This window comes from Roseibium algicola (genome assembly GCF_001999245.1).
GTDB classification, from domain to species: Bacteria; Pseudomonadota; Alphaproteobacteria; order Rhizobiales; family Stappiaceae; genus Roseibium; species Roseibium algicola.
Window position 1 is genome coordinate 5193759 of the sequence record NZ_CP019630.1, and the last position, 460048, is coordinate 5653806.

A 460048-nucleotide genomic window follows, 5' to 3' on the forward strand; every position below is an offset into this window, starting at 1 on the left:
ATCTTCTCTCCAGCCTCTGGGCCTTCGTCACTTACAGCCTGCTGCATGGTGGCGCCATGCACATCATCTTCAACCTGCTCTGGATGGCGATTTTCGGCAGTGCGGTTGCCAGGCGGTTTGGCGTAGGTCGATTTCTGCTGTTTTCGGCGGCCTGTTCCGTTGGCGGGGCGCTGGCTCATCTTGCCACCCACTGGGGGGAAGGGGCGCCGATGATCGGCGCATCCGCCGCCATTTCCGGCCAGATGGCTGCGGCCATTCGTTTCGTTTTCGAGCGTGGTGGCCCGCTGGGAGCGATCCGCAGCAACGATCCGACGGCCTATTTCGTGCCGGCGCAGCCGTTTGCGGAATGCCTTCGCAATCAACAGGTTCTGGTTTTTGTTGCGGTATGGTTCGGGCTCAACCTGTTCTTCGGTCTGATGAGCGGTCCCGTTGCGGGACAGCCGGCAAGTGTTGCCTGGCAAGCTCATATTGGTGGATTTGTCGCCGGACTTGCCCTGTTCCCGCTGTTCGACCCCGTGCCGCAGCGGCGTAATTCCTGACGCGAAGCGAAAGTGGCTTCAAGACGCAAGGTCAACAGTTTGCGCGATCTGATTTTTTTGCCATGATACCTGACGACTGGAGGTCGTCCTGTCGGATTCGAATGGACGTCCGGCCCCAGTCGGTGCGAAAGTGGTCGAGCAGCTGGAACATCTCCTTCCGGAGACCGGCTGGCAGACTACATTAAGGTCGATCAACTATTGACGTTTGATCGCTTCCGATTGAGCGTCGGTTGATCTGGTCCGGTAAAACGGACCGATTGATGCCATGGGAGGTGATTGAATGACCGTAGCCGCTATCCTGAGTGGGAAAGGCCACGATATTATCACAGCGCGCAGCGACGCGTTGCTCAGCGAAATTTGTGAAACCCTGGCAAAACACAAGATCGGTGCCGTGGTCGTTTCCGACAAGGAGGGTGCCGTTGACGGCATTGTGTCAGAGCGGGACATCGTTCGCGTGGTCGGTACGCAGGGCGTGTCGGCGCTGAAAACACCGGTTTCCGGTGTCATGACCAAAAACGTGGTTACCTGCTCCGAAGAGAACAACATCAATGAAGTCATGGCTCGCATGACACAGGGCAGGTTCCGCCATATGCCGGTCGTGAAGGACGGAAAGCTGACCGGTGTGATCTCCATCGGCGACGTCGTGAAGTTCAAGATTGCGCAGGTTGAACTCGAAGCCGAGCAGATGCGCAGCTACATTACGATGGCCTGACGTGAAAAAGGCTGGCTTGTAGGCCAGCCTTTTTGTTTCGACGTGTGATTTATCAATCTTGCCGTTTTGCCAGAAACGCGGTGGCTTCCTTCAGCATTTTCTCGGGTTTTTCCCCGTGCCATGCCGACTGAGACATGTCCGGCAAGCGATGCGCAATGCCCTTGTGGCAATCGATGCAGGTCTTTTCACCCGTGAACAGGAAGCGTTGGTGCGCCTCAGAGGCCCTTCCACTCTGACGGGTTATGTCCATGGAATCGGCGGAATGGCAGTTGCGGCACTCCAGCGAATTGTTCGCCTTGAGCCGGGCCCATTCGTGCTGGGCCAGTTCAAGTCGGTGTTCCAGAAACTTTTCCCGCGTATTGATCGTCCCGAAGATCTTGCCCCAGACCTCCTTTGAAGCCTGCATCTTGCGGGCGATCTTGTCTGTCCATTCATGGGGGACATGACAATCCGGGCACGTGGCTCTCACGCCCGAGCGGTTGGAGTAGTGGATTGTCGTTTTAAGCTCGGCAAAGACGTTGTCGCGCATCTCGTGACAGCCCGTGCAGAACTTCTCGGTATTGGTCAACTCCAGCGCGGTGTTGAAACCACCCCAGAAAATTATGCCCATGATGAAGCCGCCGAGGGTCAGAAAGCCGAGGCTGTAGTGCACGCTCGGGCGGCGGATGGTGGTCCAGAGCCTTTTGAGGAAGGCCAGCATCATTTGGCCCCCTCTTTGGATTTCACATATTCGAGCACTTCATCGACATCGACAAAGTCGTTCTCGACCAGAGGCCGGGCGTCGGTCTGCGGCACGTGGCACTGATTGCAGAAGTACCGCCGGGGCGTGACGGACGCCAGGAACTGGTTGTCCCGGTTCATGAAATGCGTGATCGACACCATTGGCGCCTGGCTGACTTCAATGGCTGTACGGGAATGACAGCTCAGGCACTTGTTGGAGTTCTTGTCGATCTGATAGCCCTCGATCGTGTGAGGGATAAGCGGTGGCTGCTCGGGATAGTTCCGCACCTGGCGAATGTCGGAGTTCACCGGCTTTGGCATCGGGGCAGGCGTCCCGTTTTCCGCCAACGGCGTTGCGGGGCGCATGGTGGCGATGTGTTCCTGGGCGGCTGCGGCAGCTGCGGCAACCAACAGGGCGGCGCAGGCAAGGCCGATTGCAAAGCGTTTCATGGCTCACCTCACACTGCTTCTACGCGCACGGCGCATTTCTTGAAATCGGTCTGCTTCGACAGCGGATCGGTCGCGTCCAGCGTGACCTTGTTGATCAACTGGCGGGCATCGAACCAGGGCACGAAAATCAGCCCCTTGGGCGGTTTGTTGCGGCCTCTGGTTTCGACGCGGGTGAGAATTTCCCCACGTCTGGATTTGATGCGCACTTCCGCACCGCGCCTCAGGCCTAGAGCCTCGGCATCGTCCGGATGCATGTAGCAGAGGGCATCGGGCACGGCCTTGTAGAGTTCAGGTACGCGCTGCGTCATCGATCCGGAGTGCCAGTGCTCCAGAACCCGGCCGGTGGACAGCCAGAAGGGATACTCCTCATCCGGGCTTTCCGCGGGCGGTTCAAAGGGCAAGGCGAAGGCAACAGCCTTGCCGTCCGGTTTCCCATAGAAGTCGAACGCCGCTCCCTCTTTCACATAAGGGTCGTATTTGCCGTTGTAGCGCCAGCGGGTTTCCTTGCCGTCCACCACGGGCCAACGGAGCCCGCGCACCTGGTGGTAGGTGTCGAAATCCGCCAGGTCGTGGCCATGTCCGCGGCCGAACTGGGCATATTCCTCAAACAGGCCTTTCTGGATGTAGAAGCCGAACTCGTCGGATTCGCGGTTCTCGTAGTCTTCCGCCCGTTCGCTGTTGGGGAAGGCGTTGACATTGCCGTTTTCGAATAGAACTTCGTACAGCGTCTTTCCCTTGTAATCGGGATTGTCGGCCAGAAGCTCGGGCGGCCAGACTTCGTCTGTTGTGAAACGTTTGGAAAATTCAACCAGCTGCCACAGGTCGGACATCGCCCCTTCCGGTGCGTCGACGAGCTGGTGCCAGAACTGGGTGCGGCGCTCGGCGTTGCCGTAGGCACCTTCCTTTTCCACCCACATTGCGGTTGGCAGCACAAGGTCGGCGGCTTCTGCCGTCACAGTTGGGTAGGCATCGGAAACGACGATGAAGTTTTCCGGATTGCGATATCCGGGCAGGCCTTCTTCCATCATGTTCGGGGCGGCCTGCATGTTGTTGTTGACCTGCACCCAGTAGCAGTTGATTTCGCCGTCCTTGAGTTTCCGGTTCTGCAGAACGGCATGTGCACCGATCCATTCAGGAACGGTTCCTGCCGGCAGTTTCCAGATCTTTTCGGCTGTTGCCCGGTGCTCCGGATTTGAAACCACGAGGTCGGCAGGCAGGCGGTGAGCGAAGGTGCCGACTTCGCGGGCGGTGCCGCAGGCAGACGGCTGGCCGGTCAGGGAAAAGGGGGAATTGCCGGGCTGGGCAATTTTACCGGTCAACAGGTGGATATTGTAGATGAGGTTGTTCATCCACACACCGCGGGTATGCTGGTTGACGCCCATGGTCCAAAGGGACATCACCTTGGTGTCCGGATCTGCGTACAGCTCAGCGATCTGCTGAAGCCGCTCCCTTGAAACTCCGGACTTCTCCGCTGCAAAATCCAGAGTATAGGGTTTCACGAATTCGGCGAATTCCTCGAGAGACATCGGCTCGGAATCGCCGCTGCCGGCATTCGCTGCAGCGGCTTCAAGCGGATTTTCCGGTCGCAAGCCATAGCCGATGTCCTGTGCGCCCTTCCGGAAATTGACGTGGTTTGACACGAACTCCTCGTTCACCGCGCCGGACTGGATGATGTGGTTCGCAATATAATTGGCGATGATCAGGTCCGTCTGGGGAACGAATACGCCGGGAATGTCCGCCAGATCGAAGCTGCGATGTTCGAAGGTGGAAAGCACGGCAACCTTGACATGGGGATGGCTGAGGCGCCGGTCGGCGATCCTGGTCCACAGGATCGGGTGCATCTCGGCCATGTTGGAGCCCCAGAGCACAAAGGCGTCGGCGTTTTCAAAGTCGTCGTAGCAGCCCATGGGCTCGTCAATGCCGAAGGCACGGATGAACCCGACGACCGCTGACGCCATGCAGTGGCGAGCGTTGGGGTCGATATTGTTGGAGCGGAAGCCGGCTTTCATCAGCTTGGAAGCCGCATACCCCTCCCAGACCGTCCATTGGCCCGAGCCGAACATTCCGACAGCCTTCGGGCCCTTGGCCTTCAGTGTTGCCTTCCATTTCTCGGCCATGATATCGAACGCTTCGTCCCAGGACACCGGTTCGAAGTCGCCGTCCTTGTCGAACTTGCCGTTCTTCTTGCGCAGGAGCGGTGTCGTCAGCCTGTCCTTGCCGTACATGATCTTCGACAGGAAGTAGCCCTTGACGCAGTTGAGGCCCCGGTTCACCTCCGCTTCAGCGTCGCCGTGGGTTGCAACCACGCGTCCAGCCTTGGTCGCGACCATGATGGAGCAGCCGGTGCCGCAGAAGCGGCAGGCTGCCTTGGACCACTTCAGGTCAGTCAAATGCGCATGGGTAACAAGGTTCTGTGCGGCCGCAGGCACCGGTAGTCCCGCTGCCGCGGCGGCGGCCGCCACAGCCTGCGCCTTGATGACATCACGTCTGCTTATTCCGCTCATTGTGTGTCTCCTTGAAGGGAGGTCGGTGTCGCCTCGGGCGCACCGTCTGTCTGGTGGTAAACAAGGGATGCGCTCACAACGCCGGTGAGCAGCTGGATATCCGTGAGGGCCTGTACGATTTCCGCTTCGTTCGCGGTTTCCAGTGTCACGATCAGGCGTCCCTGATCATCGGAATGGGCGATCTCGGCGCCGCCGAGCGCAAGAATGTCCCGCTCGACATCGGATATCGCCTCTGTCCGCGCATGAACGAGAAGACTGGCTATGTGGACTGTTGTGCTCATGCTGTCTGGGCATCCTCTTTGGGATGGACAATGGCCAGTGCATCCTGCGGACAGACTGGGAGACAGGCTCCGCAGCCCGTGCAGGCATCTGTTTCGATGCGAAGCTGGCCAAAGGGGCGTTTGGTGAGATCTATGCGGATTGCCGAAGTGGGGCAGATATCCCGGCACACCTGGCAGGCAATGCCATGATCCTGCAGGCAACCCGGCTGAAATTCAGCCTTCATCGGCCAGGCCGGCGTGCGCTTCGTTTCAAAGACGTCCTGTGCGCAGGCATCTGCGCATTTGCCGCAGAAAGTACATTCGCCGCCGTCGAAAATAACTTCCGGCCGCCCGGTGTCGTCCGGCCTCAAGATGGATTCAGGGCAAGCTTCGGTGCAGGCGTTACAGCTTGTGCAACGTGCGGCAACAAGAGCTTCGTCCGTCCAGGGTGGGCGAAGTCTCTGGATCTCCGGTTGGCTGGGCAGTTTCAGGAATGCTCTGCGGCTGGCCGAAAAATGAGGGTCGGGAGACATGGCATCAGCCCGTCGGCGGCCCAAGGACCAGCTGTGACATCCAGATGATAAAGCCGTAGCCGCCAACAATTGCGACGGAAAGCGCCGGGGCAAGCAAAACGGCCAACAGGATGAACGCAATCCGTTCGTCCCGTTTGCTTGGAACAGTGTTGTCCGCCATAGCCTCTCCCTCAGCTTGCGGTCGATAGGGAATCAGGCACGGGGTTTTGATCTTGTTGTTCGCGCCTGATGGAAATTTAGGCACAAGAGAGAGGGTGGAGATATACGGGATACTACTTAAAATTTTGTTTCAAGAATTCGAAAGTTAATATGTTTCAATGGCTTGCGGATAAGCCTCGCTCAAGGCAGGTGGCTCTACTGCCGGGCTCAACCCTTGCCGTAAACTTCGTCGGGATCATAGACCCTCTCGGTTTCCACGCGCTCCAGACGCACAGACCCATCGTCACCTTTGATGGTTTTACGATAAAAACAAGAGCGATATCCCACATGGCAGGTTGCGCCATTGCCGGCAACCGAAACCTTCAGGACCAGGGCGTCCTGGTCGCAATCGGTCAGGATTTCATGTACGGTCTGGATCTGGCCGGAGGTTTCGCCCTTCTTCCAGAAGCTCTGGCGAGAACGGCTCCAGTACCAGGCCTCGCCGGTCTCGATCGTCCGCTTCAGGGCCTCGGCGTTCATGTAGCCAACCATGAGCACTTCGCCTGACGCCACATCGGTGACGACAGCCACAATCAGGCCGTCCCGGTCGAACTTAGGCATCATCAGATCGCCGTTTTCGACCGTTTCCTTGTCGCCGCGCTCAGTCAGGTGGGTATTGCACATGGGAGGAAAGCCCTTGTCGTCATTGATAACGCAAGGGCTGAAAACTCAAAGACCCTTGCCGCGTACCAGAGACATGAATTTCGCCTGTTCGGCGGGATCGTCCTGGAATACGCCGGTAAACTGGGTGGTGATCGTGGAAACACCGGGTTTCTGGACACCGCGCATGGTCATGCACTGGTGTTCGGCTTCCAGCATCACGGCCAGGCCACGCGGGGCCAGAGCGTCGTCAATGACCGATGCGATCTGCGCAGTCAAGTTTTCCTGCGTTTGCAGACGCTTGGCGTAGATGTCGACAACGCGTGCCAGTTTGGAAAGACCAACGACGCCTTCTGCCGGGTAATAGGCGATATGAGCTTCGCCGATGAAAGGCAGCATGTGGTGTTCGCAATGGGAATGGAACGGGATGCCGCGCACAAGGACGATATCCTTGTAGCCGCCAACATCTTCGAACGTCCTTGCAAGATGCTCTGCCGGATCTTCGAAGTAGCCACTGTAAAGCTGGCTCAGTGCCTTGACCACGCGCTTCGGTGTTTCCACCAGACCTTCGCGGTCCGGGTCGTCGCCGGTCCAGGCCAGAAGCGTGCGCACTGCAGCTTCCGCTTCTTCACGGCTTGGCCGATGCAACTGATCCGGCGACTTTCTTTCGAAGGTTTTTTCTACCGGCTTGAGGACAGCGTCCATGGGGATCCTCGCAATTTTACCCTTGTCACTCGTCATACGGCGCCCGCTGGTGCACAGATCAGAAGGTTCGGGCTTTTCAAGCCGCGGACCCTTATCATACTCCAGGCAAAAAGCGAACGCACAGTTTCTGAGCGGGAGGAGCCGGTTTCTAGCGTGCAAACGTCATGCGAAAGACCAACTGCGACCACTCTGCCCCTTGCGAATTTGCCGTGGCGTCTGATGTATATATATGAAAGCAGTGCGCCATCAATGTGTCGCGCATCACAGGCATTCACGAAGAGGCGAGTTATGCTCGACGACATTTATAACGCGAAGATCCTTGAATTCGCCGGAAATATCCCGCGGATCGGCCGTCTCGAGCATCCGGACGCAAGCGCAAAAGCTCATTCCAAATTGTGTGGCTCCACCGTCATTGTCGACCTTTCCATGAAGGACGGCGTCGTCACGGATTTTGCTCACGACGTCAAAGCCTGCGCGCTTGGCCAGGCGTCTTCGTCAATCATGGCTCGAAATATCATCGGCGCGCGCGCAGATGAGTTGCGCGAAGTGCAACAGACCATGCGCGCCATGTTGAAGGAAGGCGGCGAGGCCCCCACAGGCCGCTTCGAAGACCTGAAGTTTCTGGAACCGGTCCGCGAATACAAGGCGCGCCATGCCTCGACGCTATTGACCTTTGATGCCGTTGTCGACGCGCTCGACCAGATCGAGGCAAAAGCCAAGGAAGACAGCGCGGTCGCGTGACCGCAGTTCTGCGTCCCATGTGTTCTTGCCATAACGAACCGCGAAAGCCGGATGGCCGATTGTCACCAATCGGATATGTAGCGATTGGGCTTATCTGGCTTTACCGCCATTCCCTGTCGCTCTTCATGGGGCGCACCTGCCGCTACGCGCCGACTTGCTCCGATTACACCGAGCAATCCATTCGCCGCTTCGGCTTTTGGGCCGGGGGGTGGGTTGGCTTGTCCCGGGTTCTTCGGTGTAATCCCTGGGGCTCCTCCGGTTTTGACCCGATTCCAGACACCTTGCCGCCAGATGCGCACTGGTTTTTGCCCTGGCGTTACGGTCATTGGACCGGCAAGCACATACCGCCGGAACATCGTCTGGACTAATCGCTCATCCGATCTGTTGTTGACCTAACGTCAGGTTGGTGCAACGCTTGCCTCTCATGCCAGAAGGCGGAGGGAAGAATGAGCGGACGCGACTTCCATTTCGTGATGATCAAGCCGACCCATTACGACGACGACGGTTATCCGATCCAGTGGCTTCGCTCCGCAATTCCTTCCAACACGCTCGCCAGCCTGAACGGGCTCGCAGAAGCGGCCCGCAACCGTCAGGTTCTTGGGAAGGATGTCCGCATCCATCTTCATACCTTTGATGAAACCAACAAGCGGGTTCGTCCGGAAAAGATTGCCCGGGATATCCGAAAAGCAGGCGGAAAGGCCTTGATCGCGCTGGTCGGGGTTCAGTCAAACCAGTTTCCCCGGGCGACCGACCTTGCCCGCAGATTTCTCGGTCTTGGTCTGCCGGTTGCCATCGGCGGATTTCATGTCTCCGGCTGCATATCCATGCTGGATGAAATGCCGGAAGAGATGGTTCGGTTGCAAAAGGAAGGTGTCGTCTATTTTGCCGGCGAGGCCGAGGACGGGCGGTTGGACGCTGTCTTCCGCGATGCCTTTTCTGACGATCTGAAGCCGCTTTACAATTTCATGGCGGACTTGCCGTCGCTGGAGGGGGAGCCGACCCCGATCCTGCCCACCCAGCACATTCGCTTCACGGCCGGATCGCATTCCAGCTTCGATCTTGGCCGCGGTTGCCCTTTCCAGTGTTCCTTCTGCACCATCATCAACGTGCAAGGTCGCAAGAGCCGGTTTCGTTCCGCCGACGATCTGGAGCAGATCATTCGCGATAACGTTGCACAGGGGATCGACCGTTTTTTCATCACCGACGACAATTTCGCCCGCAACAGGGAATGGGAGCCGCTGTTCGACCGGCTGATTCAGCTTAGGGAGCAGGAGAGTTTCGACATCAAGTTCATCATCCAGGTGGACACGCTCTGTCACCGGATTGACGGTTTCATCGAGAAAGCGACGCGGGCAGGGGTCAACCGGGTCTTTATCGGGCTGGAAAACATCAATCCGGACAATCTCATGGCCGCAAAGAAGCGGCAGAACAAGATCACCGAATACCGGGAGATGCTGCAGAAATGGCGGGCCCACGGGGCAACAACCTATGCCGGTTACATCATCGGTTTTCCGGGTGATACCAAGGAGTCGGTCCTGCATGATGTCGAGATCATCAAAAAGGAACTTCCGCTCGATCTGCTCGAGTTCTTTTATCTGACGCCGCTTCCGGGATCCGAAGATCACAAGGTGCTTTTAAGCAAAGGCATCTGGATGGATCCAGACCTCAACAAGTACGATCTCAATCACCGGGTGAGCCATCACCCGAAAATGAGCGATGAGGATTGGGAGGAGGCCTACCGGCAAGCCTGGGCAAGCTATTATTCGGATGGCCACATCGAAACGGTGTTGCGCAGAGCCGCGGCGCATCGCAAGGGGCGTCCGGGCAACAAATTGTTCCTGATGATGTGGTTCAAGCTGATGGTCGAATGCGAAGGCGTTCATCCGCTTGAGGGCGGTTATTTCCGCCTGAAATGCCGCACAGACCGACGCGGCGGGCTGCCGCTTGAAAATCCGCTGGTGTTCTATCCGCGGTATCTTGCCGAAATCGTCGCCAAACATTGGGTCTATCTATCTGCCGTCTGGCGGGTTTACCGGATCTACCGGAGGGTCAAGGCATCGCCTGACAGGCGGACGTATTCCGATCTTGCCATTGCCCCGATGAACCGGAGCGAAGAAGAGGATCTGGCGATGATCCGGGAAACACGCGGCGGCGCGGAAGCGGTTGCCAAACAGCTTCGCGATGCCGCGCTTTCGAAGGCCGGAAAAGACCGGGCGAAGGCAGCTTCGGCCCTATGATTGAGAGGCGGTAGCCTTGCGCCGAAGCAGCCGCCAGCCGAAGGTCATGCCCATCGCGGCAATGATGATCGCAGCCGCTCCGACAAGCTGCAGCGGTTTCAGCTGATGGCCGAAGGCAAGATAATCGACAAGGATCGCCACCACCGGATAAATGAAGGAAAAGGCACCTTGCAGATAGGTCGGCAGCTTCTGCACGGCGCCATACATGAGGATATACATCACCCCCGTGTGAACGGCGCCAAGCGTGACAAGCGAGCCCCAGGCCATTGTACCTTCCGGCAAAGCGTTCCAGCTGACGAAGGGGGCAAGCATCAGGATGCCGACACAGACCTGTACCAGCGCGATCAGCTGTGGAGGCGTTCCCGTCAGCTTCTTGGTCAGCAGGGCTGCGACAGCCCAGAAAAAGGCAGCACCGAGCGAGAGTGCTATGCCGAGTGCATAATTTGAACCGGCATATTCGACAGCGCCGGGTTTTGCCTGGACGATCAGCAGGACACCGGCAAAGGCAATGACCAGCCAGCCGAGCTTGTTAACGGTGATCCGTTCTCCCAGAAACAGAATGCCGAAGCCGACCAGGATGAACGGCTGGGTATTGTAGACAGCGGTTGCCACGCCGATGGATGCCTCGGAATAGGCAGTGAAGAGCATTGCCCAGTTCACGACGATGGCAAAGCCCCCTATGGCGGCAACGGCCAGTTTTTTCCAGGTCAGGTGCCGGCGGAGTAGGCCCTGGGCAGAACAGATGACAAGCAGCGCCAACGCACCGAAGGCGCAGCGCCAGAACACAACGTCGATGGCGCCCTGGCCGGAAAGGACCACGAAAAGTCCTATCGTTCCCAGAATGGTCATGGCGGCAGTCATTTCGGTGGCGCCGCGCAATGTCTTGTCCATTTTTGCCTCCAAGCGTTTCAGGATGGCCTTCATTCTGCCAAGTAGGTGGATGCGAGTACTTTTGATAAATCAACAGAAGCTGGTATTGTTTTGTGAAATGTAAGCTTATCTGCCGATTGGTGTTTCGAAATGAAGATGGATGAGACGGATATCAAGATCGTTGAAGCCTTGATTGACGACGCGCGCATGTCGTTGAAAGACTTGGCCGCTCACGTGGGATTGTCGTCGCCCGGTGTTTCGGAGCGGATCCGCCGTCTGCAGGAACGCGGCGTCATTCGCGGCTTTACCGTGGATATTGATCCGAAGGTGCTTGGATACAGTCTGCAGGCGATCGTGCGCATTCGACCGCTGCCTGGAAAGCTGCATATCGTGCAGCAACTCATTCAGGAAATTCCCGAGTTTTGCGAGTGCGACAAGGTCACGGGAGAAGACTGTTTCGTCGCCCGACTTGCCATTCCTTCCATCGATCAGCTCGACGGAATTCTGGACCGGATATCGGACAAGGCGGAAACCAGCACCTCGATTGTCAAATCCCAGCCGATCCGCCGCCGTCCGCCGCCCTTGGCTGTGGCTGAGAAGGCCTCTTGAGGCCTGCGTTTCCGGGCCGTTAAGGCCTGAATGCAAAATGTGTTGCCGCAACGAAAATTCTCAAAGACAGCACCTGCAAATCGGTGTATTCCGCAAAGGCCGCCGACCGGTCCGTGCAGTCTCTAAACTGCCTCAGGGCCGTCGCCAATGTTGGATGGAGACCGGGTGCGGCGCACCGGCCTTTGGGTCTTTCAAGGCACCATGGACAAGGCTTCGCCCCAGGCCGAAACCGGGGATATTCTCATTCGCACTGCCGAGCCCGGCGATCTCGCCGAACTGTTTCGCATTGAAAACGCCGCCTTCGCCGGAGATCGCATTTCCCGGCGAAGCTTCAGGCGATTTCTGGAGAGCCCTCGCGCACGCCTTTTGGTCGCAACCGGTCCAGACGGGTTGGTTGGGTACGCGCTGCTGCTCTTGCGCCAGGCAACCGCGCTGGCGCGGCTCTATTCGCTTGCTGTGGATCCGGCCTGCCGGGGGCAGGGGCTTGGCGCAAAGCTGCTGGAAGCGTCCGAAGTTGCCGCTTTCGACAGCGATCGCATTGTGCTGCGGCTTGAAGTGCGTGCGGACAATGAGGCGGCCATCGCACTCTATCAGCGCAGCGGCTACCGGATGCTGGGCAGGGTAGAGGCCTATTACGAGGATGGCTGCGCAGCGTTGCGCATGGAAAAGCTGCTCCATGGTCCGGTGCTGGGCACCGGCAACGCGCCTTATTACTCGCAGACAACCGAATTCACCTGCGGCCCGGCCTGTGCACTGATGGCGGCCCGGCATTTCGACCGGTCGGTTCCGGCAGAACCCTTGACGGAACTCACCCTCTGGCGGGAGGCAACGACAATTTATCTCGCCTCCGGTCATGGCGGCTGCGGTCCCTTCGGCCTGGCCAATGCGCTTGCACGGCGCGGGCTTTCGGTCGAGGTCAGGCTGTTTCCCGACGAACTCCTGTTTCTCAATTCGGTTCGGAACCCGGAAAAGCGCAAGGTTCTGACCCTGGTACAGGAAGGCTACCGATCGGAAGCCGCGCAGCTTGGTGTTGCCCGTTCGGAAACCCCCTTGGAGGCAACAGCACTGGCGACCGAGATATCAGCCGGTACGCTCGCGATCGTGCTCATTTCCGGCTACCGCATGTTCGGCCAGAAAGTGCCACATTGGGTGCTTGTGCATGATGCGGACGATCGCCACCTCATCATTCATGACCCGTGGCTTGAGCGCGAGCGCCATGAAAGTCCGGCAGATGCTGCCAATCTTCCCATTCCCTTTGCCGAATTCGACCGCATGGCCCGCTGGGGCCGCAGCGCGGTACGTGCCCAAATCCTGATACGAAAGGACGCCTGATCCAATGTCTTCCTGGGTCATTCTGGTCGACAACCTCAAAGACCTCTCCAACACGGAAACGCCGCACAAGGTCATGACCGTGCGGGAGTATCTGACGCACCCGAAACTGTTTACCGGTGCCAAGCCGACCATTCTCAACCTGTCGCGCTCCTACGCTTATCAGGGGGCAGGCTATTACGCGTCGCTTCTGGCTGAAGCACGCCAGCACCGCGTGGTGCCGGTTGTCGAGACGATGATCGAACTGTCCCGCAAGCAACTCTATCAGCATGCCTTGCCGGAGCTTGAAGACCGGCTGAACCGCTGCCTTCGCAAGATGGCACCGGAGGCTGCTGGTGCGGTCTCTCGGCTGCTGATCTATCTCGGCCAGGTTGGCGACCCTGCACTTGAACCATTCGCGCGGCTCTTGTTCGACTGGTTCCGCGCACCTGTGCTGGAGGTACTGCTGGAAGAGGGCGAATGGCGCAGCATCAAGCGCATCCGCGTGCTGGCGGTAAATGACCTTGAGGCGGAAGAGCGCGCGCAATTTCTGGCAGCGGTGGAAAGCTATACGACACGTCCCTGGCGGGCGCCGAAACAGCGCGCCCTGATGAAGTACGCCATGGCTGTTCTGTCCGATCCCAAGGAAGAGTTGCCGCCATCCTCCATCGCCTCTCTGAAGCACATGGCCAAGGTGGCGGCGCGCCACGGGGTTGAAGTCGTGCCGATCGGCAAGGGTGATCTCGACAAGCTGGCGCAGTATGATGCGCTGTTCATTCGCGAGACCACCAACATCGACAATCACACCTACCGCTTTGCCCGGCGCGCCGTGCAGGAAGGCATGCCGGTGATCGACGATCCGGTGTCGATGATCCGCTGTACCAACAAGGTCTATCTGACCGAGCTTCTGGCAAGTCATGGCATCGCGACGCCCAAGACCATCGTCCTGTCTTCCCTGAAGGAGGCGGGTGACCTGGAAGCCAAGCTCGGCTCTCCGATCGTTCTGAAGATCCCCGACGGCTCCTTCAGCCGTGGCGTGTTCCGGGTGACGGGCGCTGAACCCATCAAGGAAAAGCTGAAAGAGCTATTCCAGGAAAGCGCCATCCTGCTTGCGCAGGAATACTGCCCGACGGATTTCGACTGGCGCATCGGTGTGCTGGACGGAGAACCGCTGTTCGCCTGCCAGTATCTGATGGCCAAGAAACACTGGCAGATCGTGCGGCACGAGACCGGCAAGAAGGCCGTCGAAGGCGGGTTCAAGACAGTTTCCATGGCCGAAACGCCACCGGCGGTGATCGACATCGCGGTTCGGGCGGCGCGGCTTATCGGTGATGGTCTTTACGGCGTCGATCTGAAAGTGATCGGCGAGCGGGTGGTGGTCATCGAGATCAATGACAATCCAAACCTCGATCACGGGGTTGAAGATCTGGCGGAAAAGGACGCTGTCTGGGATCAGCTTATCCGCTGGTTCGTACGCCGCCTGGAGGCGCGCTAGGGCAACACCGCCGGCCAAATCAAGGGAAATGCTTCGGAAAAGGTTGCCGGATTAGTTTGAATCCCGTATGCCCGGCCCGTTCCATTTCCTTTGAACAGCTTACCTGCCTTGTCTGCAGGAGTGAGCAGGAGAAAACCGATGATTGAACTTACTTTCCCCGACAATTCCGTGCGCCAGTACGAGCCAGGCACCACAGGCCTTGCCGTCGCCGAAGGCATTTCCAAGTCGCTGGCCAAAAAGGCCGTGGCAATGGCTCTCGACGGGGAACTGAAAGATCTCACCGACCCGATCAGCGGCAATCACCAGATCGAGATTGTCACCCGCGACGACCCGCGCGCCCTTGAACTGATCCGCCACGATGCGGCCCACGTCATGGCCGAAGCCGTGCAAGAACTGTGGCCCGGTACCCAGGTGACCATCGGTCCGGTGATCGAAAACGGCTTTTACTACGACTTCAAGCGCGTTCACCCGGACACGGGCGCCGACTGGCCATTCACGCCGGAAGAGCTGCCGGTTATCGAAAAGAAGATGCGCGAGATCATCGGCCGCGGTGCGCAGTTCACCAAGGAAGTGTGGAGCCGCGACGAAGCGAAGCGCTATTTCGCAGCCAAGGGCGAGGACTACAAGGTCGAGCTCGTTGATGCGATTCCGGAAGATCAGGAACTCAAGATCTACAAGCAGGGCCAGTGGCTGGACCTGTGCCGGGGTCCGCATATGGTCTCCACCCGGCAGATCGGCGATGCCTTCAAGCTGATGAAGGTGGCCGGCGCCTACTGGCGCGGCGACAGCAACAACGAAATGCTGACGCGCATCTACGCAACGGCGTGGCACAGCGAGAAGGAGCTCAAAGCCTACCTTCACATGCTGGAAGAGGCCGAAAAGCGCGACCACCGCAAACTGGGCCGGGAAATGGACCTGTTCCATTTCCAGGAAGAAGGACCGGGTGTTGTCTTCTGGCACCCGAAAGGCTGGGACATGTTCCAGAGCCTGATCGCCTACAAGCGCCGGGTTCTGAAGGACACCTACAAGGAAGTGAACGCACCGCAGGTGCTGCACACGTCGCTTTGGGAAACCTCCGGTCACTGGACCTGGTACAAGGAGAACATGTTCTCCGTGCAGTGTGCCGATCCGGAAGCCGAGGACGAGCGTGTCTTCGCGCTGAAGCCGATGAACTGCCCCGGGCACGTACAGATCTTCAAGCACGGGCTGAAGAGCTACCGCGATCTGCCGATGCGCCTTGCCGAGTTCGGTGCGGTGCACCGCTACGAACCGTCTGGTGCACTTCACGGTCTGATGCGCGTGCGCGGCTTCACCCAGGACGATGCCCATGTGTTCTGTACCGAAGAGCAGATGGCGGATGAGTGTCTCAAGATCAACGACCTGATCCTGTCTGTGTATGAAGACTTCGGCTTCGACGAGATCGTGGTGAAACTGTCCACCCGTCCGGAAAAGCGCGTCGGCACCGACGAGGCATGGGATCACGCGGAAGCGATCATGTCCGATGTGCTGAAGCAGATCGAAGCCCAGTCGGGCGGCCGGGTGAAGACCGACATCCTGCCGGGTGAGGGTGCTTTCTACGGTCCGAAGTTCGAGTACACCCTGCGCGATGCCATCGGCCGTGAATGGCAGTGCGGCACGACGCAGGTTGACTTCAACCTGCCGGAACGCTTTGGTGCCTTCTACGTCGACAAGGACGGCGAGAAGAAGACACCGGTGATGATCCACCGCGCGATCTGCGGGTCCATGGAACGGTTCCTGGGTATCCTGATCGAGAACTTCGCCGGTCACTTCCCGCTGTGGTTTGCGCCGCTGCAGATCGTGGTGGCAACGATCACTTCGGAAGCCGACGATTACGGCCAGGAAGTGGCAGATCTGCTCAAGGCGAAAGGCCTCAAGGTCGAGACCGATTTCCGCAATGAGAAGATCAACTACAAGGTCCGCGAACACTCGCTGGCCAAGGTGCCGGTGATCATCGTGTGCGGCATGCGTGAAGCCGAGGAGCGGACCGTGAACGTTCGCCGTCTCGGTTCCAAGGACCAGACCCCGATGGGCCTCGACGAGGCAATTGCGGCGTTCGTTGAAGAAGCGACGCCGCCAGACCTGAAGTAAGGTTTTCCCTGGCATTAAGGGAAAATCTGACAGCTTGCACATTGCCCTGGCATCAGGGCAATGTGCTGTCACAATCATGAAACAGGGTGTCTGGTATTGGGTTCCGGATTTGCCACCGTTTCATCAGGGTCAAGACGACTGCCGTGAACTACGCTGAATTCAGTTATGCCAATCCTGAGCATCCACCGCTGAAGCGTTGGACCATCCGCACCATTGAAGGTCTCTCCGGCCGGCGAAAGCTGGTCAACATCTACGAGGTGTGGAAGGAAACGATGGTCGGCACGTCCGACTATATCTGGAATGACCTTCTCGGCCTGATCAACCTCAACGTTTCGGTTGCAGATGGCGAATGGCCGCCGAAGGATCTGCCGGAGGGTCCACTGGTGCTTATCGCCAATCATCCCTACGGCATTGGCGATGGTCTAGCGATCCTGGCACTCGCGGAACAGCTTGGCCGCCCGTTCAAGATCCTGATCAACAACGAGTTGCTGAAGGTACCGGAAGTCCGGCCGTTTTCGCTGCCGGTCGATTTCGAGGAAACCAAGGAAGCGCTCAAGACCAACATGGCCACTCGCAAGGAGGCGCTGCGCCTGCTGCAGGAAGGCACGACCATTATCGTTTTTCCAGGTGGTGGCGTGGCAACGGCTGCCAAGCCATTCGGCCGTGCGGAAGAACTGCCCTGGAAGACTTTCACGGCAAAAATGATCCGGTCTTCGAGAGCAACCGTCCTTCCGCTTTATTTCGACGGGCAGAATTCCTGGCTGTTCCACCTGGTCAGCAAATACTCGCTGACCCTTCGTCTGGCGCTGCTTGTGCGCGAGTTTCGCCGTATCCTCGGGTCTGTGATGACCGCACGCGCGGGCAGGGCAATCCCGTTCGAAACGCTTTCGGGATTTGGCGATCAGAAGGAGATCATGGATTTCCTGCAGACCAAGGTCATGGAGATGGCGCCACCCACACGGACCCGGCGTTTGCTCGGCCGGCGGCGTTAGACGTCGCTACCCAGTCAGATCTTAAAGTTGCCGGGAACACGGCGCAGGTCAGTTGTTGATGCTGGACTGCTGCTGGCTGGCCAGTTCGCTGATGGAAGTGACCACTTCAACTTCCCGGTCTTCACCCGGTTCCACCTGGAATGTGTGCAGGTAGGTGCGGCCATTGTTGCGGGCGAGGGCTTCATATTCGCCTTCTGCCAGCACGAAATCAGGGAAGGCACCTGTCGCTTCGACCACGACGTCCCCCCCCGGGCTCAGGACGGACCACGTCGTGTTGGCAATTGCTTCGCCGCCACGTTCGTTGACCAGTTTGAGCGTGATACCGGCGGCCTTGTGGAAGATCGTCGCTTCAGTGAGCTTGCCCGGCAGCACCTGAATATCGGCCCGGACGACCGCGTTCACATCGCCGTATTTGCTGACAACATGATAGGTGTTGGCGCTGAGACGGAGAATGGAGCCCGGCTTGACGTTGCTGGCAATCAGGTTGCGTTCACCGCGCTGATTGAATTCCATGCCATAAAGATCGAAGGCCACGGCGCGCCCGTCGAGGTCTTCACCATCCTTGAGTGCCGCACCGAATTTGATGCCGCCCGCATTGAGCGTCACCATCTTCGACTGGACTTCCTTGCCGATGACGATGCGGTTGGTTGCCTGGGAGAAGCCGTAGGCGGTGTGAATCAGGTAGGTGCCTGGGTCGAGCCGGAATTCGGCATCACCACCTTGCGACGTTGCAACAAGTTGCAGGCGCCCGTCGGCATTGGTCGTTTCCGAATATATCCGCCAGATGAGCCCTTCGTTCAGCGGAGGGCTGTCGGGCGTCAGCTTTGCCATCAGGTAGAGAGCGCCCTGCCGCAAGCCGCCCTTGATACCGGGGGATGATGCCCTGGCCGGCGCGTAGGGGACAAGCGTATCGGAAAAGAGGGGTTCCGGCTCGCGGTCGAGCAGGTTGATGATGGGTTCTTCAGGGGCAGCAGACGGTGCGTTCGGGTCCGGTTTTTCCGCAGGGGCGGGCGGTACGTCAGATGTCTGCGCCAAGGTCGCAGGAGCAAGGCCCATCGAAAGGACGGCGCTCAGCATTATCGAAAATGCAGTGCATCTGACTGCACGCTTCAAAGCCGATTGGCCGGAGAGGGGGGCTGAATTCACCATGCCTACGTCGTTATCATTTTGACTCGCAGACTTTTACCAGTCTTTTGAGGCATTCGTCACCCGAAACTGACCTTGGAGATCCGGTCCGGTTTGCCTGGTGCAAGAGCACCGGTTGCAGGGTAACGACTATGTTTCTGTTTCCAGTGCGTTTTTTGGAATTCTCGGTACAATCTGACCGATCACGGGCCAAGGACGATTTTCCCGAGATTCACCGCACTGCAGCGTTGTCCCTTAATGCGCCCGGAAATTGGGCAAATTCAAGACGCTGCGATCAAAGTTGACAATTACGGTCAATGAATTAGGTGGATCGTACGATTGCAACAGGCCGACAGGATCTTTTCATGCCGAGTAACAGCGCCGGTTCGCCGGCAACTCTGGACTTTCTGCGACAGCGGCGCTCCCACCCCTCTGTTACCATGACAGCCCCGGGGCCGAGCGAAGAACAGATCAACGACATTCTGACCATTGCAGCGCGCGTGCCAGACCATGGCAAGCTGGCGCCCTGGCGTTTCGTTCTCTACAGGCCGGAACAGGGACGCACGATCGGTTCCTGGCTGGCGGACCGGTATGAAGCACTCAACGGACCGCTCGACGGCGAGCAACGCCAGAAGGAACTGACCCGCTTCACCCGTGCACCATTGGTGATCGGTGTTCTAAGCCAGGCAGCCGAGCATCCGAAAATCCCGGTCTGGGAACAGGAGCTTTCCGCCGGCGCCGTCTGCATGAATCTTCTGACAGCCGCGGCAGCATCAGGTTTCGCGTCGCAGTGGCTGTCCGAATGGTTTGCCTTCGATGAAGATGCTGCCCGTTACCTTGGCGCGCGAGACGGAGAGCGGTTTGCGGGGTTCGTACATATCGGAACTCCGACACAGCCACCTTTCGAGCGTCCGCGCCCCGACCTTGCCGATATTGTATCCACCTGGACAGAGACCGACTGACCCATGTTCTACGAAACGGAAAAAAAACGACCACGGCCTGCCGCATAACCCGTTCAAGGCCATTGTCGCACCCCGGCCGATTGGCTGGATCTCCACACTCGACAAGGACGGCAAGGCCAACCTTGCACCCTACAGTTTCTTCAACGCGGTCTGCGATACACCGCCGATCGTGATGTTCTCGTCCACCGGCTACAAGGACAGCGTCTCCAACATCGACGCGACAGGGGAGTTCGTCTGCAACATGGCGAACCTAGGCCTCAAGGACGAGATGAACCAGACCTCCGCCTCCGTCGCACATGAGATCTCCGAGTTCGATCTGGCAGGGTTGGAGATGGCTGCCTCAAGACTGGTGAAAGCGCCTCGCGTTGCAAAGGCCGTCACTGCGCTGGAGTGCAAGCACCTTCAAACCTTGCGATTGAAGACGCTGACAGGAGACGACACCGACAGCTACGTCGTTTTCGGTCAGGTTGTCGGTGTCCACATCGATGAAAGCGTCATTGTCGACGGCAAGGTGGATGTTACGCTCTACAAGCCGCTATCCCGGCTTGGCTACATGGACTACGCCGTGGTGAACGAGGTGTTCCAGATGGGCCGGCCCAAAGTTTAACGATTATCCGAACGATCATGACCGAAAAGGGCGCCGGCAAAGTCGGCGCCCTTTTATTGTGACTTGCCGACTCATGGAAAACGGCGTTATTCGAATGCAGTAGTCGATGTTTTTCCTGGTGCGTTTTTCCAAAGGAAATGGCCGGTAGCCTCTTGTCTGTCCACATAACCGGCTTTCGACATAAGTAGTTCTGACCAGGCACAAAAGAAAAAAGACTCGCCTGTAGTTGCTTAGATCCCCACCTGTGTGTTGTTAAGGTTTTGTTAACCTTTTGGGCGTGAAAGTTAACGCTGAAAGTTAACGAAGTGATAATTTGGTTCCGTCGAGGAGACAGGGTCATGCGAGTTGCTGACACCGCCTCGATCGCGTCTAGGATCGAGCTTGCGTTTCAGTCTGCGAGTACTTCAACGGGGACGTCATTCGACTACCTGGTGAAGACAGCTGCGCGGGAATCGTCATTCAACCCAACGGCAAAGGCCAGAACATCCAGCGCCACCGGGTTGTTCCAATTCATTGAATCCACCTGGCTGGAGACAATGAAGGAAGCTGGTCCGAAACACGGTCTTGAAAAATACTCCGATCAGATTCAACGCTCCAAGAGCGGAAAGTTCTATGTAAGCGACCCGCAAATGCGGCGGGAGATTCTCGACCTTCGGAAGGATCCGGAAATCTCGTCCATGATGGCAGGGGCGCTCACGCAGAAGAATTCCCAGTACCTGGAACGCAGAATCGGGCGCGAACCGAGCGACGGCGAGCTCTATATGGCTCATTTTCTTGGTGCCAACGGCGCAAGCAGATTGATTGATGCGGCCGGCGCCAGCCCGGACATGCGTGCCGACAAGGTTTTTTCCGCCCAGGCACGCGCCAACAAACCGATCTTCTATCATTCGAACGGCAAGGCCCGCTCGATGCAGGAAGTTTACGAGGTTATCGTTTCCAAGCACGATGCCGTCACGATGATTGCGCAGGCCAGCACCAACAAGGACCTGCGGACATCGGGAGAACTCACGCAGGTCGCGACGCTGCCGAATGCAAAGCCTGCGGACGGCGCTGCGACGATCAACCAGAAATCCTTCGATCATCTGGCAGGAGATCCGGCTGCCGCCTTCGCAATGCGGACGAAACCCGCTGGCCCCGGCCAGATCGCGAGAGCTGACACCACAGGCCCTCAATTGCCTCAGGGCGAACTGTTTCAATTGGCAAAGACGGATGTGCCGCTACCTGAGCGCACGGCAGGGCAGGGGGCAACCACAACGGCAAGCGCAGCTTTCCTGGAAGAAAGTGTCGGCTCTGTGACCCCGGACCGTCCGGTGCCGCAAACCACACGCGAAGCAGCCATTGATGGTGATGATTTCGACGCAAGCAACAGGGTTCTGTCGGCCTTCCAGGCGACGGAAACAGCCAATCCGTTCGAGGCTCTGTTCCGCAATGACGCGGCTTCGAACCAGGCAGGCGTCAACCCGCGCTTTGCGTCGGCTTTCGCCGCTGTGGAAGAAGCGGCCCTTGTCAGCGCCCTGTCCGGAGCTTCCAACCAGGTGCAGGCACAGGAACTGGCGTTGGTGAATCAGGGTGGACCGCTGGACCTGACGCGTTTCCTGCGCCTGAAGGCAGAAGAGGAACAAAAGGACCTGCTGCCACCGGCTTGAGCATGGGCAGTTGAAAGACCCGGCTGAAAGCCTGAAGTCTCATGTCCGCCACCATCGGCAAAGGCGGGCATTCGCCAGAGAACCTGGCAAAATTATGGTGAACCGATCGTTAAGCCTTTGATGTCAGACTCACACTCGACTCTTGGGAAGATTGTTTTACCGCCATGAACGCACATGACTTTCACCCTCTGAACGAAGTTGACGAGCGCACCTTGGATATACGGGCCGCGGAAGAATTCGCGGAACGTTATTTGGCAGCCGAACCTGGCAGCCAGGAACAGACCAGCATGGCTGCAGCCTTGACGATTCTTCTCGACGACCCCAGCCGCGCTGTGCGCAAGGCGATAGCAAGCCTGCTTGCGCCAAGCGCCTACGCTCCCGGTCACGTCGTGCGCTGCCTCGCAAGTGATGTCGACGAAGTGGCTTTGCCGGTTCTCAAGCACTCTCCCATATTGACGGATGTCGAACTGGTCGACCTTCTTGCAGAAGGCAGCGACGCAGTTCAATGCGCCATCGCCTCGCGTGAGGGATTGCCGGCTTCTGTCTGCGCCGCCATCTGCGAGGTTGGCTGCGAGCAGGCCTGCAGACAGCTTCTGGAAAACAGAAGCGCCCGCATCCTGCAGTCCTCCCTCCTGCGTATCGCGCAAAGATTCGAAGACCGGCCGGACCTCTGCGACCAGCTTCTGAAAACCCGGGACCTGCCGCTGACCACGCGCTATCAGTTGCTGATGCGGCTCGCGCAGAACCTTGACGATCATCCGATCGTGCTGGAGCGCGTTCCGGAAAACCAGCGTCATACTTTCCTGAGCGATGCGGAAGACAAGGTCGTGCTGCGGCTGGCTCTCGAAGCCGGTGCAGACGATCTGCCGGAATTCGTCGAGCATCTTCGTGTCAATGGCAAGCTGACCACCCGGTTGCTGCTGCGCGCGGTCTGCTGTGGACGCTTGCGGTTTTTCGCTGCCGCTCTTGCCAACCTTGGCCAGGTGCCGTTGCCGAGGCTGTGCAAGCTTCTGGTGACGGTTCGACGGTCGGCGCTGCAGGCCATGCTCCGCAAGGCCGGTTTGCCTCTACGGGCTCATCAGGCCTTTCTGCTGGCCATTGACATTGCCCGGCAGGCGGATGCCGACTTCACCTATGATCTGGCGCTGGACGAAGCCCGCATGCTAACGGAAACACTGCTTTCCGAAATGCAGGACGGTGCCCTGGGGGCGGACGAAGACGTGACTGCATTCCTGCGCCGTTTCGCCATCGACGTTGCACGCTTGGAAGCGCGGCTATTGGTGAAGAACAGCGGCCTTCAGGTGACAGCCGCTGCTTGAACTGCTGTCAGATTCCATTTCAAAAGCTCGACCTTACCTCCAGAAACAAGTCGGCTGTGTGCCTGATTTGAGGTTGCGATTGCAAATCACTTGCCGACCGCAAGGGTGTGTGATGGTCGCAGTGATCTGCCGGTTGTTGAAATGAACCAGCCTTCTGGAAGATGCCGTCGGATTGGCGGGGCAAGCACCACTTGATTGTACTGTCTTAGTGGAGTTGGACTTCTCGTTCGATTTGGAGGGTGTCTCCTGCCGAACGGCGATGCACTTGCCGTTCTTCAGTTCCTGATTTCGGCCACATGTCAGCGGGCACACTCGGCCTGTCGATTGCTTCAGACGGTCTAGAATTGAAGGGTCCGGGTCGAGCGAGGCAAGATCGACACCTGCTTCGCGGCTGAAAGTCCTCAAAGCCTGCCGGCTACGGTTGCCCCAATCACCATCAACACGACCAACCGAACACCCAAGGCGGTTCAATTCGGTTTGCATTGCAGTGGCGAGTTCTTCAGGCGAGAGTGACCGGCTGCTTGTTGAAGGAACAATTGCTGGAGCAGGTTCGGTTGATACTGTTTCCTGCTGCGGCAGGGCAGCAACGGTTATCTCCTGCGCAGGGGACGTGCTGTTGGAGGCGTCCGCAGCCTTGGCTGCCTTTGCCGCAGCGGCGGCAGTAGCTGCCGCTTCCGCCTGCTGTTGCAGTGAAGATATATTCAGCCTTGCCAGCTTGGCGTAGATCCCGTCCGGATATTGCTCCAGATAGGTTTCATACATTTCCGGCCGGGTGGCGTTCTGGATTGATTGCCAGAAAGCGATTTCAGCGGAGGTGTCGGGCTTCGCGTTGCGGGCAGCTTCTGCCTCGCTGCGGCTCTTGAGCTCATCGATCCGGATCTTGGCGATATCCGCGAACTGGCCTTCGGGATATCGGGTCAGGTAGGTTTCGAAATAGGCAATAGATTCGCCGGACTTGATGGAATCCCAGTAGGCCAGTTCGATTTGCGGGTTGATCGCGGGCTTCTCCGGTTCGACGGGCTGAACCATCTCAAGCTGTTTGAGAATGACTTCGCCAGTCAGCGAGGAATTGTCCCAGGGAACCTGCTGGCCCTTGGTGGCTTCCAGAACGTCCCGGCGCACCATTACCAGGTCGCGGGTGATGTCCTGACCGGGCGTGCCGAGATGCTTGATCAGGGCAGTTGTAAACGGGCTGTTCTCGCCATCGCCGTCAAGCGCGACATTGCCCGGCTGGGTGGCGAAGGAAACCAGGGAGCCGACACCGGAGCCGATCTTCGCAAGTCCACGACCGACTGCGCTTGAGCGCGTCCCCATGGACCGGGCGAGGTTTTCCGTAAACGGGTTGTTTCGGCAGGCATCCAGAAAGACCAGGTTGACCTTCGTGCTTTGCTCCATGGCATTGAGCACAAGATTTGCGGGCAGGGCCTCGAAATCAAGGTCGAGATGAGTGCTGAGTTCGGCGTCGACCGGGACGAGATAATTCTCGCCGTTCACCTGGATGCCATGGCCGGCATAGAAGAACAGGGCAAGGTCAGCGTTGTCGAGCTTCTTGATGAACTCGCGCACGGTCTGGCGCATGTCCCTCAAGCTGAGGTCGAGACCTGTGACAACATCGAATCCGAGGTCCGTCAGCTTGTCCGACATGCCCTTGGCATCATTGTAGGGGTTCTTCAGCTCCGCGACATTCGCGTAGCCGGAATTCCCTATTACGAGAGCTACCCTTCGTTCGGCATGTGCCGCGCTTGCGGCAAACACAAGTAGCAACAGGCATGCGATTATCTGCTTCACAGGCGGTTCTCCAAACCTACCAGCTCTCGGGAGCTGCCGTGTAAAACTATTCCGGTTACTCTGCTGTAGGGCACTCCGGCAGGCCGGGATCATAATTCAGATCGCGGCTCGCCGGCACACTTCAACTTTAAACGTACTTAAATCTGGCTTTAACCGTGTGGCTAAATCCAGTTGCAGCTCAATATCCAGCTGGCCTTTGAACCTTTGCAAGCGAGCTTCCTGCCGCACGGGTGTGTCAACGTCTGTCGTCCGACACCGGGCACTCTACCGATGATCTTGTTGCCGTAAATAGTCGGGTTTTTCGGGCAACTGTCGGCGGTCTTGGACTTGGTGCTCGGCTTGGAGCCGTTGCCGGAAGGTTCAGGTTTTCTGGTTGCGACACAGCGACCGTTCTTCAGTTCCTGGTTCCGTCCACAGGTGAGCGGGCAAACGCGTCCGGTTGATTTCTTGAGCTGGTCCAAAATAGCGGGACTTGGGTCGAGTGAGGCAAGATCGATGCCCGCTTCGCGTCCATAGGTCCTCAGTGCCCGACGGCTCTTGTTGCCCCAATCGCCATCAACCCTGCCAACCGAACAACCGACGCGGTTGAGTTCAGTCTGCAGAGCCGTAGCCAGTTCTTCAGCGGAGAGCGGTGTGATTGGCGAAGGAATGACGCCTGCCGGTGTTTCGTCAGGTGTCAACGCGGCAACGGTGATTTCCTCGTCGCGTTTGGTAGCAGTTCTTTCAGGCACCGGGTTGGGCGCGGCCGCTGAGGCCCGGGCCTTGCGGAGGCTTTCTGCTTCGGCCTGGCGTTTGATCGATTCGATCTTCAACCGCGCAAGGTCGGCGTAGATCCCTTTTGGATACCGGGTAATGTAACTTTCGAACATCTCCGGCCGGGTCGAATTCTGGATTGTTTGCCAGTAGGTGATCTCAGCCGTTGCATCCGGCTTGTTCTGCTGGGCCTTGTCACGTTCGGCCTTTGCCTTGATTTCGTCGATACGGATCCGGGCGATGTCGGCAAACTGGCCGTCGGGGTAACGGCTCAGGTAGGTTTCAAAATAGGCAATGGATTCGCCGGACTTGATCGAATCCCAGTAAGCCAGCTCGATCTGCGGGTTGATCGCTGGTTTTTCCGGCTCAATGGGCTCCACCATCTCAAGCTGCTTGAGGATCACTTCGCCAGTCAGCGAGGAATTGTCCCAGGGAACCTGCTGACCTTTGGTGGCTTCCAGAACGTCACGTCGCACCATTACCAGATCCCGGGTAATATCCTGTCCGGGTGTGCCGAGATGTTTCAGCAAGGCCGTGGTGAAGGGGCTGTTCTCGCCATCGCCGTCAAGCGCGACATTGCCCGGCTGGGTGGCGAAGGAAACCAGGGAGCCGACACCGGAGCCGATCTTGGCAAGGCCCCGGCCAACAGAACCGGAACGTGTGCCCATGGACCGCGCAAGGTTTTCAGCCAGCGGATTGTTCCGGCAGGCGTCCAGAAACACCAGATTGACCTTGGTGGAATGCTCCATGGCATTGAGAATGAGATTTGCCGGCATCGCCTCGAATTCAAGATCGACGTAGGAATTCAGCTCGGCATCAATCGGCACCAGATAGTTCTCGCCACTTACCTGCAGGCCATGCCCTGCGTAGAAGAACAGGGCTATATCAGCACCTTCGAGCTTGGCGATGAATTCCCGCACTGTCTTTCGCATATCCCGAAGCGACAGGTTGGTGCCGGTCACGACCTCGAAATCCAGACTGGTCAGTTTTTCGGCCATGCCTTTGGCGTCGTTGTCCGGATTGGTGAGCTGGGTGACATGTTCATAACCGGAATTACCGATCACAAGCGCCACCCGGCGTTCGGCATGTGCCGCGCTTGCGGCAAACGCAAGAAGCAAAAGGGATACGAGGATCTGCTTCACAATCGATTCTCCAGAGCTACCTGATCTCGGGAGCAATCGGGCACAAAATCGGCTGCTCCCCCGAAGGGTAATCCGGCGATTCGGGATCGGAATTCAGATCGCGGGCTCACCAGAAAAATTCAACTTCAAACATTCATAAATCAGACTTCAGCCGAACGGCTAAAGCCAGGTGCAGGTCTTTACCCAGCTGGCCCTAGAACCTCTGCATGCGAGCTTCCTGCCGCAGGGGTGTGTAAGGGTCTGGCGGCCGAGGCCATGAGATTTTCCAATTACCTTGTTTCCATAGGCAGACGGGTTTTTCGGGCAGCTGTCAGTTGTCTTCGTCTGCGTGCTTGGCTTGGGGCTGTTGCCGGAAGGTTCAGGCTTTCTGGTCGCGACACAGCGACCGTTCTTCAGTTCCTGGTTCCGTCCACAGGTCAGCGGGCAGACACGTCCGGTCGATTTCTTGAGCTGTTCCAGGATCGAGGGATCCGGGTCGAGTGATGCCAAATCGATCCCGGCTTCGCGGCCATAGGTTCTCAGTGCCTGACGGCTTCTGTTGCCCCAGTCGCCGTCAACACGGCCAACCGAACAGCCAACCCGGTTGAGTTCTGTCTGGAGAGCCGTTGCAAGCTCTTCAGGCGATAGCAACGATACCGGGGATGTCGAGGTCGTTGACGGCGCCTGATCAGGCGTCAGGGCGGCAACGGTGATTTCGTCTGCAGGCTTGGACGTCGTTCTTTCAGGCGATGCATTCGCTGCTGCCGTAGCGATGGCTTGGGCTTCTGCCTCTGCCTGAGCCTTGCGGCGCGCATCCGCTTCCGCCTGGCTCTTGATAGACTGGATTTTCAGCTGGGCAAGGTCGACATAGATCCCGTTCGGGTATCTGCCGAGATAACTCTCGAACATCTCCGGGCGGTTCGAATTCTGGATTGTCTGCCAATAAGTGATTTCGGCTGTGGCATCCGGTTTCGCTTGCTCGGCCTTGTCGCTTTCTGCCTTTGCCTTGATCTCGTCCAGACGGATCCGGGCGATGTCGGCGAACTGGCCTTCCGGGTAGCGAGACAGATAGGTCTCGAAGTAGGCCGCATTCTGTCCCGACTTGATCGAGTCCCAATAGGTGAGTTCGATCTGTGGGTTGATCGCCGGCTTTTCCGGTTCGACGGGCTGCACCATCTCAAGCTGTTTGAGAATGACTTCGCCGGTCAGTGAAGAATTGTCCCAGGGAACCTGCTGGCCCTTGGTGGCTTCCAGAACGTCCCGGCGCACCATTACCAGGTCGCGGGTGATGTCCTGACCGGGCGTGCCGAGATGCTTGATCAGGGCAGTTGTAAACGGGCTGTTCTCGCCATCGCCGTCAAGCGCGACATTGCCCGGCTGGGTGGCGAAGGAAACCAGGGAGCCGACACCGGAGCCGATCTTCGCAAGTCCACGACCGACTGCGCTTGAGCGCGTCCCCATGGACCGGGCGAGGTTTTCCGTAAACGGGTTGTTTCGGCAGGCATCCAGAAAGACCAGGTTGACCTTCGTGCTTTGCTCCATGGCATTGAGCACAAGATTTGCGGGCAGGGCCTCGAAATCAAGGTCGAGATGAGTGCTGAGTTCGGCGTCGACCGGGACGAGATAATTCTCGCCGTTCACCTGGATGCCATGGCCGGCATAGAAGAACAGGGCAAGGTCTGCGTTATCGAGCTTCTTGATGAACTCGCGCACGGTCTGGCGCATGTCCCTCAAGCTCAGGTCGAGACCTGTGACAACATCGAACCCGAGGTCCGTCAGCTTGTCCGACATGCCCTTGGCATCATTGTAGGGGTTCTTCAGCTCCGCGACATTCGCGTAGCCGGAATTCCCTATTACGAGAGCTACCCTTCGTTCGGCATGTGCGGAAGTCAAAGACAGCAATAAAAGAAAAAAGAAACAAAAAAAATGTTTCACGGCCATTCTCCATGAATAGGCCGAATGCTATGCGCGCTTGAAACCTGAGTCAATCAACTCTTTGACGTTGCGGCATAAACCTTGTTGGCAATTGGTCTACTGGTCCGTCAGACGTCATCAGGTTTCGGCGGAAATTGAGCCAGATATTCTTCCGTCACGCCTTGCAGGGTTTTCAGAAGTTCGACGCCGGTCTTGTTCGCCTCGTCTTTTGCACCTTCGGCGACCATTGCGCGAATGGCTTCGACGTAGCGTTCGACGAGGGACAGGGGCAACTTGTCGGGAGACGGCACGGTTTCGATCAGGTGACAGAAGCTGGCGGCGACTTCGCCAACCAATGGAAAACCAAGTGTCAGGGCCTGTCCCTTGATGTTGTGTGCAGCCTGAAACAGGGCGGCGAGGGTGTCGTCGTTTAATCCCTGTGCGCGAACAGCTTCCCAGGCGTGGAGCAGGGTGGCGCTCTCGTTGTTCATCCAGGTTCCGAAATGGGAGGACAAGCGTTCGAGTGCTGCTTCAGCCGCCTTGACCGGATCGAATTTCTTGGCCTCGCGAGGTGTCAGTTCCCGCACCTTGCTGCGCAGGTCCGAAGGCGGGGACAAGATTTCATATTCCTGGTCCTTGGCAGTGTCGGCCATGACGGCAAATGTCCTCGTTATCCTCGCTCGGTCCTGACTTCAGAACACCTCGGTGGCAAAGCCTTCGGGCATTCGGCCGGAGCCTGTGGCTCGCAGTATCGGCAATCATACTTAACAGGGTGTTTCCGCCAGGATGTTTCGAAATTAATAGCGGAACATTTCAGTGAGGATACGTTCGTCCCAACCGTGATCGGAATCAAACATGATCACGCCTTCCGCTTCGGCCGCCTCCCGGACTGCAACATGGGTGACGTGACGGATTTCAGTGTGGTCGGCTGACGCGCTGACAGGGCGTTTGCCGGGATCCAGTATCTCGATATCTACCTTTGCGCCGTTTGGCAGGATCGCGCCGCGCCAGCGCCGTGGCCGGAAGGCGCTGATGGGGGTCAGCGCGAGCAGCTGTGCGGTGATTGGCAGGATCGGGCCATGCGCAGATAGATTGTAGGCAGTGCTCCCCGCCGGTGTCGCGACAATGATGCCATCGCACACAAGTTCTTCCAGCCGGACGCGTCCATCGACCGAGATGCGCAGCCGGGCGGCCTGCGATGTCTGGCGCAGGAGTGACACCTCGTTGATGGCAAGGGCGTGATGGATGCCTTCGGAGGTCGTTGCCGTCATTTCCAAAGGCCGGATCGTCGTGATGTCGGCCAGCGCTAGCCGGTCCTTCAGGTCGTTTTCCCGGTATTCGTTCATCAGGAAGCCGACCGAACCACGGTTCATGCCGTAGATCGGTTTGTTGCTGCCCATGTGCTTGTGAAGGGTCTGCAGCATCAGGCCATCACCGCCGAGTGCCACGATGACATCGGCTTCAGCCACCGGAACGTTGCCGTAGCGGGCGGACAGGTCTTCCTGAGCCTTGAGTGCTTCCTCCGTGTCGCTGGCGACAAAGGCAAGCTTGTCGGTGGAAACCGGCCGGAAGTGTTCAGCACTGGAAGGAGGCGCAGATTGGTACATGAGCCAAGGGGTCTTTGCGTCTGGCAGTCTGCCGGCCAAAAAGCTGCACGCGTTGCGAAGCTGCTCCGGGCCGAATTCAGGGAATAGCACCATAACCGGGCAACCGGCGTTGGTGCAGAGAAAATTTGTCTTTCGGTTCAGATTATGCCCGTCGGCTGAATTGTCGTCAGTTGTCCGTATCAAGCGATGACCGGAGTGGCGGGGTTGCCGGAGCACTGTCACCGCTGCAGCTCGGATTGGCCAAAAGGTCCTGCCATTCCAGGAAAGGCACGATGGCTGAGCGAACAGCGTCGATCTTGGCCGACATGATGCCGGCAACACGGAGCCCGTTCGGCGTTTCCACCAGGAGGGGACCGCCCGATGCGCCGGCTTCCGATGCGCAATCCGTTACCCAGCTGTCCTCGGCGGTTCCCATGACCCTGCAAGCGGGCACGACGGTTGGCAGAAACCGGCGGCTGCGGCGGTAGCCTGCGGATTGAAACTGTGTGTCCTTGGTCAGAACTGTTGCCTCATCCAGCGAAAGCACCGGAACGGGCGGTAATGTGCTGGGTTCCTTCAGCAGAATGATCCCGACATCCTTGTGTACCTCCCGCAACCTGGGTTTCTGCCGTGGCTCGTATCCTGCAGCGGTGATGGTGCATGCAGGTTCCAAGCGGGCGGAGTATTCGTCCCGCCGAACACCGGCCATGAACAGAAGGTCTTCGATCGGAAAGGGCTTGCGGGTCGTCTTGTTGTAGAGGCAATGGGCGGCTGTGAGCACGATATCGGGTGCGATCAAGGTGCCGGTACACATGGCAGTCGACCTGAAGCCGGCAACGTTTACCCGTCCTATGGACGGCCAGGGGGGATCGACCGAGTCAATGACCTTGAGCTCAATCGGGGCCGCGGACACATGCTGGTGCGAGAACAGGGCGACGAGAGCCAGCCCCATGGTCCGGAGGACACTCCGTCCAATCCCGGTGAATAGCCGATTTTTCCGCAAAGTCTGACGCATTCTTCAGAGTCCCATTGGAGGGTTCATTCTGTCGTTCGACGCTTAACGTGACGCTAAGCGGACCTGCGAAAGTCCACGCTATTCCCGATAGTAGTCCCAGACCAGGGTGCGGGCCAGGGTCTCGTCGTTGTGGCGCATCCGGGTTGCCACAAGGGCATCAAGGTTGGCGATCACCAGGTCCGGGTGACTGGCCGCCTCGTTGACCGGCGCGGTGGACGTGCAGGTGGCCTTCATCAGAATGTTGGGCATTCCGGAGAAATGCACGAACTGCCATTCCGGCCCGAGGCGGCAAAGTGCTGTGGAGGATCCTTCATGGGCAGATGCCGGGAACTTCTCCGGCCATTTTTTCAGAAATTGCCGGTAATCGAACTCCCAGAGAGCAGCATCTCGCCAGGACAGAGGCGTTTGTCCGCTGAGGTACGGCAGCAGGCTGGCTCCGTCCGGGGCATGCTCGGGTTCGATATCCAGCAGATCCAGGAGTGTCGGGAAGATATCGGTCGAGGACGTGAAGGCGGAGACCCGGTTCGCTGCACCGCCACCCGGTGCCCGTATCATGAGGGGGATGTGGTAGCTCTCGCGGTAGAACCCGCTTTTGCCGAGCATCCAGTGATCGCCCATCATCTCCGCATGATCGGAGGTGAAAACAACCAACGTGTTTTCGAGTGGTTCCAGCGCCTCGAAGATCCGGCCGAGCTGTGCGTCAACTTCGGTGATCATGCCGTAATAAAGTGCTCGCAACCGCCTGAGATCGCGCTCCGTCAGATCACGAACGAAGTCAGTGGTCCCCGGTAGATGGGAGGCCAGCTGCTGATAATCCTGCAGGGCTTCCATGAAGGGGTGAAACGCAGCTTCCTCCGCCGCAGTTGGTGCCCCGGAGAAACCCGGCCCGTCATCGGGATTGTAGAGGGTGTTATAGGGGGCAGGAGCGGCAATCGGCGGATGCGGTCGCAGGAAGGAAACATGCGCCATCCATGGCCGGTCTTCATCCTGTTCTCCAAGCCAGGTGAGGAAGGCATCCGTCATGAAGGCTGTCTGGGTTTCGTCCTTCGAATACCTGGCTGCCTTGAGGCTGACTTTTTCACCTTCTTCGGGTTCCACGTGATGGATGGTAGGCAAACCTGCGGGATCGTGACCGCGTGAAACCATCCAGGAAAGCCACTGCTTTTCGTCCTCGGCAAGCGGCTGGCGTACCCAGAAGCCGGGCAGAACACCTTCATAGGAAGTCAGGACGGGGTCGTTCGGGTGATGCAGGCGCGGATCGGGTGAGGTATCGGTGTAGCCGAACAACGTTGGCGTATATCCGGCCCGGCGGGCAGCACGGGCGATATTGTCGAACCGATCATCGAGTGGTGCGCCATTCCACACGACCCGGTGGTTCATCTGGTAAAGTCCGGTATAGAGCGAGGCCCGTGCAGGAGAGCACGGAGCCGTTGCCGCATAATGCTGCTCGAAAACTGTTGCCGTTGCGGCGAAGGCATCAAGGTTCGGCGTCCTGACAACAGGGTGTCCAACTGTGCCGAGACAATCGCCCCGCCACTGGTCAGCGGTGATCAGCAGGATATTCGGACGTGTCATTCCGCTTCCAGTTTCTCGATCAGGGCTGGCAGATCCGCGACCGTATCAATGACGTAGTCGGCGCCGGCTTTTTTCAGCTCTACCGTTGCATGCTGGCGCAGGACGTCAACCTGATCTTTCGAAAGTGCAGCGAGTTCCTCCGGTGTCTTGCCTGCATAGTTGCCTGACAGCGCAAGACCAACAGTCAGGCAGCCGGCTGCAACACCCTCGGCAATGCCCGGTTCAGTGTCGTCCACCTTGATGACCGCGCTCGGCGGGTAGGCCACCAGATCGACGAAGCACTGATACATGCCGAGCGGACCGGGACGGCCTTCCGGCAGGTCGTCGGCACAGATGAGATTGTCCGGTTCATAACCCTGTTCGGCAGCTTTCGGCAGCACGCGTTCCATGATCGAGCGGGTATAGCCGGTGGTCGAGCCGATTTTCATGCCCTTGGCGCGAAGCAATCTGACAACCTCGGCAGCACCTGGAACGAGATCGGAGAAATCGGCGACGACTTCCTCGTTCATTGGAACGAAGACCTTGTAGACCTTGTCCACATCGGCATCAGTTGGTGCTTGGCCGTATTTGGCGATCCATTGGGCGCAGATGTCCGGATCATCCATCATGGAGCGGATGTGGTCCCACTTCGGTTTGCCCATCGGGCCGCGTGCCTGGTCGATGGTTGCGGTAATGCCGAAGGTCTCGAAGGCCTTTACGAAGACACCCATCGGGGCAAAGGAACCGAAGTCGATCATGGTGCCGGCCCAGTCGAAGACCACGGCTTTGAATTTGCTCATCTTGTTTCCTCATGCATAGAGATCGGCAATGGTTTCTTCGCCGATGGCGAAGGCGGCGGAGGCACCGCAGCCGGCCGTGACGACGACAATGCGGGTACTATCGTCCGGCGCATCGGTGAAGCGCCAGCGGTCCGGGGCAGAGGCGTAGGTGCCGATCCAGGTTTCAGAAATGTCATAGGGGCCAAGATCGAGGATCGTCTCCATCTCGCCCAGGATCAGGTCGTTCACGGTCTTGTCGATGAACGGATCGGGTGTCGAGCTGTAATGATGGCTGTCGCCGACAACGAGACTGCCGTCTTCGGACTGGACAACGATCAGGTGAATGCCGTTTTCCCGGTGAACAGCCATCTCCCGATCCAGCCGGGCTTTCAAAGGCTCTGCTTCGGGGAGTTCGGCATAGCCAAGATATCGCGCAAGGCCGAGGTCAGACATGACTGCGGTGCCAAGGTCGATACGATTGCGAGGGGCGACGCGTAACATCTGCAGTTTACAGCGCGTGACTTCGTAAGTGGCGATCCGGTCAGCAAAAAGCGTCGTTCCATCGTCGCCGGGGCAGATGATCACGGTCTCCGCGTGCACCGTCCCGCGCGAGGTCTGAAGCTTCGGCGCCTCGACAGAATTGACGCTTGTCTGCCAGAGGAAGTCGACTGCATGGGCTTCTTTCAGCCAATCGGCGATCCGGGGCAGGGCATCTTTCGATTCCACACGCACTTCCAGCGGTGAATAGAGCGCGCAGGTGATTTTCTCCTGTCGCAAACAGGGAACCTTGTGGGCGGCCTCAGCGGGTGTCAGGCGCCGACACTCCGCACCCATTTCTGTCTTCAGAAACGCGTCGATAACAGATTCCGATTCCGGGAGCCTTGCGGTCATGGTCAGACCCTCGTGCAGCAGCGGTATGCGGGCGGCTTTCGCAACTTCTGCCCACACCTGTCGGCTGCGCGATGCTTTCTGCCAGCAGTCGCCTGCCTGTTGGCCGGTTACGGTCACAAAGCCGAAGTTGCGGATCGAGGCGCCATTTGCCTGGCTGTCGCGATCAATGACGACAACTTTCTTGCCGCGCCTGACTGCTGCGAGGGCATGCGCAAGCCCAACGATCCCGGCACCGACGATCGCAAGGTCATAAGATCTCTGTTTCATTCAGGCGGTCTCTGGAAATGTGCTGGAGCCGTTCGAAGTCAGTATCACGCTTTTGTCGCGGGCGATGAAATCGGCTCTGGTGCAGTGTTTTTGAAAACGTCAGGCGCCAGTAATCACGGAAGTGTCTTTCGGTCTATCAAAGATCGGAATGAATAGGTTTTAATTATCAAATGACGGGTGACTTCAATTTGTCATGGGGCGGGCAAACCGGCTCGAAATGCCTCTATGGCGGCCACTGTACCCATATCTTTTTGCCAGACTGCAAAATGGTTTGCGGTGAGGTTCGCGTCTTCGATCCTGACACCGACACAACCGTCGCGCTCGGTGATTTCCGCTTCCAGAGCGACACCGATACCCGAGCCGGATCTGACCAGCGTTGCGATTGACCCCCACGAGCCAAGAGCGAGCGCGGTCTTGGGTCTTGTCCCGGCAAGCGTGGCAGCGGCTTCGAACAGTCTGCGGGTACCGGAACTTCCTTCGCGTTGGAGGAGGGGGAGCTCGGCGACGTCTTTCCAGGAAGCGCTGTCCTTTTTCGCCAGCGGGTGTTCGGGAGGAACCGCGAGGACAATGCGTGTCTTCAGGATCAGTTCGCCTTCGAGACCTGCCGGAATTTCGCGTCCGGTAATGAAGCCGATATCGAGAGAGCCTGTTTCGATCAGGTTGACGATGTCCTGGCTTGCAAGGGCGCGTGCCTCGATCGAGATGGTCGGGTGTTTCGCCATGAAGGACGAGATGATCGGGATGGCGAGCTGATAGGTTGAATAGCCAATCCTGAGTTCACCAGCCGCCAAGGCGCGGTGGTGAGACAGCTCGGTTTCCAGATCACCTGCCAATGCCAGCAACGCCCTGATGCGGGGTAATAGAGCGACCAGAGCCGGGGTCGCGGAAACTGAATATCCGGACTTTACCAGCAGTTTTGTCTTGAAGCGGCTTTCCAGACCCTGAATGTGATTGGAGATGGAGGGTTGGGAGACGCCGATTTCCTTCGCCGCATCTGTGAAGCTCCCGGTGCGTACCACCGCTTCCAGCGCTCGCAGTTGCGCCAGGCTGAGATTTCCTGTGGTGCGGGCCAGTTCCCTTTTCACCGGGCTTCAGGCCGTCAAATTGGCGACGGGCGCGCGGCAGATACCTGTCTGTTCCAGGTGGTGAGCGACACGAAGCGCCAGATCCTCGCGCCAGGCAGGGGCGATCACCTGAACACCGATCGGCAATGTCGCCCCTTCCAGCCAGACCGGTACCGTCACCGCGGGAAGGCCGATGAAGGAGATTGGCTGGGTAAACAGGCCGATGTTGGGACGGGCCGGCATGGTTTCACCGCCGATCGTGAAGGTCTTGGTACCTGACGGCAGGGCCGGGAAGGGGGTGGCCGGGGCCAGAAGAACATCGACATTCTCGAAGATCTTGCGGAAGAGGTCGCGAAACCAGCTCCGGAAGCGCTGAGCCTGCTGGACCCAGATTGCCGGTACCATGGTTCCCGCCAGGAAGCGGTCACGCGTTTCCGGGTCAAAGTCCTGCGGCCGTTCCAGGATGCGGCCAAGATGCAGGGTAGAGCCTTCGGCCGCCGTGATGACATAGGCCGCGGCACGGGCCCGGGCAGCTTCCGGAATGTCGATCTCAAGGCTTGCCCCAAGCGCCTTGGCGACAAGATCCACTGCATTCAGGGCATCCGGCAGGGCCTTGTCGCGGAAATAGCCACCTGCCACGGCAATGCGCAGCGGGCCGATATCTTCCTGCAGCCGGTTATGGGTCTCGATTTCCGGATGGTTTGCCTGGGCCGGGTCCGCGGGGTCGTGGCCCTGCAGGACGTCAAAGATCAGGGCAAGATCTTCTGCCGATCGTGTGAGTGGGCCCAGGTGATCGAGACTGCCGACAAACGGATATGTGCCTGCACGGCTGAGACGGCCATAGGTCGGTTTCAAGCCGAACAGGCCGCAGAACGAGGCCGGCACGCGGATGGAGCCATTGGTATCGGAGCCCATTGCCAGCGGCACCATGCCGGCAGCCGTTGCCGCGGCAGATCCGGAGGAAGAGCCCCCGGTCATATGACCCGTATCATGAGGATTGCGGCAGATGCCGTCGTGCGCGCTCTCGCCGGTAAAATCATAGGCGTATTCGCCCATGTGGGTCGCGCCGACCAGAACTGCGCCAGCGTCTTTCAGCTTGCGGACCAAAGCCGCATCGGCAGAAGCAGGCGGGTTTTCGCGATTGATCTTCGCGCCGGCGCGGGTTGTCAGGCCTTCGACATCATACAGGTTCTTGACCGCATATGGCACACCGGCGAGTGGCAGTGTTCGGCCCTCTGTAATCGCGTCATCGACAGCGCGCGCTTCAAGAAGTGCACGCTCCCCCAGAACGTCGGTAAAGGCGTTGACCGTCGGATTGAGACGTTCAATGGTCTCGAGAGATGCGTAGGCAACTTCCAGAGCCCTGATGTCGCCGCTGTTGACGGCTGTGGCCGTCTGAGCCGCGGAGCGGGTGTTCAGTTTGCTGTTGTCCTGGCTCATGGAACAAAGACCGGTGCGGCTTCGGCGTGGCCTTCCAGCGGAAAATCCAGGACGGCTTCGGCAGCTTTCTCGATCGCGGCGATGTGCATTTCCACAACAGGGCGCCAGTCTTCTTCGATCGTTAGCCCCAACATCTTTTCCATGTGGGCCACATGCGCCTTGGGCTCAAACGTGTCCGCCATCCCGCTTTCCTTCATCCTGAATTTTCCCGGTGCATCATTCTAAGGCTGTGGGGTTCTGTCCAGAGGAGAAATCTTCTTTTGGTTCCGTCTTTGGCAAGTCCGATTTCAAGCGCTCCAGCGTCACTTCAGAATGTCTCCACAGGACAGCGTTGTTGCGGCGCAGCATTTTTGTTGCATAAAAAATAGCCCTGCGCATAATGGCGGCATGAGCGGCGGGCTTTCCATTCTGGTTATAGATGACAACAAGATCCGTGCCTCGATCATCGAGCAGGGATTGCACGATGCCGGGCACGATAGGGTCATTCTTGTTCACCAGATGGAAGGACTGGTTCGTCAGATCGCCGACATCAATCCGGATGTGATTGTCATCGATCTGGAAAACCCGAATCGCGACCAGCTGGAACACATGTTTCAGGTGTCGCGTGCGGTGCGGCGACCGATTGCAATGTTCGTCGACAAGTCGGACAGCCATTCCATAGAGGCCGCCGTCGATGCGGGGGTGTCGGCCTATATCGTCGACGGGCTCAAGCGGGAGCGGGTCAAATCGATCCTAGACATGGCGATCAGCCGCTTTCGCGCGTTTTCCAGGCTGACAGAGGAGCTGGAGGAAGTGCGCTCTGAACTTGCAGACCGGAAAACCATCGATCGGGCCAAGGGCATCCTGATGAAATCCAAGGGGCTCAGCGAGCAGGAGGCCTATGACCTGTTGCGTCGTACGGCCATGAACCAGAGCCGGAAGATCATTGATGTGGCGCAGAGCCTGGTGATCGCCAGCGGACTTCTGGGAGACTGACGCGATGACAACAAAAAACACCGAGTGGGGAGAAGCGGCCAACCAGGGGACTGGAGTATCATGGATACGAACTTGAAGCCCGTCATCGCCGGATTTATCCCGCTTCTGGACAGTGCCGTTGTCGTGGCAGCTGCCGAACTCGGTTTTGCCGAGCAGGAAGGCATTGCGCTTAAGCTTATCCGCGAAACATCCTGGGCCAATATTCGAGACAGAATTTCGGTCGGTCATTTTGACGTGGCGCATATGCTCGCCCCGATGCCGATTGCATCCAGCCTCAACCTGACCAGTCTTGCCGTGCCCATGCTGGCGCCCATGCTTCTGGGGCTAGGTGGCAACGCAATTACGGTTTCCAACGCACTCTGGGCGGACATGTCGGCTGTCGGAGCCGATCCGGAAGGCGATCCGGTGTCGACCGGTGCGGCGCTCGCGCGGGTGATTGCCGACCAGCAGGAGGCGGATGCGCCGCTGCTTCATTTCGGGGTTGTGCACCCGTTTTCAGGCCATGCCTATGAATTGCGCTATTGGCTCGCCGCCGCCGGAATTGATCCGGACCGGGATGTCGAGATTACCGTACTGGCGCCTCAGGTCATGGCGGATGCCCTGGCCGCTGGCCAGCTCGATGGATATTGCGTTGGCGAGCCCTGGAACACGGCTGCGGTCGACGCGGGAACGGGGCGCATTGCAACCTACAAACAGGCCATCTGGCCGGACAGTCCGGAAAAAGTGCTGGGCGTGACGCGCAAATGGGCCGAAGCCAACCCGGAAACGCTGGCCGCGCTGATGCGTGCCTTTTCGGCAGCCGCCGACTGGTGCTCCGACCCGAAGAACAATGCCGAGCTGGCCGACATGCTCGCAAGGCCGGACCTTCTGGCTTGCCCCGCTGAAATCTGCCTTGCAGCGCTATCGGGCCGCATCAGGCTGGGCCCGGTCTCGGTGAAGAACGTTCCGGACTTCCTGACCTTCTCGGGTGGGCTCAAGGCAGCGCCAATGCCGGTTCATGGCAAATGGTTCTACGAGCAGATGGTTCGCTGGGGGCAGGTGGAGCGTTCGCGAGAGGCGGAAAGCGAAGTCGAAAAGGTCTTTTCTCCGACCGCCTATCTGGAGGCTCTGGAGCTGACCGGAGAAGCGACAGACATGACCATAGAAATGTTTGACGGCGCCCGTTTTTGACTTCCGAGACAGCTCGCCTGGCGCCGGGGCAGTCTGGTTGCGTTGCACAAAATTCGTTCAGTTGCCTGCAAGCTTCGATGATCAAATATGCAGCTTGAGCATATGGTCAAAATTTTTACAAAGAGTAAGTATCTGTAAATAAATAGAAAAGCCAATTTCTCCAAATTGGCACAGTTCGTGCTTTTAAGCAGGTGAGGCCGACGCTGGCCTACCAGATATCGCACCCACTGCCGGGTGCACAGGCAAAGCCGCCGATCTGAACCGCATGGGAATTCCTCCCGTCATGCGGTTCGGTCGGCGGCTTTTTTATTGCGCCTGTGCCCGGCTGAAGAGGGCGCAGGACGAACGAGGGACAGGACGCGACAATGAAAAAGACCCTGAATATCACCCGCCGGACCGCATTTGGCGCCCTGATGGCAGCCACGGCACTTGTGTCCGCTTCCAGCGCCTATGCCGAGATGCTGGATGTCGAAAAGGACGAACTCACCTTCGGCTTCATCAAGCTGACGGACATGGCTCCGCTCGCGGTTGCCTATGAGCTCGGCTATTTCGAGGAAGAAGGCCTTTTCGTCACCCTGGAGCCGCAGGCCAACTGGAAGGTTCTGCTCGACCGGGTCATCACGGGCGAACTGGATGGGGCGCACATGCTGGCCGGACAACCGCTGGCGGCCACCATCGGTTTCGGCACGAAGGCACACATCGTGACGCCGTTTTCCATGGACCTCAACGGCAATGGCATCACCGTTTCCAACGAGATCTTCGAGATGATGAAGCCGCACCTGGAAATGCAGGACGACGGCAAGCCGGTTCACCCGATCAAAGCAACCGCCTTGAAGCCGGTCGTCGACAAGTTCAAGTCCGAGGGCAAGCCGTTCAACATGGGCATGGTGTTCCCCGTCTCCACCCATAACTACGAACTGCGCTACTGGCTGGCATCCGGTGATATTAACCCAGGCTTCTATTCCAGTTCGGATATCTCCGGCCAGATCCAGGCAGACGCTCTGCTGTCGGTCACTCCGCCTCCGCAGATGCCTTCAACGCTGGAAGCCGGCACCATCTATGGCTATTGCGTCGGCGAACCCTGGAACCAGCAGGCAGTCTTCAAGGGCATCGGCGTTCCGGTCATCACCGATTACGAGATCTGGAAGAACAATCCGGAGAAGGTCTTCGGTCTGACGCAGGAATTTACCGAAGAATATCCGAACACCACGCTTGCGCTTACCAAGGCGTTGATCCGCGCGGCCAAGTGGCTGGACGAGAACGACAACGCCAATCGTATGGAAGCCGTCGAGATCCTGTCCCGCTCGGAGTATGTCGGTGCGGACGCTGAAGTGATCGCCAACTCCATGACCGGCACCTTCGAATATGAGAAGGGCGACAAGCGAGACGTTCCCGACTTCAACGTCTTCTACCGCTACTTCGCAACCTATCCCTACTATTCCGATGCCGTCTGGTACCTGACCCAGATGCGCCGCTGGGGGCAGATTTCCGAGTACAAACCCGACAGTTGGTACGACGAAGTCGCGCGGTCGGTCTATCGCCCGGACATCTATCTGAAAGCCGCAGAAATGCTGGTCGAGGAAGGGCATGTGGCCAAGGAGGACTTCCCCTGGGAAACGGACGGCTACCGCGCTCCAACCCCGTCGGCGGACATCATCGACGGCATTCCCTACGACGGCAAGCAGCCGAACGCCTACATCGACAGCCTTCCGATCGGCCTGAAAGGCAAGCAGGTGGTCGACGGCAACCAGGTCGTGGGCGGCTGATCTTCCCCAAACTTGAGCGGCGGTCTGCAGCCCCGCCGCTCGTTTTTCTCATTCGACACGAACCGACAGAATTCGAACAAGGATTGACGACATGGCCAATGCCGATACCGCAGGCAGTCAGGACCTTGCCCGTGCCGCACGCCGGGAAAAGCTCTTCACACGGATCAACAAGGCCGCCGGCTGGCTGGATGCGCTCGGCCTTTCCTGGACCGTGCCGCTCCTGAAAATTGCCGCAGGCGACAGCCCTAAGGAGCAGCTGGGAGAACTCAAACGCGTTCTCGTAATTCCTCTCCTGGGCATCATCGCCTTTCTCGTCCTCTGGGGAGCGCTGGCGCCCCAGGTGCAGACATCCCTGGGCGCAGTTCCCGGGCCGGCGGCCGTCTGGAGCCAGGCGGTCAACCTCTGGGACGATCATGAGCGCGAGCGTGACAAGGCCGCTGCCTTCTACGATCGCCAGGAACAACGCAACGCCAAATACGAAGCTGAAGGCAAGACCGACAAGATCAAGTGGCGCGACTATACCGGCAAGCCGACCTATATCGACCAGATCGGCACCTCGCTGAAAACCGTCGGCCTCGGCTTCCTGATCGCAACGCTGATTGCCGTGCCGCTTGGCATCGCCTCCGGTCTGTCGCGCTCCTTCAACGGCGCAATCAATCCGCTGATCCAGATCTTCAAGCCGGTGTCGCCGCTGGCATGGTTGCCGATCGTCACGATGATCGTTTCGGCAACCTATGCCGATCCTGTCGACTGGCTGTCTAAATCCCTGCTGATCTCCGCCGTCACCGTGACGCTCTGCTCCATGTGGCCGACCCTGATCAACACCGCGCTGGGTGTGGCCTCGGTCGACAAAGACCTGATGAATGTCGGCCGTGTTCTGCAACTACCGACCTGGAAGACCGTTACCAAGCTGGTTCTGCCGTCCTCTCTGCCGCTGATTTTCACCGGGCTGCGCCTGTCGCTGGGTGTGGGCTGGATGGTGCTTATTGCGGCAGAAATGCTGGCGCAGAACCCGGGGCTTGGAAAATTCGTCTGGGACGAATTCCAGAACGGTTCTTCCCAGTCGCTCGCAAAGATCATGGTCGCAGTCCTGACCATCGGCATCATCGGCTTCATGCTCGACCGGCTGATGTTTGCCCTGCAGCGCGCCTTCACATTCTCGGCCAATCGCTAAGGAGACGGATATGTCCTTTCTGGAAATTTCCGGCGTCTCCAAATCCTATGGCGAAAATGCCACCCGGACGGATGTGCTGGACGATATCAATCTGAAAGTGGAAGAGGGCGAGTTCATTGCCATCGTCGGGTTTTCCGGCACCGGCAAGACCACGCTGATCTCCCTGCTGGCCGGTCTCATCGAGCCGGACAAGGGCGGCATCATCTTCAAGAACAAGGAAATTGACGGGCCGCACCAGGATCGGGGCGTCGTGTTCCAGTCCTATTCGCTGATGCCGTGGTTGTCGGTGTTCGGCAATGTGGCGCTGGCCGTCGACAGCGTTTTCAAGAAGAAGAGCGCCGCTGAGCGCAAGGCGATCTGCGACAAGTACATCGAGATGGTCGGTCTGGGGCATGCCAGGGACCGCAAGCCGTCGGAGCTTTCCGGTGGCATGCGTCAGCGCGTTGCCGTGGCACGGGCCCTTGCCATGCAGCCGGAACTTCTGCTGCTGGATGAGCCGCTGTCCGCTCTTGATGCCTTGACCCGCGCGAAGCTGCAGGACGAATTCGCCGCGATATGCGACGAAGAGAAGAAGACCATCATTCTCATCACAAACGATGTCGATGAGGCAATCCTTCTCGCAGACCGGATCATACCCCTGAAGCCCGGCACACCGGCAACGCTCGGTCCGGAGTTCAAGGTTCCGTTTCAGCGGCCGCGCGATCGCGGTGAACTCAACCACGATGACGACTTCATTCGGCTGCGTGCCGAAGTCACCGAATACCTGATGGAGGCCGGTGCCGAGCGTGGTGCTGATCTGGAGCGGGAAATCGTTCTGCCGGACATCGTTCCGATCACCCAGCGTCCAAAGCCTGCCGACAAGCTTCCGGCGGCCTATGAGCGGGCATCGGAAACCGCGGTTCAGGACCGTTATCTCGACTTCTCTCAGCTGAAGAAGGTCTATCCGACGCCGAAGGGACCGCTGACGGTTGTCGACGGTTTCGATCTGAAAATGAAGAAGGGCGAGTTCATCACCCTGATCGGCCATTCCGGCTGCGGAAAGTCGACGGTCCTGTCCATGGTGGCTGGCCTCAACAAGATCACCGAAGGTGCCATCGTCTTGGACGGCACTCATGTGACGCAGGCCGGTCCGGACCGTGCCGTCGTTTTCCAGGCGCCGAGCTTGATGCCCTGGCTGACAGCTTACGAGAATGTCGAGCTTGGGGTCGACAAGGTCTATCCGGATGCGTCCAGGGCCGAAAAGCGGGACGTGATTGAATATTACCTCGGCAAGGTCGGTCTGTCGGACGCCATGCAAAAGGCTGCTTCGGAGCTTTCCAACGGCATGAAGCAGCGCGTCGGCATTGCACGGGCCTTTGCCCTGTCGCCGAAGCTCCTGCTGCTGGACGAACCCTTCGGCATGCTCGACAGCCTGACCCGCTGGGAGCTGCAGGACGTCCTGATGGATGTCTGGAAACGCACCCAGGTGACGGCCGTCTGCGTCACGCATGATGTCGATGAGGCCATCCTGCTCGCCGACCGGGTGGTGATGATGTCGAACGGGCCCAATGCCCGCATCGGCAACATCATGGAAGTGGACCTTCCACGGCCGAGGTCGCGCAAGGAGCTGCTCGCCCACCCGGATTACTACGCCTACCGCGAGGAGCTTCTGGACTTCCTGGAAGCCTATGAGGGCGGCGCAGACCCGAGCGAAGACCAGTTGAAATCCATTCAGGAAAAGCGGGCCGCACGGATGGCCCGTCAAACCGCGGCAGCCGAAGCAGCCGAATGAAAGTCTGGAGAAAAGCCATGACAAAACAGAAACTTGTCATCGTCGGCAACGGCATGGCACCCGGGCGGATGCTCGAAAACCTGTTCGAAAAAGACAGGGATGCTTATGACGTCACCATTTTCAATGCGGAGCCGCGGGTCAACTACAACAGGCTGATGCTGTCGCCCGTGCTGTCAGGCGAGAAGTCATACGAGGACATCATCACCCATGGCGACGACTGGTATGCCGAACATGGCGTGACGCTTCACAAGGGAGCACGGGTTGCCGAGATCGACCGGGACGCCAAAACGGTGACCTCGGAAAACGGCATTACCGCCTCTTACGACAAGCTGGTGATCGCGACGGGATCTTCTCCCTTCATCATTCCGCTTCCTGGCAAGGACCTGGACGGGGTTTTGACCTATCGCGATCTGGACGATGTGGAAAAAATGCTGGATGCGGCCAAACGCGGCGGTCGCGCTGTTGTTATTGGTGGCGGGCTCCTGGGTCTTGAAGCGGCAGCCGGTCTCAAGATGCAGGGCATGGACGTAACCGTTCTGCACCTGATGCCGACCCTGATGGAACGTCAGCTCGACCCGGCTGCGGGGTTCCTGCTCGAAGCGGAATTCAAACGCCGCGGCATCGACGTGCGCACCAAGGCAAACAGTCATGAAATCCTGGGTGATGATGCAGGCAAGGTGAGGGGCATCCGCCTTGACGACGGCACCGAGATCGAAGCCTCGATCATCGTCATGGCCGTCGGCATCCGCCCGTCGGCCGACCTTGCCAGGGAGGTCGGGCTGGACGTCAATCGCGGTGTGCTGGTTGGCGATGACATGCGCACCAGCGATGCGGACATCTTCTCGCTCGGGGAATGCGTCGAACACCGTGGCATGTGTTACGGGCTTGTCGCGCCGCTTTATGAAATGGCGGGTGTGATTGCCGACAATCTGCTTGGCGCTTCTTCCGAATACACGGGCTCGGTCACCGCGACGAAGCTAAAGGTGACAGGTGTCGATCTCTATTCGGCAGGCGATTTTTCCGAAGGCGACGACCGGGAAGAGATCGTGCTGCGTGATGCGTCGGCCGGCGTCTATAAGCGCATCGTCCTGAAAGACAACAAGATCGTCGGTGCCGTCCTTTACGGTGAGACCTCCGATGGTCCGTGGTTCTTCGACCTCCTTAAAAAAGGTACCGACGTCTCGGATATGCGCGAGACGCTGATCTTTGGTCAGGCTTACCAGGGAGGGTCCCCACTGGACCCTACGGCGGCCGTTGCAGCCTTGCCGGATGATGCGGAAATCTGCGGCTGCAACGGCGTATGCAAGGGCAAGATCGTTACGACGATCAAGGAGAAGGGCCTGACGACCCTGGACGGAGTTCGGGCCCACACAAAGGCCTCGAACTCCTGCGGCACCTGCACAGGGCTGGTCGAGCAACTGATGCAGGTGACCTTGGGCGATGCCTATAACCCGGCGGCCGTAACGCCGATGTGTGGTTGCACGCACCTGGGCCATGACGAGGTCCGTCGCCTGATCAAGTCCAAGGAGCTGAAATCCATTCCGGCAGTGATGCAGGAACTGGAATGGACCACGTCCGGCGGCTGTGCCAAGTGCCGGCCGGCGCTCAACTACTATCTGGTCTCCGACTGGCCGGATGAATATGCGGATGATTACCAGTCCCGTTTCATCAACGAGCGTGTCCACGCCAACATCCAGAAGGACGGCACCTATTCGGTGGTCCCGCGCATGTGGGGCGGGATGACCTCGTCCAAGGAACTGCGGGCAATTGCCGATGTGGTCGACAAGTTCAACATTCCAGCGGTGAAATGCACCGGTGGCCAACGCATCGACATGCTTGGCATCAGGAAGGAAGACCTGCCGGCAGTCTGGGCGGACCTCGGCAAGGCCGGGTTCGTTTCCGGGCAGGCCTACGCCAAGGGTCTGAGAACGGTGAAGACCTGCGTCGGGACGGACTGGTGCCGGTTCGGCACGCAGGATTCCACCGGTCTCGGCATCAAGCTGGAAAAGTTCATGTGGGGTTCATGGACCCCGGCGAAGTTGAAGATGGCGGTGTCCGGCTGCCCGCGAAACTGCGCGGAAGCAACTTGCAAGGATATCGGCATCATCTGCGTCGACAGCGGTTACGAGATCCACTTCGCCGGAGCTGCCGGTCTCGACATCAAGGGCACGGAAGTTCTGGGCCTGGTGAAGACCGAGGACGAGGCGATCGAGCATGTTGCTGCGCTCACTCAGATGTACCGCGAGCAGGGTCACTACCTGGAGCGGATCTACAAGTGGGCGAAACGCATAGGTCTGGAGGAGATCCGTCGCCAGATCATGGACGATAAGGCGATGCGCGTGGCGTATTTCGACCGTTTCGTCTTCTCCCAGAAATTCGCCCAGGTCGACCCATGGTCGGAGCGTGTCTCCGGCAAGGACAAGCATGAATTCAAGCCGATGGCTGTTCTGACGAAGGAGGCTGCCGAATGACTGCCGACATCCGTAACTGGGTCCATATCGGCACCCTTGAAGACATTCCCAGGGAGGGAGCGCGGTGCGTGAAGAATGGCGACATGACCATCGCCATCTTCCGCACCGCCAAGGACGACGTCTTTGCGCTGGAAGACAAGTGCCCGCACAAGAACGGGCCTCTCAGTCAGGGCATTGTGCATGACGGATGTGTGACCTGCCCGTTGCACAACTGGGTGATCTCCCTGGAAACGGGAGCCGCGCAAGGAGCTGACGAAGGCCGCACGGCAGCTTTCCCCGTCCGGCTGGAGGACGGCCGGATCCTTATCGACCTTTCCTATTCCCACGAAGCCGTCTGACCGGCCGAGCACTCTCGCGAAAGGAATTCAGATGTCATATGTAACGCCACAGGAATTTGCCACCAAGATGATCGACGCCGGTGAAGCGAAGATCTTCATGTCCACAAAGGACACGCTCATCCGGGCCTATATGGCAGGCGCCATCCTTGCCCTTGCCGCCGCCTTCGCCGTGACCATCGCCGTCAATACCGGCAATTTCCTGGTCGCCTCGATCCTGTTCCCGGTCGGCTTCTGCATGCTCTATCTGCTGGGTTTCGACCTTCTGACGGGCGTGTTCACGCTGGCGCCGCTGGCCGTGATCGCTAAACGTCCGGGCTGCACCTGGGGCGGTGTGTTCCGGAACTGGGGTCTGGTCTTTGCCGGCAACTTTGCAGGAGCCCTGACGACGGCGGTGTTCATGGCGATCATCTTCACCATGGGTTTCAGCCAGGAGCCGAACGCCGTCGGCCAGAAGATTGGCCAGATCGGTGAAACCCGGACGCTCGGCTATGCCGCCGCCGGCTGGGCGGGGCTGCTGACGGTCTTCATTCGCGCAGTGATGTGCAACTGGATGGTTTCGACCGGTGTCGTGGCCGCGATGATGTCGAACTCTGTTTCCGGCAAGATCATGGCGATGTGGATGCCGATCCTGGTGTTCTTCTATCTCGGCTTCGAGCACTCCATCGTGAACATGTTCCTGTTCCCCTCGGGCATCATGCTCGGCGGCAATTTCACCTGGTTCGACTACTTTGCCTACAACGAAATTCCGGTTGTTGTCGGCAATCTGGTCGGCGGGCTGACCTTCGTCGGCGGCATGATCTACGCCACCCACTACAAGACGTCGCCATCCCGCAAGGCAGGTTACGAAAAGGCGCCGGTCGCAGCGCCTGCCGAATAAGTGTGAAGCTCCGCCGTCACTGGCGGCGGAGCGTCTTTTCCCGAGGAGCCTTTTCCCGTGCTGATGCAAGTCCGCCATACCACCTTGAGCGTCGAAACCGGCCAGTATTCGTCTGCCGGACGGAAAGCCCTGAACCAGGACTTTCATGGCGCCATGGTGCCGGACGGCCCGGCCCTGGTGCACAAGGGCATCGCACTTGCTGTCGCGGACGGCATTTCCTCCAGTCCGGTTGCGCATGTCGCAGCCGAAACGGCCGTCAAATCCTTTCTCTCCGATTACTATTGCACCTCTGAAGCCTGGACAGTGAAGACCTCTGCCGTCCGGGTGATCTCTGCCGCCAATTCCTGGCTTTTCAGCCAGACAAAACAGGTCGACGATCTCGACAGGGGCCATGTCTGCACCTTTTCTGCCCTGGTCCTGAAGGGGCGTAAGGCACATCTCTTCCACGTCGGTGACAGCCGCATCTGGCGTCTATCCGGCCAGAGCCTGGAACAGCTGACGGAAGACCACACTGTCCGGATTTCCGAACAGGAGAGTTATCTCGGCAGGGCTCTGGGGGTCGGGCAATCTGTCGATATCGATTATGCCGTGTTCGATCTTCGTCCGGGCGATCTGTTTGTTCTCACGACGGATGGCGTCCATGGCTTCTTGCGGGCGAAGGACATGGCCGACGCCGTGCTGGCTGGCGAAGCTCTCGACCAGACAGCCAGAACACTTGTCGAAAAGGCGCAGGCTGCAGGCAGCAGCGATAATCTGACCGTTCAGATCGTGCGGGTGATCGACATAGCGGAACCCGGTGCAGATGATCTCCTGAACGGGGAAGGCACCTTGCCACCGGCGCCGCTGCCGAAGGTGCCTGGCACCCATGAGGGGTTCCGTTTGATGCGCGGCCTGCACGCCACCAGCCGCAGCCACATCTATCTGGCGGAAAATGAAGAAACCGGCGAGCCGGTGGCGCTCAAGTTTCCGTCGCTCGATTTACGCGGAGAGGAAGACTATCTGCGCCGGTTCGCGCTGGAGGAGTGGGTTGCACGCCGGATTTCATCGCCGCATGTGTTGAAGGCTTCCACCTATCCGCAGGGCCGTCAGACGCTTTTTCTGGCATCGGAGTTTGTCGAAGGCCAGACGCTTCGCCAGTGGATGATCGACAATCCTCACCCCAGCCTTGAGACCGTGCGCGGGATTCTGGAGCAGGTGGCCAGGGGATTGATGGCCTTCCACCGCAAGGAAATGGTCCATCAGGACCTGCGGCCGGAAAACATCATGATCGACACGTCCGGCACGGTAAAAATCATCGATTTCGGGTCGGTGCGGATCGCCGGCGTGATGGAAGCCGCTCCTTCGCTCGACAAGGGGGAGATCCTCGGCACCCACCAATATACCGCGCCAGAGGTGTTTCTCGGCTACCTCGGGACTGAGTACAGCGACCAGTTTTCGCTCGGTGTGATCGCCTATGAAATGCTGACTGGGCGTTTGCCCTATGGTGCGGCCGTTGCCAGGGCAACGAGTGAGCGGGCACAGGCTGCACTGCGCTATCGCAGTGCGACAGCTGTCACGGAACGAGTGCCGGACTGGGTCGATGGTGCGCTTTGCCGCGCGGTTCATCCCGTGCCGGGCAAGCGCTACGAAGCGCTGAGCGCCTTCCTGGAAGATCTTCGTCGCCCGAACCCGGCCTTCAGTTCAGATCGTTTTGTCCCTCTGGCGGAACGGGATCCGGTCCGCTTCTGGCAGATCGTCTCTGCTGTTCTCGCGGTGCTCTGCGCCATCCTCTTGTTTCAACTCTTCGGCAATTCATAGGAGATTTTCATGACCGCTCTTACCCGTGAAGACGTTACCAGCATGATCCTGTCGGCGAAGCGCCAGGCGGGGCTCACATGGGAAGGCATTGCCGAAGCGATCGGCATGTCGCCTGTCTGGACCCATTCGGCGGCCATGGGCATGAACGCCATGCCGGAAGACAAGGCGAAGGCAATCACGGAGACACTCGGTCTGCCGCAGGAAGCGGCGCTGGTTCTGCAGGAGAGCCCAACAAAGATCTGGTCGCAGACCGTGCCGACGGATCCGTGCATCTACCGTCTTTATGAAATCGTCGGTGTCTACGGCCCGACAATCAAGGCTTTGATCCATGAGAAATTCGGCGACGGCATCATGTCGGCCATCGATTTCGACATGTCGGTAACCCGTGTTGAGAACCCCAAGGGAGACCGGGTGAAGATCGAGATGTCGGGCAAATACCTTGGCTACAACGCCTGGTAAATCAACAACCGGGATTGATGGCATGACCGAACAAGAAAAAACAATCCGGACCACCTGTCCCTATTGCGGTGTCGGCTGCGGCGTCCTCGCGACCCGGCACCCGGACGGGACGGTGACTGTTGCAGGTGACCCCAAGCACCCATCCAATTTCGGCCGGCTGTGTTCCAAGGGTTCGGCCCTTGGAGAAACGCTTTCGCTGGATGACAGACTGCTCTATCCGGAAATCGACGGCGAACGCGCCAACTGGAATGACGCGCTCGATCTTGTCGCGCGCAACTTTCAGGATGCCATTCGGGAACATGGACCTGATAGCGTTGCGTTTTATGTGTCCGGCCAGATCCTGACCGAAGACTATTACGTCGCCAACAAACTGATGAAGGGGTTCATCGGTTCGGCGAATATCGACACCAATTCCCGCCTTTGCATGGCATCTTCGGTTGCCGGGCACCGCAGGGCATTCGGCTCGGACACGGTTCCGGGAACCTATGAAGATCTTGAACTGGCAGACCTTGTTGTGCTGGTCGGCTCCAATCTCGCCTGGTGTCATCCGGTCCTGTTCCAGCGTCTCGAAGCGGCCAAGGCTGCCAACCCGGCGTTGCGGGTGGTCGTAGTGGACCCGCGCAAGACAGCGACCTGCGCCATCGCCGATCTGCACCTGCAATTGAAACCTGATACGGACGTTGCCCTCTTTAACGGGCTGCTCGCCTTTCTGGCGGAAGCGTTTGTCGTGAATGACAGCTATGTCAATCGCTTCACTCAAGGACTTGAGAAGGCAGTTGAGGCTGCAGGTCCCTGCGAGATCGGCCAGATAGCCGAAAACACCGGCCTGTCACGTCAGGATATCGCACTCTTCTACAAGATGTTTGCCCGGACGGAAAAGACGGTCACTGTCTATAGTCAGGGTGTCAACCAGTCAGTCGTCGGGACTGACAAGGTCAATTCCATCGTCAACACACATCTGGCAACTGGACGGATTGGAAAGCCCGGCATGGGCCCTTTTTCCGTCACGGGTCAGCCGAACGCCATGGGCGGCCGGGAAGTCGGTGGACTGGCCAATATGCTCGCCGGCCACATGGCTTTGGAAAATGCCGAGCACCGCGGGATCGTGCAGGACTTCTGGCAAAGCCCGGTCGTGGCTGATCGGCCCGGCTTGAAAGCCGTTGAGCTTTTCAAGGCCGTGCGGGAAGGCCGGATCAAGGCGCTCTGGATCATGGCAACAAGCCCGGTAGACAGTCTGCCGGATGCAGATGGCGTGGCAGAAGCCCTTGAAACATGCCCCTTTGTTGTCGTTTCGGAAGTAACGCGGGCAGCCGACACGGTTCCCTATGCGAACGTGTTGCTGCCTGCAGCCGCATGGGGTGAAAAAGACGGTACGGTTACCAACTCCGAGCGCCGGATCTCAAGACAGCGCGCCTTCCTGGAGCTTCCCGGTGAGGTTCGCCCCGACTGGTGGCACCTGAGCGAAGTCGCAAGGCGCATGGGCTTTGCCGGGGCCTTTTCCTTTGAAGGGCCAGCCGCGATTTTCCGTGAGCATGCAGCACTCTCTGGGTATCGGAATGAAGGCAGCCGGGATTTCGATATCGGCGCTTATCGGGACGTGACCAATGCCGCTTTCGATGCCCTGGAGCCCTTTCAGTGGCCGCAACCGGCGGGGATGCTACCGGCTGATACGAGGTTCTTTGCTGGCGGAGGATTTTTCACCGAAAGCGGCAAGGGGCAGTTCGTGCCTGTCGTTTTCAAGGCTCCGCGGCAAACAGAGCGCCGCTATCCGTTCTCCCTGAACACGGGCCGGATCCGCGATCAGTGGCACACCATGACGCGCACCGGCAAGACGCCGCGCCTGACCGCGCATTTTGCCGAACCTTTTGCCGAACTCAACCCGATCGATGCCGAAAAGCTCGGGATCGACCCGGCAGATCTGGTGACGGTCAAAAGCTCTTATGGGGCCGTGGTGGTGCGGGCGCTGCTGACAGACCGGGTCGTCCCGGGAGAAGTCTTCGTGCCGATGCATTGGACCGACCAGCTTGCATCGAAAGCCCGCATCGATGCGGTCATGGCGCCTGAGACAGACCCCCATTCCGGACAGCCAGGATCCAAGTTCACGCCTGTGGCGGTGGCAAAAGCGAAAATGGCCTGGTTCGGTTTTGCCGTCTTGCGCCAGCGACCGGAGAAAATCGCTGCCGACTACTGGGCCCTTGCTCCTGTTCCTGGCGGTTACCGGCTTGAGTTCGCGGCGAAAGCCGACGCGGATTTCGCGGAAATCGCAGCTACGTTGACCTCGTCCGGCAACGAGATGACCGATATTTCGGACGGTGCCGCCGGCTGGAGACGTTTGGCTGAGTGGCGGGACGATGTGCTGCAGGCAGCGTTCTTCTTTTCCGCATCCCCGGTGGAAGTCTCGCGCCAATGGGCTTGCGGGCTTCTGGATGAGGGGCCCGTTTCGCCGCAGGAGCGGGCACGGGTTCTTGCCGGACGCGTGCCGGCAGACAGGCCTGATCCGGGAGCGCTGGTGTGCTCCTGCTTCCAGATCGGCTGCAACCAGATTGCCGAAGCCGCACGCTGCGGTGCGACGAGTGTCGGCGCAATCGGTGAAACACTGAAAGCCGGCACAAATTGCGGCTCCTGCCGCTCGGAAATCCAGACGCTTCTCGATGAAATTGCAAAGGAAAGCCTCGATGATGCCGACATTGCGCAAGCCAGCTGAGGTAAAGCGCCGGAGCCGTCCGGCACGCGTGGGGGCTCTTGCAAGCCTGCCGCTGTTCTTTCCGCTTGAAGGAAGAAAAGTCCTGCTGGCAGGCGGCACGGAAGCTGCCGCCTGGAAGGCGGAGCTGCTGGCTGCTGCCGGGGCAGACGTGCATGTTCATGCACAGGAGCTGGAGCCGGCTTTCGAGGCACTTCTTGCGGCCGGCAGCATCAAGGGGCGTTTCATACATCACCGGTCCTGCTGGTCGCAGCAAGGCTTCGAGGGCGCAGCCCTTGCGATTGCCGATGCAGAGAGTGACGAAGAAGCAGAAGCGTTTGTTTTGGCCGCGCGGCGCACGGGAGTTCCGGTCAATGTGATCGATAACCCCGCCTATTGCGACTTCCAGTTCGGGTCCATCGTCAACCGGTCACCGGTCGTGATCGGAATCTCGACCAATGGGGTCGCGCCGATCCTTGGCCAGGCGATCCGACGGCGGATCGAGACGCTGATGCCTGAAAGTCTGCAAGGATGGGCGCAGCTGGCAAGCCGTTTGCGGGAAAAGACGCTTTCCCTGCTGGACGCAGGGGCACAGCGGCGCCGGTTCTGGGAGCGGATCTCCGAACTTGCCTTCTCGGGCAGTTCGGCGCCTGAAGAGGAAGACCATCTCGCCGAAGTACTTCTGGAGGACGCGAGGACGTCTGCTGCAGGCAAAGTCACCCTTGTGGGTGCAGGGCCGGGCGATGCCGAATATCTGACACTGAAAGCCGTGCGTGCGCTGCAATCGGCTGATGTCATCCTCTTCGATGATCTGGTCGATGACGCGGTTCTCGAACTTGCGCGTCGAGAAGCCAGGCGGATGCTGGTCGGAAAAAGAGGCGGTCGGGAAAGTTGCCGCCAGGAAGACATCAACGACATGATGGTTTCGCTGGCACGTCAGGGCAGACACGTGGTGCGGCTCAAATGCGGAGATCCGATGATCTTCGGTCGTGGTGGTGAGGAGCTCGACCGTCTTGCTGCCGAAGGCATCCCGGCAACCGTTGTTCCCGGCATCACTGCGGCTTCTGCCATGGCGGCACGCCTGGGCGTTTCCCTGACGCACCGTGACCATGCTCAGTCGGTCAGGTTCGTCACTGGCCACTCGCGCAAGGGAGATTTGCCGGAAACCGTAGATTGGGCTGCGCTCACCGACCCAGCCACCACGACCGTTTTCTACATGGGGGCGCGCATGGCCGGCCGTATCAGAGACCGGCTTTTTGCCGAGGGTTTGTCCGCAACGACCCCCGTCGTTGCCGTTTCGGGAATATCCCGCACCGACGAAAAGAGTTGGTCGGGAACACTGGACGAACTTGAACGCGGTGTCGATTTGCTCGGACTGGAAGGTCCGGTCCTCATCGGAGTGGGGCAGGTCTTCCGGGCAGCAGGCCGTCAGGCCGGGCAAGGTGAAGGATTTGAATTCCATCAGGTCTTCTCTGTGCGAGGGGAAATAGCCGGAGCTGAAAATCGAGGCATTCGGACACTTGGCAAATCTGCAGCTATTTGATTTGTTTGAGCGGCAAATCAGCTGGTGATCCGAAGCACTGATGAATCGTTCCGAACAAATTTGCGCAGCCCTGCGCAGTGCCATCCTTGAGCGTGCCCTGTTACCGGGCATGAAACTGCCGGAAGATTCGCTGGGTGAGCGTTTCGGGTCGAGCCGGACGATCGTGCGCCAGGCACTGGAACGGCTCGCAGCGGAAGGCCTTGTCGAACTGCGGCGGAACAGGGGAGCCGTTGTCGCAACCCCCAGCCTGGAAGAGGCGCGGGATCTGTTTGATCTGCGATGCCAGATCGAAGACCTCGTGGTGTCCCGGCTGAGCGCTGAATTCTCCCAGAAGCACCTTGATGCGCTGAATGCGCATCTCGACAAGGAAATTGCCGCTGAAAAGGGACCTGAGCCTGTCTCCATCCGGCTTGCCACGGAATTCCACATTCTCATGGCGCAGCTCACGGAAAGTCCGGTTCTGATCCGCTACGTGGAAGACGTCGGCTATAGATGCGGGTTGACGCTGGCGCTTTACTCGCGGCCGCATTCCACTGATTGCGGGATCCAGGAGCACCGGGAAATTATTGATGCTCTTTCCAAGGGCGATGAGGATCGGGCCAGGGATCTCATGCGACACCACCTGGGGGCCGTGGCTGACCGGGCGCTGATCAAGCCCGAAAACAAGGGGCAGGGCATCTATCTCGATGCCCTGGAACCTTACGTTCGCGCCGTTCGAGGAGACGACTAGGCTTCAATGCCCATGCGGGTGAGAATTCGCTCCGCGCTGTCGTTCCAGACATCCATCTTTGTGATCTTGCCGTCATGCACTTCGAACCGATCGACATACCGGTTGCCTTCGAAGGCGGTTCCGTCCGGCCATTCACCGTAAAGCGTCCCGACAGAGTAGACGACAACCCCGTCCGCCCCGCGGGCAACGTCAAAACGGTCCATCTTCTTCTTCACCCAGTTGTACCGCTTCGCGTTAAAGCCGGTCGGACCTGAGGGATGGTTGAATACCCGTCCGCCCGTAAACGTGATCGTCACATCGTCGGCAACGTATGTCGCAGCGAGATCCGGATCGGGTTTCATGGAAGCGTCGAGATATTCCCTGACGATCTGCGCTTCCTCGGGAAGAGTGTCTTTGTTTTCGTCCTGCATGGGGCGTCCTTTTCAAAATGGCCTTCCGGAGCATAAATCCTGTCCGGTTTTTTGCATGCAAGTTTTGTATGCAAAGATTGCATGCAATTTAAGCGAAATTCTGATGTCATCGAAGGTCTGTAAAGGCCGAAATTGGGTAAGTAATTGAAATGTATAGCGATCAGTGAACTGGCATCTGACTTGCTCTTGAAATGGCGTTCGGACGTGTCGTCCGGAAAACCAGAGGAGCCGTTCATGAAATCCGCTTGCAAATTTCCGAAGGTGACACGCCGCGTCCTGATGTCAGGTGCTGTCGGCCTCGCCCTGGCCACCAGCCTGCCGGCCTTCGCCGCCGATACAATCAAGATCGGCCTTGTTGCCGCGCTCAGCGGTCAGTCCGCCAAGTCCGGACAGGCAATTACACGTGGCCTGACCATCGCTATTGACGAGATCAACGAGAAGGGCGGTGTGCTTGGCAAACCGCTTGAACTTGTAAGCCGCGATGACGAAAGCAACCCGGGCAAGGGGCTTGTCGCCGCACGTGAGCTTGTCCAGCGCGAAGGCGTTGCGGCTCTGATCGGCGGTCTGGACACGCCGGTCTCCTTTGCAATCGTTCCCTTTGCAAACCAGTCAAAGGTGCCTTTTGTCGGCCCGTGGGCTGCAGGCACCGGCATCACCAAGAACGGTGCTGAAGAGAACTACATCTTCCGCGTTTCCGCCGTTGATGAATATGTCGATGAAGCGATCACCGAGTATCTGGTCACCAAATACGGCTCCAAGAAACCGGGCATGATCCTCATCAACAACCCATGGGGCGAGTCCAACGAGAAGGGGCTTTTGAAAGCGCTCGAGAAGCGCGGCATGGAGCATGCGGGTATCGAGAAGTTCGAGTCCAATGACGTCGATGTCGTACCGCAGCTCACGCGCCTCAAGGAAAACGGCGCGGATGGCCTGTTTGTGGTGGCAAACGTTGCCCCGACCGCACAGGTGGTGAAATCGCTCGACCGGATGGGCTGGGATGTTGCCATGGCATCGCACTGGGGCCCGGCAGGCGGACGGTTCACGGAACTGGCCGGCAAGAGCGGCGAGAAGCTCCACTTCATCCAGACCTACCTGTTCCGGGAGGGCGATGCGAAGGGCGAGGCCATGTTCTCGAAGCTTCAGGAAAGCTTTCCCGAAATCAAGACCATGGCCGATGTGACACCCGCAACCGGTATCGCCAATGCCTATGACGCCATGCTTCTGCTGGCTGCTGCCATCGAGAAGGCCGGTTCCACCGATGGTCCGGCTATCCGACAGGCGATGTACGACATCGAGAACATCGAAGGCCTGATCAAGACCTACACCGACCCGTTCTCGCCGGAAGACCAGGATGCGATTGCGCCTGAAGACTATGTCTTCGCGCAGTTCGTCGAAGGCGAAATCATCCCGATCGAAGATTGATGATGTCACCTCCCGCGGCATGCCCGCGGGAGGTTTCTTTCTTTTGAATTAGCCCTGATCCCGTTTCACCCGCCAGGACCCACCCATGACCCTCTTGATCGCCGCCCTTGTCACCGGCATTGGCCTTGGAAGCATGTACGGGCTGATCGCGCTCGGCTTTCAGATCACCTATTCCGTTTCTTCCACCGTCAATTTCGCGCAAGGCAGTGTTGTCATGCTGGGCGCGGTTCTGGGCTTTGTCTTTACAGAACGGCTCGGCTTGAACTGGCTGATCGCTTATCCGCTTGCGATCGCCTGCTGCGGCCTTTTTGGCGTGCTTGTTGAAATACTTCTGGTTCGTCCCTTCGTGGAACGCAATTCGGAGGCCTGGCTGATGGCGACCGTCGCGGGCGGCATCTTTCTCGACAACGCCGTTCTCTTCAGCTTCGGCAACGAACCGCGGACATTGTTTTCACCTTTGGCGCAGACCACCTGGCAGTTCGCCGGCACGGGCATCTATCCGCAGCAACTGCTTATTCCGATTGCCGCCATCGGTGTTGCTCTGGCGCTGCACTTCCTGTTCCGCAAGACCTTGCAGGGCAGGGCGCTGCTTGCCGTCGTCCAGAACAATCAGGCAGCACGGCTCATGGGGATCAACACAACCATGATGGTGTCCGGTTCCTTTGCGATTTCGGCGATGCTCGCCGGATGTGCCGGTCTTTTGATCGCGCCGCTGTTTTCCGTGCATTCGGACATGGGAACGCTCTTTGGGCTCAAGGCCTTCGCGGTGGCAATCCTGGGCGGCATGACATCGGCAGCCGGCGTCATGCTGGCAGGCTTTCTCTATGGGGTGACGGAAGCCCTGGTAACGGCCTACCTGGGCTCATCTTCCACCTACATCGTTGTCTTTGCGCTGATCATCCTTGCACTGACATTGAAGCCGGACGGTCTCTTCGGTCGTCCCGCCGTAAAGAAAGTCTGAGGAAGAGCCGTGCCCTTTCTGAACCAGCGAATTCTTCTCGACAGCGCGTTGCTCGTTCTGACTGTTGCAGCCTGTGCGATGGCCGTGACAAGCGGTGGCTACACGCAGTTCGTCATCGGCCTTGTTGCAATCACGACCATCCTGGGGACAGGTCTCAACGTTCTTTATGGTTTGACTGGTCTGGTCTCACTTGGCCAGGTGGGTTTCTTTGCCATCGGCGCTTATGGTGTGGCGGTGTTGACGCTGTCTGGCCTGAGCTTCTGGCTGGCACTGCCCTTGTCCGCACTCGTGGCGGGGATCGCGGGCGTTCTGCTGGCGGTGCCTGCCGTCCGTATGGCGGGGCCGTTCCTGGCAATGGTCACGATTGCCTTCGCGTTCATTGTCGAACACGGCGCGGTGGAATGGCGTTCGCTGACCGGCGGTCAGAATGGCCTCATGGGTTTTCCAATGCCGGAGATCCTGGGCTTCGTGTTCACCGAGCGGGAACTGGTGGTGCTGGCCATCCTGCTTGCCGGATTGTCTCTCTACCTGTTTCGCCGATTGGCCGAAAGCGGTTGGGGCATGGCAATGACGGGCGTACGCGATGCTGAAACCGCAGCCGCCTCGCTTGGATATCGGCCGTTTGCGGTCAAGGCGGCCGCGTTTGCCATTGCGGCGGCGATGGCCGGGCTTGCGGGCGGTCTGTTTGCGCCGTTGATGATGTTCATCGCGCCGAGCAATTTCCCGTTCTCGCAGTCGATCCTGTTTCTCTTCGCAATCCTGATCGGGGGCGCCGGCACCGTGCTGGGGCCACTCGCCGGTGCGCTGGTAACCGTCCTGCTGCCGGAGTTCCTTTCAGATCTTGCAGAATACCGGCTGCTGTTCTTTGGCGGTTTGCTGGTGGGCGTGCTGCTGATTGCGCCTCGCGGGCTGGTCGGCACGGTGGCGTCTTACATTCCGAAGTCGAGCCGAAGCGTGACGCCGGTTTCTTCCGCAGACATCGAGCAGTTCCTCCAGGGCGGGCTTTCCGCAAGTGCACTGGAAATTGAAGACCTCGGCATTTCGTTCGGCGGCGTTCGGGCAGTCGATGGTGTCAGCTTCCGGATCGTGCCCGGCGAGGTAACATCCATCATCGGTCCGAACGGTGCGGGAAAGACCACTGTCCTCAACATGATAGGCGGGTTCTACCGTCCAACGCAGGGAAAGATCCTGCTTGGAAGCCGGGACCTTGCCGGGCTACCGGCCCATGCGGTTGCCCGATCCGGGATTGCCCGGACCTACCAGACGACCAAACTTTTCGAGAACCTGACGGTGCTTGCAAATGTCGTCTCCGGGCTGGGGCGCGGTGCCTTCGGCGACCCGTGGTCCGACATTCAGTCGCCAGATCGTTTGTCGCTGGCGGCAGGACTGTTGCGATACTGCGGCTATGAAGGTGACTTCGACAAGCGTGCCGGTGATCTGCCGCATGTCGACCGCAGGCTGGTGGAGATCGCACGTGCGCTTGCCCTGAAACCCGACATCCTTCTTCTGGATGAACCGGCAGCCGGACTGATGCGAGCCGACAAGGACAAGCTCGCCATGCTGCTGCGGGATATTGCCGACCTGGGGCCGGCAGTTGTGCTCGTTGAACATGACATGGAGCTGGTCATGGGGATTTCGGACCGGATCCAGGCAGTTGACGCCGGCAAGCCTATTGCCTTTGGCACCCCGGCAGAGATCCAGGCAAACGAAACAGTGATTGCAGCCTACCTCGGCACCGGTGGCGCCACGGCCTTCCCGCGCATAAAACCGCTGCATACGGAAGAAACGCCTGTTCTTTCGACACAGAAGCTGACTGCAGGATATGGCGCGGCTCCGGTGTTGAAAGAGGTATCACTCAAGGTGCGGCCAGGCGAAATGGTGGCTCTGCTCGGGGCGAATGGTGCAGGAAAATCGACGTTTCTTTCTGCCGTTTCGGGTCTGCACAGGCCGGTCACCGGAAGCATAATCCTGAATGACGAGCAGACACAGGCCATGCAGCCGCATGAACTCGTCGGGCGTGGTCTTGTGCTGGTTCCCGAAGGCCGCCAGGTGTTTCCGGAACTGACAGTGCGCGAGAACATCGAACTGGGTGCCTACAAGCGACATTCAGATGTCAACAGCTCGGAACTGGAAGCTCATCTGAAGCGGTTTCCGCGCCTGCGTGACAGGTTGCACAGCCGCGCAGGGCTTCTTTCGGGCGGTGAGCAGCAGATGATGGCAATTGCCCGCGGTCTCATGGCAAAACCCAAGATCCTGCTCCTGGACGAACCTTCGCTTGGATTGGCTCCGGCGATGGTTGAGGAGCTTTATGCGATCCTTGGTGAGTTGCGGGACGAAGGCATCACCATTCTGCTTGTCGACCAGATGGCGACGCTTGCTCTCGCCGTTGCAGATTACGCCTACGTATTGGAGCAAGGCCGTATCGTGATTGAAGGCAAGGCTGCGGATCTGGCTTCGGACCCGCGGCTGACGGCGGCCTATCTCGGCGCCGCCAATGAACAGGAAACTCGCATGGAGGCGAGGGTATGAGCGGGCTAGTAATCCGGAACGTCCTGCTGGAGGGCGCTGATGCGGCTGTCGATATTGCTGTTAGGGCCGGAAAGATTTCGGCGATAGGAGCCGACCTGCCCACGAGTGTGGAAGAATTGAATGGCAACGGCGTTCTCCTGGTGCCGGGATTTGTCGAGAGCCATCTTCATCTCGACAAGGCCTGCATTCTCGACCGCTGTCGGAACGAGACAGGCACGCTGGAAGGAGCGATCTCGTCAGTTGCGGAGGCAAAGAAAGGGTTTTCTGAAGAAGACGTCTACGACCGTGGTCGAAAGGTTCTCGAAAAGGCCATTACCCAGGGCACCAACGCCATCCGGACGCATGTGGAGATCGATCCGGGCATCGGCCTGACGGGGTTTCACGCCATTCAGCGGCTGAAGCAGGATTTCGCCTGGGCGCTGGACCTGCAGATATGTGTCTTTCCGCAAGAAGGGCTGATCAACAACCCTGGTACTGCCGAGTTGCTGGAAGAGGCACTCACAGCCGGAGCGGACCTGCTGGGCGGGTGTCCCTACACGGACAGCGATCCGAATGGCCAGATTGGCTGCCTGTTCGAAATGGCCGAACGCCATGATGTCGATCTCGATTTCCATCTGGATTTCGATCTCGATCCATCCTGGCGTCATCTTGATGAAATCGCCCGTCAGACAGTCGCTTTCGGCTGGCAGGGAAGGGTCGCGATCGGCCATGTCACCAAGCTGTCGGCCCTTTCCCGAAAGGACCTTCTGGAGGCGGTGCAAATTCTGAAAAGCGCTGAAATCGCGCTTACCGTTCTGCCGTCGACGGATCTGTTTCTGATGGGACGTGGCAGCGAAAGCCTGGTGCCACGGGGGGTCGCGCCGGCGCATGTCTTTCATGAACACGGCGTTTGCTGCACGGTCGCAACAAACAACGTGCTCAATCCCTTCACGCCCTATGGCGACTGCTCCTTGCCGCGCATGGCCAATCTTTATGCCAATGTTCACCAGCTCGGATCAGTGGAAGACCTGAAGGCTTGTTTTGACATGGTAACGGCTGCACCACGGAGGCTGATCAACAAGGCTCACAGGGTCGAAGTCGGCGAAGCGGCCACCTTCGTGGCGCTGCCGGCCATGAGCGGACATCAGATCGTTTCGGAAATCATCCGGCCGGTCTGGGGGATGAAGAATGGAAAATTCACCTTCGAGCAGGCTCCGGCCAGGTTGATGGGACCATTGGAAGCGCAAGGCCGGACCGAGGAAAGGCGAGCGGCTCTTGTGCCCTAGCTGCTCGTGGACGAGATCACTTGTGCCGTCGTGCTGCCGCGCGTGCGCATGGCGGCACGTTCCTTCATGTATTTTTCCGCCTCGATCATATGACCACGCATGATCATGCGGCAGAGTTCGGCATCACCCGATTTTATCGCCCGCAGCAACTGCACCTGATAGTGCAGTCCCGTTTCGCGCAGGGCAGGGTTCGGTTCCTTGTAGATCGAGCGGCAGACCGTCATGTCGCGTAGCAGGCTGAGCAGGAAGGAACATGTGAAGGCCAGGATCGGGTTCTTGCAGTGCCGGGCCAGTTCTTCGTGAAAATCAAGCTCGGCCAGGCGCTGCGAATATTCTTCTTCCGCCGTCTTCGGCTCGTCCTCGTAAAGCCGGATGCAGCCCTGCAAGGCCTGAAAACCCTCGTCTGTCAGTGTTCCGGCAACCGAGGCGGCAAGTTCCGGCTCAAGCTGTTTCCGGAGTGTGTAGATGTCGGCAATCGTCGGCTGGTCGAACAGGAACAGATTGTCCAGCATACGGATGGCTTCACCCGGCTCCACCGATGCGACGAAGACACCACCGCCCGGACCGCTGCGCGTTGAAATCAACCCCTGGAACTCCAGAACCTTCAAAGCCTCACGCAGTGAACCACGTGACACCCTGACCGTTTCCGGCTGAAGCCATTCGGCGGGGATCCTGTCACCGGGGCGCAGACCGGCTTCGACGATCTGTTCGCGGATCTGCTGGGCAACCATGTCGGGCCGCCGCAGGCGTTTCCGTGTCTTGGGATCTGTCGCTCCTTCGGGAATTCTCATGGCCGGTTAAACTGCATTGCCTTGTTTTTTGGGGAGCCTATGCCTTCCCGAGTGGGTGATAGCAAGCCGCAACGTGATTGTTGCCGCCTTTGGCCTCGTCTGGTGACGGTTTGCCGGCAACGCAGATATCCGTGCGGTGCGCACAGCGCGCGGCAAAGGCGCAGCCTTCAGGGGGATTGTAGGGATCCGGCAATTCGGCAGAGGCGTCTTCCGACATCAGGTCGTGCCGCCCGGGGGCGGGCGCGGAGCGCATTAGAAGATCCGTATAGGGATGTAGCGGCTTGCGGAAGATTTCTTTAGCTGGACCCAGTTCGGCCATCCGGCCGAAGTACATCACCGCCACCCGGTCGCTGACACTTTCCACCACCGAAAGATCGTGGCTGATGAAGATGTAGGTGAGGCCGAAGTCGTCCTTCAGCTTGTCCAGCAGGTTCAACACCTGGGCTTGCACCGACACATCGAGGGCAGACACGGGCTCATCAAGCACGATCAGCTCCGGCCCGGCCGCAAGGGCCCGCGCAATGCCGATCCGCTGCGCCTGGCCGCCGGAGAATTCATGGGGGTAGCGTTCCAGAAACTCCGGCGCCAGGTTGACCGCCTGCAGCAGCTCGGCAAGGCGCTTCTCGCGACCATCGGAATTCAGGTTTGTCAGGTGCTTGAGCGGCGCTTCCAGGATGGTCCTGATGGTCTTGCGCGGATTGAGCGAGGCAACCGGATCCTGAAAGACATATTGAACCTTGCGGGCGAGAGCGTTGCGGTCCTTTTTTGCCAGTGCCGCAAGATCCTCGCCGTTGAAGGTGATCGAGCCAGAAGTCGGCAGATCGAGACCGACGACGAGGCGCGCGAGGGTGGACTTGCCGCAGCCCGACTCTCCGACGACACCGAGGGTCTCTCCCTTCTTTACATCGAGACTGAGACCCTGAACCGCGTGCACGGCGGGAAGATGACCGCCAAAGAGCTTCCGACCGCCGCCGAAAATGCGCTCGACATCCTGAATGGTCAGAAGGGCTTCGCTGTCCACGTAGTTCTGGCTTATCTCGCTCATGCGGTCGCTCCGGAATTCAGCGGAAAGAGGCAGCGCACACCGCGGGTTTCGGAAGACATCTCAAGCTTGATCTCGCCGGTCCGGCAGGAGGTCTGTGCGTGCGGACACCGTGCGGCGAAGGCACAACCGTCCGGCAGGTTGTTGACCACGGGCGGGCGGCCCTCGATTGCATCCAGACGACGGTCCGGCTCGCCCAGAACCGGCACGCATTCAATCAGCTTGGCGGTGTAGGGATGACGCGGGTTCGCCAGAACCTCCTCCGTCGTTCCCGTTTCGACGATCCGGCCCGCATACATCACCGCAACACGGTCACAAAGGGCGGAGACAACGCCGAAATCATGGGTGATGAACAGGATTGCAGCGTTCCGTTCGCGGCGCAGGCCGTTCATCAGCGTCAGGATTTGCGATTGCACGGTGACGTCGAGCGCGGTGGTCGGCTCGTCCGCAATCAGCACCTTGGCATCGTTGGCGAGCGCCATGGCAATGCAGACCCTTTGGCGCATGCCACCGGAAAGCTCGTGCGGGTAGGCGGACAAGCGCTCCTTCGCATTCGGGATCCGCACAAGCGATAGCAGTTCAACGGCCTTCTCCCGTGCTTTCGAGCCGGACATGGGCTGGTGGGTGGTGATCGCTTCCGTCAACTGATCGCCGACGGTGAAGAGCGGGTGCAGCGTTGACAGCGGATCCTGAAAGACATAGGCAACCGAACCGCCTCTGAGGTCCCGGATACGCCGGTCGCTTGCCGCAAAAAGATCTTCGCCGTCGAGATAGGCGGCGCCGCCTGCAATCCGGCCGGGTGGTGTCGGCACAAGGCCCATGATGGACATGGCTGTTACCGACTTGCCGGATCCGGATTCTCCGACCACACCCAGGCATTCGCCCTCTTTCAGGTTCAGATCAACACCGCCGACTGCCTTGTAAACGGAGCTGCCGATCTGGAATTCGGTGCGCATCTGACGGACATCCAGCACACCGCCCTTTTCCGAAGGCGCGGGGATCTCGTCGGGCATGCGATGCACCGCTGTTCGAGAGACCGGCCGGGTGAGGGACCCGGCACGCAGGCGCGGGTCGAGGATATCGCGAACACCGTCGCCGAAGAGGTTGATACTCATGACCAGCGCAAAGATCATCAGGCCCGGAATGATGGAGACATGCGGCGCAGTGAAGAGGATCTTGCGGCCTTCACCCAGCATGGAGCCAAGGTCTGCCTGTGGCGGCTGGGCCCCCAGGCCGAGGAAAGACAGGCCAGCCGTTTCCAGGATCATCCAGCCGACGGTCGTCGACATGGTGATGACGATCACCGGCAAGACGTTGGGCAGAATTTCCAGAAACAGGATTTGTACCGGTGATTTGCCGGATAGCCGTGCCGCGTCAACAAACTCTCTTCGGGATAGCCCAAGCGTGATACCGCGAATGTTGCGGGCAAAGAACGGTATGTTGACGAGCGCTATGGCGTAAAGCGCGTTGAGCAGCCCAGGGCCGAGCACGGCGACAATGGCCAGTGCCAACAGAATGTAGGGAAACGCCATCACCATATCGATGCCGCGCATGATCAGAGTGTCCGTTCGCCCGCCTGCGTATCCGGCGACCAGTCCCAGAAGCGAGCCGAAGAAGGCAGCGATTATTGTTGCCGACAGACCGACGGCAAGCGATATGCGTGTCCCCCAAATCAGCCGCGAAAGGATGTCCCTGCCCAAGTGATCGGTGCCAAGCAGATGTCCTTCGGTAAGGACCGGCAGAAGTCGGTCTGCCGGGGCGGTAACGTCCGGGTTCGCCAGCGGCAGGATCGGCGCTGCCAGAGCGATAAGACAGATCAGTACCAGAACGACAAGGCCGCTGGTTGCCAGCGAATTGTTGAGCAGCAGCGCAAGTGTCCCCGGGCGCGAGGACTTTGCCTTCTCCTTGGAAGGGGCGCTCATGGTCGTGTCACTCATCAGCGCAACCTCGGATCAAGAATGGTCTGCACCACGTCTGCGAGCAGATTGAAGAGAACATAGGCAGCGGCGACCACCAGAACCCCGCCCTGGACCAGCAGCAGATCGCGGGTGGAAATGGCGGTCACGAGCATGGATCCGATGCCCGGCCACTGGAACACCGTCTCGATATAGACAGCACCGCCGATGACAAAGCCGGCCTGGATGCCAATGACCGGCACCACGCCGACGAGGGCCGACTTGAATGCGTGCTTGTAGATGACCTTGCGTTCCGACAGGCCCTTGGCGCGGGCGGTGCGGATATAGTCCTGACGCAGCACTTCCAGCATGGCGGTGCGTGTCAACCGGGCGATGACGCCGGTCGCGACCACCGAAAGCGTCAGTGCGGGCAGGGTGAGGTGATGGATCAGGTCGGGCAAGTCGCCGCCACCATAGATCGCGTACATGCCGGAAGCTGGAAACAGGCGCAGATTGACGGCAAAGACCAGGATCAGCAGCAGGCCGAGCCAGAAAGACGGGGTCGAGATACCGATCAGAACGAGCAGCGTGATGATCTTGTCCGCCCAGCCGTACTGACGGACGGCGGAAACAATACCGGCAAGAAGGCCGAAGATCGAGCACAGGATGAGCGAGGTTCCGGCCAGAATGAGGGTTGCCGAAAAGCGCTCCATCACTTCATCCAGCACCGGACGATTGAGCGTGTAGGAGCGGCCGAGATCACCCTGGAACAGGTTGCCGATCCAGATGACGTATTGCTCGAACAGGGTTTTGTCGAGGCCGAGATCGCGGTTGAGCTTGGCGACATTTTCCGGTGTCGCGTAGGAGCCGAGAATGGCAGTTGCCGGGTCTCCCGGGATCATCGCCATGATCAGGAAGACGATGATCGTCAGCCCGAACAGGACCGGAATGGCAGCCAGCAGACGCTTGGCTATGTAGGAAGCCAATGGTCTCTCCCTCTTTCTGAGTGCGGCCGGCCATTTCCTGAAGCCTTGCCGCCTCCGCAACCTCATCCTGAGGAGCGCATTTATGCGCGTCTCGAAGGATGGGCGGCACACTCCGGAGCAAGTGGCCCATCCTTCGACACAGCGCCTTGCGCTTCCTCAGGATGAGGGAGTGTTGTGTCGCCGGGGTGCGCCTTTACGTTTCCTTCGGCACTTGCTGCGTGCAGGTCCGAATACGAAAATCCCGGCGAACCGTTCAAGGTCCGCCGGGAGACGTGTCGTCTTATTGAGGCTTCTTGACATCCTGAAGCATCAGGAAGAAGGACGGTTGCAGCTTGAAGTCTTCAACCGATGCCTTGGTGACGGCATTCTGTTTCCAGTTGGCAACGAAGACCCAGGGGGCGTCCTCCTGGACGATTTCCTGCATTTCCTTGTAGAGCCTTGCGCGTTCTTCCTGGTTGGTTTCCTCGCGGGCATTTTCCAAAAGCTCGTCCACCTTGGCGTTGGAATAGTAGCCGGAGTTGAACCCGCCCTGTTCGGGCATCGCTTCGGTGCGCAGGGCCAGGAACGGAAGCGTGTCCGGGTCATTGGTCATCCAGGCCATTTCCGCCATGGAAGCCTTGCCTTGCAGACCCGGGTTCACCTTGCCGAGGAAGGTGTTCCATTCATAGGTCTCGATCTTGACCTTCATGCCGACGGCCTGGAGATCGGCCTGGATGGCCGTGCCCATGGCAACCGGGTCGAGCATGCCGGAGCCGCCTTCGGTGACATAGAAAGTAACTTCCTGTCCGGCGTATTCAGCTTCTTTCAGGAGTTCCTTGGCCTTTTCCGGATCGTAGGGATAGGGCTCCAGGCTCTCGTTGTAGGCCCAGGCAAAGGCAGGAGGTGTCGGCCCTGCTGCGACGTCGGCCGTACCTTGCAGGATGTTTTCCACCAGCGCCTTCTTGTTGATGGCGTAGTTGGCGGCCTGGCGCGCGGCCTTGACGTCAAACGGAGCTTCGCGGGTGTTCAGGATCAGGAACCAGACGTGAGGTCCGGCCTGTTCCAGCACATTGAACGTTGAATCGTCCTTGAACTGCTGCAGGCTGTCCGGCGGGACTTCAACCATCACATCCAGTCCGCCGGAGAGCATTTCGGCGATCCGGGTGTTGGCGTCGGTGATCGGACGGTAGATCAGCGCTTCCAGGTCCGGAGCGCCATCCCAGTAGTCTTCGTTCTTGACGGCAACCACCTTGGCGTTGGCTTCCCATTCGGCAAACTTGTAGGCGCCGGTACCGGACGGATTGCGGCCGAAATCCTTGCCGTATTGCTTGACGGCCTCGGGCGAGACGATCAGACCCGTCGGATAGGCAAGGTTCGACAGGAACGGCGCGTAAGGGGCACTAAGGTTGAAGGTGACGGTGGTTTCGTTGTCGACGACCACGTCCTCAACAGTGGAGAAGAAGAACGCGAGAGGGAAGGGACCCGTATCGTGATAGGGGTTTTCCTCGTTCAGCATACGGTCGAAGTTGAACTTCACCGCTTCCGCGTTGAAGGGGGAACCGTCGTGGAACTTGATACCTTCACGCAGCTTGAACGTGTAGGTCTTGCCGTCTTCCGAAATGGTCCAGCTTTCGGCAAGGGACGGTTCGACTTCCAGAGTGCCGTCCTTGTAGCGCACAAGTCCGTCATACAAGTTCACCAGAATGCGGAAATCGTTCACCGCCGTGACGGCGTGCGGGTCGAGTGACTTGGGTTCCGCGATCTGGCCGACAACCAGAACATTGGGCGGAGTTTGCGCCTGCACCTGGGGTGCAAAGGCGAGGAAGGCCGAGGCGAAAGCCGCGGCTAGGAATCTTTTCATGACCATTCCCCTCGTTGTTTCTGACGAATAATTAATCATGATTAATTGCAATTCTGCAATAATTATTTCATATTTATTTTCGCTCGAGGGTTGTGCTCTCGATGCCAGATAAACGCTTAAGCGCTGATAAATAGGGGGAAACAAGGATGCCGCAGCACGCAATCCGTATCGACCCGGAGCGTCTCAGAACGCTTCTCAACGGAGTGAATCGCTTCGGCTTTGTTCCTGAAACCGGCGGCTACACGCGACCAGGCTTCACTCGGGTCGATCTGGAGTGCAGGGATTGGTTCGAGGCACAGATGAGGGCCGACGATCTGCAGGTGTGGAGAGACGGCGCACTCAACCTGTTTGGCCGGTATGGACCTGAGGACGGGCCGTGCGTCATGGCCGGATCGCATCTCGACACCGTGGTCAATGGCGGGGCTTTTGACGGAGCACTCGGCGCCTGTGTTGCGCTGGAATGCGTGCGAACGATGAAGGATGCCGGAATAACGCCCCGGACAGCGATCGAAGTTGCCGCGACTTCCGAAGAAGAGGGCCGTTTCGGGGGCATGCTCGGCTCACAGGCCATAGCCGGGGCGATCACTCCGGCATGGATCGAGCAGGCGATTGATGCCGACGGGGTCCGGCTGCGCGATGCCATGAACAGTCTGGGTCTCGAGCCGATGGACATCCTGAAAGCAGCCCGTCCGGCCGGTTCGATAAATGCCTTTCTGGAACTCCATATCGAGCAGGGGCCGGTTCTTGAAGCCGAAGAATTTCCTATCGGCATCGCCGAGGAGGTTTCCGGTGTCTGTTATCTGGAGTTGGAACTGACGGGAATCGCCAATCATTCCGGGACAACACCCATGCATCTGCGGGCGGATGCATTTGCCGGGCTTTCCGAGCTTGCCGGGACAATTCCGGATCTGATCCAGATGCACGGCACCGACCAGAGCCGGTTTACCATTGGTCATGTCGAACTTTCGCCGAACCATCCCCACACGATTCCAGGTCGTGCAGTCTTTTCGGTGATTCTGCGTGACACGTCGGAAGAGATAATGGTGGGGCTGAAATCGCGTTTTCTGGAAAGCGCCGACATTGTCGCCAACCGGCACCGACTGAAATTGAACAAGACCGAGAGGAGCTGGTTGTCACCGGTTTCGCTGGATAGCGAGCTTGCCGACAAGCTCGCCGACCTTGCCGAACGCAACGAATTACCGGCGCGGCGTATGCCTTCCGGAGCCGGTCACGATGCCCAGACAATGCAGTCTTTCTGCCCTTCCGGGCTGATCTTCGTTCCCAGCCGGGCCGGCATAAGCCATGCTCCCGAAGAACACAGCGACTGGTCGGATATCGAGAAGGGGGCGAACCTCATGCTGCAGGCATTGCTCAACTTGTCCGGCTAACCTGTTTGCTGGTGTCTGCCGGCTTCTGCAACTTTCGCTCTTTCAATGCCGCGCGGGCTCGGCTAGGCTTTTCAAAAGTAAAGCATATCGTTCCTGGCGGGCGCGCCGCCACAAGTGTTGCAAACAGACAGTCCCTATCCATTTTTCAACGGGGGTGCCATGGTTGATCGGATTGCCGGACTAAGGGTCCGTATTGCCTTGAGGTCTGCCGCGACGGTCGGCCTCGTATGCCTTTTCCCGTTGTTGCAAGGTTGTGCACTTTCCGATGCGCCGGTGCTCTTCCCGAAAGGGCCTATCGCGTTGGCGGAACGGGATCTGCTGTTCACGGCATTCGGCATCATGATGATCGTCGCCATTCCCGCGATCATACTAACGCTGCTGTTCGCCTGGCGATATCGCAAGCGTAATGGCAACACCGCGGATTATGCGCCCGAGTGGGATGGTTCCTGGGGCATTGAAGCCGTGGTCTGGCTGGTTCCAGCTGCAATCGTGATTGTCATCGGAACCATTGTCTGGGATGCGACCCACAGGCTTGACCCTTACAAGGCCCTGGCGTCCGACAAGCCGGCTTTCAAGGTGCAGGCCGTCGCACTCGACTGGAAATGGCTGTTCTTATACCCGGAACTCGGCACGGCCAGCGTGAATGAACTGGCCTTTCCCGCAGACAGGCCGCTAACCATAGAGATCACCTCCGACACGGTCATGAATTCACTGATGATCCCCGCACTCGGTGGCCAGATCTACGCCATGGCGGGCATGCGCTCCGAACTTAACCTGATCGCAGATGGTCCAGGCACCTTCAACGGCCGCAACACAATGTATTCCGGCGACGGCTTTTCCGACCAGCACTTCAAGGCTCATGCCATGAACGAAGCGGATTTCGCCGCCTGGAAGGAAAAGGCAACAGGATCCGCTGATGTGCTGGACGCCAAGACATATGTGGACCTGCACAAAAAGAGCGTTGCCGATCCAGTCCGGCATTATTCGTCTTACGAGACGGATCTCTTTTCGATCATCCTGCGCAAATACGCGCCGATTGTCGGCCCTTACGAAAGCAAGGCCGCCGAACTCATCTGCCGGGGGGCTGTTTGATGCTGGGACGTCTTACGATTGAGGCCCTGCCGTTCTATTCCTGGGTGGCCATGGGTGGGGCGGCAGTAACTGTTGGCGGCGGTATTGCCGTGTTCCTGCTGATCACCTGGCTGCGCGCTTGGAAAGTTCTCTGGACAGACTGGCTGACCAGCGTCGATCACAAAAAGATCGGCATCATGTATGTGGTGCTGGCTCTGGTGATGCTGGTGCGCGGGTTTGTCGATGCTCTCATGATGCGGGCGCAACAGGCGGTTTCCCTGAACAGCGAAGGTTATCTTCCGCCGGAACATTTCGAGCAGATTTTCTCCTCCCACGGCACGATCATGATCTTTTTCGTGGCCATGCCGTTCCTGACCGGGCTCATCAACATCATCGTGCCGCAACAGATCGGCGCGCGGGACGTCGCCTTTCCGTTCCTGAATTCCGTCAGCCTCTGGATGACGGCAGCCGGTGCGGCTCTGGTGCTGATATCGCTTGTGGTCGGCAAGTTCTCGCAAGCCGGCTGGACCGGATATCCTCCATATTCCGGGGCTGAATACAGTCCGGGTGTGGGGGTCGACTACTGGCTATGGGCGCTGATCATCAGCGGGGTGGGCAGTACGCTCTCAGGCATCAACTTCATCGTGACCATCGTCAAGAACCGCTGCCCGGGCATGACTTTCATGCGCATGCCGATGTTCACCTGGACGACACTGTGCATTTCCATCCTGATTGCCTTCGCCTTTCCGGCGCTGACGGTGGTCGCCGGTCAGTTGACACTCGATCGCACGCTCGGCTTCCATTTCTTCACCAACGGTGACGGCGGCAACATGATGATGTTTGCCAACCTGCTGTGGATCTGGGGTCATCCGGAGGTCTACATCCTGATCTTGCCGGCCTTCGGTATTTTTTCCGAAGTGGTGGCGACATTCTCGCGCAAGCGACTGTTCGGTTACACTTCACTGGTCTATGCGACCGCCTGTATCGCGCTGCTGTCGTTCACAGTCTGGCTGCACCACTTCTTCACGATGGGCTCGTCTGCCAATGTGAATGCCATATTCGGCATCGCGACGATGATCATCGCGGTGCCGACGGGGGTGAAGATCTTCGACTGGCTGTTCACCATGTACAAGGGCCGGATCGAGTTTCACACGTCCATGGTCTACACCATCGGCTTCATGGTGACCTTCGTCATCGGTGGCGTGACCGGTGTGCTGCTGGCCCTGCCGCCCGCCGACTACCTGATGCACAATTCCACCTTCCTGGTGGCGCACTTCCACAACATGCTGATCCCGGGCGCTCTTTTCGGTTATTTCGCCGGCATGAACTACTGGTTCCCCAAAGCCTTCGGTTTCAAGCTGGACGCCAAATGGGGCATGCGGTCCTTCTGGTGCTGGATCATCGGTTTCTATCTCGCCTTCATGCCGCTCTACGTCCTTGGCTTCAAGGGCATGAGCCGGCGGATGGAGCATTATGCCGACCCCACCTGGCAACCCTTTCTGATCGTCGCTGCGATCGGGGCTCTGTTCGTCCTGTGCGGCATCGCCTGCATCGCCATCCAGCTTTACGTTTCGGCCAGGAAATGGGGATCCGCCAGGGACATCACGGGGGACCCGTGGAACGGTCGTACCCTGGAATGGGCGACGTCCTCACCGCCAGCTGCCTATAACTTCGCGGTTCTTCCCGAGGTGACCGATATCGACGCGTTCCACGACATGAAGATCCGGGGGGAGGCCTATCAGCCGCCGCAGCATTACGAAGACATCGTCATGCCGAAAAACACCTGGATCGGCCCGGTGCTTGGTGCGCTGGCATTTGTGCTCGGTTTTGCCTTCATCTGGTACATCTGGTGGCTCGTCGCCCTGAGCTTCGTGCTGTCCCTCGTATGTGTCGGTATCCGGGCGTCCGACGACAACAGCGAATTCGTGTTGCCGGCAGCAGAAGTCGCCCGGATCGAGCGTGAACGCCTCGCTCAGATCTCGCCGGCCGACCTGCACGACATGCGCGATTTTGTGCCGCGCGGTGCCGCCTCTGGCGCACCGTTGTCCGGAACGGTTTGAGGGAGGGGCCGATGTCTGCTGCAATCATCCTTGAAGAGGAAGAGAAGCACTCCCTTCATTCCAGGGAATTCGGGTTCTGGATCTATCTGATGACCGACGCGGTCATCTTCGCGCTGTTGTTTGCGACCTACGCTGTCCTGTCGGAAAATTCCGCAGCGGGTCCGACGTCAAAAGAGCTCTTCGATCTTAGCAGGACTGCCGTTGAAACCGGCTTGCTGCTGGTCTCCAGCCTGACGTTCGGGATGGCGAACATTGCGCTGATGAACGACCAGAAGGGCCGCGTGGTCCAATGGCTCTTTGTGACCTTGCTGCTCGGCTTCGCATTTCTGGCAATGGAGCTGAGTGAATTTGCCGGCATGATCGAAAAAGGTGCGGGTCCGGAGGTAAGCGGCTTTCTGTCCGCCTTCTTCACGCTGGTGGGCACACACGGACTGCACGTTGCGTTCGGGGCACTCGGGATCGTGGTTATGATTGGCCAGATCATGGTCAAGGGCTTGACGCCGCCGGTTCGTTCCCGGTTGATGCGGCTCGGGCTGTTCTGGCATTTTCTCGATATTGTCTGGATCGGGATCTTTTCGGCGGTCTATCTGCCGGGCGTTCTATAGGGGGCACATATGAACCATTCCGCTGAACGCAGCCTGTCTACCTATCTCACCGGGTTTGTGCTTGCAGTTGTGCTGACGGCAATTCCCTTCGCCCTGGTCTGGGGCGGACTGCTCACAGGCAGTGCCGTATATTTCGTCATCGCTGTTGCCGCGGTTCTGCAGGTGATCGTTCACCTGGTATTTTTTCTACACATCGACCTGAAATCCACCCCGGTCGAAAACCTGTTCTTTCTGGCCTTTGCCGCGGTGCTCATTTTCATCATGGTCGGCGGCAGTCTCTGGATCATGATGGATCTGCATCACCGCATGCAGTGAATGCTGGTCGCCATTGAGGCGTCTCGCCGCAATCGACGACCAGCCTGTCCGAAAGGGAGAATGACATGAGATGCTATCGCAATCCGCTTGCCGGAAGTCTTCTGGCCGCAGGGCTGATGCTGGTCGCTACCAATGGTGCACTTGCCGACTGTCAGGCGGACATCGACAAGGTTGAAAATGCCGTTACCCACTCCGAGAGGGAGGGTATCGACATCACTGTTGCAGAGAAGATGCGCGCACTGCTCCAGGAAGCGAACAAGGAACGGCACGCAGGCAACGAAGCAAAATGCCAGGAGCTGATCAACCAGGCAAAATACATCGGCGACGTGGAATGACGACCGATAATGTATCTGTTCCACTGGTCGGTTTGCTGCGCTTGAGGTAAGAGAACCCGTTCCGGAACAGGTGTGGGGAAACATGATTTCGGTCGTTCTTGGATGAAATCGTGCCGGGACATGGCGATTGTGGGCGCCGGCATTGCCGGCTCGATCGCAGCTCTGGAACTTGCTGATCGCGGTAACCGCGTCGTGCTTTACGATGCGGGGGCAGAACCGCTGACTGCGGCGTCGCTGGTCAACGAAGGCAAGATCCATCTCGGGTTCGTTTACGGCGGGGACAGTTCAGGTCTGACCGCACGGCGCATGATCGACGGCGCGCTTCAATTCCGGTCCATCGTGTGCCGGTGGATGGCGCAAGACCTTTTCGCTTCTTCCGTAACGCAGCCATTCGATTATGCCGTTCCCGAGGGGTCTCAGCTTTCCGCGGGTGCGGTAGAACAGCACTTTGTGCTGGTGCAAGACATCCTCCGCGAGCGGCTAGCGGCACCAAATGCAGACTACCTCGGCGAAGTGGATCTACCGGCCTTCCGGCGCCTGACCTCCCATCCTTATGGCTCTGACGCTGGCAAGATCGAGGCGGCCTTCGGAACGCCGGAACGATCCGTCGACACTCGAGCCATTGCTGATTCACTGCGCGCAGCGGTTCTTTCTCACCCGCGAATCGAGTTCCAGTCCAATCACAGGGTGACGCGTTTCGAGACAAGCCGGTCCGGATGGCAAGTGGTTGGTGAACATCGCGCTGACGGACCATTCGACCGGGTGCTCAACGCCGCCTGGGAGCAGCGCCGCTTTCTTGATCATGCCAGCGGCTTTGCTGATGATGCCTCGTGGTTCCTGCGCTACAAAATGGCGGTACTGCTGCCGGATGTTGTCGAAGATCTGGCGAATGTTACGCTCATGTTGGGGCGATACGGGGATGTCGTGCGGTATGAGACAGGCCGGGTGTATCTGTCCTGGTACCCGTCGATGATGCTCGCCAGCACACGCGACCTTTTGCTTCCGCACCCAGAGATCGCTTCTTCCCGAAAGGCCGAAATTGTGCGCAGTTCCGTTGCCGCACTTGCAGCCTACTATCCGAAGTTAGCTGAGTTCCTGCGCTTTCCCGAGACGGACGAAGCACCGTTGATCGGCGGAGTTATCGACGCAAGGGGTGCAAGTGATATCGACGATCGCGTGAGCGATCTGCACAAGCGCAGCAGAATAGGCCCCAGCCTCGTGGCCGATGGTTATTGCAGCCTTGATCCGGGCAAATACACGACCGCACCGATGTTCGCGCTTGAAGCGGCGGACGCGCTGGCATCTTCAAGCCAGGTTCAAAAAGTCATCGCCTCATGAAGTTTCCTGCAATATGGCCATGGAAACGGCCTCGTCTGACAATCTGTATTCCTGCCTACCGGCCGAACGGGTTTCTTGAACGGGTGCTTGCGTCGGTGCAGGAGCAGAGCTTTCGCGACTTTCGTGTTGTCATTTCCAATGATGGCGGTTTCGAACGGGAAACCTTCGAACCGTTCCGGCGCGTGGCAAACGTGCGTATCTACCATCAGCGAGGACGACTCGGCTGGGTGGAAAACGCCAATTGGCTGATCAGAAGGGTGAGGACGCCGTATTTTGCCATCCTGCCGCAAGACGACACCATTGAGCCGGACTATTACGCCACGCTTGTGGATCTTCTGGAAAAGACACCTGCTGCCGGAAGCGCTTGCACCGCAATTCAGACCGTCGGCAGGCCGGATGAACACATCATCCGCAGCAAAAGCGTGAGCGGAGACCTGGAAGCGCGGATCAGTCAGGTGTTCGGGATGAGTTATGCCGGCGTCAGTTTTCGGGCGGTCAACCGGACACCGCCAAACCTTCGTGATCTGACCGTTCCCGGAAACCGGTTCGACAACATGTTCGCCGACAGTACCTGGATCATGCGCCAGGCGATCCAGGGAGAAATGCTTTATCTCGACCGGCCGCTCTACAGGAAGCTCTACCACGACGGCAACACTCACACGAGCTGGCTGGAAACACCGGCGAAAACCCTTGCATCCGCCTGGATGCGTTATTGCCAGCAAATGGCATTCCATGCGGCACGGTCCGTGGCTGACGAGTACCAGCGCGAGGCCATATTCGATCTTGCCTGCGAGCGGGTCTTTTCCAGAAACAGCGAGTTGAGACCGCTAGCCGTCGGCACGGCATTCGACGCGATCTGGAGCCAGAGTGAACTGGATCTGCGCCAGGAAGGTATGAAGAAGATGCTGCGGCGTTCATTGATGCAGCGCCAGGCTGGCTGCAACGCGTGGCGAGAACATATGGTCCGTGTCGCCCGAGGCACGCGATAGCAAAGTGCCAGCGGCGAGCGACACAATAGAGTTTCAAGCTGAATGGGGGGGGAATGGTGCCGGCAGCAGGATTCGAACCCGCGACCCCGAGATTACAAATCACGTGCTCTACCAGCTGAGCTATACCGGCGCCGGGGATGGCTTCTACCAGATTGGGCGCACTTGTCCATGCCTTGATTTGCATTTTTCGATTCTGATTCCGGAAAACCAGCTAAACCTCTCTGATAATTTCGAAAATTGGGTAGCCGCTGTGGATAGTTTCGCGTGTGCAGAGTTTCTGCGACCCAGAAATTCAGTATCGCGACGTCTCGATTCCAATGTCATTCCTGCAAATTTAGGGAAGCAGTTGTGGCGTAGGCGCAATCAAGAGGCATATTTCTCGGTCAGAGGGGCAGCGCGCGGCCATCTTGCCAGTTCCCTGGAACGGAATCATTTCCTTGCCTTGGCATAATAAGCTCGCGCAGCACATCAAGCACTGATCCGCATAGCCGATGTGCCCCTGATCAAGGTGGACGCTTGGCGACGTCCAAACTGCGGCATCCGCCAATCCAGCGTTCGCAAGCGCTGAAGGGGCTCTGCGAAGAGGGGGCGGCAGCTTGCATGAACCGGGTTTTGCACCCATAAATGCGCACTCTGAATATCAGCCTGTCGCTTTCTGCGCGGGCTCCTCTGGTTTTACCGGAAGGCAGGCTGGATAGACCAAACACTGTTCGGTCCTGTCATCACTTCCGTTTCACCCTCAGTGGAAAATCTGCCGTGACACATGTGGTTCTGCCCGAAATCATGTGCGCCAATTGGATCGATTTAAATGACTGAAGCGCAGCGCATCTGCCTCATTTTCTATCTGCAGCCGATCGCACTCGGGGCTTGGCTGCCGCATATTCCAGGCGTCCAGACCACGCTTGGACTGACCAACAGCGAGTTGGCGATTGCGCTTGTCGGGGCGCCGGTCGGTACTTTGACAACCTTGATGATCGCGGGGCGCATTGCAGGCTGGATCGGTGCCAAGCGGATCACGCTGGTCTTTTATCCGGTCTTTCTTCTCGCCATGCTGTTGCCCTTCATGGCGACAACCCAGTGGCTTTTGATGGCCGCGCTCGCGCTTGTCGGCGGATCGATGTCCATCCTGGAACTCGGGCTCAACGTTCTGGCTGACGATTATGAGACGCGCACCCATCACAAGATCATGAGCAGAGCCCATGGCTGCTGGAGCTTCGGACTTCTGTCTGGAACGCTGATTGGCTCGGCTGTGGCGGGTTTTGCCCTGTCGCCCCTTGTGGCCGGTATCGCGATCGCGATCCTGGTTCAGGCCCTGGTGTTGCCTGTAATCCTGCGGTTGCCTTTGCCGCCCGAAGGGCAGTCGGCCAAACCCGAGCAACGCGGTTTCCGGGTGCCACATCCGGTTTTGCTAGGCGTCTGTTTTTTCACTTTTGGAACGACATTGGTGGAAGGGGCCGTTGCGGATTGGGCTGCGGTCTATCTCCGGGATGCCTTTGCCGCCAATCCGGGCCTCGCCGGGCTGGGCATATCGATCTTTTCGCTGTGTCTGGCTTCGACCCGGCTCATGGGAGACCGCTTGCGCCAGGTTGCGGCGCCAGGACGCCTGGGGCAGGTGCTTGCGCTCATCGGACTGATCGGTCTGAGCCTGATATGGCTTGCACCGAACGCGCCGATTGCACTTATCGGTCTGGGAGTTCTGGGATCGGGAGCAGCGCTCGCGTTTCCTCTTGGAGTGACCGCGGCATCCGCAGCGCCAGGAGGAAGTGCGGCTTCCAATGTCGCCGTGCTTTCCTTTGTGGCTCTGCTTGGCTTTCTGGTCGGGCCGCTCACCATCGGGCCGCTCGCCGATGCCTTCGGTATTCGGGCGGCTCTCATGGTGCTGGCACCGATGATCGGTATCAGTCTGCTATTGGCGCCTTGCCTGACCCGGTCGGAGGCGACGCGGGCGAACAGAACTGCCGCCAGTTCCGTGACTGCAGCGCGCGGAGAGGTGCTTTGAATCGGATGGTGAAAGGAGAGGGGCCTTACAGCCCCATTTTCATCCGCGCCACATAGAGTGACAGTACAGCGGCATTTGAAACATTGAGCGAGCGAATCTCGCCCGGCATGTCGAGGCGGGCTGTCAGGCCGCAGGCTTCGCGCACACCCTGACGCACGCCTTTTCCCTCCGAGCCCAGCACCAGAACTGTCCTGTCGCTGAACGGTGTCTGTTCAAGACTTGCCGGGCCATCGCTGTCGAGGGCAATGCAGGAAAAGCCTTCGTCCTTCATCTCGGCAATGAAGCGGGCCATGTTTTTCACCCGGACATGTTTGATCATGTCGAGTGCACCGGAAGCGGATTTCGCCAGAACGGAGCCTTCTTCCGGTGCGTGGCGTTCGGTTGTTACCACCGCATCGGCATCGAGCGCGACAGCCGAGCGCAGGATTGCGCCTACATTGTGCGGATCCGTGACCTGGTCAAGTGCCAGCACGAGCCGCGCACCTTTCAGATGCTCGGCGCCATAAGCGGGCAGGGGATCGGCTTCCAGAATCATGCCCTGATGGACAGCATCCTTCGTCACCATCCGGTCCAGCGCGCGGGGCATCATGGATTCGACAGGAACATCGATCTTCACGCCACGTTCTTCGAGGCGGCGAACGGCATTGTCCGTTGCGAACAGCTTCAGCCGCTTGCGATCCTTGTTGGCAAAGGCCGCTTCCACGGTGTGGAGGCCGTAAAGCAGCACCGGGCCTTCCGGGGGGAGGCCCGGACGGCGCGGCGCAGGTTTGCCACCGAACTTCTTGTTGCCACGAAAGCCCGGCTTGCCGGCTGGGCGCGAAGGTTTCTTGTCGTCACTCATGGCGCAGCTCTACCGGGATTTCCACGTCAGGAAAAGAGGGAAAGACAGTGCGACTGTTCCATATCCATTGCCTCAAGAGGGCTTCAGGATCATGCAGCTGACGGTGCCATGGGCGATCAGTTTGCCGTTCGCGTCTCGCAGATCGCCTTCGGAGGTCGCCAGGCGGGAGCCGCGGTGAACGATCCGCCCCTCGCAAACCACTTCTCCGCTGGTTTCAAGCAGCGGGCGAACCATGTTCACGTTGAGCGATGTGGTGGTGTAGAATTCGCCGGGCTGCAGCGTGGTGTGTACCGCGCAGCTCAGCGCCGTGTCGATCAGCGTCGAAATCCAGCCACCATGGACCGTACCGAGCGGGTTCAGGAACTCGCGCGCTGGCTGGCCGGTGAAGACGGCCCGGCCTTCGGAGAATTCCTTCATCCTGATATTGGAATGCACCATGATCGGCGGGGCAGGCAGATCGCCTGCCATCATGCGCTCGAAGATATCAAGCCCGGTCATGGTGGCAAAGGCTGCCTTTGGAAGCGCGCCAAGGGTGTGGGTCTTGCCGTTTTCGGTCAGGGTCTGGGGATCGCTCATGATTGGTGTCCTGAAAGGGTGGTCTCGTCGGGGTCTGATTGGGAGGCAGTGTCTGCGGCAGGTTTTTCCTGGCTTTCCAGAATGTGAACCGCCTTGCGCAACGTGGACATCTGGGTGCGAACGGCATCAGCGCCGTCCGGGCCAAGCAATGTGCTGACCTCTTCTTGTGCCTTGAGCCAGGTGCGGTGGATCTCAATCACCTTTGCCTCGCCCAGTTGTGTCAGCACAGGAAGAACCTTTCGGCCTTTGCCATCTTGTCGGGTTACAAGACCGGCAACTTCCAAAGGCTTGAGGTTTCGGGCCAGCGTGGATCGGTCGATGCCGAGAAAACGGGCGATCTCTGCCGCCGAACTTGCAGATCCGTCGGCTATGGCAGCCAAAAGCTGGGCCTGGGTCAGTTCAAGGCCGAGAACTGCCATGTGCCTATTATAATGACGGGTCAGAAGATTGGCGGTGCGCCGGGCGGCGTGACCGAGGCAGGTTCTGCCCATGTGCTGGAAATCGATATCTTTGAGGGAAGATGACATTTGTTGTAGGTACAACAACAAAAGAATCTGCTCAAGGGTGCAGTCGTGTCCGACTGGTTTTTCAAAAGGGCAGCAGGTGCAGGCATTGGCACAAATGGCCTCGTCAAAGGAACGGGCGCGTTGATGAAAGTTGTCCACAGGCTGGGGTCGCGTGAAGCCGGATTTTCAGCAAAACGCAGGGGAACCGTGACATCGCAGCCGTGCTGCGGCAATCTGGTGGTGCCATCGGCCTTGGCAATAGCTCACGTTCGAAGCGTCTGTTTCGAGCGTCCTGCTGATTTTGTTCAATTCTTTGCAAAATCGACGTTGACAGGGCGGGGCCCTATCTGCATAACACGCGCCACGGGATTGCTCGCCCCTTCCGGGCGGGCTCTTCGGTAAGCCATCCTGATCGCTTCGGCGTGAAGCAGGACGAGATGGAGGAGTGCCCGAGTGGCTAAAGGGGACGGACTGTAAATCCGTTGGCTATGCCTACGTTGGTTCGAATCCAACCTCCTCCACCATCGTTCCTGGTTCTCTCGTTGTGCGGGTGTAGCTCAATGGTAGAGCAGCAGCCTTCCAAGCTGACGACGAGGGTTCGATTCCCTTCACCCGCTCCATCATGGGTGCTGATCGGAGTGTCCGGAACGGAAGGCTCTTTCGCCCGGAAATCCTGACAAGAAGTTCAACGGGAAGCAATTCGTCGCTCGCGGATCTGTCCAAGGCGCCGGAACGCGTCCCGCCTCGACCTAATTCGACCGAACCGAGTATTGGACAGAGAGCGACGCCGATGGCGAAGGAAAAATTTGAGCGCAACAAGCCGCACGTTAACATTGGCACGATTGGCCACGTTGACCACGGCAAGACGACGCTGACCGCAGCAATCACCATGACGCTGGCTGAAACCGGCGGTGCGACTGCAAAAGCTTACGACGAAATCGACGGCGCGCCTGAAGAAAAGGCTCGCGGCATCACCATCTCCACGGCCCACGTTGAGTATGAGACGGAAAACCGTCACTACGCACACGTCGACTGCCCTGGTCACGCCGACTACGTCAAGAACATGATCACCGGTGCAGCGCAGATGGACGGCGCGATCCTGGTCTGCTCTGCCGCTGACGGCCCGATGCCGCAGACCCGTGAACACATCCTCCTGGCTCGCCAGGTTGGTGTTCCGGCTCTGGTCGTGTTCATGAACAAGGTTGACCAGGTCGACGACGAAGAGCTTCTCGAGCTCGTCGAAATGGAAATCCGCGAACTGCTGTCTTCCTATGAATTCCCGGGCGACGACATTCCGATCGTCAAGGGTTCTGCACTGGCAGCCGTTGAAAACCGCGATCCGGCCATCGGCCGCGATGCGATCCGTGAGCTGATGGCTCAGGTCGACGCGTACATCCCGACCCCGGAGCGTCCGAAGGACCTTCCGTTCCTGATGCCGATCGAAGACGTCTTCTCGATCTCCGGCCGTGGTACGGTTGTGACCGGTCGTGTTGAGCGCGGCATCGTGAAGGTTGGCGAAGAAGTCGAAATCGTCGGCATCAAGGACACGCAGAAGACCACGGTCACCGGCGTTGAAATGTTCCGCAAGCTGCTGGACAGCGGCGAAGCAGGCGACAACATCGGCGCGCTGATCCGCGGTATCGCACGTGAAGACGTTGAGCGTGGCCAGGTTCTTTGCAAGCCGGGTACTGTTACCCCGCACACGAAGTTCAAGGCCGAGGCTTACATCCTCACCAAGGAAGAAGGTGGTCGTCACACCCCGTTCTTCACCAACTACCGCCCGCAGTTCTACTTCCGTACGACGGACGTGACCGGTGTGGTGTCCCTGCCGGAAGGCACGGAAATGGTGATGCCGGGCGACAACGTCTCCGTCGAGGTTGAGCTGATCGTGCCGATCGCCATGGAAGAAGGCCTGCGCTTCGCTATCCGCGAAGGTGGCCGTACCGTCGGCGCTGGCGTCGTCGCATCCATCATCGAATAAGATGATTTCGGGCTGCCGGGCCTTGTGCCCGGCAGTCCCGCCTCTTAAGTCTTGCGATGTGCGGCTTCAGAGGGTATCAGGAGCAAGTTCGCCCAGGCGGACTTCTGAAGGGGTATAGCTCAGCTGGTAGAGCGACGGTCTCCAAAACCGTAGGTCGCGGGTTCGAACCCTGCTGCCCCTGCCAATTTGCTCTTGATTAATCTGCCTCGAGGGCTTAAAGAGTTTCCTCGAGTGAGGCGCGCGAAGTTTTTCGCGCGCCCACTCGTATTTAACAGACCGGAATCGGAATGGCGAAGACCAATCCCTTTAAATTCATCCAGGAAGTACGCGCGGAAACGTCCAAGGTAACTTGGCCGACGCGCAAAGAAACAGCAGTGACCACTGTCATGGTTTTCATCATGGTTGTGATCGCGGCGATCTTTTTTCTCGTGGCAGATCAGTTGATGGGCTTCGGGATCGGCTATCTTCTGGGTGTCGGCGGCTAATTTCAGTCAGCCGCCCGGGCGACTGTCCGGTTTGAAGACAAAGAACAAGAAACGGAACTGAGATCCATGGCCAAGCGCTGGTACATTGTGCACGCCTACTCCAATTTCGAGAAGAAGGTCGCCGAGTCCATCCGCGAAAAGGCCGAGCAGAAGGGTCTGTCCGACCTGTTCGAAGAGATTCTCGTTCCGATGGAAAAGGTCGTTGAAGTGCGCCGTGGCCGCAAGGTCGATGCAGAGCGCAAGTTCTTCCCGGGCTACGTCCTGGTGAAGATGGAAATGACCAACGAGGCTTTCCACCTCATCAAGGATACTCCGAAGGTAACCGGGTTCCTGGGCGCGGATCAGAAGCCGATGCCGATCCCGGAAAAAGAAGCAATGCGCATCATCAACCAGGTGCAGGAAGGCGTGGACCGGCCGAAGCCGTCCGTGACTTTCGAGGTTGGCGAGCAGGTGCGTGTTTCCGACGGTCCGTTCGCGTCCTTCTCCGGCCTTGTCGAGGAAGTGGATGACGAGCGTGCGCGTTTGAAGGTGGCCGTGTCCATCTTCGGCCGTGCAACGCCGGTGGAACTGGAATTCGGTCAGGTCGACAAGCTCTGATCGTTTGCTGCCCCGAGGGGTGGCTTGAGAGCTCGGTCGCAGTGTCCACAAGGATGCGGCATCCGGGATGAAAGGGTGGAAGGTTCCGGAACTCTTCGCCGGGTTCCAACAGGGCCGAACCACCAACTCCCAATCAGCTGAAGAGCCATTCAGCTGTTAATGACTGGAGAGAAACATGGCGAAAAAAATCGAAGGTTTCCTGAAGCTTCAGGTGCCGGCAGGTTCCGCTACTCCGTCGCCGCCCATTGGTCCGGCGCTCGGTCAGCGTGGTCTGAACATCATGGAATTCTGCAAGGCCTTCAACGCCGCTACGCAGGATGCTGAAAAGGGCGCACCGTGCCCGACCGTGATCACCTACTACTCCGACAAGTCCTTCACGTTCGAAGTGAAGACGGCTCCGGTCAGCTTCTTCCTGAAGAAAGCTGCCAAGCTGCAGAAGGGCTCCCAGACCCCGGGCCGTGGCACGGTTGGTTCTGTGACCAAGGCACAGGTGAAGGAAATCGCCGAAGCCAAGATGAAGGACCTGAACGCCAACGACATCGACGCAGCTATGCTGATGGTCGAAGGCTCCGCCCGCTCCATGGGCCTCGAGGTAACGGAGTAAGATCATGGCGAAGGTTGGAAAGCGCATCCAGGCAGCTCGTGAAGGTATCGACCGCAACAAGCTGTATTCCCTGAACGAAGCCATTGGCCTCGTGAAGGACCGTTCCAAGACCAAGTTCGACGAAACCGTTGAAGTTGCGATCAATCTCGGCGTTGATCCGCGTCACGCAGACCAGATGGTCCGCGGCGTGTGCATCCTGCCGAACGGCACCGGCAAGACCGTTCGCGTTGCTGTGTTCGCTCGCGGCGACAAGGCCGAAGAAGCCAAGGCTGCTGGCGCCGACATCGTCGGTGCAGAAGAGCTGGTTCAGGAAGTTCAGGGCGGCAAGATCGACTTCGATCGGTGCATTGCAACTCCGGACATGATGCCGCTCGTCGGTCGTCTCGGTAAGGTTCTCGGCCCGCGCGGCCTGATGCCGAACCCGAAGGTTGGTACCGTGACCCCGGACGTCAAGTCCGCCGTCAACGACGCCAAGGGCGGCGCTGTTCAGTTCCGCGTTGAAAAAGCCGGTATCGTTCACGCTGGCGTTGGCAAGGTGTCCTTCTCTGAAGAAGCGATCACCCAGAACGTCAAGGCTCTGCTGGACGCCGTTCAGAAAGCCAAGCCGACTGGCGCAAAAGGCACCTACCTGAAGCGCATCGCCGTGTCCTCCACGATGGGCCCGGGCGTAAAGGTCGATCTCGCCACCGTTGCTGGCGAATAATCCGGTCTTTCCGGATTGATACGAGATTTCGGCTGTAAGGCCGAATAGACCCGGCGGCTTGCTGCCGGGTTGCCCTGTCCGAGACTGCAGGTGCCGGGAAACCGGCTTAAGCCAAACAAGGCCTGCATAGATGGGTGAGAACCGAATTTCCCACCGATCCGGTGGAAAACCTGGTTCGAACCAGACCTTGCCGAGCGCTTCTGGCGCGAAGGTGAGGGGACAGGACCCTGAGCGTCGCCAGGACAGGCGGTTACCGGGTTCGGGACCATCTGCCAGGCGGCAAGGTAAACCGGCGGCGTCACAGCCGCCAAATGGAGAAGGCAAGTGGAAAGAGCGGAAAAGCACGAGTTCGTGTCGGCCCTCAACGCCGAGCTGGGTAACACCGGTGTTGTCGTCGTCGCGCACTATGCAGGCCTTTCGGTAGCTCAGATGACCGCACTGCGGGCATCCGTGCGTGAAGCCGGCGGCACTGTAAAAGTCGCAAAAAACCGCCTTGTCAAACTCGCCCTTCAAGGCACCGACCTTGAGCACATCTCCGACCTGTTTCAGGGCCCGACCGTTATCGTCCATTCCGACGATCCGGTAGCCGCTCCGAAAGCAGCCGTCGATTTCGCCAAGGCAAACGAAAAGTTTGCGATCCTTGGTGGTGCTCTTGGCTCGACCAACCTGAACCCGGATGGGGTCAAGTCTCTGGCAACCATGCCGTCGCTCGATGAGCTGCGTGCGAAACTGGTTGGCATGATCCAGACCCCGGCTTCCCGGATTGCACAGGTTGTCAACGCTCCGGCCGGGCAGCTTGCCCGCGTCTTCGGCGCTTACGCCAAGAAGGACGAGGCCGCATAAGGCGTCCAAAACACACTGTCTCACGTAACCAAAACTGGTTCGAACTTAAGGTACTGAAAAATGGCTGATCTTGAAAAGCTCGTTGAAGAACTGTCCGCACTGACCGTTATGGAAGCTGCTGAACTCAGCAAGCTTCTGGAAGAAAAGTGGGGCGTTTCTGCTGCTGCTCCGGTCGCAGTTGCTGCTGTTGCTGCTGGTGGCGGCGATGCAGCTGCTGCTGAAGAAAAGACCGAATTTGACGTTATCCTGGCTTCTGCCGGCGACAAGAAAATCAACGTCATCAAGGAAGTCCGCGCAATCACCGGTCTTGGCCTGAAAGAAGCTAAGGAGCTCGTCGAAGGCGCTCCGAAGCCGGTCAAGGAAGGCGTTGGCAAAGACGAAGCAGAAGAGCTGAAGAAGAAGCTCGAAGAAGCTGGCGCATCTGTCGAGCTGAAATAATAAAGGCCTACCGGCCTTTTGAACGGTCCCGGGCAACCGGGACCGTACCTAGCCCCGGCGGGATTGTCCCGTTTCCGGGGCAAACGTACCACTAGGGCATCCTGCTTTCGCAAGACGGCAGATGAAGATGTTCTAGGCCCCTAAGACCGGTCAACTTGTCTGGTTTCAGGTGAGGGCACCTGAAGCAGGTTGATCCAGGGGGGACGGTTTTCCGAAGCGCCCGGGCGCTCGCCCGATTGGAAAAGGGGCGTTTCGGGAAGCCGTTACCCGGCCGATACGAGGAGCGACAATGACCCAAACGTTCAACGGTCGCAAAAAGGTCCGTAAATATTTCGGATCGATCCGCGATGTCGCGGCTATGCCTAATCTCATCGAGGTTCAAAAAGCATCCTACGACCAGTTTCTGCAGGTCGACGAGATGCCGGGCGGTGGCCGCAAGAATGAAGGCCTTGAAGCGGTCTTCCAGTCCGTATTTCCGATCTCCGATTTTGCGGGCACTTCCCTTCTGGAATTTGTTTCCTTCGAATTTGAAGCTCCCAAATACGACGTCGATGAGTGCCGCCAGCGCGACATGACCTTTGCGGCTCCGCTGAAGGTTACCCTGCGCCTGATCGTGTTCGATGTCGATGAAGACACCGGCGCGAAGTCCGTGAAAGACATCAAGGAACAAGATGTCTACATGGGCGACATGCCGTTCATGACCGACAACGGCACTTTCATCGTCAACGGCACCGAGCGCGTCATCGTTTCCCAGATGCACCGTTCTCCGGGTGTGTTCTTCGACCATGACAAGGGCAAGACCCATTCTTCCGGCAAGTTGCTGTTCGCAGCACGCGTGATCCCGTATCGCGGTTCCTGGCTCGATATCGAATTCGACGCCAAGGACATCGTGCATGCGCGCATCGACCGTCGCCGCAAGATCCCGGTTACGTCCCTGCTGATGGCGCTTGGCCTCGATGGTGAGGAAATCCTCAACACGTTCTACAAGCGTATCGATTACACCCGTCAGAAGGACGGCTCCTGGCGCATGCCGTTTGACGGCAATCGTCTGAAGGGCACCAAGGCGTCCTACGACCTGATCGACGCCGACAGCGGCGAAGTGGTGATCGAGGGTGGCCGGAAGATCACTCAGCGCACCATCAAGCAGCTTGAGGAAAAAGGCGTCACCGCCTTGAAAGTGACCGACGAAGACCTTCATGGCCAGTATCTGGCTGAAGACATAGTCGACATGAAGAGCGGTGAAATCTACGCTGAAGCAGGCGACGAGATTTCCGGCAAGCTGCTGGAAGAACTGGTCGATCGTGGTTACCACGAGCTGCCGATGCTCGACATCGATCATGTCAACACCGGTCCGTATATCCGCAACACCCTGTCGGTCGACAAGAACGAGTCTCGTGAAGATGCTCTGTTTGACATCTATCGCGTGATGCGTCCGGGCGAGCCGCCCACCATCGACACTGCCGAGGCGATGTTCCAGTCGCTGTTCTTCGACGAAGAGCGCTATGACCTGTCCGCCGTTGGCCGCGTGAAGATGAACATGCGTCTCGACGTGGAGTGTGCTGACACCGTTCGCACGCTGCGCAAGGACGACATCCTGGAAGTCATCCGGGTTCTTCTTGAACTGCGCGATGGCAAGGGCGAAATCGACGACATCGACAACCTCGGCAACCGCCGTGTTCGTTCTGTCGGCGAGCTGATGGAAAATCAGTACCGCGTCGGTCTGCTGCGCATGGAGCGTGCGATCAAGGAACGCATGAGCTCTGTCGAAATCGACACGGTCATGCCTCAGGACCTGATCAACGCGAAGCCGGCTGCTGCTGCCGTTCGTGAATTCTTCGGTTCTTCGCAGCTGTCGCAGTTCATGGACCAGACCAACCCGCTGTCGGAAGTCACCCACAAGCGCCGCCTGTCGGCACTTGGCCCGGGCGGTCTTACCCGCGAACGCGCAGGCTTCGAAGTCCGCGACGTTCACCCGACGCACTACGGCCGTATCTGCCCGATTGAAACGCCGGAAGGCCCGAACATCGGTCTGATCAACTCGCTGGCGACCTTTGCCCGTGTGAACAAGTACGGCTTCATCGAAAGCCCGTACCGGAAAGTGAAAGACGGCGCCGTTACCAACGAAGTCGTTTATCTTTCCGCCATGGAAGAAGCCAAGCACTACGTGGCCCAGTCCAACGCCGTCTACGACGACGAGGGCCGGTTCACCGAAGAGCTGATCACCTGCCGTCATGCCGGTGAAAACATGATGGTTCCGTCCGACAAGGTCGACCTCATGGACGTTTCGCCGAAACAGCTCGTGTCCGTCGCGGCCGCGCTCATTCCGTTCCTTGAGAACGATGACGCCAACCGCGCACTGATGGGCTCGAACATGCAGCGTCAGGCCGTTCCGCTGGTTCGTGCCGAAGCACCGTTCGTCGGTACAGGCATGGAGCCGATCGTGGCACGCGATTCCGGTGCTGCCATCGGTGCCCGCCGTGCTGGCGTTGTCGACCAGGTGGATGCGACCCGTATCGTTATCCGTGCGACCGAAGACCTCGATCCGGGCAAGTCCGGCGTCGATATCTACCGGCTGCAGAAGTTCCAGCGGTCCAACCAGAACACTTGCATCAACCAGCGTCCGCTGGTTCGTGTCGGTGACCGGATCCACAAGGGCGACATCATTGCCGACGGTCCGTCGACCGATCTCGGTGATCTTGCGCTCGGCCGGAACGTGCTCGTCGCGTTCATGCCCTGGAACGGCTACAACTTCGAGGATTCCATCCTCCTGTCCGAACGCATCGTCTCCGATGACGTTTTCACCTCCATCCACCTCGAGGAATTCGAAGTGATGGCGCGTGATACCAAGCTTGGGCCGGAAGAAATCACCCGCGACATTCCGAACGTTTCGGAAGAAGCGCTGAAGAACCTCGACGAAGCCGGTATCGTCTACATCGGTGCCGAGCTGAACCCGGGCGATATCCTGGTCGGCAAGATCACTCCGAAGGGCGAAAGCCCGATGACGCCGGAAGAAAAGCTTCTGCGCGCCATCTTCGGTGAAAAGGCGTCCGACGTTCGCGATACTTCCCTGCGCCTGCCGCCGGGGGTTTCCGGTACCGTTGTCGAAGTGCGCGTCTTCAACCGCCATGGCGTTGAAAAAGACGAACGCGCGATGGCGATCGAGCGCGAGGAAATCGAGCGTCTCGCAAAGGACCGCGACGACGAACAGGCGATCCTCGACCGCAACGTCTATGGCCGTCTGGCCGAGATGCTGATGGACAAGACCGCCATTGCCGGCCCGAAGGGCTCCAAGAAGGACACCGTACTGACCGGGGACGTTCTCAACGACTTCCCGCGCTCGCAGTGGTGGCAGTTTGCCACCGACGACGAGAAGTTCATGTCCGAAATCGAAGCTCTGCGTGGTCAGTATGACGACAGCCGCAAGCGTCTCGAGCAGCGTTTCATCGACAAGGTCGAGAAACTGCAGCGCGGTGACGAACTGCCGCCGGGCGTCATGAAGATGGTCAAGGTCTTCGTTGCCGTGAAGCGCAAGCTTCAGCCGGGCGACAAGATGGCCGGCCGTCACGGCAACAAGGGTGTGGTCTCCAAGATCAACCCGTGCGAAGACATGCCGTTCCTTGAAGACGGCACGCATGTCGACATCGTGCTGAACCCGCTCGGCGTTCCGTCGCGCATGAACGTCGGTCAGATCCTTGAAACCCACCTGGGTTGGGCCTGCCGCGGCATGGGTAACCGGATCGGCGAAATGTACGACGAGTACAGGAAGTCAGGCGAGATCGGCGAATTGCGCGGCAAGATTGTCGAGATCTACGGCGACAACATGAAGGGCGACAACGTCAAGGAATACGATGACGAAGGTATCGTACGCCTGGCGGAGCAGCTGAAGAAGGGCGTCAGCATCGCGACGCCGGTCTTCGACGGTGCTCGTGAACCCGATGTCGTCGAGGCGCTCAACATTGCCGGCTACGACCCGAGCGGCCAGTCCGTTCTGTACGATGGCCGGACCGGTGAAGAGTTCGACCGCAAGGTTACCGTGGGCTACATCTACATGCTGAAGCTCCACCACCTTGTCGACGACAAGATCCATGCCCGTTCCATTGGCCCGTACTCGCTCGTCACCCAGCAGCCGCTCGGTGGTAAGGCACAGTTCGGTGGCCAGCGCTTCGGGGAAATGGAGGTCTGGGCGCTTGAAGCTTACGGTGCAGCCTACACGCTGCAGGAAATGCTCACCGTCAAGTCGGATGACGTCGCCGGCCGTACGAAGGTCTATGAGGCCATCGTTCGTGGCGACGACACCTTCGAGGCAGGCATTCCGGAAAGCTTCAACGTGCTTGTGAAGGAAATGCGGTCCCTGGGTCTCAACGTTGAACTGCAACGAACCGATGTCCCCGTGATCGGCGAGGAAGAAACTGCGGACGCCGCAGAATAACCCCGCCTACGGACCACAAATGACTTGGAATGCCGGTTGCGGGGAGGGGCGCAAGAGCTCGCTCCCCCACCGCGCATCGAAGGAGATGGATCATGAATCATGAGGTCATGAACCTGTTCAATCAGCAGGCTCCCGCACAGACCTTCGACAATATCCGGATTTCGCTTGCGAGCCCGGAAAAGATCTTGTCCTGGTCTTTCGGCGAAATCAAAAAGCCGGAGACCATTAACTACCGTACGTTCAAGCCTGAGCGCGACGGTCTGTTCTGCGCGCGCATCTTTGGCCCGATCAAGGACTACGAATGTCTTTGCGGCAAATACAAGCGCATGAAATACAAAGGCGTCATCTGCGAAAAGTGTGGCGTTGAAGTCACCCTGTCGCGGGTTCGCCGTGAGCGCATGGGCCACATCGAACTGGCTGCGCCTGTTGCGCACATCTGGTTCCTGAAGTCCCTGCCGAGCCGTATCGGCCTTCTGCTCGACATGACGTTGAAGGACCTGGAACGCGTTCTGTATTTCGAGAACTATGTTGTTCTCGAGCCGGGCCTGACCCCGCTCAAGCAGCACCAGCTTCTGTCGGAAGAAGACTTCATCGCCGCTCAGGACGAGTATGGCGAAGATGCCTTCACCGCCATGATCGGTGCCGAGGCGATCCGCGAGATCCTGATGAGCATGGATCTGGAACGCGAGAGCGAGAAGCTGCGTCAGGAGATCGCCGAGGCGACCACCGAACTGAAGCCGAAGAAGCTTGCCAAGCGCCTGAAGGTTATCGAAGCATTCATGGAATCGGGCAACCGCCCGGAGTGGATGATCATGACCGTGGTTCCGGTTATCCCGCCGGATCTGCGCCCGCTGGTACCGCTTGACGGTGGCCGTTTCGCGACGTCCGATCTGAACGATCTCTACCGCCGCGTGATCAACCGTAACAACCGTCTGCGCCGCCTGATGGAACTGCGTGCTCCGGATATCATCATCCGGAACGAAAAGCGCATGCTTCAGGAGTCCGTTGACGCCCTGTTCGACAACGGCCGCCGCGGCCGCGTCATCACCGGCGCCAACAAGCGTCCGCTGAAGTCGCTGTCCGACATGCTGAAGGGCAAGCAGGGCCGGTTCCGTCAGAACCTGCTCGGCAAGCGCGTCGACTATTCCGGCCGTTCGGTTATTACCGTGGGTCCGGAACTGAAGCTGCACCAGTGCGGTTTGCCGAAGAAGATGGCGCTTGAGCTGTTCAAGCCGTTCATCTATTCGCGCCTCGACGCCAAGGGTTTCTCCTCGACCGTCAAGCAGGCCAAGAAGCTGGTTGAAAAGGAACGTCCGGAAGTCTGGGACATCCTCGACGAAGTCATCCGTGAGCACCCGGTTCTCCTGAACCGCGCGCCGACGCTGCACCGTCTTGGTATCCAGGCCTTCGAACCGACGCTGATCGAAGGCAAGGCCATCCAGCTGCACCCGCTCGTCTGCTCGGCCTTCAACGCCGACTTCGACGGTGACCAGATGGCTGTTCACGTACCGCTTTCGCTGGAAGCCCAGCTCGAAGCGCGTACGCTGATGATGTCGACCAACAACATTCTGCATCCGGCAAACGGTGGCCCGATCATCGTTCCTTCGCAGGATATCGTTCTGGGTCTCTACTATCTGTCCATCATGGCAGAAGGTGAGCCGGGCGAAGGCATGGTCTTCGGCAACACTGGTGAGATCCACCATGCGCTGGCCAACAAGGTCATCACGCTGCACACCAAGGTGAAGGGCCGGTATCGGTCCATCGATGCGGAAGGCAATCCGACTTCCGAAATCATCGAGACCACTCCGGGCCGCATGCTCATCGCGGAGCTTCTGCCGAAGCACCATGAAGTGCCGTTCGAGGTCTGCAACAAGCTGATGACCAAGAAGGACATCTCCAAGATGATCGACACGGTTTACCGTGCCTGCGGTCAGAAGGAGACGGTTATCTTCTGTGACCGGATCATGCAGCTTGGCTTCAAGAACGCCTGTAACGCCGGCATCTCCTTCGGCATGGACGACATGGTCATTCCGGACACCAAGCACAAGCTGGTGGCCGAAACCTCGTCGCTCGCGACCGAATACGAGCAGCAGTACAACGACGGTCTAATCACCCAGGGCGAAAAGTACAACAAGGTTGTCGATGCCTGGGCGAAATGTACCGACAAGATTGCTGACGAGATGATGGCCCGCATTAAGGCGGTCCAGATCGATGAGGAAACCGGTCGTCAGAAGCCGATGAACTCGGTCTACATGATGTCGCACTCCGGTGCTCGTGGTTCGCCACAGCAGATGAAGCAGCTGGCCGGCATGCGCGGCCTGATGGCCAAGCCGGACGGTTCCATCATCGAGAACCCGATCATCTCGAACTTCAAGGAAGGCCTGTCGGTTCTGGAGTACTTCAACTCCACCCACGGTGCCCGTAAGGGTCTGGCCGATACCGCTCTGAAGACCGCAAACTCCGGTTACCTGACCCGCCGTCTGGTGGACGTCGCCCAGGATTCCATCATCCTGGAACCGGATTGCGGATCCACGCGCGGCATCACCGTTGCTCCGATCGTCGATGCCGGTAACGTCATCGCTTCGCTCGGCATGCGCGTTCTGGGCCGTACGACTGCGGAAGATGTCTACAACAACCAGACCGGCGAACTGCTTGTCCCCAAGGGCACGCTGATCGACGAGAAGGATGTTGATGCCATCGAGGCTGCCAAGGTTCAGCAGATCAAGATCCGCTCGGTTCTTACCTGTGAAACCGAAACCGGCGTCTGCGCGACCTGCTATGGTCGTGACCTTGCTCGCGGTACGCCCGTGAACATGGGTGAAGCTGTCGGCGTCATCGCCGCACAGTCGATCGGTGAGCCTGGCACGCAGCTGACCATGCGTACCTTCCACATTGGTGGTACCGCACAGGTTGTCGACAGCTCGTTCATCGAGTCCAACGTCGACGGCACGATCAAGATCCGGAACCGTTCGGTCAATCGCGACAGCGACGGCAACCTGATTGCCATGGTTCGCAACATGTCCATCGTTGTCATCGACAGCGACGGCAACGAGCGTGCCGTGCATCGTGTGGCCTACGGTTCCAAGCTGCATGTCGATGAAGGCGATGCGGTCAAGCGCGGACAGCGGATTGCCGAGTGGGATCCGTATACCCGTCCGATGCTTGCTGAAGTCGATGGTATCGTGGACTTCGAGGATCTGGTCGATGGTGCGTCCGTTCAGGAAACGGCCGACGAAGCGACCGGCATCACCAAGCGTGTCGTCATTGACTGGCGTTCTTCGCAGCGTGGTCAGGATCTCAAGCCGGCTATCGTCGTCAAGGACGAAAAAGGCAGCATTTCCAAGACCGATCGTGGCTCCGATGCCCGTCTGATGCTTTCAGTTGACGCGGTTCTGTCCGTTCAGCCGGGAGCTTCGGTCAAGGCTGGTGACGTTCTGGCCCGTATCCCGCTGGAAAGCGCCAAGACAAAGGACATCACCGGTGGTCTGCCGCGTGTTGCGGAACTGTTCGAGGCTCGCCGTCCGAAGGATCATGCGATCATCGCCGAAATCGATGGTACGATCCGCTTCGGTCGCGATTACAAGAACAAGCGTCGCGTCATCATCGAGCCGGCGGAAGAAGGTGTCGAGCCCGTCGAATACCTCATCCCGAAAGGCAAGCACTTCCATCTTCAGGAAGGCGATGCCATTGAAAAGGGTGAGTACATCCTCGACGGCAACCCGGCTCCGCACGACATCCTGGCAGTTAAAGGCGTAGAGGCCCTTGCGGCTTACCTCGTCAATGAGATCCAGGAAGTCTACCGCCTGCAGGGCGTGACCATCAACGACAAGCACATTGAAGTGATTGTCCGCCAGATGCTGCAGAAGGTCGAGATCACCGATCCGGGCGATACGGAGTTCTTCTCCGGCGAACAGATCGACAAGATCGACTTCGAGGAAGCCAACCGCCGGGCGATCGACAATGCACGCGATCCTGCCAAGGGGGTGCCGGTTCTGCTCGGCATCACCAAGGCATCGCTGCAGACGCGTTCGTTCTTCTCCGCCGCCTCCTTCCAGGAGACGACCCGCGTCCTTACCGATGCGGCTGTCAACGGCAAGACCGACCCGCTGGTCGGCCTCAAGGAGAACGTCATCGTCGGCCGTCTGATCCCGGCCGGTACCGGTGGAGTGATGAAGCGGATCCGTCAGATCGCGACGCATCGCGACGACCTGATCCAGGAAGCGCAACGTCAGCAGTCTTCGGACAGTGCAGCGGAAGGCCTTCTGGAAGATATGACCGGTGCAGCCGAGTAATCGGTTTCCCGTCGAACTGTCGAAAGGCCGCCCTCGGGCGGCCTTTCTTGTATAATGAGGCAAAAGAGGCCTGATGATATGAACGACAATGAACTTGAACTGGACCCGGTGGTCTACATCGTCATTGGCAGGGTCTGGGAAAACGAAGACGCTTCGCCGGATGACGCCATCACCATTCACGCGCTGCTGACAGCGCCGGATGACGACGACGCGGTTCGCAAGACACTTGAATCTCTCTCTGCTCAGGGGTTTGCGGAAGCCGAGCTCGACCAGATCGGCGTGATGGATGGCGAACCGGATGATCCGGTTTACGAAGGTGCCTACCAGGACGCGCTTGCCGGAAACGTTGCGATCGTGACTTTCACGGCCTGAGGAGGCTGGAAGAACACTCGCCCGCAAATACCTGCCGTGCATCAGGCGCATATCGGCGGGTGAGGGGCTATGGCCGGCGAATCCGGAATGCGTTTATGGCGGGTCCGTCTGGAATCGGTCCCATGAATCAAGGGCCTGCGTTGCCCGATCACCTGGCAAACGCCACCGATCTGACCTGATTTGAGTCATTCCGGTTAGAGTTGATTCAGAATTCCGCCGGAATGCGGAATCCGCCAGCGCAATAATATTACCGAAAAGCTGCTGAAAACTATCGTTTGGCGCTGGTAAGTAGCGGAAATCATGTCGGAAATTCAGATGGCGGATCTGTAACCCGCACAAACGCTGTTTTTTCGACAAAGCACTTGACGCAATGGGTGCATATGAGTAGTTTCCGCGCATCCCAAGGGCAGGCGGTAAGTGCGAACCCGTCCAGCGCCACCAAGGCGCAGGACCCAGTCCTCTTAAACGCTGCCGGGTTATATAGGCGAATACGCGTCGATTGCATGACCGCGGGGTAACTCGTGGTCCTCTGGTTTTTCGCAGCGCCGGCCGCTCTTCATTGAGCGCGCGGGCGCGATTTTGCATGTCTTCACGGCTCAGGCCGAGGAGGGGTCAAGGTCAGCGGGGGACTGCAGTTGCATACGAATTTTTGGATGGACAAGGTAAAGGGCAAAGAATGCCGACCATCAACCAGTTGATCCGCAAGCCGCGGAAAGATCCGCCGAAGCGGAACAAGGTGCCGGCCATGGAGGCCTGCCCCCAGAAGCGTGGTGTTTGCACCCGCGTTTACACGACGACGCCGAAGAAGCCGAACTCGGCTCTGCGTAAGGTGGCCAAAATCCGCCTGACCAACGGCTTCGAAGTCATTGGCTACATCCCGGGTGAAGGTCACAACCTTCAGGAACACTCGGTGGTTATGATCCGCGGCGGTCGCGTAAAGGACTTGCCGGGTGTGCGCTACCACATCATCCGTGGTGTGCTCGATACCCAGGGCGTCAAGGATCGTAAGCAGCGCCGTTCGAAGTACGGCGCGAAGCGGCCGAAGTAAGGAGCACATCAGATGTCCCGTCGTCACCGCGCTGAAAAACGCGAAATTAACCCGGATCCGAAGTTCGGGGATATCGTCGTAACGAAGTTCATGAACTCCATCATGTACGACGGTAAGAAGTCGACTGCCGAGCGCATCGTTTACGGTGCTTTCGACGTCGTCGAAAACAAGACCCGCGAGAACCCGATTGAAGTGTTCCACGCTGCTCTTGAAAACGTCATGCCGCAAGTGGAAGTTCGCTCCCGCCGTGTTGGTGGTGCGACCTACCAGGTCCCGGTCGAGGTTCGTACCGACCGCCGTCAGGCGCTGGCAATTCGCTGGCTGATCACTGCGGCTCGCAATCGTAACGAAACCACGATGGTTGACCGTCTTTCCGGCGAGCTGCTCGATGCAGCAAACAACCGTGGTACCGCAGTCAAGAAGCGCGAAGACACGCACCGGATGGCAGACGCCAACCGCGCATTCTCGCACTATCGCTGGTAATTTGTGACTTCGAAGGGCTGACGCAATGGCGCGCACGCATAAAATCGAGGACTACCGCAACTTCGGCATCATGGCTCACATCGATGCTGGAAAGACCACTACGACTGAGCGGATCCTCTTCTACACTGGTAAGAGCCACAAGATCGGCGAAGTCCATGACGGCGCAGCCACCATGGACTGGATGGAGCAGGAGCAGGAGCGTGGCATCACGATCACCTCTGCTGCAACCACCGCTTTCTGGAAAGAAAAGCGCCTGAACATCATCGACACCCCGGGCCACGTTGACTTCACCATTGAAGTTGAACGTTCCCTGCGCGTGCTCGACGGTGCCGTCGCCCTTCTGGATGCAAACGCTGGCGTTGAGCCGCAGACTGAAACTGTTTGGCGTCAGGCCGACAAGTATCATGTCCCGCGGATGATCTTCGTCAACAAGATGGACAAGCTGGGCGCCGATTTCGATCGCTGCGTCAAGATGATCAAGGAACGCCTCGGCGCAACTCCGCTGGTCATGCAGCTTCCGGTTGGCGCTGAAAGCGAATTCGCTGGCTGTATCGACCTTCTGGAAATGAAGGCTCTGATCTGGCAGTCTGAAAACCTTGGCGCTGCCTGGGACGTTGTCGACATCCCGGCCGATCTCGTAGATCGCGCTCAGGAAGCTCGCGACGCTCTGATCGAGACTGTTGTCGAAGTCGACGAAGCTGTCATGGAAGCTTATCTGGAAGGCGAAGAGCCCTCCATCGAGACGCTCAAGAAGCTTATCCGTAAGGGTACGATCAGCACCGAATTCGTTCCGGTCTTCTGCGGTTCCGCGTTCAAGAACAAAGGCGTTCAGCCGCTTCTCGACGCAGTTGTCGACTACCTGCCGAGCCCGGTTGAAGTTCCGGACATCAAGGGTATCGACCCGAAGACCGAAAGCGAAATTATTCGCAAGTCTTCCGACGAAGAGCCGCTCGGCCTGCTGGCGTTCAAGATCGCCAATGACCCGTTTGTTGGTTCCCTGACGTTCTGCCGCATCTATTCCGGCGTTCTGAACAAGGGCGTGTCCCTGCTGAACACCGTGAAAGACAAGCGTGAGCGCGTCGGCCGGATGATGCAGATGCACTCCAACTCCCGCGAAGACATTGATGTAGCCTATGCAGGCGATATCGTTGCTATCGCAGGCCTGAAGGACACCACGACTGGCGACACCCTGTGTGATCCGCTGAAGCCGGTGATCCTGGAGCGCATGGAATTTCCGGAGCCGGTCATCGAGATCGCTGTCGAGCCGAAGACCAAGGGCGACCAGGAAAAGATGGGCCTCGCGCTCAACCGCCTGGCTGCTGAAGATCCGTCCTTCCGCGTCAAAACCGACGAAGAATCCGGTCAGACCATCATCGCCGGCATGGGCGAGCTGCACTTGGACATCATCGTCGACCGCATGAAGCGCGAATTCAAGGTCGAAGCCAACATCGGTGCGCCGCAGGTGGCTTACCGCGAAACCATCACCAAGGTTTCTGAAGTGGATTACACCCACAAGAAGCAGTCTGGTGGTTCCGGTCAGTTCGCTCGCGTCAAGCTGGTCATCGAGCCGGCCGAGCCGAACGAAGGCTACGTCTTCGAAAGCAAGATCGTCGGCGGGTCCATTCCGAAGGAATACATCCCGGGCGTTACCAAAGGTATCGAAAGCGTCATGTCTTCCGGTCCGCTGGCGGGCTTCCCGATGCTCGATATCAAGGCAACCCTGATCGATGGTGCCTACCACGACGTTGACTCCTCGGTTCTCGCCTTCGAAATCGCCGGCCGTGCCGGTTTCCGCGAAGGTATTGCAAAGGCCGGCCCGAAACTGCTCGAGCCGATCATGAAGGTCGAGGTTGTCACACCGGAAGACTACATGGGTGACGTGATTGGTGACCTGAACTCCCGCCGCGGCCAGATCGCGGGTACGGAGAACCGGGGCGTCGTTACTGTCATCACCGCAATGGTCCCGCTGGCCAACATGTTTGGTTACGTGAACAACCTGCGTTCCATGTCTCAGGGCCGCGCACAGTACTCGATGGTGTTCGATCACTACGAGCAGGTGCCGCAGGCTGTCGCCGAAGAGGTTCAGGCGAAATACGCCTGAGCCCATCCTCTTAACGTCAAGAAGAACTAGAGAAACGGAGTAATCCGATGGCGAAAGAAAAATTTGAGCGCAACAAGCCGCACGTTAACATTGGCACGATTGGCCACGTTGACCACGGCAAGACGACGCTGACCGCAGCAATCACCATGACGCTGGCTGAAACCGGCGGTGCGACTGCAAAAGCTTACGACGAAATCGACGGCGCGCCTGAAGAAAAGGCTCGCGGCATCACCATCTCCACGGCACACGTTGAGTATGAGACGGAAAACCGTCACTACGCACACGTCGATTGCCCTGGTCACGCCGACTACGTCAAGAACATGATCACCGGTGCAGCGCAGATGGACGGCGCGATCCTGGTCTGTTCTGCCGCTGACGGCCCGATGCCGCAGACCCGCGAACACATCCTCCTGGCTCGCCAGGTTGGTGTTCCGGCTCTGGTCGTGTTCATGAACAAGGTTGACCAGGTCGACGACGAAGAGCTTCTCGAGCTCGTCGAAATGGAAATCCGCGAACTGCTGTCTTCCTACGAATTCCCGGGCGACGACATTCCGATCGTCAAGGGTTCTGCGTTGGCAGCCGTTGAAAACCGCGATCCGGCCATCGGCCGCGATGCGATCCGTGAGCTGATGGCTCAGGTCGACGCGTACATCCCGACCCCGGAGCGTCCGAAGGACCTTCCGTTCCTGATGCCGATCGAAGACGTCTTCTCGATCTCCGGCCGTGGTACGGTTGTGACCGGTCGTGTTGAGCGTGGCATCGTGAAGGTTGGCGAAGAAGTCGAAATCGTCGGCATCAAGGACACGCAGAAGACCACGGTCACCGGCGTTGAAATGTTCCGCAAGCTGCTGGACAGCGGCGAAGCAGGCGACAACATCGGCGCGCTGATCCGCGGTATCGCACGTGAAGACGTTGAGCGTGGCCAGGTTCTTTGCAAGCCGGGTACTGTTACCCCGCACACGAAGTTCAAGGCTGAGGCTTACATCCTCACCAAGGAAGAAGGTGGTCGTCACACCCCGTTCTTCACCAACTACCGCCCGCAGTTCTACTTCCGTACGACGGACGTGACCGGTGTGGTGTCCCTGCCGGAAGGCACGGAAATGGTGATGCCGGGCGACAACGTCTCCGTCGAGGTTGAGCTGATCGTGCCGATCGCCATGGAAGAAGGCCTGCGCTTCGCTATCCGCGAAGGTGGCCGTACCGTCGGCGCTGGCGTCGTCGCATCCATCATCGAATAATCGACAGCCGGGCCTGCCGGTGACTTTCAAGTGAAACGCGGGCAGGCCCGCAGTCTTATTGGGAACAACAACAATGAACGGTCAGAATATCCGGATCCGCCTGAAGGCGTTTGACCACCGTATTCTCGACGCCTCCACCAAGGAGATCGTCAATACGGCCAAGCGGACCGGTGCTCAGGTACGGGGTCCCGTGCCGCTGCCGACGCGGATCGAGAAGTACACGGTGCTTCGCGGGCCGCATATCGATAAGAAAAGCCGCGATCAGTTCGAGATGCGTACGCATAAGCGCCTTCTCGATATCGTTGATCCGACGCCCCAGACGGTGGACGCGCTCATGAAGCTCGACCTCGCCGCTGGTGTCGACGTCGAGATCAAGCTCTAAGCCGGGTCGAAGGGGACACATCCATGCGTTCTGGAGTGATCGCTCAGAAAGTGGGCATGACCCGCATCTATAACGATGCAGGCGAGCATGTTCCGGTCACCGTTCTGCGGCTGGAAAATTGCCAGGTGGTTGCCCACCGCACTGACGAAAAAAATGGTTACACTGCGCTGCAGCTCGGTGCAGGTACCCGTAAAGTAAAGAATACGCCGAAGGCACTGCGTGGCCACTTTGCTGTTGCAAAGGTTGAGCCGAAGCGGACCGTGGCCGAATTCCGCGTTTCTGCGGAAAACCTGATCGACGTTGGCGCGGAACTGACCGCTGACCACTACGTCGAAGGCCAGTTTGTCGACGTGACCGGCACTTCTATCGGTAAGGGTTTTGCCGGTGCCATGAAGCGTCACAACTTCGGTGGTGGCCGTGCATCGCACGGTAACTCGATCTCGCACCGTTCGCACGGTTCTACCGGTCAGTGTCAGGACCCGGGCCGCGTGTTCAAGGGCAAGAAAATGGCCGGTCACATGGGTGATGCCCGCGTGACCACGCAGAACCTGAAGGTTGTGCGCACTGATGTTGAGCGTGGCCTGATCATGGTCGAGGGCTCTGTTCCGGGCGCCAAGGGCGGCTGGATCCTGGTCCGCGACGCGATCAAAAAGGCGCTGCCGGAAAACGTTCCGGTTCCGGGTGCTTTCAAAGCAACCGAAGCGACTGCGGCCGCCGGGAAGGAGAGTGAGTGATGGAACTCCAGGTCAAGACCCTCGAAGGTGGGGCGGCCGGTTCGATCACGGTGTCTGACGAGATCTTCGGTCTCGAGCCGCGCACCGATTTGATCCACCGTGTGGTGCGTTGGCAGCTGGCCAAGCGCCAGGCAGGTACCCACAAGGCACTGGGCCGTTCGGAAGTTTCCGGCACGACGAAGAAATTCGTCCGTCAGAAAGGTTCCGGCGGTGCACGTCACGGCAACAAGAAGGCCCCGCAGTTCCGCGGTGGTGGTAAGGCATTCGGCCCGATCGTTCGCGATCACAGCCATGACCTGCCGAAGAAGGTTCGCGCCCTCGGCCTGAAGCATGCCCTGTCGGCGAAAGCCAAGACAGACAGCATCGTTATTGTCGAAGACGCCAAGGCAGCCGAAGCAAAGACCAAGGCGCTCAAGGCACAGCTGACCAAGCTCGGCCTGACCAGCGCTCTGATCATTGACGGCGCCGAGGTCGATGCAAACTTCGCTCTGGCATCCCGCAACATTCCGCATCTGGATGTGCTGCCGGTTCAGGGCATCAACGTTTACGACATCCTGCGTGCCAACACCCTGGTGTTGACGAAGGCTGCGGTGTCCGCACTTGAGGAGCGCTTTAAATGAGCAAACTTCCTCACTACGACAAAATCGTCGGCCCGGTAATCACCGAAAAGTCGACGATGGCTTCCGAAGAGAACAAGGTTGTCTTCAAAGTTGCTAACGATGCAACGAAGCCGGAAATCAAGGCCGCAGTCGAAGCGCTGTTCGGTGTAAAGGTCACGGCAGTGAACACCCTGGTCCGCAAGGGCAAGGTCAAGCGCTTCCGCGGTCGCATCGGCCGTCAGTCCGACTACAAGAAGGCCGTCGTTACGCTGCAGGAAGGTCACGCAATCGACGTGACCACCGGGCTCTAAGACGGGGACTTAAGAAAAATGGCACTTAAGACATTCAACCCGACGTCCCCAGGCCGCCGTCAGCTGGTTCAAGTTGATCGCTCTGGTCTGTGGAAAGGCAAGCCGGTCAAGACCCTGACCGAAGGCCTGTCCAAGTCCGGTGGCCGCAACAACGCCGGCCGCCTGACGTCTCCGAACCGCGGTGGCGGTCACAAGCGGTCTTACCGTCTTGTCGACTTCAAGCGCCGTAAATGGGACGTTCCGGCAACGGTCGAGCGCCTTGAATACGATCCGAACCGGACCGCATTCATTGCACTCATCCGTTACGAAGACGGTGAACTGAGCTACATCCTGGCGCCGCAGCGCCTGGCTGCTGGCGATACCGTCATCGCCGGTGAATCCGTCGACGTGAAACCGGGCAATGCCGCGCCGCTGGCTCGCATTCCGGTTGGTACGATCGTGCACAATGTCGAGCTGAAGCCGGGCAAAGGCGCCCAGATCGCTCGTTCGGCAGGTGCGTTCGTTCAGATCGTCGGCCGCGACCAGGGCTACACCACGCTGCGCCTGATGTCTGGCGAGCAGCGCCGTGTGCTCGGAACCTGCATGGCTTCCATTGGCGCCGTGTCCAACCCGGACCACGCCAACGTTAACCTGGGTAAAGCAGGCCGTTCCCGCTGGCTTGGCATTCGTCCGCATACTCGCGGTGTTGCCATGAACCCGATCGACCACCCGCACGGTGGTGGTGAAGGCAGGACCTCCGGCGGTCGTCATCCGGTTACTCCTTGGGGTAAACCGACCAAAGGTAAGCGTACGCGGCGCAATAAGCAGACTGATAAGTTTATCGTCCGCAGCCGTCACGCGAAGAAGTAAAGGGCAAGGATCGTGGCACGTTCGATCTGGAAAGGTCCGTTTGTCGACGGGTATCTGCTGAAGAAAGCGGACAAGGTCCGTGAGTCCGGCCGGAACGAGGTCATCAAGACCTGGAGCCGCCGCTCTACCATCCTGCCGCAGTTCGTCGGCTTGACCTTCGGCGTCTATAACGGTCAAAAGCACGTTCCGGTGCTGGTGTCTGAGGAAATGATCGGTCACAAGTTCGGTGAGTTCTCGCCGAGCCGGACCTATTATGGACACGGCGCCGACAAGAAGGCGAAGAGGAAGTAACGATGGGCAAGCCGAAGCGTGAGCGGACGCTCGCTGACAATGAGGCCCGGGCAATGACCCGCATGCTGCGCGTTTCCCCGCGCAAGCTGAACCTCGTTGCGGCTTCGATCCGTGGCAAAAAAGTCGGTTCCGCGATCGCGGACCTGACATTCTCCCGCAAGCGCATTGCGCAGGACGTCAAGAAAACCTTGATGTCTGCCATTGCGAACGCGGAAAACAACCATGACCTGGACATCGACAACCTGGTGGTTGCTGAAGCACATGTCGGCAAGGCATTTGTGATCAAGCGGTTCCAGGCCCGTGCACGCGGTCGTGTTGGCCGGATCGAGAAGCCGTTCTCGAACCTGACCATCGTCGTGCGCGAAGTTGAGGAGACTGCCTGATGGGACATAAGACAAACCCGATCGGCATGCGCCTCGGGATCAACCGCACCTGGGACAGCCGCTGGTACGCGAACAAGAACGAATACGGCGATCTTCTGCACGAAGATTTCCGCATCCGTGAGCTCCTGCTGAAGGAACTGAAGCAGGCTGCCGTGTCCAAGGTTGTTATCGAACGCCCGCACAAGAAGTGCCGCGTGTCCATTCACTCCGGTCGTCCGGGCGTGGTCATCGGTAAAAAGGGTGCCGATATCGAGCGTCTTCGCAAGAAGATCGCCGACATCACCAATTCCGAAGTGCATCTCAACATCGTTGAAGTGCGCAAGCCGGAAATCGACGCGACCCTGGTCGCCCAGTCGATTGCCCAGCAGCTGGAACGCCGCGTTGCTTTCCGTCGCGCCATGAAGCGGGCCGTTCAGTCCGCCATGCGTCTCGGTGCACAGGGCATCCGTATCAACTGCGGTGGCCGTCTCGGCGGTGCGGAAATTGCGCGTATCGAATGGTACCGCGAAGGCCGCGTCCCGCTTCACACGCTGCGTGCAGACATCGACTACGGTGTTGCAAGCGCTCACACGGCTTACGGCGTGTGCGGTGTGAAGGTCTGGATCTTCAAGGGTGAAATTCTGGAACACGATCCGATGGCGTCTGAGCGCCGTGCGACCGCTGCTTCCGAAGGCAACCAGGGTGATCGCGGCGGACGCCGGGATCGGGGCCGCGAGCGCGCAGCTTAATTCAAGCTGCCTGCCGCTCGTAACTTAAGAAAGACGAGAGAAGAACGATGCTGCAACCGAAGCGCACAAAGTTCCGCAAGCAGCACAAGGGCCGCATCCACGGCTTGTCGAAGGGAGGCACTGACCTCAACTTCGGCGCATTCGGTCTGAAGGCGATTGAGCCGGAGCGTGTTACGGCACGTCAGATCGAAGCGGCCCGCCGTGCTATGACCCGCCACATGAAGCGTGCGGGTCGTGTTTGGATCCGCATCTTCCCGGACGTCCCGGTTTCCTCGAAACCTGCTGAAGTCCGCATGGGTAAAGGTAAGGGTTCTCCGGATTACTGGGCTTGCCGTGTCAAGCCAGGCCGGATCATGTTCGAAATCGACGGTGTGCCGGAAGACATTGCGCGTGAAGCCATGCGTCTTGCTGCAGCCAAACTGCCGATCAAGTGCCGCTTCGTTCAGCGTATCGGCGAGTAGGGCAGGCGAGGAGTTAGAGCCATGAAGGCTACCGATGTACGGGCTAAGACCCTCGACGAGCTCCGCAGTGAGCTTGAAGGCCTGAAGAAAGAGCAGTTCAACCTGCGCTTCCAGCGGGCTACGGGTCAGCTTGAAAACACTGCGCGTGTCCGGCAGATCCGCCGTGATATCGCGCGTATCCAGACGATCATGCGCGAAAAGCGCGTGTCGGCGAACGCGTAAGGAGACGGCCATGCCGAAGCGTATCCTGCAGGGCACCGTTGTCAGCGACGCCAATGACAAGACGGTGACGGTGAATGTGGAGCGCCGCTTCACGCACCCGCTGCTGAAGAAGACTGTGCGCCGGACCAAGAAGTACCGCGCACACGACGAAACCAACCAGTACAAGGTTGGCGACATTGTTCAGATCGAAGAATGCGCGCCGATCTCTAAAAACAAACGTTGGACCGTGGTCGCTCAGTGACCGCGCTCCATTCAGTGAGCATCAGGCGCCCGTGACCCGAGCGCCATCAGAAGAACAAGGCAGCCAGTCATGATTCAGATGCAAACAAACCTCGACGTCGCGGATAATTCCGGCGCTCGTCGTGTCATGTGCATCAAAGTGCTCGGCGGCTCCAAGCGTAAATATGCCCAGGTAGGCGACATCATCGTCGTCTCCGTGAAAGAGGCAATTCCGCGGGGCCGCGTTAAGAAGGGCGACGTGATGAAGGCTGTCGTCGTGCGCACGGCAAAGGATATCCGCCGTCCCGATGGCAGCGTGATCCGGTTCGACCGCAATGCGGCCGTGCTGGTCAACAACAACAAGGAGCCGATCGGCACCCGTATCTTCGGACCGGTACCGCGTGAACTCCGTGCAAAGAACCATATGAAAATCATTTCGCTCGCGCCGGAGGTGCTCTGATGGCTGCGAAAATTAAAAAAGGCGACACGGTGGTTGTGCTGACCGGCCGTGACAAGGGTAAGTCCGGCGAAGTCATCCAGATGCTGCCGGCTGACAACAAGGCCCTGGTCCGCGGCATCAACATGGTTCGCCGCCACCAGAAGCAGACCCAGACGCAGGAAGCAGGCATCGTGGCCAAGGAGGCCCCGATTCACCTTTCCAACGTTGCACTGGCCGATCCGAAGGACGGCAAGGCGACCCGCGTCGGCTTCAAAGTGCAGGACGATGGCACCAAGGTCCGTGTGGCCAAGCGTTCGGGAGACCTGATCGATGGCTGAGACCACTAACGTGCCGCGTCTCAAGACGCATTATGACGAAGTTGTGCGCAAGCAGCTTCTGGAGAAGTTCCAGTACAAGAACGTCATGCAGGTTCCGCAGCTGGAAAAGATTGTCCTCAACGTCGGTGTCGGCGAAGCGGTCAGCGATTCCAAGAAGGCGCGTATCGCAGCTGACGACCTGGCACTGATTGCCGGTCAGAAGCCGGTGATCACCAAGGCGAAAAAGTCGATCGCAACCTTCAAGGTTCGCGAAGGCATGCCGCTTGGTGCAAAGGTTACCCTGCGCCGCCAGCAGATGTTCGAATTCCTGGACCGTCTGATCACCATCGCGCTGCCGCGCGTACGTGACTTCCGTGGTCTGAACCCGAAGAGCTTCGACGGTCGCGGCAACTACGCCATGGGTATCAAAGAACACATCGTGTTCCCGGAAATCGAGTACGACAAGGTCGACCAGATCTGGGGCATGGACGTGATCATCTGCACCACGGCGCCGAATGACGACGAAGCACGCGAGCTTCTGCGCGCGTTCAACTTCCCGTTCACGAAGTAACGGGCAAGGAAGGGATCGACGATGGCGAAGAAAAGCGCAATCGAGAAGAACAAGCGCCGCGAGAAGCTTGTAAAGAAATACGCTGAGAAGCGCGCTGCCCTGAAGGCACTGGCTAAAGATGAAAGCCTGTCCCTGGAAGAGCGGTACAACGCACGCCTGAAGCTGGCAAAATTGCCGCGGAATTCCGCGCCGAACCGCGTTCGCAATCGTTGCGAAGTGTCCGGCCGTCCGCGCGGTTTTTACCGCAAGCTGAAGATGTCGCGTATTGCGCTTCGTGAACTGGGCTCCCTGGGTAAGATCCCGGGCCTGGTCAAGTCGAGCTGGTAAGGAGAAACTCCGATGGCAATTTCTGATCCGTTGGGGGATATGCTGACCCGCATTCGCAACGCGCAGATGCGTCGCAAGAACAAGGTCAGTTCACCAAATTCCAAATTGCGCGCACATGTACTTGATGTGCTCGCAAAAGAGGGGTACATCCGTGGCTACACCACGGTTGAATACGAGGGCGGTAAGTCCGAGTTGGAAATCGAACTGAAGTATTTCGACGGTGAACCGGTTATCCGCACGATTGAACGTGTGTCCAAGCCGGGCCGCCGCGTGTACTCGTCGGTGAAAAACATCCCGCATGTCTCTAATGGCCTGGGCGTGTCGATCATTTCGACTCCGCGTGGTGTCATGAGCGACCATCAGGCGCGGGACGAAAACGTAGGTGGTGAGGTTCTTTGCCGCGTCTTCTGATGCGGCATCCTCACTTTTAAAACAACGACAAGGTTGGTCATATGTCTCGTATTGGCAAAAAGCCAGTCCCCGTGCCAAGCGGGGTAACGGCATCGATCGACGGTCAGACTGTTACGATCAAGGGCCCGAAAGGCGAAAAGTCTTTCGTGCTCAATGATCTTGTTCTGGCCGAAATGACGGATGATGGGATCAAAATCGATCCGTGCAACAGCTCCAAGCCGGCTCGCTCCATGTGGGGCATGAGCCGCACCATGGTCGCGAACCTGATCACTGGCGTAACCGAGGGCTTCAAGAAAGACCTCGCCATCACCGGTGTCGGTTATCGCGCTCAGGTCCAGGGCAAGAACCTTCAGCTGGCGCTCGGTTTCTCTCATGACGTTGTCTATCCGATCCCGGATGGTATCGATATCGTGTGCCCGAAACCCACGGAAATCAACATCACCGGTACCGACAAACAGCGCGTCGGTCAGGTTGCAGCTGAAATTCGTGAATTCCGCCCGCCGGAGCCCTACAAGGGCAAAGGCGTTCGTTATGCAGGCGAGTTCATCGTCCGCAAAGAAGGCAAGAAGAAGTAACGGACCCAGATCATGGCGAACAGCAAACAAGCTTTCGAGCGCCGCCGCGATCGCGTGCGCCGTTCGATTCAGAAAGCCGCGAACGGTCGTCCGCGCCTTTCTGTCTTCCGCTCGTCGAAGCAGATCTACGCCCAGATCATCGACGATGCGAAGGGACATACGATTGTCTCTGCTTCAACGATCGAAACAGATCTCAAGAGCAGCCTGAAAACGGGCGCCGACGTCGCTGCAGCCGCAGCCGTTGGCAAGCTTGTCGCCGAGCGTGCTGCTGCCGCTGGCGTAAAGCAGGTCGTGTTCGACCGTGGCGGGTACCAGTATCATGGGCGCGTAAAAGCGCTTGCTGATGCAGCCCGTGAAGGTGGACTTGAATTCTGACCAGCGCCCGTTGGCGCTCTTAAGAACGGAAGACGTATAATATGGCGAGACAAGAAAATCGCGATCGCGACGAGCGAGACAGCGAATTCGTCGACAAGCTCGTTCACATCAACCGCGTTGCGAAAGTGGTCAAGGGTGGCCGTCGTTTCGGCTTCGCAGCACTCGTTGTGGTTGGTGACCAGAAGGGCCGCGTCGGCTTCGGTCATGGCAAGGCGCGTGAAGTGCCGGAAGCCATCCGTAAGGCAACTGAAGCAGCAAAGCGCACGATGATCCGTGTACCGCTTCGCGAAGGCCGGACCCTCCACCACGATGTGGAAGGCCGTCACGGCGCTGGCAAGGTTCTGCTTCGTGCAGCTCCGGCCGGTACCGGTATCATCGCAGGCGGTCCGATGCGTGCCGTTTTCGAAACGCTCGGCGTCCAGGACGTTGTGGCCAAGTCTCTGGGGACTTCCAACCCCTACAACATGGTGCGTGCAACTTTTGCTGCGCTGACCAAGGAAGACAGCCCGCGTTCCGTCGCTGCCCGCCGTGGCCTGAAGGTCTCTGTGCTGCAGTCCCGCCGTCGTGACAACAACGATGAGGCGGCTTCGGCTGCCGCTGAGGCTTGACCTTAGCGGCTCCGGTCCCCAGCTGAGAGAGGGTATGTTCCATGGCGAACACCGAAAAGACTGTCACGGTCGAACAGATCGGCAGCCCGCTGCGCCGTCCTAAGGACCAGCGCGCGACGCTCGTCGGTCTCGGCCTGAACAAGATGCACCGCCGTTCCACACTGAAGGATACTCCTGAAGTGCGCGGCATGATCAATAAGGTCCAGCATCTCGTTCGCGTCGTCGAAGACAACGCGTAAGAACGGGGTGAGGAGAAACGAACATGAAGCTCAATGAACTTCGTGACAACGAAGGTGCCGTAAAAGACCGCATGCGTGTGGCTCGTGGCATCGGGTCCGGCAAGGGCAAGACTGGTGGCCGTGGTGTCAAAGGTCAGAAGTCCCGTTCCGGCGTTGCCATCAAAGGCTTTGAAGGCGGTCAGATGCCGCTTCACCGCCGTCTGCCGAAGCGCGGCTTCACGAACATTTTTGCCAAGGACTACAACACTGTGTCCGTTGGCCGTGTTCAGAAGGCGATTGATGCAGGCAAGCTGAATGCGTCCGAGACGGTTACCGTCGAAGCGCTGAAGGCAGCAGGCGTTGTCAAGCGGGTCCGTGACGGTGTGCGCATCGTTGCCAACGGTGAACTCACCACTGCAGTGACCTTTGAAGTTGCCGGTGCCTCCAAGGGCGCTATCGCAGCGATCGAAAAAGCAGGCGGCAAGGTTGCCGTTCTGGGAGCTCAGGCTTAACAGCCTGGGCTTCACCCATTTCTTGGGCAAGCATTCCGGAGTAGGGCATGGCATCGGCCGCCGAGCAACTGGCGTCAAATCTCAATTTCTCAGCTTTCGCCAAGGCTGAAGAACTCAAAAAGCGCATCTGGTTCACACTGGGGGCGCTTTTGGTTTATCGACTGGGCACTTACATTCCCTTGCCCGGCATCAATCCGGACGCCTTTGCGCAGGCCTTCAATCAGGCCCAGTCCGGCATCATCGGCATGTTCAACATGTTTGCCGGCGGTGCTGTCGAGCGCATGGCGATCTTCGCTCTCGGCATTATGCCGTATATTTCCGCCTCCATTATCATGCAGCTCATGACGACCGTCGTACCGACGCTCGAGCAGATGAAGAAGGAAGGCGAGCAGGGCCGCAAGGTCATCAACCAGTACACGCGCTACGGTACTGTAATCCTGGCGGCTTTCCAGGCTTACGGTATCGCAGTCGGTCTGGAAGGAGCGACCAATGTGGTCGCCGATCCGGGCTGGTTTTTCCGCGCATCAACTGTCCTGACGCTTGTCGGCGGTACCATGTTCCTGATGTGGCTCGGTGAGCAGATCACATCGCGCGGTATCGGTAACGGTATTTCGCTGATCATCTTTGCCGGCATTGTCGCCGGTCTGCCGGTCGCGCTGGTCAATGTGCTTGAACTCGGTCGCCAGGGCTCGATGTCGACGATCCTGATTCTCGGCATCCTGATACTGGCTGTTGTGGTGATCGCACTGATCGTGTTCATGGAACGGGCTCAGCGCAGACTGCTGATTCAGTATCCTAAGCGCCAGATGGGCAATCGAATGTTCGAGGGCAACACCTCGTTCCTGCCGCTCAAGCTCAATACTGCCGGTGTGATTCCGCCGATCTTCGCTTCTTCCCTCCTGCTGGTTCCTGCCACCATTGGCGGCTTCAGTCAGGGTTCGGGCAATGAGTGGCTGACGTATATCACTGCGGCGCTTGGTCACGGCCAGCCGTTATTCATGGTGTTCTACGCAGCGATGATCGTGTTCTTCTGTTTCTTCTATACCGCGATCGTTTTCAATCCGAGCGACACTGCGGACAACCTGAAGAAACACGGCGGTTTCATTCCCGGAATCCGTCCCGGCGAGCGTACAGCGCAGTATATCGACTACGTTCTGACGCGCATTACGGTGGTCGGTGCAATTTACATCACCGTCGTTTGTCTATTACCCGAATTCCTTATTTCGGCGACAGGCGTTCCGTTCTATTTCGGTGGCACCTCTTTGTTGATTGTCGTAAGCGTGACGATGGATACCGTGTCACAGATCCAGGGGCATTTGCTTGCGCACCAATATGAGGGTCTGGTGAAAAAAGCGAAATTAAGTGGGAGGCGTCGATGAGGCTTATTCTGGTTGGACCGCCAGGAGCGGGGAAGGGGACACAGGCCGCGCACCTCGTTGCGAAATACGCGATCCCGCAGCTCTCCACCGGAGACATGCTGCGGGCCGCAGTGGCCGCCCAGACCCCGGTAGGCGTTAAAGCCAAGGAAGTCATGGACGCAGGTGGTCTCGTGTCGGATGAGATCGTTGTCGGTATCATCCGCGATCGGATCGCCGAAGAAGATGCCAGGAACGGATTCATTCTTGATGGTTTTCCCCGCACGCTCGCCCAGGCCGAAGCGCTTGACGAGATGCTGGAAGCAAACAGCCTCAAGCTGAACGCCGTCATCGAACTGCGTGTCGACCAGTCGAAGCTGGTCGATCGGATCATCAAGCGCGCTGCTGATGCACAGGCTGCGGGTCAGCCGGTGCGCAAGGACGATGATCCGGAAGTCTTCAAGCAACGCCTTGAAGCCTACAACCGCGATACCGCAGTTGTTGTGCCGTATTACGAGAAGACAGGTCTTCTTTCCGTGATTGACGGCATGCAGTCCATTGATGAAGTAACGGCTTCAATAGATTCCGTTCTTCAAGGACTTGACGAAAAGGTTTAGAGCCGTTAAACGACCCGCTCTACCTTACAGTTAAGCCGGTTCCATGTAAGTGGGGCCGGCATTCTCTGTGCCGGGGTTACCCCGGCATTTTCGTACCCGCAAGGGCCGGACTCCACCGGACGCGGGCATTACAACCTGCGGCAAGACCATGGTCTCGCTGCGTAATCATGGAGACGAACGTGGCACGTATTGCTGGCGTTAACATCCCGACGAACAAGCGCGTTGTCATCGCGCTTCAGTATATTCACGGCATCGGCGCGAAGTTCGCGCAGGAAATCATCGAGAAGAACAACATCGATGCTGCCCGCCGTGTGAACGAGCTTTCCGACGCAGAAGTTCTGTCCATCCGCGAAACCATCGACCGCGATTACCTCGTTGAAGGTGACCTGCGTCGTGAGACCGCGATGAACATCAAGCGTCTGATGGACCTTGGCTGCTACCGCGGCCTGCGTCACCGTCGCGGCCTGCCGGTTCGCGGTCAGCGGACGCACACGAACGCACGTACCCGCAAGGGTCCGGCTAAGCCAATCGCTGGTAAGAAGAAATAATTACCCTGCCTCGATTGGTGGTGGAGCTGCCGGCATTACGGCAGTGACGAGATCAAAACAAGGATAAGAGAATGGCTAAAGACACGACGCGCGTGCGTCGCCGCGAACGCAAGAACATCTCTTCTGGCGTCGCGCATGTGAACTCCACGTTCAACAACACCATGATCACGATCACCGACGCACAGGGCAACGCGATCTCCTGGTCGTCCGCCGGTGCACTCGGTTTCAAAGGTTCCCGTAAGTCCACTCCGTATGCTGCCCAGGTTGCTGCGGAAGACGCTGCGAAAAAAGCTGCCGAGCACGGCATGCGCACCCTGGAAGTGGAAGTGCGCGGTCCGGGTTCCGGTCGTGAATCTGCTCTGCGTGCCCTGCAGGCCGCCGGTTTCCTGATCACGTCCATCCGTGACGTGACGCCGATTCCGCACAACGGCTGCCGTCCGCGCAAGCGTCGCCGCGTCTAAGGCTTCCCAGCTTTAGGTACTTGTTTCTCCAAATGGCAAAGAATGGCCTGGCGCTGATCCGCCGGGCGGGATAGCCGAAGGGACGAAAACGTGACCATTCAAAAAAACTGGCAAGAACTGATCAAGCCGACCAAACTCGAGATCAAGCCGGGTGAAGACCCGCGCTTCTTGGCAACCGTCGTTGCCGAGCCGCTCGAGCGTGGCTACGGTCTGACCCTTGGCAACGCGCTGCGCCGTATCCTGCTGTCTTCTCTGCAGGGTGCCGCCGTGACTGCCGTTCAGATCGATGGCGTTCTGCATGAGTTCTCGTCGATCCCGGGTGTCCGGGAAGATGTCACCGACATCGTGCTGAATATCAAGGAAATCGCCATCCGCATGGAAGGCGAGGGTCCCAAGCGCATGGTCGTGCGCAAACAGGGTCCGGGTGTTGTCACCGCCGGCGATATTCAGACTGTTGGCGACGTCGAGGTTCTCAATCCGGAACTGGTGCTCTGCACGCTGGATGAAGGCGCTGAAATCCGCATGGAATTCACCGTCAACACCGGCAAGGGCTACCATTCTTCCGATCGGAACCGTCCGGAAGATGCGCCGATTGGCCTGATCCCGGTCGACAGCCTCTACTCTCCGGTCAAGAAGGTCTCCTACAAGGTGGAAAACACCCGTGAAGGCCAGGTTCTTGACTATGACAAGCTGACCCTGACTGTCGAAACCGATGGTTCCGTCAAGCCGGAAGACGCCGTGGCATTCGCTGCACGCATTCTGCAGGATCAGCTCTCCATCTTCGTCAACTTCGAAGAGCCGCAGCGTGAAGTCGCCGAGGACAGCGTCCCGGAACTGGCTTTCAACCCTGCGCTTCTGAAGAAGGTCGACGAGCTGGAACTGTCTGTACGGTCTGCAAACTGCCTGAAGAACGACAATATCGTGTATATTGGCGATCTCATTCAGAAGACCGAAGCGGAAATGCTGCGGACCCCGAATTTCGGCCGCAAGTCGCTGAACGAAATCAAGGAAGTTCTCGCCCAGATGGGTCTCCATCTCGGCATGGAAGTTGCCAACTGGCCGCCTGAGAACATCGATGATCTCGCCAAGCGCTACGAAGACCATCAGTACTAAGGGCGTACGCGTCCTGTGAGGATCAACCGGGCAAGAGTTCAACCAGAAGAACTGACTGCCTGAAAGAAAAAGGAGAGGGCCATGCGCCACGGTAAATCCGGCCGCAAGCTCAACCGGACCTCTAGCCACCGTAAGGCTATGTTCGCGAACATGGCAGCGTCGCTGATCAAGCACGAACAGATCGTAACGACCCTGCCGAAGGCTAAAGAAATGAAGCCGATCATCGACAAGCTCATCACCCTGGGCAAGCGCGGTGACCTGCATGCACGCCGCCAGGCCATTTCGCAGATTCGCGATGCGGCAATGGTTGCCAAGCTGTTCGAAACGCTCGGTGAGCGTTACAAGGACCGCAGCGGCGGTTACTCCCGCGTGCTGAAAGCCGGCTTCCGCTATGGCGACAACGCTCCGATGGCTGTCATCGAGCTGGTCGACCGTGATCCGGAAGCACGCGGTGCTGAAGACCGTGCTCGCGTTGAAGCTGAAGAAGCAGCTGAAAACGCAGCGTAATAATTGCCTAAATGGCAATCGGGAAAGGCGGGCAGATTTGCCCGCCTTTTTTTGTTGTTTTAGTGACTGTGCGCCTAAACGTATTCGTTTCGAATAATGAGACCGCAATTATCAATGATTTAAGGAAAACTGCCTAGCTTCTAGCCATGCCTCCTGGACTAGTGGGAGAGGCTGGGGAGATTTACTGTGATAGCCAAAACGAATTCCGCTTCTAAGAAGAGGTCGCCTTCTCTTCGACTTTCTTTTGTTATTCCGGCTCTGATGATCGTGATTACAGTCGCCGCATGTGCGGCGGTGGGTGTCATCGGCTACATGACCGGTCGCGACGGATTGCAACAAGCGGCAGAAGCCGAACTTGGCATGGTCATCACAGCGCGTAACGCGCTCCTGCAGTCGCGCCTGCACGCAGCTGAGTCCCAGATCGTGAACCTGGCGTCCAGCGTGTCGGATCCGTTGAGCAACCTTGGCAACGCGACCATGAACCTTGCCAAGGAAAAGGACGAAATTCTCGGCCTGTTCCAGGCACCGCAGAGCCCGGAAGAACGTGCAGCGGTAACAGGCAAGGAACAGAAGACAATGTATGCCTGGCGCCACACCGAGGCGCACCCGGCCTTCTACAATGTCTGGAAGAACGGCGGCTTCGCGGATCTTTATCTGCTCGATAACGCCGGTCTCATTCTTTATTCGGTCACCAAGGGTGACGAATTTCTGTCCAAGCTTGGTGAAGGCAGTGTTGCCGAAGGGACCGGCCTGGAGATGGTCTACAATGCTGCCAAGGAGCTGGGTGAGGGCGAGATCGCTGCCAGTGTCTTTGCACCCTACACCCCTGCCGGCGGCAAGGGCTCTCTGTTCCTGGCATCGCCCGTGTTCATGAATTCGTTTGGTACGATCAGCCTCAGCGGTGTTGCGGTCATGCGGATCGATTCCGATTTCCTGAGTGAAGTTGTCGCGAACCGTGAAGACCTCGGGGAAACCGGTCAGGTTTACGTGATCAACCAGGACGGCCTCGCGCTCAGCGACATGCCGCTTGCAGGTGCGCCAACCGCGCTCAGCACCAGCGTTTCCAGCGGACCGGCGATTGAAGCTGCCGCCGGCACCGCTTCAGCCGGTATCGTTCAGGGGGCTGATGGCGTTGATGATCTTGTCGTTGCCCGTCCGCTAGCCTTCCAGGGGCAGAACTGGGCCATCGTTGCAGAGAAGAGCGTTGAAGAAACGCTGTCTGCCGTCATTCGCATGCGCGATCAGATGTTCCTCTGGTCGCTTGCAACAATTGCCGTTGCAGCCGTCATTGCCTTGTTCTTCTCCCAGTCGATCACCCGTCCTCTCACCACTCTTGTAGGCGCTCTCAACGCGATTGCCTCCGGTGATCTTGGTGCAGAGATCAAGGCTGCGAACCGCAAGGACGAAATCGGCGACATCGGCCGGGCCGTTCTTCAGATCCGCCAGAACGCGGCTGAAGAAAACGAGCGTCGTGCAGCCGAGGAAGCCGATGATGCAAGACGTCAGGCAGAGCAGCGCCAGGAAATGCTGGCAAGCCTTGCCGGCGACTTCGAAGCAACCGTCGGCACCGTCGTCGACAAGGTGGCTCATACCGCTGCAACCTTGCGCGAATCGGCGAACAAGATGCGCAGCATGACCGACATGGCAGGCGAAACATCTGCCAATGCGGCCACTATGTCGGAAGAAACTCTGGCCGAAGTGGAATCGATTGCGGCAGCTTCCGATCAGCTTTCCAGCTCGATCCAGGAAATCTCGACGCTGATCGAACGCTCTTCCAGCGTTGCTGCCGAAGCAACCAAACGTGCGGAAACGACCAACGATACAGTGCGCTCGCTTGCGGAAGCTGCCAACCGGATCGGCGAAGTCGTCACGTTGATTTCCGATATCGCCGACCAGACCAACCTTCTGGCCCTTAACGCCACCATTGAAGCCGCACGTGCCGGTGAAGCCGGCAAGGGCTTTGCGGTAGTTGCCTCCGAGGTCAAGGATCTTGCGTCCCAGACAGGCAAGGCAACCGGCGAAATCCAGCAGCAGATCGATGCCATCCGCGGAGCAACCGACGATGCGGTTGATGCCATCGGCGACATCCAGAAGACCATCGACGAGATTACAAAGTCGGTGAGCGAAGTTGCTGCAGCCGTTACAGAGCAGAGCTACGCGACGCAGGGCATTGCAGAGAACACTCAACGGGCCGCCGGTGGAACCTCCAAGGTTACCGAGGACATCCGCAACGTTTCTTCTCTATCGAACGATACCAACATGGCTGCACAAAACTTCTCCGAAGAAGCAGCGGACATGGCATCGAAAGCTGAAGAGCTGGATCACGAAGTGCGCAGCTTCCTTGCGCAGGTTCGTTCGGCCTGAAGTAAGCCTGCATGATGAAAAAGGGGCCGCCGGAAATCCGGCGGCCCCTTTTGTATTTGCCTCTTTTCCTCCCTATCTGCCATGTATCGCGATGGATATGAGAAGATTCGAAAAAGAGGCACCCGCCATGCGCCTGGTTCTGACCAGCTTTACGCGTTCCCTTGTCATAGCGGGCCTGGTCGGCCTGATGGGTATGTCTGCTGCGCTTTCGCAGACTGTGCAGCCGTCTCCGGCCGATCTTCGGCTTGTTCCGCAAAGCGATGCGCAGATCAAACTCTCCTTCGCGCCAATCGTGAAAAAGGTCGCGCCGGCGGTGGTCAACGTCTATGCCAGCCGTAAGGTGGTCCAGCGTCGGCAAGTGTCGCCCTTCATGGACGATCCCTTCTTTCGCCGGTTCTTCGGCCAGCCCGGCGGGAACGACAGGCCACGGCAGAGGGTTGAATCGTCCCTTGGATCCGGCGTCATCATTTCGAGTGATGGTACGGTGATCACCAACCATCATGTGATCAAGGACGCGGACGACGTTCGCGTCGCCCTGAACGACCGTCGTGAATTCGATGCCGATATCGTTCTCATGGACGAACGTACCGATCTCGCGGTGCTGAAGATCCGGGGTGATGGACCATTCGAGAGCATCGACTTTGCGGATTCCGACAGCCTTGAAGTCGGCGACATCGTGCTTGCCATCGGTAACCCGTTCGGTGTCGGCCAGACGGTTACCCAGGGCATCGTCTCGGCCACGGCTCGCACGCAGGTCGGCGTAACGGACTTTCAGTTCTTCATCCAGACCGACGCTGCAATCAACCCGGGCAACTCCGGCGGTGCGCTTGTCGATATGACCGGCAAGCTGGTTGGCATCAACTCGGCCATCTATTCTCGCTCCGGCGGCTCCAACGGTATCGGCTTTGCCATTCCGGCGCATATGGCGCGTTTCGTTGCGAAAGCCGCCGATCATGGCGGCAAGGTGCAGCGGCCCTGGCTGGGCGCGACCGTGCAGCTGGTAAATGCCGAAATCGCCGAAGCGCTGTCTCTCGACCGGCCACGCGGTGTGCTTGTAACGGCAGTCTTTGATGGGTCTCCTGCCTTTGAGGCCGGGCTTCGGGTCAGCGATCTGGTGATTGCGGTTGACGGCAAGGAAGTGACCGATCCCAATTCCTTCGGCTATCGTTTTGCAACAAAGATGATTGGCGAACAGACCGATTTTGTTGTCCTGAGGGACGGTGCGGAAGAGCATGTGACCGTGTCACTGCAGCCGGCTCCCGAAACCATTCCACGGGATACGCGTGAACTTGTCGACTATTCGCCCTTCGAAGGCGCGACGGTCATGAACCTTTCGCCTGCCGTTTCCGAGGAACTTGGAATGGAAGGGATTTTCGACGGTGTCGTGATTGCCGAAGTGAAGCGCGGCAGCACCGCGGACCGTGTGGGGCTTCGCCCGGGCGACATCATCCGGGGGATCAACCGGCAAACCGTCGAGACCACCGAAATGCTGGAAGGTATCACCAAGAAGCCACCGCGTGTTTGGCAGCTCGATATCGAGCGGGACGGCAAGGTTTCACAGCTCATCCTGCGCGGTTAGGAGACAGTGTGAGCGATCTGTTCGAAGCTTCCGGGCTAAGCCAGTCCGGCCCGCGGCCACTGGCGGACCGGATGCGACCGACCAAACTTGCCGATGTGGTGGGGCAGGATCACCTGCTCGGGCCGGAAGGCACGCTGTCGCGCATGCTGAAGACGCGGACGCTTGGTTCGTTGATCTTCTGGGGGCCGCCGGGCACCGGCAAGACAACCATTGCCCGGTTGCTGGCCAATGAAACGGACCTTGCGTTCGAACAGATCTCGGCGATCTTTTCTGGTGTTTCGGACCTGAAGAAGGTGTTCGAAACGGCTCGCGCCCGGCGCATGAGCGGCAGGGCAACACTGCTCTTCGTAGACGAGATCCATCGGTTCAACCGGGCGCAGCAGGACAGCTTCCTTCCGGTGATGGAGGACGGCACGATCACGCTGGTTGGTGCGACCACGGAAAACCCGTCCTTTGAGCTTAACGCGGCCTTGCTGTCGCGCTCTCACGTCATGACGTTCCATTCCCTTTCCGCGGACGCCATCGAAAAACTGTTGGCGCGGGCAGAGGAGTTGGAAGAGCGTAAGCTGCCGCTTGACGAGGAAGCCCGACGAGTGCTGATCCGCATGGCCGATGGCGACGGCCGCTCTTCTCTGACCCTGGCCGAGGATGTCTGGCGCGCCGCAGGAGAGGACGAGGTCTTCGATGCCGAGCGCCTGCAGGAAATTGTCCAGAGGCGGGCGCCGATCTACGACAAGAGTGCTGACGGCCATTACAATCTGATTTCCGCGCTGCACAAGTCCGTGCGGGGTTCCGATCCCGATGCCGCCCTCTACTGGTTCTGCCGGATGCTGGATGGCGGCGAGGACCCGCTCTATCTTGCCCGGCGTCTTATCCGCATGGCGGTTGAGGACATCGGGCTGGCCGACCCCAATGCACTGGTGCAAGCCAATGCGGCCCGTGACGCCTACCAGATGCTCGGGTCGCCCGAAGGGGAATTGGCGCTTGCGCAGTCGGTGATCTATCTTGCAACGGCGCCGAAATCGAACGGTGCTTACGTGGCCTACAAGGCGGCGATGCGGGATGCCAAATCCAGCGGCTCTCTGCTGCCGCCCAAGCATATCCTCAACGCGCCCACCAAGCTGATGAAGCAGGAAGGGTACGGCGACGGCTATCAATACGATCACGATGCTCCCGACGGCTTTTCCGGTCAGGATTATTTTCCAGAGCAGTTGGGCCGCAAGACCTATTACGACCCACCCCAGAGAGGGTTTGAGCGGGAACTGAGAAAACGTCTTGAGTTCTGGGACAAGCGGCGCAAGGAACGAGGCTGAGCTCGGTAGCCTGAAAGATCAGGCGGTTTCGGTGGATGTCAGACGGTCGAGGGCGCTCTTGAGTGTGGCGATCAGCCTGTCCCGGTCTTCCGGTGCCATCGTGTCGGAAATCTTGTCCAGCTGGCGGGACACCAGGTCGACCTCCAGATCATCCTTGACCGGAACGGGTTCCTTCAGGCCGATTACCTCGTAGGTGGAGACCGGATAGGCAATCCCCTTGACGTTGACTTCACCATTTTCAGCGCATTTGATCTGCTCTTTCACCTGCGAATAGGTTTCGAAGGAGATCAGGATAGAGCCCGGTGTGGCAAGGCTTTCCAGGCGGGAGGCCGTGTTCACGCCACGTCCGATGATGGTGTAGTCCAACCGGTCTTCGCTGCCGAAATTGCCCACGGTGCAATAGTCCGTATGGATCCCCATGCGGCATTTCATCGGTTTGGAGATACCGGCTTCCCGCCAGGCACCCTGGAGCGCCTTCATCCGGTCCTGCATGTCGATGGCCATGCGTACGCAGGCAAGCGCGTCCTCGGTCACACCACGTGTTTCCGGGTCACCGAAAAAGATCAGGATGGCGTCGCCGACGTATTTGTCGATGGTCGCGCCGTAGCGCAGCGCGATATTCGACATCTCCGTCAGATACTGGTTGAGGATTGCCGTGAGTTCTTCTGATTCAAGCCGGTCTGCCGTTTCGGTGAAGTCGGCGATATCGGAGAAGAAAACCGTCAGTTTCTTGCGTGTGGACGCAATCTTGACTTCCTGACGGCCTTCGAAAATGGATTGATAGACCTGAGGCGAAAGGTATTTGGCGAGCTGCCGCGAAAGTGCCTCGAGCTTGGTGGATTGATCCGCCAGCTGGTCCTCGACCGCTTCGCCATGCTCGATGGTCGCCTCGTACAGGAGGCGCAGATCTTCCAACTCGGATCGCAGATAGTCGTTCTCTTCCTGCAGGGATTGCAGCGAGGTCGTCTGGTCGGCTTGCCCGGTTTCATCGGAGCTTTGGGCAGCTGTATCTACACTCTTGGCCATTTCATTCCGCGTCGAAAAGGTCTGGTCTCATTGTCTGTTTTATAATGCTGAACTTTAAAGAATCACTGTCGGATCCATGAACTATCTTAGCGGAATATACAGGTCAGGCGGGGGAAAATCGTAGCAGGCTTCAGAGCGCCAAGTTCCCGGCAAGCCTCGTCGTCAAACCATGTTTGCATAGAAGTGATCGGGCGGGAGCATAGTTCCGCCATGTCTTGATTGGCGAATGGAAAGGTCCGCCGCATAAAGATAGTAGCCATTCTTTCGTGTTAGGACTTCAACATGTTCCCCACGGTGACCTCATGAAGGAAATCGAACTCAGATTGGCGCTGGTGTTTTATGGCGGCGTTTCGCTTGCCATCTACATGCATGGCGTAAGCCGGGAAATCCTCAATCTTGTTCGGGCGTCGAGCGTTCGTCTTGACCGCAAGTCGAACGGTTCTGCCCAGGAAATACCCGATCAGGAGCTTCCTCCGGTTCAAAGCGCCTACAAGGATCTGCTCGATCTGTTGTCCTCCGTTGCCGACATCCGGGTGGTGGTTGACGCAATTGCCGGTGCGTCTGCAGGTGGCGTCAACGGCATCATGCTTGCGCGGGCCATCACCCACGACCTGCCACTCGACAGCCACAGCGAGATGTGGCTGGAAAATGCCGATGTCACGCGTTTGGCCCGGCCACAGGCCGGTCTGTCCCGATACCTGAAGATTTCCATTTCGCCAGTGCTGGATCAGCTGATTTCCACACGGCTGACAAAGCAGATAGAAAGCGCGGAAACGCGCGAGAAGCTGCGACTGTTCATGCAGGCGCGTTGGTTCACACCGCCGTTTTCCGGTGAACGGTTCATCAGCTGGATGCTGGATGCCTGCCAGAAGATGGAGGACGGTGCCGTGCCCGGCCGCAGTCTGATCCCGCGTGGTCAGACGCTCGACCTGTTCGTGACGATCACCGATTACAACGGCATCAAGCGACGCATTCACCTGGACGATCCGGACTATGTCGAGGAGTGGGATCATCGCCGGATCCTGAGTTTCCATGCCGCGCACAGAATGCCAGGAGATATCGAAAGCCAGTTCGATGCCGACAGCATTCCGGAAATTGTCTTTGCGGCTCGTGCGACGTCCTCGTTTCCAGGGGCGTTCCCTCCTGCAACGGTTGCGGAAATGGAGCGGGTGCTGGTCGATCACGACCTGACGTGGCGCAACCGGGATGCGTTTCTTGCAAGAGGGCTGAACCTGACGTCCGAGACAGCCGGTCAGCATTGTTTTGTCGATGGCAGCGTCGTCATGAACAAACCGTTTGCGCCGGTGATTGACGTTATTCAGGATCGGCCGGCGGTGCGCGAAGTTGCCCGGCGGCTGATCTATGTGGATCCGTCACCGGTGGTTCCGGTCGAAACGGATAGCACCGTTTCGGAGTTGCCCGGGTTCTTCCGCGTGATCCTGGCTTCGCTCGCTCATATTCCGCGCAATGAGCCCATCGGCGATGATCTGAAAGAGCTTGAACAGAACAACCGGCGCAGCCGCTGGCTCTCGCAACTGATCGATGATGCGGGGCCGATGGTGGAAAAGGCGGTGGCGGGCATTTTGCCAAAGCGGCGCCGGGTGACACCTGACATTCTTTCGTTGTGCCGCAAGCAGGCAACCGTGGCCGCATTCGAGCAGGCAGGGTTCGCCTTTCTCAATTATCAGTCCTTGAAACTTCATTCCCTGGCTGAGCGGTTGGCAGGCCTGACGGCGCGGCTCAGTGGGCTGGACAGTGCGCGCGGCCAGGAAGAAGCCCTTCTGGGGCTGTACTCGCGTCACACCAGCCGCCTGACAGCCGAGAGCAAGGACATCCTGGGGCGCACGGACCCGCATGTTGTTGCCTTGTTGCGCGGGCTGGATGTCGACTACCGGATACGCCGGCTTCGCTTTGCGGTGCGCAAGCTAAACGGCTTCTATCACTATCGTCCGGGCTCCGACTTACCGCCGCCCAATTTCGAGGCGCTCGATCAGATGAAGGGATTGCTCTACGAGCAGATCGATCATCTGGGTTGGCGCTGGAATGACCGGTTTTTCGGTGGCCGCAGCCGGGAACTCGCCGAAACGTTCGTTCGGGCAGCGGAGGCGGGTGGTCCGGACGCTGCCGAGCATGTCCAGCCAATGCTGAAATCCCTGACACAGATGATGGGGCTTGCCGATCTGGACAGGCTTCAGGACGAACTCTTTGCCGAGACGGCCCGAAACCTTCTCGACAAGAGCCGTCACACATCCCTGATGGGAACCTACATCGGCTTCGGTTTTTTCGATCTGATCACCTTTCCCGTGTTGCAGCGCAACGACTTCTCGGAGGTGACGGAAATCCTGGTCGACCGCATCAGCCCGACCGACGCCGCAAGCCTTTATACGGAAGGTTTCGACCTCAAGGGCAAGTCTCTGAATACGTTCGGTGCCTTCTTCAATCGCGGCTGGCGGGAACATGATTATCTGTGGGGACGTCTCAACGCCGCCGACAGGCTGGTCAGCATCGTGCTGTCTGCGGCAGGTGAGGGCACTTTGCCGCAGATCCAGGTAAACCAGGCGCGTGCACGGATCTTTCTGGCGGTTCTGGAAGAAGAACGTGGCAAACTTTCTGATATTCCAGAGGAAATAGACCGGGTCGACAAGCTGGTCCGTTCGATCTATCCCGATTTCGCTCATGTGACGGAAAGCGTCTGACCGGGTAATATTCATAATTTGGCAAGTCATTCCTTGACGTGAGGTCCGCTCTTTCGCTACGCACAAAAGTGGCTAGGGAATTGCGCGTGGATATTTGAGTTGATGACTTTTATTGCCGAACATTTTGGGACCGGCCCAGAGGTGTTTCTGGGTTTCTTTCTGGTGCTTTACGCTTCCAGCTTGATCGTGCTGTTCACGACCGGTCTGACCATGACGGTGATGAACAGGCGTCACCCTGACCGCAAGATCCAGAAGCGCCAGCCGACCCACGATGCCCTGCGCGATATCAAATCTTCCATGGGGCAGCTGTCGATCACGAGCTGCTGCCTTTCCATCGGCCTCTATGCCCAGCTGCGTGGCTGGACGCTGTTCGACCCTGTTGCGTTGTCCTGGTGGTCTGTGCCGTTGTTCTTCGTGATCTCGTTGGCCCTGCACGATACCTGGTTCTACTGGGGGCACCGGATCCTGCACACCAAGATGTTCTACCGGTTCCACAAGCCGCACCACATGACAGTGACACCAACAGTCTGGTCCAACGATGCAGGCTCCAGTGTGGATACGCTGTTCGCCCATTCCTATTATGCGCTTGTGCTTTTTGTTGTGCCAATTCCGCCGCTGGTTTTCCTGGGCCACAGGTTGTTCGACCAGGTGTCGGCCGCCATCGGCCATTGCGGCTATGAGCATTTCGCAAGCCCGAGCGCACGCAAACCCTGGCCACTGCTGTGCACGCTCTACCACGACCAGCATCACCAGTATTTCGTCTACAACTACGCCAACTACTTTTCCTTCTGGGACCGGTTCTGCGGCACCATCCATCCGACCTATGACGAGCGGGTGGAAGGGTTCGAAGCGCTTTATGCCGGCACCGGCAAACAGGAAAAATCATGATGGGGCTACTCGTCGATTACCTCATCGTTCTGGCGCTCACCTATGCGGCCATGGTTGCGGTCTATTTTGCGACCGGGTTCACAATGATCGCGATAAATGCCCGTCATCCTGACCGGCGGATCCAGAAACACCGTGACGGCATGAAACGACAGGCAGAGGAAATCCGTGCCTCCATGAAGGCGTTGGCGACATCTTCCGTCCTGCTGTCGTCCGGATATTTCGCTCAGACCCAGGGCTGGACGCTGTTCGCTCCGCTGGAACTCAGCTGGTGGTCGTTTCCGCTGATGTTCGCCGTTTGCTTCGTCCTGTTTGATGCCTGGTTCTATTGGGGGCACCGGATTCTTCACTGGCCGTCGCTCTACAAATTCCACGTACCTCATCACCGCTCGATCGCACCGACGGTCTGGAGCAACGACAGCTCGACCACGGTCGACACCCTGATCGAGCATTTTTTCTATTTTCTGGTCTGGTTCGTGCTGCCGGTGCCGGCCTTGAGCGTTTTTGCCCTGCGGTTGTTCGACCAGATTTCAGGCATGGTCGGCCATTCGGGCTTTGAATATTTCGCGTCCAAGTCGTCGCGATTCCCTTCGCCGCTGATTTGCACGACGTTCCATGATCTGCATCATTCGCAGTTTCACTACAATTACGGTAACTTCTTCTCGTTCTGGGACCGGATCTGCGGAACGGTGCATCCGAAGTACGATGTGCTGGTACGGTCCATGGAAGAGACCGGGGAAATTCCGGATTCGGAAGAAACGAAAGTCAAGGCAACCGGGTAAGCCCGCACAGTACTAACATGTGTCAGCCAACCGACCAAATGGATGTATGAAGAGATATGCTCGATCAGGCGCTGACGATATTGCTTGAATTCCTGCCGATTTACGCGGCGTGCTACGCTGTGAACGTGTTCCTGTATTTTGCGACCGGCTGGGTGCTGGTGAAGATACAGGACCGGCACCCGGAGCGGCGTATTCAGCAGAATCGGCGTGGTGAAAAGCGCATGTGGAAGGAAATCCGGGCCAGCGTCTATTCGTTGACCGTGACCGCGGGCTGTCTTGCCGGCGGCATCTTCCTTTCGATGAAGGGCTGGACCCTGGTCGCGCCGCTGGAGCTGACCTGGTGGTCGGCAATCCTGATGTTTGTCGTTTCCATCCTAGCTTTCGACACCTGGTTCTACTGGGGCCACCGGTTCATGCACACGAAGGCGATGTACCGCTTTCATGCCGAGCATCACCGCTCGGTCGCGCCGACTGTCTGGAGTACCTATTCCGACGATCTGGTCGATGCCTTTGTCATGCAGAGTTATTATCTGTGGGCGGTCATCCTCCTGCCGATCCCGATCCCCGTGCTGATCGTTCACCGGCTTTGGGACCATTTCAATGGCACAATCGGCCATTCCGGTTTCGAATTCTGGGCGTCGCCGATGTCGCGTATGCCTTCGCCGATGGTCTGCGTGACTTTTCACGACCAGCACCATTCGCGCTTCCGCTACAATTACGCCAATTTCTTTTCGTTCTGGGACCGTGTCTGCGGCACCATCGACCCGAAGTACGATGAACAGGTCAAGGTGTTTGAACAGATGGGCGAAAAATCGGCTGCAAAGCCGGCGGCTCCCGGCGAATAGGGCTTTCCCTGGCCCGGCAGATTCCGTGATGGTTCACCCATGCATGGATTGAACTCGGCGTATTCAGGGACGGCTGGGACCAGTTAGAAGCGGGGCGACGGTTTGAAACATCTTTTGCTGGTGATGCTGGGCGGTGGTCTGGGGGCGGGCGGACGGCATCTGGTGTCGCTTGCGACGCTCCGTTTGTTTGGGCCGGGTTTTCCTGTCGGGACTCTTACTGTCAATGTCGTCGGCTCACTGGCCATGGGGCTTTTCATCGGTTGGCTGGTTCGCCATGAGACCGGCAACCTGCAGTCATTGCGCTATTTCGTGGCGACCGGCTTCCTCGGCGGCTTCACGACGTTCTCCGCGTTTTCGCTCGACACCTCAGTGCTATGGGAGCGCGGCGACACGCATCTGGCACTCGTGTATGTTCTTGCCTCTGTCGCCTTGTCCATTCTTGCCGTGTTTGCCGGACTGATGATCATGCGCCAGGTTGCAACTTAAGAATTCCTTCCCTTTCGGGCCGATTCCGCCTATACGCTGCGGAACGAATTTTCCCCCCGCCTTGATGCAGGGGCGATGGATGCGCGTCACGGCGGCAGGCCGGATGCCGAATTTGAGAAAAACATGTCCGCGATTGAACAGAAACAAGTGTCCGCCGATGAGGCGGGCATGCGCCTCGACCGTTGGTTCAAGTCCCATTACCCGGGCCTTGGATTCGGTCATCTGCAGAAACTGCTGCGTACGGGGCAGGTCCGCGTCGACGGCAAGCGTGCCGAGACGAACACCCGTATCGCCAAGGGGCAGATGATCCGTATTCCACCTCTCGGGGTGGAACTTCCGGCGGACGACAAGAAGAATGCCAAGCCGAAATCCACCAAGCTGATTGCTGACGACCGCAAGGCCATTGAGGACATGCTGCTGTTTGAAGACAGCCAGGTAATGGTGCTCAACAAGCCGGCAGGTCTTGCTGTTCAGGGCGGTTCAGGCCTCAAGCGCCACCTGGATGGCATGCTGGACGCCTATACCGACCGCAAGGGCAACAAGCCGCGTCTGGTGCACCGTCTTGACCGTGAGACCTCCGGCATCATTCTGGTTGCCCGTACGCGTCAGGCCGCGCAGGAACTGACAAAGGCCTTCCGTCACCGGAATACCCAAAAGATCTACTGGGCAATCCTGGCGGGTGTTCCGAAGCCGTTTCAGGGCCGCATTTCCACCTTCCTGGCCAGAAATGACGGCGAAGAACGCATGCAGATCGTTCGTCAGGGCGACGATGAGGCACAGCACGCCGTGTCGCTCTATTCCGTCTTCGAAAAGTCCGGCCAGAAGCTTTCCTGGGTGACGATGAAACCGGTGACGGGTCGAACGCACCAGTTGCGCGCACATGCGGCCCATATCGGCCATCCGATCATCGGTGACGACAAGTATTTCAATATCGAGAACTGGGAGCTGCCGGGTGGTATCCAGAACCGCCTGCATCTGCTGGCGCGCCGGATCGTGATCCCGCATCCATCGGGCCATGGCACGATCGATGTTTCGGCACCGCTGCCGCCGCACATGCAGCAGACCTGGAATCTGCTTGGATTTGATGCAACGGACTATGATCCGGAAGTGGATGATCCGGATGACGCGCTCAACAAGCGCTGATAGCACTTCTCTGCTTTGCCAGAAGCCTAGCTGCCGGCGGCGGGATAGACCTTCAGATTGAAGCTCTCGTCTTCCGCCGGTGGCTGAAAGTGGCTTGAGATCCGGTCGAACTCGGCCTCGGACACCGAGAACTCGTGCTTGCCGGCGGCATTGCGCTGGCGAAGCCGTTCCTTGCAGACCTCATCCGGCACATCGAGAAAATGAAGCTGATGCTTGCACTCGACCTTGTCGGCAATGGCGCGCATCCATTGCCGGCTTTCTTTCGTGTTGGCATGAAAGTCCAGTACCACGGAAAGACCGCTTTCCAGCAGGGCAGCCACATGCGGCGCTATCGTTTTTCTCAAGAGTGACGAACAGCGGACAAAATCTGCGAGGCTGGACATCTGGTCAGCGTAGAGACCGGATAGCCAGACGTCCTCCCGCAGGAGAATGTTGCCGGGACGCTCGGCAAAGCGATCCGCCAATGTCGACTTGCCGGAAGCAACCTTGCCGCAAAACAGATGCAGAGTTGGAGCGTCGTCAGATCGTAGCATTTGAAGGGAGCTCGCTATCGGATGTTTGCAAACCTGGTGGACGTAATCAAACGCCCTGAAACAGTGCACCCAGGATCACCGACGCAAAGGTGATGCACACAACTCCCGCCACCAGTTTCCAGGCATCCGAGCGTTTCTTGAGACCAGGCCAGCCAAGCGGTTTGATCACCTGGATCGCGGCAATCATGAACAGCAGCAACAGGATGATCTTGGTCAAGAAAAGCTCCGGGCGGGCAGGGCGCTATGCTGCAACGGCAGTTGCCAGATTGACGCCGTCAGACCAGAATCTACTGGCGGCCTCAAAACGATGAAACATCCCGCTCTCGACTGAAAACGGGATGTTTAGAAGGCATATCCAATCCGGCAGTTGCCTGCAAGGTCAGGCTCCGGTGCTCCGCTGAAGTTTTGCCATATAGGTCGGCAGCTTTTCCATCGACGGAACGACGATCAAGGTCTTTACGTGGCCGCGTTTGAATGCGTTCAGGAACTTGTTGTAGTCCTTGAAGGCAACACAGCCATGGGACCCGATGGAGCGGCGCAGCAGACGCGTATGGGTCAGCATGCCGTCACGGCCTTTCATGGCAGCACGGTCCTGCGGCAGCATGCGAATGGCCTCCACGCCATGGAAGCGCCGTTCGCGCATTCTCAAGTTGTAGATGTTGGGCGGCGTTGGGCCGAGCATCTTCACGTGCGAAAACTTCGGATTGTCCATCCGGTGTCCAATGCCGGAATGAGCCTCCAGCTTGGTGCCGTCCGGCATGTGAACGGTCGCGGCGCTGATGTCATAGACGGCGATCTTGCTGCCTGCACCGGGAAGTCCGGGCTTGGCGCTGCCGAACAATTTGCCGAGACCGCCGAACACTCCGTTTTCGTCTTCTTCGGGATTTCCTGGCGTTGCATAGGCCAGAACGGGAGACGCTTGTTCAGGCTTTTCCCTGCCTTCAGAACGGTTTTCTGCAACCACAGGCGCGCTGCGGCGCGGCGGTTCGGGTTTCATGTCCGGGGTCGGCGGCAGAATAGCGCCGGGTTTGGCCGGATTACCTGCAGCCATGGCAATGTTCACGGCCGTCTGTTCAGGTTTTGCAGCAACATTCGTCTCTGCTTCAGCCGCGGTGCCGACGCTTTGTAACGCTGCGACTTCGACATTCGGCGCAGTGTCATCGGCTGCCGGTTCATCGAGCGCGGCAACACTTGTGGTTTCTGAAGCAGCTTGATGGGCCAGAAGTGTCTGGGCGAGTTTCAGCCTTGCGAGCTTGGCGGCAAGGGCCACCTTCGCAGCCTTTTTAGCCTCAGCCTCGAGTGCCGCCGCTTCCGCCTTGAGGGCAGCTTCTGCTTTCGCAGCTATTGCTGCTGCCTGTTCAGCGGCTTTTTCCGCTGCAAGAGCGGCTTCCGCTTCGGCGCTTTGCCGTTTTTTCGTTGTCAGCGCTATCGGGGCCAGACCAAGAGAAGCTGTGGCAGGGGTTGTCTGCGCAAGCGTCAATTTCTCCTGCGGCTCAGTGCCGGCGGCGACAAAATGAGACGGGGCGATCGAGGTTCCAAGAAAAGTGGCGGTTCCGGCCAAGCCGGATATCACCAAAGTTGCCCCCGCGAGGATCGTATAAAAAGTCCGGCTGGTCTTCCGGGATTTTGCTTGCCCCTTCAGGCCGACCTTTTGTTTCTTCTGAATCATTCAGACAAAACCACTCTGTTACGCCGGTCTTGTTCGACCGCGCTCCAAATTCGTATCCTTTGGTGACAATCTTGCCCCAAACGTTCATGCCCACCCGCCTGCGGCAGTATCGTCGATCATGGTAACCAAGTTCTTTACGATAAATATGCAAGCGGCCAAGAGACCGGTAATCACTCTAAAGAGGCAATTTTCGGGCGGTTTTTCAAAATTGGCGATATCCAAAGATTGAACGTCAATTTGCCGCAGACTGTGGAAGTCTTTGCCTATTGTTGAATTTACCAATCAATGACGTAGATGTCGGCAAAACTTCCAATCCGGCGCAGTGTCAAATGTGCTCTTGACCCCCGGGGGAAAACCCGGCACATGCGGGCTACTTTCCGTTCGCTTGGCACAGGATGCCCATGTATCTGATCATCTTCGACGTCGACGGCACGCTGGTGGACAGTCAGAAAACCATTTTGCAGGGCCTGCAGGTCGGTTTCGAGGCTGCGGGCCTGCCCATGCCTGACCGGGAAACGGCGCTCTCAATCGTCGGACGGTCGCTGGACGAGGCTTTTCTGGATCTCGTTGGACCTGAACACCAGGACAAGATCCCGGTGATGTCCAACGCGTATAAACAGGCCAAGTGGTCCCGCAGGAGGGAAGGGCTGGATCTCGACCCGCTTTATCCGGGTGCTCGCGAGGCTATCATGCGGCTGAATGCGCGTGACGATGTCCTTCTTGGAATTGCCACCGGCAAAGCGATGCGTGGGGTCAAGCACATGCTGGATACCCATGATCTGCATGGACGCTTCGTGACTGTCCAGACAGCTGATACCTCACCCTCCAAGCCTCATCCGGACATGGTGCTGCGGGCAATGGCGGAGACCGGAGCGGACAGGACACGAACCATCATGATCGGTGATACCGGTTTTGACATGGCGATGGCCAAGGCCGCCGGCACACATGCCTTGGGCGTTGCCTGGGGTTATCATGATCATGACCGGCTGAGTGCTGATGGTGCAGACAAGATCATCCAGACCTATGCCGAGCTGGATTTGGCACTTGGTGAACTTCTGGATTTCGACAAGGAAACAATCTGATGCGCGACTTTCTTGAAACCTTGCAGGAAGATGCGGCCAAGGATCCGGAGCAGCGGGCGCGCGAACTCTCCCGGCGCGAATTGCCTAAGCGTTTCTACAAGGAAGCAGCCCATGTTGCCGTGGACGGCGGTTTCGCGATCCATCTGGACGGAAGGCCCGTCAAGACACCGGGCAAGGCGGCCTTGTTACTGCCGAGTGAGGCGCTTGCTGCAGCGGTTGCCGCCGAATGGCAGGCACAGCAGAAGGAAATCAATCCGGCCACTATGCCGCTGACCCGGATTTCCAATTCAGCGCTTGATGCAGTCAGCATCCGGTTTGGCGAAGTGGCTGACGATATCACCCGGTTTGCCGGCAATGATGCGCTGTGCTACCGCGCGGACGATCCGCAAAGCCTTATCGACACCCAAAGGCGCTTGTGGGATCCTGTCGTGGACTGGGCAGGCGGGTTGCTCGGCGGCCGTTTCGTGCTGATCGAAGGTGTCATTCACGCTGCCCAGCCGGAAGCGCTGCTTGTCGCCTATCGGGCCCGAGTTTCCGACCTGACCCCGATGCGCCTCGCAGCGCTCCATACGATCACCAGCCTGACAGGCTCCGCGCTCCTGGGGCTTGGTCTGCTGGAAGACTACCTCGACGCCGATGCCGCCTGGACGGCCGCTCATGTGGAAGAGGACTTCAACATCGAGCGCTGGGGTGAAGACGCGGAAGCTGCTCTCGTCCGGGCCTACAAGCGCAAGGAATTCGACGCGGCGGTTCTGATCTTGCGTGAAGCGTAACAATTTCCCTGCGATGTGGTGTGGAGCGTATTGGCTTCACCCCAAGTAGAACGTCGTTGCCATCAGAAAGAAAATGAGCACGCCGAGGACGTCGTTGGACGAGGTGATGAAGACACCGATGGCCATGGCCGGGTCGATGCCGATCTTGTCCAGAATGATTGGTATGGTAGCGCCGACCATGGCCGCGAGCGTGGTGACGCACAGCAGTGACAGCGATGTGGCCAGGGCAAGGTGCAGCGGGTCTTCCAGCGGCACGATCAGCGAAGCCACGAGCACGAGACAGCCCAGGATCGTGCCGGCGATAGCGCCATTGAAGAGCGCCGCCACCAGTTCCTTCAGCAGGCGGTAGAAGATATCGCCGGACCACAAGGCTCCGGTCGCAATGCCTTGTACCGCCACAGCGGAGGCCTGCAGGCCCGCGTTTCCGGCCATCGACATGGTGACGGGAATGAAAGCGGCCAGGATGGCGGCTTCCGCCAACTGGTCTTCATAGGAACCGACCACCGTTGCAGCAACGCTGGCCCCCACCAGACCGGCGAGCAGCCAGGGCAGGCGGCCGCGTACTATACGCAGCACCGTGTCATCCGACCGGGCTTCTGAGGAAACGCCGCTCATCAGCAGCATGTCTTCGTTGGCTTCGTCCGAGGCGATGCGTGTCAACTGCTTGGGCGTGATCCTGCCGATCAGGTGGCCTTCTCCGCTGACGACCGGCACGGTGCGCATGTCGCGTTTTCGGGCGAGCCGCAGCACTTCTTCCTGGTCAGTGTCCGTGGACACGGCAATGACGTCGCGGTTCATGAAGCTGGACAAGGGGGCGTCCGCCGGCGCGAGCAGAAGCTTGCCGACTTCCACCGTTCCGGTCAGCTTGCTGTCGGCATCGGTCACATAAACGGTAAAGACCTTGCGAATGCGGCTGGCTTCCGCGCGCATCTGCGCGACAGCTTCGCCGGCGGTGCAGGTTTCGGGAAGGGCGACGAACTTGCGGGCCATCACGCGGCCCGCCGTGTCGTCGGCATAGGAACCGCGCGTTGCGATGTCTTCCACATCCGGCAAGCGCGCGATCAGTTCGTCCGCGACATCGTCCGGAAACTCGTTGAGAATTTCGATGGCGTCTTCCGGATCGAGACCGGCGAGAATATCCCGAAACTGCTCAAGGGTGGATTCTTCCATCAGAATCGAACGGAATTCCGGTCGAAGCTCGGCAATGACCTTGATCGACGGGTTGGCCGGCAACCACTGGAACAATTTGCGGGCTTGTTTCAGGCGCAGCCGCGTCAACAATTGCATGACGTCGACGGGGTCCCAGCGCTTGAGCAGTTCGACCAGCTGCGTGCGCTGACCCGACTTGATCATCTCGCGCACGGCCCTGAGCGCAGCATCATTGATTTCCAGCGGTTCGTTAGCCGGCTCTCTGGTCCATGCGGTTGGATCAAGCTCGGCGACGTCGCTGGAATTGCTCATGGATACTCACTTTCCGGAAGGGTCCGGTCCGCTTCTACTGATCGATTGTGACGTCCGCCTGACAGTTTCCTGCGGGATCAGACCTCAAATTCCTCAATATCGGCAAAGGCCTGCCGCAGCTTGTCTGACCAGCCCCGGGACAGTTTCTGGAAATACGGGTCGTCCTGCTGAATGCGCACCTGGCGGTCGGTGGAAAAGCTGTCGGTGTTGTAGAGCAACATGTCGATGGGCATGCCGACAGACAGGTTCGACCTCAGCGTGCTGTCAAAGGACAGCAGCACCAGCTTGGCCGCTTCACCGAGGCGCATGTCCGCACGCGTGACCCGGTCCAGGATCGGCTTGCCGTATTTGTGCTCGCCGATCTGCAGATAGGGCGTGTCTTCACAGACCTCGATGAAGTTGCCGGCCGCATAGATCTGGAACATGCGCGGTTCCTCACCCTTGATCTGGCCGCCCAGAATGAAGGTGACGAAGAAGTTTTCCGCACTTGTTGCAAGGGCTTCGCCGTCGATCGCCTTGACCTCACGAACCGCACTGCCGACGAGGCGGGCAACCTGGAACATGGTTTTTGCGGTCATCAGCGTCGCCCGGTCGCTTTCCGCGGACGTGATGTGCTCACTCAAAAGCGATACGACGGCCTGGGTGACGGCAAGGTTGCCGGCAGAGAGCAGGGTGATCACCCGCTCGCCTGGCTCCTCCCATACGTGGAGTTTCTTGAAGGTGGCAATGTTGTCGACACCGGCGTTGGTGCGTGTGTCCGCGGCGAACACCAGCCCGCGATCCAGTTTCAAGCCAACGCAATAGGTCATTCCCAAGCCCTCAGACTGCGCCAAGACCCGTTGCTGGAGCCCCCAAAGGGCAAGCATCCATCAGGCAGGGCGCAGGTTGCCCTTTAATATCTTTTGTTGGAGTGAGCCTGTTCGGGCGGTTTGAAAGGACACTTACTGCTGTTGCTGGAACGCGGCCTGGGCCACATCGACCTCAACATGCAGGTTTTCCTCACGCCCGCCAAAACGGATCCCCCTGATAGGGGCAGCTGAACGGGAATCCAGGCCCACCGTCAAGCGGATATAGCGATCGGTCGGACACATTGCGTTGGATATGTCGAATCCGGTCCAGCCAAGACCGTTTATCATCACTTCGGCCCAGGCATGATGGGCTTCCGAAGCCTGTTCGTCTTCCAGCAGCAGATAGCCAGAAACGTACCTTGCCGGAACGCCGATGGAACGTGCGGCCGCGATGAAAATATGCGCGTGATCCTGGCAGACGCCTTCTCCGGCGGCCAGCACGGCAGTGGCCGGAGCGTGCGTTTCGGTGACGCCCACCTTGTAGTCGACCTTGTCGCGGATGGCATGCATCAGAGCATGGAAACCGGCAATCTTGTCATGTCCCTCCGCGTTGGCCGCCAATCTGCGGATCGCCTGGTTGGATTGCGTAAGCGGAGTAACCCTTGTGTAGATCCGCGGTGGGATGCCGGCATCCGGTTCGTGGCCGAGAATTCCGTTGGTATCCGTCGTCTCGACAATACCGCTGGCGGTGATCTCGACGTCCTCGATCGGCTCGCTGCGCGACACCATGTGAACCTGGTTGCCGAAAGCGTCCTTGTAGGTCGTCGCCCGTTCAATGCCCGGTGCTTCGATTGACCATTCGACAACTCTCTGGCTCGGGCCATCCTCGGGCGTCAGGCGCAACTGCTGCATGGCGTTGGCGAGTGGCGTCTCGTAACGGTATCGGGTCGTGTGTCTGACAGTCAGTCGCATGCTGCACCGGTTCTGCGGGGTTCCAGGGTCAGGCGAAATTGTAGTCTTCGCAAAGCTGATGGGCGAAAAGATTGTTTTTGTTGATGAAATCCGAGAGGAAATCATGCAGTCCCTGCTGATAGATTTCGTGCATCTGCTTTTCAGCCAGGTCTTTTGCCATGTCCGCTGCCATGTCCAGGCTTGGTTCGCGCGAACCATAGAACTGGGCCAGGTCTTCCGCGGTATCGGCCATCCAGTCGTAGCAATGGGCAAGGGACCGGGGCATTTCCGTTCTGAGGATCAGAAACTCGGCAATGTTGAACGCTTTCAGTCGGGCATTCGGATACGCAAACCGGTAGCTTCTCCGCCCGGACAGGGCACGCAGGATCGCGGACCACTGATAGTGCTCCAGAGAGCCGTCATCGATGATGTCGCTGTCCGGCAGCAGGGTCCAGTAGTACGTGTCGAGGATGCGGGCCGTGTTGTCCGACCGTTCCACGAAATTGCCCATCTGGCTGAAGAAATAGCCGTCGTCGCGCAGGATCGTGTTCAGCAGCGCGCCCCGGAACAGGTGCGCACGCTGATTAACCCAGGCAAGAAAGTCCGGCAGTTTTTCCTGGGTGATGGATTGCGGGTTCACGTCGGTAAACTCGATCCATGTGGTGTTGATGGCTTCCCAGAGTTCAGCCGTGATGCCTGTTCGAACGGCACGGGCGTTGTTCCTGGCAAGTTCCAGGCAGCTGCGGACGCTTGAGGTGTTTTCCTTGGAAAAGATCATGTGGGCCGCCACGTTGCGGCCGTTCAGTTCCTCGTATTTCTGCTTGTACCCGGTCTCGCACCCCGAGCAGGCGAGGGCGAAGGTCCAGTGGGTTCCGTCCTCCTGACCCGAATGGGAGATGATGGCGCCACGACAGGCGACCTCAAGGAGACGGGAAACATTCTGGGCACGCTCATGGTAGCGCGACATCCAAAACAGCGAAGAGGCGGTTCTTCCGAGCATCTGGTTCTCTCAGTCCTCAAGTACCCAGGTGTCTTTTGTGCCGCCACCCTGGCTGGAGTTGACGACGAGCGAGCCTTTCTTGAGGGCAACCCGTGTCAGGCCACCTGGCGTGATGCGGACCTGATCACCGATCAGCACGTAGGGGCGCAGATCGACGTGGCGCGGGGCGACACCCGAAGCGACATGCGTCGGGCAGGCCGACAGCGCCAGGGTCGGCTGGGCAATATAGTTGGAAGGGTTGGTTTCCAGGACTTTCCGGAATTCCGCGATTTCCCGCTTCGATGCGGTCGGACCGATCAGCATGCCGTAGCCGCCCGAACCGTGGACCTCCTTGACGACAATGTCCTCAAGATTATCCAGAACATAGGCGAGGTCATCCGGCCGTGAGCAGTTCCACGTCGGAACGTTGTTCAGGATCGGTTTCTGGCCCGTGTAGAACTCGATGATGTCCGGGACATAGGCATAGATCGCCTTATCGTCGGCAATACCCGTTCCCGGCGCATTGCAGATGGTGACGTTGCCGGCGCGATAGGCATCGAAGAGGCCCGGCACTCCGAGCATGCTGCCCGGATTGAAGGTCAGCGGATCGAGGAAGGCATCGTCGATACGCCGGTAGATGACGTCGACCTGCTTCGGTTCGCGCGTTGTGCGCATGTAGACATGTCCGGCATCCACGAACAGATCCCGGCCTTCCACCAGTTCCACGCCCATGGAATCAGCCAGGAAAGCGTGTTCGAAATAGGCGGAGTTATAGATGCCCGGGGTCAGGACAACGATCGTCTGCGAAGACTTCGAGGGATCCGGTGCAACGCTTTCCAGCGTCTGCAGGAGGTTCTCGGGATATTGCTCCACCGCGGCGACCCGGTGACTCTGAAAAAGCTCGGGGAAGAGACGCATCATCGTCTCCCGGTTCTCCATCATGTAGGAGACACCTGAAGGCGTGCGCGTGTTGTCCTCCAGCACGTAGAATTCGTTTTCCGACACGCGGACCAGATCGGTTCCGATGATGTGGGCATAGACCTTGCGGGCAGGGGTGAACCCGGCCATTTCAGGCAGGAATGCCTCGTTCTGCAGCACGAGCTCCGCCGGGATCCTGCCTGCGCGCAGGATTTCCTGGCGATGGTAGATGTCGTGCAGGAAGGCGTTCAGAGCCCGCACACGCTGGTCGATGCCGGCAGACAGGCGCCGCCACTCCGGAGCCGAGATGATGCGCGGGATGGGATCAAACGGGATCAGCCGTTCGGTAGCTTCTTCCGCTCCATAAACCGCGAAGGTGATGCCAAGTCTGCGGAAAATGGTTTCAGCGTCGCGGCCCTTCTTGGTCAGAAAGTTGGCTGGTTTGTCTTCCAGCCATTTGGCGAGCCGGGCGTATGGCTGGCGCGGCTTGTTGGCCTCGTCGAGCATTTCATTGAAGAAAGTGCGTTCGTCCGCCATTGCCTCCCCTTTGCCGATGCTTCGTTCTTGGGCAATCATGGCAAAATTCTGAAAGGTGTCAAAGTTCAATGTCGCGGCGACAGTGCCTGCAAATTAGGCAACGAGCTGAAATTCATCGAAAAATCCTGAGGTTCCCTCAGGTTGAATATATTTTTTTCGACCACTGAAAAAGGATTTGAAGGCGGTGTTTTTCGCCGCTTGCGCGTGCAAACTTCGCCAAAATGACGGGCTCAAATGAACGTTACGGCATCCTTGCTGCCAGGCTTGGCCGGGAAAGACGAGGGGCCGGATCGGGGGCGTCTGCTGCCCGTCAAAACATGCCAGACCGGAGTGGTAACATCTGCTTGTTCGGTCAGGCAGAAGTTGTGTTCAATCCAATATGCACAGTCGATGGGCAGGTCGGGCAGCATGATCGAAATCTGATTTGCTGCCCGGTGCGTGTGCGGATAGGTGGCCGGAGACAGGGTGCTAGCGCATCAGTGTCCTGCCGACCGAGATCACCGAGACGTCGCCGTATTTGCGCCCGGTCCAAACGTGGAGGCCTGCACCGACGCCAAGCATCGGAATTGTGTAGAGACCTTTCTTGACGAACCCCTTGTTCTTGGTGAGTTCGATCGCGGCATGGCTCAGTTCCTCGTATTTCTCCATCGTATTGACGATCTTGCCGATGCCCTTGATGCCTTTGAGGACGTCCCCCAGCTTTCCGGCAATCGCCAGGTCGAGGTCCCAATCAGACCATTCGCCCTTCTTGTTGAACTCGCTGGGCGTCTTGACACCATGCGCCACGATGACGATGCCACCGACACTACCCCCCAGGCCGCCGCCGATTTTCCAGCCGTCTGCCATAAGGTCAACGTAGTCGACATAGCCGTTGTCATCGGCGCTGGCCCGGTAAAGGCGTCCATTCCAGTTGTACCGCCCGACAGCAACAAGGTCGCCTGAATGGCTTTCACCGATGCCGACCCACAAGGTGGAAGCCGCCTTTGGCTTGGGCTTCATCTTTTTCGGGGTTTTGATGACCTTCGGATTGGGTGGCGTCGGCAGAGAATGCACGTAAATCATCACGGCACGGAACTGTCCATCTTCAACGCCGTCTTCCTGACCCATTTCTTCAGCCAGGGATTCGCCAAGTCCGTCGACCAGATCGAACGGAAAGCAGGACAGTAGGCATTCTTCCAGGAACGTCTTCACGGCATTAGCCCGCTTCATCGACAGGGCCTTGTTGAAAGCTGCCTTGCCGCTGCGGCTGGAAAGTCCGACGATACTGATACTGCCGTTGCCTTTCAGCAGCGGAACGACGTTTCTGCGAAGCCAGTTCTTGTGATCTTCCTTGAGGTTCGCCTGGCTGACGTCGAAATATTGCAGGCGCGCGAGCGTGATGACACCGTCACGATGATCAACAACATAATTTCCTGACATTAATGTACTCCGTTAAGAATGGGTCCTGGACCTGAAATGAGATTTCTCGAGTTTGAAAATCGTGCTTCGAAAAATGGCACGTATTGAAGTGATCCTGGTCTGTCCCGGCGCGCGGAAACGCAAGGGCAGTTTTGGGATCGGGCAAAGCGTGGCCATAAAGGCTTTTGCCTGACATTCGTCCAGCTTCTGTGGGCGTTTGGCAGGAAAGGTTCATAGGGCGTAGTTTCCCCATAAGCCCATGTGCTGACTAGGCTCTGTCGGGGGATCATGCTACGGCGTGATCCAAGCTCAAGTTTTGGGAGGACCGGATGAAAGAAGTTCTGGCCGAATTGGAACAACGCCGCGAAACCGCGCGGCTGGGCGGCGGGCAACGCCGCATCAATGCGCAGCATGCCAAGGGCAAACTGACTGCGCGTGAACGTATTGAAATTCTTCTGGACGAAGGGTCCTTCGAAGAATTCGACATGTTCAAACAGCACCGCTGTACCGATTTCGGCATGGAAGAGCAGCATATCCCCGGCGACGGCGTGATCACCGGCTGGGGAACGGTCAACGGTCGGACCGTTTACGTGTTCTCCAAGGATTTCACGGTCTTCGGCGGGTCTCTTTCCGAAACGCATGCGGAAAAGATCACCAAGCTTCAGGACATGGCCCTGCAGAACCGGGCACCGATCATCGGTCTGTTCGACGCAGGTGGCGCCCGCATTCAGGAAGGTGTCGCGGCCCTTGGCGGTTACGGCGAAGTGTTCCAGCGCAACGTTCTGGCATCCGGTGTCATTCCGCAGATTTCGCTCATCATGGGTCCTTGTGCCGGCGGCGACGTCTATTCCCCTGCCATGACGGACTTCATCTTCATGGTGCGTGACACGTCGTACATGTTCGTCACCGGACCGGACGTGGTGAAGACCGTGACGAACGAGACGGTGACGGCCGAGGAACTGGGCGGCGCGTCGATCCACACCACCAAGTCTTCGATTGCGGACGGTGCCTTCGATAACGACGTCGAAGCCCTGCAGGAAATGCGCCGGCTGATCGACTATCTGCCGATGAACAATCGTGCGGACCTGCCGGAGTTGACGAACTACGACGACCCGGAGCGGATCGACACCAGCCTCGACACGCTCATTCCGGACAACCCGAACAAGCCCTACGACATGAAGGAACTTGTTCTGAAGACAGTCGACGAGGGAGACTTCTTCGAAATTCAGGGCAGTTTCGCGGGCAACATCATTACCGGTTTCGGACGGATCGAGGGTCGCACTGTCGGCATCGTTGCCAACCAGCCGATGGTTCTGGCCGGCGTGCTGGATTCCGACGCCAGCCGCAAGGCAGCAAGGTTTGTCCGCTTCTGTGACTGTTTCAGCATTCCGATCGTGACCTTCGTTGATGTTCCAGGCTTCCTGCCCGGCACGTCGCAGGAATATGGCGGCCTGATCAAACACGGCGCCAAGCTGCTGTTTGCCTACGCGGAAGCTACGGTGCCGAAGATCACCGTCATCACCCGCAAGGCCTACGGCGGTGCTTATGACGTGATGAGCTCCAAGCACATCCGCGGCGACATCAACTACGCCTGGCCGTCTGCTGAAATCGCGGTGATGGGCGCAAAAGGGGCGGTCGAAATCCTCTACAGATCCGAACTCGGCGACAAGGAGAAGATCGCCAAGCGGACGAAGGATTACGAAGACCGTTTCGCCAATCCGTTCGTCGCTGCGGAGCGCGGCTACATAGACGATGTCATTCGTCCGCATTCCACCCGCCGGCGTGTGTCCAAGGCTCTGGCCCTGCTCAGGTCCAAGCAGGCGGATATGCCGTGGAAAAAGCACGACAATATTCCGCTCTAGCAAGAAGAGCCGATTTGCATTCATTCGCTCGGTTCCGGAAGACGATCGCTGGTCCGCAGCAGTGACACACGAGATTGTATCAGGCCGGATTTTCCGGCCTGTTTGCTGTCTGTCAGGTCAGTCCCAACGCGAAAGACCGCGCGGGAACAGCGGTTCCTTGCATTCGAACGCGACCGGGCAACGTGGCGTATCCCGCGTCTGGCCGAACTGCGTGAACAGGACCTGGTTACGGTCGCAGTAGCTACGGTTCGAAACAAACATCGAATAGGTGTACTGCCCCGTGGTGAATACCACGGCACCGTGCTGACGCACCATGTTCTGCGCCTGGGCACAGGTCATCTTGCGAAGGTCTGGACGTGCCTCGGCCGCCGTCGACATGACAAGGCCGGGAAGGGCAAGCGCTGCTGCGCAAAGAAGCATTTTCCGCATGAAAGTCTCCTGACGTGCCGTTGCCACCGGAAAGAACGCTCTGAAGGTTTAGTCTAACAGAACGGTCCGGAAAGGTGGTGACAGGAGAAGTGTGCACCAACTTGTGGCGCGCAAATGTGATTGCGAGCACATAAATCGCATCGGTCAGAACTCTAACCGGATTTTACCGCGTATTCTGGGCCATCTGGCTGGAGCAGACAGACCCCGCCATGGCTTCTCGCACGCCGTTCAGGGAAAAGCCCGAATAGCGTCTGTCTTCCAGTTGCACGGCGAATTTTACCGAAGAGCGCAACCGGTGCCAGAAATAGGTCATGTTATCGGAACAGGCCGGACAGTCATTGTAAATGTAACCGTCGTTTCCGGCCCTGAACTTGATCAGCTTGTGATCCAGTTCGACCAGGACTGTGGATCCGGGGTCTGGCCTGCGACCCTTGATGCGCACGCCGATGAGGGTGTTCCTGACGGCATGATTGGGCGGGCACCAGATCGTGAACCGTGCTCCTGAAGAGCTTTCGGTCCAGTAGCGCTCGTAGCCATACGCCGTGTCGGTATGCCACTTGCCGTAATCGGCTGCGATTGCCGGCAAGCTCGTGGCAAGTGTCAGGTAGAAAAAAGAAAAGAGGGCGGTGCGCATCGAGCCGTTTCCGTAATCTGTCACCGACAAAACTACAGGTGTCCTGTTAAAAGCCCTTCAATCAAGAAAGCAATCTAGCGGCCTGGCATGCCACAAGGGCTTGGCCAGGCCGCCATGCGTCAGGACCTGGGATGTTGTTTCTGCCAGTCGGTCGGGCAAACGTTTCCAGGAATGATTTTCTGAGCGCCGCGCAGGGAAAATCCTGCATAGCTGTCATCTTGAAATTTCACCGCAAGGGAATGGGATGACCGCAAACGGTGCCAGACATAGCCGAAGCTGTCGGAACACGCGGCGCAACCCGTTTCCACGTATCCCTGCTCGTTGATTGGCAGCTCCAGGATCTCGCGGTCCATGATCAATTTGATCCTGCTGCGTGGTGGCGGCATTTTTCCGTCGATATCAATATGAAGCAGGGTGCCGTTGATCCGGCGTTTCGGATGACACCAGACTACGAAGTTCGCGCCAAGGTTGTTGGTGGTCCAATAACGTGTAAAGCCATTGATTTCGCCGCTCTTCCACTTGCCGGCGGTTTCCGCCAGTGCGGAAGTTGGTAGTAAAGCACTCGCAATAATTGCCGCTGAAAGGATGCGTTTCATTTATTTGTTCCCCATTGCCTTGGTAATTCCTGCAATAAGTTTATTAAAATTCGGATAAATAGACGCTTTTCCGCGGAACTACCTTTGGCCGGTCCTTGTCGCGACATGCCGTTTTTGAGTGTTTGGGCAACTATCCGCAAAATCACGTCTCGCCCTTTGGATAAGTTGCGTGCCAAAGTGGCGCAGCCTACAAAATGGAAAATCGTCCAGCTGGGTGGAAATTCATGTTCTCCAAAATACTAGTCGCCAACCGTGGTGAGATTGCCTGTCGCGTCATCAAGACGGCCCGCCGTATGGGCATAAAGACAGTTGCGGTCTATTCCGATGCCGATCGCGATGCCCTTCATGTGGAAATGGCAGACGAAGCGGTTCACATCGGTCCCGCGGCAGCGTCGGAATCCTATCTGATCGCCGACAAGATCATCGCGGCCTGCAAGGAGACCGGGGCTGAAGCCGTGCATCCGGGCTATGGCTTCCTGTCCGAACGCGCCAGCTTTCCCGAAGCGCTGGCGAAGGAAGGCATTGTCTGGATCGGCCCGAACCCGCGCGCCATCATGGCCATGGGCGACAAGATCGAATCCAAGAAATTCGCCAATGAGGCCAAGGTCAGCACGGTGCCGGGTTATCTTGGCGTCATAGAAAGTCCGGAGCAGGCCGTCGAAATTGCAGCGGACATTGGCTACCCGGTCATGATCAAGGCGTCCGCGGGTGGTGGCGGCAAGGGCATGCGCATCGCCTGGAATGCGGATGAGGTGCGGGATGGCTACACCCGCTCGAAATCCGAGGCGGCGTCTTCCTTCGGCGACGATCGGGTTTTCATCGAGAAATTCATCGAAAACCCGCGCCATATTGAAATCCAGGTCCTGGGCGACAAGCACGGCAATGCGATTTACCTGGGCGAGCGTGAATGCTCGATCCAGCGGCGCAACCAGAAGGTCATCGAAGAGGCGCCGTCGCCTCTGCTCGATGAGGAAACGCGCCGCAAGATGGGTGAGCAGGCCGTCGCGCTTGCGAAGGCCGTCGACTACGACAGCGCCGGCACGGTCGAGTTCGTCGCCGGGCAGGACAAGAGCTTCTTCTTCCTGGAAATGAACACGCGCCTGCAGGTGGAGCACCCGGTGACCGAACTGATCACCGGCATCGATCTGGTTGAGCAGATGATCCGCGTTGCCGCCGGCGAGAAACTGGACCTTGCCCAGGAAGACGTCAAGCTGAACGGCTGGGCGGTCGAAAGCCGTATTTATGCGGAAGATCCCTACCGCAATTTCCTGCCGTCCATTGGCCGGCTTGTGCGTTACCGGCCGCCGGCGGAAGAAGCCAGCAACGGGATTACTGTCCGCAACGATACCGGCGTTGTCGAGGGTTCGGAAATTTCGATGTTCTACGACCCGATGATCGCAAAGCTGATCACCCATGCGCCGACACGGGCGGAGGCGATCGATGCGATGAGTTCAGCTCTGGATGCGTTTTACGTCGACGGTATTCAGCACAATGTGCCGTTTCTGACTGCGCTGATGAACCATCCGCGCTGGCGGTCGGGCGAGTTGGCTACCAGTTTCATCGCAGACGAATATCCGGACGGCTTCGAGCCGGCGGTTCCCGATGACGAGGCCTATGCGGTTCTTGCAGCCGTTGCCCTGTCCATGGGGGCGTTGCAACGCGAGCGTCTGGACCACCTGCCCGGGCGGTTGCGGGCCCATTCCGGTGCCATCCGCGAAGATTGGGTGATCAAGCTCGACAAGACCTATGTTCCGATCCGGCTTGCTGCCGGGTATCCGGGGACGCCCGTCGAAATTGATGTCGCGATCGGCGATGGCCCCGTTGTCAATGTGGAAGCTGACTGGGCGCCAGGTGATCCGCTCTGGTCCGGAAAAGTCGGCACGAAGGATGTGACTGTACAGGTCCGGACCCTGCGCGGTGGCTACCGCCTCGACTGGCAGGGCTATTCCGTAGTCGCGAAAGTGATGACACCGCGGATTGCCGAGCTGGATGCCCTGATGCCGGAGAAGCTGCCGCCGGACACGTCGAAGATGCTGCTGTGCCCGATGCCTGGTCTGGTGGTGTCCATCGCGGTGGCCGAAGGACAGGAAGTCAAGGCAGGTGAGCAGCTTGCCGTCGTTGAGGCCATGAAGATGGAAAACGTGCTGAGAGCGGAGCGCGACTGTGTCGTGAGTGCCATCAAGGCAACTCCCGGCGACAGCCTTGCCGTTGACGCCGTGATCATGGAGTTTTCCTGATCCGGGGTGATGCGCCTAACGCAGCCTGATTGACAGGCATCGGATACTGCCGATATTCAGCGGCCTGCGACCATCCGGTCCAGGCCGCTTTCTTTTTCAATACGTTGCGGGGCATCATGACGACTTCGACCATTCTGTTCGATCTGGACGGAACCCTGACTGACCCCTTTGAAGGCATCACCCGTTCAATCGGGTATGCGGTTGAAAAGATGGGTGGGCAGGCACCTGATGTGGAAGAGCTGCGCTGGTGCATCGGGCCGCCGCTCTGGGACAGCTTCAAGGTTCTTCTGGGATCGGAAGACAAGGCTGTGCTGGATCAGGCCGTAGCCTTTTACCGCGAGCGCTACACGGTAACGGGACTGTTCGAGAATTCGCTGATCGAGGGTATTCCCGAACTGCTGACAACACTCAGGAAAGACGGGTTTCTTCTTCACGTCTGTACCTCAAAACCCCACAGTTACGCAGGTCGGATCGTTGAGCATTTCGGCCTGATGGACTTTTTCGGAAAGGTCTACGGTGCGGAGTTGGACGGCACGCGGTCCGCGAAGGCCGAGCTGATCGCGCATATCCTGAGCGAGGAAAACATCCAGGCGTCGGAGACGGTCATGGTTGGTGATCGCAAGCATGACCTTGTTGGGGCAAACGCCAACGCAGTGGCAGGCATTGGCGTTTTGTGGGGCTACGGTAGCCGTGAAGAATTGGCCGCCGAAAATCCGGTATTGATAGCAGATAGGCCTCAAGACATAGCCGCGTATTTCGCGACCCACTAATGGCGTCCATTCCGACACTGCGGCAATGAGAGTGGCTTCTTGTTGCCGGCAAACTTTCTTAACTCCGAATTTATCGATTTTCCCGTAGGTTAAGCTCAAAGGAGTGCGCCTTGGCAGAACGGATGCATGCAACGGATACCCAAAATACGTCGGTACCGTCTGAAAAGGCGGTTGACGTCGGGTATTATTCGCCTGCCAAAAGACCGCCGCCGTCGCTTCCAGCCGGTTACGTCCTGCACCAGGTCACTGTCCAGCCGCTATCCTCTTGCCCGTTTCAGGTCTGTCTTCTGGATGTCGGGGCGACGGGGGAATTGCCGACCTGCGATTTTCACAGAATACGGGATACGACCCTCATCATCGCATGTTCGTCGGGAGAACTGGCAGCTAAAACTCAGCTGACATTGCTGGAAGGCGGTGTGGATGATGTTGTCGACGCCGACGACACGGACCTTCTGCTGCTTGCCCTTAAACGCGCAGAACTCGTGATCGCGCGGCAGGGTGGGCTGTTCCGCAAATGCCGCGATCTCGCCATTGAGAGGGATAACCTTCAGTCAGCAATCGACAACCTGCCTTCACCCATCTTCTTCAAGAACCGGGCTGGCATCTACAGCGGCTGCAACAAGGCTTTTGAAGCGTTTATCGGATTGCCGGCCAGCAAGGTGAACGGCGCCAGTGTTTATGACGTAGCACCAGCTGAATTGGCAAAGGTCTATGAAGCGGCCGACGAAGAACTGATGCAGCAGGGGGGTGTTCAGATCTATGAGGCGGACGTTTGCTATGCTGATGGTGAGCGCCGAACGGTGACCTTCCACAAGGCTGTTACACGTGACCGGGTCTCCGGCGAGGTGAACGGCCTTGCTGGTTCCATGCTCGACATCACTGAACGCAAACGTCTGGAAGAGCAGCTCAAGTGGGCAGCAGAGCGCGATGCGCTGACAGAGGCCTACAACCGTCGCAGGTTTTTCGAGCTGGCGGCTGCAGCAAAGGAACGGGCACAAAAGACGTCAGCCAGCCTGTCCATCCTTGTGCTGGACGTTGACCATTTCAAACTGATCAACGATCGATACGGCCATGCCTGCGGCGATGCAGCGCTCAATCATCTTGTCGGCCTGCTGAAACGTGAACTTCAAGAGCCGCATATCTTTGCAAGGGCAGGCGGTGAGGAGTTCTATTGCCTGCTGGAAGGGTGCGACCTCAATGAAGCGTTCGAAATCGCCGAGCGCATTCGAAAGGCCGTCGAAACCGTGCCCCACTTGCATGATCAGCAGCTCATCTCGATGCGGGTCAGCATAGGGGCTGCCACCGTTCGTGACGGCGAGAAAATCAGCCAGACCATCGCCAGGGCTGATGAAGCGCTATACAGCGCCAAGCAGGCTGGCAGAAATCGGGTTTGCGTGGCCTGATGTGCCGTTGACGTGCCTTTCGGCATGCTTCCACTATTGCATCCTGTCTATTTCAGGGATACTGAAAGCTCTTGGAGAGCAGTTCTCGGGGCGGGGTGAAATTCCCCACCGGCGGTATCGGGGAAACCCGGAGCCCGCGAGCGCTTCGGATAAATTGTTCGAAGGTCAGCAGATCCGGTGAGATGCCGGAGCCGACGGTTGAGGTGGCGTCAAGCGAAGCTGCCCGAAAGTCCGGATGAGAGAGAACTTGACCGCCGCCAGTTGTTGATAGGCCGGTGGGCGTGTGTCTTTTGAGACTGTTCTGAACGATGACGGAACGGATCGCAGATAGGACGCCCATGTCTACCAATTCGAAGAAGCCCATATTCGCTGCACTTGCCATGATCGGGGCAGGGGCTTCGTTTGCCATCGTGAACGGCGCCCTGCAGGCCTCGACCATGCAACTGGGCGTACCATCAACGTCCGCGGCCTTCTGGCAATATGCGCTGGGCCTTCTCGTTGGCCTGCCATTCGTCCTGCGGCGCGGCTTTTCCGCCTTGAAGACACATCAGATCGGATGGCATCTGGCGCGGGGTGTTCTTGCGGTAATCGGGATCCAGTTGTGGGTCGCCGGTCTTGCGCAGGTCGAGATCTGGCAGGCAATCGCCTTGGTGATGACTTCGCCGTTTTTCGTGATCATTGGCGCCAAGCTGTTCTTCAGGGAACGGGTTGGCCTGATCCGGTGGCTCGCGACGTTGGCGGGCTTTTCCGGCGGCATGGTGATTCTGGAGCCCTGGACGGAAGGCTTCAGCCTGGCAGCACTTTTGCCGGTCGGGGCAGCTGCATTCTGGGCAGGAACTTCGCTCGTCACCAAAAAGCTGACTGCAACTGAAGATGCCGATTCCATCACCATCTACCTGCTGCTGCTCCTGACACCGGTCAATGCACTGCTTGCGCTGGGAGAGGGCGGTATCGTGCCAACCGGTCCGGCGCTGTGGCTGCTCGTGGGGGCCGGCGCCCTGACTGTGCTGGCAAACTACCTGCTGACCCTTGCCTACCAGAAGGCCGATGCGGCCTTCGTGCAGCCTTTCGACCACCTGAAGCTTCCGCTGAATATAGCGGTCGGCTTCTTCGCTTTCGGTTTTGCACCGAGCGGTGCATTCTGGCCGGGTGCGCTGGTGATTGTCGGTGCGTCGCTGCTGGTCATGCTGGACGAGCAAAAGCGCGATACGCAAGTGTCCACAGCCTGAAGCACACGCAGGCGTTTGCGAACGGACAGGTTTGCACTAAGCTTTTGCAGCATCGCGAACTTCGGAGACCTGAATGACCGCCGATCCATTGACCGTTCACGTGCTGATTGAGGGCAGGGTCCAGGGTGTTGGGTACCGCGCCTGGTGTGCGGGTGAAGCTGAAGACAGGGCACTGGCCGGCTGGGTGCGCAATCTCAGCTCCGGTGGGGTCGAAGCCGTGTTTTCAGGCCCGTCCGATACCGTTGTCGACATGCTGGATGTGCTCTGGCATGGGCCGTCTCTTGCAAGGGTAAACCTGGTCAAGGACCTTGAGCCGGTAGAGCCCTGCTCGGGTGCCTTTGAGGTGCGCGATACGGCTTAACCGGCTGTGGCCAATCGTCTTTTCTATATCAATCGCGACATTCGAAGTTGAGTTGTCACGGAAATATCGCAATGATCTGATCTTTCAGATGAAGCAATCGGTGCCGCACGGTCGGTGCCGAAACGTGAAACCGGGAGATTTTCAGTGAAGATTGCGATACTTGGCGGTGATGGTTTTGTCGGCTGGCCCACATCCTTGCATTTGTCGGATCAGGGCCATGAAGTTCATATCATCGACAATCTGAGCCGTCGCTGGATCGATGCCGAACTAGGCGTGCAATCGCTGACGCCCATGGATTCGATCCAGGAACGCACCCGGATCTGGAAGCAGGAAACCGGCAATACAATCCGGTTCCACCTGATCGATATTGCCCGCGACTACGAAGTGTTCAAGGCCTGGCTTGCAGACAACCGGCCGGATGCCATCATCCACTTCGCCGAACAGCGCGCTGCGCCCTATTCGATGAAATCGGATCAGCACAAGAACTACACGGTCAACAACAACGTCAATGCCACGCACCATCTGCTCAACGCGATGGTGGAGCTGGATCTCGATGCGCATCTTGTCCACCTCGGCACCATGGGCGTCTACGGCTATTCCAGTGTCGGCGCGGCAATTCCGGAAGGCTATCTGTCGGTTGACGTCGAGACCCTGAACGGCTCCAAAGCGGCTCAGGAAATTCTTTATCCGGCCAACCCCGGCTCGATCTATCACATGACCAAGTGCCTGGATCAGCTGTTGTTCCAGTTCTACGCCAAGAACGACGGGCTAAAGATCACCGACCTGCACCAGGGGATCGTCTGGGGTACGCATACGGAACAGACCCTTCGCCACAAACAGCTGATCAACCGGTTCGACTATGACGGCGACTATGGCACGGTTCTGAACCGGTTCCTGATCCAGGCAGCCATCGGCTATCCACTGACGGTTCATGGCACCGGTGGCCAGACACGGGCTTTCATCCATATCCAGGATTCGGTTCGCTGCATTGAACTGGCATTGAAGAACCCGCCGAAAAAGGGCGACCGGGTCAAGGTGTTCAACCAGATGACCGAGACCCACCGGGTGCGGGATCTGGCAGAGTTGATTTCCCGTCTTACCGGCGCGAAGGTTGCCTATCTGCCAAACCCGCGCAAGGAAGCGGCGGAAAACGATCTGGTTGTCGAGAACAAGCAGTTCCTGGAACTGGGCCTCAATCCGATCACGCTGGAAGAAGGCCTGTTGAGCGAGGTGGTGGACGTCGCGAAGAACTTTGCCTACCGCGTCGACCGCAGCCGAGTACCGGCAGTGTCCGCCTGGACCAAGGAAATTGCCGACGAGATCGAACGAGATCCGGAACATCCGCGTCTGAAATCCGTCTCCTGAGGCCGGGAATGCAAGACACTCCTCAGTTCGACCGGGCACCTGGAAGCACATGTGCCTATGTGACACTGGTGACGAACCGGGACTATGTGCTCGGGGCGACGGCGCTTCTGCGCTCGCTCCAGCATTCGGGAACCGAAGCCGACCTCGTGGTCCTCTACACGCCCGGGGTCGGTGAGGCGGATCTTGCCCCCCTTGCGGAATTCGGTCCGCGGTTTGGCCGGTGTGAGCGCCTGCCAACGAGCGAAAGCTTCAACGCCCGCCATGAACGCGGCCGCATTCACAAGGCGGCCCCGTTCACAAAGGGCGGAAAGCCGGTCTTTCACACGCCTCTGGACAACTTCGTCAAGCTGCGGCTGTGGCAACTCGAGGAATATGACCGGGTCATCTTCATCGATGCTGATGCCATCGTGCTGCAGAACTGCGACAAGCTATTTGGCTATCCCGAGTTCTGCGCAGCGCCCAACGTCTACGAAAGCCTGCAGGACTTCCACCGTCTGAACAGCGGTGTCTTTACCGCCCGGCCGAATAGGACCACGTTCGAGGCCATGCTGGCGCGTCTGGACAGGCCGGAGGCCTTCTGGCGGCGCACGGACCAGACGTTTCTGGAAGACTATTTTCCCGACTGGCACGGGTTGCCGGTGTTCTTCAACACGCTCCAGTATGTCTGGTTCAACCTGCCGGAACTCTGGAACTGGAAGCAGATCCATGTGCTGCATTACCAGTATGAAAAGCCCTGGCAGGAGGGGCATGAAAAGACCGCCAAGTTAAGTCCTCTGATCGATCTCTGGCAGGCTTTTGCGACCGGGGTCGACATTCCGGACGATTTGGCCGGCCTGCCAGGACCTCTGGAGTGGGCGGCAAAGCAGGCGTCCTGATGCATGTACTTCTGACGGGGGCGAGCGGAACGGTTGGCCGATTCATCCTGAAGCGGCTGCTTGACGATGGCTGCACGGTTACGCTTCTTGGCAGACGTCCGGTTGACGGCGTCGCGGCAGCCTTTCGAACCTATGACCTTGCTGATGCGGATCCTCAACTCCCGCAAGCCGATGCACTCGTTCATTGTGCGCTGGTCCATGAGCCCGGCAAGTTCCGGGGCGGTGAGGGGGACGATCCAGAGCGGTTCAGGAAGCTGAATGTCGACGGTACCCGACGTCTTTTTAAAGCGGCCGCGAAGATGGGATGCCGGACAGTCGTTTTCCTCTCCAGCAGGGCTGTTTACGGTGATCACCGACAAGGCGAAAAGCTTACGGAAACGGATGCACCAGCACCCGATACGCTTTATGGCGACGTGAAACTTGCAGGGGAGAGGGCACTCAAGGTTTTATGCGGCCAGAGAATGCGCGGCATCGTTTTGCGCGCGACCGGTGTTTACGGCCCTGGGTCAGGCTCGGCAGACCACAAATGGTCGGGGCTTTTCAGGGATTTTGCATCCGGTATTCCGATTACCCCGCGCAGGGGAACGGAAGTTCACGGGGACGACCTTGCTGCTGCCGTTGCCCTGGTTCTGGAAGCGCGACGGGAAAATGAAGAACCATTTCAGATCTACAACGTCTCGGATCTTCTGCTCGACCGCCAGGACCTTCTGGCACTTTATGCGGCCGAAGCAGGTTTGAACCTTGAGGTGCCGACAGGATCGGACCAGGCGCCAGGCGAAATGACGACAGACCGGCTGCGGGCACTTGGGTGGTCGCCTGGCGGAACTGAAAAGCTGAAAGTGTTTCTGCGCTCAATAGCCGGGCGCGGTGCGGCCGGCACCTGACGCTCAGCTTTTGATCGGGTGTGTTTGCCGGTATGGCAACAAAAAAAGGCGGGCTCAGCGGCCCGCCTTTTCCAGTTGCCTTTGGGCCAGATCAGGCAGCGCGGATGTCGTCGAAGAAGCGGTCGACCTTCGAGCTGAGGTTGGCGGATTCGCTGGTCAGTGCCTCTGCTGTAGACAGAACATCCGCAGCGTTTCGGCCGGTTGACTGAGCGCCACTGGAGACCTGGATAATCGTCTCGGAGATGGCGTCCGTACCCGTGGAGACTTCGTTGACGTTTCGCGAAATCTCGTTGGTCGCCAGGCTCTGCTGTTCAACCGACACAGAGATGTCCTTGGAGATCTCGGACATTTCCGCAATGACGTTGCTGATATCGCGGATGGCTTCAGCAGCGCGGTTCGAAACTGTCTGCATCGCCTGGATCTGCGTTGCGATTTCCTCTGTCGCCTGGGCAGTCTGGTTGGCCAGGGATTTCACCTCCGATGCAACAACCGCAAAGCCTTTGCCGGCTTCACCGGCGCGGGCCGCCTCAATGGTGGCATTCAGCGCCAGAAGGTTGGTCTGGGCAGCAATGTCGTTGATCAGACTGACGATCTGGCTAATCCGGTCGGTGGTAGCCACCAGGCTCTGTACGGTCTGATCCGTCTGGGAAGCCGCGCTGGAGGCCCGTTCGGAAATACCGGCCTGCTCTTCAACACGCCGGGCGATTTCGGCGATAGAGGACGTCAGTTCCTCGGAGGCTGCGGCAACCGAACGGACATTGGCGGCAGTATCGCCGGTGGTCCGGGCAGCCGATTCCGCATCGGTCGAGCTTTGTTCGGAAGTTTGCGCCAACTCGCGGGCGGTGCGTTCCAGTTCTTCTGTGGCGTTGGAAACGGTTTCCAGAACGCTGCGGATTTCCTGGTTGAAACCACCAAGCAACTGGTCGACGGTTGCTGCCCTGCGATGCTTGGCTTCCTGCTCGGTCGCGCGTTCGGCTTCCAGGCGACGCTGTTCCTTGCCGTTGGTCTTGAACACCTCCACGGCATTGGCGATCGAGCCGATCTCGTCGTTCCGCTCCAGGCCCAGGACCGGGGTTTCCAGATCGCCTTCCGCAATCTGGGCCATTGAACTGGTCACGGACGCGAGCGGACGGGCCAGCAGTGTCTGGAACAGGGTGCCGAGGATGGCAAGCATCAGCACGGTTGCAATCACGGTCGCAAAGAGTGCCGAATAGCGGAAGCTGGTCAGGCTCGCAAAGGCGGCGTTCCGATCAACGGAAAGGCCAATCTGCCAGTCGACCGGCAATCCGGTGACCGGAACGAACTGGACGATACGGTCGCCATTCACACTGGACGCGTATTGCGGTTCTGCACTTACCTTGACCGGCTCGTTGGGGAAAAGCTCACTGAGCGGCTTGGAAATCATGTTGCTGTCCGGGTGCACCAGGATGGTGCCCTTGGAATCGGCCACAAAGACGTAACCGAGGCCGCTCATGTTCGACGAGGCGAGCATGTTCGCCAGGGTGGTGATGTCAAAGTCACCACCGACCACACCGGAAAGGGTGCCACCGGTTTTTACCGGTGTTGCAGCCGTCACGATGAGATTGCCGGTTGAGGCGTCCTGATAGGGGGCGGTGATCACGGGTCCGCCTTTTGCGACGGCATCCTTGTACCAGGGGCGCACGCGCGGATCGTAGCCTTCGGGCAGATCTGCCGGCGGCCACATGTTGAAGGCGCCGTCTGCTTCCACACCAAAATAGGTCGCGCTGAAATTGCTGGTCAGGGTCTTGAGGTCGAAGAACTCGGGCGTTACCTCGGGCTGCTTGGCAATGCGTTCGGACAACGCTTCGATGAGCAGCATGCGCGCTTCGAACCAGTTTGTGACGATATTGACTTCCGACTGGCCGACACCGGTCATGTAGTCGCGAACTTCGTCCGTCTTTGCGTTGCGCTGAAGGGTGTCGTTGAAGAGGCCAAAGCCGGCGAAGATCAGAACAATGACGCCGGCGGCTGCCAGCAGGATTTTGGTGATCACGCTCCGACGGGAGCGAACTGAGAGAGCCTGGGTCACAAACTTCATTCCCATGGTTGAGAAGGTTTGTGTCTGTATTCGCTCATCTGAATGAAGGAATACTAAATCCGACCGGTTTCCAAGCCGTCTTTGAACTAAAAAAATGAAAACTTCATGCGATTTTGAATGTTACTCGCAAAAATAACAATGGAATTTCTTGAGGTTGCTTTTTTGTTTTTGTTACAACTCGAGTTTGAACTCGATATTACCTAGAGTTCAATGCACCTGTTTGAAGCCTCCACCGCGCAAGTGGCTTCAAACGGAAACCGTGGGGCCAAATATCTTTTCAAATTCGGCCCGAAGGACGCTGTCGTTTTCGGCCATGGTAACGGGCAGGCCGAGATCCACGAGACTGGTCACGCCATGTTCGGTAATGCCGCAGGGCACGATGCCGTCAAAATGATCCAGTTCAGGCTCCACGTTGAAGCTGATGCCGTGGAACGTGACCCATTTGCGCAGGCGGATGCCGATTGCGGCGATCTTGTCCTCGACCGTCGCCCCGCGGTCTGGCCGACGCACCCAGACGCCGACGCGGTCTTCCCGGCGTTCGCCGCGAATGTGATAGTGCCAGAGCGTGCTGATGAGCCAGGCTTCAAGTGCGGAAACAAAAGCCCGCACATCCTGCTGACGCCGCTTCAGATCGAGCATGACATAGGCTACGCGTTGCCCGGGCCCATGGTAGGTGTGCTGTCCACCGCGCCCTGTCCGGTAGACCGGAAAGCGGTCGGGAGCGACAAGATCGCTGTCCTTGGCGCTGGTGCCGGCGGTGTAGAGCGGGGGATGCTCCAGCAGCCAGACCTGTTCGTCGGCTTCGCCGGCAATGATTCTCTGGACCCTTTCATCCATTTCCCGAAGAGCGGTCTCATAATCGACCAGTTCGTCTGAAATCCGCCATTCGACCGGCCGCGAGCCGGAAACTGGCAGAAAACTAAGGGAAAGAGCGTCTCTATCGGCGGGTGACATGTGGATGACACTTCATTGTTTTTTGAGCTGGCTTGCCATGCCGTGGTATGGTTAAGCGCTGGCGGGTCAGTAGCCCTATTTAAGGATCAAGGCGTCCGATGACTACCTTCGATGAAATCAAAGTCGATATTTCCGTCGTTCTCGGGGAGAACGAGATGCCTGTCCACCAGTTGCTCCGCATGGGACGTGGCGCCGTTATCGACCTTGATGTGGCCGAAGACGACGATGTGAAGATCTATGCCAACAATACGCTGGTCGCCAAGGGGCAGGTGGTTTTGCTCGGCGAGCGGATAGGCATCTCGATCACGGAAGTTCTGATGCGTCCGCCGGACATCCGGCCCATGCGTACCGATGGCCCTCTGTGAGGGACTAAAGCATTTCTGCATAAGAAAAATCGCGTGCCTGTGAATTAATGCAAAAAGGCCTCTTGCGCCCCCAAATTCCTTTTGCTACATGGAGCGCCTCGACGCTGAGAGGCGCCGGGAATAATCGAATATGCGGTCGTGGCGGAATTGGTAGACGCGCAGCGTTGAGGTCGCTGTGGGGTAAAACCCGTGGAAGTTCGAGTCTTCTCGACCGCACCATATTCGAAGCATTTCTACCGATGCTTCCTCAAAAGGCTGCCCCTCCGGGTGGCCTTTTTGCTTTTCCGCACTGCCCGCAAAATACCTGATTGCTCTGGGAAAATTCAGATACCGGCTTTTTGGGTTTGTTGCGATGTGCTTTTCTGCATGGAACAGCCTCAGCGGGCTACTGGCAAAAACCGGTCCGGCACATTCATGCGAAATCGAAGGAAGCCGCACGTGTTCAATTTCCGTTCCATCAGTACTTCGTCCTGTGTGGCAATGATGAGCCTGAGCTTGCTGGCAGGTCCGCTTCAGGCGCAAGAACAAGAGAAAGTGCAGGAGGCAATGGTCCCGGCCGGTGCCATTGCCGGTGCAGTCACGTCTCCCGTCGACGGCGATATCAATCGCTTTCGCGCAATCCTCGTTGAAACGGAAGAAGGCGCCGATCTCTACGTCTTTACGGACGCAGGAGAGGGCTGGAAACAGGTTGCCCATTCGAAAGACATGGTGTGGCGCGGCGGCATGTACGGCCAGGAGCCCTGGATGGAAGCAACCGAACACGGTTCGTTGAAAATCTATTCGGAAAATTCGGCTGTCGGACGCAACCGTTGGGAACAGGTCCTGACCATTGCCTATCGTAACGGCGTCTTCCGGGTCGCCGGATACACCTATTCCTACTACGATACGCTGGATCCGGATGCGAACGGGCAGTGTGACGTCAACCTTCTGACGGGCAAGGGGGTCCTGAACGGGAAGAACTTCAAGACTTCACTCGGTGCCCTGCCTGTACAGGATTGGACCATGGATACTCGGCCGCCGGAGTGCGAGGTCGAGTGATGCGGCCTTTGCGGCGCGTGTCCGCACTGGCTGTGGAAGCGGTTCTGAAGGGCTCTTGATGACGCTTTGTCGTGTTGTTGTCAGTCATTGAGAAAACACGGGAGGGATGACATGTCCGATATCACAAGGCCGGATTGGCGCTGGGTGATCCGCGGCATGATTCTGACGCTCGTCATCTGCCTGTTGCTGATACAGCTTTTCCCTGAAATTTACGCCGTAAAGGATTTCTGGCTTGTCACGGTGCCGAGTGGCGCCTTATGGGGCAGCTTCTTGTCGCGTCTCTTGAGCGAGCCGGGGCTCTGGAAACTTCTCGTGACGAGCGCGGAAGGGGCTGCGATGATCGTGGTGCTGTTTCTTGTGGTGTTTCGTCCGCTGATTGCCTGGAAAGCGTATCTGGTCTGCGTTGCCTTGACTGCCGTCTCGGCAATCCTGTTTTTTACCTACGTCCTTCCCGCAATGCCGAACAGCACGCTGCTCATGGTCTTGGCCGGCAGCCTCTATTCATCGTTCCGCTATGGCGTCACGCTTGCGCTGCTCTATGCGCTCGCGCTCACGTCGGACACAGCGCCAACCAATCGGCAGCTTCCCGCCCATGCGTGAAGGTGTGAGACAGGGCATTGCGGAGCGACTGAAAGCCCTCCGGACCAGGTTCGTTCTCGTGTGGCTGGCACTTGCATTTGTGTCGCCAGCGGCATTTGCGCAGTCACTTTCCGTTTATCCTGCCGTTGATCCGGGCAGGTTTGGCGCGATGACGTGCCAGCAGCTTTGGTATGTCGAGCAGGAGGTGCTGGCTGCAGGCAGAGTGTGTCTTGCCAGCGAAAGAGCACGCCGCGCATTCCGCCGTGCGGAGCGATGCATATCCGATGACGAGGCCATTCTGCCACAGGATACGCGTGACTATCTTGATCACTTGCGAAGCGTTGCAGCGGACAAGGGGTGCAGCGGCCCCGAGAGGCGTTGAAGGACTTCAAGGAAAGTTGGCAGGCTTTTGAACCAGATCGGCATTTCGGAGTTAAGTCTGTGGACCGGTTTCGCTTTTCCGGTGGCGCTTTGCCGCCGCAAACGCTAGATCTGGAGAGGAGTGTCCGGTGCCTTTCGCCGGAAGAGTTCGTTGCGTTTTGAGGGGAGGCGCCAGATGAGTGAAGCATCCGAGCTTGATGTCACCGCCTCTCCCGTTCCCGACATTCCGGTGCGCGACGAGGATGAGCATCTCAATCGCGAGTTCATTGCGGCTGTTGAAGCGGCAATCGAGGCGAACGATCAGGATGGCTTGAGGCACCTTGCCGCTGATCTTCACGAAGCTGACACCGGTGACCTTCTCGAGACGCTGGATCCGGAGGATCGGGCGTCCTTCATCCGGCTTCTGGGCGAGGACTTCGACTATACCGCGCTGACCGAGATCGATGAGGCGGTGCGTCTACAGGTTCTGGAAGACCTGCCGACGGAAGTCATTGCCGAAGGTCTGGGCGAGCTCGATTCGGATGATGCGGTCTACATTCTGGAAGACCTCGATGAGGACGACCAGGCTGCTATTCTGGAAGAACTGCCCTATGCGGACAGGGCCCAGCTGCAAAAGGCTCTGGATTATCCGGAAGAAAGCGCCGGCCGGCGCATGCAGACCGAATTCATTGCGGTTGCCCCGTTCTGGACCATCGGTCAGACGATCGACTACATGCGCGAGGCCCGCGACCTTCCGGACAGCTTCTACGAAATCTACGTGGTCGATCCGACGTTCAAACTGCTCGGGTCCGTTCACCTGGACAAGATCCTGCGCACCAAGCGGGACGAGAAGGTCACTTCCATCATGGAGGAGACCCGCCAGGCGGTGCTCGCGACGGAAGATCAGGAAGAGGTCGCCCGCCGGTTTGAGCGCTACAACCTCGTTTCATCCGCCGTTGTCGACGAGAATGACCGTCTGGTCGGTGTTTTGACGGTTGATGACATCGTCGACGTCATCCAGGAAGAAGCGGAAGAAGACCTGCGTGCCCTGGCCGGTGTCGGTGATGAAGAGATTTCCGATAATGTGATGACCATTGCGCGCTCGCGGCTGACCTGGCTGGTCGTCAACCTTGGCACCGCCGTGCTTGCCTCGGTGGTGATTGCGCTGTTCGAGGACACGATCGAGGCCATGGTGGCGCTGGCGGTGCTGATGCCGATCGTCGCTTCCATGGGGGGCAACGCCGGCACCCAGACGATGACCGTTGCCGTGCGTGGTATTGCCACCCAGGAACTGGGTGCGCGCAATCTTTTGCGCGTTCTCAACCGTGAAATTCTGGTGAGTGTGTTCAATGGCGTTGCCCTGGCCATCCTAATCGGGGTGACCGCCTGGATGTGGTTTGGCAGTCCGGGGCTCGGCGTGGTGATTGGCGGTGCGATCGTGATCAATCTGCTGTTCGCGGGTCTCTCCGGCCTTCTGATCCCGATCGCACTCGACAAGATGAACGTCGATCCGGCGATCGCCTCGAGTGTCTTCGTGACGACGGTGACAGATGTGGTCGGTTTCTTCGCCTTTCTCGGCATCGCGGCGCTTTGGTTCGGCCTGCCGTTCTAGCCTCCAATCGGCAGGCCTCGTTTAAAGGTCAGTCACCGCAAATCAGAACCTTCTGTCGCAGACATGCGGCCGTGCGGTGATGGAAGGCCTCGCGATAGGCGCTGTCCGAATAGAGTGCGATCAACGCGGTTAAATCGGGATAGGCGCCGATAGCGACCAGATCCCAATCCTCGTCCTGCCCCAGGAACATGCCCTGAAACGGTCCGACATAAAGGAACCGTCCACCAGCCCGCTCCATGGCCGGCATGCTTGCAGCCGCATAACTGGCAAAGGCTTCCTGGCCCGTCTGGCCCGTCGTTCCGTCCGCATATGTCGCGGCGGCATTCAGCTTGAAGAAATTGATCAGGGTTACGGGTTTGTCGTTCGCCCGGCTGAGGATCTGCGTCCATTGGCTTTCCGTCGGGCTGGTGCCGTCGGTTCCCGGGCCGTACCAGGTTACGAATTGGGCTGACTGTTGCTTGACGTCCATGAGGCTTCTCCATAACTTTACACGTGTCAAATTGCAGGAAAGTTTACACGTGTCAAGTCAAGCCAGAGTGCAGCGCACGCGCGCGGAAATTCTCGATAGTGCCTGGACGCTCATCTCGCAGCGGGGAGCGGACGTGTCGCTGGCGGAAATCGCCAAGGCCGCAAAAATCAGCCGGCAATCCGTCTATGATCATTTTGGTTCGCGTGGGGGGCTGATCCTGGCGCTCGTCCGGCGGGCTGATGAACGTCTCGACATACGGGCAAAACTGTTTGCAGCCTTTGACAGGCCACAGCCGCATGAACGGCTGGATGCTACTGTTGCCGTCTGGATCGGCTTCGTGAAGGAAATCTACCCTGTTGCCTCGGATCTTATCCGCCTGCGAACGACCGATGCGGACGCATCGGCGGCGTGGGAAGACCGGATGTCGGAACTGAGGCAATGGTTGCTTGTGTTGACCGGATCGCTGGAACGCGACGGTGCGCTGCAATCCGTCTGGACAGCGAAGTCGGCTTCAGAATTTCTCTGGGCGTCGTTCAGTGTGCAGGCCTGGGGTCTGTTGACACAGGACTGCGGCTGGGATGAGGGCGAGGCGGAAGCTGTCCTGACGAGGACGCTGCGGCAGGCATTGCTGACGGAAAAATGATGCCGCGGAGGTCGTGAATGTGGGTCACTAAAGGCAAACACACCTGACAAGGAGTGGAATAGCCCTGGTTCAAAGGTTCGGCGGGCAGGTCATGTCTGGACTAAGGCCGCTTCCTGTCGAATGTTTTGTTGTCGAATTCGACGAACACAACGTCATGGAGGGGAATGCCAGCCGACAAAGACTTGAGTTACGCTGCAAAAGGTTACGCAGACCCGTTATTGCCAGAACAAAAGGCCCCGAGATTTGTGCTGGTGCAGCAACTTCCCGGAGCCTGTTTGATGGCTACTCATTTTGCCCGCTGCTCAATGCCAGGTATCACTCCAGGCCAGCTTTACGCAAATTGTCCCGAAGCGTCATGACCTTTGCCTGAAGGTCGATGACTTCTTCCAGTTTCAGTCCGGTCGAAGACATGATGCAGCTGCTGAAATGTTCCGTTTTCTTCTGCAAGGCGCGGCCCTTGCGGGTCAGTTTCAGGATAACCTGGCGCTCGTCCTTGATGTTGCGCGTGCGCGTTACCAGCCCCATGGCTTCAAGCCGCTTTAACAGTGGCGTCAGCGTGTTGGTGTCGAGCTGCAGCTTGGACGTAATGGTACCAACCGGAACGTTGTTGGTTTCCCAGAGCACCGTCATGGCCAGGAACTGCGGGTAGGTGAGCCCGACTTCCTTGAGCAACGCCTTGTAGACGCCGTGCATCGCGTGGTTGGCGGAATACAGCGCAAAACACAAGTGCCGGTCGAGCGGCAAGCTGCCATCATGGATTTTCTGACTGTCGTCGTCCTGGTCGCTGGCAAGGTCATTGGCAGCGGATGCAGATGCGGCCTGCTCGGTGCCGGGATCTTCGCCAGCCTGCGTTTCCGCAGAAACGTCAGGCGTCTCCCCGGTATCAGCTATCTCTTGGCTGGCAGGCGTCTCGGCGACGGCAACGTCAATTTCCGCTTCGCGTGTGTCATCGCTTTCAGCGCCGGAAGTCGTTTCCGCCTCAGGCTTGGCAGCGGCCTTCTTGCGCTGTTTCTTCTCAGACTTTTCGGCTTTTGCCGGCTTGTCTTTTTTTTGTTTTTCAGTCGCTTCCGGCGCGGAAAATCCAATCGCGTCCAGCAGGGACATCTGGTTTGTGGTCTCGCTCATTCGCCCCTTATAAATCGCGCGCGATATGGTCGCAACTGTTGACGAATTGGAAGCGTGTGTATATGTGGGTAATTTATATCGTGTACGATTAAAACGTATGAGATATATATGGCTGAATGACTTGCTATTTGAGAGAAGGAGCCTGAAGATGGCTGTTGATGTGAAATATGAAACCAAGGCAAAGGCCACCGGCGGCCGCGATGGTGCGGCGGAAACGTTGAGCGGATCCTTCAAGGTCAAGCTGGCGACGCCGAAAGAACTCGGCGGCGCAGGCGGCGAAGGCAATAACCCGGAAGAGCTGTTCGCAGCCGGATATGCAGCCTGCTTTATTGGCGCGATGAAATTCGTCGGCGGGCAGGAAAAGATTGCAGTCCCGGCTGATACGTCCATCACCTCGACGGTTGGCATCGGTCCGCGTTCTGAAGGCGGGTTCGGTCTGGCGGTCGCGCTGGAAGTGTCCCTGCCGGGTTTGGACAAGGCTGTAGCTGAAGACCTCGTTGCCATGGCACACCAGGTTTGCCCCTATTCAAACGCCACCCGGAACAACATTGACGTCAAGCTGACTGTCGTCTGACACAGATTGTCCGGTTCGACCTTTTGTGGTCGAGCCGGACCTCTTTTTGGGCTTTCTGTTGGTGGAAAGGAGCTTTCGTGAGCCTCTTTGTTATCGATCTTCACTACACTGCTGATCTGCGGGAAATAGACGCTCTGGCGGAAGAACACAGGTCCTTCCTGCGGGATCAGTATGAGGCCGGTCTGTTCCTGGCGTCCGGTCCAAAACAGCCGCGAACCGGTGGTGTGATCCTGGCGCGCGCAGCAGACCGTGTCGAAGTCGATCTGGCGATCAACAAGGACCCGTTCAAGTTGTCGGGCGTTGCGGAATATACCGTAACGGAATTCAAGCCGGTCATGCACGCACGGAACTTCCCGATTTGACGCAATAACGGGCGATCACCTCTGTGCGGAATGCAGCCGTCACACGACAATTCCAATTGGCGATGGCGATTTGAAAGAAAACCTTGCCGGGTAACCTGAAATTCCCGGCGGATGGGTGTTAAGAAAGGCCGACCTGTCTCACGCGGAGAATTAAGAACATGCGGCCGAAGCTTGATGGCATCCTGGAAACCGCCGTTTATGTCGACGACATGGAGACGGCTCACTCCTTTTACTCCGAAATCCTGGGATTGAAGCGCATGGTCGCTGGAGAAAGGCTGTTTGCCTATGATGCCGGCCCCGCGCAGGCCCTTCTGGTGTTTCATCGCGGCCATACCGGGGAAGACGTTGAGACGCCGGGAGGTATCGTTCCCGGGCACGATACGTCGGGGCACAGTCATTTCGCGTTTCGCATTGGGTCCGACCAACTGGAACCCTGGCGGGCTCACCTGGGCGAGATGGGAGTGGAAATTGTCAGCGAGGTCGTATGGCCGGCAGGAGGCACCAGCCTTTATTTCAACGACCCGGACGGCAATGTCCTGGAGCTGGCGGCAGCCCCGCTCTGGCCGAATTACCTATCGTGATTCTTAACAGTTTTGCGGCAGGGTGACGGCGTTTGAAAGTCATAACGGGTGGCGCAATGAATTTCTTGCAAGCGGTCCTGCGGACATTGTTCTACGTTGCCGTCGGCGGGGTGATTTCGATTGTCGGAGCGGCGTTTTTCTTCATGAACTGGGAGCCTGACCGGAACCAATACACGATCCGCGGCATCGATATTTCGCACCACCAGGGTGATATCGACTGGGCGCAGGTGGCGGCGGACGATATTGCCTTCGTCTACATGAAGGCAACTGAAGGCGGAGACTTCAAGGACCGTGCCTTTGCCCGCAACTGGGCCGGAGCAGGAGGCGCTGGTCTGGCGCGTGGTGCCTATCATTTCTTCAGTTTGTGCAAATCCGGCCGCGAGCAGGCGCATAACTTCCTGTCGGTTCTGCCTCAGGACAGCGACATGCTGGCGCCGGTGGTGGATCTGGAATTCACCGGGAACTGCGCGCGCCGTCCGCCGGCCGAGGAAGTGCTGCAGGAAATCAGTGATTTCGTTGCTCTGGTCGAGCAGGGGCGCGGCAAGCAGGTCATCCTTTATGTGCCGGAGGACTTCTATCTGGACTATCTGAAGGGCAAGGGGCTGAACCGCCGTCTCTGGACGCAGTCGATCTGGCATTCTCCCGGCTATGTGTCAGACTGGTCGCTCTGGCAGTACCATGACCGGGGCACGATCAAAGGCATTTCCGGCGATGTCGATCTGAATGTCCTTCATCCAGATAAGAGCTTGGATAATCTGAAATCCTGATTGCTCAAGTTCATGAAATATAAGCTTTAAAATAGACGTGTTGACTTTAACGTAAAAAGACGGAACTGTGCGCTCCAACAAGGAGCGGGCATGCAGCGTTATTACACCATCACCCAGCTGACGCAGGAGTTCGACATTACCACCCGAACCCTGCGGTTCTACGAAGCGCAGGGGCTGGTGTCGCCGACGCGCCGGGGTCGTCAACGCCTTTACACACCTGGTGATCGTACCCGCATCAAATTGATCCTTCGCGGCAAGCGTCTCGGATTTTCCCTGAACGAAATCAAGGAAATGATCGAGATGTACGGCAGTGCGCCCGGTGAAACCGGCCAGCTGCGGCTCCTCCTCGACAGGATCGCCGCACGCCGGGCAGAACTTCTCGAAAAACAGCGCGATATCGAATTGACCCTGGTTGAACTCGACGATGTCGAGGCCGGTGCAAAAGCCCGCATGGTCGAGCTTGAAACAGGCCCGAACCAACTGTCTGGCGCCGTTACGACCTCGGAGGACAAATGATGGATCTTTCGCCTCGAGACGAAAACTGGGAACCCCGTGTCCGGGCCAGTTTTGCCGCGCAGAAATTCATGACCCATCTGGGGGCGAAGATGGTTCACGTCTCGCCCGGCGCGGTCGATCTGGAATTGACGATGCTTCCGGAACTGACACAGCAACACGGCTTTTTTCATGCCGGTGCGACGTCTTCCATTGCGGACAGTGCGGCAGGCTATGCAGCTCTGACGCTGTTTTCTGCCGGCTTCGGGGTGTTGACCAGCGAATACAAGATCAACCTGCTCAATCCGGCGAAACAGTCGGTGCTTCTTGCGCGTGGACGGGTTGTCAAACCGGGACGAACGCTGACCATAGCCAAGGCAGATGTCTACGGACTGGATGACGGCGAACAGGTGCATGTCGCAACGGGGCTGTTCACGCTCATGAGCGTTGCCGGCGTCAAGGACTGAAGAATGACCGATATCACCATCAGGCCGCTGGAACGATCCGACAAGCCGGGCTGGCTCGAACTCTGGAAGGCCTATCTTGCATTCTACGAGCAGGATCTGGCGCCGGCAGTGACGGAAACCCTCTTTGAGCGACTGCATTCCGATGCAGGCCACCGCGCGTTCGTGGCAGTTCAGGAGAATGAGCTGGTTGGACTGGTCCATTACCTTTTTCACGATAGCACCTGGGCCAGTTCGTCCACCTGCTATCTGGAAGATCTGTATGTCAGCGAGAAGCTTCGTGGTGGCGGAGCCGGCCGCAAGCTGATCGAGGCGGTCTACAGGGCCGCGACCGAAGAACCGTCTGCCAGCGGCAAAGTCTACTGGCACACACATGATCACAATACGCGCGCCCGGCAGCTTTACGACCGGATCGGCGTTTTGAGCGATTTTGTCCGATACGACAGGCCTTAAGAACTCTGGGAGGTAATCAAGATGATCCGTAACGATTTTCCGGGTTTCAATTTCGATCTCGGCGAAACCGCCGACATGCTGCGCGACACCGTTCGGTCCTACAGTCAGGACCGGATTGCGCCACTGGCAGAAAAGATCGACCGCGAGGACTGGTTCCCGCGGGAGCTCTGGCCGGAAATGGGAGACCTTGGCCTTCACGGGATCACAGTGGAGGAAGAATGGGGCGGTTCGGGTCTGGGCTACCTGGAGCACTGCATTGCCATGGAAGAGGTCAGCCGGGCGTCCGCCTCCATCGGCCTCAGCTATGGCGCCCATTCAAACCTGTGTGTCAACCAGCTTCGCCGCTGGGGAAGTGACGACCAGAAGAAGCGCTATCTGAACAAGCTTGTGACCGGTGAACATCTGGGTGCGCTGGCCATGTCGGAGCCGGGCGCTGGCTCAGACGTCGTTTCCATGAAACTGAAGGCGGAAAAGAAGGGCGATCGGTACGTCCTCAACGGCTCCAAGATGTGGATCACCAACGGTCCTTCCGCCGATACGATGATCATCTATGCCAAGACCGATCCGGAAGCCGGGCCGAAGGGCATTACCGCATTTCTGGTCGAGAAGAGCTTCGCAGGTTTTTCCGTCGCGCAGAAACTCGACAAGCTCGGCATGCGCGGGTCCGAAACCGGTGAACTGGTGTTCCAGGATTGCGAAGTACCGGAAGAAAACGTCCTCGGCCAGGTTGGCAAGGGCGTCAACGTGCTGATGTCGGGTCTGGACTACGAGCGCGCCGTTCTGGCTGCAGGGGCCGTCGGCATCATGCAGGCAGCCATGGACGTGGTCATTCCCTATGTCCACGAGCGCGAGCAGTTCGGTCAGCCGATCGGCACGTTCCAGCTTGTACAGGGCAAGGTCGCGGACATGTATGTGACCATGAACGCCACCAAGTCCTATGTCTATGCGGTTGCCAAGGCGTGCGACCGGGGCGAGACCACGCGCGAAGACGCCGCTGGTGCAATCCTTTACGCTGCCGAAAACGCAACCAAACTGGCACTTGATGCAATCCAGCTGCTTGGTGGCAATGGCTACATCAACGAATATCCGACCGGGCGTTTGCTGCGTGACGCCAAGCTGTACGAGATTGGTGCGGGAACTTCCGAAATTCGGCGAATGCTGATCGGTCGTGAGATCTTTAACAAGACGGCCTGATCACCGAACTCGGAGAATGGCATGAAACAGACCCGGCTTCCCGAAAAGCCCGACGCGAAATCTCCGGCGGGGGCCGATATCCGTTTCATCATGGATGGGCCGACAGGAAACATGATCCATTCGACTGTTCCTGTCGGCCAGACCAACCGCGCAACACGGCACAGGACCGTGCATGAGTTCTGGCATGTGCTTTCCGGCCAGGGACAGATCTGGAGGTCCGACGATTCCAGCCAGGGCGTTGTCGACCTGGAAGCCGGTGTCTCCATCGATATCCCGGCTGGAACAGCTTTCCAGTACCGCAACACCGGTGAAAGCGTTCTGCAGTTCATCTGTATCTCTATGCCTCCCTGGCCAGGGGATGACGAAGCCGAATTTTTTGATGGGCCCTGGGAAGCGACGGTCGTCAGCACCTGAGACCAATCCTTCTAGCGAACCGATCCGGCTATTTCTGCGTATCGCTGTCACGACGAAAGTGAGGCAGTGAATGACGTCAATTGCGGTAATCTTTGGGGCCAGCGGCGGAATTGGCTCAGCCATGAGAGACCACCTTGAAGCGGGCAGCGGCTACGACAAGATTATCGCCCTTCATCGAACGTCGTCACCACCTCTCGACCTGCTCGACGAACGCATGATCCAGGCCTGTGCCGACTGGATAAGGGAGGAAGAGGGGGATGTTCGATTGCTGTTCGATGCCACCGGAGCTCTCACCTTGGGCAGTGCCCGTCCGGAAAAGAGCCTGCGCGAACTCGATCCTGAAATCCTTGCCCGTTCATATGCGATCAACGCCATTGGACCGGCACTGCTGATGAAACACTTTTTGCCGCTCCTCCCGAAAGAGGGAAGAAGTGTCTTTGCGACGCTTTCGGCCCGGGTCGGTTCGATCGGCGACAACGGTCTTGGCGGATGGTTTGCTTACCGCGCCGCAAAGGCTGGGCTCAATCAACTGGTCCGTACGGCGTCTATCGAGCTGGCACGCAAAAATCCCGCTGCTCTCTGTGTTGCGCTTCATCCCGGCACGGTGAAAACACCCTTGACCGAGAACTTTGCGAAAACCGGGCTCGACGTGCAGGAACCGGCTGTTGCAGCAGAGCGTCTTGTCAATGTGCTGACCAGTCTTACGCCTGCAGACACCGGTGGATTTTTCGATCAAACCGGCAGGCCGATCCCCTGGTAAGGCATGGCCTGGGCTTAAATCCCGGCGTGTTGCGACCACCAAGCGGTCTTCGTCCGCTCAATTCAGGTGTTGGCAGGGAACCCTTTCGTTTTTCAATGTCTCAATTTCAGAAACCCCGCTCGCTCGCTCAAACGCGTTTGGCGCATCCTTGCTAGCCGGTGACAGGGAGTTGCAGCACGGTCGTCAAGCAAGTAGATTGACAACATACCAACTGGTCGGTATGAGTGATTTATGACAGAGAAACCTCAAAAGACCAAACGGCCGGACGCGCGGATCAAGCTGCTGGATTCGGCACTGCGTGTGATCCGCATGAAGGGTTATACGGCCACCACCGTCGATGATCTGTGCCGGGATGCGGGCGTGACCAAGGGGGCCTTCTTCCACCACTTTCGTTCGAAGGACGATCTGGCAGTGGCCGCTGCGGATTATTGGTCTGAAACGACCGGGGCTCTGTTCGAGAAGGCGACGTATCACGATCCCGAAGATCCGTTGGACCGGGTGCTCGGCTATCTCGATTTCCGCAAGGCACTGGTGCAGGGCGATGTGCCGGAGTTCACTTGTCTGGTCGGGACCATGGTCCAGGAAGTCTATGACACGAACCCCTCCATCCGCGATGCCTGCAACCGCAGCATAACGGGGCACGCCGCAACGCTGGTTTCCGATATCGCAGAAGCAGCTGAAGCCCGGGGTGTTGAAATTCCAGGTGGTGCGGAAAGCCTGGGGCTTCACACACAGGTCGTGATCCAGGGGGCATTCGTGCTGGCGAAGGCAGGCAATGCGCCGTCGATAGCAACTGACAGCATCGATCATCTGAAACGTTACGTCGAACTGTTGTTCGGCCGGTCTAGAAACGGGAGCGCGCAATGAGTGAAGTCGAAATTCGCAAGGAAGGTCTGACACTGGAACTCAGCCGCGTCATAGCCGCGCCGCGCGAGGCCGTCTGGCAATGCTGGACCAATCCCGAATTATTGAAGCAGTGGTTTTGCCCGAAGCCCTGGTTCGTACCGAAGGCCGACATGGACGTCCGTCCGGGAGGGCGTTTCAACACAGTGATGGCCGGTCCGGAAGGGGAGCTGTTCGAGAATGTCGGAATGTTTCTGGAAGTTGTCGACGGTGAGAAGCTGACGTTCACGGATGCCTATTCGGAAGGATATGTGCCGCGGGAAAACGCGTTCATGACCGGGTATGTGGAACTGGCAGATGTTCCCGGTTTTGGTACGCGCTTCACATGGGGGGCTCGCCACACTTCGGAAGCAGACAGGAACAAGCACCTGGAAATGGGTTTTGAGGAAGGCTGGAAGGCCGCTTCCACTCAGCTTGATGAGCTTGCTAGGTCGATTGCCATTGAGGGCTTGCAAACAACTCCTGCGTTTTCCGCCAAGGTGCGCACTTGCCTGTTCTTCAGTGAGAAGGGTGAAGAAGCCGCCAAATACTATACGTCCTTGTTGCCGGATAGCGTGATGGGTTCGGTGTTCAGGCCGGATCCGAATGGACCTGTGCTTGTTGCCGAGTTCACCCTGGCGGGCTCACCTTTCATGATCCTGAACGGCAACCCGGATATGCAGCCAAGTTATCTGACCTCGATTTCCATACTGACGGAAGATCAGGCAGAAACGGATCGGCTTTGGCAGGCGCTCCTTGCCGATGGTGGGGAAGAAGGGCAGTGCGGCTGGTTAAAAGACCGCTACGGTGTTCACTGGCAGATCGTACCAAAGGCGTTGCCTCGGCTGATGCATGCTGGCAATCCGGAACGGGCTGGCCGTGTCAGTGCTGCCCTGATGAAGATGAGGAAGATCGACATTGCCGGGCTGGAAGCCGCTGCCTGAATTGGAGCATTCACTCAGCCCGTTGTCTTGAGAGCCCAACGAGGCTTGAGCGAAGAATGAGAATCCGAAACGCCGCCTGTTGAGCGGCGTTTTGCTTTTGTGGAACAGACACTTTCACCGGGATTGCCGTCCCCGTTCTTTCCGTGCAACTTTGCAATCCGGAGGAGTGGATATGACACATAACGATCCCGTCCACATTCAGATTGCAACCCCGGAGCGCTGGGCAGATCTGGTGGATCTGTTCGGACCGGAGAGGGGGGCGTCTGGCGGTTGCTGGTGCATGTGGCCGTTCTTGCGGGGCAGAGACTGGAAAGCGATGACCCGTGATGAACGGCGCGATGCATTCCAGCAGAAAGTGGACGGGGGTCCGGCGCCAGGGCTTCTGGCCTATCGCGGCGATCTGGCCGTGGGGTGGATCGCACTCGGTCCACGTATGCAGTATCTGCGTTTTCAGCTTGGAAAAACCACCCAGCCGCTACCCGATGACAGCGAACAAGCGCTGGCGGCGACATATGCCGTCACCTGTTTCTTTATCAGAATCGGACATCGCAAAACCGGGTTGATGTCCGTGTTGCTTGATGCAGGCATCGACCACGCCAAAGCGCAAGGAGCGCAGCAACTGGATGCTTGTCCAATGGAATCGGAAAAGCCCCTTCAATGGGGAGAAGGCTTCGTGGGTATGGCAGACGTCTTCCGTAGAGCCGGTTTTGTCGAAATCGCACGCAGAAGCCCGCGGCGGCCGCTGATGCGCAAACTTCTTTGAATGGATTATCCGAATGACCGGTGAAACCGACCTTGCCACCCTGATCTCCCAGATGCGTCCGATGCTGGATCCGGAGCCTTATGTGTTCTGCACCTTCGCTTCGAAATCCATGACGGACCTCGCGGAATACGACCCGATCGGGCTTTTTGCGGAAACGGAGGGCCTGACAGCGATCCTGCCGGTGGAGCGTGCGCGCGAACTGGGTTTGGCCGAGGCCGAATGGTTTCGCCGGATAACCCTGACGGTGCATTCCTCACTTGAAGCCGTGGGGCTGACGGCGTCGATCTCGGCTGCATTGGCCGCTGAGGGGATTTCGGCAAATGTGGTCGCAGCCTATTTTCACGATCATGTTTTTGTGCCTGAAGAGCGCGCCGATGATGCCCTGGCAGCACTGCGCAAACTCGCCGGAGACATCTGACACTACTTTTCTTAGTTGGCCGAACTTCGGGCTGGGTGGCGAATTCGGTGGATTTTCCCTTGCAATTTCCGGTTTGCCTTCCCATTCCTAAGCGGGAGCAAGCGGGGTAAGAGCATGCAACGGGTCAAGCGGCGTCTGGCGGCAGTTATGTGCGCAGACGTTGCGCAATATTCCAAGCTCATGGAGCGGGATGAAGACGGAACGCTGGACCGGCTCAAGGCCTATCGGTTGGTGATGTCTGCGCTGACCGAGCGTCACAATGGACGTATCGTCAACACCTGGGGTGATGCTGTCATCATCGAGTTCGCCTCGGTGATGGAGGCCGTTCAATGCGCAGTCGACATTCAGAACGAGCTTTCCGTTCGCAATGCGGACCTTCCGGACCTGAACAGGATGGAGTTTCGCATCGGTATCAATCTCGGCGACATCATGGTCGAGGGCGAGGATATCTACGGCGACGGTGTGAATGTTGCTGCCCGTTTGCAGGAAATCGCGCCGAGGGGTGGAATCATGCTCTCCCAATCGGTCTATGACCAGGTCAAGACCAAGATGGCGCTGGGCTTTGAGCCGCTAGGCCCTCAGCACGTCAAGAACGTTACCGATCCCGTTGAAACCTATTGCGTGCGTATTGGCGGTCGCAATGCGCCGGAGGAAAAACGTTCCGGGCAGGAGACGAACGGAACTGCAGAGCGACGCCAGACCGAAATTCCAAGACCGGAATGGGAACGAGACACCCAGGCGGTTGCCTCCGGGTTTGAACAGGCGCGCCGTTGGTTGAGAGCTCAGCCAAAGCGGGTGCGAAGCTGCGTTTTCATGATCGGCCTGTTTTTCGTGATCAACCTGCTGACTTCTGGCTTGTCCACATTGTGGTTCGTCTGGCCGTCCCTGCCTTTCGCAGCCATGCTGGTTTGGTATCTGCTTGTCGGGCGACAGGAAAAGCGCTTCGGCGAGACGACAGGACCGGGTGATTGAGAGAGGGCAATGTCACCTGTTGCCGATCTGATAACTCTTTTCACGCTAATCAGGGTCTGATGATTTGCGAGTGCAACTGACTTCGCTTACACATGGACCAACGCGGGGCGGCGAAACATTCCGTCAGCCCATCGAAAATGCCGGCCAGGCCGGCCCAACAGCAAAGGGAGCTTAATCCTGCGCATGAAAAACTATTCGACCACGGTGCCTGCACGCCTCGACGATGAAGACGAGGATAAGCCCAAGAGCCAGCCGTCGATCCAGGTCGACAAGCATCTGTTCGAAGCGCGCACAGTTCTGATCACCGGTCCGGTGACACAGGACATGGCCCGCGACGTGTGCGCCCGGCTTCTGGCGCTGGCGCAGGTTTCCAACGACCCGATCACGGTCATTGTTTCGTCTCCGGGCGGTCATGTCGAATCCGGTGACATGATTCACGACACCATCAAGTTCATCGCACCCGAGGTCCGTATCCTCGGCATGGGCTGGGTGGCCAGCGCCGGTGCGCTGATCTACGTGTCGGTTCCCAAGGACAAGCGTTTCTGCACGCCGAACACTCGCTTCCTGCTTCATCAACCGTCCGGTGGTGCCGGCGGCATGGCTACGGATATCGAGATCCAGGCCAAGGAAATCATCAAGATGCGCGATCGACTGAACAAGATCTTCGCGGCGGCGACAGGCCAGCCGATCGAACGGATCGAAAAAGACACCGATCGCGACTACTGGATGAGCCCGGAAGAGGGTATCGACTACGGTCTGGTCGGCAAGATCGTCACGAGCGTGGACGAACTGGGTTGATCCCGACTGACCTGACTGCAAACGTAGAAACGCCGGCAAATGCCGGCGTTTTTTCTATCCGAACCGATCAGAGGCAGATCGGTTCGGGTTCGACGGAATAGACCATTACCGGTGCAACCGGCTTGGGGTTGAGCACATGCGGCCGAAGTCGGGACATGAGCTCACGCAGGTGCTCTTCGTCTCCGGGGGCAGGGGCGCCGTCGAATATGACTGCGACAAGGTGATCCACGAAGCGTTCGTAGATGTTGTTGCAGGTGCAGATCGGCGCCAGCAGTTCACAGACGGGCTTGCCGTCGTAAAATGGCGCTCCACCGGCGAGGAAGATCAGGAACTCGGTCAGATCGTCCGAGTGTTCGAATTCCGGCAGAAAGCTGGTCACGTCGAAACACGGGTCCTGTTCCAGTCTCGCTTTGAGGCGAGGCATTGCCCGCATGATCGCCGTGCGACCGCCTAGTTTCATATAGAGTGTCATCTGGCTAACCCTCATTGATCCTTCATTACGATGTCGCCAAGATGACTCAGAAAGCGTGCCAGCCCTGTGACTCCGATCACGGATAAACCCTTTGTCAAAATCACCAGTGCCCGCTAATGGCGAATTGGTGCGGTGAAAACAGCCCCAAAGCGGCCGTTTTCAACGGTTTGAGCAGGAAGATGTCGGTAAAATGTGACAGGCGCGTTACAGGACCCGTAAACAGCGGTCAGTCAGGCCCCGCGGAGGCATCGGCGTCCACATTGTTAAAAATAGTGAGGCATCTATGGAATGCGCGCGGTGGTCGGATCGGCGAAAAGCCTGACCAAATCGAAGCCTGTCAGCAATAGCCAAAGTTCGGATCAATTTCAGAAATGCTGCGAATCGATGCGCCCTGACTTCCGGCATTCGCCGGATTTTCCGGTCTCGATGGCCGCTGCCGTGGGGACAGCGTCCCCGGCGATGAGGCGGGCTCGGCCGGTTTCCTTTGCCAAATAGAGGTTTCTGTCAGCCCGTTCAAAAAGCGAAGCAGGGGTGTCTTCTGACCTTTTTTCCGCCAGACCCGCGCTTGCGGTATAGGCGTATCTTTTGCCGCGCGCGAACATTGGTGTCGCGTTCAACAGATCAAGCATGCGACTGACGACTATCGTCGCTTGCTCCAGATTTGTTTCCGGCAGGATCAGCGCGAATTCTTCACCACCCACACGGCAAACGACATCCGTCTGGCGCAGATGTTCCAGACATCTTTGCGCAAAATGAACGAGGATTTCATCTCCAAGCTGATGGCCATGGGCATCGTTGATCGACTTGAAATGGTCCAGGTCGATCAGCGAAATGCAGAAGTCGTGATCATAGCGAACAGAACGGTTGTATTCCTTGTCCAGTTCCTGGTCGAACCCGCGGCGGTTGGCGATACCGGTAAGCGGATCCGTGAGCGCCAGGTTTTCAAGTTCGGTCCGCTCCAGGCCGAAATGCAAGATCTTGTTGTTAAGCGACGAGATGTCGGCATTGAGCGCGGCAAACTTGCTGGAAAGATTCATGTTCTCGTCGAAGCGGACAAGAACGGCTCCATCAATTCCGGTGCCAGGCACAGACAATCTGTGGCCAAAAGCAACGCTTTCATAACCGGACAGAAGTTTCAGGCGTACCGGTACGGGAGTGGTTGAAGACCTGCACATCGCCAGGTATTCGGCTATTTCGGCGGCATCCGTGACCTTGTCCGAAAGTTGTTCACCTACACTAATTCCGGCAAGAGACTTGGCTGCCTTATTTGCGAGAACCACACGGCCAAAATCGTCCAGCAGGAGAATAGGCTGTGGCATAGTCTGGACAAGGGCCGATATGATGGCGGTGGACCTGGGCACGACTATCGGACCCTGTAGAATTCTTTGCCGTTGACGTCGTTCTCTGCGGTCGGAGTCAGGTGGACAACAACACGGCAGTCAGTATCACCACGGGCGATTGACCTGTCGATGTGAACCCTGGCGTAGCCATGGCAATCTGCAGCGATTCTTCCGAAGACGTTTGTCGTCATCATGCAGAGGGACGGGCGGTCCTTGACGCGGTCTCCGAACGGGCAGCGGGTGTTCTTGAGGATCAAGACCTTGTTGTCTTCATATTCGACACAGAACTGGCCGCCGATCCGTCGTTTCAGGTCAACCAGGACGTCTGCAAGCAAAGGCCCTGGGATCTGTTCAAGATGCAGGGCAGACTTGTAATCGGAATTGATCTTTTCACCGATGCGGTTGGCTACCAGTGCGATGAACCCTTCCGCCTCGTTCAATCCGACAATTTCCTGCAGTGCTCCGCTGAGCTCTCGAATGATCTGATTGAAGAAGTCGGTTGTCTCCAGGGGGAGCTGTGCCTTGGTGATTTCCGGCTGCTGCTGGTCCACTTCAATCGGCAGGCTCATGATCGATCCTCCTAGGGTTGCAATCTAACGTTGGGTGAATTTTCTTTCGAATCAATTAAATCGTTGAAATAAAGAGATAATAACAGTGCAACCTGGAGATTTATGACAATGCGAGGGCGGACGTCTCAACCTCGAACATTGTCGTAATTGTCATGCGGGAGAACGACTGGAAAATCCGGGCCAAGGCCGTGAAAACCTTGTTGGCTCAAAAGCTGTCAGGATGTGTGCTCACTTCAGCTTCAAGTCTCAATATTGTCGGTTTCACCGTATCTTTGTCACGCATCGGGCCCGCAACGATTCGGATTTTTCAGATGTATGTTTACCTATCCAAGATCGGCGGATTTCTGATCCTGCCATCCAATTTTCTCGTTGTTCTGATGGCTTTGGGATTGGTGCTCAGCCTTACGTCAAAGTGGCGGCGCAGTGGACGGTTTCTGACTTTTGCCGGTTTTCTTGGTTTGGTGGTTTGCGCTTTCTCACCGGCAGCCAACTGGTTGATTGTGCCCCTCGAGGACCGTTTTCAGCGTCCCGGCACTTTGGAGAATTATGACGGGATCATCGTTCTGGGTGGTGCCGTGGACACGGTGGTGACCGGCGTGCGGGGCGACACGGCCCTGACAATGTCCGCCGAGCGCATCACCATCACTGCGCGGCTGGCCAAAGCGCTGCCGGAGACGAAGATCATCCACACCGGTGGGCAGGGCATGATCGTGTCGGACCAGGCAACAGAAGCCGAAGGGGCTGCGCGACTGTTTCGAGACTTCGGCATCTCTCCCGATCGCGTAATACTGGAAGACAAGTCCCAGAACACCTGGCAAAACGCAGTCTACGCAAAGGATGTTGTGCAACCACAGCCCGGACAGCAGTGGCTTCTTGTCACTTCGGCCTATCACATGCCGCGCGCCATGGGAGTGTTCGAAAAGGCTGGTTGGACCGGGGTGACGGCTTATCCGGTGGACTATCGCACGCGTGGACCACAGGACAAGTCGCTCGGCTTCGACGGTGCTTCAAAAGGCCTGCGGCGCTTTGATATCGCCTACCGGGAATGGGTTGGTCTGGCTGTCTACTGGATGCTTGGCAGGAGCACGGAATTCTTCCCTGGTCCATGAATTTGCAAAACCCTTTCGACTGCCAGCGACTTTTGAAATCGAACCTCTTTTACTGTGCGGAGCGTGTTCCCATATACTGGGCTCAATCAGGGATTTGAAAGGACGTGGGCTGATGGTCCTCGAAGCGCCGATCGTTGCGGCAGACGTCGTACAATGGCTCTACAGCGATGCGCCCCAATTGAAGGGGACGCTGGAAATCGTCACTGAGATGGCGAAACGTCTGCGCGCCGGAAAAGTTCCGGTCGATCGTGTCACCACAGGGATCTGGGTGGTGCATCCGAACGTGCGCGCGGAAAGCTCGATCTGGGTCAACGGCCAGACACCGGAATTGCGTCTTCACACTGCGGAGAACAAATCGCAGGACGAGTACCAGAAAAGTCCGATCAAGCGCGTGCATGAAACGCAGAAGGCCGTTCGTGTGGAAATCGGCAAGAAGCCGGCTGTCGCCGACGAATTTCCGATTACCGCAGAGCTGCGCCAGGAAGGCTATACCGACTATATCGCTCTGCCCATGCGGTTCTCCGACGGTTCGGTGAAGGTTGCGAGTTTCGCCACCAAGACACCAGGCGGATTTTCAGGGTCGCATATCGGCGTTTTTGAATCGCTGATCCAGCCGCTTGCCCTCGTGTGTGAATTAAAAACATTGCGTCGCACCGCAGAAACCGTTCTGGACACCTATGTCGGCCCGCGGGCGGGTTCGAAGGTTCTGGACGGCACCACGCGGCGTGGAGAAGGCGAGTGGATCAAGGCGGTTGTCAGCTTCGCCGACATCCGTGGGTTCACGCGTCTTTCCAACACGCTTCCGGCGGACAAGATCGTATTGTTTCTGAACAAGTATTTCGGAGCGATGACAGCAGCTGTCGAAGCCCACGGTGGCGAGGTGCTGAAGTTCATTGGCGATGAAGTGATGGCGATCTTTCCGTATGAAACCGAAGAGGAAGCCAGAGACGCCTCGGTGCGTGCGCTGATGGCAGCACGTGAAACGCTGACGCGGATCGAGGCGATCAACACGGCCCGAACCTGTTCGGTCACACCTGACCTGAGCGTTGGAATTGCCCTTCACGCGGGCGATGTCTTCTACGGCAATGTCGGCAGCGAAACGCGTCTGGACTTCACGGTCGTCGGCCCAGTGGTCAATCTTGCGGCCCGTATTGCAGAGCTTGCAAAGGACCTGCAGCGCCAGCTTCTGGTCTCGGATGCCCTGGCCGATATCATGGGGTGTCGGTCGGGCCTTTATGGCCGCTATCAGGTGAAGGGGTTTGATGAACCTGTATCGGTGTATTCGCCGGATTTGTCCGCGGATCCCAAGTTCGGATATTGCCCCAAGAGCACGGCGGCTCTGGCCTTGGAAACGAACTGACGACGTAGCAGGACCAGGAGAACGGCGAGGGTGGTTGCGGCAAATACATAAGGACCGGCGAACCACCCAAGGAAGCCGATCGAAAAGAACAGCGCTCGCTGGCCGCGATTGAAATGGCGGCCGGCGAGAACGCCCAGCTCCCCCGCCTGCGCAGCCATTTTCGCGATCACTTCGTCAGATGCCTGACCTTGTTGCGGGACTGCGCCCATGACGATACTGGCATAATTGAAGAGCCGGTACGCCCAGCCGAATTTGAAAAATCCATAGGCAAAGATCAGCATCAGGGCGAGCACCTTGATTTCCCAGAGTGCTCGGCTGTCGGCCACCGGGATGGACAGGTCACCGGCGACCTGAACGATGCGTTCCGTTGCATCCAGAAGCGCGAAACCGCCACCGATCGCCAGTAGGGACGTGGACGCGAAGAAGGCGGTGCCTTGCTGCAGACCGGACATGATAGACGTGTCCATGATGCGGACTTCCCGCAGGCTCATGGCACGCATCCAGCCGCGTCTGTAGGTTTCCATGGCGCTGGACAACGTCTTTTTACGCAGCGGACTGACATCGATCAGCAAATTGAAACCGAGCCAGGCAAACAGAAACCAGGCGGCTGCTGCCAGGTCCATATTCGAGAGCGCGTGCATCCTGATCCCTTTTGATTCTCCGGTGGCCGAATCCGACCATGGTCTGTCTTACCAGACTTTTTCCTGGTCCCTAACTGGCAGCATCGAGAGGACTAAGTGGCTGAATTTCCTGATGCGAAACGAGGAATGCAAAAATGCGGGATCAGCTGCTCTTTTTTTGCGCTTGCGAAATGGTAATGGATCGTTTACCTCCTCGCCTCAATGGCGCCATATTTGAGGTCGGTGGGACCCGGCGTCGCACAACAATATGTAGGGTTTTTATGGACGAAAACGTGCAGAAATCTTGTTGGAGCGTCACTCTCTGGACTGTCGCTGCAGTGGGCCTCGCATTGACGATGGTACTTCTGTTCAACGATGTTGAAAGTGCACAACAAGCCGTCGCCGCCGCCAAATAAGCCAGCGGGACGCAAGGAAAACAAAGGCGCAGCGTGAGGCTGCGCCTTTTGTCGTTTTAGCGGACATTTTATGCGAGCTCGGTATTCTCCGAGCTGGGAAGGCGTCGTTCGAACTTCGGGCGTGTCAGTTTCCGGCAGAACTGGTTGAGAACGAAATCTCGGGTCTGTCCGATGGCCCGTAGGACTGCCTGAATTCCATTTGCCGCACCACTGTCCTGTTGCCGGGATGGCTGATGAGGAATGCGGTATAGGCTCTTTCACCCAGAGGCAGCAGTACAAGTTGAACGGTGCCGGATCCTGGCCAGTCCAGTTCCGCGCCCCAGGCCGGAACATCTTCCGGATTGTCTTTCCCGAACAATGCCTGAATGTCGATGTCATGAAGCAGGGACGTTCCATTGGCGTCCCACGTCAGCGCGGCCAGGCCTTGATCCAGCGGAAACAGGCTGAGTTTGGCGCCGTTGATCTCGACATCAAGACGGTTGGTGGCATCCCTTTCGATCAGGGCCGTGCCTTCGTTCATGTCGGTTGCCAGCGCGATGCGCTCCCCGTTGCTTTGAACGAACCCTTCTGTGTTTACCACCTTGAATATGCCAACGGGGATGCTTTCCGCCTGAAGTGGCAAAACGGAAACGAGAAAGACCAGCAACGATGTGAGTGTACGTAACACGCCCGGACCCTGTATTGAGCTTTTGTCCGGATCATACACCTTCAAAACTTTAGAAAGTCTTTGTCCAATACCGGACTCAGTGCGCTAAGCTGCTCAAAACTCAAGGTTATCGTCTATTTTGACAGGGATACCACGAGGTCCTCTATTGTCGAATGTTCCGGTTGCCAGCCAGTTGCCCTTTGGGCATGGCTGACGTCAACGGACTGCGACAAGGCAAAACCGGCGGCCCAGTCGGTAAGCGGTTCGGTTGCCTCAGGGGCCGGAACTGTCACGATTTCCAGCGGCAGTCCGTGGCGGGCTGAAATGTGAGATGCCAGATGACCGACCGAGATGCCGGGAATGCAGCTCGCGATCAGGGACATCCGGAACCGTGCGTTCTTGAGGGCAAGAGCATAAAGCGCGGCAAGGTCGTTGATTTCAACAAGCGCCCATTTGGTTTGCGACGTCGCGCGGGTTTCAAACGGCCTGCCTTCTTTCAGCGCGGCCGTCATTTCGGCAATCGGCCCGGTCGTCTGGCCGCAGGCGAGGGCCGGATGAATGACCGTCAGATTGAGATCCGTTCCGTGTGACAGGGTCCTGATCGTCTCGGTCATGAAGCGAAACGCAGGTAAGGGCGCGAACTGGGTTTTCTCGGTCAACAGGCTGTCGCCTGCCGTTGCGGGAAAGAGCCAGATGCCTCCGGTGTAAACAATCTTGAGCGGCTGCTTGCGGTGCCTTGATGCCTGCTTCAACGCAAGCATGCTCTGGCGGTCAACACGACCCATGTCTTCGGAAAAAGTTGCACCAAGATGGATGACGGCATCGCATGAGGCCGCCCGTGATACCCAGCTTTCCGGTGCTCGCAAGTCGCCCGGGTAGGCGCTTGCACCGAACGCACGCAGCTTTGCCGAGGACGCGTCAGAGCGGGCCAGACCGATTACCCTGGCACCATCCTGAACCAGCCGCTTTACCACGGCAGAACCGATCTCGCCGGTTCCACCCGTTACAAATACTTCCATGGGCAAAGAGAACCCCGTTCTTGCCATCGGCGCAAGCTGAAGCTGCCTGTGAAATTGGACAATCCACCGCCGTTTCTCGCCACAATCTTGACCTTGGCGGGAAGCCTGATACGTCAGAAGCATGACCTTGCATCTGGTAAAACTGTGCGTCGGCGCGGACAGCGTCGAGTCTCTTCAGGCCTGGATCGATTTTCGTATGGAGAACGCCCGCAAATCGGGACTTCCGGCGGAAACGATCCATACGACGCGCATGGTGCCAACCCGTAAGGACGAGCTTCTGGACGGTGGGTCTCTCTATTGGGTGATCAAGGGCAAGATCCAGGTGCGTCAGCACCTGATCGACATCAGGCCGTTTACGGATCAGGCGGGCGTCAAACGCTGCGACCTGGTGATGGAGCCGAGACTGATCCTGACGCAGTACCAGCCCAAGCGGCCGTTTCAGGGCTGGCGATATCTGAAGGTGCAGGACGCGCCGGCGGATCTGAAGGCTGGTGGTGCGGCACACGCCATGCCGGAGGACATGCGGCGGGATCTTACGGAACTCTGCCTGCTTTGATCCGCTGATTTCAGCCTGGATCCGGCAGGGCCTTCTGAAGATGCGTGACCAGTGTGCCGAGTTCCGGCCAGCCGCGCCCGAGGCCCGGGTTCTCCTTCTTTCGTGTCATGGCAAGATGGGCATAGCCATGCACCAGCGACCACACGAGTATCTCGATTTCTTCCGGATCGGTCCCTTCAGGGATCAGCGGGGCGCATGTTTCGCGCAGGATGGCGTAGGCCCTTGAGGCGTGCACCGCGAATTCCTCGTCATCCTCTTTGAACTTCTGTCCCGAAAAAATGAACAGGAACAGCTCCGGGTGGCCGGTGGCGAAATCCAGGTACCCCTGACAGATCGCGCTCAGTCTTTCTGTTGCCGCAGGAGGGGACGCATCGAGGCGTTGTTCCATCGCCTGGCAAAACAGGGCGAAGCCGCGCCCTGCAATCGCCGTCGACAAACCTGTGATGTTCTTGAAGTGATAACCGGGCGCAGCGTGTGACACACCCGCCTTGGCGGCGCATTCACGCAACGAGAGCTTGTCCGGACCACGTTCTCGCAAAAGCGCCACACCTGCATCAACCAGGGCTTTTCGAAGACTGCCGTCTCTTTTGCGACGAGGAGGAGTAACTGTCATGCGGTCTTCATCGGTCATTCGCTTGACAGTGTCAAGTTTTACTCTATCTTGACACTGTCAAGTTGTGTTGGGGGGTCGGTATGTCGATGGTTTCTAGGTTTGCAGCAAACGTTGCTTTTTGGACGGTGGCTGTGAGCGCCGCTCTGGTCGCAGTGGCTTCATTGAGGTTTTTGGCGCTGGGGGTATCTGCTTCAATGGAATTCGTGGCGCATAACCTCGACGGAAATGCGCTGATGCTTTACGCCCATATCGGTGTTGCACCGATCGCACTTGCCTTGATGCCGTTTCAATTCATGACAAGGCTGCGAGCCAGCAGGCCGAAACTGCACCGCTGGCTGGGGCGAGGGTACGTCGTGTCGATCCTGATCTCGGGGATTGCGGGACTTCAGCTGGCTTTTCACACGACTGCAGGGACCTTCGCTGCAACAGGCTTTGCGATTCTCGCAGTCTTGTGGCTGGCGACGACCGGCATCGCGTTCGCCTTTGCCTTGAGGCGGCAATTCCCGCGTCACCGAGCCTGGATGCTGCGTTCGGCAGCTCTTACATTTGCTGCCGTAACATTGCGGGTCTATCTGGGGAGCAGTATGGCGGCAGGGGTCGATTTTGAAGTCGCCTATCCACTTATCGCCTGGCTGTGCTGGGTGCCTAACGTCCTCGTCATGGAGGTATATCTGCAGATGGCTCGGCCCGGAAAGACCCGCCTGATTTCAGCGGCAGCGTAAGAACATGATCGGCTGCGCCATGTCGCATCCGACGGCTTGAGACTTGCCAAAACGGCTGCCCCGACCCAAGTTGAGTGTCACCAACTGGCAGAAGGAGGCGGCCGTGAACGTCAAGACCGGCAAAGGCACGGTAGACCCTATGGTCAAGCAGGACGCCCGCGTGCCTTCAGCCGAATCCGATGTTGCTGCCTTTCTTCAGAAGGCCAAGGAAATTGCACCGCAACCGGGCAGCGGCGGGCGGTTGGTGTTTGCCCTGGACGCTACCATGAGCCGTCAACCGACCTGGGACCAGGCCTGTCAGATTCAGGCGGAGATGTTTCAGGAAGCCGGCAAGATTTCAGGCCTCAGCATCAAGCTTGTCTATTTTCGCGGTTTTGGTGAATGCCGGGCGTCCCGCTGGTTTTCCAGCGGCACTGAGCTCGCCCATGCGATGAGCCGGATTTCCTGTCAGGGCGGGCGTACCCAGATCCGAAAGGTGCTCTCGGCTGCCTTGTCCGCTGCCAATACCGAGAAAATCGCGGCGCTGGTCTATGTCGGCGATTGCATGGAAGAGGACGTGGATGCCCTGTGTGACAAGGCCGGCCAGCTGGGTATGCTTGGTGTGCCGATGTTCCTGTTTCAGGAGGGGCGTGACAGCGTCGCTGAGCGCGCGTTTCGCGAGATGGCCAGACTGACCAACGGCGCCTTTTGCCGGTTTGATTCCGGGTCGGCCCAGCAACTGGCCGATCTTTTGAAGGCGGTTGCCGTTTTCGCCAGCGGAGGCCGGACGGCACTTCAGCAGCTGGAAAAGCAAGGCGGCAAGGGCGCAACGCTTCTGCTGCAGCAGCTACCATCGGCCCGCTAGAGCCCGGAAAGCGCCGGGCTTGCACTTCCTTGCTGTAGCCGGTGCCGGAGGTTTACATACTCGGCAAATTTCGACACGTGACTGGAGTAGGGCCGGAGCATCCCAATGTGATGGTCCCGGGCCGGCGAACGGGGAACCAACCGCCACATGATTTATTTGATTATCGGCTTGATACTGCTGACCGCCCTGTTGACGCTCGGCAACAAGTTCGTGAACGCCAATCCCGCAAATCTGGCCAGAGGACTGCGCCTCTTCGGAGGAGCGTTTCTGATGGTGTTGGCGCTGGTCTTTGCGCTGACGGGCCGGTTCGTGTTTGCCATCCCGTTGTTCGGGCTTGGCTTGTCGGTGCTGGGGATGTCCGGGCTGAACTGGCTCTCGTCAGGCTACAAACCTCAGAAAACCTCCGGACAACGTTCCCGTGTGCGGACCGCTATGGTGGAGATGGAACTCGATCACGATACCGGTCACATGACCGGGATCGTGCTGGCAGGCACCTATCAGGGGCGCGAGCTGGATCAGTTGACCGAAACGGACCTGGAAGCCTTTTGGCAGGAGACGGCCCAGGACGGTCAGAGCCAGAAGCTAGTCGAAGCTTATCTCGACCGCAGGCTTGCCGGTTGGCGTGAACACTTCCAGGCGAATGGAGCAGAGCGGCAGGGAAGCGCGGCGAGCTCTGGCCCCATGACAGATGAGGAGGCCTACCAGATCCTGGGGCTTACGCCCGATGCCGGGGACGCGGAAATTAGAGCCGCGCACCGCAGGCTTATGATGCGGGTCCATCCCGACCAGGGAGGCTCCGGTTTCCTCGCGGCGAAAATCAACGAGGCTAAAGACACGCTTCTCAGAAGACATTGACGGCATCCGTTACGCGGTTACTGGTAGATGGCGAAGCAAGCGTATTTTGCCTTTTTCAAGCTTTTGCAGGCATTCCACGCAGCTGTTTTGGTGTCGAAGCCGACGAAGCGGGCCCGGTAGAGGGTCTGTCCGTTGGTGTCGACGGGTTCGGTGTAAGGGACCCGGCCACGAAGGGCGGATCCGGTCTTGGCCTTGGCGTTCTTCAACATAGTGATGGCCTGGCCTTCGGATTCTGTTGCGGCGATCTGGACCTGCCAGCCCGGCTCGACATCGCGGGTGTCGCTGGTTGCAACCGTAACGCTGTCGTCGTCGCTGCTGTTGTCGGCAGCTGCGGTTTCAGGCGCTGCAACTGTTTCAACCGGCGTCGTGTTGACCGCGATCGTCTGAACGGAGACGGTCTTGACCGACTGCGCGGAGCCGACAGCGCGCTGGCTGTTGTCCGACTTCACGACTTCTGCTCTTGCAGCTTCGATCAGGGCAGTCCGGGAAATCGAATTGGTGTTCAGCGGCTCATCCGGGCTTGAAGGCGGGATCGGCGGCAAAGCTGTTGCGACCGCAAACGTGCTGTCAAAGCGTTGCTTGACCAGTTTCGGCGGCAGCGGAACGTCGTTGCCAAAGCCTGGAACCGGAGCAGGGGCCTGGGCCGAAGCCATGACTGGCGCATTGGACGCAGTCACGGGAAGGGGGGCCGGAGCCGGTGTTGGAATGGCGCCAGGGTTGGACGGTGCGGTGAATGCCAGCACCATCGGCTCACCCGTTGCAGGCACGGGCTCGCTTCCCGGCTTGCTGTTCGGAAGAGGCGGGTTCTTCAGCGCAATTGCCACGAAAGTCGGTTCAGACGTGTTCTGAACGATCAGCGGGGCCGTTTTCGGGCCGCGGCTTGCCTTGGGCAGATAGGAGTTGATGAGCTTTGTCATCTGCGCGTTGCGTGACGCGCCGGTCTTGCCACCCATCACGACGGCCACAATCTGCCGCCCGTCCCGGTTCACAGAAGTCACCAGGTTGAAGCCGGAAGCCCGGATGTAACCGGTCTTGATGCCGTCTACACCCTTTACGCGGCCCAGCAGCTTGTTGTGGTTGCCATAGGTGCGTCCGTTGTACTTGTAGGCACGGGTTTTGAAGTAGCCGTAGTACTGCGGGAACCGTTCCTGAATTGCGCGCCCAAGCGTCGCCATGTCGCGGGCCGTCGTACGCTGCCCGCTGTCGGGCAGGCCGTGCGGGTTGCGGAAAGTGGTCTTCGACATGCCGATCTGGCGCGCCGTACGGGTCATGCGCTCGGCGAATTTCTTTTCAGAGCCACCCAGGTTTTCAGCGATCACGGATGCGACGTCGTTCGCAGACTTGGTAACAAGTGCGAGGATGGCGTCCTTGACTTTGATCGTGCCGCCGGGCTTGAGGCCCAGCTTGGAGGGCGGACGTGCTGAAGCGTAGCTGGAAACGCTCAGGTTGGAGTCCAGTGACAGTCGCCCGGCTTCCAGTTCCTCGAACACAAGATAAAGCGTCATAATCTTGGTGAGCGATGCCGGGTACCGGTAGGCGTCAGCCGAAGAGGAGTAAAGTGTCTTGCCGGTTTTTGCATCAACGACGATCCCCGCATATTTCGGGTTGGCCATCGCCGTTGCCGGGACCCCCAGGAGCACCAGGCCGAGGGTCAAGATCTTAGCGGTGCGGGCGAGAGCCCGTCCTTTGCGAAAAATACGCATCCCAAACACAATTACTATCCCATTCTGGGTCACGTGGTTCGTATCTGGAGCGGCACGGTTCGGATCTTAACCCCCTGCGATTCAAAGCCGCGGCCCCGTCGTTCTCCATGTCATTTGATGGAATCACGGTTACGAATGAGTAAATGAATGATCGAAAAAGCACTTAAAAAAATAGTTTTTTGTTAGAGTTAATTGTTGGTTAAGGTTGTGTTTTGCGTACTTGATAAGAATTGTCTAGATCTAATTCTTATTCCAATTTGTTTTATTGGTTAAGCGTTCGTTTATTTTCGGTGTCTGTTGTTCCGAAGTTGGTCAAATTCAAGAATCTGACTGAAATCTTGCTGAGGCTCTGTTGTTTCCTGCTTCCGGTTGTTGGTGCCGGTCTCGATCAGGGACATCTGTTTTCAGAGGGAAGTCTGACAGCTTACGCCGTGGAAGGATTGTCAATTTCGCGTAATGGTTGTTTTTGCAATGCAAAATCGCCTTGACACTTATTGTGCAGTGCATTACGACAAAATCCCGTTAGGTAACGCGATACGCGCGCCGGGCCGCCCCATAAGGCCGATGCTTGGGATTGGAAACCGGTTCGCCGGAAAAGGGCAGAAAATGATGAACAACTTTGATGAAATGCAGAAGATGAGCAAAGACAACATGGATATGGCCATGGCGTCCTTCGGCTCCTTCAGCAAGGGATTCCAGGCCATCGCCGCTGAAATGGCCGACTACCAGAAAAAGTCCTTCGAGGAAGGATCCGCAGCTGTTGAGAAGCTCGTTTCCTCCAAGTCCCTCGACAAGGCATTTGAAGCGCAGGCCGACTACGTCAAAACCGCTTACGAAGGTTTTGTTGGCGAGATGACAAAGATTGGTGAAATGGTCACCGACATGTCCAAGGATGCCTACAAGCCTTACGAAGGTGTGATGGGCAAGCTTGCGAAATAAGTTTTCCTTTTAGCCGTCGCAGGACGGCTTGAAGTTTCAAACCCGGCTCTGACGAGCCGGGTTTTTTCGTATATGCACAGATTTACAGGCTTGCCGCGGTTCATCCTGCCATTTGCAGCCGGATTTCGAAATGCGTTCTCTTGCCACCTTTTAATCATTAAAGGGCAACCTACATTCCTCTTGACCGGCAGCGCAGGGACTACAAATGCGCTGTTGACCTTTATGTTGATGAAATCGACCATTGCGCGAGCGCGGCTTGCGCGGCAGGATTACCACTGAGAATGCGTATTCGCGGCGCAGTCCGTGCTGCGGAAAGCTCTGGACCAGCTGCGCAGGGCAGTGTGTTCAGGATTCGAAATTTGGTGATGGCCGGAGTGATAGAGGCAAAAGAAACGGCAATGTCGGCGGGCTCTGATTATGACAATGACGGTGGCGACGCCGGAACGGTTACAGTCACCCGTACCAAAACAGTAACCAAGCGGCCAAATCTCTATCGAGTGCTGCTGTTGAACGATGACTACACTCCGATGGAGTTCGTCATTCACGTTGTGGAGAACTTCTTCCAAAAAAACCGCGAAGAGGCGACCCGCATTATGCTGCATGTTCACCATCACGGCGTCGGGGAATGCGGGATTTATTCCTACGAGGTCGCGGAGACGAAAGTCACCCAGGTGATGGATTTCGCGCGCAAGCATCAGCATCCGTTGCAATGCGTCATGGAAAAAAAGTGAGGACAAACGCACGTGCCTTCCTTCTCACGCAGTCTTGAAAAAGCACTTCACCAGGCTCTGGCCTTCGCCAACGAGCGACAGCAGGAGTATGCAACGCTGGAGCATCTTCTGCTGGCGTTGCTGGACGACCAGGACGCGGCTGCGGTCATGCGGGCTTGCAACGTGGATCTGGAAACGATCCGCCGCAATCTGGTTGAATATATCGAAACCGAGCTGGACAACCTTGTCACGGACAGTGACGAGGACTCCAAGCCGACCGCGGGCTTCCAGCGCGTCATTCAGCGGGCGGTTATCCACGTCCAGTCGTCTGGCCGGGAAGAGGTGACCGGCGCCAACGTGCTTGTTGCGATCTTTGCCGAGCGCGAAAGCCATGCGGCTTACTTCCTGCAGGATCAGGACATGACCCGTTACGACGCGGTCAATTATATCTCGCACGGCATTGCCAAGCGTCCCGGCATGTCCGAGGCCCGTCCAGTCGAAGGGGCGGATGAAGAAGATGTGATGCCCGGAGCTGAAACCGAGAAGAAATCCAGTCAGAAGACGGACGCTCTTGAAGCTTACTGTGTCAATCTCAACACCAAGGCCACCAACGGCAAGATTGATCCGCTGATCGGGCGCGATAGCGAAATTTCGCGCACGATCCAGATCCTGTGCCGCAGGTCGAAGAACAATCCGCTCTTCGTCGGCGACCCGGGTGTCGGCAAGACCGCCATTGCGGAAGGTCTGGCGCATCGCATCGTCAATGGCGATGTGCCGGATGTCCTGAAAGATGCCACCATCTTCTCTCTCGATATGGGCTCGCTGCTGGCGGGTACCCGCTATCGCGGCGATTTCGAGGAGCGGCTGAAGCAGGTGGTCAAGGAGATCGAGGACTACCCGGGTGCGGTGATGTTCATCGACGAGATCCATACTGTGATCGGCGCCGGTGCAACCTCTGGCGGGGCGATGGATGCGTCCAACCTCCTGAAACCTGCGCTTGCTTCCGGAGCGATCCGCTGCATCGGTTCGACCACCTACAAGGAATACCGCCAGTTCTTCGAGAAGGACCGGGCGCTGGTTCGCCGTTTCCAGAAGATCGACGTCAACGAGCCGTCGATTCCGGACGCGATCGATATCCTGAAAGGCCTGAAGCCTTACTTCGAGGACTTCCACAAGGTTCGTTACACCAACGATGCCATCAAGGTGGCTGTGGAGCTGTCGGCGAAATATATTTCCGACCGCAAGCTGCCGGACAAGGCGATCGACGTGCTGGATGAAACCGGTGCCTCGCAGATGCTTGTTCCCGAAGCCCGCCGCCGCAAGACCATTGGCGTGAAGGAAATCGAGAACACGATTGCCACCATGGCCAGGATCCCGCCAAAGTCCGTTTCCAAGGATGATGCGGAGATTCTGGAGAACCTTGGCAAGGATCTGAAGCGGGTTGTCTACGGACAGGATGAAGCTATCGGGACGTTGGCCTCTGCCATCAAGTTGGCGCGTGCCGGTCTGCGTGAGCCCGACAAGCCGATCGGCAGTTATCTGTTCTCCGGCCCGACAGGGGTAGGCAAGACGGAAGTCGCTCGGCAGCTGGCATCTTCACTGGGTGTTGAACTGATCCGGTTCGACATGTCCGAATACATGGAGCGGCACACCGTGTCGCGCCTGATCGGTGCACCTCCGGGATATGTCGGCTTCGACCAGGGTGGCCTCTTGACCGACGGTGTCGACCAGCATCCGCACTGCGTGCTGCTGCTGGACGAGATCGAAAAGGCCCATCCGGACCTGTTCAATATCCTGTTGCAGGTGATGGACCATGGCAAGCTGACCGACCATAACGGCAAGCAGGTCGATTTCCGCAATGTCATCCTGATCATGACCACCAACGCCGGTGCCGCGGACATGGCCAAGATGCCGGTTGGTTTCAACCGCATGAAGCGGGAAGGCGACGACGCGGAAGCGATCAACAAGCTGTTCACGCCGGAGTTCCGCAACCGTCTTGATGCGATCATTCCGTTCGGCAATCTGCCGATGGAAGTCGTCTACAAGGTGGTCGAGAAGTTCGTCATGCAGCTGGAAGTCCAGCTGGCTGACCGCGGCGTGACCTTCGAGCTGACGGAAGATGCCGTCAAGTGGCTTGCCGACAAGGGCTATGACAGCCAGATGGGGGCTCGCCCGCTTGGGCGGATCATCCAGGAGCACATCAAGCGGCCTCTGGCCGACGAGGTGCTGTTCGGCAAATTGAAGAAAGGCGGAATGGTTAAGGTCACCGTGTCCGAGGACGGCAAGGGTCTGCTTCTGGAAAGCATCGAGGAGCGTGCGACACCGCCAAAAGCCAAGGCCAAGACCGAAACCAAGGCAAAGCCGAAGCGCCGGCGCAAGCCTGCTGCCAAGGCAGCGGCCGCCAAGGATACGAAGCCGCCTGCAAGCAAGAGCGGTCCGGCCAAGAAAAGCCTTGTGCCCAAGGTGCCGCTGGCCGACTGAGGCCCTGCACAATCAGATCGGAAAGGCCCCGAAGAGATTCGGGGCCTTTTTGTTTTTCGCCTGCACAGACGACGCGCAATGCGCGAAGCGGGCCGGGTTGGCTCACGCCCCGGGCTTGTCCTCCAACAGGTGTACTGCGCTTGTTCTCATTCATGTTTGGAATTGAAACCATTCAGGAAAATCATTTGCCGCCGCCTGGCTGCTTGCCTAGCTATGAAGCAGACACTTTCGGGAGAACGGACATGAGCGATAACAAGGTTGCGATGATCACCGCTGGCGGCTCCGGCATGGGGGCCGATGCAGCAAGACGGTTGGCTGCAGATGGGTTCCGGGTCGCAATCCTGTCGTCCTCCGGCAAGGGGGAAGCGCTCGCGGAGGAATTGGGCGGGGTCGGGTTCACCGGATCCAATCTGGTAGCAGACGACCTGACCTCTTTTGTCAGCAAGACGGTGGACGCCCTTGGCCGGATCGATGTTCTCGTCAATTCGTCCGGACATGGCCCGAAAGGCGATATTCTGGAAATCTCCGACGAGGACTGGCATCTCGGCATGGACTACTACCTGATGAACGTCATTCGCCCGGCACGCCTTGTCGCCCCGATCATGGCTGCGCAAGGTGGTGGAACGGTGATCAATATCTCCACATTCGCCACCTTCGAGCCGGACCCGATGTTTCCGACTTCCGGTGTGTTTCGGGCGGGGCTGGCAAGCTTCACCAAGCTGTTTGCCGACAAGTTCGCTGCCGAGAACGTGCGCATGAACAATATCCTGCCCGGTTTCATAGACAGCCTGCCGGAGAAGGAAGATCGCCTGGCGCGGATCCCCATGGGCCGCTACGGCCGCTCGGACGAAATCTCAAGCCTGATCGCCTATCTGGCCAGCGACGAGGCGGCCTATATCACAGGTCAGAACATACGTATTGATGGTGGGCTAACGCGGTCGGTGTGAGCTGTTCAGAGGGCATCAAAAGGGAGTTCGGAAATTCGCATGCCGAACTCTTTCGCCGATTGGCACTCTGGACAGAAAATCTCCAAAAAGGTAAGGCTACCTTACTAACTGCCCAGAGATGAGTCAGCTTGATGACGGCTCCTGATCAGCCAGATATCGACCAGGAATCCCAGAACCCGCCGGAACATGCCCGGGTCTGGATGGCGCGTGGAGCGCGGGCGGCGGTGTCTATTCCAGCGTTTATTCTGACTGCCGCGTTTGTCGGATATGCGGGGCTTGCCCGTGAAACAGGGCTGACGCTCTTTGAGACGCTGGCAATGACCGGTTTCGTCTGGGCGCTGCCTTCCATCGTGGTTCTGACCGGCGCGATTTCTTCCGGAATGGGTATCCTTCCTGCCGGAATCGCCGTCGCTCTTGCGTCAGTCCGTCTGATGCCGATGACAATGGCCTTGATGCCGCTGGTCAAGGTGCCGGGCAAGACAAAGACCTGGCAATTGCTGATCGCGTCTCATTTCGTTGCGGTGACTGCCTGGGTGTTCGCGATGAAGCACCTGCCGGACATGCCGAGGGAAGGGCGTCTGCCGTTCTTCATTGGTTTTGGCGCGGCGGTGACCAGCTTCGTCTTCTGCATGACCGGTGTCTCCTACCTGTTGGTTGAAAGCATGCCGGGCATGGTGGCAGGTGCCTTGTTCCTGCTGACGCCAGTCTATTTCCTGTGCTCGCTCTGGGGGGCTGCAAGGCTCAATGCCGACCGGGCGGCCATGGTCGCAGGACTGCTGCTCGGACCGGTCTTCTTCACCTATCTGCCCGGACTGGATCTGCTTTGGACCGGCCTTGTAGGCGGCACGATTGCCTACCTCGGAACCAGGATCATGCGCAGGGGGCTGTCGTGATGGAGGGATCGACGGCAGGTGGATTGGTATCCGAAACCTGGTGGCCACTGGTGATGATCATCATCGCCGGCTGGTTTGCAACTGACGTCTGGCGGTGGCTGGGTGTCTTTGCCGGCGGCAGGCTGCGTGAAGACGGCGAACTGCTGATCTGGGTGCGCTGTGTTGCAACCGCACTTGTGGCCGGAGTGATTTCCAAGCTGATCCTGTTCCCGCAAGGTGTGCTGGCAGAAACACCGCTCTGGCTGCGTCTGGCTGCCGCCGGTTTCGGCTTCGCGTCGTTTTTTGCAGCCCGGCAACGTGTGTTTGTTGGCGTACTTGCCGCAGAAGTCTTTCTCGTTTCCGGTTGGCTGATCCTCGACACGATGGCTTCCTGACACCAAGCGATTTCCCGTGTTCACTTGCCCGCCAGATAGGCTAGGTTGAAGAGTACAGCGATTGCACCCGGTCAAGGAGAGGAACATGGCGGATCAGGTCGAACTCTTTTATGCACCTCAGACACGCGCCACCGGCGTACGTGTTCTCCTGGAGGAGCTGGGCGCACCTTACAAGCTGAATGTGCTCAATCTGAAGTTGGGTGAAAACCGGACCCCCCGATATCTTGCCGTCAACCCGGCTGGCAAAGTTCCGGCATTGCGCGTTGGCGAGGCAGTCATTACCGAACAGGTCGCGATCTATATCTATCTGGCCGACCTGTTTCCCGAAAAAGGACTGACACCCTCGCTGGATGATCCACTGCGTGGACCGTACCTGCGATGGTTCGTGCATATGGCATCCTGTTTTGAGCCGGCACTGATCGACCGCGCACTCAAGCGTGAAGAACCGCCGCATTCCATGTCCGCCTATGGTTCTTTTGACACCGTCATGGAAAGCATGCGTGCCCAGCTGGCAAAGGGACCCTTCGTCCTTGGAGAACGCATGACGGCTGTCGACGTTCTGTGGGGCATGGGGCTGCGGTGGGGAACAATGTTCGGCATCGTACCGGAATTCGAAGAATTCACCGCCTACATCGAGCGGTTCGCCGAAAGGCCGTCGGTGGTCAAGGTACTGCAGGAAGACCAGAACATGGCCAGGGAGCAGGAAGACGCTGCTGTTCAGGCGGGCGTCGCGTAAAATTTTGTCACAAGCGGCGTCTTCTCAGCGATGCGCAGCACCGACTGCGGTTACCCTCTCTTCTATCCGCAATCCTGACAGGACAATCCTTTGCCGCGCACTATCTAACGAAACGTCGTTTTTGCGGCACTAAACTTCGAATGGGGGATGATCGGATAAAACGCAGCCGACCTAGAGTTAACGATTGAAACCGGGCGCAAGCCAGATGGTGACTGTAAACTTGGAGGTAATCTGACGATGAAGGACAAGTACAAAGATACGGAAATGCTGGAAAAGCTGGGCGAGGCCGCAAGATCTGGCCGCATTTCCCGCCGTGATTTCCTGAACTATTCCATGGCTGCCGGTGTTGCAGCTTCCGCCGCAACAGGGCTCTGGACCACGAAAGCCAAGGCGCAACCAAAGCAGGGCGGAACCTTCAAGGTCGGCATTCATGACGGCAACACATCAGACACCCACGATCCGGGCACCTATCTCACCATCGCCATGATCGTGCTGGCGCATACTCACCGCAGTTACCTTACCCTGATCGAACCAGATGGGTCTCTTGGGCCGGATATCGCCACCGAATGGACGGCGAATGCGGACGCAACGGAGTGGACTTTCAAGCTCAACGAAAACGTCACCTTCCACTCTGGTCGCAAGATGACAGCCGACGACGTCATTGCATCGATGAACCACCACCGCGGCGACAGCACGACCTCCGCGGCCAAGGCTCTGCTGACCGACGTCGCTGATATCGTCAAGGACGGCGACAACACGATCGTTTTCAAACTGTCTTCGGGCAATGCGGATCTGCCGTGGCTCATGACCGATTACCATCTGGCCATCTGTCCGGCGAACGCCGATGGCTCGATCGACTGGGCTTCGGGCGACGGTACCGGTCCCTACAAGATCGAAACCGGTGACTTCGGTGTCAGGTTCTCTCTGACGCGCCATGACGGCTGGCATCTGGACGGTGCACATTTCGACGGCGTGGAACTGATCATCCTGACCGATCCGAACGCCCGTCAGACGGCTCTGGTTACTGGCGACGTGGATGCCGTTTCGCTCATCGATCTAAAGACGATGGGTCTGCTTGCGCGCAATCCAAACCTGGAGATCGACAATGTGCCGTCTGCCTCGACGCTCACGATGCCGATGTTCTGCGACACGCCTCCGTTTGACAACAAGGATGTTCGCAACGCACTCAAGCTCGCGATGAACCGCGACGAGATCATCGAGAAGATCGCCTTTGGTGCAGCGACAAAGGCAAACGATTTCCACCATTCGCCAGCCATGCCCTATTGGCCGGATGACATTCCCCAACACGACTACGATCCGGATCAGGCGAAATCGCTGCTGAAAAAAGCCGGTGCCGAGGGACTATCCATCAGCATCTCCTCTGCAGAATCCATCTACTCCGGCGCGGTCGATCTTTGCGTGCTTTATGCCGAACATGCCAAGGCGGCAGGCATCGACATCAAGGTCGTGCGTGAACCGAACGACGGTTATTACTCGGATGTCTGGCTGAAGAAACCGTTCTGCGTAGTGGCCTGGGGCGCACGTCCGACACCGGACGTGATGTATTCATTGGCCTACAAGTCCGATGCCGCCTGGAACGAGAGCCATTGGCAGAACGAACGTTTCAACGAGCTGCTATTGATGGCGAAAGCCGAATTGGACGACACCAGGCGGGCGGAGATGTACCGGGAAATGGCGCTGCTTGCGCATGACGACGGCGGCACGATCATCCCGTTCTTCCGCAACTTCGTTTATGCCCGCCGCAGCAATGTTCAGCATGGTGAGCAACTGGCATCGAGCTGGGAGCTCGACGGTGCCCGTGCCTGCAGCCGCTGGTGGTTCGATAGCTGATTGAGCATCGAGAAAAACGCCCGCCCGGTTTGAAGCCGGGCGGGCGTTGTCTGTTGTTTGCTGAATGGCTGAAGATGCTCGCCTGGCTCAGGCCAGTGCGGCTCGTATCTTTTCTGCTTGGGCTGCCAGCACGTCATTGTCTGCCATCGCACCGGTGTGCGGTTTCAGCGACACGCCCTCGAAACGTGGAATGACGTGGACGTGGGTGTGGAACACCACCTGGCCACCGGCAGGTTCTGAGAATTGTTGGATGGTCGTGCCGTCGGCATCAAAGGCCTTGATCACCACCCTGGCCATGGTCTGCGTTGTTGCCATGACCGCGTTGAGATCTTCCGGCGCGATGTCCAGAATGTTGCGGGAAGGGGCTTTCGGGATCACCAGAACATGACCATCGCCGCGAGGCATGATGTCCATGATCACCAGTGTTTTGTCGTCCTCGTAAACCTTGTGGCTCGGCAGTTCGCCGCGCAGGATTTTGGCAAAGACATTCTGGTCGTCATAAGCGGGCGTGGACATGTTTGCATTCCTGTCTGATAGGCAAAAGAATTTCGCGAAGCGGTGTTCAGAAACGAGCCACCCCGACACTTCAGGGTTGATCAAAGGACTATCAATCGATTCCGATCAAGAGTTACTCCTGATCTAGTCCGAGTTTTCTTGCAGCTGCAAGCCGCGACATGCGGCAGAACCGCCCGGATGAGTTTGCTCAAGCCGCGGTTGTTCAGGAAACGGTTTCGGTGGCCCGTTGACCGGCATTTGATGCTTCAGGATCCGTTTGCGATGCGCATGTGAGCTTCAACCCCAGGTCCTCCAGCCTTGTCCTGTCGGGTTTGTAGAACATCCAGTTGCCGATCCGCTTTCCCGTTACCAGGCCTGCTTCCGACATCTTTTTCATGTGCGAGCTTACGGTCGGTTGGCTGAGGCCCACCTTGTCGGTGATGAAACCCACACACACGCCGTCATCCACGAGGTCTCCGTCCCGCTGGCGGGGGAAGTGGGCTCGAGGGTCGAGCAGCCACAAAAGGATCTGCAGCCGCACAGGGCTCGCCAGTGCCGCCATTGCCAATGAACTTGACTCTACATCTATATTGATATTCATCTATATAGATACTCTTCGATATAGATTGGTGGTTCGAACATGGAAAATAGCCTTCTCGGCCTTCAAGCGGAAGCCTTTTCGAACGGCGCGGCGCGCGGCGTGCGTTATCTGAAACAATTGACGGATCGGCGCGTCGGGCCGAATTTGTCTCGTCTTGCCGAGCTCGATCCAGGTTTGCCGGAGCAGGGCGCCGACGTTGGCGATATTCTTGATCTGCTCGAGACCGTGGGCGGTGAGGGCACTGTTGCGACGGCGGCAGGTCGGTACTTCGGTTATGTCATAGGGGGTGCATTGCCTGCAGCCTCCGCAGCCCGGGCTTTGCTCTCCGCGTGGGATCAGGTTGCAGACGGTTTGACGGGACCTTCCGTGATCAAGATGGAAGAAACGGCGGTGTCCTGGATCGTTAGGCTTCTGGGGCTGCCTGAAGGTACCGATGGCGCTTTCACCACCGGTGCGACCATGTCGAACATGGCGCTACTGGTCACCGCGCGCGACACGCTGTTATCGCGCCTTGGCCACGAAAGAGGAGAGGGCCTGATTGGCGCTCCCGGCTTGCGGATTGTCGCCAGCGCAGAAATTCATGCAACCGTGCTGAAATCCCTTCGGATGGCAGGCCTGGCCACGAAATCGATCGAGTGGGTGCAAGTGGACGATCAGGGGCGGATGCGGATCGACAAGCTACCCGAACTGGATGATCGCACGCTCGTTTTGTGCCAGGCAGGAAACGTTTGCAGCGGAGCCTTCGATCCATTTGACGAACTCGGCGACAAGTGTAATGCCGCTGGTGCCTGGCTTCACGTCGATGGCGCTTTCGGGTTGTGGGCAAGGGCCTGCAGCGATACGGCAACGGCTCTCAAGGGACTTGAGAAGGCAGACAGCTGGGTGGTCGACAGCCACAAGACACTCAACACACCATATGATTCAGGCTTGGCCTTGTGCCGCCATCCGCAGGAAATGCAGGCGTCGATGGCAATCGGGGCCACCTATCTGCCGGCGACCGTATCAAATCCGGCCAACCGCGCTCCTGAATTCAGCCGGTCTGCACGTGGAGCCGAGACCTGGGCTGCGCTGCTTTCCCTCGGCCGGCAAGGTCTTGAGGACATGCTGAGCCGTTTTCACGGTCATGCAAGGCGCATTTCAGGGGATCTGACAGCACTCGGGTTCGAAGTCCCACATGAGGTGCATTTCAACCAGGTGTTTGCGACGTTGCCGGGGGCGGAAGACGCCTGTGCCCGCATCGCTGGCCATGTTCAGGCTTCCGGTGAAGCCTGGTTCGGTCAGGCCTCCTGGAAAGGACGACAGGGGTTTCGCATCAGCGTCTCGAACTGGTCAACCCGGACGGAAGATGTGGACCGGCTGATAGCTGCCGTTGCAAAGGCAAAGGCCGAGGTGATGGCCCCGGCCTGATGCAGTTCACATTGCAGAAGACGCGACCCTGGTCAGGTCCTTTCGGGCCACAGATATGACAGGGTTGCGTTCGAGCGTATGACCACGAATTCCTCGCGTTTTTCCCATCGTCCCAAAACGTTGATTTCAGTCACCGAACAATTGCCGTGCTGACGCCGCAAGGGATCGCAGGCGCGGGCTGCAGTGGTATAGAGTTTCGCCCGTCGGTTCTTGAATTCGTTCAGCCAGGCTTCGGCATAGATTCCGGCACTGTCCACCAGATCGGCGTCCACTTCCTGGTAGTTGAGAGGCTTCTCTGTCTCGAATGCACCGGGGACTTGCTTCTCTACGAACTCAAGCTGCATCCTGATCTCGGCAAATTTCGGATCATCCTTGAATTGCTTGGCTTTTGTCAGCTTTACCCGGCAATTTGATGCAATTGTCTTCACTAGGAGCTTGCATTCGGCTTCCGCGATTCTGGGGGCCTGACCGGAGATGAAGACCTCGATCATGTCCATGTCGGCAGGAGCTCCTGTTTCCTTCAAGAGCTCTTTCACCGATACGGGCATGACGATATTGACCACCCGTCCGGCATCGAGGTTTTTGAAGTCCGTGAGGGCGACGTAGCCGTCTTTCAGGGAACCGCCTGAGCCATGCCTGGCGTTGTGGACTGTCGCCTGTCCTTTCAGCGGATCGTTCTTGAAGCCGAAGACAGTGTTCGCGACGTTGGCAACACTGAACATGATGTAGCCGTAGTAGAGCGTCACTGCGAAAAAGATCACTCCGCAGGCGATTTGAAGGATACGCTTCAAGACTGTTCCCTGTTGCTTATGAACCGGAATTGGAATTGGCGGTGCTGTCACGTCCGAGAGCCTTGTCGACCAGCGGCCTGATCTGCGCCATCGCCTTGTCCTCGTAGCCGGACTTGCCAGCTACTGCGATGTTCTCGACCGGCGTCATGATGACGAGTGATCCCCCCAGTGGACGGAAGGGAATCCGGTCATCAAGATTTTCCGGGAGTGGCCCAACGAGCACATGAGTTGACCGTTCCACGCCCGCGAGATTTTGCTCGCTTCTTATGCCGAAGGCGCTCTTGAACCAGCTGTCGTACTTGCGATAAGCCGCCTTGTTCTTGGCAACGGGCTCTTCATGAAGGCTCGGATTTTCCTTGGCGTTTCTTGCGAAAAGCCAGTGATCTTGCATCTTTCGCCAGGGCTGAACACCGCAGGAACGAAGGGTTCTTGCACCGGCCATTTCAACAGGCACGTCAGGATCAAGATTGGCGAAAGCGATATCGCCGACACCGAGTGCCACCACATGCGAGATGCGGGCGCCAGGTGCCAGATGTATGTTCCATAGGATCTTGCCGAATTCGTTTTGCAGGATCAGGTAGACCGGCTTTTCGGTTTCCGTAACCACGACATCGACAACAGGAAAACTGTCGTCCTTTGCACTGAGTACCATCGTGTCGACACGGATCTTTCTGGGGTCGTCGGCTGGTTTTTGGGCGTTTTCAGCCAGCTTTTGTGCCCGTTCCCGAATTTTCGTTTTCGACCAGGTATAGATCGGCGCATGCATGTTGCCTGTGCCGACATGCACATTGCCGATATATTCTCCGAGGTTGGGTTTGCGGAAGCGGCAGAACGCAGTGGGCTGCTGCATGACCACCTTCGCGGGAAGGTCGGTGTCCAAGGTCGTTTCCTTGTACCCGGTCACCGCGGACTGGATCCAATGAGGTGTCCCGTCTTCCGCTACGAGGACGCCGGGTGATGCCTTGTAACCGCGCATGTCGCGCTTCAGACCGGACTGCGGGTCTCCGGATGGAACGTTATCCGAGCAGGCGAGCAAACCGAAGCATAAGGCTACGGCAAATCCTTTTTTAAAACGCATCCGTAAGCTCCGGAAATGTCTGGCGTTGGGTATGCGTTCACAGGTTGTATCATTCGTCTTAAGGTTTAGTTTCGCCGGGAGGGCAATTCTTGCGTTACTGGCGGTTTAGATCGGGAAATGTTCTTCTGATGTCTTGTTGGCGATGCTGAAAAATCTCTCTAGATAAGATAAAGAGGTGTGGTGATCAGTATTCACCCCGACCCGGCTTGCGTCAGGTCGGGGCGTAATGTCAGGCGGCTTCGCCCAGTTCAGATCCGTCTTTGACCAGTTTTGCAACCGCTGCGAAGTCCAGCTTTCCGGAACCCAGGACAGGAACCTTGGATACCACACGGACTTCTGCCGGTATCATGAGGTCCTGTGCGCCTCGGGCTTTGGCGCCTTCAACAAAGGCTGCGCGGTCCGCATCCGGGTTTTCCGTCACGAGCACCAGCTTCTCGCCCTTGCGGGCATCCTTGATGGCGGCAACTGCGGACAGATGCTGCGGCCAGATCTGACCCGCCAGGGCTTCCACGGCGGACAGAGACACCATCTCGCCTGCAATCTTGGCGAAGCGCTTGGCGCGGCCCTTGATGATGATGTAGCCGTCGTTGTCGATCTCGACAATGTCGCCGGTGTCGTGCCAGCCGTCGACAAGTGGTTCGACGACGCCGGGATTTTCGGCCTTCAGATAACCGACCATCACGTTCGGTCCCGACACATGCAGTCTGCCGCCGGTTTCCACACCAGGTACGGGCTCAAGGCGTGCCTTCATGCCGGGCATCAGTTTGCCGACCGTGCCTGGACGGTTGTACATCGGCGTGTTGAGCGCGATGACCGGTGCGGTCTCGGTCACGCCGTATCCTTCCAGAACACGCAGACCGAAGCGTTCCTGATAGATCTGCCTGGTTGACGGTTTCACCGGCTCCGCGCCTGCAAAACAGTAGCGCAGGGAGCGGAAGTCGTAGGCATGGGCAACGCGGGCATACCCGTTGAGGAAGGTGTCCGTACCGAACAGGATCGTCGCATTGGAGGTGTAGATCAGCTCCGGAACGATCCGGTAATGCAGGGGCGAGGGATAGAGATAGACCGGGACACCGGATATCAGCGGCAGGATGGTCCCCGCGGTCAGGCCGAAGGAATGGAACATCGGCAGGACGTTGAACACCTTGTCGTTCGGGGTGAAATCGATCCTGGCGGCTGCCTGCGTGGCATTGGACAGGATGTTCCTGTGTGTCAGCACAACGCCTTTCGGTGTTCCCTCCGATCCGGAGGTGAACAGGATCACTGCCGTGTCGTCCGCCTGCCTGCGTACCAGGGGGCGGCTTTTGGTCAGAAGGCCGCGGATCTTGTCCATGAAGCCGATTTCAGAGCGCAGATCTTCCAGCCAGATGATGCGAACGTTGTCTTCCAGGTTTGACGCCAGTTGCTCCAGGCGAGCCTGCTTGACGAAGGCGCGGGAAGACAACAGCGTACGAACGTCCGCAGCACGGCAAGCCGCGAGAATGTTTTCCTGACCGGCGGTGAAATTGATCATGGCGGGCACCTTGCCGGCAGACATGGTCGCCAGAACGGTAACGGCAGCACCATTGGCATTCGGCAGCATGATGCCGAGGGTTTCTTCTCCGCCGGTGTGCCGAAACAGTTTGCGGCCAAGCACTGAGACGCCTGTCAGCAGTTTGCCTGCATTCAGCTTTCCGGACACCGGATCCTCAACCGCCAGCTTGCCGTAGCCGTATTCTTCTGCCGTGGCGATTACCTTCTCCAGGATCGTCACGTCTTCCGTCAGGCTGGTTTCAAACATCAGTTCGGACATGACGCTGTACAGCTTGGCGCCGGCTGCAGCGCGCCGCAGACGTCCCCTCAGTTCGTCGTCGAGGTCCAGGCGGGTAGGTTCCATGATTGTCACCTTCACTTTGGGGAACAGACGCTTGCGGATCTGGCTTGGGTTCAGGTAGGAGAACGGCGTTTTTTCGAGGCCGTCGATGCGGATCGGGACGATCATGGCCCCGGTCTTGTCGGCCACCATGGCCGCACCGTCGTAGACCTTCATCAGGCTGCCGGTGACAGTCAGCCGGCCTTCCGGGAAGATCACCATCGGTTCGCCGGAGTTCACCACCTTGATCAGTGCGCGGGTGGCCATGGGTTTTGACGGGTTGATCGGCAAGGCATTCGCAAGGTGCAGGAAGGGTTTTACCCACCAGCGCCTGGCAATGTCATAGTCGATGGCGAAGGACGGCTTCTTGTCGGTCAGGGTCAGAGCCAGGCCAGCGTCCAGCAAACTAACGTGGTTCAGCGCCAGGATCGGGGCTTCGCCGGCTTTTTCCAGATTTTCCAGGCCTTTGACTTCCATCCGGAAGATGGCGCGATACAGGATCGAGATTGCATCGCGCATCGGGTTGGTCGGCAGGATCTTGAGCATCACGATAGCTGCGACAAGGTTCAGCCCGGCCAGCGCCAGAAAAATTGCGGGAACGGAAAATCCAAGTTTCTGGGCTCCTGCCAGCAACAGTCCGCCAACCGTCATCAGGGCAGCGCCAAGGGCGTTGGACGCTGCTATCCGGCGGGCACGCACCTGCGGTTTCGCCCAGGTCTGGAGTGCCGTGAAGGTGGGAACAACCAGCAACGCACCGGAAATGGCAAGGCCGGCCATATCGACACTGAGGCGGATTACGCCCTCATGGGTGAGGAACTCGCGCAAGCCAGATGCTGTTGCGGTTGCTGGCAGGCCTGCCAGGGTCAATGCCGCATCCAGGCAAAAGAGCGCCAGCAGAAGCGTTCCGACAGGAGCCGGCAAAAGGACGACACGGCCAGCCAGAAGCCAGGCGGCAATTGCCGACCCGATGCCGATCGAAACGGCGAAGACGGTCAGGAAATAGGTGACGGCAATTTCTTCACCGCCCAGGAACGTCTTGACCATCAGCGGCAGAACAGCGAGCACCATGGCACCGATGAGCCAGAACCAGGCATTCATCATGGCTACCAGGAAGAGACGACGATCGGCAGCCAGATCTCTCACCACGCACCATGTGGATGTCGCAAGGTTCCAGTCAATCGTCAGATGAGGGGCTGCTGCCGATGCGGAGGGAATTTGCCGGCTCAGCCCGTAACATGCGATAGCCAAGGCTATCATAACTGGGGCAAAGATCAGGGTGGGAGCACCGGTGCTGAACAAAAGGCCGGCGGAAATCGTGCCGCCCAGGATTGCCAGAAAAGTTCCCGCTTCTATCCAGGCATTGGCGCGCGGCAGGTTTGAAGCCGGCAGATGATCCGGGAGCAGCCCGTATTTGACCGGGCTGAACAAGGCAGACATGGCACCAAACACGAATAGCGCGGCAAAGAGGATGGGGAGGGAGGACAAGGCCATGCCTGTCACGGCCAGGCCTGCGCCTGCAATTTCTGCAAGCTTGGTTGCCCGGGCAATCCGAGCCTTGTCGAACTTGTCTGCGAGTTCGCCCCCGAGTGCGGACAGAAACAGGAAGGGCGCGATGAAGACAGCCCCGGCCAACGTTATCAGAACACCGGTGTTGCCACCGTCTGCGCCGTGTCCACCAACCTGGAACAACACCAGGAACACCAGGGCGTTTTTCAGGAAATTGTCGTTGAATGCAGAGAAAAACTGCGTCCAGAAGAGCGGTGCGAAACGTCTGGATGTCATCAGTGACGCGCTCATGAGGTCCTCCTTCGAAGCAGCTATCTGTCAATCTGCTTCATAACCTTCAATCTTTGAAACCCGGGCGGAGAGTTAGAAACTCCGCCCGGTTTAATTTCTGGATCAGACTTGTTCCGGCTTGCTGATGTCCATCAGCAGTTTTTCCGTCTTTGCGTCTTCCAGGCGGTTATGGAACTTGTTGGCTTCCTCGCGATCACGCATGGTCTTGGTCAGGGTGACCGCTGTATGGACCAGCATGATTGCGGCCATTGCGTAGAAGCCTTTCGCGGAGAAGCTTGCTTCAAGGTTCCAGATGCCCAGGGCCATCATGATAGCGGCAACAGCGAAACTGCCGGCGGTAAAAATGGTCCAGTTGTTGGAATGTTTGACTGTGGGTTCCTGCATGGTCTTGTCCTCGTGTTAGCTGCTTTTTTCCAGAAGAAGGGGAATGTCGGATTTCAGGCGGGCGAGCACATCGTCCGCTCTGGTTTTCACAGGCGCGCCGCAACCGGCATCGCCCAGTTTTTCGATAACCGCACTCGGGTTATCCGCTGCCGACAAGGTCTTGAATTCCTGTTCGGCCAATTGGTCGCGTTCCTGGCGTCGGCGGATGTCCTCCAGCTGTCCTTCTGCAAGGGCGAGCGCCGACTGGCCGGTACTGGAGCCAAAGGACTGTGCTTTCTGGATCTGGTCGCGAACTTCAACGGTGCGTTCACCGCGCTTGAGGGCGCGCAGACGGCTCTGGGCGCGATGCAAGGTTTCCGTGAGGCTTGAAAGATCGCCGTCGAACGATCGGATCGCCTCTTCGAGCGCCGACTTTTCGTCTTCCAGAAGTGCGATAGCTTCCGCTGCCTCTTTCGCGAGGGGTTCAAGACCTTTGAGGAGGGCGTTGCGAGCCCTGTTCTCCAGATCTTCGAGGGATGCATTGATTTGCCACAGCCGCTTGCGGTCCTGCTGCTGTTCTGCCTTGGCGCGGGCCAGAGCAACCTGGGCAGCCCGGACGGAAGCGGCGGCTGTACGCGTGTTGATGGAGAGGAGAGCAAGAGACTGATTGTCCCGGCTTTCCTCGGCGCTGGTTAGAAACAGCGCCCTCAGTTGGTTCATGAATGGCTCAAACATCGTGCCTCTCTCAAAAGGTGAACGTTGTTCACTATTTGACAAAGCCACATCATTTTGATTAGGTCAAGATGAAAAATGAACAAAGTTCACTTTTGAGGTGCGATACGGTTAATGGCCGGAGTTCAAAAAGCAAAAAGCGAAGAAACCCATCGTCGCGTTCTGGAAGCGGCGATTGCCGCCGTGGAAGCAGGGGGCATGGAAGCGGTCAACATCAGAAAGATCGCGGCTGATGCCGGTTACTCGGTAGGGTCGGTCTACAAGCATTTCGCGGACCAGGATGCGTTGTTGCTTGCGGTCAACTCGGTAACGCTCGGCCGCATCAAGGATCTGATGGCATCGAAAGTCGAAACCGTGGATGAGCCCTTGGCACGGCTCAAGGTGCTGGCGCTGGCCTATCTGGCGTTTGCGCGCGACAATCGAAACCTCTGGATGACATTGTTCAGCCATCACTTGCCTGAAGGCAAGGCGGTGCCTGAGTGGCATATTCAGGAAAATATCGCGCTTCTCGGTTTCATCGCAGCACCGTTGCGCGAACTCGATCCAAGCATGATGGAAGAAGATCTCGCAGCCCGGACACGTACCGCTTTTGCGGCGGTACACGGTCTCGTCACGATCAGCCTGGAAGCACGGTTCGTCGGCCTGTCGGGAGAAAAGCTGGAGCAGGAAATGAACTTTCTGGTCGAGCGCCTGGCAGGGTAGGGAGGTCCCTGGCTGCCAGGCTGGAGATTATCCTGCTGAGGTTTACCAGGCTCTCACCCGTTTCTCCGGTGGCAGCCACATCGGGTCGCCCTCCTCGATGCCGAAAGTCTCGTAGAACGCATCGACATGTTGTAGGGCCGCAAAAGCTCGGTAAGGGCTAGGAGGATGCCCGTCACCGGCGACAAGCATGCGCAGGAACGGGTCGGAGGCCTTGGCCGTCCAGAACTGGGCCCAACCGATGAAACAGCGCTTGGCCGGCGACAGGCCATCTATCTCGACATTTTCCTCAGGGTGCTCGGCCAGATAATCCATCAGGCTTTCATAGGCGAGCGTGATGCCGCCGACATCGGCCATGTTCTCTCGGACATTCAAGGGGCCGTTGGCGTTAAGGCCAGGCAGCACTTCGAAGGCGTTGGCCTGGTCGATCAGTTTCTGGGCTTCCCTGTCGAAGGCCTTTGCATCGGCTTCCGTCCACCAGTCACGGAAGTTGCCTTCCGCATCGTATCGGCGGCCACCGCTGTCGAAACCGTGAGTCATTTCGTGGCCGATGACCGCGCCGATCCGGCAGAAGCGCAAGGGAGCGTCCATATCGTGGCTATAGGCTGGCGGCTGGGTGATGGCCGCATTTACCTCGAAGCCGTTGATGGAAGGCGTGTAGGCGGCATTGATGACGATCGGCAGCGTTGACTGCGTGTTGAATTCCTCGTGCACGACGGGTTTCTTAATTTTCTCCAGCATGCGGTTCATGGAAAAGGCTCCAAGATTGCGCATGTTTGCAACGGGATCGGCCCCGATCTCGAGTTTGGAATAATCGACCCATTCATCGGGATAGCCGACCTTGTAGTAGAAGGTGTCGACCTTCTTCAGGGCTTCGGCGCGAGTATCTTCCGACAACCAATCCCGCGTTTCGACGCGCTCGCGAAACTTCCCGTGAATGCGCTCGACCATCTTGATGACTTCGGCCTTGGTCTCGTCGGAATAGTAGGTTTCCACGAAGAGCTGGCTGGCAGGATGGCCGAGGTTCTCTTTCAGCAGGTCGTACATGTGCTCCTGGCGAGGACGGTCCGTTCGTGCACCGGTCAGGACAAGATTGAATTCCTTGGCAGGTTCTTCGAAGGCTGATGTCAGGAATTCCTTGTAGTTTTCAATAACCCGAAAAGCCGCATAGGCTTTCAGATCTTCAAGCGGTGTTTCCTTCAGCACTTTCGAGAGTTCTGGCAGAGCCCTTGGTTCGAACATGAAGACTGCATCGGGTTTCTCGAAGCCGACTGTTTCAAGATATAGATCGAGGTCGAATTCCGGCACCTGTGCCTGGACCTCTTCATAACCAAGTTTGCTGTAGCGGTTGCGTGGATCGTTGCCTTCCTCGGGCGTCAGTATCCCGGCATAAAGCGCTGTTTCTATTCGAAGTGTGATGTCGGCGATGCGAGCAGCAACGTCCTCCGGATAACCGGCGACCTTCATGATTTCCGCCACATAGGCACGGTAGGCAGGAATGCGCGGATCGCCTTCCTTATTGCGCAAGAGTTCGAGATGGTGGTCCTCAACGCCGAAACTGGGACCTACTGAAAAAATTGCGTAGCGCTTGCTGTCCGCTGGATCTGCACTGGGTGCGAAAATCGCGAACAGGGCCGGTCCGGACATTGCTGCCTGGTCAGCCGCGAACCGGGTGAGGTCATCCAGGGTTTCCAGGGCTTCGATGGCGTCCAGGTCACTTTGGATCGGTTCGATGCCTGCAGCATCCATCGCCTCGACATTCATATAGGCTTTGTAGAAATCGCCAACGAGCTGCGTCGGGCTGCCCTTGGGCGCTTCCGCGGTGCTCTCGCTTGCCTTTTTCGCAACAGCTGCAAGCTGCTTGATCAGTCTTTCGCCGATGATCGAAAAAATATCCCAACTCGCCTTGTCCACTGGCCGGTTCACCCGGTCGAGCCACTTGCCTGAAGCATAGCGATAAAAATCGTCGGCTGGATCCACAGAGGTATCCATATTCTCGGGCGAGAACTGAAGGTCGTCCGGGGTCAGCGGGGGGAGGCTGTTTTCCTCAGCGAAGGCAGATCCGGAAAGCAGCAAAGTGCTCGTCAGCAGAAGTGGGATAAATTTCATTTCAGCGCCCCCGGGAATGCTTTTTACCCTGCGTTAGAATAGAGTTCCGGCTGCAGATGGCAATCCGATTAGTGCAAGGGTTGTGGCAACGGCGTTCGAGAGCGAAGTGGCACCTTGCGCAATCGAGCCGACTGTGTCGGGCGCAAGGTTTGGTCTTACGTTCCGCAGAAGGTTTGATAGGGACCAAACGCCTCCGGGGCAGGAAGGGCATAGCTCTCAAAGCCTGTTCGTTCTTCATACGGAGCTTTTAGAATATCCAGTAACTCATTGAGCAAAAAATACTCTCCAGTTTCCGCGCTCTGGAGTGCCTCTTCCACCTTGTGGTTCCGTGGAATGTAGAGCGGATTGACAAGGTTCATCGCCGTTCTGGTATCTGCAGGCGCTCTGCCTTCACTTTCGAGACGTTGCATCCAGCGCTCCAGCCAGCCGTCTATCTGCGTCGGATCGACAAAAAGCTCGCGCAGTTTTTGCGGGGCGCCGACAGCAGCCTCGCTCAGGTGCCGGAAAAAGAGCGTGTAGTCGACCGATTGTTCCTGCAGGATCGAAAGCATCGTTTCGAACAGGTCCTGATCTTCCGCGGTTTCTTCAACTAGACCCAGCTTTGCGCGCATCCCGTTCAGCCAGGCTGCGCGGTAGATATCAGGAAAGCGGCCAAGTTCGGCGCTTGCCAGTTCGACTGCCTTGTCCAGATCATCGGGCTGGATCAGGGGCAAAAGGGTTTCGGCAAGCCGGGCAAGGTTCCATTGCATGATGACGGGTTGGCGGCCAAACGCGTATCGTCCACCGTGGTCAATGGAGCTGAACACGGCTGCCGGATCATAGGCGTCAATGAAGGCGCAAGGGCCATAGTCGATTGTTTCGCCGGAAATCGTCGTGTTGTCGGTGTTCATGACACCGTGAACGAACCCGACAAGCACCCAATTGGCGACCAGCGCTGCCTGGCGCTCGACTACTCCCCGAAACAGCCGGATATAGCGGTCCGGTTGTCCGGCAAGATCCGGATCGTGGCGGGCAATGGCGTAGTCGGCGAGCTGGCGGACTTTTTCCGTTTCACCGCGTGCCGCAAAATACTGGAAGGTACCGACCCGCAAATGGCTTGCGGCGACACGGGTCAACACTGCGCCCGGTTTCGGACCATCCCGGTAGATGGTTTCTCCGGTAGTTACCGCTGCCAATGCTCGTGTCGTCGGAATGCCGAGTGCATGCATGGCTTCGCCGAGGATATATTCGCGCAGGACCGGTCCCACGACAGCCTTGCCGTCTCCACCACGGGAGAAGGGGGTCGGTCCCGACCCTTTCAGCTGAATGTCCTTCCGATTGCCGGTGCTGTCGATAATCTCTCCGAGAAGAAGCGCGCGGCCATCCCCCAGTTGTGGCGAGAAGCCGCCAAACTGGTGGCCGGCATACACCTGGGCAAGGGGGGACGCGCCGTCCGGCTGACGGACCCCGGCAAAGATCTCTGCGCCTTCGGATGTTTCCAGAAGGTTGGAATCAAGGCCGAGTTCTTTTGCAAGTTCACGATTGAACACCACAAGCTGCGGCGTTGGCACCTTCGCGCCTTCCCAGGCCACATAAAAGCCGGGCAGGTCCCGTGCGTAGGAATTGTCGAACTGGAAAATGGGCGGTCGGGCGGTCATGGAACCTACAGTGTGCGGTGGCAATTGCTTTACCGCTTAATATAGGAAGTTACGCCCGTCTGTCCGCCCCGGTCAGGTCGGAAATCGAATTCATGTGAACTTTGAGGGGGGAGGCAGCGCGGCCTGTCACGCTGCGTAGGCCGCCAGAAACACCTTCACCGCTGCCGCAACATTGGTTTCGATTTCTTCTTCGCTCGGCTTTGGGCCGGCATTGAGCAGCATGCGCCTTAGAACGCCCGCCACACACAAGTCGAAAAACTGGCCTGCCGCCAGTTCGACATCGCAGTCCTTCAACTCGCCGCGGTCGATCCGCTCCTGGATGAAGGCACCAAGGTCGCGTCGGCCCTGGCATGGACCGGCTTCGTAGAGCAGAACGCCGAACTGAGGGAATTTTTCCGCAGCGCCGACTACCATGCGGAGGGTCGACAATTTTTCGGGATTCGCCATTTTCTGCAGATAACTGCGGCCGATACGGTGCAGATCGCTTTTCACGTCAGCCCTGCTGACGAGGGCTTCCCGCAGGATTTCCGCCTGGCTGAAACGTTCTTGCAGAATCAGCGCCTCGAACAGCGCTTCCTTGCTGCTGAAGTAGACGTAAAGCGTGCCTTTGGAAACGCCGGCTTCCTTGGCGATAACCTCCATACTGGCGCCATCGAATCCCTTTGCACGGAAGACTTTTCGTGCTCCGGCAAGAATCTGCCTGCACTTGGCGTTGTCGGTCTTCTGAGCCGGATCTTCGGCTGTCGCCGGTAGTTCCTGTGTTTCGGTTGTCATCGCAATCTCGAATTTCTGCCGTCTTTCAGTAGTTTACCGCTAGTATTCTGTCAAACACACGGTTTTTCTCAAAAAGCATTCCCATAAATGCAAAGGTCAACTGTTCGGCAGGTGGTTGGTCAATCTCAACACTATCGGCCAACAGGACGAACCATTCAATCTTTCCTGGTCAGACCAGCTGTGTCTGCAAGTCAAAACGCCCCCTAGAAAATATCTTCGACAGGATCCGACTCCCGGACAGGTGATGCGTCTCGCGTCCCCCTCCCAAAGTGTCTTGTTGCCGTCTTGATCAACCAGGTTGTTGAACAGGGGGGCTCTTGTGCGTTGCAAAAAATTCGCCGGAACCCTTGCGTTCGCCAAGGGGATGAACATATAAATGCCATTGACCGAACCGTTCAGTCAATGCCTGGGCGGTCAAGAATTTTGGGCAAAGGATACCATCGTGGCACTCAGAGAAGGCCGCAACGAAAGCGGCGCGATCGGTGGTGGGCCGCAGGCTGCGAGCCGCCAGGATCAAGACAACGAGACTTCAGTAGCCTCGAAAAGCGGACAGGCAACACCATCTTCCGCGAAAGACACAAGCGATGACAAAGGCGGGCAGGTGGCAGTTTCGTCTCAGGCACAGGTAACAACCGCAACGACCACCGCAGAAGCGCCTCCACCGAAAAAGAAAGGCAAGGCCAAGCGGGTATTCACGCTGGTTTTGCTCGCCGGTCTCGGCTTTGGCGGATATGAGGCGTACCATTGGTGGACCGAAGGCAGATTCATTGCCAGCACGGACGACGCCTATGTGACCGCGGATATCACCGTCATCCTTTCCAAGGTGTCCGGTTATGTTGCGTCTGTCGCTGTCGGCGACAATCAACGCGTGAAAGCCGGTGACGTGCTGCTGAAGATCGACGATGGCGACTACAAGCTTGCCGTCCAGTCCGCAAAGGATTCCATCGACAGTGCCCGCGCAACGGTCGATCGTATCGCGACCCAGATTACGGCTGCCAAGGCATCCGTGCTGCAGGCTGAAGCGTCTGTTGCTTCCGCCAAGGCGCAGAAGGACGAAGCTTCCGCGAACTACGATCGTCAGAAAAGACTGGCGGACAACAAATTTGCCAGCCAGGCAACGCTTGATACTGCCGATGCCTCACTGAAAGGCGCGCAGGCGGATCTGGAGAATGCGCAGGCGGCGGTGACGCTGGCCAAAGCCAATATCGATGTGCTCAACGGCCAGAAGAAAGAAGCCGAACAGGCAGTGGTTGCTGCCAAGACAGCTCTTGAGAAAGCCGAGCGCGACCTCGCCTTTACCGTCATTCGGGCACCGGTCGATGGCATCGTCGGCAACAGGGCAGCCCAGGTTGGCTCCCTGCTGCAGCCGGGAAGCCGGATTGCCGCGATCGTGCCGCTGGCCGACACTCACATCGATGCGAATTTCAAGGAAACTCAGCTCGAGGGTATCCAGCCCGGAGCAGAGGTTGAAATTTCCGTCGACGCTTATCCGGACCAGCCGATCAAGGGAACCGTGGAAAGCATTGCTCCTGCGACCGGTTCCGTCTTCAGCCTTCTGCCGGCCGAAAATGCGACAGGCAACTTCACCAAGGTGGTTCAGCGCGTGCCGGTGAAGATCAAGGTTCCGGAAGAAGAAATAACAAGCGGACATCTGCGAGCTGGCATGTCGGTGGTTGTCGAAGTCGACACCAGGACAGGTGGCCAGAAAGACAACGTCGCCCTGTCGGCGCTCCACTAGACCTTCAGGTGCGGATCAAGGGTCCGTATCTATTCAAGTCCTCCCCGCGGCCTCCAACCGCACAAGCCCGGTATCCGCATCTTGCGGATGCCGCCCCTTTGAAGAGCAGACCGTCGACAGCAAGACCTGCGCGGATGTTCCAACAGTATCGAATGATCGGCTACAGGCCATTCCGTCCCTTTCGGCTGAATGACCGCCGGTTCAAGGCTACGTCACATGAGCGAGACGGCACAAAGCGCATCCATCGACGGACGCAAGCTGTTCACCTTCCTCTGCATGGTGTTCGGCATGTTCATGGCGATTCTGGATATCCAGATCGTGTCCGCGTCCCTGTCGGAAATCCAGGCCGGGCTTGGAGCTTCCCAGGACGACATTCCCTGGGTGCAGACAAGTTACCTGATAGCGGAAGTCATCATGATCCCGTTGTCCGGATATCTCTCGCGCATGTTGTCGACGCGCTGGATGTTCGCGCTGTCAGCGGCCGGTTTCACGGTGATGAGCCTGATGTGCGCCACTGCCTCCACGATCGAGGAAATGATCGTCTACCGTGCCTTGCAGGGGTTTCTCGGTGGCGGCATGATCCCGACGGTTTTCGCGACGGCTTATCTGATTTTCCCGCGTGAGAAATTCAACGTCATCTCTCCCGTGATCGGTCTTGTTGCAACGCTGGCACCGACCATCGGTCCGACGCTCGGCGGTTATCTCACCGAATTCGGCTCCTGGCATTGGCTGTTCCTGATCAACGTGGTGCCGGGCATCTTCGTTACGCTTGCCGCTGTTACCCTGATCGATTTCGACGAGCCGGATCTGTCTCTGCTCGATCATTTTGACTGGTATGGCTTCGCGGCCATGGCCATCTTCCTCGGTTCTCTGGAATTCGTTCTTGAAGAAGGTTCGGGCGAAGACTGGTTCCAGAGCGGCGAGATCGTTTTCTTTTCCGCAATCACTGTGCTGGGAGCTGCGATCTTCTTCTGGCGGGCTTTCACGGCGCGAGAACCCATTGTCGATCTGAGAGCCTTTGCCGACAAGAACTTCGCCATGGGCAGTCTTTTCAGCTTCATTATGGGGGTGGGGCTCTACGGCCTGACATATCTTTATCCGGTCTATCTGAGCGGCGTTCGCGACTACACCTCGCTGCAGATTGGCGAGACCATGTTCGTGAGCGGTCTTGCCATGTTCCTTACAGCCCCGATTGCGGGGCGGCTGATGTCCGTGCTCGATCCGCGTGTGATGATGGCAATCGGTTTCTCCGGCTTTGCGATCGGCACCTACATGGTGACCGGTATTACGCACGATTGGGATTTCTGGGAGCTGCTGGTTCCGCAGATCCTGCGTGGCTGCTCGCTGATGCTGTGCATGGTGCCGATCAACAATATCGCCCTTGGTATGTTGCCGCCGCAGATGATCAAGAACGCATCTGGCCTGTTCAACCTGACCCGGAACCTGGGAGGTGCCGTCGGACTTGCGGTGATCAACACGCTGCTGACCAATCGGCAGGATTTCCACTACGAACGTATTTCCGAAACGGTCAACTGGTCGCGTCCCGTCGTCAATGAGACATTGACCAACATGACACATGCGTTCTCGGAACTGGGTCAGAATGCGGAAACAGCGGCCTTGAAGACGTTGTCTGGCATCGTCACCCGTGAAGCGTTCCTGCTTTCCTTCTCGGATATTTTCCTGATCCTGACAGGCTTGTTCCTCGCACTTGTCGCCGCGCTCTATTTCGTGGAACGACCGAAACCGGCACCTGCCGGTGGTGGCGGTCATTGATTTCAAGATAGTGGATCATCCGGACGAGCGCTGCCGTGTTGATCAGGCCTTTCTGTCCGGTCCGAAACGAATTCTTCGTTGCATCCGGCCGCCGCCAATTCGCGTATTGGCCGGTCTTGACGGTGGCGGATGATCGTCAAATGCGGCCTGTGCACTCACGTCACCCTTCGTTGCTGTTTGGCCTTGTGCAAGCCTGTCGGCCATCCATCGGGCAACCTGAGGTGTCGCGACACTGGTTCCATTGAGAGACACCAGCGATCCGCAGCGTGATCCGGCACTCAATATGCCTCGCAGGACGGGTGTGTCGTCGCTGACCGCGGCTGCATCCGGACCGTTTCTCGTCGGACCGGTTGCATTGAATGCCGTTGTTACCGGGCCCGCGGCAGAATAGCCGGCCAGATCGTTGCGGGTTTCGACATATCCGGCAACAACGGCGGGAAACTCGCCGCAGGCAAAGCCGCTTATGGTGCCGCTGCGCTTGACCAGGCAATCGGATCCGGGCGGATCGATCGGCAAGGGGGCCCCAAAGCTGTCTAAACGCTGATAGTCGTCATTGTCGAAATAGGATTGACGTCCAAATGCCGGGAACCCGGGCAAGGTTTCGTCGCGCCGGATCCAGACCTGAACCCGATCGGTTTCGGTCAGGGCAACATTCTCGATTTCGATTTTCCAGACACCCGAAGGTGCCAAGTCATCCGTGACATCGTGATGAAAGGTCGGATGAACGCCGACGACAATGCAACCGCGCCAGGTTGGCGCATGGGGAGGTGTGTAGAGGATCCGGCCGAATTCCACGTTGTCTCCGGAATGGAGGATCGCAGTCTCTCCAGGCACTGTTGAAACCGGCGTACTCCTCGGTCCCACGGGAGGCGTAACGCGCACTCTCACTAGGTTGTCAGGGTTCTCCTTCGGCGGCATCCAGATTTCGACGTAGCTCGCGCTGCGGTCGTCAGGTTGAATGCGCCAGTCTAGGCTGGCGGGCCTGACGTTACCCGTATCCTCATCCGTAAAGGTAACCTCCGCGTGGGTGCGCGCCAGATTGCCGTTCCCGGCAGGAAGAGCCACCTGGATTTCACGCTGGGTGGTCGAGTGAAGCTCTTGATCGATCTTCGCTTCGATCAGACCGGTACCATCGTGCGGTCCTGCAAAATTCCCGAAACTGAAATTGACCACCAGCGGGATCCGCTTGCCGTGATCGGTCTCGAGCCGGTAGCGTTCCGCGTGTATCTTGATGAAGTCGATCGCGCGTCCGAGAGCTGGCAGGATCTGCGCTCCGCTGACATCCATGGTGAGATCGGTTGGCAGCTGCACGCAGATGATGGGGCGCGTGTTGTCCTTCGTGCCGGGTTGGTAACCGGCGGCAAGTCCCATCACATGGGTGCCGTGGGACACTCGCATGGCGGCCGGCTTGAGGCCGGGCCAGCTGTAGTCGATCAATCCGCACTGACTGTAGAAGCGGTGCTCATCGAGGAGCCCGCTGGACGTGTTCGCGGCAAGCAACCCGTCGATTTCGCTCCTGGCAAGGGCGTGGCCCTGCGGGACGACGAGGGTGCCGGTCCGCGGTTTGGCGTCCATGATCCAGGCAAAGGAAACGCGTGACGCATTTGGGTCGTTTTTTCGGAAAAGTTCATGGCCGAACGCGATGCCGTTGTCGATGACAGCGGTAACAACGGTGCCATCCTCGACAAATATTTCCGGCAAATTGCCGGGCATGATCTGCGCGCTCGTGTCGAGCTGTCCAACCGGAACGACAGTCCCAAGGATGATGCGTTTTATGCCGAGTTGTCCCGCGTTCCTCGTCGCTTCCTGCAAGAAGATGTCTTTTGCGTAGAGTGAGGGATACAGGATCGCTTTCTTGGCCGCCCGCTGTTGCGCGGTATAGAAATTCGGGATGAGGACTGCGTCCTCAAGCCCGTTGCCACCGCCGATATCCTTGGCCCTGGCGATCAGATCATCGAGTGAGATGTCATCGAGCTCGACGAGGATGTCCCACCAAGGGTCTTCTTCTCCGGATCCGAACTTTGCTGCAACAGCCAGCCGCCAGTTCGTGACCGGATCGATTGAAAACTCATCAAGGGTTCCGTTGGTATCCGACATGACTTGACCTCCGGTTCGACTTTGCTATGCGATCACGAGCCGTCGTCTTCCAAAGGCGAGGCACCATCACCACCATCCTCGAGTGTTCCGCCACCGCTGCTGCCACCGGCACAGGGTTCCCTCAGGTCCAGCCATTCCTGCTTTGCGCGGTTCCACAGCCAGGCCAGCGGCGTGGATTGAATGGTCGTGCCGGTGAGGGACGTTGTGGTTTCGTCGGCCCAGGCTCCCGGGTCCTTCTGCGTGTGGGTTGCCGGATCGTAGAGCTGTGTCCAGTCGAAATCCCGGCTGTCAGGATACTGGTCACCGTGGAAAGTCCATCCCTTGATTTCATTGGAACCCTGGCACCGACCCGCGAAATAGGCGCCGAGCGTAAGCCCGAGAATTGCGCCGGCCTCGCTGTCGACCGGAAAATGTACACCCGCGACGGTGCGGTTTACTGCAATGCGCGAGGCCTGACGCATGAACATCTTGCCCCAGATCGTGTCGTCATAAGGCACGACACCGGCATCCCTCAGGAGGAGCCAAAGAACCCGGGCCAGCGTGAAGGCTTCCGTCGAATGACCGCTCGGCAGGGTGCCATGCGTGGGCGTCAGGATCATCGGCTGGATCTGCGGGGAGAATTCTATCGGACGCTTGCAGGCCAGGGCATACTTGATCCGCATCTCCACCAGGTTGGCGAGACCCTGCGCAGTTGCCAACAGCTCGATCGTATATGGTGTTCGAGCCGGTGCGATGAATGCGATTGACCGCAGAAATTCAACGGGTGTGCTGAGTTGGGCGATAATTTCAGCCGCACGATCCTGCCGCAGGTCTGCATAATTTGCCACGAGATCGAGCTGCTTCTTGAAGATCGCCATGGTTGGGCGAGACATCCTGGCAAGCATGGCATAAGCCGCGAGTGGCGTATCGGTCCCGTCAGGGTTGCTGGTCACGTTCACGTGCCATACCTGAGCCGTTCCGGAGCTCGTTCCCTCAAACTTGAAGGTGAAGCCGAGCCTCGATGCCAGTTCAAGTGCGTAAATGCTTTGCCGGACTTCCGGAGAGAGGCGGCCTAGAAAAGCATCGTATTCCGGGCAGTTCTCCTGGATGGCCGCTGTAACAGTCTGCCAGGTTCCGGCAATGCCATCGTGATTGGTGATCAGCGCGTTCACGATCAGCGGTGAATCGAAGGAAGGGGCGCCGCCGAACCCGCCAAAGCCGCCAAAACCGCCAAATCCCCCGAAGCCCCCAAACCCTCCGAACCCGCCAAATCCCCCGAAGCCCCCAAATCCTCCAAAGCCCCCGAAGCCGCCTGCCGGATATGCTGTTTCCCTAGGTGTCATGACTAACTCTCCCTACCTTTTTGATTGGCCGGTTCCGCTCCATTCTCAGGGCGGCAGTCCGGCTTGCCTTAGGGTTTCGGCGAAGTCCTTCCCAACCTGAAACTGCGCACTTGGCGAATTCTTCAGCCAGCGGCTTACGGTCAGATCCGGCTGACGCTCGCGCAGTTCGCTGATGGTCTGAGCTGCCAGTTCGGTGTGTCCAAGGCGCATTTCCGCGACAGCCTTGGCACGCAGCGTCGAGGTGTGCGCACGGTTGGAGCGAAGCGACTGATTGGCGAACTCGAGAGCGCGTTCATATTTTTCGGCCGTAACGCAGGCGGATGCCGCAAGCGACAGGAAAAAGTACCTGTAGGGATCGATGGGAGACAGGCGGAGGGCCAGTTCCGTGTCCTTGACAGCCTCCTCGCCAGCTCCCTTGAACGCGAAGAGAGTGCCGCGCAGCAGGCGACCCATGGCATAATTCGGATTGTACTCGAGGGCCATGTTGTAACGCTGTTCAGCTTCTTCGAGCTTGTGCGCGAGATTTGTGAGGGCAAATCCTTCGGACACAAGGGCCGTGACATTTGTCGGGTCGTGGTCGAGCGCGGTTTGCGTGCAGCTCAACGCAAGAGATTTTTCGCGCTCGGGCGAATCCGTCCAACCCTGTTGAACCGCCAGGACGTGCCATTTTGCCTTCCATGCCAAGGCCATTGCGGGTTGGCGCGACGAACGGTGAATCAGTTCGTCAAGAAGTTCGGCGGCGTATTCGAAATGGTGGCGCGAGAGCCTGTAGATCAGTCCAATCGCGCTCATGAGAAGCGAATAGGCATCGAGTGTCTGCATGGGGCAGGACAGTGCCTGTTGCACCTCGCTCCGGAAGATTGCCGCGTGGCAGTCCTTGGCGAACTGATACATGACGGATGAATCGCTAAGGAGGGTAGGAACCTCCTCGCTCAGGCGATCCGACCAGATCACGCGACCGGTTTTTGCGTCGGCGAGTTCCGCGTCCAGAATTACGTGGTTTGCATCACCGCTATAGGTCCCCGACAGGACAAAATCCGCCTGAAGCGTCTCCGAGATCTTGGCAAGGGAGATGTTCCGCATGCGAAAACCTGTCGTCGACAGGCGAGAAATGACATTGAGTTCCGAGGACCGGGACAGTGCGACGATCAATTCCTCTGCGAGCACTTCACCGAGCACGTAATTGTCTCTTGATCTGCTGCGTGGCGTGAAGGGAATAACCGCGACGGTGGGGAACAGGTCTTCGAACTGCTGTAACGGAAAAATGCTCGGGTGGGTTCCCACGGGATGAACCCTGAAGGCCCGCACCGTCTCGGCGACATTCTTGAGGTGGCAATCACCAAGATCCTCGAATTCCGCGTCGAGTTCGCTTGCCAAAGCATCCCTGACCTCGGCGGAGGCAACAATCTCTCCGGGTCGGGCAAGTGACATGAGACGGGCAGCAATGTTGACGTGGCTGCCATAAATGTCGTCATCGCCGGTGGTGAGCACGTCGCCGGTGTCGATACCGATGCGAACCTGCAACCGGTTCACAGCAGGGAGTTGCTCGTTAATCTTTGCCAGTTCCGTGGTGAGACGCATTGCAAACCGGACTGCACTCGTTGCGTGCTCGATTTCAGCCAGAATGCCGTCGCCCAATGACTTCACGAGCCTGCCATCGTGTTCCGGCAGAAGGTCATCTTTCAGGTAGGCGACAAAGGAAAGCCAAGCTCCTATGGATGCATTGTCGGCGGTCGTAAATAGCCGCGCAGATCCAACTACGTCGGCAAAAAGTATTACTTTCTGCCGATTCTCCCATTTTTCGAATAGCCGTACGGGCTTTCGGTATTCAGCGGCTGCCTGCATGAATTCCCTCGTAGCGACAAAATCGCTCCACCTGAAAACAGTCTAAAATCAAATATTAGGCACAAATTTTTCGTAGAAATAATGAGGTAATTAACAATGATTGTTTCACGTAGACAGATTTTCACACGCATTTTCAACGCGAGCTGCGCCATGGACAGGCGAAAGTGCTCTGTGTCCACTTGCGTGCTTGATAATATATTTCCTTTTGTCGCTTCTAGCTTGCCTCCAATCTAGTCGTCTGTAAAGCAATACATTTATTACGCTAGGGAAGTTTTTCTTAAATATTTGAATTAGATTGTTTTGGATGCTCACTTGCACGTGATCGTCGGAAAATAGGGAGGCGATGTGCTCTCGGTGCAATTGGCACTCGTGAAGCCTTCCGGCTGTCCTTTTCGGCTGTTTTCCTGATCCTGACAGGCTTGGTTCTTGCCTTTGTCGCCGCGGTCTCTTTCGTGGAGTGGCCGAAACCGGCACCTGCCGGCACTGGCGGAGGTCATGGATCCGTGTGAGCCGGCTATCTGGCCAGCCTTCTTGTTGAGTTACGGGTATCTAGCCAGTCGAAGTGATTTCGCCTTCGAACACCGGGAAGAGGGGGATCTTGGAATATTGCAACTTTCAATACACGTAATGGTATTGCAGTCGCATTCCGTCAACCTAGGGCGTTACATCTTCGTTATTTCATGCTAACGTAGCTGCCTGTTTGAAAAACAGATTGATGCGCTTTTGATTTGCAGGCGCCGAAAGTAAATTTTCGCTTTTCAAAATTCAGATGACTGTTCTCTCGAGTTTTCAATGGGAGGAAATAATGGCAGGCATAAGAAAAGACATTGCCAAGCTCGGCGGGCCATGGTCCGAAACGATGCTTTGGTATGCGCGAGCCGTTGGTGAACTGCGGTCGCGCCAGTTGCGTGATCGGACAAGCTGGCTCTACCTGGCAGCGATCCACGGCATCAATCCGCAGGGTTGGATTGACCAGAACATCATTTCACCGACCACGCCGGCGCCAAACGCCGACGAGCAACGATTGATGTTCAACCAGTGTCAGCATGCGGGTTGGTTTTTCCTGCCCTGGCACAGGGGCTATCTGCATGCGTTCGAGGCAATCCTGGCAGACTGGATTGTCAGCCAGGGCGGTCCGACTACATGGGCATTGCCCTACTGGAATTATCTCAACGGGTCTGATCCAGCGTCGCGAGACTATCCGCAGGAGTTTCTGGACAGCACCATTCCGGGTGACAACACGCCGAACCCGTTGGCCAACGCGTTTCGTGGCCCTGCCGTGAAACTTGGTCCGCAGGCCTGGATCAATGTCGACATTTCGCTCGACGCGCAAACCACGCAGACCGTTTATACATCAATCCCCGGCACGCTTGGATATGGCGGTCCTATCAGCGGTTTCGACCAGCAGGGCAATGCCTATGGTGCGGTCGAAAGTGACCCGCACAATTTCGTGCATGTCATGGTGGGCGGCAACGTACCGCCCAGTCCGACCGGCTGGATGTACGATCCGGATTTTGCCGGTCTCGATCCGATCTTCTGGGTTCACCATTGCAACATCGACCGCTTGTGGGCGGCCTGGATGACCGGGGGAGGCAACTCCCAGGAAACCAGCCGGCCCTGGCTCAACGGGCCGTTCCCGCGCCAATTTGCGATGCCGGACGCACAGCAAAATATTTCCATTTTCACGCCGGAAGACACGCTGCCGGGCGCGGCTCTTGCGCCGGTCTATGATAATCTGATCGATGGAACGGGCATTACGCCCACCGTGGGGATTGCAATGGCCACCACACCGACAGGTCGGGGCACTTCGACACTCGTCGGGGCAAACGACGAGGTGCTGCAGGTTACCGCAAGTCCGGTAACAGCACGCGTGAAATTGGCTGCAGCGCCAACTGCGGCCCTTGCTGCTGCAGCTCCGGCCGCAGCGGAGCGACTTTATCTCAACGTTGAAGGTGTCCGGGGGACCACTCCGAGCGGTGTTCTTTCCGTTCGTGTTGTTGCGCCAGGCATACCGGATGCGGAAATCAACGAAACTCTGGTGTTCTTCGGCCTTGGCAAGGCCAGTTCAACCGACGGCTCGCACGCAGGCAACGGCCTGTCATCAACCGTGGAAATCACCGACAAGGTTGCGGCCATGCAGGCGCGTGCTGGTGCTGCAATCCAGGAGCTTGAAGTCAGTCTCGTTCAGCCAGAGGGAGCCTCGTCGGAAATTACCGTCGACCGGATCAGCATCTACCGTCTCAGGGTTAGATGACATGTCCCGGCTGGCGGCCTTTGCCGTGCAGACCAGTCGGGGCGCAATGCCCTGGCTGGTTGCCTTGAGCGCGGGCAGCTACCTCCTGCTCGGTTTCGCACAACCAGCTTCGAACGTCGCGGCTATTTGCGGGCGACTGAATGTTGCGCAATCCGTTTACCTGCCCGCACCGAACCTTCAATTCTCGCAGATCTTGCAAGCGGTAGCCGCGGACTGGATCCTGATGGTCGTCGCCATGATGGCGCCGCTGGTTGCTGCCAATCTGTCTTATGTCGGCCGAGTGGTGCATGCGTCCCAAAAGGTGGCTGCAAGTATTGCCTTTCTGCTCGGTTATCTCTGCGTCTGGATCTTGTCGGGCCTGTTGCTTGTGCCACTGGCGTTTGTCCTGGCGCTTGCCGGCACCTGGATCGACCTGTCGTTGGCGTTCGGTGTCGCTGTCGTTTGGAGTATGTCCCCGCTCGCCCAATGGGCCAGAAACAGGTGCCACGGTACTAGCCGGATGGCAGCTTTCGGACAGGAGGCACAGGCTGATGGTTGCTGGTTCGGTCTTCGAACCGGGGCGGCTTGTGTGTTTGCTTGCTGGCCCTGGATGCTTGTGCCTTTGCAGGTGGAGACCGGCCACATTGCCGTGATGGTGCTGACAGGTCTCTATCTTTTCGCCGACCGGATTGCACCGCCTGCCGCGCCAGTCTGGCGCCTGCCTCCGGCACTGGAAACTGTCCTGGGGGTGTCGCTCCTGCCAGGAGGACGCAGAGCGAACAGGCACAGTCCGCCCCACACCAAGCCGCTTGCTGCAACAAGCCAGCCTGTCCGGACACGCCATTGACGGTCAGAGGAGGAAATCATGCCGATCAATTTCATTCCGAACGACCCGAGAGCTGGACACCCGCCTTCAGCCGTCATCGAGGCGCATGCTGAGCGACCAGATGAACTGGCCCGGTATGTCTATCTGGGCTCCGTCCCGGAAGACACATATCCAACTGACAGCGACGGCTTTCTGTTCTGGCAGTGCCGCGAGGCCGCTCTCAGAGCCATCGACCTTTGGGAGTTGATCGACGGGAGTACGCTGACCACGTGGCAGAACGGGAAAACCCTGCGGCTGAAACACAAGACACCGGGGCAGCCTCAACTCAATGCCTATTACGACAGGCTTTCGCTTTCGTTTTTTCAGGTGGATGCTGCCGGGGGAGACAGTTACCGCTCAGGGGCAAGTACCGATGTTGTCGCACACGAGGCGGGCCATGCCTTTCTGGATGCAATCCGCCCGGACCTTTGGGGGGCTTTTCAGGCGGAGCCGGGTGCTTTTCACGAAGCCTTCGGAGACTGCATCGCAATTCTCGTCGCGCTTCAGGACAAGGCGACCCGCCAGGTGCTTGTGGATCAAGGGTTGTTGAGACAGAAGAACTTTGTCGAGACCACTGCAGAGGATCTGTCCCACGGTATTGCCGTCCTGGTCGACGCAAATCACAATGCGGCGGTCCCACGGCGCGCTCTCAACACACATCAATGGGTGATGCCGGCCTCCTTGCCGGTGTCAGGTGGCCCGGGCGTTCTGATCAACGAAGTACATTCGCTGGGCATGATCTTCAGCGGTTGTTTTTACGACACGCTGACGAACATCTATCAGTCGCGCGGTGTGGAGAGCGAAAAAGGATTGCTGGCGGCGGCAAGGACGGCGGGAGAGTTGCTGGTTGCTGCTGCGCGTACGGCGCCACTTAAGCCTCGATTTTTCCAGGCTGTCGGCAACGCCATGCTGATTGCGGACGGAATGCGCAATGCCGGGGTCAATGCCCAGGCAATCCGGGACGGGTTCGAGAGCCATAATGTGCTGTTGAATGCCGAACAACTGACATCCCCCACCGTAGTTCTGGCTGGCCGACCGCCTTCGGAAACCGTTCATTCCGTTCGTGATGTGCTGACACAGGCCTCCCGCCGCAGCCTGCTGGAAGTCACCGGAGATGATACGGATCAGCGGTTCTACGGCAGCCGGGTTCAGCTTGGCGATCAGTCGGTAGCAGCCGTTCGGCGGCGCCAGAAAGTCTCGCTCGCAGATGTCGCCAGCGATCTGGAAGGCGTCTATTGCTACGTTGAGGAAGACGTCCTCATCGGTGAGCAAAACGGGAATGCCGCCCTGCTGGGCGAGGTGGAGACAGTTCGGCAATCCGCTGTCGAGGCGCAAAGCTTTGTCTTCAGCCTGCATGCCGCCGGTCAGATTTCCGAAGAGGCTCACAGCCGGGCAGGCGACGATACGATCGGTGCCGTGAGCCATGTGGTCAGTCACGTGGGGGAGGAGCGTCGATTGCTTCGAAAGCGTTTCAATTGCCGGTGTCACGCTCTTCCAGGTACGGCAAGAGCCTTCCTGTGCACTTGATCAGTTGAAGCCCCTTCGCCGAAGTATGCGTCTGCCGGTCTCATCAGTTTCGACATAGTGCGTCGGTTGACCGAGCAGTGGCGACGCCATGCCTTCCAGTTCTCCTGCTTCAGCTTGGCCTGTCTCACCTGGTGCCATCTCAAGCTGGCCATTGGCCCGCAGACTTTGAATGTAGGCCTTTGCCTCCTGGATCGTGTCTTCAGCAACCTCTTTGAATGCGACAGGGTGAGGGCTGTCGGGCTGTTCAATGACAAACGACGTGGGAAGGTTCAGGAACAGGCCGGAGAGGGCACCAAGAGCGCTGTCTTCCACGGATATCAGGCAATGACCTTCTGCTTCGATCCGTTCCGGACGGAACGAAACTTGCTGGAGATCGACAACACCTTCCGCGGCCGCCAGAACCGGCAGCACCAGTTGCAGGTTCTCGGCCGCGTTTCTTTCGGTTTTCCGGGCAATCTTCAATAGCATTGCAGGCCAGCCAGACATTCCATCGGCGCCAGTCTCTTCCAGAAGAAGTTTCGGTAAACCTGGCGGAAGAGCGCCATCCGTGCTGCCGGGGCTGGCGTCGACCAAAGCACATTCCGATGCGGGATCATTTACCGAGAAACGTTCCTGCAATTCTCTCAGTACTGTCGCGTCAACACCGGGTTTGTTCGTCTCAATGACCTGGGAGGGGCCAGCTGGAAGCCGTAGCTCTCTCAAGGTGGACAGGACTTCAGCTGCGTCATTTGACGAGCGAACAACCAGCGCAAAGGCAAGCCGAGCTCCCGTTTCATCTCTCATCTGGCCAATCGCATCCAGTGCCTCACAGACGAAGGGTCTGAGAGCGCCATGCGGGTCAAGAAGACTGTCCGGTGTCAGAAGCAGCAACCGCAGCAGTTTGGCCTCCTGGTTTCCTCAGACGCGTTGCAGGAATTCAATGACCCGCCGGGTGAGCAGGGCAGACGCTTCTGCATCAAACGATGGTAGCGACCTATCGGCGAAATAGTGCTCCTCTCCGGGATAGAGAAAAAGAGCTGCATCCTCTGCCGTATCGACGATCGCGCGCGCGGCATCGATGTCACCCTCGCCGACGAAGAAAGGATCATTGTCCATTGCGTGGATTTGAACAGGGACGCCATTAGGCCAGGGCCCAAAAGACCAGTCACCGCTGATCGGCAGGCAGGAGTGGATCAGCAAGGCAGCCCGTGCTCCAGGCCGGGTTTGAGCAAGCTTCTGCGCCGGCAACACACCAAACGAGAAACCCGCGTAGACGAGATCGTGGGGGAGGTCATCTGCCAAATGGACACCGCGTTCGCGCATCTCGTCAAAGCCGGTTTCCTCGATGAAGGCGAGGCCCTTCTCGATGCTGTTGAACGTTTTACCCTCGAACAGATCCGGCGTGTGCACTTTGTGACCGGCCTGTCGCAGATCGTCTGCAAACTTCAGCACCCCGGAAGTCAAGCCAAGCGCATGGTGAAACAGCAGAACCTCAGACATCTGGCTCCTCCAGAAGTGGAAAATATCACGCAGCAAGGCATCATGTCATCGGTGGGGCCATGCAAAGTGCGATCCGCCTCCGGGGACGCCTATACGTCGGACGGACTTCTGGCTTTCCGAAGCTGATTGGCAGCGAGAGTGGTAACACGTGGTACTGCGCGCGGGCAGGAAGGAGGTTGAGCGATCTCTATTTTCATTTCGGGTTGTCAGACCTCCCGGTGCTCTTCGCGCGCCGCGCCTGTTGCCTCGCGTTTTTGCCTTCCGGACTTTGTAGTCCGGAAGGCTGTATTCGTGAAATTGAAGATCTGCTGCTTGCTCAGCTTACTGCGGTGGCGGCGCAGCGTTCATAATCCGCTTCGACATGTCCTCAACAGACGTGGAGAAACTGGCAATCCGCGGCGGGAATTCCTCGAAGGAGGCAACAAACTTGTTCACCAGGCCGAGTGCTGGACCGATGGCCCAGGACCTGTTCTCCTGCCATTCGTCAAATCCCCGGGCGTCGTGGAACCGTTCAAAGGGATCGAGATCGAGGCGCGTGATCAACGGGGAGGTCATTTCATACTGGTTGCCGTTGAACCAACGGTCTTGGCTGGTGAATAGGAACTTCCATTCCCCGAACCGCAGGCCGTGGAAAGTGGTTTCAGTGAAATAGAAGAACTCCATCCGGTTGGAAGGCCCGGTTTGGGTCAGCAACGGGGTCTGGTCATAGCCGTCCAGATGAACCTTGAAGGTCTTGCCGCCAATGTCCGCACCCGCCAGAAGCTGTTCCTTGATGTCTGGCTGACCCAGTTGGGACATGATGGTCGGGATCCAGTCCTCCATTGTCATAAGTTCGCCGGTGGTGGTTCCAGCCGGCGTTACTCCGGGCCAGCGAACTGCCATCGGCACCTTGAAGCCGCCTTCATAACCGCCCACGCCCTTTTCACCCCGGAAAGGCTGGTTGCCGCCGTCGGGCCAGGAATTGGACGCCGCACCGTTGTCGGTGGAGAACATCACCATCGTATTGTCGGCGACGCCAAGTTCGTCCAGCAGGTTCAGAAGCTCACCCACGTCGTCGTCCAGTTCCACCATGCCGTCGGCATAGACATTGCCGGTGCCGGTGATGCCGTCATAATGGTCGTTCAGGTTGGTGCGATAGTGCATGCGGGTGGTGTTGTGCCAGACGAAGAACGGCTCGTTGGCGGTGACAGCCTCCGTAATGAAGCGCTTGCTTTCTTCAAGCACGTCCTGGTCAAGGTTGCGCTGAACTTCCTGTCCGAACGGGCCGAGATCCTCGATCTCCTGACCGCCATCTGCTTTTGCAAAGCTGTGAATGATGCCTCGCTGTGCCAGGTTCGCATCCTCGAAAGCCTGTGCCGGATAATCCACCTGCTCGATATATTCCCCGGCGTTCAGGTGGTAGAGGATCCCGAAGAATTCATCGAACCCGTGGTTTGTGGGCAGATGTTCGTCCCGGTCACCAAGATGGTTCTTTCCGAATTGGCCGGTGCGGTATCCCAAGGGCTTGAGCATTTCGGCCAGTGTCGGATCTTCGGTCGAAAGACCTTGTGGCGCACCGGGGAGACCGACGGTGGACAGGCCGACCCTAAGCGGGTACTGGCCCGTGATGAAGGCCGCCCGGCCTGCGGTACAGGACGCCTGGGCATAATGGTCCATGAAGAGCATGCCTTCGTTTGCGATCCTGTCGATATTCGGCGTTTCGCCTGCCATCATGCCTCGGTGGTATGCCGAGATGTTCCACATCCCGACGTCATCCCCCCAGATGACGAGAATATTTGGCTTGTCTGGTTCCTGGGCTGTGGCAGCTACCGGGGCCAGGCAGGCAGCAAGTGCCGCTGCCGCAATAAGTTTCAACATCACGCGGCTCCTTCATGAACGATAAGTCCATCAAACAGCCCAATGATCCCATACGTCAAATGGATTGCAAAAATTCTGTATGCAAACTTTGGGTGTGAGTTAATGCGAGTGTTCGAACAAGAAGGGTATATGCCACCGGAAAGTGAGCTGCTGATTTCGGGACATGGTGGCAAAGACTTCCAAAGTTGCATCGACCAGACAGTTCAGTGAACGTTGACGATTTACCCCAAGCAAAGTCCAATTCGTTGCTGGATAATATCCCGGGGAAATTGCATACTGTAGCTTCGCTACCAAATTGAAGTTGTTCTTTTTCTTCGGGTGTTGGGAGCTCGTATTGAAAAGGTGGCCCGGCAGACTGGCGAGTATGAGAGTAGAGGACTGCCTTCATGCAAAAATCGGTCTGTCAAACGGGCGGTAAGTGCGCAAGCAAGTGGAAATCGACACACAGGGCCATGCAGCAAACCCGTAGCGACTTTTGAGGCAGGAGAGGCGGACGTGGGCGAGACCAGAACCAGCAAAGCACGCAGACACTCACTCACCTTGAAGGTGTCGCTGTTCGCACTGATGTGCCTTGCGGGCACACCGCAGCAGGCAAACTCGGCTGAAAGCGGTGTCGGGTTCTATCTGCTTGGGTCCAAGGGGCCATTTGCGGCGGTGCTGCCCGGGCCGGGTGTCTACTTTCAAAATGACGTCTATTTCTATTCAGGGTCTGCCGGGGCGAGCCGTGACCTGCCTGTTGGCGGCAGGGTTATCGGCAATGTCGACGCGACCGCCTATATCGATCTCGCAACAGGCTTGTGGGTTGTACCGACAAGCGTACTTGGGGGCAGCCTTGCCCTGCAGGCGACGGTTCCCTGGGGTGGACAATCCGTCGATGCTTCACTTGATGCCGGCGGAATTCTCGGAGCGTCTGTCAGCGATACGGTGTTCACGATTGGTGACCCCGTTGTTGGCGCCTCGCTGGGCTGGCACAACGGCAATTGGCACTGGACGACGGGTTTCCTCGTCAACGTGCCGGTGGGGGACTACCAGAAAGGCGAGATTGCCAACGTTGCCTTCAATCGTTGGGGGCTCGACATCAACGGTGGCGTGACCTGGTTCGATCCTAAAAGCGGTTGGGAGGTTTCTGGTGTCGCCGGTTTCACCTTCAACGGCGAAAACCCGGCCACGAACTACACCACCGGAACGGAATTTCACTTCGAAGGGGCGCTCACCAAAACCTTTTCACCCCAGTTCTCGGCGGGACTGGTCGGCTATTACTACGACCAGATTACAGCCGACAGCGGATCCGGCGCCAGGCTTGGCGATTTCGAGGGGCGCGTTGCCGCACTCGGCGGCACGGCGGGCTACAATTTCCAGCTCGGCCAGACACCGGTCTCGACACGCGTGAAGGTTTACCGGGAGTTCGCTGCGGAAAATCGTCTGGAAGGGACGTCGGCCTATCTCACCCTGACGATCCCGCTGGGCGTCAAACAGTAGCGCAGACTGGGCAAATTTTTATCTTGTTCAGCAGGCCATGAAGACCTCAAGTCACATGTAGATGTGGCCTTTTTCAAGACAGGCGAGCGGCGCAAAACCAGATCCGTCTTTGCAGAGGGAGAACTTCAGGATTCCGCAGTCGATTTCCAAAAGAAGCCAGAGCTTTCAAGGATCTATCCAAACCAACTTCTACAGAGGCCGAGGAGTATCTCTTTGTTGTTTCTGGTTTCGGTCGTAAAAAGCGTTTGAACGCAAGTCGCCCGACGCGTTGCCGAAAGCAATTTTGCCAGACAATCCTTCAGCTCGAAGACGAACGCCCCGGTCAAAAAGGCGGTATTGAGATCGGTATTTGCCCCTTGTGTTCGCCCGCTGGATGCCCGCGTTTCCTAAAAGGCTTATTTGGTACTATCGTTACCGTTGTCCCTGCAGTTCTGCCAAACAATGCTGGGCCCGATTTCACAGGTCGTCCAGATTGTCCATCATCTGGTAGAAGAAGCCGATGGTCTTGCCGTATTCATCGACTCTGATGCGCTCATTGACACCATGGAAACCTTCAAATTCCTTCGTGTTTTCAAGCTGGATGCCGGTGATGGTAAAAACGTCCGGAGCGAACGGCCGGGCCTGGAAGTGTTTTGAATCCGAGCCGCCGATCACGAAGAACGGCGCCACGACGAGATCATTGCCCCAGATCTGGCGAATGGTCTTTTCCAGTGCCTTGTAGCCGGGGCCTTCGGGGTCAGCCATGGCGGTTGCAGGTGTCGAGGCGGAGATGTCCCGAATGGTTATGCGGTCGTCGCCGATGGCATCCTTTACGTGCTGGATGATGACCTCGGGCGTGTCGCCGGGCATGGGGCGAAAATTCACGACTGCCGTCGCTGAAGGTGGCAGAACGTTATCCTTGATGCCTGCATTGAACATGCTGACGGCGATTGTCGTATGCATCATGGCCCGGGTGACCTGATTGCCGGCCATGACCTCGACAAACTGCTTTTCGAGATCGGTCATCTCGCCGTCCTTGCCGAAGGCAACGGCTGCATAAAGCGGCTGATAGGCTTCATCCAGTTCAGGCCCGAGATAACGATACTGATGACGCAGCGCAGGATGAATGCGGTAGGGAAACTGCGCGGCTTCCAGCTTGGTGATCGCCTTTGCGAGAATGCCGATATTCGATTCCTCGGGCGGCTGCGATGAATGACCTCCGACCCCATGCATCGCCAGTTCCAGGCTGACGTAGCCCTTTTGCGCTATGCCGATCAGCGCCGTATTATCTGGAAGTCCGGGGAAGAGACCGGGCACCAGCGGAGCTGACTCGTCCATGACAAAGGCAAATCGCTTGATGCCGCGTTTTTCCAGGGTCTCCGCAATGAATCTGGCCCCTTCCGGGCCGCCGACTTCCTCATCCTGGCCAAAGACGAAATAAATCGTCCGTTCCGGCTGCCAGCCTTCCTTGATCTTCATTTCAGCGGCTTCAAGAATGCCGTGAATCTGGTTCTTGTCGTCAAGGACACCACGTCCCCAAATGTATCCGTCGGCAACTGCCCCGGAGAAAGGATCCTGTTCCCACTGATCTCGCGAGTCCGCCGGCACTGGCACCACATCCTGGTGGGCGTAGAAGAGTGCTGGCTCCAGATCCGGGTTCTTGCCTTCCCAGGTGTAAAGCAGGCTGTAGGGACGCGGATCACCGAGGATTTCTCGCTTCAAGACCTTGTGTACCTCCGGATAGGCCTCGACAAGGAACGCGTGATAGTCCTCAAACGCCTTGGTGTCGAAGTCGTCCCGGTCCTGATTCGAGATCGTCGGAAACTGCACGGCCTTGGATAGTCGCTCCACCGCGCCATCGAGGTCGACGTCGATCGAAATCTGTTCGACGCCTTTCATTTGCTTGGAAGAGAAATCCTGCGGCTCTTCCGCCAAGGCAGTTGCGCCAAAGGCAATGGAAGCCACGAGTGAAAAGCCGGCCGCATATCTGGTGGGGCACTTCATGTTGGTCTCCTGGCGTGCTCGTTCGACAAGAACCGATCCTGGTTGATCGTGTTCTTGTAGATTTCGCCGTCCTTCATGATCAGGATGAGATTTTCATCGGATCTGCGATCAGGCCAATTATTGTTCTCGTCCGTCACCCGGTTAGCGAGAAGTTCCATCCATTTTGCACCCATTTTTCGGGCTTGGTAATTAATCTTGATCAATCAGCTGGTCTGTTTTGCAAATTGGCCAAAAAGCGACGGTGGGGAAGCACTACTTGAACCTGCGATCGTCGTCCTGGAAACCGGCTCTGTTTGCGGGGGGCTCTTTGGATACTCGCTCATGGTCTGTCAGCGGCCCTTCGAATGCCGATGGTGTCGAGAACCGTGGCATGGAATGGCGGAAACCGGTGCTGACAAAAAGAAAACCCGCCCGATCGTTTCCGATGGGCGGGTTCTTTCGTCTGGGCGCCGGGAGCCGCGCTGTGGCCGGTGGTAACCGGCCTGGGCGAACTCCCGGCTAAGCTTTGTGTGCGATCGAATTCAGACTTCCGGCCGGTGCCGGCCGGAAGTCTGTTGATCGTCAGCTGCAGCCGCTGGTGGAGCCGCAGGTGTCGCACTTCAGGCAGGTGCCGTTGCGCACCATGGTGAAGTTGCCGCATTCCGAGCAGCTCTCGCCTTCGTAACCCTTCATTCGGGCCTGAGCGATCTGCTGGGCCGCGGTTTTCACCTGTGGGGCAGGGGCCGAGGTCACTTCGACAGCGGCAGCTGCTTCCGAGCCGCGGGCGAAAGCCGTTGCGACGGCGGAGGTCTGGGCGGCGATTGTTGTGCCCAGTTCCACTTTCACCGCTTCGGTGATCTCGCCTGAAGGCTCGTTGCCGGCGACGAGACGGAAACGCTCTGTTTGGCCGCGGACGAGGCCGTGGGAAACCACACCGCCGGAGCTGCCCTTGTCCATGGTCTTGACCGCGCCAGCGCTGACCGGGCCGCTGAAGGCTTCCGGCGGAACGTGGGCAAGGTCGTGACGACCGAGATAGGATACTGCCAGTTCGCGGAACACGTAGTCGAGGATCGAAGTGGCGTTCTTGATCGCATCGTTGCCCTGGACCATGCCGGCCGGTTCGAACTTGGTGAAGGTGAACGCGTCGACATATTCCTCGAGCGGCACACCGTATTGCAGACCAAGCGAAACCGAGATCGCGAAGTTGTTGATGAATGCCCGGAGCGCAGACCCTTCCTTGTTCATGTCGAGGAAGATTTCGCCAAGGCGGCCATCGTCATATTCGCCGGTGCGCAGGAAGATGGTGTGACCACCGATCTTTGCCTTCTGGGTGTAGCCCTTGCGGCGGGTCGGCAGTTTTTCCTGTTCGCGGACAACGCGTTCGACGATCCGCTCGACGATGCGTTCGGCAACCACTTCGGCCTTTGCGGCCATCGGCTTGGCGGCCAGAGCCTCGAGGGCCTCGTCCTCGTCTTCGTCCTCATCGGCCAGTAGCTGGGCGTTGAGCGGCTGGGACAGTTTGGAACCGTCGCGGTAAAGGGCATTCGCCTTGAGCGCGAGTTTCCAGGACAGCATGTAGGCTTCCTTGCAGTCCTCCACCGTCGCATCGTTCGGCATGTTGATCGTCTTGGAGATCGCGCCGGAGATGAACGGCTGGGCCGCTGCCATCATGCGGATGTGGCTTTCCACCGACAGGAAGCGTTTGCCGATACGGCCGCACGGGTTGGCGCAGTCGAAGACCGGATAATGCTCTTCCTTCAGGAAGGGTGCACCTTCCAGGGTCATCGCACCACACACGTGGGTGTTGGCGGCTTCGATGTCAGCCTTGGAGTAGCCGAGGAAGGTCAGGAGATCGAATTCTGGATCTTCCAGCTGCTCGTCGGTAACGCCGAGGGCCTTCATCTGTTCGTCGCCGAGGGTCCAGCGGTTGAAGACGAACTTGATGTCAAAGGCCGACTTCATGCCGTCCTTCAGCTTGGTCAGGCTCTCGTCGGTGAAGCCCTTGGTCTTCAGCGCGGACGGGTTGACGCCCGGTGCTTGATCAATGGAGCCATGGCCAACGGCGTAGGCTTCGATCTCGCCAATCTCGCTTTCAGTGTAACCGAGCTTGCGCAGGGCTTCAGGAACAGCGCGGTTGATGATCTTGAAGTAGCCGCCGCCGGCCAGCTTCTTGAACTTCACCAGCGCAAAGTCAGGCTCGATACCGGTGGTGTCGCAGTCCATGACCAGACCGATGGTTCCGGTCGGGGCAATAACGGTGGACTGGGCGTTGCGGTAGCCGTTCTTCTCGCCAAGCTCAAGGGCACGATCCCAGGCCTTCTTGGCCCGCTCGACGATCACCTGATCCGGGCAGGAAACATGGTCAAGAGCAACCGGAGCCGTGTTGAGGCCTTCGTAGCCGTCCGCTTCGCCGTATGCGGCGCGGCGGTGGTTGCGCATGACACGCAGCATGTGGCTTGCGTTTTTCTTGTAGCCCGGGAAGGCGCCGAGTTCGCCAGCCATTTCAGCGGAAGTGGCATAGGCAACACCGGTCATGACCGCGGTGAGGGCGCCGCAAAGTGCACGGCCTTCGTCGCTGTCGTACGGAATGCCGGAGGTCATCAGCAGGCCGCCGATGTTGGCATAGCCGAGACCGAGGGTGCGGAACTTGTAGGACAGTTCTGCAATTTCCTTGGACGGGAACTGAGCCATCAGCACCGAGACTTCCAGAACGATGGTCCACAGGCGGACGGCATGTTCGTAGTTGTCGATGTCGAAGGACCGGTCTTCCCGGCGGAACTGCATCAGGTTCAGGGACGCCAGGTTACAGGCCGTGTCGTCCAGGAACATGTATTCCGAGCATGGGTTGGATGCACGGATTTCGCCATCGGCAAGGCAGGTGTGCCAGTCGTTGATCGTGGTGTGGTACTGCAGGCCCGGATCAGCGGAAGCCCAGGCGGCATAGCCGATCTGTTCCCAAAGTTCCTTGGCCTTGACGGTCTTCAGAACGTCACCGGAGCGGCGGGCGGTCAGGTCCCAGGCGCTGTCGTCAACAACGGCGTTCAGGAAGCCGTCGGTCACACGCACAGAGTTGTTGGAGTTCTGTCCGGCAACCGTCAGATAGGCTTCGGAATCCCAGTCCGTGTTGAACGTCGGGAATTCGATCTTGGTGAAGCCCTGCTTTGCAAACTGGATGACGCGCTGGATGTAGTTTTCCGGCACCATCATCTTCTTGGCAGCACGGATTTCACGCTTCAGGGCCGGGTTCTTGGCCGGATCGAAGCAGTCGCCGTTGTCCGCCTCGCAGTTGACGCAGGCGCGCATGATTGCGCCGAGGTGCTTCTGGCAGATCTTGGAGCCGGTGACGAGCGCGGCCACCTTCTGCTCTTCCTTGACCTTCCAGTTGATGTATTCCTCGATATCCGGATGGTCGACATCGACAACGACCATCTTGGCCGCGCGGCGGGTGGTGCCGCCGGACTTGATCGCGCCGGCTGCCCGGTCGCCGATCTTCAGGAAGCTCATCAGGCCGGAGGACTTTCCACCACCGGACAGGCGCTCGCCTTCGGCGCGAACATGGGAGAAGTTGGAGCCGGTGCCGGAGCCGTATTTGAACAGGCGTGCTTCGCGGACCCAAAGGTCCATGATGCCGCCTTCGTTCACCAGGTCGTCGCCGACGGACTGGATGAAGCAGGCATGCGGCTGCGGATGCTCATAGGCGCTCTTGGACTTGACGAGCTTGCCGGTCTGGAAGTCGACATAGAAGTGACCCTGGCCCGGGCCATCGATGCCGTAGGCCCAATGCAGGCCGGTGTTGAACCACTGCGGAGAGTTCGGCGCCACCTTCTGGGTCGCCAGCATGTAACGCAGTTCGTCGTAGAAAGCCTGAGCGTCGGATTCCTTGTCGAAATAGCCGCCCTTCCAGCCCCAGTAGGTCCAGGTGCCAGCTAGACGATCAAAGACCTGGCGGCCGTCAATTTCAGAGCCGTAGCGCTCGTCCTCTGGCAGGTCTGCCAGTGCGGCCTCATCGGCCTCATGGCGCCACAGCCAGGACGGAACGGTGTTTTCTTCTACGGCCTTCAGCTTGGCGGGCACGCCGGCCTTGCGGAAATACTTCTGAGCCAGAATGTCGGACGCGACCTGTGAAAACTGGGTCGGGACCTGAATGTTCTCAAGACGGAACACGATGGATCCATCAGGATTCCGGATTTCGCTGGTAGCGTTCCGGAATTCTACGCTGGCGTAAGGCGATTGACCTTCCTTGGTGTAGCGCCGCTCGATCCGCATCTTCTCAAGTCCCCTTTTAGATTACAGCCGGTTCCCCCGAACCGGGCTTGACCGCATTGCATCCGAACTGGCGTGGCCGCCTGCCTCTGTTCTCGAATGCCGCCCTGCAAGTTACAGGCTTCGAGCCTGTATGTAGCGTATCTTGTGTTTCTATCCACTATATATAGTGGTCATCAACAGGTTTGTCACGACATGCGCCTTGAAGTCGGCACAACAAAACCCGTCTCCCGGCTTTGGGGTCAAAGACCTGGAGCGGTACTCTTGGATACTGATGGTTTTGGATGACCGGAGCGCCCGGATAGGCACCCGACTACGCACATCGCAATGATGAGAAACTAATGTAAACGAATTCTTAAGGTCAAGGACCGAGTGACAACAGCTAGTGCCTGGATTGTGGGCAAACGCAAAATCTTGTGTGGTCGTGTGGATAATGGGGAACGGAGCGGGGACAGCGTTTTAGCAAGGGATTTAGCGCTTGCTTTCCCGGCGAAGGAGTGCCCGCCAGGAAGGCACAAGACCCTGTGGATGACGATAGACCGCATTTTATGAAAATTTGAAGAAAATGGCGGTGATCGATTTCAACCGGGTTTAAGCCGGGTCTGGTTTCATGATGGCGGGATAGGGAAAAAGGTCCGCAATTCATGAAACATCACGCCGCATTCGGACTAGCGATGGAGGACATCGATGCTGTCGTCGTCGAGGACAGCAAGCCGATGCAGACGATTCTCCGGTCGATATTGCTGAGCTTCAAGGTTGCGCGCGTGCGGGTGTTCGATTCGGTCGACGAAGCGCTCGAGGCAAGTCTCGCCGAACCACCCAACGTGATTCTCACCGACTGGCGCATGGCGCCGACATCCGGCTACCAGTTCCTGCGTCTGGTGCGGCATCGCCACATGGAGCCGCTTTGTTATGTGCCGATTCTCTTCATTACGGCACATGGCACGCGGCCACTGGTCGACAAGGCCTTGCGGGCAGGTGCGCACCACGTGCTGGTCAAGCCGGTTTCGCCGTCGACGCTTTTCAAGCGCCTCAAGTGGCTTCTTGCAGACGACCGGCCGATGATCCTGGAGAACTCCGGCTTCTACAATATCTATGGCATTCAAAAGGCCATGGATGAACAGGCGGAAAAGATGCAGTCGCTTGCCGGAGCCCGGCTGCACCACCGCGTTGCCACGCAAAAGCGTGCGGAAGTGGAAGGAGCCGTTGAGGCGGCATTCGACACCAAGGAAGAAGAGCCGGAAAAGGTCTTTGCCGGTGTGAAGAAGGAAGCGCCTCCCAAACAGCATTCCGCAGCTGCCAAACATATCCGCAATGCCGGCTTTGCACCCTTCAAGGGTTTGAAACTTCACTGAAGCAGTCTGTTTGTGACCACCTGGGTGCGGTGTGTACCGGGCGTGACTGCGGCAATCGGGCCGCAGGCGCAAAATCCCGTTCTTTTCTGGCTGCCAAGTCTGGACAGATGCGGCCGTTGTCGCCATAGTCCGCGAAATTCCGTCCTGTCATGTTGGCGGGGCAACGGATGTTTCCGACTTGCAATCAAGGGACCTTCAAAGGGCCATGAAAACTCTGCTGCTAGAATTGTTCACCTGGTGGAACAGCCAGACAATGGGCACCCGCTTCTTCACGTGGCGCAAGGGTGAGTTTGTCGGTGAGGATGAGTTCGGTAACAAGTACTACAAGGAACGCGCAGGCAAGAAGCGCTGGGTGATCTATAACGGTCTTGCCGAAGCCTCTGCCATTCCTGCGGGCTGGCACGGCTGGATGCACCACCGCGTTGACACGCCGCCGTCCGAAGAAACCTATCACGCCAAACATTGGCAGCAGGGTCACAAGGCCAATCCTACGGGCACTCCGGCCGCTTACCGGCCGCACGGTTCCATCCTGACCCCGGAAAAACGCCCGGATGTGACCGGCGATTATGAAGCCTGGACCCCGGGCAGCTGATAACCGCGCATTGCGAAGATCAGGAATGAAATAGCCCCGCAATTGCGGGGCTTTTTTTGTTTCGGGCCAACCGGACGTTCAGCAACCTGAATGTTGTCTGAAGAAGTGACCTCAGATTATCCGCGCTCCAGGTGAGAAATTCAAAGAGGTATATATAAATACATTTTACAATTCGTAGTATATAATTTCAATTGTTTTTGAATCGAAAATATTTATTTGTGATTTTAGGCACATTACGCAAGGTAAAATAAGTTACAAGGGGAAGGATGTTAGTATAAACTGAGGAGCAGACAAATGGACCAGGAATGGATGAAGCTCCAGGAGTTGAGCAACCGTATTAACAATGTCTGCAAACCGGCCTGGGAAAATATTCTGATCAAGACAGGCAGCAGTTATGTGAATGCTGATGAGGCCGTTCGAAAGCTATTGCCGAAAGGCTACGATACAGAGCCAGGCTGGGCCTGGACGGCGTTGAAGGCCACCATGAAAGGTCCCCTGGCTGCCGTGATCACCAATCCGGTGGCAGCAGGAATAGCGACTTTCTACATCATAGATGCCGTCAAGGGTGAAAAAGAACCGCTTCCGTCACCACCGCAGTTTGATACCGATCCGCAGAAATATCTTCAGTACATCAAGTTTCACTACAATCTGGTCTACATCAGCTCCACTCAGAAGATACTGAAAATGCAGGAAGCTGCGCGCACGGGCGGTTCGGTGAACATCGAACAGCTTCGCCGCTCGCTGGAGCGGTCTCCATTCGCGCATGTGCCGCGAGGTTACAAATCGTTCAAGCACGACAAACTGGAAGAAAACATCGAAGCCGGTTTGTGGGCGATATGGCTGACCAACCTGAGCAGCGATCACAAACTGGAACAGGTTTCCCGCGCGATGGGGGAGGATGACCGACATAATGCCAGCGGCGCGGCTCGAAAGTCCGACGGGAAATACCGTCACCACCTGTGGCAGAGACTGAAGGACCTTGGAGCGTTCGACCGGGCCTATTCGGGCGGCGTGAAGAAGCGTGACAATGCCAAATCTACCGATGGTTTCATGGGGAGCGGCACGCCATCTTACGAATATGAATTCTGGCTCAAGATAGCCCGGGATTTCTGGGCAAAAAATCAGTCACCGACGGAAATGTTTTATATCGCCCTGGAGGAACCGGCAGCCGAACTGGCTTTTCGGAACGCCATGAGGACGTTTGAATCGCAAGATTTTACGCACAGAATGAGCGCTTTCCTTTCGCCGTCCTGGTCGAAAATTCGCGATATAGTCGGCACCGGCAAAGGCGGAAAGAACTGAGCACGTTGCGCTGATTTATGAAGCGGGAGAAGGTTCTTTCGCCCATTGACAGAGAGAGACTGGCTGGCGACGACACGTCTGAAAGCCACGGCATTGCCGGAGCCGTTCCGGTCTGTTGTTGGCCTGGCTGTTCCTGCTTTGGTGGTGACGAACTAGGCTCGCAAGCAAGAAGACCTAGCGCTCGTACCAACTATCGAGCACCGCCAAAACCTCCTCACCACTGGCTTGAGGTGACAGGGCGTAGAAATCGGTTTCCAGCTTCAGGGCTTCGCTGAGCAGCTCGTTATAGGCAGCTTGAGGAACTTCCTCGGTGCCGAACTTGCTGAGGTGCTCGGTTACGAACTGAGTATCGAGCAGGGAATAGCCGCCGACGATCAGCCGGGCAACCAGATGCGCAAGGCACACCTTGGAAGCGTCGGTGCGGAAGGTGAACATGCTCTCGCCGAAAAAGGCGCCGTTCAGGCTGACACCGTAGAGCCCCCCGACAAGTTCGCCATCCTGCCAGGCTTCAATGGTGTGGCAATAGCCCATGTCGAAAAGCTCGCCGTAGAGGCGCCTGATCTCCCGGTTGATCCAGGTTTTCTGGCGTCCGGGCATGGGCTCGGCACAGCCATCGATAACACCCTGAAAATCCGTGCTGACCCGCACCTCGAAAACGTCGTTGCGAATCGTCCGGCGCAGGCGGCGAGGCAGGTGAAAGTTGTTGAGGGGAAGGATGCCGCGACGCTCTGGCTCCAGCCAGAAGAGGCCGGGGTCGTCGGCAGATTCTGCCATCGGAAACAGGCCGCAGGCATAGGCTTTCAACAGCACCTGCGGTGTGATTTCCATGATGATGTCGTCTTTGTAACCAGCCATGAGGCCTCACTTACCAGACGGGATGGGCAGATCAGCAGGTGTCGACTTGAGCACCCAAAATCTGATCGACCTGAGTGCCGGAGCACCTCATGCGCATTCCTTGGAACACGCAATGCTCCCGGCACTCGTCCCAGGATCCGGTCAGCTGGACTTCTTCGCCAGATATTGTTCCAGCCAGTGGATGTCGTACTGACCGTTCGCTATGTCCTGATTTTCCACCAGATCGCGGAAAAGCGGAATAGTCGACTTGATTTCGTCAACCACAAATTCGTCCAGGCAACGACGCAGACGCATCATGCATTCCACGCGGTTACGGCCATGAACGATCAGCTTGCCGATCAGACTGTCATAATAAGGCGGGATCTTGTAGCCCTGATAGACACCGCTGTCGACGCGAACACCCAGACCGCCCGGCGGGTGGTAGTAGGTGATTGTGCCCGGTGACGGCGTGAAGTTGACAGGATCTTCCGCGTTGATGCGGCATTCGATGGCGTGGCCTTCGAACGTGATGTCGTCCTGGGTCATATCCAGCGATCCACCTGCGGCGATGCGGATCTGCTCGTTGACGAGGTCGATGCCGGTGATCATCTCCGTAACTGGGTGTTCAACCTGCAGACGGGTGTTCATTTCAATGAAATAGAACTCGCCGTTCTCATAGAGGAATTCCACCGTGCCGACGCCGCGGTATTTCAGCTTGCGCATGGCAGCAGCGACGATCTCGCCGATTTCCTTGCGCTGGCTGGCATTGAGGCTCGGGGAGGGAGCTTCTTCGAGCACCTTCTGGTGGCGGCGCTGCAGCGAACAGTCGCGTTCACCGAGGTGAACCGCGTTGCCCTTGCCATCACCCAGAACCTGGATCTCGATATGCCGAGGCTTGCCGAGGTATTTTTCCATGTAGAGCGCGTCGTCGCCGAAGGCAGCCTTTGCTTCGGAACGTGCCGTGGACAGGGCAGTATCAAGCTCGGCTTCGGTGCGGGCAACCTTCATGCCGCGGCCACCGCCACCTGCAGCTGCCTTTACCAGAACCGGGTAGCCGATCTCGCGGGCGATCGCGTGGGCGTCGTCACCAGCCGTCACGGCACCGTCGGAGCCAGGAACAACCGGGATGCCGAGGTCCTTGGCCGTCTGCTTGGCCTGGATCTTGTCACCCATGATGCGAATGTGTTCAGCGGTCGGGCCGATGAATTCGATACCGTGTGCTTCAAGGATTTCCGCGAAACGGGCGTTTTCCGACAGGAAGCCGTAACCCGGGTGGACGGCATCGGCTCCGGTGATTTCACAAGCCGCAAGAAGCTGCGGGATGTTCAGGTAGCTGTCACGCGCGGCAGGCGGGCCAATGCAGACGCTTTCGTCTGCCAGGCGCACATGCATCGCATCCGCATCAGCGGTGGAGTGAACCGCAACGGTGGAGATGCCGAGCTCTTTACAGGCGCGCAGGATGCGCAGGGCGATCTCGCCGCGGTTGGCAATGAGAATCTTGGAGAACATGGCCACAACGGCTCCTTATTCGACGATAATAAGCGGTTCGCCGAATTCCACCGGCTGAGCGTCGTCCACAAGGATCTGCTTGACGGTGCCCGCCTTGGTGGCAGGAATGTGGTTCATGGTTTTCATGGCTTCGATGATCAGGATCGTCTGACCTTCCACCACCTTGTCGCCAACCTGAATGAAGGCAGGCGCGCCCGGTTCGGCGGCGAGATAGGCCGTGCCGACCATTGGCGAGGTCACGGTCGTGCCGGCGTGGGCCGGTTCGGCGGCAGGCGCTGCTGCTGCCGGGGAAGCCGCTGCGGCCGGCGCTGTCGGTGCGGCCATAGGTGCTGCAACGTTCACCGGTGCGCTGATCGTCATCTGACGGGCCACGCGAATGCGCGTGTCACCTTGTTCCAGTTCGATTTCCGAGAGATTTGTCTCATCCAGGAGAACGGCGAGGTCCCGGATCAGGGCCGTGTCGAATTTCTTGTTATCATTACGCATCATGTTTGGCTCTCATACTCGGTCCGCAAGACACGCAGCTGGCCGGCTCGCCGGGCGACCGCTCCATACCGGGATGGGGTCAGACCCGAAATATCCAGCCCTGCAACTCGATCAGGGTCCGTAAGGCCGGGGCCGCAACCACGCTCTTGCTCCGCCGTTGTTGGGCGGACAAAGATCTTCGGCCCGTCTCTTCCTGGAGGCGAGCCACGCTTCTTATAGGGATTCAATTGGAACAGGAAAACCCCCGATTTCTCACTGACATGAGGAATGGGGGTTTCCAACAGGCAAGTGAACGCCGAAACACTGTTTCGGCTCACAGGTTCAGCAAGTGGTCTGGCCGCAATTCTGCAGCGCGTCGAGCTTCTGGCTCAGTTCCTCGTAACCGACCGCGCCCATGACCACGTCGTTGCCGACCACATAGGACGGAGTGCCGGTCAAGCCGAGACGGTTAGCCAGGGAGTAGACTTCTTCAATCGTCTGGCCGGCTTCGTCCGTTTTCATGGACGCCAGGAGATCGTCTTCCGAAATGCCGACGGACGTCGCTGCGGCGAGGGCGCTGGCCCGGTTCGCCTGGCCGCGGCTCAGCAGCAGTTTTTCATGGAATTCGCCGTATTTCTCTGGCGCCACAGAGTTGACCGCGACAGCCACCTGGGCTGCTTCGACAGAGCCCTGGCCGAGAACCGGGAATTCCTTCAGGACGACTTTAAGGTCGGGGTTTTCATCGATCAGCTTGACCATGTCGCCGTGCGCGCGCTTGCAGTAGCCGCAGTTATAATCGAAGAACTCGACCAGGGTGACAGACCCTTCCGGATTGCCCAGAACCACCTGCCGCGACGAATTGAAAAGAACGTCGGCGCTTTCGTTGAGGGCTTCCACGAGCGCAACTTCTGCAGCTTCCTTTTCACGGCGATCGAGTTCGGTCAGCGCTTCGGCAATCACTTCAGGATGCTCAAGCAGATATTCCCGCACGATTTTTTCAATCTCACCGCGGTTCAGATCCTGAGCGGCAACCGGGCCAGCCAGAAGGGTAAGTGCAAGCGCACAAGCCGACAGGACGCGCAGCAGCATCGGCGGGCAGAGCGACCCGGTCTTCAGGATCTGGATCTTCGGGGAAGTGTCGGTCATTCAAGGCTCCTCAGGTAACCGTCTTTCGTTCAAACGGCACCCATATGTGTCTGAGATATCAGCGGCCGTTGTTAGGCAGATTAGGTGGGTTGTACGCTACAATGTCGTCCGCTTGAAGCCATGCCGGCGTTCCTCTCTTCAAACTTTTTTGAGCACGCGCCGCGTAGCGTTTGGCAGCCTGGAAATCGCCACTCACCATCAGGCCTTTCGCAGTTGCCAAATCAGCTTCCGCACGCTCGCCCTGGCGGCCGTGGGCAATGGCCAGCTGACTGTAGGCAACGCCCGAGTTCTGGTCCCGCTGGATCGCCTCCTTCAAGATGCGTTCTGCCTCCGGCAGATTGGACTTGTCGTTCGAAGCAACCAGCGCATACCCGAGCCAGGTGAGGAACTGCGGTTCGGTCGGTTTGAACGACAGAGCCTTGCGGAAGGGCGCAATCGCGCCTTTGGGATCGCCACCTTCGATCAGGGCCTGCCCCTTAAGCTCGTAATAATAGGGGTTGTTCGGCTGCGTGCGGATCAGGGCGTCTATCTCCTTGACCGCGCCTTTTCCCCGGCTCTTCATTGCGGCAATAGCGCGTGCATATTGTGCCTGGGGGCTTTTGTCGCTGCGCGGATAGGCTCGCAACGTGGCGGACGGATGGCTGGTGAAGGCGAACAGCTTGGCCCGCACCATGTCGTGCCTGTATTGCAGTACATAGTCTTCCGGCTGGTTGAAGTATTTCGATTTCTGCGCGTCGGTCGCCAGACTGTTGTAGCGGTCCTGCGCCATCGGATGGCTCTGGGCATAAGGGTCGGCGTACTTGCGGGTGAACATCTGTTGTTCCGACATGCGCTCGAAGGTCTTCAGCAGGCCGCGCGGGCTTTGTCCGGTGGCACTCAGGTATTTGAGTGCAGCCCGGTCGGCTGCAGCTTCTTCGCCGCGCTGATAGGACAGGAACGACCGCTGGCCGACGGATCCCGAGCCCATGATCACAGCGCCACCGCCCGAAGCAACCTCACCGGACCCGGAGGCCGCACCGGCTGCCGCGGCCCCCGCACCGAGAATCATGCCGATGACAGAGATGATCTGGGCATTGGCGGCAGCGGCACGCAGGCGCACGAGATGACGACCGGCGATGTGGCCCGATTCATGGGCAATCACGCCAATCACTTCACCGGGTGTTTCCGATTCCATGATGACACCGATGTTGATGAACATCCTGCGGCTGTCGGGAACGAAAGCGTTGAAGCTCTTGTCGTTGACCAGAATGATTTCCGGTTCTGAATTGGAAATGCCGGCAGCCTTGAAGATCGGCGTCGCATAGTCCTTCAGAAGATGTTCCGTTTCTGCATCGCGCACGAGCGGCAGGCTGCGCCCCTGTGCCATCGCTGGTACCGAAACAAGAGGCAGGGCGAGGGCGCTTGCACAGGCAAGTGAGACCGCTTTACGCGCAAGGCTGCGAGGAAAATCGATTTTCAAAATGGCGGAACCAGGCACAGGTGCAAAACTCCAATCCGGACCGGAACGCTTTCCAGGCTCATCTTTGCTCAGATGTTATCCTGGGACATGGATGTGTGGCGAAGGTATGGAGGTGTGCGATGCGGGTCAAGGAAGCCGGCATGACAAAAAGGTAAGGTGCCGGGCCGTTGTCGTGCCGGAGCAGCCCGAAAGTTGCAACTGGCCGCACGCGTTGCATCGGATGGAAAAATCCGCGATAGGGTGAAGCCAGTTTCTCAGCCGGATTTTCAGGACACATGAACCAGCCTCTTTTTCAACCGTCTCGCCGCAGTGACGTTGCCCCCTTCATCGCAATGGATGTTCTTGCCGAAGCGGCACGTCTGGAAGCGCAGGGGCGCAAGATCATTCATATGGAAGTCGGGCAGCCATCGGCCCCGGCGCCCAAGGCTGCGTTGGATATGGCGAGAAAAGCTCTGGATCATGGTCGTCTCGGCTACACCGAAGCGCTTGGCATCCGCCCGTTGCGCGAGGCATTGGCTGCGCATTATCGAACGACCTATGGCGTCGACGTGCCTGTCGAGCGGATCATGGCAACCACGGGCTCATCCGCCGGTTTCAATCTCGCCTTCCTTGCCGCGTTTGATCCCGGGGACCGAATTGTCCTGACGGCTCCCGGTTATCCGGCCTATCGCAACATCCTGAAAGCCCTTGGTCTCGTTGCGGTCGAGATCGAAGTCGGGGAGGAAACCCGGTGGAGCCTGACGCCAGCGCATCTGGAAGAGGCTCAAAAAGAAGGTCCTGTGAAAGGCGTCCTGGTTGCCAGTCCAGCCAATCCGACCGGAACGATGATGACGGCCGACGCGCTGGAAGACCTGATCCGCTATTGCGACGAGGCGGGCATATGGTTCATCTCGGATGAGATCTACCATGGGCTTTGCTACGACGGTGAAGAGAAGACAGCGCTGGAAACATCGCAGAATGTCATTATCGTCAACAGTTTCTCGAAATACTATTGCATGACGGGCTGGCGCATTGGCTGGCTGGTGTTGCCGGAGCAACTGGTGCGCCCAACAGAGCGGATTGCCCAGAGCCTCTATATTTCTCCGCCGGAGCTGTCCCAGATCGCTGCGGGAGCAGCACTCAACTCGGTGCAGGAACTGGAAGCGGTCAAGGCAGGGTATGCTGCCAACCGCGCCTTGCTTCTCGACGGGTTGCCGAAAATCGGTCTCGACAAGCTGTTGCCGGTAGATGGGGCCTTTTACATCTATGCAGATATAAGCCAGTTCAGCTCGGACAGTCTCGATTTCGCCAGGCGTATGCTGCACGAGGCAGGTGTCGCGGCAACGCCCGGTGTCGATTTCGATCCCGTGCACGGTCATGAGTTCTTGCGCTTTTCCTTTGCAGGTGCGCATGACGATATGAAGTTGGCGCTTGAGAAGCTCAGAGGTTTTCTCAAAGCAGTCTGATCATCGATCGCATCGGACAACAAAAAAGGCGGCACACTGGCCGCCTTTTCCAATTCAAAGCTGGTTGATGTCACCGGTTCAGAAGAACGACCGGCCACGCTGCCACCAGCCGCCGCGTTTCGGCTTGTCTTCCTTGTCGTCGTCTCCAGATGTTTCGCTGGTTACGACAGGCTCGGCCGGCGCCTTGCGCGCAGGTGCTTCTTCTTCGGCATCGGCATCGGCTTCGCTGGCAATCGGCTGTTCGGAAGTCGGCGTTTCGACCACGATGGTGTCAGCTTCAGCCATCACCGGTGTCTCATCTGCCGCATCGGCCTCTACAGGAACGGCGGCACCGTCCTGCTGCGCAGTTTCTTCCGCAGGGCTTTCGCCGCTAGCGTCCGAAACCGTGTCGCCATCGACGGCCTTTGCCTCATCGGCCTGGGCACCATCCTGTGATGCGGCACCCGCAGCTTCTGTTTCCTGACCGCTTTCGGCGACGGCTACGGCTTCAGAACCGGTCTGATCGTCCTGCTGTTCTTCAGAGGAAGCGGCTTCCCGAGTTTCGTCATTGGTCTCGCCGTCGTTTTCAGCGCCACCTTCTGCCTGCATATCGTCACCGTTGCGACGGCCGCGGCGACCACCACGGCGTCCACGGCGGCGCTTGCGACGCGGTTCATCGTCACCGTCCTCATCACCACCTGAACGGGCTTCCTGCGGCTGCTCGTCATCGCCATCGGCATCGTCTGCCTCGGCGTTGACCTGACGCGATTCGCCATCGTCCTGCTGGTTATCGGAACCACCCCTCCGGCGCTTGCGACGGCGGCGCCGGCGGCGGCCGTCATTGTCGTCTTCCTGAGCGAATTCCTCAATGTCCGGCTGTTCGGTGTCTTCGTCGATGATCTCGATCGTATCCGGCTGGACAATCGCAGGAACCGGCATCGGCACACGGTCGCGATCGACCGGTGCACCGCGCTCCAGAACGTAGAGCTGGCCATTGACCATGTCGTCCGCATGCACTTCGACATCGATGGCGAAGCGGGTTTCCAGATCGACCAGGTTCGAACGTTTCTGGTTGAGGATATAGAGCGCTACCTGCGTAGTGGTGCGAATGATCAGGTTGTGGGACGCTCCTTTCAGAAGGTTGTCCTCAACCGAACGCAGCACGTGCAGGGCAACGGATTCCACAGACCGGATCATGCCGGTGCCCTGGCAATGCGGGCAAGGCGTGGTCGAGCTTTCCAGAACGCCGGTGCGGATGCGCTGACGCGACATTTCCAGCAGGCCGAAGTGCGAGATCCGGCCAACCTGAATGCGGGCGCGGTCGTTCTTCAGACAATCCTTCAGCTTGCGCTCGACCGACCGATTGTTCTTCGACTCTTCCATGTCGATGAAGTCGATGACGATCAGGCCGGCAAGATCGCGCAGGCGTAGCTGTCGGGTCACTTCTTCCGCCGCTTCCAGGTTCGTCTGGAGCGCGGTGTCCTCGATATTGTGTTCGCGGGTTGACTTGCCGGAGTTCACGTCGATCGAGACCAGAGCTTCGGTCTGGTTGATGACGATATAACCACCGGACTTCAGCGTAACCTGCGGCGAGAACATTGCATCGAGCTGCGGTTCGACACCGTAGCGGATAAACAGCGGCGAGGGGTCGCGGTAGGGCTGGACGTTCTTCGCATGGCTCGGCATGAGCATGCGCATGAAGTCCTTGGCCTCGCGGTAGCCTTCTTCGCCCGCAACAAGGACCTCGTTGATGTCCTTGTTGTAGAGGTCGCGGATCGATCGCTTGACCAGACTGCCTTCCTCGTAGACGAGGCTTGGGGCACTGGATTTCAAGGTCAACTCGCGAACGTTTTCCCAGAGCCGCATCAGGTATTCGAAGTCGCGCTTGATCTCGGCCTTCGTCCGGCTTGCACCGGCGGTGCGCAGGATCACGCCCATGCCTTCCGGCACATCCAGTTCGGAGGCGATCTTCTTCAGGCGCTTGCGGTCAGTCGGCTGGGTAATTTTGCGCGAAATGCCGCCGCCACGGGCGGTGTTCGGCATCAGCACGGAATAGCGGCCTGCGAGCGACAGGTAGGTCGTCAGTGCGGCGCCCTTGTTGCCGCGCTCTTCCTTGACCACCTGCACCAGAATGATCTGGCGGCGCTTGATGACTTCCTGAATCTTGTATTGCTTGCGCAGCGGGATAATGCGTTCAGGAACTTCTTCCATCGCATCTTCCGCGCCGACGGATTCGACGGCATCGACATCATTGTCGGCATCATCGTCATCGTCGTTCTGGCGCTGGCGGCGACGGCCGCGCCCGCGGCCACGTGAGCGAACCGGAGCCTCTTCTTCTTCGTCTGCTTCTTCCTCGGAAGAGGCAGCTTCGTCGTCTTCCTCGTCAGAGGCGTCTTCGTCTGTGCTGCGCGCCGATACGCCTTCGCCATCCGTTTCGTCGGCAGAGGTCTCTTCGGAAACTGCGTCAGTATCTTCTGTGGCTTTTACGGCCTCTTCGTCGCCTTCTGCGGTGTCTTCGGAGGCATCCGCCTCAACCTTGTCGCTGGCAACGGTTTCAGCAGCCTCGTTTCGTGATGCACGGGAGCGGCGGCGGCGCTTTGGTTTTTCTTCACCGTCCGAATCATCACGCTGTCTGTCGGCTGCTTCCGCAGCCAGAAGTGCTTCCCGGTCGGCAACAGGGATCTGATAGTAGTCAGGGTGAATTTCGCTGAAAGCGAGGAACCCGTGGCGATTTCCGCCATATTCGACGAATGCGGCCTGCAGGGACGGTTCGACCCGGGTTACCTTGGCAAGATATATGTTTCCGCGCAGTTGCTTCCGATTAGCTGCTTCAAAGTCGAATTCTTCAACCCGATTGCCACGCACGACGACGACCCGGGTCTCTTCCGGGTGGCCCGCGTCGATCAGCATTTTGTTTGCCATTATTGAACTTCTCCACGGCAGCACTCATGGGCGCATGTGCGAAACGCGCATCGCGCAGCAGGAGGATGTCTGCCGTATTTGTTTTGCTAAGATGAGAAAGAGCGTCTGCGCCCGGCGCGGTCGTATGATCAACGCAGGCAGCCGCTGAAGCGGTACCTTGCTGTATGTTGATCACCATGTGCATCGCGCGGGTCCTTCAGGCAACGCAGGCCCTTTAGTTAAGTCGTTGTACCTTCTGCCGGTATGCAGCCTGGCTTCGCCAATGGGCCTGCATCCGGTTCCGGAATGGGTCCGCTCCTAACGGCCGCCGAAAGCCTCGCCGGGGAAACTGCCGTTTTGTAAGGGCAACACGTCGCGAGGCGGGGCGGTCTCAAAGAGGTGCCGATACCAGATCCACTGTCTTCCAGGGCTTGTCTTTAAGCGGCAGAACGGCCTCTGTTCTGTCGTTAGAAGGCCTGGGAATGCGATAGCGTTGTGGATAGACACCCATGTCAGCTATCTGGAAAGGTATCGGTTTCAAACCGAAATCCGTAAGGTACTTTTACGTTCCGTCGCAGCGCATTGCAAGCAATGTGAATTGGATATGGCATTTTCCTTGCGTGGCGGATGGCGTATGACAGGGCTGACGGGGGCTCAACACGCGAAGTTTTCGAGCGACATGGCCGAAATAATTGAGTTCAAGGACAGAATGAAACCGCAAGTAGACCAGGGACCGGGCACTGTTTTGAGACTGGCGAAGTCTTTCGCAGTGGTTTTGAGCATCTGCGTTGCTGCGTTTGCCGGCCTGACTTGTGCCGCATCTGCCGAACCGGAAAAGGCCCGGGTAACCGGAGCGCGCGTGGCGGGAGACGAGGCGCGCACGCGATTCGTTCTTGATATGAACCGTCAGGTGACACCGACCATCTCCGGCCTTGCCAATCCGGCCCGGCTGATCATTGACCTTCCCGAAGTGACATTTTCGCTGCCGGCCGATTCTGGCGAGAGCGGGCGAGGGCTTGTCACCGACTGGCGCTTCGGCCTCTTTGCGGTTGGAAGATCCCGTGTGGTGATGGACCTGACGGGACCGGTGAAGGTCGACAAGACATTTTTCCTGCCGGCTGTCGATGACCAGCCTGCGCGGCTTGTTGTGGACCTTGTCAGCGCGACAGCCGACGAATTCGACACCTTTGTCGAGACCTCAAGGCCCAAGCGCGTCGTCGCCGGGAGTGATTCCGCACCGAAAAGTGACCGGTTGACCGCTCCCAAGAACAGGGACAAGCCACTGATCGTCCTTGATCCGGGGCATGGCGGTATCGACACCGGGGCGACAGGTGTCCACGGAACTCTCGAAAAGGCGATCGTTCTCGACTTCGCTCAGCTGCTCAAGGAAAAGCTGGACGAAAGCGGGCTCTACAACGTTCAACTTACCCGGGATGATGACACATTCATCCCGCTGGGGCGCCGAGTTGAAATCGGTCATGAGCTCGAAGCCGATCTCTTCATCTCCATTCACGCCGATTCTGTCCGGCGCGGGCAGAAATTGGCGCGTGGCGCGACCGTCTACACAATTTCAGACAGGGCGTCGGACCAACTGGCCGAAGATCTGGCCCAATCAGAAAACATGTCGGACGTCATCGCCGGTGTGGATCTGACGGAAGAGCCAACAGAGGTGACAGATATCCTGATCGATCTTGCGCGACGCGAAACGAGGTCGTTTTCGGTCTATTTCGCCCGGTCGCTGGTGGACGAACTCAAAAGCGCTGTCCGGCTGATCAACAATCCGCATCGTTCTGCGGGTTTCCGGGTGTTGAAGGCCCATGATGTGCCCTCGGTGCTGGTCGAGCTCGGCTATCTCTCCAACGAACATGACGAGAAGCTTCTGATTTCCGACGAATGGCGTGAACGCATGGCGAATGCCATGACCGAGGCTGTTCACGGATTTTTCCGGCCGCGGCTTGCGCGGCAACAAGCAGCACCGTCACAGTAAAAATCCTTGCATTGCTTTCAAAATGGCAGGTTAGCACTGGCGATTGCCTCAGCATCGCCATATTGGTGCACGAGGAAGGCAGACAAGTTTGTGCGACTGTCGGCATCGGTGATGCTGAGCAAATGTTTCCGTGTTAAAAAGCTGGAAGCGCTAAGAACGGGGAAAGACGAGCCCGCGGTATGAAATTTTTGGTGAAGTTTTTTGGCTACCTGTTCGGAATCGGCGCGATCTTTGCGCTGCTGATTGCCGCTGGGGTCTGGATGTACCTGCAGGACCTGACGAAGGATCTGCCGGATTATACGGCCCTGAAGAACTATGAGCCACCGGTCATGACGCGTGTGCATGCCGCTGACGGTAGTCTTATGGCCGAATACGCGACTCAAAGGCGCATGTTCCTGCCGATCCAGGCAATCCCGGATCGCGTCAAGCAGGCGTTTGTCGCAGCCGAAGACAAGAATTTCTACACCCACATCGGTGTTGACCCGGAAGGCATCGCCCGTGCGGCGGTGCGTTTCATCCAGAACTATGGGTCCGGCCGTCGTCCGGAAGGTGCTTCGACCATCACGCAGCAGGTCGCAAAGAACTTCCTCTTGTCCGATCTCGTGAGCGAAGAGCGTGAACGCCGTTCCGCCGCGTATGAGCGAAAGGTAAAGGAAGCGGTTCTTTCCCTGCGCATCGAGCAGGCCTACACCAAGGACGAAATTCTCGAGCTTTATCTCAACGAGATCTATTTCGGCTTCGGGGCCTACGGCGTCGCAGCCGCTTCGCTGATCTATTTCGACAAGTCGGTTCACGAACTGTCGCTTGAAGAAATCGCCTATATGGCAGCGCTGCCGAAAGGTCCGAGCAACTATCATCCTTACAGGAAGACAGAGGCCGCCATTGCGCGCCGCAACTACGTGATCGATCGTATGATCGCAGATGGTTACGTAAGCGCCCAGGATGGCGAGGAAGCCAAACAGAAACCGATTGTCGTCAAGCCGCGTGAAACCGGATCTCGCCTGTTTGCCGCCGAGTACTTCACTGAGGAAGTCCGCCGCGAAGTGGCCGACATCTTCGGCGACAAGCGCCTTTACGAAGGCGGGCTTTCGGTGCGATCGACGCTTGACCCCGAAATGCAGAAACTGGCCCGCAAGTCGTTGATGGACGGTTTGATTGCCTTCGATCATCAGCGTGGCAGCTGGAATGGCCCTGTCGACAAGATCACCCTTGGTGCCGACTGGGGCATCGATCTGGCCAAGGTGGAAGCCCTGAGCGATCTGCCGGAGTGGAAGCTCGCAGTGGTTCTGGAAGCCGGCGGCGAAGAGGCCAAGATTGGCGTTCAGCCGGAACGGCAGGTCAGTGGCCAGCTTTCCGAAGAACGCAAGACCGGCCCGTTGTTCCTGAGCACCATGAAATGGGCCCGGGTCAAGGGCAGGGCACCGAGCGCCGTTTCCGATGTGCTGACGCCTGGCGATGTTGTTTATGTCCAGGAAAGCCCGGTTGCGCCGGGAACCTATGAACTTCGTCAGATCCCGAAGGTGTCGGGCGCTCTGGTGGCGATGGATCCCTATACCGGCCGTGTCCTTGCACTTGTCGGTGGTTTCAGCTTTGCACAGAGCGAATTCAACCGTGCAACGCAGGCCTACCGGCAGCCTGGTTCGTCCTTCAAGCCGTTCCTTTACGCTGCCGCTCTCGACAACGGTTACACGCCGTCCTCAGTTATCATGGACGCGCCTCTGGAAATCAGCCAGGGCCCGGGTCTCGGCACGTGGCGCCCGCAGAACTACGGCGGCAAATTCTACGGTCCGTCGACCCTGCGCACAGGCATCGAGCTGTCGCGGAACGTCATGACTGTTCGGCTCGCTCAGGACATGGGCATGCCGCTGGTCGCAGAATATGCGAAGCGTTTCGGCATCTACGACAACATGCTTCCGGTTCTGTCCATGTCACTTGGTGCGGGGGAAACCACCGTGCTGCGGCTGACCACCGCTTATGCGACCATCGCAAATGGCGGCAGGAAAGTTCGACCGACGCTGATCGACCGTATTCAGGACCGTTACGGCCGTACCATCTACAAGCATGACAGCCGTATCTGTGACGGCTGTACGCAGGATGTGTGGGAAGGCCAGGACGAACCGACCCTGATCGACGACCGCGAGCAGGTACTCGACCCGATGACTGCCTATCAGATCACATCGATGATGGAAGGCGTGGTTCAGCGCGGTACGGCAACGTCCGTTCGTGCGGTTGGTCGTCCGGTCGCCGGCAAGACCGGTACCACCAACGACGAAAAAGACGCCTGGTTCATGGGCTTTACGCCGGATCTTGCGGTCGGCGTGTTTGTGGGCTTCGACAATCCGAAACCGATGGGCCGCGGGGCAACCGGCGGTCAGGTGGCGGCGCCGATCTTCACCGAGTTCGTCAAGACTGCTCTGGCCGACAAGCCGCCGGTGGAATTCCGTGTACCCAAGGGTCTTCAGCTGATCCCGATCAACCGCCGCACCGGTCTTAGAACCGCTGCCGGTGATCCGGGTTCGATCCTGGAAGCCTTCAAGCCGGGTATGGCCCCGCCGGACAGTTACTCCGTCATCGGGTTCCAGGACACCATGGGAGTTCCGACTGCAGTTTCTCCGGAAGCGCAGCAGGCCGTTACGGTCGGCACAGGCGGTCTTTACTAACCCGCCTGGCCTGGCAGGGGCTGGCCGACTGTCAGGTCATCGCGAGATCCTTTTCGACGGTTTACAGCGAAGTCCTGCTTGGGTAATGTCCCGCTCCAATTCTCGGCCCGGTGCCTCTTGCAGGAGACCGGGCCGCTTCACATCAAAAGCGAGGTATCCGATGCGCGCCGAAATGGAAGCGATCGTCGATGAAATCAAGCAGGCCATAAGCCTGCTGAGGAGGCATCTTTGACTGGGATCAGGCCGTCGTCCGACTGGAAGAGCTGAACGCTCTTTCCGAAGATCCGAACCTCTGGAATGAACCGTCCAAGGCCCAGAAGCTGATGCGCGAGCGTCAGCAGCTTGATGACAGCATTGGTGGCATCAAGTCGCTGGAGCAGGACCTTTCCGACAATATCGAACTGATCGAACTCGGCGAGATGGAAGACGACAAGTCCGTCATTACCGATGCCGAGGAAGCGCTTCGTGGTCTCAAGGGCAAGGTCAACCAGCTGCAGCTCAATTCGCTGCTGTCCGGTGAGGCCGATGCGAACGACACGTACCTGGAAATCAACTCCGGTGCCGGTGGCACCGAGAGCCAGGACTGGGCGTCCATGTTGCTTCGCATGTACCGCCGGTGGGCGGAAAAGCGAGGCTTCAAGGTCGAAGTGCTGGAATATCATGACGGTGAAGAAGCGGGTATCAAGTCTGCGACCTTGCTGATCAAGGGCGAGAATGCCTATGGCTGGCTGAAGACCGAATCGGGCGTGCATCGCCTCGTACGGATTTCGCCCTATGACAGCAACGCCCGCCGCCACACCAGCTTCTCCAGTGCCTGGGTCTATCCGGTGATTGACGATTCCATCGAGATCGACATCAACGAGAGTGATTGCCGCATTGATACCTACCGCGCCTCCGGTGCAGGTGGTCAGCACGTCAACACGACCGATTCCGCCGTGCGTATCACGCACCAGCCAACCGGTATCGTGGTGCAGTGTCAGTCCGAGCGCTCACAGCACAAGAACCGGGCAACTGCCTGGTCGATGCTGAAGGCCCGCCTTTACGAAGCAGAGTTGAAGAAGCGCGAAGAAGCGGCCAGCGCCGAAGCTGCCTCGAAAACCGACATCGGCTGGGGGCACCAGATCCGCTCTTACGTGCTTCAGCCCTATCAGTTGGTCAAGGACCTGCGCACGGGCGTTGAGAGCACGTCTCCGGGCGATGTTCTCGATGGCGATCTGGATGAATTCATGGAAGCTGCGCTTGCACAGCGCGTCTTTGGTGGAGATCCGGTCGAAGTCGCCGATATCGACTAAAGGCACATTGGAAAATACAAATGAAAGCGGGGCCATTCGGCCCCGTTTTTTTGTTTCCGCCTTGCTCACCCTTCAAAGGTCGAGTGCCGAGAAGCGATCACCTGCCGACAGGAAAGCTGCCGGATTGCCGGGCTTGTCATGCCGGCGGATCTCGTAGTGGAGATGTGGACCTGTGGAGCGACCGGTGGAGCCGACATTGCCGACGAGATCGCCCGCCAGAACATGGTCGCCTTCCGATACCTGGATGCGGCTCATATGAGCATAGCGGGTGACGAACCCGTTCGCATGACGGATCTCCACCATCTTGCCGTAGCCACCATTACGTCCCGCACTGATTACTGTGCCGGGTGCCGTTGCGAATACGCGTGCGCCGTAAGGGGCCTTGAAATCGATGCCGGTGTGCATGGCCAGCCGGCCCAGGAACGGATCAACCCGGGGACCGTAGGTGCTTGACACGGAGCCGTTCCGGACGGGCCGTTTGATCGGCAGACGCAGTGCGGTAAATTTCACGCGTCGCAGTGTGTCCAGGGCTGTGTTTGCACGGTCCAGGCGGTCTGGAAAGTTCTCGTCGTTGATCGGCTGGAACGGGCCGCCAAGGGAGGTCTTTTCACGCAGTGTGGCGTTGAGCCCGGGCGTAATTGAGCGCGTGATGCGGAGGATGTCCTCAATACGGCCTTCCGTCGCGATGGTGATCGCATCGACGGCCGCCGTGCTTTCTTCGTCCATCATGGAGATGTCGGCCTTTACCGCGTCGAGGGCAGCCTGTTTCTCAGAGTTTTTTTTTACGTCGGCACCCGGCGTTGCGGTATCGGTTGCCGGCTGCTGCAGAATAGCCAGTGGATCGAAGGATCTTGTGGAACCATCGCGCAATCCCAATGCCTTTACCGGTTCCTCGATCAACTCGCTTTCGCCGCCGATTGCAGATTTGTCGCTACCATCCAGGGAAGCGAGGTTGCGCTCGTCGAGCGAAGGTTTCTCCGGGGGCAGGGGCTTGTCGTTGCTGAGGTAGATACCGACGCTTTCTGCCCTGGCAACCAGGTTGGCCACGATGGCATGGCGCTGATTGAGGTCCTGCTGCCGGCGCAGAACGTCCATTACCTGGATCTCGACGGTTTCCCTGTCGACCATCTGGCGGCTCGTCAGATTTGCAATCTCGGTACGCAGGCGGTCGATGTGGTCCTGATACTCCAGCACCAGCTCTGTTCTTTCAGCGCTGGCCTCGGCCATCATGTCACTGCGCAGGGCGTAGTAGCCAATTGTGCCTGCAACCGCCAAGGTTGCCGTCACGCAGCCGATTGCACCGCAAATAAGATGAACCGGCCTTACACTGTACGTGGTCGTCTTCTCGCCCTTTTCCAGAACCGGATGATGTGGCTCTGTCCGGGGGGCTTGATAGGTCCGCGTCGATTCTTGGCGCTGTTGCATTGTCACTCAGTCACTGCCTGCATTCTGCAAAAGATCTGAGCCTGATTAGAATTTGGTAAGGTTAATAATTCGTCTTCACGGTTGTGAAATTTATCCGATGAGAGGCGCAAGAGGCTTGTAAAAACCGGGAGTTAGTCCGGCTTCGGACCGCGCGCGATCGTTGAAGGGAGGTTTTAACGGACCCCTGAAGTGACGGCGCACGTAGGTGTGGAATGCCGACTCAGGCCTGATTCCCTGCCGGTCACACAGAAACCGGAACCACTTTGCGCCAAAGGCGACATGGTTTTTCTCGTCCCGATAGATGATGTCGAGACATTTGGCGGTGTCTTCGTCATCGATTTCGCGGGCTTTTTCGATCATCGGTGGCGTGATGTCGAGGCCTCTTGCCTCGAGTACCAGCGGGATGATGGCAAGGCGGGCAGCAAGGTCGTGTCCGGTGTCCTGCGCTGCCTGCCAGAGACCGTCGTGGGCAGGCAGGTCTCCGTAGGTGGCGTCCAGTTTCGCCAGGCGCTCCTGCAGCATGGCAAAATGCTTGGCTTCCTCAAGCCCGACTCGCACCCAGTCGTCATAGTAGGACCTGGGCAGCCTGACGTGCGCGAAGCGTCCGATCAGATCCCATGTCAGGTCCACTGCGTTGAGCTCGATGTGTGCCAGGGAGTGAATCAGGGCAAGGCGGCCCGCCTTGCCCTTCAAGCTGCGTTTTGGCATGTCTCGCGGTGCAAGCAGAACAGGTTTTTCAGGCCGGCCCGGCCGATCCGGCATCGCACCATCTCTCGAGGGAGATCCGAGAGCGAGTTCACGCTGAAACCAGGCCCTGGAAACAGCATAGGCAAGCCGCACTTTTTCGGCTGTATCGGAAGCGCACACGATCGCTCGCGCTCCGGCAACCAGAGTGTGCGGCAAGTTGTCCCTTCCGGTCACCATCCAGGCGCTGCCGGTTGCCGTTTCCAGTGGGGAACTCACAGGGCCCGCGCAGCCTCAAGAACGGCATCCGCGTGCCCTGGAACTTTCACCTTGCGCCAGATCTCGGCGATCTTGCCGTCTGCACCGACGAGAAAGGTGGTGCGTTCCACACCCATGTATTTCTTGCCGTACATGGATTTTTCGACCCAGACCCCATAGGCCTCCGCGACTTCCTTTTCCGTGTCCGCCCCCAGTCTGATCGCCAGATTGTGCTTGGCGATGAACTTGTCGTGTTTGGCGGCTGTGTCAGGCGAGAGCCCGATAATGGTCACACCAAGTTTGGCAAATGCATCGGACTGTTCAGTGAAGGCAATAGCCTCCTTTGTGCAGCCCGGTGTGTCATCCTTGGGATAAAAATACACTACGACGGGTTTTCCTTTGAGGGCGCTCAGCGACACCTTGTTGCCGCCATCCCCTTCCAGTTCGAAATCCGGTGCGACATCCCCGACGGCCAATTCGCTCATCATGCCTTCCTTCTGTCAAAGTTTGTGCGTTAATGCCGGTTTCCGGCTGCGTCTACAATGGCTGCGGTCGCTTTTAGCAAAGCTTTCGCAGTATCATCAATCGCTCAGCGACTCGTCCGGAGCTGTAGTGAGGTAACCAGGCGCTTTGCTCCGAACCCGAACCCAAGCGCCTGTCTTACGCATGCAGGCGAAAGATTGGATTGACGTATTTGCCTAAAACCGGCGGATCTCAGGACACGGCCAAAGTGACGCCGAAAAAACGCAAGCGCTTGCGCTACGTCTTCGCCGCCGTTCTGGTTGGTTTTCTTGTCGGCATCGCCATTCTGTTTGCAACCGGGCCGGTGCACATTCCGCTTCTAGGCAGCCTGCTGGCCTATCAAGGCACCCGAGGGCAGGTTGAACTTTCCATTGGCAGCGCAAGTGTCGATTTTACTGCGCCGGACGGCATCAATATCCTGATTTCGGATGCCAGGGCGGAGATCGCCGGTGGGTCACCAGTAAGCATCAGTCTTCCTGAACTGACTGCGCCGCTGAACCGGGATGCACTGCTCTCCGGCAAGCTCCATTTTTCGTCTCTAATCCTGACAAGGCCCCATGTGCGGATTGTCCTGGCTGGCGGGCCGGCGAAGTTTCCGGAAATGGGGCCGCTCATGGAAGCCGTCGACAGGGTCAGCGATGTAGTGGACGACCAGTTTGCCCGCCGAGGCCTCAGCTTCGTCAAGATCCGTGACGCTTCTTTCGAGTTGGCCGGTTCCATCCCCAGACGATACCGAGGCATTGACGCGGACATCCTGCGTGACGACAACCGCTCGATACGGGCCTTCGCGCGAGTTGCCGGCAATATCTCCACCTGGCGACTGGAGCTTGCGCGCAACGCACCGCCGGGTGCGAATGCCAAGAGCATCGGGGTCGTGGTCAACGGAATCACCCTTGCCGAACTGCTGGGGCCAAACGCGAAATCAGTGCAGGGCAAGGGGCTGGGACTTCCGGCCTCCGCCAAAATCGAGAGCAGACTGACAGGCGATGGCAAGTTCGTCTCCGCCAATGCGGTTGCGCGTGTGCGCAACGGCTGGTTCCAGCTTGGCAAGACACTGGTCGCATTTGACGATGCAGCACTGTCCCTGTTGTTCGAGGCGGGACAAGACGCAATTGAAATTACCAGTTCGCACGTCATTCGCGGCAATTCACGCATCTTCTTCACGGGGTCTGTTTCGCCGGTTGCTGGTGATAGTCCGGAGTGGCAGATCAATCTGGATTCGGAATATCCGCAGTTCGGTTCAGCCGATGTTCCCGAAGAGCCGCATATGCTGGACGGCGTCCAGATTCGTGCGCGTTTCGATCCGCTTGAAAAATTGCTCTCCGTCGACCGCTTCACGGCTCGCTCTGGCAAGGCCGTCGTGCATGGTGTCGCCTCGCTGCAGATTACACCGGAAGGACCTTATCTGGCGCTGGCCGCTGATGGGGAGTTGATACCGGTTGCAGTGGCAAAGCAGCTCTGGCCGATCACGCTTGTGCCGCCGGCGCGCCGCTGGATCATCGAACGCCTGAAAGGCGGCTTGATCGAGACCGTTTCCTATACGGGTGCGCTCCGCCCGCCGGCATTTGATCCGCGGGATCCGGACCCGGGCTGGGCGGGGGACGACATGCGCCTGGACATGACGTTTTCCGATGGTGCAGTGACGCCTGTTGGGGACGTTCCGCAGATTGATGGCCTCGACGGTACGCTCACAATTGAAAACGAGACACTGACCGTGACCGCGACAGGCGGAACGGCGACGGCCTCAAGTGGCGGCGAGGTTACCCTGCCGGATGGTGTCTTCGCGATCCAGAACCTGCCTTTGCGGGACGGCAAGATGGCAAGCGTGAAGACCCGCATGGAGGGATCGGCGAGCGACCTTGGTGCGATGGTCAACAGTGCGCCTTTCCGCGTGCTGGACCGGGCTGATCTCAAGAATGATGGCGTCGAAGGGGCGGGAGAACTTGAAATCACGGCTTCGTTTCCCTTGGGCAATGAAATCGATCTTGCCGATATCGACTGGCAGGCGACAGGCCGTCTGACGAATTTCTCGGACAGCAATCCGATCATGGGGCACACGGTGCGCAAGTCGGATGTTGCGCTGGAGGCCAACAAGGATCAGGTCGCGATTACCGGCAAGGGGATACTCGACGGATTGCAGGCCGATATCGACCTTGTGGTGCCCTTGGGCGAATCCGGTGTTGCGGCACGACAGGATGTTGTTGTTGCGCTCAACGCGAAGCAGCTGAAAGAGAAGGGGGTGGATCTGACCGCCTTTCTCCAAGGCAACATGACGTTGAGCGTTACAAAGGTCAGCGACGGACAGGAATTCGTCATCGACCTGAAACAGACGGATGTCCGGCTGCAGGCGCTCGGCTGGCAAAAAGCCAAGGGTGTTCCCGCAACGGCGTCTTTCAAGCTGGTTGAAACGGACACACAGCGCCGCGTGAAGGATTTCAAGCTGGTATCAGAGGGCGTCGATGTTGCCGGTTCGATGCAACTGTCGATGGCCGGCGATCTTGTCAGCGCATCGTTCAATACATTCAAGCTGCGCCCGGGCGACAATGTCGAAGTCGATATCCAGAAGGCGACAGACGGACGTTATGACATCATCTTCGCCGGATCTTCCTTTGACGGACGCGGCCTGATCAAGAGCATGCGGAGCCCCGGCGGCAGCAAGGGAGCCGGTGACTTTTCGGGCGGTGCAAGAATTGCCGCCAATATTGACCGTGTAACCGGGTTCAACAATCAGGCGATCGAGAAATTCTCGGGCAAGATCGATACCGGTGCCAAGGGACTGGTCTCTGCGGACTTGAAGGGACTTGTGAACGGCCGTGCGAATTTCGAATTCACGGTGACGGACCAGGGCGGCACGCAGGCGGCAATTGGCCGTTTTGCAAACACAGGCGCAACACTGCGTTTTCTCGACCTCTACAAGCGTATGCGCGGTGGAACCGGGGTCCTGAATGTGGCGATGGCCGACGAGAACAGCTGGGTCGGCGATTTCAACGTACGCTCACTGCGGATCACGGAAGATCCGGCCATTCAGCGTATTCGCGAGCAGAACCGTTCCAATCGCATCCCGGACGGGCGTGCGATCAATACCAACGAAGCTGCGGACACCGCCAGTTTCGAAACGCTGGATATCAATTTCTCACGGGAAGGCGAATTGCTGACCATCAGTCGCGGGGCTCTCCAAGGCAACGCACTGGGAGGAACTGTCAGCGGCTCTGTGGATCTGTCGCAGCAGACGCTCAACCTTACCGGTACCTTCGTGCCGATCTACGCTCTCAACAATTTCTTCGCCAAGATCCCGCTGTTGGGCTTTGCGCTCGGCGGCAATTCCGGAGAAGGCCTGATCGGTGTGACCTATCGCTTGTCTGGTTCGGTGTCCGACCCGGTGCTGTCGGTCAACCCGATTTCGGCGATAGCACCAGGCATTTTCCGCAAGATGTTCGAGTTTCAGGCGAACTGAGCAATCGCACCAGCCAATGTCTGGCGAACCAATTTTCTGCCGAAGGCCTTTGTTCCTGTCACTCTTATTGCCGAACAAAAAAAGCCGGGCGGTGCCCGGCTTTTTTGTCAGTTCTGGAGTGCCTCTGCTCAGACCGGCTTCAGGAGCACGTGCTTTTTCTTGCCGAGCGACAGTTTGACGATGCCGTCGCCGGTCAGATCAGCAAGCGTGATCTGGCGCTTGTCGTCCTGCTCGCCCTTGTCGTTGATCTTGACCGCGCCACCCTTGATGTTGCGGCGGACGTCTCCATTCGAGGCGCACAGGCCCGCACTCACGAATGCGGATAGCACACCTATGCCGGCTTCCAGTTCGGCCTTGGCAATTTCTACCGTTGGCAGGCCTTCGGCGGATTGGCCTTCTTCAAATGCCTTGCGGGCGGTCTCGGCAGCAGCTTCAGCGTTTTCCCGACCATGGATCAGGGCAGTCGCTTCCGTTGCCAGTATCTTCTTGGCCTCGTTGATCTCCGAGCCTTGCAGTGCCGCAAGACGGGCGATTTCGTCCATTGGAAGAACTGTGAAGAGCTTCATGAAACGCTCCACGTCGGCGTCTTCCGTGTTTCGCCAGTATTGCCAGTAGTCATAGGCGGAAAGCTGCTCTTCGTTGAGCCACACAGCGCCGGCGGCAGTCTTGCCCATCTTTGCACCCGACGACGTGGTCAGAAGCGGAGAGGTGAGGGCAAAGGCTTCGACTTCTGCCAGACGGCGAACGAGATCGGTGCCGGACAGGATGTTGCCCCACTGGTCGGATCCGCCCATCTGTAGTCGGCAACCGGTGCGACGGTAAATCTCCAGATAGTCGTAGCCCTGCAGGAGCATGTAGTTGAATTCGAGAAAGGACAGATGCTGTTCGCGTTCCAGACGCAGGCGCACGCTGTCGCGCTGGATCATCTGGTTGACCGAGAAATGCCGGCCGATGTCGCGAAGGAAGTCAACGTAATTGAGCTTCAGAAGCCAGTCCGCATTGTCCAGCATGATGGCGTCTGTCGGGCCGTCACCGAAGGTGAGAAGTTTCTCGAAGACCTTGCGGATGCCGGCCTTGTTATCCTCAATCAGCTCTTCGGTGAGCATTTTTCGGGATTCGTCCTTGCCGGACGGATCACCGACGCGCGTGGTGCCGCCGCCCATGAGGGCAATCGGACGGTGGCCGGTCTTCTGAAACCAGTGCAGCATCATGATCGGTACGAGAGACCCGGCATGAAGGCTCGGTGCGGTGCAATCGAAACCAATGTAGGCCGTTACGGTTTCTTTCGCGCAAAGCTCGTCCAGGCCCTTCGGGTCCGAGATCTGATGAATGAAACCGCGTTCTGAAAGAACGTTTAGAAAGTCCGATTTGAACTCGCTCATAGTCGCCTGTCCGTCCGTCTTGTGTGCCTGCCGGCATTCCTGCGGTCGTGCTCTAGCGCGTGCCGCAGGACTTGTAAATTGCGCCTGCCGGAAAATCAGGACGCTGCAGCGCTCTGCCGCTGGTTAGTTGCCGACCTGGCCGTTGGCGCGCACCTTCACACAGACGAATTTCAATTCGCCCCCCTCCCAGGCAAGGCGCATGCCTTCCGAGAGTGTCCGTGGAACGGCTTCGCTCAGTGCGGCCTGACATTCCGCTTCATCCTGAAAAGTGCCTTCATCGGCGACTGGCCAGACATTGGGACCGCTCAAAAGCTGAATGGATACGGCCATAATCACCCACATGGATAACTCCTACTTATTTGTGAGACCCCAGGTCCCGGACATTTTCCCAACACACTCCGGCACACACTCTGGCGAAAGTGACGCAGCGTGATCACAGTCACAGCCAACATAGCGGGCGGCGCCTACATTCAATTCATCAGCAGCGCAACGAAAGCCGCTGTTCAACAATTGAAAGGAGCCGTCATGTTTCGCAAGTTTGCAATAGCCGCCGTCGCAGTCGCCACCATGGCAACCGCTGCTGTCACCATTACCCCGAACGAAGCTCATGCCAAGAACCGTCATGGTGGCGCGATTGCTGCAGGTGCCATCATCGGCCTTGCTGCCGGCGCTATCATCGCCTCCCAGGCTCAGCCGCGCTACTACCAGCCGGTCCGTTGCCAGAACCGGCCCGTGACCCGCTGGAGCCCTTACCATGGTCGGTATATCGTCGTCGGTTACCAGCGCGTCTGTTACTGATCTCATCCACAGCACAAGCGAATGGCCTCCTTCGGGAGGCTTTTTCGTCTTGAGATTTGGTTGAACCTCCTTTTCAACACGGGACAGTGAAATTATTCGTCCGGTGTTCCATGTCTTCCTTTCCCTCGCTCTCTCGCACTCGCGTTCATGGCCTCATATGCGGCACTCTGGAACCCGGCCCCCTGAATACCCTTGCGGACATCGATGGTATTGCGGTTGGGCACAGAACCATGTGCGAGGGCGACCTCAGAACCGGTTTCACGGCAATTGTGCCGCATCCGGGCAATCTCTTTCGCGAGAAACTTCCTGCCGCCGTCGAGGTGATCAACGGCTTCGGAAAGAGTGCTGGTTTGATACAGGTCGATGAACTCGGGACGCTGGAAACGCCGATCCTTCTGACCAACACCTTTGGCGTTGGAACCGGTGTGAACGCGCTCATCCGCCGGGCAATTGCCGAAAATCCAGAAATAGGCCGTTCCACAGGCACCATCAATCCCGTGGTGATGGAGTGCAATGACGGCTACCTGAGCGATATTCAGGCAATGGCCTTGAGCGAAGCCGATGCGGAAGCGGCTCTGAAGGCTGCAGGTTCGACGGTGGAGCAAGGCAGTGTCGGGGCAGGGACGGGCATGAGCGCGTTCGGCTTCAAAGGCGGTATCGGTTCGGCCTCGCGCGTCTTTGAACTTGGAGGCCGTCAGCACAGACTTGCCGCCCTGGTGCTTGCCAATTTCGGTCGCCCCGGAGACCTTGTCCTGCCGGATGGACGCAGACCGCATCCCAAGGAGGCGCGCCATAGCGAAGAACGCGGTTCGGTCATCGTTGTTCTGGCGACTGATGTGCCTCTTGAAAGCCGGCAACTGAAACGCATTGCCCGCAGAGCCGGGGCGGGTTTGGCGCGTCTGGGTGCCTACTACGGCAATGGAAGCGGCGATATCGCACTTGCCTTTTCAACTGCCTGCAAGATTGCCCATTTCGAGGAGAGCGATTTCATCGTTCGCGATATTCTCAAGGAAGACAAGATCGATGTCCTGTTTCAGGCAGCAGCTGAAACGACGCAGGAGGCTGTACTCAATGCGATGATCGCGTCTCCCGCCATGCGTGGGCGGGGGCGTAGCAAACGGCCGTCACTCGCCGATTGGCTTGACGGGCGCGCCTAGGTCGCTCGCGATTTTCTCGTGGGGCTTGTCAGGCTGGCCAAGGCTGCTTGTGGAATTGTCGGTGGTAACCAACTCACTCTTGCGCTGAGACATGGAAAGCGGGGTGCTTGGAAAACAAAAAGGCCGGGCAAATGCCCGGCCTTTCCGCATGTTTGAACCCGAAGGGATCAGACAGAGTAGTACATGTCGAATTCGACCGGGTGCGGGGTCATTTCGAAACGCTCGACTTCTTCCATCTTCAGTTCGATGTAAGCGTCGATCTGGTCGTCGTCGAACACGCCGCCGGCTTTCAGGAACTCACGGTCTGCATCGACTGCTTCCAGTGCTTCGCGCAGGGAGCCGCAAACGGTCGGGATTTCTGCAAGCTCTTCGGCCGGAAGGTCGTAGAGGTTCTTGTCCATCGCGTCGCCCGGGTGGATCTTGTTCTTGATCCCGTCGAGGCCGGCCATCAGCAGGGCGGAGAAGCAGAGGTACGGGTTCGCGGACGGATCCGGGAAGCGAACTTCAACGCGCTTTGCCTTCGGAGAAGCTGTGAACGGAATACGGCAGGAAGCCGAACGGTTACGCGAGGAATAGGCCAGCAGAACCGGTGCTTCGTAGCCCGGGACCAGACGCTTGTAGGAGTTGGTCGACGGGTTGGTGAAGGCGTTCAGGGCCTTGGCGTGCTTCAGAATACCGCCGATGAAGTACAGGCAGCTTTCCGAAAGGTCGGCATACTGGTTGCCGGCAAAGGTCGGCTCGCCGTTGTTCCAGATGGACAGGTGGCAGTGCATGCCGGTGCCGTTGTCACCGAATACCGGCTTCGGCATGAAGGTGGACGTCTTGCCGTAGGCATGTGCGACCTGGTGGACGACATACTTGTACTTCTGCATGTTGTCGGCGCAACGGGTCAGGTGATCGAACTTCATGCCGAGTTCGTGCTGTGCAGCAGCCACTTCGTGGTGATGCTTTTCTGTCGGAACGCCCATTTCGGCCATGACGGACAGCATTTCGGAACGGATGTCCTGCGCGCTGTCGATCGGCGGAACCGGGAAGTAGCCGCCCTTCGTGCGCGGACGGTGGCCCAGGTTGCCCGTTTCGTACTCGGAACCCATGTTGGACGGCAGTTCGGAGCTGTCGAGCATGAAGCCGGTGTTGTACGGGTCTGCAGTGAAGCGGACGTCGTCGAACATGAAGAATTCAGCTTCCGGGCCGACGAAAATGGTGTCGCCGAAGCCGCCGGACTTCACGTAGGCTTCCGCTTTCTTCGCGGTCATGCGCGGATCGCGGTTGTAGCCTTCACCGGTGACCGGGTCGACGATGTCGCAGAAGATCGCCATGGTGGACTGTGCGAAGAACGGGTCGATGTGTGCAGATTCCGGATCCAGGATCAGCATCATGTCGGACTCGTTGATGGCCTTCCAGCCTGCGATTGACGAACCGTCGAAAGCGACGCCTTCAGCGAACATGTCTTCGTCAACGAGTACTACGTCCATGGTGACGTGCTGCATTTTACCCTTAGGATCGGTAAAGCGCAGGTCGACGAATTTCACGTCTTTTTCCTGAATCTCCTTAAGGATTTCAGCGGCAGTGGTCATAATGTCCATCCCTTTAGTTTTTCATGTGAACGGTTGGGTACTGTTCCGGCCCGGCAGAGTGTCTTAAATTTGGCTCCGTTGCGTGGGACCGGAATTCGGATTGCCGGCAAATGCCGGAATGGGTGGGTCAGATAGCGTCTATGCCGGATTCACCGGTACGGATACGGACTGCTTCTTCGATATTTGAAACGAAAATCTTGCCGTCGCCAATGCGGCCTGTTTGCGCAGCGGATCTGATTGCGTCAACGGCTTTCTCGACCATGTCGTCGCCAAGTACAATTTCCACTTTCACCTTCGGCAGGAAATCCACGACATATTCAGCGCCACGATAGAGTTCCGTGTGGCCTTTCTGACGGCCGAAGCCCTTGGCTTCCGTAACGGTGATGCCCTGGAGACCGACCTCTTGCAGAGCTTCTTTGACCTCGTCCAATTTGAAGGGTTTGATGATCGCTTCGATCTTTTTCATCACCTTGTGTCTCTCTCCACTTTTTAGGCCGGATAATTTCGGCGTGCCCTTTTCCGATCCTGCGGGACAAAACGACCCGGTCGGGCCCGGAAGGGACCGTTGCAAGCTATAAAGCACGATGTGTGCCAAACGGCCATGACAACCCGTAAATTTTACCCGCGCTGGGAAATCCGCCACTAAAAGCGGCAAATTCCATCAGCGGGGTGGTGGTCAGTCGCCTATCCCATTTGTCATATGATCACAAAATAAGCAAAGAGCCTAAAAAATAGGCTGAATTTTAGCGATCGGATGAGATTGCCCTGCTCAGTGGTTGCGTGATTTTGCACAATCTCAAGTCAATCGACAGTTCCAGCCGGCGCCGCCGGGTGCGTTGCTCCGATGTACGGGCAGTTCATGGCTGATTTCCGGAATGAGGAACCATCCCCTCCCTTACGCGTTGCAGAAGAACTGGAATATGGAGACGGCTATGCTTTTCTACGCTTTGGCTGTGGTGGCCATTGCTCTCGTCGCAGGTTTGTTCGGGTTTTTTGGAATGGCGGGCATGTCGGCTTCGATTGCACAAATCTTGATCGGGATGTTCCTTGCAGTTTTTGTGCTTTCCCTGATTGCGGGCATGCTACGAAGGTAGCAACGAATATCCTGGACCCACGAAACGCCATCGGGGTTCGCTTCTTTTGAGTTTAATGTGAGGTTATCCGTGCGCAGGCTCACATGGCATAACGCCAGCCAGTCTGATGAGCAGCTTCGAGAATATCTCATTCTCGCATTGCTTCGATCGCGTGCCTGCGTCACCTTGCAGGACGACGCACTTCAATACCTTTATATCGCGAACCTGCCTCACATATGGTCGGTGCCCGAGGGAGAGACCCCGAAGGACGAAACGGTCTTCGGTCATTCCGTGGGCAGGCAGCTCGACGACGCCAAGAAGACAGTGCTGGAGACGGGGCGTTCGGAAAAGCTCGAGGTGATGGCTGAAGGTGGCCACGTTTTCGAGATCCACATCGAAACGATTTCCGGTGTTGAAGGCATCACCCAGGTGCTGACAACCGTTGTCGATGTTACGGAAAGCCGCCGACGAGAGCAGGCGCTCAAGGATTTGCTGCTGGAAGTCAGTCACAGATCGAAGAATCTTTTGGCTGTCATCCAGAGCCTGGCAGGCCAGTCCGCTCGCTACGCCGGGTCGCTCGAGCAGTTTCTCGCCGAGTTTCAGGGGCGGATCTTTTCCCTTTCAAATTCGCAGGATCTTGTGACGGAAGCTGACTGGTTCGGTGTTCGCCTGTTCGATCTCGCCCGGGCTCAACGCGCGCTGTTTGATTCAAAGCGGGTCATTCCCATCTCCATGACGGGCGAAAACCCTTTGCTGACCCCCAATGCTGCGCTTTACATCGGCCTGGGCTTGCATGAATTGATCGCCGCCACACTGGACGTCGGCTGGGCTTCGGCTGACGAGGGAATATTGCTCACCTGCAAAACGGTGATGAGGCAGGGCCGGTTGTGCCTCGTTCTCAACTGGAATGCAGGCGAGAGGGGCAGGGTAGACACCAAAAAGGCGCTTGCCGCAGGTGAAGCAGATGGTGACAGAACCGCATTTTCCGCCTTGCTGCTCGAAACCGTGCTGCCGCAATCCTTGAGCGGTTCTGCCGAATTGAGCATCTCCTCTGACGGAATAGATTACAGCATGGTGTTTCCGAAGACTGAGTACAACGTTCGGCGGGAAGTGGGTGAAGACCTGCTTCGAGCTTAAATTCTGCGTTCAAATTCTTCACTTCTCGCAGTAACTCATTCGGCTGGTCGGCGGTTGTAGGGCCTTCACGGAACGGTTGTTTTTAAATACTTCAATGAATATTGAAATTAACAAATGTTATGATGATATTTTGAAATTTGTTGTTGGTTCTACAAGTGATTTTTGTTGCTTGCATCGTGAAAACTTCCTAATTCTGTTGTCCCCATACCTTCTTCCCGGATCAGGCCCGCGGTGATGAAAAGACACATTCCCCTTCTGGTGTTCGTGATAAGTGCCGCTATCGGCCTGTCGCTGACCTACGTCATTCTGGACAGGGAGCGAGCGGTTGAGCGGCGGGAATTCGAAATACTCGCAGAAGAGGCTGTCGACCGGATCCGCGGGCGCACCGAGCAGAACTTTTCTCTCATTGCAGCCACGCATTCGTTTTTCGAAGCGGATGGCGGAGCCATGTCGAGGGCCAAATTCCAGAGCTTTGCCCTTGGCCTGTTCCTGAAGGGGCATTTGTCCGGCATGCAGGGTATAGGCTTTGCCAAGCTGATGCAGACCGGCAGGGAAGATGAAGCAAGCCTTGCATTGCAGCAGAATTACGAACTGGACCGTCAGGTCTGGCCCGAGACGGACCAGGCGCATCGGACCCCCATCATACTTCTTGAACCGCTGGACCTGCGAAACAAGGCTGCACTCGGCTTCGACATGTTCAGTGACGAAACCCGCCGCAAGGCCATGCTGGCGTCCGCTGACACCTTCACAGTTAAGGTATCAGCCCCTGTCATGCTGGTTCAGGAAATCACGGAGGAAAAGCAGACGGGGTTCCTGGCGTATCTCCCGCTGGCAAGTGAAGAGGAAGCTTCCGGAGAAAAACTGAACGGCGAAGAAAGCATCCAGGGCTTTGTATATGCGCCTTTCCGTGCCGGGGACCTGCACAAGGCTGCCCTGACTTCTCCGACCCCGGTACCGGTTCTTGTCAACACGACCGACGTGACGGACGAGCAGCCGGAGCACCTTTACACCTCTGAAGACTATGAGGCGCGTGCCGCGGAAGCTGAAAATCTTGTGACACGGCAGATAGAAGTCGGCGGACGGGTTTGGGAAATCTCCGTTATCGAAGCCGCTTCAAAGGACAACGCCTTTCTTTATTGGCGTACCTTCATGCTCGGGTCGATATCTCTGCTTTTCTCCGCTGCGCTCGCGGTTTCGATTCGCTCCCGCCTGCGGGCGAGAGAGGCCAATCAGCGCCTGAAGGAAATGTCTGAAAAGACGATCCAGGAAAAGGATCTGATGCTTCAGGAAATGAAGCACCGGATCAAGAATTCAATTGCCCGCATTCTCGCGATTGCTCGCCAGACCGCCGGGGCCTCCGAAAGCCTGGAGGAATTCAATGATTCGTTCAGCTCTCGCCTGCAGGCCATGGCGAATGCGCAGGATCTGTTGACCCGGTCCAGGTGGTCGAAGGCGGACTTGAAAGCATTGCTTCTGCAGGAACTGGAGCAGGTCTTTGGTGAGGGGGCAAAGGGCATCAAGCTTGCAGGCCCGGCCGTTCAACTGAACGAGACCGGCACCCATGCGCTTGGTCTGGTGTTTCACGAGCTTGCGACAAACGCGATGAAATATTCCGATGTCTTTGCTGATGATGGACGCTTCGAGGTTATCTGGAAGGTCTTGCCGGCCAAAAAAGGCAAGCAACTTGAGCTCGACTGGCTTGAGGAGACCGGAAAAGTGATTGAAGCTCCGAAAAATTTTGGCTTCGGCAGCAGGCTCATGGAAGCGCTGGTGGCTGGTGAGATGAACGGCAAGATCGATCGGCAGTTCACCGAGAAGGGTGTCGCCATCCGGATTTCCGTGCCTCTGGTCTGAGAATCGGCTGCTGGGCCATGATTTGCCCGAGAGCATTCTCAAGCGCCGTTTGAACATGGAAGGGACTGCCTAAAAATGAGCCAGCATGGCACGGCCCTGGATTATGTGTTGCTGACCCCGCAGGAGATGGCGAAAGCCGATCGACTGACCATTGAGGGGGGTGTTCCAGGTATCGAACTCATGGAGCGGGCCGGCCAGGCTGTGGCACGTGCTGCGGCGCGGATGGTTCCGGCTTCAGGTCGGATAGTCATTCTATGCGGTCCCGGCAACAATGGCGGTGACGGTTTCATTGCGGCGCGTTGTCTGGCGTCAGCCGGATACGACGTTGATGTCAGGTTGCTCAAAGCGCCCGATGCTCTGAAGGGGGATGCGCTTGAAGCCTTTCGGCGCATGGGGCTTTCTTATGCACTTTCTGTTGAGGGCGATCATATCGCGAGCGATCTAGGCGCTTTGTTGGATGGCGCCGATCTGATCGTGGATGCTCTCTTCGGGGCAGGGCTGGACCGCGCTTTAGGCGGAGCCGCCGAAGCTTTGGTGAAAGCTGTCAACAAGTGCGGCGCACCTGTTCTTGCCGTAGATCTTCCTTCCGGAGTTCAAGGCGCAGACGGTGTTGTCTGTGGCGAGGCCGTCAGTGCGCAAGAGACGGTCACGTTCTTTCGGCAAAAGCCGGGGCATTTGCTTTATCCCGGTCGTCAAGCCTGTGGCCGGGTTACAGTGGCGCAAATTGGCATCGACGTAACCGTTCTCGATCAAATCGCGCCCGATACTTTTATCAATGGGCCGGACCTCTGGCTTGACCATTGGCCACAAGTCGCGCTGACCGGTCACAAGTATTTCAAGGGGCACGCGGTTGTCTTTGGCGGTCCGGTCACGGCAACCGGCGCTGCGCGGTTGTCGGCTGGCGCTGCGCTGCGGGCGGGGGCGGGGCTCGTAACATTGGCGTCACCGCCGGATGCGCTCCTGGTCAACGCATGCCATCTGACGGCGGTAATGCTGAAGAAGATTGCCTCTGAAAACGGTATTCGCGATCTCTTGTCGGACAAGCGCCTCAACGCGGTACTGATCGGTCCGGGTTATGGTGTTGGTGAAAAGACCCGATCTGCGGTAGCGGAGATCCTGGACAGTAACCGGGCAAGCGTATTCGATGCCGATGGTCTGACGAGTTGCGCCGTTGATCGCGCTCCGTTTTTCGAAAGCATCAGGTCGCATAAGGCGGCGGTCGTTCTGACGCCGCATGAGGGAGAGTTTGCTCGCCTTTTCCCGGAACTTGCAGGTAGCAAGCTGACCCGTGCCAGGGAGGCAGCACGAATGTCCGGTGCTGTCGTGATTCTGAAGGGCCCGGACAGTGTTGTCGCTGCGCCGGATGGGCGTATGGCAATCAATTGCAACGCACCTCCATGGCTTGCAACGGCCGGGTCTGGTGATGTGCTTGCCGGAATTGTAGTTGGTCTGCTTGCGCAGGGTGTTTCCGGCTTCGAGGCGGCCGCAATGGCCGTCTGGCTACATGGCGAAGCAGGCCGCGAGGCCGGGCCGGGGCTGATCGCTGAAGATCTTGAGAGTGCCCTGAAACCCGCGCTTCGCGCACTTGTGGAGAAATCCGATTTACGGTGAGGCAGGGCACTGCTTTTTCCTTTGACGGGAAAATCAGCGATGCTATAGAGGCCCCGCTTCAATCGCAGGGTGGTTTGCCACTTGTTGCGACGCGGATGTGGTGAAATTGGTAGACACGCCAGATTTAGGTTCTGGTGCCGCAAGGCGTGGGGGTTCAAGTCCCTCCATCCGCACCATTCTTCAAAGTTATTTCCATCCTGTAGGCATTCGGCGCTTGTCGTTCGACGTTGTGCTTTTTGTCGAGAAGCCTCGTATTTGGTAGCCGGTTTTTAATCACCAAGCGTCAGGTCTGGTGGGGCACCGTTGACCGTGCGGAGTTGTTGCGCAGCGCAAATTTGCGCTCCGTGTGGCTTCAGCAGTGCGGGCCGGTCTGGTCAAGCTCTGGCCAAGCTCTGGTTTGGCGTGGTCTGGCATTTGGTTGTCAGCATCGGCGACGGGGAGCGCTTCTTAACCGCAGGCCGGCGAGGTTGGCGGAATTGGCTTCCGGCTCCTGGAAGAGACCAAATCCCTTGGTCGAAAGAGCTGATTTTAGGCGATTTACGCCAGCAAAACCCCGCTCTCCCCTTGACACTTTCGGGCCTACGCAGTATCGCGCTCCCATCGTGCGTCTTGGAGTCTCTTCAAGGCGATGCATGGCCGTTTGAACGCTCCCGGCAAAAGGGGAGTGCAGGCGATGTGGCACACGGGATTTTAAAAACGAAACCTCCGGGGCGGATTGCCGCTCGGGACCGAGGACGACAAAACCCATGCAGGTAACCGAAACCCTCTCCGAGGGCCTCAAGCGTGAGCTGAAAATCGACATTCCGGCTGGTGATCTCGCCGCCAAGCTCGACGATTACATGGCCGACCTGAAATCCAAGGCCAACATCAAGGGCTTCCGCCCTGGCAAGGTTCCGCTCGCCCATCTGAAAAAGATGTATGGCCGTCAGGCCATGGCCGAGATCCTGTCGAACACCATCCAGGAAACCACCCAGAAGGCTGTTGAGGAGCGCTCCGAGCGCCCGGCTCTGACCCCGGAAATCGATCTGCCGGAAGAAGATGCTGAGAAGATCATGGCTGGTGACGCCGATCTTTCCTTCAAGATGACCTACGACATTCTGCCGAGCTTCGAGATCGTTGATTTCGCCGGTATCGAAATCGAGCGTCCGGTCGTTGAAATCGCTGAAGAAGAAGTCGACGAGCAAGTTTCCCAGATCGCCAAGAACAACGCACCGTTCAATGCGAAAGACGGCGCGGCTGCAGACGGCGACCGCGTGACCATGTCCTACCTGGGCAAGATCGACAGCGAGCCTTTTGAGGGCGGTGCCGACGAGAACGGCATGCTGGTTCTGGGTTCCGGTCAGTTCATCCCGGGCTTCGAAGAGCAGCTTGTTGGCGTCAAGGCTGGCGACGAGAAGGTCATCGAAGTGTCCTTCCCGGAAGAATATCCGGCTGCACATCTGGCCGGCAAGGCTGCCACTTTCGACATCGTCGTCAAGGAAGTTGCCGCGCCGGGTGAAGCCAAGGTCGACGACGAGTTCGCTAAGAACCTCGGCCTTGAGTCTCTCGACAAGCTGAAGGAAATCGTCCGCGGCCAAATCGAGGGCCAGTTCGGTCAGATGACTCGCCAGCGCGTGAAGCGTCAGCTGCTCGACAAGCTGGACGAGCATTATTCGTTCGATCTGCCGGAAAAACTGCTGAACTCCGAGTTCGACGTTGTCTGGCGCCAGGTCGAAGAAGACATGAAGCGCAACGAGAAGACCTTCGAAGACGAAGAGACCACGGAAGAAGAAGCGAAGGCGGAATACCGCAAGATCGCTGAGCGCCGTGTTCGTCTCGGCCTGGTTCTGTCCGAAATCGGTGAGCAGAACAACATCCAGGTGACCGACGAAGAACTGCAGCGCGCTCTTTACGACCGCGTCCGCCAGTTCCCGGGCCAGGAACAGCAGGTGTTCGAGTTCTACAAGAACAACCAGCAGGCTCTGGCTTCCCTGCGTGCGCCGATCTACGAAGAAAAGGTCGTCGACTTCATGCTGGAGCTCGCCAAGGTGACCGACAAGACGGTGACCAAGGAAGAGCTGGAGAAGCTGGTCGCCGAGGAAGAAGACGAGGCTTAAGGTCAATCCGCTTTCGGGGGAGTGCTCTCGAAAGCGGCCAGATTGGCTGGTCGGTTTTCCCGTCTATCCCCAGATGTGGCCGCAGATTTAACCTTGCATTCACGCCGCATCTGTCATGACTTTGCGTTGAGGGCGACATCCCATATATACGGGGTGTCGCTTTTTTCGAGTCAGGCCCTGAATCGATGCGCTTCATGGCCTGTTTCCTGTCTGGAGATTCTCCAGGCAACATCTCAAGCATATGGATGAGGTATGAAGGATCCTGTCGATATCTACATGAACACTCTCGTGCCGATGGTTGTCGAGCAGACCAACCGGGGAGAGCGGGCCTTCGATATCTATTCGCGCCTGCTGAAGGAGCGCATCATCTTCCTGACCGGCCCGGTCGAGGATCACGTGGCAACCCTGGTATGCGCACAGCTTCTGTATCTGGAAGCTGAAAACCCGACCAAAGAGATCGCGATCTACATCAATTCGCCGGGAGGTCTCGTGACCTCCGGTCTTGCGATCTATGACACCATGCAGTTCATCCGCCCGGCTGTGTCGACGCTCTGCATCGGCCAGGCAGCCTCCATGGGCTCGCTTCTGCTTGCCGCAGGCGAGAAAGACATGCGCTATATCCTGCCGAACGCGCGGGTCATGGTGCATCAGCCGTCCGGCGGGTTCCGCGGTCAGGCTGCCGACATCATGCTTCATGCACAGGAAATCCTGGCCATGAAGCGCCGGCTGAATGAAATCTACGTGAAGCACACCGGACGCACCCTCGACCAGGTCGAGGAGGCGCTGGAACGTGACAACTTCATGACCGCTGACAAAGCTAAGGAATTCGGGATCGTCGACAAGGTGATCACCGACCGCAACACGCTTGGCGGCGACGAAGAGAAGTGAGGGACTTACCCGGCTTTAATCATGGATTGAATTTCCACGCTTAAAGCCGGAAAATCCCCAGGTGATGCCGGGTTTTCATCTTCGCCTTAAACCTATATTGATTTTTAATGGCGAAGCATGATGACATTACATGGTGAGGTGGCGACTGTGCGCCGCTTCAGAACCGGTTCAGTCATAATTTGGCCGCAACCGGAGAGATAAGGGGAAACACTCCCCGTAAACGCGAGGTTGACTACATGACCAAGGCCAGCGGCAGCGATTCCAAGAATACGCTTTACTGCTCCTTCTGCGGCAAGAGCCAGCATGAGGTTCGCAAGCTGATCGCCGGCCCGACTGTTTTCATTTGCGATGAATGTGTCGAGCTGTGCATGGATATCATTCGCGAGGAGAACAAATCCTCGCTGGTGAAGTCACGGGACGGGATCCCGACCCCTCAGGAAATTCGTGACGTTCTGGATGACTATGTCATCGGGCAGGGCAGCGCGAAGAAGGTTCTATCGGTCGCCGTTCACAACCATTACAAGCGCCTCAATCACGCATCGAAAAACAACGATGTCGAGCTGGCGAAATCCAACATCCTTCTGGTCGGCCCGACCGGTTGCGGCAAGACCCTGCTTGCGCAGACCCTTGCCCGCATTCTGGACGTGCCTTTCACCATGGCTGATGCCACCACGCTGACCGAAGCCGGTTACGTGGGTGAGGACGTTGAAAACATCATTCTGAAGCTGCTGCAGTCCGCCGACTACAACGTCGAACGCGCGCAGCGCGGCATCGTATACATCGATGAGGTCGACAAGATCAGCCGCAAGGCCGACAATCCGTCGATCACCCGTGACGTTTCGGGCGAAGGTGTTCAGCAGGCACTTCTGAAGATCATGGAAGGCACCGTTGCTTCCGTGCCGCCCCAGGGTGGCCGCAAGCATCCGCAACAGGAATTCCTGCAAGTGGACACGACCAACATCCTGTTCATCTGTGGCGGCGCCTTTGCGGGCCTCGACAAGATCATTTCCGATCGTGGCACGCAGACCTCCATCGGTTTCAAAGCACAGGTCCATGCACCGGAAGATCGCCGGATCGGCGAACTCTTCTCGGTACTTGAGCCGGAAGATCTGCTCAAATTCGGCCTTATCCCCGAATTCGTCGGCCGTCTGCCGGTTATCGCGACCCTGGAAGACCTCGACGAGGAAGCCCTGGTTACGATCCTGACGGAGCCGAAGAACGCTCTGGTCAAGCAGTACCAGCGTCTTTTCGAAATGGAACAGGTGGAACTGTCCTTCCACGAGGAAGCCCTCAAGGCGATCGCTCGCCGGGCCATCGAACGCAAGACCGGTGCACGCGGCCTGCGTTCGATCCTGGAAGCCATCCTGCTCGATACGATGTACGAGCTGCCGGGCCTGAAGGGTGTCAAGGAAGTCGTGATCTCACCGGAAGTCGTGAAGGGCGAGGCACGCCCGCTCTATATTTACGAAGACCGGGAAGAAACGTCGGCTACCAGCGCCTGAGGCACTGAAGGCTGTTTCAAGAAACCGTGAATAAATGCCGCTCAACTTGAGCGGCATTTTGTTTTTGGGCGGTCATGCGCTTGTTCGGGGCCGTTTTCCACTGGTGCAATGAGTCGTCAACAGACAAGACTTGTGGGCAGCAACCGATTGCCTTGACACCGACAGGTCTGGTGTCCACCTAATAGACCTAAGGACGGCTTATGCGGATTGTCGGCGCGCCCATCTGGGGTGCCGTGATCTGGCCTTCAGGACCTACCGGTTCGGAGCCGTTTTCCAGTGTTTTGGCTGCCTTTTACCGAGTGGGGCCGGGACACGCTGAGAAAGGAAAAAAAATGAGCGACGCAGAAATTCGCGCCACAGATCAGGACAGCACGTCTGTCTACCCCGTCTTGCCCCTGCGCGACATCGTTGTCTTCCCGCATATGATCGTGCCGCTGTTTGTCGGCCGCGAGAAGTCAATCAAGGCGCTCGAAGAGGTGATGACCACCGACAAGCACATTCTTCTGGCAACTCAGATGAATGCAGCTGACGACGATCCCAAGCCTGACCAGATCTACAATGTCGGCACGCTCGCGACCGTGCTGCAGCTCCTCAAGCTGCCCGACAATACGGTCAAGGTTCTAGTGGAAGGCGGTGCCCGTGCACAGATCGGCGAATACACCGACCGTGCCGACTATTTCGAGGCCTCCGCAACGGTTCTGCCGGAGCGCGATGGCGAGAACATCGAAGTGGAAGCACTTGCGCGCTCGGTCGTGTCCGAGTTCGAGAACTACGTGAAACTGAACAAGAAGGTTTCGCCGGAAGTTCTGGGCGCGATCAACCAGATCGACGATTATTCCAAGCTCGCCGACACGGTAGCTTCCCATCTTGCGATCAAGATTCCGGAAAAGCAGGAAATCCTTGGCGTCGTTTCCGTCGCCGAGCGGCTTGAGCGCGTCCTGGGCATGATGGAGAGCGAAATCTCCGTCCTGCAGGTGGAAAAGCGTATCCGTTCCCGCGTCAAGCGGCAGATGGAGAAGACCCAGCGCGAGTACTATCTGAATGAGCAGATGAAGGCCATTCAGAAGGAGCTTGGCGACAGCGAGGACGGCCGCGACGAGGTTGCCGAACTCGAAGACAAGATCAAGAAGACCAAGCTGACCAAGGAAGCACGCGAGCGCGCTGCGGCCGAAATCAAGAAGCTGAAACAGATGAGCCCGATGTCCGCGGAAGCGACCGTCGTGCGGAACTATCTGGATTGGCTGATAGGCATTCCGTGGAACAAGAAGTCCAAGGTCAAGCACGACCTGGCCTTCTCCGAAAAGGTTCTCGACACCGACCACTATGGCCTTGAAAAGGTCAAGGAACGGATCGTGGAGTATCTGGCGGTCCAGAGCCGGGCCAACAAGTTGCGTGGTCCGATCCTGTGTCTCGTTGGTCCTCCAGGCGTCGGCAAGACCTCGCTCGGCAAGTCGATTGCGAAGGCGACCGGCCGTGAATTCGTACGCATGTCGCTCGGCGGTGTGCGGGACGAAGCGGAAATCCGTGGTCACCGCCGTACTTACATCGGCTCGATGCCCGGCAAGGTCATTCAGTCGATGAAGAAGGCCAAGAAGTCCAATCCGCTGTTCCTGCTCGATGAAATCGACAAGATGGGCATGGACTTCCGCGGCGACCCGTCATCGGCTCTGCTGGAAGTGCTGGATCCGGAACAGAACTCGTCCTTCATGGACCACTATCTGGAGGTCGAATACGACCTTTCGGATGTGATGTTCGTGACCACGGCGAACACGCTGAACATTCCGGGTCCGCTGATGGACCGTATGGAAGTGATCCGCATCGCCGGTTACACGGAAGAGGAAAAGGTGGAAATCTGCCGCCGTCACCTCATCCCGAAAGCCGAGAAGGATCATGGCCTGCGCGAAGGTGAGTTCACCATCGAGGATGAAGCACTTCACTTCATCGTGCGTCGCTACACCCGCGAAGCCGGTGTGCGTAACCTTGAACGTGAAATGGCGACCCTGGCCCGTAAAGCGGTCAAGGACATCCTGATGAGCGACAAGGAAAGCATCACGGTGACCAGCGAGGTCGTCGAGAAATACCTTGGTGTGCCGCGGTATCGCTACGGCGAAGCCGAACTGGAAGACCAGGTCGGTGTGGTTACCGGCCTTGCCTGGACCGAAGTCGGCGGTGAGCTTCTCACCATCGAAGGCGTGATGATGCCCGGCAAGGGCAAGATGACCGTCACCGGCAACCTGAAGGACGTGATGAAGGAATCGATTTCTGCGGCGGCATCTTATGTCCGCTCGCGTGCGATCGATTACGGCATTGAACCGCCGACCTTCGAAAAGAAGGACATTCACGTTCACGTTCCGGAAGGGGCAACCCCGAAGGACGGTCCGTCCGCAGGTATCGCGATGGCTACCGCTGTGATCTCGACCATGACCGGCATTCCGGTTCGCCGGGATGTTGCCATGACAGGTGAAATCACCCTGCGTGGTCGCATTCTGCCGATCGGTGGTCTGAAGGAGAAGTTGCTTGCTGCCCTTCGTGGCGGAATCAAGCTGGTTATGATCCCGGAAGACAACGCCAAGGATCTGGCGGATATCCCGGACTCGGTCAAGAACTCGCTTGAGATCATCCCGGTTTCGGGCATGGAAGAAGTGCTGAAAAACGCTCTTGTTCGCTTGCCGGAGGCCATCGAATGGGATGAGTCAGCTCACGAAGCTGCAACCAAGGCGCGAGAAAAGGACGACGACACCTCCGGTGTTCTTGCCCACTAATCGCGACATTGCAGCGCACAAATTGGAAAGCCCCGGGAAAACCGGGGCTTTTCTTTTGAATAATCGGTCAAAATGGCTGTTTTCTGCGAAAAAACCACTTGCGTTTCAGTTCAATTCAACCGAATTTCGCGCAACGGCGCTGACAGGAATCGTCGGCACTCTGCCGTTTCTTAGAAAGGTATCTGCTATGAATAAGAACGATCTGATCGCAGCTGTTGCAGAAAAGACCGGCCTCACCAAGGCGCAGGCAGGCGAAGCAGTTGACGCAACTTTCGAAGCTGTCACCTCTACGCTGAAGAGCGGCGACGAAGTCCGCATCATCGGCTTTGGTAACTTCACCGTTTCCGAACGTGCAGCAACCGAAGGCCGTAACCCGCGGACTGGCGAAACGATCCAGATCCCGGCTTCTAAGACGCCGAAGTTCAAGGCCGGCAAAGGCCTGAAGGACGCCGTGAACGCCTAATAGCGCTCACGAGCGATTTCTTCGCTCAACCCCGTATCCGGAAACGGATGCGGGGTTTTTCCTTGCCTGTTTTCTATTTTTGATTGAGCTCTGGCGAATTGCCATTCCCACATTATATTGCGTTTGTCGTGAGGTGATGCCAATTGCTCGACAGGATTTGGAATGTCACTGCAAGCCTTGATCCGCAGGCGCCAACGCGCGCTATTTGATGCCTGGGTCCGTGACCCCCTGGTGCAGGTTCAGGTGGAACACCCCGAGGCACTTGGACGCCTCGTGTTCCTCGACGATTTCGACGAGGACGTCCAGACCGGAAAAGCCGGGAGAAGCAGCCTGAAGAACGTAGCCATCGTGCAGAAACCCGGCAACGCGGACGAAAATGCCAGCGTGTGGGTGAGGGCGGTGTATTCGTCCTATCAGAAAGCCTGGCTGCGCTTTGTCGAGCAGGTCTATGGCATCAAAGCCGCGCCGTCGGATCTTGCCGGGTACAATATCGACCACCTGCTCAACAAGGCACGTAGTCCCAATAAAGCCGGGTTCATTCGCATCGAAGCCATCAACGATGCCGTTAATCAGGCGTGGGGCGGTTTGTTCGAGCGAGCAGCTAGCAATCCAGAATTCAGTGCCAATCAGAATCGCCTTCGCCGGACGATGTCCTGGATCATCGCCGCCAAACTCATGGATCAGCCGCCGCCAAGAGGACCGAACGACCAGCAGGGGATTGCCCGTCTGGTGCAGTTCTTCAATCAGAACGGACTTGCCGCGGACAACCCGCAGCGCGGGCTCACCGACATGCTCCAGTTCGCCTATAAGTTCCAATAGACTTAGCGGGCACTTGCGATCACGTCGCGTGCGGCGCGCTGGCCTGAAAGCCAGCCGCCGTGCACTGTTGCCGGATAGTCCTGGGCGGTGGCTTCTCCCGCAAAGAAGACCCTTCCATTGAGGTCGGCAGCCAGTGCTTTTCTTGCTCGCGGCTCCACCCCGATAGGCAGGAACGAGTAGGATCCTCGCGTTCGTTCGTTTTGCTGCCAGGCGGAACTTATGCTGGCGTCAGGCGGCGGTATGTCGCGGCCGAACATGGTCTGAAGCGCTTCGAAGGCCGCCTGTCTGCGATTCTCTTCACCAAGTTTCTCAAGGTTCTGAGCAAATTCGCCGACGTTCAGCGCACATAGAATCGGTTTTCCGGTCACGGGCGAAAGATTCGGCCAGTAGGCAAAAGTGCCGGGCTTGCCGGATATGCGGCCGAAGTTGTGGACAGTTTCATCCCAGAACGCTTCCGGGAACGAGAGATAGATTTTATCAAGCACGCCCATGCGCAGGGAACTGACGGCGTTGCGCTTGTTGTCAGGAAGACCAGGTGAAAAGACGATGTCGCCAGCCTTCAGGACACCCAGAGACACTGCGCAGATTGCAAAATCGGCCTCCAGTACACCGTTCTCAGTTCTTACCGAAACGCCCCTTTGGGAATGGTCGATTTGGGTCACGACGGTTTCGGTCTGGATGGTCAATCCCTCCGCCACCCCCAATGCAATCTTGTCATAGCCCTGCGGAAGCACGGCGTCGGGTCCCTCAAAGGCACCGCCTTCTTCAACGGCTGCAAGCGAAAGGTTGCTCACTGGGGCTGCAAATTCCTGCTCCAGCAGAATATGCGCCATGAAGCCGAGTTCAGCGTCAGTGAGGCTCGACAGGGCTCGTTGCCGGCGTATCTTTTCAATGGCATTGGCTGCCGATATCCGGGTGAGGGAGGTTTCAGTGTCGTCCAGAAAATCTTCCAGGGCGTTCGCGAAAGTCTCGAAGCGTTCGACTGCTCTGCCACCGTTGCCGGTCAGGTCGAAGACCTCCTCGTTGTCGTAGTCCCACTCGAACATCGGCTGTGCGAAGCGCTGCGCGAGCGCTGTGATGGGGTTGGACCGTGTTCCATGGATCCAGCTTGCTCCAAGGTCGAGAGGCACCCCCAACGATCTGTCCGTGTGCAGACGGCCGCCGATCCGGTTACCAGCCTCAAGCACGGTTACGGAGAAACCTGCGTCTGCAAGTGTTCTTGCAGCCGTCAGACCGGCGATGCCGGCACCGACAACAACCACTCTCTGTCCGGCCACGGGTTGTGATGAGCTTGTTCTGGTCAACAGCGGCAGGCCGTTGAAGGCAGCCAGAATTCCAGTCAAAAACAACCGGCGGGATGTCACCATGGGTGCGGCTTTCTCACGCTTTTGAAGCTGTCAGTTTGCCGGTTTTCGGAGCCGTCATCCACAGGCTTTATCATTGAAACGGAAATCTGAGATTTTGCTCTTGCCAAGCAGCAAACGACCCCCTAAAAGGCGTCTCACCTCGTTGAGGGCGATTAGCTCAGTTGGTAGAGCGCTTCGTTTACACCGAAGATGTCGGGAGTTCGAGTCTCTCATCGCCCACCATTCCCCTTGTGAAATCCGTCACTTGTAACCAGGGTGCCTGCGCACCAGGGTGTTTTCTGCTGTTTGCTGCCGCCCCCACATTGCCCGGCGGTTCGCTATTTCGAATATTCGCACATTTACAGTCATTTCGCTTTGCCGCTGTTGCTGGGCATACCGGTGGCGGGTTGATTTCGTTTGGCCTTCGAATGGTGAGTTTTCTTTTTCCTTTTTGTCCGATAAACTTCTGCGGCTAAATAAAAAACTCGTTTAAAGGTAGCTACTTGGCAAGATGGGAATCCTAGTTTTCATCAAGATGTTCGGGGCAGTCATGCTGCTCCTTTACGCGGTTCGCATGGTTCGGACAGGCTTTGAAAGGGCGGCCGGGCCAACGTTGAGACGCGCCATCGGCCGGGCATCCTCCGGACCGGTTGCCGGCGCCTTGTCTGGAACTGCGGTTGCCATTTTGCTGCAAAGTGCGACGGCGGTTGCGATCCTGGCGGCGGGATTTGCGACATCCGGCTTCATTTCCACAGCTGCCGGACTGGCGGTTCTGCTGGGCGCCGATCTCGGGTCGGCGCTTGTCGTGCAGTTTCTGGTGTTCGATCTCAGCTGGCTGGTGCCGTTGCTTCTGGGCGGAGGTGCATGGCTGTTCCTGAAGCTCGACGCTCGATCCGCGAAACAGATCGGACGCATTCTTCTGGGAATCGCTTTCATCCTGATTGCGCTGCAAATGATCGGCGAAGCGACGACGCCGTTGAAGGAAGCGCGGTTCATGCCGCAGTTTGCCGGCTTCCTTGCGCAGGACACACCGACAGCGATGGCGGTTGGGGCGCTTCTGGCGTTTCTGGTGCATTCCAGCGTGGCGGCCGTGCTGATGATCGCAGCCCTGGTGCAAAAGACCGGCCTGCCGCACGAGGCAGCGATTCCACTCGTTCTGGGAGCGAACATTGGCGCGGGTATTGTCGCGCTCTGGCTGACACGCGGAATGGATCGCAAGGCCAAGCTTCTGCCGCTTGGCAATTTTCTCTTCAGGTCTACCGGCGCAGTGCTGGTCATGCTGGCGCTAAAATTCCAAGATCTGCCTCTGGCTTCGATCAGCAATGATCCGGCCCAGCAGATCGTTGCCGTTCATGTGCTTTTCAATCTCCTGCTTGTTCTCGTCTGCCTGCCACTGACAAGACCGGTTGCCTGGCTGGTTGAACGCCTGGTGCCCGACAGAGAGGAACAAGAAGAGGCAGACCGGCTGACACCGCAAAGCGCGCTGGACAAGCAACTGGTCGGCAATCCCAGACTTGCCCTGGCCAGTGCAACGCGTGAACTCCTGCGTATGGGGGAACTGGTCGAGGTGATGGCGAGACCGGTTCTCATGATGCTGGAGAAGGGCAGTGAGCCGGAAATCAGGCGCTTGCAGCAGTTGGATAAGCAGGTCAATGCGATCCACTCCTCGGTGAAACTCTACATCGCGGAGGTGAATCGTGGGGAGCTGACCGGCGAACAGGCTGAGCGCAGCATGGAACTGGTGGGGTTCGCGGTCAATCTGGAGCGCGCTGGAGATCTTGTGGCAAAGAACCTTCTCGAACTTGCCTTGGAGTTGCAGAAGAACAAGATCAGCTTTTCGCAGGAGGGGCTGAAGGAGCTGACCTGGATGCACGACCGTGTTCTGGCGAACATGGAGCTTGCCCTCAATGTGCTCGTTTCGGCGGATGTCGCATCCGCGCGCGAGTTGATTGCAGAAAAGGACAAGATGCGCACCCTGGAACGCGAAAGTCATAACCGGCATCTGGAGCGGCTGAAATCGAAAACGCTTCAGAGCATGGAATCGAGCAACGCCCATCTGGAGGTCATGCGCAGCCTCAAGGAAATCAATTCGCTGTTCGCAGCTGCGGCGGTGCCTATTCTTGCCAGAGAAGGCCTGTTGCGCGATACGCGGCTGGTGCCGGCTGAATAAAACACGGCTGAAGAACGAGAATCTGCGTGGCTCAGGTCGTTTTTATGAGCTGGCGAATGTGTTTGAGGCTAAGCCAATCGGAAAACAGTCCGTGGCAACGCGGATAATTCCATTACGAAACAGGAAGTTATCCACATTGATCGGCAAGGCGGCTCTGGGGAAAACCTGCGATTGGGCGCTTCTTTGTCAAAAAACGGCAATTCGGACGGAATAGGGTGCTTGACTTCCAAAACCAGCCGCCGTACATCAGCGCCACTTCAGGGCGACAACGCGTTGCCTGACGAAGCGGGTGTAGCTCAGTTGGTTAGAGTGCCGGCCTGTCACGCCGGAGGTCGCGGGTTCGAGCCCCGTCACTCGCGCCACTTCCCATAGAAGTGCTTTGGTACTTTCGGGAATTGGCGCATATACCGTGAATGTGCGGGTGTAGCTCAGTTGGTTAGAGTGCCGGCCTGTCACGCCGGAGGTCGCGGGTTCGAGCCCCGTCACTCGCGCCACTCACGGTACCTCTTGTTTCCCCAGACTGTTCAATCGAAAACATCAAGCCTCGCGCAAAGCGAGCGCTTTGCCGCGCAGACAGGCAACCCCTTGGCATTGTCGCCAAGATGGCTATCATGCGTTCAAGGCAGGGGCGACGCAGTCCATTCAAATTTCAGCTCTTTTGGTGTTTGTCTGGCGTTTGCTTCGATTCTGCGAGGGGGGTGGAAAACGAACGCAGGTGCGGCATATTTCCTGAAGGGTTGTGCAAAGTTTTTGCCTTCCTGCAAACTGGCTGAAATTAAGGATTTGTCGGGGGTAGGTGCGAAACAGGTGCAAACATGGCAAGAGTTTGACCGCATGTGGGTCTTGCGTTGCACCAAGTCGTAAGCTAAGCGTGCGCTCGCATGTTGGTTTCATAACGCCGACGGGCACAGCGTGACCTGCCGGTATAATGAAGGCAACGGGGCGCGCAGCCCTGGCACCGGATCGCCTCCCGATCCGCCTCCATATGCAAGGACGCGAAAGACATGGAAGAACTCTTGCGGGAATATGTCCCGATCGTCGTGTTCATCGGCATTGCGCTGGTGATCGGCCTTGCGCTGCTGATTTCGCCTTTCATCCTGGCCTACAAGAATCCGGATCCGGAAAAACTGTCGGCCTATGAGTGCGGCTTCAACGCTTTCGACGATGCACGCATGAAATTTGACGTGCGCTTTTATCTGGTCTCGATCCTCTTCATCATCTTCGACCTGGAAGTCGCGTTCCTGTTCCCCTGGGCAACCGTGTTCGGTGACCTGGGCTGGTACGGCTTCTGGTCCATGATGGTCTTCCTCGGTGTCCTGACCGTCGGCTTCATCTACGAATGGAAAAAGGGAGCGCTGGAATGGGATTGACCACGACCGAGCCGCTCGTCGCACCGCAGCCGCAGGGTATTATCGACCCGAATACGGGCAAGCCTGTCGGCGCGGATGACGCATTCTTCCTGGAAGTCAATAACGAACTGGCCGACAAGGGCTTTCTCGTAACCTCCACCGACAACCTCATCCAGTGGGCCCGTACCGGCTCGCTGATGTGGATGACCTTCGGCCTGGCCTGCTGCGCCGTTGAAATGATGCAGATGTCGATGCCGCGCTATGACGCCGAGCGTTTCGGCTTCGCGCCGCGCGCTTCACCGCGCCAGTCGGACGTGATGATCGTTGCCGGCACGCTGACGAACAAAATGGCGCCTGCGCTGCGCAAGGTCTACGACCAGATGCCTGAGCCGCGGTACGTCATTTCCATGGGGTCCTGTGCCAATGGTGGCGGCTACTACCACTATTCCTATTCTGTGGTGCGCGGCTGCGACCGCGTGGTGCCGGTCGATATCTACGTTCCAGGCTGTCCTCCGACAGCCGAGGCGCTGCTCTACGGCGTGTTGATGCTTCAAAAGAAGATCCGCCGCACGGGCACTATCGAAAGATAAGGATCTGCCGCCGAAGAGGCGGCGGATTTTTGAGGGAGTGGGCGCCTGGCGCCCGTTCAACTGACTCTCCGGGTCGCGTCCAGCGGGGCGCAACAAAGACCCGGCAAACTGGATCGATCGGCAGTCGGCACTCAATCGGAACCGGTTGAACGCTGCAGATCTACGAGTGAGGTCGAACACGATGGACGAGACGTTGAAGGAACTCGCTGAGCATATCGAGCTCGGTCTGGGTGAGTCCCTTGTGTCCTGGAAGGTCGAATACGGTGAGCTGACGCTGACCGTAAACGCGACCGACATTCTCGATGCGATCCGCTTTCTGCGCGACAACAGCTCGTGCAAGTTCGTCAATCTGACGGATATTTGCGGTGTGGATTACCCTTCGCGCGAGAAGCGCTTTGACGTTGTCTACCACTTCCTGTCTCCCGTTCAGAACCAGCGCGTTCGTGTGAAGGTCGCAACCGACGAAAATACGCCGGTTGCTTCGCTGACCCCGCTGTTTCCAGGTGCTGAATGGTTCGAGCGTGAAGCCTACGACATGTACGGCATTCTGTTCTCCGGCCATCCGGACCTGCGCCGCATCCTGACCGACTATGGTTTTGACGGATATCCGCTGCGCAAGGACTTCCCGGTTACGGGCTTTGTCGAAGTTCGTTATGACGACGAGAAGAAACGCGTTGTCTACGAACCGGTACGCCTGAACCAGGAAATGCGCTCCTTCGACTTCCTCTCGCCCTGGGAAGGCACGGACTACGTGCTGCCCGGTGACGAGAAGGCAACGACCAACTGAAGGGCGGGGCAGGGATGAGCGAACGGCTTTCAGGTGGGTGTCTTTGCGGCGAGGTGCGGTTTGCCGCAACGCCGGTAGACGGCGAAATGGGAGTCTGCCACTGCGCCATGTGCCGCCGCTGGACCGGTGGTACCTATATGGCTGTCAGCTGCGGATCGATGGACAGTCTGGACGTTCAAGGCAAGGATGCCCTCGGCGTCTACAAGTCATCCGACTACGGCGAGCGGGTTTTCTGCAGCAAGTGCGGTTCCTCGCTGATGTGGCGCATGGCCGACGGCTCACACGTGAGCGTTTCCGCGCAAGCCTTTGACGATCCGTCCGTTTTCAAATTCACGTCCGAAATTTTCGTTGACGAACAGCCGGCAAACTACGCTTTCGCTAATGAAACCCGCAGAATGACCGGTCCCGAAGTCATCGCCTATTTCACGCAAAAAATGCAGGAACCTCAAAATGGCTGAGGCTCAGGTTCGTAACTTCAACATCAACTTCGGTCCGCAGCACCCGGCGGCGCACGGCGTGCTGCGCCTCGTGCTTGAGCTCGACGGCGAAGTGGTAACGCGTGTGGATCCGCACATCGGTCTGCTGCATCGTGGAACCGAAAAGCTGATCGAGCAGAAGACTTATCTGCAGGCTGTGCCTTACTTCGACCGCCTCGACTACGTGGCGCCGATGAACCAGGAACACGCTTTTGCGCTTGCAGTCGAGCGTATGCTTGGTGTGGAAGTGCCCAAGCGCGGCCAGCTGATCCGTGTCCTTTATTCGGAAATCGGTCGTCTGCTGTCTCATCTTCTGAACGTGACGACGCAGGCCATGGACGTGGGCGCGCTGACACCGCCGCTCTGGGGCTTCGAGCCCCGCGAAGAGCTGATGGTGTTCTACGAGCGTGCTTGCGGTGCCCGCATGCACGCAGCTTACGTCCGTCCGGGCGGTGTTCACCAGGATCTGTCTCGTGACCTCCTGGACGACATCTGGGACTTCTGTGATCCGTTCCTGCAGACGCTTGACGATATCGAAGGTCTCCTGACCGACAACCGTATCTTCAAGCAGCGCAACGTGGATATTGGCGTTGTCGACCTTGACGATGCCTGGGCCTGGGGCTTCTCCGGCGTGATGGTTCGTGGATCCGGTGCACCTTGGGATCTGCGCAAGTCGCAGCCTTACGAATGCTATTCCGAACTTGATTTCGATATTCCGATCGGCAAGAACGGCGACTGTTACGACCGCTACCTGATCCGCATGGAAGAAATGCGCCAGTCAGTCCGGATCATGAAGCAGTGCCTGGAAAAGCTGACGGTCGAAACTGGTCCGGTCTCGTCCATCGACGGCAAGATCGTGCCGCCGAAGCGCGGTGAAATGAAGCGTTCGATGGAAGCGCTCATCCACCACTTCAAGCTCTACACCGAAGGCTATCACGTCCCGGCTGGTGAAGTTTACGCAGCCGTTGAAGCACCCAAGGGTGAGTTCGGCGTCTATCTGGTCGCGGACGGTACCAACAAGCCGTACCGTTGCAAGATCAAGGCGCCTGGCTACAGCCACCTTCAGGCCATGGACTTCCTGTGCCGCGGGCACATGCTTGCCGACGTTTCGGCAGTGCTGGGGTCTCTGGACATCGTGTTCGGTGAGGTCGACCGCTGATGCGGACGGCACGCAACCAATTTTTGACCCTGGCAGCCGCCCGTCCGGCTCCGGTCATTTTGACAGAACGGGGATAACACCATGGCAGTTCGCCGACTTGCCGCGGAACAACCAGAAAGCTTCGCGTTCACCGAGAAGAACCTCGACTGGGCAAAGAAGCTGATCGACCGTTATCCGGCAGGCCGTCAGGCCTCCGCGGTCATTCCGCTTTTGTGGCGTGCGCAGGAACAGAACGAAGGTTGGGTGAGTGAGCCGGCAATCCGCTATATCGCGGACCTGCTCGACATGCCGAAGATCCGCGTTCTGGAAGTGGCGACGTTCTACACCATGTTCCAGCTGCAGCCGGTCGGCAAGAAGGCCCATATTCAGGTTTGTGGCACGACGCCGTGTCAGCTGCGCGGGTCGGAAGACCTGATCAAGATCTGCAAGAGCCGCATTGCCAAGCACATGCACGAGATTTCCGAGGATGGCATGTTCTCCTGGGAAGAAGTCGAGTGTCTTGGCGCCTGTGTGAATGCGCCGATGGTGCAGATCTTCAAGGATACCTATGAAGACCTCACGGAAGACAGCTTCAACCAGCTGATCGACGATATCGCCGCCGGCAAGGAAGTAACGCCGGGCCCGCAGAACGGCCGCCGTTTTGCAATGGCCGAAGGCGGTCAGACGTCGCTCACTGAAATCGATGACAACACGAAGGGTGAGCTGCCGGTTCCCCACCTGGTCGACGGCTCGGAAAAGGCGTCTCATGCTTTTGCCGGCGCACCGATCAATGCGGGTGGCAACGACTATGATGGCGTGCCGACCCCTGCAGAAGATGCTGTTGCCAAGGTAAAGGCGGCGCATGCAGCCAAATCGGCCAAGGCAAGTGAAGCACCAGCGGCAGCTGCGCCCAAGAAGGCTGAGGCAAAGGCTGAACCGGCCAAGAAAGCCAAGGCCGAAAAAGCAGCTACGCCTGCAGCGCGCAGTCAGAACAAGGGCAAGCCCGATTCCGACGACCGTGCCGAAGTCGAAGTTGCCCGCACAGCCGACACCAGTGGAGGCACCGACGGTCAGGAAAAAGAACCTGAACTTCTGAAGGAAGCGCGCGGCGGCAAGCCGGACGACCTGAAGAAGCTGAAGGGTGTCGGTCCGAAACTGGAAGCGACACTCAACGAACTCGGGTTTTTCCACTTCGATCAGGTGGCCTCATGGGGACCGCAGGAAGTTGCCTGGGTCGACAGCCGCCTGAAGTTCAAGGGCCGTATCGAACGTGATGGCTGGATTGAGCAGGCCAAGGTTCTGGCATCCGGCGGTGAAACAGATTTTTCCAAGCGCGTGGAAGCCGGTGAAGTGGCCTCCTCCAAGAGCGAAGACTAGGGGGAAGAGATGCTGAAGGATCAGGATCGGATCTTCACCAATATCTACGGTCTCCACGACTGGGGCCTGGAAGGCGCCAAGAAGCGCGGACAGTGGGACAATACCAAGGGCCTCATCGACAAGGGGCGCGACTGGATCATTCAGGAAATGAAGGATTCAGGTCTGCGTGGCCGTGGCGGTGCCGGTTTCCCGACCGGCCTGAAATGGTCGTTCATGCCCAAGGAATCCGATGGCCGCCCGGCATATCTCGTCGTCAACGCCGACGAATCCGAGCCGGGCACCTGCAAGGACCGCGAGATCCTGCGCCATGACCCGCACACGCTGGTCGAAGGGTGCCTTGTTGCCGGTTATGCGATGGGTGCCATTGCTGCCTACATCTATGTTCGTGGTGAATTCATCCGCGAGCGCGAGCGTTTGCAAGCTGCGATCGACCAGGCTTATGACGCCGGTTTGATCGGCAAGAACAATAAGAACGGCTACGACTTCGACATTTATGTCCACCATGGTGCCGGCGCTTACATCTGCGGCGAGGAAACCGCGCTGCTGGAAAGCCTGGAAGGCAAGAAGGGCCAGCCGCGGCTGAAGCCGCCGTTCCCGGCAAACGTCGGCCTTTACGGGTGCCCGACCACGGTGAACAACGTTGAATCGATCGCGGTTGCTCCGACCATTCTGCGCCGCGGTGCTGCGTGGTTCTCGGCGCTCGGTCGTCCGAACAACACCGGCACCAAGCTTTTCTGTGTTTCCGGCCACGTCAACAAGCCGTCGACCTTCGAGGAAGAGCTGGGCATTCCGTTTGCCGAGATGATCGACAAGCATTGCGGCGGTATCCGCGGTGGCTGGGACAACCTTCTCGCGGTTATTCCAGGTGGTTCGTCTGTTCCATGCCTCACGGCAGAGCAGATCAAGGACGCGCCGATGGATTTCGACACGCTGCGCGGCCTTGGATCCGGCCTGGGGACAGCAGCCGTGATCGTGATGGATAAGTCGACGGATATCATCAAGGCCATTGCCCGCCTGTCGTACTTCTACAAGCACGAAAGCTGCGGCCAGTGCACACCGTGCCGCGAAGGCACGGGCTGGATGTGGCGTGTGATGGAACGAATGGTCAAGGGCGAGTCCTCCTATGAGGAAATCGACATGCTGTTCAAGGTGACCAAGCAGGTCGAAGGCCACACGATTTGTGCACTCGGGGACGCGGCCGCCTGGCCGATCCAGGGTTTGATCAAGAATTTCCGGCCTGTTATCGAGCAACGCATCGATGACTATGTCGCCAAGTCGAAGTCTTCTTCGACCATGGTGGCGGCTGAGTAAGCGGAACGGGATTTGGAGAGCAACGGATGACGAAGCTCATCATCGACGGCAAGGAAGTGGATGTCCCGGCGGACTACACGCTGCTTCAGGCCTGTGAAGAGGCGGGCGCCGAGGTTCCGCGGTTTTGTTACCACGACCGGCTGTCTATCGCCGGCAACTGCCGCATGTGCCTGGTGGAAGTGAAGGGCGGACCGCCCAAGCCGACCGCCTCCTGTGCCATGGGCGTGAAGGACCTTCGTCCGGGCCCGAACGGCGAGCCGCCGGTGGTCGAGACCAAGTCCGAGATGGTCAAGAAGGCCCGCGAAGGCGTGATGGAGTTCCTGCTCATCAACCACCCGCTGGATTGCCCGATCTGCGACCAGGGCGGCGAGTGTGATCTGCAGGACCAGGCGATGGCCTATGGCGTAGACGGTTCCAGGTTCCACGAGAATAAGCGCGCCGTTGAGAACAAGGAAATCGGTCCGCTGATCAAGACGATCATGACCCGCTGCATTCACTGCACGCGTTGTGTGCGGTTCACCACGGAAGTGTGTGGTGTCACCGACATGGGTCTGGTCGGCCGTGGCGAAGATGCGGAAATCACCACCTATCTCGAAGCGGCCCTGTCGTCGGAAATGCAGGGCAACGTGGCAGATCTTTGCCCGGTTGGTGCCTTGACCCACAAGCCTTACGAATTCCACGCCCGTCCGTGGGAACTGACCAAGACCGAAAGCATCGACGTGATGGACGCGGTCGGTTCCGCGATCCGTGTCGACACGCGCGGCAAGGAAGTCATGCGGGTGATGCCGCGGCTCAACGAAGAGGTCAACGAGGAGTGGATTTCCGACAAGTCCCGTTACATCTGGGACGGTCTGAAGACCCAGCGCCTCGACCGGCCTTACGCCAAGAAGGACGGCAAGCTGCAGCCCGTTTCCTGGGGTGAAGCATTCCAGATCATCGCCGAAAAGGTAAAAGGCGCGAGCGCCGACAAAATCGGTGCTCTGGCTGGACAGATGGCAGGCGTTGAGGACATGTTCGCGCTGAAGGCGCTGATGGACAAACTCGGCGTTGCCAACATCGACAGCCGTTTCCCGGGATCTCCGCTGCATCCGAAGAACGGCCGCGCAAGCTATCTCTTCAACAGCACGATCCAGGGCATTGAAGACGCTGACGCGATCATGCTGATCGGCACAAATCCGCGTCAGGAAGCTCCGGTTCTGAACGCTCGCATCCGCAAGCGTTGGGTCCAAGGCGACGTGACCATTGGCCTGATTGGTGAAAATGCCGATCTGACCTATCCGGTAACTTATCTGGGTGCCGGTCCGGACAGCCTGAAGGAATTCGTGAACCACGCTCCGGCAAAGGCCGAACGCCCGATGTTCATCATCGGCCAGGGCGCGCTGAACCGTCCGGATGGGGCTGAAGTGCTCGCGACGCTTGCTGCAGCCGCCAAGGCGCTTGGTGTCGTCAAGGACGGCTGGAACGGTTTCAACATCCTGCACACCGAAGCGTCCCAGGTTGGTGCTCTCGATCTCGGTTTCGTACCGGGCGAGGGCGGCAAGGACACAGGGTCCATGCTGGAGCCGGGTGCACTTGACGTGCTGTTCCTGCTGGGTGTCGACGAAGTTGAAGTTCCGGAAGGCGCTTTCGTTGTCTACCAGGGAACGCATGGTGACCGCGGTGCACACCGCGCCGACGTTATCCTGCCAGGCGCTGCCTATACGGAGAAATCCGCGATCTACGTCAACACCGAAGGTCGCGTCCAGATGGCCGACCGGGCCGCGTTCCCTCCGGGAGATGCCCGCGAAGACTGGGCGATCCTTCGCGCATTGTCCGCGGTGCTTGGCCAGACGCTTGAGTTCAACTCTCTTGCCGAATTGCGCTCAAAGTTGTTCGAAGCTGTTCCGCACATGACGGGCATCGATGCGATCGAGGCAGGTGATGCTGGCGATATCGCCAAGCTTGGCAACGCCAAGGCCAAGATGGATAGCGCAGGCTTCGCCAACGTGATCCGCGACTTTTACCTGACCAACCCGATCGCTCGCGCGTCCAAGACGATGGCCGAGTGCTCGGCGCTCGCCAAGACGCGAGCGGCAGAAGCAGCAGAATAAGGGGTAGGGGACCGATATGGCTGAGTTCATGACGACCTACGGTTGGCCGTTCCTCTGGATGGCATTCCAGAGCATTCTGCTGATGGTCGTGCTTCTGGTGATTGTCGCCTACGTGCTTTACGCGGATCGCAAGATCTGGGCTGCCGTGCAGATTCGCCGCGGCCCGAACGTGGTTGGTCCCTGGGGCTTGCTGCAAAGCTTCGCCGATCTATTGAAGTTCGTTCTGAAAGAACCGGTGATCCCGTCTGGATCCAACAAGGTTCTGTTCCTGCTGGCTCCGCTGGTATCCGTGCTTCTGGCGCTGGCGGCCTGGGCCGTTATTCCGGTTGCCGACGGCTGGGTGATTGCCAACATCAATCTCGGTGTGCTCTTCGTCTTCGCAGTGTCGTCGCTGGAAGTGTACGGTGTGATTATCGGTGGTTGGGCTTCCAACTCCAAATACCCTTTCCTGTCAGCGCTGCGTTCGGCCGCGCAGATGGTCTCCTATGAGGTTTCCATCGGTTTCGTCATCGTGACAGTGCTGCTTTGTGCCGGCACCTTGAACCTGACTGGTATCGTGCAGGCACAGGAAACCGGTCTTGCCAACATGCTGGGTGTGCCGTGGCTGTCGTTCCTGAACTGGTATTGGCTGCCGCTGTTCCCGATGTTCGTGGTGTTCTTCATCTCCGCACTGGCTGAAACCAACCGTCCGCCGTTCGATCTTGCGGAAGCGGAATCGGAACTGGTTGCCGGCTTCATGGTGGAATACGGCTCAACCCCGTACATGATGTTCATGCTCGGTGAATATGTCGCCATCTGCCTGATGTGCGCGCTTATGAGCATCTTCTTCATGGGAGGATGGCTGCCGCCGTTCGATTTTGCACCGTTCACCTGGGTGCCGGGCATCGTCTGGTTCCTGCTGAAGTGTTTCCTTGGCTTCTTCATGTTCGCCATGGTGAAGGCAATGGTTCCGCGTTACCGCTATGACCAACTGATGCGCCTGGGCTGGAAAGTGTTCCTGCCGCTGTCGCTGGCGATGGTCGTTGTCGTCGCCGCAGTCCTGATGATCATGGGCTGGGCACCGGGCACAGCGTGACGATCTCGCTCGCCGGTGCAATCGGTGCCGCTGTCGGTCTTTATGTCGGCTGGCTCGATTGGAAGATCCTGAAGGGTATGCTTCAGGCGGCGGAGACGAAAAACAGACAAGCTGGCGGCGACGGTGGTGTCGCGGCCAGACACAAGGCGCTCCTGGGCGCACTGATTTTTGGAGTTCCGGTGTTCGGTTTCCCGATCATCGGCTATTGGGCCGCCAGTCAGCTGGCTGGTTGAGGAAAGAGAGGCTAAAAGCGATGGGACTTAGTCAAGCCGTCAAATCGCTGTTTCTGCAGGAGTTCGTGTCGGCCTTCGTTCTGGCGATGCGTTACTTCTTCAAGCCGAAACCAACGGTCAATTATCCGTTCGAGAAGGGCCCGGTGAGCCCGCGTTTCCGGGGTGAGCATGCCCTGCGCCGTTATCCGAACGGCGAAGAACGCTGCATTGCCTGCAAGCTGTGCGAAGCTATCTGCCCGGCACAGGCAATCACCATCGAGGCCGGACCGCGACGCAACGACGGCACGCGCCGTACCACGCGCTACGACATCGACATGGTCAAATGCATCTATTGCGGCTTCTGTCAGGAAGCTTGCCCTGTGGATGCAATTGTCGAAGGCCCCAATTTCGAATTCGCCACGGAAACCCGCGAAGAGCTTTACTACGACAAGGAAAAGCTGCTTGCGAACGGCGACCGTTGGGAACGCGAAATTGCCCGTAACATTGAAATGGATGCTCCTTACCGTTAGGAGCATACCCAACAATGGTTTCCAGCCCGGCAATCCGGCCGGGCACCGCACTTCCGGCCGCAAGGCCACACGACAGGCAGGTCTTCGAAATGATCCTGAAAGCCCTCTTTTTCTACCTGTTTGCCGGCGTCACCCTGGCGTCAGCATTCATGGTGATCGCGTCGCGCAATCCGGTGACGTCGGTTCTGTTCCTGATCCTGGCGTTTGTGAATTCCGCTGGTCTTTTCATTCTGTTGGGCGCCGAATACCTGGCCCTGCTTCTGGTGGTCGTCTATGTCGGCGCGGTGGCGGTGCTGTTCCTGTTCGTCGTCATGATGCTTGATGTGGACTTCGTCGAACTGCGACAGGGCTTCCTGCAGTATCTGCCGGTCGGCGCGCTGGTCGGCGTGATCCTGATGGTCGAGCTGCTGATGGGTCTGGGGGCCTGGATCATTGCACCGGGTGTTCTCGGGCATGGCGCAGAGCCGATGCCGGCACTTAGCGACGTGAGCAACATCCAGGCGATCGGGTCTGTGCTCTACACCAAGTACATCTACTTCTTCCAGGTCGCTGGCCTGGTTCTTCTGGTGGCCATGATCGGGGCAATCGTCCTGACCCTGCGCCACAAGCCGAATGTCAAACGTCAAAGCATTCCGGACCAGGTTGCGCGAAACCGCGAAGCCTCAGTTGAGGTCCGCAAGGTGGAAACGGGCAAGGGTATCTGACGCAACCTGGTTGCGTTTTCGAGAAAGTCCGGGAACCGGCACGCTCCTCCGTGCTGTTTCCGGTTGGGGTAAACGAGGGGAGCACGGCGAGGCGCCCATGGAAATCGGTCTGTCGCACTATCTGTCGGTCGCGGCGATCCTGTTCACGATCGGGATCTTCGGGATCTTCCTGAACAGGAAAAACGTGATTGTTATCTTGATGTCTATCGAACTGCTGCTGCTGTCGGTGAACATCAACTTTGTCGCCTTTTCGTCGTTCCTCGGCGACATGATGGGCCAGATCTTCACCATGCTGGTTCTCACCGTGGCTGCCGCAGAGGCCGCCATCGGCCTTGCGATCCTGGTGGTCTTCCACCGGAACCGCGGCTCCATCGCCGTGGAAGACGTCAACGTGATGAAAGGGTAGGAGCTGATGTATTCCGCAATCCTGTTCCTGCCGCTGATCGGCTTCCTGATCGCCGGTCTTTTCGGCCGCGCCATCGGCGCCAAGACCAGTGAATATATTACGAGTGGTCTCCTGATCCTCGCTGCGCTGCTGTCCTGGATCACTTTCTTCGGGTTCTGGCTCGGCGGCTCGGAAATGCAGATCGTCGATCTGTTCCGCTGGATCGATACCGGTGATCTGAAGGTGTCCTGGTCCATCAGGGTCGACACGCTGACCGCTGTGATGCTGATCGTCGTGACCACTGTGTCCGCGCTCGTGCATGTCTACTCAATCGGGTACATGCACCATGACCCGCATCGGCCGCGTTTCTTCGCCTATCTGTCGCTTTTCACCTTCGCGATGCTGTCGCTGGTGACGGCAGACAACCTTTTGCAGATGTTCTTCGGCTGGGAAGGTGTGGGCCTTGCCTCCTATCTTCTGATCGGCTTCTGGTATCAGAAACCGTCCGCAAATGCGGCCGCCATCAAGGCATTCGTCGTCAACCGCGTTGGTGACTTCGGATTTGCGCTCGGCATCTTCGGCGTCTTCTATCTGTTCCAGAGCATCGAGTTCACCACCATCTTCAACGACGCGCCGTCCTTCATCCAGGAGCACGGCGAGGTGATGACTTTCCTCGGCTACCATCTTGATCCGCATGCAGCGATGACGGTTGTCTGCCTGCTGCTGTTCATGGGAGCCATGGGCAAGTCGGCGCAGTTCCTGCTGCACACCTGGCTGCCGGACGCCATGGAAGGCCCGACACCCGTGTCCGCGCTTATCCATGCCGCGACGATGGTGACCGCCGGTGTCTTCATGGTGGCTCGTCTGTCACCGCTGATGGAACTTTCGCACACCGCGTTGACGGTCATCGTGTTCTTTGGTGCAACGACGGCCTTCTTCGCCGCAACTGTCGGTCTGGTGCAGAACGACATCAAGCGTGTGATCGCCTATTCGACCTGTTCGCAGCTCGGGTACATGTTCGTTGCACTTGGCGTCGGTGCCTATTCGATCGGTATCTTCCACCTGTTTACCCACGCCTTCTTCAAGGCGCTGCTGTTCCTATGCGCCGGTTCGGTGATCCACGCCGTTTCCGACGAGCAGGACATGCGCAAGATGGGTGGTCTTCGGAAGCATATTCCGATTACCTACTGGACGATGATGATCGGAACGCTGGCCCTTACGGGTGTGGGCATTCCATTCACCCATATCGGTTTCGCCGGCTTCATTTCCAAGGATGCGATCATCGAGGCAGCCTTTGCCGGTTCCGTGGGTGAACACGCCAATCCGATGGCCCTCTACGGCTTCTGGATGACTGTTATCGCTGCTGCGCTGACGTCGTTCTATTCCTGGCGCTTGACGTTCATGACCTTCCACGGCAAGCCGCGTGCGCCTGTCGATGTGATGAAACACGTACATGAATCTCCGCTGGTGATGACCGTGCCGCTGTTCATCCTGTCCATCGGCGCTGTGCTGGCGGGCATGGTCTTCTACGGTTCGTTCTACGGCGAAGGTTATGCAGAGTTCTGGAAGGGCGCACTGTTCAACAGTGAAACCAACCACATCCTGCATGCCATGCACGAAGTTCCTGGCTGGGTGAAGGTGTCCCCGTTCGTCATGATGGTGCTCGGCTTCCTGGTTGCCTACCAGTTCTACATCCGCTCTCCGGAAATGCCGAAGCAGCTGGCGGAGCGCCATTCCGGCCTCTACCAGTTCCTGCTCAACAAGTGGTACTTCGACGAGCTTTATAACTTCATCTTTATCCGTCCTGCCATGTGGCTCGGCCGGGTCCTCTGGAAGAAGGGCGATGGCACCGTGATCGACGGGTATGGCCCGAACGGTGTTGCTTCCCGTGTTCAGAATGTGACCGCCTGGGTCGTCCGCCTGCAGACCGGATATCTCTATCACTATGCATTTGCGATGCTGATCGGTGTGGCTGCGCTTATCACCTGGTCGATGTTCACCGGTGCAGGCACCGGCGGGGGTGCACACTAATGATTGACTGGCCAATTCTGTCACTCACGACGTTCTTGCCGCTGCTGGGCGTGCTCTTCATTCTCCTAGTTCCGGGGAATGACGAGGGCAGCAAGAAGAACATCCGGATGGTCGCTCTTGTGACCACCTCGGTGACCTTCCTTCTGTCGCTGTTCATCTGGGGCAATTTCGACTACGCCAATTCCGGCTTCCAGTTCGTGGAACACCGGGAATGGCTTGGAAGCAACATCAGCTACCGCATGGGCGTTGACGGTATTTCCGTCCTCTTCGTGATCCTTACGACCTTCCTGATGCCGTTCTGCATCCTGGCCTCCTGGGACAGCGTGCAGAAGCGGGTAAAGGAATACATGATTGCCTTCCTCGTTCTGGAAACGCTGATGATCGGCGTCTTCTGCGCGCTGGACCTGGTCGTGTTCTACGTGTTCTTCGAAGCTGGCCTCATTCCGATGTTCCTGATCATCGGTGTGTGGGGCGGGGCGCGCAGGGTCTATGCATCCTACAAGTTCTTCCTGTACACGCTGCTCGGCTCGGTGCTGATGCTGATCGCGATCATGGCGATGTACTGGAACGCAGGCACCACCAACATTGAAGCGCTCCTGGCGCATCAGTTCCCGGGCGGGATGCAAACATGGCTGTGGCTGGCCTTCTTCGCGAGCTTTGCCGTGAAGATGCCAATGTGGCCGGTGCATACCTGGTTGCCGGACGCACACGTGGAAGCACCGACCGCCGGTTCCGTCATTCTGGCGGGCGTGCTCCTGAAGCTCGGCGGCTACGGCTTCCTGCGCTTCTCCCTGCCGATGTTCCCGCTTGCCTCCGACATGTTCGCACCCTTCGTGTTCACATTGTCTGTGGTTGCGATCATCTACACGTCGCTGGTGGCGCTTGCCCAGGAAGACATCAAGAAACTGATCGCCTATTCATCGGTCGCACACATGGGCTACGTGACCATGGGCATCTTCACGATGACGGAGCAGGGTGTGCAGGGTGGTATCTTCCAGATGCTTTCCCACGGCATTGTTTCCGGTGCGCTTTTCCTTTGTGTAGGCGTTATCTACGACCGGATGCATACCCGCGAAATCGCTGCCTATGGCGGTCTGGTCAACCGGATGCCGAAGTATGCGGTTGCGTTCCTGATTTTCACCATGGCCAACGTCGGCCTGCCAGGTACTTCCGGGTTCGTTGGGGAAATCCTGACGCTGATGGGGGCGTTCCAGGTCAATTCGTGGGTGGCGTTCTTTGCTACCACCGGTGTGATCCTGTCAGCTGCCTACGCGCTCTATCTCTATCGCCGCGTCGTCTTCGGCGCGCTGGAGAAGGAAAGCCTCAAGTCGATCCTCGACCTGAACCTCAGGGAAAAGGTTATCCTGATCCCCATGATCATCCTGACGATCTTCTTCGGCTTCTATCCGATGGCGATCCTGGATGTGACACAGGGTGCGGTCGACAATCTCATCAATCAATACACCGCGGCGCTCGACGCGGCTGGCGTTGTCCAGCACGCAGCGTCTGCCGCGGCGGCCCACTAGGTTTCGAGGACGAGACAGAGCTATGTCTGAATTGACCCTATTGCCAGATCTCAAGCCGGTACTGCCGGAGATCATCCTGGCCCTCGGAGCCATGGTGCTGCTGATGATCGGCGCCTTTGGCGGCAAGCGCGTCAGCTACGCCGTCTTCGGTGGAGCAATGGGCCTGCTCGGCGGCACCTTCCTGGTGCTTCTGTTCGTGCCGGCCTTTGGTGAAACGTTCGGCGGTTCGTTCGTTCTGGACGATTTCGCCTACTTGCTCAAACTGCTGGTGCTGGCAGGTTCGTTCTTTGCCATCGCCATGTCCTGGGCCTACGCCAAGAGCCAGTCCTTCGACCATTTCGAGTATCCGATCCTGATCGTTCTTGCGACGCTCGGCATGATGCTGATGCTGTCGGCGAATGACATGATCGCACTTTATCTCGGCCTGGAACTGCAGAGCCTTTCGCTCTACGTCGTTGCCGCCATCAACCGGGACAGCGTGCGCTCGACCGAAGCCGGCCTGAAGTACTTCGTGCTGGGCGCGCTGTCGTCGGGCATGCTGCTCTATGGCATGTCGCTTGTTTACGGCTTCACCGGGCAGGTGGCCTTCGAGGGTATCGCGGAATCGCTGTCCCACGATGGCGCTTCCATCGGACTGGTGATCGGCCTGACCTTCATTCTTGCCGGTCTTGCCTTCAAGATTTCCGCGGTTCCGTTCCACATGTGGACGCCGGATGTCTATGAAGGGGCGCCAACCCCGGTTACCGCATTCCTCGCCGCTGCACCGAAAGTTGCTGCTATGGGCATGCTGGTCCGGATCGTGATCGAGGCCTTCCAGCCGGTTACCAACGACTGGCAGCAGATCATCGTGTTCGTGTCGATCGCATCGATGGCACTCGGAGCCTTCGCGGCTATCGGTCAGCACAACCTGAAACGACTGATGGCCTATTCGTCCATCGGTCACATGGGCTACGCGCTGGTGGGTCTTGCTGCCGGCACCCAGACAGGTGTCGAAGGCGTCATTTTCTACATGATCGCCTACATGGGCATGACGCTTGGTGTCTTCGCCTGCATCCTGTCCATGCGCCGCAAGGATGGCATGGTCGAGGAGATCGGTGATCTGGCCGGACTGTCCCAGACAAACCTGCCGATGGCAATCCTGCTGGGTCTGCTGATGTTCTCGCTCGCCGGTATTCCGCCGCTGGTCGGTTTCTTCGGCAAGTGGTACGTGTTCAGCGCGGCCGTCGAGGCCGGTCTCTTCCCGCTGGCCGTGATCGGCGTGGTCGCGTCGGTAGTAGGTGCCTATTACTACCTGCGGATCGTCAAGGTCATGTTCTTCGACGAACCTGTTGAAGGTTTCGAGGCCATGCCGATGGAGCTGCGCGTGGTACTGGGCCTGTCGAGTGTTTTCGTGATCTTCTTCTGGCTGGCACCGGGACAGATCGTCAGCGCGGCCAGCTCTGCTGCCCAGTCGCTGTTCTGATCGATCGCATGACAAGTTATGGACATGAACGTCCGGCGCCAGGTGCGCCGGACTTTCGCTTTGTGGAGCTGGAAACTGTCGGCTCCACGAATTCGCTGTGTTTCGACAAGGCACGGCAAGGGGACGCCGGTCATCTGTGGATCAGGGCAGACGAGCAGACCACAGGTCGTGGGCGCCGCGGGCGTGACTGGTCCTCACCGATAGGCAACATGTTCGCCAGCCTGCTTCTGATCGACCCAAAACCGGCTGAACGGATCGGCGAATTGCCGCTTGCTGCTGCCGTTGCATTGGCGGAAGCCGTTGACAAAGCCGCAGGTACACTGCAACTGGTAAGCCTGAAATGGCCAAACGACCTGCTTGTAGAGGGCTCGAAACTTTCCGGCATCCTGCTGGAGGCTGAAACGCTTAACGATGGCCGGCAGGCAGTTGTCCTTGGTTTCGGTGTCAATTGTGTTTCCCACCCGCCGTTGTCCTTGTATCAGGCGACGGATCTCAGGAGCTTGGGCTATCAGGTAACAGCTGAACGGTTGTTCGAATGTCTTGCGGAGACGCTGGCGGACAACCTGTCTCGCTGGCAGCAACCGGGCGGCTTTGAAGGAATTCGCCGAGCCTGGCTGAAACGGGCGGCACATCTGGGCAAGACCATAACGGTTCGGACTGCCCAGGAAGAAATTACCGGCACTTTTGCCGATTTGGACGCGCGCGGCCACCTGGTCCTGAAACAGGATGGTGGCGGTGAGCGAACGATTTATGCGGGTGATGTGTTTTTGCCTGGCGCTTGAGCGCCGGGCCGTTGCCCGATCTGACGTTTAAAGGAGCAATCCATGGCTTCGGCCAAGAAAAACAACAACAACAACGACATCGTGTTTCTGCCCCTGGGCGGGGTCGGCGAAATCGGCATGAACCTCGGTTTGTACGGCTATGGTCCGGAAGATGACCGGACATGGCTGATCGTCGACTGTGGTGTGAGTTTCGCCGGACCGGAGCTTCCGGGCATCGACGTAGTCGTTCCGGACATCAAGTTCCTGGAAGATGAAGTCGACAATATCGCCGGTATGGTGATTACCCACGCACATGAAGACCATTACGGCGGGATCCTGCATCTGTGGCCCTTCCTGAAGGTACCGGTCTATGCAACGGCCTTCACTGCCGGTCTGCTCGCAGCCAAGACGGAAAGCGAGCCGGGAGCAGAAGAGGTTCCGGTGACGGTGGTGAAGCAGGGCGAGCGCCACAAGATTGGTCCGTTTGATGTCGAATTTGTTGCGATGGCGCACTCCATTCCGGAGCCCTGCGCGCTGGCGATCCGCACGCCTGCCGGCATGGTTCTGCACACCGGCGACTGGAAGATCGACAGGACGCCTGGCGTCGGCCTTCCCATCGATCTGGACCGGCTTGCCGAGCTCGGCCGGGAAGGGGTGATGGCGCTTGTCTGTGACAGTACCAATGCAATTCGTGACGGTGTCAGCCCCAGCGAGGCAGATGTTGCCGTCGAGCTGAAAAAAGTTATGGCAAAGGCCAGCAAGCGAATTGCGGTCACCACCTTTGCATCCAACGTCGCCCGCATTCGGGCGATTGCGGAAGCAGCCGCGGCGAACGACCGCGACATGGTGATTGTCGGCCGCTCTATGCACCGGGTGATCGAGGTTGCCGGAGAGCTTGGCTATCTGGATGGACTGAAGCCGTTTCACGATGAAGAGGCCTATGGCTACCTGCCGCGGGAAAAGACCGTGCTTTTGTGCACGGGATCGCAAGGCGAAGCCCGCGCTGCCCTCGCCAGGATCGCAGCCGGCGACCATCGCAACATCGCGCTGTCAAAGGGCGATATGGTCATCTTTTCTTCGCGCACGATCCCCGGCAACGAGAAAGCCGTTGGTGAGGTGCTGAACAACCTTGCCGACAAGGATGTCGACATCATCACCGACCGTGACGCCCTTGTGCATGTGTCCGGTCACCCGCGCAGGGGCGAGCTGGAGCAGCTTTACAAACTGGTCCAGCCGAAAGTCGTGCTTCCCGTCCACGGGGAACCGTTGCATCTTGCCGCCCACGCCGCGTTCGCAAAGGACCTCGGGGTGCCTGAAGTGGTGCGCGGCAAGAACGGGGACATCATCCGCCTGAGTGCGGGGCGTGCCGGCATCATCGACGAGGCGCCGTCAGGCATCCTGGTGAAAGACGGCGATATCCTGGACGATCCGGAAGTCACCGGCGTCAAGGAACGGCGCAAGCTTTCGTTTGCGGGCGCTGCGGTGATCGCGCTGGTGGTCAACCGATCCGGGGAGCTGCTGGACGACCCCAATGTTGTCCTGTTGGGCTTGCCGGACACGGATGATGAAGGTGATCCGATGGAGGACATCGTCATCAAGGCTGTCAGGGGCGCTGTTACCAGCATCCCGAAGAACCGGCGCAAGGACAAGGATCTGGTTGCGGAGGCTGCGCGCCGTGCAGCCCGGTCCGAGATCCTGAACGTCTGGGGCAAAAAGACGCTCTGCAAGGTGATGGTGACCCAACTATAGTCATCGCGGCGGCCTGAGTGGCCGCTGACAGCGGAGGTTTGCAAATGATCGGACGGCTCAATCACGTCGCCATTGCGGTGTCGGATATCGAAGCAGCAACGGCAGTCTACCGGGACACTCTCGGTGCAGAGGTTTCAGCCAGGGAAGAGCAGCCGGACCACGGCGTCAGCACGGTGTTCATCAACTTGCCGAACACCAAGATCGAGCTGCTTGAGCCACTTGGCGAGAATTCTCCCATTGCAAAGTTCCTGGAAAAGAACCCCTCAGGTGGCATTCACCACGTTTGCTACGAGGTCGATGACATTATTGCCGCGCGCGACAAGCTGCTGGCAGATGGGGCCCGGGTACTTGGCGACGGTGAGCCGAAGATAGGGGCGCATGGCAAACCTGTGCTGTTCCTGCATCCCAAGGATTTTCTCGGTACCTTGACCGAACTTGAAGAGGCTTAATTCATGTCCATCGCGTTTGGCATGGCCATCTATTTCATGCTCTGGTGGATCATTCTGTTTGCCATCCTGCCGTTCGGCATGCGCCGGACGCAGGAGGAAGCAGGCGAGGTTGTACCAGGAACCGAGCCAAGCGCTCCCGAGCAGCCGCGATTCCGTCGGGTAATCATCCTGACCACCATCGTGACTACTGTGGTTTTTGCCGGATACCTCGGTATGCGCAACTCGGGATTCGGGCTGGACGACATTCCGTTCCTCAACCCGCCAACCGGCAGCTACAGTCACCCGTCCAACTGACGGGTGCGCCTCCCGGGGCATATTTGTTCGGATCCCACGACAAGTCCGCCCGGTTGCAAGAAAACTGACGCTATTCCGCAAAGAAAAAAGGCAGAGCCAAGCTCTGCCTTTGTAAAGTTCCGCGTCTAAATTCGACCCTGTACCCTTACTGTCCGGTATTCCCGTACAGCTGGGCGGCTGCAAACCAAAAGGTGCGCCTGAGGATCCTTCCTCCCAAGACTCAGACCGCGATGTCCTTGAGCCTCTTGGCATTTCTGCCAAGGCATCTTTTTGTTATGAAGATGGAAACTAGCGGATTGATTCAGCCTTGTCACCTATTTGTCGTGCACAGGCTATTTTTTTTGCTTGCCTATTTCCTTGGCGGCAATTGGTACTAAGACCTTAGTTCTGAAGCCGGCAAAAAATTAGGCGGCAAACTTCAGCAAATACCTGCATTTGCGCGCTATTTTGCCGTCATTTCTGTATAAGGCAGGCATGCCTGCGCAAAGGGCTTGTATTTGGTGGCTGCTTGCGCTTTGACTGCGCACAAAACAGGCGATGCCCAAGATTGAGAGAACATTCATGCGTCTTTCCCGTTACTTTCTGCCCATTCTGAAAGAAACACCCAAGGAAGCGGAAATCGTGTCCCACCGGCTGATGCTGCGTGCCGGCATGATTCGTCAGCAGTCCGCCGGAATCTATTCCTGGTTGCCACTTGGGTTGAAGGTCCTGCGCAAGATCGAACGGATCGTCGAAGAAGAACAGGCAAGGGCAGGCGCGATCCAGTTGCTGATGCCGACGATCCAGTCAGCCGATCTGTGGCGTGAGAGTGGCCGGTATGATGCCTATGGCAAGGAGATGCTGCGCATCACCGACCGTCACGAGCGGAACATGCTGTTTGGGCCGACAAACGAGGAGATGATCACCGACATCTTCCGTGGCTACGTGCGATCCTACAAGGACCTGCCGCTGAACCTCTATCACATCCAGTGGAAGTTCCGTGACGAGGTGCGCCCGCGCTTTGGTGTCATGCGCGGCCGGGAGTTCCTGATGAAGGATGCCTATTCCTTCGATCTGGACAAGGAATCGGCCCGCCACGCCTATAACCGGATGTTTGTCGCCTACCTGCGCACATTCGCACGCATGGGGCTGAAGGCGATCCCGATGAAAGCCGACACCGGCCCGATCGGCGGCGACATGAGCCACGAGTTCATCATTCTTGCCGACACTGGCGAAAGCGAAGTGTTCTGCGACAAGTCGTTGTTGGAGCTGCCGACGCCTGCGGAAGATACGGACTTCTCCTCCGACCTGACGCCGATCGTGACCGAATGGACGACGCCCTACGCGGCAACGGACGAAATGCACGACGAAGCCGCCTTCGGTGCACTGGCTGAAGACACTCGCGTTTCGGCGCGTGGTATCGAAGTCGGTCATATCTTCTATTTCGGTACCAAGTACTCCGATGCGATGGGGGCCAAGGTTGCGACAGCAGAAGGCACGGAAGTGCCGGTCCACATGGGCTCCTACGGTGTCGGCGTTTCACGCCTTCTTGGCGCCTTGATCGAAGCCAATCATGATGAAAATGGAATCGTCTGGCCGAAATCCGTCGCGCCGTTCCATGTCGGGCTGGTCAATCTGAAGCCGGGTGACGACCTGACGGATCCGGTGTGTGAAGATCTCTATGCCAAGTTTGAAGCTGCCGGCATCGAGGTTCTTTACGACGATACGGACACCCGGGCCGGTGCCAAGTTTGCGACGATGGATCTGATTGGCTTGCCGTTCCAGGTCGTTGCCGGGCCGCGTGGACTGAAAGACGGCTTGCTGGAAGTCAAAGACCGGGCAACTGGGGAAAAGGAAATGCTTTCTCCAGAAGCCACCTTGAACAAGCTGACGGCGGCATTGACGGACTAACCAAGTCCGGTGATCCTCTGTGTGGGGATTCGGTCGCGGCGTCTGCTGCGGCCAGCCGGCCTGCCGGAAATATTTCGGTAGGTGGGCTGTGCTGAATTTGGGGCTGTGCTGAACTGGATGGACAATGACAGCGGTAGATACGGCGGACATTGACGACGGTCGCAAACCGGCAGCCCCGACACGCGCCTTTTCCGCATTTGAATGGATGATTGCAGGGCGCTACCTGCGATCAAGGCGCCGCGAAACCTTCATATCCGTCATTGCAGGCTTTTCCTTTGCTGGCATCATGCTTGGCGTGGCAACGCTGATCATCGTGATGGCAGTGATGAACGGGTTCCGGACGGAGCTTCTCGGCAAGATCCTGGGCATCAACGGTCATATGCTGGTTCAGCCGATCGACCAGCCACTGACGGACTATGATGCGGTTTCCGCCCGGTTGCAGGGTGTGCCGGATGTGGTCAGTGCGATGCCCTTTGTGGAAGGCCAGGCGCTGGTATCCGGGCCTGCAGGGAATTTCGGAGCGCTCGTTCGCGGCCTTTACGAAAGCGATCTGCGCCGTGTGCCGCTTATCGCGAACAATGTGCGGGCCGGAACCCTTGACGGGTTCGACGAGGGCGAGGGGGTTGCCATCGGTTCGCGCATGGCGCAACAGCTCGGCATCACCCTTGGTGACAATGTCACCATTATCTCACCGCGTGGTAGTGTGACCCCCATGGGCGTTACGCCGCGGTTGAAGGCCTATCCGGTTACCGCCATTTTCGAAATCGGCATGAGTGAATACGACGCGACCTTTCTGTTCATGCCACTGGAAGAGGCGCAGGCCTATTTCAACATGGATACCAAGGCGACAGGTATCGAAGTTTATGTAGCTGACCCCGACAGGGTCGGTATCATGAAGGACACGATCGAGGAGGCCGCGGATCGGCCGGCTTTCGTAACCGACTGGCGCCAGCGCAATGTCACCTTCTTTGCAGCCCTTGAGGTGGAGCGGAACGTGATGTTCATCATCCTGACGCTGATCGTTCTGGTGGCGGCGCTCAATATCGTTTCCGGCATGATCATGCTGGTAAAGGACAAGGGCAAGGACATCGCGATTTTGAGGACCATGGGCGCGACGCGTGGGTCGATTATGCGGATCTTCCTGATAACAGGCGCCAGCATCGGCTTCGTGGGTACTTTCGCCGGCTTCTTCCTCGGACTTTTGGTCTGCCTGAACATCGAGAGCATCCGTCAATTCGTTTCCTGGCTTACCAGGACGGAACTGTTCGATCCGACGCTCTACTTTTTGTCACAGCTGCCCGCGGAGATTGACTCCGGAGAGACGATAACAGTGCTTGTCATGGCGCTTGCGTTGTCACTGCTGGCGACGGTCTATCCTGCGTGGCGGGCTGCGCGGCTCGATCCCGTTGAAGCCCTCAGATATGAATAGGGAGACGGGAGATGAACATGGCCGTTGACCCCAACCAGGCACCGGGACTGGCGCCCGCCGCCCTGCAATTGTCTGGCATTACCCGCAGTTTCGACGAGGGTAATCGCGAACTTCATATCCTGAGCGGTGCCGATCTGCGCATCGAGGCCGGCGAGATGGTTGCCCTGGTAGCGCCTTCCGGAACCGGCAAATCGACCCTCTTGCATATTGCAGGTTTGCTGGAGCGCCCGGACGAGGGCGATGTCTTCCTCGGACCGGTCAACTGTTCGGATCTGTCGGATGATGAGCGCACGGCCATCCGGCGTAACGACATCGGGTTCGTCTATCAGTTTCATCACCTGCTGCCGGAGTTTACCGCACAGGAAAACGTGATGATGCCACAGATGATCCGTGGCTTGCCGCGAAAGATGGCAGCGGAGAGAGCAGACGAACTTTTGAAATACATGCGTCTCGGTGAGCGTGGCAGCCATCGCCCTTCGGAGCTTTCCGGTGGGGAGCAGCAGCGCGTTGCCGTTGCCCGTGCGGTTGCGAATGCGCCTCGTATCCTTCTTCTGGATGAACCGACGGGAAATCTGGACCCCAACACTGCAGGCTATGTATTCGACGCCTTGCAGGCATTGGTGCGGGCGTCCGGTGTTGCGACGCTGTTCGCAACTCACAACCTGGAACTGGCGGGCCGGATGGACAGGGCAATAACGCTGTCCGAAGGCCTGGTCAGGGACCTCTAGGTTTTTCCGGTAAGATATTCCAAGCCAGAAAATTGCTTCTAACCCGTGTGACCGGGCTCCTCAGAGCCGCGATTGCCCAGAAGAACAAAGCAAAAACCCAAAGTTTTCAGCAAATTTGATTTGCTTGATGACAAGGGGAACAAAAAGGGCTTGCAATAGGAACAAAAATGGAACATCATCCAGTTACGCAATTAGCAACGGTTGGAGGATGTGATGATCCATATCGCTCGTGATTTTGCCGCTTTCGGTGCAATGGTTTGCTTCTGCACGACGCTCGCCGTCTGGGGCGACGTGCTTCTGTCCGTCGGCTGATCAATCTCTGCTGAACGGTCGTTGTTTCGGCAAATGGTGCCAGTGCGTTTTTTGAGTTCCTGGACTCAGTCCGCTGCGGTGTGATGCGAAGTCAGGATTACAAAGAACAGCGGTAACAACTCCTTCGGCGTCTCGACACGCTATTCCGAACACGCTTCACTTGAGCGCTGATTCTGGAAGATGTTATGAGAGCCGCCATGTCTGCTACAGATCCCAATAATTCTCTGTCTTCCGGTTCGTCAGAAAATGCCGGCAGTGAGGCAAGCGGTCCCGGCTATGTTCACCTCCGGGTCCATTCGGCGTTGTCGCTTCTGGAAGGTGCGTTGCCGATCAAGAAGCTTCTCGACCTCGCCAAGGCCGATGACCAGCCGGCGCTGGCGATTGCCGATACCAACAATCTGTTTGGCGCACAGGAATTTGCGACCAAAGCGTGGGGATCCGGAATTCAGCCGATTGCCGCGTGTCAGCTTTCCGTCTTTTTCGACGATGGTCTGGAAAGCGGGCGGAGAGGGGAACCTGCGCTTTCGGACGTTGTTCTTCTCGCCATGACAGAAGCCGGTTACGGCAATCTGATGGAGCTGAGTTCTCGGGCCTTCCTCGACACGGAGACCGGTCTGAGGCCACACGTTTCCTCCGGGTATCTTCTATCAAAGTCCGAAGGCGTTATCATTCTGACCGGTGGTGTCGGAGGGCCGATCGGGGCTGCGCTCCTTGCCGGACGCAAGGACCTCGCAAAAAGCCGGTTGGAAACACTGGCGGACCGTTTTCCTGGCCGTTGCTACGTGGAAATCCAGCGCCATGGCATGGAAGCCGAGCGCAAGACCGAAGACGCGTTTCTCGATCTGGCCTACGAATACGGGCTGCCACTGGTCGCCACCAACGAAGCCTTCTTTCCCAAGCGCGAAGACTATGAAGCTCATGACGCCCTGATCTGCATTTCTGAAGGCCGGGTGCTGATAGAGGATGACCGCAGACGCCTGACACCCGAGCACTACTTCAAAAGCCGCGCGGAAATGTGCGCGCTCTTTGCGGATTTGCCAGAGGCGCTTGTTTCAACGGTAGAAATTGCCCGGCGCTGCAGCTTCCGCCCGTTGAAGCGCGCGCCGATCCTGCCCCGGTTTGCCGGTGCGGATGCGGATCCGGAAGAAGCGGAGAAGGCAGAAGCGGAAGAGTTGATCCGCCAGGCGCGCGAAGGATTGCAGGCGCGCCTTGATGCGCACGGACTGGCTCCGGGTCTTGAGGAGAAGGACTACTGGGACCGGCTCGACTACGAGACCGGCATCATCGAGCGCATGAAGTTTCCCGGGTACTTCCTGATCGTTGCCGACTTCATCAAATGGGCGAAAGGGCAGGATATTCCGGTCGGCCCGGGTCGCGGGTCCGGTGCGGGGTCACTGGTAGCCTGGTCCCTGACCATTACCGACCTCGATCCCATGCGGTTTTCGCTGCTGTTCGAACGCTTCCTCAATCCTGAACGCGTTTCGATGCCTGACTTCGATATCGACTTCTGCCAGACCCGGCGTGAAGAAGTGATCCGTTATGTTCAGGAAAAATACGGCCGGCAGCAGGTCGCGCAGATCATCACCTTCGGATCGCTTCAGGCCCGCGCCGTGCTGCGCGATGTCGGCCGCGTGCTGCAAATGCCTTATGGCCAGGTCGACCGGCTCTGCAAACTTGTTCCCGCCAACCCGGCAAATCCTGTAACGCTTGGTCAGGCGATCGAGGAAGAGCCACGCCTGCGCGAGGCAGCCAAGGAAGAGGAAATCGTCGAGCGGCTGCTGGGCATGGCTCAGAAGCTCGAAGGCCTTTACCGGCACGCTTCCACGCACGCGGCGGGCGTTGTCATCGGTGACAGACCCCTGGAACAGCTGGTGCCGCTCTATCGAGACCCGCGTTCCGACATGCCGGTCGCCCAGTTCAACATGAAGATGGTGGAAGATGCCGGACTTGTTAAGTTCGACTTCCTCGGCCTGAAGACACTGACGGTTATCGATACGGCGGTGAAGCTGATTGAACGGCGCGGTATCGATGTCGACGTCGCAGCCCTGCCGATCGACGACGAGAAAACCTACAAGCTGCTGGCGCGCGGCGAAACGTTTGGCGTGTTCCAGCTGGAAAGTCAGGGCATGCGCCGCGCGATTGCAGGCATGAAACCCGACCGGTTCGAAGACATCATTGCCCTTGTGGCTTTGTATCGCCCCGGACCGATGGAAAACATCCCGGTCTACAACGCGGTGAAGCACGGCGAACAGGACCCGGACTGCCTGCATCCCCTGCTTGAACCCATCCTGATGGAGACGAACGGCATTATCGTCTACCAGGAACAGGTGATGCAGATTGCGCAGGTTCTGTCCGGCTACTCTCTCGGTGAAGCAGACCTTCTGCGCCGCGCCATGGGTAAGAAGATTGCCGCGGAGATGGAAGTCCAGCGGGCGCGTTTTGTCGACGGCGCGGTGGAGCGTGGGATCAACAAGAGCCACGCCGGAACAATCTTCGATCTTGTGGCGAAGTTCGCCAACTACGGCTTCAACAAGTCGCACGCTGCAGCGTATGCGCTGGTCTCCTATCATACGGCCTGGCTCAAGGCGAACCACCCGGTCGAGTTCATGGCCGCTTCCATGACACTGGATCTGGGCAATACGGAAAAACTGGGCGACTACCGTCAGGAATGTCGGCGCATGAAGATCGAGATCGAGCCGCCGTCAATCAACCGCGGGCAAGTCTATTTTGACGTTGCCGACGGCAAGATCCTTTACGCGATGGGCGCGATCAAGGGTGTTGGCGAGCAGGCGGTTGAACACATTGTTGAGGTTCGGGGCGACAAGCCTTTCAAGAGCCTTGGCGATTTTGCGCGTCGGATTTCACCCAAGGCCCTCAACAAGCGAACGCTTGAAAACCTGGTCGCAGCCGGAGCATTCGATGAGCTTGAGCCCAACCGGGCACGGGTTTTTGAAGGCCTCGACCGGATCATGGGCCTGGCTCAACGCACCGAGGAAAACAAGACGCTCGGCCAGGACGAGCTTTTTGGCGGCAGCGACAGCGAAGAACCCTTGCAGCTGGATGATGTCCATGGCTGGACAAACGAAGAGAAGCTGCAGCGGGAACACTCGGCGATCGGGTTTTACCTGTCAGCGCATCCGATCGACGAATACGCCTCCGTGCTGGAAAAGATGCGGGCACAGCCGTGGAGCCAGTTTTCGGAAGCAGTCAAGAAGGGGGCGTCTCACGGCCGGCTTGCCGGCACCGTCGTGTCCATGCAGGAACGCAAGACCAAGACCGGCAATCGCATGGGTATCGTTCGCTTGTCCGATGCTACGGGCCAGTATGAGGCGTTGCTCTTCCGTGAGAAACTCGAACAGTTCCGGGATGCCTTGCAGGCTGGACGTTCCGTTGTCGTGCTCGTCGGGGCCGACATGCGCGACGACGAGCCCTCCCTTCGAATCGAACAGGTTGATCCGATCGATCAGGTTGCAGCCCGTCTGCAGAAAAGCATGCGTGTCTTTGTTCGCGATGAACGTCCAATCCCGAGCCTTGCAAAGCAGTTGCAGGTGAGGGGTGAAGGTGACGTGACGGTGATTGTGCTTCTGGAAAACGGCGCACGGGAAGTGGAAGTCAAGCTCCCCGGCCGGTTCCGCCTGTCACCGGAAATTGCGGGCGCGCTCAAGGCAGTGCCAGGTGTAACGGACGTACAGGTGGCGTGAGCGTCCAGAGGCGCCAACAATTCGACTTCACTACGGGAGCGCTGGTGCGCCAGGGTTTCTATGGTCCTGAAAATGCTCGCTCAGTCAGTTGCCGATTCGGGCGCTGTGATAGTCCTTGAGCGCAGTGGCCAGCTGCAACGCAAAGCGCGCTGAAGCCACGGGAAGTGTCCGCCCGCGCATCTGGCCCAGAATTAGGTTACCGGGTGGCAGGTCCTTGCTCGAGATCGGTTTGAAAACCAGCGAGCCGTCATCCTGCTCTCTGAGCCCCAGAGGGATCTGGAAGCCGATCAGTTTCTCACAAAGAACGTAGTGCCGGATCAGGTCGAAGCTTTCCGTTTCGACAGCGGGAGATACGCGGCGACTGCCACGCCGGGCAGCAAAGTCCAGCAGATGCCTGACGCCATATTTGGTTGTCGGGGCGACGTGGGGCACATCGAGACAATCCCGCAGGCGCACCTCCGCTTTTTTTGCCAGTGGGTGGTCGCTCGCCATGACCGCAAAAACCTCCTGCGGGATGACATGAAGTACCTCGAAATCCACCAGATAGACTGGCTCGAACACCAGTGCCAGGTCGCTGGAATAGGACACGAGTTCCTGCTCGGCCTGGGTTCTGTCCCTGACGTTGACCGAAAACGTGACGCCCGGATGATCACGCCGGTACCGGGCGATCTGCTCGGGCAGGAAATAAGGGACCATGGCCTGGGAGCAGGCGATGGAAACGTGCCCTCTGCGTTCTCCTGCAAGATCCGCGACCTGGCTCTGCACACGAGCAAGGTCTGAAAGGCTTGCGCGGTAGTGGTGGAGAAGAAGCTCTCCGGCAGGGTTGAGACGTACGCCCTTCGGTAGGCGCTCAAAGAGCTGTGCGCCAAACTCCTGCTCGAACCTTTGCACCCGGCGCGTGAGCGCCGAGGCGGTCAGGTTCATGTCTTCCGCCGCTTTTCTGATGGAGCCCGCTCGGGCGACAGCCTCAATGAGCTGAAACGTGTATAAGTGTCTCATTTCAATAGGCTTTGTTTATAGCGTTGCATTTTTTTCATCGCATCTGTGAATTTATAGCATTTTTCGGAAACGGAAAACACCTGCAAGCTTCGGAAAGCCAATCGCACAGCGGAGTTTCCGAACATGTCCCTACACAGACGCGAATTCCTCAAAGCCGGAGCTGCCGTCGTCGGCGCCCTCCCGTTTTCCCGGTCCCTGTCTGCCTTCGCCGCAAGCGATACTCTGGTGGCGGTGACCGTTCAGACCATCAACAGTCTGGATCTTCACCGTACCGGTACCAACAGGGCCAGCTATCAGGTTGCCATCAACAGTTATGACCGGTTGATTACGTTCGGCAGCAAGACCCTTGAAGATGGCAGCGTTTCCTTCGACTATTCGAAGCTGGAACCGGAACTCGCGGAAAGCTGGACAATTTCCGACGACGGTTTGACCATTACCTTCAAGCTGAAGCCGAACGCCGTTTTCTGGGACGGCAGCAAGGTGACCGCTGAGGATGTAAAATGGTCTTTCGACAGGGCAGTGTCAGTTGGCGGGTTCCCGAGCACGCAGATGAAAGCTGGCGGCCTTGTGCGGCCGGATCAGTTTGAAGCCGTCGATGAGGAAACCTTTGTCGTCAAGCTCGACAAGCCATCAAAGCTATCCTTGCCGGATCTGGCAGTTCCTGTGCCGTTCGTCATCAATTCGAAAGTCGCCAAGGAACATGCGACAGCCGATGATCCCTGGGCGACTGAGTATCTTCACACGACACCTGCCGGGTCCGGTGCCTACAAGGTTGCCCGCTGGGATTCCGGCCAGCAGATCGTTTACGAACGCTTTGACGAATGGGCTGGTGGACCTTTGCCCAAGGTTCGCAGAATCATTGTTCGAGAAGTGCCGAGTCCGGCAACGCGCCGCGCCCTGATCGAACGTGGTGATGTGCAGGTGTCCTTCGACATACCGGATAAGGATGCTGCTGAGCTCGCTGAAAAGGTGAAGGTGTATTCAACACCGATTGCCAACACCATGCATGTGGTTGGCCTGAATTACACTTTCGAACCTTTCCAGGATCCGAATGTGCGCAAGGCTATCGCCTACGCGATTCCCTATAAGGACATCTTCGATACTGCAGCTTATGGCCGCGGCGCACCGTTGTGGGGCGGTAGCGAGACCATTGAAGACACCTCCTGGCCACGCAAGTCGCCCTATAGCCATGACATGGAGAAAGCCAAGGAGTTGCTTGCGGCATCCGCCTATCCTGATGGCTTCGAAGTCCCTCTGTCGATCAGCACAGACCTTGCATCCTGGATGGAGCCAACTGCACTGCTGATCCAGGAAAGTCTCGGCAAACTCGGCATCAAGACGGAAATCGAGAAGATCCCCGGGGCAAACTGGCGCACCGCGGTGCTCGTGGAAAAGCGCTTGCCGCTACATCTTGAAAACTTCGGCGGCTGGCTGGACACACCCGACTACTACTTCTTCTGGGCGTATCAGGAAGGCAACCTTTTCAATTCCTCGAATTATCGAAACGAGGAAATCGAGACCCTGACCTCGGAAACGCTTCACATGGCGCAGGACGATCCGGAGTACGCGCCGAAGATCAAGCGGATGTTCGAGATCGCGATGGACGACCTGCCGAGGATTCCGCTTTATCAGCCGGCGCTCAATGTCGCGGTCAACAGTGCCGACGGTTACGAGTTCTGGTTCCACCGCCAGCTCGATGTCCGCTCTCTGACGAACGTGGAGAGCTAGGTCATGGCGCGTCGCAGCTCAGCTACGCTTAACCGCATTCTGCAGGCGATACCGGTTCTGATAGGCGTTGTGGTGATCAGCTTCATCCTCACCCGTGCCTTGCCCGGTGACCCAGCAGTGCAATTTGCCGGAGCTGCGGCAACGCCTGAATCCATCGAAGAGGTTCGACGGTCTCTGGGCCTCGACAAACCGTTGCCGGAGCAGTTCCTGATCTATGTAGGAGATCTGCTGCAGGGAGATCTGGGCCAGTCGGTTTCCACCGGCCGGCCCGTTGCGACGGAACTTGCGTCCCGACTGCCGGCCTCGCTCGAATTGACGCTGTCCGCCCTGATCCTGTCCTGCCTGATAGCCGTTCCACTCGGCGTTCTGGCAGCGACACGGCCGGGAACCTGGATTGACCAGCTATGCCGGATACTTGTCACCGCCGGCGTATCTCTGCCGACATTCTTCACCGGCATCGTTCTGATCTATGTTTTCTATTATCTCCTGGGCATCGCTCCGTCGCCCCTTGGCAGGCTCGATTTCATCTATCTTGATCCTCCCAGGATAACCGGGTTCTTCCTGATCGACGCTGCAATTGCCGGAGATTTGGAAACCTGGTTCGGGGCGCTGAAGCAACTGGTCTTGCCAGCGACGACGCTAGCCCTCTTCACCCTTGCCCCGATCGCGCGCATGACGCGGGCGGCGATGCTGTCTGCATTGGCGGCCGACTATGTCAGAACCGCACGGGCAGCAGGTCTCGGGCCAGGGATGGTCCTCTACGGCTACGCTTTCCGCAACGCTCTGCTTCCGGTCGTGACCACGCTGGGTATGGTGTTTTCCTTTGTGCTTGGGGCGAATGTGCTGGTCGAGAAGGTCTTCGCCTGGCCAGGCATCGGATCCTATGCGGTCGAGGCGCTTGTGGTTTCCGATTACGCCGCGGTTCAGGGGTTCGTTCTGGCGATGGCATTGCTGTTCGTCATTCTCAACCTGTTGATCGATCTGTCCTATTCGCTGATTGATCCACGTTTCGGGACATCTTCGAAATGAGTGATACGACGTTGCCTCCAACCGTCGCGGAGCGGAAGACCAGCTCCGGTGCTCTGGCCCATACGATCTATGTCCTTCGGGAAAATCCGGTCACGGCCCTGTCTTTCGCCATGTTCGCTTTTTTCATCGGATCAGCACTGCTCGGACCTGCACTGGTTCCCTACGATCCGCTGCAGACGAATGCGGCAAATGCATTGCAGGCCCCCAGCTGGTCTCATTGGTTCGGAACCGACAATCTTGGCCGCGATGTCTTTTCAAGGGTGATCGTTGCAACGCGCCTTGATCTGATCATCTCGGTGTCCGCTGTCGCGCTTTCCTTCGTCATCGGTTCGGTCCTTGGTGCCGTGGCGGGTTACCGTGGAGGCTGGCTGGACGTAGTGCTCAACCGGTTTCTCGACACCATCATGGCCTTTCCATTGTTCGTGCTGGCCATGGGCATTGTGGCGGCGCTCGGGAATTCGATTTCCAACATCATTCTGGCCACTGCGATCATCAACATTCCGTTCTACGCCCGTCTTGTTCGTGCGGAGGTCAACATCCGGCGGGAAGCCGGCTTCACGCTTGCCGCAAAGCTTGCCGGCAATTCGGATACCAGGGTGCTTGCGTTTCACATATTCCCGAATGCCCTGCCGCCGATGATGGTGCAGGTCTCGCTCAATCTCGGGTGGGCCATTTTGAACGCGGCCGGATTGTCCTTTATCGGCCTTGGTGTTCGTCCGCCCACACCGGAGTGGGGCATCATGGTTGCTGAAGGCGCGAATTTCATCGTGTCCGGCGAGTGGTGGCTGGCGTTGTTTCCGGGGCTCTGGCTGATGCTGGCAGTCTTTACCTTCAACCTGATGGGAGACGGTCTACGCGACATCGTCGACCCGCGTCGTCGGACCTGAGGAGCTTTGCCATGCTGACCATCAAGGATCTCAAAGTTGCCTTCAAGACGCGCCGCGGAGACGTTCAGGCCGTCAAGGGTATCAGCTTCGACCTGGCCAAGGGCGAACGTCTGGGCATTGTCGGGGAAAGCGGATCGGGAAAATCCGTTACATCCTATGCCCTGATGCGCATTCTGGACGCCGGTGGCCGGATCAAATCCGGTGAGGCGGTATATGACGGTATCGATCTCAAACAGGCGGCGGAGCGCGACATGCGTGAAATCCGCGGTCGGGAGATCTCGATGATCTTTCAGAACCCGCGTGCCGCACTCAATCCCATTCGGAAAGTTGGGCACCAGCTTGAGGACGTCCTTCGCCAGCATGGCCGGGCGACCAGGCAAAATGCGAAAGCAAAGGCAATCGAGGCACTGGAGGCGGTGAAGATCAACGAGGCTGCTGAGCGTTACGAAGCCTATCCCTTCGAGCTTTCGGGGGGCATGTGCCAGCGCGTCGTGATTGCCATTGCGCTTGCCTGTGACCCCAAGCTTCTCATCGCGGACGAGCCGACCACCGGCCTCGATATCACCACCCAAAAGGCCGTCATGGACCTTGTCGATGATCTTGTTCGGGCGCGCGAAATGTCTTCGATCCTGATTACGCACGATCTCGGCCTGGCGTCCGAATATTGCGACCGCATCGTCGTGATGAAGGACGGTGTCATTGTGGAGGAGGGCAGGCCGGCGGACCTGTTTTCAAACCCTCGACATGCCTATACCAGAAAACTGGTGGACGCGACGCCGCGGCGCGGAGCCAGCATTCGTTCATTGCTGCCGGAAGATCAACGCGCGCCGCTGGCCGCACGGACAATCGGCAATTCTCCGATGATGGAAGTCGTCAACCTGACCAAGACCTATCAAGGCAAATCCGGTCCGGTGTACGCCGTCAAGGGCATCAGCTTCACCATTCGCGAAGGCGAAAGTGTCGGACTGGTCGGCGAATCCGGCTGCGGAAAATCCACCACGTCTTCCATGATCGTGCGACTGCTTGATCCGACGTCAGGCCACCTGCTTTTCAGGGGCGAGGATATTGCCAAGCTCCCGTCGGAGAACTTCTCCCGGCATCCACTGCGGCAGAAAATCCAGATGGTTTTCCAGGATGCGACGGACAGTCTCAATCCCAGACATACCGCCCGTCAGTCGATAGCCGAACCCTTGAAGCGTTTGACAGGATTGAAAGGCGCCCACTTGGGCGAACGGGTGGAAGAGCTGGCCGCATTGACAGGCTTGCCGAGCCATCTTCTTGATCGGTTTCCGCACCAGCTGTCAGGGGGGCAGAAGGCGCGCGTCGGCATAGCCAGGGCAATCGCCCCGGATCCCGATCTCCTGATCCTTGATGAGCCGACTGCCGCTCTGGATGTTTCCATTCAGGCCGTTGTCCTGAACCTGCTTGCAGACCTGCGGGCCCGGCTTGGCATGAGTTACCTTTTCGTCAGCCATGATCTCAATGTCGTGCGTCTGCTGTGCGACCATGTCGTCGTCATGAAGGGCGGCAAAGTTGTTGAGGCGGGAGCCGTCGAGACGGTCATGGACACGCCCCAGAACCCGTACACTCGCGAATTGCTTACGGCTGCGCCCCAGGCACCGGCGCGCAAAACCGCCGCCTAAGATATTTTGGAAGGACTAGACATGATCCGCGAACTTCCCTTCACGCTCGCCGGGCTCCGGCAGGCCTATGCCGAAGGCTTGTCTGTTGAGGCCGTGATCGAAGAAGCCTTCAGGCGGCTTGATGCCACCGGCGACCCGGGAATCTTCATTCACCAGGCACGAGAAACGGCACTTGCTGAGGCCCGCAGTCTAGGCAATCCCGATAGCCGGCCTCTTTGGGGAATTCCCTATGTGGCCAAGGACAATATCGACGTGGCTGGCATGCCGACGACTGCGGCGTGCCCGGATTTCGAGTATTTCGCTGATAGCGATGCTTTTGTCGTTGGACGTCTTCGGCAAGCGGGCGCAATTTGTCTTGGAAAGACCAATCTCGATCAATTCGCGACTGGCCTCGTCGGAGTGAGAACGCCATACCCCGTGCCATTGAACGCGGTGGATCCGGAAATCGTTCCCGGTGGCTCTTCCTCAGGCTCGGCCGTTGCTGTTGCCCACGGCTTTGCGTGCTTCTCGCTGGGAACCGACACGGCCGGGTCCGGGCGTGTGCCGGCAGCCCTCAACGGCATTGTGGGGCTCAAACCAAGCCTAGGCGTTCTGTCCGGCTCAGGTCTGGTCCCTGCGTGCCGGACCCTCGATACGATCTCGATTTTTGCCATGACCGTTGCGGACGCATGGGCCGTATTCGAGACTGCTGCAGGCTACGACCAGGCAGATGCCTATTCCAGGCAGCTGCCGGTCCAGAAACTGTCTGCCAGTCAGGGAACTGTAAGGATCGCGGTCCCTGACGATGCTTCACTGAAAACCTTCGGTGACATGGCTCAGGCGGACCATTTCAGGGCAACGATCGCATCGCTGCGCACGCAGGGGGCCGTTGTGCAGGAAATCGATTTTCAGCCGTTTTACGATGTCGCTAGCCTGCTCTACGAGGGGGCCTGGGTCGCGGAACGTACGGCTGCTGTCGGCAATCGTCTGATTGATGCGCCGCAGACGCTTCATCCGACGACGCGCGCAATTATCGAACCGGGTCTTTCTTTGACCGCTGTCGACGCATTCCGTGGACTTTACAAGCTGCAGGACCTGCGCTGGATATGTGATGAGCTTTTGGCAGAGACCGACTTCCTCTGCGTTCCGACGATACCGACATTCGTCTCGGTAGAAGAAATTACCGTTGACCCCATTGGCCCGAATTCAGGCCTTGGCACCTACACGAATTTCGTAAACCTTCTAGATCTTTGCGGTATTGCCGTGCCAACAGGTTTGCGACAGGACGGCCGGCCTGGAAGCCTGACCGTTCTGGCCCGCTGCGGTCAGGATGCAGCCGCCGCCGCGCTTGCCGCTACAGTGGAAGCGGGGCCGCTTGGAGCAACGACCTGGGCTCGGCAGAAACCTGCACTGACCACAAGCGAGATCGCTGCCGGTGAAATAGCTGTTGCGGTCTGCGGCGCCCACATGTCGGGACTGCCGCTAAACAAGGAGCTGATTTCTCACGGCGCACGCTTTGTAAAATCCAGCAAGACAGCACCGGAATACCGTTTCTTTGCGCTTGCAGGCGGGCCTCCGAAGCGGCCGGGCCTTGTGCAGGTTGGCGCCGGCTCGGGCGGATCAATCAATGTGGAGGTCTGGGCAATGCCGCTTGAGACCTTCGGCAGTTTCATGACGGGTATTCCGGCACCGCTGTGCATCGGCACGGTCAAGCTGGAAGACGGAACCGGCGTAAAGGGATTTTTGTGTGAAGGACATGCAGTTGAAGGGGCTGTTGAAATCACCGAACTGAGTTCCTGGCGAACCTATCTTTCCTCAGTGGTTGCTTCCGTTCCCCAGCCGGATGTCTCTGACGAGAAGCTGACCGCGCATGCAAGCTGAACTTTTGACATACGAGGGTTCAGTCAGTGCGGGAAATTGAGGGTAGGCGGAATGTTTCTTCTGATTGCTGATTGCCAAGCTCTTCGCAGGCCAGCGTCCCCAGGCGGTGAATAGCGGATTCAAGTGCGTCCGACCAAACGTCGCCGCAACTGATGCGAAGGCAATGTGCATAAAGGCCTGATGCGGTGAAAAGACTGCCAGGAGCAAAGCAGATATTTTGATTTAAGGCCTTGTAATAAAGAATTGTTGTGTCGATATTTTTGTTCATTTCTATCCACAAGACGAAGCCGCCGTCCGGATGTGTGACCCTGGTACCCGCCGGAAAGGACTGTGCAATGGCCCGGCGTGCGCGCGCGACATTGGTTTCCATTGTCCGGGCCATGCGAGACACATGGCGCTCGAAGTCCCGGGATGACAGAAATTCAGCCAAAGCCAGTTGAGGTGCCAACGGGTTGCAGATTGAGGCGGAGAACTTGACCTTGGTGATTTGGGCAATGCGGCCGGGAGCGCGGATCCAGCCGGTTCGGTAGCCTGGGGCGAGGGTTTTCGAGAAAGAGCTGCAATAGAAGATCTCGGTCTCGTGCGGCAGACTGAAAAACGGTGCCGGACGGCATCCGCCAAACCCGAGGCCGCCGTAGGTATCATCTTCGATCAAGGGTGTCTTGTAACGGTCCAGCAGCTTCAGGACAGAACGTTTCACCGGCTCCGGCATCATGGTGCCGAGTGGGTTGGTGAAGCTGGACGACAAGGCAACGGCAGTTACGGTTCCCGATTTCAGAGCCAGCTCGAGTGCGGACGGATCGATGCCGTCCCGCGAGGTTGGCAACTCCCAGGCCTTCAGTTTCAGGCGTTCGAGCACCTGCAGCAGTCCGAAATAGGCGGGCGATTCGACGGCAATCGTATCGCCCGGCTGTGTGAGCGTTTGAAGTGCGAGCCCTAAAGCTTCGGTGCAGCCACTCGTAATGACAATTTCTTCCTGGGAAACTGTGCTGCCATGCAGGCACATAAGCTTTGCGATTTCTCTCCTGAGTTCCGGTAACCCCTGAGCAGACCCATAGGCGTTGAGTTGCTGTCCTTTCGAGCGGAGGAGTCGTGCCTGCAAGGCGTTCAGCGGCTCTGCGGCCAGCAGAGACGGGGCGGGAATGGCGCAGCCAAGCGGCACATATGCCGGGTTTGACGCATGTTCGAGCATCTCCAGGTAAGGAGCTTGAAACACGACACTGCGGCTGGTCTCGGGTGGTGTTGTTTTACTGGGCTCGATGAGCCTGTGGCTTGCTGGACGGGTGACGAAATAGCCGGACTTTGCCTGTGCCCGGATATAGCCTTTGTCCTCGAGATGGGCATAGGCCTGGTTGGCTGTCGACAGGCTAACGGAATAACTGCGCATGGTGCGCCGGAGGGAAGGGAACCTCTCCCCGGGCTTCAAGGTGCCTTTGTCGATCAGCTGAGCCAGGGACTGGGCAACAGACTGGTATTTGAACGAAACCATTTCAACTGTATCTGTTCATTTTCGAGTTTTTGTATCTGTTTTGATTTTAGGAGAGATGTCAAACCGGGTCGGACATTTCATCAATCAGGAGTGCCGGACATGGCAATGGAACATCCGATCCGTTTCACGGAAAAACTTGCAAGGCTCGAAGGGTTATGGTCGCCGCGCGTCATTGCGGAAATGAACGATTACCAGTTCAAGATCGTCCGCATTCAAGGAGACTTCGTCTGGCATGATCATCCTGAAACGGATGAGACCTTCATCGTTCTCAAGGGCGAAATCCGCATCGATTTTCGTGATCGCACCGTGGTACTGGGCGAGGGGGAAATGTACGTCGTGCCGAAGGGCGTCGAGCACAAGCCTTATGCGGACTCGGAAGCCGAGCTGCTGCTGATCGAACCGAAGGGTATTCTCAATACCGGCCATGCGGGCGGAGACAGGACCCAGGAAAATGATCTCTGGATCTGACAAGGTTGTTCGGGCCGGGACTTTTGTGCGTTCCGGCCTCGCCAACGAGGCAGTTCTCGGCGAGCTTTTACTGCCCTGCGGGCCAGATAAATTCGATGCGGATACCACCGGGTTCAGCCAGCATCATGTGCCTGCGTGGGCCTCCGCCGAGAGGCTCCGGCATAAATTCGATCTCGACTCCCGGCCAGGCCTTCACCTTTTCGGCAATTTCCAGCAGCTTTTCTTCGCTTGAGACTTCAAGGGCCAGATGGTGGAGGCCGATATTGGTTTTCCTGTCGAAGCCCGTCACAGGCCTTGTGCGGTCTGCCTGCCAGAGCGTCAGGCGGGCGGTGCCGTCGGAAACGGTTGTTCGCGGGTAGTTGTCATCACGTGCCAGCAGTTGCCAGCCGAGCAGCTCGGTGAAAAAGGCGGTGGTCTGGTCCAGATCTCGGACTGTAAGGCCCAGGTGGTTGATGCCTTTGGTGGTCACGGTGGAGTGTCCTTGCTGTGGCGAGTTCAAAATAGGTATAAATGACATGATTGTTCGTCAACACACGTCGCTGCTTATCAAGGTATCGAAACGTGAGCTTGCGTCAGGGCGGGAAAATTCGATTTTCAAACAGCGATTGGGTTGAAGAAAACCGGCCCTTGGGCCTTGAAATAAAATTTCTTCCCAACTATAAGGCGCGCATTCCACACGCAAGGGGCGGAAACCGAGCTTATCGGGGTCCTTCCGGTGGCCGAAGGGAAATCTCTCCGGTCCACATCCTCTTGCGGAGGTCAAACCGGAAAAACTCAGGAGATAAGGGCCATGTCTTTGCCCGATTTCACCATGCGTCAGCTGCTGGAAGCTGGCGTTCACTTTGGTCACCAGAAACACCGTTGGAACCCGCGCATGGGTCAGTACATCTTTGGTGTACGCAACGATGTTCACATCATGGACCTGTCCCAGACCGTTCCGCTTCTGCACCAGGCTCTGAAGGCCGTGTCCGACACGGTTGCCGGCGGTGGCCGCGTTCTGATCGTAGGTACCAAGCGCCAGGCACAGGAATCTGTCGCATCTGCAGCGCGCAACTCCGCTCAGTATTACGTCAACGCACGTTGGCTCGGCGGCATGCTGACGAACTGGAAGACCATCTCCCAGTCCATCCAGCGCCTGCGCAAGCTGGAAGAAACCCTGTCTTCCGACGCTGCCAACGCTCTGACCAAGAAAGAGCGTCTGTTCATGGACCGCGAGCGTGAAAAGCTCGAGCGGAACCTTGGCGGTATCAAGGACATGGGCGGTATTCCGGACCTGATCTTCGTGATCGACACGAACCGCGAAGCCATTGCCATCCAGGAAGCCCGTCGTCTGGGTATTCCGGTTGCCGCGATCCTCGATTCCAACTCCAATCCGGAAGGCATCACCTATCCGGTGCCGGGTAACGACGATGCCGGCCGCGCTCTGTCGCTGTACTGCGACCTGATCGCTCGTGCCGCCATCGACGGTATTTCCCGTGCACAGGGTGCTTCCGGCATGGACATCGGCGCTTCCGAAGAAGCTCCGGTTGAAGAAGTTCTTGCTGAGGCTTCTGAAGAAGCTCCGGCTGAAGCAGCAGCTGCCGAGGCTTAAGCCTCTCCTGCCGCGGTCTGCCGCGGCAGAATACTGTTGAAATTCGCAAGGCGGGCTGCATTTTGTTGCAGCCCCGTCATAAAGGCGCGGAAGGCCATGGGCTAAACCGTGTCTCATCTGAAACCCCCCATGCACGAGGCAATCGATGAGCATTACCGCTGCGATGGTAAAAGAGCTCCGCGAGAAATCCGGCGCTGGCATGATGGACTGCAAGACCGCCCTGACTGAAGCAGGCGGTGATATGGAAGCAGCTGTTGACTGGCTGCGCACCAAAGGTCTGGCCAAGGCTGCCAAGAAGGCAGGCCGTGTGGCTGCTGAAGGTCTGGTCGGCGTTGCCGCCGATGGCAACAAGGCTGCCGTGATCGAGCTGAACTCCGAAACCGACTTCGTTGCACGCAACGAAGGGTTCCAGGAGCTGGTCTCCAATGTGGCCAAGGTAGCCGTCGGCACCGATGGTTCCGTTGAAGCCGTTTCCGCTGCAAACCTTGGCGGCAAGCCGGTTGCAGAAGCGATCACCGATGCGATCGCCACGATCGGCGAAAACATGACCCTGCGCCGCACTGCGGTTCTGGCCGTAAACGAAGGCGTTGTCGCGACCTACGTTCACAGTGCTGTTTCCGACGGTCTCGGCAAGATCGGCGTTCTGGTGGCTCTGGAATCCGCTGGTGACAAGGACAAGCTGAACGGCCTTGGCCGTCAGATTGCCATGCACGTTGCTGCAACAAGCCCGCTGTCGCTGAACACCGAAGAACTGGATCCGACCGTTGTCGAACGTGAGAAGTCTGTCTTCTCCGAACAGGCACGCGAATCCGGCAAGCCGGAAAACATCATTGAAAAAATGGTGGAAGGCCGTTTGCGCAAATTCTACGAGGAAGTTACCCTCGTGAAGCAGGCCTTCGTGATCAACCCGGATCAGACGGTTGAGCAGGCCGTAGAGGCGCTCGCTAAAGAAATCGGCGCTGAAGTCAAACTTACCGGCTTTGTCCGCTTCGCAATCGGCGAAGGGATCGAGAAGGAAGAGCAAGACTTCGCCGCAGAGGTGGCAGCAGCCACCGGGCAGTAAGCTCAAGGAAAAGCGCCGGCAAGTCCGGCGCTTTTTTTTTAGAAAGACAATTTCAAAAAGGGTGCACCCATGACGAATTCCTTGCGCTGGAAACGGATCCTTCTGAAACTCTCCGGCGAGGCCCTGATGGGATCGCAGGCTTTTGGAATTGACCCGGCCATCGTGCAAAGGATCGCCAAGGAAATTGCCGACGCAGTGGCTCTTGGAGCTCAGGTCGGTGTTGTCGTCGGGGGAGGGAACATCTTCCGCGGTGTTGCAGTCGCCGCCAAGGGTGGCAACCGCGTCACCGGCGACCACATGGGCATGCTGGCCACCATCATGAACAGCCTGACGCTGGCGGATGCCCTGCGCCGCCTGAAGGTCAATGCCCGTGTTCTGTCTGCCGTATCCGTTCCCTCGATCTGTGAAACCTTTTCGCAGCGTGTCGCTGACCGCTACATGGAAGATGGCGATGTGATCGTCTTTGCAGGGGGCACCGGCAACCCGTTCTTCACCACGGACAGCGGTGCGGCTCTGCGGGCTGCTGAAATGAAGTGCGACGCCTTCCTGAAGGGGACACAGGTGGATGGCGTCTACTCCGAGGACCCCAAGGTCAACCCGAACGCGGAGCGCTATGACACCCTTGGTTATGACGAAATCATAACCCGCAACCTGAAAGTCATGGACACGACGGCCATTGCCCTGGCCCGTGACAATTCCATTCCCGTCATTGTGTTTTCCATTCACTCACCCGGCGCCCTCGTCAGTGTGCTTCAGGAAACCGGCACCTACACTGTCGTGGGTGACTGAAAGTTTTAAGAACCAATCCCGGTTCAAGCTCTTGTGTTTCGGTGCGTTTATGCCATGTTGGCGCGCGCCGAGACTCTATTAAGCCAAGCACAAAACAACAGTGAGGATAAAATGTCGGTAGAAGGTGTGGACCTTGATGATCTGAAGCGCCGCATGCAGGGAGCCTTGTCGGTTCTGAAAACGGAATTTGCCGGACTGCGTACCGGCCGCGCCTCTTCTTCCATGATGGATCCGATTACTGTTGATGCCTATGGCCAGTCCATGCCGATCAACCAGGTAGCCACCGTCTCCGTTCCCGAACCTCGCATGCTGGCTGTTCAGGTCTGGGACAAGAGCATGGTGTCGGCCGTTGAAAAGGCGATTCGAGAATCCAACCTTGGTTTGAACCCGGTTGTAGACGGCATGCTGCTGCGGCTGCCGATTCCCGAGCTGAACCAGGAACGCCGCCAGGAACTCATCAAGGTGGCCCACAAATACGCCGAACAGGCAAAAGTTGCGATCCGTCACGTCCGCCGCGATGGCATGGACGCCGCCAAGAAGGCCGAAAAAGACGGTGACATTTCCCAGGACGACAGCCGTGTCGCATCCGATGAAGTGCAGAAGCTGACCGACCAGATGATCGCTGAGGTTGACGGCATGCTGGAGAAAAAAGAGCAGGAAATTTCCCAGGTCTGATCGACCTGGGGAGTGTGAGTTGGGGGAGCACATGAGCGTCAGCCCGGACCGCAACCTGCATGCACCTGCTGCGGATGAAACCGGTGCGAAAATGCCTCGTCACGTTGCCTTCATCATGGATGGCAACGGGCGATGGGCAACTGCGCGCGGTTTGCCACGGACAGAGGGTCATCGACAGGGGCTTGCCGCGCTGCGCAAGGTGATCCGCCATGCCGGCCGTGTCGGCATCGAAACCATCACGATCTACAGCTTCTCATCCGAAAACTGGAACCGGCCACAGGCTGAAGTTTCTTTCCTGATGGGGCTGCTGCGCCGTTTCGTGCAGCGCGATCTGAGCGAGCTTCACGAAGCCAATGTGCGTATCCGCATCATCGGCGGGCGCAGTGATCTGGAACCCGGGATTTTGGCGCTTCTGAAAGAAGCTGAAGACCTGACCCGTCACAACACCGGCCTGAACCTGGTCGTTGCGTTCAATTATGGTGCACGGTCGGAAATCGTACGGGCAGCACAGGAGTTGGCTGCAAAGGTTCAGGCTGGAGAAATGCAGCCGGCCGAGATAACCGAAGACGCGATCACGGCGGCGCTGGATACCTCCGGTTTGCCGGATCCGGATCTCATCATCCGCACCAGCGGAGAAATGCGTCTTTCCAACTTCCTGCTGTGGCAGGCCGCCTATTCCGAGTTTTATTTCTGCGATCTTTACTGGCCGGACTTCGATGAGGCGGCCTTCGACAAGGCTTTGAGCTGTTTCTGCAGCCGTGAGCGGCGGTACGGCGGCCTTGACGCCAAGGCCAACTGACCTCCGGCTTGAGCAATGGCAGAACCACACCAGAACCCGAAAAAACTGTCCGACCTTCGCCTCAGGTTCATTTCGGCACTCGTTCTGGGGCCTCTTGTTCTTCTGATCACCTATCTGGGCAATCTGCCCTTTGCTGCGCTGACGCTGGTCGCGTCCGGACTGTTCCTGTGGGAGTGGTTCACGATCACCGGGACACAGGCAAAGTCACCCAGTTCACTCACCGGGTTCGCCACGCTGTTTGCCATTGGGGTGCTGACCGTAGCCGGACATCCTGACCTTGGTCTCGGGGCCATGGTTGCTGGTGCTTTGATCGCCTATGCGCTTGGTGGTTTCTCCAAGGCTGGACGATGGGCCATCGAAGGGATCCTCTACAGCGGGCTTGCACTGTTCTCGCTGCTTGTACTTCGTGAAGGAAGCAACGGGCTTCTGGTCGCGTTTTTCCTGCTGTTTGTTGTCTGGGCAACCGACATATTCGCCTATTTTACCGGCCGTGCGTTGGGTGGGCCCAAGCTCTGGCCACGTGTATCCCCTAAAAAGACCTGGTCTGGTGCCATTGGCGGGCTGGTGCTCGCCACGGTTTTCGGCGCTGGTGTTGCTTTTGTCGCAAATGCGCAGGACCTGATGCTTTGGGCTTTGCTGGCGGCCGGGCTCTCGGTCGTCTCTCAGGCAGGGGACCTTCTGGAGTCTGCCATCAAGCGGCGGTTCGACGTCAAGGATTCCAGCAAACTGATCCCCGGGCATGGCGGCATCATGGACCGGATCGACGGTCTGGTGGCCGCAGCCATTTTCGCCGTGCTGATTGGCCTAGTCGCTGGCGGCAGCCTTGCAGACCCCATTGCCGGCCTCGGTCTGATTTGAATTTGGAGTAACAGGCATGGCAGCTGCCTCTGCAGCCCGCGACCCTGGCGCGAAAACCCGGATAACCGTTCTAGGGGCCACTGGGTCCATCGGCCAGAGCTTGGCGGATCTCATTCAAAGAAATCCGGACAGCTATGAAGTCGTCGCGCTGGTTGCGAACCGGAACGCCTCCGGCCTCGCCGACATGGCAAAAGCGCTAAAGACCGGTTCCGCTATCCTTGCCGAGGAAAGCTGTTATCCGGAGCTCAAGGAGCGGCTTGCCGGCAGCGGCATTGCAACGGGAGCCGGTGAGGCTGCCGTTCTGGAAGCAGTCACGCAGGATACGGATATCGTCGTCGGTGCCATAGTAGGGTCAGCGGGATTGAAGCCGACGATGGCCGCGATCCGGCCAGGACGCCGCATTGCACTTGCCAACAAGGAATGCCTGGTTTGTGCGGGGGATCTGTTCATGGCCAAGATCCTGGCAACCGGGGCGGAACTCCTGCCCGTCGACAGCGAGCACAATGCCATCTTTCAGGTTTTTGAAACCGACAAGGCCGACATGGTCGAGAAGGTTATTCTGACGGCGTCGGGCGGACCGTTCAGGAGTGTCTCGAAAGCCGATATGGCACGGGTAACACCACAGCAGGCGCTCAAGCATCCCAACTGGGATATGGGCGCACGCATTACGATCGACAGCGCAACGATGATGAACAAGGGCTTCGAGGTTATCGAAGCGTCCCATCTTTTTCCGGTCGCCCACGATCAGCTTGGCGTGCTGGTCCATCCGCAATCGACGGTTCACGGACTTGTGCAATACAAGGACGGATCCCTGCTGGCTCAACTCGGTAGTCCGGACATGCGCACGCCGATCGCCCACTGCCTTGCCTTTCCCCGAAGGATGAACGTTCCGGTGAAACGTCTGGATCTGGCGGAACTCGGCACACTCACTTTTGAAGCACCGGATCTCGACCGGTTCCCGGCGCTCCGTCTTGCACTGGAAGCCATGCGGGCAGGGGGAATGGCACCGGCTGCGCTTAACGCTGCAGATGAGGTTGCCGTGGACGCTTTTCTGAAAGGCCGGATCGGCTTCATGGACATTCCGGCTGCCATTGAAGAGGTGCTGGATGCAATGGGGGCAGGCGGCAAGCTGACGGACGCTGCCGGCGTCGAGGATGTTCTTGCCATCGACGCAGAAGCACGGCAGAAGACTGGTGAATGGATAAGAACACGGTAATCGGGGTGTTGAAGGCCCTGAATTTTTGGTCTCCCACCATTAACACGCCGTAATTTTCTTTTTAGTACAATCCTTCAAAACAATCCTAGCTGCGCAGGATCGGACACAGTTCATGGACCTTCTCGTTTCCGCCTATTCCCTGATAGTCGGCACAATCATTCCCTTTCTTTTTGTGCTTACAATCGTCGTCTTCTTCCATGAGCTCGGCCATTTCGCTGTGGCTCGTTGGTGCAACGTAAAGGTGGATGCTTTTTCCGTCGGCTTCGGGCGTGAGCTTTTCGGTTTTAATGACCGGAAGGGAACTCGTTGGAAACTCTGCTGGATTCCGCTTGGTGGCTACGTCAAGTTCGCCGGCGACGAAAATGCGGCAAGCGTACCAAGCCGTGAAGCGATTGCGCAGATGAGCGAAGAGGACCGGAAAACGGCTTTCATCGCCAAACCGGTCTGGCAACGCATGGCCGTTGTGGCCGCGGGGCCCATCGCCAACTTCCTTCTCGCAATCGTGATCTTTACCGCTCTCTTCGTAACCTCCGGCAAGCAGGGTTTCGAGCCTGTCGTCGAACAGGTTTTTGCGGGCGGCGCAGCCGAGCGCGACGGGCTTCTGGCCGGCGATATCGTGAAGGAAATTGACGGCAGGCCTATCCAGACGTTCGGCGAGATGCGTCAGATCGTCCTGATGAACGCCAACACGCCTCTCGTTTTCGAAGTCGAACGGGGCGGGCAAGACGTTACTTTGACCGTTACGCCCGACGCGAAGGAGAAAGAAGTCTTTTTCGGTGAGAGGCAGGTGGCCGGCGATATCAGCCTGCGCGGCGTGTCCGATCCGTCTCATCTCATTCACATCAAATACGGGCTTGGCGAAGCGGCTCTTGAAGGGACTGCGGAAACCTGGCGCATCATCGAAAGCACGGTCAGCTATATCTGGGGCATCATTTCCCAGCGGCAGTCGGCGGACCAGCTTGGTGGTCCGATCCGCGTGGCCCAGATCTCTGGGCAGGTCGCAGATCTCGGGTTCCTTCCGCTCATTTCTCTGGCGGCCGTACTTTCTGTGAGCATCGGTCTGATCAACCTGGCGCCGGTGCCGATTCTCGATGGTGGACACCTCGTTTACTTCGCTGCAGAAGCCCTGCGTGGCAAACCGCTCAGCGAAAGGGTGCAGGACGTTGGTTTCCGGATCGGTCTGGGACTTGTTCTCATGCTGATGGTGTTCGTCACATGGAAGGATATCATGCGGCTCGTGGGAACCAATTCATGACACCCGTGACATTGACGCAACGTCTTCAGACTAAATCGCTTTCCGCCCGGAAGGGCGGTTGCGTTATCGGTAAAAACCTATAAAACACTCGTCGGTTCCGAGAATCTGCTGGGGTGAGTGCGGATTCTCGGGAGGGGTATTAAAAACAAAGGCATAGCGCAATAATGCAGCGATTGCAGAGACTTACACGGGCCGTACTGTTGGCGGTTGCCGTATTTTCGATCGGGACGGTTTTGCCGAAAGCTTTCGGGCCGGTGTCCCTGGTTTCACAGGCACAGGCAGCGGTGGCCAGAAGCATTGATGTGCGTGGCAATACCCGTGTCGAGGATGAAACCGTTGTCAGTTACATGACCATCGTTCCCGGACGCTCCTACAGCGCGTTCGATGTCGACGAGTCACTGAAGGCGCTCTACGCAACCGGCCTTTTTGCAACGGTCGACATCACCCCGCGTGGCAGCGTTGTCGTTGTGACGGTTACCGAGAACCCGATCATCAACAGGGTCTCTTTCGAAGGTAACCGGAAGATCAAGGACAGCGCGCTGGAAACCGCCGTACGGTCTCAGCCGCGCTCGATGCTGTCCCGTGCCAAGGTTCAGGCTGACGTCCAGAATATTCTTGAAGCTTATCGTCGCTCCGGTCGCTATGGCGCGTCCGTCGAGCCGCAGATCATCGATCGTGGTCAGAACCGTGTCGATCTCGTTTTCGAGATCAACGAAGGTGCGAAGACCGGCGTCGAGCGGATCAGCTTCATCGGCAACTCCGCATTCAGCGACGGCCGCCTGCGCGATGTCATCCGTACACGCGAAAGCGGCCTTCTGAGCTGGCTGCGCAGCACCGATACCTACGATCCGGACCGTTTGGCTGCGGACGAGGAGTTGCTGCGTCAGTACTACAACAAGAAGGGCTATGCGGACTTCCGTATCGTCTCCACCAGCGCAGACCTCGATCGCGAGCAGAACATCTTCTACGTGACTTTCACGGTGGAAGAGGGCGAGAAGTACGAGATTGGCGATGTCGAGATCGTTTCCACGATTGCCGACGTTGATCCGGAAGATCTTCGCCGCCTGATCCGTACCAAGAGTGGTCAGACCTTCAACTCGCTGCGCGTCGAGCAGTCTGTCGAAGACATCACGCTTCGAGTGTCGGAAGAGGGTTATGCCTTTGCTCGTGTCCGTCCGCGTGGTGCTCGTGACTACGACAACAACACGATCTCCCTGATCTACTACATCGAAGAAGGTCCTCGCGCCTACATCGAGCGGATCAACGTGATCGGCAACGACCGTACCCGTGAGTATGTCATTCGCCGCGAGTTCGACATTGCTGAAGGCGATGCGTTCAACCGTGCGCTTGTTGACAAGGCGGAACGCCGTCTGCGCAATCTCGGTTTCTTCGAGAAGGTTTCCATCACGACGCAGCAGGGCAGTGCACCTGATCGCGTGGTCGTGAACGTTCGCGTCGAAGAAAAGCCGACTGGTGAAATTTCCTTCGGTGTCGGTTATTCGACGGTTGACGGTGTCATTGGTGACATTTCGCTGACCGAGAAGAACTTCCTGGGCCGTGGCCAGTTCGTGAAGCTCGCTGTTGGCGGCGGTACGGACACCCAGTCCTACGAGTTCCGTTTCGTTGAACCGTTCTTCATGGGACGCCGTGTTGCCCTTGATCTGGACCTCTATCGCAAGGTGGATGATGCCAACGACTACCGTTCCTTCGATCAGAAGAAGACCGGTGGCGGGTTCGGTTTCACTCTGCCGCTTCGGGAAGATGAGCTGACTGTCCGTCTGTTCTACAACATCTTCCAGGAGAAGAACTCCGATCCGGACAACAACTCGACCAACATCAACAACTGTGACACCGCAAGCCTTTCCCTGGCGGTCTGTGACTCCCTCGGCACCTACCTGACGTCTCTGGTTGGCTACGAGCTGCGTTACAACACGCTCGACCGGATCCTGGATCCCTCCGACGGTATCTATGCTTCCTTCGGTCAGGAAATTGCTGGTCTGGGTGGCGACAGCTTCTACATCAAGACCGAAGCTCAGGCTCGCGCCTACAAGGAAATCCTGGCTGACTACGGTCTGATCGGTAGCCTGTCGGTGCGTGGTGGTAACATCATGGCCCTTGGTGATGAGCGTCTGCGTGTGTCCGAACAGTTCATGCTTGGTGGCACTCTCGTTCGTGGCTTTGAGAACCAGGGTATCGGCCCGCGTGACGCAACGACCGAAGACGCTATCGGTGGTCGGTTCTACTTCGCGGCAACTGCCGAAACCCGGTTCCCGTTCCCGGTCATCCCGAAGGAATTCGGCCTAAGTGGTGCAGTGTTTGCCGATGCCGGTTCGCTGTGGGATGCAGACAGCAGCCTGGTGAACCTGGTGGAAACTAACGGTGGCCAGATCGACTCGAACGACTTCAACGTTCGTGCGTCGGTTGGTGCAGGTATCCGCTGGAACTCTCCGTTCGGACCTCTGCGGGCAGACTTTGCTTACCCGATCGTCAAAGACGACTCCGACAAAACGCAGATTTTCCGGTTGAGCGGCGGTACCCGCTTCTAAACTGCGGTCACATAGGATAAAAAACGGCCGCCGACACGTTCGGCGGCCGTTTTTGTTGGCTGGCAAGAAGGATAACATCATGTCCGAGCCAAAATTTTTTGAGTCTCCGGCTCCGGTCTCTCTTTCAGACATCGCAACGTGGGCGGAAGCTGAGATCGCTCGCGGGGAACCTACACTGGAAATAACAGGTGTAGCGCCATTGGAAGATGCTACAACCGGTGCTCTGGTGTTCTTCGACAACACCGCTTACCTGAAGCAACTGGATGGGACCACGGCAGCTGCATGCCTGGTCAACCGGAAACACAAGGACAAGGTGCCGGAGGGTGTTGCTGTTCTTGTATGTACAGATGCCTATCGCTCCTGGGCGAAGGTTCTCGCCAAACTTTATCCTGCAGCCATGGTTCCGGTAGAACCTGGCGCCGCAGTCATTTCAGAACGGGCTGTAATCGATCCGGCTGCGTCGCTGGAAGACAATGTCACGGTCGAACCTGGTGTCGTGATCGGTGCGGGGGCAGAGATCGGTGCGGGCACTGTGATCCGGGCCAACGCTGTCATCGGACAGGGTGTCAAGATTGGCCGGGACTGTGTGATTGGTTCGAATTGCACGGTTCAGCACACCGTGCTTGGCAACCGCGTATATATGCATCCTGGCGTTTGCTGCGGCCAGGATGGCTTTGGCTATGCGATGGGGCCGATGGGTCATCTCAAGGTGCCCCAGGTTGGCCGCGTGATTATTCAGGACGACGTTGAAATCGGCGCCAACACGACCATCGATCGTGGCGCAAACCGGGATACCATCATCGGCGAAGGCACGAAGATCGATAACCAGGTTCAGATTGGCCACAATGTCGTGGTCGGACGTCACTGCGTGATCGTTTCTCAGGTCGGTCTTTCCGGAAGCTGCACGCTCGAGGACTTCGTCGCCATTGGCGGGCAAACCGGTGTGCGTGGTCACGTAACGATCGGCATGGGGTCGCAGGTGGCCGCGGTAAGCGTAGTCAACGATGATTTGCCTGCCGGGGGACGCTACGGCGGCACGCCCGCAAAGCCGGTCAAACAGTGGTTCCGTGAAGTCGCTGCCGTCAGAAAGCTTGCAGAGCGTGGCGGCGGATCGTAAACGGAATACAAACAGGACTTTGCGGCGGTAATTCGCCAAGGGGTATTATATGGAAGACGCAGAAAACAAAACACTTGCCAGCGCAGACATCATGCGGATCATGAAGCTGCTGCCGCACAGGTATCCTTTTCTTCTGATCGACAAGATCATCGAGATGGATGGCGACAACAGCTGCATCGGCATCAAGAACGTCACCATCAACGAACCGCACTTCACCGGACATTTTCCGGAGCGGCCCGTTTTCCCGGGTGTTCTTCTAATCGAAGCCATGGCACAGACCGCCGGGGCCCTTTGCGTTCATGCCCGTGGTGACGATGCGCCGCCGCAGCTTGTCTATTTCATGACCATCGACAAGGCGAAGTTCCGCCGGCCTGTTGAGCCTGGTGATCAGGTTCATTTCCACGTCAAGAAGATCAAGCAACGCTCCAACATCTGGAAGTTTGACGCCGTTGCCAAGGTAGATGGCAACAAGGTCGCAGAAGCTGAAGTCAGCGCCATGCTGGTAGATGCGTGAGGAAATATGACTGACATACATCCAACGGCCATAGTCGAAGACGGGGCCGTAATCGGCGAGGGCGTTCGAATCGGGCCTTATTCTACAGTTGGCCCGAACGTGAAACTTGCTGACGGAGTTATCCTGGAGTCGCATGTCGTCGTCACGGGCCACACGAGTGTGGGTGCCAAAACGCATATCTTTCCCTTCGCCAGCATTGGTCACAAGCCACAAGATCTCAAGTTTGCGGGTGAAGTGAGCTTTCTGGAAATCGGCGCCAACAATCAGATCCGTGAACATGTCACCATGAGCCCCGGTACGGAAGGTGGCGGTGGCTATACCAGGGTCGGTGACAATTGCCTGTTCATGATGAGCTCGCATGTCGGCCACGATTGTCAGGTTGGCAATCACGCAATTCTGGCGAACAACGCCACGCTTGCAGGTCACGTCGAGCTTGACGACTTCGTCATTCTGGGCGGCTTGAGTGCGGTCCGGCAATGGTCTCGCATTGGAACCGGTGCGATTGTCGGCGGAATGACCGGGGTCGAATTCGATGTCATTCCCTATGGTTCCGTGATCGGTGACCGCGCACGTCTTGCCGGTCTCAATCTGGTTGGTCTCAAGCGCAAGGGCTTGCCTCGGGAGCAGATCCACGCTTTGCGGGCAGCTTATCGCGCGCTGTTTGAGAGCACCGAAGGAACCTTGCGCAGCCGGGCGGAAGCTGTTGCTGCAGAAGGTGCCGATCAGCCCCTGGTCAAGACGGTTACCGACTTCATCCTTGAAAAGGAAGACCGCCGGTTCTGTACACCGCGCAGCGAAGACTGACGGATGAACAGGGCAGATACGGGACTGGAGCCACGCCTTGCACTGATCGCAGGCAATGGCAGTCTGCCCTGTCAGATCGCTGAAGCGCTCAGCAGCGCCGGACGTGAATTCAGGATTATCGCCATCAAGGGCGAGGCTGATGAACGCACGCGGGCGCAGGCCGATACCGAACTCGGCTGGGGTGAAATCGGCCGGCTTTACAAATTTCTGAAAAAGACGGGGTGCCGGGATGTGCTTCTGATCGGAGGTGTCTCCAGGCGCCCTGATTTCACGTCAATACTTGGCGATTTGGGCACCTTGAAGCGATTGCCGACGATTATCCGGGCACTGGCCGGCGGTGATGACAGTCTGTTGACCAAGGTGATCCGGCTGTTTGAAGTTGAGGGGTATCGCGTTGTGGGGATCAAGGATGTGGCGCCGCAACTGCTTGCCTCAAGTGGTGTGCTTGGCAAAGTTCAGCCGAACCAGGGAGACTGGCGGGACGCTGAGTTGGCCTTGCGGGCGACGGAAAAGCTCGGTGAACTCGATATCGGTCAGGCGGCGATTGCTGTTGGTGGGCGGGTCGTTGCGCTTGAGGGGGCAGAAGGGACCGACGCCATGCTGCAGCGCTGCGCGGAGCTCAAGCGCATTGGCAGGATCCGTTCCAAAGGCCGCGCGGGTGTCTTGGTAAAGACCGCAAAGCCGAACCAGGACTTGCGGGTGGATCTTCCAACCGTCGGCCCCATGACTATTGACCTCGCAGCTGCAGCAGGCCTTGCCGGCATTGCAGTTGAGGCGAGTGGCGCACTGATCGCGGAAAAGGACGAGACGCTCAAGAAGGCGGATAATGCCGGCCTTTTTGTCATCGGTATAGAGCACGGCACCAGGTTCGGGGTCACCTTAAAGGGACAATCGGACGAGCGTTCGTGATGACAAGAAAAATGCCCACGATTTGCCTGGTTGCAGGCGAAGAATCTGGTGACCAGCTCGGGTCGGAATTGATGAAGGCGCTCAACGAACGTTTGGGCGTAGGTGTTCGTTACTGCGGTGTCGGCGGCGAACGGATGATGTCTCTGGGCCTCAAAAGCTTCTTTGACATGTCTGATGTTTCCGTCATGGGATTGACGGCAGTCCTCGCCAGATTGCCGTTGATCATCAGGCGGGTCTACCAGACCGTGGATGCCGTGGTTGCGGCCAATCCGGATATTCTGGTTATCGTTGACAGTCCGGACTTCACGCATAACGTTGCCAAGCGCGTGCGCAAGCGCGCGCCGCACATACCCATCGTCGGTTATGTTTCACCTTCTGTCTGGGCTTGGCGTCCAGGCCGGGCCCGCAAGATGAGCGTCTACGTCGACGACCTTCTGGCCTTGTTGCCGTTTGAACCTGATGTGCACCGCAAGCTCGGTGGCCCGCGCACCCATTACGTTGGCCATCCCTTGAGTGAAATCGCATCCGAACTGCGCCCCTCGGTTGGCGAAAGAGCGCCTGTAGAGGCAGAAGAGAAGATCCTGCTTGTGCTGCCGGGGAGCCGGCGAAGCGAAATTGACAGGTTGCTAGGCGACTTCGCTAAGACTGTTGCCATCGTCAAAGAAAAGTTGCCCGGGCTCAAGGTTATTCTGCCGGCAGTCGCGCACCTTGAAGACAAGATCCGGCAGGATACGGACCATTGGCCTGTTCCGGTCGAGATTGTGACCGGCCTGGACGCCAAGCGGGCGGCCTTCCGAAAGGCGCACGCAGCCTTGGCCGCGTCCGGCACTGTTTCACTTGAGTTGGCTCTATCAGGCGTTCCGATGGTCGTTGCCTACAAGGTCGACTGGTTTTTCAGACGGATGAAGGAACTCAACCGGGTCTTCAAATTCTCGAGCGTTGATTCTTTTGTCCTGCCAAATATCATCCTGGGAACAAAAGCCATCCCGGAGTTCCTTGATGAGGAAGTGCAGCCAAAGGTGCTGGCGAACCATCTCGTTGAGCTTCTGAACAGCGGTCCTGAACGCCAGAAACAGATCGAGCATCTGCAAAAGCTTGATGATGTCATGCGATTGCCGGACGGGCATAGCCAGCGCGGGGCTGCGGCCGATGTCGTGCTTGCTGCTATGAAGACAGAACCCTGACGATGTCGTCGCCTCGCTCAAAAGCGGCGGGGAACAGTTTCACCACGTCTTCATAGCCGGGCAGCCGTTGATAGGCGAGTGCGGGTATTCCACTGTCATTCATCGTGCGGACGATTTCGCTGCAATCGCTGCGTCCGGTGCGTATCAGAAGAAAGTCACAACTGCCAGAAACCGGATGCCATCGGGTCTCCTGCGCGATCCTGCGTCCAGTGTCGTCGCGCATGCCTGCGAGACGGGCTGCCATGCGCCGGAGCTCATCGTATTTGCCGAACAAGCGTATCGCCATGGCGGCTTGAATGGCACTTATCATACTGCTCACGCGAGACTGGAGGAACTCCACGGCAGTTGTCTCGCAACAAAGCATGTAGCCAAGCCCTATGCCCACGAGACCGCTCTTTGAGGTGCCGCGCAAAAGAACCAGGTTGCGATGCTTCTTCAAAAAGGCGAGGCGGTGTTCTGGGGCTTTTGAGAAAAGCACGTAAGCCTCGTCCAGGAGCACCAGTCCTTCTCTGGCACTCACCAGGCTCTCCAGTTCACAGGGTGAAAGATCCTGCGTGGTCGGATTGTTTGGGGCACTTAGCAGGACAGTGTGATGCGAAGGAGATTTCCTGATCAGCTCGTCCAGTGTCGGGAACTTCTCCTGTGCGATACCGAGTTTCATCAAGGTCTTGTCGAACAAGAAGAAATCCCTGTTCAAGGTCGACACTGGATGGTTCTCGGATCGGGTGATGAGAACCTGCTCCAGGAGCTGGATAATACTGTGGCCGAAGACAGCCGAGACACCATCCGAAAGTCCCAAGGCAGTGCGCGCTGCTCTCTCGGCTTTTTCCTGAAGGTCCGTTTCAATCCCGGCCAGTACGCTCGCGCTGGCAGCTTCGCCAATCTGGGCCGTTATTGCATGAATGTCAGCTTCGAAGGTTTTGGGCCACCTGAAAAGGTCCTGGCGCTCCTTCAGAAGATGATCCAGCCTGAAGGGAGCAGCAGTTCTCGGGTGTTTGAGACGGTTACTGGCTGGGCAAAACGGGTTCATGGTGCAGATATTGTCCGAAGACCGCTTCGCAGTCCTTGAAGTATTTTCGCGTGAAGAGGATGTGGGTGTGCCAGAAGATATCGACGACGTGGGTTGGCTGCAGGTGCACACTCGTGTCGGCGCCACATTGCATCTGGTCTCTGGCAGATTTGAGGAACGACCTGTAGGCCTCTTCAACCTTGCGGGCCGAGGAGACAGGCCAGTTGTATCCGCCGGCGGTATCCGAGGCAGTCAACTTGGTGATGATGCATTCCAGATCAAGCTCATCGACAGTATCGAAGGGCAAGGCAAATTCAGCTGACGGCATCGCATTCCCTTTCTCCTTGATGACCGATTCCCGGGGCGAACGAAGGCTCACCTTTTCGCCCGGGAAACGGTTAAATGTTGGAAGGATTACTTCTTTTCTGACGTTTTACGGTCGGCCGTTTCGACCTCGGCAGAGGGATCAATGTGTACAACGCAATGACCGCCGTAGCAGAGAGCCTTGCTGTCGGCCTGGTTGATGTCGTGCGGAAAACGATTTGCTTGCTGGTAGAGTTTCAAGAGATTTTTCATGTGATTTTCTCCCAATTCAATGAATGCGGAAACATGAAGGAAATTATAGAAGTTGCGGCTTCGCCGGTTCAGGACGCTGACATATCAACGTGGCCGCGGCAGGTGCCATCCGAGAAAGTTCCACGGAACACCGGTTCGCCGGCCAGACCTGTCGCCCACAGCTCAGCTGAAACAGGGTCCGTTTCACCATCAAAGGACATCAGGTAGGTATTGTGAAACGAAACGACCCCCATGTTCTGAGAAACATCGTTGCTGACTACTTTGAACGAGTGTCCGTTGTCCGTCACCCGGTGCTCGGCGCCTTTGTCAGATGCGCTTGTCTTGTAACCGGATCCATACCTTTTGGTGCACACCGACATGTCACCGTCAGCATCGACAGTTGTTATCTTGTCAAAGGAAAGATTTACGTCGGCTGCGATTGCTGGCAACCCGAAGAGGCTAATTGTTGCCGCAACTGTAAGTGATTTAATACTAAGAGCATTCATCATCTTCTCCCTTCATTTCAAAGAAACGAAATGACCAGAGGAGCGTATCAGCAAATTTTTTCAGTGCTAACCGAATAAAATTGATGAATTTATACAAACTAACTTTAGGTGAATTTCTGCTTAATCGATGGTATTTTAACGAATATTGATTGGAATATTGTGAATATTCTTATCTTCTTCAAGTGGTTGTTTTTACGCGAGAAAAACTCAGCTTTCGCTGAAATGGCAACTCTGTCGCGACAACATTTTCATGCTGAAAATTAAGACATGAAGCAATCGCGCCCCTGAATGGGGCACGCTTTTGGAAGTTCCGATGAACACGTGCAGGCCAGACAAACAAAAACCGGGTGCAGTTCGCCCCCGGTTTTTCCAAGTCTCGTGGGATCAGGTTGCTTCGTTCAGGCGTTGGCTACGTTGTCCAGGAAATGCCCGACTTCATTCTTCAGAATATCGGTTTTCTGCGACAATTCGCTTGAAGCGCCGAGAACCAGATTGGCGTTCTGACTGGTCTGGGCGACTGCCTGCGATAGATCCGACATGTTGGTCTTTACGGAACCTGTGCCCTCGGCAGCCCGCTGAACGTTGACCGAGATTTCGCTCGTTGCAGCACCTTGCTGTTCGACTGCCGCTGCAATGGTCGAGGTGTATTCGTTGACCTCTTCCATAGTCTGTGTGATCGCCTCAATTGCGACAACGGCGTCCTTGGTTGCGTTCTGGATTTCGGAGATCTGCGAGCTGATTTCCTCAGTGGCCTTGGACGTCTGGGTTGCCAGTTCCTTTACTTCGGCGGCAACGACTGCAAAACCCTTGCCGGCCTCGCCGGCGCGTGCGGCTTCGATCGTTGCATTGAGGGCCAGGAGATTGGTCTGCTCTGCGATCGCCTGGATCAGGTTGACGACTTCGCCGATCTTGGTGGCTGCTGTCGAAAGGCTTTGAACCTTTTCGTTGGTGACCTGTGTGCCTTCGGTTGCCCGATCGACAACCTGCGTGGTCTGGTTCACCTGACGGGAGATTTCCTGAATAGAAGCGGCAAGCTCCTCTGCGGCGCTTGCAACCGTCTGAACGTTCTGTGTCGCTTCGTCGGTTACACCATAGGTGCTATCGGCAAGGCTGGAGTTCTGGCTGGCGATAGCGCTGAGATCCTGAGCGGTGCCATCAAGTGTCTGTGCCGTTTCTGCAACGGAGCCCAGGACTTCTGTCGCTTTCTCACGGAAACCGGAAATCAGAGCCTCAATGCGGGCTTGCCGCTCTGCACGCAGGTGCTGGTCTTGCTCTGTTTCCGACTGCAGGCGCAGTCGCTCAACAGCGTTGTCGCGGAAGACCTGCATGGTTCGGCTCATGTCGCCAATCTCGTCACCGCGCCCGATACCGTCGATCTCGACATCCGTGTCACCTTCCGCCAGGCGGGACATGGTTTCGGTGGTCCGGCGGAGAGGGCGTGTTACCGCGAAGTTGAGTGCGATAGCCATTCCAACGCCCGCCAGGATGGCTGTCAGAAGGGCGAGGCTGATAACGCCAAGTGCGCTGGTGCTGGAGGCTTGTGCAGCAGCGCTCTGATTGGAGGAGATGGTGGTGATTTGCGTTTGCACTGTCTGAGACAGTTCCGTCATGGTGTAGATCTGTTCGGCGAGCTGAAGCTGGTTTGAAGCCAGTTCGGAAAAACTCGCAGCGAAGCTGTCGATAGAGCTCTTCACAGCCGGAACGATGTCGGAGATCGCCGGGAAGTCCTTGGCGCTCGATTCGAGCCGGGACGCCAGTTTGTCGAGGCCCTCGATACCGGTTGTCACGGTCTGCTGAGACGTGTCGCTCGGCGACAGCATGAAGTAGAACGCGGCGGCCTTTACTGCGTTTGCGTCTGCCTCGATCTGCATAACCGTGTCCGCGACACTGTCGACGACATAGAAACGCTGGTTGATCTGGTCAGCCTGTGCATAGACATTGTCGATGGCCACATTTGCCTGTGAACGGATTTCCTTCACATCGGAAACAAGCTGCTCGAACCCTGCCTTGGCGGCATCTGTCAGGTCGAAGATCGCAATGTAGTCCTTCGTCTCGGTCAGTTTGCCGAGTGTCTGCTCCAGTTCGGCTGTTTTGGCGGCAAGCTGCTGGAACTTGCCCGGGTCGACGCCGTCAAAGCTGTTTGCTGCCATCTGCTTGGCAGAAGGCACAAGCAGGGCAACCCGATCCTTGATGTCTGAAAGCTGCTTGGCGTTGTTGGCTGCAGCGTTGAAAAGATTTTGAAGGGTAAGCGCCTCTTCCTGGAAACCGGCGGCAGCCTGGCCCACCTTGTTGGCGAGCACCAGCGTCTTGCGTGCGTTTGTCTCGTCCTGGCTGACGCCGTCTCGCGCCATCAGGGCCTTGCCGAGGATCTCCGAAGAGATCTTCTCAAGATTTTGCACAGCGCCATCAAGTTGCTGTTGCTTTGCGGTCTGTGTCTGCGTCAGGCCGACGACCTCTTCGAAAGCCTCACGGAATTGCTTTACAGCGGTAGCTGCTTCAGCGACGGGAACCTGAGCTTCGGGATCAGCCTTAAGCTGGTTCTGGAGCGTTTCAAGTTCGGCACTCAACACAACGATGTCGGAGATTGTTGCCTCAGCTGTCTGAAGGTCCTGTGAGGACAGGAAGCTTTCCTTCTTGCTTGCCAGGTTTTGCAACTGGGCAATGGCGGAAGTTGACTGTTTGGCAACCTCCATGCGCTCCGAGAGGGTCAAGACGCTGTATGCGCCAACACCACCTACAATGCCCGTAAGGGCAACAACGGCAGCAAAACTACCGCCGACTTTTACCCCAAACTTCAAGTCAGAAGCGAACTTCAGGAAATTCATGTTAACCCCTCGAAACCCCAGCGTATTCAATGCGCGCTATTTGTTTGAAAGGGTAAGCAAAGATTCCTTATTATTCGTGAAAATTCTCTATTATGGGAATTTATGGTGTAATTAGAATGAGTAATTATCTATATCATATGTAAATCTGGAGATTTAGAGTAATATCACTTCGAGTTTTAAGTGCGTGTTTTTTATTTTTTGTTTCATTTTATTTTTCGGAAAATATTCGATATTTTCTATTCTCAAGAATAATGACAGGTGAATGCTTTTTTCCTTGCCTCGATTGAGAAGGAAAAATATTTCTTGGATTTGTTTTGTTTCCGCTGGGTAACAAAATAAAGAAGACGCCCGGCAATAAAGCCGAGCGTCTTCCGTTTTGATATGCATTCAGCTGAAATGCTGCTGAAAATTCCAGGCGCTTTTCTGTGTACGGCCTTAGCGGCGCTGGTCGATCGGCGTGTAGTCGCGCAGTTTCTCACCAGTGTAGAGCTGACGCGGACGGCCGATGCGCTGGGACGGATCTTCCACCATTTCCTTCCACTGGGCGATCCAGCCGACGGTACGGGCCAGAGCGAACAGAACGGTAAACATCGTGGTCGGGAAGCCAAGCGCGCGTAGCGTGATACCGGAATAGAAGTCGATATTCGGGTACAACTTCTTCTCGACGAAATATTCGTCGTTGAGCGCGATTTTTTCCAGCTCCATGGCAACGTCCAGCAGCGGATCGTCCTTGATGCCGAGCTCGCCGAGAACTTCGTGCGTGGTCTTCTGCATGATGCGCGCACGCGGGTCGTAGTTCTTGTAGACGCGGTGACCAAAGCCCATCAGACGGAATGGGTCGTTCTTGTCCTTGGCACGAGCGACATATTCCGGAATGCGATCCACGGAGCCGATTTCCGACAGCATGTTGAGCGCTGCTTCGTTGGCACCGCCGTGTGCCGGCCCCCAGAGGCAAGCGATACCGGCTGCGATACAGGCAAACGGATTTGCACCCGAAGAACCTGCCAGACGAACCGTGGAGGTCGATGCATTCTGCTCATGGTCGGCGTGAAGAATGAAGATGCGATCCATGGCGCGGGCCAGAACCGGGTTCACCTTGTATTCCTCGCAAGGGACCGCAAAGCACATGTGCAGGAAGTTTGCCGCATAGCTCAGGTCGTTGCGCGGATAAACGAATGGCTGACCAACGTGGTACTTGTAAGCCATTGCGGCGATGGTCGGCATCTTCGCGATCATGCGCAGGGAGGCAACCATGCGCTGGTGCGGATCAGTGATGTCGGTCGAGTCGTGATAGAAGGCGGACAGCGCCCCAACCGTGCCGACCATGACTGCCATCGGGTGGGCGTCGCGACGGAAGCCGGAGAAGAACCGGTTCATCTGTTCGTGGATCATTGTGTGGTAGGTCACACGATTGACGAAGTCGTCCTTCTGGGTCTTCGTCGGCAGTTCGCCGTAGAGCAGAAGATAGCAGGACTCCAGGAAGTCGCCGTGGTCGGCGAGCTGCTCGATCGGGTACCCGCGGTAGAGCAGGGTGCCTTCGTCACCATCAATATAGGTGATCTTGGACTCGCAGGAGGCGGTGGAGGTGAAGCCCGGGTCGTAGGTGAACATGCCCGTGTCCTTGTACAAGGACGAGATGTTCACAACCGACGGTCCGATGGATCCGTCAAGAACGTCGAATGCGTGGTCGTTACCACCGACATTGAGCTTGGCGTTGTTGTCGGCCATTCAGAAACCCCTTTACGTTAAACGGATGTGCTGTCCTGGTTTGACCCTTCAGGCGATGGGTCCCGTTTCCGGTTGCCGGACCAGCACTGGAGACTTTTTCGCGTCTTGCGTAGCCCATTTACTGCACTGCCGCAAGCTGGCCGATATAACGCTTTGGTCAAAGACGGATTTCGCCAACCAGAGCGACTGCCGGAAGCTTGGCTTTTGCCTAAAAATGCATCCGGCAGTGCTTTGTCTCAGGCTGCCTGATCCTGAATTCTGGCAAGGGATTCTTCCCGGCCAAGAGCGATCAGGACGTCATAAATGCCGGGTGACGTGCCTCGGCCCGTCAGCGCGGCCCGTAGCGGCTGCGCCACCTTGCCCAGTTTCAATTCCTTGTCTTCCGCGTAGGCCTTTACAGCAGTTTCCAGCGGGTCCTCGCTCCAGTCAGAAACGCTGGAAAGAACTTCGTGAAGATCCTTCAGGATCGCCCGGGCGTCGTCGTCCAGGATCTTCTGGGCCTTTTCGTCGGTGTCGAGCGGGCGCTGACGCCACAGATAGGAGGCGCTTTCCGTCAGTTCGACCAGGGTCTTGGCCCGTTCCTTCAGTCCGGGAAGTGCTGCAAGTGCGGTGTTCTCGTTGTCACCATCGGCAAGCCAGGCGAGAATCTGGTCGCCGCCTTCGGCATGTGCGAGATAGACCTTCCAATGGCCCAGCAATTCGCCGTCATCGGTCGCGCGCATGTAATGACCGTTGAGGTTCTCAAGTTTCTTGAAATCGAAACGCGCAGCCGACTGACCGACAGCGTCGAAACCGAACCACTTGATCATGTCTTCGAGCGAAATGATCTCCTCGTCACCATGGCTCCAGCCGAGACGTGCCAGATAATTCCGCATGGCCTGCGGCAGATAGCCCATCTCGCGATAGGCTTCGGCCCCGGTCGCACCGTGACGTTTGGAAAGTTTTGCGCCGTCCGGCCCGTGAATGAGCGGAATATGCGCCATTGCCGGCACATCCCATCCCAGAGCCTTGAAGATGAGCGTCTGGCGGGCCGCATTCGTCAAGTGATCGACGCCGCGGATGATGTGTGTGATGCCCATGTCGTGATCGTCCACCACAACAGCGTGCATATAAGTCGGCGTCCCGTCGGAGCGCATCAGTACGAAGTCATCAAGGTCCTTGTTCGGGATCACGACGCGACCCTGTACGAGATCGTCGACCACCGTCTCGCCTTCCTGAGGAGCCTTGATGCGGATGACTGGGTCAACGCCGGCCGGGGCTTCGGAGGCGTCTCGCTCGCGCCATGTCCCGTCATATCGGGGTGGCTTGCCCTCGGCGCGGGCTTTCTCGCGCATGGCGTCAAGCTCTTCCGGGGTGCAGTAGCAGCGATAGGCCGTGCCGTTGGCCAGCATTTCCTCGACCACTTCCTTGTGCCGCTCAACACGGGAAAACTGGGAGATCGGGTCTCCGTCCCAATCGAGCCCAAGCCAGGACAGGCCGTCAATCAATGCGTCCACCGCTTCCTGCGTAGAGCGAGCCCGGTCCGTATCTTCGATCCGCAGCAGCATCTTGCCGCCGTGATGACGCGCGAAGAGCCAGTTGAAGAGTGCGGTGCGGGCGCCGCCGATATGCAGGAACCCGGTTGGGGACGGGGCGAAGCGCGTGACGATGTTCTGTGCCATGGTGCTTTATGAAAGTCTCTGTCAGTATGACGGCGCGGAGCGCGCCGGATTGGTGGCGCGGTCTTAGCACAGGCTTTGGCGAGGCTAAATAGGGGCTCCGGCCATTTCTTGGACCAAAACGAGGAGCTGAAGTGACGTCACGGTCCGGTCCGCTCGATATTTCTGCCCGCCGGTCGCAAACGGCAACCCTTGATGTTGAGCGCGAGGATTTATCACCTGCCGTGCTCAAGCCTGAAGTGCGTGAGAAACGACGTTCAAGGCTAGCGGGTGGTGGCCACACTTATTCCGCTCACAATGCGTCAGCAGATCGTCTTTGGGATTCGCAAGGGCTGTTGTGGTGTGCCTTCGCGTTTGCCGCGGGAATTGGAGTTTACGTTTCGTTGCCCGAAGAACCTTCCTGGGTTCTGTTGGGATTTCTGGTCGCGCTGGTAAGCGCGGTTCTCTGGCGTGTGAAGCGGCGCGGCACGGTGGCGGTTTCCGTCGTTCTCTTCCTGGCATTCTTTGCCGGACTGGCAGCCTCCAGTCTTCGCACGGCATATGTTTCGGCGCCGCGCCTTGCCGAACAGATGAACGCGGATCTTGTTGGCTACATAGAAGAGATTGACAGCGGGGCAGCTGGTCACCGGATCGTGCTGGCCGTATCCACGGTCAATGGGCGTCCTGTCGAGGAAGGCGAGTTCCCCGTTAAGGTGCGCTTGCGCGTTCCGGCAGGAAGCGACATTGAAGTGGGGCGCACCGTGAGCGTCAGTGCGCGGCTGTTTCCTCCTGCAGGTCCCGTCTTTCCAGGAGGATACGATTTTTCCTTCCGGGCCTTCTTTCAGCAGATTGGAGCGACGGGTTTCAGTTTCGGGTCCCCCGAGGTCATCGATACTGAGGACGTTGGAAATGAATTTCGCCCGGCCGTTGCCGTTTCCAAGCTTCGAATAGACCTCGCGGAGCGTATCAGGGCCAATCTTTCGGAAGGACCGGAGACAGCACTGATCGTTGCTCTTCTGGTTGGAGACCGCAGCGGAATAACCGAAGAGCAGGAAGAGATCTTGCGGGCCGCCGGACTGGCTCACATTCTTGCAATTTCCGGACTGCATATGGCGCTTTTTGCCGGCGGCGCCTATGGCGCGGTCTTGCTGCTCTTTTCGTTGGTGCCTGTCCTGACGCTCAGGTGGCCGGTGCACAAATGGGCTGCACTTTCAGCCCTTGGTGCTGCCGTTATTTATCTGCTTCTGTCCGGTGGTGCGGTTGCGACGCAACGCTCGTTCCTGATGATTGCGATTGTCTTTGTCGGAATTCTGGTGGGGCGGCGCGGCCTGACCCTGCGAAGCGTAGCGTTGGCTGGCCTCGTGCTCTTGCTGATTGCTCCTGAGAGGTTGTTTTTTCCCGGCTTCCAGATGTCCTTCGCTGCCGTGATCTGCCTCGTTGCCGTTTATGACCTGTGGCGGCAGCGAGATCGTTCCCTGTCATCTGGTGAAAGAGTGTCCGGATGGGGCATGGCGACTTGTCTTTACCTCGGCAAGTGGGTTGCAGGGTTGTTCGTCACCGCATTGGTCGCGGGGCTGGCGACCGGCATTATAGGAGCTCATCACTTCAGCCGCATCGCGCCCTACGGCTTAGTCGGCAACTTGCTGGGAATGCCGGTGTTTTCACTTGTTGTGATGCCGATGGGAGTACTTGCATTCGTTCTGATGCCCTTCGGCCTTGCAGCTCTCCCTCTGGCTGTCATGTCTCTAGGCGTTTCACTTCTGTTGAAGGTTGCTTCCTTTACCGCAGCCCTCGATGCCGGCAGCGGAACTTCCGGAAGGCTCGACGGGGCTGCTGCGTTGCTGTTGCTATCAGCATTGTTTGCCGGATTGTTGGTGCCTGGCAGAAAGCGTGTGCTCGCCGGAGTGCCTCTCGTCGCAGGAATATTGATTGTTCTTACCAGCCGGCCTCCCGATATCCAGATTGCTGCAAGCGGCTCTCGAATAGCTGCCCGCGATGAAACGGGAACTTTGCGATACGCAGCAAGGGGGAGATCGTTTGCAAGTGATCTATGGCTGCAGTCGGAAGGAGTGAGGAATGATGCGATCTTGTCGCGCAAGATGAAATCGCCTCAAAGAAATTGCGATGACGACGGTTGTGTCATCAGGGCCTACGTCAATTCAGAGGACGCAGAACGGCTGGATGGCAAGCGATCCTTTTTTGCAATCGCGCAGCCAAAGACATTTGAAGCGTTTCAGCTGGATTGCCGATATGCCGATTTGGTCGTGACCGATCTTGTCGCTCCGGAGAGCTGCGGCGCAACCCTCGTTCTGGATCACGGTACGCGCACCGAACGTGGTGCCGTCTCCATCTGGCTATCGCCCGGTGATTTCAGCCAGGCCGCAAATGCTACGAGCGGAGCCGGTGCACCGGGCCATCCGCCAAACGAAAATCTGAAAATCGAGAAACTGAAGTCTGCCATCCCGGACCCACCGCGCCCCTGGCATCACCAGGGTACGGTAACGAGAGACAGCCTGCGTCTAGCCGAGCGCGCCTCGGTGACCGAAGCGCGCGCAGAGGAGTGACTGGTCAATACTGACGAAACAGGGCAACGAGGCGGCCCTGAACACGAACGCGGCCGGGACCGAAGATCCTGGTTTCATAAGCCGGGTTGGCTGCTTCAAGAGCGATGGAAGCGCCTTTCTTGCGCAGCCTCTTCAAGGTGGCTTCTTCATCGTCCACAAGTGCAACCACGATGTCGCCACTGTCGGCGCTGTCGGTCCGGCGGATAAGAACGGTATCACCGTCCAGAATGCCGGCCTCAATCATGGAATCACCACGAACCTCCAGCGCGTAGTGTTCCCCGCGACCAAGAAGGTCCTGCGGCACTGTGATGGAATGGCTGTGTGTTTGAATGGCCTCGATGGGCACACCGGCTGCAATGCGGCCCATGACGGGGATTTCCGTAACACTGGACACCGGCACCGGTGCAGCTTTTTCAGGCTCCGGTTTGCCGAGTGAGCCTTCAATGACTTCAGGTGAGAAGCTGCCTCTTGGCCGTGGAGCACCCAGGCCGGGTGCGATGGAGTCCGGAAGACGAACAACTTCCATGGCTCTGGCCCGGTTCGGCAGGCGCCGGATGAAGCCACGTTCTTCAAGCGCGGTGATCAGGCGGTGAATGCCGGACTTGGAGCGCAGGTCGAGCGCATCCTTCATTTCGTCGAAAGACGGCGGCACACCGGTTTCTTTCAGTCTTTCGTGAATGAACATGAGCAGTTCGTACTGCTTGCGCGTCAGCATGTAGGCGTCCCCTGACCGAGAAAACATCTGGTACAAATCAAGAACATGGTACCTGTTCTCATTGTGTTCTGCAAGGGTAAATGTTCTCTTACTGTTCTTGGCTTCGAACAAGTTGCCGTATTCAATCCGTCTCCGATATCGGATTCAGGTCATCCTTCGATCCGGTCATGATCAGCAGTTCACAGGTGATCAAAGTCGGCGCGCCACCAGCGGTTAGAATGCCCCGATGCAGTCCACCTTCGAGATCAACGGCGCGGATTGGGACGCAAAGCTCTTGCTCCGGTTTCGCGCCAGCGTTTGCAGACAGGAGTATCTCGGAAATCAGACCTGTCATCGGCTGGGCATCGCGGAACGCTGCTCCGGCCAGACTGCCCAGTCCATAGACTTGGTAGGAGGGTGCTTTCAGCTCTTTTGCGAGTTCTTGGATGCTGTCCGTCAGGTCGGCAAACGGAGCGAGTGTGGTGATAAGCGCATTGTGGTCGGTTGTCCGTGACTGTTCGTCATCCTGTTGCACACGAAACAGCGTGAATTCGGTTTCCGGATCCAGCGATGCCACGAACGCTGCGCCTTGCAGGCCGTACCCTTTGATGGCCCCCTGATGCGCAACCTTCAGCGTATGCGGCAGTAAGTGGCCAAGGTGCTCGACTTCTTCCTCGTGCCAATAAGCGTGTACATGAGCGAACCATTCGCCATCTCGTATCCCGAGAATGGCAACTGCGGACTCCAGCGTTGCGCCTTTCGAGGAGTGCGTGTCGCTGTACCAGGCTGCATGTCTGTCATCGATTGCGCAGGCAGGCATTACGAAGTCGAATGCTTCGAGCGTGAGCCCGGAAAGATCGAGAACGGCGGAGCTCAGTCCTTGGTGCGTGGCGAAGCGGCCCAGCGCCTCCAGCAAGGGAGTTTGCTCTGCCAGGGAGATTTCCAATGGCTTCGCCAGACATCTGGCATGTGGGAGCCGATTGATGGCAGCTGGGCCGGGATGACGAATGTCGGACAGAGACCTGGGGGCGGGCCGTCTCACAACAGGCCTTTCTCGGTCAAATGCTCCCGCACCAGTTTCTTGGTGATCTTGCCATAGGCGCTTGTCGGCATTGCGGGAATGAAGAGATAACGTGCAGGCATCTTGTAGCGGGCGATCTTGCCGTTCAGATAGTCGCTGAGGTCCTGAGGGTCGGGTGACTTTTCTGGGGCAGCCACGCAAACGGCTAGGCCGACTTCGCCCCATTGCCTGTCCGGAATGCCGAGAATTGCGACCTCGGAAATATCCGGATGTGTAAGCAGCACTTCCTCGACTTCCTTCGGGTAGACGTTGGAGCCACCAGAAATGTACATGTCCGACGCTCGGCCTGTCAGGAAGAGGTAGCGCTGTTCATCCATGTGACCGATGTCTCCGGTGCGGAACCAGCCGTTCCGGAAAGACTTCTGGTTGGCGACTTCGTCTTCCAGATAGCCAGCACAGACTGCCGAACCGATGACGCAGACTTCACCCGTTTCATTGGGGGGCAGGTGATTGCCTTCCTCGTCCTGGATCGAAACCTCTATACCTGTGCGCTCCGTACCGCAGGTGCCGCTGCGTGTCTCAAGTCCATCCTCCAGAAAATGATCCTGTGGCCGCAGCACGGTGATGTTTCCGGTGACCTCGCCAAGTCCGTAGTATTGAACCAGAACGTGCCCCAATTTCTGGAGTGCCAGCTTCTGATCCTCCCTGTACATGGGAGCCCCCGCATAAATGACGTGACGAAGGCTCGAGTGATCGTACTGATCGACAGAAGGGTCTTCCACCAGGCGTTTGACGATAGTGGGAACAGTGAAGAGATTGCTGACTTTGTGTTTCTCGATCAACTCGAATGCAGTCGAGGGATTGAAGCCGCCTCCGGGCAGGAGAACATGTGTGGAACCAACTGATAGCTGGGCAATCAGTTGCAACCCTGCACCGTGTGACAATGGGGCTATGACCAGCGACGCATCGCGCTCCGTCGTCCCGGGCAACAGGTCTGCCATGTAGTTGACGCAAACGAATCCGATCTGCCCGTGACTGAGGACAACTGCCTTCGGGCGGCCAGTCGAGCCTGAGGTGAAGAACAGCCAACAGGGATCGTTATAGTCCACTGCCTCGTTCTGCAGGACCTGTCCCTGGTAACGGGAGAGGAGATCCTCATAGCTTGTGCCAAAGTCGCTGGCTCCAATTGTAATGCACCCTGTCAGCTGATCTCTGGCGTTTCGCACTGCATCGGCCTGAGCACCAAAATCAGCGTCACACAGGAAAACCTTCGCCTTCGCTTTTACCGCAGCATAGGCCGTTTCCCCCGGAGCCTGTCTGAAATTGCAGGGAACCCAGATGGCTCCCAGACGAAATGCCGCCAACATGATCTCTATCATCTGATGCGAGTTCTGGGCCTGGACCAGCAAGCCGTCGCCCTTGGAAACGCCGAATTCCGATTGGAGACCTTTGGCAAGTGCGGAGACGCGCGAATCGATTTCTGACCAGCTCAAGGTGACCCCATCCTCGACAACCGCAGGCCCTGAGGGCCACCGGGCAGCGTTCCTGGACAGAAAATGCGCAAGATTGGCCACGCGATTGGAACAGCGCTCCACCATCTAAGTTTGCCTCCCGACTACTGGTTTTTTCAGACGTTAGGTTGATGGCAGTCCGTTTGACAAGTTGAGATTGGCATTCAGACCGTTCCGCTTTCTAGGTAAATCGTGCAAGTATGCCGCCGATCGGTTTCGACGTTTGCCTGAGGATTTCGAATGAGTGAGATGACGATTATTGATTGGGACGATGCCTATTCAAATGCTGCCTATATTCCAGGCGCTGACGATTTCATCGTGCGCTGGGCACAGGAAGCGGAAACCTTCCGGAAAAGCTGGGTCGAAAAGGATCTGGATGTCGTTTACGGGGAAGGGGATCGTCAGCGGTTCGATGTGTTTCGGCCGCAGAGGAAGTCCAAGGGGCTCGTCGTGTTCGTGCACGGTGGCTACTGGCTGAGATTCGATAAAAGTTCCTGGTCGCATTTTTCTAGCGGCTGCCTGGCAAGAGGCTGGACGGTATGCATGCCGTCGTATGATCTGGCTCCTGATGCGCGGATCGCAGATATCACGCGGCAAATCTCTGTCGCGATTACGAAGGCGGCTGCTCGCGTCGGTGGCCCGATCCGTCTTGCCGGGCATTCCGCTGGTGGGCATCTGGTCACACGCATGATTTGCGAAAACAGCCGGTTGCCGAAAGACGTTCTGGATCGAATCGAGCGTGTTGTTTCCATCAGCGGTTTGCACGACCTTCGCCCGCTCAGAAACACGGTGATGAACAAGTCCTTCCAGATGAACGAAGACGATGCCATGGCCGAAAGTGCGGCATTGATGGTGCCCGCCGTTGACTGTCCGGTTGTCGCCTGGGTTGGCGGAGCGGAGCGTCCGGAGTTTCTAAGGCAATCGAAACTCCTTGCGGATGCCTGGCCAATGGCCACCTACAAGGAGGATCCCGGCCGCCATCATTTCGATGTCATAGACGGTTTGAAGGATCCCGATAGTGAACTGACGGAAACCTTGCTGGCCCCTTGAGCCACTCACGAGGAGGCGCATATGCGTACTGAAAGCGACAGCATCGGCGAAATAGACGTGCCGGAGGACAAATACTGGGGGGCACAGACACAGCGCTCCTTGAAGTATTTTTCCATCGGTAGCGACCTGATGCCGATAGAGCTTGTCCACGCTTATGGCGTTTTGAAGAAGGCAGCGGCCCTAGCAAACGAAGAGCTGGGGTTGCTGGATGCAGATCTTGCTCGGTTGATTGTCCAGGCAGCCGACGAAGTAATTGATGGAAAACTTGACGACCATTTTCCGTTGCACGTCTGGATGACCGGCAGCGGAACACAAACCAACATGAACGTGAATGAAGTGATCTCCAATCGCGCCATTGCCCTTGCCGGTGGTGTGCTGGGGTCAAAGGATCCGGTTCATCCAAACGATCACGTGAACCTGTCTCAATCGTCCAATGACAGCTTTCCCGCAGCGATGCACATGGCCGCTGCACTCCAGGTGACACATCGCCTTTTGCCCGGCGTCCAGCTGCTCCACAAGAGCCTGCAAGACAAAGCCGACGCCTGGGACGACATCATAAAGATCGGCAGAACGCATATGCAGGACGCCACGCCTTTGACGCTTGGTCAGGAGTTTTCCGGTTATGCGGAAATGCTGCGTCAGGACATTGAGCGCATCAGTTTTGCCCTAAAGGATGTCTATGGACTGGCGCTGGGCGGAACCGCAGTCGGGACGGGCATCAACGCTCATCCCCTTTTTGCGGAGTTGTCTGCCACCCGGATCGCTGAACTGACGGACTTGCCGTTTTATACGGCTTCGAACAAGTTTGCGGTTCAGGGGGCGCATGATGCTCTTGTCATGTTGAGCGGAGCCTTGAAGACGCTTTCAGTGTCCTTGTTCAAGATCGCAAACGATATCCGCCTCTTGTCCTGCGGGCCCCGCTGCGGTTTCTTTGAGTTGAAAATTCCGGCAAACGAGCCGGGCTCTTCGATAATGCCAGGCAAGGTCAACCCGACGCAGTGCGAGGCACTGGCGATGGTTGCGGCACAGGTGATGGGCAATGACGTCGTCGTCGGGATAGGTGGCGCCAGTGGCTACCTGGAGATGAATGTCTACAAGCCGCTGATGATCAATGCGATCCTGCAGTCGGTAAAGATCATGGGCGACGGTTGCACCAACTTCTCCCTTTTCCTGGTGGAAGGTATGGAGCCGAACGAGAAGCGCATCAGGGAGTTTCTGGATCAATCCCTGATGCTGGTGACTGCGCTAAGTCCGGTGATCGGATATGACAAGGCCAGTCATGCCGCACACCATGCGTTTGAGCATGATCTGACCTTGAAGCAGGCATGCCTTGACCTTGAATTCGTCAGTGCGGAGGAATTCGACCGGGTTGTTGATCCGGCGAAGATGGTCCAGCCGTCGCTTTAAGGTCGGCCGAAAGGTTCCTGATTAGCGCTTTCGTGATGCGCTGGGCAATTCGGCGTACGACTACAAGAGACCCCTTTGTGCGAGATTGCGCATGAGGGAGCTTATGCCGAATGTCCATTCCGGACATTCGGTCGAAAGCCGGACCGTGTTGCTCAATCGACCTAGGCCCAGACTTTCGATTGTGACGACGTCGCCCAGTTTGTGAGTGAAACCTTCTCCGGCAACGTCCCGGTCCTGCGTCGGTGCGAAGAGGGTACCGAGAAACAGCATGATCCCGTCGGGATACTGATGGTGGCGGCCCAGGGTTTGCCGGACCAGATCCACAGGGTCCCGACTGATTTCCTTCATCGAAGATCTCCCCTTCAGGATGAAGCCGTCCGTTCCCTCCACCGTCAGGTCCAGCTCTGCCAGTCGAACGTCATCCAGAGAATATCCCTGGTCGAATAGTCGGATCATCGGTCCGATGGCACAGGATGCATTGTTGTCCTTTGCCTTGGACAAGAGCAGAGCCGAACGGCCCTCGACATCACGCAGATTGACGTCGTTTCCAAGCGTTGCGCCAACAATCACACCCTTTGAAGAGACTGTCAGAACCACTTCCGGCTCTGGGTTGTTCCAGCTGGACACCGGGTGAAGTCCGACGTGGGCTCCGGTGCCGACAGAGGAAAGAACCTGCGCCTTGGAAAAGACCTCGGCATCCGGGCCGATGCCGACTTCCAGGTATTGGCTCCAGAGCCCCTCGGAGATAAGCGCTTGTTTGACCTTGGCAGCTTCTTCGGATCCGGCTCGCAGGTTACGCAGGCTGTCGCCGATGGTTGCACCTACCCGTGCCCGGATCGCTTCGGCCTTTTGAGGATCTCCTGCCGCTTTCTCCTCGATCACGCGTTCGACCATGGAGTTTGCGAAGGTCACGCCACATGCCTTCACTGCCTGTAAATCGCAGGGAGCCAGAAAATGCAGGTTGGCGAGATCGCTGCAGGTACCAGCCGCGATTTCATCCAGAGTACCAAGATCTTCTCCTTTAGCTGCGGCAACATAGGCAGCCGGTTCCCTTAGTTCGCAAATATCCCGAACGGTGGGGGCGGCTGCGGACGTGATGTCGAAAACGTGGTTTTCGCGCAGCGTGACGACGGCGGGCCCCCTGACATCGGGTCGCCAGACACGGCCCAAAAATGTGCCGGAGGACAATTCGGTTTCTGAATAGAATTTCATGGCGTTCCCAGGTTGGCCGTTAGGCCATCATTGTTGGTTTTCCCTAGTCTGCTGGGAAAATTCTCAGTTGTCCAACAAATGTGAAAACGCAGGCGTCACTCCACGAGTTCTCTTGAGAGAGCGGGTATCCGGTTGAGAAATTATCGGATGCCTGTCTTTGTTTGCCGGACAGACCTACAGGTGTCCTGTGAACCACGTCACTCCTGGAGGGTCGAAGCGACCAGCTTGTCCGCCATGGCCTTGTTTTGCACCAGCATGTCTTTCATGCGTCCACGCGCCAGTTCTGCGTCTCCGGAATCGATCGCTTCAGCAACGCCGACGTGATTGCGACGTGCAATCTTTTCTTCCGGAGGGGTTCGTTGTGAAGCGGCATAGGAAAAGAGCATAACCGCGTAGATCAGATTCTGGAGCTGGGAAAGCATCTGATTGCCACTGGCCTGCAGGATCGTGGCATGGAACATGTAGTCGGCGCCGATCATGCTTTCCTGACCATCCAGAGGATGGATGGCACGCGCGGCCGCAAGAATGGTGTCGCGTTGCTCCCGGCTTGCGTTGACGGCTGCCAGGGCGGCGGCCTCCGGCTCGAAAATCAGTCTGAGGTCGGTTGCTTCCGCATAAATTCTCGCAGTCTGCGGACTTCTTGGGTCATGCCAGCGAATGACGTCCGGATCGAGAAGGTTCCAGTCGTCAAAGGGGCAGACCCGAGACCCATATCTGCGTGCCGTTCGAACGAGCCCTTTGCCGCAAAGCACCTTGATGGCTTCTCGGACAACAGTTCGCGAAACACCGAGGCTGTCGACAAGTTCGTCCTCACGCGGAAGGATCGCGCCTGTCGGATATTCTCCCCGCGCAATCTTTCTACCGAGATGTTCGACCGTATCTTTGACTGCCCCCGTCGGCAGGGATGTAAGGACCTTGTCCGGAAGTTCGAAGAAATTACGCTTTTTATTATCCATTCAACAGACTCAGGCAGTCGGGTCTTTCCAATCGTATTTGATCGGCGAGACCGGCGTTGTGTCCTGCGCATGTTTTACAAGCGAATTTTATAAAATACTAGATTTAATGAGTTGCCACGACGTTTTGCAAAGCTAATACGTCGCTTCTGGAGTCTCTTTATGTCGCTGCTGTTTGAATTATTGACCATTCAGGCAAGGAAATGAATTCGCTGCTTTGAAATTTGTAGGACAATTACTCGGGACCTAGCCATCCAGAGCATAAAGCCTTTGTGCAAGTTTTCTGACGCCGGTGTTCTTGAAGTGCCGGATACTTGCAGGTGGAACTAAATAGACAACTCCGGCGGCCAGTCCGTCGCGCCAGCGCAGCTGCACTTCGGCAACGGTTTTGGGGACGGCATCGAAGACATAGAACTCCTCCGGCAGGTCGGTAACCTCGTTCAGTACGAGACGGACACCTCCATCCGAAATGTCCCTGATCGTGCAATCGCAAATAAATTCATTGTCCAGACTCGCAAGTTTCGCGGGGCGCAATCTTGTGCGTTGGCGCGGATGCAGGCGACGCTGAATTGCTGCGGCAATGGAGTCCCGTTTCGAAGACAGAAATGAAAACATGGCACAACCTCAGTTGTTGGGTCTTGATGGGGCGAGCGGTCCCGTTGGCCTTAAGGGCTCTGGTCTGCCGGAACCGGGGAGTACGGGCCGATAGCTGGGATCTCCCAGCGTCGAGGGGCGGTGTGTGACTGGTGATTGTGCGTTCCGGCAAAGGCGATATGCAAGATCGTACAAACCGCGCCAACCAGCCGGTGTGCTGCCAAGGTTGTCCAGCACTGCAAGTGCACCGCCCGTTATTGCACCCCTGCGTGCTCCACTTGGGCCTTCCCAGGCGCCGCCTGCAACGGCGCCTTCCATCGCGCCGTCGACGATCGGCATGTCCGATTGATCCTTGTTGATATGCGCATCTGCATAGGCTCTTGCGTAGGCGTCGCAGTTCGTGGTCTGGGCTGAGGCTTCTGGGGCCAGGCAGGCAACTGAAGCAGCGATTGCAGCCTGCAGGAGCCCGGCCTTCGCAAGCTGGACACGGTGCATCGTGAAGGCGCGACATATGAATGGTTGGACCGAGGGTCTGGCTGCTTTCCTTGCGCAGGTCGGCGGCTGCAGACGTTTCATACGCTTCTCCCTAATACCGAATACTGAAAGGGCAGGGGCGCCCGCACCGGTAATGCATGCACACCGAAGATTGCGTGAAACTTGCGTCGCAGGCGTCCGGGAAGGAACCCTGCCAAATCATCACGGTCGAACAGTTTCGGGCAAGCTTGGCTGACTATCCCTTGGGGCAACCTGAGCTGATAGGAGGTCTTCTATGGAACCTGTGTTCCTGACCAAACTCGTTTCGAATAGCAATGACTGGCTGTCCGTCCGCCAGGCGACCATTGCCGAAAACATTGCCAACGCAAATACGCCAGGCTTCCGCTCCAAGGACCTGGAACCGTTCACAACCGTGATCAGCAAAACCCAGCTTGCCATGACCGCAACTCATGACGGCCATCTTGGTCAGACCATGGAAGCCGCGCGCAAGTCCGATGTCGAAAAGGCGGATAGCTGGACGGTCACGCATTCCGGTAACTCCGTCAGCCTGGAACAGGAACTCATGAAGGCAGGAGAGGTCGCGCGCGATCATTCGTTGAACGCCAGTATCGCGAAGTCCTTTCACCGCATGTACCTCTCCACAGTGAAATCCTAAAGGAAAACAATCATGTCTGATCCGCTTTCCACAACCTTGCAGATTTCCGGCGCTGGTCTCAGAGCGCAGTCGGAGCGGTTGAGAGTTGTGTCCGAAAACCTCGCCAACGCCCGCTCTACCGGCGAAGCAGCCGGCGATGATCCCTATCGGCGCAAGACCATCACGTTCGAAAGTGAATTCAACCGCGCCGTCCAGGCCAACCTGGTTTCCGTGAAGGACATCGGCAAGGACAAAGCCGAGTTCGCGGTGGAATACGACCCCGGCCATCCGGCGGCAGACGAGAACGGCTACGTCAAGATGCCGAATGTCAACACGCTGCTTGAACTGGCCGATATGCGTGAAACCAACCGCTCTTACGAAGCCAATCTGAAAGTCATGACGCAGGCCCGCGAGATGGTCATGCGCAACATTGACCTGTTGAGGAACTGATCATGATCAATGAAATCTCCGCGCTGACATCGTCGACCGACGGCGTCCTGAAAGCAGCCTCCACCACCAGGTACACGGCGAGTACGCCGGATCTTGGCGGCACGGGCGCCGTGGGCGAATCCAGTTTCTCCGATGTGATGGCGAAAGTTTCGACCGATGCGATCGACAAGATCAAGCAAGGCGAAGCGGTATCGATTGCAGGTGTCGACGGACAGGCGTCGGTACAGCAGGTGGTCGAGGCCGTAATGGCTGCTGAATCGACCCTCCAGACCGCAATTGCCATCCGCGACAAGGTCGTGAGCGCCTATCAGGAAATCAGCCGCATGTCGATCTGATCGAAGGCTTGGCCTCGATAAGCGATTGTAATTACCAGGAGAAAATCCATGAAAGCCCTTGCTATCGCCGCGACCGGCATGAGCGCCCAGCAGACGAATGTCGAAGTGGTCGCCAACAACATCGCCAACATGAACACCACGTCCTTCAAACGTTCGCAGGCGGAATTCTCAGACCTGCTCTATCAGGCAGAGCGCCTGCAGGGCGTGCCGAACCGGGGTGGTGAAGATCCTGTACCGGAAGGTGCTCAGCTTGGTCTGGGCGTTCGTACCGCCGGGATCCGCAAACTCCATGCCCAAGGCTCGCTGACCAACACCGGCAACCAGTTCGATGTTGCGCTCGATGGGCGGGGATGGTTCGAAATTACCGGTCCTGATGACGAAACACTGTTTACCCGAGCCGGTTCGTTCAACAAGAATGCAGACGGCAGACTGGTGACCATTGACGGCTATGCCGTCGAACCGGCGATCATCATTCCGCAAGAAACCATTGAAGTTGTCGTCAATGAATCGGGTCAGGTCTATGCCAAGGTCGATGGCGAGATGACGCCTCGTGAACTTGGACAGCTGACGCTTTCCAATTTTGCCAACGATGTCGGTCTGGAACCAGTGGGTGGCAACCTTTTCCGTGAAACCGAGGCGTCTGGCACGCCTGTTACCGGTGTTGCGGGTGATCCGGGTTTCGGCGTGGTTCGCCAGGGGTATCTGGAAAGCTCCAACGTTGATCCGGTAAAGGAAATCACTGCCTTGATCAGCGCTCAGCGCGGCTATGAAATGAACTCCAAGGTCATGAAAGCCGCCGACGAGATGGCCGGTACCGTCACCAACGGCATTCGCTAACAGGGAGAAGGTGATGACGATCCGATCCCTTTTCCTGGTGCTGGTCATGATCTTCAGCACCGGGGCAGCGAAAGCAGCCGGAGGCATAGATCTGCCGGTTCCGCGCCAGACCATACCGGCTGGAACCGAAATCACTCACCAGGATCTGATCGAACGGTCGTTTCCAACGAGGACAGCGCAGCAATTCGCGGTGTCTACCAACAGGGGCCAACTGGTTGGCATGGTTGCACGGCGTACGTTGCTTCCAGGACAGCCGGTACCGATCAATTCGGTCGAAAAGCCGGTCCTTGTTCGTCGTGGTGAGCCGGCGCGACTGGTTTTCCGTGAGCAGGGGCTGGTGATCATCATGCAGGTGGAAGCTCTTCAGAACGGCGGAGCCGGCAACTTCGTACGCGTACGCAATGTCGATAGCGGTCTGGTTGTTTCCGGGCGGGTTCAAGAAGACGGCACCATACGTGTGGAGAACTGATTTTATGACCCGGTTACTCGTTTTTGTTCTGGCTGCACTGTTGGCCTTGCCGGTGTCGGCAATGTCCATGGTGCGGATCAAGGACATCGCCAGTCTGCAAGGGGTGCGCGACAACCAGCTTGTCGGCTATGGCCTCGTTATCGGTCTGAAAGGATCCGGCGACACGTTGCGCAATTCCCCATTCACGGAGCAATCGCTGCAATCGATGCTCGACAGTCTGGGGGTGAACGTACGCGATGCGCGGCTGCGGACGCGTAACGTAGCAGCCGTTGTCGTGACCGCCGAAATGCCGTCTTTCATCGGTCAGGGATCGACGATCGACGTAAGTGTGTCCTCGCTTGGCGATGCGACGTCACTTGCCGGGGGTACTCTCATCGCTACCCCTTTGCTGGGAGCTGACGGGCAAATCTACGCGGTTGCGCAGGGCCCCGTTGCAGTATCAGGTTTCTCGGAGCTGGGGCAGGCGGAAAGCCTGACCCAGGGGATACCGACTGTCGGTCGGGTTCCAAACGGTGGTCTCATCGAAAGAGATTTGCCGGCTAAATTTTCGCAAATACCTAACCTGGTTCTCGAACTTTCCAATCCGGATTTCCGCACCGCAGTGCGTATCGCCGATGCGATCAACCAGTTCACCAGGGAGCGATACGGCATCAAGGTGGCCAAGGAGCGCGACTATCGCACCGTGGTACTCACGCCTCCGCAAAACATCAGTGTCACGCGGTTCATCGCTGAAATCGAGGCTATTCGGGTGACGCCTGACCAGATTGCGAAGGTCGTGATCGATGAGCGAACAGGGACTGTGGTCATAGGCAAGGATGTGCAGATTTCGACCGTTGCGATTACCCATGGCAATCTGACGGTTCGTATATCGGAAGCACCCGAGGTTTCGCAGCCGTCGCCGTTTTCGCTGAATGGCCAGACAGTGGTTGTGCCACGAACATATGTCGATGCTCAGGAAAGCGGTGGTCAACTGGCTGTTGTCGGTGGAACGGACCTGCCCACGCTGGTACGAGGTCTCAACCGGATCGGTCTGCGACCAACTGGTATCATCGCCATCCTTCAGGCGATCAAGACAGCCGGCGCGCTGCAGGCGGAACTCGTGGTGCAATAAGTCAGACCTGGTCCTAACCCAACAGGGAAGCCAGCACTCATGTGGTCTGAACCCCTGAAGGGCGGGATGACGTCTCCTTCATGAGAGCAATTCTGAAACGCCGCTTTTTGAAGCGGCGTTTTTTTGCGACAGCCTCACGCAAGCTCGATCTCCGATTGTGCGGTCAAAGAGGTTCTGCACAAGGGAAGGCCTTATGCCACGACATTTGGACCGCGGCCGCACATTCACGCTTCTGGTGCTTGCGGCAGTTTCGCTCACATTTGGCGGCCAGGCCATTGCCCAGGCGCCGCGTCAGAAGCCGCAGGCACGCGAAAGCGCGATTGCGCCCGTACCGCCACAGGACAGCGAGCTCTATTGCAAGAACATCGCCGAAGCGGCTTCGGATGCGCGCATCAAGTGGCAGACCTGGAAACTGATCAGCCTGGAGGCAAGTCTCCGGGACAGGATTGAAGAATTGCAGCGCAAAGAGCGCGAATTCGAAAAATGGGTCGAGCGGCGCGAAGACCTTCTCAACGAAGTCGAGGATCAGGTTGTCTCCATTATCGGGCGCATGCGTCCGGAAGCAGCTGCGGCGCAGCTGCAGACGACCGACGAGGAAGCCGCTGTTGGCGTTCTCCTGAAACTGAAGGCCCGTGTTGCCAGCAGCATTCTCGATGAGATGGAGCCTTCCCGTGCTGCCCAGCTAACCCAATCGATGATGGGCCTGACCCATCCCGAAATACAACGGAGTTTCTGATGCGCGCTTTTGTGATCTCCCTAGGAGCTGCGATGCTGACCGGCTGTGCCGGGCAGCTGGAAGACGTTGGTCGCGCACCGGAGATGTCTCCGGTCGGGTACGGCCTTGCCGTTCAACAGCCGGCAGCTTATCCGCTGAGCACTTTCGGGCAGGGCACGGTCAAGGACTACAACTCCTTGTGGGCCAGCGGTCGCGACAATTTCTTTGCAGACCCGCGTGCGAAGAAGGTCGGTGATGTGCTGACAGTAACCATCCAGATCAATGACCGCGCGAACATGGACAACAGTTCGGATCGCCGCCGCACTTCCGATATCGGTTGGGGTGGCACCATGGATTACGACTGGGATGGCATCGGGCATGGTGGCAGCGGCAATCTTGGCGTTGATTCCGGCTCCGGTTCCGCGGGTTCCGGCTCTATCGATCGGTCGGAAGAAATCCAGCTGTCCGTTGCCGCCGTCGTCACGGACCGGCTGCCGAATGGCAACCTGGTGATCTCCGGCTCGCAGGAAATGCGCGTCAACTTCGAGATGCGCATCCTGCAAATCGCCGGGATCGTACGTCCGCGGGACATTCAGGCCAACAACACCATTCCTTACGACAAGATTGCCGAAGCGCGGGTCTCCTATGGTGGCCGCGGCAGGATCACCGAGGTTCAGCAACCGGCCTGGGGGCAGCAGATCTACGACATCGTGACGCCCTTCTGAGCCCTTCCTGAAAGTACCGGAAAGACCCAAATGCCTAATATCATTGAAGTTCCTTTTGAGGGTGCGCGGGAAAATCAGCGCAGCTCCGGTTTCGTCGCGGCGTTGGTGCTCCTGACGCTGATTGGCGGTGGCGCTGGAGCGGGCCTTGCAAAATATGTTGCGGACTATACGGAAGAGGAAGTTCATGGCCGGCTTCGCCAGCAACAGAGCTTTACCGAAACGCTGCCGTTTTCGCCTTCGACACGCCTGCAGACGCTTGAACCGCTCGTGACAAATCTGGCATCGCCGCAAGACGCCTGGATCAGGTTGCAGGCGTCAATTCTTCTGGAAGACGATCCGGACGGTGATGTCGGTGTGCTCAAGAAAAAGGTCGAGGACGATTTTCTAGGCTACATGCGCACGCTTACGCTCTCTCATCTGGAAGGGGGGATCGGTTTGCAGCATCTTCGCGAAGATCTCACCGAGCGCGCTCAGACACGCACCAAAGGTCAGGTGAACGAAGTCATTCTGGAATCGGTGGTTATTCAATGAGCCGTCTTCTTGTTGCCGGCCTTGTACTGGTCGCGATGACGGGGGCTGCGGCTGCCCAGGTGCCGGATCTTTCTGCGTTGCTACCTGCAGGAGAGGGCAGTGCCAGCGGCCGCATCATCCAGATGATTGCACTCTTGACGGTGCTTTCTCTGGCTCCGGGCATCCTGATCATGGTGACGAGCTTCACCCGTTTCGTGATCGCTTTCTCGTTCCTGAGGTCCGGTATAGGTCTTCAAACAACACCGGGTAACCTGATCCTCATTTCGCTGGCCCTCTTCATGACTTTTTACGTCATGGCTCCAACTTTCGACAAAGCCTGGGAGCAGGGTGTTCAGCCTCTGATGAACAACGAGATCTCCGAGGAAGAGGCCTATGTGCGGATCACAACGCCCTTCCGGGACTTCATGCTCAGCCAGGTGCGCGAAGAAGATCTCGTTCTCTTTGATGATCTTGCGGCCGGCCGCGTGACAGAAAACGAAGCGGCCTCTGCAGAGGAAGTTGAACTGCGTGTCTTGATCCCGGCTTTCATGATTTCCGAGTTGCGCCGGGGTTTCGAAATCGGATTTTTGATCGCGTTGCCTTTTCTCGTGATCGATATGATCGTCGCAACGATCACCATGTCCATGGGTATGATGATGTTGCCACCAACAATCATATCGTTGCCTTTCAAGGCGTTGTTCTTTGTTTTGATCGACGGATGGAACCTTCTGGTCGGTAGTCTTGTGCGATCATTCTTGTAACCGACGGAGGCGTCGGGGCGCAAAAGGGCGGGGCCGAAAGGCTCCGCTTTTTTGTTTTGGCGATAAGATCGCGCGCGACTATATCTTTTGGTCCAAGATTAGGCCTTGGAGAAATTCGAAAAAGATCAAATTGCCCGTATCGACGTAAGCTTCACGCAAGATTGAGCCGCTAGGGTCATTTTCACAGCAGGTTGAACCCCAAACTACCCACGGTTCAAAAGCATGACGCTGCTCCTGCTGTGCCGGTGCAAACCCGGCATGTCCCAATCCAATCCAGTACACACTGACACATTGAAGGGACATATCATGTCTAGCTTGATGACGAACGCTTCCGCAATGACCGCTCTGCAGACTCTGCGGAACACCAGCGCCAACCTGGCAGAGACGCAGAACCGCATCTCCACCGGTTATCGCGTTGCCGGCGCGGAAGACAACGCTGCCTACTGGTCCATCGCAACCACCATGCGTTCTGACAACATGGCTCTTAGCGCCGTTGAAGACTCTCTGGGTCTGGGTGCTGCGACCGTCGACGTCATGTACACTGCTATGGACAGCACTGTTGATGTCATGAACGAAATCAAAGCCAAGCTTGTTGCTGCCCGTACTCCGGGTGTCGACCGCGGCAAGATCCAGTCCGACATCAACGAACTGCAGAACCAGCTTAAGTCGACTGCCGAATCCGCTGTTTTCAACGGTGAAAACTGGCTGTCTTCCGACGTGACCACCGTTACATCGAAAGAAATCGTCAGCTCCTTCACCCGCGTCGGTGGTGCGGTTTCCGTTCTGACGACCACGGTTGATATCACCGCTACCCAGCTCTATGACACCACTGGTGGTGGTACCGGTATCCTCGATCGTGCTCTGACGAACGGTAACGTTGTCGACACCATCGACATCTCCGCTCTGACGGACAGCGCTGCCGACCTGACCACTCTGGAAGGCATGATCTCGGATGTCGACGAAGCTCTGGGCCTCATCACAGACTCCGCAACCCTGCTCGGTTCCACCAAGAAGCGCGTTGATCTGCAGAAGGACTTCGTGTCCGCTCTGATCGACTCGATCGACCGTGGTGTCGGCCAGCTCGTGGATGCTGACATGAACAAAGAATCGACCCGCCTCCAGGCTCTGCAGACTCAGCAGCAGCTCGGTATCCAGGCTCTGTCGATCGCCAACCAGGGTTCGCAGAACATTCTGTCCCTGTTCCGTTAATCCAACCAGTTTATCTGACCGGATTTCCAGGCAAGAGGACCGCGCCCTTCGGGGCGCGGTTTTTTTGTGTCCAGAATTTCCGTCTTCAGGCCCGGGTGACAGGCTCGCGCAAGGTCCAGTTCCGATAGTGGTTCAAACAGAACGTTACGTGCATGAAGGGGTTATGCATGCCGGGCCGTGAACACGCCGAAAAACTATGGGCAAACCTGATGGAACTGGGAGTGCGCAGACTTGTCGCGCTCGCCTTGATCGGGCTCGCTACAATCGCGACCGTCGGCGCGGGAGCATATTACTTGAGCCGACCGGAACAGACCGTCCTCTATACGGGTCTCGACGGTGAAGACGTCACTCGCATCGGTTCCGCGCTGCGGGACGCCGGCATTCCTTTCGACATCAATTCGGAAGGCACCGCCGTCATGGTGAGCCATGCGCAGACAGCCAAGGCGCGCATGCTTCTGGCCGAAAAGGGTCTCCCGCGTGGAGCCAACTCCGGCTACGAGCTCTTCGACGAGTTGGGGTCGCTTGGGTTGACCTCCTTCATGCAGGAAGTGACACGGGTGCGAGCGCTTGAAGGTGAGCTTGCCCGAACCATCCAGCTCATGAAGGGGATCCGGGCAGCGCGCGTTCATATCGTGTTGCCAGAGAAAGGATCTTTCAGGCGCGATCAGCAGCCGCCGTCGGCATCTGTCGTCATCCGTTCCGATGTGCCAGACGATGTACGAACCGCCGATGCCATCCGCCACCTGGTTGCTGCCGGTGTTCCGGGCATGCAAGCCGACAAGGTTACAGTGCTCGACACGTCCGGTGGTATCCTGGCGGCCGGCCAGGATCCGACCAAGGCCTCCGCAGGCCAGCTTGCCAGCCTCGAGACGGCTGTCAGCAGCCGGATCCAGGAAAACATTCGCAAGACCCTGACGCCATATCTTGGCCTGGACAACTTCGAGGTCAGTGTCGCCGCGGAGCTGAACACGGACCGCAAGACGATTGCCGAGACGATTTTCGATCCGGACTCGCGGACCGAGCGCTCAATCCGGACCATTCGCGAAAACGAGAACGCTCAGAACTCCAGCGTCTCGGCACCGACAACGGTCGAGCAGAACCTTCCTGAAGAGGATGTGTCCGCGGACAACGGTGAGCGTTCCAGCGAAGAAAACGAGCGGCGCGAGGAAACCGTTAATTACGAGATCTCCTCCAAACGCATCGAGACGTCTCAGGATGGCTATCGTGTCGACCGTCTGTCCATTGCGGTTCTGGTTGATAAGTCCCGTCTTGCGCAGTCTCTTGGCGGCGAACCGACCCAGGCTCAACTGGATGAACAGCTGACGGAAATCGAAGCACTGGTTGCTTCTTCTGCGGGGATTGAAAAAGAACGGGGAGACCTGGTCAAGGTTGCTGTCGTCGACTTCATTGACGGCGGCCGGGCCATGGAGCCGATCCCGCCGATCAGCATCACCGAATATCTGATGCGCCAGTCCGGCAACATCATCAATGCGCTCGCAATCCTGACCGTGTCGATGCTGGTGATCTGGTTCGGTCTGCGGCCTGCCGTGGCTGCCCTGGTGCCGCAAATGGCCAAGCCGCAGGTCGAAATGGCCGAACTCGGAATGCTGCCGGAGACTGCGGAAGGGACTGCAGAAGCAGTCGACGGGGATCAGACCTTCCTGATGCCGCCGGATCATTCCGACATGCTGCAGGACCTCAACAGCCGGCGCAACAAGTCCGCGCTCCGGAAGCTGGAATCCTTGCTGGAGTTCAACGAGGAACAGTCTGCCGCGATCCTGCGCCAGTGGCTCTATGAATCGGAGCGCATCTAATGACCACCTCAATCGCTTCCCATATTCCCGTCCTGTCCGCCTCCAGATTCAAGTCCTTCGGTGCATTCGACCCCGCTCTCGTGGACGTTCTGGAGCCTTGCGAGGAAGCTGTGCCCGAACCCAGCCTGGAAGAACAGCTTCAGGCCGAATACGAGCGCGGCCTGGCGGAAGGCAGTGACCGCACGATGGCTCATTTTCAGGCCATCCTGGAACAGGAGCGCGAGGAGCACGCAAGGCAGCTCAAAGACGAGCGTGACCGGTTCGACATGCGTGAATCGGCCAACGTGAGCGCCTCCATCGAAGGCTTCCTCAATGTTATGGAGCAGCGGATCTCCTATTCGCTTTCCAAGCTTCTTCAACCTTTCCTGACAGAGCAGATCGTCGACCAGCTGGTCGATGCCTTTGCCGGCAATCTTCGGCAACTGACCGAGGAAACGGAGGGCAAAATGATCAGGCTGCGCGGACCGGAAACTCTGGTCAGCCGAGTGCTGGAGCAGTTGCCGGCCTTGAGAGACCGGATCGACGTTCAGCATGCTGATCAGGTCGAACTGGTGGCTCTGCTTGACGAGACAACCATTGAAACACGGCTCGGACAATGGCTCGGCCAGCTTGAAGCCTTGAAAGGGGAGGCAGACTGATGTTGGACGGCGTCCCGAATGAAATCGTAATTGTCCGGCGCAAGAACAGCTGGGAAGACGATCAGCTGCCACATGGCGTCTGGAAGATTGCCTACGCGGATTTCATGACCGCATTGATGGCCTTTTTTCTGGTCATGTGGCTGATCAATGTGACCGACGACAGCGTGCGTCGCGGCGTTGCGCAGTATTTCAACCCGGTCAAACTTGCCTCCACGGCTCCGAACCGCAAGGGCCTGAACGATCCGGAGATCAACGGCGATACCAACGAAGCCGGCACCAAGCTTTTCACCGGCAAATTGGGTGGGTCTGATGCGCCGGTCGATCAGGATGAGAACTTCGGTGATGGCCTGGACAAGGGACACAGACTGGAGGAGGTGGTCGAGACACCGGAGATGGGTGGGGCTCCGGCCTCTGGGCAGTTTACCCAGACCCATTCGGAATCGATCCTTTTCACGGATCCCTATGCCGTACTCGACACCCTTTCGCAGAAAATCCGTGTCGCCGATGTGCGGGAGGACAACCCAAAGGGTATAGGCACAGGTCTTCAGAAAAACGAAGGCGTTCAGGGTGGGCAGGCCTATCGGGATCCCTTTGATCCGATGTTCTGGCAGTTCCGTCCTGGCCGAGGTGTCGCCAGTGCCGAGGCAGCTCCTGACGTAAGTTTGCCGGGCGATGGTACCGCGCCTTCTACCCAGGCTCTGGCCGGTGAATTCGCCTTTGCTGCGCCGTTTGAAGATGGCACGCAACCTGAGACCGGCATTACCCGGCAAAACGGAAACGCTGCCCCTGGAAATGGGCCTAGCAACGGGGACTACATGGCGGAACAATCCGGAACGACGTCCTTTGAATTTGTCAGCAACGGCGCACTTCCCGACAACGGGGATACGACGGATCAGGTCGTCGCTCATGTGCTTGGCAAGTCGCTTCAGGCGTCTTCAACCGAGGTGATCGCTGAAGTCCAGACAGAAACGGTCATTGGTACCGGAGACGGTGAGGGCACTTACGAAGAAGACTTCACGGAAAGCAGCGCCGAGGTACTGGTCGCCCGTCTTTCGGAAGTCCTTGCCCAGACTGAGGGGACAGCTCTTGAGGAAACCGCCAGTCAGATTACGGTGACGAGAGAAGGTGAGGGAGCCTTGATCAGCCTTACCGACGACCAGAACTTCGGTATGTTCGCCATCGGGTCTGCCGAGCCACGCCCGGAACTCGTCAAACTGCTTGAACGGATTGGCAAGGTGGTTGCCGAAACTCCGGGACAGATTGTCATCAAGGGTCATACGGACGCGCGCCCTTTCAAAAGCAAGACCTATGACAACTGGCGCTTGTCGTCGGCACGCGCTCACATGGCTCTCTACATGCTCACTCGCGGAGGTGTCGGCAAGGACAGGTTCAACCGAGTCGAAGGCTACGCCGATCAGGATCTGAAAGTTCCTTCCGATCCTCTTGCTGCCTCCAACAGGCGGATTGAGATCTACTTGCTGGAAGGGGCTCGGTAATGCGCTGCCTTTCCATCAGGATCCCTTGCTTCAAAGGTCTGCTCCTTGGCTTGATTGCGGCCGTCTTCTGGGTGTCGGCAGGCTGGGCGCAGCAGGTTGGTAAGCAGACTTCGGATCCGGAACCATTTGAAATGATCCGGTCGCTGCAGTCCTTGCAAGAGCAGATCGCACAGGGCAACAGCCATGTGATGCAGGCGCAGCGAGCCTTGCTGACAAAGATGGACGCAAGTTTCGTCGTGTTGCCAGCCGACGCGTGGCAGGAACCACGCAACGCGCGGGCGGCCGTCATCCATCTTCTGAGTGGCGGACACCCAGACGTAATGCGGTATCTCTTGTCCCTCGATCCGGCACCCGCTGTCGACCGCAAACTCATGGAAGCGTCGCTTGCCTATGTCGAAGGCAGGGAAGAGGACATGATCGTTCTTCTGGCGGCGATCGATCCGCTGGAACTGCCGGCAAGCCTGGGGGGACATGTCGCACTGGTAAAGGCTGCACCCTACATCCGCACGGATCCGGAAAAGGCGATGGAACTGCTTCAGGTCGCCAGCCTACTGATGCCTGGAACGCTCGTCGAGGAAGCTGCTCTTCGCCGGGAAGTCTTCGTCGCTGGGATGACCGGGAACGTCGATCGCTTTCGAGTTCTCAGCATCCGGTATCTTCGCCGGTTCCGCACGTCGGTTTACGCTGGTGATTTCCGCAGGCGATTTGCCCTGTCACTGGACACGCTCGGATTTGTCAAAAGCGAGGACAAGTTCGCGCTTCTGGATGACGTGCTGCACGAATTCGATGCCGACAGCAGGCGCGGTCTTTATCTTCGGCTGGCCCGTTCCGCCCTGCTGGCAGGCCATCTGAATGTCGCGCGAAAGGCAACGGGAGAAGCGCTGACGCTAACCGTCGACGGCACCAAGGAAAACGAAATCCTGAAGATCTATCTTGCGGCAACCCGTCTCGACCCGGAGTTCATTACAGCCAACCGAGACCTGTTGTGGTCGATCGACAAGTCGATCCTGACAGCGCAGGACCTGGCGATGCTTGACGGCGTCTATACCGTGCTCAACTCGGTCCGGCATTTTCCGGAGCCGCCGCCCAACGTGATCGGCGAATTCAACGTCGCGACCAATATGGACGCTCCTGAAGATCAAAGCTGGGTCAGCGCGGACATGGAACTTGCGAATGTTCTGTTGCGCCGGACGGGAAAGTCCCTCGCTCAATTGGGAGAACAGGATGAGCGTTAACACTCAGGCATTCGTTCCGACTGCGCCGAAGTCCGGCAAGTCGACGGACGCTGGAACGGGCGAGCGCGGGCAAACCTCTTCCAAAGAAGCCGCAGCTGCATTCCAGGCCGTCATGCAGAACATGAAAAAAGGCGATGCTGCCGAAGATGCGGCAGGAAAACCCGGGTCTGAAACATCTGATCAGGCAGACGGGGCTACGGGTGATGCAAACGGCAAGACCGGTTCCGGCAAGGAACAGGCGGCTGGTTCTGCGGCGTTTTCGACCAGCAATCTTGTCGATGCCCTGCGTCAGGCTTCCCAGAACGCACTGTCACGCAAGGCGAAGGATGGCGAGGGCCTGGATGGTGCGGTCGAGGGACAAACGGACCCGAAGGCCGAAACCATGTTGCAGAGTTCGGCAGCGCATGTGGGGTTGTCGCTAAATGCGGTGCTGGCTGGAAAACCCGGGCAGGTTCCCTCGTCGCAGGCCCAGTCTGGTGCAGCCCCTATGCCTTCGCTCCTGCAAGGGCAGGCCAACGGCATGCCGGTTGGTGATCCCGATGGACCTGCACAGACCGGAACTTCTTCGCTCTTCGCGCAGTTCGGCGTCGAACCGGAGGCAATTTCCGACGGCGAAGGACGTGGGGCTATTGGCCGGTCCATGTTGCCGGACGAAGCGGCGGGCACCGTCAAGGTTCTGCGCCAGGAAACCCACTTTGCACCGAATATGCGACTCTCCCCCGCGCAACAGGTGGGTGACCAGATCGCCGCTGCGGTAAAGGATATGGCTTCCAGCTCCGCATCACTTGACGGTGGCATAACTGCCAAGGCGGAAGGTCCTGTTCTGAAAACACTGGATATCCAGCTCACGCCACATGAGCTCGGCACCGTGAAAGTGTCTCTCAGGATGGTCGGTGATACAGTGGAAGTGTCGCTTGTAACGAGCAGGGCGCAAACTGCGGAACTCCTGAAGCAAGACCGGCAACTGCTCGATCAGATGCTCAGGACGACCGGGGTCAAGGCTGATGCCATCACGATCCAGGCTGGAGACGACCGGATCCAGGTCCAGGCGGGAAGCAACGCTTCAGGCCCTCAGGCCCAGAACCAGAATGGCGCTGGTGGCGGTAACCCGTTTGACGGCCAACCGCAGAGTTCCGGCAACGGTGCCGGACAGCAGAATGGGCGTCCGGGCCAAAACTCCAGAGAAGACGCGTATCAGGCTTCTGAAACAACAAGAGGAACAGGTCATGAGGAAGGTTCTGACATCAGCCTTTCTGACGGCATCTATCTTTAGTGCTCTCGCCGTTAGCGTGCCTGCGGCTGCCGAGACCCAGAACGTTTGCGAACGCGAGATGATCTCGGCTGCGCGAAAGTACAACGTGCCGCTCGGCGTGCTTTATGCGGTCGGGCTGACGGAAACCGGGCGGCGCAATTCGCTGTACCCCTATGCCCTCAATATCGAGGGAAAGTCCGTGTTTCCTCCCAGCCGGCAAGCCGCGAAGCAGGACGTGATTGATGCGCAACAGCACGGCAAGAAGCTGATCGACATCGGCTGTATGCAGATCAACCATCATTACCACGGTGACCAGTTCCGTTCGGTGGATCAGATGCTGGAACCACGTGCAAATGTGCAATATGCGGCAAGGTTCCTGAAGGACCTGAGGCGGCGCCAGGGATCCTGGACGATGGCTGTTGCCCGCTATCATGCGGGTCCGAACAATGATCCCGCGCAAAAACGGTATGTCTGCACGGTGATCCGCAACATGGTTGCTTCCGGTTTTGGAAACTGGACACAGCAGTCCAAGCAATTCTGCGGCGCCTGATCTCTGAAAAGCACCGGACAGCTTGCCCGGTGCTTTCGTTTTGTTTGATAGATAAATTTTTACATAATTAAGTATCTGAATGGAAAGAATAATTATTTTCTCGCAACAGCTTCGCGCAAGTTAGGTCGGTTTGACTGTCTCCAGTTGATTTGGACACAGGAGACCTGTCATGGGCCTTTTCGGAGTTATGCGAACCGGCGTTTCCGGCATGAACGCACAGTCGAGCAAGCTCGGCACAGTTGCCGAAAACATTATGAACTCGAGCACGACAGGCTATAAGCGCGCCCAGTCGGAATTTTCCTCACTGGTTGTTTCGCAAGGGGCTGGCTCGTTCAACTCCGGCGGCGTCGAGGCGCACACCCAGTACCAGGTTTCCAAGCAGGGAAACATCAGCTTCACCACGTCGAAGCTTGATCTTGCGGTGGATGGCAACGGCTTCTTCGTTGTCGGCAACGAGGCGGGTGAAAGCTTTCTGACCCGCGCCGGTCACTTCGTTCCGGATGGAGATGGCTATCTCCTGAATACGGCCGGCTATTATCTCCAGGGCTATCCGATCACGGGCAACACCGCGCCAACAACCGTTGCCAACGGTCTTGGTGGTCTGGAGCGGATCAACATCACCCAGAACCAGCTGGAAGCCACTCCCACCAGCGAAGCGTTCCTGCGCGTGAACGTGAGTGAAGACGCGGCGATTGTACCGGCGGCGGATTTGCCCTCCGCCAACGCAGCAACCGCGAGCTATTCCCACAAGACGTCCATGATCGTGTACGACAACCTCGGCAACGAGGTGAAACTGGATGTCTATTACTCCAAGGTCACGGAAACGGCTGCAGACAGTGATTGGGAAGTCTCGATCTACAACGCGGCAGATGCCGCACCCGGTGGCGGGTTTCCCTATACTGCTCCGGCACTGAATACCCAGACGCTGACCTTCGACGTCACCACAGGCAATCTCACCGGTGCCAGTGCGACCGCAATCAATATCGCGGTTCCCAATGGTGGCACCTTCGACCTGGATCTTGATCAGTCGACCTACCTGAATGCCGATTTCACGGTCACCAACGTTGATGCGGACGGGAACGCACCGAGTGCGGTGAAGAACGTCGAATTCTCTGACGACGGCACTCTGTTTGCCATCTACACCAACGGTGACCGCCGGGCGATCTACAAGATCCCGCTGGCGGATGTACCGAGCCCTGACAGGCTCTCCAACAAATCCGGCAACGTCTACAGCACGTCCTTCGATTCCGGTGATGTCCGGGTCGGTTTCGCGGGCGAGGGCGGCCTTGGCAGCATCAAGGTTGGTGGCCTTGAGGACTCCAACGTCGACCTCGGCAACGAGCTCACCTCGATGATCGAATCCCAGCGCACCTACACGGCCAATTCCCAGGTGTTCAAGGCCGGTTCCGACCTGCTCGAGCAGCTCGTCAACCTGGTCCGCTAACACGGCTCACCCGCCAATCGGAAAGTTATTGTCATGAGTTTGTCTGTAGCCCTCAAAGTCGCCCAGTCCGCGCTGGCCGCAAGGCAGACAGAATCCTCCGTGGTTTCGCGAAACATTGCCGGGGCTCAAGACCCCGGCTACTCGCGCAAATCCGTTCTGTTGAGCCAGACCTACACCGACACCGGTCAGGCCGGCGGCCTCAAGGTCGACGGTATCGGCCGGGTGACGGACAGCGCGCTGTATTCGTCGCTCCTGTCCTCCACCTCCACTGGATCCTCCCAGGAAGCGGTCCTGGCGGGTCTTACCCGTCTCGCTGAAACCACAGGCGATACCCAGAACCACATGTCCGCTGCGGCAAAACTCGGTGCGCTGAAGCTGTCGCTTCAAAACTATGCTTCCGATCCCAGCAACGCGATCCAGGCGCAGGACGTTCTGCAGGCCTCCAAGGACATGGTGCAAACGCTCCAGTCCGGAACGGCACTGGTGCAGGATGTGCGCACCAACGCGGATGCGGACATGGCGACCTCCGTGCGTGAGATCAACACGCTGTTGAAACAACTCGAAGATCTCAACTCGGTTATCGTGCGGGGAACGCAATCGGGGGCTGATGTCACCGATGCCCACGACAGCCGCGACCAGGTTCTGCTCAAGCTGTCCGAGGAAATCGGCATTACCACGCTGAACCGCAGCAATGGCGATATTGTGGTCTACACGGACAGCGGCGTGACGCTGTTTGAAACCAAGGCCAGAGCGGTCACCTTCGAGCCGACCATTGTTTATGGTGCTGCTACCACGGGTAACTCCGTGATGGTGGACGGCGTTCCCGTTGCGGGACCGGGCGCACTCATGGAGATCAAGTCCGGCAGGCTGCAAGGTCTTGCTGAACTGCGCGACGAAGTCGCGGTGACCTACCAGAGCCAGCTCGACGAAATCGCGCGTGGTTTGATCGAAGCCTTCGCCGAAAGCGATCAGAGTGGTGGCGGCAATCCGGATCAGGCTGGCCTGTTCACGTGGTCTGGTGCACCGGCGGTGCCGGCATCCGGCACCCATATCACCGGGCTTGCTGCGGAAATCGTCGTCAATGCCAACGCCGATCCGGATCAGGGCGGCGACCTGGACAGGTTGCGCGATGGCGGCATCTCCGACCCGTTCGATCCCAATTACAACTACAACCCGTCCGGTGCTGCCGGGTTCTCCGACCGTCTGCAGGAACTGGTTTCCGCCTTTGACAAGGACACCGTTTTCGACAGCGGCGTGGAACTCGATCCGACCGACACGTTGTCCGGCTTTGCCGCTTCATCCGTCAGCTGGCTGGAAGCCGGTCGAAAGACCATGACGAGCAATGTCGAGGTGCAGACCGTCATTCTCAGTCGGACGGCTGAAAACCTCAACAACAAGACAGGCGTCAACATCGACGAAGAAATGACGCTGCTACTGGAAATCGAGCGATCCTACTCAGCGGCGACACGGCTCATCAGCGCCGTCGACGGCATGCTGGAAGACCTTCTGGCCGCGGCGAGGTAACAGTTATGAAAACCACCTATATCTCCACGATCACACTCGCCGATGCGTCTCGCCGGCAGATCCAGAACCAGTCCAGCCTCGTGCAGAAGCTCAGCATCGAGCTGTCCTCCGGCCGCAAATACGACGTCGGCCTGGATCTTGGGACCAAGACCGGCGAAAGCGTGTCGCTTCGGTCCGAGTTTCATTTTCTCAATGGCATCATGGATACCAACGCGCTCACCGCGTCGCGGCTCGATGTCAGCCAGGCGGCAATGGGCGACATACTGACGGATGCGCAGGACTTTCTGGCGACCCTTGTGGCCCTGCGTGAGAACAACGGCAGTTCGGACATCGTCAAGGCGGATGCCGTCGGCAATCTGGAGCTTCTGACGTCCCGTCTGAACACCCAGCTCAACGGCAATTTCGTCTTTGCCGGCATCAATACGGACCAGGAACCCTTCGCGGATTATTCCGATCCGACGTCTCCGAACAAATTGGCCGCCGATGCAGCGTTCATGACCGAGTTCGGGATGGCCCAATCCAACCCGGGCGTTTCGGGCATCACACCTGCGGCAATGTCCACTTATCTAAACGGTGCCTTCGAGACGATGTTCCAGAACCCAGCCTGGGGCACGTCCTGGTCGAGTGCGTCCAGCAACGTGATGGTCAGCCGTATTTCGGCGAGTGAAACGGTGTCCAGTTCCGTCAGCGCAAACGAGCAGGCCTTCAGAGACCTGGCCGCGGCCTACACGATGATGTCCGACCTCGGTAACGAAGACCTTGATCCCGAAACCTGGAAGGTGGTGGTCAACAAGGCCATCGAGAAGCTCGGCACCGGTATCGCCGACGTCACCAGCCAGATGGGCAAGCTCGGCAATGTGCAGGAGCAGGTCAAGCTGGCGAGTGAACGGTTGAAGGTTCAAACCGACATCCTGAACCGGCGCATCAACGACCTTGAAAACGTCAATCTGGAGGAAACGTCGGTGCGTCTCAACACGGCTCTGACACAGCTTGAGACCACCTATGCGGTCACGGCCCGCATGCAGGGTCTGAGCATTCTCAACTACCTGTGATCGTGGCCGAATGTCTGATTTTTCGTATCAAACCCAACCTTGAGAGGGCCCATGTACAATCTGTCTTACGCTGAGGTTATGGACGATCTTTGCTCTGACCAGCGGCTCAACGAACATGAGGCAATGTCGATCGTTATCGGCAAGCTCAACGTCGCCCAGGAGCGCGGCGTCAAGTCTCCCGAAGCCGTCGACGCGCTGTTCTACACACGGCGCCTGTGGAGCTACTTCCTGGAACACCTGGCGGACGACGCCAACGAACTGCCGATCGAAACGAGAGCCAATCTGATCTCTGTCGGCATCTGGGTCCTGAAAGAGGTCGAATCCTTGCGCCAGTGGGAGCAGGAGGACTTCTCCGACATCATCCAGATCAATTCCATCATCCGCGACAGCCTGGACGGTTAAACTCATGAAAATCGGTTTGAAAGCGGGCGAACGCCTGTTCATCAACGGTGCGGTGATCCGGGCCGAACGGAAAACCAACATCGAACTGCTGAATGATGCCGTATTCCTGCTGGAAGCCCATGTGCTTCAGCCAGAAGAGGCGACGACGCCGCTTCGCCAGCTCTACTTCATTCTCCAGACCATGATCATCGATCCGGCAGCCGCTGGTGCGGTTCAGGACATGTTCCATCTCGTGCTTGGTTCCGTGAAGTCGGCGTTCTCGAACAAGGAGGTGCTGATGCATCTCGACAAGGTTGAGGAGCTGGCAAAAACGGATCGGTGGTTCGAGGCAATGAAGGTTGTGCGTGCGCTCTATCCGCTGGAGGCAAGCCTGATGCTGGCCGAAAAGAACCGGCGCGCGCAGGAAACCCGGCAGACCGCCCCCCGGCCGGCGCCAAGAGAAAATTTTCAGTATGGCCCCAGGTTGGCCGTTGTTTAAGGAGTGATTAGATGACCAGTGTTGAAGGCGTCAGCGCCACCCAGGGTGCTGCCTCGACTGCATCCGCTCAGAAGCAGCTGACTGTCGACTACGACACCTTCCTGCATCTGATGATGGCTCAGATGCAGAATCAGGATCCGACCAATCCCATGGACGCGTCAGAACAGCTCGCGCAGCTCGCAAGCTTCAGCCAAGTTGAGCAGTCTATTCAGACGAACGCCAAGCTGGAAACGCTTCTGACCAATCTTTCGTTCGGTCAGGTAGATGATCTGATCGGGCGGACCGTGACCGACGCCAACGGCACGACGGGTGTCGTGGAAAAGGTTGAAGTCTATTCCGACGGCACCGTGCTCGCGCTCGACAATGGTCAGGGTGTTCTGCTTGGACCGGGTGTAACCATTTCCTGAGCGGATGGAATGACATGAATGAAGTTGATGCCCTGGACCTGGTCCGGACTGCAATCTGGACGATCCTCGTCGGATCTGCCCCCGCGATCGTACCGGCGATGATTGTCGGTATCGGAATTGCATTGCTGCAGGCCCTGACCCAGGTTCAGGAAATCACTCTTACCTTCATTCCGAAGATCGTGGCGATCCTGGTCATGATCGTGGTCGCCGGACCTTTCATCGGCGGCCAGATCTACTCGTTGACGACCCTGATCTACAATCGGATCGAAACGGGGTTCTAGCGACGGTCTGCAGGACTATTCTTGCATGGTTTCAGGTGCCGTCGTGGTCCTGAATTTATTTGTCGTCCAGCTTTGCAGCGAAAGCTGTAAGCCGGGATCAGGTCCTTTGCGTTGTCGGCGAAACCTTTCACCTTGGCACATGTCGCTAATGGATCCAGGCCTTTGCCGCGATGACAAGGTAGATGCGTTTCTCGCATCCATTTCTCCTTGAACCACGACTTGCTTCAAGTGCGAAGGCCGCTCCCTTCAGAGCCTGGAGCGACCATCGTCGGTCAGAACGCTCACCCTTTCCCGAACTTCCCTCCTGAAATCCTTCTTCAAAAAAGCCTCGCGCAAGCTTCAAGGGCGAGGTTGCCAGGTATCAGACCTGCAGCAGAGAGAAGGCATGACAGACACCTCCCTTTCGCCGACTGCCGGCAATGCGCCGGACAGCCGCCGCGACGTCGGCTTTGCCATAGGCATCGTCCTAATCCTGGCCGTTCTTTTTCTGCCAATCCCGACATTCCTGATCGATATCGGCCTGGCCATGTCGATCGCGCTGTCGGTCTTGATCCTGATGGTCTCGCTCTGGATCCAGCGTCCGCTCGATTTCTCGTCTTTCCCGACGATCCTGCTGATCGCCACCATGCTGCGGCTGTCGCTCAATATCTCGACAACGCGCATGATCCTTGCCAACGGCCACGAGGGGCTGAATGCGGCAGGCTATGTGATCAACGGCTTTTCGCAATTCGTGATGAGCGGTGACTTTGTCATCGGTCTGATTGTTTTTGCGATCCTGGTCATCGTCAACTTCATGGTCATCACCAAGGGCGCAACCCGTATTGCGGAAGTTGGTGCACGCTTCACTCTGGACGCGATCCCGGGCAAGCAGATGGCGATCGATGCGGATCTTTCCGCAGGCCTTATCGATGACAAGGAAGCACAGCGTCGGCGCAAGGAACTGGAAGAGGAAAGCTCCTTTTTCGGCGCGATGGATGGTGCCTCCAAATTCGTTCGCGGCGACGCGATTGCCGGCCTTATCATTACGGCTGTGAACATCCTTGGCGGCATCGTCATTGGTGTGACCCGCTATGACATGACGGTTTCCAACGCGGCAGACGTTTTCACCAAGCTCTCCGTCGGCGATGGCCTCGTCTCCCAGATCCCGGCACTGATCGTTTCGCTGGCGGCTGGTCTGCTGGTGTCCAAGGGCGGCACCAGAGGATCGACCGACAAGGCTGTTCTCGGCCAGCTTGGCGGCTATCCGCGTGCCCTGTTCGTCGCAGCTATCCTGATGGCCATCTTCGCGTTGATGCCTGGTCTGCCCATGTTGCCGTTCCTGCTGCTGGCGATCCTGATGGGCTTTATCGGTTATGCCATTCCGAGGCGTTTGGCAGCGGCGAAAAAGGTCGAGGACGACAAGATACGCGCAGCTGAGGAACAGGCAAAGCTTGAGGAAAAGGACTCCGTCAAGGAAACCCTCAAGTCGGCTGAGGTCGAACTGGTGCTTGGCAAGCAGCTTTCCGCCGAGCTGCTGACGCGAACCGGTGAACTGTCTCGCCGCGTTGCCAAGATGCGCCGGAAGTTTGCCGAGCAGTATGGTTTTGTCGTGCCCGATATTCGGGTCACCGACAGTCTGACGCTTGATCCGAAGAGCTACCAGATCAAGATCCACGGCACCATCATTGCCTCGCAGCATCTGAAAGTGGGTGAACTGCTGGTCATTCCGAACAATGACGAGGCACTGCCGGTACCGGCTGACCAGACGCGTGAGCCTGCATTCGGGATGCCAGCCTACTGGGTGCCGCCTGCGTACAAGGACGAACTCAAGCGCCGCGGCATGACGCCGGCCGAGAACATCACGGTCATCCTCACGCATCTGAGCGAAGTGATCCGCAACAACCTGCCGCAGCTCTTGTCCTACAAGGATATGCGCAAGCTGTTCGACAGGCTGGACCCGGAGTACCAGAAGCTTCTCGACGATATCTGTCCGGCGCACACGTCTTTCTCCGGTCTGCAAGCGGTGCTCAAGCTTTTGCTGGCCGAACGGGTTTCGATCCGGAATCTCAACCTGATCCTGGAAGCCGTTGCCGAGATCGTTCCACACGTCCGCAGATCGGAGCAGGTGGTGGAGCACGTTCGAATGCGCATCGCCCAGCAGATTTGCGGCGACCTTGCAGAAGGCGGCCCTCTGAAAGTGCTGCGTCTCGGAAACCGATGGGATCTAGCCTTCCACAATGCCCTGAAACGGGACGGGAAGGGCGACGTCATCGAGTTCGACATCGAGCCGCAACTGGTGGAGGAATTCGGCACGCAAATGTCCGACGCGGTCAAGAAACACATGAAGGACGGCAGCCGCTTCGCGGTGGTAGCGGCACCTGATGCCCGGCCATACGTACGCATGATCGTGGAGCGCATGTTCCCGACCTTGCCGGTCCTGTCGCATCTTGAAATCGCACGCGGAGTGGATGTTTCCGCGCTCGGAAGCGTCTCGTGATTTCCGGCGGCCTCTTTTTCAGCACCTTCAGCTCCTCGCTGCTTCTGGCGGTCTTCCTGTTGTTCTGCCGGATAGGAGCGTGCCTGATGGTGATACCGGGGTTCGGTAGCAACCGTGTGCCGGTGCATGTTCGCCTGTTCATCGCGCTTTCCGTCGCGTTGGCCTTGTCGCCCCTGTTGGCGCCAGGCGTACAGGCGTCCCTGCCGGATGAGCAGCTCGGCACTGTTGCCGGCTTTATCGGGGCGGAGTTGCTGACCGGAGCCTTCATCGGTTTTCTGGGACGCATCTTTCTGGCGGCCCTGGAGACGCTGACGACGCTGGTGTCCATGGCAATCGGCCTGTCGAACATGCCGGGCATGCCGATCGATGGCGTGGATTCCCTGCCGCCTGTCGCAAACCTTTTCACGGTGACGGCAACGGCGATGGTGTTCATCACCAACCAGCATTGGGAAATCCTGCGCGGGCTGGCTGCCTCCTATGAAGCGATCCCGGTCGGGCAGCCGCTGGCGGCCGTAACAGGCCTGGAGCAGTTCGCCGAGCAGTTGGGCCGAACCTTCATCCTGGCATTGCGGGTGTGCAGCCCGTTCATCGTCTACACGGTTGTTGTGAACTTTGCCGTCGGCCTCGTCAACAAGCTGACACCGCAGATCCCGGTCTACTTCATCTCCATGCCGTTCGTGATCGCGGGCGGTCTCTACTTTCTTTATCTCGTCATCGCGGAGGCCATCATGATCTTCCTCGACGGCTACTTCACTTGGCTCCAGATAGGTTAGGCAAACCTGACCGTGAAAGGTTCCTGTTCCATGGCAAGAAAAAGTCAGGATATTGAACGTTTGTTCCGGATGCAGAAGCAGATTTTCCTGTTTTCATCCTGGCTACTTCAGAAGCTTGACGCTCAGGTCTATCAGCTGAACGAAAAGGAAAGACGCATTCTGCTGGCCCTTTCGAATGGCGACCTGGCACAGCACGACAGGTTCATCGCCAACGCTGCCGAGCGGCTGAGACGCATCATCGAGGAGATGTCACGGCTCAGCGAAGCGCGCGCAAAGGTGAACTCCGAATATGATCGCCAGCGGTTGATGCTGAAACTCATGGCTGAACGTCTCGCCAGGATGCGTGGGGAGGAACAGCGTGCTGAAGAAGAACGGGACCTGATGGATCTGCTCGACCGCAGATACGGGTGAAAGCCACTTGGCGTGAACGGGGCATATTCGTCGCCGTCCAGCAAGAAGACGCAAGCCTCCCGCAAGCTGCGCAGGCTATTCCTGAGGATGCAAACAAGGTTCGGTTCAAGTGTATTGCTTGCCTTGCCCTGTCGCCTGCCGGGCCTTGTTTGCACCTTATGTTTTTCGAGGAGCCCAGCATGGCGATTTCGCCTCCTTCAGATCTGATCCTGGATGTGTCCAAGGCTGCCGATCCGGTGAACCTTGCTGACGCCACGAACCGTCTCAGGTCCATTTCCGCTGGTGGTTCGGGAGATGGCTTTGCACTTGCCTATGCCGGTGCGACGAACCGGGCAGGAGCCACTGAAGGCAGTTTTCGAACCGCCAATTACGAAGGACCGTCCCAAAAGTCTCCTGCGGAGAAATTCGAGGCGATGATCCTCAGCCAGTTCGTCGAAACAATGCTTCCGGATGACTCCGAAGCGGTCTTCGGGTCCGGAACCGCTGGGGAAATCTGGAAATCGATGCTTGCCGAACAGGTCGCAAACCAGCTTGCCGCCAGTGGCGGTGTCGGTATCGCCGGCCTGATTTCAGATACGCTTGAAAAGGGAGTTAAAGCCTGATGGACGCTGCCAACGATGTTGACTTTCAGGACGTTGCCGTGACCGATCTTGCACTTCAGGAATTCACCCCCGATCCGGTGCGATCCATGCCGCTGGTTGTCGCCGTTCGCCGAGCAATCGGCGCTGTGCGCGAGGAAACCCGAGCGCTTCGTGCAAACCCGACAGCGGACCTGAAGATCTTCGAATACGGCAAGAGCCAGGCTTTGCTTGACCTGTCCAGGGCTCGGACACTCGTGCCGCCGGCGTTCTATTCTGAAGAGCTGCGCGAAGACATCGCCGAATTCAAGGAAGTGCTCGATGAGAATGTCGGCCTGTTGCAACTGCATATGAATGCGGTGACGGAAGTTGTCGGCATGATGTCCAGAACCATGATCGACTATGAATCCGACGGCACGTACCAGGCACCGTTTCCGGAGAGGGCTCGATGATCAAGACCATCGTTGCCGGCCTCTGGATGTCTGCCACCATGCTGGCGTCCGGTTACGGCACCACGCAGTATCTGGCAGCCCAGAAAAGGGTCGGCGACGATGAGCCGGCGTTTGTAGGGCTGGATTATGAGACAGTGAACCCGGTCAACGTGCCGATCCTGTTTGATGGCACGCTGCAGGGATATGTGGTGATCAAGATGGTCTTTACAGCGGATGGCGATACATTGCGCCGCCTGCCTGTACCGCCACACCCTTTCCTGGTGGATGAAGCCTTCCGGGTACTCTATTCGGATGAAACCCTCGATTTCCGTAGCCTGGAACGTTACGACCTGGAGGCTTTCACCGAACGTCTCAAGAAAACCACCAACGCGCGTCTCGGCCGGCCCGTGGTGCACGACGTCCTGGTGGAGGAATTCAACTATTTCGACAAGGAAGACGTGATCACGCACTAGCCGCTGATCCTTGTCTTGTACTGAAAAACTTCTTCTGCCGCCTCCCAGGCAATTGACGCCCAGTTTCGGCTGGGCGTCTTTTTTTGATCCTCACCGCGGCCTGTTTTGTGCTTGATGGAACAGGACTATTCGGAAAACCTACGGAATAGACCGAGCGCAGAGTGCGCGACTTTGCCTGGTACGGTTTGGAGGATAGGCCCATGAAGACGATACCGGTATCGAGCAGTAGTGGCTCAATCGATCTGACTTCCGATGATATCCAGGTTTTGGAAAACGCAGTTGAAATCCTGCTTTATTCCGATGTTGAAGACGGTGAGCAGGCGAGGGAAATGCGGCTAACCGGAAAAAGCCTGCACGAAATCATGGAGCGCTTGTCGACGCTTCTGGGAGAGTGAATTTGAGCGATAGCAGGTCAATATAAATTCGTTGTGCTTGTTTCGCGGCATTTAGCGAATGCCGATTTCAGCCATCAGTATCGAAAATCGTGTCGATCGCCTGGAAGATGGTCTTGTAGACACCGATTTCGTCTTTGGCGAAATCTCCGTGTGGCACCGCTCTTTTTGCTTCGGCAATCAAGTCGGCCTTGATGGCTGCCAGATCCACTTGCGTACCCATCGGCCGATTTGAGAGCTCCACGTGCAGGCGTTTGGCGATCCCGGCATAGGCGACGATTGCAGTCACCATGTGGGCGGGATCCTCCGGGATCTGGATTTTCTTCATACGCGCCGTTTCTCTGGTTTCAGTTGCAGGTAGTTTCAAGGTCCGGAAGACTCGAAACGCGCGGCAGGGCCAACAGCATATGGTGCTAGGCTGGCAGAATAGAAGCAAGTTGGCGAATTTCGGTAAGTTGCCGATGCATCAGGCGAAATAGCGGGCCGGCACATCGTTCGCATCTGTGCGGACGAGCTGCCTGACAAACCGGAAATTATTTGGGATGCCTGAAACGCAACTACCGCAACCGGGCGTCCTTCAGGGCCTCGAGTAGCAGTTCCGTTTCTTTCGCTTTGTTGCCACCGGCGTCCGGCACCTCGACATAGGAAACGTTGACTGCATTGTCCGGCCAGGCGAGGACGGCGGTAAAATAGATCCAGACACCCTTGTTGAAGAATTCCAGATCCAGGGAAATGCGCGGGGTGGTTTCCCACTCGACATCTGCCTGTGCGGCCATGGAATAGCGCAAGGAGCCTTCCTTGAAGAAGAGCTCGGCCGATGTCTTGATCAATTCATCGATATTGCCGTGCTGGTCTGTTCGTATGTAGGCGACGAAGTCGACCACATCGACCAGTTTCAGATCTTCGATAAATTCGGTCAGAGCAGAGGCAATTGCTTCCTGGCGCTGCCGGTCGCATTCCAGTGGCGACGGTTTCGTGCCGTTGCCTTCAGGCATATCGTGCATTCCCCGGACCTCCAAATACATTAAATTATACAGCAGTTTTGGTCTGGCGTGAGTACACGTAGCAAATGATTTCCGCAACTGCTCTGTAGAATTCCGGCGGGATCATCCTTTCAACTTCTGTAGCAGCGTAGAGAGACCGTGCAAGTTGCCGGTCCTCGATCACGGGAATATTGTTCGCCTCGGCGATCTCCCTGATCTTCAGCGCAATCAGATCCTGCCCTTTAGCTACAACAACCGGGGCAGGGTTTTGGTCCCCGTCGTAGCGCAAGGCAACGGCGAAGTGTGTCGGATTGGCAACAATCAGGGTTGCTTGCGGCACGGCTGACATCATGCGGTTTCGTGCCCGGTCGCGTGCGAGCGAGCGTTGCCGGGCCTTGACGATCGGGTCGCCTTCCATCTGCTTGTGCTCGTCCTTGATCTCCTGCTTGCTCATGCGCAGGTTCTTGCGCCAGTGCGAGCGGGACCAGAGAATGTCGACTGTAACCAGTAGAATGGTTACGATGCAGACGCCGGCGATCAGCTTCATCGATATCTGAAGGATCGCTTCGGGAAGTGCGCTTGGATCTGTGAACATGGCGTTGATCAGTTCCGCTTCATTCGCCCGGAACTGGCCATAGACGATGGCACTGACCGTGGAGAACTTGAAGACTGCCTTGAGGAACTCCACAAGGCCTTGGGCTCCGAATATGCGGCTCCAGCCCTTCGCCAGCGAGAGCTTGGAGGCATCCGGCTTGATGCGGTGAAAAACGATGCTGGGCGTGTTCTGCAAAAAAGCGGACGCAAGACCGGACACGGCAAGCAGTGCGACAATCGGGGCGAGGAAGACCATGACCTCGATCGACACCGCATGTGAGAGCAGCAATGCGTCGGCGCTGTTTCCAAGATCCACTCCTCCCGAAAGGTCCAGAAGATGCGTCAGCGTTTGCACGAGCTGACTCGATGCCGATGTAACAACGAAACTGCCGATCAAGAGCGTCGCGATAAATGTTGCCAGAACGGGGGCTTCCCGTGAGACCGGGGTGTTGCCCTTTTCTATGGCATCGCTGATCTTTTTCTCGGTCGGTTCCTCTGTTTTTGAATCCTTGTCTTCTTCCGACATCCAGCCACCCGGTGTTCAGGCTCAGATCACGTCGAACCGCTTGCAAAGACGATCACGCAAAGAATGCGCCTTCGTCCTGCTTCGGATTCAGCTCGATTTCACCACGCGACGCCATTTCCAGCGCAAGGTTGGTGATCGCGCTGCGGGCATCCAGAACGTCGCGCTGAGCGGCCGGTTCGCCGGCTGCAAGTTCGTGTTCGGCGATACGACGTGCGCGCGATGTCAGAGATGACAGGATCACTTCCCGGAACTGGGCATTGGTTCCCTTCAGTGCCAGCACGATCCTGTCCGTCGGGATCTGATCGAAAATCGCCATGCGGGTCCGGGCGTTGAGATTGGTGATGTCGTCGAAGGTGAAGAGCAGACCCTTCAGAAGTTCTGCGGTTTTCGGTTTCACCTCGTTCAGGTTCTCCAGAGCGTCTTCCATGTGCTCGCGGTCCATCTTGTTGAGAATGTCCGCCATTCGAGCATGGGAGTCTGCTTCCAGGGTGCCCGACAGGTTGAGCATGAAATCCTCATGCATGGTCTTTTCGACGTCGCGCATGATTTCCGGTACAACCGCCTTGATCGACAGCATGCGCCGGACAAGAGAGTTGCGCGTCTGGTTATTGATCTGGCCGAGAACCTTTGCTGCTGCACTCGGCTTTATCTTTGTCAGGATCAGCGCTGCGGTTTGCGGGTGTTCCTTCAGGAGATAGTTTGCGAACACCGTTTCGGAAACCGTGGTCAACCGGTCCCAGATGGACCGGTTGGAGTTGCCGAGCACGTCCGACATGATGTCTGCAAGCTGATCGTCCGGCAGGACACCTTCCAGCATTTTCTCCACTTCGTTGGCCGAACCATAAAGCGTCGTGCCATGAGAGAACTGCTCGATGAATTCCTCGGCCAGGCGATCAAGTTCTTCCGATGCCACCGTTCCGAGCTGAGCTGCGGAGACGGTGATCATCCGGATTTCTTCCTGATCGAAATGCCGGAGCAGTTTCTGCGAACTCGTCTTGCCCAGCGACAGCAGCAGAGCGGCCACGCGCTGTGTACCGTTCATTCGGCGGGCAGGCGGAGCAGGCGGCTTGGCCAGGTTTGCAGCGGTTGCTGCGGCGGCGTTGGCGGAATTCATCATTTTGTCACTTCAATCCTAAGGAGACAGCCTTGGGCAAACCGGAGAATGTGAGGCCGGAGAAATTCGACCTCAGATATCCATACCGCCGGCCTGGGCGCTCATGATCTCCGTCAGCGAAACGCCGAAGCGCGAGTTGTCGTCTTCCACAACCACCACTTCTCCGCGGGCGATGACACGGCCGTTGACCACGATGTCGATCGGTTCGCCGACACGATGATTGAGCGGAATGACCGCGCCGCGACCGAGTTTAAGGAGGTTGGAAACCAGCATGGTCGCAGATCCGAGAACCACCTGGATGTTCACGGGAATGCCGAGAATGGTGTCGAGATTTCGGTCGTCACCGATGGTATCGCCATTCTGGTTCTTTTCCGGCGATTCCACCTTGGCGAAACTCGCGGCATCGGCCGGGCGGGTTTTCGGGCCTTTTTCAGCGTCGATGTGATCGATGATTGTTTCGGACATTACATCTTATCCTTCTGGTTCATGGAGACCGTGCGGAACGGGCTTTGCAGCGAATTGTCGATACGGTGGACGCGCGTGGGTGCCTGTTGATGGACCTGGCCGCGATGAATGGTCGTTTCCTTGCGCCCGCCGGAATGAACGGCACCAGCAGCGCCAGCTGCCTGCTCGCCTGCCGTGTCTTCGGCGAAGATGTCGATGTCGTCGCGAACAGGCGCAAAACGCTTCGGGTCATGCAGGACGGCGGTCGCCTTGGAGAGCTCTTTCAGCTCTGCGCGCAGCACGGACTGCTGGCGTTTTGCCTCACGGGTCAGACCGTCGATTTCCGCGATCAGCTCCCGAGCATCGTCCATCCGGTTGCCGAGCGCATTGAGGATCTGGGCACCCTTGACGTTGATCTCCTGGATCGAGACCTCGATGCCGTCGAGTGCGAGGGCGGTCTGATCGAAGATACGCTGGTAGTCATCGTGGTAGCTGCCCAGTCGGCGCAGCTCCCGGTGCATGGAAAGCATCCGGACCGTGGTCGCGACCAGCGCGAGCAGGAGAACGCCGTCAACGATTGCGGAGATCATCGAAAAGATCCTTTTCTTCCTCATGGATGAGCTCTTCGATCTGCAACGTGTAGGATCCGTTCAACTGTCCAAGCTGGCAGGTGAAGACGGGCTGGTCGTTGCAGGCGAGTGTGACCGGAGAGCGGGCTGTCGCCTGAAGTTCGATGACCTGTCCGACCCGGAGGTTTGCAAGGTCGCCGAGCGACATTTCACGTTCTTCGAGAATGGCTTCCAGCTTGACTTCGGTGCGCTGGATCTCGTTGTGGAAATGCTGTGTCCACTGTTTGTCGCGGCTCGACATCTCGCCGGACAGAACCTGGGAAAGGCGCTGCCGCAGAGGGTTAAGTGTCGAGTGCGGCATGACGATAAACACTTCGCCGCCGCGCCCGATTGCCTGTTGCAGCAGGCGGGCCACCACGGCCGGGTTGTTCCGCCGGCCAACCACCGCAAAGTCCATGCGGCTTTCGATGCGCTCGATCTTCAGCGTTGTTTCGGCAATCGGAGCAAAGCTCTCGGCAAGTGCCTTGGCGGCTACCTCGAACATGGTGCGCGCGATTCGCGTTTCGATGTTCGAGAAGGGGCGTTCATCGTCGATGGGAGGCTCGGTCCCGTCAGCACCGAAGAGGACATCCACCAGTGTGAAGATGAAGTCCCGGTCGAAGCCGACGAGTACACGGGCGTCCCATTCCGGAGAATAAAGTACGGCCACCAGCGCATTGGATTCGAACTCGTCGAGTACGTCGCCGATGCGGTTGTTTTCAACGTAGCTCACCGAAATGTAGGACGGTGAGGGGGACTTCTGGCGCATGGCGTCGGCCATCAGGCGGGCCATGCGGTCGAACACCACCGGAAGCATCGGCAGGCGGTCAACGGAAATTCCGGCGGCATCCAGCAGTCGGTCGGCGATCATCGCGCGTTCGGAGCTGGAAGCATTGGAGCTTGCGGTCGCTGCTTCGATCATGGCTTAGGCGGCTCCCTGCAGGTCCTGGACGTTATCGGCACCAGCGCCACCGGCACTCATCGTCTCGTTTTCAACTTCGTCGATGGTTGGACGGTCGTAGTCGGAGATGGTCTTGCGGCCATGCTCAAGGGCGATCTGCGGATCGGCGCCGTTCATGAAGGCAAGCAGGGTCTGCTTGACGACGATGTAGGTACGAAGGCGGGACTCGCGGACGTTGCGGATCTTGGAGGCGATCGGGCCGAACAGCGAGTAGGAGAAGAAGATGCCGACAAACGTGCCCACGAGTGCCGCGCCAATCAGGCTGCCTAGCAGCTGAGGAGACTGGTCGATTGCGCCCATGGCCTTGATGACACCGAGTACGGCCGCGATGATGCCGATGGCAGGCAATGCATCAGCGATGCTGCTCATGGCATGGTACGGCTTCATCTGGTCGCGGTGGATCGTGTGAAGTTCTTCGTCGACCAGCGCTTCGATTTCGTGAGCGCGGGCATTTCCGACGATGATCAGTCGGAAATAGTCGCAGATGAAGGTTGTCAGACTGGCATTGCGCAGAACCGACGGATACTTCTGGAAAATCGGAGAAGTATTCGGGTCTTCAATGTGCGGCTCGACCTGGTTGCGGCCCTTGGCGCGAAGCTCGCGCATCAGGCCGTAGAGAAGTGCCAGAACGTCGAGATATTCCCGCTTGTTGGGAACTGCGTTGCGCAACGCATCCGACACGGCAACCAGGGTTCCCCTGATTACCTTCATTGGATTGGCAACGACAAAAGCACCGATAGCGACGCCAAGAATAATGACGAGCTCCCACGGCTGCCAGAGGACGGAGACCTTGCCTCCGAGTGCGGCAAAGCCGCCTATAAGGGACGCGCCTGCTATGATCAGGCCGATAAGAATAGTCACCTAACAGCTCCCAACTGGTGTGGATTGCAACTCTGATTGGGAGGACGCTACTGGCCGAGACTTGCCTGAAGCTGACGCGCGAAAGCCTTTTGGAAATCATCACCGGTCGTCAGCCTGGCGTAAGGTTTGCGAGTGAGTGTTCCCCGAAAGCCTGCCCGCCATGGGCCCGCAATGGGGATAGAACCATGATCAATACATTGAGCCAGGTTCAGCTGGTCAGAACCAATATGGAACGCTCGCTGAAGACGGTCGCCGCGGACCCTATGGTCGAACGTCAGACCGAATATTATCGCGAGAACATCCGCAACATTAAGTCCATCGACGAATTCCTGGCTGATGATCGCATCTTCAACTACGCAATGACTGCCATGGGTCTGGAGGACATGATCTACGCGAAGGCGTTCATTCGGAAAGTGCTGGAAGAAGGCACGGACGAACGTGGCGCATTCGCCAATCAGTTGGCCGATACCAAGTACAAGAATTTTGCTGAAACCTTCAATTTCAAGCGGTATGGCGAAACGACGACTTCTTTTGCACGGACGCAGGACGCGATTGTACAGAAGTATCATCGGCAGACTCTGGAAGTGCGCGAGGGTGAACAAAACCAGGGTGTCCGTCTGGCACTCTATTTCGAACGCCGTGCGCCCGATATCACCAACGCGTACGATGTTCTGGCCGACCGCGCGCTTGCCGAGGCCGTTTATACTTCCCTTGGCCTGCCGCAAGAATTTGCGATGACCGACATCGACAAGCAGGCAGCCTACCTGGAAGAACGTCTGGATTTCAGCAAGTTCGGAGATGCGGACTACCTGGCGAAATTCCTCAACCGGTTCTCGGCACTCTATGACCTTTCCAACGGCCCGTCCGGCAACATGTCGCCAACACTTGCTCTTTATGGCAATGGCCGAGGGGTTATCCAGATGGGCGAGGGACTGTTGGCAAGCATCCAGAATTTCCGCCTCGGAGGCTTTTGATCCATGGAATCCGCTCTTTATGTTGCGCTGTCTGCGCAGGTTGCACTTTCGAACCGTCTGGAAACGGTTGCCAGAAACGTTGCCAACATGAACACAGCCGGCTACCGGGCAGACGAGGTCAAGTTCGCAGAGCTCGTCTCAAAGGCAGCTCAGGACAAGGTTAGTTTCTCCACCGGTGGCGAGAAATACATTTCCCGGCAGTACGGCAGTCTGAACAAGACCGACAATCCGCTTGATCTCGCAGTGGAAGGCGAAGCCTGGTTTGCAATCCGCGATGTCAACGGCAACTTGTCCTATACACGGGACGGGCGCTTGCAGATCGGCAATGACGGAACCTTGCGTACCTTGACCGGACAACAGATCCTGGGAGCAGGCGGGCAGCCGATTGCACTCGATCCGGATGCCGGGACACCCTTGATCACGCAGTCGGGCGAGATTTCCCAGGGTGACGTTGGAATTGTCGGCCAGGTCGGTTTGTTCCTGATCCCCGACGATGCCCAACTCACGCGTGCTGAAAACTCGGCGGTCATTCCTGACAAGCCGGTTATTCCCGTGCAGACCTATGACACAAACGGCGTTCGCCAGGGATATGTCGAAGGCTCGAATATCAATCCCGTCCGGGAAATGACCAAGATGATCATGATCTCGCGCGCCTTTGAGAGCGCGACGAAGATGATCGATACCAGTAATGAAAGCCAGGAGAAGGCCATTCGCGAACTGGGGGCAACCTCATGACGGCGGTGGATGCAACACAGGCGGTGGGCAAGCCGATGGACCTCAATGCTGTCATGGATGGTTCGCCCGTCAAGGCAGCGCGGCCCGGAGTTTCGCCCAAGGCTGAAAACTCTGCCTTCAGTTTCGGTGACTTCATCGACGTGATCAATCCCTTGCAGCATATTCCGGGGATTGCGGAACTCTATCGATCGGTAACGAACGACGAGATTTCCGACAACGCCCGCAAGGCCGGCAATGCTCTTTACGGCTTCGCACTCGGCGGGCCGGTCGGGCTGGGTGCCATGCTCGCCTATAACGAAGTCGGCGATCGCCTGAACAGCAGTCAAGAAAATGTCACGGCACAGCCCGTCGAAGTTGCGGAAGTGGCTCCTGCCGGCGAACCGGCGCCCACAAGCGATGTTCCTGTGCCAGTGCGCAAGCCTGGTGTTGAGCCAACTGCAACCGAAGCCGATAAGGCTGCTGGCACAGCCGTACTTGGTGAAACCGTGGCATCGGCTGGTCGCAAGGGCGCTCCGCCAACCGCTCTTGTCGATCTCATCAACAGCACTGGTGCGGCTCCCGGGCCGGATGGGGAAACAATGACATCACCCGACAAGTCTTCTTCGGGTAATGCCTCATCCGTTTCCTATCTCGACATGCAAGATAGTGCCACGCCATCGGGGCCGGTAATGCCTGACCAGCAGGGCCTTGACCGTCTCGCTTCGCACAAATCCAACCATCTGCCTCTCGATGTCTTGAAAGCTCTTCAGGAACGCCATGCCGAACGCTCCGTATCTGAACGCACTTGATCAAATCTCCGCGTCTTTGGCGGCCCTGGAAACTGAGATCGGGCCCGTCAAACTCAGCGGACGTGTGACCCAGGTTTCTTCCGAATCCATTCGCGTCTCCGGTCTTTCCCGCGTGGTTTGCCTGGGCGATCTGGTGCAGTTCGAAGGGCGGGCCGGCACCCGGCAGGGCGAGATCATCCGGCTCGACCAGAAGGACGTGGTAATCAAGCCATTGGAGCGCGTGACCGACATTGGCATCGGCAGCGTTGCTTCGGTCATGGGCGGACTCGCCATTCATCCGGACATGAGCTGGCGCGGCCGGATCGTGAATGCGCTTGGTGAACCGATTGATGGGGCAGGGCCGCTTGCCCATGGTGTGGAAGCGTTTCTTCTTGACCGCGCACCGCCACCGGCGATGAACCGAAGCAAGATTTCCGAAGGGGTTCGAACCGGTGTGCGGGTGATCGATCTGTTCACACCACTGTGCGTCGGACAGCGTGTCGGCGTTTTTGCTGGTTCCGGCGTTGGCAAATCCACACTTCTTGGCATGCTGGCCGGGTTTGGGGACTTTGACACGGTTGTGGTCGGTCTCGTTGGCGAACGCGGCCGCGAAGTGCGCGAGTTCATTGATGACATCCTGGGCGAGACCTTGGCGCATTCCGTTGTTGTCGCCTCGACTGGCGATGAAAGCGCCATGCAGCGCCGGCTTGCCCCCAAGACGGCTATGAGCGTTGCCGAGTACTTTCGTGCGCAAGGTCACAAGGTGCTGCTCATTCTGGATTCCGCCACCCGATTTGCCCATGCCGCACGGGATGTGGCGCTGGCGGCTGGGGAACCTCCTGTCGCCCGCGGGTTTCCGCCAAGCGTCTTTGCTGATCTTGCCCGCCTCATCGAACGCGCCGGACCTGGAAGCAGCGGCGAGGGCTCAATCACAGGGATCTTTTCCGTTCTTGTTGACGGTGACGACCACAACGATCCGGTTTCCGATGCAATTCGTGGTCTTCTGGATGGGCACATCGTACTGGATCGTCAGATTGCCGAGGCCGGCCACTATCCGCCGGTCAGCGTATTGAAATCCACCTCGCGGCTTGCCGACCGGGCCTGGACACAGGATCAGCAGGAACTTATCCATCGGATCAAGGGGCTGATATCCTACTATGAAGATACAAAGGATCTCCGCCTGATGGGCGGTTTCCAGACTGCGGGCGACGAAAAACTGGAAAAGGCCTGCAGACTTGTGCCCAAGATTTACGAAGCGCTGAGACAGCGCGCAGACCAGGTGGCACCGTCCGATCCCTTTGCAGACCTGGCCCAGGCTTTAGCTGCCGATACGTAAACCATTTTCCACATCTCTAGTATAAATACGAAATTGCCGCCTTGTCTGGCGGCGATTTTTGTATATATCAGTGTTACATCTTATTAAGGATTGCGGAAAAACGCGGTCCCCGGCATTTTAATAAATTTTTCTCTCAGTTTATTGGTAATGTCCGTGATTTTTTATTTAGTTTTCTATGTGGATATAAGAACTTCCCCCACTATAAATTCTGAAATAGTTGTCGAGTTAGGGAAGAAACGTTGACCTTGTGAAGCTCCAAAATTACGGATTCAACATTGGTAAAATCCAAGGGGCTGATATGTTCATAATCGTAGACTCAAGAGAGATAGTGACCGCAGGCTATGCCTCGGCATTCGACCGGGAAGGCTATGCCTCCCTGGAACTTCATCCATCGGAACTTCTTGACTGGCTGGAAATCACCTGTGCCCAGGATCTGGGCTCGGTTGACGCCATCCTTCTGGGAGAGTGTGAAGAAAGATGCGGCTACGTTGCATCGATCCGCAGCCGGTGTCCGGAAGCCCAGATCGTGGCTCTGGAAGATACCGCCAACCTTGAGAGCACGCTCGACCTGTTTTCCGCAGGTATGGACGATGTTCTGAAGAAGCCGGTTCATGTTCGGGAAATCATTGCCCGCGTCGGAGCTTTCCGCCGCCGGATCACTTCCCGGAACAATTCAGCAGGCACCGGTGCCATCGAAGTCTTCTTCGACGGTCGCGATCCAGTCGTCGGTGGGGACGTCATGGAACTGCCGCGCCGGGAACGCCGCATTCTTGAATATCTCGTCAAGAACAAGGGACGGCGTGTCACCAAGACACAGATCTTCAATGCTGTTTACGGCGTCATGAACGACGGCGTGGATGAATGTGTCGTGGAAAGCCACATCTCCAAGCTGCGCAAGAAATTGCGGAAAAAGCTTGGCTACGATGCAATCGAGTCGACGCGCTACATCGGCTACATGCTGAAAGACGCCACGGCCACCAAGCAGAAGGTTGCAGACACCCGGCGTCAGGTTCAGGCCTCGCCAGCAACCGCACACGCTGTAGAGGTTCCGGTTGACACCCGCACCACCACCAACAAGCCGTTTTTGTCAGTGGTCAATGCCTAATCGGAATAAGCTCAGAATATGAAGACCTTGCAAGGAACAATAATTTGCAATGGCAACGATCGAGCGGACTGGTATGAAAGTTTTGCCGGAGACAATTGCATGATGCGATGCCGCTCTAATTCGTCGAATTCAGGTTTTTTGTAGATGCAAGACTATCTGTTTTGCTGTGGAAAGAAGGCTCTTTCAATTTACAATTGATTTTTATGGAAAATTTAGAAAACCTACCCAGAATATACGACACACTGACGCTCTAATCACATGATCTCCGCTGCGCGGCGCATTGATGGGGCGAGGGGCAATGTAGATGTGTCTGTGAATCAAGTATTGAAGAGACGGTCCGCAAAGGCGGTTCGGTTTTCGTCCTTGACTGGAAGCCATTTAAATCGGCGTTCTGCCGGAGTTTTATGAGCTGGAACGGACACCGTGATTTGAGGTGGGCGTCTTGACACTGAACGGCAGTACGTCGTTGCCATATACTCCCAAGGAGATGGGCCGTTCCAGCCTGTCCCGGACATTCATTCTCTATACGCTCGGTCTTTTCGCTGTTCTTGGCGTCATATTCATCGGCATTCTCACGAAGATCACGTGGGACGCCTCTCACGCACGCGCCATTCGTGTGACCGAGGCCTTCTTTCAGGCAACCAAACGCCCGTTTGAACGCGCCATCTGGACAGTCAATGCGGACGCGACCCTGCAGCTCATCCGCGGGTTGGAAAGTCTCGAAGTTGTCGAGAAAGTCTGGGTTGAAACACCGGACACAGGCAATTTCGGTGAACCTGTTACCGGGCCGCGCGCTGCCGAAGCTCTCAGTTATACACTCAATTCGCCCAGCACCATCCTGCACAAGGATGCAATCGGGCAGGTGTTCATTCTCATCGACCGCAACACGATTTCCTATGAAATCGTTTCGACTGTCGGGTTCATCGTCACCGCGATCATTGTCTATCTGCTGTTGCTCGCCATTGTGATCAGAACAGTCTTTCGCCGTCTGATCGGTCAGCCGCTTTCTGCAATCGTGGAGTATCTTTCCACGCCGCGCCTGATCGAAGATCCACCCAAGGCCGAACTGATGCCTGGCCGAGCGGACGAAATCGGTATTCTCGCCGCCAGTCTCCAGTCCATGGTTCAGCGCCGGCATCTGGATTTGCAGAAAATTCAAGAATACCAGACTAATCTCGAGGACTTGGTCGCCCACCGGACGGAGCAGCTTAAGTTGGTGCAGGAAGAGCTTATCCAGGCAGATAATCTGGCCGCGCTTGGCGCGCTGGTTGCCGGGGTTTCGCACGAGCTGAACACGCCTCTTGGAAACGCGTTGATGGCGGCCACGACCATCAAGGATTCAACCGGTTACTTGCGTACCGAACTTGAAGAGCAGAAACTGAGCAAGGAAGCTCTGGAAAACGAAGTCGAACGTATTTCCGATACCGCGCATATCATCGAGAAGACACTCGGCCGGGCCCGCGAGCTTGTAGGGAACTTTCGTCAGGTGGCTGTCGACAGGCAGAGCGAGAAGAAGCGGTCCTTCAATTTCGACCACATCATTCGTGAAACTCTTGCAACACTGCAGCCGACGCTCAAGAAAACGCCTTTCAAGGTCGAGCTTGATCTCCATGCGGACGAAATCATCGATAGCTATCCTGGCGCGGTCAGTCAGCTCGTCTCGAATTTTGTCGAAAACGCCATCAAGCACGGATACGAGGGGCGCAGCGAAGGTCTGATCAAGCTGTCTTCCCAGGTGGTTCACCCGAAGGACAAGAACCGAAACAATTCGAACGAACGCAAGATTATCTTCAAATGCCAGGATTTCGGTGTAGGCATTCCGGAGAAGAATCTGAAAAAAGTATTCGAGCCGTTCTTCACGACGAAGTTCGGCAAAGGAGGATCCGGTTTAGGGATGGCGATTTGTTACCAGCTGGTCACCGAAGCCCTGAACGGAACCATCTCGGTGTCTTCCAGCGTCGGGTCGGGAACCGAATTCATTATCGAATTCCCCGCCATGGCCGCTCAGGATACCAGGAAGCCTCTCGGACAGAAGGTGCATTGAGATGGTGATGGACTTTCTTGCCCCCTCCGAGCCGGAAGTGAAGAAGATCACGAAGGCGCCCTGGAAAATCCTGATTGTCGATGACGATCCCGACGTACATGAAGTCACCAAGATCGCCGTTGGTGGATGCATCTTCGAAAATCGTCCGTTTGAACTTTTGCATGCTCTCTCGGCTCAGGAAGCCCGGCAGATCCTGTTGAAACACCCCGATATCGCGGTGGCGCTTGTCGATGTCGTCATGGAAAGCGATACGGCAGGTCTCGGGCTTGTGAGCTGGATCCGTTCCGAACTCGGCAATCATTTCACGAGGTTGATCCTGCGTACAGGTCAACCCGGGTATGCACCGCAGACCGACGTGATCATGAAATTCGACATCGACGGCTACACCGAAAAAGCCGAATTGTCGCGTACCAAGCTGATTACAGCCATCGTTACAGGTCTGCGCGGTTACAAGCTTGTCATGTCGCTTGAGACCAACCGCAAGAAGCTCAAGCAGTTAAACGAGCATTTTGCAGCTATTGTCGAAAAGAACGCCCTGAGTGAATTTGCTGCGGCAGTCCTGAAGCATTTCACGGTTCTTGTCGGGCAACCTGTCGACAGCCTGTTGTGTGGTCTTGAGACGCTTCCCGACTACGGGTCCTTCGACAAGTCCAACGTCCGTGTGCTCGCGGCAACGGGAAATTTCGAGGACAAGATTGATCTGCCGGTGGACGTCATCAGTGACGATGCGATCCGCAATGCCGTGGCAAGATGCGTCGAGACACAGGCAACATGCTCGTCGCCCAAAGGAATTGCTCTTCCGCTTGTCACTCGTAACGGCATGACAGGCGCGCTTTATCTCGGTATTTCCGAGGAGTTGCTGGAGGAGCTCGTCGGGTCGGAAGTCGTGCAGTTGTTTGTTTCCAACGTCGCGCTTGGCTACGAGAAGACCGGCCTTTTGGAGCATATTCGCAACCTTGCTTATGTCGATCGCGTGACCGGGTTGTCGACATTCTCCGGTTTCATCGAAACCTTTCAGCGCCACGCCGCCAACGGTGCCAAGCTGCTGGTTGTTCATTCCGACATCCAGAGATTCCGTGTCATTGTCGACGGGATCGGCGACGAAAAGGCGGGCGCGGTCTTGAAACGGACCGGCCACCGCCTGTCGCAGACTTTCCCCGATGCGCTCACCATTGCCAGGAAGGAAAAGGACGAATTTCTTATCCTTCTGAAGGGCGGTGAAGAGAATACGATTCAGGATGTGGTTGCGCGGATCGAAGATGCTTTCCAGCAACCGATAACGCTCGAAGACAACCAGATCACCCTTCGACTGCGGCTGGGGTTTGCATCCACCGGCACCGAGACGCAGAGCGCGGAAGAACTCGTGCGTTTTGCCTCCATCGCCCTTAACGATGTGCGTCAGAAAGGGGTGACCAACCACGCGGTTTTTCATCCGCTGATGCAGGAAGCTGCCTTTGAGCGCCTGCGGCTTGCTTCACTGCTTACCGGTAGTTCCAACCAGACGAAGTTTTCGCTGAATTATCAGCCGATCATGCACGCCCGGGACGAGAGCCTTGCGTCCTTCGAGGCCCTGATGCGGTTCCGTACCCCGAGTGGAACGTTCCTGAATACCGCTCGGATGATCGAAGCTGCCGAAGCCAGTGGTCTTATTACCGAAATCGGCGCGTGGATGTTCAAGACGTCCTTTACCGAGTTCAGCAGCTTGACCGGAATTTCCGATGACGTTCGGTTGAACGTGAACCTGTCTCCCAGGCAGGTTCAAGCAAACCGGATCTACAAGGACATCGAAGATGCTGTGACAGCCGCCGAACTGCCGCTGGATCGCCTCGTATTCGAGGTGACCGAAGGGCTGTTCCTCAGCAACGATCAGGTGACTCTGGCCTTCCTGACGTGGCTGCGTGACAAGGGTGCGCGTGTCGTTATTGACGATTTCGGCACCGGGTATTCCTCGTTCAGTTATCTGCGCAAGCTGCCGGTTGACGGTATCAAGATCGACCGAAGCTTTATTATGAACATGGATCAGGATGCGGATGCACTTGCTGTCGTGAAATCCATCATCGCCGTTGCGCAGGCGCTGGATCTGAACGTTACAGCAGAAGGTGTCGAGACTGTTGCCCAGAGAAATATCATGCAGGAGCTGCATTGCGACTACCTGCAAGGATATTTCTACGCCAAGCCTCTGGCGACCAATGACCTGTCCGGTTTCATCCAGAAGGCTGTCGAACCGGGGGTTGCCTTCGGATAAAACAGTTTATCCGTCCGTTTATCAATTTCTGGCCGGAACTGTCAGGACAGAAGTGCCTTTTTGGCGCATACTGCGACAGCTAGGTCATACGTTGAATTGAAGACATCGGACAGCCTGTCAAGGATTGCGTTCTGCAATTCTGTTCACATAAGCGATTGAAAATTTGTACGAAACACGCTCTCATGCGGGAAAACGTGTTTGCGGCGGACGCGTCAATCGCGTTGAATGTCGACTGAACCTTTGTAAATATGCGCTAAAGCGCAACTTGGGGAGAAAACATATGGACATGAGCGGCTCCCACCGGATTCCGGCCAAACGGGAAACCGTATGGCAAGCCTTGAACGATCCGGATGTCTTGCGGGCCTGCATCCCGGGCTGCGAAAGCCTCGAGAAGACCTCGGACACCGAAATGACCGCCGCGGTCACATCGAAAATCGGGCCTGTAAAAGCCAAATTCAAAGGGGAAGTAACCCTTGAGAACATCAATCCTCCGGAAAGCTACACGATCTCGGGAGAAGGCAAGGGCGGCGTCGCCGGGTTTGCCAAGGGGTCTGCGGATGTGAAGCTTACGGAGGAAGGTGACGAAACCATACTTTCCTACGAAGCCAAGGCGCAGGTCGGGGGCAAACTTGCCCAGCTCGGCAGCCGGCTGATCGATTCCACCGCCAAGAAAATGGCGGAAGACTTTTTCACGAAGTTCTCCGAGATGGTTGGTTCACCGGCAGGGCAGGACGAAACTGCGACCACAGCTGGTGCCGATGACGATCTGGATCCCGGTGTGGCCGAGGAAGCCAAGCGGATCGCGATTGAAGAGTCCCCTGGCGAAGTCATGCACGTAATTGAGGATGCGGAGCATGCAGTCGAGGAAAAGATCCATCAGGCGGAACAAAATATTGAAGCCGCTGCGGGACGCAACGTGTTCGGCGGCCCCATGGTCTGGGGGCTCGTGTTGCTCGCCGCCGTGATTGTCGTGCTTGCACTTGCAAGTTGACCGGGTAGGACAAATCTTGAAATGATCGGGCTCTGACAATTTAGGACGCGCCAGGGCCCCAGCACAAAACACGGTGACAAGCCGGGAAATTGGGTCAGTGACACGCAATCGAATTCGATTGTTTATTCGTACGCTGGTCTGGATCGGACATCAGAGGTCTTGCCTGTCATTTCATGCAGGTGGCCGGTTTGATCGGTCCGGTTCAGGGAATTTCATGAGGGAGAGGAATTCATGTCGAAAGTATCGATGGTATTGAACGGCAAGACGGTTTCGGCTGATGTCGAAGACCGGACGCTGCTCGTATCGTTTATCCGGGACGTGCGCGGATTGACTGGTACGCACGTTGGCTGCGACACCTCGCAATGCGGTGCCTGCGTTGTGCATGTCGACGGCAAGGCCGTAAAGTCTTGCACCATGCTCGCAGCCCAGGCCGACGGCGCAGAAGTTGTAACACTTGAGGGGATCGGCACAGCCGACAGCCTGCACCCCGTACAGGCAGCTTTCCGTGAACATCACGGGCTTCAGTGCGGCTTCTGTACCCCCGGCATGATCATGACCGCCGTGGACATGATCAAGCGTCATGGTGCTGGAAATCTCGACGAGGCAACCATTCGCCACGAGCTGGAAGGCAATATCTGCCGCTGCACCGGCTACCACAATATCGTCAAGGCGATCAAAGCCGCCTCCGATCAAATGGCCGGTATGGCTCAGGCCGCCGAATAACGGCGTTGGCCTGCACTCCCAAAATTGATGCGCGAACACGTTCGCGCAGCAGGACAGCAAGACCGATCAATCGAATGAAATGCCGGGAGGAACAGGCATCTTCGTATTGACCGCCAGGTCTTGAGAGACAGTTGCCTTGATGGCAGCAGCCGGATTGTCCGGCGAGTGGAGGATGTCCGGTACTGGCGGAGCCGGCAGATATTCGGGAGAGAAGAAATGGCAGTTGAAGGGATTGGCGCCCGTGCCTTGCGCAAGGAAGACAAGCGCTTCATTACCGGCAAGGGCAAATACACCGACGATATGACCATGCCGGGCATGGGGTACGCTGCTTTCGTTCGCTCGCCGCACGCGCATGCAAAGGTCAAGGGGATTGACGCGAGCGCTGCTCTGGCAATGCCGGGTGTGGATGCGGTTCTCACCGGCGACCAACTGGTGGGTGATGGTATCGGCAACCTGATCTGTGGCTGGATGATCCATTCCAAGGATGGTTCGCCGATGAAGATGGGCGGTTGGCGCGCACTGGAACCGGAAATTGTCCGCCATGTCGGGCAGGCCGTTGCCGTGGTTGTGGCCGATACGCAGGCTCAGGCACGTGATGCTGCTGACGCGGTTGTGGTTGATTATGAGGAATTGCCAGCCGTTATCGATCCGCTTGCGGCACTCGAAGCAGGTGCCCCGCAGATTCACCCGGAAGCCGAAGGCAACCTGATCTACGATTGGGAAATTGGCGACGAAGGAGCCACAAACGCGGCCTTCGAAAAGGCTGCTCATGTCACGCGCATGGAGATCCACAACAACCGCCTCGTTCCGAACGCGATGGAGCCGCGCGCAGCTCTTGCAGGTTACGATGCGGCCGAGGAGCACTATACGCTTTACACCACTTCGCAGAATCCACATGTGGCTCGCCTGGTGTTGTCGGCCTTCTACAACGTTGCTCCTGAAAACAAGTTGCGTGTGATTGCGCCTGATGTTGGCGGTGGCTTTGGTTCCAAGATCTACATCTACCCGGAAGAAATGGTCTGCCTATGGGCGTCCAAACGTGTCGGTCGTCCGGTCAAGTGGGTGTCTGACCGGACCGAGGCCTTCCTGACGGATGCACATGGCCGGGACCATCGCTCTGAAGCGGAACTCGCGCTTGACGCGGACAACAAGATCCTGGGCCTCAGGGTCAAGACGATCGCCAATCTCGGCGCCTACATGTCTTTGTTCTCGTCTTCCGTGCCGACGTATCTCTACGCTACGCTTCTTTCGGGTCAGTACGACATTCCGGCTATCCACGCCAACGTGAAGACGGTCTACACCAACACCACACCGGTGGACGCCTATCGGGGCGCAGGCCGGCCGGAGGCGACCTATCTTCTGGAGCGGATCATGGAAACGGCAGCCCGTGAAGTGGGCTTGTCGCCGGCAGAGTTCCGTCGCAAGAACTTCATCCGCACGTTCCCGCATCAGACACCGGTGATCATGTGCTACGACGCAGGTGATTATGATGCGACGCTGGACGCAGCCCTGAAGGCCGCGGACTACGACGGCTTTGCCGCCCGCAAGGCGGAAGCAGCTTCCCGCGGCAAGCTGCGCGGTATTGGTCTGTCCTGCTACATCGAGGCGTGCGGTATTGCACCGTCCGCTGCGGTCGGTTCACTTGGTGCCGGTGTCGGTCTTTGGGAATCTGCCGAAGTGCGTGTAAACCCTGTCGGATCGATCGAGGTTCTGACGGGGTCGCACAGCCATGGTCAGGGACACGAGACAACCTTTGCCCAGCTGATCAGCGAACGTTTTGGCCTGGATACCAATGCGGTGTCCATTGTTCATGGCGATACCGACAAGGTTCAGTTCGGTATGGGAACCTACGGCTCGCGCTCCGGTGCGGTTGGCATGTCGGCAATCGTCAAGGCGCTCGACAAGGTCGAAGCCAAGGCGAAGAAGATTGCTGCTCACCTGATGGAAGCCTCCGAAGGAGACATCCAGATCGAAGGTGGCGAATTGAAAGTAGCCGGCACCGACAAGAAGCTGACCTTCACCGAGGTGGCTCTCGCTGCCTACACGGCGCACAACCTGCCTGAAGGCATGGAGCCGGGCCTGAAGGAAGGTGCCTTCTACGATCCGACCAACTTCACCTTCCCGGCAGGTACCTATGTCTGCGAAGTCGAAGTGGATCCGGATACGGGCAAGACGGAAGTGGTCAACTTCGTCGCGGCTGACGACTTCGGCAACATCATCAACCCGATGATCGTGGAAGGTCAGGTGCATGGCGGTATTACGCAGGGCATTGGCCAGGCACTTCTGGAAAATGCGTCCTACGACGAAAACGGCCAGCTGCTGACGGCGTCCTACATGGATTACTGCATGCCGCGTGCCGATGATGTGCCGTCCTACAATCTGTCGACGCATGTCACGGCCTGCCCAGGCAACCCGCTTGGCATGAAAGGTTGCGGCGAGGCTGGGGCTATCGGATCTCCGCCGGCAGTTATCAATGCGATCACGGATGCGATCGGGGACAACAGCCTGTCGATGCCAGCCTCTCCTGAAAAGGTCTGGGCGCTTTACCATGCAGGTGTGAAGCAGGCGGCCGAATAACGCCACAACGGGATTTTCGGGCGGGGCAACCCGCCCGCCATTGCACAGTTCGAAATCCGGGGAGACCCAGCATGTATGAAACGACGTATCACAAGGCCGGATCAGTAGCGGAAGCTGCTTCACTAATGGCCAATGCCGATGACGGCAAATTCCTTGGTGGTGGCCAGACTTTGCTGCCAACCATGAAACAGCGGCTTGCAGCCCCCAGCGATCTGGTGGATGTGACCAAGATTGCGGACATGAAGGGGATCAGCGCAAACGGCGATGGTGTAACTATCGGCGCAGCAACGAGCCATTTCGAAGTCTCGACTTCCGATCTGGTGAAGCAGAAGCTTCCTGGACTGGCGTCACTCGCCGGTGGCATTGGTGACCCGGCGGTTCGTCATATGGGCACCATTGGCGGCTCGATTGCCAACAATGATCCTGCAGCCGACTACCCTGCTGCGCTGGTTGCGCTCGGTGCTACCGTTGTCACCAGCAAGCGGGAACTGGCAGCGGAAGAGTTCTTCACCGGCATGTTTGAAACCGCGCTTGATGAAGATGAAATCGTCGTCGCGGTCAAGTTTCCGGGTGCTGCGGCCAGTGCCTATGCCAAATACCCGAACCCGGCATCGCGTTATGCCATGGCCGGTGTCTTCGTTGCCAAAGGCAACGATGGCTCCGTCAAGGTTGCGGTAACCGGAGCAGGGCAGGGTGGTGTCTTCCGCATGTCCGCCATGGAAACGGCGCTTGCAAGTAATTTTTCAGCCGACGCCGTCGCCGGCATAGCGCCCGACGCAGACGATCTACTGTCAGACATTCACGGGTCTGCTGCTTATCGTGCGAACCTGGTTACCGTTATGGCAAAGCGCGCCGTCCAGAAGGCGTAACCGACCTCGTGCTGATTTAAGAATAAGAACCCGGCCGACACTCGGCCGGGTTTTGTTTTCCTGAGGGAGGAGTAGTCAGCTTCTCGATTGGGGCACGAGCGCAGACAGTCGCACGGCTAGCTGCCACGTCACGTCAGAGTACCAGTATGGGCACTTCTGCTCCGGCTTCCAGCGCCGGTGCATGAGGTGGACGGACCACAAGTGCGCCGGATTTGGCGAGCAGGTTCAACATGGAACTGTCTTGCCGGGAAAACGGCGTTACGATCAGATCGCCGTGTTCCGAATTGGAAAGCGTTGCCCTGACGTAGTCCTGCCTGCGGTCGTTCTCGGGCAAGGGAGAAGCGAGTATGGCTCGTTGAGGTCCGGACTGTTCCGGCGTCTGACCGAGCATTGCCTGCATGAGTGGCTTCAGAAACAGCAAGCCGCATATAAGGCTTGAGACGGGGTTTCCGGGCAGACCAAGAACCTTGGTGCCGCCAAGACGGCCTGCCATCAACGGCTTGCCCGGACGCATTGCAATTCGCCAGAACGCCAGGTCCATGCCTTCCTGTCCAAGGACACTTTGAACAAGATCGTGGTCGCCGACTGAGGCCCCCCCAAGCGTGACGAGAATGTCGGCCTTCTCGGTAATCGCACGCCTAACGTGGTTCGCAAGTGCCACCGGTTCGTCGGGTGATATTCCAAGATCGAGTGGCTGACCGCCACAATCTTCCACGAGTGCGGCGATACCTGCGTGGTTCGAGGCGATTATCTGATCCGGTCCCGGTTCCGTTCCTGGGCGAACCAGTTCATCCCCGGTTGCGAGTATCGCAACCTTCGGTCTGCGGTGCACCGGCAAGACCGCGTGGTTCATTGCAGCGGCAAGGGCGAGATGCCGGTAGGCAAGTTTGAGCGGCGGTTGCAGAAGCACATCACCTTCGGAAAAGTCCAGGCCGGCCGGACGGACGAATGCGCCCTTGGCCGGGTTCTCCAGAACGGTTATGCGCTCGCCTTCACGCTCAGCGTTTTCCTGGATCAGGATCGTGTCCGTACCGGCCGGCACAGGAGCACCGGTAAAGATCCTCACCGTTTCACCGTTGCCGACCGTTCCGGAAAAACCATGGCCAGCCGGTGCTTCGCCGACAACGGTCAAGGATGTTCGGGCATCGGAAAGATCTTCATGACGAATGGCGTAGCCGTCCATCGCAGACGCTGCGAAAGGCGGTTGGGTTCGGGTGGAAACAAGGGGGGCGGACAGATATCTGCCGTTGGCGCTCTCGAGCGGAACATATTCCGTTTCAAGAGGTTTTACGCCGGAAAGGAGCTTCGTCAGCGCTTCGTCGACAGGCATCAGGCTCATCAGGTGCCACCCAGGCTGCCGTCCTTGTCGAGTGTCCAATGGCCGGATTTGCCACCGGATTTTTTGACCAGACGGATATCTCCGATGACCATGCCCCGGTCTACTGCTTTCGCCATGTCGTAAATCGTCAGGCAGGCCAGCGAGCATGCGGTCAAGGCTTCCATCTCGACACCTGTCTGGCCGCTGACCTTGGTTGTCGCTGTCACTATGAGCCCGGGAAGATCATCATCGGTATCGATGTCGATGGACACCTTGGACAACATCAGTGGATGGCAGAGCGGTATCAGTTCGTGGGTCTTCTTGGCGGCCAGGATGCCGGCTATGCGTGCCGTGCCGATAACGTCGCCTTTCTTGGCGTTCCCGGACCGGATGAGATCCAGGGTTTCAGTCCGCATGGTGACAGTCCCGCGCGCGACGGCAATCCGATGCGTTACGGACTTCTCGGATACGTCCACCATGTTGGCAGACCCTGCCGCATCCAGATGGGTCAGTTTGGCGTCCTTGTTGGCCATGTCCGCCTAAACCGCTTCGGAGAGGGCCGGACGGGCCAGGAGCGTTCTGGTAGCCGAGGCGACGTCTTCCTGACGCATCAGGCTTTCGCCGATCAAGAACGTTGAAATACCAACCTTGTTCATTCGGGATAGGTCGGCGGGGGTGAACAGGCCGCTTTCGCCGACAATGATTCTGTCGTCCGGAATGCGCGGCGCAAGCTCTTCGCTTGTTTCCAGCTTGGTCTCGAATGTCTTGAGATTGCGGTTGTTGATACCGAGCAGACGAGACGACAGCTTGAGCGCACGCTCCAGCTCATCAGCGTCATGTACCTCGAGCAAGACATCCATTCCGAGTTCGAACGCGGTGTCTTCCAATGCTTTGGCGGTGTCGTCATCAACAGCGGCCAGAATGATCAGGATGCAATCGCCACCCCAGGCTCTGGCTTCATATACCTGGTAAGGATCGTAGAGGAAATCCTTGCGCAGCGCCGGAAGGGCAACAGCGTCACGTGCAGCAGCCAGAAACTCAGGCCTTCCCTGAAAAGAGGGCGTATCGGTTAGGACCGAAAGACAGGCTGCGCCGCCTACTTCGTAAGCCTTAGCCAAGAGAGGTGGATTGAAATCTTCCCGAATGAGCCCTTTCGAAGGGCTGGCCTTCTTGATTTCCGCAATGAGAGCGTACTCACCGTTATCGTGTTTGGCTTCGATCGCCTTGAGAAACCCGCGTGGAGCACTCACGTCTTTGATGCGTGCCTTGAGTTCGTCGATCGAAACGGATGCCTTTGCAGCGATGATTTCCTCGCGCTTGTAGGCTTCGATCTTTTGAAGAATGTCTGCCATGTCTTACCCGTTCGATGCTGCGACAAGCTTTTCCAAGGTGTCGGCTGCGGATCCGCTGTCAATGGATTGCGCCGCCAACTCGACACCATCCTTCAAGGTTTCCACCTTGTCTGCAACCAGCAGGGAGGCAGCCGCATTGAACAGCACCACATCTCGATAGGCGTTCTTTGCTCCGGCGAGGACGTCGCGCAGGGCTTTCGCGTTTTCCGAGGGAAGTCCGCCCTTGAGATCTTTCGGATCGGAAACGGCAAGGCCGACATCTTCGGGTGAAATTTCAAACGAACGGATTGTCCCGTTCTTGAGTTCGGCAATAGCGGTTGGACCGGTTGTGGTTATTTCGTCCATTCCGTCGGACCCGTGAACGACCCAGGCCTTTTCGGACCCTAGCTCGCGAAGAGCTTCCGCAAGCGGCTCCACCCATTTGCGGGCAAATACACCAACCATCTGACGCTTCACGCCTGCGGGATTGGTCAATGGGCCAAGCAGATTGAAGATTGTGCGCGTGCCGAGTTCCATGCGGGTTGGACCCACGTGTTTCATGGCTGCATGGTGCAGCGGGGCGAACATGAAACCGATACCCGCCCTGTTGATGCAATCGGATATCTTCCTGGCATCGATATCGATGTTGACGCCAAGTTCGGCTAGCGCTTCTGCAGCGCCCGACTTGGAAGACAATGACCTGTTGCCGTGTTTGGCAACCGGAACACCGCTGCCGGCTACGACCAGGGCCGTGCACGTGGAAATATTGTAGCTGCCGGAATTGTCGCCACCCGTTCCCACTATATCCATCGCGTTGGCCGGGGCCCTCACGGGGATCATCTTGGACCGCATGGTCGCGACCGCACCCGTGACTTCGGCAATGCTTTCGCCGCGCACACGCAAGGCCATCAGAAACCCGCCAAGCTGCGATGGTGTTGCAGATCCCGACAGGATCACCTCAAAGGCTTCGCGGGCTTCTTCAGGGCTCAAGGCGTGACCGTCTGACACCTTGGCGATGAAGTCCTTGAATGTGCTCATGTCGTCATTCCACTTTCAAACGGATCAATTCCGGTCCAACCCGATCATCTGGGCGATACCGGCATTGTTTATCTCGACCCCTGCCTTGGTTTCCCGGTCGGAGATGAACTGACCGAGCAGCGTGTCCTGAATCTGCTGGGAAAGCTGCTGACCCAGGGCCGCTACTTGCGGTGCGTCGCTCTGGAAGTCCGGTACGTTGGAACCGCTCACTTTAAGCACGATCCGACCGTTGCCATCGTTGGTTTCGGTGACCGCGCTTGTTCCAACGGGGCCGTCGAATACTGCCGAAACAGCTTCGCGGCCGAAATCCCCGGACGGCGTGTTGCGCTTCAGGTCAGTTGCGGATTTCACTTCCAGCCCGGTTTCTGCGGAAAGGGCAATGAACGGCGTGCCGCCTTCTGCCTTGGCCAATAGGTCTGCCGCAGTGTCGCTCAAGCGTTTGCCGAGTTCATCCTGCTTCCAGGCGGCAATGACGTCTTCGCGAACTTCGTCGAGGGTGCGTTCGCGCGACGGAATAACCTTTGCGACGTCATACCAGAGGAACCCTTGCTCACCGAGCTGAAGGACATCGTTTTCGATGCCGATGTCACTGTCGAACGCACCTGCTACAAGTCCCTCAGCATCAGGCAAGGTTACGGGTTTACCGTCTTCACCGTTTCCGGATGCATCAAAAGCTGACGGAGTTTCTACAGTCAGGGAGAAACGCTCGCCGATTTCGTCCAGCGGAGCACCGCCGGCCCGGGCATCCTCGACTTCGTTAAGCAGATCCAGAATTTCCCGTTCCGCCTGTTCCTTTGCGAGGCTCTGGACGATCTCGTCCTTCACGTCTTCGAAGGGTTTGGTGCTTTCCGGAAGGATTTCTTCGACATTCAGAATGACGGTCGAGAACCTGCCTTCCACCGTACCGCTTGTGGCGCCTTCTTCCAGGCTGAAAGCGGCGTCGCCGATAGCTTCATCGAGAAAATCGGCCTTTGCCATGACGCCAAGGGCAACGTCGTTGTTGGCAAGGTTCCGGTCAGTCATGAGTTCGTCAAAGGTCTTGCCGTTCGCGATTTCTTCGGCAGCTTCTTCCGCAGCCTGTTGAGACGGGAAGGACATTTGACGGATCTTGCGGCGTTCGGGCTGGAAGAAATCTTCCGACCGGCGCTCAAACTCAGCGCGGGCGTCTTCGTCGGAAATGTCATCCGGACGAGAGAGAGACGTCGGCGTGAGTGAGACGTATTTGATTTCACGGAACTCGGGTGCGCGGAAATTGTCCTTGTTCTCTTCGAAGTAGGTTGTCAGGACACCTTCGGCCGGATCCTCGATGTCTCCGATGAATTCCGGTGTGACGACCAGGTAATCAACGCTTCGCGTTTCGCCCTGATAGGCGTCAAGAACTTCCAGATAGGCAATCGGCGCCTTCATGCTGCCGGCGAGGCCTTCTGCAAGCTGCGCACGCTCTGCAACCTTGCGGCGTTCGACGACATATTCGTCTTCCCGGTATCCGTTTGCCTGCAGAACCTGCTGTAGTCGGTTCTTGTCGTACCTGCCGCCAAGGCCCTGAAATGCAGGGTCACTCTGGATAATGGTCGCCAGGCGTTCGTCCGAAACACCGAGTTTCATGTTTTGAGCGGTGTTGTTCATGGCCGCTTCGGCCACAAGCTTGCCCAGCGTTTGCTGCGGAACACCGAGGCTCGCACCTTCTGCCGGCGTCAGCGGCCGGCCGAACTGTTGAGCCAGCCGTCCGAGGTCTTGCCTGTAGGCCCGGTCAAAATCGAACAGGGAGACTTCCGTGTCGCCGACCTTGGCGGCGGTGTTCTGGCCGACACCGGTCAAGAAACCGCTAATGCCCCACACGGCGAAGCTAAAGATCAACAGAGCAATAAACAGTTTGGCAACCCAGGTGCCAGCGCCCTTGCGCAGCGCGTCAAGCATGACGACTCCCGTATTCTTCTTCGTTCCGGCAGCCGGCGTCACCGGCTGAATTCAGGACCGGCCTTGGCCGGAGCGGGCGGATCATAAAGACGCCGCGCCGCCGCCGCAAGGCGGCCTTTTACAAACTTCGGAAGCGATTTGGGTTTTCCCGTCCTCAGGGTGATTGCAACGCGTGTGCGCTTCTGCTCTATAGGCGGCAAATCAAGGATCATGCCGCGGGAGAAACTGAACATGAGCGCAGCGATCAAGCCGCTGGTTGCCGGTAACTGGAAAATGAACGGTCTGAAGGCAAGCCAGGCTGAAGTCTACAAGATGATCGCCGGCATCAGTGACGATCTGGCGGATTCGGTCGATGCGATGATTTGTGCGCCTGCAACGCTGATCGCAGCAATTGCGGAAAAGGCTGGCAGTGGCGCTCTGTCTGTAGGTGGTCAGGATTGCCATACCGCTGTATCTGGTGCTCACACCGGCGATATTTCTGCTGAAATGCTTGCAGATGCCGGCGCAAAGGCCGTCATCGTCGGTCATTCCGAACGCCGGACGGATCACGCTGAAAGCGATGTTGATGTCAATGAAAAGGCTCGGGCAGCCTGGAGAGCCGGTCTTGTGGCGATTGTGTGTGTCGGCGAGACAGAAGCCGAGCGCAAGGCAGGCCAGGCACTTGCTATTGTCGACCGCCAATTGAACGGATCGGTTCCGGATGGGGCGACTGCCGAAAACTGCGTGATTGCCTACGAGCCGGTCTGGGCGATCGGTACAGGTCTGACACCCACCGCAGGTGATGTTGAGGAAATGCACAAGGCAATGCGGGACAATCTTTCCGCAAGGTTCGGCGGGGAAGGAGCTTCCATGCGCCTTCTTTACGGCGGGTCTGTGAAACCGGGCAATGCGCGTGAACTGATGTCTGTTGCCAATGTCGACGGCGCCCTTGTTGGCGGCGCCAGTCTCAAGGCTGAAGATTTCCTCGGCATACTTGCTGCTTATTCCTGAAGACACCGAATATATTGTGCCCGGCCTTGAAGCTTCTGTGTCGAAGGCGCAATTGAAGGGTGGAAAGCTGGCGGCGTCTGGTGTAGAAGGCCGCCAATCTTGAATTCAATGAAGAATGGCGTTCGATGGAAACCGTAGTCATCGTAATCCACTTGATGGTCGTCCTGGCCCTGGTGCTTGTTGTCCTCCTGCAGCGTTCCGAAGGCGGCGCGCTTGGCATTGGCGGCGGAGGCGGTGGTCTGATGTCCAGTCGTGGGACTGCGAATATCCTGACGCGTGCAACTGCCGTTCTGGCGGTCGCTTTCTTCGCTACTTCGCTGACGCTCAGCCTTATTGCAAAGAATCAGGACCGGCCCGGTTCGATTCTTGATGCTGTTCCGGCAGCAACCCAGGAAGCGCCTGCCACGACGGACGGCACGACCGAAGGCGGTTCAGGCGGTGTTCTCGATTCGTTGAAACAGCTGAACCAACAGCAACCTTCCGGACCTCAGGTCCCGGCCGCCCAGTAAGGCGGCCGAACGGGTCTTCTGGCCCATTCACCCGACATATGCCCTGCGGCTTAACTCGCAGGGCATTTTTATGTGTTGAGAACGCAACTCCCGAGTGGCCAAGGCGCCCTCGGCAAGGATATGGTATTGGTCCATGGCGCGATATATTTTCATCACTGGCGGCGTGGTCTCCTCGCTTGGAAAAGGTCTTGCTTCTGCAGCACTGGGCGCATTGCTCCAGGCTCGCGGTTACAAGGTCCGTCTCCGCAAACTCGATCCCTACCTGAACGTCGATCCGGGCACCATGAGCCCGTATCAGCATGGCGAATGCTTTGTGACCGACGATGGTGCGGAAACAGACCTCGATCTCGGCCACTACGAACGGTTCACCGGCCGTCCTGCGAACCAGCAGGACAACATCACCACCGGGCGGATCTATCAGGACATCATCGCCAAGGAACGGCGCGGCGATTATCTGGGCGGAACCGTCCAGGTCATTCCGCACGTGACTGATGCGATCAAGAACTTCGTTCTGACCGGCAACGAGGACTACGATTTTGTTCTCGTCGAGATCGGCGGAACTGTGGGCGATATTGAAGGCCTGCCGTTCTTCGAGGCGATCCGCCAGCTTGGCAACGATCTTCCGCGAGGCGATGTCGTCTATGTGCATCTGACCCTGATGCCCTACATCCCGAGCGCCGGTGAAATGAAGACCAAACCGACGCAGCACTCCGTAAAGGAACTGCGGTCCATCGGTATTCAGCCGGATATCCTGATGATCCGTTGTGATCGCCCGATCCCGGAAACGGAAAAACGGAAGCTGTCGCTATTCTGTAACGTGCGCGAGAGCGCGGTCATTCCGGCCTACGACGTCAAGTCGATCTACGACGTGCCGGTCGCCTACCACAAGGAAGGGCTGGACGACGAAGTTCTGGCTGCATTCGGCATCAAGGGGGCACCTGCACCGGTGCTCGATCGCTGGAACGGCATTTCCGAGGCGGTTGCCAATCCGGAAGGCGAGGTCAAGATCGCGATTGTCGGCAAGTACACCGTTCTGAAAGATGCCTACAAGTCGCTGATCGAAGCATTGGTCCATGGCGGTATCGCCAACCGGGTCAAGGTAAACCTTGAATGGATCGAATCGGAGACCTTCGAGAAAGAGGACCCGAGCCCTTATCTGGAAGGTGTTCACGGAATTCTGGTTCCCGGTGGTTTTGGGGAACGGGGTGCCGAGGGCAAGATTGCTGCGGCACACTTCGCCCGGACCCGCAAGATCCCGTATTTCGGAATTTGTTTCGGCATGCAGATGGCGGTTCTGGAAGCGGCACGCAATCTCGCCGGGATCGCCGAAGCCAATTCCACCGAGTTTGGCCCGGCGAAGGAACCTGTTGTCGGCCTGATGACCGAGTGGACGAAGGGCAACCGCAAGGAAGTGCGCGACGCCGAAGGCGATCTGGGCGGTACAATGCGCCTTGGAGCCTATCCTGCTGCGCTCAAGACCGGTTCCAAGATTGCTGAAATTTATGGAACGACCAGCATTTCGGAGCGTCATCGCCACCGGTATGAAGTCAACATCGGCTACCGCGATGAACTCGAGAAATGCGGTCTGATTTTCGCCGGGACATCGCCAGACGGTGTTTTGCCGGAAACGGTCGAAATCGCGGATCATCCCTGGTTCGTCGGTGTTCAGTACCATCCGGAACTGAAGTCCCGTCCTTTCGATCCGCATCCGCTGTTTGCATCCTTCATAAGCGCAGCGATCCATCAGGGCCGTCTGGTCTGATCGGCCAAGGCGGGAAGGGGACAAGATAATGGTGCGCGGGCTCGATCACGTCGTTGTAGCGGTGAGGGATCTGGAGGCCGCGGGCCAGGTGTGGGCGGACCTTGGTTTCACGGTTACTCCTGAAAATCGCCATTCCTGGGGAACGGCCAACCGTTTGGTTCAGCTCGACGGTTTTTTCGTCGAGCTGTTGAGCGTTGCCGATCGGGATCTCATTTTCGAGGCTTCTGAAGAGGTTTTCTCGTTCGGGGCTTTCAACCGAGATTTTCTGTCCCGGCACGAAGGGGCCAGCATGCTGGTGCTGGACAGTTCCGATCCTGCGAAGGACAGGGACGATTTCAGCAAGGCAGGACTGAAACTCTACGAGCCGTTTTCCTTCGAGCGCACCGCCAATCTGGCGGATGGCGGCAAGGTGCAAGTTGCCTTCGACCTGACATTTGTCAGTGATGCACTTGCACAGGAGATCGGCTATTTCACCTGCAGGAATCGATTTCCCGAAAATTTCTGGAAAGAAGCCTTTCAGGATCATGCCAACGGCGCGTCAACGATAAAGACAGTCTATCTCGTTGCCGGCGATCCCTCGGATCATCACGAGTTTCTGGGTGGGTTCACGGGCCAACGCGAAATGCGCGCCACCAGTCTGGGTCTGGAGCTCAAGACTGCTCGTGGAACAATCTCCGTGTTAACGCCATCTGCGTATGCGTCACTGGTCGGCACTGATGCAGCTGCGCAAATTACCGGCTCCCTGCCGCAGATTGTTGCTCTGGAAATCGGCTGCAAAGGCTTGGATGAGCGCAAGATAGTGCCGGCAGGCCAGCTCAACGGGCTCACGCTGATCCTGTCGCCAGTTGTTTCGTAAATGAAATTCATTCTTTGTGAGAAGGCTTAGCCGGGAGACGTGTTCCTCCCACGGCTCTCTGGCTGGATTTGCTGCACTTTATCGCATTCAGAAAATTTGCCGACGCACAAACCATTATGTGTGTTTCGTGATTGTCGTGTCGGGCAATGTATACGTGACTTTGAAAACGTTAAGGAATTTTTCCCGCCAAGACCACACGGCAAGGGCACTATTCACTTGTTGAATCAACCAGTCCTTTTATAGTGAACCCCAAATTATGCGCCTTGACCTGATGGTCGGACTGCGGAGTTCCCGAATGACTTTTTTGCCTTTTGCCTCTTTCCCTCGCAATTTTGCACTCGTTGCTGCAACCTCGGCTCTGTTGGCCGCGTGCTCTGACGACTCGCAAAAGGCCGCTCCGGCAGCGCCGCCACCATCGGTGACCGTTGCGAAGATTGCGTCCCAGGATATTCGCCAAAGCGCACGTTTTGTCGGGCAGGTCGCTGCAATCGACCAGGTCGATCTCATGGCTCGCGTCAAAGGTTTCCTGGAAGAGAAAGCTGTGCCGGATGGCTCCGTCGTCAAGAAAAACGACCTGTTGTTCACGATTGAAAAAGCGCAGTATCAGGCCGCACTGACAAAGGCCAAGGCGGATCTTGCAAGCGCAAAGGCAGACGCTGCACTGAAGGCTGCTGACGAGAAGCGTGACAGGGACCTCCGAGACAAGGGGCATCTCTCCGAGGCTGCTTACGAAGCGACCTTGGCGCAAAAGCAACAGGCGGAAGCCTCTGTGGAGGCAGCGCAATCGTCTCTGCAGGAGGCGGAACTCAACCTCAGCTACACCGACATTTCGGCACCTTTCGACGGCCAGCTCGGCAAGACCACCTACAGCGTTGGCGAGGTCGTCGGACCCACGACGAATTCACTGGCCAGCTTGATCAGCCTTGCTCCTGTCTACGTCAATTTTTCCGTCAGCGAGGCGCAGTATCTCAACGCGGTCAAGACACACGGGATAAACCCTGCCGATATCCAGCCGGATGAGTCTCCAGACCTGAAACTGGTTCTGCCAAACGGGCAGGACTATAATGAAAAGGGCAAAATCGTCTTCATCGACAATCAGGTCGATACGGCGACAGGCACCATCTCCTTCCGCGGACAATTCGACAACAAGGACATCCGCCTGATTTCCGGAACCTATGTGACGGTGGTTCTCGAAGCGCCGAAAACGGAAACGGCGCTGGTTGTGCCGCAGGCTGCCATTCAAAGGGACCAGGAAGGTGCGTTTGCACTGGCAATCACGTCGGACAAGAAGGTCGAACAGCGCTATGTGACTCTGGGTCAGCAGGAAGGCACGGATTTCGTCGTCTCAAAAGGCCTGAAGGAAGGTGACGAGGTCATCATCGAAGGGTTGCAGAAAGTGCGCCCCGGCGTTGTGGTGAACCCGGTACTTGCTTCCAAGCCGGCGGAGAAAAGCTAAATGTTTTCACGCTTTTTTATCTACCGGCCGAAATTCGCGCTGGTCATTTCCATTGTTATCACTATTGCCGGTGTGCTTGGGTATCTGTCGCTTCCGGTTGAACAGTTTCCGAATATCACCCCGCCGGTCGTAAACGTTACGGCGACCTATACCGGCGCCAATGCCGAAGTGCTGGAAGAAACTGTTGCCGCCCCAATCGAAGGGCAGGTCAACGGCGTCGATGACATGATCTACATGCAGTCGACCAGTAACGACAGCGGCAACTATTCGCTCAACGTTACCTTCGCTGTCGGAACAGACCCGGACATTGCCACGGTCAACACGCAGAACCGGGTCAGTCAGGCCAACAGCCAGCTGCCAAGCGATGTGACCAATAACGGTGTGACAGTGCAAAAAGCCAGCACGAACATGTTGCTGGTCATTACACTGTTTTCGCCGAACGGCAGTTACGATCCGGTCTTCCTGTCAAACTATGCCTCGATCAACCTGAAGGATGCACTTGCCCGTGTGCCTGGGGTTGGTCTGGCAGACGTCATGACCGACTTTTCCTACGGCATGCGTATCTGGCTTGATCCGGACAGGTTGACCAGCCTGGGCATGACACCGACGGATTTCATCACCGCCGTACGTGACCAGAACATTCAGGTGGCTGCCGGTCAGATCGGCGCACCTCCGGTTCCGGATGGACAGCAGTTCCAGTACACGATCAAGGCAAAGGGCCGTCTGGCCTCACCGGAAGAATTTGAGCAGATCGTTCTGCGAACTGGTGCAGACGGCGCAGTCGTAACGATTGGCGATGTTGCCCGCGTCGAACTCGGCGCGCAGGTTTACAACGCCTCCGGCGAATACAATGGCAAGCCTTCCACGGTTCTGGCAATCTATCAGGCACCAGGTGCAAACGCGCTTCAGGTATCGGAAAACGTGCTGGCTCGCCTGGATGAACTGGCCAAGAATTTTCCGCCGGACATGCAGTACGGCGTTCCCTTCAACACTACGGATTTCGTTCAGGCTTCTCTCAACGACGTCATCACCACGCTTTTCCTGACCTTCCTTCTGGTGGTCTCGGTGGTGTTCATCTTCCTCGGGAACTGGCGAGCGACAATCATTCCAACTGTTGCCATTCCAGTGTCGCTTATCGGCACGTTTGCCGTGCTGCTGGCACTTGGCATGACGCTCAACACGATTTCGCTGTTCGCACTGGTGCTGGCCATTGGTATCGTTGTGGATGATGCCATCGTCGTCGTGGAAAACGTGGAACGCATCATTGCCGATGAAGGCTTGTCGCCGAAAGAAGCCACGACGAAAGCGATGGAACAGATCACCAGTCCGGTGATTGCCACGACGCTGGTGCTGCTGGCGGTTTTCGTTCCGACAATCTTCATGCCAGGCATTACCGGCCGTCTCTATTCCCAGTTCGCTGTCACCATCTCGGTCTCTGTGTTGATTTCCTCAATCAACGCGCTGACGCTGTCTCCGGCTCTCTGTGGTCTGATCCTGAAAGCCCGTTCTGGCCCGCCGCGCGGCATCATGGGGCTGTTCGACCGTGGCATCACATCGGTACGCAACGGATATACCGGTATTATTCGCCGCCTTGTTCGCTTCGCCGTGATAGGGCTTGCCGTTGTTGCCGGGGCGGTCGCCTTGATCGTGACACTCGGCGGATCACTGCCTCAGGGCTTTCTGCCTTCGGAAGACCAGGGCTACCTGATGGTCGACGTTCAGCTTCCCGATGGAGCGTCGTTGCAACGGACGGAGAACGTGACCAAGCAGGTGGTTGACCTGACCTCCAAAACGCCGGGTGTGGAAGACGTCGTCATTGTCAACGGCTACTCAATCCTCAACGGCGCAACGTCCTCGAATGCGGCGCTGGTGATTGCGACCATGAAGAACTGGGAAGACCGTCAGGCTCCCGACCTTCGTATTGATGCGATCCTTGCAAAGTTCTGGGCGGAATTTTCGACTATTCCCGGTGCGAATATCATTGCCTTCAACCCCCCGCCGATTCCGGGCCTTGGCACGACCGGCGGTGTTCAGGTGATGCTGCAACAAACCGGTGGAGGTTCGCCGCAGGATTTGTCATCGGCACTTGGCTCGATGATTTATTCTGCCAACCAGAGTGCCGAAGTTGGGCGCGCCTACTCGACTTTCCGGGCCAATGTGCCTCAGGTCTTTATCGATCTTGATCGTGAAAAGGCCAAAACGCTCGGCATCAATGTGTCGGATGTGTTCACGACACTGCAGGCTTATCTGGGCTCGTACTATATCAACGACTTCAACATCTTCGGCCGGGTCTACAAGGTGATGATCCAGGCGGAAGGCAAGTTCCGCGATCGGGTGGAGGATATCGGTGCACTTTATGTGCGGTCGAGCGACGGCACCATGGTGCCCATGCGCAGCATTCTGACGACACAGAATGTCCTCGGTCCGCAGATTCTGACCCGCTACAACATGTTCCGTGCTGCTGCCGTGATGGCTGATCCGGCACCTGGAGCCTCAACAGGTGTGGTCATCAACGAAGTCAATGCCGCGGGGGCTGAAGCCCTTCCGGATGGGTATTCTCTCGAGTGGACAGGTACAGCGCTGCAGCAGCTCGGATCGGGGCAGATCGTTCTTTTCATCCTGCTTTTGTCAATCTTGTTCACGTATCTCTTCCTTGTCGCTCAGTATGAGAGCTGGACGATGCCGATTGCGATTTTGATGTCGGTGTCCTTTGCAATCCTCGGGGCGCTTGTTGCGGTCTTTGCGACTGGGGGGGATGTCAACCTCTACACACAGATCGGCATGATCATGCTTGTCGGGATGGGCGCCAAGAATGCCATCCTCATCGTGGAGTTTGCGATGGAGCAGAGGGCCGATGGCAAGTCGATCAAGGATGCAGCAGTAGAAGCGGCTCATCTTCGGTTCAGGGCGGTCATGATGACGGCCTTGTCGTTCTTGCTGGGTGTCGTGCCATTGATGACCGCATCAAGTGCTGGTGCGGCCAGTCAGAAGGCCATTGGCTTCGCGGTGTTCGGTGGCATGCTGTTTGCGACCTGCATCGGCATTCTCATGATCCCGATTCTTTATGTGAACATGCAGACCATGCGTGAAACCGTCAAAAGCTGGTTTGGCGGAAAAGGAAAAACCCAGACGGAACAGGAGCCTGTTGCGTCCTGACGTGAGAAAATTTTCAATACGCAAACGATTTTGCGTTGTTTGAATCTTACTTAAGGTTAGTTTGGCCGGGCGATCCAGATGGGTTGTCCGGCTTTGCTTTTAGGTCAAATGCCAGCAAGTTCTCAGGTCTCGGGATCGCGAACTTGGATAGTGAAAATACAGATCTCGTCCACCGTGCGACGCGCAAGCGGTGGATACTACAAGCTTAAAATTTTTAAGGCTAAGGTTTTGGAAATATTGGTGAGCCGACAGGGGTTCGAACCCTGGACCTACTGATTAAAAGTCAGTTGCTCTACCAGCTGAGCTATCGGCTCTCACCAATTTCCGAAGCGGTTCAGTGCGTTGTTGCAGCGGCACCGCGTTGGTGGCGTGTGTTTAGGCCGACCTTGAGGACAATGCAAGAGGCAAAATCGATTTTTTCAACAGGGTAGGAAAAAACAGCGTTGTTCAGTGGTCACTGTTGAAAACACACAACCAAATTCGGGAAATGGTGAATTCTCGCACATGTTATTAGCAACAACGGTCCATCGATTGATAGTATTATCAAGTACAGTAGATTTTACTCTTTTTAACTCTAGTTGCTAATTTGCGCTTCTAAGAAAATAACGATCATTCTCCTGCGAAAACTGTCAGGTAGCGCAATAAAGCTATGTGAGGTAACGTTATCAGGCACATGAGAGGTTACATGCACACAACGACAATCGACACCCACACGAGCTCCGTCGAGTTCGATTTCGTGAAAGGGCACATCGCTGCGACGATGACGCTGATTCACGGATTGATCGACCAGGGCTTGATCGACCGGGAACGGCTCGACCTGTTTTTCGCGTCGTTTATCGGAGACCTACCGCATAGCCGGGAAACGCTCGGCTTGCGTCTCATCCTTGACCAGTGGCGGCAGGGCCTTCGCGACGGTGATGCTGAAGAAGAGCTAAAGGGGAAGCTCTTTGAGGTAATCCGGGGAGGGCGAAACAACTGACGCTGTCTGGAGTATGGCCGGTCCAAGGGGTTGGGGACCGTGGCATATTCTCGTCCGTAGCATTTGTTCAATCGAAATTTGTTCTGACCAGAAATTTTTTCAAACTGTTTGCGCTATCGGTCCGGTCATGGGCTCGGTAACTTGTGATTGAACCGATCGTCCCGAACTGGTGTTCACGCGTCGCCTTTGCTATCCCTTCGACATTGCGTAATCTTGCGGGTGCCTCGGCAGCCAGATCTGCAGGAGTCGCACTGCAGCGCCCGATTCTGGGTTGTTGCAGACGGTGTGTAGCCGAGTTGTTGAAGGATACCGCCATATTTGTCGGCGGCAGAAGGGCGGAACATTTGGCAAAGTCTCTGGAGACCCTCGTAGCGACGCAGTGCTTTACGCGCCAGTTGTCCGGTTCCAATACCGCATGCAGCCGTCTTACCGCACTTCTGGGCGCGGGATTGCTGGTTATGAGCGGTGCAATCGCTGGCGTGCGTGCGGATGAACAGCATTTCATCACGATTGGCACCGGCGGCGTTACCGGCGTCTACTATCCGTCCGGCGGGGCGACTTGCAAGATCGTCAACATGACACGCGCCGACCACGGCGTTCGTTGCTCAGTCGAAACCACGCTGGGGTCAATTGCCAATATCGAAAAGATTCGTTCCGGTGAAATCGATTTTGGTTATGTGCAGTCCGACTGGCAGCATCACGCTTTTCTCGGGACCTCTGCCTTTGAAGAGGTCGGGCCGTTTGACGAGCTACGCTCCATCTTTTCACTTCATGCCGAAGTCGCAACGATCGTCGTTCGAGACGAATCTTCTTATCGGGTCTTCGATGATTTGAAAGAGGCAAAGATAAATATCGGCAGCAAGGGATCGGGGTCCGCTGCTTCCTGGAACGCACTGATCAGCGGCCTTGGCTGGACGCAGAGTGATCAGGAAGATCTAGAAGAGCTCAAGACATCGGAGCTGTCTGAAGCGCTTTGTTCAGGCAGAATTGATGCCTATTTCGAATTGATAGGCCATCCGGCTGCGTTGATCGAGGAAACTCAGGCTCGTTGCGATATTCGACTGATTGGTATCGATGGCAAGGCGGTTGACGAGCTTTTGACAGAAGTTCCCTACTACATGCCAGCCGACATCCCTGCGGGCCTTTATGGTCTTTCGCAGCCAGTGGATTCCTTCGGCGTTGTCGCGACCTTCGTAACGTCTGCGCGCATGCCGGAACCGATCGTGACAACACTCGTAGAAGCGGTTTTCGAAAATTTCGACAGCTTCAAGCGTCTGCATCCCGCACTTGGCCGCCTGACCGAAAATGACCTGGTTGCCTACGGCATGCCGGCGCCGCTACATCCTGGCGCATTGACCTATTTCCAGGAAAAAGGCCTAGTGCCCGCAACCGCACCGGCCAAGGCAAACTGACCGGTGTTCACAGCTCTCCAAATGGTGAGCACCTTGTGTCTTTGGTCAAAGCGGGGAAGCGGCTAATAAGGTCGCTCCGAGCCTCGCCGGATTGCCGGTGGGCTGCCTGAACAACCGGAATGTCGAATGATCCAGGAAGTCACCATCATAGGCGCCGCGCTTGCCGGTGTCCTATCTTTTGTCTCGCCTTGCGTCCTGCCGTTGGTGCCACCTTACCTCGGGTTCCTTGCGGGCGTTTCGTTGGAGCAACTATCAGGTGAAGCAGAAGACAGCACGGCTGCATCGCGTCGGGTGTTTCTGAGTGCCCTGTTCTTTGTGCTTGGTTTTTCAACCGTGTTCGTTTTGCTGGGGGCGACGGCCAGTTTTCTTGGCCAGTTCATTCGCGCCTATCTCGATTACCTGAGCTATATCGCCGGCGCCGCGATCATCGTTATGGGCCTGCATTTCCTTGGCGTGTTCCGCATAGGCCTGCTTTACAAGGAAGCGCGTGTTCACGTGGAGAAAAAGCCTGCGGGTCCGCTTGGCGCCTATGTCATCGGCCTTGCCTTCGGCTTTGGCTGGACACCTTGTGTCGGCCCAATACTAGCTGCCATTCTGTTTGTCGCTGGCGGAAAAGAAACGGTGGGGCAGGGAGCCTTGCTCTTGAGCGCCTATGCACTCGGCCTCGGTATCCCGTTCCTGATTGCCGCGCTTTTCGCTTCGCCGTTTCTCAAGTTCATGCGGCGGTTCCGCAAGCACATGGGTGTCGTCGAAAAGACCATGGGCGGCGTTCTCGTATTGACCGGGGTCATGTTCTTGACCGGGCAGATGGCGGTCTTGTCTTATTGGCTCCTGGAAACGTTCCCCGCGCTGCAGACCATCGGGTAAACGCAGCGCCAAGGTTCTTCGTCTTGGCGCATTGCATCAACCGACTGAAATCTAACGAGATTAGGTTGCTTTAAAACGCCGTGTCGCGAAATTCCGCCGCAGTTACGAGCGGGTCACCCGCGAACAGGGCCGGGTGACAGAGCTCAGTCACATCCAACAGGTGAAGACACGCAACAGCAGCGTCCGCCGCATTGGCAAACGGTCCGACCATCAAGGCAATACCGCCTTGAGGCGTATTTCGTTCCATCAGGAGCGGGCGAAGGTCACGCATGCGTTCCGCATTTTGATTCTTGAAATCGGCCCAGGCTTTTGCTGCTGCAGCAGTTGAGCTGTAGTGACCGATAATCGCCCCGAAATCGCTTCGCTTCAGTTTGCTGTCACCGCCACCGCGAAGCCGTCCGGCGGGACTGGAAGGCGTGATAACCGCAGGTCGACTTGTCGTCTGGGTAGGTGTTGCGTCGAACGGCTCCGGCGAGGGCGGTGTAGAAGGCGTATTGTCTTCAACAGCCAAGGGTATTGAACCTGTCGCTTGGGGTTCGCCACCTGGTGTGGGTAGATCTACCCTTGGCAGGTCGACTATCCGGACCGGTTCGGCAGGATTGAAACTTCGGGTAGGCGCGTCGAGTGAAGCGGTTCCGGAATCGATGCTGACCATCCGGGGGGGCGCCTTGGGAACATCAAGGGCCGGCGTTGAAACCTGATTCTTGGTGTCCACCCGATCTGGTGCCGCAGAAGTCGTCTGGTTCAGCTTTGAAGCATCGCGTTTTGCTTTTGGCGACGCTACGGGGACGGGAAGTGGTTTTTTCCGGTTTTTCCGTCACCTCGGTGCGGACGATGCCCGGGCTCGGTTCCACTGGTTCGCCGCTGTCTCTGCTAGTATTGTCCGTTTCAGAGAGCCTGGAAAAAGCAGCTTCCTTCTCCAGTGCAGCGATACGGCGCGAATACGCAAGATTTTGTTCGGCAAGTGCGCTAAGGCGTCGACGCAACCCGACGATTTCTTTTTGCAGCACCGCGATCTGGCTCTGGTCGAGGCCGGGAAGGGGGGCGTGATCGCTATCTTCCGGCAACTGCATGACTTCTACTGGAACCCCTATGCCGGAAGGTGACGTGATGGAGGCAGTTGAACCCACGCTTCCGACTGGGGGCAGAGTTATTCCCGTCGGGAAATCGAACTTCGGTGTGAACTGGCCGTGGGCGTTGCTGAACTGATAGGAAGCAAGGCCGACAGTTCCCATGCAAACGGCCGCAAATGCCCAGGAAAGCAGGCCGACACGCGAAGGCGTGAACGTATCCCGGACAACGTCCCGAACAGATTTTTGTGCCTTCCGTTTTGCCAAAAGTCCTGCTTTCCGAGCCTGAAACCGAATCTCAAAGAAGATACCTCATCAGGTGTGCATTATGGTTAATGAAAAGCAAACCGAAGCACTCAGGAAGTCAGATCTTTCAATGTTCTGTGGATCGGGGCATATAGAGGCCGACTTGTGTGGGTGACGCCCGAAAAATTGACAGTGGACCTTTGATGACTTCCCGTTCTTGCCTTTCGATTGTTCTGGCCGCCGGACTCGGCACCCGGATGAAATCCAACCTGCCAAAGGTGATGCATGAGATCGGCGGACTGCCGTTGGTCGGGCATGTGGTAAAGGCCCTGAAACAGGCTGGCTCTGACCGAATTTCCGTCGTAACCGGCCCAGATATGCCCGAGCTTGAAAAGCTGGTTCAAAACCTTGCGCCGGAAGCACATTGTCATGTCCAGCACGAGAGGCTGGGTACGGCTCACGCAGCGCTTGCCGCCCGTTCTGCGCTGGCCTCGCCTTCAGACGATGTCCTGATCCTGTTCGGCGACACTCCACTGGTAACGGCAGACACGATCGGCAAAGTTCGACGGGCCTTGTCGGATGGCGCAGATCTGGCCGTGCTTGGGTTCGAAACCCAACAACCATTCGGCTATGGCCGGTTGCTGACCGATAACGGGCAACTGGTTGCCATTCGGGAAGAAAAGGACGCCTCGGACGCAGAACGGAGGATCACGTTCTGCAACTCCGGCATCATGGGTTTCTCGGGGCTGCATGCACTTTCTTTGTTGGATGCGATTGGCAATGCCAATGCCAAAAGCGAATTTTACCTGACGGACGCGGTTGAAATCGCCAACAGCAGGGGCTTGAAGGTTGTTGCGGTTTCGGGTTCGGAAGTCGAAACGCAAGGCATCAATACACGTGCCCAGCTGGCTGCCTGTGAAGAGGATTTTCAGGTTCGTATGCGTAATTTCGCTTTGGAAAACGGCTGCACATTGCTTGCGCCGCACACGGTGTATTTCTCGCATGATACCGTTCTGGAATCTGATGTGGTCGTAGAGCAGAATGTCGTCTTCGCCCCGGGGGTAAGGGTCGCAAGCGGAGCAAGGATCCGCGCCTTCAGTCACCTTGAAGGGGCATCCGTTGGCAGGAACAGCGCTGTTGGCCCCTATGCCCGTCTGCGGCCCGGCGCGGTTCTGGGGGCCGACACCCGTGTCGGCAACTTTGTCGAAGTCAAAAACACGACCTTCGAAGACGGTGCCAAGGCCAATCATCTCAGCTACATCGGCGACGCCAGTGTCGGTTCGAAGTCGAACATTGGTGCTGGCACGATTACCTGCAATTACGACGGCTACCTGAAACACCGGACAGAGATTGGAGCGGGCAGTTTTGTCGGTTCCAATTCCACGCTGGTGGCACCGGTCAGCCTTGGCAGTGGGTCTTTTGTCGCTGCCGGAAGCGTGATCACCGATGATGTGGACCAGGATTCCATGGCATTTGGCCGCGCTCGGCAGATCGTCAAGGAAGGCAAGGCAAAACAGCTGCGGGAGCGGCTGAAGGCTGCCAAGGAAACCAAATCCTGACTTTCATACAATTCTCGACCCTTGTCATTTAATGAAACAGGGATTGATTTCTGGTTGGCAGGCGCTGTCGTCTAAAGCAGTGCGGTCCGTTGGATCCATTTTTAAAGGGCTTTTGCATGTGTGGCATTGTTGGCGTGTTGGGAACGGTTGATGCGGCGCCGCGGATCGTGGATTCGCTGAAGCGGCTGGAATACCGGGGCTATGATTCTGCTGGCGTTGCCACATTGGTGGATGGTGCCATCGTGCGCCGCAGGGCCGAAGGCAAGCTGCGCAATCTTGAAGCTGTTCTCGAAAAGTCGCCCCTGACAGGCATCTCCGGGATCGGTCACACACGGTGGGCAACACACGGCGCACCAACTGTTGCCAATGCCCACCCGCACCAGGCCGGCTCGGTTGCCGTCGTTCATAATGGTATCATCGAAAACTATCTGGAACTGCGAGAGGAAATCGTCTCTGCCGGCGCCGTGCTGGATACCGAAACCGACACAGAAGTTGTGGCCCATCTGGTCAACCTGGCGATGGCCAAGGGACTTTCTCCTCGCGATGCTGTTGCACAGGTTCTGCCGCGCCTGAAGGGTGCTTTTGCATTGGCGATGCTGTTTTCCGGTGAGGAAGATCTTCTTATCGGTGCCCGCAAAGGATCGCCGCTTGCTGTCGGGCATGGAGACGGGGAAATGTTCTTCGGGTCCGATGCTATCGCCCTGTCGCCATTTACCGACCGGATTACCTATCTTGATGAGGGCGATTGGGCCGTCATCACAAGGGCAGGTGTTGAGATCTTCGATCAGGCGAACCAGCCTGTCACGCGTCCGGAAGCAAAGTCATCTGTCACCTCCAGTCTTATGGACAAGGGCAACTACAAGCACTTCATGGCAAAGGAAATCCACGAGCAGCCGGAAGTGCTGGGCCATACGCTGTCACGCTATTTCGATTACACGACCAAGCGAGCCAGTGTGGAAGGGGCTGACCAACTCAAATTCAAGGACCTGTCGCGCCTGATCATCACGGCCTGCGGGACAGCGTATCTTGCCGGTCTGGTGTCCAAATACTGGTTCGAGAAATACGCCCGCCTTCCAGTAGAGATCGATATCGCCAGCGAGTTTCGCTATCGCGAAACACCGGTCAGCGACAAGGACACGGCGCTGGTGATTTCCCAGTCTGGCGAAACTGCAGACACGCTCGCCTCATTGCGCTACTGCAAGACGAATGGTGCAACGATCGGTGCGATCGTCAATGTGCCGGAAAGCACGATAGCCCGGGAAGCCGACAGGGTTTTCCAGACCATTGCCGGACCTGAAATCGGCGTTGCCTCGACAAAGGCCTTCACGTGTCAGCTTGCGGTGCTCGCCGGTCTTGCCCTGCAGGCCGGACGGGAGCGCGGCGTGCTGACGCCGGAGCGGGAGCAGGAGCTTGTCGCGGAATTGATCGAAGTGCCGAGCCTCGCTCTCAAGGCCCTGGCCCGTGAAAGCGATATCGAGAAACTGGCGCATCCGCTCTCCAAGGCAAGCAATGCCCTTTACCTCGGCCGGGCAACCAATTTCCCGCTTGCTCTGGAAGGCGCGCTGAAGCTCAAGGAGCTCTCCTACATCCACGCAGAAGGCTACGCTGCCGGGGAACTCAAGCACGGTCCTATAGCTCTCATCGATGAAAACATGCCGGTTTTCGTGATCGCGCCCTTTGACGCGATTTACGAGAAAACCGTTTCCAACATGCAGGAAGTGGCTGCGCGCGGCGGACGGATCGTGCTCATCACAGATGAGCGCGGTGCGTCGGAGTGTGGCAATGCGGCCGAAAATACCGTCATTCTGCCGGACATGTCGGATATCGTTGCGCCGATCATCTACGCGTTGCCTGTTCAGCTCATTGCTTACCACACGGCTGTCTTCATGGGCACCGATGTCGATCAGCCGAGGAACCTGGCCAAATCCGTGACGGTTGAATAGTCCATGGACAGCACAAGCACGCAAGATCGGGTATTGCCCTTCGAGGAGCGGTACAGGGCTGACGTCATTGCGCTCTGGGAGAAATGTGGCCTGACGCGACCCTGGAATGATCCGGACAAGGACATCGACCGCAAGCAGACCGACGAAAACGGAGCCTTCTTCGTGCTTCTGCGCGGGGACAGGCTTATCGGGTCCGTCATGGCCGGGTATGACGGCCACCGCGGGTCGATCAACTATCTTTCAGTCGATCCCGAATGCCAGACGGTCGGCCTTGGGAAAATGCTGATGAGCCGCTGCGAGGCATTCCTGGTTGCGCAGGGCTGCCCGAAGATCAACCTTATGGTACGTCAGGACAACGACAAGGTTCTGCGGTTTTACGAACAACTCGGATATGCGGAGGAAAGCGCTGTTTCCCTTGGAAAACGGCTTATTCCAGACATTTAGCCCGTCGACCTATGACGGATCCTTGCAACCGTCGGGAGGGGTGTTGCCCGGGCCCGATGGACGAGACAGGACGTAGGCTGCGCAGCCGATCATGAACAGTCCGACACCTATGGCAAGCCACAGGTCAGGATGGGCTGAAAGATAGAAGACGCAATATCCGAAGGTCATTCCGGAAATGGCGAAGATCTTTGCCTTCGGCGGGATCGCACCATGTTCGCGCCATGCAATCACTGGCGGCCCGAAGATAGGGTGGTTGAGGATGCGCGCCTCAAGTGCGGGAGAGGATCTGGCAAAACAGGCAGCAGCAAGGATGAAGAAGATCGTGCTCGGCAGAATGGGAAGGAACGCACCGACAATCCCGAGGCCGACACATCCGGTTCCCAGAAGTTTGAACGTGGTCCGCCGCAACACTGCCTCCAAATCCGGCATAATTTGAATACATCGCTGAAAAATAAATCAAGCGAAGGATACCGCACTGCGATAAAGATGCTTATCTAATTGCGGGTCAGTTGAAAAGACGAGCACACACAGGGAAGTTTCGGGTTTAACCCATGAGCCGACACAAACATAAAGCAGAAGACGCGCACAAGATAGGCCATCGGCCGGGTGCGGCAACACGTCTTCGCAACTACTTCCTGACAGGGCTGGTCATCGCCGGCCCGATCGGCATTACCCTGTGGTTGACCTGGACCTTCATCAAATGGGTGGATGGCTGGGTCAAGCCGTTTGTACCCAAGATCTACAATCCGGACACCTACCTGCCGTTTCCGATACCCGGTTTCGGGCTCATTGTTGCAGTGTTTGTCCTCACGGTCGTCGGCTTTCTTGCAGCAAACTTCCTTGGGCGCAGTCTTATCTCGGTTGGCGAAAAAATCGTCGGTCGGATGCCGCTCGTTCGTAACATTTACAGTGGCTTGAAGCAGATTTTTGAGACAGTGCTTGATCAGCGCGGAAGCAGTTTCACCACAGCGGCGCTGATCGAATATCCACGCAGGGGTCTATGGGCGATTGTGTTCATCTCCACCGACACCAAGGGCGAAGTGGAGCGCCGGCTCAAGGACAAGGCCGATACACTTTCCGTATTCCTGCCGACGACGCCGAACCCGACATCGGGTTTTTTGCTGTTTGTTCCGAAGGAAGATGTGATCGAACTGGACATGAGTGTCGAAGATGCCGCAAAGCTCGTGATCTCGGCTGGTCTGGTCAATCCGAAATATCCGGAAATTCTCGCAGACGATATTGTCGATCCGGCGCAGCTGGAGCGGGTGAGAAGCTCTGAAGACGCCTGAGTGCGTTAAGCCATGTAATCCACTATTCGCTTTGCCCTACGTCGTCAGGCGTCCTTGGCGACTTACGCGCGATTGGCTCAGTTGGCTGCTGCTGTTCGATCGTGTCAGCCGGCCCTGAGGAGCCTGATCGCGGCATCGCGGCCGAACAGATACAAAAGACAGCGCAGAGCCTCGCCGCGTTTGGTTTTCAGATCCGGATCCAGTTCAAGGATAAGTCTCGCGTCGTCGCGTGCAACTTCCATCAGATCGGCGTGTTCGTCGGCGCGTGCGATACGAAAACCTGGCGTGCCGGATTGTCGGGTGCCGAGAATTTCGCCACCGCCGCGAAGCTTCAGATCTTCTTCCGCGATCAGGAATCCATCATTGGTCTGGCGCATGATGTTGAGGCGCGCGCCAGCCGTTTCTCCAAGCGGTCCCTTGTAAAGAAGGACGCAGGACGAAGGCTTGTCACCGCGTCCGACACGGCCTCGCAGCTGGTGCAATTGCGCGAGGCCAAAGCGTTCGGCGTGTTCGATCACGATTATGGTGGCATCGGGCACATCGACGCCGACTTCAATAACGGTTGTTGCCACCAGCACCTTGGTTGCGCCGGACTTGAAGTCTGCCATGGCGGCATCCTTTTCGTCGGCGTTCATGCGGCCGTGGACCAGTGAGACGCGTTGCCGAAGAGCATGTTCCATAACCCGGTGACGCTCCTCAACAGCGGCCAGGTCGATCTTTTCGGATTCTTCCACCAGTGGACATACCCAATAAACCTTCTGTCCGTCGGCGACCGCTGCACCAACCCGGCCAATGATCTCGTCCAGGCGGTCCAGGGACACTGATACAGTGGTGATGGGCTTGCGGCCCGCGGGCTTGTCCGTCAGGCGAGACACGTCCATGTCGCCAAAGCCGGTCAGCACAAGCGTTCTCGGGATAGGGGTGGCGGTCATGACCAGAACATCGACGCCGTTGCCCTTGGCCGAGAGGGCGAGCCGTTGATGCACACCGAAGCGATGCTGCTCGTCTACGACGACCATGGCCAGATTGCGAAAGGTCACGGTTCCCTGGAAAAGAGCGTGGGTGCCGACTACGAGGTCGATCTCACCTGCGTCCAACTGCTCCTGTCGAAGGCGACGTTCCTTCTGGCTGTCCTTTCCGGTCATCAGGGCAAGGCGAATGCCTGCCTTTTCGCACAATGGCAACATCGACGCGTAGTGCTGGCGGGCGAGAATTTCCGTCGGGGCCATCAAGGCCCCTTGCGCACCGGTTTCTATCACCTGTGCCAGGGCGGCAAGCGCAACAACGGTCTTGCCGGCGCCGACATCGCCTTGCAGAAGTCGCAACATGCGTACTGGTTTGGCGAGGTCTTCATTTATTTCTTCGATCGCTTTTGCCTGACTGCCGGTCAATTGAAACGGCAGTGACGCTATCACCGCTTTTTGCAGTTCCCCTTTGGGGCTTCGCGATATTCCGCCAAGCGTACGCATGTGTGCCCGCACCATGGCAAGAGCCAACTGGCTGGCGAGCAGCTCGTCATAGGCGAGCCGCTGCATGAAGGGGGAGGCGGGGTCGATGTCGTTGCGTTCATGCGGTGCATGCAAGGTCTTCAAGGCTTCTGCGAAGTCCGGCCAGCCAGTCTGGTGAAGATGGGCGTCATTCAGCCATTCCGGGAGGTGAGGCACACGGTCGACAGCCGCCCGCACAGCCTTTTGCAGGGTTTTGGAGCTCAAACCGGCGGTTAACGGATAGACCGGTTCGATCGCCGGCATTTCTTCCGCTTCCTCAGGTTTCAGCGAATAGTCCGGGTGCACCATCTGAGGGCGCTCGTTGAACCATTCGACCTTGCCTGACACGATCCTTCGTTCGCCTTCGGGAAAAGTTTTCTCCAGCCAGTCACGGCGCGGGTGAAAGAAGACAAAGGTGATCTGGCCTGTCTCGTCGTAGGCGTTGATCCGGTAAGGTGCTTTCGAATGCCGGGGGGGCGCCATGTGCCGGCCGATGGTGACATCCAGTGTGACGATGTCGCCATTTTCCGAATAGGCGATGCCCGGGCGGTGCCGGCGGTCTATAAGACTATGAGGTATATGAAAAAGCAGATCAGCAACGGTCGCGTCACGGTCCGGCTGGCTGCCGACGAGGCCGGACACCAGCTTTTCAATCTTTGGTCCGATTCCAGGCAAAGTCGAAACCGGGGCAAACAGGGGATCGAGGACCGGCGGGCGCATGTTCGGCGTGTAAACCTTCGAGAGACGGCAGGGCATTCGGTATCAGGAACCCCTGTTCTGCCACGAAGGCGGAGCGCTGCGCAACAAATAGAACATTCTGTGAACTGGGCGCTGACAAGCTCGTTCTCTGGCGCTATATAACCGACACGAAATCACTCGTCCGGCCGATATCGGCGAAAACAATACTGCCTTTGCCTTAAAGCCGGTCAGCTTCTCACAGGTTTGTCTCTCATGTCCGAAATGTCCGGCGCACACGTCGATACCAATGGTGGCGAACGGGATTCCCGGCGCAAGAAAATACTGTTTCGGTGCTGGCATCGAGGCATGAAGGAAATGGATCTGCTGTTGGGTGGATTTGCGGATGCCAAGATCGACAGCCTTACGGAAGAAGAACTCCTCGAACTCGAGCACCTGCTGACAGCGCATGACCAGGATCTGTACGCCTGGATGACAGGTCGCAAGCCCTTGCCGCAGGAGTGGGACGGTCCGCTTTATCGCCGCATCATTGCCTATCATGAAGCCGCCGGTCCGGCCGGGTTCGGCAGATAACAACAAGGACGCCAGCTGTGTTTGACAGCCTGCTGAAGGATCAGGCCAACGTGACGCTTGCCGGCGTTCCGGATGGGGCCGAAAGCTACGCTCTTGCAAGGCTGCTCGCCGAAACCCGGGCGCAGGGTCTTGCCCTGGTATTTGTCGCTCGCGACGCCACGCGCATGGCCATGGTCAGCGAAGCACTTCAGTTCTTCGATCCCGAGGTCGAAATCCTGCAGTTGCCCGCCTGGGATTGCCTGCCATACGACCGCGTTTCGCCCAATTCTGCGATCAGTGCACGCCGCTTGCTCGCGCTCGGCCAACTTGCGCGTGGCATGACGGACGGCAAGAAAACCGTGCTGATGACAACGCTCAACGCGGCACTTCAGCGTGTACCCGAGCGCTCTTTCATGGCCGACCAGACCTTCTCCATGGCACCGGGTAACCGGGTCGACATGGGAGCGATCTCCACATGGCTGGAGATGAACGGTTTTTCGCGAACTCCGACCGTTCGTGAAACCGGTGAATATGCTGTTCGGGGCGGTATTGTCGACCTCTTCGCGCCTGGAGCGGAGGAGCCCGTGCGGCTCGATTTCTTCGGCGATACCCTTGAATCGATCCGCTCATTCAACGCGGAAACACAGAGAACCTCCAAACAGCTGAAACGCCTTGACCTGGTTCCGATGAGCGAGGTCGTATTGTCCGAGGAAGCCATCTCCCGCTTCCGTCGTTCCTATCTTGCCAATTTTGGCGCAGCCAGCCGAGAAGACGTGCTCTATCAGTCGATCAGTGACGGTCGCCGATACGCAGGCATGGAGCATTGGCTGCCACTGTTCCACGACCGACTGGAAAGTCTGTTCGATTACATCGGCGATACGCCTGTCGTTCTGGACACCAGCATGAGTGACGCAGTCCGCGAACGCGTTGACCAGGTCACGGAATACTACCGCGCACGTCAGGAAGCGCGCGAAATGGGGACAAGCGCCGGAACGGTGCCTTACATGCCGGTGGAACCGGCCAGTCTCTATGTCACCGAAGAGGAATGGCGTGCAGCTGTCGCCGACCGCGCAAGCGCCGCACTTGATCCCTTTACGCCGCCACCAGGCAGCGGCAAGACGATTGTCGAACTGGGTGGGCGTCAGGGCCGGAGTTTTGCTGCCGAAAGGGCAGCGGGCGACATCAACATTTTTGACGCGCTGACAACTCACGTGCGCCAACTGCAAAAGCAGGGCAAACGCACGGTGATTGCCTGCTGGTCGGAAGGTTCGCGCGACCGTCTCGGCCAGATCCTTGAAGACCATGGTCTTGGAGCGGTCAAGAAAGCGGACACGCTGAAGGACATCGAGGGACTTCCCGCCAAGACAACCGCGCTGTGTGTACTGGGCATCGAGCATGGCTTTGAGCTCAATGACGTCGTCTTCATCGGCGAACAGGACATTCTCGGCGACAGGCTGGTTCGCAAGTCGCGTCGCAAGTCCAAGGGCGCCAACGTCATTACCGAAGCGACGGGCCTTTCGGAAGGCGATCTCGTCGTTCACGTGGACCACGGTATCGGCAGGTTCATCGGTCTGAAAACGATTGAAGCTGTCGGCGCGCCGCATGACTGCCTGGAACTTCAATATGCCGGTGGCGACAAACTCTATCTTCCGGTCGAAAACATCGAGCTTCTGTCCCGCTATGGCTCGGAAGACCAGGAAGCCCAACTCGACAAGCTCGGTGGCGGTGCCTGGCAGGCACGCAAGGCCAAGCTCAAGAAGCGCATTCTGGAAATCGCCGACGGCCTGATCAAGACAGCAGCTCAACGCGCTCTCAAGACCGCGCCGGTGGTGGAAACACCGGAAGGCGTCTACGACGAGTTCGCGACGCGATTCCCCTACGAGGAAACAGACGATCAGCTTACGGCGATCGATGCGGTTTTCGACGATCTGTCTTCAGGGCGGCCGATGGATCGGCTGGTTTGCGGCGACGTTGGATTCGGCAAGACGGAAGTGGCACTTCGTGCAGCTTTCATTGCCGCCATGTCCGGGCGCCAGGTTGCGGTGGTGGTGCCGACGACCCTTTTGGCCCGTCAGCACTTCAAGACCTTCTCCGAGCGCTTTCATGGTCTGCCGATCAACGTCGCCCATGCATCCCGCCTGGTGCCCACCAAGCAACTGAGCCTGACCAAGAAAGGCATCACCGACGGATCAGTCGATATTGTCGTCGGCACCCATGCGTTGCTGGGCAAGTCCATCGAATTCCGGGATCTCGGCCTGCTTATCATCGACGAGGAGCAGCATTTCGGGGTCAAGCACAAGGAGCGGCTGAAGGAGCTGAAATCGGACGTTCACGTTTTGACGCTATCGGCGACACCGATCCCGCGGACCTTGCAGCTTGCGCTGACCGGGGTACGCGAACTGTCGCTGATCGCAACGCCGCCTGTGGACCGGCTGGCAGTGCGCACGTTCGTTTCGCCGTTCGATCCGTTGGTGGTTCGAGAAGCCCTTCTGCGCGAGCATTACAGAGGCGGGCAGAGCTTCTATGTCTGTCCGCGCCTTGCCGACATTGCAGAGCGCCTCGAGTTCCTTGAAAATCAGGTGCCTGAACTGAAAGTGGCGGTTGCCCACGGCCAGATGCCTCCGGGGGAACTGGAAGACGTCATGAACGCCTTCTATGAGGGCAAGTACAACGTCCTGCTGTCGACAACGATCGTGGAATCCGGGCTGGATATTCCGACCGCGAACACGTTGATCGTGCACCGGGCGGATATGTTCGGCCTTGCACAGCTCTACCAGCTGCGCGGCCGTGTCGGCCGGTCCAAGACCCGCGCCTACGCGCTCTTTACGGTTCCTGCCAACAAGACGTTGACGGCGACTGCCGAGCGCCGATTGAAAGTCCTTCAGTCTCTCGAAACGTTGGGTGCAGGCTTCCAGCTGGCCAGCCACGATCTCGACATTCGCGGGGCCGGGAACCTGCTTGGTGAGGAGCAGTCCGGGCATATCAAGGAAGTCGGATTTGAACTGTACCAGCAGATGCTGGAAGAGGCGGTTGCCCAGCTCAAGGATGGTGGCGCGGATTTTGGCGACGAGCAGTGGTCGCCGCAAATCAACATCGGCACGCCTGTGCTTATCCCGGAAAACTACGTCGCCGACCTGCAACTGCGTCTGCAGCTTTACCGCCGTTTGGGCGATGTCACCGAGGCGGAGGAAATCGATTCCTTCGGCGCGGAACTGATCGACCGCTTTGGACCGTTGCCGGAAGAAGTGCAGCATCTCCTCAAGATCGTCTTCATCAAGGGGCTTTGCCGCAAGGCCAATGTCGAGAAGGTCGATGCCGGGCCGAAAGGGATCGTCATCACGTTCCGCAATAGCGAATTCTCCAATCCGGCCGGTCTGGTTTCCTACATTGCCGAGCAGGGTGTCCTTGCGAAGATCCGACCGGATCAGAAGGTGGTCCTGACGCGCGATTGGGATAAAACCGACGCACGTTTGAAAGGGACCGCAACGGTGCTGACCAAGTTGGCGCGCCTGGCGGCCGCCTGAGGCAGAGTTCGCCGGCTCGCTCAGACGTGTGGAACGAGGGCGCGGACCCGAGCAGGGGCCAGCCCAAAATCGCACTGAAAGTGTGGTTATCCGGAGGGCCGAGGAGTTCGCGATGGACGAGCTGGTGGCCCCAAGCCAGAGTAACTTCCTGTTTTACAGAGTTTTTCTGTAACAACGCTTGAACCAATAGCAGAGGCCGCCGGGATACCTGATGTTGGCGGTTGACACCCGACAGACATCAGCCCGCATCCGTCCATCCATCGGCGCCCACCAGAGGTACGTAGGCGACAGCACCGAGATTGTCTGTTTTGAACTCGGTTTCGGAAAGCCTTTCGATCCGGATGAGATCTTGCTGCCGCTTTGACCTGCCAACCGGAATCACCAGTCGACCGCCTACCTTGAGTTGCTTTTTGAGAGAATCGGGGACAGCCGGCGCTCCCGCCGCAACTGCGATGGCATCGAAAGGGGCTTCCGCCGGACAGCCAAGTGTTCCGTCGGCGCAAATAACCTCGACGTTCCTGCAACCTGCCTGTTTCAGATTTTCCCTGGAAAGGCTGACCAGCTTCTGAAGTCGATCTATCGAAATGACTTTGTGAGCGAGGTTTCCAAGCACAGCAGCTGCGTAACCAGAACCTGCTCCGATCTCCAAAACCTTCGCGTTTTCGCTGATTTCAAGCAGTTCGCAAGTGAGAGCCACAACATAGGGCTGGGATATTGTCTGGCCATATCCGATGGACAATGGCCCATCCCAGTAGGCTCGGTTTACCCGGCTCTCCGGAACAAAGATATGGCGCGGCACACTGGCCATGGCGGCCAGAACCCGTTTGTCGCTAATGCCGCGCCTGTGCAGTTGCTGCTCAACCATTTCTGCGCGTGCGGTCGTCCACTGATCCATGGGCTGCTCTCGCCGGACACAAATTTACCGTGCATTTGATTGGCTGTCTCAAGACTCTATTAAACCTAAATCCGCATAGTGAGAGAACCAAGAGGCCAGTGTATCAGCGTTAAGGTCCAAAGAGTGCCCCGAGCAGCTACCCGTCAGCGAAAACAGTCATTTCTCCGTCGATTGATCACGCCTGCAATCGCCATTGCTGCGCTTGGTTATTTTGGCTTCCATGCGATGAGCGGGGAGCTCGGTATGGTTGGCCGAGCAATGATCGAGCGTCAGGTTTCCGAACTTGAAGGTGAATTGGCTGTTTTGACCGCCCAGCGTCAGGAGCTCGTCTCAAGGGTTAGTCTGCTTCGGCCGGAGAGCCTCGATCCTGATATGCTCGATGAGCGCGCAAGGCTCAATCTCAACCTGGTGCATCCTGACGAGCTGGTTGTTCTCAGGCCGGGCCACCGTTACAGCATGAACTGATTTTCAGTTGATTTTGCTGCATTAACAATAATCTGGTTAAATATAAAATTCTGCAGCATCAGCAATACCTTGATGCTGTTGTTGCAGTGCGAGATGCGTGGATTGGATTGACAGACCCAACCGGATAAGTTGCTCCTACCTATCTTAGGGGAAACGTCACGCCGAGATGAGGGTTATGGCCACAGCATCAAAGACCACTTCCGCTAGCTCCAAGAGCACCAGCCGGACACGCAGCTCCGCCAAGAAGGCGCAGCCTGCGATCGCCGAGTTCGATAAGGACGAAGAACTTCACGCTTACCGCGAAATGCTTCTGATCCGACGTTTTGAGGAAAAAGCCGGGCAACTGTACGGCATGGGCCTCATCGGCGGGTTTTGTCATTTGTATATCGGACAGGAAGCTGTCGTCGTCGGTATGCAGATGGCCAAGAAAGACGGCGATCAGATGATCACCGGTTACCGGGATCATGGCCACATGCTGGCAATGGATCTCGATCCGAAAGGCGTGATGGCGGAACTGACCGGTCGTCGCGGTGGCTTGTCGAAAGGCAAGGGCGGCTCCATGCACATGTTCTCCAAGGAGAAGCATTTCTATGGCGGCCATGGCATCGTCGGTGCACAGGTGTCGCTTGGCACCGGCCTCGGGTTCGCGAACAAATACCGTGAAAACGGCAACGTTGCGATGGCCTTCTTTGGCGACGGTGCGTCCAACCAGGGTCAGGTCTACGAGAGCTTCAACATGGCCGAGCTGTGGAAGCTTCCGGTCGTTTACGTGATCGAGAACAACAAGTACGGCATGGGCACCAGCGTTGCCCGCGCCTCCGCCACCACAGATCTTTCCCAGCGCGGTGCTTCCTTCGGAATTCCGGGCAAGCAGGTCGACGGTATGGATGTGCGCGCAGTCAAGGCAGCCTCCGCTGAAGCGCTGGAATGGTGCCGTGAAGGCAAGGGGCCGTTCATTCTTGAAATGATCACCTACCGCTACCGCGGCCACTCCATGTCGGATCCGGCGAAATATCGCTCCAAGGACGAAGTCCAGAAGATGCGGACCGAACATGATCCGATCGAACAGGTGCGTGCACGCCTGATGGACAAGGGCTGGGCTTCCGAAGACGACCTCAAGGCAATCGACAAGGATGTGCGGGCCAGGGTCGCGGAAGCTGCCGAATTTGCACAGACGGATCCGGAACCGGATGTGTCTGAACTCTACACCGACATTCTGCTCTAAGGCCGGGGGACAACATGCCGATTGACATTTTGATGCCGGCGCTTTCGCCGACTATGGAAGAGGGCAAGCTCGCCAAGTGGCTGAAGGCCGAGGGCGACACCATCTCTGCAGGCGATGTGATCGCCGAAATCGAGACCGACAAGGCCACCATGGAAGTGGAAGCGGTTGATGAAGGCACGCTTGGAAAAATCCTGGTTGCCGAAGGAACCGACAACGTCAAGGTGAACGCCAAGATTGCGGTTCTGCTGGCCGAGGGCGAAGACGCCAGTGCCATCGCCGCCTCAGCTTCCGCGCCAGCCGCCGCTGCGGCCCCTGAAGCCCCTGCGGCTGCAGAAGCCTCCTGCCCACCGGCAGTCGCCTCCGCTCCGACGCCTGCTGCTCCTGCGCCTGAAACTGCTGACGATCCGGAAATTCCGGCCGGCACGGCAATGAAGTCCTCCACCGTTCGCGAAGCTTTGCGGGATGCGATGGCAGAGGAAATGCGCCGTGATCCGGACGTCTTCATCATGGGTGAGGAAGTTGCGGAGTATCAGGGCGCCTACAAGATCACCCAGGGCCTGCTGGACGAGTTTTCCGCCAAGCGTGTCATCGATACGCCGATCACCGAGCACGGCTTTGCCGGTCTTGGCGTCGGGGCAGCGATGGCCGGTCTGAAGCCGATCGTCGAGTTCATGACATTCAACTTCGCCATGCAGGCGATTGACCAGATCATCAACTCCGCCGCCAAGACGTTGTACATGTCCGGCGGTCAGATGGGTGCCCCGATTGTCTTCCGTGGACCAAACGGTGCCGCGGCGCGAGTCGGTGCCCAGCATTCACAGGATTACGCTTCCTGGTACGCCCACGTGCCGGGCCTGAAGGTGGTCCAACCGTATTCGGCTGCTGATGCAAAAGGCCTTCTGAAGGCAGCAATTCGCGACCCGAACCCGGTCATCTTCCTGGAAAACGAAATCCTCTACGGTCATTCCTTCGAAGTCCCGGACATGGACGATTTCGTTCTGCCGATCGGCAAGGCGAAGGTGGAACGCGGCGGAACGGACGTGACGCTGGTTTCCTGGGGGATCGGCATGACCTACACCATCAAGGCGGCTGAAGAGCTGGCCGGAATGGGGATCTCGGCCGAGGTCATCAACCTGCGCACCATTCGTCCGCTGGATATCGACACCGTGCTGGCGTCCGTCCGCAAGACAGGTCGGATCGTGACGATCGAAGAAGCCTTCCCGATGTGCTCCGTTTCATCGGAAATCGCCTACCAGGTTCAGGAAAAGGCGTTCGACTATCTCGACGCACCGATCCTGCGCGTGACCGGCAAGGACGTTCCGATGCCTTACGCTGCAAACCTGGAAAAGCTGGCTCTGCCGAACGTTGGTGAAGTCATCGATGCGGTCAAAGCCGTAACCTACACCGCCTGAGGCCAGGGAGACGGACATGCCAATCAATATTACCATGCCGGCCCTTTCTCCGACCATGGAGGAGGGCAACCTGGCCAAATGGCTGGTCAAGGAAGGCGATCAGGTTTCGGCCGGTGATGTAATCGCCGAGATTGAAACCGACAAGGCGACCATGGAAGTGGAAGCGGTTGACGAGGGCACGGTCGGCAAGATTGTCGTGCCTGCGGGAACCTCAGGTGTGAAGGTCAACGAACTGATCGCCGTACTTCTGGAAGACGGTGAAGATGCCAGTTCCATCGACACCTCCGGTGGATCGGCGGCACCTGCTTCTTCATCGGGAGGCGACAAGGCTCCGGCTGTGCCGGAAAGCTCGCCGGCGATTGAGGTTGGAGCAAAGGCGGCAACGGATCCGGTTCCGGCTCCCAAAGCCGCTGACGGAAACCGCATCTTTTCGTCCCCGCTGGCTCGCCGTCTGGCTCAGCTCAACGGTCTTGACCTGAAAGCACTTTCCGGTTCGGGTCCGCATGGCCGCATCGTCAAGCGCGACATCGAGGCAGCTCTTGCTGCAGGTACAGGCAAGGCAGCGCCCGCTGCTGCTGCTGCTGCTGCGGAAGCACCGAAGGCTGCCGCAGCACCGGCCATGGCAACTGGCCCGTCCGCGGATCAGGTTCTGAAACTGTTCGACAAGGACAGCTACGAACTCGTGCCGCATGACGGCATGCGCAAGACCATTGCCAAGCGTCTCACCGAGTCGAAGCAGACCATTCCGCACTTCTATGTGTCCGTGGACTGTGAACTCGACGCTCTTCTGGCTCTTCGGGCACAGCTTAATGATGCTGCCGCCAAGGACAAGGAAGGCAAGCCGGCCTACAAGCTTTCGGTCAACGATATGACCATCAAGGCTCTGGCTCTGGCCCTGCGCGATGTCCCTGATGCGAACGTCTCGTGGACCGACGATAACATGGTCATGCACAAGCATGCCGACGTCGGTGTCGCCGTTTCCATCCCGGGTGGCCTGATCACGCCGATCATCCGCCGGGCGGAAGAAAAGCCTCTTTCCGTCATTTCCAACGAGATGAAGGATTACGGTAAGCGCGCAAAAGAACGGAAGCTGAAGCCAGAAGAGTACCAGGGTGGTACCACCGCGGTCTCCAACATGGGCATGATGGGCGTGAAGAACTTCTCGGCCGTCGTCAACCCGCCGCATGCGACCATTCTGGCTGTCGGCGCCGGCGAAAAACGCCCTGTCGTCAAGAACGGCGAACTGGCTGTTGCCACGGTGATGAGCGTGACGCTTTCGACCGACCACCGCTGCGTGGACGGTGCGCTTGGCGCCGAGCTTCTTGCCGCCTTCAAGGGCTACATCGAAAACCCGATGAGCATGCTTGTTTAAGCCTCATCTCCGGCGCGGCGGCAACGCCGCGCCGTTTTCAATCGATGACTTCATTCGCCGGGGAAATACACCATGGCTGATACCAATTACGACGTGATCATTATCGGTTCAGGGCCGGGTGGTTACGTGACCGCTATTCGTTCTGCCCAGCTGGGCTTCAAGACTGCGATCGTTGAACGCGAACACCTTGGCGGCATTTGCCTCAACTGGGGTTGCATTCCGACGAAGGCGCTGCTGCGTTCTGCAGAGATCCTGGACCACGCAAACCATGCCAAGAGTTTCGGGTTGACGCTGGAAGGCTCCATGAAGGCGGACGTCAAGGATGTCGTTGCGCGCTCGCGCGGCGTTTCCGCCCGACTGAACGGTGGCGTCGGTTTCCTCATGAAGAAGAACAAGATCGACGTGATCTGGGGTGAGGCCAAGCTCACCAAACCGGGCGAAGTCAAGGTCGGAAAATCTTCCAAGCCTGTTGTCGAGCCGCAAAATCCGGTTCCGAAAGGCGTGAAGGGTGAAGGCACCTACACCGCCAAACATATCATCGTGGCAACTGGTGCGCGTCCGCGTGCTTTGCCTGGCATTGAACCGGACGGAAAGCTTATCTGGACTTATTTCGAGGCCATGAAACCGGCCAAGATGCCTAAGTCGCTGGTGGTCATGGGGTCGGGTGCGATCGGGATCGAATTCGCGTCTTTCTATCGATCCATGGGCGTCGACGTAACGGTTGTCGAGCTGATGGCCAACGTGATGCCGGTCGAGGACGAGGAAATCTCGAAATTCGCGCGCAAGGCTCTGGAGAAGCGTGGCCTGAAGATCATAACCGAAGCAAAGGTGACCAAGGTCGACAAGGCGGGAGATTCGATTACTGCCCACGTGGAGACCAAGGATGGCAAGGTCAGCCAGATTAAGGCTGATCACCTGATTTCCGCTGTCGGCGTTCAGGGCAACATCGAGAATATCGGTCTGGAAGCGCTCGGCGTGAAAACCGACCGAGGCTGTGTGGTCATTGATGAGTATGGGCGCACCAATGTGCCCGGCCTCTATGCCATTGGCGATGTCGCCGGTCCGCCAATGCTTGCCCACAAGGCTGAGCATGAAGGCGTGATTTGCATCGAGAAGATTGCAGGTGTGCCTGGTGTTCACGGGATGGATCATCGCAAGATTCCGGGTTGCACCTACTGCAACCCGCAGGTTGCCTCTGTTGGGTTGACCGAAGCAAAGGCGAAGGAACAGGGCCGCGACATCCGCGTTGGCCGGTACATGTTCAACGCCAACGGCAAGGCCATCGCGCTTGGCGAAGACAACGGCATGATCAAGGTTATCTTTGACAAGAAGTCCGGCGAGCTTCTCGGTGCGCATATGTGCGGCGCAGAAGTGACCGAACTCATCCAGGGCTTTGTCGTCGCGATGAACCTCGAGACTACCGAAGAAGAGCTGATGCACACGATCTTCCCGCATCCGACCTTGTCGGAAATGATGAAGGAAGCCGTGCTGGATGCCTACGGCAAGGTGCTCAACGCCTGATCCCTTTTGGCCTCGGGGCAAAACTGCACCGAGGCCGCTTTCCATTTGCCGTACTCTGGATCTGCAAGCAGTGAAAGAAATGCGCAGGCCTGAAGGTTGATCAGGACATCAACGCTGGACGCTTTTTCTGAAACGGGTAACGTGAAACCGTCTGAGAAAAGGCTGAAAGGAGCCGTCAGTCATGGATGTAAAAGCAATTTTGATCTGGGTTGCAATCGGCATTATAGCCGGTTGGCTTGCAAGCGTCGTCGTTGGCGGCGGTGGTCTGATCCGTTACCTCGTCAGCGGTCTCATTGGCGCGTTTGTTGGTGGTTTCCTGTTCAAGCTCGCAGGTATCAACGTCAATCTGGGCAATGCCTACGTCAATGAAATTGTCGTGGCGGCCGTTGGAGCAATTGTCGTTGTGCTGCTTGCGCGACTGATCGCCTGACGAATTGAAATTTCTGGAAATAGGAGTCCGCGATGGGGTGGATTATCACAATCATCATCGGCCTCATTGCGGGCGCCGTTGCTCACCGGGTGCTGAACAGTCGCGGAGGTTTTCTTGGCAGCCTCGTTGTCGGCCTTGTCGGGGCACTGGTTGGCGGTGAACTCGCATCGCTGCTCAACCTGCATGTGACAGGTGGTATTCTCGATCGTCTGATTATCGCGGTTCTGGGCTCTATCCTGTTCCTGTTCATCTGGAAGAAAATGTTCAAGTGAGCACAAATCCGGACGAATTCGAGAGCCTGGAGGCTTTTGTTCTCAGGACAGGCGACAAGCTTCGTTATGGTGATACGGACCGGCAGGGACACGTCAACAATGCCGTGTTCGCCACTTTTCTGGAAACCGGCCGTGTTGAATTGCTCTACAATGAAGCGCTGGCTGACCTAGGCGCAGCTTTTGTGATCGCGCGGCTGGAGCTGGATTTCCTGGCGGAAGTCAACTGGCCGGGCGAAGTGGAGATCGGCACAGCCGTGCTTGACGTTGGTCGCAGTTCGTTCAAGCTGTTCCAGAAGGTTTTTCAGGATGGAAAGCCGGTTGCGCGGGCGATGACCGTCATCGTCCAGATGAGCGAGAGCACGCGAAAGTCTCAACCGCTGTCGGAACGTGCACGCGAGCGGCTTCAGGAACTGACCGGTCCTGCGTTAAGCACATAGCTGGCTCAACCCTAATCCGTCTTGACCTTTCACCGGAATAACGACACTTAAGGCCCATGGTTACGATCGTCGACACGCTCAATCGCCCGCAGCAACAATCCGAAGCGCGCCCGCGCCACCCGGAAAAGGCTCACCGTCCGGACAATCCGATACAGCGCAAGCCGCACTGGATCCGCGTAAAGGCACCGACATCGCCGGTCTACCGCGAAACGCAGAATGTCGTGCGCGAGAACAATCTCGTTACGGTTTGCGAAGAGGCGGGATGCCCGAACATCGGTGAATGCTGGTCGAAGAAGCATGCTAGCTTCATGATCCTTGGTGATACCTGTACGCGTGCCTGCGCCTTCTGCAACGTGCGCACGGGCATGCCAGGGCCTGTCGACCCGAAGGAAGCCCAGGGTGTTGCGGATGCCGTTGCCGCAATGGGGCTCGAGCACGTGGTGATTACCTCCGTTGACCGGGACGATCTGGACGATGGCGGTGCACAGCATTTCGCAGATGTGATCAATGCCATTCGCAAGACCGCGCCATCGACCACGATCGAGGTTCTGACGCCTGATTTCCTGCGTAAGGACGGTGCTCTGGAGATTGTCGTGGCGGCGAAGCCAGATGTCTTCAATCACAACCTTGAGACAGTGCCGTCGAAATATCTGACCGTTCGGCCAGGAGCGCGTTATTTCCATTCGATCCGCCTTCTTCAGAAGGTCAAGGAGCTTGATCCGGAAATGTTCACCAAGTCCGGGATCATGGTCGGGTTGGGGGAAGTGCGCAACGAAGTGCTGCAGCTGATGGACGACCTCCGGGCCGCCGATGTCGATTTCCTGACCGTCGGCCAGTATCTGCAACCTTCCAAGAAGCACCATCCGGTCGTTTCCTTCGTGACGCCGGAAGAGTTCAAAGGCTACGAGCGTATTGCTTACGCCAAAGGTTTCCTGAAGGTGTCGGCAAGTCCGTTGACGAGGTCGTCTCACCACGCTGGTGAAGATTTCGCGGATCTTCGCGCCGCGCGCAAGGCAAAGCTCGGCCACTAACGCCAAAGCAACAGGACACTGGACACCGTATGCCCAGTTTTTCATCCGACCACAAAGTCAACCACAAGGCGGACGAGATGTTCCGCCTTGTTGCCGACGTAGAGCGGTATCCCGAATTCGTGCCGTTGTGCCAGGATCTTCACGTGCGCGGTCGCAAGGAGCTGGATGGTGGACGGACGGTACTGGTGGCCGACATGACGGTTGCCTACAAGCTGTTCAAGGAAACCTTCACCAGCCGCGTTGAACTGCGCCCGCAGGACAGAACGATCCTGGTTGAGTACCTGGACGGCCCGTTCAAGCACCTGGAAAACAAGTGGACTTTCGAGGATGCAGGCGAGGGCAGCTGCAACGTCGGTTTCTATATTTCCTACGAATTCCGCAGTCGGACGCTCGGCTCTCTCATGGGCGTGATGTTCGAAAAGGCCTTCCGAAAGTTTTCAAGCGCCTTCGAAGCTCGCGCGGACCAGGTTTACGGGACCTGATTAAACTGACTTTTGGGCCTACTTGAACTGCTTGAAGGCGTCGCGAATGATGCGGATACGGCTCGACTGCATGTCGAGGGGCTCTGCCTGGCGACGGATCTGTTCGATTTCCTTCTTCTTCAACCCGAGACTTTCGAGCGTTGCGAAGGATGTATAATCGGTACAGACGGGAGTGCGGCTGGAGCCGACATTCTCTTCGACCACGAGGTTTCTTCCGGCAGCAGCTTCTTCTTCCGTCCAGATAACGGTGTTCGAGGATACCCAGAAAGTGCGGTCGCAATATTGGGCCTGGTAGTAGCCCTCTTTCGGCTTTGTCAGAATTTCATGAAATCCGGTGAATGTACCGTTGGAATACTGGGACCTGATATAAAAGTCGCTCTGAGCGTGAGCTACGCCGGCAAAGGTAGTGCCAGCGGCCGTCAAAGCAGCGAAGAACGCGAGGGCGCGTTTCATGTCAGGGTCCTTTTTTCTGCGCGTTTATGTCACCTGTTCCTGTTGAAAGTCTAAGCTGACCAGCTTACCCGAGCCTTACCAGCCCGGTGCCGGCTTTTTTAGTTGCCGTGATATGACTTTGCAGCGTTGTCGCCGTCCGTTGTTTTGAACGCTTCGCGAATGACCGCGAAACGGTTTACCCGCTTTACCGACGACCCGTCATTTTGAACGACAAGTCTCGGATCATCCTGTACGCCGAGGTCTTCAAGCGTCACCTGTTCTTCAGGATGATCGCAAATCGGCCGCCAGCCCTTGCCCCGATTGAACTCCACCCGAACCTTGTAATCCTGCTGCACTTCAAGCTGCGTCCAGGCGACTGTCGCATAGCGTACAAAGTAGGATCTGCCACAATACTGAACTTCCACCAGCCCGTCCGCCATCCGGTCATAGATGCGGTGGGAGCCGCGGAACAGCTGATTGCCGTCGCGCGAAATTATGTAGGTGTCACCCGGTTTCGGCGTGTTGTTGCCGGCCTGCGCATTGGCGCACACAAGGGCGAGGGCACTTCCTGCAAGAAGCGCACGTTGGATTAACATATCCCGTTCCCTTTACCGCGAAATCATTTCGCGAGTTGGTTCCTGCTTACGGTGACCATACGGCAAGTGTTTGTAAAAGTGATTTCGTAAGGGAAACGAGTTTGATTAAAACTTTAAAAGCACTGATTTTGTTGACGAAATATCGAATAACTGTCCAGAAGCGACCGGCTTTTAGCGTGTGTGATACGTGCTGTGGCCTTCTTCGGCGCTATTGCTCTGGAACATTGCGCCGATCGCGGAAAGCCTGCTTTGTGGGGCCGAAGTCTCATCTGGAGCGGCCAGCAGATCGTGCGCACTCATTGTGACGCCGATGTCCTCAAGACTGACCTGTCGCTCGGGATTGCCGCAGATCGGACGCCAGCCACGGCCAAAATTGAATTCCACCTGAACTTTGTTGCCGCGTTCGGTTTCCACTTGCGTCCAGGCGACCGAATGGCTGCGTACAAAATAGCTACGCTGGCAATAAGAGACCTTTTTCAATCCGCGGGCGTTTTCCGTGAACAGCTTGTGACTGCCCACGAAGTGTCCGCTGCGATCGCGCGAAATCAGGTAAAAATCGCCAGGCTGAGGTATGGCACCTGCAAAAGCGGTGGAGCCTGCGCACAAAAATGCAGCCAGAATGGTCGCTGGTTTAATCATAAAGGTTCTGATCTTGAGTTACGTTGAGGTCAAGTTGTCTGGAATATACATATGACCAAGCGGAAGCCCAGCGCGAACTCCCATGAGCGTTAATGAGCATTTACTCAGGAAATTGCATTTAAAATCGATGTGAGGGCAGTTCTGACGGTGGCAAGCCGGATTGATTGCCGGCCGTTGTCTGCAAACCAGCAATGTAGATGATCCGTCGGGCGATCCTTTGCCGCAACGGCAATATGGACAGTGCCAACCGGCTTTTGAGGACTTCCACCACCGGGTCCAGCGATACCCGTTACAGAAACTGCTACATCCGCATTGGATCTGGCGAGTGCTCCTTCTGCCATGGCAATCGCGACTTCCTTGCTCACGGCCCCATGCTTTTCGATAAGGTCTTTCGGAACGCCCAGCATTTCGTTCTTTGCTTCATTGGAGTAGGTCACAAACCCCCGGTCCACGGCGGCCGAAGATCCCGCGATCTCCGTAAGTGCTCCGCAAATCAGGCCTCCGGTGCAGGATTCTGCCGTCGCTACCATTTTCTTGGCGGCAATGAGCCCGTCCAGCACAGCAATTGACAGAGGCGCAAGCTCTTCCAGGTTGTTAGGAGATGTCTCGGTCATGGATTTCTAGTCCTCGTCCTGAAAAGGAAGACGCACAGTCACACTGGCCAGGGCCGCGATACCTTCCTTGCGGCCTGTGAAACCGAGGCGCTCGGATGTCGTGGCCTTGACCGAGATCCTCGAAAAAGGCATGGCGCAAATCTTGGCAATCGAAGAGCGAATTGCCTCGCGGTGGGGGCCGATCTTCGGTTCCTCGCATACGATGGTGACGTCGACATGCGCCAGTCTTCCACCGCGTTCAGACAGGCGGCGCATGGCGTCCATTTGAAACTGGTCAGAAGAGGCACCTTTCCACTGCGGGTCGCTTGGAGGGAAATGCTGGCCGATATCGCCATCGCCAATGGCACCAAGCGTTGCGTCCGTAATAGCGTGCAGCACCACATCCGCGTCTGAGTGACCTTTCAGCTTGCTGGAGTGGGGAATGGCTACCCCGCCCAAAATGACGGCATCGCCATCTTCAAAGGCGTGGACGTCGTATCCGATCCCGGTTCTGACATCGGCAAGTTCTGAAAGCGGCAACGGGGAGGCGGGGGTAGTCGACATCAGTTGTAACTCGGCCTGTTGTTCTGCACGACGGAGGTCGGCGGCAGTTGTGATCTTGAATGCAGCGGGGTCGCCCTCCGTCAGGACAATGGTCATCCCGTCCCATTCCGCAAGGCCGGTGTCGTCAGTAAAATCGAGTTTTCCCGCAGCTACCGCCTTTTCGTGCGCCTTGAGTATACGCTGCAAGGGAAAGGCCTGTGGCGTCTGCGCTGCCCAGAGCCCGGCTCTGTCAACGGTTTCCAGCGAACGACCCGATTGATCTGCTCTTTTTAACGTGTCAGCCACGGGCAGCGCGGCGAGAACGCCTTCGTTCCCTGCCTGCAGTTGCTCAAGCAATCTGTCTATTACGGCAGATGGGAGGAACGGCCGTGCAGCGTCGTGGATCAAAACGTAATCAAATCCTTCGAGGGCGAGGGCCTTCAATCCTGCCAGGACCGATTGCTGCCTGGTTGCGCCACCGTAGACTGCCGGTCCGATCTTGGACGCTGTTTCAGTGGAGGCCGCTCTTGCTGCTTCAGAGTAATGGTTCACGTCGTCAGGGTGAATGACGGTTACGAGGCGGTTGATCCGGGGGTGATTCCCGAGAGCATCCAGTGTATGGCTCAGCACAGGACGGCCAGCCAACGGCCTGTATTGCTTGGGTAACGCATTGTCGGAGCCCGCAAGACGGGTGCCACGCCCTGCGGCAACGACTAGGGCGGCAGCGGTTTTTGTCATTAACGGGCTCCTCGTGCTCTGCATCAAACCGTCAGCTTTGAACCGTCTTTATCTAGGAACCTGTTCGGACCGCAAATTTTGACTTGTTGCATTGCGAAATTTGTCTACAATATAGGCAATTATGAATCTGCACAGTCAATAAGCAGAAAAGAGACGCTGTGTCGCCGTCTATGAAAACACTCACGATTGGCCGGTATCAACTCGCAAACCCGGCCGTGCTCGCGCCGATGTCCGGCGTGACCGATCTCCCTTTCCGCCGGCTGGCTGCCAGATACGGCGCCGGCATGGTCGTCAGCGAAATGGTTGCGAGCGAATCCTTCGTCAAAGGCGACGCCGAAACGCAAATGCGTGCGGAGGCTCAGGACAAGGGTCTTCATGTCGTTCAGCTTGCAGGGCGTGAAGCTCGCTGGATGGGGGAGGCCGCCAAGGTTATCTCTGGTCTTGGTGCCGATGTAATCGATATCAACATGGGCTGTCCCGCAAAAAAGGTGACATCCGGATACTCCGGTTCCGCACTGATGCGGGATCTCGACCATGCCCTGACGCTGGTTGATGCGACAGTGGCAGCGGTCGATGTGCCCGTCACTTTGAAGATGCGCCTTGGTTGGGATGACAAGAACCTGAATGCACCGGAACTGGCCCGCCGTGCGGAAGCGGCCGGGGTGCAACTCATCACCGTTCACGGGCGCACTCGATGCCAGTTCTACAAGGGCAAGGCCGACTGGCGTGCGATAGCAGCTGTCAAGGACGCTATTTCGGTTCCCCTGATCGCCAATGGGGATTGCAAGAGTGCTGAAGATGCCTTGCGTATGCTTGAGCTTTCCGGCGCTGACGGCGTGATGATTGGCAGGGGCGCATATGGCCGTCCCTGGTTGCCGGGCCACATCGGACATTTTCTGGCAAGTGGCGAACAGCTCGACGCACCAACGGGAACGGAGCTGGCGGAGCTTGTGGCGGAGCACTACGAGGCCATCCTCAGCCACTACGGGGAGCGGCAGGGTGTTCGCATCGCGCGCAAGCATCTCGGTTGGTACCTGGACGAGACAGCGTCTGCTGGCGCGGCTGACATCCCTGGATCTGTCCGCAAGACCCTTATGACTTCCAATCAGCCGTCGGAGGTTATCCGCCTCGCAAGCGACTGGCTTTCTTCCTCGAACAAACGGACAGCAGCTTGAAGGACATCATGTCTCAGACAGGCCGTACGGCCGCGCTTGCCAGTGACGGGCCAACTATACTGGATGCCTTGCCACACCCGGTGCTTCTGGTGGCGCCGGACGGCGTGATCGAGTCTGCCAACATGGCCGCGGAAATTTTCATGCGGTCCAGTGTATCGGTGCTCCGTCGCCATCCAATCAGCGACTTTGTTCCTTTCGGGAGCCCCTTGCTGACCCTGATCGAGCAGGTGCGCGAACGCAGCGCGCCGGTCAACGAATACAAGGTCGACATCGGTTCTCCGCGTATCGGAGCTCCGAAGGTGGTCGATATCAACGCTGCGCCGGTATCGGAGCGGCCGGGGGCTGTGGTGTTGATGTTCCAGGAACGCACCATGGCGGAAAAGATCGACCGGCAGCTGACGTCCCGTGGAGCCGCCCGCACCGTGACGGGACTTGCCGCCATGTTGGCGCATGAGATCAAGAATCCGCTGTCAGGAATTCGCGGAGCCGCCCAGCTTATAGAGCAGTCGGTGCCAGCCGAAGACCGGGCGCTGACACGTCTGATCATGGATGAGACCGACAGGATCGTGAAGCTGGTCGACCGGATGGAAGTATTTTCGGACGAACGACCGATCGAAAGAGAGCCCGTCAATATTCACGTGGTTCTGGACCACGTGAAGCGCTTGTCGGATTCCGGCTTTGCCCGCGGCAAGCGGATTGTGGAGATTTATGATCCGTCGTTGCCTCCGGTTTATGCCAACAAGGATCAGCTGATTCAGGTTTTCCTGAACCTGATCAAGAATGCCAGCGAAGCGATTGGCGATGATCCCGATGGTGAAATTCGCGTTTCGACGGCGTTTCGGCCCGGTGTGAGGCTGTCTGTTCCCGGTACTGACGAAAAGGTCAGCCTGCCGCTGGAGTTCTGTGTTCAGGACAATGGACCGGGCGTTCCGGAAGACCTTCTTCCGCATCTGTTTGAGCCGTTTATCACGACAAAGACCAATGGCTCAGGTCTTGGTCTGGCACTCGTTGCCAAGATCATTGGTGACCACGGCGGTGTCATCGAATGTGACAGCCAACGCCAGAAGACAGTTTTCCGCATTCTGATGCCCGCGTTCACGGGTGACAGCACAGCTTCGTCCGACCGGACCAGCAGAGGAACCGAGTAACCATGCCGACGGGCACGATTTTAGTTGCAGACGACGACGCAGCCATCCGCACCGTTCTCAACCAGGCCCTGTCCAGGGCAGGTTATACGGTGCGGCTGACTTCCAACGCCTCAACGCTCTGGAGATGGGTCTCATCCGGCGATGGCGATCTTGTGATCACCGACGTGGTCATGCCGGACGAAAATATCTTCGACGTGCTGCCACGCATGAAAAAGATGCGGCCGGAGTTGCCGGTTCTGGTCATGAGCGCACAGAACACCTTCATGACGGCCATCAAGGCCTCGGAGAAGGGGGCGTATGAATATCTGCCCAAGCCGTTCGACCTGAAGGAGCTGACCAGTATTGTTCAGCGCGCACTGGAAGAGCCGAAGAAGCGGCCGGCTGTCGATCTTGATGATGCGGGCGAGGGCATGCCTCTTGTGGGGCGGTCTCCCGCCATGCAGGAGATCTACCGGGTTCTTGCACGGTTGATGCAGACCGACCTGACGGTGATGATCAACGGCGAATCCGGTACCGGCAAGGAACTTGTCGCAAGGGCGCTTCATGATTACGGCAAGCGGCGTAACGGACCGTTTGTTGCCATCAACATGGCGGCCATTCCACGAGACCTCATCGAAGCCGAGTTGTTCGGTCACGAAAAGGGCGCCTTTACCGGAGCACAGAACCGCAGCTCCGGCCGGTTTGAACAGGCAGATGGCGGTACATTGTTTCTCGACGAAATCGGCGACATGCCGATGGAAGCTCAAACCAGGTTGCTGCGCGTCTTGCAGCAGGGCGAATACACGACCGTCGGTGGTCGCACCCCCATCAAGACGGACGTCAGGATCATTGCAGCCACCAACAAGGACCTGCGGCACCTGATCAACCAGGGCCTATTCCGCGAAGACCTCTATTTCCGGCTGAATGTGGTTCCAATCCGCCTGCCGCCGCTGCGCGAGCGCGTCGAGGACATTCCGGATCTGGTGAGGCACTTCTTTACGCTCGTTGAAAAAGAGGGGCTGCCGGCAAAGCAGATCGACCAGGGAGCGCTCAATCTTCTGCGCCGGTATCGCTGGCCTGGAAACGTGCGCGAACTGGAGAACCTCGTTCGTCGTTTGGCTGCGCTGTATCCGCAGGACGTGATCAGCGAAAACCTGCTGGAGCAGGAGTTGAGTCAGCCTTCGGTCTCGCCGATGGAAGAGGAATCCCAGGAGACTGTCAATCTCGGTGGGTCGGTCGAGCGTTATCTTTCTGGCTATTTCGACACGTTCGGCGATGCCTTGCCGCCTCCCGGCCTCTATCACCGCATCCTGAGGGAAGTGGAGTACCCTCTGATCAGCGCAGCATTGGCGGCGACGCGTGGTAACCAGATCAAGGCGGCAGAGCTTCTCGGTGTCAACCGGAACACACTGCGCAAGAAGATCCGGGATCTCGACATCCAGGTGATGCGGTCCACCCGATAGTCTTTTTCAGGACAGGGCGGCAAATTGATGCGGTCAGGCCGAAAGGTCTGGCCGCGTTTTTGTTCCAGGTGCAGGTTGTCGTGACGAGTGGTCTTGTGATTCACGGGGTGGGAAACCACGAGGAGATATTTTCGCCCTCAATATCAGCCTGGTTTCATTGGGTCATCTGAAGGAAAATTCCAATTACAGAAGAGGCATTCATTTTGTGAATGCTGCAAAAAAGAATAACGAATTCAGCAGTGTGCGATAAAGTGATCACCTGTCCACCGCAAATTTTCTGCGCCTCTTCTGGTCTGTCGCAATTTCGCAACATTGTGTGATAAGTTTGCCGCAAATACAGCAAGACAGTCCGCATTTGGCGAGCTGAAATCAAAAGAGACCGAATGATACTGGAAGCAGTACAAGAACCCGTCGCTCAATCCAGCGCCGCAGGCAAATTCTGGCGGCGCGTGGGTCTTGCGATCATCCTGCTTGCCCTCGTTTCCATCGGCGTCACCTTCGTTATCCTGATGGGGTTGACGTCCATCGATCCCACGCGGGAAGTCATCATGGTCGCGATGACCATAAATGGTGCGCTCGCGGCAATTCTCGTGGGTGTAATAGCCTTCGAGATCCTGAAGTTGTGGCAAGCTCGGCGGCGCGGACGGGCTGCTGCTCGCCTTCACGTGCGGGTCGTGGCCCTGTTCAGTGTGGTTGCGGCTGTGCCGGCCGTTCTCATGGCCATTCTGGCAGCGATTACGCTTGACCGGGGTCTTGATCGCTGGTTCGAGGACCGGACGCGTCAGATTATCGACAACGCCCTGACCGTTGCTCAGGCCTATCTTCAGGAACACGCCAGGGTTCTGCGCGGCGACCTGATCGCCATGACCAACGATATCGACCGGGCGAAGGCGGTTTATGAATTCGAGCCGACCCGTTTCGATCAGTTCTTTGCCACGCAGGTTTCCCTCCGCGGTATCCTCGCGGCCTTTATCCTGAACGAAAACGGTGAGGTGGTCACCCGCGTCGTCATAGATCCCAACGCGGAAGTGCCGCTGCCGCCTGCCGACAGTTTCTTCAAGGCCAAATCCGGGGATCCGATCCTGATCGCACCGGGAAGTTCCAATCTTGTCGGCGGTGTCATGAAATTGTCCGCCTATGACAATTTCTATCTCTATGCCGTTCGCGCCATTGATCCGCGCGTTGTCGAATATCTGCGTCTTGCCGAGACGGGTGCTTCGCAATACCAGCAGATGGAGAATAGCCGCTTTGGCGTCCAGGTGGCCTTTGCTCTGGTCTATCTCGGCGTTGCGCTGGTGTTGCTCTTGTCGGCAATCTGGATAGGTTTCGGGTTTGCCAATCGACTTGTTTCGCCGATCCGAACGTTGATTTCGGCAGCAGACGAGGTGTCCAAAGGCAATCTCGTCGTCAAGGTTCCGACCGAGAAATCCGGTGGTGACCTCGCCAACCTGGGCGAAACCTTCAACAAGATGACCGGTCAGCTTCTTGGGCAGCGTGATGCGCTACTGGCTGCGAACGAGCAGATCGACCGCCGCCGCCGCTTCAACGAAGCGGTTCTTTCCGGAGTATCCACCGGCGTCATTGGCGTTGACGATGAAGCCTCGATCATGCTGATCAACCGCTCGGCCCTGGAATTGCTGCAGCTGGATGAAGTGCAGATTCTCAACAAGTCTCTGATCGAGGTGGTGCCGGAGCTGAACGACTGCATTTCCGATGTCTTGAAGAATGACAGTGACAGGGTTCCGGAAACGCAGATCGAGATCACGCGGGGCGGACGCCTGCGTACGATCAACGTGCGTATAACGAGGGAGCAGTCTACCCGGCGCGAACATGGTTTTGTGGTGACGCTGGATGACATTACAGATCTGGTTTCGGCACAGCGCAATTCGGCCTGGGCAGATGTTGCCCGGCGCATCGCGCATGAGATCAAGAATCCGCTGACACCGATCCAGCTCTCGGCAGAACGCATCCGTCGCCGCTACGGCAAACGCATCGAGGAGGACCGGGAAGTCTTCGATCAATGCATCGACACCATTGTTCGGCAGGTAGGAGATATCGGCCAGATGGTGGACGAGTTCTCGTCCTTCGCCCGTATGCGCAAGCCAACGAAGACATCTGGAGATCTGCGCGAGGCGGTGCGCGATGCGGCGTTCATGCAGTCGGTGGCAAATCCGGAAATCAGTGTTACCGCGGATGTTCCGTCTAGTCCGGTGACGGCTGTCTTTGACGCACGTCTGATTGGCCAGGCTCTGACCAATGTGGTCAAGAATGCTGCGGAGGCGGTGAGTGCGCGTATCGGAGACGATTTGCCCAAAGGCAAGGTGACCGTGCATTTGCGCGGTGAACTGGAAGACGGCAGCGGCCGGATCGTGATTGATGTCATCGACAATGGCATCGGGCTGCCGGAAGAAAATCGCAGCCGGCTTTTGGAACCCTATATGACAACCCGGGAGAAGGGGACGGGCCTTGGCCTTGCCATCGTCCGCAAGATCCTGGAAGACCACGGCGGTGGCATCGAATTGCTCGACGCCCCCAAAACCAACCCTGAGGACACGGGCACGCTCGTTCGACTGACATTGGCAGCACATGCCGAGATCGAGCCGGAGACCGACCTGCAAAACCAGACTGTGACTGCCCATGGCGCATGATATTCTTGTCGTAGACGACGAAACCGATATTCGCGAAATGATTGCCGGCATCCTGGATGATGACGGTTATGGAACGCGGACCGCGCACGATTCAGACAGCGCCCTGGCCGCAGTGAAGGAGCGCAAGCCTTCGCTTGTCATTTTGGATATCTGGTTGATGGGAAGCCGCCTCGACGGCCTTGCCCTGCTCGATATCTTCCGTGAAACGGATCCTGAAATGCCGGTCGTGATCATCTCCGGTCACGGCAACATTGAAACAGCGGTCTCTGCCATCAAGCGCGGGGCCTACGATTACATCGAAAAGCCGTTCAAGGCAGACCGGCTGGTTCATATCGTCGAGCGCGCCCTGGAAGCTTCCAGCCTGAAACGTGAAATCCGCGATCTGAAGCAGCGCAGCGGCGAAACCAGCGAAATCATTGGCAACTCCTCGGCAGCTCACAACCTTCGGCAAACCATCCAGAAGATTGCGGGAACGAACAGTCGTATCCTGATCGTCGGTCCTTCCGGTGCAGGCAAGGAGCGTGCTGCCCGGATGATCCACGATATGTCGCCGCGTGCCAAAAGCCCGTTCGTTGTGCTGAACGCTGCAACCATCACGCCGTCGCGGATGGAAGAAGAACTCTTCGGCATCGAGGATGAAAACGGCAATCTGCGCAAGATTGGTGCGCTGGAAGAAGCCCATGGCGGTACGCTTTACCTCGACGAAGTCGCCGACATGCCGGCCGAAACCCAAGGGAAAATCCTGCGGGTTCTCGTAGAGCAGAGCTTCGCCCGTGTTGGCGGCACCCAGAAGGTTCAGGTCGACATTCGCATCCTGTCCTCGACATCGAAAAACCTCGAAGAACACATTGCGTCGGGACTGTTCCGGCAGGATCTCTATCACCGTCTGAGCGTGGTTCCCCTGCGTGTGCCTGGTCTTGCAGAACGACGTGAGGATATTCCGGTATTGGTGCATCACTTCATGCACCAGATTTCCGGTGCTTCGGGCATTCCGCAAAGGCCTATCGGTGATGACGCCATGGCGGTTCTGCAAACGCATGACTGGCCGGGCAACGTGCGTCAGCTACGCAACAACGTCGAACGCCTGATGATTCTGAGCCGCGGCGATCCGGACAGCACCATCACCGCGGATTTGCTGCCAGCGGAAATCGGAGAAACTCTGCCGAGCCTGCCCACGTCAGGTACGGGGGAACACCTGATGTCCGTTCCACTGCGCGAGGCCCGGGAGATCTTCGAGCGTGAATATCTTCAGGCTCAAATCAAGAGATTTGACGGGAACATCTCGCGGACTGCCGAATTTGTCGGTATGGAACGGTCTGCGCTTCACCGGAAGCTGAAAACCCTGGGCATGACCTGAGGCACTTCGGGAAGCGATAGGTAACGGCAAGGCGGGAAAGGGATCTTTCCATGAAAATCGTGATTTGCGGCGCGGGGCAGGTGGGCTACGGCATTGCCGAGCGTCTTGCTGCGGAACAGAACGACGTGTCCGTGATCGATTCTTCTCCCCAACTGATCAACGCCATTGGCGATCAGTTGGACGTGCGTGGCTTTGTCGGGCATGGCGCGCACCCGGACGTTCTTGCACAGGCCGGGGCCGAAGAGGCCGACATGATTGTTGCCGTCACGCTTTATGACGAGGTCAACATGGTGGCCTGTCAGGTGGCGCATTCGCTCTTCAACGTTCCCACGAAGGTCGCCCGTATCCGGGCGCAATCCTATTTGCAGGGGCGCTGGCGCAATCTGTTTTCGCGCGATCACATGCCGATCGACGTGATCATCTCGCCAGAAATCGAAGTTGGCGAGATGGTACTGCGCCGTCTGGCGCTTCCAGGCGCTGTCGAGACTGTCCGGTTTGCCGACGACCAAGTTGTTGTCGTCGGGATCATGTGCGAGGAGGACTGCCCGGTGGTGGACACTCCCTTGCGCCAGCTTACCGAACTCTTCCCGGACCTTGGGGCCGTTGTCGTCGGCCTTTATCGCAACAACAGGCTGTTTGTCCCCAAGAGCAGTGATTCCATTCTGACGGGTGATCTTGCCTATGTGGTTGCCCGCCGCGACCAGGTTCGTAGAACGCTGAGCATTTTCGGCCACGAGGAACCGGAAGCGGCCCGTGTCGTGATTTGTGGTGGTGGCAACATCGGGCTCTATGTCGCCAAGGCACTTGAACAGCGTCAGTCCGGAACGAAGATCAAGCTTATCGAAGCTTCCCGTGAGCGGGCGATGGCTGTTGCCGATGAGTTGAAGCGATCGGTCATCCTGCATGGCAGCGCACTGGATCAGACGATCCTGAATGAAGCCGATGCCGGCGATGCCGATACCATGGTGGCTCTCACCAACGAGGATGAAGTCAACATTCTGTCTTCCGTCATGGCGAAGAAGCTTGGCTGCAAACGCTCCTTGTCGCTGTTGAACAATCCGAGTTACCCGGCTTTTGCCAATGCGCTGGGGATTGATGCGTTTATCAACCCGCGCGCCGTAACCATCTCTCGCATTCTCCAGCACGTGCGACGTGGTCGTATCCGCGGCGTTCATTCGCTTCAGAACGGGGCTGCGGAAATTGTCGAGGCGGAAGCGCTGGATACGTCGCCGCTGGTCGGCAAGCCGCTTAGGGTTATCGATCTGCCGTCCGGTATCCGCATTGGTGCGGTTTTCCGCGGCGGCGAGGTGCTTACGCCTAATGGTGACCTGCAGATTCAGGCGCAAGACCGTATCGTGATCTTCGCGGTTGCGAACCGCGTGCGCCAGGTAGAACAGATGTTCCGCGTCAGCCTTGACTTCTTTTAAGGCTGAGTGGCTTCTTTCTGGCCTTGCTTTTGTCTGACCGAAAGGTCAAAACTTTCAAAAATACCAATCGGTTCGTTTCGAACCGTCCTGTTCTGGAGGAACCATGAGCCGGATTGCCTATGTCAACGGCCAGTATGTGCGTCATGCCGATGCTGCGGTGCATGTTGAAGACCGCGGTTATCAGTTTGCCGATGGCGTTTATGAAGTCTGTGAAGTCTGGCAGGGCAAGATTGTCGACGTTCCGCGCCATCTGGACCGCCTGGGTCGGTCCTTGAGTGAGCTGCGCATAGACTGGCCAATGGCTCGCAACGCCGTGGAATTCGTGCTGCATCAGGTAGTCCGTCGGAATCTGGTTCGCAACGGACTGGTTTATATTCAGGTGACGCGCGGTGTTTCCAAGCGAGATCACTTCTTCCCGCCGGCGCATGTTGCGCCGTCGATCGTGGTGACCGCCCGTTCGTCCAGCCCGACTGCTGCCAAGGCACAGGCCGAACAGGGGATCTCGGTGTTCAGTTATCCGGAAAACCGTTGGCCGCGCGTCGATATCAAGACCGTAGCGCTATTGCCGAACGTGCTGGCGAAACAGAACGCCAAGGAACAGGGCGGCAAGGAAGCCTGGTATGTGGATGCCGACGGCAATGTCACCGAAGGCGGATCGACCAACGCCTGGATCGTTACCAAGGAAGGCGTTTTGGTCACCCGGCCGGCCGAGAGCGGGATCCTGCGCGGTATCACGCGCGCCGTGGTTCTCGATCTCGTCCAAAAGGAAGGGCTGACGTTTGAGGAAAGACCGTTTAGCCTTGAGGAAGCTTTCGATGCGAAGGAAGCATTTGTCACGGCAGCGACGACTGTCGTGATGCCTGTGACACGTTTGGACGGCAGGATTATCGGAAACGGTCATCCTGGATCGGTGGCAACCCGATTGCGCGAATTGTTCCATACTGCTACTGATTTGCAGGCGGTATGATTCGATTGGCCTTATTGGGTCGAAAGTACGAAACTATTTTAGACCGAGGCAGACGGTCTTGACTGGTGGGCTATACGAAAAGCGGGCGGTGCGTCAAACATTAGTCATTGATACTGAACGGCTTTTGACGGTAGGCTGCTGAAACGCCGGATGCTCGGCCGCATCCGGGGCAAATAGGATAAAAAGACTGATGGCTGAGCGCGCACAAAATCTCCAAGACACTTTTCTTAATCACGTTCGCAAGCAAAAAACTCCTCTGACGATTTTTCTGATCAACGGTGTGAAATTGCAGGGTGTCGTGACATGGTTCGACAACTTCTGCGTTCTGCTGCGTCGTGATGGGCATTCCCAGCTGGTTTACAAACACGCGATTTCCACAATTATGCCAAACGGACCTGTTCAACTGTTCGATCAGGCTGAGGAAAACGCTGAAAAGGCAAGCTGATTGAAACCGAAGTCTCGCGCAGACGATTTTTCTAAATCCAACGGTTCCGAGGAACCTGGCCAGAAATCTCTAAGGTTGAAAGATACTGGGGTGGACCATCTGCCCCAGCCCTTCCGTGCGATGATTCTGGAGCCGGTTCTGCAGTTGCGTGGCGAAACTGCGCAGGCAGAACTTCGCGGCAATCGCAGCCCGGAGGCGCGGCTGGAAGAAGCCCTCGGCCTGAGTGCTGCCATCAATCTCAATATCGCGCATTCCGGCGTTGTCCGGGTCAACAATCCCAAACCCGCAACCCTGTTTGGAGATGGCAAGGTTGCCGAGCTTGCCGGGATCGTTGCAAGCGAGGACCTGGATCTTGTTGTCATAGATCATCCGCTCACCCCGGTTCAGCAGCGCAACCTTGAACGCCGGCTGAAGACCAAGGTCATCGATCGCACAGGTCTTATCCTGGAGATCTTCGGCGACAGGGCCCGCACCAAGGAAGGTCGGCTTCAGGTCGATCTGGCGCATCTGACCTGGCAGAAGAGCCGTCTCGTCCGCTCCTGGACCCACCTCGAACGCCAGCGCGGCGGTGCAGGTTTCATGGGCGGTCCGGGTGAAACCCAGATCGAGGCCGACCGGCGCCAGATTCAGGACCGGATCATTGCGCTGCAGAAACAGCTGGAACAGGTTCGCCGGACGCGTGACCTGCACCGCAAGAAACGCAAGAAAATCCCGCAGCCGGTTGTTGCGCTGGTCGGTTATACCAATGCCGGTAAATCGACGCTTTTCAATCGGATGACCGAATCTGACGTTTTTGCCAAGGATCTTCTGTTCGCCACGCTCGATCCGACCTTGCGCAAGGTAGCCTTGCCGCATGGCAAGGAAGTCATCCTGTCGGATACGGTTGGGTTCATCTCCGATCTTCCGACCCATCTGGTCGCCGCATTCCGGGCGACGCTGGAAGAGGTGCTTGAAGCGGATCTCATTCTGCATGTGCGGGACATTTCGCATCCGGACACCGAAGCGCAGGCAGAAGACGTCAAGAAGACGCTGACTGATCTTGGTGTTGACGCGTTGACAGGCGCGCCGATCATCGAAGTCTGGAACAAGATCGACTGCCTTGATCCGGCTTACCGCGAAAAGTTGCTGGAAGATGCCGGTGAAGAGGGTCCGATTGCCCTTTCCGCGCTGACCGGCGAAGGGATCGAGCAGCTTTATGCCCGTGTCGATGCTTTCATGGCGCAGCACGACGACATCCTGACTGTGAAGATCCCCGTTGCCGATGGCGCTCTGCTGGCGAAACTTTATCAGATGGCAGAGGTGCTGGAACGCACCGATGCCGAAGATTTCGTAACGGCGGAAGTGCGCGTTTCCGACAAGCAACGTGGCCCGTTTCGCGAGCTTTATGCCGCTTATCTTTAGCTAGTCGGATAGAAAGCCGGAACGAGCCGAGCAGGGGGAACTATTTGTTCTTCGCGGCCTGCCAGGCAGCTTCCATCTCATCCAGCGTCATCGCTTCAAGTGTCGTGTCCGTTTTCACTGCATGAGCTTCAATGGCTGCAAAACGCTTGCGGAACTTCCGGTTTGTGCGCCTGAGAGATTCTTCCGGATCGATGTCCAGATGCCGGGCGAGGTTTGCAAGCGCGAACAACGTGTCGCCGAGTTCGTCGGAGATCCGGTCTTTGTCCGGAACGGTTTTGGCAAGTTCTTCGTCGAGTTCGTGGGTTTCTTCTCTGATCTTGTCCAGAACCAGTCTGGCATCGTTCCAGTCAAAACCAACCCTTGAAGCCCGTCGCTGCAGCTTGTCGGCTTCCTGAAGGGCCGGGAAGGCGGTCGGGACGTCGTCGAGAAAGCCCTTTTGCGCTTCTTCCATGCCGAGCGCTTCCCTGGCGGACCTCTTTTCCGCTCGTTCTTCAGCCTTGATCCGTTCCCAGATACCTTTGACCAGCTCCGGTTTTTCTCCGTTTTCGTCACCGAAAACATGGGGGTGCCTGCGGATCAGTTTTTTTGTGATGGCTTCGACCACATCGCCAAAGTCGAAGTGGTCGTCTTCTTCAGCCATGCGTGCATGGTAGACGACCTGAAGCAACAGATCGCCGAGTTCCTCGCGCAGTTCCACCAGATCGTTCTTGGCAATGGCATCCGCGACTTCGTAGGCCTCTTCCAGCGTATAGGGCGCGATGGTCGCGAACGTCTGTTCCAGATCCCAGGGACAACCGGTCACAGGTGTTCTGAGCGCTGCCATGATTTCGATAAGGCGGGAAATGTCGCGGCTGGGAGTCATGGAACGGAAACATCCTGTCTGCTTGTCATCCGGATGATGCCTTTTGGCATATCCGGGATGACAAGTGGAGAGGCAAATCACCCCCTGACGGACGGATGCCAGAAGGTGACGGCGCGTTCCAGGAGCGCGACGAGGCCGTAGAACAGCGATCCGGCGAGGGCGGCAACGGCGATTTCTGCCCAGACCATGTCAACGTTCATGCGGCCGACCTCCGTTGAGATGCGGAAACCCATGCCGACGATTGGTGTGCCGAAGAATTCAGCGACAATGGCACCGATCAGGGCGAGCGTCGAATTGATCTTCAGCGCATTGAAGATGAAGGGCATGGCCATGGGCAGGCGCAGCTTGAAAAGCGTCTGCCAGTAGTTGGAGGCATAGGTGCGCATCAGGTCGCGTTGCATGGCATCAGACGCGGCAAGGCCGGATACCGTGTTCACCAGCATAGGGAAGAAGGTCATGATGATCACGACCGCTGCCTTGGACGGCCAGTCGAAGCCGAACCACATCACCATGATGGGGGCGACACCGATGATCGGCAGTGCAGATACCAGATTGCCGATCGGCAGCAGCCCGCGGCGCAGGAACGGCACCCGGTCCACCAGAATTGCAGTGATGAACGCCGAACCACAACCGATGGCGTAACCGGCCAGAACGGCTTTCAAGAAAGTCTGGCGAAAGTCAGCCCACAACGTTGGCCCGGAATTGGTCAGGCGAACCCAGATTTCGGAAGGGGCTGGCAACAGAACCTTCGGAACGCCCGCGCCAGTGACCACGATTTGCCACAGTACAAGAAGGGTAATGCCAAAGAGTGCCGGAATGGCGAGGTTGATGAGCCGGGCTGCAAGCGGCGACAGGTTTCGCCATGTGGCAAGACGCTCAACGAAGAGCCAGGCCGCTGCCCAGGTTGCTGCTACCAGTGCCCAGAAACCGAGCGTGGCCTGCCCGACATGGTGCGAGGAGGTTGAGATCAGCAGCCAGGCAGCAATGGCGGTAATGATGCCGAGGACAACGTCTCCAAAGGGGTTGCGCATGAAGCCAAGTTCGTAGCGTACACCGGCGACTGCCAGGATGACCAGGCAAAGGGCAAGACGCGGAACATCCATGATGCCGTAGTCCGGTCCGAAGATCGGACTGAACAGGCCAACTACCACCATGGCTACGATGAACCAGGCCAACAGCGCCGGCATATCGAGGCGGCTCTTTTTTGCGGTCATGGTGCTCATCCGGCCATCCCCATGCGTTTCAGCGTGCGCTTCTCGATCATGCCTATCAGGGCAACCAGAGACCCTGCCAAAAAGGCGGCCATCAGAAGTGCCGACCAGATTTGGACAGTCTGGCCGTAGTAGGAGCCGGCAAGCAAACGCGCGCCGAGACCGGCCACGGCACCTGTCGGCAGTTCACCGACGATCGCTCCGACGAGAGAGGCAGCCATGCCGATTTTCATCGAAGTGAAAAGGTAGGGCACTGCATAGGGCAGGCGCAGTTTCCAGAAAGCCTGGAAGCGCGTCGCCGAATAGGTGTGCATCAGGTCCATGTGAATGACTTCAGGTGATCTCAGCCCCTTCACCATGCCGACCGTGACCGGGAAGAAGGACAGGTAGGTGGAGATCATGGCTTTGGGCAGCAAACCTGAGATCCCGACGGCGTTGAGAACGACGATGATCATCGGCGCGATGGCCAGAATGGGAATGGTTTGCGAAGAAATGACCCACGGCATCAATGATTTGTCGAGAACACGCGAATGAACGATGCCAATTGCCAGAAGAATGCCGAGTGTCGTGCCGATCAGAAACCCGAGAAGCGTCGAAGAGAGTGTGATGCCCGTATGATAGACCAGCGATCGCTTGGAGGTGATCTTCTTGTTTACAGTCGTGTCCCAGATTTCCACAATCACCTGGTGCGGCGCAGGCAGGACCGGGCGCTCCTGGTAAAGCGTATCGGTGACCAGTTGAGAGAACCCGACATCATTTTGTCCGGCGCGCTCATACATGTCTTGCTGGAATGGGGTGTTGAGTGCGACTGCGGCGACATACCAGAGCGCTATGATCGCCAATACGACGACGGTGACCGGACCGACCGTTCCAGACATCAGACCGGCAAATGGGTTCGTGCTACGGGTCTGCGAAAGAGAGGCGTCAGTCATGTATCCGCGCCTTTCCTGCAATCGCAAAAATGCGCTGCCAAACCCTGGTTGCAACACCATCAAGGGCCTGGATTTCCACGGCAGGGTCGACTTCAACAAATGTCGCAGGTCGATGCGATTTAGTCTTCATAGGAGTGTCCTGCCTTCAAGCCATCCCGTACCCGGTGGGCGATTTTCAGGAACTCCGGTGTCTCGCGAATATCGAGACTGCGATCGCGTGGCAGATCGCTTTCGATCACGTCGTAGATACGGCCCGGGCGAGGGCACAGTACGACGATCTTGGTCGACAGGAACACCGCTTCCGGGATCGAGTGAGTTACGAAGACAACGGTCTTGTTGGTCTTGGCCCAAAGCTGCAGCAATTGTTCGTTGAGATGGTCGCGGACGATTTCGTCGAGCGCACCGAAGGGTTCGTCCATCAGGAGCAGATCCGGCTCGACGGCGAGGGCGCGGGCGATCGACGCGCGCTGCTGCATGCCGCCTGAAAGCTGCCAGGGATACTTCTTTTCGAAGCCGGTGAGGTTCACCAGCTCCATGTTTCGGGAAATCCGCTGTTGCTGCTCGGCCTTTGAAAGCCCCATGATCTCAAGAGGCAATGCCACGTTCTTGGCAATCGTTCGCCAGGGATAAAGGGCGGCAGCCTGAAAGACATAGCCATAGGCCCGATTGAGACGTGCTTGTTCCGGAGAGACACCATTGACCGTGATGGACCCCGCGGTCGGCTTTTCAAGATCGGCGATAACCCTGAGCAATGTGGTCTTGCCGCAACCCGACGGACCGATGAAAGAAACGAAGTCTCCCTCTTCGATCTTCAGATCGATGTCTGAAAGCGCGTGAACCGGGCCGTCGTTCGTCTCGAATGTCAGCGAGAGGTTCTCGATATCGATCACCCGGTTCGGGCTGGCGCTTTGTTTGTTTTCCACCATTTCGGTGTCCTTTGCGCTGGCAAGTGCAGTCATCAAGTTCCTCGCGGCACGAGTCGGGTCCGGATTGACGTATTCGTTTCTTGAAGGCCCCGCCTGTTTGAAAGGCGGGGCCGGATTGGATCAGACGCCGCTGGCAGGAATGCCGGTGCGTTCCACCTTACGCGGTGCCGTCAGTTCCTTCCACGTGCTTAGCGCCTTGTTGACGGCCTGATACGGCTTGCGGGCGACAAATTCACCATGGCCCTGGCTGTGGTTGACGGTGCCGTCTTCCACCGCGACGCGGCCACGGGTGAGTGTGTAGCGCGGCAGCCCCTTGACGGCCTTGCCTTCGAATACGTTGTAATCGATGGCGGACTGTTGGCTGGAGGCGGAAATGGTTTTCGATTTTTCCGGATCCCAGACGACAAGATCGGCATCAGCGCCAACCAAAATTGCTCCTTTTTTCGGATAGATATTCAAAATCTTTGCAATATTGGTTGAAGTGACTGCGACGAATTCATTGGGTGTCAGGCGACCTGTATTCACGCCATATGTCCACAACATCGGCATGCGGTCTTCAAGACCACCGGTGCCGTTCGGGATTTTGGTGAAATCGCCGACACCGGTGCGCTTCTGATCGGTGGAAAATGCGCAATGGTCGGTCGCAACCACCTGCAAGGAGCCGGACGCGAGACCTGCCCAGAGGCTGTCCTGGTGTTTCTTGTCGCGGAACGGAGGCGACATGACCCGGCGTGCGGCGTGGTCCCAGTCGGCGTGCTTGTATTCGCTGTCATCCAGCGTCAGATGCTGGATGAGCGGTTCGCCATAGGCACGGATGCCGTTCTGGCGAGCCCGGCGAATGGCCTCATGCGCCTGTTCCGAAGACGTGTGAACGATATAGACCGGTACACCAGCCATATCCGCGATCATGATGGCGCGGTTGGTTGCCTCGCCTTCCACTTCCGGCGGGCGGGAAAAGGCATGTGCTTCGGGGCCATTGTTGCCTTCCGCCAGCAGCTTTTGCTGCAAGGTGGCGACGACATCGCCGTTTTCCGCGTGCACGAGAGGAAGGGCGCCAAGCTCGGCGCAGCGTGAGAACGAGGCGAACATCTCGTCGTCATTCACCATCAGGGCGCCCTTGTAGGCCATGAAGTGCTTGAACGTGTTGATGCCCTTCTGCTGGACGACGGTCTGCATGTCGTTGAAGACCTGTTCGCCCCACCAGGTGATCGCCATGTGAAAGGAATAGTCGCAATGGGCCATCGATGACTTGTTGTCCCACATCTGCAGGGCTTCCAGCAGCGACTGGCCAGGTGAGGGCAGGGCGAAATCAACGACCATGGTCGTGCCACCGGCCAAC

423 protein-coding genes, 10 tRNA genes, 1 pseudogene and 1 riboswitch (2 of these 435 only partly in view) are annotated in these 460048 nt (G+C 57.8%); of the genes and pseudogenes, 298 read left to right on the forward strand and 136 right to left on the reverse strand.

The features are described from left to right. Together B0E33_RS24080 and B0E33_RS24085 are read left to right on the forward strand one after the other, a co-directional pair. Nucleotides 1-539: the 3' portion of a rhomboid family intramembrane serine protease gene (locus tag B0E33_RS24080; protein WP_062488494.1), read on the forward strand. Its footprint begins 250 nt before the window's first position; the window shows 539 of its 789 coding nt (coding positions 251-789); the start codon falls outside the window, past its left edge; the stop codon is at nucleotides 537-539. A 280-nt stretch (nucleotides 540-819) separates the two neighbouring features. After that, nucleotides 820-1251: a CBS domain-containing protein gene (locus tag B0E33_RS24085; RefSeq protein ID WP_023001082.1), complete on the forward strand. Its 432-nt coding sequence runs from the start codon at nucleotides 820-822 to the stop codon at nucleotides 1249-1251. A 52-nt stretch (nucleotides 1252-1303) separates the two neighbouring features. Here the strand turns inward: B0E33_RS24085 and B0E33_RS24090 are convergent, their stop codons facing one another. The 8 genes from B0E33_RS24090 to folE all read right to left on the reverse strand — a co-directional run bounded on the left by B0E33_RS24090 (nucleotide 1304) and on the right by folE (nucleotide 7221). After that, on the reverse strand, nucleotides 1304-1951 hold the full coding sequence (locus tag B0E33_RS24090) for a cytochrome c3 family protein (RefSeq protein WP_062491563.1): 648 nt from the start codon (nucleotides 1949-1951) through the stop codon (nucleotides 1304-1306). Next, nucleotides 1951-2421 carry a nitrate reductase cytochrome c-type subunit gene (locus B0E33_RS24095; RefSeq protein WP_023001084.1) on the reverse strand — a complete coding sequence of 157 codons (471 nt, stop codon included), beginning with the start codon at nucleotides 2419-2421 and terminating at the stop codon, nucleotides 1951-1953. The genes B0E33_RS24090 and B0E33_RS24095 overlap by 1 nt, the downstream gene beginning before the upstream one ends. An 8-nt stretch (nucleotides 2422-2429) precedes the next feature. Continuing rightward, a complete protein-coding gene (napA, locus tag B0E33_RS24100) occupies nucleotides 2430-4925 on the reverse strand; it encodes a periplasmic nitrate reductase subunit alpha (protein ID WP_077292651.1) in 2496 nt (831 codons plus the stop codon). Beyond that, nucleotides 4922-5206, reverse strand: a complete 285-nt coding sequence (locus B0E33_RS24105; protein ID WP_077292652.1) for a chaperone NapD — start codon at nucleotides 5204-5206, stop codon at nucleotides 4922-4924. The genes napA and B0E33_RS24105 overlap by 4 nt, the downstream gene beginning before the upstream one ends. After that, nucleotides 5203-5718: a ferredoxin-type protein NapF gene (gene napF / locus B0E33_RS24110; RefSeq protein WP_077292653.1), complete on the reverse strand. Its 516-nt coding sequence runs from the start codon at nucleotides 5716-5718 to the stop codon at nucleotides 5203-5205. Before napF ends, B0E33_RS24105 begins: the two co-directional genes overlap by 4 nt. Nucleotides 5719-5722: 4 nt before the next feature. Beyond that, nucleotides 5723-5878 carry a periplasmic nitrate reductase, NapE protein gene (gene napE, locus B0E33_RS24115; protein ID WP_023001088.1) on the reverse strand — a complete coding sequence of 52 codons (156 nt, stop codon included), beginning with the start codon at nucleotides 5876-5878 and terminating at the stop codon, nucleotides 5723-5725. A gap of 206 nt (nucleotides 5879-6084) precedes the next feature. Further along, nucleotides 6085-6540, reverse strand: coding sequence for a phosphoribosyl-AMP cyclohydrolase (hisI, locus tag B0E33_RS24120; protein ID WP_077292654.1), 456 nt, complete (start codon nucleotides 6538-6540; stop codon nucleotides 6085-6087). 45 nt (nucleotides 6541-6585) lie between these two features. Then, a complete protein-coding gene (gene folE, locus B0E33_RS24125; protein ID WP_023001090.1) occupies nucleotides 6586-7221 on the reverse strand; it encodes a GTP cyclohydrolase I FolE in 636 nt (211 codons plus the stop codon). Nucleotides 7222-7509: 288 nt separating this feature from the next. Here folE and B0E33_RS24130 point away from each other — a divergent pair, with 288 nt between their 5' ends. The 3 genes from B0E33_RS24130 to B0E33_RS24140 all read left to right on the forward strand — a co-directional run bounded on the left by B0E33_RS24130 (nucleotide 7510) and on the right by B0E33_RS24140 (nucleotide 10199). Beyond that, nucleotides 7510-7962: an iron-sulfur cluster assembly scaffold protein gene (locus B0E33_RS24130; protein WP_023001091.1), complete on the forward strand. Its 453-nt coding sequence runs from the start codon at nucleotides 7510-7512 to the stop codon at nucleotides 7960-7962. Nucleotides 7963-8087: 125 nt separating this feature from the next. Continuing rightward, nucleotides 8088-8330 carry a membrane protein insertion efficiency factor YidD gene (gene yidD / locus B0E33_RS24135; RefSeq protein ID WP_322853568.1) on the forward strand — a complete coding sequence of 81 codons (243 nt, stop codon included), beginning with the start codon at nucleotides 8088-8090 and terminating at the stop codon, nucleotides 8328-8330. A 78-nt stretch (nucleotides 8331-8408) separates the two neighbouring features. Continuing rightward, nucleotides 8409-10199 carry a B12-binding domain-containing radical SAM protein gene (locus tag B0E33_RS24140; protein WP_077292655.1) on the forward strand — a complete coding sequence of 597 codons (1791 nt, stop codon included), beginning with the start codon at nucleotides 8409-8411 and terminating at the stop codon, nucleotides 10197-10199. Here B0E33_RS24140 and B0E33_RS24145 read toward each other — a convergent pair. Then, complete coding sequence (locus tag B0E33_RS24145) at nucleotides 10194-11090, reverse strand: DMT family transporter (RefSeq protein WP_077293585.1); 897 nt, start codon at nucleotides 11088-11090, stop codon at nucleotides 10194-10196. The genes B0E33_RS24140 and B0E33_RS24145 overlap by 6 nt on opposite strands. Before the next feature lie 135 nt (nucleotides 11091-11225). Between B0E33_RS24145 and B0E33_RS24150 the strand changes: the two genes are divergently transcribed. The 5 genes from B0E33_RS24150 to B0E33_RS24170 all read left to right on the forward strand — a co-directional run bounded on the left by B0E33_RS24150 (nucleotide 11226) and on the right by B0E33_RS24170 (nucleotide 17582). Continuing rightward, nucleotides 11226-11678 (forward strand): Lrp/AsnC family transcriptional regulator, encoded by a 453-nt coding sequence (locus tag B0E33_RS24150; RefSeq protein WP_031269318.1) that lies wholly within the window; start codon nucleotides 11226-11228, stop codon nucleotides 11676-11678. Nucleotides 11679-11825: 147 nt separating this feature from the next. Then, nucleotides 11826-13010 (forward strand): GNAT family N-acetyltransferase/peptidase C39 family protein, encoded by a 1185-nt coding sequence (locus tag B0E33_RS24155; RefSeq protein WP_208997699.1) that lies wholly within the window; start codon nucleotides 11826-11828, stop codon nucleotides 13008-13010. Nucleotides 13011-13014: 4 nt separating this feature from the next. Then, the gene (locus B0E33_RS24160) at nucleotides 13015-14481 is read left to right on the forward strand and encodes a RimK family ATP-grasp domain-containing protein (protein WP_023001096.1); all 1467 of its coding nucleotides are present in this window, start codon (nucleotides 13015-13017) and stop codon (nucleotides 14479-14481) included. Between the two features lie 138 nt (nucleotides 14482-14619). Further along, the gene (thrS, locus tag B0E33_RS24165; protein WP_077292656.1) at nucleotides 14620-16590 is read left to right on the forward strand and encodes a threonine--tRNA ligase; all 1971 of its coding nucleotides are present in this window, start codon (nucleotides 14620-14622) and stop codon (nucleotides 16588-16590) included. Nucleotides 16591-16733: 143 nt separating this feature from the next. Then, a complete protein-coding gene (locus B0E33_RS24170; protein ID WP_023001098.1) occupies nucleotides 16734-17582 on the forward strand; it encodes a lysophospholipid acyltransferase family protein in 849 nt (282 codons plus the stop codon). 48 nt (nucleotides 17583-17630) lie between these two features. Here the strand turns inward: B0E33_RS24170 and B0E33_RS24175 are convergent, their stop codons facing one another. Next, entirely contained in the window at nucleotides 17631-18659 is a 1029-nt protein-coding gene (locus tag B0E33_RS24175) for an RgsD C-terminal domain-containing protein (protein ID WP_023001099.1), read from the reverse strand. Nucleotides 18660-19072: 413 nt separating this feature from the next. Here B0E33_RS24175 and B0E33_RS24180 point away from each other — a divergent pair, with 413 nt between their 5' ends. The 4 genes from B0E33_RS24180 to B0E33_RS24195 all read left to right on the forward strand — a co-directional run bounded on the left by B0E33_RS24180 (nucleotide 19073) and on the right by B0E33_RS24195 (nucleotide 23241). Continuing rightward, a complete protein-coding gene (locus tag B0E33_RS24180; protein WP_077293589.1) occupies nucleotides 19073-19669 on the forward strand; it encodes a nitroreductase family protein in 597 nt (198 codons plus the stop codon). Continuing rightward, complete coding sequence (locus B0E33_RS24185) at nucleotides 19632-20276, forward strand: flavin reductase family protein (RefSeq protein ID WP_322853550.1); 645 nt, start codon at nucleotides 19632-19634, stop codon at nucleotides 20274-20276. Before B0E33_RS24180 ends, B0E33_RS24185 begins: the two co-directional genes overlap by 38 nt. Nucleotides 20277-20614: 338 nt before the next feature. Then, on the forward strand, nucleotides 20615-21922 hold the full coding sequence (locus B0E33_RS24190; RefSeq protein ID WP_031269324.1) for a transglycosylase SLT domain-containing protein: 1308 nt from the start codon (nucleotides 20615-20617) through the stop codon (nucleotides 21920-21922). Between the two features lie 164 nt (nucleotides 21923-22086). Continuing rightward, complete coding sequence (locus tag B0E33_RS24195) at nucleotides 22087-23241, forward strand: DUF2336 domain-containing protein (protein WP_023001104.1); 1155 nt, start codon at nucleotides 22087-22089, stop codon at nucleotides 23239-23241. Between the two features lie 33 nt (nucleotides 23242-23274). Here the strand turns inward: B0E33_RS24195 and B0E33_RS24200 are convergent, their stop codons facing one another. The 12 genes from B0E33_RS24200 to B0E33_RS24255 all read right to left on the reverse strand — a co-directional run bounded on the left by B0E33_RS24200 (nucleotide 23275) and on the right by B0E33_RS24255 (nucleotide 37595). Beyond that, nucleotides 23275-25029, reverse strand: coding sequence for a caspase family protein (locus tag B0E33_RS24200; protein ID WP_077292657.1), 1755 nt, complete (start codon nucleotides 25027-25029; stop codon nucleotides 23275-23277). A gap of 161 nt (nucleotides 25030-25190) precedes the next feature. Further along, nucleotides 25191-26924: a caspase family protein gene (locus tag B0E33_RS24205; protein ID WP_077292658.1), complete on the reverse strand. Its 1734-nt coding sequence runs from the start codon at nucleotides 26922-26924 to the stop codon at nucleotides 25191-25193. Nucleotides 26925-27083: 159 nt separating this feature from the next. Next, entirely contained in the window at nucleotides 27084-28838 is a 1755-nt protein-coding gene (locus B0E33_RS24210) for a caspase family protein (protein WP_208997700.1), read from the reverse strand. A 107-nt stretch (nucleotides 28839-28945) separates the two neighbouring features. Beyond that, nucleotides 28946-29470, reverse strand: coding sequence for an Hpt domain-containing protein (locus tag B0E33_RS24215; RefSeq protein WP_023001108.1), 525 nt, complete (start codon nucleotides 29468-29470; stop codon nucleotides 28946-28948). Nucleotides 29471-29614: 144 nt separating this feature from the next. Further along, nucleotides 29615-30424, reverse strand: coding sequence for an NAD kinase (locus B0E33_RS24220; RefSeq protein WP_031269325.1), 810 nt, complete (start codon nucleotides 30422-30424; stop codon nucleotides 29615-29617). Nucleotides 30425-30590: 166 nt separating this feature from the next. Then, entirely contained in the window at nucleotides 30591-31355 is a 765-nt protein-coding gene (locus tag B0E33_RS24225; RefSeq protein WP_208997701.1) for a trypsin-like serine peptidase, read from the reverse strand. A gap of 141 nt (nucleotides 31356-31496) precedes the next feature. Continuing rightward, nucleotides 31497-32993, reverse strand: coding sequence for a sulfatase-like hydrolase/transferase (locus B0E33_RS24230; protein WP_062488508.1), 1497 nt, complete (start codon nucleotides 32991-32993; stop codon nucleotides 31497-31499). After that, nucleotides 32990-33772 (reverse strand): phosphonoacetaldehyde hydrolase, encoded by a 783-nt coding sequence (gene phnX, locus B0E33_RS24235; RefSeq protein WP_077292661.1) that lies wholly within the window; start codon nucleotides 33770-33772, stop codon nucleotides 32990-32992. The genes B0E33_RS24230 and phnX overlap by 4 nt, the downstream gene beginning before the upstream one ends. Before the next feature lie 9 nt (nucleotides 33773-33781). Beyond that, a complete protein-coding gene (locus B0E33_RS24240; RefSeq protein WP_077292662.1) occupies nucleotides 33782-34909 on the reverse strand; it encodes a TIGR03364 family FAD-dependent oxidoreductase in 1128 nt (375 codons plus the stop codon). A 191-nt stretch (nucleotides 34910-35100) separates the two neighbouring features. Then, a complete protein-coding gene (locus tag B0E33_RS24245; RefSeq protein ID WP_077292663.1) occupies nucleotides 35101-35994 on the reverse strand; it encodes a LysR substrate-binding domain-containing protein in 894 nt (297 codons plus the stop codon). A 6-nt stretch (nucleotides 35995-36000) separates the two neighbouring features. Next, nucleotides 36001-37413 carry an AtzE family amidohydrolase gene (locus B0E33_RS24250; protein ID WP_077292664.1) on the reverse strand — a complete coding sequence of 471 codons (1413 nt, stop codon included), beginning with the start codon at nucleotides 37411-37413 and terminating at the stop codon, nucleotides 36001-36003. Continuing rightward, the gene (locus tag B0E33_RS24255) at nucleotides 37410-37595 is read right to left on the reverse strand and encodes a DUF4089 domain-containing protein (protein WP_167579593.1); all 186 of its coding nucleotides are present in this window, start codon (nucleotides 37593-37595) and stop codon (nucleotides 37410-37412) included. The genes B0E33_RS24250 and B0E33_RS24255 overlap by 4 nt, the downstream gene beginning before the upstream one ends. Before the next feature lie 205 nt (nucleotides 37596-37800). On the opposite strand from B0E33_RS24255, the gene B0E33_RS24260 reads away from it, so the two are divergent. The 13 genes from B0E33_RS24260 to B0E33_RS24320 all read left to right on the forward strand — a co-directional run bounded on the left by B0E33_RS24260 (nucleotide 37801) and on the right by B0E33_RS24320 (nucleotide 55164). Then, the gene (locus B0E33_RS24260) at nucleotides 37801-38388 is read left to right on the forward strand and encodes an ANTAR domain-containing response regulator (protein ID WP_023001117.1); all 588 of its coding nucleotides are present in this window, start codon (nucleotides 37801-37803) and stop codon (nucleotides 38386-38388) included. Nucleotides 38389-38448: 60 nt separating this feature from the next. Beyond that, nucleotides 38449-39558 (forward strand): CmpA/NrtA family ABC transporter substrate-binding protein, encoded by a 1110-nt coding sequence (locus B0E33_RS24265; protein WP_077292666.1) that lies wholly within the window; start codon nucleotides 38449-38451, stop codon nucleotides 39556-39558. A 365-nt stretch (nucleotides 39559-39923) separates the two neighbouring features. Beyond that, the gene (locus tag B0E33_RS24270; protein WP_023001119.1) at nucleotides 39924-41324 is read left to right on the forward strand and encodes a CmpA/NrtA family ABC transporter substrate-binding protein; all 1401 of its coding nucleotides are present in this window, start codon (nucleotides 39924-39926) and stop codon (nucleotides 41322-41324) included. Between the two features lie 91 nt (nucleotides 41325-41415). Next, nucleotides 41416-42498 carry an ABC transporter permease gene (locus tag B0E33_RS24275; protein WP_023001120.1) on the forward strand — a complete coding sequence of 361 codons (1083 nt, stop codon included), beginning with the start codon at nucleotides 41416-41418 and terminating at the stop codon, nucleotides 42496-42498. A gap of 10 nt (nucleotides 42499-42508) precedes the next feature. Continuing rightward, entirely contained in the window at nucleotides 42509-44269 is a 1761-nt protein-coding gene (locus B0E33_RS24280; protein WP_077292667.1) for an ABC transporter ATP-binding protein, read from the forward strand. A gap of 17 nt (nucleotides 44270-44286) precedes the next feature. Continuing rightward, nucleotides 44287-46740 (forward strand): nitrite reductase large subunit NirB, encoded by a 2454-nt coding sequence (gene nirB, locus B0E33_RS24285; RefSeq protein WP_077292668.1) that lies wholly within the window; start codon nucleotides 44287-44289, stop codon nucleotides 46738-46740. After that, a complete protein-coding gene (nirD, locus tag B0E33_RS24290; protein WP_173013879.1) occupies nucleotides 46737-47078 on the forward strand; it encodes a nitrite reductase small subunit NirD in 342 nt (113 codons plus the stop codon). Before nirB ends, nirD begins: the two co-directional genes overlap by 4 nt. 31 nt (nucleotides 47079-47109) lie before the next feature. Beyond that, nucleotides 47110-47955: a formate/nitrite transporter family protein gene (locus B0E33_RS24295; RefSeq protein WP_062488516.1), complete on the forward strand. Its 846-nt coding sequence runs from the start codon at nucleotides 47110-47112 to the stop codon at nucleotides 47953-47955. Nucleotides 47956-48018: 63 nt separating this feature from the next. Beyond that, nucleotides 48019-49752 carry a bifunctional protein-serine/threonine kinase/phosphatase gene (locus B0E33_RS24300; RefSeq protein WP_077292669.1) on the forward strand — a complete coding sequence of 578 codons (1734 nt, stop codon included), beginning with the start codon at nucleotides 48019-48021 and terminating at the stop codon, nucleotides 49750-49752. A 9-nt stretch (nucleotides 49753-49761) separates the two neighbouring features. Continuing rightward, nucleotides 49762-50211, forward strand: a complete 450-nt coding sequence (gene cynS, locus B0E33_RS24305) for a cyanase (protein WP_023001126.1) — start codon at nucleotides 49762-49764, stop codon at nucleotides 50209-50211. A 22-nt stretch (nucleotides 50212-50233) separates the two neighbouring features. Beyond that, the gene (locus B0E33_RS24310; protein WP_077292670.1) at nucleotides 50234-52915 is read left to right on the forward strand and encodes a nitrate reductase; all 2682 of its coding nucleotides are present in this window, start codon (nucleotides 50234-50236) and stop codon (nucleotides 52913-52915) included. Continuing rightward, nucleotides 52890-54434 (forward strand): siroheme synthase CysG, encoded by a 1545-nt coding sequence (gene cysG, locus B0E33_RS24315; RefSeq protein WP_077293593.1) that lies wholly within the window; start codon nucleotides 52890-52892, stop codon nucleotides 54432-54434. Before B0E33_RS24310 ends, cysG begins: the two co-directional genes overlap by 26 nt. A gap of 40 nt (nucleotides 54435-54474) precedes the next feature. Beyond that, entirely contained in the window at nucleotides 54475-55164 is a 690-nt protein-coding gene (locus B0E33_RS24320; RefSeq protein WP_023001129.1) for a GntR family transcriptional regulator, read from the forward strand. Here B0E33_RS24320 and B0E33_RS24325 read toward each other — a convergent pair. Further along, nucleotides 55161-55574 carry a nuclear transport factor 2 family protein gene (locus B0E33_RS24325; RefSeq protein ID WP_055654780.1) on the reverse strand — a complete coding sequence of 138 codons (414 nt, stop codon included), beginning with the start codon at nucleotides 55572-55574 and terminating at the stop codon, nucleotides 55161-55163. The genes B0E33_RS24320 and B0E33_RS24325 overlap by 4 nt on opposite strands. A gap of 234 nt (nucleotides 55575-55808) precedes the next feature. Between B0E33_RS24325 and B0E33_RS24330 the strand changes: the two genes are divergently transcribed. From B0E33_RS24330 to B0E33_RS24345, 4 genes are all read left to right on the forward strand, one after another. Next, nucleotides 55809-56996, forward strand: a complete 1188-nt coding sequence (locus B0E33_RS24330; RefSeq protein ID WP_055656609.1) for an ABC transporter substrate-binding protein — start codon at nucleotides 55809-55811, stop codon at nucleotides 56994-56996. A gap of 85 nt (nucleotides 56997-57081) precedes the next feature. Then, nucleotides 57082-57957, forward strand: a complete 876-nt coding sequence (locus tag B0E33_RS24335; RefSeq protein WP_023001132.1) for a branched-chain amino acid ABC transporter permease — start codon at nucleotides 57082-57084, stop codon at nucleotides 57955-57957. 78 nt (nucleotides 57958-58035) lie between these two features. After that, nucleotides 58036-60486 carry a branched-chain amino acid ABC transporter ATP-binding protein/permease gene (locus tag B0E33_RS24340; RefSeq protein ID WP_077293595.1) on the forward strand — a complete coding sequence of 817 codons (2451 nt, stop codon included), beginning with the start codon at nucleotides 58036-58038 and terminating at the stop codon, nucleotides 60484-60486. Next, entirely contained in the window at nucleotides 60483-61751 is a 1269-nt protein-coding gene (locus B0E33_RS24345) for an amidohydrolase family protein (RefSeq protein ID WP_077292671.1), read from the forward strand. Before B0E33_RS24340 ends, B0E33_RS24345 begins: the two co-directional genes overlap by 4 nt. Here B0E33_RS24345 and B0E33_RS24350 read toward each other — a convergent pair. The 5 genes from B0E33_RS24350 to B0E33_RS24370 all read right to left on the reverse strand — a co-directional run bounded on the left by B0E33_RS24350 (nucleotide 61748) and on the right by B0E33_RS24370 (nucleotide 68305). Further along, nucleotides 61748-62542, reverse strand: coding sequence for a FadR/GntR family transcriptional regulator (locus B0E33_RS24350; RefSeq protein ID WP_075284205.1), 795 nt, complete (start codon nucleotides 62540-62542; stop codon nucleotides 61748-61750). The two genes, B0E33_RS24345 and B0E33_RS24350, sit on opposite strands and share 4 nt — an antisense overlap. A 37-nt stretch (nucleotides 62543-62579) precedes the next feature. Continuing rightward, entirely contained in the window at nucleotides 62580-63587 is a 1008-nt protein-coding gene (locus B0E33_RS24355; RefSeq protein ID WP_077292672.1) for an ABC transporter ATP-binding protein, read from the reverse strand. Further along, the gene (locus B0E33_RS24360) at nucleotides 63584-65521 is read right to left on the reverse strand and encodes a dipeptide/oligopeptide/nickel ABC transporter permease/ATP-binding protein (RefSeq protein ID WP_077292673.1); all 1938 of its coding nucleotides are present in this window, start codon (nucleotides 65519-65521) and stop codon (nucleotides 63584-63586) included. Before B0E33_RS24360 ends, B0E33_RS24355 begins: the two co-directional genes overlap by 4 nt. Further along, complete coding sequence (locus B0E33_RS24365; RefSeq protein WP_023001138.1) at nucleotides 65521-66465, reverse strand: ABC transporter permease; 945 nt, start codon at nucleotides 66463-66465, stop codon at nucleotides 65521-65523. Before B0E33_RS24365 ends, B0E33_RS24360 begins: the two co-directional genes overlap by 1 nt. A gap of 280 nt (nucleotides 66466-66745) precedes the next feature. After that, on the reverse strand, nucleotides 66746-68305 hold the full coding sequence (locus B0E33_RS24370; RefSeq protein ID WP_077293597.1) for an ABC transporter substrate-binding protein: 1560 nt from the start codon (nucleotides 68303-68305) through the stop codon (nucleotides 66746-66748). Nucleotides 68306-68451: 146 nt separating this feature from the next. On the opposite strand from B0E33_RS24370, the gene B0E33_RS24375 reads away from it, so the two are divergent. From B0E33_RS24375 to B0E33_RS24410, 8 genes are all read left to right on the forward strand, one after another. After that, nucleotides 68452-69693: a Zn-dependent hydrolase gene (locus B0E33_RS24375; protein WP_077292674.1), complete on the forward strand. Its 1242-nt coding sequence runs from the start codon at nucleotides 68452-68454 to the stop codon at nucleotides 69691-69693. Between the two features lie 159 nt (nucleotides 69694-69852). Continuing rightward, complete coding sequence (cyoA, locus tag B0E33_RS24380; RefSeq protein ID WP_077292675.1) at nucleotides 69853-70785, forward strand: ubiquinol oxidase subunit II; 933 nt, start codon at nucleotides 69853-69855, stop codon at nucleotides 70783-70785. Next, nucleotides 70785-72824, forward strand: coding sequence for a cytochrome o ubiquinol oxidase subunit I (cyoB, locus tag B0E33_RS24385; protein WP_077292676.1), 2040 nt, complete (start codon nucleotides 70785-70787; stop codon nucleotides 72822-72824). Before cyoA ends, cyoB begins: the two co-directional genes overlap by 1 nt. A gap of 11 nt (nucleotides 72825-72835) precedes the next feature. Next, nucleotides 72836-73429, forward strand: a complete 594-nt coding sequence (cyoC, locus tag B0E33_RS24390; RefSeq protein ID WP_077292677.1) for a cytochrome o ubiquinol oxidase subunit III — start codon at nucleotides 72836-72838, stop codon at nucleotides 73427-73429. Nucleotides 73430-73438: 9 nt separating this feature from the next. Continuing rightward, a complete protein-coding gene (gene cyoD / locus B0E33_RS24395) occupies nucleotides 73439-73744 on the forward strand; it encodes a cytochrome o ubiquinol oxidase subunit IV (RefSeq protein ID WP_023001144.1) in 306 nt (101 codons plus the stop codon). Between the two features lie 65 nt (nucleotides 73745-73809). Then, the gene (locus B0E33_RS24400) at nucleotides 73810-74079 is read left to right on the forward strand and encodes a hypothetical protein (RefSeq protein WP_023001145.1); all 270 of its coding nucleotides are present in this window, start codon (nucleotides 73810-73812) and stop codon (nucleotides 74077-74079) included. Nucleotides 74080-74199: 120 nt separating this feature from the next. Then, nucleotides 74200-75417 carry an FAD-dependent oxidoreductase gene (locus tag B0E33_RS24405; RefSeq protein WP_167579594.1) on the forward strand — a complete coding sequence of 406 codons (1218 nt, stop codon included), beginning with the start codon at nucleotides 74200-74202 and terminating at the stop codon, nucleotides 75415-75417. Next, nucleotides 75414-76406 (forward strand): glycosyltransferase family 2 protein, encoded by a 993-nt coding sequence (locus B0E33_RS24410; RefSeq protein ID WP_077292679.1) that lies wholly within the window; start codon nucleotides 75414-75416, stop codon nucleotides 76404-76406. Before B0E33_RS24405 ends, B0E33_RS24410 begins: the two co-directional genes overlap by 4 nt. Before the next feature lie 54 nt (nucleotides 76407-76460). On the opposite strand, the gene B0E33_RS24415 is transcribed toward B0E33_RS24410, so the two are convergent. Next, nucleotides 76461-76536: transfer RNA gene (locus B0E33_RS24415), tRNA-Thr, on the reverse strand. A gap of 678 nt (nucleotides 76537-77214) precedes the next feature. Here B0E33_RS24415 and B0E33_RS24420 point away from each other — a divergent pair. Further along, nucleotides 77215-78405 (forward strand): MFS transporter, encoded by a 1191-nt coding sequence (locus B0E33_RS24420; protein WP_077292680.1) that lies wholly within the window; start codon nucleotides 77215-77217, stop codon nucleotides 78403-78405. 25 nt (nucleotides 78406-78430) lie between these two features. On the opposite strand, the gene B0E33_RS24425 is transcribed toward B0E33_RS24420, so the two are convergent. From B0E33_RS24425 to B0E33_RS24435, 3 genes are all read right to left on the reverse strand, one after another. Further along, on the reverse strand, nucleotides 78431-79246 hold the full coding sequence (locus B0E33_RS24425; RefSeq protein WP_077292681.1) for a TrmH family RNA methyltransferase: 816 nt from the start codon (nucleotides 79244-79246) through the stop codon (nucleotides 78431-78433). A gap of 72 nt (nucleotides 79247-79318) precedes the next feature. Beyond that, a complete protein-coding gene (locus tag B0E33_RS24430; RefSeq protein ID WP_055654727.1) occupies nucleotides 79319-79822 on the reverse strand; it encodes a PaaI family thioesterase in 504 nt (167 codons plus the stop codon). Further along, a complete protein-coding gene (locus tag B0E33_RS24435) occupies nucleotides 79819-80241 on the reverse strand; it encodes a MarR family winged helix-turn-helix transcriptional regulator (RefSeq protein ID WP_077292682.1) in 423 nt (140 codons plus the stop codon). Before B0E33_RS24435 ends, B0E33_RS24430 begins: the two co-directional genes overlap by 4 nt. A gap of 526 nt (nucleotides 80242-80767) precedes the next feature. Here B0E33_RS24435 and B0E33_RS24440 point away from each other — a divergent pair. The 47 genes from B0E33_RS24440 to B0E33_RS24670 all read left to right on the forward strand — a co-directional run bounded on the left by B0E33_RS24440 (nucleotide 80768) and on the right by B0E33_RS24670 (nucleotide 119331). Further along, nucleotides 80768-80852 (forward strand) — tRNA-Tyr (locus B0E33_RS24440). 22 nt (nucleotides 80853-80874) lie between these two features. Then, nucleotides 80875-80948, forward strand: a tRNA-Gly gene (locus tag B0E33_RS24445). A gap of 170 nt (nucleotides 80949-81118) precedes the next feature. Further along, nucleotides 81119-82309 carry an elongation factor Tu gene (tuf, locus tag B0E33_RS24450; RefSeq protein WP_006936456.1) on the forward strand — a complete coding sequence of 397 codons (1191 nt, stop codon included), beginning with the start codon at nucleotides 81119-81121 and terminating at the stop codon, nucleotides 82307-82309. A 108-nt stretch (nucleotides 82310-82417) separates the two neighbouring features. Beyond that, nucleotides 82418-82493 (forward strand) — tRNA-Trp (locus B0E33_RS24455). Between the two features lie 103 nt (nucleotides 82494-82596). Beyond that, nucleotides 82597-82794, forward strand: coding sequence for a preprotein translocase subunit SecE (secE, locus tag B0E33_RS24460; RefSeq protein ID WP_006936470.1), 198 nt, complete (start codon nucleotides 82597-82599; stop codon nucleotides 82792-82794). Between the two features lie 66 nt (nucleotides 82795-82860). After that, nucleotides 82861-83391 carry a transcription termination/antitermination protein NusG gene (gene nusG, locus B0E33_RS24465; RefSeq protein WP_006936469.1) on the forward strand — a complete coding sequence of 177 codons (531 nt, stop codon included), beginning with the start codon at nucleotides 82861-82863 and terminating at the stop codon, nucleotides 83389-83391. Nucleotides 83392-83566: 175 nt separating this feature from the next. Further along, entirely contained in the window at nucleotides 83567-83995 is a 429-nt protein-coding gene (rplK, locus tag B0E33_RS24470; protein WP_023001581.1) for a 50S ribosomal protein L11, read from the forward strand. A gap of 4 nt (nucleotides 83996-83999) precedes the next feature. Next, nucleotides 84000-84698 carry a 50S ribosomal protein L1 gene (gene rplA / locus B0E33_RS24475; protein WP_055654723.1) on the forward strand — a complete coding sequence of 233 codons (699 nt, stop codon included), beginning with the start codon at nucleotides 84000-84002 and terminating at the stop codon, nucleotides 84696-84698. A 324-nt stretch (nucleotides 84699-85022) separates the two neighbouring features. Continuing rightward, complete coding sequence (rplJ, locus tag B0E33_RS24480; protein ID WP_023001583.1) at nucleotides 85023-85541, forward strand: 50S ribosomal protein L10; 519 nt, start codon at nucleotides 85023-85025, stop codon at nucleotides 85539-85541. A 60-nt stretch (nucleotides 85542-85601) separates the two neighbouring features. Further along, nucleotides 85602-85979 carry a 50S ribosomal protein L7/L12 gene (gene rplL / locus B0E33_RS24485; RefSeq protein WP_023001584.1) on the forward strand — a complete coding sequence of 126 codons (378 nt, stop codon included), beginning with the start codon at nucleotides 85602-85604 and terminating at the stop codon, nucleotides 85977-85979. A gap of 289 nt (nucleotides 85980-86268) precedes the next feature. Beyond that, on the forward strand, nucleotides 86269-90408 hold the full coding sequence (gene rpoB / locus B0E33_RS24490; RefSeq protein WP_031269576.1) for a DNA-directed RNA polymerase subunit beta: 4140 nt from the start codon (nucleotides 86269-86271) through the stop codon (nucleotides 90406-90408). A 92-nt stretch (nucleotides 90409-90500) separates the two neighbouring features. Then, entirely contained in the window at nucleotides 90501-94700 is a 4200-nt protein-coding gene (rpoC, locus tag B0E33_RS24495; protein ID WP_055654721.1) for a DNA-directed RNA polymerase subunit beta', read from the forward strand. A 78-nt stretch (nucleotides 94701-94778) separates the two neighbouring features. Next, nucleotides 94779-95072, forward strand: coding sequence for a hypothetical protein (locus tag B0E33_RS24500; protein WP_023001587.1), 294 nt, complete (start codon nucleotides 94779-94781; stop codon nucleotides 95070-95072). A 676-nt stretch (nucleotides 95073-95748) separates the two neighbouring features. Next, complete coding sequence (gene rpsL / locus B0E33_RS24505) at nucleotides 95749-96120, forward strand: 30S ribosomal protein S12 (RefSeq protein WP_006936459.1); 372 nt, start codon at nucleotides 95749-95751, stop codon at nucleotides 96118-96120. 12 nt (nucleotides 96121-96132) lie between these two features. Further along, nucleotides 96133-96603 carry a 30S ribosomal protein S7 gene (gene rpsG, locus B0E33_RS24510; protein WP_023001588.1) on the forward strand — a complete coding sequence of 157 codons (471 nt, stop codon included), beginning with the start codon at nucleotides 96133-96135 and terminating at the stop codon, nucleotides 96601-96603. 25 nt (nucleotides 96604-96628) lie between these two features. Beyond that, nucleotides 96629-98704: an elongation factor G gene (gene fusA, locus B0E33_RS24515; protein ID WP_055654719.1), complete on the forward strand. Its 2076-nt coding sequence runs from the start codon at nucleotides 96629-96631 to the stop codon at nucleotides 98702-98704. Nucleotides 98705-98751: 47 nt separating this feature from the next. Beyond that, on the forward strand, nucleotides 98752-99942 hold the full coding sequence (tuf, locus tag B0E33_RS24520; protein ID WP_006936456.1) for an elongation factor Tu: 1191 nt from the start codon (nucleotides 98752-98754) through the stop codon (nucleotides 99940-99942). A 73-nt stretch (nucleotides 99943-100015) separates the two neighbouring features. Beyond that, nucleotides 100016-100324, forward strand: coding sequence for a 30S ribosomal protein S10 (rpsJ, locus tag B0E33_RS24525; protein WP_006936455.1), 309 nt, complete (start codon nucleotides 100016-100018; stop codon nucleotides 100322-100324). Nucleotides 100325-100347: 23 nt separating this feature from the next. Beyond that, entirely contained in the window at nucleotides 100348-101058 is a 711-nt protein-coding gene (gene rplC, locus B0E33_RS24530) for a 50S ribosomal protein L3 (RefSeq protein ID WP_031268311.1), read from the forward strand. Continuing rightward, complete coding sequence (gene rplD, locus B0E33_RS24535; protein WP_055654717.1) at nucleotides 101058-101678, forward strand: 50S ribosomal protein L4; 621 nt, start codon at nucleotides 101058-101060, stop codon at nucleotides 101676-101678. Before rplC ends, rplD begins: the two co-directional genes overlap by 1 nt. Then, nucleotides 101675-101968, forward strand: coding sequence for a 50S ribosomal protein L23 (locus B0E33_RS24540; RefSeq protein ID WP_006936452.1), 294 nt, complete (start codon nucleotides 101675-101677; stop codon nucleotides 101966-101968). The genes rplD and B0E33_RS24540 overlap by 4 nt, the downstream gene beginning before the upstream one ends. Nucleotides 101969-101986: 18 nt before the next feature. After that, nucleotides 101987-102817, forward strand: coding sequence for a 50S ribosomal protein L2 (gene rplB, locus B0E33_RS24545; RefSeq protein ID WP_055654715.1), 831 nt, complete (start codon nucleotides 101987-101989; stop codon nucleotides 102815-102817). 12 nt (nucleotides 102818-102829) lie between these two features. Beyond that, nucleotides 102830-103108: a 30S ribosomal protein S19 gene (gene rpsS, locus B0E33_RS24550; RefSeq protein WP_022998243.1), complete on the forward strand. Its 279-nt coding sequence runs from the start codon at nucleotides 102830-102832 to the stop codon at nucleotides 103106-103108. Between the two features lie 2 nt (nucleotides 103109-103110). Continuing rightward, nucleotides 103111-103491: a 50S ribosomal protein L22 gene (gene rplV, locus B0E33_RS24555; protein ID WP_006936449.1), complete on the forward strand. Its 381-nt coding sequence runs from the start codon at nucleotides 103111-103113 to the stop codon at nucleotides 103489-103491. Beyond that, the gene (rpsC, locus tag B0E33_RS24560) at nucleotides 103491-104219 is read left to right on the forward strand and encodes a 30S ribosomal protein S3 (protein WP_006936448.1); all 729 of its coding nucleotides are present in this window, start codon (nucleotides 103491-103493) and stop codon (nucleotides 104217-104219) included. The genes rplV and rpsC overlap by 1 nt, the downstream gene beginning before the upstream one ends. A gap of 47 nt (nucleotides 104220-104266) precedes the next feature. Then, the gene (gene rplP / locus B0E33_RS24565) at nucleotides 104267-104680 is read left to right on the forward strand and encodes a 50S ribosomal protein L16 (RefSeq protein ID WP_022998244.1); all 414 of its coding nucleotides are present in this window, start codon (nucleotides 104267-104269) and stop codon (nucleotides 104678-104680) included. A 21-nt stretch (nucleotides 104681-104701) separates the two neighbouring features. Next, nucleotides 104702-104902: a 50S ribosomal protein L29 gene (rpmC, locus tag B0E33_RS24570; RefSeq protein WP_006936445.1), complete on the forward strand. Its 201-nt coding sequence runs from the start codon at nucleotides 104702-104704 to the stop codon at nucleotides 104900-104902. A gap of 10 nt (nucleotides 104903-104912) precedes the next feature. Beyond that, nucleotides 104913-105143 (forward strand): 30S ribosomal protein S17, encoded by a 231-nt coding sequence (gene rpsQ, locus B0E33_RS24575; RefSeq protein WP_022998245.1) that lies wholly within the window; start codon nucleotides 104913-104915, stop codon nucleotides 105141-105143. A gap of 69 nt (nucleotides 105144-105212) precedes the next feature. After that, nucleotides 105213-105581: a 50S ribosomal protein L14 gene (gene rplN, locus B0E33_RS24580; protein ID WP_006936443.1), complete on the forward strand. Its 369-nt coding sequence runs from the start codon at nucleotides 105213-105215 to the stop codon at nucleotides 105579-105581. Further along, nucleotides 105581-105898 (forward strand): 50S ribosomal protein L24, encoded by a 318-nt coding sequence (rplX, locus tag B0E33_RS24585; protein ID WP_006936441.1) that lies wholly within the window; start codon nucleotides 105581-105583, stop codon nucleotides 105896-105898. Before rplN ends, rplX begins: the two co-directional genes overlap by 1 nt. Continuing rightward, complete coding sequence (gene rplE / locus B0E33_RS24590) at nucleotides 105891-106448, forward strand: 50S ribosomal protein L5 (protein WP_022998246.1); 558 nt, start codon at nucleotides 105891-105893, stop codon at nucleotides 106446-106448. Before rplX ends, rplE begins: the two co-directional genes overlap by 8 nt. 21 nt (nucleotides 106449-106469) lie before the next feature. Beyond that, nucleotides 106470-106775 carry a 30S ribosomal protein S14 gene (rpsN, locus tag B0E33_RS24595; RefSeq protein WP_006936439.1) on the forward strand — a complete coding sequence of 102 codons (306 nt, stop codon included), beginning with the start codon at nucleotides 106470-106472 and terminating at the stop codon, nucleotides 106773-106775. Nucleotides 106776-106787: 12 nt separating this feature from the next. Continuing rightward, complete coding sequence (gene rpsH / locus B0E33_RS24600) at nucleotides 106788-107186, forward strand: 30S ribosomal protein S8 (RefSeq protein ID WP_006936438.1); 399 nt, start codon at nucleotides 106788-106790, stop codon at nucleotides 107184-107186. 41 nt (nucleotides 107187-107227) lie between these two features. Further along, the gene (gene rplF / locus B0E33_RS24605; RefSeq protein ID WP_022998247.1) at nucleotides 107228-107761 is read left to right on the forward strand and encodes a 50S ribosomal protein L6; all 534 of its coding nucleotides are present in this window, start codon (nucleotides 107228-107230) and stop codon (nucleotides 107759-107761) included. A gap of 12 nt (nucleotides 107762-107773) precedes the next feature. Continuing rightward, nucleotides 107774-108136 carry a 50S ribosomal protein L18 gene (rplR, locus tag B0E33_RS24610; protein ID WP_022998248.1) on the forward strand — a complete coding sequence of 121 codons (363 nt, stop codon included), beginning with the start codon at nucleotides 107774-107776 and terminating at the stop codon, nucleotides 108134-108136. A 41-nt stretch (nucleotides 108137-108177) separates the two neighbouring features. After that, the gene (gene rpsE, locus B0E33_RS24615; protein ID WP_006936434.1) at nucleotides 108178-108744 is read left to right on the forward strand and encodes a 30S ribosomal protein S5; all 567 of its coding nucleotides are present in this window, start codon (nucleotides 108178-108180) and stop codon (nucleotides 108742-108744) included. A gap of 41 nt (nucleotides 108745-108785) precedes the next feature. Next, the gene (rpmD, locus tag B0E33_RS24620) at nucleotides 108786-108983 is read left to right on the forward strand and encodes a 50S ribosomal protein L30 (RefSeq protein WP_006936433.1); all 198 of its coding nucleotides are present in this window, start codon (nucleotides 108786-108788) and stop codon (nucleotides 108981-108983) included. Nucleotides 108984-109006: 23 nt separating this feature from the next. After that, on the forward strand, nucleotides 109007-109474 hold the full coding sequence (gene rplO, locus B0E33_RS24625; protein WP_077292683.1) for a 50S ribosomal protein L15: 468 nt from the start codon (nucleotides 109007-109009) through the stop codon (nucleotides 109472-109474). A gap of 47 nt (nucleotides 109475-109521) precedes the next feature. After that, nucleotides 109522-110853, forward strand: coding sequence for a preprotein translocase subunit SecY (gene secY, locus B0E33_RS24630; RefSeq protein WP_022998250.1), 1332 nt, complete (start codon nucleotides 109522-109524; stop codon nucleotides 110851-110853). Then, nucleotides 110850-111446, forward strand: a complete 597-nt coding sequence (locus B0E33_RS24635; RefSeq protein ID WP_022998251.1) for an adenylate kinase — start codon at nucleotides 110850-110852, stop codon at nucleotides 111444-111446. Before secY ends, B0E33_RS24635 begins: the two co-directional genes overlap by 4 nt. Nucleotides 111447-111625: 179 nt before the next feature. Continuing rightward, entirely contained in the window at nucleotides 111626-111994 is a 369-nt protein-coding gene (rpsM, locus tag B0E33_RS24640) for a 30S ribosomal protein S13 (RefSeq protein ID WP_031268319.1), read from the forward strand. Nucleotides 111995-112065: 71 nt separating this feature from the next. Beyond that, the gene (rpsK, locus tag B0E33_RS24645; RefSeq protein WP_006936427.1) at nucleotides 112066-112455 is read left to right on the forward strand and encodes a 30S ribosomal protein S11; all 390 of its coding nucleotides are present in this window, start codon (nucleotides 112066-112068) and stop codon (nucleotides 112453-112455) included. Between the two features lie 90 nt (nucleotides 112456-112545). After that, nucleotides 112546-113568: a DNA-directed RNA polymerase subunit alpha gene (locus B0E33_RS24650; protein ID WP_006936426.1), complete on the forward strand. Its 1023-nt coding sequence runs from the start codon at nucleotides 112546-112548 to the stop codon at nucleotides 113566-113568. 81 nt (nucleotides 113569-113649) lie between these two features. Then, complete coding sequence (gene rplQ / locus B0E33_RS24655; protein WP_055654713.1) at nucleotides 113650-114075, forward strand: 50S ribosomal protein L17; 426 nt, start codon at nucleotides 113650-113652, stop codon at nucleotides 114073-114075. Between the two features lie 261 nt (nucleotides 114076-114336). After that, a complete protein-coding gene (locus B0E33_RS24660; RefSeq protein WP_022998252.1) occupies nucleotides 114337-116439 on the forward strand; it encodes a methyl-accepting chemotaxis protein in 2103 nt (700 codons plus the stop codon). 127 nt (nucleotides 116440-116566) lie between these two features. Beyond that, nucleotides 116567-118018, forward strand: coding sequence for a DegQ family serine endoprotease (locus B0E33_RS24665; protein ID WP_077292684.1), 1452 nt, complete (start codon nucleotides 116567-116569; stop codon nucleotides 118016-118018). Nucleotides 118019-118026: 8 nt separating this feature from the next. Continuing rightward, nucleotides 118027-119331 (forward strand): replication-associated recombination protein A, encoded by a 1305-nt coding sequence (locus B0E33_RS24670; protein ID WP_077292685.1) that lies wholly within the window; start codon nucleotides 118027-118029, stop codon nucleotides 119329-119331. Between the two features lie 18 nt (nucleotides 119332-119349). Here the strand turns inward: B0E33_RS24670 and B0E33_RS24675 are convergent. Further along, nucleotides 119350-120171 (reverse strand): annotated as a pseudogene (locus B0E33_RS24675) (adenylate/guanylate cyclase domain-containing protein); the annotation flags it as partial. Nucleotides 120172-120659: 488 nt separating this feature from the next. Between B0E33_RS24675 and B0E33_RS24680 the strand changes: the two are divergent. From B0E33_RS24680 to B0E33_RS24705, 6 genes are all read left to right on the forward strand, one after another. Beyond that, nucleotides 120660-123053: a patatin-like protein gene (locus tag B0E33_RS24680; RefSeq protein ID WP_077292686.1), complete on the forward strand. Its 2394-nt coding sequence runs from the start codon at nucleotides 120660-120662 to the stop codon at nucleotides 123051-123053. Between the two features lie 102 nt (nucleotides 123054-123155). Beyond that, nucleotides 123156-123941: a sterol desaturase family protein gene (locus tag B0E33_RS24685; RefSeq protein ID WP_055654709.1), complete on the forward strand. Its 786-nt coding sequence runs from the start codon at nucleotides 123156-123158 to the stop codon at nucleotides 123939-123941. Next, nucleotides 123938-124720, forward strand: a complete 783-nt coding sequence (locus tag B0E33_RS24690; protein WP_031268323.1) for a sterol desaturase family protein — start codon at nucleotides 123938-123940, stop codon at nucleotides 124718-124720. The genes B0E33_RS24685 and B0E33_RS24690 overlap by 4 nt, the downstream gene beginning before the upstream one ends. Before the next feature lie 56 nt (nucleotides 124721-124776). Continuing rightward, nucleotides 124777-125565, forward strand: coding sequence for a sterol desaturase family protein (locus B0E33_RS24695; RefSeq protein WP_077292687.1), 789 nt, complete (start codon nucleotides 124777-124779; stop codon nucleotides 125563-125565). Between the two features lie 102 nt (nucleotides 125566-125667). After that, nucleotides 125668-126051: a fluoride efflux transporter CrcB gene (gene crcB, locus B0E33_RS24700; protein WP_077292688.1), complete on the forward strand. Its 384-nt coding sequence runs from the start codon at nucleotides 125668-125670 to the stop codon at nucleotides 126049-126051. A gap of 123 nt (nucleotides 126052-126174) precedes the next feature. Further along, the gene (locus B0E33_RS24705) at nucleotides 126175-127194 is read left to right on the forward strand and encodes an RluA family pseudouridine synthase (protein WP_035909367.1); all 1020 of its coding nucleotides are present in this window, start codon (nucleotides 126175-126177) and stop codon (nucleotides 127192-127194) included. A 26-nt stretch (nucleotides 127195-127220) separates the two neighbouring features. Here B0E33_RS24705 and B0E33_RS24710 read toward each other — a convergent pair whose 3' ends face one another. From B0E33_RS24710 to B0E33_RS24715, 3 genes are all read right to left on the reverse strand, one after another. After that, nucleotides 127221-127727, reverse strand: coding sequence for a P-loop nucleotide/nucleoside kinase family protein (locus B0E33_RS24710; RefSeq protein WP_152506393.1), 507 nt, complete (start codon nucleotides 127725-127727; stop codon nucleotides 127221-127223). A gap of 46 nt (nucleotides 127728-127773) precedes the next feature. Then, nucleotides 127774-127944: a hypothetical protein gene (locus B0E33_RS31175; RefSeq protein ID WP_167579595.1), complete on the reverse strand. Its 171-nt coding sequence runs from the start codon at nucleotides 127942-127944 to the stop codon at nucleotides 127774-127776. 162 nt (nucleotides 127945-128106) lie between these two features. Beyond that, complete coding sequence (locus tag B0E33_RS24715; protein ID WP_077292689.1) at nucleotides 128107-129396, reverse strand: DUF2778 domain-containing protein; 1290 nt, start codon at nucleotides 129394-129396, stop codon at nucleotides 128107-128109. A gap of 401 nt (nucleotides 129397-129797) precedes the next feature. Here B0E33_RS24715 and B0E33_RS24720 point away from each other — a divergent pair, with 401 nt between their 5' ends. Next, a complete protein-coding gene (locus B0E33_RS24720; RefSeq protein ID WP_077292690.1) occupies nucleotides 129798-130478 on the forward strand; it encodes an HAD-IA family hydrolase in 681 nt (226 codons plus the stop codon). Then, complete coding sequence (locus B0E33_RS24725; protein WP_077292691.1) at nucleotides 130478-131251, forward strand: ATP12 family chaperone protein; 774 nt, start codon at nucleotides 130478-130480, stop codon at nucleotides 131249-131251. Before B0E33_RS24720 ends, B0E33_RS24725 begins: the two co-directional genes overlap by 1 nt. Nucleotides 131252-131287: 36 nt before the next feature. On the opposite strand, the gene mgtE (B0E33_RS24730) is transcribed toward B0E33_RS24725, so the two are convergent. The 6 genes from mgtE (B0E33_RS24730) to B0E33_RS24760 all read right to left on the reverse strand — a co-directional run bounded on the left by mgtE (B0E33_RS24730) (nucleotide 131288) and on the right by B0E33_RS24760 (nucleotide 138304). Further along, entirely contained in the window at nucleotides 131288-132712 is a 1425-nt protein-coding gene (gene mgtE / locus B0E33_RS24730) for a magnesium transporter (RefSeq protein WP_077292692.1), read from the reverse strand. A 77-nt stretch (nucleotides 132713-132789) separates the two neighbouring features. Next, nucleotides 132790-133521, reverse strand: coding sequence for a proteasome-type protease (locus B0E33_RS24735; RefSeq protein ID WP_022998268.1), 732 nt, complete (start codon nucleotides 133519-133521; stop codon nucleotides 132790-132792). 132 nt (nucleotides 133522-133653) lie between these two features. Further along, the gene (locus B0E33_RS24740) at nucleotides 133654-134472 is read right to left on the reverse strand and encodes a transglutaminase family protein (protein WP_077292693.1); all 819 of its coding nucleotides are present in this window, start codon (nucleotides 134470-134472) and stop codon (nucleotides 133654-133656) included. 28 nt (nucleotides 134473-134500) lie between these two features. Next, the gene (locus B0E33_RS24745; protein ID WP_022998270.1) at nucleotides 134501-135451 is read right to left on the reverse strand and encodes an alpha-E domain-containing protein; all 951 of its coding nucleotides are present in this window, start codon (nucleotides 135449-135451) and stop codon (nucleotides 134501-134503) included. A 9-nt stretch (nucleotides 135452-135460) separates the two neighbouring features. Then, nucleotides 135461-136885, reverse strand: a complete 1425-nt coding sequence (locus B0E33_RS24750; protein WP_031268326.1) for a circularly permuted type 2 ATP-grasp protein — start codon at nucleotides 136883-136885, stop codon at nucleotides 135461-135463. 468 nt (nucleotides 136886-137353) lie between these two features. Beyond that, complete coding sequence (locus B0E33_RS24760; protein WP_022998272.1) at nucleotides 137354-138304, reverse strand: OmpA family protein; 951 nt, start codon at nucleotides 138302-138304, stop codon at nucleotides 137354-137356. Nucleotides 138305-138612: 308 nt separating this feature from the next. On the opposite strand from B0E33_RS24760, the gene B0E33_RS24765 reads away from it, so the two are divergent. Further along, entirely contained in the window at nucleotides 138613-140145 is a 1533-nt protein-coding gene (locus tag B0E33_RS24765; RefSeq protein ID WP_077292695.1) for an acyl-CoA carboxylase subunit beta, read from the forward strand. Between the two features lie 117 nt (nucleotides 140146-140262). Here the strand turns inward: B0E33_RS24765 and B0E33_RS24770 are convergent, their stop codons facing one another. The 3 genes from B0E33_RS24770 to B0E33_RS24780 form a co-directional block, all read right to left on the reverse strand. Continuing rightward, nucleotides 140263-140574, reverse strand: coding sequence for a hypothetical protein (locus tag B0E33_RS24770; RefSeq protein WP_022998274.1), 312 nt, complete (start codon nucleotides 140572-140574; stop codon nucleotides 140263-140265). A gap of 163 nt (nucleotides 140575-140737) precedes the next feature. After that, nucleotides 140738-141208 (reverse strand): YfjT/YkfB family phage-associated protein, encoded by a 471-nt coding sequence (locus B0E33_RS24775; RefSeq protein ID WP_062488565.1) that lies wholly within the window; start codon nucleotides 141206-141208, stop codon nucleotides 140738-140740. 119 nt (nucleotides 141209-141327) lie between these two features. Beyond that, complete coding sequence (locus B0E33_RS24780) at nucleotides 141328-141804, reverse strand: YfjT/YkfB family phage-associated protein (RefSeq protein WP_022998276.1); 477 nt, start codon at nucleotides 141802-141804, stop codon at nucleotides 141328-141330. A 224-nt stretch (nucleotides 141805-142028) separates the two neighbouring features. Here B0E33_RS24780 and B0E33_RS24785 point away from each other — a divergent pair, with 224 nt between their 5' ends. From B0E33_RS24785 to B0E33_RS24820, 8 genes are all read left to right on the forward strand, one after another. Beyond that, a complete protein-coding gene (locus B0E33_RS24785) occupies nucleotides 142029-144041 on the forward strand; it encodes an acetyl-CoA carboxylase biotin carboxylase subunit (RefSeq protein WP_062488566.1) in 2013 nt (670 codons plus the stop codon). Nucleotides 144042-144157: 116 nt separating this feature from the next. Further along, nucleotides 144158-144811: an HAD family hydrolase gene (locus tag B0E33_RS24790; RefSeq protein ID WP_077293602.1), complete on the forward strand. Its 654-nt coding sequence runs from the start codon at nucleotides 144158-144160 to the stop codon at nucleotides 144809-144811. 110 nt (nucleotides 144812-144921) lie between these two features. Next, nucleotides 144922-146214, forward strand: a complete 1293-nt coding sequence (locus tag B0E33_RS24795; RefSeq protein WP_208992318.1) for a sensor domain-containing diguanylate cyclase — start codon at nucleotides 144922-144924, stop codon at nucleotides 146212-146214. Between the two features lie 77 nt (nucleotides 146215-146291). After that, a riboswitch (FMN riboswitch) is annotated at nucleotides 146292-146465 on the forward strand. A gap of 87 nt (nucleotides 146466-146552) precedes the next feature. Beyond that, nucleotides 146553-147443, forward strand: a complete 891-nt coding sequence (locus tag B0E33_RS24800) for a DMT family transporter (protein WP_077293604.1) — start codon at nucleotides 146553-146555, stop codon at nucleotides 147441-147443. Between the two features lie 73 nt (nucleotides 147444-147516). After that, the gene (locus tag B0E33_RS24805; protein WP_022998281.1) at nucleotides 147517-147804 is read left to right on the forward strand and encodes an acylphosphatase; all 288 of its coding nucleotides are present in this window, start codon (nucleotides 147517-147519) and stop codon (nucleotides 147802-147804) included. Between the two features lie 144 nt (nucleotides 147805-147948). Next, a complete protein-coding gene (locus B0E33_RS24810; RefSeq protein WP_077292696.1) occupies nucleotides 147949-149169 on the forward strand; it encodes an NAD-dependent epimerase/dehydratase family protein in 1221 nt (406 codons plus the stop codon). Nucleotides 149170-149177: 8 nt separating this feature from the next. Continuing rightward, a complete protein-coding gene (locus tag B0E33_RS24815) occupies nucleotides 149178-150044 on the forward strand; it encodes a glycosyltransferase (protein ID WP_077292697.1) in 867 nt (288 codons plus the stop codon). Further along, nucleotides 150020-150928 (forward strand): NAD-dependent epimerase/dehydratase family protein, encoded by a 909-nt coding sequence (locus tag B0E33_RS24820; protein WP_077292698.1) that lies wholly within the window; start codon nucleotides 150020-150022, stop codon nucleotides 150926-150928. The genes B0E33_RS24815 and B0E33_RS24820 overlap by 25 nt, the downstream gene beginning before the upstream one ends. Nucleotides 150929-151019: 91 nt before the next feature. Here B0E33_RS24820 and B0E33_RS24825 read toward each other — a convergent pair whose 3' ends face one another. Further along, entirely contained in the window at nucleotides 151020-152942 is a 1923-nt protein-coding gene (locus tag B0E33_RS24825) for a methyl-accepting chemotaxis protein (RefSeq protein ID WP_158514176.1), read from the reverse strand. A gap of 291 nt (nucleotides 152943-153233) precedes the next feature. Then, the gene (gene lipB, locus B0E33_RS24830) at nucleotides 153234-153941 is read right to left on the reverse strand and encodes a lipoyl(octanoyl) transferase LipB (RefSeq protein ID WP_022998286.1); all 708 of its coding nucleotides are present in this window, start codon (nucleotides 153939-153941) and stop codon (nucleotides 153234-153236) included. A gap of 98 nt (nucleotides 153942-154039) precedes the next feature. Between lipB and B0E33_RS24835 the strand changes: the two genes are divergently transcribed. From B0E33_RS24835 to mgtE (B0E33_RS24860), 6 genes are all read left to right on the forward strand, one after another. Next, nucleotides 154040-154306 carry a FliM/FliN family flagellar motor switch protein gene (locus tag B0E33_RS24835; RefSeq protein WP_022998287.1) on the forward strand — a complete coding sequence of 89 codons (267 nt, stop codon included), beginning with the start codon at nucleotides 154040-154042 and terminating at the stop codon, nucleotides 154304-154306. Nucleotides 154307-154438: 132 nt separating this feature from the next. After that, nucleotides 154439-154525, forward strand: a tRNA-Leu gene (locus tag B0E33_RS24840). Between the two features lie 219 nt (nucleotides 154526-154744). Further along, entirely contained in the window at nucleotides 154745-155344 is a 600-nt protein-coding gene (locus B0E33_RS24845) for a hypothetical protein (protein WP_156912477.1), read from the forward strand. Between the two features lie 111 nt (nucleotides 155345-155455). Beyond that, nucleotides 155456-155944: a hypothetical protein gene (locus tag B0E33_RS24850; RefSeq protein ID WP_077292701.1), complete on the forward strand. Its 489-nt coding sequence runs from the start codon at nucleotides 155456-155458 to the stop codon at nucleotides 155942-155944. Next, a complete protein-coding gene (locus tag B0E33_RS24855; protein ID WP_075282978.1) occupies nucleotides 155937-156305 on the forward strand; it encodes a hypothetical protein in 369 nt (122 codons plus the stop codon). Before B0E33_RS24850 ends, B0E33_RS24855 begins: the two co-directional genes overlap by 8 nt. Before the next feature lie 174 nt (nucleotides 156306-156479). Further along, nucleotides 156480-157895: a magnesium transporter gene (gene mgtE / locus B0E33_RS24860; protein WP_055654668.1), complete on the forward strand. Its 1416-nt coding sequence runs from the start codon at nucleotides 156480-156482 to the stop codon at nucleotides 157893-157895. Between the two features lie 28 nt (nucleotides 157896-157923). On the opposite strand, the gene B0E33_RS24865 is transcribed toward mgtE (B0E33_RS24860), so the two are convergent. Further along, nucleotides 157924-158364 carry a DUF1330 domain-containing protein gene (locus B0E33_RS24865; protein ID WP_077292702.1) on the reverse strand — a complete coding sequence of 147 codons (441 nt, stop codon included), beginning with the start codon at nucleotides 158362-158364 and terminating at the stop codon, nucleotides 157924-157926. Nucleotides 158365-158413: 49 nt separating this feature from the next. On the opposite strand from B0E33_RS24865, the gene B0E33_RS24870 reads away from it, so the two are divergent. Continuing rightward, nucleotides 158414-159007: a TetR/AcrR family transcriptional regulator gene (locus B0E33_RS24870; RefSeq protein ID WP_167579596.1), complete on the forward strand. Its 594-nt coding sequence runs from the start codon at nucleotides 158414-158416 to the stop codon at nucleotides 159005-159007. A gap of 315 nt (nucleotides 159008-159322) precedes the next feature. Here the strand turns inward: B0E33_RS24870 and B0E33_RS31580 are convergent, their stop codons facing one another. Then, complete coding sequence (locus B0E33_RS31580) at nucleotides 159323-160132, reverse strand: MarR family winged helix-turn-helix transcriptional regulator (RefSeq protein WP_077292704.1); 810 nt, start codon at nucleotides 160130-160132, stop codon at nucleotides 159323-159325. Between the two features lie 148 nt (nucleotides 160133-160280). On the opposite strand from B0E33_RS31580, the gene B0E33_RS24880 reads away from it, so the two are divergent. The 16 genes from B0E33_RS24880 (at nucleotide 160281) to B0E33_RS24955 (ending at nucleotide 170970) form a co-directional block, all read left to right on the forward strand. Continuing rightward, on the forward strand, nucleotides 160281-160706 hold the full coding sequence (locus B0E33_RS24880) for an organic hydroperoxide resistance protein (RefSeq protein ID WP_077292705.1): 426 nt from the start codon (nucleotides 160281-160283) through the stop codon (nucleotides 160704-160706). Between the two features lie 77 nt (nucleotides 160707-160783). After that, a complete protein-coding gene (locus B0E33_RS24885) occupies nucleotides 160784-161068 on the forward strand; it encodes a YciI family protein (RefSeq protein ID WP_077292706.1) in 285 nt (94 codons plus the stop codon). A gap of 158 nt (nucleotides 161069-161226) precedes the next feature. Beyond that, nucleotides 161227-161649: a VOC family protein gene (locus B0E33_RS24890; RefSeq protein WP_077292707.1), complete on the forward strand. Its 423-nt coding sequence runs from the start codon at nucleotides 161227-161229 to the stop codon at nucleotides 161647-161649. Nucleotides 161650-161705: 56 nt separating this feature from the next. Further along, the gene (locus tag B0E33_RS24895; protein WP_077292708.1) at nucleotides 161706-162416 is read left to right on the forward strand and encodes a glycoside hydrolase family 25 protein; all 711 of its coding nucleotides are present in this window, start codon (nucleotides 161706-161708) and stop codon (nucleotides 162414-162416) included. Nucleotides 162417-162506: 90 nt separating this feature from the next. Further along, complete coding sequence (locus tag B0E33_RS24900; RefSeq protein ID WP_077292709.1) at nucleotides 162507-162932, forward strand: MerR family transcriptional regulator; 426 nt, start codon at nucleotides 162507-162509, stop codon at nucleotides 162930-162932. Beyond that, nucleotides 162932-163375 carry a PaaI family thioesterase gene (locus B0E33_RS24905; protein ID WP_077292710.1) on the forward strand — a complete coding sequence of 148 codons (444 nt, stop codon included), beginning with the start codon at nucleotides 162932-162934 and terminating at the stop codon, nucleotides 163373-163375. Before B0E33_RS24900 ends, B0E33_RS24905 begins: the two co-directional genes overlap by 1 nt. 3 nt (nucleotides 163376-163378) lie before the next feature. Then, a complete protein-coding gene (locus B0E33_RS24910) occupies nucleotides 163379-163825 on the forward strand; it encodes a GNAT family N-acetyltransferase (protein ID WP_077292711.1) in 447 nt (148 codons plus the stop codon). Nucleotides 163826-163846: 21 nt separating this feature from the next. Then, complete coding sequence (locus B0E33_RS24915; protein WP_077292712.1) at nucleotides 163847-165019, forward strand: isovaleryl-CoA dehydrogenase; 1173 nt, start codon at nucleotides 163847-163849, stop codon at nucleotides 165017-165019. Nucleotides 165020-165040: 21 nt separating this feature from the next. Then, nucleotides 165041-165433, forward strand: coding sequence for a cupin domain-containing protein (locus B0E33_RS24920; protein ID WP_077292713.1), 393 nt, complete (start codon nucleotides 165041-165043; stop codon nucleotides 165431-165433). Between the two features lie 121 nt (nucleotides 165434-165554). After that, nucleotides 165555-166193 (forward strand): SDR family oxidoreductase, encoded by a 639-nt coding sequence (locus tag B0E33_RS24925; RefSeq protein ID WP_228148035.1) that lies wholly within the window; start codon nucleotides 165555-165557, stop codon nucleotides 166191-166193. A 231-nt stretch (nucleotides 166194-166424) separates the two neighbouring features. After that, nucleotides 166425-167060, forward strand: coding sequence for a TetR/AcrR family transcriptional regulator (locus tag B0E33_RS24930; RefSeq protein ID WP_077292715.1), 636 nt, complete (start codon nucleotides 166425-166427; stop codon nucleotides 167058-167060). Next, entirely contained in the window at nucleotides 167057-168019 is a 963-nt protein-coding gene (locus B0E33_RS31435) for a VOC family protein (RefSeq protein ID WP_228148036.1), read from the forward strand. Before B0E33_RS24930 ends, B0E33_RS31435 begins: the two co-directional genes overlap by 4 nt. A gap of 316 nt (nucleotides 168020-168335) precedes the next feature. Continuing rightward, the gene (locus B0E33_RS24940; protein ID WP_208997704.1) at nucleotides 168336-168782 is read left to right on the forward strand and encodes a GNAT family N-acetyltransferase; all 447 of its coding nucleotides are present in this window, start codon (nucleotides 168336-168338) and stop codon (nucleotides 168780-168782) included. A gap of 13 nt (nucleotides 168783-168795) precedes the next feature. Beyond that, on the forward strand, nucleotides 168796-169200 hold the full coding sequence (locus B0E33_RS24945) for an ACT domain-containing protein (RefSeq protein WP_022998308.1): 405 nt from the start codon (nucleotides 168796-168798) through the stop codon (nucleotides 169198-169200). A 114-nt stretch (nucleotides 169201-169314) separates the two neighbouring features. Beyond that, on the forward strand, nucleotides 169315-170172 hold the full coding sequence (locus tag B0E33_RS24950; RefSeq protein WP_075282967.1) for an adenylate/guanylate cyclase domain-containing protein: 858 nt from the start codon (nucleotides 169315-169317) through the stop codon (nucleotides 170170-170172). A 183-nt stretch (nucleotides 170173-170355) separates the two neighbouring features. After that, nucleotides 170356-170970, forward strand: a complete 615-nt coding sequence (locus B0E33_RS24955; RefSeq protein ID WP_022998310.1) for an ATP-dependent Clp protease proteolytic subunit — start codon at nucleotides 170356-170358, stop codon at nucleotides 170968-170970. A 67-nt stretch (nucleotides 170971-171037) separates the two neighbouring features. On the opposite strand, the gene B0E33_RS24960 is transcribed toward B0E33_RS24955, so the two are convergent. The 3 genes from B0E33_RS24960 to B0E33_RS24970 form a co-directional block, all read right to left on the reverse strand. Continuing rightward, the gene (locus tag B0E33_RS24960) at nucleotides 171038-171442 is read right to left on the reverse strand and encodes a globin family protein (RefSeq protein ID WP_062491596.1); all 405 of its coding nucleotides are present in this window, start codon (nucleotides 171440-171442) and stop codon (nucleotides 171038-171040) included. Between the two features lie 365 nt (nucleotides 171443-171807). Continuing rightward, nucleotides 171808-172803, reverse strand: a complete 996-nt coding sequence (locus B0E33_RS24965) for a sensor domain-containing diguanylate cyclase (protein ID WP_156912478.1) — start codon at nucleotides 172801-172803, stop codon at nucleotides 171808-171810. Between the two features lie 2 nt (nucleotides 172804-172805). Next, the gene (locus B0E33_RS24970) at nucleotides 172806-173351 is read right to left on the reverse strand and encodes a methanogen output domain 1-containing protein (protein ID WP_077292718.1); all 546 of its coding nucleotides are present in this window, start codon (nucleotides 173349-173351) and stop codon (nucleotides 172806-172808) included. A 311-nt stretch (nucleotides 173352-173662) separates the two neighbouring features. Here B0E33_RS24970 and B0E33_RS24975 point away from each other — a divergent pair, with 311 nt between their 5' ends. Both B0E33_RS24975 and B0E33_RS24980 read left to right on the forward strand, forming a co-directional pair. Then, nucleotides 173663-174460, forward strand: a complete 798-nt coding sequence (locus tag B0E33_RS24975; protein ID WP_077293608.1) for a YdcF family protein — start codon at nucleotides 173663-173665, stop codon at nucleotides 174458-174460. Nucleotides 174461-174572: 112 nt separating this feature from the next. Continuing rightward, nucleotides 174573-175820 (forward strand): adenylate/guanylate cyclase domain-containing protein, encoded by a 1248-nt coding sequence (locus B0E33_RS24980; protein ID WP_077292719.1) that lies wholly within the window; start codon nucleotides 174573-174575, stop codon nucleotides 175818-175820. Here B0E33_RS24980 and B0E33_RS24985 read toward each other — a convergent pair. The 3 genes from B0E33_RS24985 to B0E33_RS25000 all read right to left on the reverse strand — a co-directional run bounded on the left by B0E33_RS24985 (nucleotide 175706) and on the right by B0E33_RS25000 (nucleotide 178521). Then, complete coding sequence (locus tag B0E33_RS24985) at nucleotides 175706-176461, reverse strand: DUF599 domain-containing protein (protein WP_077292720.1); 756 nt, start codon at nucleotides 176459-176461, stop codon at nucleotides 175706-175708. The genes B0E33_RS24980 and B0E33_RS24985 overlap by 115 nt on opposite strands. A gap of 519 nt (nucleotides 176462-176980) precedes the next feature. After that, nucleotides 176981-177523: a hypothetical protein gene (locus tag B0E33_RS24995; protein ID WP_156912479.1), complete on the reverse strand. Its 543-nt coding sequence runs from the start codon at nucleotides 177521-177523 to the stop codon at nucleotides 176981-176983. 113 nt (nucleotides 177524-177636) lie between these two features. Then, nucleotides 177637-178521: an SDR family oxidoreductase gene (locus tag B0E33_RS25000; RefSeq protein WP_208997705.1), complete on the reverse strand. Its 885-nt coding sequence runs from the start codon at nucleotides 178519-178521 to the stop codon at nucleotides 177637-177639. Between the two features lie 121 nt (nucleotides 178522-178642). Here B0E33_RS25000 and B0E33_RS25005 point away from each other — a divergent pair, with 121 nt between their 5' ends. Beyond that, nucleotides 178643-179077 carry a DUF1489 family protein gene (locus B0E33_RS25005; RefSeq protein ID WP_022998320.1) on the forward strand — a complete coding sequence of 145 codons (435 nt, stop codon included), beginning with the start codon at nucleotides 178643-178645 and terminating at the stop codon, nucleotides 179075-179077. 10 nt (nucleotides 179078-179087) lie between these two features. Here the strand turns inward: B0E33_RS25005 and B0E33_RS25010 are convergent, their stop codons facing one another. Beyond that, nucleotides 179088-179690, reverse strand: a complete 603-nt coding sequence (locus B0E33_RS25010; protein WP_167579597.1) for a TetR/AcrR family transcriptional regulator — start codon at nucleotides 179688-179690, stop codon at nucleotides 179088-179090. A 194-nt stretch (nucleotides 179691-179884) separates the two neighbouring features. Here B0E33_RS25010 and B0E33_RS25015 point away from each other — a divergent pair, with 194 nt between their 5' ends. The 3 genes from B0E33_RS25015 (at nucleotide 179885) to B0E33_RS25025 (ending at nucleotide 182111) form a co-directional block, all read left to right on the forward strand. Beyond that, entirely contained in the window at nucleotides 179885-180412 is a 528-nt protein-coding gene (locus B0E33_RS25015; RefSeq protein WP_077292724.1) for a DUF2306 domain-containing protein, read from the forward strand. Between the two features lie 139 nt (nucleotides 180413-180551). Then, the gene (locus B0E33_RS25020) at nucleotides 180552-181256 is read left to right on the forward strand and encodes a vWA domain-containing protein (RefSeq protein WP_167579680.1); all 705 of its coding nucleotides are present in this window, start codon (nucleotides 180552-180554) and stop codon (nucleotides 181254-181256) included. Between the two features lie 147 nt (nucleotides 181257-181403). Continuing rightward, on the forward strand, nucleotides 181404-182111 hold the full coding sequence (locus B0E33_RS25025; protein ID WP_077292725.1) for a DnaJ domain-containing protein: 708 nt from the start codon (nucleotides 181404-181406) through the stop codon (nucleotides 182109-182111). A gap of 17 nt (nucleotides 182112-182128) precedes the next feature. Here B0E33_RS25025 and B0E33_RS25030 read toward each other — a convergent pair whose 3' ends face one another. Then, the gene (locus B0E33_RS25030; protein WP_055654609.1) at nucleotides 182129-183814 is read right to left on the reverse strand and encodes a serine hydrolase; all 1686 of its coding nucleotides are present in this window, start codon (nucleotides 183812-183814) and stop codon (nucleotides 182129-182131) included. A 456-nt stretch (nucleotides 183815-184270) separates the two neighbouring features. On the opposite strand from B0E33_RS25030, the gene B0E33_RS25035 reads away from it, so the two are divergent. From B0E33_RS25035 to B0E33_RS25070, 8 genes are all read left to right on the forward strand, one after another. Then, nucleotides 184271-184753 carry a phasin family protein gene (locus B0E33_RS25035; RefSeq protein WP_439126672.1) on the forward strand — a complete coding sequence of 161 codons (483 nt, stop codon included), beginning with the start codon at nucleotides 184271-184273 and terminating at the stop codon, nucleotides 184751-184753. Between the two features lie 398 nt (nucleotides 184754-185151). Beyond that, complete coding sequence (gene clpS, locus B0E33_RS25040) at nucleotides 185152-185484, forward strand: ATP-dependent Clp protease adapter ClpS (RefSeq protein WP_031268357.1); 333 nt, start codon at nucleotides 185152-185154, stop codon at nucleotides 185482-185484. Nucleotides 185485-185496: 12 nt separating this feature from the next. After that, nucleotides 185497-187944 carry an ATP-dependent Clp protease ATP-binding subunit ClpA gene (gene clpA / locus B0E33_RS25045; RefSeq protein ID WP_077292726.1) on the forward strand — a complete coding sequence of 816 codons (2448 nt, stop codon included), beginning with the start codon at nucleotides 185497-185499 and terminating at the stop codon, nucleotides 187942-187944. A gap of 242 nt (nucleotides 187945-188186) precedes the next feature. Next, the gene (locus B0E33_RS25050) at nucleotides 188187-188891 is read left to right on the forward strand and encodes an SDR family oxidoreductase (RefSeq protein WP_022998329.1); all 705 of its coding nucleotides are present in this window, start codon (nucleotides 188187-188189) and stop codon (nucleotides 188889-188891) included. Nucleotides 188892-189022: 131 nt separating this feature from the next. After that, nucleotides 189023-189784 carry an AzlC family ABC transporter permease gene (locus B0E33_RS25055; RefSeq protein ID WP_075282957.1) on the forward strand — a complete coding sequence of 254 codons (762 nt, stop codon included), beginning with the start codon at nucleotides 189023-189025 and terminating at the stop codon, nucleotides 189782-189784. After that, entirely contained in the window at nucleotides 189784-190158 is a 375-nt protein-coding gene (locus tag B0E33_RS25060) for an AzlD domain-containing protein (protein WP_022998331.1), read from the forward strand. The genes B0E33_RS25055 and B0E33_RS25060 overlap by 1 nt, the downstream gene beginning before the upstream one ends. Before the next feature lie 85 nt (nucleotides 190159-190243). After that, complete coding sequence (locus B0E33_RS25065; RefSeq protein ID WP_062488615.1) at nucleotides 190244-190894, forward strand: glutathione S-transferase family protein; 651 nt, start codon at nucleotides 190244-190246, stop codon at nucleotides 190892-190894. A gap of 237 nt (nucleotides 190895-191131) precedes the next feature. Beyond that, nucleotides 191132-192745: an ABC transporter substrate-binding protein gene (locus B0E33_RS25070; RefSeq protein WP_055654603.1), complete on the forward strand. Its 1614-nt coding sequence runs from the start codon at nucleotides 191132-191134 to the stop codon at nucleotides 192743-192745. An 87-nt stretch (nucleotides 192746-192832) separates the two neighbouring features. Here B0E33_RS25070 and B0E33_RS25075 read toward each other — a convergent pair whose 3' ends face one another. Both B0E33_RS25075 and B0E33_RS25080 read right to left on the reverse strand, forming a co-directional pair. Next, nucleotides 192833-193261, reverse strand: a complete 429-nt coding sequence (locus tag B0E33_RS25075) for an HIT family protein (RefSeq protein WP_062488617.1) — start codon at nucleotides 193259-193261, stop codon at nucleotides 192833-192835. A 202-nt stretch (nucleotides 193262-193463) separates the two neighbouring features. Then, complete coding sequence (locus B0E33_RS25080; protein WP_206051393.1) at nucleotides 193464-193841, reverse strand: ArsR/SmtB family transcription factor; 378 nt, start codon at nucleotides 193839-193841, stop codon at nucleotides 193464-193466. 39 nt (nucleotides 193842-193880) lie between these two features. Here B0E33_RS25080 and B0E33_RS25085 point away from each other — a divergent pair, with 39 nt between their 5' ends. Continuing rightward, the gene (locus tag B0E33_RS25085) at nucleotides 193881-195248 is read left to right on the forward strand and encodes a pyridoxal phosphate-dependent decarboxylase family protein (protein WP_077292728.1); all 1368 of its coding nucleotides are present in this window, start codon (nucleotides 193881-193883) and stop codon (nucleotides 195246-195248) included. Between the two features lie 32 nt (nucleotides 195249-195280). Here the strand turns inward: B0E33_RS25085 and B0E33_RS25090 are convergent, their stop codons facing one another. The 5 genes from B0E33_RS25090 to B0E33_RS25110 all read right to left on the reverse strand — a co-directional run bounded on the left by B0E33_RS25090 (nucleotide 195281) and on the right by B0E33_RS25110 (nucleotide 201849). After that, on the reverse strand, nucleotides 195281-196039 hold the full coding sequence (locus B0E33_RS25090) for a hypothetical protein (protein ID WP_077292729.1): 759 nt from the start codon (nucleotides 196037-196039) through the stop codon (nucleotides 195281-195283). 16 nt (nucleotides 196040-196055) lie between these two features. Next, nucleotides 196056-197117 (reverse strand): hypothetical protein, encoded by a 1062-nt coding sequence (locus B0E33_RS25095; RefSeq protein WP_156912481.1) that lies wholly within the window; start codon nucleotides 197115-197117, stop codon nucleotides 196056-196058. A 229-nt stretch (nucleotides 197118-197346) separates the two neighbouring features. Further along, nucleotides 197347-200766, reverse strand: a complete 3420-nt coding sequence (locus tag B0E33_RS25100; RefSeq protein ID WP_077292731.1) for an acyl-[ACP]--phospholipid O-acyltransferase — start codon at nucleotides 200764-200766, stop codon at nucleotides 197347-197349. Nucleotides 200767-200868: 102 nt separating this feature from the next. Beyond that, the gene (locus B0E33_RS25105; RefSeq protein ID WP_022998340.1) at nucleotides 200869-201150 is read right to left on the reverse strand and encodes a YiaA/YiaB family inner membrane protein; all 282 of its coding nucleotides are present in this window, start codon (nucleotides 201148-201150) and stop codon (nucleotides 200869-200871) included. A gap of 15 nt (nucleotides 201151-201165) precedes the next feature. Further along, complete coding sequence (locus B0E33_RS25110) at nucleotides 201166-201849, reverse strand: PspA/IM30 family protein (protein ID WP_167579598.1); 684 nt, start codon at nucleotides 201847-201849, stop codon at nucleotides 201166-201168. A 126-nt stretch (nucleotides 201850-201975) separates the two neighbouring features. Here B0E33_RS25110 and B0E33_RS25115 point away from each other — a divergent pair, with 126 nt between their 5' ends. Beyond that, nucleotides 201976-202563: a TetR/AcrR family transcriptional regulator gene (locus tag B0E33_RS25115; RefSeq protein ID WP_055654588.1), complete on the forward strand. Its 588-nt coding sequence runs from the start codon at nucleotides 201976-201978 to the stop codon at nucleotides 202561-202563. 42 nt (nucleotides 202564-202605) lie between these two features. On the opposite strand, the gene B0E33_RS25120 is transcribed toward B0E33_RS25115, so the two are convergent. From B0E33_RS25120 to B0E33_RS25130, 3 genes are all read right to left on the reverse strand, one after another. Further along, nucleotides 202606-204669: a M13 family metallopeptidase gene (locus tag B0E33_RS25120; RefSeq protein ID WP_077292733.1), complete on the reverse strand. Its 2064-nt coding sequence runs from the start codon at nucleotides 204667-204669 to the stop codon at nucleotides 202606-202608. Nucleotides 204670-204824: 155 nt separating this feature from the next. Beyond that, nucleotides 204825-206306 carry a protein adenylyltransferase SelO gene (locus B0E33_RS25125; RefSeq protein WP_077292734.1) on the reverse strand — a complete coding sequence of 494 codons (1482 nt, stop codon included), beginning with the start codon at nucleotides 206304-206306 and terminating at the stop codon, nucleotides 204825-204827. A gap of 126 nt (nucleotides 206307-206432) precedes the next feature. After that, complete coding sequence (locus tag B0E33_RS25130; protein WP_055654581.1) at nucleotides 206433-207080, reverse strand: TetR/AcrR family transcriptional regulator; 648 nt, start codon at nucleotides 207078-207080, stop codon at nucleotides 206433-206435. A gap of 442 nt (nucleotides 207081-207522) precedes the next feature. Between B0E33_RS25130 and B0E33_RS25135 the strand changes: the two genes are divergently transcribed. Next, a complete protein-coding gene (locus B0E33_RS25135) occupies nucleotides 207523-208818 on the forward strand; it encodes an HlyD family secretion protein (protein ID WP_208997706.1) in 1296 nt (431 codons plus the stop codon). Nucleotides 208819-209034: 216 nt separating this feature from the next. Further along, the gene (locus B0E33_RS25140) at nucleotides 209035-210591 is read left to right on the forward strand and encodes a DHA2 family efflux MFS transporter permease subunit (protein ID WP_022998347.1); all 1557 of its coding nucleotides are present in this window, start codon (nucleotides 209035-209037) and stop codon (nucleotides 210589-210591) included. A 42-nt stretch (nucleotides 210592-210633) separates the two neighbouring features. Here the strand turns inward: B0E33_RS25140 and B0E33_RS25145 are convergent, their stop codons facing one another. From B0E33_RS25145 to B0E33_RS25155, 3 genes are read right to left on the reverse strand one after another with little or no spacing between them, the layout of a single operon-like run. Beyond that, on the reverse strand, nucleotides 210634-212688 hold the full coding sequence (locus tag B0E33_RS25145; RefSeq protein WP_077292736.1) for a S8/S53 family peptidase: 2055 nt from the start codon (nucleotides 212686-212688) through the stop codon (nucleotides 210634-210636). A 32-nt stretch (nucleotides 212689-212720) separates the two neighbouring features. Next, complete coding sequence (locus B0E33_RS25150; RefSeq protein ID WP_077292737.1) at nucleotides 212721-214010, reverse strand: phosphatase PAP2 family protein; 1290 nt, start codon at nucleotides 214008-214010, stop codon at nucleotides 212721-212723. A 45-nt stretch (nucleotides 214011-214055) separates the two neighbouring features. After that, on the reverse strand, nucleotides 214056-215855 hold the full coding sequence (locus B0E33_RS25155) for an adenylate/guanylate cyclase domain-containing protein (protein WP_077292738.1): 1800 nt from the start codon (nucleotides 215853-215855) through the stop codon (nucleotides 214056-214058). Nucleotides 215856-216660: 805 nt separating this feature from the next. Between B0E33_RS25155 and B0E33_RS25160 the strand changes: the two genes are divergently transcribed. The 3 genes from B0E33_RS25160 to B0E33_RS25170 are packed head-to-tail and all read left to right on the forward strand — an operon-like array spanning nucleotide 216661 to nucleotide 220480. Then, entirely contained in the window at nucleotides 216661-218109 is a 1449-nt protein-coding gene (locus B0E33_RS25160) for a tyrosinase family protein (RefSeq protein ID WP_077292739.1), read from the forward strand. 1 nt (nucleotide 218110) lies between these two features. Next, the gene (locus tag B0E33_RS25165) at nucleotides 218111-218935 is read left to right on the forward strand and encodes a DUF2182 domain-containing protein (protein WP_077292740.1); all 825 of its coding nucleotides are present in this window, start codon (nucleotides 218111-218113) and stop codon (nucleotides 218933-218935) included. An 18-nt stretch (nucleotides 218936-218953) separates the two neighbouring features. Continuing rightward, entirely contained in the window at nucleotides 218954-220480 is a 1527-nt protein-coding gene (locus B0E33_RS25170) for a gluzincin family metallopeptidase (protein WP_077292741.1), read from the forward strand. Here the strand turns inward: B0E33_RS25170 and B0E33_RS25175 are convergent, their stop codons facing one another. Together B0E33_RS25175 and B0E33_RS25180 are read right to left on the reverse strand one after the other, a co-directional pair. Then, nucleotides 220481-221350 carry a hypothetical protein gene (locus B0E33_RS25175; protein ID WP_077292742.1) on the reverse strand — a complete coding sequence of 290 codons (870 nt, stop codon included), beginning with the start codon at nucleotides 221348-221350 and terminating at the stop codon, nucleotides 220481-220483. A gap of 27 nt (nucleotides 221351-221377) precedes the next feature. Beyond that, a complete protein-coding gene (locus tag B0E33_RS25180; protein WP_077292743.1) occupies nucleotides 221378-221959 on the reverse strand; it encodes a dienelactone hydrolase family protein in 582 nt (193 codons plus the stop codon). A 176-nt stretch (nucleotides 221960-222135) separates the two neighbouring features. On the opposite strand from B0E33_RS25180, the gene B0E33_RS31020 reads away from it, so the two are divergent. Continuing rightward, nucleotides 222136-222309, forward strand: coding sequence for a hypothetical protein (locus tag B0E33_RS31020; protein ID WP_156912482.1), 174 nt, complete (start codon nucleotides 222136-222138; stop codon nucleotides 222307-222309). On the opposite strand, the gene B0E33_RS25185 is transcribed toward B0E33_RS31020, so the two are convergent. Then, the gene (locus B0E33_RS25185; protein WP_077292744.1) at nucleotides 222281-223816 is read right to left on the reverse strand and encodes an arylsulfatase; all 1536 of its coding nucleotides are present in this window, start codon (nucleotides 223814-223816) and stop codon (nucleotides 222281-222283) included. The genes B0E33_RS31020 and B0E33_RS25185 overlap by 29 nt on opposite strands. 495 nt (nucleotides 223817-224311) lie before the next feature. Here B0E33_RS25185 and B0E33_RS25190 point away from each other — a divergent pair, with 495 nt between their 5' ends. Further along, complete coding sequence (locus B0E33_RS25190) at nucleotides 224312-225295, forward strand: SphA family protein (RefSeq protein WP_228148037.1); 984 nt, start codon at nucleotides 224312-224314, stop codon at nucleotides 225293-225295. Between the two features lie 456 nt (nucleotides 225296-225751). Here the strand turns inward: B0E33_RS25190 and B0E33_RS25195 are convergent, their stop codons facing one another. The 3 genes from B0E33_RS25195 to B0E33_RS25200 form a co-directional block, all read right to left on the reverse strand. Beyond that, the gene (locus tag B0E33_RS25195) at nucleotides 225752-227278 is read right to left on the reverse strand and encodes a M20 family peptidase (RefSeq protein ID WP_077292745.1); all 1527 of its coding nucleotides are present in this window, start codon (nucleotides 227276-227278) and stop codon (nucleotides 225752-225754) included. Beyond that, nucleotides 227275-227436, reverse strand: a complete 162-nt coding sequence (locus tag B0E33_RS31025) for a hypothetical protein (protein WP_156912483.1) — start codon at nucleotides 227434-227436, stop codon at nucleotides 227275-227277. Before B0E33_RS31025 ends, B0E33_RS25195 begins: the two co-directional genes overlap by 4 nt. A gap of 403 nt (nucleotides 227437-227839) precedes the next feature. After that, nucleotides 227840-231523 (reverse strand): vitamin B12-dependent ribonucleotide reductase, encoded by a 3684-nt coding sequence (locus B0E33_RS25200; RefSeq protein ID WP_077292746.1) that lies wholly within the window; start codon nucleotides 231521-231523, stop codon nucleotides 227840-227842. 641 nt (nucleotides 231524-232164) lie between these two features. On the opposite strand from B0E33_RS25200, the gene B0E33_RS25205 reads away from it, so the two are divergent. The 3 genes from B0E33_RS25205 to B0E33_RS25215 all read left to right on the forward strand — a co-directional run bounded on the left by B0E33_RS25205 (nucleotide 232165) and on the right by B0E33_RS25215 (nucleotide 234769). Further along, the gene (locus B0E33_RS25205) at nucleotides 232165-232875 is read left to right on the forward strand and encodes a response regulator (protein ID WP_208993526.1); all 711 of its coding nucleotides are present in this window, start codon (nucleotides 232165-232167) and stop codon (nucleotides 232873-232875) included. A 205-nt stretch (nucleotides 232876-233080) separates the two neighbouring features. Further along, nucleotides 233081-233467, forward strand: a complete 387-nt coding sequence (locus B0E33_RS25210) for an NADH:ubiquinone oxidoreductase subunit NDUFA12 (RefSeq protein WP_022998394.1) — start codon at nucleotides 233081-233083, stop codon at nucleotides 233465-233467. Nucleotides 233468-233761: 294 nt separating this feature from the next. After that, a complete protein-coding gene (locus B0E33_RS25215; RefSeq protein ID WP_077292747.1) occupies nucleotides 233762-234769 on the forward strand; it encodes a hypothetical protein in 1008 nt (335 codons plus the stop codon). Between the two features lie 174 nt (nucleotides 234770-234943). On the opposite strand, the gene aat is transcribed toward B0E33_RS25215, so the two are convergent. From aat to B0E33_RS25240, 5 genes are all read right to left on the reverse strand, one after another. Beyond that, a complete protein-coding gene (aat, locus tag B0E33_RS25220) occupies nucleotides 234944-235624 on the reverse strand; it encodes a leucyl/phenylalanyl-tRNA--protein transferase (protein ID WP_022998396.1) in 681 nt (226 codons plus the stop codon). 141 nt (nucleotides 235625-235765) lie between these two features. After that, a complete protein-coding gene (accC, locus tag B0E33_RS25225; protein WP_022998397.1) occupies nucleotides 235766-237112 on the reverse strand; it encodes an acetyl-CoA carboxylase biotin carboxylase subunit in 1347 nt (448 codons plus the stop codon). Between the two features lie 15 nt (nucleotides 237113-237127). After that, nucleotides 237128-237601, reverse strand: coding sequence for an acetyl-CoA carboxylase biotin carboxyl carrier protein (accB, locus tag B0E33_RS25230; RefSeq protein ID WP_022998398.1), 474 nt, complete (start codon nucleotides 237599-237601; stop codon nucleotides 237128-237130). 318 nt (nucleotides 237602-237919) lie between these two features. Continuing rightward, nucleotides 237920-238723: a DsbA family protein gene (locus B0E33_RS25235; RefSeq protein ID WP_156912484.1), complete on the reverse strand. Its 804-nt coding sequence runs from the start codon at nucleotides 238721-238723 to the stop codon at nucleotides 237920-237922. A 58-nt stretch (nucleotides 238724-238781) separates the two neighbouring features. Continuing rightward, nucleotides 238782-240089 carry a M48 family metalloprotease gene (locus tag B0E33_RS25240; protein WP_077293614.1) on the reverse strand — a complete coding sequence of 436 codons (1308 nt, stop codon included), beginning with the start codon at nucleotides 240087-240089 and terminating at the stop codon, nucleotides 238782-238784. A 368-nt stretch (nucleotides 240090-240457) separates the two neighbouring features. Between B0E33_RS25240 and B0E33_RS25245 the strand changes: the two genes are divergently transcribed. Further along, nucleotides 240458-241627, forward strand: a complete 1170-nt coding sequence (locus tag B0E33_RS25245; RefSeq protein ID WP_077292748.1) for a pyridoxal phosphate-dependent aminotransferase — start codon at nucleotides 240458-240460, stop codon at nucleotides 241625-241627. Nucleotides 241628-241705: 78 nt separating this feature from the next. On the opposite strand, the gene B0E33_RS25250 is transcribed toward B0E33_RS25245, so the two are convergent. Next, nucleotides 241706-244528 (reverse strand): ribonuclease E/G, encoded by a 2823-nt coding sequence (locus B0E33_RS25250; RefSeq protein ID WP_077292749.1) that lies wholly within the window; start codon nucleotides 244526-244528, stop codon nucleotides 241706-241708. A 688-nt stretch (nucleotides 244529-245216) separates the two neighbouring features. Here B0E33_RS25250 and B0E33_RS25255 point away from each other — a divergent pair. The 3 genes from B0E33_RS25255 (at nucleotide 245217) to prfB (ending at nucleotide 250446) form a co-directional block, all read left to right on the forward strand. Continuing rightward, a complete protein-coding gene (locus B0E33_RS25255; RefSeq protein ID WP_077293616.1) occupies nucleotides 245217-246494 on the forward strand; it encodes an N-acetylmuramoyl-L-alanine amidase in 1278 nt (425 codons plus the stop codon). 188 nt (nucleotides 246495-246682) lie between these two features. After that, nucleotides 246683-249154: a penicillin-binding protein 1A gene (locus tag B0E33_RS25260; protein WP_035909305.1), complete on the forward strand. Its 2472-nt coding sequence runs from the start codon at nucleotides 246683-246685 to the stop codon at nucleotides 249152-249154. Nucleotides 249155-249314: 160 nt separating this feature from the next. Next, a protein-coding gene (gene prfB / locus B0E33_RS25265) for a peptide chain release factor 2 (RefSeq protein ID WP_168692966.1) occupies nucleotides 249315-250446 on the forward strand; the annotation gives its coding sequence in 2 pieces (ribosomal slippage) (nucleotides 249315-249383 and nucleotides 249385-250446; 1131 coding nt in all). Between the two features lie 72 nt (nucleotides 250447-250518). Here prfB and B0E33_RS31585 read toward each other — a convergent pair. The 3 genes from B0E33_RS31585 to bcp form a co-directional block, all read right to left on the reverse strand. After that, a complete protein-coding gene (locus tag B0E33_RS31585; RefSeq protein ID WP_077292751.1) occupies nucleotides 250519-251871 on the reverse strand; it encodes a M23 family metallopeptidase in 1353 nt (450 codons plus the stop codon). A 90-nt stretch (nucleotides 251872-251961) separates the two neighbouring features. Then, entirely contained in the window at nucleotides 251962-252795 is an 834-nt protein-coding gene (locus B0E33_RS25275; RefSeq protein ID WP_055654549.1) for a ferritin-like domain-containing protein, read from the reverse strand. Between the two features lie 35 nt (nucleotides 252796-252830). Then, on the reverse strand, nucleotides 252831-253298 hold the full coding sequence (gene bcp, locus B0E33_RS25280; RefSeq protein ID WP_062491612.1) for a thioredoxin-dependent thiol peroxidase: 468 nt from the start codon (nucleotides 253296-253298) through the stop codon (nucleotides 252831-252833). 245 nt (nucleotides 253299-253543) lie between these two features. Between bcp and B0E33_RS25285 the strand changes: the two genes are divergently transcribed. Next, on the forward strand, nucleotides 253544-256789 hold the full coding sequence (locus B0E33_RS25285; protein ID WP_208997707.1) for a YhdP family protein: 3246 nt from the start codon (nucleotides 253544-253546) through the stop codon (nucleotides 256787-256789). A gap of 128 nt (nucleotides 256790-256917) precedes the next feature. Here the strand turns inward: B0E33_RS25285 and tyrS are convergent, their stop codons facing one another. Both tyrS and B0E33_RS25295 read right to left on the reverse strand, forming a co-directional pair. After that, complete coding sequence (gene tyrS, locus B0E33_RS25290; RefSeq protein WP_022998410.1) at nucleotides 256918-258171, reverse strand: tyrosine--tRNA ligase; 1254 nt, start codon at nucleotides 258169-258171, stop codon at nucleotides 256918-256920. A 123-nt stretch (nucleotides 258172-258294) separates the two neighbouring features. Next, nucleotides 258295-258513 carry a hypothetical protein gene (locus B0E33_RS25295; protein WP_022998411.1) on the reverse strand — a complete coding sequence of 73 codons (219 nt, stop codon included), beginning with the start codon at nucleotides 258511-258513 and terminating at the stop codon, nucleotides 258295-258297. Between the two features lie 183 nt (nucleotides 258514-258696). Here B0E33_RS25295 and B0E33_RS25300 point away from each other — a divergent pair, with 183 nt between their 5' ends. Beyond that, complete coding sequence (locus tag B0E33_RS25300; protein WP_031268405.1) at nucleotides 258697-258969, forward strand: hypothetical protein; 273 nt, start codon at nucleotides 258697-258699, stop codon at nucleotides 258967-258969. Between the two features lie 110 nt (nucleotides 258970-259079). Then, entirely contained in the window at nucleotides 259080-260126 is a 1047-nt protein-coding gene (locus tag B0E33_RS25305) for a DmpA family aminopeptidase (RefSeq protein WP_077292753.1), read from the forward strand. A gap of 167 nt (nucleotides 260127-260293) precedes the next feature. Here the strand turns inward: B0E33_RS25305 and glnA are convergent, their stop codons facing one another. Further along, nucleotides 260294-261703 (reverse strand): type I glutamate--ammonia ligase, encoded by a 1410-nt coding sequence (gene glnA, locus B0E33_RS25310; RefSeq protein ID WP_055656579.1) that lies wholly within the window; start codon nucleotides 261701-261703, stop codon nucleotides 260294-260296. A 127-nt stretch (nucleotides 261704-261830) separates the two neighbouring features. Next, nucleotides 261831-262169, reverse strand: a complete 339-nt coding sequence (locus tag B0E33_RS25315; RefSeq protein WP_006934743.1) for a P-II family nitrogen regulator — start codon at nucleotides 262167-262169, stop codon at nucleotides 261831-261833. 466 nt (nucleotides 262170-262635) lie between these two features. Between B0E33_RS25315 and B0E33_RS25320 the strand changes: the two genes are divergently transcribed. From B0E33_RS25320 to B0E33_RS25370, 11 genes are all read left to right on the forward strand, one after another. Continuing rightward, nucleotides 262636-262797, forward strand: coding sequence for a DUF1328 family protein (locus tag B0E33_RS25320; protein WP_077293618.1), 162 nt, complete (start codon nucleotides 262636-262638; stop codon nucleotides 262795-262797). A 69-nt stretch (nucleotides 262798-262866) separates the two neighbouring features. Beyond that, the gene (locus tag B0E33_RS25325) at nucleotides 262867-263913 is read left to right on the forward strand and encodes a sensor histidine kinase (RefSeq protein ID WP_156912486.1); all 1047 of its coding nucleotides are present in this window, start codon (nucleotides 262867-262869) and stop codon (nucleotides 263911-263913) included. A 234-nt stretch (nucleotides 263914-264147) separates the two neighbouring features. Next, nucleotides 264148-265767: a CHASE domain-containing protein gene (locus B0E33_RS25330; RefSeq protein WP_077292755.1), complete on the forward strand. Its 1620-nt coding sequence runs from the start codon at nucleotides 264148-264150 to the stop codon at nucleotides 265765-265767. 75 nt (nucleotides 265768-265842) lie between these two features. Then, the gene (locus tag B0E33_RS25335) at nucleotides 265843-267378 is read left to right on the forward strand and encodes a bifunctional ADP-dependent NAD(P)H-hydrate dehydratase/NAD(P)H-hydrate epimerase (RefSeq protein WP_077292756.1); all 1536 of its coding nucleotides are present in this window, start codon (nucleotides 265843-265845) and stop codon (nucleotides 267376-267378) included. 91 nt (nucleotides 267379-267469) lie between these two features. Next, a tRNA-Leu gene (locus tag B0E33_RS25340) sits at nucleotides 267470-267554 on the forward strand. 570 nt (nucleotides 267555-268124) lie between these two features. Beyond that, nucleotides 268125-269474, forward strand: coding sequence for a trigger factor (tig, locus tag B0E33_RS25345; RefSeq protein ID WP_077292757.1), 1350 nt, complete (start codon nucleotides 268125-268127; stop codon nucleotides 269472-269474). A 252-nt stretch (nucleotides 269475-269726) separates the two neighbouring features. Continuing rightward, nucleotides 269727-270362, forward strand: a complete 636-nt coding sequence (locus B0E33_RS25350; RefSeq protein WP_077292758.1) for an ATP-dependent Clp protease proteolytic subunit — start codon at nucleotides 269727-269729, stop codon at nucleotides 270360-270362. Nucleotides 270363-270598: 236 nt separating this feature from the next. Continuing rightward, nucleotides 270599-271864: an ATP-dependent Clp protease ATP-binding subunit ClpX gene (gene clpX, locus B0E33_RS25355; RefSeq protein ID WP_022998421.1), complete on the forward strand. Its 1266-nt coding sequence runs from the start codon at nucleotides 270599-270601 to the stop codon at nucleotides 271862-271864. Between the two features lie 332 nt (nucleotides 271865-272196). Continuing rightward, on the forward strand, nucleotides 272197-274626 hold the full coding sequence (gene lon / locus B0E33_RS25360; RefSeq protein ID WP_031268409.1) for an endopeptidase La: 2430 nt from the start codon (nucleotides 272197-272199) through the stop codon (nucleotides 274624-274626). A gap of 187 nt (nucleotides 274627-274813) precedes the next feature. Then, nucleotides 274814-275089 carry a non-specific DNA-binding protein Hbs gene (gene hbs / locus B0E33_RS25365; RefSeq protein WP_031268410.1) on the forward strand — a complete coding sequence of 92 codons (276 nt, stop codon included), beginning with the start codon at nucleotides 274814-274816 and terminating at the stop codon, nucleotides 275087-275089. Nucleotides 275090-275251: 162 nt separating this feature from the next. Beyond that, nucleotides 275252-275908 carry a hypothetical protein gene (locus B0E33_RS25370; protein WP_077292759.1) on the forward strand — a complete coding sequence of 219 codons (657 nt, stop codon included), beginning with the start codon at nucleotides 275252-275254 and terminating at the stop codon, nucleotides 275906-275908. A 2-nt stretch (nucleotides 275909-275910) separates the two neighbouring features. Here the strand turns inward: B0E33_RS25370 and B0E33_RS25375 are convergent, their stop codons facing one another. After that, nucleotides 275911-277275: a flavin monoamine oxidase family protein gene (locus B0E33_RS25375; RefSeq protein WP_077292760.1), complete on the reverse strand. Its 1365-nt coding sequence runs from the start codon at nucleotides 277273-277275 to the stop codon at nucleotides 275911-275913. A gap of 146 nt (nucleotides 277276-277421) precedes the next feature. Here B0E33_RS25375 and B0E33_RS25380 point away from each other — a divergent pair. The 28 genes from B0E33_RS25380 (at nucleotide 277422) to dnaE (ending at nucleotide 307780) form a co-directional block, all read left to right on the forward strand. Further along, nucleotides 277422-277497: transfer RNA gene (locus B0E33_RS25380), tRNA-Val, on the forward strand. A 268-nt stretch (nucleotides 277498-277765) separates the two neighbouring features. After that, entirely contained in the window at nucleotides 277766-279424 is a 1659-nt protein-coding gene (locus tag B0E33_RS25385) for a Na/Pi cotransporter family protein (protein ID WP_077292761.1), read from the forward strand. A gap of 285 nt (nucleotides 279425-279709) precedes the next feature. Next, nucleotides 279710-279786 (forward strand) — tRNA-Asp (locus B0E33_RS25390). Nucleotides 279787-279841: 55 nt separating this feature from the next. Beyond that, a tRNA-Asp gene (locus B0E33_RS25395) sits at nucleotides 279842-279918 on the forward strand. Between the two features lie 510 nt (nucleotides 279919-280428). Next, on the forward strand, nucleotides 280429-280794 hold the full coding sequence (locus B0E33_RS25400) for an NADH-quinone oxidoreductase subunit A (protein WP_006934719.1): 366 nt from the start codon (nucleotides 280429-280431) through the stop codon (nucleotides 280792-280794). Beyond that, nucleotides 280785-281363, forward strand: a complete 579-nt coding sequence (locus B0E33_RS25405) for a NuoB/complex I 20 kDa subunit family protein (protein WP_006934718.1) — start codon at nucleotides 280785-280787, stop codon at nucleotides 281361-281363. The genes B0E33_RS25400 and B0E33_RS25405 overlap by 10 nt, the downstream gene beginning before the upstream one ends. 181 nt (nucleotides 281364-281544) lie before the next feature. Continuing rightward, nucleotides 281545-282150 (forward strand): NADH-quinone oxidoreductase subunit C, encoded by a 606-nt coding sequence (locus tag B0E33_RS25410; RefSeq protein ID WP_022998427.1) that lies wholly within the window; start codon nucleotides 281545-281547, stop codon nucleotides 282148-282150. A 14-nt stretch (nucleotides 282151-282164) separates the two neighbouring features. Next, a complete protein-coding gene (locus tag B0E33_RS25415) occupies nucleotides 282165-282608 on the forward strand; it encodes a GFA family protein (RefSeq protein WP_077292762.1) in 444 nt (147 codons plus the stop codon). Further along, entirely contained in the window at nucleotides 282601-283785 is a 1185-nt protein-coding gene (locus tag B0E33_RS25420; RefSeq protein WP_022998429.1) for an NADH-quinone oxidoreductase subunit D, read from the forward strand. The genes B0E33_RS25415 and B0E33_RS25420 overlap by 8 nt, the downstream gene beginning before the upstream one ends. Before the next feature lie 81 nt (nucleotides 283786-283866). Beyond that, a complete protein-coding gene (locus tag B0E33_RS25425) occupies nucleotides 283867-285141 on the forward strand; it encodes an NADH-quinone oxidoreductase subunit E (protein WP_077292763.1) in 1275 nt (424 codons plus the stop codon). Between the two features lie 9 nt (nucleotides 285142-285150). Next, complete coding sequence (gene nuoF / locus B0E33_RS25430; protein ID WP_022998431.1) at nucleotides 285151-286452, forward strand: NADH-quinone oxidoreductase subunit NuoF; 1302 nt, start codon at nucleotides 285151-285153, stop codon at nucleotides 286450-286452. Nucleotides 286453-286478: 26 nt separating this feature from the next. Next, nucleotides 286479-288542, forward strand: a complete 2064-nt coding sequence (gene nuoG / locus B0E33_RS25435; protein ID WP_062488657.1) for an NADH-quinone oxidoreductase subunit NuoG — start codon at nucleotides 286479-286481, stop codon at nucleotides 288540-288542. Between the two features lie 16 nt (nucleotides 288543-288558). Beyond that, nucleotides 288559-289617, forward strand: a complete 1059-nt coding sequence (nuoH, locus tag B0E33_RS25440; protein ID WP_077292764.1) for an NADH-quinone oxidoreductase subunit NuoH — start codon at nucleotides 288559-288561, stop codon at nucleotides 289615-289617. Then, the gene (locus B0E33_RS25445; protein ID WP_055654520.1) at nucleotides 289614-289850 is read left to right on the forward strand and encodes a hypothetical protein; all 237 of its coding nucleotides are present in this window, start codon (nucleotides 289614-289616) and stop codon (nucleotides 289848-289850) included. Before nuoH ends, B0E33_RS25445 begins: the two co-directional genes overlap by 4 nt. A 20-nt stretch (nucleotides 289851-289870) precedes the next feature. Then, entirely contained in the window at nucleotides 289871-290359 is a 489-nt protein-coding gene (nuoI, locus tag B0E33_RS25450; protein WP_006934709.1) for an NADH-quinone oxidoreductase subunit NuoI, read from the forward strand. Nucleotides 290360-290448: 89 nt separating this feature from the next. Further along, nucleotides 290449-291063, forward strand: a complete 615-nt coding sequence (locus tag B0E33_RS25455; protein ID WP_031268414.1) for an NADH-quinone oxidoreductase subunit J — start codon at nucleotides 290449-290451, stop codon at nucleotides 291061-291063. Between the two features lie 97 nt (nucleotides 291064-291160). Next, the gene (gene nuoK, locus B0E33_RS25460; RefSeq protein WP_006934707.1) at nucleotides 291161-291469 is read left to right on the forward strand and encodes an NADH-quinone oxidoreductase subunit NuoK; all 309 of its coding nucleotides are present in this window, start codon (nucleotides 291161-291163) and stop codon (nucleotides 291467-291469) included. Between the two features lie 6 nt (nucleotides 291470-291475). Then, nucleotides 291476-293479: an NADH-quinone oxidoreductase subunit L gene (gene nuoL / locus B0E33_RS25465; protein WP_077292765.1), complete on the forward strand. Its 2004-nt coding sequence runs from the start codon at nucleotides 291476-291478 to the stop codon at nucleotides 293477-293479. Further along, the gene (locus tag B0E33_RS25470) at nucleotides 293479-295005 is read left to right on the forward strand and encodes an NADH-quinone oxidoreductase subunit M (protein WP_022998436.1); all 1527 of its coding nucleotides are present in this window, start codon (nucleotides 293479-293481) and stop codon (nucleotides 295003-295005) included. Before nuoL ends, B0E33_RS25470 begins: the two co-directional genes overlap by 1 nt. 22 nt (nucleotides 295006-295027) lie before the next feature. After that, nucleotides 295028-296467, forward strand: a complete 1440-nt coding sequence (nuoN, locus tag B0E33_RS25475) for an NADH-quinone oxidoreductase subunit NuoN (RefSeq protein WP_022998437.1) — start codon at nucleotides 295028-295030, stop codon at nucleotides 296465-296467. A gap of 8 nt (nucleotides 296468-296475) precedes the next feature. Further along, entirely contained in the window at nucleotides 296476-297249 is a 774-nt protein-coding gene (locus tag B0E33_RS25480) for a biotin--[acetyl-CoA-carboxylase] ligase (protein WP_075282115.1), read from the forward strand. Nucleotides 297250-297291: 42 nt separating this feature from the next. Then, the gene (locus B0E33_RS25485) at nucleotides 297292-298977 is read left to right on the forward strand and encodes a ribonuclease J (protein WP_055654514.1); all 1686 of its coding nucleotides are present in this window, start codon (nucleotides 297292-297294) and stop codon (nucleotides 298975-298977) included. A gap of 44 nt (nucleotides 298978-299021) precedes the next feature. Next, nucleotides 299022-299426 carry a methylmalonyl-CoA epimerase gene (gene mce / locus B0E33_RS25490; RefSeq protein ID WP_006934701.1) on the forward strand — a complete coding sequence of 135 codons (405 nt, stop codon included), beginning with the start codon at nucleotides 299022-299024 and terminating at the stop codon, nucleotides 299424-299426. A 3-nt stretch (nucleotides 299427-299429) separates the two neighbouring features. Beyond that, the gene (locus tag B0E33_RS25495) at nucleotides 299430-299720 is read left to right on the forward strand and encodes a DUF1467 family protein (RefSeq protein WP_022998440.1); all 291 of its coding nucleotides are present in this window, start codon (nucleotides 299430-299432) and stop codon (nucleotides 299718-299720) included. Between the two features lie 561 nt (nucleotides 299721-300281). Beyond that, on the forward strand, nucleotides 300282-301610 hold the full coding sequence (proS, locus tag B0E33_RS25500; RefSeq protein WP_077292766.1) for a proline--tRNA ligase: 1329 nt from the start codon (nucleotides 300282-300284) through the stop codon (nucleotides 301608-301610). A gap of 124 nt (nucleotides 301611-301734) precedes the next feature. Beyond that, complete coding sequence (locus B0E33_RS25505; RefSeq protein WP_022998442.1) at nucleotides 301735-303039, forward strand: lipoprotein-releasing ABC transporter permease subunit; 1305 nt, start codon at nucleotides 301735-301737, stop codon at nucleotides 303037-303039. A gap of 11 nt (nucleotides 303040-303050) precedes the next feature. Further along, nucleotides 303051-303767 (forward strand): ABC transporter ATP-binding protein, encoded by a 717-nt coding sequence (locus B0E33_RS25510; RefSeq protein WP_077292767.1) that lies wholly within the window; start codon nucleotides 303051-303053, stop codon nucleotides 303765-303767. A gap of 509 nt (nucleotides 303768-304276) precedes the next feature. Beyond that, the gene (dnaE, locus tag B0E33_RS25515) at nucleotides 304277-307780 is read left to right on the forward strand and encodes a DNA polymerase III subunit alpha (protein ID WP_436718047.1); all 3504 of its coding nucleotides are present in this window, start codon (nucleotides 304277-304279) and stop codon (nucleotides 307778-307780) included. Nucleotides 307781-307864: 84 nt separating this feature from the next. Here the strand turns inward: dnaE and B0E33_RS25520 are convergent, their stop codons facing one another. After that, complete coding sequence (locus B0E33_RS25520) at nucleotides 307865-308704, reverse strand: LysR family transcriptional regulator (RefSeq protein ID WP_265733504.1); 840 nt, start codon at nucleotides 308702-308704, stop codon at nucleotides 307865-307867. A gap of 198 nt (nucleotides 308705-308902) precedes the next feature. On the opposite strand from B0E33_RS25520, the gene B0E33_RS25525 reads away from it, so the two are divergent. From B0E33_RS25525 to atzF, 5 genes are read left to right on the forward strand one after another with little or no spacing between them, the layout of a single operon-like run. After that, complete coding sequence (locus tag B0E33_RS25525; protein WP_077292769.1) at nucleotides 308903-310507, forward strand: ABC transporter substrate-binding protein; 1605 nt, start codon at nucleotides 308903-308905, stop codon at nucleotides 310505-310507. A gap of 3 nt (nucleotides 310508-310510) precedes the next feature. Beyond that, the gene (locus tag B0E33_RS25530; protein WP_062488662.1) at nucleotides 310511-311536 is read left to right on the forward strand and encodes an ABC transporter permease; all 1026 of its coding nucleotides are present in this window, start codon (nucleotides 310511-310513) and stop codon (nucleotides 311534-311536) included. Further along, nucleotides 311533-312423 carry an ABC transporter permease gene (locus B0E33_RS25535; protein ID WP_077292770.1) on the forward strand — a complete coding sequence of 297 codons (891 nt, stop codon included), beginning with the start codon at nucleotides 311533-311535 and terminating at the stop codon, nucleotides 312421-312423. The genes B0E33_RS25530 and B0E33_RS25535 overlap by 4 nt, the downstream gene beginning before the upstream one ends. An 11-nt stretch (nucleotides 312424-312434) precedes the next feature. Next, on the forward strand, nucleotides 312435-314066 hold the full coding sequence (locus tag B0E33_RS25540; RefSeq protein ID WP_055654506.1) for a dipeptide ABC transporter ATP-binding protein: 1632 nt from the start codon (nucleotides 312435-312437) through the stop codon (nucleotides 314064-314066). A 21-nt stretch (nucleotides 314067-314087) separates the two neighbouring features. Further along, entirely contained in the window at nucleotides 314088-315926 is a 1839-nt protein-coding gene (atzF, locus tag B0E33_RS25545; RefSeq protein WP_077292771.1) for an allophanate hydrolase, read from the forward strand. A 19-nt stretch (nucleotides 315927-315945) separates the two neighbouring features. Here the strand turns inward: atzF and B0E33_RS25550 are convergent, their stop codons facing one another. Continuing rightward, complete coding sequence (locus B0E33_RS25550; protein WP_077292772.1) at nucleotides 315946-317415, reverse strand: aminotransferase-like domain-containing protein; 1470 nt, start codon at nucleotides 317413-317415, stop codon at nucleotides 315946-315948. A gap of 105 nt (nucleotides 317416-317520) precedes the next feature. Between B0E33_RS25550 and B0E33_RS25555 the strand changes: the two genes are divergently transcribed. Then, nucleotides 317521-317883, forward strand: a complete 363-nt coding sequence (locus B0E33_RS25555) for a cupin domain-containing protein (RefSeq protein WP_055656571.1) — start codon at nucleotides 317521-317523, stop codon at nucleotides 317881-317883. Between the two features lie 67 nt (nucleotides 317884-317950). On the opposite strand, the gene B0E33_RS25560 is transcribed toward B0E33_RS25555, so the two are convergent. After that, complete coding sequence (locus tag B0E33_RS25560) at nucleotides 317951-318352, reverse strand: VOC family protein (RefSeq protein WP_197923265.1); 402 nt, start codon at nucleotides 318350-318352, stop codon at nucleotides 317951-317953. 321 nt (nucleotides 318353-318673) lie between these two features. On the opposite strand from B0E33_RS25560, the gene rpsB reads away from it, so the two are divergent. The 14 genes from rpsB to lpxB all read left to right on the forward strand — a co-directional run bounded on the left by rpsB (nucleotide 318674) and on the right by lpxB (nucleotide 333203). Then, nucleotides 318674-319474, forward strand: coding sequence for a 30S ribosomal protein S2 (gene rpsB, locus B0E33_RS25565; RefSeq protein WP_031268422.1), 801 nt, complete (start codon nucleotides 318674-318676; stop codon nucleotides 319472-319474). A 145-nt stretch (nucleotides 319475-319619) separates the two neighbouring features. Next, on the forward strand, nucleotides 319620-320537 hold the full coding sequence (gene tsf / locus B0E33_RS25570; protein ID WP_055654498.1) for a translation elongation factor Ts: 918 nt from the start codon (nucleotides 319620-319622) through the stop codon (nucleotides 320535-320537). 69 nt (nucleotides 320538-320606) lie between these two features. Beyond that, entirely contained in the window at nucleotides 320607-321326 is a 720-nt protein-coding gene (gene pyrH, locus B0E33_RS25575) for a UMP kinase (RefSeq protein ID WP_022998459.1), read from the forward strand. Nucleotides 321327-321437: 111 nt separating this feature from the next. Beyond that, nucleotides 321438-322001: a ribosome recycling factor gene (gene frr, locus B0E33_RS25580; protein ID WP_022998460.1), complete on the forward strand. Its 564-nt coding sequence runs from the start codon at nucleotides 321438-321440 to the stop codon at nucleotides 321999-322001. Between the two features lie 31 nt (nucleotides 322002-322032). Next, nucleotides 322033-322800, forward strand: a complete 768-nt coding sequence (locus B0E33_RS25585) for an isoprenyl transferase (protein ID WP_022998461.1) — start codon at nucleotides 322033-322035, stop codon at nucleotides 322798-322800. 15 nt (nucleotides 322801-322815) lie between these two features. Next, entirely contained in the window at nucleotides 322816-323658 is an 843-nt protein-coding gene (locus B0E33_RS25590) for a phosphatidate cytidylyltransferase (protein WP_077292773.1), read from the forward strand. 16 nt (nucleotides 323659-323674) lie between these two features. Beyond that, nucleotides 323675-324874 carry a 1-deoxy-D-xylulose-5-phosphate reductoisomerase gene (locus tag B0E33_RS25595; protein ID WP_077292774.1) on the forward strand — a complete coding sequence of 400 codons (1200 nt, stop codon included), beginning with the start codon at nucleotides 323675-323677 and terminating at the stop codon, nucleotides 324872-324874. Between the two features lie 112 nt (nucleotides 324875-324986). Beyond that, nucleotides 324987-326129, forward strand: a complete 1143-nt coding sequence (gene rseP, locus B0E33_RS25600) for an RIP metalloprotease RseP (protein ID WP_055654491.1) — start codon at nucleotides 324987-324989, stop codon at nucleotides 326127-326129. Between the two features lie 302 nt (nucleotides 326130-326431). Then, nucleotides 326432-328675, forward strand: coding sequence for an outer membrane protein assembly factor BamA (bamA, locus tag B0E33_RS25605; RefSeq protein WP_416384140.1), 2244 nt, complete (start codon nucleotides 326432-326434; stop codon nucleotides 328673-328675). A 79-nt stretch (nucleotides 328676-328754) separates the two neighbouring features. Then, a complete protein-coding gene (gene lpxD / locus B0E33_RS25610) occupies nucleotides 328755-329792 on the forward strand; it encodes a UDP-3-O-(3-hydroxymyristoyl)glucosamine N-acyltransferase (RefSeq protein ID WP_077292775.1) in 1038 nt (345 codons plus the stop codon). Between the two features lie 49 nt (nucleotides 329793-329841). Then, on the forward strand, nucleotides 329842-330306 hold the full coding sequence (fabZ, locus tag B0E33_RS25615; protein ID WP_022998467.1) for a 3-hydroxyacyl-ACP dehydratase FabZ: 465 nt from the start codon (nucleotides 329842-329844) through the stop codon (nucleotides 330304-330306). 6 nt (nucleotides 330307-330312) lie between these two features. After that, the gene (lpxA, locus tag B0E33_RS25620; protein WP_077292776.1) at nucleotides 330313-331110 is read left to right on the forward strand and encodes an acyl-ACP--UDP-N-acetylglucosamine O-acyltransferase; all 798 of its coding nucleotides are present in this window, start codon (nucleotides 330313-330315) and stop codon (nucleotides 331108-331110) included. A gap of 3 nt (nucleotides 331111-331113) precedes the next feature. Continuing rightward, a complete protein-coding gene (locus B0E33_RS25625; RefSeq protein WP_077292777.1) occupies nucleotides 331114-332019 on the forward strand; it encodes an LpxI family protein in 906 nt (301 codons plus the stop codon). 11 nt (nucleotides 332020-332030) lie between these two features. After that, nucleotides 332031-333203, forward strand: coding sequence for a lipid-A-disaccharide synthase (gene lpxB / locus B0E33_RS25630; protein WP_265733505.1), 1173 nt, complete (start codon nucleotides 332031-332033; stop codon nucleotides 333201-333203). Here lpxB and B0E33_RS25635 read toward each other — a convergent pair. The 7 genes from B0E33_RS25635 to gltX all read right to left on the reverse strand — a co-directional run bounded on the left by B0E33_RS25635 (nucleotide 333184) and on the right by gltX (nucleotide 341487). Further along, nucleotides 333184-334233: an aminotransferase class I/II-fold pyridoxal phosphate-dependent enzyme gene (locus B0E33_RS25635; protein ID WP_077292779.1), complete on the reverse strand. Its 1050-nt coding sequence runs from the start codon at nucleotides 334231-334233 to the stop codon at nucleotides 333184-333186. The genes lpxB and B0E33_RS25635 overlap by 20 nt on opposite strands. Continuing rightward, a complete protein-coding gene (locus B0E33_RS25640; RefSeq protein ID WP_077292780.1) occupies nucleotides 334208-334540 on the reverse strand; it encodes a UCP032817 domain-containing protein in 333 nt (110 codons plus the stop codon). Before B0E33_RS25640 ends, B0E33_RS25635 begins: the two co-directional genes overlap by 26 nt. Before the next feature lie 86 nt (nucleotides 334541-334626). Beyond that, a complete protein-coding gene (locus B0E33_RS31030; RefSeq protein ID WP_156912487.1) occupies nucleotides 334627-334788 on the reverse strand; it encodes a hypothetical protein in 162 nt (53 codons plus the stop codon). Nucleotides 334789-334856: 68 nt separating this feature from the next. Beyond that, a complete protein-coding gene (locus B0E33_RS25645) occupies nucleotides 334857-335276 on the reverse strand; it encodes a hypothetical protein (protein ID WP_156912488.1) in 420 nt (139 codons plus the stop codon). Nucleotides 335277-335671: 395 nt separating this feature from the next. After that, a complete protein-coding gene (locus tag B0E33_RS31035) occupies nucleotides 335672-338098 on the reverse strand; it encodes a methyl-accepting chemotaxis protein (protein WP_156912489.1) in 2427 nt (808 codons plus the stop codon). 435 nt (nucleotides 338099-338533) lie between these two features. Next, nucleotides 338534-339826, reverse strand: a complete 1293-nt coding sequence (gltA, locus tag B0E33_RS25655) for a citrate synthase (protein WP_022998477.1) — start codon at nucleotides 339824-339826, stop codon at nucleotides 338534-338536. A gap of 236 nt (nucleotides 339827-340062) precedes the next feature. Continuing rightward, the gene (gene gltX / locus B0E33_RS25660) at nucleotides 340063-341487 is read right to left on the reverse strand and encodes a glutamate--tRNA ligase (RefSeq protein ID WP_077292782.1); all 1425 of its coding nucleotides are present in this window, start codon (nucleotides 341485-341487) and stop codon (nucleotides 340063-340065) included. 131 nt (nucleotides 341488-341618) lie between these two features. Between gltX and B0E33_RS25665 the strand changes: the two genes are divergently transcribed. Next, nucleotides 341619-344027 carry a ComEC/Rec2 family competence protein gene (locus B0E33_RS25665; protein WP_077292783.1) on the forward strand — a complete coding sequence of 803 codons (2409 nt, stop codon included), beginning with the start codon at nucleotides 341619-341621 and terminating at the stop codon, nucleotides 344025-344027. 4 nt (nucleotides 344028-344031) lie between these two features. Here the strand turns inward: B0E33_RS25665 and lexA are convergent, their stop codons facing one another. The 3 genes from lexA to B0E33_RS25680 all read right to left on the reverse strand — a co-directional run bounded on the left by lexA (nucleotide 344032) and on the right by B0E33_RS25680 (nucleotide 347340). After that, on the reverse strand, nucleotides 344032-344742 hold the full coding sequence (gene lexA, locus B0E33_RS25670; protein WP_022998485.1) for a transcriptional repressor LexA: 711 nt from the start codon (nucleotides 344740-344742) through the stop codon (nucleotides 344032-344034). 121 nt (nucleotides 344743-344863) lie between these two features. Continuing rightward, nucleotides 344864-345667, reverse strand: coding sequence for a hypothetical protein (locus tag B0E33_RS25675; protein WP_208997709.1), 804 nt, complete (start codon nucleotides 345665-345667; stop codon nucleotides 344864-344866). Between the two features lie 92 nt (nucleotides 345668-345759). Beyond that, the gene (locus B0E33_RS25680; RefSeq protein WP_077292784.1) at nucleotides 345760-347340 is read right to left on the reverse strand and encodes an acyl-CoA synthetase; all 1581 of its coding nucleotides are present in this window, start codon (nucleotides 347338-347340) and stop codon (nucleotides 345760-345762) included. A 153-nt stretch (nucleotides 347341-347493) separates the two neighbouring features. Between B0E33_RS25680 and B0E33_RS25685 the strand changes: the two genes are divergently transcribed. After that, a complete protein-coding gene (locus tag B0E33_RS25685; protein ID WP_156912490.1) occupies nucleotides 347494-348303 on the forward strand; it encodes a hormone-sensitive lipase in 810 nt (269 codons plus the stop codon). A 21-nt stretch (nucleotides 348304-348324) separates the two neighbouring features. Then, complete coding sequence (fumC, locus tag B0E33_RS25690) at nucleotides 348325-349710, forward strand: class II fumarate hydratase (RefSeq protein WP_077292785.1); 1386 nt, start codon at nucleotides 348325-348327, stop codon at nucleotides 349708-349710. Nucleotides 349711-349770: 60 nt separating this feature from the next. Here the strand turns inward: fumC and B0E33_RS25695 are convergent, their stop codons facing one another. The 4 genes from B0E33_RS25695 to B0E33_RS25710 form a co-directional block, all read right to left on the reverse strand. After that, nucleotides 349771-350922: a fumarylacetoacetate hydrolase family protein gene (locus B0E33_RS25695; RefSeq protein ID WP_077292786.1), complete on the reverse strand. Its 1152-nt coding sequence runs from the start codon at nucleotides 350920-350922 to the stop codon at nucleotides 349771-349773. Nucleotides 350923-351119: 197 nt separating this feature from the next. After that, entirely contained in the window at nucleotides 351120-351878 is a 759-nt protein-coding gene (locus B0E33_RS25700) for a FadR/GntR family transcriptional regulator (protein WP_022998491.1), read from the reverse strand. Between the two features lie 243 nt (nucleotides 351879-352121). Beyond that, on the reverse strand, nucleotides 352122-352490 hold the full coding sequence (locus B0E33_RS25705; protein ID WP_022998492.1) for a PilZ domain-containing protein: 369 nt from the start codon (nucleotides 352488-352490) through the stop codon (nucleotides 352122-352124). A gap of 9 nt (nucleotides 352491-352499) precedes the next feature. After that, nucleotides 352500-353045: a hypothetical protein gene (locus B0E33_RS25710; protein ID WP_077292787.1), complete on the reverse strand. Its 546-nt coding sequence runs from the start codon at nucleotides 353043-353045 to the stop codon at nucleotides 352500-352502. 193 nt (nucleotides 353046-353238) lie between these two features. On the opposite strand from B0E33_RS25710, the gene flgB reads away from it, so the two are divergent. The 31 genes from flgB to B0E33_RS25865 all read left to right on the forward strand — a co-directional run bounded on the left by flgB (nucleotide 353239) and on the right by B0E33_RS25865 (nucleotide 378830). Next, nucleotides 353239-353619, forward strand: coding sequence for a flagellar basal body rod protein FlgB (flgB, locus tag B0E33_RS25715; protein WP_022998493.1), 381 nt, complete (start codon nucleotides 353239-353241; stop codon nucleotides 353617-353619). 12 nt (nucleotides 353620-353631) lie between these two features. Then, nucleotides 353632-354048 (forward strand): flagellar basal body rod protein FlgC, encoded by a 417-nt coding sequence (gene flgC, locus B0E33_RS25720; RefSeq protein WP_077292788.1) that lies wholly within the window; start codon nucleotides 353632-353634, stop codon nucleotides 354046-354048. A gap of 2 nt (nucleotides 354049-354050) precedes the next feature. Continuing rightward, nucleotides 354051-354383 carry a flagellar hook-basal body complex protein FliE gene (fliE, locus tag B0E33_RS25725; RefSeq protein ID WP_077292789.1) on the forward strand — a complete coding sequence of 111 codons (333 nt, stop codon included), beginning with the start codon at nucleotides 354051-354053 and terminating at the stop codon, nucleotides 354381-354383. 48 nt (nucleotides 354384-354431) lie between these two features. Beyond that, a complete protein-coding gene (flgG, locus tag B0E33_RS25730; protein ID WP_022998496.1) occupies nucleotides 354432-355220 on the forward strand; it encodes a flagellar basal-body rod protein FlgG in 789 nt (262 codons plus the stop codon). Between the two features lie 13 nt (nucleotides 355221-355233). Further along, nucleotides 355234-355689 carry a flagellar basal body P-ring formation chaperone FlgA gene (gene flgA / locus B0E33_RS25735; RefSeq protein WP_055654468.1) on the forward strand — a complete coding sequence of 152 codons (456 nt, stop codon included), beginning with the start codon at nucleotides 355234-355236 and terminating at the stop codon, nucleotides 355687-355689. Nucleotides 355690-355693: 4 nt separating this feature from the next. Continuing rightward, nucleotides 355694-356800, forward strand: a complete 1107-nt coding sequence (flgI, locus tag B0E33_RS25740) for a flagellar basal body P-ring protein FlgI (RefSeq protein ID WP_055654466.1) — start codon at nucleotides 355694-355696, stop codon at nucleotides 356798-356800. A gap of 193 nt (nucleotides 356801-356993) precedes the next feature. Beyond that, complete coding sequence (locus B0E33_RS25745; protein WP_055654463.1) at nucleotides 356994-357536, forward strand: MotE family protein; 543 nt, start codon at nucleotides 356994-356996, stop codon at nucleotides 357534-357536. Further along, on the forward strand, nucleotides 357536-358240 hold the full coding sequence (gene flgH, locus B0E33_RS25750; RefSeq protein ID WP_022998500.1) for a flagellar basal body L-ring protein FlgH: 705 nt from the start codon (nucleotides 357536-357538) through the stop codon (nucleotides 358238-358240). The genes B0E33_RS25745 and flgH overlap by 1 nt, the downstream gene beginning before the upstream one ends. A 30-nt stretch (nucleotides 358241-358270) precedes the next feature. After that, a complete protein-coding gene (locus tag B0E33_RS25755) occupies nucleotides 358271-358771 on the forward strand; it encodes a flagellar basal body-associated FliL family protein (protein ID WP_055654461.1) in 501 nt (166 codons plus the stop codon). Further along, on the forward strand, nucleotides 358768-359511 hold the full coding sequence (gene fliP / locus B0E33_RS25760) for a flagellar type III secretion system pore protein FliP (RefSeq protein ID WP_077292791.1): 744 nt from the start codon (nucleotides 358768-358770) through the stop codon (nucleotides 359509-359511). The genes B0E33_RS25755 and fliP overlap by 4 nt, the downstream gene beginning before the upstream one ends. A gap of 306 nt (nucleotides 359512-359817) precedes the next feature. After that, nucleotides 359818-360720, forward strand: coding sequence for a flagellin N-terminal helical domain-containing protein (locus B0E33_RS25765; protein WP_031268437.1), 903 nt, complete (start codon nucleotides 359818-359820; stop codon nucleotides 360718-360720). Nucleotides 360721-360887: 167 nt separating this feature from the next. Next, on the forward strand, nucleotides 360888-362534 hold the full coding sequence (gene fliF / locus B0E33_RS25770; protein ID WP_062488683.1) for a flagellar basal-body MS-ring/collar protein FliF: 1647 nt from the start codon (nucleotides 360888-360890) through the stop codon (nucleotides 362532-362534). Then, nucleotides 362534-363172 (forward strand): hypothetical protein, encoded by a 639-nt coding sequence (locus tag B0E33_RS25775; RefSeq protein ID WP_055654457.1) that lies wholly within the window; start codon nucleotides 362534-362536, stop codon nucleotides 363170-363172. The genes fliF and B0E33_RS25775 overlap by 1 nt, the downstream gene beginning before the upstream one ends. Further along, nucleotides 363172-364668, forward strand: coding sequence for a MotB family protein (locus B0E33_RS25780; protein ID WP_077292792.1), 1497 nt, complete (start codon nucleotides 363172-363174; stop codon nucleotides 364666-364668). The genes B0E33_RS25775 and B0E33_RS25780 overlap by 1 nt, the downstream gene beginning before the upstream one ends. After that, nucleotides 364668-365903, forward strand: coding sequence for a MotC family chemotaxis protein (locus B0E33_RS25785; protein WP_077292793.1), 1236 nt, complete (start codon nucleotides 364668-364670; stop codon nucleotides 365901-365903). The genes B0E33_RS25780 and B0E33_RS25785 overlap by 1 nt, the downstream gene beginning before the upstream one ends. Then, on the forward strand, nucleotides 365893-367176 hold the full coding sequence (locus B0E33_RS25790) for a flagellar hook-length control protein FliK (protein WP_167579600.1): 1284 nt from the start codon (nucleotides 365893-365895) through the stop codon (nucleotides 367174-367176). Before B0E33_RS25785 ends, B0E33_RS25790 begins: the two co-directional genes overlap by 11 nt. Beyond that, nucleotides 367130-367705 (forward strand): transglycosylase SLT domain-containing protein, encoded by a 576-nt coding sequence (locus B0E33_RS25795; RefSeq protein ID WP_062488687.1) that lies wholly within the window; start codon nucleotides 367130-367132, stop codon nucleotides 367703-367705. The genes B0E33_RS25790 and B0E33_RS25795 overlap by 47 nt, the downstream gene beginning before the upstream one ends. 169 nt (nucleotides 367706-367874) lie before the next feature. Next, nucleotides 367875-369149 carry a flagellar hook protein FlgE gene (locus B0E33_RS25800; protein WP_022998510.1) on the forward strand — a complete coding sequence of 425 codons (1275 nt, stop codon included), beginning with the start codon at nucleotides 367875-367877 and terminating at the stop codon, nucleotides 369147-369149. A 33-nt stretch (nucleotides 369150-369182) separates the two neighbouring features. Further along, complete coding sequence (gene flgK / locus B0E33_RS25805; protein ID WP_022998511.1) at nucleotides 369183-370673, forward strand: flagellar hook-associated protein FlgK; 1491 nt, start codon at nucleotides 369183-369185, stop codon at nucleotides 370671-370673. 5 nt (nucleotides 370674-370678) lie between these two features. Beyond that, nucleotides 370679-371725 carry a flagellar hook-associated family protein gene (locus B0E33_RS25810; RefSeq protein ID WP_022998512.1) on the forward strand — a complete coding sequence of 349 codons (1047 nt, stop codon included), beginning with the start codon at nucleotides 370679-370681 and terminating at the stop codon, nucleotides 371723-371725. A 51-nt stretch (nucleotides 371726-371776) separates the two neighbouring features. Next, complete coding sequence (gene flaF / locus B0E33_RS25815) at nucleotides 371777-372127, forward strand: flagellar biosynthesis regulator FlaF (RefSeq protein WP_022998513.1); 351 nt, start codon at nucleotides 371777-371779, stop codon at nucleotides 372125-372127. 4 nt (nucleotides 372128-372131) lie between these two features. After that, nucleotides 372132-372605 (forward strand): flagellar biosynthesis repressor FlbT, encoded by a 474-nt coding sequence (flbT, locus tag B0E33_RS25820; RefSeq protein ID WP_022998514.1) that lies wholly within the window; start codon nucleotides 372132-372134, stop codon nucleotides 372603-372605. An 11-nt stretch (nucleotides 372606-372616) separates the two neighbouring features. After that, complete coding sequence (gene flgD / locus B0E33_RS25825) at nucleotides 372617-373012, forward strand: flagellar hook assembly protein FlgD (RefSeq protein WP_022998515.1); 396 nt, start codon at nucleotides 372617-372619, stop codon at nucleotides 373010-373012. A 14-nt stretch (nucleotides 373013-373026) separates the two neighbouring features. Further along, the gene (gene fliQ / locus B0E33_RS25830; protein ID WP_022998516.1) at nucleotides 373027-373293 is read left to right on the forward strand and encodes a flagellar biosynthesis protein FliQ; all 267 of its coding nucleotides are present in this window, start codon (nucleotides 373027-373029) and stop codon (nucleotides 373291-373293) included. A gap of 385 nt (nucleotides 373294-373678) precedes the next feature. Further along, entirely contained in the window at nucleotides 373679-375769 is a 2091-nt protein-coding gene (gene flhA / locus B0E33_RS25835) for a flagellar biosynthesis protein FlhA (protein ID WP_022998517.1), read from the forward strand. Continuing rightward, the gene (fliR, locus tag B0E33_RS25840; RefSeq protein WP_077292795.1) at nucleotides 375766-376542 is read left to right on the forward strand and encodes a flagellar biosynthesis protein FliR; all 777 of its coding nucleotides are present in this window, start codon (nucleotides 375766-375768) and stop codon (nucleotides 376540-376542) included. Before flhA ends, fliR begins: the two co-directional genes overlap by 4 nt. Before the next feature lie 30 nt (nucleotides 376543-376572). Next, entirely contained in the window at nucleotides 376573-376953 is a 381-nt protein-coding gene (locus B0E33_RS25845) for a hypothetical protein (protein ID WP_055656561.1), read from the forward strand. Nucleotides 376954-377132: 179 nt separating this feature from the next. Further along, nucleotides 377133-377555 carry a rod-binding protein gene (locus B0E33_RS25850; RefSeq protein ID WP_031268441.1) on the forward strand — a complete coding sequence of 141 codons (423 nt, stop codon included), beginning with the start codon at nucleotides 377133-377135 and terminating at the stop codon, nucleotides 377553-377555. Then, nucleotides 377555-377983 (forward strand): hypothetical protein, encoded by a 429-nt coding sequence (locus B0E33_RS25855; RefSeq protein ID WP_022998521.1) that lies wholly within the window; start codon nucleotides 377555-377557, stop codon nucleotides 377981-377983. The genes B0E33_RS25850 and B0E33_RS25855 overlap by 1 nt, the downstream gene beginning before the upstream one ends. Next, nucleotides 377980-378435, forward strand: a complete 456-nt coding sequence (locus B0E33_RS25860; RefSeq protein ID WP_055654441.1) for a hypothetical protein — start codon at nucleotides 377980-377982, stop codon at nucleotides 378433-378435. The genes B0E33_RS25855 and B0E33_RS25860 overlap by 4 nt, the downstream gene beginning before the upstream one ends. Before the next feature lie 200 nt (nucleotides 378436-378635). Next, nucleotides 378636-378830, forward strand: a complete 195-nt coding sequence (locus B0E33_RS25865; protein ID WP_077292796.1) for a hypothetical protein — start codon at nucleotides 378636-378638, stop codon at nucleotides 378828-378830. Nucleotides 378831-378897: 67 nt separating this feature from the next. Here the strand turns inward: B0E33_RS25865 and B0E33_RS25870 are convergent, their stop codons facing one another. From B0E33_RS25870 to motA, 8 genes are all read right to left on the reverse strand, one after another. Beyond that, entirely contained in the window at nucleotides 378898-379155 is a 258-nt protein-coding gene (locus B0E33_RS25870; RefSeq protein ID WP_077292797.1) for a hypothetical protein, read from the reverse strand. Nucleotides 379156-379384: 229 nt separating this feature from the next. Beyond that, on the reverse strand, nucleotides 379385-379831 hold the full coding sequence (locus B0E33_RS25875; protein WP_022998525.1) for a BspJ family T4SS effector nucleomodulin: 447 nt from the start codon (nucleotides 379829-379831) through the stop codon (nucleotides 379385-379387). Nucleotides 379832-379856: 25 nt separating this feature from the next. Then, on the reverse strand, nucleotides 379857-380930 hold the full coding sequence (gene flhB / locus B0E33_RS25880; RefSeq protein ID WP_022998526.1) for a flagellar biosynthesis protein FlhB: 1074 nt from the start codon (nucleotides 380928-380930) through the stop codon (nucleotides 379857-379859). 52 nt (nucleotides 380931-380982) lie between these two features. After that, nucleotides 380983-382047 (reverse strand): flagellar motor switch protein FliG, encoded by a 1065-nt coding sequence (locus tag B0E33_RS25885; protein ID WP_022998527.1) that lies wholly within the window; start codon nucleotides 382045-382047, stop codon nucleotides 380983-380985. Nucleotides 382048-382116: 69 nt separating this feature from the next. Beyond that, nucleotides 382117-382509 (reverse strand): flagellar motor switch protein FliN, encoded by a 393-nt coding sequence (gene fliN / locus B0E33_RS25890; RefSeq protein WP_022998528.1) that lies wholly within the window; start codon nucleotides 382507-382509, stop codon nucleotides 382117-382119. Beyond that, nucleotides 382509-383078, reverse strand: coding sequence for a hypothetical protein (locus B0E33_RS25895; protein WP_077292798.1), 570 nt, complete (start codon nucleotides 383076-383078; stop codon nucleotides 382509-382511). Before B0E33_RS25895 ends, fliN begins: the two co-directional genes overlap by 1 nt. Beyond that, nucleotides 383059-384018, reverse strand: a complete 960-nt coding sequence (locus B0E33_RS25900; RefSeq protein ID WP_022998530.1) for a flagellar motor switch protein FliM — start codon at nucleotides 384016-384018, stop codon at nucleotides 383059-383061. Before B0E33_RS25900 ends, B0E33_RS25895 begins: the two co-directional genes overlap by 20 nt. Before the next feature lie 3 nt (nucleotides 384019-384021). Then, nucleotides 384022-384918 carry a flagellar motor stator protein MotA gene (motA, locus tag B0E33_RS25905; RefSeq protein ID WP_022998531.1) on the reverse strand — a complete coding sequence of 299 codons (897 nt, stop codon included), beginning with the start codon at nucleotides 384916-384918 and terminating at the stop codon, nucleotides 384022-384024. A gap of 185 nt (nucleotides 384919-385103) precedes the next feature. On the opposite strand from motA, the gene B0E33_RS25910 reads away from it, so the two are divergent. The 11 genes from B0E33_RS25910 to B0E33_RS25960 all read left to right on the forward strand — a co-directional run bounded on the left by B0E33_RS25910 (nucleotide 385104) and on the right by B0E33_RS25960 (nucleotide 399284). After that, nucleotides 385104-385892 (forward strand): DUF1217 domain-containing protein, encoded by a 789-nt coding sequence (locus B0E33_RS25910; RefSeq protein ID WP_022998532.1) that lies wholly within the window; start codon nucleotides 385104-385106, stop codon nucleotides 385890-385892. Between the two features lie 3 nt (nucleotides 385893-385895). Next, entirely contained in the window at nucleotides 385896-386627 is a 732-nt protein-coding gene (gene flgF / locus B0E33_RS25915) for a flagellar basal-body rod protein FlgF (RefSeq protein WP_022998533.1), read from the forward strand. Beyond that, nucleotides 386624-387415, forward strand: coding sequence for a hypothetical protein (locus tag B0E33_RS25920; protein WP_077292799.1), 792 nt, complete (start codon nucleotides 386624-386626; stop codon nucleotides 387413-387415). Before flgF ends, B0E33_RS25920 begins: the two co-directional genes overlap by 4 nt. Continuing rightward, the gene (locus B0E33_RS25925; protein WP_077292800.1) at nucleotides 387384-388730 is read left to right on the forward strand and encodes a FliI/YscN family ATPase; all 1347 of its coding nucleotides are present in this window, start codon (nucleotides 387384-387386) and stop codon (nucleotides 388728-388730) included. The genes B0E33_RS25920 and B0E33_RS25925 overlap by 32 nt, the downstream gene beginning before the upstream one ends. A gap of 328 nt (nucleotides 388731-389058) precedes the next feature. Continuing rightward, nucleotides 389059-389835: a response regulator transcription factor gene (locus B0E33_RS25930; RefSeq protein WP_022998536.1), complete on the forward strand. Its 777-nt coding sequence runs from the start codon at nucleotides 389059-389061 to the stop codon at nucleotides 389833-389835. Nucleotides 389836-390277: 442 nt separating this feature from the next. After that, complete coding sequence (locus tag B0E33_RS25935) at nucleotides 390278-391879, forward strand: sensor histidine kinase (protein ID WP_208984173.1); 1602 nt, start codon at nucleotides 390278-390280, stop codon at nucleotides 391877-391879. Nucleotides 391880-391886: 7 nt separating this feature from the next. Beyond that, the gene (locus tag B0E33_RS25940; RefSeq protein ID WP_208997711.1) at nucleotides 391887-394124 is read left to right on the forward strand and encodes a bifunctional diguanylate cyclase/phosphodiesterase; all 2238 of its coding nucleotides are present in this window, start codon (nucleotides 391887-391889) and stop codon (nucleotides 394122-394124) included. A 280-nt stretch (nucleotides 394125-394404) separates the two neighbouring features. Then, a complete protein-coding gene (locus tag B0E33_RS25945) occupies nucleotides 394405-395115 on the forward strand; it encodes an SRPBCC family protein (RefSeq protein ID WP_077292802.1) in 711 nt (236 codons plus the stop codon). Between the two features lie 231 nt (nucleotides 395116-395346). Then, the gene (locus B0E33_RS25950; RefSeq protein WP_031268448.1) at nucleotides 395347-395838 is read left to right on the forward strand and encodes a (2Fe-2S)-binding protein; all 492 of its coding nucleotides are present in this window, start codon (nucleotides 395347-395349) and stop codon (nucleotides 395836-395838) included. 216 nt (nucleotides 395839-396054) lie between these two features. Beyond that, on the forward strand, nucleotides 396055-398415 hold the full coding sequence (locus B0E33_RS25955; protein WP_022998541.1) for a xanthine dehydrogenase family protein molybdopterin-binding subunit: 2361 nt from the start codon (nucleotides 396055-396057) through the stop codon (nucleotides 398413-398415). A gap of 71 nt (nucleotides 398416-398486) precedes the next feature. After that, nucleotides 398487-399284 carry an FAD binding domain-containing protein gene (locus B0E33_RS25960; RefSeq protein WP_022998542.1) on the forward strand — a complete coding sequence of 266 codons (798 nt, stop codon included), beginning with the start codon at nucleotides 398487-398489 and terminating at the stop codon, nucleotides 399282-399284. A 133-nt stretch (nucleotides 399285-399417) separates the two neighbouring features. On the opposite strand, the gene B0E33_RS25965 is transcribed toward B0E33_RS25960, so the two are convergent. Genes B0E33_RS25965 through B0E33_RS25985 form a run of 5 tightly spaced genes read right to left on the reverse strand, consistent with a single transcriptional unit; the run spans nucleotide 399418 to nucleotide 404888 of the window. Beyond that, complete coding sequence (locus B0E33_RS25965; protein ID WP_077292803.1) at nucleotides 399418-400623, reverse strand: molybdopterin molybdotransferase MoeA; 1206 nt, start codon at nucleotides 400621-400623, stop codon at nucleotides 399418-399420. After that, a complete protein-coding gene (gene moaC / locus B0E33_RS25970; protein WP_077292804.1) occupies nucleotides 400623-401135 on the reverse strand; it encodes a cyclic pyranopterin monophosphate synthase MoaC in 513 nt (170 codons plus the stop codon). The genes B0E33_RS25965 and moaC overlap by 1 nt, the downstream gene beginning before the upstream one ends. Before the next feature lie 6 nt (nucleotides 401136-401141). Next, entirely contained in the window at nucleotides 401142-401954 is an 813-nt protein-coding gene (trpC, locus tag B0E33_RS25975) for an indole-3-glycerol phosphate synthase TrpC (protein ID WP_077292805.1), read from the reverse strand. Nucleotides 401955-401957: 3 nt separating this feature from the next. Further along, complete coding sequence (gene trpD / locus B0E33_RS25980; RefSeq protein ID WP_022998546.1) at nucleotides 401958-402971, reverse strand: anthranilate phosphoribosyltransferase; 1014 nt, start codon at nucleotides 402969-402971, stop codon at nucleotides 401958-401960. 24 nt (nucleotides 402972-402995) lie between these two features. After that, the gene (locus B0E33_RS25985; protein WP_077292806.1) at nucleotides 402996-404888 is read right to left on the reverse strand and encodes a peptidylprolyl isomerase; all 1893 of its coding nucleotides are present in this window, start codon (nucleotides 404886-404888) and stop codon (nucleotides 402996-402998) included. A gap of 231 nt (nucleotides 404889-405119) precedes the next feature. Here B0E33_RS25985 and tpiA point away from each other — a divergent pair, with 231 nt between their 5' ends. From tpiA to B0E33_RS26020, 6 genes are all read left to right on the forward strand, one after another. Then, nucleotides 405120-405878 (forward strand): triose-phosphate isomerase, encoded by a 759-nt coding sequence (gene tpiA / locus B0E33_RS25995; protein WP_055656557.1) that lies wholly within the window; start codon nucleotides 405120-405122, stop codon nucleotides 405876-405878. 125 nt (nucleotides 405879-406003) lie between these two features. Beyond that, nucleotides 406004-406387, forward strand: a complete 384-nt coding sequence (secG, locus tag B0E33_RS26000) for a preprotein translocase subunit SecG (RefSeq protein WP_077292808.1) — start codon at nucleotides 406004-406006, stop codon at nucleotides 406385-406387. Between the two features lie 133 nt (nucleotides 406388-406520). Further along, nucleotides 406521-408149 (forward strand): CTP synthase, encoded by a 1629-nt coding sequence (gene pyrG / locus B0E33_RS26005; protein ID WP_022998550.1) that lies wholly within the window; start codon nucleotides 406521-406523, stop codon nucleotides 408147-408149. A 28-nt stretch (nucleotides 408150-408177) separates the two neighbouring features. Further along, a complete protein-coding gene (locus B0E33_RS26010; RefSeq protein WP_077292809.1) occupies nucleotides 408178-409005 on the forward strand; it encodes a VOC family protein in 828 nt (275 codons plus the stop codon). Nucleotides 409006-409300: 295 nt separating this feature from the next. Further along, nucleotides 409301-410461, forward strand: a complete 1161-nt coding sequence (locus B0E33_RS26015) for an efflux RND transporter periplasmic adaptor subunit (protein ID WP_208984171.1) — start codon at nucleotides 409301-409303, stop codon at nucleotides 410459-410461. Continuing rightward, nucleotides 410462-413617, forward strand: a complete 3156-nt coding sequence (locus tag B0E33_RS26020; RefSeq protein ID WP_077292810.1) for an efflux RND transporter permease subunit — start codon at nucleotides 410462-410464, stop codon at nucleotides 413615-413617. It begins immediately after the preceding gene. 238 nt (nucleotides 413618-413855) lie between these two features. On the opposite strand, the gene B0E33_RS26025 is transcribed toward B0E33_RS26020, so the two are convergent. Beyond that, nucleotides 413856-413931: transfer RNA gene (locus tag B0E33_RS26025), tRNA-Lys, on the reverse strand. A 371-nt stretch (nucleotides 413932-414302) separates the two neighbouring features. Here B0E33_RS26025 and B0E33_RS26030 point away from each other — a divergent pair. The 3 genes from B0E33_RS26030 to B0E33_RS26040 all read left to right on the forward strand — a co-directional run bounded on the left by B0E33_RS26030 (nucleotide 414303) and on the right by B0E33_RS26040 (nucleotide 416875). Beyond that, nucleotides 414303-414596: a hypothetical protein gene (locus B0E33_RS26030; protein ID WP_031268452.1), complete on the forward strand. Its 294-nt coding sequence runs from the start codon at nucleotides 414303-414305 to the stop codon at nucleotides 414594-414596. Between the two features lie 395 nt (nucleotides 414597-414991). Then, nucleotides 414992-416008: a TAXI family TRAP transporter solute-binding subunit gene (locus B0E33_RS26035; protein ID WP_035909458.1), complete on the forward strand. Its 1017-nt coding sequence runs from the start codon at nucleotides 414992-414994 to the stop codon at nucleotides 416006-416008. 126 nt (nucleotides 416009-416134) lie between these two features. Further along, complete coding sequence (locus B0E33_RS26040) at nucleotides 416135-416875, forward strand: cytochrome c biogenesis CcdA family protein (RefSeq protein ID WP_022998556.1); 741 nt, start codon at nucleotides 416135-416137, stop codon at nucleotides 416873-416875. Nucleotides 416876-416945: 70 nt separating this feature from the next. On the opposite strand, the gene B0E33_RS26045 is transcribed toward B0E33_RS26040, so the two are convergent. Beyond that, on the reverse strand, nucleotides 416946-417386 hold the full coding sequence (locus tag B0E33_RS26045) for a hypothetical protein (protein ID WP_077292811.1): 441 nt from the start codon (nucleotides 417384-417386) through the stop codon (nucleotides 416946-416948). Between the two features lie 166 nt (nucleotides 417387-417552). Further along, a complete protein-coding gene (locus tag B0E33_RS26050) occupies nucleotides 417553-418212 on the reverse strand; it encodes a hypothetical protein (RefSeq protein WP_077292812.1) in 660 nt (219 codons plus the stop codon). A gap of 182 nt (nucleotides 418213-418394) precedes the next feature. Between B0E33_RS26050 and glmU the strand changes: the two genes are divergently transcribed. From glmU to B0E33_RS26065, 3 genes are all read left to right on the forward strand, one after another. Continuing rightward, nucleotides 418395-419750 (forward strand): bifunctional UDP-N-acetylglucosamine diphosphorylase/glucosamine-1-phosphate N-acetyltransferase GlmU, encoded by a 1356-nt coding sequence (gene glmU, locus B0E33_RS26055; RefSeq protein ID WP_077292813.1) that lies wholly within the window; start codon nucleotides 418395-418397, stop codon nucleotides 419748-419750. Between the two features lie 116 nt (nucleotides 419751-419866). Then, nucleotides 419867-421693 (forward strand): glutamine--fructose-6-phosphate transaminase (isomerizing), encoded by a 1827-nt coding sequence (gene glmS / locus B0E33_RS26060; protein WP_077292814.1) that lies wholly within the window; start codon nucleotides 419867-419869, stop codon nucleotides 421691-421693. A gap of 3 nt (nucleotides 421694-421696) precedes the next feature. Beyond that, on the forward strand, nucleotides 421697-422137 hold the full coding sequence (locus B0E33_RS26065; protein ID WP_077292815.1) for a GNAT family acetyltransferase: 441 nt from the start codon (nucleotides 421697-421699) through the stop codon (nucleotides 422135-422137). A 9-nt stretch (nucleotides 422138-422146) separates the two neighbouring features. On the opposite strand, the gene B0E33_RS26070 is transcribed toward B0E33_RS26065, so the two are convergent. Then, entirely contained in the window at nucleotides 422147-422566 is a 420-nt protein-coding gene (locus B0E33_RS26070; RefSeq protein WP_062488708.1) for a YbaN family protein, read from the reverse strand. Between the two features lie 122 nt (nucleotides 422567-422688). Between B0E33_RS26070 and B0E33_RS26075 the strand changes: the two genes are divergently transcribed. After that, nucleotides 422689-423426: a DUF502 domain-containing protein gene (locus tag B0E33_RS26075; protein WP_055654395.1), complete on the forward strand. Its 738-nt coding sequence runs from the start codon at nucleotides 422689-422691 to the stop codon at nucleotides 423424-423426. 104 nt (nucleotides 423427-423530) lie between these two features. On the opposite strand, the gene recG is transcribed toward B0E33_RS26075, so the two are convergent. Beyond that, nucleotides 423531-425633 carry an ATP-dependent DNA helicase RecG gene (gene recG / locus B0E33_RS26080; RefSeq protein WP_077293693.1) on the reverse strand — a complete coding sequence of 701 codons (2103 nt, stop codon included), beginning with the start codon at nucleotides 425631-425633 and terminating at the stop codon, nucleotides 423531-423533. Nucleotides 425634-425864: 231 nt separating this feature from the next. Between recG and B0E33_RS26085 the strand changes: the two genes are divergently transcribed. Both B0E33_RS26085 and mfd read left to right on the forward strand, forming a co-directional pair. Beyond that, nucleotides 425865-426182, forward strand: a complete 318-nt coding sequence (locus tag B0E33_RS26085) for an FAD assembly factor SdhE (RefSeq protein WP_077292816.1) — start codon at nucleotides 425865-425867, stop codon at nucleotides 426180-426182. A 17-nt stretch (nucleotides 426183-426199) separates the two neighbouring features. Then, nucleotides 426200-429685 (forward strand): transcription-repair coupling factor, encoded by a 3486-nt coding sequence (mfd, locus tag B0E33_RS26090; protein ID WP_077292817.1) that lies wholly within the window; start codon nucleotides 426200-426202, stop codon nucleotides 429683-429685. Between the two features lie 238 nt (nucleotides 429686-429923). Here the strand turns inward: mfd and B0E33_RS26095 are convergent, their stop codons facing one another. Further along, entirely contained in the window at nucleotides 429924-430580 is a 657-nt protein-coding gene (locus tag B0E33_RS26095; protein ID WP_077292818.1) for a protein-L-isoaspartate(D-aspartate) O-methyltransferase, read from the reverse strand. Between the two features lie 243 nt (nucleotides 430581-430823). Here B0E33_RS26095 and B0E33_RS26100 point away from each other — a divergent pair, with 243 nt between their 5' ends. The 10 genes from B0E33_RS26100 to B0E33_RS26145 all read left to right on the forward strand — a co-directional run bounded on the left by B0E33_RS26100 (nucleotide 430824) and on the right by B0E33_RS26145 (nucleotide 439227). Further along, nucleotides 430824-431045: an FtsB family cell division protein gene (locus tag B0E33_RS26100; RefSeq protein ID WP_228866647.1), complete on the forward strand. Its 222-nt coding sequence runs from the start codon at nucleotides 430824-430826 to the stop codon at nucleotides 431043-431045. 304 nt (nucleotides 431046-431349) lie between these two features. Then, on the forward strand, nucleotides 431350-432270 hold the full coding sequence (pdhA, locus tag B0E33_RS26105) for a pyruvate dehydrogenase (acetyl-transferring) E1 component subunit alpha (RefSeq protein ID WP_228866669.1): 921 nt from the start codon (nucleotides 431350-431352) through the stop codon (nucleotides 432268-432270). Between the two features lie 14 nt (nucleotides 432271-432284). Continuing rightward, complete coding sequence (locus tag B0E33_RS26110; protein WP_077292819.1) at nucleotides 432285-433682, forward strand: pyruvate dehydrogenase complex E1 component subunit beta; 1398 nt, start codon at nucleotides 432285-432287, stop codon at nucleotides 433680-433682. A 16-nt stretch (nucleotides 433683-433698) separates the two neighbouring features. After that, nucleotides 433699-435054 (forward strand): pyruvate dehydrogenase complex dihydrolipoamide acetyltransferase, encoded by a 1356-nt coding sequence (locus B0E33_RS26115; RefSeq protein WP_077292820.1) that lies wholly within the window; start codon nucleotides 433699-433701, stop codon nucleotides 435052-435054. A gap of 72 nt (nucleotides 435055-435126) precedes the next feature. Beyond that, nucleotides 435127-436575 (forward strand): dihydrolipoyl dehydrogenase, encoded by a 1449-nt coding sequence (lpdA, locus tag B0E33_RS26120; protein ID WP_077292821.1) that lies wholly within the window; start codon nucleotides 435127-435129, stop codon nucleotides 436573-436575. A 181-nt stretch (nucleotides 436576-436756) separates the two neighbouring features. Continuing rightward, a complete protein-coding gene (locus B0E33_RS26125; protein ID WP_022998572.1) occupies nucleotides 436757-437005 on the forward strand; it encodes a GlsB/YeaQ/YmgE family stress response membrane protein in 249 nt (82 codons plus the stop codon). A 32-nt stretch (nucleotides 437006-437037) separates the two neighbouring features. Then, entirely contained in the window at nucleotides 437038-437277 is a 240-nt protein-coding gene (locus B0E33_RS26130; RefSeq protein ID WP_022998573.1) for a GlsB/YeaQ/YmgE family stress response membrane protein, read from the forward strand. Then, the gene (locus tag B0E33_RS26135) at nucleotides 437274-437714 is read left to right on the forward strand and encodes an acyl-CoA thioesterase (protein ID WP_077292822.1); all 441 of its coding nucleotides are present in this window, start codon (nucleotides 437274-437276) and stop codon (nucleotides 437712-437714) included. The genes B0E33_RS26130 and B0E33_RS26135 overlap by 4 nt, the downstream gene beginning before the upstream one ends. Nucleotides 437715-437770: 56 nt before the next feature. Continuing rightward, complete coding sequence (lipA, locus tag B0E33_RS26140; protein ID WP_022998575.1) at nucleotides 437771-438745, forward strand: lipoyl synthase; 975 nt, start codon at nucleotides 437771-437773, stop codon at nucleotides 438743-438745. A gap of 29 nt (nucleotides 438746-438774) precedes the next feature. Then, nucleotides 438775-439227 carry a type II toxin-antitoxin system RatA family toxin gene (locus tag B0E33_RS26145; protein WP_023014591.1) on the forward strand — a complete coding sequence of 151 codons (453 nt, stop codon included), beginning with the start codon at nucleotides 438775-438777 and terminating at the stop codon, nucleotides 439225-439227. Nucleotides 439228-439245: 18 nt separating this feature from the next. Here B0E33_RS26145 and B0E33_RS26150 read toward each other — a convergent pair whose 3' ends face one another. The 5 genes from B0E33_RS26150 to B0E33_RS26170 all read right to left on the reverse strand — a co-directional run bounded on the left by B0E33_RS26150 (nucleotide 439246) and on the right by B0E33_RS26170 (nucleotide 442768). Further along, nucleotides 439246-439680, reverse strand: a complete 435-nt coding sequence (locus B0E33_RS26150; RefSeq protein ID WP_022998577.1) for a hypothetical protein — start codon at nucleotides 439678-439680, stop codon at nucleotides 439246-439248. Between the two features lie 98 nt (nucleotides 439681-439778). After that, nucleotides 439779-440255: a hypothetical protein gene (locus B0E33_RS26155; protein WP_077292823.1), complete on the reverse strand. Its 477-nt coding sequence runs from the start codon at nucleotides 440253-440255 to the stop codon at nucleotides 439779-439781. 171 nt (nucleotides 440256-440426) lie between these two features. Beyond that, nucleotides 440427-440894 carry a hypothetical protein gene (locus B0E33_RS26160; RefSeq protein WP_075283177.1) on the reverse strand — a complete coding sequence of 156 codons (468 nt, stop codon included), beginning with the start codon at nucleotides 440892-440894 and terminating at the stop codon, nucleotides 440427-440429. Between the two features lie 104 nt (nucleotides 440895-440998). Continuing rightward, a complete protein-coding gene (locus tag B0E33_RS26165) occupies nucleotides 440999-441508 on the reverse strand; it encodes a CinA family protein (protein WP_075283178.1) in 510 nt (169 codons plus the stop codon). 6 nt (nucleotides 441509-441514) lie between these two features. Then, nucleotides 441515-442768: a bifunctional 2-C-methyl-D-erythritol 4-phosphate cytidylyltransferase/2-C-methyl-D-erythritol 2,4-cyclodiphosphate synthase gene (locus B0E33_RS26170; RefSeq protein WP_077293695.1), complete on the reverse strand. Its 1254-nt coding sequence runs from the start codon at nucleotides 442766-442768 to the stop codon at nucleotides 441515-441517. A 170-nt stretch (nucleotides 442769-442938) separates the two neighbouring features. Here B0E33_RS26170 and dusB point away from each other — a divergent pair, with 170 nt between their 5' ends. From dusB to hflX, 9 genes are all read left to right on the forward strand, one after another. Beyond that, nucleotides 442939-443943, forward strand: coding sequence for a tRNA dihydrouridine synthase DusB (gene dusB, locus B0E33_RS26175; RefSeq protein ID WP_077292824.1), 1005 nt, complete (start codon nucleotides 442939-442941; stop codon nucleotides 443941-443943). Nucleotides 443944-443951: 8 nt separating this feature from the next. Further along, the gene (locus B0E33_RS26180) at nucleotides 443952-445091 is read left to right on the forward strand and encodes a two-component system sensor histidine kinase NtrB (protein WP_035909465.1); all 1140 of its coding nucleotides are present in this window, start codon (nucleotides 443952-443954) and stop codon (nucleotides 445089-445091) included. Between the two features lie 2 nt (nucleotides 445092-445093). Continuing rightward, complete coding sequence (gene ntrC / locus B0E33_RS26185; RefSeq protein WP_022998584.1) at nucleotides 445094-446533, forward strand: nitrogen regulation protein NR(I); 1440 nt, start codon at nucleotides 445094-445096, stop codon at nucleotides 446531-446533. 383 nt (nucleotides 446534-446916) lie between these two features. Continuing rightward, nucleotides 446917-449181 (forward strand): sensor histidine kinase NtrY-like, encoded by a 2265-nt coding sequence (locus B0E33_RS26190; RefSeq protein ID WP_077292825.1) that lies wholly within the window; start codon nucleotides 446917-446919, stop codon nucleotides 449179-449181. After that, the gene (ntrX, locus tag B0E33_RS26195; protein WP_022998586.1) at nucleotides 449171-450538 is read left to right on the forward strand and encodes a nitrogen assimilation response regulator NtrX; all 1368 of its coding nucleotides are present in this window, start codon (nucleotides 449171-449173) and stop codon (nucleotides 450536-450538) included. The genes B0E33_RS26190 and ntrX overlap by 11 nt, the downstream gene beginning before the upstream one ends. 50 nt (nucleotides 450539-450588) lie before the next feature. Continuing rightward, nucleotides 450589-451965, forward strand: coding sequence for a Trk system potassium transporter TrkA (gene trkA, locus B0E33_RS26200; protein ID WP_022998587.1), 1377 nt, complete (start codon nucleotides 450589-450591; stop codon nucleotides 451963-451965). A 103-nt stretch (nucleotides 451966-452068) separates the two neighbouring features. Beyond that, nucleotides 452069-452932: a D-amino-acid transaminase gene (locus B0E33_RS26205; protein ID WP_022998588.1), complete on the forward strand. Its 864-nt coding sequence runs from the start codon at nucleotides 452069-452071 to the stop codon at nucleotides 452930-452932. Nucleotides 452933-453119: 187 nt separating this feature from the next. After that, a complete protein-coding gene (gene hfq, locus B0E33_RS26210; protein WP_173006241.1) occupies nucleotides 453120-453377 on the forward strand; it encodes an RNA chaperone Hfq in 258 nt (85 codons plus the stop codon). 120 nt (nucleotides 453378-453497) lie between these two features. After that, on the forward strand, nucleotides 453498-454778 hold the full coding sequence (gene hflX, locus B0E33_RS26215; protein ID WP_077293697.1) for a GTPase HflX: 1281 nt from the start codon (nucleotides 453498-453500) through the stop codon (nucleotides 454776-454778). 40 nt (nucleotides 454779-454818) lie between these two features. Here hflX and mazG read toward each other — a convergent pair whose 3' ends face one another. The 5 genes from mazG to hydA form a co-directional block, all read right to left on the reverse strand. After that, the gene (gene mazG, locus B0E33_RS26220) at nucleotides 454819-455640 is read right to left on the reverse strand and encodes a nucleoside triphosphate pyrophosphohydrolase (RefSeq protein WP_077292826.1); all 822 of its coding nucleotides are present in this window, start codon (nucleotides 455638-455640) and stop codon (nucleotides 454819-454821) included. 77 nt (nucleotides 455641-455717) lie between these two features. Continuing rightward, on the reverse strand, nucleotides 455718-456863 hold the full coding sequence (locus B0E33_RS26225; protein WP_077292827.1) for an ABC transporter permease: 1146 nt from the start codon (nucleotides 456861-456863) through the stop codon (nucleotides 455718-455720). Next, nucleotides 456860-457783, reverse strand: coding sequence for an ABC transporter permease (locus B0E33_RS26230; protein ID WP_077292828.1), 924 nt, complete (start codon nucleotides 457781-457783; stop codon nucleotides 456860-456862). Before B0E33_RS26230 ends, B0E33_RS26225 begins: the two co-directional genes overlap by 4 nt. Before the next feature lie 119 nt (nucleotides 457784-457902). Then, a complete protein-coding gene (locus B0E33_RS26235) occupies nucleotides 457903-458709 on the reverse strand; it encodes an ABC transporter ATP-binding protein (RefSeq protein WP_031268472.1) in 807 nt (268 codons plus the stop codon). A 120-nt stretch (nucleotides 458710-458829) separates the two neighbouring features. Continuing rightward, nucleotides 458830-460048, reverse strand: partial view of a dihydropyrimidinase gene (hydA, locus tag B0E33_RS26240; protein ID WP_077292829.1) — the 3' portion only. 239 nt of this gene lie beyond the right edge of the window; 1219 of the gene's 1458 nt are visible here — the last part of the coding sequence; the start codon falls outside the window, past its right edge — the gene reads right to left on this strand; it ends in the stop codon at nucleotides 458830-458832.

Excerpts from the sequence above, each read along its gene's own strand:
- nirB (WP_077292668.1), top strand. The coding sequence starts at position 44,287 with ATGACAAAACAGAAACTTGTCATCGTCGGCAACGGCATGGCACCCGGG.
- rpsE (WP_006936434.1), top strand. The coding sequence starts at position 108,178 with ATGGCGAGACAAGAAAATCGCGATCGCGACGAGCGAGACAGCGAATTC.
- B0E33_RS25900 (WP_022998530.1), bottom strand. The coding sequence starts at position 384,018 with ATGATCGAAGCAGCGACCGCAAGCTCCAATGCTTCCAGCTCCGAACGC.
- B0E33_RS31035 (WP_156912489.1), bottom strand. The coding sequence starts at position 338,098 with ATGAATTTCCTGAAGTTCGCTTCTGACTTGAAGTTTGGGGTAAAAGTC.
- B0E33_RS25540 (WP_055654506.1), top strand. The coding sequence starts at position 312,435 with ATGCTGACCATCAAGGATCTCAAAGTTGCCTTCAAGACGCGCCGCGGA.
- B0E33_RS24750 (WP_031268326.1), bottom strand. The coding sequence starts at position 136,885 with ATGGCGGACGAACGCACTTTCTTCAATGAAATGCTCGACGAGGCCAAC.
- fabZ (WP_022998467.1), top strand. The coding sequence starts at position 329,842 with ATGGAAGACGCAGAAAACAAAACACTTGCCAGCGCAGACATCATGCGG.
- B0E33_RS24225 (WP_208997701.1), bottom strand. The coding sequence starts at position 31,355 with ATGGGGCTGGCTCTCGTCGCCCTGTTCTCGCACCAGCATGTGTCCGCG.
- B0E33_RS25940 (WP_208997711.1), top strand. The coding sequence starts at position 391,887 with ATGGACTTTCTTGCCCCCTCCGAGCCGGAAGTGAAGAAGATCACGAAG.
- B0E33_RS24230 (WP_062488508.1), bottom strand. The coding sequence starts at position 32,993 with ATGACACGTCCGAATATCCTGCTGATCACCGCTGACCAGTGGCGGGGC.
- frr (WP_022998460.1), top strand. The coding sequence starts at position 321,438 with ATGTCGGTAGAAGGTGTGGACCTTGATGATCTGAAGCGCCGCATGCAG.
- trpD (WP_022998546.1), bottom strand. The coding sequence starts at position 402,971 with ATGAGCACATTCAAGGACTTCATCGCCAAGGTGTCAGACGGTCACGCC.
- B0E33_RS26070 (WP_062488708.1), bottom strand. The coding sequence starts at position 422,566 with ATGCCGGATTTGGAGGCAGTGTTGCGGCGGACCACGTTCAAACTTCTG.
- trpC (WP_077292805.1), bottom strand. The coding sequence starts at position 401,954 with ATGGCAGACATTCTTCAAAAGATCGAAGCCTACAAGCGCGAGGAAATC.
- B0E33_RS25755 (WP_055654461.1), top strand. The coding sequence starts at position 358,271 with ATGCCTAATATCATTGAAGTTCCTTTTGAGGGTGCGCGGGAAAATCAG.
- rplQ (WP_055654713.1), top strand. The coding sequence starts at position 113,650 with ATGCGCCACGGTAAATCCGGCCGCAAGCTCAACCGGACCTCTAGCCAC.
- B0E33_RS31580 (WP_077292704.1), bottom strand. The coding sequence starts at position 160,132 with ATGAGCGAGACCACAAACCAGATGTCCCTGCTGGACGCGATTGGATTT.
- B0E33_RS24175 (WP_023001099.1), bottom strand. The coding sequence starts at position 18,659 with ATGCTGAGCGCCGTCCTTTCGATGGGCCTTGCTCCTGCGACCTTGGCG.
- dusB (WP_077292824.1), top strand. The coding sequence starts at position 442,939 with ATGAAAACACTCACGATTGGCCGGTATCAACTCGCAAACCCGGCCGTG.
- mgtE (WP_077292692.1), bottom strand. The coding sequence starts at position 132,712 with ATGAGCAATTCCAGCGACGTCGCCGAGCTTGATCCAACCGCATGGACC.
- B0E33_RS24635 (WP_022998251.1), top strand. The coding sequence starts at position 110,850 with ATGAGGCTTATTCTGGTTGGACCGCCAGGAGCGGGGAAGGGGACACAG.
- B0E33_RS24950 (WP_075282967.1), top strand. The coding sequence starts at position 169,315 with ATGCAACGGGTCAAGCGGCGTCTGGCGGCAGTTATGTGCGCAGACGTT.
- B0E33_RS24340 (WP_077293595.1), top strand. The coding sequence starts at position 58,036 with ATGGCCGTGACAAGCGGTGGCTACACGCAGTTCGTCATCGGCCTTGTT.
- B0E33_RS25245 (WP_077292748.1), top strand. The coding sequence starts at position 240,458 with ATGAACCAGCCTCTTTTTCAACCGTCTCGCCGCAGTGACGTTGCCCCC.
- B0E33_RS25920 (WP_077292799.1), top strand. The coding sequence starts at position 386,624 with ATGACGGCGGTGGATGCAACACAGGCGGTGGGCAAGCCGATGGACCTC.
- rplF (WP_022998247.1), top strand. The coding sequence starts at position 107,228 with ATGTCTCGTATTGGCAAAAAGCCAGTCCCCGTGCCAAGCGGGGTAACG.
- rplV (WP_006936449.1), top strand. The coding sequence starts at position 103,111 with ATGGGCAAGCCGAAGCGTGAGCGGACGCTCGCTGACAATGAGGCCCGG.
- rplO (WP_077292683.1), top strand. The coding sequence starts at position 109,007 with ATGAAGCTCAATGAACTTCGTGACAACGAAGGTGCCGTAAAAGACCGC.
- B0E33_RS25945 (WP_077292802.1), top strand. The coding sequence starts at position 394,405 with ATGGACATGAGCGGCTCCCACCGGATTCCGGCCAAACGGGAAACCGTA.
- B0E33_RS24130 (WP_023001091.1), top strand. The coding sequence starts at position 7,510 with ATGCTCGACGACATTTATAACGCGAAGATCCTTGAATTCGCCGGAAAT.
- B0E33_RS24685 (WP_055654709.1), top strand. The coding sequence starts at position 123,156 with ATGACTTTTATTGCCGAACATTTTGGGACCGGCCCAGAGGTGTTTCTG.
- cyoA (WP_077292675.1), top strand. The coding sequence starts at position 69,853 with ATGGTTGATCGGATTGCCGGACTAAGGGTCCGTATTGCCTTGAGGTCT.
- B0E33_RS25000 (WP_208997705.1), bottom strand. The coding sequence starts at position 178,521 with ATGGAAGTATTTGTAACGGGTGGAACCGGCGAGATCGGTTCTGCCGTG.
- B0E33_RS24895 (WP_077292708.1), top strand. The coding sequence starts at position 161,706 with ATGAATTTCTTGCAAGCGGTCCTGCGGACATTGTTCTACGTTGCCGTC.
- B0E33_RS26115 (WP_077292820.1), top strand. The coding sequence starts at position 433,699 with ATGCCAATCAATATTACCATGCCGGCCCTTTCTCCGACCATGGAGGAG.
- rpsC (WP_006936448.1), top strand. The coding sequence starts at position 103,491 with ATGGGACATAAGACAAACCCGATCGGCATGCGCCTCGGGATCAACCGC.
- flhA (WP_022998517.1), top strand. The coding sequence starts at position 373,679 with ATGACAGACACCTCCCTTTCGCCGACTGCCGGCAATGCGCCGGACAGC.
- B0E33_RS25370 (WP_077292759.1), top strand. The coding sequence starts at position 275,252 with ATGTCACTGCAAGCCTTGATCCGCAGGCGCCAACGCGCGCTATTTGAT.
- B0E33_RS24955 (WP_022998310.1), top strand. The coding sequence starts at position 170,356 with ATGAAAAACTATTCGACCACGGTGCCTGCACGCCTCGACGATGAAGAC.
- nuoG (WP_062488657.1), top strand. The coding sequence starts at position 286,479 with ATGACGAAGCTCATCATCGACGGCAAGGAAGTGGATGTCCCGGCGGAC.
- B0E33_RS25470 (WP_022998436.1), top strand. The coding sequence starts at position 293,479 with ATGATTGACTGGCCAATTCTGTCACTCACGACGTTCTTGCCGCTGCTG.
- cyoB (WP_077292676.1), top strand. The coding sequence starts at position 70,785 with ATGCTGGGACGTCTTACGATTGAGGCCCTGCCGTTCTATTCCTGGGTG.
- B0E33_RS26030 (WP_031268452.1), top strand. The coding sequence starts at position 414,303 with ATGCACACAACGACAATCGACACCCACACGAGCTCCGTCGAGTTCGAT.
- B0E33_RS31435 (WP_228148036.1), top strand. The coding sequence starts at position 167,057 with ATGAGTGAAGTCGAAATTCGCAAGGAAGGTCTGACACTGGAACTCAGC.
- clpS (WP_031268357.1), top strand. The coding sequence starts at position 185,152 with ATGTCGGCGGGCTCTGATTATGACAATGACGGTGGCGACGCCGGAACG.
- B0E33_RS26160 (WP_075283177.1), bottom strand. The coding sequence starts at position 440,894 with ATGATTAAACCAGCGACCATTCTGGCTGCATTTTTGTGCGCAGGCTCC.
- flgA (WP_055654468.1), top strand. The coding sequence starts at position 355,234 with ATGACGATCCGATCCCTTTTCCTGGTGCTGGTCATGATCTTCAGCACC.
- glnA (WP_055656579.1), bottom strand. The coding sequence starts at position 261,703 with ATGACCACTGCCGCTGAAATCCTTAAGGAGATTCAGGAAAAAGACGTG.
- secE (WP_006936470.1), top strand. The coding sequence starts at position 82,597 with ATGGCGAAGACCAATCCCTTTAAATTCATCCAGGAAGTACGCGCGGAA.
- B0E33_RS25955 (WP_022998541.1), top strand. The coding sequence starts at position 396,055 with ATGGCAGTTGAAGGGATTGGCGCCCGTGCCTTGCGCAAGGAAGACAAG.
- B0E33_RS24220 (WP_031269325.1), bottom strand. The coding sequence starts at position 30,424 with ATGTACCAATCTGCGCCTCCTTCCAGTGCTGAACACTTCCGGCCGGTT.
- B0E33_RS26230 (WP_077292828.1), bottom strand. The coding sequence starts at position 457,783 with ATGACTGACGCCTCTCTTTCGCAGACCCGTAGCACGAACCCATTTGCC.
- lipB (WP_022998286.1), bottom strand. The coding sequence starts at position 153,941 with ATGTCACCCGCCGATAGAGACGCTCTTTCCCTTAGTTTTCTGCCAGTT.
- B0E33_RS24095 (WP_023001084.1), bottom strand. The coding sequence starts at position 2,421 with ATGAAACGCTTTGCAATCGGCCTTGCCTGCGCCGCCCTGTTGGTTGCC.
- B0E33_RS25420 (WP_022998429.1), top strand. The coding sequence starts at position 282,601 with ATGGCTGAGGCTCAGGTTCGTAACTTCAACATCAACTTCGGTCCGCAG.
- B0E33_RS24790 (WP_077293602.1), top strand. The coding sequence starts at position 144,158 with ATGACGACTTCGACCATTCTGTTCGATCTGGACGGAACCCTGACTGAC.
- B0E33_RS24945 (WP_022998308.1), top strand. The coding sequence starts at position 168,796 with ATGACCGGTGAAACCGACCTTGCCACCCTGATCTCCCAGATGCGTCCG.
- B0E33_RS24835 (WP_022998287.1), top strand. The coding sequence starts at position 154,040 with ATGACTACCTTCGATGAAATCAAAGTCGATATTTCCGTCGTTCTCGGG.
- B0E33_RS25075 (WP_062488617.1), bottom strand. The coding sequence starts at position 193,261 with ATGTCCACGCCCGCTTATGACGACCAGAATGTCTTTGCCAAAATCCTG.
- B0E33_RS26205 (WP_022998588.1), top strand. The coding sequence starts at position 452,069 with ATGAGCCGGATTGCCTATGTCAACGGCCAGTATGTGCGTCATGCCGAT.
- B0E33_RS25635 (WP_077292779.1), bottom strand. The coding sequence starts at position 334,233 with ATGAACCCGTTTTGCCCAGCCAGTAACCGTCTCAAACACCCGAGAACT.
- hisI (WP_077292654.1), bottom strand. The coding sequence starts at position 6,540 with ATGTGCAATACCCACCTGACTGAGCGCGGCGACAAGGAAACGGTCGAA.
- B0E33_RS24910 (WP_077292711.1), top strand. The coding sequence starts at position 163,379 with ATGACCGATATCACCATCAGGCCGCTGGAACGATCCGACAAGCCGGGC.
- B0E33_RS25860 (WP_055654441.1), top strand. The coding sequence starts at position 377,980 with ATGATCAAGACCATCGTTGCCGGCCTCTGGATGTCTGCCACCATGCTG.
- B0E33_RS25810 (WP_022998512.1), top strand. The coding sequence starts at position 370,679 with ATGAAAACCACCTATATCTCCACGATCACACTCGCCGATGCGTCTCGC.
- B0E33_RS25030 (WP_055654609.1), bottom strand. The coding sequence starts at position 183,814 with ATGCGTATTTTTCGCAAAGGACGGGCTCTCGCCCGCACCGCTAAGATC.
- B0E33_RS25120 (WP_077292733.1), bottom strand. The coding sequence starts at position 204,669 with ATGAAATTTATCCCACTTCTGCTGACGAGCACTTTGCTGCTTTCCGGA.
- B0E33_RS26170 (WP_077293695.1), bottom strand. The coding sequence starts at position 442,768 with ATGACAAAAACCGCTGCCGCCCTAGTCGTTGCCGCAGGGCGTGGCACC.
- B0E33_RS25100 (WP_077292731.1), bottom strand. The coding sequence starts at position 200,766 with ATGAGCGCGTCACTGATGACATCCAGACGTTTCGCACCGCTCTTCTGG.
- thrS (WP_077292656.1), top strand. The coding sequence starts at position 14,620 with ATGATTGAACTTACTTTCCCCGACAATTCCGTGCGCCAGTACGAGCCA.
- B0E33_RS25105 (WP_022998340.1), bottom strand. The coding sequence starts at position 201,150 with ATGCAGGAACCCACAGTCAAACATTCCAACAACTGGACCATTTTTACC.
- ntrC (WP_022998584.1), top strand. The coding sequence starts at position 445,094 with ATGCCGACGGGCACGATTTTAGTTGCAGACGACGACGCAGCCATCCGC.
- B0E33_RS26085 (WP_077292816.1), top strand. The coding sequence starts at position 425,865 with ATGTCCGAAATGTCCGGCGCACACGTCGATACCAATGGTGGCGAACGG.
- rplR (WP_022998248.1), top strand. The coding sequence starts at position 107,774 with ATGGCGAACAGCAAACAAGCTTTCGAGCGCCGCCGCGATCGCGTGCGC.
- B0E33_RS24435 (WP_077292682.1), bottom strand. The coding sequence starts at position 80,241 with ATGGCAGTTCTCGGCCTTGAACTGACCCAGGCCCAGCTTTTGGCTGCC.
- B0E33_RS26145 (WP_023014591.1), top strand. The coding sequence starts at position 438,775 with ATGCCCAGTTTTTCATCCGACCACAAAGTCAACCACAAGGCGGACGAG.
- B0E33_RS25785 (WP_077292793.1), top strand. The coding sequence starts at position 364,668 with ATGCGCTGCCTTTCCATCAGGATCCCTTGCTTCAAAGGTCTGCTCCTT.
- B0E33_RS25870 (WP_077292797.1), bottom strand. The coding sequence starts at position 379,155 with ATGAAGAAAATCCAGATCCCGGAGGATCCCGCCCACATGGTGACTGCA.
- fliP (WP_077292791.1), top strand. The coding sequence starts at position 358,768 with ATGAGCCGTCTTCTTGTTGCCGGCCTTGTACTGGTCGCGATGACGGGG.
- B0E33_RS25425 (WP_077292763.1), top strand. The coding sequence starts at position 283,867 with ATGGCAGTTCGCCGACTTGCCGCGGAACAACCAGAAAGCTTCGCGTTC.
- nuoH (WP_077292764.1), top strand. The coding sequence starts at position 288,559 with ATGGCTGAGTTCATGACGACCTACGGTTGGCCGTTCCTCTGGATGGCA.
- flgD (WP_022998515.1), top strand. The coding sequence starts at position 372,617 with ATGACCAGTGTTGAAGGCGTCAGCGCCACCCAGGGTGCTGCCTCGACT.
- B0E33_RS25525 (WP_077292769.1), top strand. The coding sequence starts at position 308,903 with ATGTCCCTACACAGACGCGAATTCCTCAAAGCCGGAGCTGCCGTCGTC.
- B0E33_RS25530 (WP_062488662.1), top strand. The coding sequence starts at position 310,511 with ATGGCGCGTCGCAGCTCAGCTACGCTTAACCGCATTCTGCAGGCGATA.
- B0E33_RS25070 (WP_055654603.1), top strand. The coding sequence starts at position 191,132 with ATGAAGGACAAGTACAAAGATACGGAAATGCTGGAAAAGCTGGGCGAG.
- B0E33_RS25705 (WP_022998492.1), bottom strand. The coding sequence starts at position 352,490 with ATGTTTTCATTTCTGTCTTCGAAACGGGACTCCATTGCCGCAGCAATT.
- napE (WP_023001088.1), bottom strand. The coding sequence starts at position 5,878 with ATGGCGGACAACACTGTTCCAAGCAAACGGGACGAACGGATTGCGTTC.
- rpsH (WP_006936438.1), top strand. The coding sequence starts at position 106,788 with ATGGCAATTTCTGATCCGTTGGGGGATATGCTGACCCGCATTCGCAAC.
- B0E33_RS25385 (WP_077292761.1), top strand. The coding sequence starts at position 277,766 with ATGGGAATCCTAGTTTTCATCAAGATGTTCGGGGCAGTCATGCTGCTC.
- B0E33_RS24855 (WP_075282978.1), top strand. The coding sequence starts at position 155,937 with ATGCGTGAAGGTGTGAGACAGGGCATTGCGGAGCGACTGAAAGCCCTC.
- B0E33_RS25055 (WP_075282957.1), top strand. The coding sequence starts at position 189,023 with ATGACGGCTCCTGATCAGCCAGATATCGACCAGGAATCCCAGAACCCG.
- B0E33_RS25645 (WP_156912488.1), bottom strand. The coding sequence starts at position 335,276 with ATGATGAATGCTCTTAGTATTAAATCACTTACAGTTGCGGCAACAATT.
- B0E33_RS24180 (WP_077293589.1), top strand. The coding sequence starts at position 19,073 with ATGCCGAGTAACAGCGCCGGTTCGCCGGCAACTCTGGACTTTCTGCGA.
- flaF (WP_022998513.1), top strand. The coding sequence starts at position 371,777 with ATGTACAATCTGTCTTACGCTGAGGTTATGGACGATCTTTGCTCTGAC.
- B0E33_RS26125 (WP_022998572.1), top strand. The coding sequence starts at position 436,757 with ATGGATGTAAAAGCAATTTTGATCTGGGTTGCAATCGGCATTATAGCC.
- B0E33_RS26065 (WP_077292815.1), top strand. The coding sequence starts at position 421,697 with ATGGACAGCACAAGCACGCAAGATCGGGTATTGCCCTTCGAGGAGCGG.
- B0E33_RS25795 (WP_062488687.1), top strand. The coding sequence starts at position 367,130 with ATGAGGAAGGTTCTGACATCAGCCTTTCTGACGGCATCTATCTTTAGT.
- B0E33_RS25455 (WP_031268414.1), top strand. The coding sequence starts at position 290,449 with ATGATCCTGAAAGCCCTCTTTTTCTACCTGTTTGCCGGCGTCACCCTG.
- B0E33_RS25095 (WP_156912481.1), bottom strand. The coding sequence starts at position 197,117 with ATGCGTTTTAAAAAAGGATTTGCCGTAGCCTTATGCTTCGGTTTGCTC.
- B0E33_RS25550 (WP_077292772.1), bottom strand. The coding sequence starts at position 317,415 with ATGGTTTCGTTCAAATACCAGTCTGTTGCCCAGTCCCTGGCTCAGCTG.
- B0E33_RS24890 (WP_077292707.1), top strand. The coding sequence starts at position 161,227 with ATGCGGCCGAAGCTTGATGGCATCCTGGAAACCGCCGTTTATGTCGAC.
- B0E33_RS25330 (WP_077292755.1), top strand. The coding sequence starts at position 264,148 with ATGAAAAGACACATTCCCCTTCTGGTGTTCGTGATAAGTGCCGCTATC.
- tig (WP_077292757.1), top strand. The coding sequence starts at position 268,125 with ATGCAGGTAACCGAAACCCTCTCCGAGGGCCTCAAGCGTGAGCTGAAA.
- B0E33_RS25510 (WP_077292767.1), top strand. The coding sequence starts at position 303,051 with ATGAACATGGCCGTTGACCCCAACCAGGCACCGGGACTGGCGCCCGCC.
- pyrH (WP_022998459.1), top strand. The coding sequence starts at position 320,607 with ATGACGAATTCCTTGCGCTGGAAACGGATCCTTCTGAAACTCTCCGGC.
- B0E33_RS24105 (WP_077292652.1), bottom strand. The coding sequence starts at position 5,206 with ATGAGCACAACAGTCCACATAGCCAGTCTTCTCGTTCATGCGCGGACA.
- B0E33_RS25485 (WP_055654514.1), top strand. The coding sequence starts at position 297,292 with ATGGCTTCGGCCAAGAAAAACAACAACAACAACGACATCGTGTTTCTG.
- B0E33_RS25170 (WP_077292741.1), top strand. The coding sequence starts at position 218,954 with ATGCCGATCAATTTCATTCCGAACGACCCGAGAGCTGGACACCCGCCT.
- B0E33_RS26180 (WP_035909465.1), top strand. The coding sequence starts at position 443,952 with ATGTCTCAGACAGGCCGTACGGCCGCGCTTGCCAGTGACGGGCCAACT.
- B0E33_RS25025 (WP_077292725.1), top strand. The coding sequence starts at position 181,404 with ATGATTTATTTGATTATCGGCTTGATACTGCTGACCGCCCTGTTGACG.
- B0E33_RS31585 (WP_077292751.1), bottom strand. The coding sequence starts at position 251,871 with ATGCAACAGCGCCAAGAATCGACGCGGACCTATCAAGCCCCCCGGACA.
- flgB (WP_022998493.1), top strand. The coding sequence starts at position 353,239 with ATGGAACCTGTGTTCCTGACCAAACTCGTTTCGAATAGCAATGACTGG.
- rplP (WP_022998244.1), top strand. The coding sequence starts at position 104,267 with ATGCTGCAACCGAAGCGCACAAAGTTCCGCAAGCAGCACAAGGGCCGC.
- B0E33_RS25710 (WP_077292787.1), bottom strand. The coding sequence starts at position 353,045 with ATGAAACGTCTGCAGCCGCCGACCTGCGCAAGGAAAGCAGCCAGACCC.
- B0E33_RS24325 (WP_055654780.1), bottom strand. The coding sequence starts at position 55,574 with ATGCAGGACGAAAACAAAGACACTCTTCCCGAGGAAGCGCAGATCGTC.
- flhB (WP_022998526.1), bottom strand. The coding sequence starts at position 380,930 with ATGTCGGAAGAAGACAAGGATTCAAAAACAGAGGAACCGACCGAGAAA.
- tuf (WP_006936456.1), top strand. The coding sequence starts at position 81,119 with ATGGCGAAGGAAAAATTTGAGCGCAACAAGCCGCACGTTAACATTGGC.
- B0E33_RS24540 (WP_006936452.1), top strand. The coding sequence starts at position 101,675 with ATGAGCAAACTTCCTCACTACGACAAAATCGTCGGCCCGGTAATCACC.
- B0E33_RS26190 (WP_077292825.1), top strand. The coding sequence starts at position 446,917 with ATGATACTGGAAGCAGTACAAGAACCCGTCGCTCAATCCAGCGCCGCA.
- B0E33_RS24925 (WP_228148035.1), top strand. The coding sequence starts at position 165,555 with ATGAGAGACCACCTTGAAGCGGGCAGCGGCTACGACAAGATTATCGCC.
- flgC (WP_077292788.1), top strand. The coding sequence starts at position 353,632 with ATGTCTGATCCGCTTTCCACAACCTTGCAGATTTCCGGCGCTGGTCTC.
- B0E33_RS26010 (WP_077292809.1), top strand. The coding sequence starts at position 408,178 with ATGGTGCGCGGGCTCGATCACGTCGTTGTAGCGGTGAGGGATCTGGAG.
- B0E33_RS25210 (WP_022998394.1), top strand. The coding sequence starts at position 233,081 with ATGAAAACTCTGCTGCTAGAATTGTTCACCTGGTGGAACAGCCAGACA.
- rplX (WP_006936441.1), top strand. The coding sequence starts at position 105,581 with ATGGCTGCGAAAATTAAAAAAGGCGACACGGTGGTTGTGCTGACCGGC.
- rpsK (WP_006936427.1), top strand. The coding sequence starts at position 112,066 with ATGGCTAAAGACACGACGCGCGTGCGTCGCCGCGAACGCAAGAACATC.
- B0E33_RS24500 (WP_023001587.1), top strand. The coding sequence starts at position 94,779 with ATGAACGACAATGAACTTGAACTGGACCCGGTGGTCTACATCGTCATT.
- rpoC (WP_055654721.1), top strand. The coding sequence starts at position 90,501 with ATGAATCATGAGGTCATGAACCTGTTCAATCAGCAGGCTCCCGCACAG.
- B0E33_RS25200 (WP_077292746.1), bottom strand. The coding sequence starts at position 231,523 with ATGCGGATCGAGCGGCGCTACACCAAGGAAGGTCAATCGCCTTACGCC.
- hbs (WP_031268410.1), top strand. The coding sequence starts at position 274,814 with ATGAATAAGAACGATCTGATCGCAGCTGTTGCAGAAAAGACCGGCCTC.
- B0E33_RS25130 (WP_055654581.1), bottom strand. The coding sequence starts at position 207,080 with ATGACAACCGAAACACAGGAACTACCGGCGACAGCCGAAGATCCGGCT.
- B0E33_RS24960 (WP_062491596.1), bottom strand. The coding sequence starts at position 171,442 with ATGACACTCTATATGAAACTAGGCGGTCGCACGGCGATCATGCGGGCA.
- rpsL (WP_006936459.1), top strand. The coding sequence starts at position 95,749 with ATGCCGACCATCAACCAGTTGATCCGCAAGCCGCGGAAAGATCCGCCG.
- B0E33_RS25255 (WP_077293616.1), top strand. The coding sequence starts at position 245,217 with ATGAAACCGCAAGTAGACCAGGGACCGGGCACTGTTTTGAGACTGGCG.
- B0E33_RS24735 (WP_022998268.1), bottom strand. The coding sequence starts at position 133,521 with ATGACCTATTGCGTTGGCTTGAAACTGGATCGCGGGCTGGTGTTCGCC.
- lon (WP_031268409.1), top strand. The coding sequence starts at position 272,197 with ATGAGCGACGCAGAAATTCGCGCCACAGATCAGGACAGCACGTCTGTC.
- B0E33_RS24250 (WP_077292664.1), bottom strand. The coding sequence starts at position 37,413 with ATGAGCCAGGACAACAGCAAACTGAACACCCGCTCCGCGGCTCAGACG.
- B0E33_RS24940 (WP_208997704.1), top strand. The coding sequence starts at position 168,336 with ATGACCCGTGATGAACGGCGCGATGCATTCCAGCAGAAAGTGGACGGG.
- tyrS (WP_022998410.1), bottom strand. The coding sequence starts at position 258,171 with ATGAGCGAGTTCAAATCGGACTTTCTAAACGTTCTTTCAGAACGCGGT.
- B0E33_RS25235 (WP_156912484.1), bottom strand. The coding sequence starts at position 238,723 with ATGACCGACACTTCCCCGAAGATCCAGATCCTGAAGACCGGGTCGCTC.
- B0E33_RS24680 (WP_077292686.1), top strand. The coding sequence starts at position 120,660 with ATGAAGGAAATCGAACTCAGATTGGCGCTGGTGTTTTATGGCGGCGTT.
- B0E33_RS24915 (WP_077292712.1), top strand. The coding sequence starts at position 163,847 with ATGATCCGTAACGATTTTCCGGGTTTCAATTTCGATCTCGGCGAAACC.
- B0E33_RS24980 (WP_077292719.1), top strand. The coding sequence starts at position 174,573 with ATGGTCCTCGAAGCGCCGATCGTTGCGGCAGACGTCGTACAATGGCTC.
- rplN (WP_006936443.1), top strand. The coding sequence starts at position 105,213 with ATGATTCAGATGCAAACAAACCTCGACGTCGCGGATAATTCCGGCGCT.
- B0E33_RS25985 (WP_077292806.1), bottom strand. The coding sequence starts at position 404,888 with ATGCTTGACGCGCTGCGCAAGGGCGCTGGCACCTGGGTTGCCAAACTG.
- atzF (WP_077292771.1), top strand. The coding sequence starts at position 314,088 with ATGATCCGCGAACTTCCCTTCACGCTCGCCGGGCTCCGGCAGGCCTAT.
- B0E33_RS24090 (WP_062491563.1), bottom strand. The coding sequence starts at position 1,951 with ATGCTGGCCTTCCTCAAAAGGCTCTGGACCACCATCCGCCGCCCGAGC.
- B0E33_RS24725 (WP_077292691.1), top strand. The coding sequence starts at position 130,478 with ATGCGCGACTTTCTTGAAACCTTGCAGGAAGATGCGGCCAAGGATCCG.
- nuoN (WP_022998437.1), top strand. The coding sequence starts at position 295,028 with ATGTCTGAATTGACCCTATTGCCAGATCTCAAGCCGGTACTGCCGGAG.
- B0E33_RS25080 (WP_206051393.1), bottom strand. The coding sequence starts at position 193,841 with ATGAATATCAATATAGATGTAGAGTCAAGTTCATTGGCAATGGCGGCA.
- pyrG (WP_022998550.1), top strand. The coding sequence starts at position 406,521 with ATGGCGCGATATATTTTCATCACTGGCGGCGTGGTCTCCTCGCTTGGA.
- B0E33_RS24375 (WP_077292674.1), top strand. The coding sequence starts at position 68,452 with ATGCCGCAGCACGCAATCCGTATCGACCCGGAGCGTCTCAGAACGCTT.
- B0E33_RS24710 (WP_152506393.1), bottom strand. The coding sequence starts at position 127,727 with ATGCTACGATCTGACGACGCTCCAACTCTGCATCTGTTTTGCGGCAAG.
- B0E33_RS24930 (WP_077292715.1), top strand. The coding sequence starts at position 166,425 with ATGACAGAGAAACCTCAAAAGACCAAACGGCCGGACGCGCGGATCAAG.
- lpdA (WP_077292821.1), top strand. The coding sequence starts at position 435,127 with ATGGCTGATACCAATTACGACGTGATCATTATCGGTTCAGGGCCGGGT.
- B0E33_RS24775 (WP_062488565.1), bottom strand. The coding sequence starts at position 141,208 with ATGCGCACCGCCCTCTTTTCTTTTTTCTACCTGACACTTGCCACGAGC.
- rpoB (WP_031269576.1), top strand. The coding sequence starts at position 86,269 with ATGACCCAAACGTTCAACGGTCGCAAAAAGGTCCGTAAATATTTCGGA.
- B0E33_RS24320 (WP_023001129.1), top strand. The coding sequence starts at position 54,475 with ATGAATCGTTCCGAACAAATTTGCGCAGCCCTGCGCAGTGCCATCCTT.
- tpiA (WP_055656557.1), top strand. The coding sequence starts at position 405,120 with ATGAGCGCAGCGATCAAGCCGCTGGTTGCCGGTAACTGGAAAATGAAC.
- glmS (WP_077292814.1), top strand. The coding sequence starts at position 419,867 with ATGTGTGGCATTGTTGGCGTGTTGGGAACGGTTGATGCGGCGCCGCGG.
- B0E33_RS26075 (WP_055654395.1), top strand. The coding sequence starts at position 422,689 with ATGAGCCGACACAAACATAAAGCAGAAGACGCGCACAAGATAGGCCAT.
- flbT (WP_022998514.1), top strand. The coding sequence starts at position 372,132 with ATGAAAATCGGTTTGAAAGCGGGCGAACGCCTGTTCATCAACGGTGCG.
- fliQ (WP_022998516.1), top strand. The coding sequence starts at position 373,027 with ATGAATGAAGTTGATGCCCTGGACCTGGTCCGGACTGCAATCTGGACG.
- B0E33_RS25005 (WP_022998320.1), top strand. The coding sequence starts at position 178,643 with ATGACCTTGCATCTGGTAAAACTGTGCGTCGGCGCGGACAGCGTCGAG.
- B0E33_RS25780 (WP_077292792.1), top strand. The coding sequence starts at position 363,172 with ATGTTGGACGGCGTCCCGAATGAAATCGTAATTGTCCGGCGCAAGAAC.
- B0E33_RS24155 (WP_208997699.1), top strand. The coding sequence starts at position 11,826 with ATGTTGGATGGAGACCGGGTGCGGCGCACCGGCCTTTGGGTCTTTCAA.
- B0E33_RS24280 (WP_077292667.1), top strand. The coding sequence starts at position 42,509 with ATGTCCTTTCTGGAAATTTCCGGCGTCTCCAAATCCTATGGCGAAAAT.
- B0E33_RS25060 (WP_022998331.1), top strand. The coding sequence starts at position 189,784 with ATGGAGGGATCGACGGCAGGTGGATTGGTATCCGAAACCTGGTGGCCA.
- B0E33_RS25085 (WP_077292728.1), top strand. The coding sequence starts at position 193,881 with ATGGAAAATAGCCTTCTCGGCCTTCAAGCGGAAGCCTTTTCGAACGGC.
- B0E33_RS25875 (WP_022998525.1), bottom strand. The coding sequence starts at position 379,831 with ATGCACGATATGCCTGAAGGCAACGGCACGAAACCGTCGCCACTGGAA.
- B0E33_RS24695 (WP_077292687.1), top strand. The coding sequence starts at position 124,777 with ATGCTCGATCAGGCGCTGACGATATTGCTTGAATTCCTGCCGATTTAC.
- fumC (WP_077292785.1), top strand. The coding sequence starts at position 348,325 with ATGCGTACTGAAAGCGACAGCATCGGCGAAATAGACGTGCCGGAGGAC.
- B0E33_RS25790 (WP_167579600.1), top strand. The coding sequence starts at position 365,893 with ATGAGCGTTAACACTCAGGCATTCGTTCCGACTGCGCCGAAGTCCGGC.
- B0E33_RS24780 (WP_022998276.1), bottom strand. The coding sequence starts at position 141,804 with ATGAAACGCATCCTTTCAGCGGCAATTATTGCGAGTGCTTTACTACCA.
- napF (WP_077292653.1), bottom strand. The coding sequence starts at position 5,718 with ATGTCTCCCGACCCTCATTTTTCGGCCAGCCGCAGAGCATTCCTGAAA.
- ntrX (WP_022998586.1), top strand. The coding sequence starts at position 449,171 with ATGGCGCATGATATTCTTGTCGTAGACGACGAAACCGATATTCGCGAA.
- B0E33_RS25765 (WP_031268437.1), top strand. The coding sequence starts at position 359,818 with ATGTCTAGCTTGATGACGAACGCTTCCGCAATGACCGCTCTGCAGACT.
- B0E33_RS25125 (WP_077292734.1), bottom strand. The coding sequence starts at position 206,306 with ATGACCGCCCGACCGCCCATTTTCCAGTTCGACAATTCCTACGCACGG.
- B0E33_RS24975 (WP_077293608.1), top strand. The coding sequence starts at position 173,663 with ATGTATGTTTACCTATCCAAGATCGGCGGATTTCTGATCCTGCCATCC.
- B0E33_RS24425 (WP_077292681.1), bottom strand. The coding sequence starts at position 79,246 with ATGAGTGACGACAAGAAACCTTCGCGCCCAGCCGGCAAGCCGGGCTTT.
- rplA (WP_055654723.1), top strand. The coding sequence starts at position 84,000 with ATGGCGAAGGTTGGAAAGCGCATCCAGGCAGCTCGTGAAGGTATCGAC.
- secY (WP_022998250.1), top strand. The coding sequence starts at position 109,522 with ATGGCATCGGCCGCCGAGCAACTGGCGTCAAATCTCAATTTCTCAGCT.
- B0E33_RS25165 (WP_077292740.1), top strand. The coding sequence starts at position 218,111 with ATGTCCCGGCTGGCGGCCTTTGCCGTGCAGACCAGTCGGGGCGCAATG.
- B0E33_RS25965 (WP_077292803.1), bottom strand. The coding sequence starts at position 400,623 with ATGAGCCTGATGCCTGTCGACGAAGCGCTGACGAAGCTCCTTTCCGGC.
- dnaE (WP_436718047.1), top strand. The coding sequence starts at position 304,277 with ATGTCTGCTACAGATCCCAATAATTCTCTGTCTTCCGGTTCGTCAGAA.
- B0E33_RS25910 (WP_022998532.1), top strand. The coding sequence starts at position 385,104 with ATGATCAATACATTGAGCCAGGTTCAGCTGGTCAGAACCAATATGGAA.
- moaC (WP_077292804.1), bottom strand. The coding sequence starts at position 401,135 with ATGGCCAACAAGGACGCCAAACTGACCCATCTGGATGCGGCAGGGTCT.
- phnX (WP_077292661.1), bottom strand. The coding sequence starts at position 33,772 with ATGAGCAAATTCAAAGCCGTGGTCTTCGACTGGGCCGGCACCATGATC.
- B0E33_RS24805 (WP_022998281.1), top strand. The coding sequence starts at position 147,517 with ATGACCGCCGATCCATTGACCGTTCACGTGCTGATTGAGGGCAGGGTC.
- B0E33_RS24160 (WP_023001096.1), top strand. The coding sequence starts at position 13,015 with ATGTCTTCCTGGGTCATTCTGGTCGACAACCTCAAAGACCTCTCCAAC.
- rpmC (WP_006936445.1), top strand. The coding sequence starts at position 104,702 with ATGAAGGCTACCGATGTACGGGCTAAGACCCTCGACGAGCTCCGCAGT.
- B0E33_RS25305 (WP_077292753.1), top strand. The coding sequence starts at position 259,080 with ATGTCTTCCTTTCCCTCGCTCTCTCGCACTCGCGTTCATGGCCTCATA.
- B0E33_RS25240 (WP_077293614.1), bottom strand. The coding sequence starts at position 240,089 with ATGGCACAGGGGCGCAGCCTGCCGCTCGTGCGCGATGCAGAAACGGAA.
- pdhA (WP_228866669.1), top strand. The coding sequence starts at position 431,350 with ATGCTTCTGATCCGACGTTTTGAGGAAAAAGCCGGGCAACTGTACGGC.
- fliE (WP_077292789.1), top strand. The coding sequence starts at position 354,051 with ATGATCAATGAAATCTCCGCGCTGACATCGTCGACCGACGGCGTCCTG.
- B0E33_RS25415 (WP_077292762.1), top strand. The coding sequence starts at position 282,165 with ATGAGCGAACGGCTTTCAGGTGGGTGTCTTTGCGGCGAGGTGCGGTTT.
- B0E33_RS25180 (WP_077292743.1), bottom strand. The coding sequence starts at position 221,959 with ATGTCTGAGGTTCTGCTGTTTCACCATGCGCTTGGCTTGACTTCCGGG.
- B0E33_RS25400 (WP_006934719.1), top strand. The coding sequence starts at position 280,429 with ATGGAAGAACTCTTGCGGGAATATGTCCCGATCGTCGTGTTCATCGGC.
- B0E33_RS24900 (WP_077292709.1), top strand. The coding sequence starts at position 162,507 with ATGCAGCGTTATTACACCATCACCCAGCTGACGCAGGAGTTCGACATT.
- B0E33_RS25640 (WP_077292780.1), bottom strand. The coding sequence starts at position 334,540 with ATGCCGTCAGCTGAATTTGCCTTGCCCTTCGATACTGTCGATGAGCTT.
- B0E33_RS24275 (WP_023001120.1), top strand. The coding sequence starts at position 41,416 with ATGGCCAATGCCGATACCGCAGGCAGTCAGGACCTTGCCCGTGCCGCA.
- B0E33_RS26235 (WP_031268472.1), bottom strand. The coding sequence starts at position 458,709 with ATGGTGGAAAACAAACAAAGCGCCAGCCCGAACCGGGTGATCGATATC.
- B0E33_RS25160 (WP_077292739.1), top strand. The coding sequence starts at position 216,661 with ATGGCAGGCATAAGAAAAGACATTGCCAAGCTCGGCGGGCCATGGTCC.
- B0E33_RS25350 (WP_077292758.1), top strand. The coding sequence starts at position 269,727 with ATGAAGGATCCTGTCGATATCTACATGAACACTCTCGTGCCGATGGTT.
- B0E33_RS26040 (WP_022998556.1), top strand. The coding sequence starts at position 416,135 with ATGATCCAGGAAGTCACCATCATAGGCGCCGCGCTTGCCGGTGTCCTA.
- clpX (WP_022998421.1), top strand. The coding sequence starts at position 270,599 with ATGACCAAGGCCAGCGGCAGCGATTCCAAGAATACGCTTTACTGCTCC.
- B0E33_RS25865 (WP_077292796.1), top strand. The coding sequence starts at position 378,636 with ATGAAGACGATACCGGTATCGAGCAGTAGTGGCTCAATCGATCTGACT.
- B0E33_RS25775 (WP_055654457.1), top strand. The coding sequence starts at position 362,534 with ATGACCACCTCAATCGCTTCCCATATTCCCGTCCTGTCCGCCTCCAGA.
- B0E33_RS25680 (WP_077292784.1), bottom strand. The coding sequence starts at position 347,340 with ATGGTGGAGCGCTGTTCCAATCGCGTGGCCAATCTTGCGCATTTTCTG.
- cysG (WP_077293593.1), top strand. The coding sequence starts at position 52,890 with ATGCCGACATTGCGCAAGCCAGCTGAGGTAAAGCGCCGGAGCCGTCCG.
- B0E33_RS24265 (WP_077292666.1), top strand. The coding sequence starts at position 38,449 with ATGGATACGAACTTGAAGCCCGTCATCGCCGGATTTATCCCGCTTCTG.
- B0E33_RS31025 (WP_156912483.1), bottom strand. The coding sequence starts at position 227,436 with ATGGAACTTCTCGCTAACCGGGTGACGGACGAGAACAATAATTGGCCT.
- tsf (WP_055654498.1), top strand. The coding sequence starts at position 319,620 with ATGAGCATTACCGCTGCGATGGTAAAAGAGCTCCGCGAGAAATCCGGC.
- B0E33_RS26155 (WP_077292823.1), bottom strand. The coding sequence starts at position 440,255 with ATGTTAATCCAACGTGCGCTTCTTGCAGGAAGTGCCCTCGCCCTTGTG.
- B0E33_RS25625 (WP_077292777.1), top strand. The coding sequence starts at position 331,114 with ATGAACAGGGCAGATACGGGACTGGAGCCACGCCTTGCACTGATCGCA.
- B0E33_RS24240 (WP_077292662.1), bottom strand. The coding sequence starts at position 34,909 with ATGAAACAGAGATCTTATGACCTTGCGATCGTCGGTGCCGGGATCGTT.
- B0E33_RS24880 (WP_077292705.1), top strand. The coding sequence starts at position 160,281 with ATGGCTGTTGATGTGAAATATGAAACCAAGGCAAAGGCCACCGGCGGC.
- B0E33_RS25195 (WP_077292745.1), bottom strand. The coding sequence starts at position 227,278 with ATGAAGTGCCCCACCAGATATGCGGCCGGCTTTTCACTCGTGGCTTCC.
- rpmD (WP_006936433.1), top strand. The coding sequence starts at position 108,786 with ATGGCGAACACCGAAAAGACTGTCACGGTCGAACAGATCGGCAGCCCG.
- B0E33_RS24355 (WP_077292672.1), bottom strand. The coding sequence starts at position 63,587 with ATGAGCGAGATAAGCCAGAACTACGTGGACAGCGAAGCCCTTCTGACC.
- nuoK (WP_006934707.1), top strand. The coding sequence starts at position 291,161 with ATGGAAATCGGTCTGTCGCACTATCTGTCGGTCGCGGCGATCCTGTTC.
- lpxD (WP_077292775.1), top strand. The coding sequence starts at position 328,755 with ATGTCCGAGCCAAAATTTTTTGAGTCTCCGGCTCCGGTCTCTCTTTCA.
- B0E33_RS24970 (WP_077292718.1), bottom strand. The coding sequence starts at position 173,351 with ATGAGCCTGCCGATTGAAGTGGACCAGCAGCAGCCGGAAATCACCAAG.
- B0E33_RS24765 (WP_077292695.1), top strand. The coding sequence starts at position 138,613 with ATGAAAGAAGTTCTGGCCGAATTGGAACAACGCCGCGAAACCGCGCGG.
- B0E33_RS25950 (WP_031268448.1), top strand. The coding sequence starts at position 395,347 with ATGTCGAAAGTATCGATGGTATTGAACGGCAAGACGGTTTCGGCTGAT.
- secG (WP_077292808.1), top strand. The coding sequence starts at position 406,004 with ATGGAAACCGTAGTCATCGTAATCCACTTGATGGTCGTCCTGGCCCTG.
- B0E33_RS24665 (WP_077292684.1), top strand. The coding sequence starts at position 116,567 with ATGCGCCTGGTTCTGACCAGCTTTACGCGTTCCCTTGTCATAGCGGGC.
- rseP (WP_055654491.1), top strand. The coding sequence starts at position 324,987 with ATGGACCTTCTCGTTTCCGCCTATTCCCTGATAGTCGGCACAATCATT.
- B0E33_RS25595 (WP_077292774.1), top strand. The coding sequence starts at position 323,675 with ATGGCAGCTGCCTCTGCAGCCCGCGACCCTGGCGCGAAAACCCGGATA.
- flgG (WP_022998496.1), top strand. The coding sequence starts at position 354,432 with ATGAAAGCCCTTGCTATCGCCGCGACCGGCATGAGCGCCCAGCAGACG.
- rplL (WP_023001584.1), top strand. The coding sequence starts at position 85,602 with ATGGCTGATCTTGAAAAGCTCGTTGAAGAACTGTCCGCACTGACCGTT.
- B0E33_RS24410 (WP_077292679.1), top strand. The coding sequence starts at position 75,414 with ATGAAGTTTCCTGCAATATGGCCATGGAAACGGCCTCGTCTGACAATC.
- B0E33_RS24905 (WP_077292710.1), top strand. The coding sequence starts at position 162,932 with ATGGATCTTTCGCCTCGAGACGAAAACTGGGAACCCCGTGTCCGGGCC.
- B0E33_RS24745 (WP_022998270.1), bottom strand. The coding sequence starts at position 135,451 with ATGCTCGGAAGAACCGCCTCTTCGCTGTTTTGGATGTCGCGCTACCAT.
- rpsG (WP_023001588.1), top strand. The coding sequence starts at position 96,133 with ATGTCCCGTCGTCACCGCGCTGAAAAACGCGAAATTAACCCGGATCCG.
- mce (WP_006934701.1), top strand. The coding sequence starts at position 299,022 with ATGATCGGACGGCTCAATCACGTCGCCATTGCGGTGTCGGATATCGAA.
- B0E33_RS25855 (WP_022998521.1), top strand. The coding sequence starts at position 377,555 with ATGGACGCTGCCAACGATGTTGACTTTCAGGACGTTGCCGTGACCGAT.
- B0E33_RS24085 (WP_023001082.1), top strand. The coding sequence starts at position 820 with ATGACCGTAGCCGCTATCCTGAGTGGGAAAGGCCACGATATTATCACA.
- B0E33_RS25885 (WP_022998527.1), bottom strand. The coding sequence starts at position 382,047 with ATGATGAATTCCGCCAACGCCGCCGCAGCAACCGCTGCAAACCTGGCC.
- cyoD (WP_023001144.1), top strand. The coding sequence starts at position 73,439 with ATGAACCATTCCGCTGAACGCAGCCTGTCTACCTATCTCACCGGGTTT.
- B0E33_RS25405 (WP_006934718.1), top strand. The coding sequence starts at position 280,785 with ATGGGATTGACCACGACCGAGCCGCTCGTCGCACCGCAGCCGCAGGGT.
- yidD (WP_322853568.1), top strand. The coding sequence starts at position 8,088 with ATGGGGCGCACCTGCCGCTACGCGCCGACTTGCTCCGATTACACCGAG.
- flgK (WP_022998511.1), top strand. The coding sequence starts at position 369,183 with ATGAGTTTGTCTGTAGCCCTCAAAGTCGCCCAGTCCGCGCTGGCCGCA.
- nuoI (WP_006934709.1), top strand. The coding sequence starts at position 289,871 with ATGGGACTTAGTCAAGCCGTCAAATCGCTGTTTCTGCAGGAGTTCGTG.
- trkA (WP_022998587.1), top strand. The coding sequence starts at position 450,589 with ATGAAAATCGTGATTTGCGGCGCGGGGCAGGTGGGCTACGGCATTGCC.
- B0E33_RS25590 (WP_077292773.1), top strand. The coding sequence starts at position 322,816 with ATGGCAGAACCACACCAGAACCCGAAAAAACTGTCCGACCTTCGCCTC.
- tuf (WP_006936456.1), top strand. The coding sequence starts at position 98,752 with ATGGCGAAAGAAAAATTTGAGCGCAACAAGCCGCACGTTAACATTGGC.
- accB (WP_022998398.1), bottom strand. The coding sequence starts at position 237,601 with ATGATGCGTAATGATAACAAGAAATTCGACACGGCCCTGATCCGGGAC.
- B0E33_RS25895 (WP_077292798.1), bottom strand. The coding sequence starts at position 383,078 with ATGATCTCCGCAATCGTTGACGGCGTTCTCCTGCTCGCGCTGGTCGCG.
- B0E33_RS25110 (WP_167579598.1), bottom strand. The coding sequence starts at position 201,849 with ATGAACCAACTGAGGGCGCTGTTTCTAACCAGCGCCGAGGAAAGCCGG.
- B0E33_RS26100 (WP_228866647.1), top strand. The coding sequence starts at position 430,824 with ATGGTTGGCCGAGCAATGATCGAGCGTCAGGTTTCCGAACTTGAAGGT.
- B0E33_RS24350 (WP_075284205.1), bottom strand. The coding sequence starts at position 62,542 with ATGAGAATTCCCGAAGGAGCGACAGATCCCAAGACACGGAAACGCCTG.
- B0E33_RS26130 (WP_022998573.1), top strand. The coding sequence starts at position 437,038 with ATGGGGTGGATTATCACAATCATCATCGGCCTCATTGCGGGCGCCGTT.
- B0E33_RS25155 (WP_077292738.1), bottom strand. The coding sequence starts at position 215,855 with ATGCAGGCAGCCGCTGAATACCGAAAGCCCGTACGGCTATTCGAAAAA.
- B0E33_RS25150 (WP_077292737.1), bottom strand. The coding sequence starts at position 214,010 with ATGACACCTAGGGAAACAGCATATCCGGCAGGCGGCTTCGGGGGCTTT.
- B0E33_RS25300 (WP_031268405.1), top strand. The coding sequence starts at position 258,697 with ATGTTTCGCAAGTTTGCAATAGCCGCCGTCGCAGTCGCCACCATGGCA.
- nuoL (WP_077292765.1), top strand. The coding sequence starts at position 291,476 with ATGTATTCCGCAATCCTGTTCCTGCCGCTGATCGGCTTCCTGATCGCC.
- B0E33_RS24260 (WP_023001117.1), top strand. The coding sequence starts at position 37,801 with ATGAGCGGCGGGCTTTCCATTCTGGTTATAGATGACAACAAGATCCGT.
- B0E33_RS24150 (WP_031269318.1), top strand. The coding sequence starts at position 11,226 with ATGGATGAGACGGATATCAAGATCGTTGAAGCCTTGATTGACGACGCG.
- lpxA (WP_077292776.1), top strand. The coding sequence starts at position 330,313 with ATGACTGACATACATCCAACGGCCATAGTCGAAGACGGGGCCGTAATC.
- B0E33_RS31030 (WP_156912487.1), bottom strand. The coding sequence starts at position 334,788 with ATGAAAAATCTCTTGAAACTCTACCAGCAAGCAAATCGTTTTCCGCAC.
- bcp (WP_062491612.1), bottom strand. The coding sequence starts at position 253,298 with ATGAGCGAATTGGCCGTCGGGGATGTCGCACCGGATTTCGAACTGGAA.
- B0E33_RS25140 (WP_022998347.1), top strand. The coding sequence starts at position 209,035 with ATGAGCGAGACGGCACAAAGCGCATCCATCGACGGACGCAAGCTGTTC.
- B0E33_RS24400 (WP_023001145.1), top strand. The coding sequence starts at position 73,810 with ATGAGATGCTATCGCAATCCGCTTGCCGGAAGTCTTCTGGCCGCAGGG.
- nusG (WP_006936469.1), top strand. The coding sequence starts at position 82,861 with ATGGCCAAGCGCTGGTACATTGTGCACGCCTACTCCAATTTCGAGAAG.
- rplB (WP_055654715.1), top strand. The coding sequence starts at position 101,987 with ATGGCACTTAAGACATTCAACCCGACGTCCCCAGGCCGCCGTCAGCTG.
- hflX (WP_077293697.1), top strand. The coding sequence starts at position 453,498 with ATGATTCTGGAGCCGGTTCTGCAGTTGCGTGGCGAAACTGCGCAGGCA.
- B0E33_RS24370 (WP_077293597.1), bottom strand. The coding sequence starts at position 68,305 with ATGAAAAGATTCCTAGCCGCGGCTTTCGCCTCGGCCTTCCTCGCCTTT.
- flgF (WP_022998533.1), top strand. The coding sequence starts at position 385,896 with ATGGAATCCGCTCTTTATGTTGCGCTGTCTGCGCAGGTTGCACTTTCG.
- B0E33_RS25535 (WP_077292770.1), top strand. The coding sequence starts at position 311,533 with ATGAGTGATACGACGTTGCCTCCAACCGTCGCGGAGCGGAAGACCAGC.
- B0E33_RS25685 (WP_156912490.1), top strand. The coding sequence starts at position 347,494 with ATGAGTGAGATGACGATTATTGATTGGGACGATGCCTATTCAAATGCT.
- B0E33_RS24760 (WP_022998272.1), bottom strand. The coding sequence starts at position 138,304 with ATGTCAGGAAATTATGTTGTTGATCATCGTGACGGTGTCATCACGCTC.
- B0E33_RS24360 (WP_077292673.1), bottom strand. The coding sequence starts at position 65,521 with ATGAGTGACACGACCATGAGCGCCCCTTCCAAGGAGAAGGCAAAGTCC.
- B0E33_RS25925 (WP_077292800.1), top strand. The coding sequence starts at position 387,384 with ATGCCGAACGCTCCGTATCTGAACGCACTTGATCAAATCTCCGCGTCT.
- B0E33_RS25410 (WP_022998427.1), top strand. The coding sequence starts at position 281,545 with ATGGACGAGACGTTGAAGGAACTCGCTGAGCATATCGAGCTCGGTCTG.
- B0E33_RS24800 (WP_077293604.1), top strand. The coding sequence starts at position 146,553 with ATGTCTACCAATTCGAAGAAGCCCATATTCGCTGCACTTGCCATGATC.
- B0E33_RS25555 (WP_055656571.1), top strand. The coding sequence starts at position 317,521 with ATGGAACATCCGATCCGTTTCACGGAAAAACTTGCAAGGCTCGAAGGG.
- B0E33_RS24815 (WP_077292697.1), top strand. The coding sequence starts at position 149,178 with ATGCAAGACACTCCTCAGTTCGACCGGGCACCTGGAAGCACATGTGCC.
- cyoC (WP_077292677.1), top strand. The coding sequence starts at position 72,836 with ATGTCTGCTGCAATCATCCTTGAAGAGGAAGAGAAGCACTCCCTTCAT.
- folE (WP_023001090.1), bottom strand. The coding sequence starts at position 7,221 with ATGGACGCTGTCCTCAAGCCGGTAGAAAAAACCTTCGAAAGAAAGTCG.
- aat (WP_022998396.1), bottom strand. The coding sequence starts at position 235,624 with ATGGCTGGTTACAAAGACGACATCATCATGGAAATCACACCGCAGGTG.
- flgI (WP_055654466.1), top strand. The coding sequence starts at position 355,694 with ATGACCCGGTTACTCGTTTTTGTTCTGGCTGCACTGTTGGCCTTGCCG.
- B0E33_RS24740 (WP_077292693.1), bottom strand. The coding sequence starts at position 134,472 with ATGCGACTGACTGTCAGACACACGACCCGATACCGTTACGAGACGCCA.
- B0E33_RS24300 (WP_077292669.1), top strand. The coding sequence starts at position 48,019 with ATGCAAGTCCGCCATACCACCTTGAGCGTCGAAACCGGCCAGTATTCG.
- B0E33_RS24145 (WP_077293585.1), bottom strand. The coding sequence starts at position 11,090 with ATGGACAAGACATTGCGCGGCGCCACCGAAATGACTGCCGCCATGACC.
- rpsB (WP_031268422.1), top strand. The coding sequence starts at position 318,674 with ATGTCTTTGCCCGATTTCACCATGCGTCAGCTGCTGGAAGCTGGCGTT.
- B0E33_RS25015 (WP_077292724.1), top strand. The coding sequence starts at position 179,885 with ATGGAATTCGTGGCGCATAACCTCGACGGAAATGCGCTGATGCTTTAC.
- flgH (WP_022998500.1), top strand. The coding sequence starts at position 357,536 with ATGCGCGCTTTTGTGATCTCCCTAGGAGCTGCGATGCTGACCGGCTGT.
- B0E33_RS25185 (WP_077292744.1), bottom strand. The coding sequence starts at position 223,816 with ATGTTGAAACTTATTGCGGCAGCGGCACTTGCTGCCTGCCTGGCCCCG.
- B0E33_RS24140 (WP_077292655.1), top strand. The coding sequence starts at position 8,409 with ATGAGCGGACGCGACTTCCATTTCGTGATGATCAAGCCGACCCATTAC.
- B0E33_RS24660 (WP_022998252.1), top strand. The coding sequence starts at position 114,337 with ATGATCGTGATTACAGTCGCCGCATGTGCGGCGGTGGGTGTCATCGGC.
- B0E33_RS24705 (WP_035909367.1), top strand. The coding sequence starts at position 126,175 with ATGTCCGCGATTGAACAGAAACAAGTGTCCGCCGATGAGGCGGGCATG.
- B0E33_RS24310 (WP_077292670.1), top strand. The coding sequence starts at position 50,234 with ATGACCGAACAAGAAAAAACAATCCGGACCACCTGTCCCTATTGCGGT.
- B0E33_RS24770 (WP_022998274.1), bottom strand. The coding sequence starts at position 140,574 with ATGCGGAAAATGCTTCTTTGCGCAGCAGCGCTTGCCCTTCCCGGCCTT.
- B0E33_RS25495 (WP_022998440.1), top strand. The coding sequence starts at position 299,430 with ATGTCCATCGCGTTTGGCATGGCCATCTATTTCATGCTCTGGTGGATC.
- gltA (WP_022998477.1), bottom strand. The coding sequence starts at position 339,826 with ATGGCCGACAACAACGCCAAGCTCAATGTCGGTGGTAACGACCACGCA.
- B0E33_RS25845 (WP_055656561.1), top strand. The coding sequence starts at position 376,573 with ATGGCAAGAAAAAGTCAGGATATTGAACGTTTGTTCCGGATGCAGAAG.
- rplE (WP_022998246.1), top strand. The coding sequence starts at position 105,891 with ATGGCTGAGACCACTAACGTGCCGCGTCTCAAGACGCATTATGACGAA.
- lpxB (WP_265733505.1), top strand. The coding sequence starts at position 332,031 with ATGCCCACGATTTGCCTGGTTGCAGGCGAAGAATCTGGTGACCAGCTC.
- B0E33_RS25320 (WP_077293618.1), top strand. The coding sequence starts at position 262,636 with ATGCTTTTCTACGCTTTGGCTGTGGTGGCCATTGCTCTCGTCGCAGGT.
- B0E33_RS25010 (WP_167579597.1), bottom strand. The coding sequence starts at position 179,690 with ATGACAGTTACTCCTCCTCGTCGCAAAAGAGACGGCAGTCTTCGAAAA.
- fusA (WP_055654719.1), top strand. The coding sequence starts at position 96,629 with ATGGCGCGCACGCATAAAATCGAGGACTACCGCAACTTCGGCATCATG.
- B0E33_RS25520 (WP_265733504.1), bottom strand. The coding sequence starts at position 308,704 with ATGAACCTGACCGCCTCGGCGCTCACGCGCCGGGTGCAAAGGTTCGAG.
- B0E33_RS24270 (WP_023001119.1), top strand. The coding sequence starts at position 39,924 with ATGAAAAAGACCCTGAATATCACCCGCCGGACCGCATTTGGCGCCCTG.
- B0E33_RS24190 (WP_031269324.1), top strand. The coding sequence starts at position 20,615 with ATGCGAGTTGCTGACACCGCCTCGATCGCGTCTAGGATCGAGCTTGCG.
- B0E33_RS26020 (WP_077292810.1), top strand. The coding sequence starts at position 410,462 with ATGTTTTCACGCTTTTTTATCTACCGGCCGAAATTCGCGCTGGTCATT.
- B0E33_RS24215 (WP_023001108.1), bottom strand. The coding sequence starts at position 29,470 with ATGGCCGACACTGCCAAGGACCAGGAATATGAAATCTTGTCCCCGCCT.
- B0E33_RS26165 (WP_075283178.1), bottom strand. The coding sequence starts at position 441,508 with ATGACCGAGACATCTCCTAACAACCTGGAAGAGCTTGCGCCTCTGTCA.
- B0E33_RS24345 (WP_077292671.1), top strand. The coding sequence starts at position 60,483 with ATGAGCGGGCTAGTAATCCGGAACGTCCTGCTGGAGGGCGCTGATGCG.
- B0E33_RS26095 (WP_077292818.1), bottom strand. The coding sequence starts at position 430,580 with ATGGATCAGTGGACGACCGCACGCGCAGAAATGGTTGAGCAGCAACTG.
- nuoF (WP_022998431.1), top strand. The coding sequence starts at position 285,151 with ATGCTGAAGGATCAGGATCGGATCTTCACCAATATCTACGGTCTCCAC.
- B0E33_RS25745 (WP_055654463.1), top strand. The coding sequence starts at position 356,994 with ATGCCACGACATTTGGACCGCGGCCGCACATTCACGCTTCTGGTGCTT.
- B0E33_RS25850 (WP_031268441.1), top strand. The coding sequence starts at position 377,133 with ATGGCGATTTCGCCTCCTTCAGATCTGATCCTGGATGTGTCCAAGGCT.
- B0E33_RS24255 (WP_167579593.1), bottom strand. The coding sequence starts at position 37,595 with ATGGCGGACACGTTTGAGCCCAAGGCGCATGTGGCCCACATGGAAAAG.
- rplK (WP_023001581.1), top strand. The coding sequence starts at position 83,567 with ATGGCGAAAAAAATCGAAGGTTTCCTGAAGCTTCAGGTGCCGGCAGGT.
- B0E33_RS24850 (WP_077292701.1), top strand. The coding sequence starts at position 155,456 with ATGTCCGATATCACAAGGCCGGATTGGCGCTGGGTGATCCGCGGCATG.
- B0E33_RS25695 (WP_077292786.1), bottom strand. The coding sequence starts at position 350,922 with ATGAAATTCTATTCAGAAACCGAATTGTCCTCCGGCACATTTTTGGGC.
- B0E33_RS24405 (WP_167579594.1), top strand. The coding sequence starts at position 74,200 with ATGGCGATTGTGGGCGCCGGCATTGCCGGCTCGATCGCAGCTCTGGAA.
- rpsJ (WP_006936455.1), top strand. The coding sequence starts at position 100,016 with ATGAACGGTCAGAATATCCGGATCCGCCTGAAGGCGTTTGACCACCGT.
- B0E33_RS25800 (WP_022998510.1), top strand. The coding sequence starts at position 367,875 with ATGGGCCTTTTCGGAGTTATGCGAACCGGCGTTTCCGGCATGAACGCA.
- gltX (WP_077292782.1), bottom strand. The coding sequence starts at position 341,487 with ATGGCACAGAACATCGTCACGCGCTTCGCCCCGTCCCCAACCGGGTTC.
- B0E33_RS25585 (WP_022998461.1), top strand. The coding sequence starts at position 322,033 with ATGAGCGTCAGCCCGGACCGCAACCTGCATGCACCTGCTGCGGATGAA.
- B0E33_RS25375 (WP_077292760.1), bottom strand. The coding sequence starts at position 277,275 with ATGGTGACATCCCGCCGGTTGTTTTTGACTGGAATTCTGGCTGCCTTC.
- rpsQ (WP_022998245.1), top strand. The coding sequence starts at position 104,913 with ATGCCGAAGCGTATCCTGCAGGGCACCGTTGTCAGCGACGCCAATGAC.
- B0E33_RS24690 (WP_031268323.1), top strand. The coding sequence starts at position 123,938 with ATGATGGGGCTACTCGTCGATTACCTCATCGTTCTGGCGCTCACCTAT.
- B0E33_RS25505 (WP_022998442.1), top strand. The coding sequence starts at position 301,735 with ATGACAGCGGTAGATACGGCGGACATTGACGACGGTCGCAAACCGGCA.
- rplC (WP_031268311.1), top strand. The coding sequence starts at position 100,348 with ATGCGTTCTGGAGTGATCGCTCAGAAAGTGGGCATGACCCGCATCTAT.
- B0E33_RS25205 (WP_208993526.1), top strand. The coding sequence starts at position 232,165 with ATGAAACATCACGCCGCATTCGGACTAGCGATGGAGGACATCGATGCT.
- napA (WP_077292651.1), bottom strand. The coding sequence starts at position 4,925 with ATGAGCGGAATAAGCAGACGTGATGTCATCAAGGCGCAGGCTGTGGCG.
- B0E33_RS24785 (WP_062488566.1), top strand. The coding sequence starts at position 142,029 with ATGTTCTCCAAAATACTAGTCGCCAACCGTGGTGAGATTGCCTGTCGC.
- B0E33_RS25275 (WP_055654549.1), bottom strand. The coding sequence starts at position 252,795 with ATGGTGACCGGAAGGGACAACTTGCCGCACACTCTGGTTGCCGGAGCG.
- B0E33_RS25115 (WP_055654588.1), top strand. The coding sequence starts at position 201,976 with ATGGCCGGAGTTCAAAAAGCAAAAAGCGAAGAAACCCATCGTCGCGTT.
- B0E33_RS26150 (WP_022998577.1), bottom strand. The coding sequence starts at position 439,680 with ATGAAACGCGCCCTCGCGTTCTTCGCTGCTTTGACGGCCGCTGGCACT.
- B0E33_RS24715 (WP_077292689.1), bottom strand. The coding sequence starts at position 129,396 with ATGATTCAGAAGAAACAAAAGGTCGGCCTGAAGGGGCAAGCAAAATCC.
- nirD (WP_173013879.1), top strand. The coding sequence starts at position 46,737 with ATGACTGCCGACATCCGTAACTGGGTCCATATCGGCACCCTTGAAGAC.
- B0E33_RS24985 (WP_077292720.1), bottom strand. The coding sequence starts at position 176,461 with ATGCACGCGCTCTCGAATATGGACCTGGCAGCAGCCGCCTGGTTTCTG.
- lexA (WP_022998485.1), bottom strand. The coding sequence starts at position 344,742 with ATGCTGACGCGCAAGCAGTACGAACTGCTCATGTTCATTCACGAAAGA.
- B0E33_RS24865 (WP_077292702.1), bottom strand. The coding sequence starts at position 158,364 with ATGGACGTCAAGCAACAGTCAGCCCAATTCGTAACCTGGTACGGCCCG.
- B0E33_RS25020 (WP_167579680.1), top strand. The coding sequence starts at position 180,552 with ATGGTCAAGCAGGACGCCCGCGTGCCTTCAGCCGAATCCGATGTTGCT.
- B0E33_RS24420 (WP_077292680.1), top strand. The coding sequence starts at position 77,215 with ATGACTGAAGCGCAGCGCATCTGCCTCATTTTCTATCTGCAGCCGATC.
- B0E33_RS25215 (WP_077292747.1), top strand. The coding sequence starts at position 233,762 with ATGGACCAGGAATGGATGAAGCTCCAGGAGTTGAGCAACCGTATTAAC.
- lipA (WP_022998575.1), top strand. The coding sequence starts at position 437,771 with ATGGTTACGATCGTCGACACGCTCAATCGCCCGCAGCAACAATCCGAA.
- B0E33_RS26110 (WP_077292819.1), top strand. The coding sequence starts at position 432,285 with ATGCCGATTGACATTTTGATGCCGGCGCTTTCGCCGACTATGGAAGAG.
- B0E33_RS25295 (WP_022998411.1), bottom strand. The coding sequence starts at position 258,513 with ATGTGGGTGATTATGGCCGTATCCATTCAGCTTTTGAGCGGTCCCAAT.
- mazG (WP_077292826.1), bottom strand. The coding sequence starts at position 455,640 with ATGACTCCCAGCCGCGACATTTCCCGCCTTATCGAAATCATGGCAGCG.
- fliF (WP_062488683.1), top strand. The coding sequence starts at position 360,888 with ATGCCGGGCCGTGAACACGCCGAAAAACTATGGGCAAACCTGATGGAA.
- B0E33_RS25335 (WP_077292756.1), top strand. The coding sequence starts at position 265,843 with ATGAGCCAGCATGGCACGGCCCTGGATTATGTGTTGCTGACCCCGCAG.
- B0E33_RS24195 (WP_023001104.1), top strand. The coding sequence starts at position 22,087 with ATGAACGCACATGACTTTCACCCTCTGAACGAAGTTGACGAGCGCACC.
- glmU (WP_077292813.1), top strand. The coding sequence starts at position 418,395 with ATGACTTCCCGTTCTTGCCTTTCGATTGTTCTGGCCGCCGGACTCGGC.
- B0E33_RS25065 (WP_062488615.1), top strand. The coding sequence starts at position 190,244 with ATGGCGGATCAGGTCGAACTCTTTTATGCACCTCAGACACGCGCCACC.
- fliN (WP_022998528.1), bottom strand. The coding sequence starts at position 382,509 with ATGTCCGAAACAATCATCGATCACATCGACGCTGAAAAAGGCCCGAAA.
- B0E33_RS24295 (WP_062488516.1), top strand. The coding sequence starts at position 47,110 with ATGTCATATGTAACGCCACAGGAATTTGCCACCAAGATGATCGACGCC.
- B0E33_RS26015 (WP_208984171.1), top strand. The coding sequence starts at position 409,301 with ATGACTTTTTTGCCTTTTGCCTCTTTCCCTCGCAATTTTGCACTCGTT.
- rplD (WP_055654717.1), top strand. The coding sequence starts at position 101,058 with ATGGAACTCCAGGTCAAGACCCTCGAAGGTGGGGCGGCCGGTTCGATC.
- B0E33_RS25315 (WP_006934743.1), bottom strand. The coding sequence starts at position 262,169 with ATGAAAAAGATCGAAGCGATCATCAAACCCTTCAAATTGGACGAGGTC.
- B0E33_RS26225 (WP_077292827.1), bottom strand. The coding sequence starts at position 456,863 with ATGAGCACCATGACCGCAAAAAAGAGCCGCCTCGATATGCCGGCGCTG.
- B0E33_RS24920 (WP_077292713.1), top strand. The coding sequence starts at position 165,041 with ATGAAACAGACCCGGCTTCCCGAAAAGCCCGACGCGAAATCTCCGGCG.
- B0E33_RS24720 (WP_077292690.1), top strand. The coding sequence starts at position 129,798 with ATGTATCTGATCATCTTCGACGTCGACGGCACGCTGGTGGACAGTCAG.
- B0E33_RS24335 (WP_023001132.1), top strand. The coding sequence starts at position 57,082 with ATGACCCTCTTGATCGCCGCCCTTGTCACCGGCATTGGCCTTGGAAGC.
- B0E33_RS24330 (WP_055656609.1), top strand. The coding sequence starts at position 55,809 with ATGAAATCCGCTTGCAAATTTCCGAAGGTGACACGCCGCGTCCTGATG.
- mgtE (WP_055654668.1), top strand. The coding sequence starts at position 156,480 with ATGAGTGAAGCATCCGAGCTTGATGTCACCGCCTCTCCCGTTCCCGAC.
- B0E33_RS25250 (WP_077292749.1), bottom strand. The coding sequence starts at position 244,528 with ATGGCAAACAAAATGCTGATCGACGCGGGCCACCCGGAAGAGACCCGG.
- recG (WP_077293693.1), bottom strand. The coding sequence starts at position 425,633 with ATGCGCCCGCCGGTCCTCGATCCCCTGTTTGCCCCGGTTTCGACTTTG.
- B0E33_RS25145 (WP_077292736.1), bottom strand. The coding sequence starts at position 212,688 with ATGTCGGATACCAACGGAACCCTTGATGAGTTTTCAATCGATCCGGTC.
- B0E33_RS24430 (WP_055654727.1), bottom strand. The coding sequence starts at position 79,822 with ATGAGCGATCCCCAGACCCTGACCGAAAACGGCAAGACCCACACCCTT.
- proS (WP_077292766.1), top strand. The coding sequence starts at position 300,282 with ATGCGTCTTTCCCGTTACTTTCTGCCCATTCTGAAAGAAACACCCAAG.
- B0E33_RS25050 (WP_022998329.1), top strand. The coding sequence starts at position 188,187 with ATGAGCGATAACAAGGTTGCGATGATCACCGCTGGCGGCTCCGGCATG.
- B0E33_RS25700 (WP_022998491.1), bottom strand. The coding sequence starts at position 351,878 with ATGGATAATAAAAAGCGTAATTTCTTCGAACTTCCGGACAAGGTCCTT.
- rpsN (WP_006936439.1), top strand. The coding sequence starts at position 106,470 with ATGGCGAAGAAAAGCGCAATCGAGAAGAACAAGCGCCGCGAGAAGCTT.
- B0E33_RS25035 (WP_439126672.1), top strand. The coding sequence starts at position 184,271 with ATGGTTGTTTTTGCAATGCAAAATCGCCTTGACACTTATTGTGCAGTG.
- B0E33_RS25480 (WP_075282115.1), top strand. The coding sequence starts at position 296,476 with ATGACAAGTTATGGACATGAACGTCCGGCGCCAGGTGCGCCGGACTTT.
- B0E33_RS25960 (WP_022998542.1), top strand. The coding sequence starts at position 398,487 with ATGTATGAAACGACGTATCACAAGGCCGGATCAGTAGCGGAAGCTGCT.
- accC (WP_022998397.1), bottom strand. The coding sequence starts at position 237,112 with ATGTTCTCCAAGATTCTCATTGCCAACCGCGGCGAGATCGCCCTGCGC.
- cynS (WP_023001126.1), top strand. The coding sequence starts at position 49,762 with ATGACCGCTCTTACCCGTGAAGACGTTACCAGCATGATCCTGTCGGCG.